Source organism: Rhodococcus aetherivorans (assembly GCF_025722975.1).
Classification (GTDB): domain Bacteria; phylum Actinomycetota; class Actinomycetes; order Mycobacteriales; family Mycobacteriaceae; genus Rhodococcus; species Rhodococcus aetherivorans.
In genome coordinates, this window is record NZ_CP106982.1 from 1,882,953 (window position 1) to 2,344,325 (window position 461,373).

The 461,373-nt window shown below is 71.5% G+C and carries 375 protein-coding genes, 4 tRNA genes and 4 pseudogenes (1 of these 383 cut by a window edge); 245 read left to right on the forward strand and 138 right to left on the reverse strand.

From position 1 onward, the window contains the following. Both OCS65_RS08615 and OCS65_RS08620 read left to right on the forward strand, forming a co-directional pair. On the forward strand, positions 1–1,184 hold the 3' portion of the coding sequence (locus tag OCS65_RS08615) for a M28 family peptidase (protein WP_231772587.1). It extends 277 nt beyond the left edge of the window; 1,184 of the gene's 1,461 nt are visible here — the last part of the coding sequence; its start codon lies beyond the left edge, outside the window; its stop codon occupies positions 1,182–1,184. Further along, the gene (locus OCS65_RS08620; RefSeq protein ID WP_029545340.1) at positions 1,177–2,007 is read left to right on the forward strand and encodes an adenylate/guanylate cyclase domain-containing protein; all 831 of its coding nucleotides are present in this window, start codon (positions 1,177–1,179) and stop codon (positions 2,005–2,007) included. The genes OCS65_RS08615 and OCS65_RS08620 overlap by 8 nt, the downstream gene beginning before the upstream one ends. Here OCS65_RS08620 and thiD read toward each other — a convergent pair. Together thiD and thiC are read right to left on the reverse strand one after the other, a co-directional pair. Beyond that, complete coding sequence (gene thiD, locus OCS65_RS08625; protein ID WP_006938226.1) at positions 1,979–2,821, reverse strand: bifunctional hydroxymethylpyrimidine kinase/phosphomethylpyrimidine kinase; 843 nt, start codon at positions 2,819–2,821, stop codon at positions 1,979–1,981. The genes OCS65_RS08620 and thiD overlap by 29 nt on opposite strands. Then, positions 2,818–4,434, reverse strand: coding sequence for a phosphomethylpyrimidine synthase ThiC (thiC, locus tag OCS65_RS08630; RefSeq protein ID WP_006938227.1), 1,617 nt, complete (start codon positions 4,432–4,434; stop codon positions 2,818–2,820). The genes thiD and thiC overlap by 4 nt, the downstream gene beginning before the upstream one ends. Before the next feature lie 324 nt (positions 4,435–4,758). On the opposite strand from thiC, the gene OCS65_RS08635 reads away from it, so the two are divergent. Beyond that, a complete protein-coding gene (locus OCS65_RS08635; protein ID WP_029545338.1) occupies positions 4,759–5,109 on the forward strand; it encodes a GNAT family N-acetyltransferase in 351 nt (116 codons plus the stop codon). A 34-nt stretch (positions 5,110–5,143) separates the two neighbouring features. On the opposite strand, the gene OCS65_RS08640 is transcribed toward OCS65_RS08635, so the two are convergent. From OCS65_RS08640 to OCS65_RS08650, 3 genes are read right to left on the reverse strand one after another with little or no spacing between them, the layout of a single operon-like run. Further along, the gene (locus tag OCS65_RS08640; RefSeq protein ID WP_029545336.1) at positions 5,144–5,947 is read right to left on the reverse strand and encodes an exodeoxyribonuclease III; all 804 of its coding nucleotides are present in this window, start codon (positions 5,945–5,947) and stop codon (positions 5,144–5,146) included. A gap of 9 nt (positions 5,948–5,956) precedes the next feature. Beyond that, entirely contained in the window at positions 5,957–6,925 is a 969-nt protein-coding gene (locus tag OCS65_RS08645; protein WP_263509415.1) for an N-acetylglutamate synthase, CG3035 family, read from the reverse strand. A gap of 7 nt (positions 6,926–6,932) precedes the next feature. Continuing rightward, entirely contained in the window at positions 6,933–7,529 is a 597-nt protein-coding gene (locus tag OCS65_RS08650; RefSeq protein ID WP_050035669.1) for a peptide deformylase, read from the reverse strand. A 134-nt stretch (positions 7,530–7,663) separates the two neighbouring features. Between OCS65_RS08650 and OCS65_RS08655 the strand changes: the two genes are divergently transcribed. The 5 genes from OCS65_RS08655 to OCS65_RS08675 all read left to right on the forward strand — a co-directional run bounded on the left by OCS65_RS08655 (position 7,664) and on the right by OCS65_RS08675 (position 11,929). After that, positions 7,664–8,044, forward strand: a complete 381-nt coding sequence (locus OCS65_RS08655; RefSeq protein WP_006938240.1) for a DUF3263 domain-containing protein — start codon at positions 7,664–7,666, stop codon at positions 8,042–8,044. 48 nt (positions 8,045–8,092) lie between these two features. Next, complete coding sequence (locus OCS65_RS08660) at positions 8,093–8,641, forward strand: LytR C-terminal domain-containing protein (RefSeq protein ID WP_006938242.1); 549 nt, start codon at positions 8,093–8,095, stop codon at positions 8,639–8,641. A 59-nt stretch (positions 8,642–8,700) separates the two neighbouring features. Continuing rightward, on the forward strand, positions 8,701–9,348 hold the full coding sequence (locus tag OCS65_RS08665) for a superoxide dismutase family protein (protein ID WP_263509417.1): 648 nt from the start codon (positions 8,701–8,703) through the stop codon (positions 9,346–9,348). A gap of 78 nt (positions 9,349–9,426) precedes the next feature. Beyond that, positions 9,427–10,548, forward strand: a complete 1,122-nt coding sequence (locus tag OCS65_RS08670; RefSeq protein ID WP_006932439.1) for a glutamate--cysteine ligase — start codon at positions 9,427–9,429, stop codon at positions 10,546–10,548. A gap of 64 nt (positions 10,549–10,612) precedes the next feature. Next, the gene (locus tag OCS65_RS08675; RefSeq protein ID WP_263510366.1) at positions 10,613–11,929 is read left to right on the forward strand and encodes a phosphatase PAP2 family protein; all 1,317 of its coding nucleotides are present in this window, start codon (positions 10,613–10,615) and stop codon (positions 11,927–11,929) included. On the opposite strand, the gene mnhG is transcribed toward OCS65_RS08675, so the two are convergent. Genes mnhG through OCS65_RS08705 form a run of 6 tightly spaced genes read right to left on the reverse strand, consistent with a single transcriptional unit; the run spans position 11,895 to position 18,054 of the window. Then, the gene (gene mnhG, locus OCS65_RS08680) at positions 11,895–12,230 is read right to left on the reverse strand and encodes a monovalent cation/H(+) antiporter subunit G (RefSeq protein WP_231772589.1); all 336 of its coding nucleotides are present in this window, start codon (positions 12,228–12,230) and stop codon (positions 11,895–11,897) included. The two genes, OCS65_RS08675 and mnhG, sit on opposite strands and share 35 nt — an antisense overlap. Then, positions 12,227–12,487: a monovalent cation/H+ antiporter complex subunit F gene (locus OCS65_RS08685; RefSeq protein WP_006932436.1), complete on the reverse strand. Its 261-nt coding sequence runs from the start codon at positions 12,485–12,487 to the stop codon at positions 12,227–12,229. Before OCS65_RS08685 ends, mnhG begins: the two co-directional genes overlap by 4 nt. Continuing rightward, entirely contained in the window at positions 12,487–12,987 is a 501-nt protein-coding gene (locus OCS65_RS08690) for a Na+/H+ antiporter subunit E (RefSeq protein ID WP_044475672.1), read from the reverse strand. The genes OCS65_RS08685 and OCS65_RS08690 overlap by 1 nt, the downstream gene beginning before the upstream one ends. A gap of 41 nt (positions 12,988–13,028) precedes the next feature. After that, on the reverse strand, positions 13,029–14,615 hold the full coding sequence (locus tag OCS65_RS08695) for a Na+/H+ antiporter subunit D (protein WP_006932434.1): 1,587 nt from the start codon (positions 14,613–14,615) through the stop codon (positions 13,029–13,031). Next, on the reverse strand, positions 14,612–15,220 hold the full coding sequence (locus tag OCS65_RS08700) for a Na(+)/H(+) antiporter subunit C (RefSeq protein ID WP_006932433.1): 609 nt from the start codon (positions 15,218–15,220) through the stop codon (positions 14,612–14,614). The genes OCS65_RS08695 and OCS65_RS08700 overlap by 4 nt, the downstream gene beginning before the upstream one ends. Continuing rightward, on the reverse strand, positions 15,217–18,054 hold the full coding sequence (locus OCS65_RS08705; protein ID WP_029545324.1) for a Na+/H+ antiporter subunit A: 2,838 nt from the start codon (positions 18,052–18,054) through the stop codon (positions 15,217–15,219). The genes OCS65_RS08700 and OCS65_RS08705 overlap by 4 nt, the downstream gene beginning before the upstream one ends. A gap of 229 nt (positions 18,055–18,283) precedes the next feature. Here OCS65_RS08705 and OCS65_RS08710 point away from each other — a divergent pair, with 229 nt between their 5' ends. Then, on the forward strand, positions 18,284–18,706 hold the full coding sequence (locus tag OCS65_RS08710; RefSeq protein WP_006932425.1) for an NUDIX hydrolase: 423 nt from the start codon (positions 18,284–18,286) through the stop codon (positions 18,704–18,706). Between the two features lie 11 nt (positions 18,707–18,717). On the opposite strand, the gene OCS65_RS08715 is transcribed toward OCS65_RS08710, so the two are convergent. From OCS65_RS08715 to OCS65_RS08740, 6 genes are all read right to left on the reverse strand, one after another. After that, on the reverse strand, positions 18,718–19,890 hold the full coding sequence (locus tag OCS65_RS08715) for a hypothetical protein (protein WP_231772590.1): 1,173 nt from the start codon (positions 19,888–19,890) through the stop codon (positions 18,718–18,720). Positions 19,891–19,892: 2 nt separating this feature from the next. Further along, the gene (locus OCS65_RS08720; RefSeq protein WP_006932419.1) at positions 19,893–22,073 is read right to left on the reverse strand and encodes an AAA family ATPase; all 2,181 of its coding nucleotides are present in this window, start codon (positions 22,071–22,073) and stop codon (positions 19,893–19,895) included. 21 nt (positions 22,074–22,094) lie between these two features. Further along, positions 22,095–23,009, reverse strand: a complete 915-nt coding sequence (locus tag OCS65_RS08725) for a CDP-alcohol phosphatidyltransferase family protein (RefSeq protein WP_006932417.1) — start codon at positions 23,007–23,009, stop codon at positions 22,095–22,097. Beyond that, on the reverse strand, positions 23,006–23,719 hold the full coding sequence (locus tag OCS65_RS08730; RefSeq protein ID WP_006932415.1) for a phosphatidylserine decarboxylase: 714 nt from the start codon (positions 23,717–23,719) through the stop codon (positions 23,006–23,008). Before OCS65_RS08730 ends, OCS65_RS08725 begins: the two co-directional genes overlap by 4 nt. A gap of 74 nt (positions 23,720–23,793) precedes the next feature. Then, the gene (locus tag OCS65_RS08735; protein ID WP_006932414.1) at positions 23,794–24,261 is read right to left on the reverse strand and encodes an SRPBCC family protein; all 468 of its coding nucleotides are present in this window, start codon (positions 24,259–24,261) and stop codon (positions 23,794–23,796) included. Between the two features lie 52 nt (positions 24,262–24,313). Beyond that, positions 24,314–24,826: a DUF1707 SHOCT-like domain-containing protein gene (locus OCS65_RS08740; RefSeq protein ID WP_263509423.1), complete on the reverse strand. Its 513-nt coding sequence runs from the start codon at positions 24,824–24,826 to the stop codon at positions 24,314–24,316. Positions 24,827–24,937: 111 nt separating this feature from the next. Between OCS65_RS08740 and OCS65_RS08745 the strand changes: the two genes are divergently transcribed. Both OCS65_RS08745 and hutH read left to right on the forward strand, forming a co-directional pair. Beyond that, positions 24,938–25,486, forward strand: a complete 549-nt coding sequence (locus OCS65_RS08745) for a PadR family transcriptional regulator (RefSeq protein WP_029545315.1) — start codon at positions 24,938–24,940, stop codon at positions 25,484–25,486. 165 nt (positions 25,487–25,651) lie between these two features. After that, positions 25,652–27,199: a histidine ammonia-lyase gene (gene hutH / locus OCS65_RS08750; RefSeq protein WP_231772591.1), complete on the forward strand. Its 1,548-nt coding sequence runs from the start codon at positions 25,652–25,654 to the stop codon at positions 27,197–27,199. 3 nt (positions 27,200–27,202) lie between these two features. On the opposite strand, the gene OCS65_RS08755 is transcribed toward hutH, so the two are convergent. The 4 genes from OCS65_RS08755 to hutU are packed head-to-tail and all read right to left on the reverse strand — an operon-like array spanning position 27,203 to position 32,342. After that, on the reverse strand, positions 27,203–28,441 hold the full coding sequence (locus OCS65_RS08755) for an NAD(P)/FAD-dependent oxidoreductase (RefSeq protein ID WP_029545308.1): 1,239 nt from the start codon (positions 28,439–28,441) through the stop codon (positions 27,203–27,205). A 37-nt stretch (positions 28,442–28,478) separates the two neighbouring features. Beyond that, the gene (hutG, locus tag OCS65_RS08760; protein ID WP_065922272.1) at positions 28,479–29,474 is read right to left on the reverse strand and encodes a formimidoylglutamase; all 996 of its coding nucleotides are present in this window, start codon (positions 29,472–29,474) and stop codon (positions 28,479–28,481) included. After that, complete coding sequence (gene hutI / locus OCS65_RS08765) at positions 29,471–30,655, reverse strand: imidazolonepropionase (RefSeq protein WP_065922273.1); 1,185 nt, start codon at positions 30,653–30,655, stop codon at positions 29,471–29,473. The genes hutG and hutI overlap by 4 nt, the downstream gene beginning before the upstream one ends. A 4-nt stretch (positions 30,656–30,659) precedes the next feature. Beyond that, a complete protein-coding gene (hutU, locus tag OCS65_RS08770; RefSeq protein ID WP_231772592.1) occupies positions 30,660–32,342 on the reverse strand; it encodes a urocanate hydratase in 1,683 nt (560 codons plus the stop codon). 211 nt (positions 32,343–32,553) lie between these two features. Here hutU and htpG point away from each other — a divergent pair, with 211 nt between their 5' ends. The 4 genes from htpG to groL all read left to right on the forward strand — a co-directional run bounded on the left by htpG (position 32,554) and on the right by groL (position 37,880). Then, complete coding sequence (gene htpG, locus OCS65_RS08775; RefSeq protein WP_006932404.1) at positions 32,554–34,485, forward strand: molecular chaperone HtpG; 1,932 nt, start codon at positions 32,554–32,556, stop codon at positions 34,483–34,485. A 106-nt stretch (positions 34,486–34,591) separates the two neighbouring features. Next, entirely contained in the window at positions 34,592–35,368 is a 777-nt protein-coding gene (locus tag OCS65_RS08780; RefSeq protein WP_006932403.1) for an HAD-IIA family hydrolase, read from the forward strand. A gap of 109 nt (positions 35,369–35,477) precedes the next feature. Further along, positions 35,478–36,005, forward strand: a complete 528-nt coding sequence (locus tag OCS65_RS08785; protein WP_006932398.1) for a DUF6764 family protein — start codon at positions 35,478–35,480, stop codon at positions 36,003–36,005. Positions 36,006–36,254: 249 nt separating this feature from the next. After that, positions 36,255–37,880, forward strand: a complete 1,626-nt coding sequence (gene groL, locus OCS65_RS08790) for a chaperonin GroEL (protein ID WP_006932397.1) — start codon at positions 36,255–36,257, stop codon at positions 37,878–37,880. A 1,182-nt stretch (positions 37,881–39,062) separates the two neighbouring features. Here groL and OCS65_RS08795 read toward each other — a convergent pair. Beyond that, positions 39,063–40,052 carry a bile acid:sodium symporter family protein gene (locus tag OCS65_RS08795; protein ID WP_231772593.1) on the reverse strand — a complete coding sequence of 330 codons (990 nt, stop codon included), beginning with the start codon at positions 40,050–40,052 and terminating at the stop codon, positions 39,063–39,065. 84 nt (positions 40,053–40,136) lie between these two features. On the opposite strand from OCS65_RS08795, the gene OCS65_RS08800 reads away from it, so the two are divergent. Next, positions 40,137–40,994, forward strand: coding sequence for a LysR family transcriptional regulator (locus OCS65_RS08800; RefSeq protein ID WP_029545295.1), 858 nt, complete (start codon positions 40,137–40,139; stop codon positions 40,992–40,994). A gap of 81 nt (positions 40,995–41,075) precedes the next feature. On the opposite strand, the gene OCS65_RS08805 is transcribed toward OCS65_RS08800, so the two are convergent. The 3 genes from OCS65_RS08805 to OCS65_RS08815 form a co-directional block, all read right to left on the reverse strand. After that, positions 41,076–41,282, reverse strand: coding sequence for a PspC domain-containing protein (locus tag OCS65_RS08805; protein WP_029545293.1), 207 nt, complete (start codon positions 41,280–41,282; stop codon positions 41,076–41,078). 85 nt (positions 41,283–41,367) lie between these two features. Further along, positions 41,368–41,751 carry a phage holin family protein gene (locus OCS65_RS08810; protein WP_029545290.1) on the reverse strand — a complete coding sequence of 128 codons (384 nt, stop codon included), beginning with the start codon at positions 41,749–41,751 and terminating at the stop codon, positions 41,368–41,370. 112 nt (positions 41,752–41,863) lie between these two features. Next, positions 41,864–42,211, reverse strand: coding sequence for a PASTA domain-containing protein (locus tag OCS65_RS08815; RefSeq protein ID WP_306430620.1), 348 nt, complete (start codon positions 42,209–42,211; stop codon positions 41,864–41,866). A 174-nt stretch (positions 42,212–42,385) separates the two neighbouring features. Here OCS65_RS08815 and OCS65_RS08820 point away from each other — a divergent pair, with 174 nt between their 5' ends. Beyond that, positions 42,386–43,417, forward strand: coding sequence for a patatin-like phospholipase family protein (locus tag OCS65_RS08820; RefSeq protein ID WP_029545286.1), 1,032 nt, complete (start codon positions 42,386–42,388; stop codon positions 43,415–43,417). Positions 43,418–43,426: 9 nt separating this feature from the next. Continuing rightward, positions 43,427–44,278: an alpha/beta hydrolase family protein gene (locus OCS65_RS08825; RefSeq protein ID WP_050035660.1), complete on the forward strand. Its 852-nt coding sequence runs from the start codon at positions 43,427–43,429 to the stop codon at positions 44,276–44,278. A 10-nt stretch (positions 44,279–44,288) separates the two neighbouring features. Here OCS65_RS08825 and OCS65_RS08830 read toward each other — a convergent pair whose 3' ends face one another. Continuing rightward, on the reverse strand, positions 44,289–46,304 hold the full coding sequence (locus OCS65_RS08830; RefSeq protein ID WP_072635828.1) for a prolyl oligopeptidase family serine peptidase: 2,016 nt from the start codon (positions 46,302–46,304) through the stop codon (positions 44,289–44,291). Positions 46,305–46,396: 92 nt separating this feature from the next. On the opposite strand from OCS65_RS08830, the gene OCS65_RS08835 reads away from it, so the two are divergent. The 7 genes from OCS65_RS08835 to OCS65_RS08865 all read left to right on the forward strand — a co-directional run bounded on the left by OCS65_RS08835 (position 46,397) and on the right by OCS65_RS08865 (position 54,319). Further along, a complete protein-coding gene (locus tag OCS65_RS08835) occupies positions 46,397–46,885 on the forward strand; it encodes a hypothetical protein (RefSeq protein WP_231772595.1) in 489 nt (162 codons plus the stop codon). A 12-nt stretch (positions 46,886–46,897) separates the two neighbouring features. Beyond that, positions 46,898–47,581: a transposase gene (locus OCS65_RS08840; RefSeq protein WP_231772596.1), complete on the forward strand. Its 684-nt coding sequence runs from the start codon at positions 46,898–46,900 to the stop codon at positions 47,579–47,581. A gap of 123 nt (positions 47,582–47,704) precedes the next feature. Beyond that, positions 47,705–49,021: a wax ester/triacylglycerol synthase family O-acyltransferase gene (locus OCS65_RS08845; RefSeq protein ID WP_231772597.1), complete on the forward strand. Its 1,317-nt coding sequence runs from the start codon at positions 47,705–47,707 to the stop codon at positions 49,019–49,021. Positions 49,022–49,126: 105 nt separating this feature from the next. Continuing rightward, a complete protein-coding gene (locus tag OCS65_RS08850) occupies positions 49,127–49,966 on the forward strand; it encodes an SDR family oxidoreductase (RefSeq protein ID WP_102800209.1) in 840 nt (279 codons plus the stop codon). A 275-nt stretch (positions 49,967–50,241) separates the two neighbouring features. Further along, complete coding sequence (gene lpdA / locus OCS65_RS08855; RefSeq protein ID WP_029545277.1) at positions 50,242–51,645, forward strand: dihydrolipoyl dehydrogenase; 1,404 nt, start codon at positions 50,242–50,244, stop codon at positions 51,643–51,645. A 150-nt stretch (positions 51,646–51,795) separates the two neighbouring features. Continuing rightward, positions 51,796–52,893, forward strand: a complete 1,098-nt coding sequence (locus OCS65_RS08860) for a ferredoxin reductase (RefSeq protein ID WP_029545275.1) — start codon at positions 51,796–51,798, stop codon at positions 52,891–52,893. A 16-nt stretch (positions 52,894–52,909) separates the two neighbouring features. Next, positions 52,910–54,319 carry a fatty acid desaturase family protein gene (locus OCS65_RS08865; RefSeq protein WP_029545274.1) on the forward strand — a complete coding sequence of 470 codons (1,410 nt, stop codon included), beginning with the start codon at positions 52,910–52,912 and terminating at the stop codon, positions 54,317–54,319. 9 nt (positions 54,320–54,328) lie between these two features. Here the strand turns inward: OCS65_RS08865 and OCS65_RS08870 are convergent, their stop codons facing one another. Then, positions 54,329–54,709, reverse strand: a complete 381-nt coding sequence (locus tag OCS65_RS08870; protein WP_006932945.1) for a winged helix-turn-helix transcriptional regulator — start codon at positions 54,707–54,709, stop codon at positions 54,329–54,331. A 115-nt stretch (positions 54,710–54,824) separates the two neighbouring features. On the opposite strand from OCS65_RS08870, the gene OCS65_RS08875 reads away from it, so the two are divergent. Both OCS65_RS08875 and OCS65_RS08880 read left to right on the forward strand, forming a co-directional pair. Beyond that, a complete protein-coding gene (locus tag OCS65_RS08875) occupies positions 54,825–55,673 on the forward strand; it encodes an SDR family oxidoreductase (RefSeq protein ID WP_029545272.1) in 849 nt (282 codons plus the stop codon). A 159-nt stretch (positions 55,674–55,832) separates the two neighbouring features. Next, positions 55,833–56,726 carry a hypothetical protein gene (locus OCS65_RS08880; RefSeq protein WP_231772599.1) on the forward strand — a complete coding sequence of 298 codons (894 nt, stop codon included), beginning with the start codon at positions 55,833–55,835 and terminating at the stop codon, positions 56,724–56,726. Between the two features lie 53 nt (positions 56,727–56,779). On the opposite strand, the gene atzF is transcribed toward OCS65_RS08880, so the two are convergent. The 13 genes from atzF to OCS65_RS08945 all read right to left on the reverse strand — a co-directional run bounded on the left by atzF (position 56,780) and on the right by OCS65_RS08945 (position 72,910). Then, entirely contained in the window at positions 56,780–58,507 is a 1,728-nt protein-coding gene (gene atzF, locus OCS65_RS08885; protein WP_231772600.1) for an allophanate hydrolase, read from the reverse strand. Beyond that, positions 58,504–62,109, reverse strand: a complete 3,606-nt coding sequence (gene uca, locus OCS65_RS08890) for an urea carboxylase (RefSeq protein ID WP_231772601.1) — start codon at positions 62,107–62,109, stop codon at positions 58,504–58,506. The genes atzF and uca overlap by 4 nt, the downstream gene beginning before the upstream one ends. A gap of 53 nt (positions 62,110–62,162) precedes the next feature. After that, a complete protein-coding gene (locus tag OCS65_RS08895; protein WP_029545262.1) occupies positions 62,163–62,858 on the reverse strand; it encodes a GntR family transcriptional regulator in 696 nt (231 codons plus the stop codon). A 70-nt stretch (positions 62,859–62,928) separates the two neighbouring features. After that, entirely contained in the window at positions 62,929–63,459 is a 531-nt protein-coding gene (locus tag OCS65_RS08900; RefSeq protein ID WP_043803327.1) for a carboxymuconolactone decarboxylase family protein, read from the reverse strand. Positions 63,460–63,464: 5 nt separating this feature from the next. Next, positions 63,465–64,154, reverse strand: a complete 690-nt coding sequence (locus OCS65_RS08905) for a GntR family transcriptional regulator (protein WP_006932958.1) — start codon at positions 64,152–64,154, stop codon at positions 63,465–63,467. Beyond that, positions 64,154–64,846 (reverse strand): urea ABC transporter ATP-binding subunit UrtE, encoded by a 693-nt coding sequence (urtE, locus tag OCS65_RS08910; RefSeq protein WP_006932959.1) that lies wholly within the window; start codon positions 64,844–64,846, stop codon positions 64,154–64,156. Before urtE ends, OCS65_RS08905 begins: the two co-directional genes overlap by 1 nt. A 1-nt stretch (position 64,847) precedes the next feature. Beyond that, entirely contained in the window at positions 64,848–65,630 is a 783-nt protein-coding gene (gene urtD / locus OCS65_RS08915) for an urea ABC transporter ATP-binding protein UrtD (protein WP_006932961.1), read from the reverse strand. Further along, positions 65,627–66,745, reverse strand: coding sequence for an urea ABC transporter permease subunit UrtC (urtC, locus tag OCS65_RS08920; RefSeq protein WP_231772602.1), 1,119 nt, complete (start codon positions 66,743–66,745; stop codon positions 65,627–65,629). Before urtC ends, urtD begins: the two co-directional genes overlap by 4 nt. Then, positions 66,745–67,629: an urea ABC transporter permease subunit UrtB gene (gene urtB / locus OCS65_RS08925; protein WP_006932965.1), complete on the reverse strand. Its 885-nt coding sequence runs from the start codon at positions 67,627–67,629 to the stop codon at positions 66,745–66,747. The genes urtC and urtB overlap by 1 nt, the downstream gene beginning before the upstream one ends. Before the next feature lie 37 nt (positions 67,630–67,666). Beyond that, complete coding sequence (gene urtA / locus OCS65_RS08930) at positions 67,667–68,935, reverse strand: urea ABC transporter substrate-binding protein (RefSeq protein ID WP_006932975.1); 1,269 nt, start codon at positions 68,933–68,935, stop codon at positions 67,667–67,669. A gap of 262 nt (positions 68,936–69,197) precedes the next feature. After that, positions 69,198–70,112 carry a hypothetical protein gene (locus OCS65_RS08935; protein ID WP_043803325.1) on the reverse strand — a complete coding sequence of 305 codons (915 nt, stop codon included), beginning with the start codon at positions 70,110–70,112 and terminating at the stop codon, positions 69,198–69,200. A gap of 177 nt (positions 70,113–70,289) precedes the next feature. Continuing rightward, positions 70,290–71,702 carry an acetate metabolism transcriptional regulator RamB gene (gene ramB / locus OCS65_RS08940; RefSeq protein WP_006932979.1) on the reverse strand — a complete coding sequence of 471 codons (1,413 nt, stop codon included), beginning with the start codon at positions 71,700–71,702 and terminating at the stop codon, positions 70,290–70,292. 59 nt (positions 71,703–71,761) lie between these two features. Next, on the reverse strand, positions 71,762–72,910 hold the full coding sequence (locus OCS65_RS08945; protein WP_043803322.1) for a globin domain-containing protein: 1,149 nt from the start codon (positions 72,908–72,910) through the stop codon (positions 71,762–71,764). A gap of 533 nt (positions 72,911–73,443) precedes the next feature. On the opposite strand from OCS65_RS08945, the gene aceA reads away from it, so the two are divergent. The 5 genes from aceA (at position 73,444) to OCS65_RS08970 (ending at position 79,607) form a co-directional block, all read left to right on the forward strand. Beyond that, positions 73,444–74,733, forward strand: coding sequence for an isocitrate lyase (gene aceA, locus OCS65_RS08950; protein ID WP_043803320.1), 1,290 nt, complete (start codon positions 73,444–73,446; stop codon positions 74,731–74,733). A gap of 121 nt (positions 74,734–74,854) precedes the next feature. Beyond that, the gene (locus OCS65_RS08955) at positions 74,855–75,751 is read left to right on the forward strand and encodes a 3-hydroxybutyryl-CoA dehydrogenase (protein WP_006932984.1); all 897 of its coding nucleotides are present in this window, start codon (positions 74,855–74,857) and stop codon (positions 75,749–75,751) included. A gap of 108 nt (positions 75,752–75,859) precedes the next feature. Next, positions 75,860–78,145 carry a 5-methyltetrahydropteroyltriglutamate--homocysteine S-methyltransferase gene (gene metE, locus OCS65_RS08960; RefSeq protein WP_006932986.1) on the forward strand — a complete coding sequence of 762 codons (2,286 nt, stop codon included), beginning with the start codon at positions 75,860–75,862 and terminating at the stop codon, positions 78,143–78,145. A gap of 84 nt (positions 78,146–78,229) precedes the next feature. Further along, positions 78,230–79,270: an NAD(P)-dependent alcohol dehydrogenase gene (locus OCS65_RS08965; protein ID WP_043803317.1), complete on the forward strand. Its 1,041-nt coding sequence runs from the start codon at positions 78,230–78,232 to the stop codon at positions 79,268–79,270. 70 nt (positions 79,271–79,340) lie between these two features. Next, positions 79,341–79,607, forward strand: coding sequence for a DUF4235 domain-containing protein (locus OCS65_RS08970; protein ID WP_006946450.1), 267 nt, complete (start codon positions 79,341–79,343; stop codon positions 79,605–79,607). 21 nt (positions 79,608–79,628) lie between these two features. On the opposite strand, the gene OCS65_RS08975 is transcribed toward OCS65_RS08970, so the two are convergent. Both OCS65_RS08975 and OCS65_RS08980 read right to left on the reverse strand, forming a co-directional pair. Beyond that, a complete protein-coding gene (locus OCS65_RS08975; protein WP_043803315.1) occupies positions 79,629–80,426 on the reverse strand; it encodes a SigB/SigF/SigG family RNA polymerase sigma factor in 798 nt (265 codons plus the stop codon). Continuing rightward, positions 80,423–80,854 carry an ATP-binding protein gene (locus OCS65_RS08980; RefSeq protein WP_029545248.1) on the reverse strand — a complete coding sequence of 144 codons (432 nt, stop codon included), beginning with the start codon at positions 80,852–80,854 and terminating at the stop codon, positions 80,423–80,425. The genes OCS65_RS08975 and OCS65_RS08980 overlap by 4 nt, the downstream gene beginning before the upstream one ends. A gap of 282 nt (positions 80,855–81,136) precedes the next feature. Here OCS65_RS08980 and OCS65_RS08985 point away from each other — a divergent pair, with 282 nt between their 5' ends. Then, positions 81,137–81,559, forward strand: a complete 423-nt coding sequence (locus tag OCS65_RS08985) for an STAS domain-containing protein (protein ID WP_043803312.1) — start codon at positions 81,137–81,139, stop codon at positions 81,557–81,559. A 39-nt stretch (positions 81,560–81,598) separates the two neighbouring features. On the opposite strand, the gene OCS65_RS08990 is transcribed toward OCS65_RS08985, so the two are convergent. The 4 genes from OCS65_RS08990 to OCS65_RS09005 all read right to left on the reverse strand — a co-directional run bounded on the left by OCS65_RS08990 (position 81,599) and on the right by OCS65_RS09005 (position 83,377). Then, the gene (locus OCS65_RS08990; RefSeq protein ID WP_072635801.1) at positions 81,599–82,060 is read right to left on the reverse strand and encodes a DUF4383 domain-containing protein; all 462 of its coding nucleotides are present in this window, start codon (positions 82,058–82,060) and stop codon (positions 81,599–81,601) included. A 168-nt stretch (positions 82,061–82,228) separates the two neighbouring features. Further along, positions 82,229–82,591 carry a hypothetical protein gene (locus tag OCS65_RS08995; protein ID WP_006946456.1) on the reverse strand — a complete coding sequence of 121 codons (363 nt, stop codon included), beginning with the start codon at positions 82,589–82,591 and terminating at the stop codon, positions 82,229–82,231. Positions 82,592–82,600: 9 nt separating this feature from the next. Further along, complete coding sequence (locus OCS65_RS09000) at positions 82,601–82,843, reverse strand: hypothetical protein (RefSeq protein ID WP_029545239.1); 243 nt, start codon at positions 82,841–82,843, stop codon at positions 82,601–82,603. Between the two features lie 66 nt (positions 82,844–82,909). Further along, on the reverse strand, positions 82,910–83,377 hold the full coding sequence (locus OCS65_RS09005; protein WP_051446195.1) for a DUF4383 domain-containing protein: 468 nt from the start codon (positions 83,375–83,377) through the stop codon (positions 82,910–82,912). A 158-nt stretch (positions 83,378–83,535) separates the two neighbouring features. Between OCS65_RS09005 and OCS65_RS09010 the strand changes: the two are divergent. The 3 genes and pseudogenes from OCS65_RS09010 to OCS65_RS09020 all read left to right on the forward strand — a co-directional run bounded on the left by OCS65_RS09010 (position 83,536) and on the right by OCS65_RS09020 (position 84,431). After that, a pseudogene (locus OCS65_RS09010) lies at positions 83,536–83,799 on the forward strand (DUF6480 family protein). Positions 83,800–83,884: 85 nt separating this feature from the next. Next, complete coding sequence (gene mbp1, locus OCS65_RS09015; protein WP_006946464.1) at positions 83,885–84,124, forward strand: microaggregate-binding protein 1; 240 nt, start codon at positions 83,885–83,887, stop codon at positions 84,122–84,124. 109 nt (positions 84,125–84,233) lie between these two features. Next, entirely contained in the window at positions 84,234–84,431 is a 198-nt protein-coding gene (locus tag OCS65_RS09020) for a hypothetical protein (RefSeq protein ID WP_029545235.1), read from the forward strand. Here the strand turns inward: OCS65_RS09020 and OCS65_RS09025 are convergent. The 3 genes from OCS65_RS09025 to OCS65_RS09035 form a co-directional block, all read right to left on the reverse strand. Next, the gene (locus OCS65_RS09025; protein ID WP_043803304.1) at positions 84,388–85,137 is read right to left on the reverse strand and encodes a PAS and ANTAR domain-containing protein; all 750 of its coding nucleotides are present in this window, start codon (positions 85,135–85,137) and stop codon (positions 84,388–84,390) included. The two genes, OCS65_RS09020 and OCS65_RS09025, sit on opposite strands and share 44 nt — an antisense overlap. Before the next feature lie 61 nt (positions 85,138–85,198). Continuing rightward, the gene (locus tag OCS65_RS09030) at positions 85,199–85,771 is read right to left on the reverse strand and encodes a type 1 glutamine amidotransferase domain-containing protein (protein WP_043803302.1); all 573 of its coding nucleotides are present in this window, start codon (positions 85,769–85,771) and stop codon (positions 85,199–85,201) included. Positions 85,772–85,839: 68 nt separating this feature from the next. Then, a complete protein-coding gene (locus OCS65_RS09035) occupies positions 85,840–87,327 on the reverse strand; it encodes an FAD-dependent oxidoreductase (protein ID WP_231772604.1) in 1,488 nt (495 codons plus the stop codon). Between the two features lie 242 nt (positions 87,328–87,569). On the opposite strand from OCS65_RS09035, the gene OCS65_RS09040 reads away from it, so the two are divergent. Next, complete coding sequence (locus tag OCS65_RS09040) at positions 87,570–88,751, forward strand: zinc-dependent alcohol dehydrogenase (RefSeq protein WP_006946473.1); 1,182 nt, start codon at positions 87,570–87,572, stop codon at positions 88,749–88,751. A gap of 15 nt (positions 88,752–88,766) precedes the next feature. On the opposite strand, the gene surE is transcribed toward OCS65_RS09040, so the two are convergent. The 3 genes from surE to OCS65_RS09055 all read right to left on the reverse strand — a co-directional run bounded on the left by surE (position 88,767) and on the right by OCS65_RS09055 (position 91,251). Further along, positions 88,767–89,558 carry a 5'/3'-nucleotidase SurE gene (surE, locus tag OCS65_RS09045; RefSeq protein ID WP_006946475.1) on the reverse strand — a complete coding sequence of 264 codons (792 nt, stop codon included), beginning with the start codon at positions 89,556–89,558 and terminating at the stop codon, positions 88,767–88,769. A 4-nt stretch (positions 89,559–89,562) separates the two neighbouring features. After that, positions 89,563–90,537, reverse strand: coding sequence for a PfkB family carbohydrate kinase (locus OCS65_RS09050; RefSeq protein ID WP_043803297.1), 975 nt, complete (start codon positions 90,535–90,537; stop codon positions 89,563–89,565). Positions 90,538–90,612: 75 nt separating this feature from the next. Further along, positions 90,613–91,251, reverse strand: a complete 639-nt coding sequence (locus OCS65_RS09055) for a DUF2231 domain-containing protein (RefSeq protein ID WP_152104020.1) — start codon at positions 91,249–91,251, stop codon at positions 90,613–90,615. A 71-nt stretch (positions 91,252–91,322) separates the two neighbouring features. Here OCS65_RS09055 and OCS65_RS09060 point away from each other — a divergent pair, with 71 nt between their 5' ends. From OCS65_RS09060 to OCS65_RS09085, 6 genes are all read left to right on the forward strand, one after another. Next, a complete protein-coding gene (locus tag OCS65_RS09060; RefSeq protein WP_043803294.1) occupies positions 91,323–92,402 on the forward strand; it encodes an NAD-dependent epimerase/dehydratase family protein in 1,080 nt (359 codons plus the stop codon). A gap of 35 nt (positions 92,403–92,437) precedes the next feature. Further along, positions 92,438–92,896, forward strand: coding sequence for an SRPBCC family protein (locus OCS65_RS09065; RefSeq protein ID WP_006946482.1), 459 nt, complete (start codon positions 92,438–92,440; stop codon positions 92,894–92,896). Beyond that, complete coding sequence (locus tag OCS65_RS09070) at positions 92,893–94,488, forward strand: phytoene desaturase family protein (protein ID WP_029545221.1); 1,596 nt, start codon at positions 92,893–92,895, stop codon at positions 94,486–94,488. The genes OCS65_RS09065 and OCS65_RS09070 overlap by 4 nt, the downstream gene beginning before the upstream one ends. An 89-nt stretch (positions 94,489–94,577) precedes the next feature. Beyond that, positions 94,578–94,958, forward strand: coding sequence for a hypothetical protein (locus OCS65_RS09075; protein WP_006946487.1), 381 nt, complete (start codon positions 94,578–94,580; stop codon positions 94,956–94,958). A gap of 102 nt (positions 94,959–95,060) precedes the next feature. Further along, the gene (locus tag OCS65_RS09080) at positions 95,061–95,702 is read left to right on the forward strand and encodes a HemK2/MTQ2 family protein methyltransferase (protein WP_072635791.1); all 642 of its coding nucleotides are present in this window, start codon (positions 95,061–95,063) and stop codon (positions 95,700–95,702) included. A 76-nt stretch (positions 95,703–95,778) separates the two neighbouring features. Beyond that, on the forward strand, positions 95,779–95,988 hold the full coding sequence (locus OCS65_RS09085) for a CDGSH iron-sulfur domain-containing protein (RefSeq protein WP_006946490.1): 210 nt from the start codon (positions 95,779–95,781) through the stop codon (positions 95,986–95,988). A 143-nt stretch (positions 95,989–96,131) separates the two neighbouring features. Here the strand turns inward: OCS65_RS09085 and OCS65_RS09090 are convergent, their stop codons facing one another. After that, positions 96,132–96,287 carry a DUF6131 family protein gene (locus OCS65_RS09090; protein WP_003937495.1) on the reverse strand — a complete coding sequence of 52 codons (156 nt, stop codon included), beginning with the start codon at positions 96,285–96,287 and terminating at the stop codon, positions 96,132–96,134. Between the two features lie 166 nt (positions 96,288–96,453). Here OCS65_RS09090 and OCS65_RS09095 point away from each other — a divergent pair, with 166 nt between their 5' ends. Beyond that, complete coding sequence (locus OCS65_RS09095; RefSeq protein ID WP_029545216.1) at positions 96,454–96,870, forward strand: DUF5709 domain-containing protein; 417 nt, start codon at positions 96,454–96,456, stop codon at positions 96,868–96,870. Between the two features lie 60 nt (positions 96,871–96,930). Here OCS65_RS09095 and OCS65_RS09100 read toward each other — a convergent pair whose 3' ends face one another. Then, entirely contained in the window at positions 96,931–97,944 is a 1,014-nt protein-coding gene (locus OCS65_RS09100) for an iron-containing redox enzyme family protein (protein ID WP_231772607.1), read from the reverse strand. 85 nt (positions 97,945–98,029) lie between these two features. Between OCS65_RS09100 and OCS65_RS09105 the strand changes: the two genes are divergently transcribed. Beyond that, complete coding sequence (locus OCS65_RS09105; RefSeq protein ID WP_050035634.1) at positions 98,030–98,926, forward strand: SDR family oxidoreductase; 897 nt, start codon at positions 98,030–98,032, stop codon at positions 98,924–98,926. 6 nt (positions 98,927–98,932) lie between these two features. Here the strand turns inward: OCS65_RS09105 and OCS65_RS09110 are convergent, their stop codons facing one another. Beyond that, positions 98,933–99,424: a DUF6328 family protein gene (locus OCS65_RS09110; protein WP_029545210.1), complete on the reverse strand. Its 492-nt coding sequence runs from the start codon at positions 99,422–99,424 to the stop codon at positions 98,933–98,935. Between the two features lie 133 nt (positions 99,425–99,557). On the opposite strand from OCS65_RS09110, the gene OCS65_RS09115 reads away from it, so the two are divergent. Then, entirely contained in the window at positions 99,558–99,779 is a 222-nt protein-coding gene (locus OCS65_RS09115; RefSeq protein ID WP_006946496.1) for a hypothetical protein, read from the forward strand. Between the two features lie 21 nt (positions 99,780–99,800). On the opposite strand, the gene OCS65_RS09120 is transcribed toward OCS65_RS09115, so the two are convergent. The 3 genes from OCS65_RS09120 to OCS65_RS09130 are packed head-to-tail and all read right to left on the reverse strand — an operon-like array spanning position 99,801 to position 101,822. Continuing rightward, positions 99,801–100,661, reverse strand: a complete 861-nt coding sequence (locus OCS65_RS09120; RefSeq protein WP_006946498.1) for a PPK2 family polyphosphate kinase — start codon at positions 100,659–100,661, stop codon at positions 99,801–99,803. 31 nt (positions 100,662–100,692) lie between these two features. Next, the gene (locus OCS65_RS09125; protein ID WP_029545207.1) at positions 100,693–101,040 is read right to left on the reverse strand and encodes a DUF4873 domain-containing protein; all 348 of its coding nucleotides are present in this window, start codon (positions 101,038–101,040) and stop codon (positions 100,693–100,695) included. Between the two features lie 41 nt (positions 101,041–101,081). Then, positions 101,082–101,822, reverse strand: coding sequence for a TetR/AcrR family transcriptional regulator (locus OCS65_RS09130; protein ID WP_006946502.1), 741 nt, complete (start codon positions 101,820–101,822; stop codon positions 101,082–101,084). A 139-nt stretch (positions 101,823–101,961) separates the two neighbouring features. Between OCS65_RS09130 and OCS65_RS09135 the strand changes: the two genes are divergently transcribed. The 7 genes from OCS65_RS09135 (at position 101,962) to OCS65_RS09165 (ending at position 108,731) form a co-directional block, all read left to right on the forward strand. Then, positions 101,962–103,233 carry a DUF445 domain-containing protein gene (locus OCS65_RS09135; protein ID WP_029545205.1) on the forward strand — a complete coding sequence of 424 codons (1,272 nt, stop codon included), beginning with the start codon at positions 101,962–101,964 and terminating at the stop codon, positions 103,231–103,233. A 60-nt stretch (positions 103,234–103,293) separates the two neighbouring features. Continuing rightward, on the forward strand, positions 103,294–103,842 hold the full coding sequence (locus OCS65_RS09140) for a helix-turn-helix domain-containing protein (protein WP_006946504.1): 549 nt from the start codon (positions 103,294–103,296) through the stop codon (positions 103,840–103,842). 1 nt (position 103,843) lies between these two features. Then, positions 103,844–104,662, forward strand: coding sequence for a hypothetical protein (locus OCS65_RS09145; RefSeq protein ID WP_043803288.1), 819 nt, complete (start codon positions 103,844–103,846; stop codon positions 104,660–104,662). 76 nt (positions 104,663–104,738) lie between these two features. Further along, positions 104,739–105,032: a DUF2516 family protein gene (locus OCS65_RS09150; RefSeq protein WP_006946506.1), complete on the forward strand. Its 294-nt coding sequence runs from the start codon at positions 104,739–104,741 to the stop codon at positions 105,030–105,032. Positions 105,033–105,114: 82 nt separating this feature from the next. Then, positions 105,115–106,017, forward strand: coding sequence for an AurF N-oxygenase family protein (locus OCS65_RS09155; protein WP_006946507.1), 903 nt, complete (start codon positions 105,115–105,117; stop codon positions 106,015–106,017). Between the two features lie 70 nt (positions 106,018–106,087). Next, positions 106,088–107,125 carry an alpha/beta fold hydrolase gene (locus tag OCS65_RS09160; RefSeq protein WP_006946508.1) on the forward strand — a complete coding sequence of 346 codons (1,038 nt, stop codon included), beginning with the start codon at positions 106,088–106,090 and terminating at the stop codon, positions 107,123–107,125. Positions 107,126–107,186: 61 nt separating this feature from the next. Then, positions 107,187–108,731 (forward strand): molybdopterin-dependent oxidoreductase, encoded by a 1,545-nt coding sequence (locus tag OCS65_RS09165; RefSeq protein ID WP_263509568.1) that lies wholly within the window; start codon positions 107,187–107,189, stop codon positions 108,729–108,731. Positions 108,732–108,754: 23 nt separating this feature from the next. Here the strand turns inward: OCS65_RS09165 and purU are convergent, their stop codons facing one another. The 5 genes from purU to OCS65_RS09190 all read right to left on the reverse strand — a co-directional run bounded on the left by purU (position 108,755) and on the right by OCS65_RS09190 (position 114,677). Further along, a complete protein-coding gene (gene purU, locus OCS65_RS09170) occupies positions 108,755–109,642 on the reverse strand; it encodes a formyltetrahydrofolate deformylase (RefSeq protein WP_006946510.1) in 888 nt (295 codons plus the stop codon). A gap of 43 nt (positions 109,643–109,685) precedes the next feature. Beyond that, a complete protein-coding gene (locus OCS65_RS09175) occupies positions 109,686–110,546 on the reverse strand; it encodes a class I SAM-dependent methyltransferase (RefSeq protein WP_263509574.1) in 861 nt (286 codons plus the stop codon). Positions 110,547–110,839: 293 nt separating this feature from the next. Continuing rightward, positions 110,840–111,664, reverse strand: coding sequence for a formate dehydrogenase accessory sulfurtransferase FdhD (gene fdhD, locus OCS65_RS09180; protein WP_006946513.1), 825 nt, complete (start codon positions 111,662–111,664; stop codon positions 110,840–110,842). Beyond that, entirely contained in the window at positions 111,652–114,063 is a 2,412-nt protein-coding gene (locus OCS65_RS09185) for an FdhF/YdeP family oxidoreductase (protein WP_263509577.1), read from the reverse strand. Before OCS65_RS09185 ends, fdhD begins: the two co-directional genes overlap by 13 nt. Further along, positions 114,060–114,677, reverse strand: a complete 618-nt coding sequence (locus tag OCS65_RS09190; RefSeq protein ID WP_006946520.1) for an MBL fold metallo-hydrolase — start codon at positions 114,675–114,677, stop codon at positions 114,060–114,062. The genes OCS65_RS09185 and OCS65_RS09190 overlap by 4 nt, the downstream gene beginning before the upstream one ends. Positions 114,678–115,165: 488 nt before the next feature. On the opposite strand from OCS65_RS09190, the gene OCS65_RS09195 reads away from it, so the two are divergent. Further along, positions 115,166–118,585 carry a serine/threonine-protein kinase gene (locus OCS65_RS09195; RefSeq protein WP_263509580.1) on the forward strand — a complete coding sequence of 1,140 codons (3,420 nt, stop codon included), beginning with the start codon at positions 115,166–115,168 and terminating at the stop codon, positions 118,583–118,585. 74 nt (positions 118,586–118,659) lie between these two features. Here the strand turns inward: OCS65_RS09195 and OCS65_RS09200 are convergent, their stop codons facing one another. Beyond that, positions 118,660–119,184 (reverse strand): GNAT family N-acetyltransferase, encoded by a 525-nt coding sequence (locus tag OCS65_RS09200; RefSeq protein WP_072635778.1) that lies wholly within the window; start codon positions 119,182–119,184, stop codon positions 118,660–118,662. 64 nt (positions 119,185–119,248) lie between these two features. Here OCS65_RS09200 and deoC point away from each other — a divergent pair, with 64 nt between their 5' ends. Beyond that, positions 119,249–119,914 (forward strand): deoxyribose-phosphate aldolase, encoded by a 666-nt coding sequence (gene deoC, locus OCS65_RS09205; RefSeq protein WP_006946525.1) that lies wholly within the window; start codon positions 119,249–119,251, stop codon positions 119,912–119,914. A gap of 39 nt (positions 119,915–119,953) precedes the next feature. Here the strand turns inward: deoC and OCS65_RS09210 are convergent, their stop codons facing one another. After that, positions 119,954–120,691: an LmeA family phospholipid-binding protein gene (locus OCS65_RS09210; RefSeq protein WP_263509584.1), complete on the reverse strand. Its 738-nt coding sequence runs from the start codon at positions 120,689–120,691 to the stop codon at positions 119,954–119,956. Between the two features lie 103 nt (positions 120,692–120,794). On the opposite strand from OCS65_RS09210, the gene OCS65_RS09215 reads away from it, so the two are divergent. After that, positions 120,795–121,412: a type IV toxin-antitoxin system AbiEi family antitoxin domain-containing protein gene (locus tag OCS65_RS09215; protein ID WP_029545192.1), complete on the forward strand. Its 618-nt coding sequence runs from the start codon at positions 120,795–120,797 to the stop codon at positions 121,410–121,412. On the opposite strand, the gene OCS65_RS09220 is transcribed toward OCS65_RS09215, so the two are convergent. The 3 genes from OCS65_RS09220 to OCS65_RS09230 form a co-directional block, all read right to left on the reverse strand. Continuing rightward, positions 121,358–122,191, reverse strand: coding sequence for a class I SAM-dependent methyltransferase (locus tag OCS65_RS09220; protein WP_263509586.1), 834 nt, complete (start codon positions 122,189–122,191; stop codon positions 121,358–121,360). The genes OCS65_RS09215 and OCS65_RS09220 overlap by 55 nt on opposite strands. A gap of 6 nt (positions 122,192–122,197) precedes the next feature. Next, positions 122,198–122,704, reverse strand: coding sequence for a DUF2505 domain-containing protein (locus tag OCS65_RS09225; RefSeq protein WP_006946528.1), 507 nt, complete (start codon positions 122,702–122,704; stop codon positions 122,198–122,200). Between the two features lie 64 nt (positions 122,705–122,768). After that, positions 122,769–123,272: a DUF2505 domain-containing protein gene (locus tag OCS65_RS09230; RefSeq protein ID WP_006946535.1), complete on the reverse strand. Its 504-nt coding sequence runs from the start codon at positions 123,270–123,272 to the stop codon at positions 122,769–122,771. Positions 123,273–123,343: 71 nt separating this feature from the next. Between OCS65_RS09230 and OCS65_RS09235 the strand changes: the two genes are divergently transcribed. After that, complete coding sequence (locus OCS65_RS09235) at positions 123,344–124,390, forward strand: UDP-N-acetylmuramate dehydrogenase (protein WP_263510368.1); 1,047 nt, start codon at positions 123,344–123,346, stop codon at positions 124,388–124,390. A 66-nt stretch (positions 124,391–124,456) separates the two neighbouring features. Continuing rightward, positions 124,457–125,632, forward strand: a complete 1,176-nt coding sequence (locus tag OCS65_RS09240; RefSeq protein ID WP_185712918.1) for a L,D-transpeptidase — start codon at positions 124,457–124,459, stop codon at positions 125,630–125,632. A gap of 10 nt (positions 125,633–125,642) precedes the next feature. Here OCS65_RS09240 and OCS65_RS09245 read toward each other — a convergent pair whose 3' ends face one another. The 3 genes from OCS65_RS09245 to OCS65_RS09255 all read right to left on the reverse strand — a co-directional run bounded on the left by OCS65_RS09245 (position 125,643) and on the right by OCS65_RS09255 (position 128,470). Continuing rightward, entirely contained in the window at positions 125,643–126,695 is a 1,053-nt protein-coding gene (locus OCS65_RS09245) for a DUF2804 domain-containing protein (protein ID WP_263509589.1), read from the reverse strand. A 6-nt stretch (positions 126,696–126,701) separates the two neighbouring features. Continuing rightward, a complete protein-coding gene (locus tag OCS65_RS09250) occupies positions 126,702–127,451 on the reverse strand; it encodes an SDR family NAD(P)-dependent oxidoreductase (protein ID WP_263509590.1) in 750 nt (249 codons plus the stop codon). Positions 127,452–127,513: 62 nt separating this feature from the next. Further along, the gene (locus OCS65_RS09255) at positions 127,514–128,470 is read right to left on the reverse strand and encodes a TauD/TfdA dioxygenase family protein (protein ID WP_072635771.1); all 957 of its coding nucleotides are present in this window, start codon (positions 128,468–128,470) and stop codon (positions 127,514–127,516) included. 432 nt (positions 128,471–128,902) lie between these two features. Here OCS65_RS09255 and OCS65_RS09260 point away from each other — a divergent pair, with 432 nt between their 5' ends. Beyond that, on the forward strand, positions 128,903–130,153 hold the full coding sequence (locus OCS65_RS09260) for an ROK family protein (protein WP_376744873.1): 1,251 nt from the start codon (positions 128,903–128,905) through the stop codon (positions 130,151–130,153). An 83-nt stretch (positions 130,154–130,236) separates the two neighbouring features. Here OCS65_RS09260 and OCS65_RS09265 read toward each other — a convergent pair whose 3' ends face one another. Genes OCS65_RS09265 through OCS65_RS09275 form a run of 3 tightly spaced genes read right to left on the reverse strand, consistent with a single transcriptional unit; the run spans position 130,237 to position 132,546 of the window. After that, positions 130,237–131,271: a tocopherol cyclase family protein gene (locus OCS65_RS09265; protein WP_251549499.1), complete on the reverse strand. Its 1,035-nt coding sequence runs from the start codon at positions 131,269–131,271 to the stop codon at positions 130,237–130,239. A gap of 5 nt (positions 131,272–131,276) precedes the next feature. Then, the gene (locus tag OCS65_RS09270; protein WP_263509593.1) at positions 131,277–131,738 is read right to left on the reverse strand and encodes an SRPBCC family protein; all 462 of its coding nucleotides are present in this window, start codon (positions 131,736–131,738) and stop codon (positions 131,277–131,279) included. 25 nt (positions 131,739–131,763) lie between these two features. After that, the gene (locus tag OCS65_RS09275; RefSeq protein ID WP_006942308.1) at positions 131,764–132,546 is read right to left on the reverse strand and encodes a PIG-L family deacetylase; all 783 of its coding nucleotides are present in this window, start codon (positions 132,544–132,546) and stop codon (positions 131,764–131,766) included. On the opposite strand from OCS65_RS09275, the gene OCS65_RS09280 reads away from it, so the two are divergent. Both OCS65_RS09280 and OCS65_RS09285 read left to right on the forward strand, forming a co-directional pair. Continuing rightward, positions 132,545–133,735 (forward strand): MFS transporter, encoded by a 1,191-nt coding sequence (locus OCS65_RS09280; protein WP_263509596.1) that lies wholly within the window; start codon positions 132,545–132,547, stop codon positions 133,733–133,735. The genes OCS65_RS09275 and OCS65_RS09280 overlap by 2 nt on opposite strands. A 5-nt stretch (positions 133,736–133,740) precedes the next feature. Then, a complete protein-coding gene (locus OCS65_RS09285) occupies positions 133,741–134,562 on the forward strand; it encodes an alpha/beta fold hydrolase (RefSeq protein ID WP_006942311.1) in 822 nt (273 codons plus the stop codon). On the opposite strand, the gene OCS65_RS09290 is transcribed toward OCS65_RS09285, so the two are convergent. Next, positions 134,537–135,715 (reverse strand): acyl-CoA dehydrogenase family protein, encoded by a 1,179-nt coding sequence (locus OCS65_RS09290; protein WP_043803256.1) that lies wholly within the window; start codon positions 135,713–135,715, stop codon positions 134,537–134,539. The two genes, OCS65_RS09285 and OCS65_RS09290, sit on opposite strands and share 26 nt — an antisense overlap. Positions 135,716–135,778: 63 nt before the next feature. Here OCS65_RS09290 and OCS65_RS09295 point away from each other — a divergent pair, with 63 nt between their 5' ends. The 4 genes and pseudogenes from OCS65_RS09295 to OCS65_RS09310 form a co-directional block, all read left to right on the forward strand. Further along, entirely contained in the window at positions 135,779–136,480 is a 702-nt protein-coding gene (locus OCS65_RS09295) for a winged helix-turn-helix transcriptional regulator (protein ID WP_029545165.1), read from the forward strand. Between the two features lie 93 nt (positions 136,481–136,573). Next, a complete protein-coding gene (gene mshA, locus OCS65_RS09300) occupies positions 136,574–137,911 on the forward strand; it encodes a D-inositol-3-phosphate glycosyltransferase (RefSeq protein WP_006936015.1) in 1,338 nt (445 codons plus the stop codon). Beyond that, entirely contained in the window at positions 137,908–138,426 is a 519-nt protein-coding gene (locus OCS65_RS09305) for a type III secretion system chaperone family protein (protein ID WP_006936013.1), read from the forward strand. Before mshA ends, OCS65_RS09305 begins: the two co-directional genes overlap by 4 nt. A gap of 379 nt (positions 138,427–138,805) precedes the next feature. Next, positions 138,806–139,141, forward strand: a pseudogene (locus OCS65_RS09310) (transglycosylase family protein); the annotation flags it as partial. A gap of 77 nt (positions 139,142–139,218) precedes the next feature. Here the strand turns inward: OCS65_RS09310 and acmB are convergent. Together acmB and OCS65_RS09320 are read right to left on the reverse strand one after the other, a co-directional pair. Next, positions 139,219–140,415: a methyl acetate hydrolase AcmB gene (acmB, locus tag OCS65_RS09315; protein WP_161995272.1), complete on the reverse strand. Its 1,197-nt coding sequence runs from the start codon at positions 140,413–140,415 to the stop codon at positions 139,219–139,221. A gap of 118 nt (positions 140,416–140,533) precedes the next feature. Next, complete coding sequence (locus tag OCS65_RS09320; RefSeq protein ID WP_044475929.1) at positions 140,534–141,541, reverse strand: helix-turn-helix transcriptional regulator; 1,008 nt, start codon at positions 141,539–141,541, stop codon at positions 140,534–140,536. 197 nt (positions 141,542–141,738) lie between these two features. On the opposite strand from OCS65_RS09320, the gene OCS65_RS09325 reads away from it, so the two are divergent. Beyond that, positions 141,739–143,325, forward strand: a complete 1,587-nt coding sequence (locus OCS65_RS09325; RefSeq protein ID WP_072635763.1) for an AMP-binding protein — start codon at positions 141,739–141,741, stop codon at positions 143,323–143,325. Positions 143,326–143,329: 4 nt separating this feature from the next. Here OCS65_RS09325 and OCS65_RS09330 read toward each other — a convergent pair whose 3' ends face one another. Beyond that, positions 143,330–144,946, reverse strand: a complete 1,617-nt coding sequence (locus OCS65_RS09330) for an FAD-dependent oxidoreductase (protein ID WP_231772616.1) — start codon at positions 144,944–144,946, stop codon at positions 143,330–143,332. Positions 144,947–145,084: 138 nt separating this feature from the next. After that, positions 145,085–146,852 (reverse strand): annotated as a pseudogene (locus tag OCS65_RS09335) (hydroxysqualene dehydroxylase). A 132-nt stretch (positions 146,853–146,984) separates the two neighbouring features. Here OCS65_RS09335 and OCS65_RS09340 point away from each other — a divergent pair. The 3 genes from OCS65_RS09340 to OCS65_RS09350 all read left to right on the forward strand — a co-directional run bounded on the left by OCS65_RS09340 (position 146,985) and on the right by OCS65_RS09350 (position 149,835). Next, complete coding sequence (locus OCS65_RS09340; RefSeq protein WP_263509604.1) at positions 146,985–147,731, forward strand: phosphoglyceromutase; 747 nt, start codon at positions 146,985–146,987, stop codon at positions 147,729–147,731. 218 nt (positions 147,732–147,949) lie between these two features. Next, on the forward strand, positions 147,950–149,068 hold the full coding sequence (locus OCS65_RS09345; RefSeq protein ID WP_231386031.1) for a sensor histidine kinase: 1,119 nt from the start codon (positions 147,950–147,952) through the stop codon (positions 149,066–149,068). 77 nt (positions 149,069–149,145) lie between these two features. Then, positions 149,146–149,835 carry a response regulator transcription factor gene (locus OCS65_RS09350; protein WP_029545153.1) on the forward strand — a complete coding sequence of 230 codons (690 nt, stop codon included), beginning with the start codon at positions 149,146–149,148 and terminating at the stop codon, positions 149,833–149,835. Here the strand turns inward: OCS65_RS09350 and OCS65_RS09355 are convergent. Continuing rightward, complete coding sequence (locus OCS65_RS09355) at positions 149,817–150,647, reverse strand: DUF3109 family protein (protein WP_231772895.1); 831 nt, start codon at positions 150,645–150,647, stop codon at positions 149,817–149,819. The two genes, OCS65_RS09350 and OCS65_RS09355, sit on opposite strands and share 19 nt — an antisense overlap. 45 nt (positions 150,648–150,692) lie before the next feature. On the opposite strand from OCS65_RS09355, the gene OCS65_RS09360 reads away from it, so the two are divergent. The 3 genes from OCS65_RS09360 to OCS65_RS09370 are packed head-to-tail and all read left to right on the forward strand — an operon-like array spanning position 150,693 to position 153,692. Beyond that, positions 150,693–151,646, forward strand: coding sequence for a Ppx/GppA family phosphatase (locus tag OCS65_RS09360; RefSeq protein ID WP_029545150.1), 954 nt, complete (start codon positions 150,693–150,695; stop codon positions 151,644–151,646). Continuing rightward, positions 151,643–152,716, forward strand: coding sequence for a hypothetical protein (locus OCS65_RS09365; protein ID WP_231772617.1), 1,074 nt, complete (start codon positions 151,643–151,645; stop codon positions 152,714–152,716). The genes OCS65_RS09360 and OCS65_RS09365 overlap by 4 nt, the downstream gene beginning before the upstream one ends. Positions 152,717–152,729: 13 nt before the next feature. Beyond that, positions 152,730–153,692: a sugar phosphate isomerase/epimerase family protein gene (locus OCS65_RS09370; protein ID WP_006935986.1), complete on the forward strand. Its 963-nt coding sequence runs from the start codon at positions 152,730–152,732 to the stop codon at positions 153,690–153,692. On the opposite strand, the gene OCS65_RS09375 is transcribed toward OCS65_RS09370, so the two are convergent. Continuing rightward, on the reverse strand, positions 153,648–154,067 hold the full coding sequence (locus OCS65_RS09375; protein ID WP_006935984.1) for a hypothetical protein: 420 nt from the start codon (positions 154,065–154,067) through the stop codon (positions 153,648–153,650). The two genes, OCS65_RS09370 and OCS65_RS09375, sit on opposite strands and share 45 nt — an antisense overlap. Positions 154,068–154,149: 82 nt before the next feature. Here OCS65_RS09375 and OCS65_RS09380 point away from each other — a divergent pair, with 82 nt between their 5' ends. The 7 genes from OCS65_RS09380 (at position 154,150) to OCS65_RS09410 (ending at position 159,522) form a co-directional block, all read left to right on the forward strand. Beyond that, positions 154,150–154,821, forward strand: a complete 672-nt coding sequence (locus tag OCS65_RS09380; RefSeq protein ID WP_029545146.1) for a MerR family transcriptional regulator — start codon at positions 154,150–154,152, stop codon at positions 154,819–154,821. After that, on the forward strand, positions 154,818–155,672 hold the full coding sequence (locus OCS65_RS09385; protein WP_065922296.1) for a thioesterase family protein: 855 nt from the start codon (positions 154,818–154,820) through the stop codon (positions 155,670–155,672). Before OCS65_RS09380 ends, OCS65_RS09385 begins: the two co-directional genes overlap by 4 nt. 49 nt (positions 155,673–155,721) lie before the next feature. Then, positions 155,722–156,540 carry a pyrroline-5-carboxylate reductase gene (gene proC, locus OCS65_RS09390; RefSeq protein WP_029545142.1) on the forward strand — a complete coding sequence of 273 codons (819 nt, stop codon included), beginning with the start codon at positions 155,722–155,724 and terminating at the stop codon, positions 156,538–156,540. Between the two features lie 121 nt (positions 156,541–156,661). Then, the gene (locus OCS65_RS09395; RefSeq protein ID WP_003937551.1) at positions 156,662–156,898 is read left to right on the forward strand and encodes a helix-turn-helix domain-containing protein; all 237 of its coding nucleotides are present in this window, start codon (positions 156,662–156,664) and stop codon (positions 156,896–156,898) included. A gap of 202 nt (positions 156,899–157,100) precedes the next feature. Next, entirely contained in the window at positions 157,101–157,202 is a 102-nt protein-coding gene (locus tag OCS65_RS09400) for a 30S ribosomal protein bS22 (protein WP_003402602.1), read from the forward strand. A gap of 224 nt (positions 157,203–157,426) precedes the next feature. Further along, positions 157,427–158,503 (forward strand): NAD-dependent epimerase/dehydratase family protein, encoded by a 1,077-nt coding sequence (locus OCS65_RS09405; protein ID WP_044475927.1) that lies wholly within the window; start codon positions 157,427–157,429, stop codon positions 158,501–158,503. Further along, a complete protein-coding gene (locus tag OCS65_RS09410; protein WP_231772618.1) occupies positions 158,500–159,522 on the forward strand; it encodes a lysophospholipid acyltransferase family protein in 1,023 nt (340 codons plus the stop codon). The genes OCS65_RS09405 and OCS65_RS09410 overlap by 4 nt, the downstream gene beginning before the upstream one ends. Before the next feature lie 15 nt (positions 159,523–159,537). On the opposite strand, the gene OCS65_RS09415 is transcribed toward OCS65_RS09410, so the two are convergent. Further along, positions 159,538–160,554, reverse strand: a complete 1,017-nt coding sequence (locus tag OCS65_RS09415; protein WP_006935970.1) for an HAD family hydrolase — start codon at positions 160,552–160,554, stop codon at positions 159,538–159,540. 184 nt (positions 160,555–160,738) lie between these two features. On the opposite strand from OCS65_RS09415, the gene OCS65_RS09420 reads away from it, so the two are divergent. The 10 genes from OCS65_RS09420 to OCS65_RS09465 all read left to right on the forward strand — a co-directional run bounded on the left by OCS65_RS09420 (position 160,739) and on the right by OCS65_RS09465 (position 169,933). Continuing rightward, positions 160,739–161,029: a glutaredoxin family protein gene (locus OCS65_RS09420; RefSeq protein ID WP_231772619.1), complete on the forward strand. Its 291-nt coding sequence runs from the start codon at positions 160,739–160,741 to the stop codon at positions 161,027–161,029. Between the two features lie 160 nt (positions 161,030–161,189). Beyond that, on the forward strand, positions 161,190–162,056 hold the full coding sequence (locus OCS65_RS09425; RefSeq protein ID WP_006935964.1) for a redox-sensing transcriptional repressor Rex: 867 nt from the start codon (positions 161,190–161,192) through the stop codon (positions 162,054–162,056). Beyond that, positions 162,053–163,507 carry a glutamyl-tRNA reductase gene (locus OCS65_RS09430; RefSeq protein ID WP_006935962.1) on the forward strand — a complete coding sequence of 485 codons (1,455 nt, stop codon included), beginning with the start codon at positions 162,053–162,055 and terminating at the stop codon, positions 163,505–163,507. The genes OCS65_RS09425 and OCS65_RS09430 overlap by 4 nt, the downstream gene beginning before the upstream one ends. Beyond that, positions 163,504–164,517 carry a hydroxymethylbilane synthase gene (gene hemC, locus OCS65_RS09435; protein WP_006935961.1) on the forward strand — a complete coding sequence of 338 codons (1,014 nt, stop codon included), beginning with the start codon at positions 163,504–163,506 and terminating at the stop codon, positions 164,515–164,517. The genes OCS65_RS09430 and hemC overlap by 4 nt, the downstream gene beginning before the upstream one ends. 63 nt (positions 164,518–164,580) lie before the next feature. After that, positions 164,581–166,146, forward strand: a complete 1,566-nt coding sequence (locus OCS65_RS09440; RefSeq protein WP_006935959.1) for a bifunctional uroporphyrinogen-III C-methyltransferase/uroporphyrinogen-III synthase — start codon at positions 164,581–164,583, stop codon at positions 166,144–166,146. A 72-nt stretch (positions 166,147–166,218) separates the two neighbouring features. Next, complete coding sequence (gene hemB, locus OCS65_RS09445) at positions 166,219–167,196, forward strand: porphobilinogen synthase (protein WP_263510075.1); 978 nt, start codon at positions 166,219–166,221, stop codon at positions 167,194–167,196. A gap of 80 nt (positions 167,197–167,276) precedes the next feature. Next, the gene (locus tag OCS65_RS09450) at positions 167,277–167,756 is read left to right on the forward strand and encodes a hypothetical protein (protein WP_006935953.1); all 480 of its coding nucleotides are present in this window, start codon (positions 167,277–167,279) and stop codon (positions 167,754–167,756) included. Positions 167,757–167,960: 204 nt separating this feature from the next. Next, positions 167,961–168,446 (forward strand): hypothetical protein, encoded by a 486-nt coding sequence (locus OCS65_RS09455; protein ID WP_006935948.1) that lies wholly within the window; start codon positions 167,961–167,963, stop codon positions 168,444–168,446. Positions 168,447–168,471: 25 nt separating this feature from the next. Then, entirely contained in the window at positions 168,472–168,756 is a 285-nt protein-coding gene (locus tag OCS65_RS09460) for a metal-sensitive transcriptional regulator (protein ID WP_003937563.1), read from the forward strand. Between the two features lie 22 nt (positions 168,757–168,778). Next, positions 168,779–169,933 (forward strand): PQQ-dependent sugar dehydrogenase, encoded by a 1,155-nt coding sequence (locus tag OCS65_RS09465; RefSeq protein WP_006935947.1) that lies wholly within the window; start codon positions 168,779–168,781, stop codon positions 169,931–169,933. Here OCS65_RS09465 and soxR read toward each other — a convergent pair. Beyond that, complete coding sequence (gene soxR / locus OCS65_RS09470; protein ID WP_050035619.1) at positions 169,930–170,385, reverse strand: redox-sensitive transcriptional activator SoxR; 456 nt, start codon at positions 170,383–170,385, stop codon at positions 169,930–169,932. The two genes, OCS65_RS09465 and soxR, sit on opposite strands and share 4 nt — an antisense overlap. A 58-nt stretch (positions 170,386–170,443) precedes the next feature. On the opposite strand from soxR, the gene OCS65_RS09475 reads away from it, so the two are divergent. The 3 genes from OCS65_RS09475 to OCS65_RS09485 all read left to right on the forward strand — a co-directional run bounded on the left by OCS65_RS09475 (position 170,444) and on the right by OCS65_RS09485 (position 173,961). Beyond that, on the forward strand, positions 170,444–171,886 hold the full coding sequence (locus OCS65_RS09475; protein WP_161995278.1) for an MFS transporter: 1,443 nt from the start codon (positions 170,444–170,446) through the stop codon (positions 171,884–171,886). A 71-nt stretch (positions 171,887–171,957) separates the two neighbouring features. After that, entirely contained in the window at positions 171,958–173,103 is a 1,146-nt protein-coding gene (locus OCS65_RS09480; protein WP_029545131.1) for a PQQ-dependent sugar dehydrogenase, read from the forward strand. Between the two features lie 12 nt (positions 173,104–173,115). Then, on the forward strand, positions 173,116–173,961 hold the full coding sequence (locus OCS65_RS09485) for a cyclase family protein (RefSeq protein ID WP_006935936.1): 846 nt from the start codon (positions 173,116–173,118) through the stop codon (positions 173,959–173,961). 22 nt (positions 173,962–173,983) lie between these two features. On the opposite strand, the gene OCS65_RS09490 is transcribed toward OCS65_RS09485, so the two are convergent. Both OCS65_RS09490 and OCS65_RS09495 read right to left on the reverse strand, forming a co-directional pair. Further along, on the reverse strand, positions 173,984–175,921 hold the full coding sequence (locus tag OCS65_RS09490) for an acyl-CoA dehydrogenase family protein (protein WP_006935934.1): 1,938 nt from the start codon (positions 175,919–175,921) through the stop codon (positions 173,984–173,986). 10 nt (positions 175,922–175,931) lie between these two features. Beyond that, positions 175,932–177,500, reverse strand: a complete 1,569-nt coding sequence (locus tag OCS65_RS09495; protein WP_006935933.1) for an ATP-binding protein — start codon at positions 177,498–177,500, stop codon at positions 175,932–175,934. A gap of 81 nt (positions 177,501–177,581) precedes the next feature. Here OCS65_RS09495 and hemL point away from each other — a divergent pair, with 81 nt between their 5' ends. The 7 genes and pseudogenes from hemL to OCS65_RS09530 form a co-directional block, all read left to right on the forward strand. Further along, positions 177,582–178,904, forward strand: coding sequence for a glutamate-1-semialdehyde 2,1-aminomutase (gene hemL / locus OCS65_RS09500; protein WP_231772623.1), 1,323 nt, complete (start codon positions 177,582–177,584; stop codon positions 178,902–178,904). 50 nt (positions 178,905–178,954) lie between these two features. Beyond that, positions 178,955–179,605 carry a histidine phosphatase family protein gene (locus tag OCS65_RS09505; protein WP_043803234.1) on the forward strand — a complete coding sequence of 217 codons (651 nt, stop codon included), beginning with the start codon at positions 178,955–178,957 and terminating at the stop codon, positions 179,603–179,605. After that, positions 179,602–180,216 (forward strand): TlpA disulfide reductase family protein, encoded by a 615-nt coding sequence (locus tag OCS65_RS09510; RefSeq protein WP_043803231.1) that lies wholly within the window; start codon positions 179,602–179,604, stop codon positions 180,214–180,216. The genes OCS65_RS09505 and OCS65_RS09510 overlap by 4 nt, the downstream gene beginning before the upstream one ends. 35 nt (positions 180,217–180,251) lie before the next feature. After that, a complete protein-coding gene (locus tag OCS65_RS09515; protein ID WP_006935923.1) occupies positions 180,252–181,112 on the forward strand; it encodes a cytochrome c biogenesis CcdA family protein in 861 nt (286 codons plus the stop codon). Next, the gene (gene resB / locus OCS65_RS09520; protein WP_006935921.1) at positions 181,109–182,791 is read left to right on the forward strand and encodes a cytochrome c biogenesis protein ResB; all 1,683 of its coding nucleotides are present in this window, start codon (positions 181,109–181,111) and stop codon (positions 182,789–182,791) included. The genes OCS65_RS09515 and resB overlap by 4 nt, the downstream gene beginning before the upstream one ends. Next, positions 182,788–183,771, forward strand: coding sequence for a c-type cytochrome biogenesis protein CcsB (gene ccsB / locus OCS65_RS09525; RefSeq protein WP_029545125.1), 984 nt, complete (start codon positions 182,788–182,790; stop codon positions 183,769–183,771). Before resB ends, ccsB begins: the two co-directional genes overlap by 4 nt. 95 nt (positions 183,772–183,866) lie before the next feature. After that, positions 183,867–184,775, forward strand: a pseudogene (locus OCS65_RS09530) (MinD/ParA family ATP-binding protein); the annotation flags it as partial. Between the two features lie 173 nt (positions 184,776–184,948). Here OCS65_RS09530 and OCS65_RS09535 read toward each other — a convergent pair. Beyond that, positions 184,949–185,149, reverse strand: coding sequence for a hypothetical protein (locus tag OCS65_RS09535; RefSeq protein ID WP_029545121.1), 201 nt, complete (start codon positions 185,147–185,149; stop codon positions 184,949–184,951). A 130-nt stretch (positions 185,150–185,279) separates the two neighbouring features. Next, positions 185,280–185,489, reverse strand: a complete 210-nt coding sequence (locus OCS65_RS09540) for a BldC family transcriptional regulator (RefSeq protein ID WP_006935908.1) — start codon at positions 185,487–185,489, stop codon at positions 185,280–185,282. A gap of 162 nt (positions 185,490–185,651) precedes the next feature. Here OCS65_RS09540 and OCS65_RS09545 point away from each other — a divergent pair, with 162 nt between their 5' ends. The 6 genes from OCS65_RS09545 to OCS65_RS09570 all read left to right on the forward strand — a co-directional run bounded on the left by OCS65_RS09545 (position 185,652) and on the right by OCS65_RS09570 (position 189,169). Further along, entirely contained in the window at positions 185,652–185,987 is a 336-nt protein-coding gene (locus tag OCS65_RS09545; protein ID WP_006935907.1) for a DUF4229 domain-containing protein, read from the forward strand. Beyond that, on the forward strand, positions 185,984–187,075 hold the full coding sequence (gene cds1 / locus OCS65_RS09550) for an L-cysteine desulfhydrase Cds1 (RefSeq protein ID WP_006935906.1): 1,092 nt from the start codon (positions 185,984–185,986) through the stop codon (positions 187,073–187,075). Before OCS65_RS09545 ends, cds1 begins: the two co-directional genes overlap by 4 nt. Positions 187,076–187,148: 73 nt before the next feature. Next, complete coding sequence (locus OCS65_RS09555; protein WP_231772624.1) at positions 187,149–187,886, forward strand: lysophospholipid acyltransferase family protein; 738 nt, start codon at positions 187,149–187,151, stop codon at positions 187,884–187,886. 71 nt (positions 187,887–187,957) lie between these two features. Beyond that, on the forward strand, positions 187,958–188,173 hold the full coding sequence (locus OCS65_RS09560) for a hypothetical protein (protein ID WP_003937583.1): 216 nt from the start codon (positions 187,958–187,960) through the stop codon (positions 188,171–188,173). 6 nt (positions 188,174–188,179) lie between these two features. Next, a complete protein-coding gene (locus OCS65_RS09565; protein WP_050035610.1) occupies positions 188,180–188,734 on the forward strand; it encodes a Clp protease N-terminal domain-containing protein in 555 nt (184 codons plus the stop codon). Between the two features lie 51 nt (positions 188,735–188,785). After that, entirely contained in the window at positions 188,786–189,169 is a 384-nt protein-coding gene (locus OCS65_RS09570) for a phage holin family protein (RefSeq protein ID WP_006935897.1), read from the forward strand. 20 nt (positions 189,170–189,189) lie between these two features. On the opposite strand, the gene OCS65_RS09575 is transcribed toward OCS65_RS09570, so the two are convergent. The 6 genes from OCS65_RS09575 to OCS65_RS09600 all read right to left on the reverse strand — a co-directional run bounded on the left by OCS65_RS09575 (position 189,190) and on the right by OCS65_RS09600 (position 193,473). After that, positions 189,190–190,059: a 1,4-dihydroxy-2-naphthoate polyprenyltransferase gene (locus tag OCS65_RS09575; RefSeq protein WP_231772625.1), complete on the reverse strand. Its 870-nt coding sequence runs from the start codon at positions 190,057–190,059 to the stop codon at positions 189,190–189,192. An 85-nt stretch (positions 190,060–190,144) separates the two neighbouring features. After that, a complete protein-coding gene (gene menE, locus OCS65_RS09580; RefSeq protein ID WP_065923416.1) occupies positions 190,145–191,287 on the reverse strand; it encodes an o-succinylbenzoate--CoA ligase in 1,143 nt (380 codons plus the stop codon). After that, positions 191,284–191,583 carry a DUF3349 domain-containing protein gene (locus OCS65_RS09585; RefSeq protein ID WP_006935891.1) on the reverse strand — a complete coding sequence of 100 codons (300 nt, stop codon included), beginning with the start codon at positions 191,581–191,583 and terminating at the stop codon, positions 191,284–191,286. The genes menE and OCS65_RS09585 overlap by 4 nt, the downstream gene beginning before the upstream one ends. Before the next feature lie 12 nt (positions 191,584–191,595). Next, positions 191,596–191,934, reverse strand: a complete 339-nt coding sequence (locus tag OCS65_RS09590) for a DUF3349 domain-containing protein (RefSeq protein ID WP_006935887.1) — start codon at positions 191,932–191,934, stop codon at positions 191,596–191,598. Between the two features lie 40 nt (positions 191,935–191,974). Then, positions 191,975–192,238 (reverse strand): hypothetical protein, encoded by a 264-nt coding sequence (locus OCS65_RS09595; RefSeq protein ID WP_006935886.1) that lies wholly within the window; start codon positions 192,236–192,238, stop codon positions 191,975–191,977. Beyond that, positions 192,235–193,473 (reverse strand): inorganic phosphate transporter, encoded by a 1,239-nt coding sequence (locus OCS65_RS09600; RefSeq protein WP_168579898.1) that lies wholly within the window; start codon positions 193,471–193,473, stop codon positions 192,235–192,237. Before OCS65_RS09600 ends, OCS65_RS09595 begins: the two co-directional genes overlap by 4 nt. Positions 193,474–193,748: 275 nt before the next feature. Here OCS65_RS09600 and OCS65_RS09605 point away from each other — a divergent pair, with 275 nt between their 5' ends. From OCS65_RS09605 to OCS65_RS09625, 5 genes are all read left to right on the forward strand, one after another. Next, positions 193,749–195,167 (forward strand): ABC transporter substrate-binding protein, encoded by a 1,419-nt coding sequence (locus tag OCS65_RS09605; RefSeq protein WP_006935884.1) that lies wholly within the window; start codon positions 193,749–193,751, stop codon positions 195,165–195,167. Positions 195,168–195,252: 85 nt separating this feature from the next. After that, positions 195,253–197,538 (forward strand): branched-chain amino acid ABC transporter permease, encoded by a 2,286-nt coding sequence (locus OCS65_RS09610; RefSeq protein WP_043803222.1) that lies wholly within the window; start codon positions 195,253–195,255, stop codon positions 197,536–197,538. Beyond that, positions 197,531–198,268 carry an ABC transporter ATP-binding protein gene (locus OCS65_RS09615; RefSeq protein ID WP_006935881.1) on the forward strand — a complete coding sequence of 246 codons (738 nt, stop codon included), beginning with the start codon at positions 197,531–197,533 and terminating at the stop codon, positions 198,266–198,268. The genes OCS65_RS09610 and OCS65_RS09615 overlap by 8 nt, the downstream gene beginning before the upstream one ends. Then, a complete protein-coding gene (locus OCS65_RS09620) occupies positions 198,265–199,008 on the forward strand; it encodes an ABC transporter ATP-binding protein (protein ID WP_006935879.1) in 744 nt (247 codons plus the stop codon). Before OCS65_RS09615 ends, OCS65_RS09620 begins: the two co-directional genes overlap by 4 nt. Positions 199,009–199,010: 2 nt before the next feature. Beyond that, positions 199,011–199,367 carry a hypothetical protein gene (locus OCS65_RS09625; protein WP_006935878.1) on the forward strand — a complete coding sequence of 119 codons (357 nt, stop codon included), beginning with the start codon at positions 199,011–199,013 and terminating at the stop codon, positions 199,365–199,367. A gap of 51 nt (positions 199,368–199,418) precedes the next feature. Here the strand turns inward: OCS65_RS09625 and OCS65_RS09630 are convergent, their stop codons facing one another. From OCS65_RS09630 to OCS65_RS09640, 3 genes are all read right to left on the reverse strand, one after another. After that, positions 199,419–199,799 carry a VOC family protein gene (locus OCS65_RS09630; RefSeq protein ID WP_006935877.1) on the reverse strand — a complete coding sequence of 127 codons (381 nt, stop codon included), beginning with the start codon at positions 199,797–199,799 and terminating at the stop codon, positions 199,419–199,421. Position 199,800: 1 nt separating this feature from the next. Then, positions 199,801–200,250 (reverse strand): hypothetical protein, encoded by a 450-nt coding sequence (locus tag OCS65_RS09635; RefSeq protein ID WP_102800518.1) that lies wholly within the window; start codon positions 200,248–200,250, stop codon positions 199,801–199,803. A gap of 117 nt (positions 200,251–200,367) precedes the next feature. After that, positions 200,368–201,261 (reverse strand): 1,4-dihydroxy-2-naphthoyl-CoA synthase, encoded by an 894-nt coding sequence (locus tag OCS65_RS09640; protein WP_231772626.1) that lies wholly within the window; start codon positions 201,259–201,261, stop codon positions 200,368–200,370. A gap of 71 nt (positions 201,262–201,332) precedes the next feature. Here OCS65_RS09640 and OCS65_RS09645 point away from each other — a divergent pair, with 71 nt between their 5' ends. From OCS65_RS09645 to OCS65_RS09655, 3 genes are all read left to right on the forward strand, one after another. Continuing rightward, the gene (locus tag OCS65_RS09645) at positions 201,333–201,971 is read left to right on the forward strand and encodes a PaaI family thioesterase (RefSeq protein ID WP_050035607.1); all 639 of its coding nucleotides are present in this window, start codon (positions 201,333–201,335) and stop codon (positions 201,969–201,971) included. Then, positions 201,968–202,951, forward strand: coding sequence for an o-succinylbenzoate synthase (locus OCS65_RS09650; protein WP_203330077.1), 984 nt, complete (start codon positions 201,968–201,970; stop codon positions 202,949–202,951). Before OCS65_RS09645 ends, OCS65_RS09650 begins: the two co-directional genes overlap by 4 nt. Before the next feature lie 70 nt (positions 202,952–203,021). Then, a complete protein-coding gene (locus tag OCS65_RS09655; protein WP_006940846.1) occupies positions 203,022–203,462 on the forward strand; it encodes a DUF6918 family protein in 441 nt (146 codons plus the stop codon). Between the two features lie 70 nt (positions 203,463–203,532). Here the strand turns inward: OCS65_RS09655 and OCS65_RS09660 are convergent, their stop codons facing one another. Together OCS65_RS09660 and OCS65_RS09665 are read right to left on the reverse strand one after the other, a co-directional pair. Next, positions 203,533–204,381 carry a siderophore-interacting protein gene (locus tag OCS65_RS09660; RefSeq protein WP_006940848.1) on the reverse strand — a complete coding sequence of 283 codons (849 nt, stop codon included), beginning with the start codon at positions 204,379–204,381 and terminating at the stop codon, positions 203,533–203,535. A 35-nt stretch (positions 204,382–204,416) separates the two neighbouring features. Continuing rightward, positions 204,417–205,004 (reverse strand): flavin reductase family protein, encoded by a 588-nt coding sequence (locus OCS65_RS09665; protein ID WP_029545089.1) that lies wholly within the window; start codon positions 205,002–205,004, stop codon positions 204,417–204,419. A gap of 150 nt (positions 205,005–205,154) precedes the next feature. On the opposite strand from OCS65_RS09665, the gene menD reads away from it, so the two are divergent. From menD to OCS65_RS09685, 4 genes are all read left to right on the forward strand, one after another. Next, positions 205,155–206,774 (forward strand): 2-succinyl-5-enolpyruvyl-6-hydroxy-3-cyclohexene-1-carboxylic-acid synthase, encoded by a 1,620-nt coding sequence (gene menD / locus OCS65_RS09670; RefSeq protein ID WP_006940852.1) that lies wholly within the window; start codon positions 205,155–205,157, stop codon positions 206,772–206,774. Positions 206,775–206,781: 7 nt separating this feature from the next. Continuing rightward, entirely contained in the window at positions 206,782–207,195 is a 414-nt protein-coding gene (locus OCS65_RS09675; RefSeq protein WP_043802286.1) for a DUF3592 domain-containing protein, read from the forward strand. A gap of 75 nt (positions 207,196–207,270) precedes the next feature. After that, positions 207,271–208,413, forward strand: coding sequence for a glycosyltransferase family 4 protein (locus OCS65_RS09680; protein WP_065922307.1), 1,143 nt, complete (start codon positions 207,271–207,273; stop codon positions 208,411–208,413). Between the two features lie 16 nt (positions 208,414–208,429). Next, a complete protein-coding gene (locus OCS65_RS09685; protein ID WP_029545080.1) occupies positions 208,430–209,128 on the forward strand; it encodes a demethylmenaquinone methyltransferase in 699 nt (232 codons plus the stop codon). Between the two features lie 22 nt (positions 209,129–209,150). On the opposite strand, the gene OCS65_RS09690 is transcribed toward OCS65_RS09685, so the two are convergent. After that, a complete protein-coding gene (locus OCS65_RS09690) occupies positions 209,151–210,422 on the reverse strand; it encodes a geranylgeranyl reductase family protein (RefSeq protein WP_029545078.1) in 1,272 nt (423 codons plus the stop codon). A 137-nt stretch (positions 210,423–210,559) separates the two neighbouring features. Between OCS65_RS09690 and OCS65_RS09695 the strand changes: the two genes are divergently transcribed. Further along, positions 210,560–211,606, forward strand: a complete 1,047-nt coding sequence (locus tag OCS65_RS09695; RefSeq protein ID WP_006940861.1) for a polyprenyl synthetase family protein — start codon at positions 210,560–210,562, stop codon at positions 211,604–211,606. A gap of 108 nt (positions 211,607–211,714) precedes the next feature. After that, entirely contained in the window at positions 211,715–212,575 is an 861-nt protein-coding gene (htpX, locus tag OCS65_RS09700) for a zinc metalloprotease HtpX (RefSeq protein ID WP_006940863.1), read from the forward strand. Positions 212,576–212,587: 12 nt separating this feature from the next. Here htpX and OCS65_RS09705 read toward each other — a convergent pair whose 3' ends face one another. After that, entirely contained in the window at positions 212,588–213,079 is a 492-nt protein-coding gene (locus OCS65_RS09705) for a YajQ family cyclic di-GMP-binding protein (protein ID WP_006940864.1), read from the reverse strand. A 147-nt stretch (positions 213,080–213,226) separates the two neighbouring features. Here OCS65_RS09705 and OCS65_RS09710 point away from each other — a divergent pair. From OCS65_RS09710 to OCS65_RS09840, 27 genes are all read left to right on the forward strand, one after another. Beyond that, positions 213,227–213,312, forward strand: a tRNA-Tyr gene (locus tag OCS65_RS09710). A gap of 258 nt (positions 213,313–213,570) precedes the next feature. Further along, positions 213,571–213,643, forward strand: a tRNA-Thr gene (locus OCS65_RS09715). A gap of 44 nt (positions 213,644–213,687) precedes the next feature. Next, positions 213,688–213,763: transfer RNA gene (locus tag OCS65_RS09720), tRNA-Met, on the forward strand. A 58-nt stretch (positions 213,764–213,821) separates the two neighbouring features. Further along, on the forward strand, positions 213,822–213,989 hold the full coding sequence (gene rpmG / locus OCS65_RS09725) for a 50S ribosomal protein L33 (RefSeq protein ID WP_003937613.1): 168 nt from the start codon (positions 213,822–213,824) through the stop codon (positions 213,987–213,989). Between the two features lie 87 nt (positions 213,990–214,076). Further along, positions 214,077–214,652, forward strand: a complete 576-nt coding sequence (hadA, locus tag OCS65_RS09730) for a (3R)-hydroxyacyl-ACP dehydratase subunit HadA (RefSeq protein WP_006940869.1) — start codon at positions 214,077–214,079, stop codon at positions 214,650–214,652. Continuing rightward, positions 214,639–215,064 carry a (3R)-hydroxyacyl-ACP dehydratase subunit HadB gene (gene hadB, locus OCS65_RS09735; RefSeq protein ID WP_006940870.1) on the forward strand — a complete coding sequence of 142 codons (426 nt, stop codon included), beginning with the start codon at positions 214,639–214,641 and terminating at the stop codon, positions 215,062–215,064. The genes hadA and hadB overlap by 14 nt, the downstream gene beginning before the upstream one ends. 174 nt (positions 215,065–215,238) lie before the next feature. Then, positions 215,239–215,311 (forward strand) — tRNA-Trp (locus OCS65_RS09740). 32 nt (positions 215,312–215,343) lie between these two features. Continuing rightward, positions 215,344–215,769, forward strand: coding sequence for a preprotein translocase subunit SecE (gene secE, locus OCS65_RS09745; protein WP_050035600.1), 426 nt, complete (start codon positions 215,344–215,346; stop codon positions 215,767–215,769). 46 nt (positions 215,770–215,815) lie between these two features. Further along, complete coding sequence (gene nusG, locus OCS65_RS09750; RefSeq protein ID WP_231772627.1) at positions 215,816–216,643, forward strand: transcription termination/antitermination protein NusG; 828 nt, start codon at positions 215,816–215,818, stop codon at positions 216,641–216,643. A gap of 70 nt (positions 216,644–216,713) precedes the next feature. After that, positions 216,714–217,148, forward strand: a complete 435-nt coding sequence (rplK, locus tag OCS65_RS09755) for a 50S ribosomal protein L11 (protein ID WP_003937618.1) — start codon at positions 216,714–216,716, stop codon at positions 217,146–217,148. A gap of 127 nt (positions 217,149–217,275) precedes the next feature. Continuing rightward, a complete protein-coding gene (gene rplA, locus OCS65_RS09760) occupies positions 217,276–217,989 on the forward strand; it encodes a 50S ribosomal protein L1 (RefSeq protein ID WP_006940876.1) in 714 nt (237 codons plus the stop codon). Positions 217,990–218,361: 372 nt separating this feature from the next. Beyond that, the gene (gene rplJ / locus OCS65_RS09765) at positions 218,362–218,895 is read left to right on the forward strand and encodes a 50S ribosomal protein L10 (RefSeq protein WP_006940886.1); all 534 of its coding nucleotides are present in this window, start codon (positions 218,362–218,364) and stop codon (positions 218,893–218,895) included. Between the two features lie 105 nt (positions 218,896–219,000). Next, the gene (gene rplL / locus OCS65_RS09770; protein WP_006940888.1) at positions 219,001–219,387 is read left to right on the forward strand and encodes a 50S ribosomal protein L7/L12; all 387 of its coding nucleotides are present in this window, start codon (positions 219,001–219,003) and stop codon (positions 219,385–219,387) included. Between the two features lie 318 nt (positions 219,388–219,705). After that, positions 219,706–220,803, forward strand: a complete 1,098-nt coding sequence (locus OCS65_RS09775) for an ABC transporter ATP-binding protein (RefSeq protein ID WP_029545069.1) — start codon at positions 219,706–219,708, stop codon at positions 220,801–220,803. Positions 220,804–220,811: 8 nt separating this feature from the next. Next, on the forward strand, positions 220,812–221,612 hold the full coding sequence (locus tag OCS65_RS09780; RefSeq protein WP_006931311.1) for an MlaE family ABC transporter permease: 801 nt from the start codon (positions 220,812–220,814) through the stop codon (positions 221,610–221,612). A 4-nt stretch (positions 221,613–221,616) separates the two neighbouring features. Beyond that, positions 221,617–222,477 (forward strand): MlaE family ABC transporter permease, encoded by an 861-nt coding sequence (locus OCS65_RS09785; protein WP_029545068.1) that lies wholly within the window; start codon positions 221,617–221,619, stop codon positions 222,475–222,477. Continuing rightward, entirely contained in the window at positions 222,474–223,841 is a 1,368-nt protein-coding gene (locus OCS65_RS09790; RefSeq protein ID WP_006931309.1) for an MCE family protein, read from the forward strand. The genes OCS65_RS09785 and OCS65_RS09790 overlap by 4 nt, the downstream gene beginning before the upstream one ends. Beyond that, entirely contained in the window at positions 223,838–224,917 is a 1,080-nt protein-coding gene (locus OCS65_RS09795) for an MCE family protein (RefSeq protein WP_006931307.1), read from the forward strand. Before OCS65_RS09790 ends, OCS65_RS09795 begins: the two co-directional genes overlap by 4 nt. Next, complete coding sequence (locus OCS65_RS09800) at positions 224,914–225,909, forward strand: MCE family protein (protein ID WP_003937627.1); 996 nt, start codon at positions 224,914–224,916, stop codon at positions 225,907–225,909. The genes OCS65_RS09795 and OCS65_RS09800 overlap by 4 nt, the downstream gene beginning before the upstream one ends. Continuing rightward, on the forward strand, positions 225,909–227,159 hold the full coding sequence (locus OCS65_RS09805) for an MCE family protein (RefSeq protein WP_006931305.1): 1,251 nt from the start codon (positions 225,909–225,911) through the stop codon (positions 227,157–227,159). Before OCS65_RS09800 ends, OCS65_RS09805 begins: the two co-directional genes overlap by 1 nt. Beyond that, a complete protein-coding gene (locus OCS65_RS09810; RefSeq protein ID WP_006931303.1) occupies positions 227,156–228,436 on the forward strand; it encodes an MCE family protein in 1,281 nt (426 codons plus the stop codon). Before OCS65_RS09805 ends, OCS65_RS09810 begins: the two co-directional genes overlap by 4 nt. Then, positions 228,436–229,683, forward strand: coding sequence for an MCE family protein (locus tag OCS65_RS09815; protein WP_050035598.1), 1,248 nt, complete (start codon positions 228,436–228,438; stop codon positions 229,681–229,683). Before OCS65_RS09810 ends, OCS65_RS09815 begins: the two co-directional genes overlap by 1 nt. Before the next feature lie 95 nt (positions 229,684–229,778). Further along, positions 229,779–230,372 carry a hypothetical protein gene (locus OCS65_RS09820; RefSeq protein ID WP_050035597.1) on the forward strand — a complete coding sequence of 198 codons (594 nt, stop codon included), beginning with the start codon at positions 229,779–229,781 and terminating at the stop codon, positions 230,370–230,372. Positions 230,373–230,392: 20 nt separating this feature from the next. Further along, positions 230,393–231,310: a hypothetical protein gene (locus OCS65_RS09825; RefSeq protein ID WP_231772628.1), complete on the forward strand. Its 918-nt coding sequence runs from the start codon at positions 230,393–230,395 to the stop codon at positions 231,308–231,310. Between the two features lie 341 nt (positions 231,311–231,651). Continuing rightward, a complete protein-coding gene (gene rpoB / locus OCS65_RS09830) occupies positions 231,652–235,158 on the forward strand; it encodes a DNA-directed RNA polymerase subunit beta (protein WP_029545057.1) in 3,507 nt (1,168 codons plus the stop codon). 111 nt (positions 235,159–235,269) lie between these two features. Then, positions 235,270–239,241 carry a DNA-directed RNA polymerase subunit beta' gene (locus OCS65_RS09835; protein ID WP_161995950.1) on the forward strand — a complete coding sequence of 1,324 codons (3,972 nt, stop codon included), beginning with the start codon at positions 235,270–235,272 and terminating at the stop codon, positions 239,239–239,241. A 175-nt stretch (positions 239,242–239,416) separates the two neighbouring features. Next, positions 239,417–240,430 carry an iron-siderophore ABC transporter substrate-binding protein gene (locus OCS65_RS09840; RefSeq protein WP_231772629.1) on the forward strand — a complete coding sequence of 338 codons (1,014 nt, stop codon included), beginning with the start codon at positions 239,417–239,419 and terminating at the stop codon, positions 240,428–240,430. A 24-nt stretch (positions 240,431–240,454) separates the two neighbouring features. Here OCS65_RS09840 and OCS65_RS09845 read toward each other — a convergent pair whose 3' ends face one another. Both OCS65_RS09845 and OCS65_RS09850 read right to left on the reverse strand, forming a co-directional pair. Then, complete coding sequence (locus tag OCS65_RS09845; RefSeq protein WP_006931286.1) at positions 240,455–240,946, reverse strand: SixA phosphatase family protein; 492 nt, start codon at positions 240,944–240,946, stop codon at positions 240,455–240,457. A gap of 23 nt (positions 240,947–240,969) precedes the next feature. Next, positions 240,970–241,770, reverse strand: a complete 801-nt coding sequence (locus OCS65_RS09850) for an acyl-[acyl-carrier-protein] thioesterase (RefSeq protein WP_006931283.1) — start codon at positions 241,768–241,770, stop codon at positions 240,970–240,972. 155 nt (positions 241,771–241,925) lie between these two features. On the opposite strand from OCS65_RS09850, the gene OCS65_RS09855 reads away from it, so the two are divergent. The 8 genes from OCS65_RS09855 (at position 241,926) to OCS65_RS09890 (ending at position 248,606) form a co-directional block, all read left to right on the forward strand. Continuing rightward, a complete protein-coding gene (locus OCS65_RS09855) occupies positions 241,926–243,620 on the forward strand; it encodes an FAD-dependent oxidoreductase (RefSeq protein ID WP_050035595.1) in 1,695 nt (564 codons plus the stop codon). A 260-nt stretch (positions 243,621–243,880) separates the two neighbouring features. Further along, positions 243,881–245,410: a DHA2 family efflux MFS transporter permease subunit gene (locus tag OCS65_RS09860; protein WP_043800593.1), complete on the forward strand. Its 1,530-nt coding sequence runs from the start codon at positions 243,881–243,883 to the stop codon at positions 245,408–245,410. A gap of 102 nt (positions 245,411–245,512) precedes the next feature. After that, on the forward strand, positions 245,513–246,001 hold the full coding sequence (locus OCS65_RS09865) for a QcrA and Rieske domain-containing protein (RefSeq protein ID WP_006931276.1): 489 nt from the start codon (positions 245,513–245,515) through the stop codon (positions 245,999–246,001). An 88-nt stretch (positions 246,002–246,089) separates the two neighbouring features. Then, positions 246,090–246,731, forward strand: coding sequence for a hypothetical protein (locus tag OCS65_RS09870; RefSeq protein WP_050035593.1), 642 nt, complete (start codon positions 246,090–246,092; stop codon positions 246,729–246,731). A 36-nt stretch (positions 246,732–246,767) separates the two neighbouring features. After that, on the forward strand, positions 246,768–247,331 hold the full coding sequence (locus OCS65_RS09875) for a DUF6529 family protein (RefSeq protein WP_006931273.1): 564 nt from the start codon (positions 246,768–246,770) through the stop codon (positions 247,329–247,331). A 59-nt stretch (positions 247,332–247,390) separates the two neighbouring features. Beyond that, positions 247,391–247,831, forward strand: coding sequence for a QcrA and Rieske domain-containing protein (locus OCS65_RS09880; protein WP_050035592.1), 441 nt, complete (start codon positions 247,391–247,393; stop codon positions 247,829–247,831). A 60-nt stretch (positions 247,832–247,891) separates the two neighbouring features. Then, positions 247,892–248,260 (forward strand): YidH family protein, encoded by a 369-nt coding sequence (locus OCS65_RS09885; RefSeq protein ID WP_006931271.1) that lies wholly within the window; start codon positions 247,892–247,894, stop codon positions 248,258–248,260. Between the two features lie 25 nt (positions 248,261–248,285). After that, the gene (locus OCS65_RS09890; RefSeq protein ID WP_006931270.1) at positions 248,286–248,606 is read left to right on the forward strand and encodes a DUF202 domain-containing protein; all 321 of its coding nucleotides are present in this window, start codon (positions 248,286–248,288) and stop codon (positions 248,604–248,606) included. A 48-nt stretch (positions 248,607–248,654) separates the two neighbouring features. Here the strand turns inward: OCS65_RS09890 and OCS65_RS09895 are convergent, their stop codons facing one another. Then, positions 248,655–249,461 (reverse strand): class I SAM-dependent methyltransferase, encoded by an 807-nt coding sequence (locus OCS65_RS09895; RefSeq protein WP_102799315.1) that lies wholly within the window; start codon positions 249,459–249,461, stop codon positions 248,655–248,657. 58 nt (positions 249,462–249,519) lie between these two features. Continuing rightward, positions 249,520–249,957 carry a PaaI family thioesterase gene (locus tag OCS65_RS09900; protein ID WP_043800645.1) on the reverse strand — a complete coding sequence of 146 codons (438 nt, stop codon included), beginning with the start codon at positions 249,955–249,957 and terminating at the stop codon, positions 249,520–249,522. 68 nt (positions 249,958–250,025) lie between these two features. Between OCS65_RS09900 and OCS65_RS09905 the strand changes: the two genes are divergently transcribed. Together OCS65_RS09905 and OCS65_RS09910 are read left to right on the forward strand one after the other, a co-directional pair. Then, positions 250,026–250,943, forward strand: coding sequence for a LysR family transcriptional regulator (locus OCS65_RS09905; protein ID WP_006931266.1), 918 nt, complete (start codon positions 250,026–250,028; stop codon positions 250,941–250,943). 159 nt (positions 250,944–251,102) lie between these two features. Further along, positions 251,103–252,725 carry an MFS transporter gene (locus OCS65_RS09910; RefSeq protein WP_161995947.1) on the forward strand — a complete coding sequence of 541 codons (1,623 nt, stop codon included), beginning with the start codon at positions 251,103–251,105 and terminating at the stop codon, positions 252,723–252,725. Here OCS65_RS09910 and OCS65_RS09915 read toward each other — a convergent pair. Next, positions 252,722–253,603 carry an EamA family transporter gene (locus OCS65_RS09915; protein ID WP_050035590.1) on the reverse strand — a complete coding sequence of 294 codons (882 nt, stop codon included), beginning with the start codon at positions 253,601–253,603 and terminating at the stop codon, positions 252,722–252,724. The two genes, OCS65_RS09910 and OCS65_RS09915, sit on opposite strands and share 4 nt — an antisense overlap. Positions 253,604–253,748: 145 nt before the next feature. Between OCS65_RS09915 and OCS65_RS09920 the strand changes: the two genes are divergently transcribed. The 16 genes from OCS65_RS09920 to tuf all read left to right on the forward strand — a co-directional run bounded on the left by OCS65_RS09920 (position 253,749) and on the right by tuf (position 271,315). Further along, positions 253,749–254,540: a TIGR03084 family metal-binding protein gene (locus OCS65_RS09920; protein ID WP_029545033.1), complete on the forward strand. Its 792-nt coding sequence runs from the start codon at positions 253,749–253,751 to the stop codon at positions 254,538–254,540. Then, a complete protein-coding gene (locus tag OCS65_RS09925; RefSeq protein ID WP_263510102.1) occupies positions 254,537–256,312 on the forward strand; it encodes an acyclic terpene utilization AtuA family protein in 1,776 nt (591 codons plus the stop codon). Before OCS65_RS09920 ends, OCS65_RS09925 begins: the two co-directional genes overlap by 4 nt. After that, positions 256,309–257,466: an acyl-CoA dehydrogenase family protein gene (locus tag OCS65_RS09930; protein ID WP_203330082.1), complete on the forward strand. Its 1,158-nt coding sequence runs from the start codon at positions 256,309–256,311 to the stop codon at positions 257,464–257,466. Before OCS65_RS09925 ends, OCS65_RS09930 begins: the two co-directional genes overlap by 4 nt. Further along, positions 257,463–259,061 (forward strand): acyl-CoA carboxylase subunit beta, encoded by a 1,599-nt coding sequence (locus OCS65_RS09935; RefSeq protein WP_006931255.1) that lies wholly within the window; start codon positions 257,463–257,465, stop codon positions 259,059–259,061. Before OCS65_RS09930 ends, OCS65_RS09935 begins: the two co-directional genes overlap by 4 nt. A 7-nt stretch (positions 259,062–259,068) precedes the next feature. Next, complete coding sequence (locus OCS65_RS09940; RefSeq protein WP_161995944.1) at positions 259,069–261,171, forward strand: acetyl/propionyl/methylcrotonyl-CoA carboxylase subunit alpha; 2,103 nt, start codon at positions 259,069–259,071, stop codon at positions 261,169–261,171. Between the two features lie 2 nt (positions 261,172–261,173). Beyond that, positions 261,174–262,334, forward strand: a complete 1,161-nt coding sequence (locus OCS65_RS09945; protein WP_161995943.1) for an acyl-CoA dehydrogenase family protein — start codon at positions 261,174–261,176, stop codon at positions 262,332–262,334. An 11-nt stretch (positions 262,335–262,345) separates the two neighbouring features. Continuing rightward, positions 262,346–263,125 carry an enoyl-CoA hydratase family protein gene (locus tag OCS65_RS09950; protein ID WP_263510107.1) on the forward strand — a complete coding sequence of 260 codons (780 nt, stop codon included), beginning with the start codon at positions 262,346–262,348 and terminating at the stop codon, positions 263,123–263,125. 60 nt (positions 263,126–263,185) lie between these two features. Next, a complete protein-coding gene (locus OCS65_RS09955; RefSeq protein ID WP_263510109.1) occupies positions 263,186–264,235 on the forward strand; it encodes an LLM class F420-dependent oxidoreductase in 1,050 nt (349 codons plus the stop codon). A 10-nt stretch (positions 264,236–264,245) separates the two neighbouring features. Next, the gene (locus OCS65_RS09960) at positions 264,246–264,902 is read left to right on the forward strand and encodes a TetR/AcrR family transcriptional regulator (protein ID WP_050035584.1); all 657 of its coding nucleotides are present in this window, start codon (positions 264,246–264,248) and stop codon (positions 264,900–264,902) included. After that, positions 264,899–265,528: a TetR/AcrR family transcriptional regulator gene (locus tag OCS65_RS09965; protein WP_006936211.1), complete on the forward strand. Its 630-nt coding sequence runs from the start codon at positions 264,899–264,901 to the stop codon at positions 265,526–265,528. Before OCS65_RS09960 ends, OCS65_RS09965 begins: the two co-directional genes overlap by 4 nt. A 9-nt stretch (positions 265,529–265,537) precedes the next feature. Then, positions 265,538–266,077, forward strand: coding sequence for a DUF3558 domain-containing protein (locus OCS65_RS09970; protein ID WP_006936212.1), 540 nt, complete (start codon positions 265,538–265,540; stop codon positions 266,075–266,077). Then, complete coding sequence (locus tag OCS65_RS09975; RefSeq protein ID WP_006936213.1) at positions 266,074–266,625, forward strand: DUF3558 domain-containing protein; 552 nt, start codon at positions 266,074–266,076, stop codon at positions 266,623–266,625. The genes OCS65_RS09970 and OCS65_RS09975 overlap by 4 nt, the downstream gene beginning before the upstream one ends. Before the next feature lie 312 nt (positions 266,626–266,937). Beyond that, complete coding sequence (gene rpsL, locus OCS65_RS09980; RefSeq protein ID WP_003937662.1) at positions 266,938–267,312, forward strand: 30S ribosomal protein S12; 375 nt, start codon at positions 266,938–266,940, stop codon at positions 267,310–267,312. Further along, the gene (gene rpsG, locus OCS65_RS09985) at positions 267,312–267,782 is read left to right on the forward strand and encodes a 30S ribosomal protein S7 (RefSeq protein WP_003937663.1); all 471 of its coding nucleotides are present in this window, start codon (positions 267,312–267,314) and stop codon (positions 267,780–267,782) included. Before rpsL ends, rpsG begins: the two co-directional genes overlap by 1 nt. A gap of 147 nt (positions 267,783–267,929) precedes the next feature. Then, a complete protein-coding gene (gene fusA, locus OCS65_RS09990; RefSeq protein WP_043800567.1) occupies positions 267,930–270,032 on the forward strand; it encodes an elongation factor G in 2,103 nt (700 codons plus the stop codon). Positions 270,033–270,124: 92 nt separating this feature from the next. Then, on the forward strand, positions 270,125–271,315 hold the full coding sequence (gene tuf, locus OCS65_RS09995; RefSeq protein ID WP_006936215.1) for an elongation factor Tu: 1,191 nt from the start codon (positions 270,125–270,127) through the stop codon (positions 271,313–271,315). 132 nt (positions 271,316–271,447) lie between these two features. On the opposite strand, the gene OCS65_RS10000 is transcribed toward tuf, so the two are convergent. The 5 genes from OCS65_RS10000 to OCS65_RS10020 are packed head-to-tail and all read right to left on the reverse strand — an operon-like array spanning position 271,448 to position 274,016. Further along, entirely contained in the window at positions 271,448–272,023 is a 576-nt protein-coding gene (locus tag OCS65_RS10000) for an Asp23/Gls24 family envelope stress response protein (protein ID WP_050035582.1), read from the reverse strand. After that, the gene (locus tag OCS65_RS10005; RefSeq protein WP_050035581.1) at positions 272,020–273,057 is read right to left on the reverse strand and encodes a DUF6286 domain-containing Asp23/Gls24 family envelope stress response protein; all 1,038 of its coding nucleotides are present in this window, start codon (positions 273,055–273,057) and stop codon (positions 272,020–272,022) included. Before OCS65_RS10005 ends, OCS65_RS10000 begins: the two co-directional genes overlap by 4 nt. Further along, on the reverse strand, positions 273,050–273,244 hold the full coding sequence (locus OCS65_RS10010) for a hypothetical protein (protein WP_003937668.1): 195 nt from the start codon (positions 273,242–273,244) through the stop codon (positions 273,050–273,052). The genes OCS65_RS10005 and OCS65_RS10010 overlap by 8 nt, the downstream gene beginning before the upstream one ends. Next, positions 273,241–273,558, reverse strand: coding sequence for a hypothetical protein (locus tag OCS65_RS10015; protein WP_029545019.1), 318 nt, complete (start codon positions 273,556–273,558; stop codon positions 273,241–273,243). Before OCS65_RS10015 ends, OCS65_RS10010 begins: the two co-directional genes overlap by 4 nt. After that, positions 273,555–274,016: an Asp23/Gls24 family envelope stress response protein gene (locus tag OCS65_RS10020; RefSeq protein WP_006936221.1), complete on the reverse strand. Its 462-nt coding sequence runs from the start codon at positions 274,014–274,016 to the stop codon at positions 273,555–273,557. Before OCS65_RS10020 ends, OCS65_RS10015 begins: the two co-directional genes overlap by 4 nt. 185 nt (positions 274,017–274,201) lie before the next feature. Here OCS65_RS10020 and OCS65_RS10025 point away from each other — a divergent pair, with 185 nt between their 5' ends. Further along, entirely contained in the window at positions 274,202–275,392 is a 1,191-nt protein-coding gene (locus OCS65_RS10025; protein WP_102800598.1) for an NAD(P)/FAD-dependent oxidoreductase, read from the forward strand. A gap of 31 nt (positions 275,393–275,423) precedes the next feature. Beyond that, complete coding sequence (locus OCS65_RS10030) at positions 275,424–276,239, forward strand: glutamate racemase (protein WP_029545015.1); 816 nt, start codon at positions 275,424–275,426, stop codon at positions 276,237–276,239. 13 nt (positions 276,240–276,252) lie between these two features. Here the strand turns inward: OCS65_RS10030 and OCS65_RS10035 are convergent, their stop codons facing one another. Together OCS65_RS10035 and OCS65_RS10040 are read right to left on the reverse strand one after the other, a co-directional pair. Beyond that, on the reverse strand, positions 276,253–276,864 hold the full coding sequence (locus tag OCS65_RS10035) for a TetR/AcrR family transcriptional regulator (RefSeq protein WP_029545013.1): 612 nt from the start codon (positions 276,862–276,864) through the stop codon (positions 276,253–276,255). Positions 276,865–277,003: 139 nt separating this feature from the next. After that, a complete protein-coding gene (locus OCS65_RS10040; protein WP_006939196.1) occupies positions 277,004–277,369 on the reverse strand; it encodes an SPW repeat domain-containing protein in 366 nt (121 codons plus the stop codon). A 229-nt stretch (positions 277,370–277,598) separates the two neighbouring features. On the opposite strand from OCS65_RS10040, the gene OCS65_RS10045 reads away from it, so the two are divergent. Next, positions 277,599–278,846 carry an MFS transporter gene (locus OCS65_RS10045; protein ID WP_050036404.1) on the forward strand — a complete coding sequence of 416 codons (1,248 nt, stop codon included), beginning with the start codon at positions 277,599–277,601 and terminating at the stop codon, positions 278,844–278,846. A gap of 73 nt (positions 278,847–278,919) precedes the next feature. On the opposite strand, the gene OCS65_RS10050 is transcribed toward OCS65_RS10045, so the two are convergent. Beyond that, positions 278,920–279,975, reverse strand: coding sequence for a ferredoxin--NADP reductase (locus OCS65_RS10050; RefSeq protein ID WP_006932856.1), 1,056 nt, complete (start codon positions 279,973–279,975; stop codon positions 278,920–278,922). A gap of 317 nt (positions 279,976–280,292) precedes the next feature. On the opposite strand from OCS65_RS10050, the gene mdo reads away from it, so the two are divergent. From mdo to OCS65_RS10070, 4 genes are all read left to right on the forward strand, one after another. Continuing rightward, the gene (gene mdo, locus OCS65_RS10055) at positions 280,293–281,564 is read left to right on the forward strand and encodes an NDMA-dependent methanol dehydrogenase (RefSeq protein WP_006932857.1); all 1,272 of its coding nucleotides are present in this window, start codon (positions 280,293–280,295) and stop codon (positions 281,562–281,564) included. A gap of 91 nt (positions 281,565–281,655) precedes the next feature. Then, the gene (locus tag OCS65_RS10060) at positions 281,656–282,726 is read left to right on the forward strand and encodes a MadB family AAA-type ATPase (protein WP_043800560.1); all 1,071 of its coding nucleotides are present in this window, start codon (positions 281,656–281,658) and stop codon (positions 282,724–282,726) included. Positions 282,727–282,730: 4 nt separating this feature from the next. Beyond that, positions 282,731–284,263 (forward strand): MadC family VWA domain-containing protein, encoded by a 1,533-nt coding sequence (gene madC, locus OCS65_RS10065; RefSeq protein WP_029545007.1) that lies wholly within the window; start codon positions 282,731–282,733, stop codon positions 284,261–284,263. Positions 284,264–284,452: 189 nt separating this feature from the next. Continuing rightward, a complete protein-coding gene (locus OCS65_RS10070; protein ID WP_006932864.1) occupies positions 284,453–285,046 on the forward strand; it encodes a carboxymuconolactone decarboxylase family protein in 594 nt (197 codons plus the stop codon). 12 nt (positions 285,047–285,058) lie between these two features. On the opposite strand, the gene OCS65_RS10075 is transcribed toward OCS65_RS10070, so the two are convergent. Then, positions 285,059–285,403 (reverse strand): hypothetical protein, encoded by a 345-nt coding sequence (locus OCS65_RS10075; protein ID WP_235431082.1) that lies wholly within the window; start codon positions 285,401–285,403, stop codon positions 285,059–285,061. Between the two features lie 326 nt (positions 285,404–285,729). Here OCS65_RS10075 and OCS65_RS10080 point away from each other — a divergent pair, with 326 nt between their 5' ends. From OCS65_RS10080 to OCS65_RS10090, 3 genes are read left to right on the forward strand one after another with little or no spacing between them, the layout of a single operon-like run. After that, on the forward strand, positions 285,730–286,905 hold the full coding sequence (locus OCS65_RS10080; protein WP_006932868.1) for an iron-containing alcohol dehydrogenase: 1,176 nt from the start codon (positions 285,730–285,732) through the stop codon (positions 286,903–286,905). 19 nt (positions 286,906–286,924) lie between these two features. Continuing rightward, positions 286,925–288,364 (forward strand): MadS family sensor histidine kinase, encoded by a 1,440-nt coding sequence (locus tag OCS65_RS10085; RefSeq protein WP_006932869.1) that lies wholly within the window; start codon positions 286,925–286,927, stop codon positions 288,362–288,364. Then, the gene (locus OCS65_RS10090; RefSeq protein ID WP_006932871.1) at positions 288,361–289,029 is read left to right on the forward strand and encodes a MadR family response regulator transcription factor; all 669 of its coding nucleotides are present in this window, start codon (positions 288,361–288,363) and stop codon (positions 289,027–289,029) included. The genes OCS65_RS10085 and OCS65_RS10090 overlap by 4 nt, the downstream gene beginning before the upstream one ends. A 271-nt stretch (positions 289,030–289,300) precedes the next feature. On the opposite strand, the gene OCS65_RS10095 is transcribed toward OCS65_RS10090, so the two are convergent. Next, complete coding sequence (locus OCS65_RS10095; protein ID WP_029545001.1) at positions 289,301–289,708, reverse strand: RidA family protein; 408 nt, start codon at positions 289,706–289,708, stop codon at positions 289,301–289,303. A 98-nt stretch (positions 289,709–289,806) separates the two neighbouring features. Between OCS65_RS10095 and OCS65_RS10100 the strand changes: the two genes are divergently transcribed. After that, positions 289,807–290,187, forward strand: coding sequence for a winged helix-turn-helix transcriptional regulator (locus tag OCS65_RS10100; protein WP_006932876.1), 381 nt, complete (start codon positions 289,807–289,809; stop codon positions 290,185–290,187). 63 nt (positions 290,188–290,250) lie between these two features. On the opposite strand, the gene OCS65_RS10105 is transcribed toward OCS65_RS10100, so the two are convergent. Continuing rightward, positions 290,251–291,468 (reverse strand): lipase family protein, encoded by a 1,218-nt coding sequence (locus OCS65_RS10105; RefSeq protein ID WP_231772636.1) that lies wholly within the window; start codon positions 291,466–291,468, stop codon positions 290,251–290,253. A 154-nt stretch (positions 291,469–291,622) separates the two neighbouring features. Between OCS65_RS10105 and OCS65_RS10110 the strand changes: the two genes are divergently transcribed. Next, positions 291,623–292,585 carry an ABC transporter ATP-binding protein gene (locus OCS65_RS10110; protein WP_263510123.1) on the forward strand — a complete coding sequence of 321 codons (963 nt, stop codon included), beginning with the start codon at positions 291,623–291,625 and terminating at the stop codon, positions 292,583–292,585. Further along, positions 292,582–294,216 (forward strand): ABC transporter permease, encoded by a 1,635-nt coding sequence (locus OCS65_RS10115; protein WP_029544999.1) that lies wholly within the window; start codon positions 292,582–292,584, stop codon positions 294,214–294,216. The genes OCS65_RS10110 and OCS65_RS10115 overlap by 4 nt, the downstream gene beginning before the upstream one ends. Before the next feature lie 89 nt (positions 294,217–294,305). Here OCS65_RS10115 and mftM read toward each other — a convergent pair whose 3' ends face one another. Both mftM and mftR read right to left on the reverse strand, forming a co-directional pair. Beyond that, on the reverse strand, positions 294,306–295,115 hold the full coding sequence (mftM, locus tag OCS65_RS10120; RefSeq protein ID WP_006932884.1) for a mycofactocin oligosaccharide methyltransferase MftM: 810 nt from the start codon (positions 295,113–295,115) through the stop codon (positions 294,306–294,308). After that, positions 295,112–295,771: a mycofactocin system transcriptional regulator gene (gene mftR, locus OCS65_RS10125; RefSeq protein ID WP_029544997.1), complete on the reverse strand. Its 660-nt coding sequence runs from the start codon at positions 295,769–295,771 to the stop codon at positions 295,112–295,114. The genes mftM and mftR overlap by 4 nt, the downstream gene beginning before the upstream one ends. Positions 295,772–295,895: 124 nt before the next feature. Between mftR and mftA the strand changes: the two genes are divergently transcribed. The 7 genes from mftA to OCS65_RS10160 are packed head-to-tail and all read left to right on the forward strand — an operon-like array spanning position 295,896 to position 303,549. Continuing rightward, positions 295,896–295,991: a mycofactocin precursor MftA gene (gene mftA / locus OCS65_RS10130; protein ID WP_065922321.1), complete on the forward strand. Its 96-nt coding sequence runs from the start codon at positions 295,896–295,898 to the stop codon at positions 295,989–295,991. A gap of 26 nt (positions 295,992–296,017) precedes the next feature. Next, the gene (gene mftB, locus OCS65_RS10135; protein WP_231772898.1) at positions 296,018–296,311 is read left to right on the forward strand and encodes a mycofactocin biosynthesis chaperone MftB; all 294 of its coding nucleotides are present in this window, start codon (positions 296,018–296,020) and stop codon (positions 296,309–296,311) included. 48 nt (positions 296,312–296,359) lie between these two features. After that, entirely contained in the window at positions 296,360–297,607 is a 1,248-nt protein-coding gene (mftC, locus tag OCS65_RS10140; RefSeq protein WP_006930977.1) for a mycofactocin radical SAM maturase, read from the forward strand. Positions 297,608–297,642: 35 nt separating this feature from the next. Then, the gene (gene mftD, locus OCS65_RS10145; protein WP_231772637.1) at positions 297,643–298,818 is read left to right on the forward strand and encodes a pre-mycofactocin synthase MftD; all 1,176 of its coding nucleotides are present in this window, start codon (positions 297,643–297,645) and stop codon (positions 298,816–298,818) included. 15 nt (positions 298,819–298,833) lie between these two features. Then, the gene (locus OCS65_RS10150; RefSeq protein ID WP_006930975.1) at positions 298,834–300,732 is read left to right on the forward strand and encodes a mycofactocin system FadH/OYE family oxidoreductase 1; all 1,899 of its coding nucleotides are present in this window, start codon (positions 298,834–298,836) and stop codon (positions 300,730–300,732) included. Positions 300,733–300,769: 37 nt separating this feature from the next. After that, positions 300,770–301,582, forward strand: a complete 813-nt coding sequence (locus OCS65_RS10155; RefSeq protein ID WP_006930974.1) for a mycofactocin-coupled SDR family oxidoreductase — start codon at positions 300,770–300,772, stop codon at positions 301,580–301,582. Next, positions 301,579–303,549, forward strand: a complete 1,971-nt coding sequence (locus tag OCS65_RS10160; protein ID WP_006930972.1) for a mycofactocin system FadH/OYE family oxidoreductase 2 — start codon at positions 301,579–301,581, stop codon at positions 303,547–303,549. Before OCS65_RS10155 ends, OCS65_RS10160 begins: the two co-directional genes overlap by 4 nt. A 59-nt stretch (positions 303,550–303,608) precedes the next feature. Here the strand turns inward: OCS65_RS10160 and OCS65_RS10165 are convergent, their stop codons facing one another. After that, positions 303,609–304,016: a hypothetical protein gene (locus tag OCS65_RS10165; protein WP_230304501.1), complete on the reverse strand. Its 408-nt coding sequence runs from the start codon at positions 304,014–304,016 to the stop codon at positions 303,609–303,611. Positions 304,017–304,091: 75 nt separating this feature from the next. Then, positions 304,092–304,823 carry a hypothetical protein gene (locus OCS65_RS10170; RefSeq protein WP_043800540.1) on the reverse strand — a complete coding sequence of 244 codons (732 nt, stop codon included), beginning with the start codon at positions 304,821–304,823 and terminating at the stop codon, positions 304,092–304,094. 137 nt (positions 304,824–304,960) lie between these two features. On the opposite strand from OCS65_RS10170, the gene OCS65_RS10175 reads away from it, so the two are divergent. After that, on the forward strand, positions 304,961–306,529 hold the full coding sequence (locus tag OCS65_RS10175) for an HD domain-containing phosphohydrolase (RefSeq protein ID WP_043800537.1): 1,569 nt from the start codon (positions 304,961–304,963) through the stop codon (positions 306,527–306,529). 469 nt (positions 306,530–306,998) lie between these two features. Here the strand turns inward: OCS65_RS10175 and OCS65_RS10180 are convergent, their stop codons facing one another. Both OCS65_RS10180 and OCS65_RS10185 read right to left on the reverse strand, forming a co-directional pair. Then, the gene (locus OCS65_RS10180) at positions 306,999–307,463 is read right to left on the reverse strand and encodes a GNAT family N-acetyltransferase (protein WP_006930966.1); all 465 of its coding nucleotides are present in this window, start codon (positions 307,461–307,463) and stop codon (positions 306,999–307,001) included. Between the two features lie 120 nt (positions 307,464–307,583). Beyond that, a complete protein-coding gene (locus tag OCS65_RS10185; protein ID WP_051446104.1) occupies positions 307,584–308,810 on the reverse strand; it encodes a benzoate/H(+) symporter BenE family transporter in 1,227 nt (408 codons plus the stop codon). An 87-nt stretch (positions 308,811–308,897) separates the two neighbouring features. Here OCS65_RS10185 and OCS65_RS10190 point away from each other — a divergent pair, with 87 nt between their 5' ends. Beyond that, a complete protein-coding gene (locus tag OCS65_RS10190; protein WP_051446103.1) occupies positions 308,898–310,280 on the forward strand; it encodes an aminotransferase-like domain-containing protein in 1,383 nt (460 codons plus the stop codon). A gap of 153 nt (positions 310,281–310,433) precedes the next feature. Here the strand turns inward: OCS65_RS10190 and OCS65_RS10195 are convergent, their stop codons facing one another. From OCS65_RS10195 to OCS65_RS10205, 3 genes are all read right to left on the reverse strand, one after another. Then, positions 310,434–311,438 carry a DUF1648 domain-containing protein gene (locus OCS65_RS10195; protein ID WP_043800532.1) on the reverse strand — a complete coding sequence of 335 codons (1,005 nt, stop codon included), beginning with the start codon at positions 311,436–311,438 and terminating at the stop codon, positions 310,434–310,436. After that, positions 311,435–311,788, reverse strand: a complete 354-nt coding sequence (locus OCS65_RS10200; RefSeq protein ID WP_006930948.1) for a GntR family transcriptional regulator — start codon at positions 311,786–311,788, stop codon at positions 311,435–311,437. The genes OCS65_RS10195 and OCS65_RS10200 overlap by 4 nt, the downstream gene beginning before the upstream one ends. Positions 311,789–311,854: 66 nt before the next feature. Further along, positions 311,855–312,493, reverse strand: a complete 639-nt coding sequence (locus OCS65_RS10205) for a TetR-like C-terminal domain-containing protein (protein ID WP_084648604.1) — start codon at positions 312,491–312,493, stop codon at positions 311,855–311,857. A gap of 115 nt (positions 312,494–312,608) precedes the next feature. Here OCS65_RS10205 and OCS65_RS10210 point away from each other — a divergent pair, with 115 nt between their 5' ends. Next, on the forward strand, positions 312,609–313,433 hold the full coding sequence (locus OCS65_RS10210; RefSeq protein ID WP_231772638.1) for an alpha/beta fold hydrolase: 825 nt from the start codon (positions 312,609–312,611) through the stop codon (positions 313,431–313,433). 16 nt (positions 313,434–313,449) lie between these two features. Here the strand turns inward: OCS65_RS10210 and OCS65_RS10215 are convergent, their stop codons facing one another. Then, the gene (locus OCS65_RS10215) at positions 313,450–314,448 is read right to left on the reverse strand and encodes a GNAT family N-acetyltransferase (protein ID WP_065922329.1); all 999 of its coding nucleotides are present in this window, start codon (positions 314,446–314,448) and stop codon (positions 313,450–313,452) included. Positions 314,449–314,489: 41 nt separating this feature from the next. Here OCS65_RS10215 and OCS65_RS10220 point away from each other — a divergent pair, with 41 nt between their 5' ends. Together OCS65_RS10220 and OCS65_RS10225 are read left to right on the forward strand one after the other, a co-directional pair. Then, the gene (locus tag OCS65_RS10220) at positions 314,490–315,287 is read left to right on the forward strand and encodes a hypothetical protein (RefSeq protein ID WP_065922330.1); all 798 of its coding nucleotides are present in this window, start codon (positions 314,490–314,492) and stop codon (positions 315,285–315,287) included. A gap of 96 nt (positions 315,288–315,383) precedes the next feature. Next, positions 315,384–315,812, forward strand: coding sequence for a hypothetical protein (locus OCS65_RS10225; RefSeq protein ID WP_043800627.1), 429 nt, complete (start codon positions 315,384–315,386; stop codon positions 315,810–315,812). A 98-nt stretch (positions 315,813–315,910) separates the two neighbouring features. On the opposite strand, the gene mgtA is transcribed toward OCS65_RS10225, so the two are convergent. The 4 genes from mgtA to OCS65_RS10245 form a co-directional block, all read right to left on the reverse strand. Next, on the reverse strand, positions 315,911–318,568 hold the full coding sequence (mgtA, locus tag OCS65_RS10230; protein WP_043800526.1) for a magnesium-translocating P-type ATPase: 2,658 nt from the start codon (positions 318,566–318,568) through the stop codon (positions 315,911–315,913). A gap of 217 nt (positions 318,569–318,785) precedes the next feature. Continuing rightward, positions 318,786–320,057, reverse strand: a complete 1,272-nt coding sequence (locus OCS65_RS10235) for an RNA polymerase sigma factor (protein ID WP_043800523.1) — start codon at positions 320,055–320,057, stop codon at positions 318,786–318,788. After that, on the reverse strand, positions 320,054–320,398 hold the full coding sequence (locus tag OCS65_RS10240) for a YciI family protein (protein WP_044475582.1): 345 nt from the start codon (positions 320,396–320,398) through the stop codon (positions 320,054–320,056). Before OCS65_RS10240 ends, OCS65_RS10235 begins: the two co-directional genes overlap by 4 nt. Before the next feature lie 154 nt (positions 320,399–320,552). Further along, positions 320,553–321,659, reverse strand: a complete 1,107-nt coding sequence (locus OCS65_RS10245) for a DNA glycosylase AlkZ-like family protein (protein ID WP_231772639.1) — start codon at positions 321,657–321,659, stop codon at positions 320,553–320,555. A 583-nt stretch (positions 321,660–322,242) separates the two neighbouring features. Between OCS65_RS10245 and OCS65_RS10250 the strand changes: the two genes are divergently transcribed. The 3 genes from OCS65_RS10250 (at position 322,243) to OCS65_RS10260 (ending at position 324,371) form a co-directional block, all read left to right on the forward strand. Then, positions 322,243–322,470 carry a hypothetical protein gene (locus OCS65_RS10250; protein WP_051446102.1) on the forward strand — a complete coding sequence of 76 codons (228 nt, stop codon included), beginning with the start codon at positions 322,243–322,245 and terminating at the stop codon, positions 322,468–322,470. Positions 322,471–322,528: 58 nt separating this feature from the next. Further along, positions 322,529–322,876: a YtxH domain-containing protein gene (locus OCS65_RS10255; protein WP_043800517.1), complete on the forward strand. Its 348-nt coding sequence runs from the start codon at positions 322,529–322,531 to the stop codon at positions 322,874–322,876. A 484-nt stretch (positions 322,877–323,360) separates the two neighbouring features. Beyond that, complete coding sequence (locus tag OCS65_RS10260) at positions 323,361–324,371, forward strand: endonuclease/exonuclease/phosphatase family protein (protein WP_231772640.1); 1,011 nt, start codon at positions 323,361–323,363, stop codon at positions 324,369–324,371. A 5-nt stretch (positions 324,372–324,376) separates the two neighbouring features. On the opposite strand, the gene OCS65_RS10265 is transcribed toward OCS65_RS10260, so the two are convergent. Then, a complete protein-coding gene (locus OCS65_RS10265) occupies positions 324,377–324,919 on the reverse strand; it encodes a dihydrofolate reductase family protein (protein WP_065922331.1) in 543 nt (180 codons plus the stop codon). Between the two features lie 100 nt (positions 324,920–325,019). Between OCS65_RS10265 and OCS65_RS10270 the strand changes: the two genes are divergently transcribed. The 12 genes from OCS65_RS10270 (at position 325,020) to OCS65_RS10325 (ending at position 337,709) form a co-directional block, all read left to right on the forward strand. After that, the gene (locus OCS65_RS10270; protein ID WP_231772641.1) at positions 325,020–325,598 is read left to right on the forward strand and encodes a CGNR zinc finger domain-containing protein; all 579 of its coding nucleotides are present in this window, start codon (positions 325,020–325,022) and stop codon (positions 325,596–325,598) included. Beyond that, complete coding sequence (locus OCS65_RS10275) at positions 325,598–326,038, forward strand: SRPBCC family protein (protein WP_006930907.1); 441 nt, start codon at positions 325,598–325,600, stop codon at positions 326,036–326,038. Before OCS65_RS10270 ends, OCS65_RS10275 begins: the two co-directional genes overlap by 1 nt. Beyond that, the gene (gene mftE, locus OCS65_RS10280; RefSeq protein ID WP_006930905.1) at positions 326,035–326,721 is read left to right on the forward strand and encodes a mycofactocin biosynthesis peptidyl-dipeptidase MftE; all 687 of its coding nucleotides are present in this window, start codon (positions 326,035–326,037) and stop codon (positions 326,719–326,721) included. The genes OCS65_RS10275 and mftE overlap by 4 nt, the downstream gene beginning before the upstream one ends. Further along, on the forward strand, positions 326,718–328,106 hold the full coding sequence (gene mftF, locus OCS65_RS10285; RefSeq protein ID WP_231772642.1) for a mycofactocin biosynthesis glycosyltransferase MftF: 1,389 nt from the start codon (positions 326,718–326,720) through the stop codon (positions 328,104–328,106). Before mftE ends, mftF begins: the two co-directional genes overlap by 4 nt. 18 nt (positions 328,107–328,124) lie before the next feature. Next, on the forward strand, positions 328,125–329,612 hold the full coding sequence (mftG, locus tag OCS65_RS10290) for a mycofactocin dehydrogenase MftG (protein ID WP_231772643.1): 1,488 nt from the start codon (positions 328,125–328,127) through the stop codon (positions 329,610–329,612). Positions 329,613–329,661: 49 nt separating this feature from the next. After that, positions 329,662–330,963, forward strand: a complete 1,302-nt coding sequence (locus tag OCS65_RS10295) for a helix-turn-helix domain-containing protein (RefSeq protein WP_006930898.1) — start codon at positions 329,662–329,664, stop codon at positions 330,961–330,963. A 101-nt stretch (positions 330,964–331,064) separates the two neighbouring features. Beyond that, positions 331,065–332,588 (forward strand): acetaldehyde dehydrogenase ExaC, encoded by a 1,524-nt coding sequence (gene exaC / locus OCS65_RS10300; RefSeq protein ID WP_006930896.1) that lies wholly within the window; start codon positions 331,065–331,067, stop codon positions 332,586–332,588. Positions 332,589–332,752: 164 nt separating this feature from the next. Then, on the forward strand, positions 332,753–333,289 hold the full coding sequence (locus OCS65_RS10305) for a DUF779 domain-containing protein (RefSeq protein WP_231772644.1): 537 nt from the start codon (positions 332,753–332,755) through the stop codon (positions 333,287–333,289). Positions 333,290–333,405: 116 nt separating this feature from the next. Then, the gene (eat, locus tag OCS65_RS10310; RefSeq protein ID WP_029544952.1) at positions 333,406–334,866 is read left to right on the forward strand and encodes an ethanolamine permease; all 1,461 of its coding nucleotides are present in this window, start codon (positions 333,406–333,408) and stop codon (positions 334,864–334,866) included. Then, on the forward strand, positions 334,863–336,278 hold the full coding sequence (locus OCS65_RS10315) for an ethanolamine ammonia-lyase subunit EutB (protein WP_029544950.1): 1,416 nt from the start codon (positions 334,863–334,865) through the stop codon (positions 336,276–336,278). The genes eat and OCS65_RS10315 overlap by 4 nt, the downstream gene beginning before the upstream one ends. Then, positions 336,275–337,039, forward strand: coding sequence for an ethanolamine ammonia-lyase subunit EutC (eutC, locus tag OCS65_RS10320; RefSeq protein WP_029544948.1), 765 nt, complete (start codon positions 336,275–336,277; stop codon positions 337,037–337,039). Before OCS65_RS10315 ends, eutC begins: the two co-directional genes overlap by 4 nt. Positions 337,040–337,160: 121 nt before the next feature. Beyond that, on the forward strand, positions 337,161–337,709 hold the full coding sequence (locus OCS65_RS10325) for a hypothetical protein (protein WP_006930889.1): 549 nt from the start codon (positions 337,161–337,163) through the stop codon (positions 337,707–337,709). Positions 337,710–337,722: 13 nt separating this feature from the next. Here the strand turns inward: OCS65_RS10325 and OCS65_RS10330 are convergent, their stop codons facing one another. Then, positions 337,723–338,154, reverse strand: a complete 432-nt coding sequence (locus tag OCS65_RS10330; protein WP_029544945.1) for a protein-tyrosine phosphatase family protein — start codon at positions 338,152–338,154, stop codon at positions 337,723–337,725. 245 nt (positions 338,155–338,399) lie between these two features. Here OCS65_RS10330 and OCS65_RS10335 point away from each other — a divergent pair, with 245 nt between their 5' ends. The 6 genes from OCS65_RS10335 (at position 338,400) to OCS65_RS10360 (ending at position 346,401) form a co-directional block, all read left to right on the forward strand. Beyond that, complete coding sequence (locus OCS65_RS10335) at positions 338,400–339,767, forward strand: MFS transporter (protein ID WP_373867436.1); 1,368 nt, start codon at positions 338,400–338,402, stop codon at positions 339,765–339,767. 166 nt (positions 339,768–339,933) lie between these two features. Further along, positions 339,934–341,592 (forward strand): AMP-binding protein, encoded by a 1,659-nt coding sequence (locus OCS65_RS10340; protein ID WP_231772645.1) that lies wholly within the window; start codon positions 339,934–339,936, stop codon positions 341,590–341,592. Next, the gene (locus OCS65_RS10345; RefSeq protein WP_029544940.1) at positions 341,589–343,232 is read left to right on the forward strand and encodes a sigma-54-dependent Fis family transcriptional regulator; all 1,644 of its coding nucleotides are present in this window, start codon (positions 341,589–341,591) and stop codon (positions 343,230–343,232) included. Before OCS65_RS10340 ends, OCS65_RS10345 begins: the two co-directional genes overlap by 4 nt. Before the next feature lie 100 nt (positions 343,233–343,332). Further along, a complete protein-coding gene (locus OCS65_RS10350; RefSeq protein ID WP_006947089.1) occupies positions 343,333–344,832 on the forward strand; it encodes an aldehyde dehydrogenase family protein in 1,500 nt (499 codons plus the stop codon). A gap of 34 nt (positions 344,833–344,866) precedes the next feature. Next, positions 344,867–345,979 carry an NDMA-dependent alcohol dehydrogenase gene (locus OCS65_RS10355; RefSeq protein WP_072635694.1) on the forward strand — a complete coding sequence of 371 codons (1,113 nt, stop codon included), beginning with the start codon at positions 344,867–344,869 and terminating at the stop codon, positions 345,977–345,979. Positions 345,980–346,134: 155 nt separating this feature from the next. Further along, positions 346,135–346,401, forward strand: coding sequence for a GlsB/YeaQ/YmgE family stress response membrane protein (locus tag OCS65_RS10360; RefSeq protein ID WP_231772646.1), 267 nt, complete (start codon positions 346,135–346,137; stop codon positions 346,399–346,401). 52 nt (positions 346,402–346,453) lie between these two features. On the opposite strand, the gene OCS65_RS10365 is transcribed toward OCS65_RS10360, so the two are convergent. Further along, positions 346,454–347,092: an SACE_7040 family transcriptional regulator gene (locus OCS65_RS10365; RefSeq protein WP_231772647.1), complete on the reverse strand. Its 639-nt coding sequence runs from the start codon at positions 347,090–347,092 to the stop codon at positions 346,454–346,456. Between the two features lie 115 nt (positions 347,093–347,207). Here OCS65_RS10365 and OCS65_RS10370 point away from each other — a divergent pair, with 115 nt between their 5' ends. From OCS65_RS10370 to OCS65_RS10440, 15 genes are all read left to right on the forward strand, one after another. Next, on the forward strand, positions 347,208–348,815 hold the full coding sequence (locus OCS65_RS10370) for a carboxyl transferase domain-containing protein (RefSeq protein ID WP_269151832.1): 1,608 nt from the start codon (positions 347,208–347,210) through the stop codon (positions 348,813–348,815). A gap of 11 nt (positions 348,816–348,826) precedes the next feature. Then, positions 348,827–350,899 (forward strand): acetyl-CoA carboxylase biotin carboxylase subunit, encoded by a 2,073-nt coding sequence (locus tag OCS65_RS10375; RefSeq protein WP_080688580.1) that lies wholly within the window; start codon positions 348,827–348,829, stop codon positions 350,897–350,899. Between the two features lie 9 nt (positions 350,900–350,908). Next, entirely contained in the window at positions 350,909–352,069 is a 1,161-nt protein-coding gene (locus OCS65_RS10380) for an acyl-CoA dehydrogenase family protein (protein WP_006947101.1), read from the forward strand. Beyond that, complete coding sequence (locus OCS65_RS10385) at positions 352,066–352,560, forward strand: MaoC family dehydratase (protein ID WP_006947103.1); 495 nt, start codon at positions 352,066–352,068, stop codon at positions 352,558–352,560. Before OCS65_RS10380 ends, OCS65_RS10385 begins: the two co-directional genes overlap by 4 nt. 9 nt (positions 352,561–352,569) lie before the next feature. Further along, complete coding sequence (locus OCS65_RS10390) at positions 352,570–353,448, forward strand: HpcH/HpaI aldolase/citrate lyase family protein (protein ID WP_231772648.1); 879 nt, start codon at positions 352,570–352,572, stop codon at positions 353,446–353,448. 139 nt (positions 353,449–353,587) lie between these two features. Beyond that, positions 353,588–354,430, forward strand: a complete 843-nt coding sequence (locus OCS65_RS10395) for an HpcH/HpaI aldolase/citrate lyase family protein (protein WP_168579864.1) — start codon at positions 353,588–353,590, stop codon at positions 354,428–354,430. Next, positions 354,427–356,391, forward strand: a complete 1,965-nt coding sequence (locus OCS65_RS10400) for an acetoacetate--CoA ligase (protein WP_231772649.1) — start codon at positions 354,427–354,429, stop codon at positions 356,389–356,391. The genes OCS65_RS10395 and OCS65_RS10400 overlap by 4 nt, the downstream gene beginning before the upstream one ends. Before the next feature lie 77 nt (positions 356,392–356,468). Continuing rightward, positions 356,469–356,816 carry a hypothetical protein gene (locus OCS65_RS10405; protein ID WP_006939718.1) on the forward strand — a complete coding sequence of 116 codons (348 nt, stop codon included), beginning with the start codon at positions 356,469–356,471 and terminating at the stop codon, positions 356,814–356,816. 289 nt (positions 356,817–357,105) lie between these two features. Next, positions 357,106–377,895, forward strand: coding sequence for a non-ribosomal peptide synthase/polyketide synthase (locus OCS65_RS10410; protein ID WP_263510136.1), 20,790 nt, complete (start codon positions 357,106–357,108; stop codon positions 377,893–377,895). A 144-nt stretch (positions 377,896–378,039) separates the two neighbouring features. Next, on the forward strand, positions 378,040–407,583 hold the full coding sequence (locus OCS65_RS10415) for a non-ribosomal peptide synthase/polyketide synthase (protein ID WP_263510137.1): 29,544 nt from the start codon (positions 378,040–378,042) through the stop codon (positions 407,581–407,583). 218 nt (positions 407,584–407,801) lie between these two features. Continuing rightward, on the forward strand, positions 407,802–415,205 hold the full coding sequence (locus OCS65_RS10420) for a non-ribosomal peptide synthetase (RefSeq protein WP_263510138.1): 7,404 nt from the start codon (positions 407,802–407,804) through the stop codon (positions 415,203–415,205). A 184-nt stretch (positions 415,206–415,389) separates the two neighbouring features. Continuing rightward, positions 415,390–427,500, forward strand: a complete 12,111-nt coding sequence (locus OCS65_RS10425; protein ID WP_263510139.1) for a non-ribosomal peptide synthetase — start codon at positions 415,390–415,392, stop codon at positions 427,498–427,500. A 612-nt stretch (positions 427,501–428,112) separates the two neighbouring features. After that, complete coding sequence (locus OCS65_RS10430) at positions 428,113–433,923, forward strand: amino acid adenylation domain-containing protein (RefSeq protein ID WP_420833248.1); 5,811 nt, start codon at positions 428,113–428,115, stop codon at positions 433,921–433,923. A gap of 226 nt (positions 433,924–434,149) precedes the next feature. Further along, entirely contained in the window at positions 434,150–447,814 is a 13,665-nt protein-coding gene (locus tag OCS65_RS10435) for a non-ribosomal peptide synthetase (protein ID WP_263510141.1), read from the forward strand. Between the two features lie 106 nt (positions 447,815–447,920). Beyond that, the gene (locus OCS65_RS10440) at positions 447,921–448,985 is read left to right on the forward strand and encodes an alpha/beta hydrolase (protein ID WP_006947136.1); all 1,065 of its coding nucleotides are present in this window, start codon (positions 447,921–447,923) and stop codon (positions 448,983–448,985) included. A 74-nt stretch (positions 448,986–449,059) separates the two neighbouring features. Here OCS65_RS10440 and OCS65_RS10445 read toward each other — a convergent pair whose 3' ends face one another. From OCS65_RS10445 to OCS65_RS10465, 5 genes are all read right to left on the reverse strand, one after another. Beyond that, positions 449,060–450,034 (reverse strand): lipase family alpha/beta hydrolase, encoded by a 975-nt coding sequence (locus OCS65_RS10445; RefSeq protein ID WP_065922350.1) that lies wholly within the window; start codon positions 450,032–450,034, stop codon positions 449,060–449,062. Positions 450,035–450,152: 118 nt separating this feature from the next. Next, on the reverse strand, positions 450,153–451,010 hold the full coding sequence (locus tag OCS65_RS10450; protein WP_006947142.1) for an ABC transporter permease: 858 nt from the start codon (positions 451,008–451,010) through the stop codon (positions 450,153–450,155). A 7-nt stretch (positions 451,011–451,017) separates the two neighbouring features. Beyond that, positions 451,018–451,869 carry an ABC transporter permease gene (locus OCS65_RS10455; protein ID WP_050035539.1) on the reverse strand — a complete coding sequence of 284 codons (852 nt, stop codon included), beginning with the start codon at positions 451,867–451,869 and terminating at the stop codon, positions 451,018–451,020. Continuing rightward, a complete protein-coding gene (locus OCS65_RS10460; protein ID WP_006947144.1) occupies positions 451,866–452,867 on the reverse strand; it encodes a daunorubicin resistance protein DrrA family ABC transporter ATP-binding protein in 1,002 nt (333 codons plus the stop codon). Before OCS65_RS10460 ends, OCS65_RS10455 begins: the two co-directional genes overlap by 4 nt. Before the next feature lie 131 nt (positions 452,868–452,998). After that, a complete protein-coding gene (locus OCS65_RS10465) occupies positions 452,999–453,694 on the reverse strand; it encodes a GntR family transcriptional regulator (RefSeq protein WP_263510142.1) in 696 nt (231 codons plus the stop codon). A 130-nt stretch (positions 453,695–453,824) separates the two neighbouring features. Between OCS65_RS10465 and OCS65_RS10470 the strand changes: the two genes are divergently transcribed. The 12 genes from OCS65_RS10470 (at position 453,825) to rpsQ (ending at position 461,250) form a co-directional block, all read left to right on the forward strand. After that, on the forward strand, positions 453,825–455,501 hold the full coding sequence (locus tag OCS65_RS10470) for an amidase (protein ID WP_387435174.1): 1,677 nt from the start codon (positions 453,825–453,827) through the stop codon (positions 455,499–455,501). 434 nt (positions 455,502–455,935) lie between these two features. After that, positions 455,936–456,241 carry a 30S ribosomal protein S10 gene (rpsJ, locus tag OCS65_RS10475; protein WP_003938093.1) on the forward strand — a complete coding sequence of 102 codons (306 nt, stop codon included), beginning with the start codon at positions 455,936–455,938 and terminating at the stop codon, positions 456,239–456,241. Positions 456,242–456,286: 45 nt separating this feature from the next. Further along, positions 456,287–456,940, forward strand: a complete 654-nt coding sequence (rplC, locus tag OCS65_RS10480) for a 50S ribosomal protein L3 (RefSeq protein WP_006947147.1) — start codon at positions 456,287–456,289, stop codon at positions 456,938–456,940. Further along, positions 456,937–457,620, forward strand: a complete 684-nt coding sequence (gene rplD / locus OCS65_RS10485) for a 50S ribosomal protein L4 (RefSeq protein ID WP_006947148.1) — start codon at positions 456,937–456,939, stop codon at positions 457,618–457,620. The genes rplC and rplD overlap by 4 nt, the downstream gene beginning before the upstream one ends. Beyond that, positions 457,617–457,922, forward strand: a complete 306-nt coding sequence (gene rplW, locus OCS65_RS10490; protein WP_003938090.1) for a 50S ribosomal protein L23 — start codon at positions 457,617–457,619, stop codon at positions 457,920–457,922. Before rplD ends, rplW begins: the two co-directional genes overlap by 4 nt. A 37-nt stretch (positions 457,923–457,959) precedes the next feature. Then, on the forward strand, positions 457,960–458,793 hold the full coding sequence (rplB, locus tag OCS65_RS10495; protein ID WP_003938089.1) for a 50S ribosomal protein L2: 834 nt from the start codon (positions 457,960–457,962) through the stop codon (positions 458,791–458,793). A gap of 19 nt (positions 458,794–458,812) precedes the next feature. Beyond that, complete coding sequence (gene rpsS / locus OCS65_RS10500; protein WP_003938088.1) at positions 458,813–459,094, forward strand: 30S ribosomal protein S19; 282 nt, start codon at positions 458,813–458,815, stop codon at positions 459,092–459,094. Further along, a complete protein-coding gene (gene rplV / locus OCS65_RS10505; RefSeq protein WP_037201025.1) occupies positions 459,091–459,516 on the forward strand; it encodes a 50S ribosomal protein L22 in 426 nt (141 codons plus the stop codon). Before rpsS ends, rplV begins: the two co-directional genes overlap by 4 nt. Then, positions 459,516–460,313, forward strand: a complete 798-nt coding sequence (gene rpsC, locus OCS65_RS10510; RefSeq protein WP_003938086.1) for a 30S ribosomal protein S3 — start codon at positions 459,516–459,518, stop codon at positions 460,311–460,313. Before rplV ends, rpsC begins: the two co-directional genes overlap by 1 nt. Before the next feature lie 3 nt (positions 460,314–460,316). Further along, positions 460,317–460,733, forward strand: coding sequence for a 50S ribosomal protein L16 (rplP, locus tag OCS65_RS10515; protein WP_006947154.1), 417 nt, complete (start codon positions 460,317–460,319; stop codon positions 460,731–460,733). Next, complete coding sequence (gene rpmC, locus OCS65_RS10520) at positions 460,733–460,969, forward strand: 50S ribosomal protein L29 (protein WP_003938084.1); 237 nt, start codon at positions 460,733–460,735, stop codon at positions 460,967–460,969. Before rplP ends, rpmC begins: the two co-directional genes overlap by 1 nt. Then, positions 460,966–461,250, forward strand: a complete 285-nt coding sequence (gene rpsQ / locus OCS65_RS10525) for a 30S ribosomal protein S17 (protein ID WP_026137932.1) — start codon at positions 460,966–460,968, stop codon at positions 461,248–461,250. The genes rpmC and rpsQ overlap by 4 nt, the downstream gene beginning before the upstream one ends. The last annotated feature ends 123 nt before the right edge of the window (positions 461,251–461,373 follow it).

Sequence of the window (461,373 nt, forward strand, 5' to 3'; positions counted from 1 at the left end):
CGGAGTTCGACGTCCGCAGTTTCGACGTGGAGACCGAGACCCTGACCGTCGCCGGCGCGCCGGTGCCGGTCCGGGCCCTCGAGTTCTCGCCGTCCACCGGTCCGGACGGACTCACCGCCCGGCTCGTGCCGGTGCCCGCCGACGACACGCCCGGGTGCGAGGCCTCCGACTACGACGGTCTCGACGTCTCCGGCGCCGTCGTGCTCGTCACGCGCGGGGTGTGCCCGTTCTTCGTCAAGCAGCAGGTCGCGGCCGAACGCGGTGCGGCGGCGCTCCTCGTCGCCAACAACGAGGACGGTGCGCTCGCCGGCGCCACCCTCGGCGAGGAGGGCAACGACCTCGTGCCCGCCGCGGGGATCAGCGGCGCCGACGGCCGCGCGCTCGCCGCCGCACCCACCACGGTGACCCTCGTCCTCGACACCCGCGTCGACAGCGTGCGCTCGCGCAACGTGCTCGCGCAGACCACCACGGGCTCGACCGACGACGTGGTCGTCGTCGGCGCCCACCTCGACAGCGTCCCGGAGGGACCGGGCATCAACGACAACGGCACCGGCGTCGCCGCGGTGCTCGAGACGGCCCTGCAGCTCGGCAGCGACCCGGGTGTCACCAACGCGGTGCGGTTCGCGTTCTGGGGCGCCGAGGAGGTCGGGCTGGTCGGCTCCACCGACTATGTGGCCTCCCTGGACGACTCCGCCCGCGAGGACATCGCCCTGTACCTGAACTTCGACATGCTCGGGTCGCCGAATCCCGGCTACCTCGTCTACGACGGCGACGACTCCGACGCGGTGGGCGCAGGACCGGGACCGGAAGGCTCGGCCGGCATCGAGCGCACCTTCCTGGGCTACCTGACGTCGCGGGGCGTCGCCGCGGACGGCACCGACTTCGACGGCCGCTCCGACTACGGGCCGTTCGTCGACGCGGGCATCCCCTCCGGGGGCGTGTTCTCCGGTGCCGACGACCGCAAGACCCCGGAGCAGGCGGGCAAGTGGGGCGGCACCGGCGACGCGCCGTTCGACCCGAACTACCACAGCCCGCAGGACACGCTCGCCAACATCGACCGGGCCGCGCTCGCCGTCGCCGCCTCGGCCGTCGGGTACGGGGTGGGCACGTATGCGCGGACCGTCACGGGACCGGACGGGGTTCCCGTCGGGCCGCAGCGCGCCGAGGTCCGCTCCGATGGATGAGACGCCGGCCCCGGGCTTCGGTCGTCGCCTCGCGGACCGGTTCTCGGCCGTGGACCGGCGGCCCGAGCTGGTCCGGCTGGCTCGGCGGCTGCGGCGCGCGCTCCCCGGCGATCCCGGGTTCGGCGATCCGCTGTCCACCGCCGGGACCAGCGGGCCGCAGGCCGTCGCCCGGCTGGCCGGACGGTGGCGCGACGTCGACGAACCGAGCGCGGTGCACGAACTCGGATTCGGCGTGCTGCAGGCCTGGCAGGCGCTGCTCGAACGCGCCGGCGCCGGCCGCGGCGACCGGGAGGTCACCGTGGTCTTCACCGACCTCGTGGGGTTCTCGACGTGGTCCCTCGCCGCGGGCGACGTCGCCACCCTCGACCTGCTGCGGCGCGTCGCCCGGACGCTGGAGCCGGCGTTCACGGACCGCGGCGGCACCGTCGTCAAGCGGCTCGGCGACGGTCTGATGGTGGTGTTCGACCGGCCGGAACGGGCGCTGGACGCGATCTTCGCGGCCCGCGCCGCCCTGACCGCGGTGACCGCGGACGGCTACCGGCCGCGGATCCGGGTCGGCGCGCACACCGGTCGGCCCCGGCGGATCGGCAGCGACTGGCTGGGCGTCGACGTCACCGTCGCGGCCCGCATGATGGAGCTCGCCGGGAACGGGCACGTGGTGGTGTCCTCCGCGACGCTCGACGCACTGCCGGCCGGTGCCGTCGACACGCTCGGCCTCGAGGTGCGCCCGCACCGGCGCGGGCTGTTCGCGTCGGCCCCCAAGGGTGTACCGCCCGAACTCGGGATCTGGCGGATCAGGACTGCAGTCGCCACAGGGGGTTGACCGGGCCGTGCCCGGCGCCGAGGTCGTACGACCACTCCAGGCACCGGGTGACCCACTCCTTGCCGAACTCCACGGCCTCGGGCACCGACCACCCGTGGGCGAGGGCCGACGCGATCGCCGCGGCGAGCGTGTCGCCGCCGCCGTGATCGTTGCCGGTGTCGATGCGGGGGCTGGTGAACTCGAGGAACCGGTCCCCGTCGAACAGCAGGTCGGTGCTGACGTCGGAGGTGCGCAGGTGCCCGCCCTTGACGATCGCCCACTGCGCGCCGAGGCCGTGCAGCGCCTCGGCGGCGCGTCGCGCGGAGGCGTCGTCGACCACCTCGATGCCGGTGATCAGCCGCACCTCGTCGAGGTTCGGCGTGACCACCGTGGCCTGCGGTATCAGGGTGTGCCGCACCGCGTCGAGAGCCTCCGCGTGCAGCAGGGGATCGCCGTGCATCGACGCGCACACCGGGTCGACCACGAGCGGCACCGGCCGATCGCGGCCGATGCCGACCTCCGCGCACACCGCGGCGACCGCCTCGATGATCCCGGTGGAGGCGAGCATGCCGGTCTTGGCGCCCGAGACCCCGATGTCCTCCACCACGCACCGCACCTGCGCGGCCACCGTCTCGGGCGGGATCTCGTGAAAGCCGCTGACGCCCACGGAGTTCTGCACGGTCACGGCCGCGACGGCGACGCAGGCGTGCACGCCGCACATCGCCATGGTGCGCGAGTCGGCCTGGATGCCGGCCCCGCCACCCGAGTCGGTTCCGGCGATGGTGAGGGCACGGACCGGGGTTCGGCCCTTCGGGGCCAGGGGCAGCAGCTTCACGGCTGCGACCCTACCGATTCGATCGGGACGTAGACCTGGCCACCCGCGCCGGCGAATTCGGCGGCCTTGCCGGCCAGCCCGGCCCGCACGTCCGCGGAGATCCGCATCGAGCAGAACTTCGGGCCGCACATCGAGCAGAAGTGGGCCTTCTTGGCCGGCTCCGCCGGCAGCGTCTCGTCGTGGAACGCGCGGGCGGTGTCCGGGTCGAGGGACAACGCGAACTGGTCGTGCCACCGGAACTCGAACCGGGCGCGGGAGAGCGCGTCGTCGCGTTCCCGGGCGCGCGGGTGGCCCTTGGCGAGATCCGCCGCGTGGGCGGCGATCCTGTACGCGATCACCCCGGTCTTGACGTCGTCCCGATCGGGCAGGCCCAGGTGCTCCTTCGGCGTGACGTAGCAGAGCATCGCGGTGCCGGCCCGGGCGATCATCGCGGCGCCGATCGCCGAGGTGATGTGGTCGTAGGCGGGAGCGATGTCGGTGGTGAGCGGCCCGAGGGTGTAGAAGGGGGCCTCCTCGCACAGCTCCTCCTCGAGCCGCACGTTCTCCTCGATCAGGTGCATCGGCACGTGTCCGGGACCCTCGATCAGCACCTGGACGCCGTGCGACTTCGCGACGCGGGTGAGTTCCCCGAGCGTGCGCAGCTCGGCGAACTGGGCGGCGTCGTTGGCGTCGGCGACGGAGCCGGGACGCAGGCCGTCGCCGAGGGAGATCGTCACGTCGTAGCGCTGCAGGATCTCGCACAGCTCGGCGAAGTGTGTGTACAGGAACGACTCCCGATGGTGCGCCAGGCACCATGCGGCCATGATGGCGCCGCCGCGCGAGACGATGCCGGTCACCCGGTGCGCGGTGAGCGGGATGTGCCGCAGCAGCACCCCGGCGTGGACGGTCATGTAGTCGACGCCCTGCTCGCACTGTTCGATCACGGTGTCGCGGTACATCTCCCAGGTCAGCGCGGCCGGATCGCCACCGGCCTGCTCGACGGCCTGGTAGATCGGCACCGTGCCGACGGGCACCGGCGAGTTGCGCAGGATCCACTCGCGGGTCTCGTGGATGCGCGGGCCGGTGGACAGGTCCATGACGGTGTCGGCCCCCCACCGGGTCGCCCACACCATCTTGTCGACCTCCTCGGCGATCGAGGAGGTCACCGCGCTGTTGCCGATGTTCGCGTTGACCTTCACCCCGAACGCCTTGCCGATGACCATCGGCTCGAGCTCGGGGTGGCGGTGGTTCGCCGGGATCACGGCCCGGCCGGCGGCGACCTCGGCGCGGACCGTCTCGGCGGGTACGCCCTCCCGGGCGGCGCAATAGCGCATCTCCGGGGTGACGACGCCCGCACGGGCGGCGGCGAGCTGCGTGCCCGGGTGCCGCGGCCACCCGGCCCGCAGTGCCGGCAGGCCCGCGGCCAGGTCGACCACGACGTCGGACTCGGTGTACGGCCCGGACGTGTCGTACAGGTCGTGGTGCTCGCCGGTGGTCAGGTGGACCCGGCGTACCGGGACCGACATCCCCGGTTCCCCGGGCACGGCGACGTAGTGCTTGGTGCTGCCCTCGATGGGGCCGGTGGTGACGGCGCCCGCGCCGGACGCGGACGAGCCGGATACAGCTGTGCTCACGAGATGATCTCCCTACGCCGGAATTACCCGGTCAGGTTCTACGGTCGACGGCCCCGAGCCGTCCTCTCAGCCCGCTGGTGCGAGCTCCCGTGTGGTTGCGATGTGCGGTGCCACCATAGCGCAGCACCGTGCCGGGGGCAGGACGGCACCGCGCGGGGGGTGGCAGGGCAGCACCGTGCCGGGGCAGGGCAGCACCGTGCCGGGGCAGGGCAGCACCGTGCCGGGGGCAGGGCAGATATTTGCCGCCTACGTCTCGGCGGATACACCCTGCATGCTCTATAGTGGCGTAGGTCACAGTTCGGTTACGGCACCACGGAGGGGATCATGCTCGTCAACTCGCCGCGTACCGAGGTGACCGACAACAAGGATCAGAACCGCTTCGAGCTACGCCTCAACGGGGATCTTGTCGGGATCCTCGGGTATTTCGACACGGATCGTCCCTCGGGCGTGCCCGGGCGCAACCATCCCGTCGTCGATTTCCTGCACACCGTCATCGTCGAGGACTTCGGGCACCGTGGGCTCGCGGGGGTGCTCGTGGGCCACTCCCTGGATCTCGCGCGTCAGCGTGGCTGGCGGGTCCGGCCCGTGTGCACCTACGTGCAACGGTTCCTCACCGCCCACCCCGAGTACCGGGACGTCGTCCTGCCGCTCGAGCCGACCGCCGGCCGTCGCTGACGCGCGGATTCCGCCCCGCCGCGGCCGGGTCGCCTCAGTCGGCGAGGTCGACGACGACGGGCGCGTGGTCGCTCGCGCCCTTGCCCTTGCGCTCGTTGCGGTCGATCTCCGCGCCGGAGACCCGCGCCGCGAGCGCGGGGGAGCCGAGGACGAAGTCGATGCGCATGCCCTGGCGCTTCGGGAAGCGCAGCTGGGTGTAGTCCCAGTAGGTGTACACACCCGGGCCCGGGGCGTGCGGGCGCACCACGTCGGTGAAGCCGCCGTCGAGGAAGGCGCGGAACGCCTCCCGCTCCGGCTCCGACGTGTGCGTCCGGCCCTCGAAGAACGCCGGATCCCACACGTCCTCGTCGGTGGGAGCGATGTTCCAGTCACCGACGAGCGCGATCTGCTTCTGCGGGTCGGCGGCGAGCCAGGCCTGTGCGTCGGCCCGCAGCTTCGCCAGCCACTCGAGCTTGTAGACGTAGTGGGGATCGGCCAGCTCACGCCCGTTGGGCACGTACAGGCTCCACACCCGCACGCCGCCGCACGTCGCGCCGATCGCCCGGGCCTCCTGTGCCGGGTCGGCGTCCGGGTCCTTGGTGAACCCGGGCTGGTCCTCGAACCCGACCTGCACGTCGTCGAGACCGATGCGGGAGGCGATGGCGACGCCGTTCCACTGGGAGAGCCCCACGTGTGCCACCCGGTAGCCGAGTTCTTCGAACCGCTCGTACGGGAACTGCTCGTCCTTGCACTTGGTCTCCTGCATGGCGAGCACATCGGTGCCCGTCCGCTGCAGCCAGTCGAGGATCCGGTCGGTACGGGCACGGACGGAGTTCACGTTCCAGGTAGCAAGACGCACGTCCCCACTCTAGGCGAGCGGACCGACAGGTTCCGTGGCGTACCGGTAGCGGTGGTGCTCGACGAATCCGAGCGCCCGGTACAGGCCCCGGGCGGCGGTGTTCCCCGCCGCGACCTGCAGGTATGCGTGGGTGGCGCCGTGGTCGCGACCCCACTGCAGCAGGGCCCCGCACACGAGCGTGCCGAGGCCGTTCCGGCGGTGCGCGGCGGCCACCTCGACGGCGGTCAGGCCCACCCAGCGGCGGCCGTCGGGGGCGTCGGTGACCGCGGCCCGGGCGATTGCCAGGGTCTCCGTGTCGCCGCCGATGCGGCCGAAGCCCAGGACGCCGCCCAGGACGGACTCGACGACCGCCCGGCCTTCGGCAGGCATCGGCGCGCCGCGGTAGCGGTACAGCGACAGCCACCCGGGGTCCGGGCCGGCGCTCACGGTCACGGGGGTGGCGACGCCGGGCAGCGGCACGTTGTCGAGGTCGGCGGCCAGCACCTGCACCTCGTCGCTCGGTGCCCACCCGTGCGGGAGCCGGGCGAGCCGGTCCGGCAGCAGGAGCCGCAGCGGCAGGCCGCGGACCGCGAACCACTCGCGCATCCGGGCGTACACGTCCGGATCGAGGGGGTCGGCGACCGTGCCCGGGTCGCCGAGCGGCGTGGCGGAATTCGCGCGGCCGGTGAAGCCGGCGCCGGCCCGCAGGAGCCAGCCGTCGATCCAGCCCTGTTCCAGCCCGGGCCAGGCGGCGGCCGCGGCGTTCTCGAGGGCGCGGATCTCACCGGTGCGGATCGGCCGGGCACCGAGGGCCTTGAGCGCGACCACGGCCTCGGGCACGACCTGCACGAGGCGGCCGCCGGCGGTGCGCACCACCACGGCCGGTTCGAGGGAGACCAGCTCGCCGATCACGTCGGTCATCGGGTGGCTGTAGCCGGCGGGCAGCCGGTAGCGCAGCACCACCCGGGTGCCGACGGGTACGGACTGCTCGGTCGTCACCGGCGCGTCAGTCCTCGTCGTCGTGGCCGAACGGGTCCTCGACCGTCCCGGGCACCCAGCTGAGGCCGGGCACGCCCCACCCCGCCCGCTTGATCGTCTTCTTGGCGGCGCGGGCGTTGCGTCCGATGAGCTTGTCGACGTACAGGTAGCCGTCGAGGTGGCCGACCTCGTGCTGCAGCATCCGGGCGAAGAAGCCGTGGCCCTCGATCTCGATCGGGTTGCCCTCGGCGTCGGTGCCGGTGACCTTCGCCCACTCGGCGCGCCCGGTGGGGAACTGCTCGCCGGGGACCGACAGGCACCCCTCGACGTCGTCGTCGGGGTCGGGCATCGTCTCCGGGATCTCCGACGTCTCGAGCACCGGGTTGATCACCTCGCCGCGGCGGCGGACCACGTTGCCGGCCTCGTCCAGGTCGGGGCAGTCGTAGACGAACAGCCGCAGGTCGACACCGACCTGGTTGGCGGCGAGACCGACGCCGTTCGCCGCATCCATCGTCTCGTACATGTCGGCGATCAGCTGGGCCAGTTCGGCCGGCGACTGGGTGACCGGTTTCGTCGGGTGATGCAGGACGGGGTCACCGACGATCCGGATCGGAAGTATTGCCATGGTGCAAGAGGATAGTGGGCAGGACTCGCCTGTCCGTTGAGCCGGTACCTGTCGTACCACCGTGGTTGAATTGCCCTCGGAAACACCCGGGTCCGATCGGACCTCGGCGTGATTCGAGGCAGTCGAGGAGTGAGATGGACGGCGCAGCAGCGCAAATCGGTAACGAATCCGAGCAGGTTTCCGACCGGAGCAACCACGCCGAGAACAACCACGCCGAGAACAACCACCCCGCGGCCGGCCCGGACGAGGCCGGCACGGACGGTCTCTCTCGCCGGGAGCGCGACATCCTCGCCTTCGAGCGGCAGTGGTGGAAGTACGCCGGTGCCAAGGAAGAGGCGATCAAGGAACTCTTCGGTCTGTCCGCGACCCGCTACTACCAGGTCCTCAACGCGCTGGTGGACCGGCCGGAGGCGCTGGCGGCCGACCCCATGCTCGTCAAGCGGTTGCGCCGGCTGCGGGCCAGCCGGCAGAAGGCCCGCGCCGCGCGCCGGCTCGGCTTCGAGATCACCAAGTAGTACGAGTACGACGGTGATCCGGCGGGCGCGGCAACTAAGGTCGAGAGCGTGAGCACAACCTCGGAATCGTCGGGTCCGCCGCTGCGAGCGCTCGCGATGGTGCTGATCTCTCTCGCCATCCTGTTCGCCGGCCTCGGTCTCGCCTCGCTCGGAGGCTCCGATTCCGAGAGCCCGGCTCCCGAGCCGACGACCGAGCCCGCGGCCGCGCCGGCGACCACGTCCGCGACGTCGGCGCCGCTCGCCGCGACGTCGGCGAGGACGACCGCCCCCGGTGCGGCTCCGTCGGCCACGACGACGGTCTCCGCCACCACGTCGGCGGGGGCCGCCGCCCCCGTGCGGGTGCTCAACAACAGCAACGTCTCGGGCCTGGCCGCCCAGACGGCCGGCCTGCTCGAGGACGAGGGATTCACCGTTGCGGAGACGGGCAACTACAGCGACGGCGTGATCGAAACCACGTCCGTGTACTACGGCACGGGCCCGGGGGAGCGGCAGACCGCGGAGGCGGTGGCCGAGGCGCTGGGGGTGACGGCCCAGCCGCGCTTCGCCGGGATCCGGGACTCGTCGCCGGGCGTCATCGTCATCGTCACCTCGCCGTGAGGGCTTCCGCCCCCCGGCTATGATCAGGTGACTTTTCGCCACTTCGAAGGAGCGGTTTGATGGCCTCGAGTTCCACCCGTCGCATGTCCTGGCGTGCCCTGGCCCCGATCGTCGCGATCGCTGCGGTGGGCCTGAGCGCGTGCTCGAACAGCGAGGAGCCGAGCGACACCCCCGGCACCACCCCGCCGGTGTGGACGGGTTCCGCGGCGCCGGAGGGCGCCGACGAGGCCCACGGCGGCAGCGCTGTCCCGGGGGAGGCCACGACGGGCGCGGCGGGCGGCACCGGCGGCGCGGAGCACTCCGCCGAGCTGCGGACCCCGGCCGGTGCGGCCGCCGGCACGGTGACCTTCACCGAGGTCGACGGAGGCGTCGAGGTGACCGTCGAGCTCGAGGGCATGCCGGTCGGCTACCGCGGCGTCCACGTCCACGAGGTCGGCAAGTGCGAGACCAACTCCACCGCCCCGACCGGCGGCGAGCCCGGCAACTTCCTGTCCGCGGGCGGGCACCTGCAGGCCGGCGGCAACACCAGCATCCCCGAGAGCGGTGACCTCGGTGCGGTCGTGGTGCGCGAGGGCGGCTCCGGATCGCTGACCGTCACCACCGAGGCGTTCACCCTCGACGACCTGCAGGGCGGGGACGGCACGTCCGTCGTCGTCCACCAGGAAACCGCCGGCGGCGAGCGTCTCGCCTGCGGCGTCGTCTCCTGACGGCCACCTCCCGAAACTCTACTTGCAGGGCCCCGGCGACCGGCGACGGTCGCCGGGGCCCTGTGGTTGGATCGATTCGTGCCTGTACCGTTTCCCGGTTCACCCCGCCCGACTCTCGGCGTCGAGTGGGAGATCGCGCTGGTGGACAAGAAGACGCGCGACCTGTCGAACACCGCCGCAGTCGTCTTCGACGCGGTCGAGCAGCGCGCCGGGCAGACCCCGCGGCTCACCAAGGAGTTCCTCCGCAACACCGTCGAACTCGTCACCGACGTGCACGACACCGTCGCCGAGGCCGTCGACGACCTGGCCGAATCCCTCGACCTGCTGCGCACCGCCGCCGATCCCGCGGGGGTGGATCTGATCTGCGCCGGCACCCATCCGTTCGGGCAGTGGACCGACCAGGTCGTCACCCGGTCCCCGGACTACGACGAGATGATCGAGCGCACCCGCTGGTGGGGCCGGCAGATGCTCATCTGGGGCGTGCACGTCCACGTCGGTGTCTCGTCCGCGGAGAAGGTCATCCCGATCCTCAACGCGCTGCTGGTGAAGTACCCGCACATGCTGGCACTGTCGGCCTCCTCACCGATCTGGGCGGGCGTGGACACCGGCTACGCGAGCAACCGTGCCCTGATGTTCCAGCAGCTGCCGACGGCCGGACTGCCGTACCACTTCGAGAGCTGGGCCCAGTACGAGAGCTTCATCGAGGACCAGCTCAAGTCCGGGGTCATCACGAAGCCGGGCGGCATGCACTGGGACATCCGCCCGTCGCCGCGGTGGGGCACCATCGAGGTCCGGGTCTTCGACGGCATCACCAACAAGGCCGAGCTGGCCGCCCTCGTCGCCCTCGTGCACTCGCTCGTCGTGTACTACGACGAGCGGCTCGAGCGGGGCGAGCAGCTGCCCACCCTGCAGCCGTGGCACGTCAAGGAGAACAAGTGGCGCGCCGCCCGCTACGGCCTCGAGGCCGAGGTGATCCTCGACCCGGTGTGCCACGAGCGCCTCGTCACCGACGACCTGAACGACCTGCTCGAGCAGCTCACTCCCACGGCGGCGCGGCTCGGCTGTGCGGACGAACTCGCCCAGGTGGCGCAGATCCCCGTGCGGGGAGCCTCCTACCAGCGGCAGCGCCGGATCGCGGAGCAGACCGGCGGCGACCTCGTCGCGGTGGTGGACTCGCTGGTGGAGGAACTGCGCGCCTGAACGATCGGCCGCGTTCCCGCACAGTTCACACGCTGTTTACCATGTACCGGTGTCGATCCGAGGGGTGGAGCGCCCGAAGGCGCAGCCGGCGCATGTGCCGCAACTGTTCGTTCCCCTCGCTCTGACCGGCGCGATCCTCGGTGTCCTCGTGGCCGAGGCGGTCGCGCGGTACAGCGGGTTCCCCGGGCCGCTCCCCGGACTCGTCGGCGACGTCGTCGCGATCCCGAAGTCGGCGTCCGTGCCGTGGGCCGGTCTCGCGCTGGCGATGGTGGGCCTGACCGCGCGCCTGCGGTACGTGGCCGTCGGTGCCGCGGTGCTGCTCGACGGGGCGTTCGCGGCCGAGCGGTACCTCACCGGCGGCCCCCTGACAGTGGGGAACGGGCCGACGATCGTGCTCGTGCTGCTGGCCGGATACGCCGCCGTCGCGTTGCAGGGCGGCCCGCGCCGCGGTGCGCTGCGCGGCATCGCGCTCGGGGTGCTGCTGGTGCTCTCGGTCAAGATCGGCGACACGTGGCTCGAACTGACCGCACGGACCCGGCCGGACGTGCTCGACGAGTACGTCCAGCTCGCCGACCACGCCCTGGGCAATCCGTCGTGGCTGGCGGGCCGGGCTCTCGAATGGCTCGGGCCCGGCGTGTACGCGGTGCTGCACTGGGTGTACATCGAGCTGCCCGTCGCGGCGATCGTCGTCGCCGTGTACCAGCTCCGCACCGTCGGCGGCGGCCGCCCCTGGCCCGCACACCACCTGGTGCGCACCTTCCTGCTCATCGGCCTGGTGGGGCCGCTGATCTACATGCTGTTCCCGGTGGTGGGCCCGATCTTCGCCTTCGGCGACCACGGCGCGGGCTGGCAGGTGGGGACCTTCTGGCCGGCTGCGGTGCCGTGGAATCCCGACCCGCAGCCGATCCCGTTCGACGCGGTCACCCCGCGCAACTGCATGCCGAGCCTGCACACCGCGTGGGCGCTGGCGCTGTTCCTGCACACCCGCGGCGGCCCCGGATGGCTGCGGCTGCTCGGCACCGGCTGGCTCGGCTGCACCCTCGCCGCCACGCTGGGCTTCGGCTACCACTACGGCGTGGACCTCGTCTCCGGCGCGGTGCTGTGCCTGACGCTCGAGGCCGCGCTGCGCGAACCGGACCGCGGCTGGGGCTGGTTCCGCATCCGCCTCGTCGCGGGCGGCACGGCGGTGCTGGCCGCGCAGCTGGCGGCCTACCGGTACGTGCCGGGTCTCATGGCGGAGCACGCACCGCTCGCCGGGCCCCTCCTGCTCGGTTCGCTGGTGGTGGTGGCGGTGGCCTTCCACGTCACGTTCCATGCGGCCGACGGCGATCGCCGGCCGGATGCGGTCAGCTCCCGTCCGGCGACCGCTCGTCGCCGCTGAGCAGACCGTCGCGGCCGAGCTGCTCCCGGTAGGCGAGCCGGCCCACCCGGTGGGCGATGACGGGAGCGGTCAACACCATGAACATGCCCGCCAGCGCCAGCATCCAGATGTCGACGTTGCCCCGCAGGATGAGCATCGCGCCGCCGAGCACGAACAGCAGGCCGACCACCTGCGGTTTCGTTGCCGGATGCATGCGCGAGAGGGTGTCGCGGAAGCGCACGATGCCGACCGCTGCGGTGAGGGAGATGACCGAGCCGATCAGGATGAGGACGTGGCCGACGAGTTCCAGCACGGTGGTCACTGGTCGTCACGCACCCGGAATCGTGCCACCGACACCGAGCCGATGAATCCGACGAGGGCCAGAGCGACGACGGCCGGCACGATCGTCGTATCCCGGCTGTGCACCGCCCACGCGGCGAGCCCGCACATCGCGATGGCCAGCAGTGCGTCGAGGGCGATCAGCCGGTCCAGCGAGGTGGGGCCGGCCAGCACCCGGTAGGTGATGAGCGCGGCCGCGACCACCAGCAGAGCGCCCGAGAGCGCCAGTATCACCGTCATCACGCCTCCTCCCGGACGACCCAGGGGCTGGGCTGCCATTCGTTGTTGCGTTCGAACGTCGAGATCAGCAGGCGTTCGATGCGCCGCGCGGAGCGGTAGAAGTCCGCGACCTTCCGGTCGGTGCCCACGTCCAGGACGTGGACGTGGACGATCCGGCGGGCCTGGTCGATCTCGAGGACCATCGTGCCGGGGATGTTGTTCATGATGTCCGCCCACAGGGTGAGCACCAGGTCGGACTTGATGGTGAGCCGGCACCGCAGCACACCGGTCACCGGCGGCGGCGCCGGCCGGATCGCGAGCCACCCGACCGAGACCGTGGACTTCATCGTATCCACGAAGATCACGGCGGCCAGGCGCACGGCGGACAGCACGTGCAGGCGGCCCTCGACGGGCACCCGCGGCAGCGGCAGCATCACTGTGACGATCACCGCGACGGCGATCCCGCCGAGCAGGTTCGCGGCGCTGAAGGTGCCCCACAACAGCACCCACACCAGCGTCATCCAGCCCAGGACGAACAGGCGGAGCAGATTCGACCGGCTCGTCACGGCTGACCTCCCAGCACGGCTTCGATGTAGACGGACCGATCCCGCAGGTTCTCGGCGGCACGGTCGCTGATGTCGACGAGCGGGCCGGCGAACACGGTCAGGGCCAGGCCGACGACGACGAGACCGATCGTCGGAACCAGCATTGCCGGGGGCATGCGCCCGACGTCGGCCCGGTCCGAGAAGGCGACCTCCATCCCGGATTCGTCGATCAGCGCGGACGGGGCGGCGTCGGCGAGGCCGCCCTCGGGGGCGTCGGCGCGGGCCCGCCAGAAGGCCTTGGTCCACACCCGGGCGACGACGTACAGGGTGAGGAGGCTCGTGACGGTGCCGCCCGCAACCAGCACCCACGCCAGGACGGATCCGTCGGCGGCGCCGGCCTGCAGCAGGGCCACCTTCCCGATGAACCCGGAGAACGGGGGGATGCCCCCGAGGTTCAGCGCCGGGACGAGGAACGCGATCGCGAGGACCGGGCTGGCGAGGGCGAGTCCGCCGAGCCGCCGCAGCGACGCCGAGCCGGCCTGCCGCTCGATCAGGCCGACCACGAGGAACAGCGTCGTCTGGACCAGGATGTGATGGGCGACGTAGTACACGGCGCCGGACAACCCCGCCTGCGTCGAGAGGGCGATCCCGAACACCATGTAGCCGATGTGGCTGACGAGGGTGAACGACAGCAGGCGCTTGATGTCGTTCTGGGCGATGGCGCCGAGGATGCCGATCACCATCGTCAGCAGGCCGGCCACCAGGAGCACGTTGTCGAGCTCGCCGCCCGGGAACAGCAGCGTGTGCGCCCGGATGATGGCATAGACGCCGACCTTCGTGAGCAGGCCGGCGAACACGGCGGTGACCGGCGCCGGGGCGGTGGGGTACGAGTCCGGCAGCCACGTCGACAGCGGGAACACCGCCGCCTTGATGCCGAACGCGACGAGGAGCACGCCGAAGATCGCGGCGCGGGTGCCCTCCGGCACGTCGTCCATCCGCACCGCCATCTGCGCCAGGTTCAGGGTGCCGGTGGCGGCGTACGCGAATCCCATGCCGGCCAGGAAGATCAGCGACGAGACCATCGAGACCATCACGTAGGAGACGCCGGCGCGGACCCGGTCCGCGCTCGCCCCCAGGGTGAGCAGCACGAACGACGCCGCGAGCAGCACCTCGAACCCGACGAAGAGGTTGAACAGGTCGCCGGCGAGGAATGCGTTGCACACGCCCGCGGTCAGTGCCAGGTACGTCGGCAGGAAGATCGACACGGGCTGCTGGTCGTTGCCGTCGTGGATGCCCTGTCCGACCGCGTACAGCATGACGGCGAGCAGCACGATCGCCGACACCACCAGCATCAGCGCCGCGAGCCGGTCGACCACCAGGGAGATCCCGATGGGGGAGTCCCATCCGCCGACCTGCACGACCGCGATGCCGTCCCGGTCGGCGAGGTACAGCAGCAGGCCCGAGACCACCAGCACGGCGACGAGCGCAACGAGGGTCACGGCCCGCTGAGCGCGGGGCCGGCGCCCGAGGATCAGCGTCGCGGCCGCCGCCAGCATCGGGATGAGGACGGGCAGCGGGGTCAGCGCCGTCGCGGACAGGATCATCGGGTCCTTCCTCCCCGGGACGGTGCGTCGTCCCCGCGGGCCGTCTCACCGTCGCTGTAGGCCGAATCCGTCTCGTCGTCGAAGTCGCCGTCGTGCAGGTCCTCGTAGGATTCGAGGTCCTCCAGGTTGACGAGTTCCTCCAGGGGGATCGGGTTGCCGGCCGCGTCGAACGCGTCGCCGCTGCGGCTCGGCAGGCCGGTGAGCGGATCGTCGGAACGGTCGCGGTCGGGGGCCTCGGCGGGCGAGCGCCGCTGCGACACCTTGGTGTCCTCGGGGTCGTTCTCGACCTCGTCGCGGGCACTGAGCGTGAACGACCGGTACGTGAGCGCCAGCACGAAGCCGGCCACGCCCATGGTGATGACGATCGCCGTGAGGATCATCGCCTGTGCCAGCGGGTCGGCCATGTTCTCGTGCAGGTCGTTGCGGGCACCGACCACGGGCGGGCCGCCGGCCGGCCCGGCGAGGGTGAGGATCAGCAGGTTGATGCCGTTGCCGATGAGCAGCAACCCCAGCAGCATCTTGATGATGCTGCGCTCGAGCAGCAGGTACACCCCGGAGGCGACCAGCACCCCGACCAGAGCGAGCATGGTCAGATTCGCGCTCATCGCTTCTCACCCACGATCTCCGCATCGAGACGCGCGCCGAGACTGCGGAGCACGTCGAGTACCAGGCCGACGACGATCAGATACACCCCCAGGTCGAAGAACAGTGCGGTGACGAGCTTGATGTCGCCGAGCAGCGGCAGAGTCATCTCGACGGTCGCCGACGACAGCGGCGGCGCACCGAGGAACAGGGAGACCAGGGCGGTCCCCGCCGAGAACGTCAGACCCAGGCCGAGGATCTTGCCCGCGTCGATGGGCACCGCCTCGCCGAGCTCGTAACGGCCACCGGCCAGATATCTCAGCACCAGCGCAAGCCCCGCGATCAGGCCGCCGGCGAAGCCGCCGCCGGGCGCGTTGTGCCCGGCGAAGAAGAAGTAGACCGACAGCACCATCATCGTCGGGAACACCAGGCGGGTCGTGACCTCGAGGACCAGCGAGCGGTGCCGCGGGTCGATGAGGTCCCCGCCGCGCAGCCACGTCGTCTCGGTGCTCGACGACATCGCGTCGAGCTGCGCCGCGGGGGCGTCCGAGACGCGCGGCGCCGAACCGAAGCGGCGGGTGCGGAACACCAGGCTCGCCACACCCGTCGCCGCGACGAGCAGCACGGAGATCTCCCCGAGGGTGTCCCACGCCCGGATGTCGACGAGCAGCACGTTGACCACGTTCTTGCCGTTGCCGAGTTCGTAGGCCGCCTCCGGCAGCAGCAGCGCGATCGGGTCGGCGGTGCGGGCGTTCGTGGCGAACACCCCGATCGTCGTGACCGCGACGCCGACGGCGATGCCGAGCAGGGCGCGCGGCAGCTTCCGGCCCACCACGTGTTCGGGACGGGACTCGGCGGGGAGCTTGCGCAGCACCAGCACGAAGATGACGAGGGTCAGCGTTTCGACGAGGAACTGCGTGAGCGCGAGGTCCGGGGCGCCCTGCAGGGCGAACAGGAATCCGCACCCGTAGCCGGTCAGGCCCACGAGCAGCACGCCGGCGAGGCGGTTGCGCATCACCGTCGCGGCCAGGGCGCCGCACATGATGATGGCCGCCGCCGCGAACTGGACGGACGAGTCCCACCACCGCACCGCCATGTCCCGCTCGGGGCCGAACACCAGCAGCAGCGTGGTGGGCAGCACCACCAGGGTGACCAGGATGATGCCCTGGGTCAGCGGCAGCGAGCCCCGCTGGGTGGAACCGGTCAGCCGTATCGACACGGTGTCCATGAAGCGCAGCGTCGCGTCGTACATGCGGTCGGCGTTGCCGAACAGCTGACGCTCGAACTTCACGCGGGAGATCGCGCGGTGGGCGAAGTACAGCGCGGTGCCACCGGCCACGACGACGGCGGTCAGCACGAGGGGGAGGCCGACGCCGTGCCACAGCGCGAGGTGGTAGGGCTTGTCCAGGGTGCTGGGCAGCGTGTCCGCGTAGGGGGACAGCAGCGTGTCGAGCCACGGCGCCGCGAGTCCGGCGGCCAACCCGCCGAAGGCCAGGACGGTCGGGGAGAACAGCAGCAGCGGGCCGGCGGCGTGGAAGTTCTGCACGGCCGGACTCGGGCGCTTGAGCTGTTTGCGTCCGAAGGCGCCCCACACGAACCGGATGCTGTACGCCAGCGTGAGGATCGACCCGGCGACGATCGCGGTGAGTACCGCGATCCGGGCCCACGGGCTCAGCAGGGTCGTCACCTGCACGGCCTCGAGGGCGGCCTCCTTGCCGACGAACCCGATGAACACGGGCAGGCCGCCCATGCTCATCGCGGCGACGGCCGCGACGGCCGCGAGGAACGGCGCCCGCTTCCCGAGGTGCGCGAGCTTGCGGATGTCGCGGGTGCCGGCGCCGTGGTCGACGATGCCGACCACCATGAACAGGCAGGCCTTGAACATCGCATGGGCCACGACCATGGCCATGCCGGCCAGCGCCGCCTCCCGGCTGCCGATCCCCACCAGGGCGATGAGGAAACCGAGCTGGCTGACGGTGCCGAACGCCAGGATCAGCTTCAGGTCGAAGGCCCGGAACGCGCGCCAGCCGGCGAGCAGCATCGACGCCAGGCCGAGGGTGACGACGATGGGCCGCCACGGCGCCGCATCGGCGAACGCCGGAGCCAGCCGCGCCACCAGATAGATGCCCGCCTTCACCATCGCGGCGGCGTGCAGGTACGCGGAGACGGGGGTCGGGGCTGCCATCGCGCCGGGCAGCCAGAAGTGCAGCGGCACCACCGCGGACTTCGACAGGGCGCCGACCAGCACCAGGGCGACGCCCACCCCGGCCAGCCAGCCGCTCGGGGCGGCCGCGATCACGTCGGAGAGGTTGTAGCTGCCCACCAGCTGCCCGAGCACGATGATGCCGACGAGCATCGCGAGGCCACCCGCGGTGGTGACGAGCAGGGCCTGGGTGGCGGCGCGGCGGCTCGACGCCCGCTCCGCGTAGTGGCCGACCAGCAGGAACGACAGCACGGTGGTCAGTTCCCAGAACGTGTAGAGGACCAGCATGTTGTCGCTGGTCACCAGGCCGAACATGGCGCCGGCGAAGGCGACCATCTCGGCGGCGAAGATCCCCAGGCGGGGCTCGTCGTCGGTGAAGTACCGGGCGCAGTAGAGCAGGATGAGCGCGCCGATGCCCAGCACCAGCGCCGACATGATCGCCGCGAGGGAGTCGAAGCGCATGTCGATGTTCATCGACAGGCCCGGCGCCCACGCGATGTGCAGCGTGCGTTCCGTGCCCCAGTTGCCGATCACCCAGCCGAGGCTCGCCAGTGGCACGAGCGCCAGCGGTAGGAACGCATTTCTCCCCATGACTCTGACCAGAGGCGGCGCAACGAGAGCGGCGACCGCGTGGGCGATGAGTATGGCGAGCAAAGGCACTCCGTCGGGGTCGGGCCTGGCGGCGGGGTGTAACAGGCTTGCAAGTGTTGTGCAGCACCCACAGGGGGCGATGCCCGAGCCGCGCGGACCCGGGAAATCCCGATGCACGTGCTGCTCTGCAAATGGACAAATCGGATTCGGTGTCAGCTTACCGGCAGCATTCGCACGGTTGCGAATCGGCCGCCGACGCTCCGATGTCCGATTCCCATCGTAGAGTGCCCCCATGCCCGAGACCGGACCGATCCGTACCGCCGCGCTCGCGTACGTCCGCGACGGACGCCTGTTGCAGACCCGTTCCGCCGGCAAGACCGCCTTCTACATGGCGGGCGGCAAGATCGATCCCGGCGAGACCCCCGAGCAGGCCCTGCACCGGGAGATCCGCGAGGAACTCGGCGTCGGCCTCGTCGACGGCACCGTCGCCGAGGTCGGGATCTTCGAGGCCGAGGCCTTCGGCCATCCGGTCGGCACTCGCCTGCACATGACCTGCTTCACGGCCGAGCTGGCCGGGGAACCGCGCCCGGCGGCGGAGATCGCCGAACTCGGCTGGTTCACCGTCGCCGAGTACGCTGCCCTGCCCGAGGTCGCGCCGGGTTCGATGCTGGTGTTCGAGCACCTGCACGCCCTCGGTCTCGTCCGGGCCGAGTGAGACCGGCCACGTCAGCTCCGGCAGCGCCACGCGCATACCGCGCCCGTCGCCGCCAGCGCACCGGTGAGCAGCCGCGGGTCGGCGGGTAGCGCCCAGACCGTGGCCACCGTGGCGGCCGCGACCGGCAGCACCAGGCCCATCGCGGCGATCGGTGCCGCACCCGGCAGCGCCGCCCCCAGCGCCAGGCCGGTGCCCGCGGCGACCAGCGCCACGCGCACCAGCAACTGCGGGCCGTCCGCCGCGGTGTCGGGCCACAGCGCCGCGGTCAGCGTGACGACCAGGGCCACCCCCAGGCCCAGCTCGACCCGCGGGACCCGCCACGCGAGCGCGGCTCCCGCCGCGACCGCCAGCACCCCGGCCGCGGGCACCCACGCGGACACCTCCCTCCCGGCCAGGTCGTCGACCAGCGGGTACGCCGCGGCCGTCGCCCCGATCGCGGCGACGGGGAACCGGCCGTCTGCGAAGGGCAGGAAACGGCCGACGGCCTCCGCACCGAGCACCGTCGCGGCGAGCACGGCCGCGGCGGCCAGCCACATCCACGCCGCAGCCGAGGTGGCCTGCTCGCCCACCCAGCCGGCGAGCACGTGCATGCCGACGGTCAGCGCCGCCGTCGCCCCGACCGCGACGATCGGCAGCCGCGCCTCCGGCTGCTGCACCCGGGCCCCGGCCCCCGCGACGAATGCGGCGAGCACCACGGCCCCGGCTGCGACGGCGAGCGGCCACTGCAGCGGCGACGGCAGCGCCGACGACTGCAGGGACGTCCCCATCGGGCCGGCGAGCAGGAACACCGCCCACGCCCCGACGACCACCGCCCACTGCCCGATCGGTTCGCCCCACGCCGCGGCGACCGCCGCCCCGAGCAGGATCCCGGCGGCTCCCGCACTGATCAGGGGCAGCACGGTGAGGGTGTCGGGGTCGGCGGCAGGTACCGCGAACCGCACCGTCCCCAGCACCACCGTGCAGCCGGCCGCCAGCAACCACGCCGTACGGCGCGACCCCGAGCGTTGCAGGCCCGCGACCGCCAGCACCGCCGCCACCGCGAACACGATCGGCCCGGTGGCGCTGCCCGTCGCGGCGGGGAGCGCCACCCCGTCCACCGCTACGGCGAAGCCGGCGAGGGCGCCCGCGCACAATGCCGCGAGACCCGCGACCGGCTCGTCCAACCGCACTGTCGCCGCCGGCATCGTCAGCGCCCCTCGGCGTAGGCCCGCAGGTGTTCGACCTGCGCGGCCTCCAGCGACGGGCGCACCGCCTTCCGCGCCGCCGCGACGTCGTCGGCGGTGACGGCCGCGGCGTCGACGCTGCGGCGCATCGCCGCGAGCGCGGCCTCCCGCAGGAGCGCCGAGCAGTCCGCCGCGGAGTAGCCGTCGAGGTCCGCGGCGAGGGCGCCGAGGTCCACGTCGTCGGCCAGCGGCACCGACTTGCCCGCGGTGCGCAGGATCGCGGCGCGCGCCTCGGCGTCCGGCGGCGGCACGAACACCAGCCGCTCGAGCCGGCCGGGGCGCAGCAGGGCCGGATCGATCAGGTCGGGCCGGTTGGTGGCGCCGAGCACCACGACGTCGCGCAGCGGTTCGACCCCGTCGAGTTCGGTGAGCAGGGCGGCCACCACCCGGTCGGTGACGCCGGAGTCGGAGCTCTGCCCGCGGCGCGGGGCGAGCGCGTCGATCTCGTCGAGGAACACCAGCGCCGGTGCGGAGTTGCGGGCCCGCTGGAACAGCTCCCGCACAGCCTTCTCCGAGGCGCCCACCCATTTGTCCATCAGCTCGGCGCCCTTGACGGCGTGCACGCTCAGCTGTCCCGAGCTGGCCAGCGCGCGCACCAGGAAGGTCTTGCCGCAACCCGGTGGCCCGTAGAGCAGTACACCGCGCGGCGGCTCGACGCCGAGGCGGGCGAACGAGTCGGGGTGGTGCAACGGCCACAGCACCGCCTCCGTGAGCGACTGTTTGGTGTCGACCATGTCGCCGACGTCGTCGAGGGTGACGCTGCCGATGGCCAGCTCCTCGGTGCCCGATCGCGACAGCGGGCGGATCACCTCGAGCGCACCGAGCAGGTCATCCTGAGTGAGCCTCGGCTCGGTGTCGTCGCGGCTCGCCCGCGCCGCCGCCCGCAGCGCCGCCTCCCGGCACAGGGCGGCCAGGTCGGCGACGACGAAGCCGGGCGCGCGGGCGGCGACGGCGTCGAGCGAGAGGGTGTCGGTGGGCACCCGGCGCAGCAGCACGTCGAGCAGGGCGCGACGGGTGGCGCCGTCGGGCAGGGGCAGGGCCAGTTCCCGGTCGCAGATCTCGGGGGAGCGGACCCGCGAGTCCACCTCGGTGGGGTGCGCCGTGGTCGCGACGAGCGCGACCCCGACGGTGTCGACGGCGCGGCGCAGCTGGTCGAGGATCAGCGCCGACACCGGTTCGGGGTCGGCGGGCAGCAGGGCGTCGATGTCGGTGACGAGCAGGACCCCGCCGGGGGCCAGGTCGGCGACGGCGGTGGTCACGCGGCGCAGCCGATCGTCGGCGGCAGTGGCGCCCACGCTCGGCCCGTCGAGCTCGACGACGCGACGGCCGGCGAGGACTGCGCGGGCGAGGGTGGCCTTGCCGACGCCGGCGGGCCCGGTGATCAGCACTCCGAGGTGGGGGGAGGCGCCGAGGGTGCGCAGCAGTTCGGGCTCGTCGAGGGCCAGCTTCAGCCACTCGGTGAGCCTGCCGGCCTGGGTCTGCACGCCGACCAGGTCCTCCACCGGTGGTGGCGGCGGTGCGGGGATCGCGGGCCGGGCCGACGGGGCGGCGGCCGGGCGGGGGCCGGCGACGGCCCGCCCGGCCGGGGTGGTGCCCCAGCTCACCGCGGTGTTCGGTTGCACGCTCACCGGTGCGGCGGGGTCGACGGCGGTGACGGTGAGCAGTTCCGTGGTCCAGGCGATCCCGAACGTGCGGGACAGGGTGCGCGTGGTGGGGGCGGTGCTCGTGCCCGGTCCGAGATCGCGGGGCAGCAGCGACACCGCGTCGCCGACGGTGAGGACCTTGCCCAGCAGTGCCTGGCGCAGGGTGACGTCGTCGATCGTGTGGGTGGCGAGTGCCGATCCGGTGACCGCGACCGTGCGGGCGCCGTGGACGACGACCGGGCCGACGAGGACGGTGGCGTCCTCGCGCAGCCCCACGTTGGAGAGCGTCACGTCGTCGAGCAGGATCGTGCCGGTCGGCGTGCCGGCGGGGGCGAGGCCGGCGACGGCCGCGGTGCGGCGCCCCCCGATCAGCGCGATCGCGTCCCATTCGCGCAGGCCCAGCGCGGTGAGCACCTCCGGGTGCACGCGGACGACGCCGCGGCGCGCATCGGCCGCGGAGGTGTTGAGGCGGACGGTCAACGCGAGTTCGGGGCTGCTCACCCCGCCGAGCCTAGAGCGTCGTCAGCGTCCGCGGGGGCGGCGCAGACCGAGTCGCGCGGCGGACTGCCGGGGCTGCGGGGCGCGCCGGATCGCGACCCGCCGTGGCCTCAGGGCGCGGTGCTCGGCGCGCAGGGCGCGCCGCTCGGACGGCTTGATGTTCCATGTCTCCGGCCGCGCCGCCACCCAGCGCTTGGAGCGGATCGCGAACGGGATGTGCGCCAGGTACAGGCCGATGAGGACGAGCATGAGCACGTACGGGTAGGTGACCAGCGCGGCCGCCGCGACCGCCACGAGTACCAGGAGGATCACCGCGTAGCGGGGCGGCACGGACACCGACTTCATCGCCAGGGTCGGTATCTGACTGACGACGAGGGCGGCGGTGAGCAGCGTCCAGGCGGCCACGACGGGGTAGGAGTCCCACCAGCCCTCACCCCACTGGATGTGCGCGGCGACCGGCGCCAGGGCGACGAGGGCGCCGGCGGGGGACGGCACGCCGACGAAGTACTCGCGGGCGTACGCGGGCACCGTGTCGTCCTCGAGCAGGGTGTTGAACCGGGCGAGGCGCAGGACGATGCTGACCGCGTACAGCAGGGAGATGATCCAGCCGAACGGGCTGCCGTCCAGCAGCGTCACGTACAGCACGAGGGCCGGGGCCACGCCGAACGCCACCGCGTCGGACAGCGAGTCGAGCTCGGCGCCGATCTTGGTCGTGGCGTCCAGCAGGCGGGCGATGCGCCCGTCGAGGGAGTCCAGCACCGCTGCCGCGCCGATCATGCCGAGGGCGGTGCCCAGCTGGCCGTCGAGGGCGAACTTCACCGCGGACAGGCCGGCGGAGAGCGCGAGGATCGTGATGACACTCGGCAGCAGCCGCACGGCCTGCGGGCGACCGCGGCGTTTGCGTTCCGGGGCTGCCGGGGAGGCGGCGGACGGGCTCACGGCAGCTGGGCGATGACGGTCTCGGCGCCGATCGTCTTCTGCCCGCGTTCGACGAGGAGGGTGCTGCCCGGGGGCAGGTAGGTGTCGACACGGGAACCGAAGCGGATCAGGCCGTAGGTGTCGCCGATCGGCAGCGTGTCGCCCGCCTTCGCGTCGCACACGATGCGGCGGGCGAGCAGCCCGGCGATCTGGACGACGGCCACGTCGGCGCCGTCGCGGGTCTCGAGGAGCATGCTGTTGCGTTCGTTGACCTCGCTGGCATCGGCGAGGTCGGCCGAGAGGAACTGCCCGGGGCGGTGCACGACCTTGGTGACGGTGCCGCCGACGGGGCTGCGCTGGACGTGCACGTCGAGCACGGACAGGAAGATGCTCACCCGCGGCCGCGGCTCGGTGCCCATCTCGAGTTCGGCGGGCGGCACCGCGGTGTCGACGAGGGCCACCTCGCCGTCCGCCGGGGCCACGACGACGCCGACCCGGTTGGGCGGCACCCGGTGGGGGTGGCGGAAGAATCCTGCGGTGGCGGCGGCCGAGACGAGGCCGGCGCGACGGACCCACTTGCGGTTGCGGCCGAGCGCCGCGACGGCGAGCGGGGCGGCGACGAAGGGGATGCCTGCCGGGTGGAGCGGTGGAATCGTCTTGCGGACCAGTTCGAGAACGTGCTCGACGCTGGTGGGCGGTGGGGTTCCGGGGGGTGTGGGCTTTCGGGCCACGGCTCCTCTTAGTGTCGCGCGGTGTGACCCGCGGGCGTGCGGCCCGCGGGCTAACACAGCCTACGCGAGGAGGGTCACCGTGCGAGGGCCGCGCCCTCGGCCTCGTTCCTGATGCGCGCGAGGGTGGCGTTCATGCCGACCACCATGTCGTCGTCGAAGGCGGTCGCACCGCCGAGGACCTTGTCGATGAGGAACTGCGAGACCTTGCTGGTCCCGGTGGGCGCCTCCCGTCGCTGGATCACCCGGGTGCCGGTGTCGGTGGGCTCGAGGGTGAACGACCAGACGGTGCGGTTCTCGTTGACCCGGAAGCGGAGCAGGCGCCCCGGCTCGAAGGCGAGCACCTTGGCGGTGGTGGGCCACACGAGCAGGCCCTTGCGGTTGACATTGATCGTCTTGGTCCCGACTCCGACGGGTCCGCCCAGCACGGCCATCTTCCGGCACTGCGGGCTCCACTCGCCCATCCGCTTCAGGTCGGAGATCACATGCCACACCTGCTGTGGCGATGCGGCGATCTCGACGGTGGCTTCGAGGGTCTTCGACACGGGGCCTCCCTGATTCTTCGCGTAACCGTGAGTTACAAATACTGCCCGTCGATCATAGCCGAGTCTGTGACGCCCGCCACCCGGATGTGCACCACCCGCCGGCGGGGAGGGCCCGCGACGAGCCGCGGCCGGGGTGTGCCCGGTGGCCGGCGCCTTCCCGTCCGGCGAGGGTCCGGCCGAGCAGTACCAGGCCCCACGGCCCGATCACCCAGACCGGCCACGGGTACACGGCCGCGCCGACGGCGATCGACACGATCGCCCAGATCACGAGGTTGATCGTCCCGGCTGCGGCCCAGGCTCCCCACTCGATCCGCTGATGCAGGGGGAGCCGGCGGTCCGCGGTGCGGGCCGGGGCGGGCGGGGGTGCGGGTGAGGCCGGGGGTGCCGCCGGAAGGTCGCTCAGTACCCGGTGCGCCTCGTCGGTGGTGACGGACCGGTACACCTCGCCGACCCGCTGGTTGAACTCGCCGATCGTGAGCCGGCCGGCGGTGAGATGCCGGCCCAGCTCGTCGACGAGCCGCTCGCGTTCGGGGTCGGAGATCCGGACACCGTTGACGTATTCCATCGCTGCCTCCTGCGGAGGGTCGAGACCACTGAGGTTCCACAGTGGAATGTCGATACCACTATGGTGGATATGCCACAGTGGAATGTCAAGCCCCCGGGAAAGGTGTCCGCCATGGTCGACCGTCCGCTCGATGCCCCCGCGGCTCGTCCGCTCAACGCCACCGCGGCGTCGCTGCTGGGATTCCTGCACGAGGGTCCGAAGACCGGGTGGGATCTGGTGGTGACCGCGCAGGAGCGGATCGGGAAATTCTGGTCGATCACGACCAGTCAGGTGTATCGCGAACTCGCCGCCATGGAACGGGCCGGTCTCGTCGAGGCGGGCGAGGTGGGCCCGCGCGACCGCAAGCCCTTCGCGCTCACCGCCTCCGGCCGCGCCGCATTCGCCGAGTGGATCGAACGCGAACCCGGACCGGAGAACATCCGCTACCCGCTGCTGCTCACCGTCGCGTTCGGCAGGCACCTGCCGCCCGGCAGGCTGGCCGAGATGCTCGCCGTCCACCGCGCCGCCCACGAACGCCGGCTCGCCGACTACGAGCGCGCCGCCGCCGAGCACTGCGCGGACCCGTACTCGTCGGCGACCCTGGACTTCGGCATCGTCTACGAACGGGCCGTGCTCGAGTGGTTCGGCCGGGTGGCGGACACGCTGGGGCCGGCCTCGTGAACCGGAGGCGTGGGACCGTGCCCACCTGACGATCGACACGGCTGTGGCCGGTCCCGACGATGCGGTCACCACGATCCGGCGCGAAGCCGGCCTTCTCGACCCTGATTCGGCGGCGCGCCGGCCGGTGCCGGGGACACAATCCGGATAGCGCGTATCGATCGGGAGGTGGCCGTGGCCGAGGAGGTCGTCGTCGGGGTCGGTCCCGTCTCGACGGACGAGGTCCTGCGGGTGGCGCGGTCCGGCGCGCCGGTCCGGCTCTCCGCGGACGCGCTCGCCCTCATCGGCGCGGCCCGTGCCGTGGTCGACGCGCTCGCCCGCGACCCCCGGCCCGCGTACGGCATCACCACCGGGTTCGGGGCGCTCGCCACCCGCCACATTCCCCCGGAATCGCGAATCGATCTGCAGCGCAGCGTGATCCGCTCTCACGCCGCCGGGACCGGTCCCGAGGTGGAACGGGAGGTGGTCCGCGCGATGATGCTGCTGCGCCTGTCCACCTTCGCCACCGGGCACACCGGGGTCCGCCCCGGGACCGCCACGGCCTACGCCGCGATGCTGAGCGCGGGAATCACGCCGGTGGTGCCCGAGCACGGCAGCCTCGGCTGTTCCGGGGATCTCGCGCCGCTCGCCCACGTGGCCCTCGTCCTCACCGGCGAGGGCGAGACCCGCGACGCCGCCGGCACGCTCGTGCCGGCCGCGCAGGCTCTCGCCGCGGCGGGCCTCGCGCCCGTCGTGCTCGCCGAGAAGGAAGGGCTCGCCCTCATCAACGGCACCGACGGGATGCTGGGCATGCTGGTCCTTGCCTGCCACGACCTGCGCGCCCTGCTGCGGCTCGCCGACGTCACGGCCGCGATGAGCGTCGAGGCCCTGCTCGGCACCGACCGGGTCTTCGCCGCCGACCTGCACGCCCTGCGGCCGCACCCCGGCCAGGCCGTGGCCGCCGCCAACATGACCCGGCTCCTCGCCGGCTCCGCCGTCGTGGCCAGCCACCGGACCCCGGACTGCCCGGTGGTGCAGGATGCCTACTCGCTGCGGTGTGCCCCGCAGGTCGCGGGCGCCGCGCGCGACACCCTGACCCACGCCGAGCAGGTCGCCGGACGCGAACTCGCGGCCGCGATCGACAACCCGGTCGTCACCCGCGACGGCCGGATCGAGTCGAACGGCAACTTCCACGGCGCCCCGCTGGCGTACGTCCTCGACTTCCTCGCCGTCGTCGTCGCCGACGTCGCGAACATCAGCGAGCGCCGCACCGACCGGCTGCTCGACGTGGCCCGCAGCCACGGCCTGCCGCCGTTCCTCGCCCACGATCCCGGCGTCGACAGCGGGCACATGATCGCCCAGTACACCCAGGCCGCGCTCGTCGCCGACCTCAAGCGCCTCGCCGTGCCCGCCGCCGTCGACTCGATCCCGTCGTCGGCCATGCAGGAGGACCACGTCTCGATGGGCTGGTCCGCCGCCCGCAAGCTGCGCCGCGGCCTCGCCGCGCTGACCCGTGTCCTGGCCATCGAGGCACTCACCGCGGCACGCGCACTGGACCTGCGCGCCCCGCTCACCCCGGCCCCCGGCACCGGCGCGGTGGTCGCCGCGCTCCGCCGGCACGTGGCCGGGCCCGGCCCGGACCGGCATCTCGCCCCGGAGATCGACGCCGCGGCCCGGCTCGCCGCGAGCGGAGAACTCGTCGCCGCGGCGGAATCCGCGATCGGGGCCCTGGACTGATCGTCAGCGGAGCGGGTCGAACTGCCGCGGCACCGCCGCCCGCGCACCGGTCATCGCGCCGGCCAGCAGGCGGCCGGTCAGCGGGCCCAGCGCCACGCCCCACATGCCGTGACCGCCGGCGACGAACACGCGCGCGGAGCGGGTGCCGCCGACCAGCGGCAGACCGTCCGGGGTGCAGGGACGCGAGCCCACCCACTCCTCCGCCCGGGCGGCCCAGTCGACGCCGGTCAGCAGCGGCCGCGCCGCGTCGACGATGGCCTGGATCCGCCGCGGGTCGAGCGGGGCGTCGGGCCGGCGGAACTCCATCATCCCGGCGATGCGGAACCGATCGTGCAGCGGCGTGCACGCGACCCGCTGGGCCGGGAAGTAGATCGGGTTCTTCGGCAGGTGCGCCGGGCGCACGCTGAAGCTGTAGCCGCGACCGGCCTGCACCGGCATCCGGACCCCGAACGGCCGGGCCAGGTCGTTCAGCCGGGCCCCGGTGGCCAGCACCACCGCATCCGCCGCCCGGTCCCCGCCGCCGGTGCCCACCACGCGCACGTCCCGCGGGCCGTCCCGGACCGCCTGCACCTCGAACCCGGTGACGATCTCACCGCCACGGTCGCGTACCGACTCCGCCAGCGCGGCGACGAACCGCGGCGGGTCGACGAACCGCTGCCCCCGCAGCCGGATCCCGGCCCGCACCCCGTCGCCGAGCAGCGGCTCCAGGGTGCGGATCGTGTCCCCGTCGAGCAGGTCGAAATCCACCTCGCCGCCCGCCGCGACCACCTGCCGGAACTCCTCGACGAGCACGCGACGGTCGTCCTCGGACGCGAACGCTGCCAGGAACGGATCCGCCGGGCGGGTCTGTTCGACGACACCGCCGCGGGCCAGATCGTCGTAGGCGCCCAGCGCCATCCGGTTCACCTCGGCGAACACCGCCATCGCCGCGCGCCACCGGCGGGCGGTGCAGTGCCGCGCGAATCCCGCCAGGAACCGCCACAACCGCAGGTCGACCGCGGGCGGCACGTACACCGGGGACGACGGCGTGAGCATCGAACGGATCCCGTACCGCAGCACCGCCGGCTCCGGCAGTGGCAGGGTCAGCGCGGGGGCCAGCCAGCCCGCATTGCCCCACGACGCATCGGCGGCCACCCCGGTGCGGTCGAGCACCGTGACCTCGACGCCGCGCTCCTGCAGGAACCAGGCCGCCGACAACCCGACGAAGCCCGCCCCGACGACGACCACCCGACGAATCGCCATGACGCACTCCCGATCTCGAGGTACCCCATCACCTCCATCATGGACCGTCGCCGGGCTCGGTGCCCGCGAACCGGGGGTGGTCGCCCGCCGGCCGCCCCGTGACGATCCGGTGGATCAGCCGGGCCGCCGCCCGGGCCGTGCGCCCGTCGACGTCGACGGCCGGCGCCAGCTCGGCGACGTCGACGAGCGCGAGCCTGCCGCTGCGCGCCACGACGTCGCACACGTGCTGCACCACCTCGAACGCGACGCCGCAGGCCGCCGGGGCGCTCACCCCGGGCGCCACCCAGCCGGGCAGCACATCGAGGTCGATCGTCAGGTGCACCGCGTCCACCGCGCGGACGAACTCCTCGACGAACGTCTCCACGACGGGCAGGTTCGTCGCGCGGCACTCGTCGTCCAGCAGGTACCGCACCCCGAACTCGTCCGCGGCGGCGAACAGCGCGGCCGTGTTGCTCGGCTGCGCGATGCCCACCACCGCGTAGCGCAGCGACCTGCCCTGTTCGCGTTCGCGTTCGGCCATCTGCCGGAACGGGGTGCCCGACGTGGCGACGGGCGCCGCCCGCAGGTCGAAGTGCGCGTCCAGGTTCAGCACGCCCCAGCGGGTCCCGGCCCGCGCGGCCGCGGACCCGGCCCAGCCCAGGTAGCTGCCGAAGGCCACCTCGTGCCCGCCGCCGAGCACCACCACCGCATGCCCCGCGTCGAGCAGCGCGGTGACCGCCGCGCCGAGGCGGCGCTGCCCGTCCTCGAGGGCGCCGCCGCGCACCGCGACGTCGCCGGCGTCGTGGATCGTCGCCGGCGCCGGCAGCGCCAGCGACGCCAGGGCGTGCCGCAACGCGACCGGCCCGTCCGCCGCGCCGGGCCGCCCCTGGTTGCGGCGCACGCCCTCGTCGCTGCGGAATCCGATCAGGACCTGCGCCCGCGCGGCGTCCGCGGGCAGCGGCGCCACCACGTCGTGCCAGCGCAGGTGCTCGGGACCGGGGCCGTCGTCGCGGCCTGTCCACGGCGCAGGCGGCACGTCGACCGGAATCCTCACATCCGCAGTCCTTCCTGCCAGACCTCCCGGACCAGCTGCACTCCCGGCCGGTACGCCAGGTGCAGGTACGACGGCGCGTCCAACGCGATCAGATCTGCCCGTGCGCCCTCCCGGACGACGCCGACGTCGTCCCGGCGCAACGCCGCGGCGCCCCCGGCGGTCGCCGCGTGGACCGCCTCCTCCGGGCTCATGTGCATCTCGCGCACCGCCAGCGCGATGCAGAACGGCATGCTCGTGGTGTAAGAGGTGCCGGGGTTGCAGTCGGTGGCCAGCGCGACGGTGACATCCGCGTCCAGCAGTGCCCGCGCGTCCGGATACCGGTTGCGCGTGCAGAAGTCGGCGCCCGGCAGCAGCGTCGCCACCGTGCCCGAGCCGGCGAGCGCCGCCACGTCCGCCGCCGTGGTGTAGGTGACGTGGTCCACCGATGCCGCACCGACCTCCACCGCCAGCTGCACGCCCGGCCCGGGACCGAGCTGATTGCCGTGCACCCGCGGGGTGAGGCCGTGCGCCATCCCTGCCTGCAGCACGGCCCGGCACTGGTCGGCGTCGAACGCGCCCCGCTCACAGAACACGTCGATCCACTTCGCGTGCGGCGCGCACACGGGGACCATCTCCTCGCACATCAGCCGGACGTAGTCGTCGGGGCGGCCCGCGAACTCCGGCGGCACGGCGTGCGCGGCGAGCAGCGTCGTCTCCGGCGTGAACACCTCGGCCACCCGCAGGCAACGCAGCTCGTCGGCGACGGACTGGCCGTACCCGGACTTGCACTCGACCGTGGTCGTCCCGGACTGCCACCCCTCGGCGACGAGCCGCGACACCGTCGCCCCCAGCGCGCGATCGGTCGCCGCGCGGGTCGCCGCGATCGTCGTGGCGATGCCGCCGGCGGTGTAGGGGGCACCGGCCATGCGGGCGGCGAATTCCTCGGCGCGCTCCCCGGCGAACACGAGATGCGTATGACTGTCGACGAATCCGGGCAGCACGGCGCGGCCCTGCAGGTCGTGCCGGTCCGCGGCGGCCCCCTCGGGGACCCGGTCGCGCGGCCCCACCCACCGGATCAGACCCTCGCCGACGACCACCGCGGCGTCCACGAGCACCCCCAGCGGGCCCCGGTCGAGTTCCGGGTCGTTCGTGACGAGGCAGCCGATGTTGTCGAGCAGTGTCCAGTTCCGCCCGGGCGACACGGCGTCAGCCCTCCCGCATCGGGATGCGCAGTCCGCGGCGCGCGGCGACCTCGGCGGCACGGGGGTAGCCGGCGTCGACGTGCCGGAGGACGCCGGTGCCGGGGTCGTTCGTCAGCACCCGCTCGAGCTTGCGCGCGGCGAGGTCGGTGCCGTCGGCGATGCACACCTGCCCGGCGTGTAGCGACCGGCCGATGCCGACCCCGCCACCGTGGTGGATCGACACCCACGACGCGCCGGACGCCGTGTTGACCAGGGCGTTGAGCAGCGGCCAGTCGGCGATCGCGTCCGAACCGTCGGCCATCGCCTCGGTCTCGCGGTACGGCGAGGCCACCGACCCGGCGTCGAGGTGGTCGCGGCCGATGGCGATCGGAGCGGCGACCTCTCCGGCGGCGACCATCTCGTTGAACCTCAGCCCGGCCCGGTCCCGTTCGCCGTAGCCGAGCCAGCAGATGCGGGCCGGCAGCCCCTGGAACGGCACCGCGCGCCCGGCCAGGGTGAGCCATCGGGCGAGATGCTCGTTCTCGGGGAACAGCTCAAGGACGGCACGGTCGGTGGCCGCGATGTCCGCGGGATCTCCCGACAGCGCGACCCAGCGGAACGGCCCGCGGCCCTCCTCGAACAGCGGACGGATGTAGGCGGGTACGAAGCCGGGGAACGCGAACGCCCGGTCGAAGCCGCCCTTGCGGGCCTCGTCGCGGATGGAGTTGCCGTAGTCGAACACCTCGGCGCCGCAATCGAGGAACCCGACCATGGCCTCCACGTGCCGGGCCATCGACCGGCGGGCCTGCTCGGTGAACCACACGGGGTCCTTCGCCGCGAGGGTGTGCCACTCCTCGACCGTCACCCCGAGCGGCAGGTAGGACAGCGGGTCGTGGGCGGAGGTCTGGTCGGTGACGATGTCGATGGGGGCCTGCAGCGCGAGCAGCGCCGGCACGACGTCGGCGGCGTTGCCGACCACCCCGATCGAGCGGGGCTCGCGCGCATCCCGTGCCGCGAGCGCCGAGGCCAGCGCCGCCTCGACGCTGTCGGCCTTGGCGTCGAGGAAACCCTGCGCGAGCCGGCGGTCGACCCGGGCCTCGTCGACCTCGACGCAGATCGCGACGCCCTCGTTCATCGTGATCGCCAGGGGCTGCGCCCCGCCCATGCCGCCCAGGCCCGCGGTCAGGGTGACGGTGCCGGCGAGGCTGCCGCCGAACCGCTTGCGGGCGACGGCCCCGAACGTCTCGTAGGTGCCCTGCAGGATGCCCTGCGAGCCGATGTAGATCCAGGATCCGGCGGTCATCTGCCCGTACATCGTCAGCCCCAGCGCCTCCAGGCGGCGGAACTCCTCCCAGTTCGCCCAGTCGCCGACCAGATTCGAGTTGGCCAGCAGCACGCGCGGTGCCCACTCGTGGGTGCGCAGCACCCCGACGGGCTTGCCGGACTGCACGAGCAGCGTCTCGTCGCCGCCGAGGGTCTCGAGGGTCCGCACGATCGCGTCGAATGCGGCCCAGTTGCGGGCCGCCCGGCCGGTGCCGCCGTAGACCACCAGGTCGTCCGGCCGTTCGGCGACGTCGGGATCGAGGTTGTTCATCAGCAGGCGCAACGCGCCCTCCTGTTGCCAGCCCCGGCACCGCAGCCCGGGACCGCGCGGGGCGCGCACGGGCCGCGGGCCCGGGAGGGCGGAGGGGGTCGTTCCGGTGGCCATGGGGCCTCCTCTCGAAACCGGCGAGGCGCGCCGGCGCCGCGACTCCATCCCATGACACTGCGGCGGACCGCCCCGCGACAACCGGTCCGGGCGGATGTGTCGGATCCGAGACCGAGCGGCCGGCCGCGGCCCGCCCGGCGGCCCCTTGGAACAGCGGGGCGGCGCGGTCGTACGATTTCGTCGAACGTTCTGCTGTCGAAGGGAACCATCCATGACCACGGGTATCGAACAGCTCGAGTTTCAGGCGGAGACGCGTCAGCTGCTGGATCTGCTGATCCATTCGGTGTATTCGAACAAGGACACCTTCCTCCGGGAACTCGTCTCCAACTCGTCGGACGCGCTGGACAAGCTCAAGCTCGAGGCGTTCCGCAACAAGGACCTGCAGGTCGACACCTCGGATCTGCACATCGAGATCGAGGTCGACAAGGAGCAGCGCACCCTCACCGTCCGCGACAACGGCATCGGCATGTCCCGGGACGAGGTGGTCGACCTGATCGGCACCCTCGCGAAGTCGGGCACCGCGGAACTGCGGCGCAAGCTGCGCGAGGCGCAGGAGTCGGCCGCGCCGGAGGAACTCATCGGCCAGTTCGGGGTCGGCTTCTACTCGACCTTCATGGTGGCCGACAAGGTGACCCTGCTGACCCGCAAGGCCGGCGAGCACGACGGCACCCGGTGGGAGTCGAGCGGCGAGTCGACCTACACGATCGAGACGGTCGAGGGCGCACCCCAGGGCACGTCGGTGACGCTGCACCTCAAGCCGGAGGACACCGAGGATCACCTGTTCGACTACACGGCCGAGTGGAAGATCAAGGAGATCGTCAAGCGCTACTCGGATTTCATCGCCTGGCCGATCCGGATGCAGGTCGAACGCACCAAGCCCGCCGAGGGGGAGGGGTCCGTCGCCGAAGTGGTCCGCGAGACGGAGACTCTGAACTCGATGAAGGCGCTGTGGGCGCGCTCGAAGGACGACGTCTCCGCGGAGGAGTACAGCGAGTTCTACAAGCACGTCAGCCACGCGTGGGACGAGCCGCTCGAGGTCGTCCCGATGAAGGCCGAGGGCACATTCGAATACCAGGCGCTGCTGTTCATCCCGTCGCAGGCGCCGTTCGACCTGTTCATGCGCGAGCGCAAGACCGGGATCCACCTCTACGTCAAGCGCGTGTTCATCATGGACGACTGCGAGGAGCTGATCCCGGAGTACCTGCGGTTCGTCAAGGGCGTGGTCGACGCCCAGGACCTGTCGCTCAACGTCTCGCGCGAGATCCTGCAGCAGGACAGGCAGATCCGCGCGATCCGCCGGCGGCTCACCAAGAAGGTGCTGTCCACGATCCAGGACATGGCGACCACCGAGAAGGAGAAGTACCGGACCTTCTGGTCGCAGTTCGGCCGGGTCCTCAAGGAGGGTCTGCTCTCGGATTTCGACAACCGCGACACCCTGCTCGCCGTGTCCTCCTTCGAGTCCACGCACAGCGAGGACTCGACGACGACGCTCGCCGAGTACGTCTCGCGGATGAAGGAAGGCCAGGACGAGATCTTCTACATGACCGGCGAGTCCCGGCAGCAGATCGAGAGCTCCCCGCACATGGAGGCCTTCCGCGCCAAGGGCTTCGAGGTGCTGCTGCTCACCGACCCGGTCGACGAGATGTGGGTGGGGTCCGTGCCCGAGTTCGAGGGCAAGCCGTTCCAGTCGATCGCCAAGGGCGAGGTGGATCTCGGTACCGAGGACGAGAAGAAGGCCGCCGAGGCCGAGCGTGAGGAGCGGGAGAAGGAGTACGCCGACCTGCTGTCGTGGCTCGGCGAGACGCTCGACGAGCACGTGAAGCAGGTGCGGCTGTCGTCGCGGCTGACCACGTCGCCCGCGTGCCTCGTCGGCGACACGTTCGCCATGTCGCCCGCCCTCGAACGGATGTACCGGGCGTCGGGCCAGCCCGTCCCGCACACCAAGCGCATCCTCGAGCTCAACCCGGACCACCCGTTGGTCACGGCGCTGCGCGACGCGCACGCCCGGCACGCCGACGACCCGACGCTCGGCGAGACCGCCGAGTTGCTGTACGGCACCGCGCTGCTCGCCGAGGGCGGCGAACTCGAGGACCCGGCGGCGTTCGCCCGTCTGCTCGCCGATCGCCTCGCGCGCACGCTGTAACCGCTCACCCCTTCCGGCCGAATGTCACATCGCGTCGATCGAATCGACGTGGTGTGACATTCGGTCCGTGCGTGGTGGGGGTGCGGCGACCCGATAGGCTCACACCATGGCCGGCGTGGACGGGGTGTTGTTCGATATCGAGGGCGTGATCGTGACGTCGTGGGAGCCCGTGCCGGGCGCCGCCGAGGTGCTTGCCGGGCTCCGCGAGCGCGGGGTGCATCGGGCCTTCCTGACCAACACCACGTCGCGGACCTGCGCGCAGATCGCCGAGAGCCTCACCGGGCTGGGCATGCCGGTCGAGCCCGCCGAGATCGTGACGGCCGCGTCCCTCACCGCCGAGTACCTGCGCCAAACCTACCCGGACCGGCGCTGCTGGGTGCTCAACCACGGCGACGTGGAGGCGGACCTCGAGGGCATCGTGCGCGACGAGGACGATCCCGAGGTGGTCGTGCTCGGCGGGGCCGGGCCGGAGTTCAGCCACCGCGCCCTCAGCCGCGTCGCCGAGCTCATGCTCGACGGGGTGCCGGTGGTCGCGATGCACCGCGGCTCCACGTGGCAGTCCGCGGACGGCCTGCGCATCGACACCGGCGTGTACCTGCCCGGTCTCGAGGAACTCACCGGGCAGACCGTCGTCGCGGTCGGCAAGCCGTCGATGCGGGGCTTCCTCGCCGCGGCCGAGCTGATGGGCACCGAACCGGACCGGATGGCCGTGGTGGGCGACGATCTCCACGCGGAGGTCATCCCCGGCCAGCGCCTCGGCATGACGGGAATCCTGGTGCGCACCGGCAAGTTTCGGCAGTCGGTGCTCGACCTCGCGGTCGAGCGTCCCGATCGGGTGATCGATTCGGTCGCCGCCCTGCCGGAGCTCCTCGACACGCTGTGACGCCGTCTCGCCCCGGGCGGGTGTGACCGGTACCCTCGCCGCCGGGGGAGTCGCCCCCGTCCGGGCATCCGAGCCCAGCGAGTCCCGGCCCAGCGCAGAGGAGACCTTGTTGTCCATCCGATCCATCCGTGCCGTCGTAGTCCCCCGCCGCCTCCTCCGGGCCGGTGTCGTCGCCGCTCTCGGCGTCGCGTCGGCCGCCCTGCTCGGCGTGGGTACCGCGACGGCGGCGCCGGTGACGTGCGTGTCGCCGCCGTCGGCCAACGAGATCCTGGTCTCCGACGCCGCCAGCTGCGGCGCGACGGCCGCCGAGGGCGGCACGGCCCACTCCTTCGCCTCCGAGAGCGGCACCGCGGTGTCGGCGGCGCAGACGGCCGGCGCGGCCGAGGCCCACGCGACGGGGTTCGGGACCGCCCTGAGCGGCGCCCAGAACGGTGGCCGCTCCTACGCGTACGCCCTCGGCGGCGGACTGAGCCATTCCTCGGCGCAGGGCCCGGTGACGACGGTGTCGGTCGCGGGCTGGGGGTCGGGGGCGACGGCCGATCCGACCGGGGTGACCTGCGTCGGCCCGCAGTCGTTCGCCGTCAACACGGCCACCGGTCAGTGGTGCGCCGTCGGCGTCGGTTCCACGCGTCGCTGAGAACACACCGCAGCGGTCTTGCGCGACGGGGGTGGCGGGTGCTCCAGACCTTGCACTCGCCACCCTCGAGTGCTAAGAATGCTCTTGGCACTCGCAACACGTGAGTGCCAGGTCGGGACGGTGAGGCCGGGAATATCGACACCCCTGGTCGTCCGTCGCGGGCACTGCTTCCGGCCGAAGGCGTACATGGGGCGACCCGACGAGCGGTCGCCCTGCGTGTCACCCCCATATCCGGAGGATCACTTCGCAATGGCCAAGATCATCGCGTTCGACGAAGAGGCCCGTCGCGGCCTCGAGCGGGGCCTGAACAGCCTCGCCGACGCTGTCAAGGTGACGTTGGGGCCCAAGGGTCGCAACGTCGTGCTCGAGAAGAAGTGGGGCGCCCCCACGATCACCAACGATGGTGTGTCCATCGCCAAGGAGATCGAGCTCGAGGACCCGTACGAGAAGATCGGCGCCGAGCTGGTCAAGGAAGTTGCCAAGAAGACGGACGACGTCGCGGGTGACGGCACCACCACCGCCACCGTGCTCGCCCAGGCGCTGGTGCGCGAGGGTCTGCGCAACGTCGCCGCCGGTGCGAACCCCCTCGGCCTCAAGCGCGGCATCGAGAAGGCCGTCGAGGCCGTCACTGCCAAGCTGCTCGACACCGCCAAGGAGGTCGAGACCAAGGAGCAGATCGGCGCCACCGCCGGCATCTCCGCGGGCGACCCCGCGATCGGTGAGCTGATCGCCGAGGCCATCGACAAGGTGGGCAAGGAAGGCGTCATCACCGTCGAGGAGTCCAACACCTTCGGCCTGCAGCTCGAGCTGACCGAGGGCATGCGCTTCGACAAGGGCTACATCTCGCTGTACTTCGCCACCGACGCCGAGCGTCAGGAGGCCGTGCTCGAGGACGCCTACATCCTGCTCGTGTCGGGCAAGATCTCGACCGTCAAGGACCTGCTGCCGCTGCTGGAGAAGGTCATCCAGTCCGGCAAGCCGCTGGCGATCATCGCCGAGGACGTCGAGGGTGAGGCTCTGTCCACCCTGGTCGTCAACAAGATCCGTGGCACCTTCAAGTCGGTCGCCATCAAGGCCCCCGGCTTCGGTGACCGCCGCAAGGCCCAGCTCGCCGATATCGCCATCCTCACCGGTGGCGAGGTCATCAGCGAAGAGGTCGGTCTCTCCCTCGAGACCGCCGGTCTCGAGCTGCTCGGCCGTGCGCGCAAGGTCGTCGTCACCAAGGACGAGACCACCATCGTCGACGGTGCCGGCGACGCCGACGCCATCGCCGGTCGCGTGAACCAGATCCGCGCCGAGATCGAGGCGTCGGACTCGGACTACGACCGCGAGAAGCTGCAGGAGCGTCTGGCCAAGCTGGCCGGCGGCGTTGCGGTCATCAAGGCCGGTGCCGCCACCGAGGTCGAGCTCAAGGAGCGCAAGCACCGCATCGAGGATGCCGTCCGCAACGCCAAGGCTGCGGTCGAGGAGGGCATCGTCGCCGGTGGTGGCGTCGCGCTGCTGCAGGCCGCGCCGGTTCTGGACGACCTGAAGCTCGAGGGTGACGAGGCCACCGGTGCCAACATCGTCAAGGTTGCCCTCGAGGCCCCGCTGAAGCAGATCGCCTTCAACGCCGGCCTCGAGCCCGGCGTCGTCGCCGAGAAGGTCCGCAACCTGCCCGCCGGCCACGGCCTCAACGCTGCCACCGGCGAGTACGAGGACCTGCTGGCTGCCGGCATCAACGACCCGGTCAAGGTCACCCGCTCGGCGCTGCAGAACGCGGCGTCCATCGCGGCCCTGTTCCTGACCACCGAGGCTGTCGTCGCCGACAAGCCGGAGAAGGCCGCCGCTCCCGCCGGCGACCCGACCGGCGGCATGGGTGGCATGGACTTCTGATCCACGCCCGACCGTCTTCGAGGCCCGGTTCCACTTCGGTGGGGCCGGGCCTCGTGGCGTCGAGGGCTCGGCCCGGGCCGAGCGGCGGGGAGCGCAGGCCCCGGCGTGCGCGAAGTTCCGACGGGTGCAGGAATGCCTGCCGCCGCCGGGAAATCGGGGAAATGTTCCGCCGCGCCGAGTGCTGAAGTGCAGTTCGGGGCGGCCGCGCGGCGCTTCCCGGGCGGCCGGGGACGCAATTCTTTTCGTTAAACATTCCGTTTTTCCGCACTCACAATGCGGAAATCTTCGCGTTCCGGAATTTTCCGCTCTGCACCTGCATAAATGCCGCGGAAATGCATCGAGAACAAGGCCGCATTTCCGGGGTGTGAATTGTCTCACGCCCTGAATTCGCCGGCTCGCAGCGCACAATTCGCGGGGCCCGTGCCACACTCGGAATTGTGATCGGGAACGATCCGGTCGCGTGCAGAAGCGGCGGGCCGGAAATTCCGGCCGGTCGAGAAACACGAGACAAAGGAGTCGGACAATGCTCGGATCCGTTCAGGACATTCTCAACCTCCTGCTGGAGACCTTCGGTGACTTCGCCGACATCCTCGGCACGGGCAGCGCGGAGGCCGGTGAGACCACCCAGCAGGCCGTGAGCTGATCGTCGGCCCGAGAGGGAGTCGGAGGGTTTCCCTTCTCGAGCTGCCTCGATCCACAGCACTCGGCCGCAGCGGCACACGTCGTCGCTGCGGCCGAGTGCTGTCCGGGGTTTCCGGTGTGACCGGCCCGTTCCCATCGAGGGGTGATTTTTCCGATTTCTGCGTTCTCGACTCGTGACATGTTGTAACAATGGCGTCGCGGTCGCAGTTCCAGGCCGCGCATCCGTGACACCGACGAAATCAAGGAGGAGTCGCCATGGGGTCTCTCGCGGACATCATCGGTTGGGTACTCGAGAATTTCGATCTGCTGGAGGTCCTGGACTCGCTGAGCGCCGGCGACGACTAGCAGCCACCCACCACCTGGACGGAGAAGATCATGATCGGCAGCCTGCTCGACCTCATCACGCCCATCCTCGAACTGATCGCCGACCTCGGCTCCGGCAGCACGGACTAGTCCCGGGCCCGAGACCGGAGTCGAATCGCAGCCGCAGCCGCAGGATCTCCTGCCGCTGTGGCTGCGGTCGTGAGGTGTTCGGCCGGTTCACACCGCCACGGCCGCGGCGACCGCACGCTTCGCCAGCCGCGCCGCGATCGCGGCACACACCAGCAGCTGGATCTGGTGGAACAACATGAGCGGCAGGACGATCAGCCCGATCGGCTGGCCCGGGAACAGCACCGTCGCCATCGGCAGGCCCGTGGCGAGCGACTTCGTCGAGCCGCAGAACAGGATCGTCGCGCGGTCCTCGTAGGAGAAGCCCAGGCGCGGTGCGCCGAACCACGTGATCGCCAGGACCAGCGCGAGCAGCGCGACGCACACGCCCACGAGGGCGAGCAGCCGCGCGGGCGACAGGCTCGACCAGATGCCCTCGTTCATGCCGCGGCTGAACGCGACGTACACGACGAGCAGGATCGAACCGCGGTCGACGATCTTCAGCGGCCTGCCGTGGGCCTTGACCCACCCGCCGATCCAGCGGCGCACGAGCTGGCCCGCGAGGAACGGAACCAGCAGCATGAGCACGATGTCGAGCACCGCAGAGGCGCTGAACGTCACGCCCTGCGTGGTCATCGTCAGCGCGACGAGCAGCGGCGTGACGAAGATGCCGAGCAGGCTCGACGCGCTGGCGGAGACGACCGCCCCCGGGATGTTGCCCCGGGCCACCGAGACCAGCGCGATCGACGACTGCACCGTCGAGGGCAGCAGGCACAGGTAGAGGACGCCGAGATACAACGGCTCGGTCAGGACCGCCGGCACGAGGACCTTCGTCGCCAGACCGAGCAGCGGGAACACCGCGAACGTGGTGGCGAGGATCGTCAGGTGCAGGCGCCAGTGCTTGAGGCCTTCGAGGGCCTCGTGCGTGGACAGGCGAGCTCCGTAGAGGAAGAACAGCAGGCCGATGGCGATCTTCGAGGCCCACGTGACGGCGGTCAGGGCCGTGCCCTCGGCCGGCAGCAGCGCCGCGATCGCGACGGTGGCGAGGATGCCGACGAGGAAGGGGTCGAGGCGTCCGAGCACGGGGATCCTGGAGAACATGAGTCGACGCTAGGCCACCGCACGCCCATCCAGGAAACCGATCACCGCGATTACTGTCATCACAAATCGTGATTGAATACCGTGGTGTTCGATCCCGTCCACCTGCGCAGCTTCCTGGCCGTGGAACGCGCCCGCAGCTTCACGCTCGCAGCGCGACGGCTCGGCCTGCGCCAGTCCACGGTCAGTCAGCACGTCGGCAAGCTCGAGCAGGCCGCCGGCCGCCGGCTGTTCCTGCGGGACACGCACGCGGTCGATCTCACCGCCGACGGCGCAGCCATGCTGGGCTTCGCCCGGGACATCCTCGATCGGCACGACGCGGCCCGGCGGTACTTCTCGGAGTCGCCGATCAGCGGGCGGCTGCGCTTCGGGGCCTCGGAGGACCTGGTGCTGCACGAACTGCCCGCCATCCTCGCGGAGTTCCGGCGCAGTCATCCGCGGGTGGATTTCGAGCTCACCGTCGCGCTGAGCGAGGACCTGCATCGGCGCCTCGACGACGGGGACCTCGACCTGGTCTTCGGCAAGCGCCGGCCGGGGGAGCGACACGGGGAGCTGATCTTCCGGGACCGGCTGGTGTTCCACGCCGCACCGGACTTCGTGGTCGAGCCCGACGGGCCGATCCCGCTGGTGACGTATCCGCCGCCGGCGTTGACCCGCGAGATCGCCCTCGACACGCTCCGGCGCGCCGGACTCGGGGCGCGCATCACCTGCACCACCGACAGCCTCAACGGCCTGCGCGCAGCCGTCCTCGCCGGGCTCGGCGTCGTGCTCCACGCTGCCCGGCTGCCGCCGGCGGGGCTCGTTCCCGTGCGCGCGGGACGACTGCCCGACGCGGGGGAGGTCGAGTTCGTGCTGCTGTCGCGGCGTTCGGTCCTCAACGAACCCGAGCGGGCACTGCGTGCCGTGATCCTCGCGAACGCCGACCGGCTCGGCCGGGACGGCTGACCGTCGTTGCGCGCGGCGTGCGCCCGTTCCGGCCGGCGGAGCGGGCGCACGCCGCGGGGGAGAGCGGTGAGCTCGTCCCTCTCACTCGGGCAGCAGCATCCACAGCGCCAGGTAGACCAGCGCCGCACCGCCTCCGGTGACGAACGCGGCGACCACCACACCGGCGCGGACGAGGTTGACGTCGATGCCGAAGTATTCGGCGAGACCGCCGCACACGCCACCGAGCATGCGCTGCGAGCGGGAACGGGCGAAGGGACGGGGACCGGGGGTGCTGTTCTCGAATGTCATGCGACAAGCGTGCCGCCGCGGGCCTGCCGGCCACATCGGGTGACGCCCCGATTCCTACCCTGATCTTTCGTCTCGGGGTTCGTCCTCAGCGGCGCTTGGCGAGCGTCTTCTTGAAGATCACCAGGGGCAGCAGCATCCGGGCGATCAGCGCGACGGCCCACACGATCACCGTCGCGAGGATCCAGGTCGCCGCGCCCCGGATCTGCAGGCCGTCGCTGACGAGCGAGGTGACGATCAGCGCCACCAGCGTCGAGATGAGCGCGCTGCTGCCCAGGAGCGCAGGGGTCTTGGTCACCGCCAGCTGACGCAGCAGGGGGTCGACGAGCATCGCGGCCACGGTGAACAGGACGACGGCGATGACGAAGGCGACGCCGTCGAGCGTCATGCCGGGCAGGACCCAGGCACCGACGAGCAGCGCCAGAGCGTTGGCGAGCAGTGCGACGACCGCGGACGCGAGCAGACGGACCATGCCAGGAGACTAGCCCCCACCGGCCGGGAGGGTGAACCGACAAGCCGACGAGGCGGGCCGGAATCCCGGCCCGCCTCGAGACGCCGGATCGCCGGCGCGGCGCGAGAACTCGTCAGATGCAGACCACCGCCAGGCCCACGCCCCGCCAGACCTGCGTCTCGACGCGCTCGAACTCGTCCTTGTCGTGGTTGTACCGCATGTCGATCTCGGTGCGGTAGCCCCTGTCGCGCTGTTCGGTGACGTGGCAGTCGCCGGATGCCGTGCCGGCGCGGTTGACCACGACGTACGGCACGCCCTGCGCCTCGAGCGCGGCCCGGGCGCTGTGTTCGCTCATTCCGACCACGTTCGGAGCCGGCTGGGCCGCCGCCGCGGTCCCGGCGCCCAGCAACACCGCGGTCCCGGCGCCCAGCAACACCGACGCGGCCGCCGCGCACACGGCCGCGGTGACGGAGGTGCGCAGCAAACCCCTTCCACGGCGGGATCTTTCGGGAACGGAGTGGGAACTGCTCGTGGTGGATGTCATGCCTTTCAGCGTGCCGACCGGCGGGCCGGCTCCACATCGGGTGACGCCCCGATCCCTACCCTGATCTTTCGTCTCGGGGTTCGCGCGCCGTGTGCTCCGTAGGATCTGTGCATGGCCGGACCGACGCGTGTGGCGCTCGCCCTGGGCAGCGGGGGTGCCCGCGGCTACGCCCACATCGGCGTGATCGAGGTGCTCGAGGAACGCGGCTTCGACATCACCGGGGTGGCGGGCTCGTCCATGGGCGCGCTCGTCGGCGGGCTGTACGCGGCGGGCAAGCTCGACGACTACACCCGCTGGGCGACGTCGTTGACCCAGCTCGACGTGCTGCGCCTGCTCGACGTGTCACTGTCCGCGCCGGGCGCCATCCACGCCGAGAAGATCCTCGACAAGGTGCGCGAGATCCTCGGCGACACCCCCATCGAGGGGCTGCGGATCCCGTATACGGCGGTCGCGACGGACCTGGCCGCCGGCCGGTCCGTGTGGTTCCAGCGCGGCCCCGTCGACGTGGCGATCCGCGCCTCCATCGCGATCCCCGGCGTGATCACCCCGTACGTGCTCAACGGGCGGGTGCTCGCGGACGGCGGAATCCTCGATCCGCTGCCACTCGCCCCGATCCTCGCCGCCGGTGCCGACGTCACCATCGGTGTCAGCCTCGGGGCGGAGGAGCGCGACGTCGAGGGCGGCGCCCCGGCCCACGCGAGTGCAGAGCCGCGACCGGTCGACGAGTGGATCGGCCGCTTCCGCCGCAGCGCCGCGCAACTGCTCGAGCGCGACGTCGTCCGCTCGGTGGTCGGTCGCTTCGGCAGCGGGCAGGTGGCACGCAGCGATGCCGTGGAGGACGTGGCGCCCGAGGAGACCGAGGTCGTCGACGATCCGGTACCGGTCCCGAAGCTCAGCCGCTTCGAGGTGATGAACCGTTCGCTCGACCTGATGCAGTCGGCCCTCGCCCGGTATCAGCTCGCCGGGTACCCGCCGGACGTGCTCATCCGCGTCCCTCGCAAGTCGGGACGCAGCCTCGACTTCCACCGTGCGGCCGAGATGATCGCGCTCGGCCGCAGCCTCACGGAGTCCGCCCTCGACGCCGCGGGGCTCGGCGTCGCGCCGGTCGCCGAACCGGCTGACCCGGACACCGGAACCGCCTAGGCTGAGCCGGTGGAGACCGTACCGATCCAGCTGCCGGGCGGCACGACGACGCCGGTCCGCCTGTTTCCCGGTCCGGAACACCCGGCCCGCATCGACGCGCCACGGCCCGTGGTGGTGATCCTGCCCGGCCTCGGCATCCCGGCGGGCTACTACGAGCCCGTCGCCGAGGCGCTCACCGGGCACGGGTTCGACGCCGCGCTCTGCGAGCTGCCCGGGCAGGGCGACAGCCGCCCCCGTCCCGGACCCGACAGCGACTACGGCTACCAGGAACTGGTGGCCGTCGACCTGCCGGCGATGTTCGAGGTGGTGCACGAACGGTTCCTCGACTCCACCCCGTACCTCCTGGGGCATTCGATGGGCGGTCAGCTCGGGGTGCTCTATGCCTCCCGCAATCCCGGACGCCTCGGCGGGCTGATCCTCGTCGCCGCGGGCACCCCCTACTACCGTCACCACGCGGGCATCCGCGGGCCGGGTCTGCTCCTCGGGTCCGCGGCGATGTCGATCACCGCGAGCGTGGCCGGGTTCTGGCCCGGCGATCGGCTCGACGTCGCCGGTTTCGGCCGCCAGTCCCGGCTGCTCATCTCGGACTGGGCGCGCCTGGCCCGCAGCGGACGTTTCGAGCCCCGCGGCGCCGACGTCGACTACGAGCAGCGGCTGGCCGAGCTGAGCCTGCCGGTCCTGTCGGTCACCGTCGAGGGCGACGACATGACGCCCGTCCCCGCCGCCCGGCACCTGCTCGAGAAGATGCCCGCCGCGGACGTGACGACGTGGCACCAGTCCCGGCCGCTGGGGCACAACGGGTGGATCCGCGACAACGCGGACACCGTCGACCGCATCGCCGCCTGGTTGAAGGACCGGTGAGCGCGGCCTCCTACCGGGACAGCATGCGCTCGAGGAACGTGAACGTCAGTGCCGCCTTGAACGCGGCCTGGGCGTTGTCCGCGGCACCGCCGTGCCCGCCCTCGATGTTCTCGTAGTACCAGACCTCGTGCCCCTGTTCCTCGAGCCGGGCCACCATCTTCCGGGCGTGACCGGGATGCACCCGGTCGTCCCGGGTCGAGGTGGTGATCAGGATCGGCGGGTACGCCGCGTCCGGATCGGTGTTCTGGTACGGCGAGTACTCGCGCAGGAAGGCCCACTCGTCGGGGTCGTCGGGGTCGCCGTACTCGGCCATCCACGACGCCCCGGCGAGCAGCAGGTGATACCGCTTCATGTCCAGCAGCGGCACCTGGCACACGATCGTCCCGAACAGTTCGGGGTAGCGGGTGAGCATCACGCCCATGAGCAGACCGCCGTTGCTGCCACCCTGGATGCCGAGCCGGTCGGCGGTGGTGATGCCGCGCGCGACCAGATCCCGCGCCACCGCGGCGAAGTCCTCGAACACCCGGGGCCGGTTCTCCTTCAGCGCCTGGGTGTGCCACTGCGGCCCGTACTCTCCGCCGCCGCGGATGTTGGCGATCACGTAGGTGTACCCGCGTTCGAGCCACGCCAGGCCCACGCCGCCGCTGTACGCCGGCACCATCGAGTTCTCGAATCCGCCGTAGCCGTACAGCAGGGTCGGCGCCGGGGACGAGGTGTTGCGGCCCACCACGAAGTACGGAACCTGGGTTCCGTCGTCCGAGGTGGCGAAATACTGTGTGACGGTCACGTTCTCGGCGTCGAAGAACGCCGGGGCCTGCTTGATCGACTCCAGCGGGCTGCCGACCGTGCCGGACAGCAGCGTCGCGGGCACGGTGAAACCGCTGGAGTTGAGGAAGAATTCGTCGCTCTCGAGCGGGTCGACGTCGATCACGGAGGTGGAGGTCGCGGCCGGCACGTCCTCGAGGGGCCGATCGGTCCACCCGTCCGCTGCCGGGGTGAGCATCCGCACCTCGGTCTGCACGTCGCGCAGCGCGACCACCAGCAGGTGGTTCCGCGTCCAGGCGTACTGTTCCAGCGAGGTGTGCGCGTCCGGGGCGAACAACACCGTCATCTCGCGCGACCCGGCCAGGAACTCGGGGTAGTTCGCGGCCAGCAGGGTGCCCGCCGGATGTCCGAGCCACGGCGACCGGGTCCTGATCAGCAGGTGGTCGCGGTACACGGAGACCTTCGCGTCGTCCGGGGCCTCGATCCGGACGAGCTCCCCGTCGGGCCGCAACTCGAAACGGTGCGACGTGTAGAAGTCGATCGCGCGCTCGACGAAACTGCGCTCGAAGCCGGGGGTGCGGTCGTACCAGGCGGAGACGGCGACGTCGGACTTGTCGCCCTCGTACACCGTTTCGGCCGCGGACAGCGGGGTACCGCGGCGCCAGCGCTTGGCCAGGCGCGGATATCCGGAGTCGGTGAGCGAGCCGTCGCCGAAATCGGTGCCGACGTACACGGTGTCCGCATCGATCCAGCCGATGTCGGTCTTCGCCTCCGGCACCGTGAAACTGTCCGGTCCGTCGACGAACTTCCTTGACTCCACATCGAACTCGCGGATCACGGTGGCGTCGGCGCCGCCGCGCGACAGGCCGATCAGGGCCCGGGACTGGTCGGGCCGCAGCACCTGCGCGCCCGACCACACCCAGTTCTCGCCCTCCGCCTCGGCGACCGCATCGAGGTCGACCAGCACGTCCCAGTCCGGGGCGTCGCGCAGGTACTGCTCCATGGTGGTGCGCCGCCACAGACCGCGCACGTGCCGAGCGTCGCGCCAGTAGTTGTACAGGTACTCGCCGCGACGCCGCGCGTACGGAATGCGCGCGTCGGTGTCGAGGACCTCCCGGATCCGGGACTGCAGCGTCTCGAACGCCTCGGTGCGGGTGTACTCGTCGACGGTGCGGTCGTTGTGCGCGCGCACCCACCCGAGTTGCTCGTCGCCGGTGACGTCCTCGAGCCAGAGGTACGGGTCGTTCGTGTCGTCGGTCATCTGGTGTTCGGCGCGGATACTCCCTCGTGCACGGGGGAGAGAAAGCGCCGTCCTCCTCTCGAGGGGTGTGAGGGTGTCGAGGAAACCTGTCGGTGGGTCCGGTTGGCGTGCCCGGTATGGGGGTCGAGGTGGTGCGCTACAACTACCGGTTGCGGCCGGGCAGTATCGCCGAACATGCACTGATGCAGGAGTGGCATCGTTGCCGATTCCTGTGGAACGAGGCGGTGCACCAACACAAGGCCGGTGGCAGGCCTACGTTCGGGAAGCTGGCCAAGCAGTTGACCGAAGCGCGGAAACGCTCGTCGTGGTTGCGGGACGGTTCCCAGGTGGCGCAGCAGCAGACGCTGCGAACCTACGCACAAGCGTTGGAGGCATCCTTCACGGTGCAAGGGCGTGGCCGCCCCAGAGACAAGTCGCGGAAGACGACGTCGCCGTCGCTCGAGTACACCCGGCGCGGCTTCCGGATCCGGGACGGACGGTTGGTGCTCGCCAAGGGTGTCAGCATCCCGGTGGTGTGGTCGCGGGAGTTGCCGTCGGATCCGTCGAGTGTGCGCATCACCCGCGATTCGCCGGGGCACTGATACGCCTCGTTCGTGGTGACCCGCGAGGTGGAACCGGCACCGGGAGCCCCGGGCGGTTCCGGGATCGGTGTGGATTGGGGTGTGGCCCGGACCGCGACGACCACCGACGAGAGATTCGACCTGTCGTACGGTGGGCATCGGAAACGCTGCGTGGCGGAGCCGGCGAAAGCCCAACGGAAGATGGCGCGCCGCCGCGGGAAGGGCCACCCGCCGTCGAAGGGCTACCGGCGCGCCCGCACACACGCGGCGAAGATCGTGACGAAGGCCGCGCGCCGGAACCGGCACGAGGCGCGGGTGTGGGCGAAACGTGTGGTCGACAACCATGAGTTGATTGCGGTGGAGGATTTCCGGCCGCGGTTTCTGGCGAGGTCGACGATGGCTCGTCAGGCCGCGGACGCGGCGATCGGGTCGGCGAAACGGGAGTTGATCGGGCGGGGCAGGCGGGCCGGCCGGAAGGTGGTGATGGTGCGGCCCGCGTACACGACCATGACGTGTTCGAGGTGTTTCGCGAGAACCAAGCAGCGTCTCGAACTCGCAGAACGGATCTTCCGGTGCCAGGGCTGCGGCTATATCGCATGCCGGGACCGGAACGCTGCCAGAGTGGTTCTGGCTGTGGCGGAGCGTGGCCACACCGGTGTCGACGACGTCAGTCAATCGGATCACCTCCTTCGAGTCGGTGCTGCGGTTGCGGTCTGAGCTGGGAATCTCCTGCCTTCAGGCAGGAGAGGCGTTGAGGGCAATTGTTACCCATCCGGCCCCGGGCGACCCGGTGGGGACCGCGGCGCGCGACGCAAACGCCGCACCCGCCACACTGGCGGCATGCAGCTCCACCCCTCCGACGCCCAGCGGGACTGGCTCGACGACCGCGTCCGCAGCGACCAGTTCCTGCTGTTCTGCTTCGAGGGGCCGGCCGGCGACCCCGGCCGTCTGGTAGCGGAGCTGCGGCGACGGGCGTCGGCCGTCGCCGAGCTGCGGCTGCACGCCGTGGCGGTGCCGGGCGATCTGGACTATCCGTACTGGGCGACCGGGCCCGTCGGCGCCGACCGGTTCGTCGTGCACCGGCTGCCGGATCCGTCCTGGCCGGGCGTGCAGGAGGCCCTCGGTGAGCTGCTCACCGACCGGCTCGACATCCGGGCCTCGCCGTGGCGACTGCACCTGGTGCCCGGCGTGACGGGGGCACCGCGTTGCGCCGCGGCCGCAACCGTTGTCGTGCTGCAGGTTTCGCACGCCTTCGCGGACGGGACTCGCGCGTCCGCCCTGGCCCGGGCGTTGCTGTCCGGCACCGCCCCGGCCGGCGACGGGGCCCCGGCCGGGCCGGAGGCGCCGGCGGTGCCGGTGATGCTGCTGCGGGCCGCGGCCCGGGTGCCGCTCCAGCTGGGCTCGCTGCTGGTGACGGGGGCACGCGCGGGTCGCGCCGAACGGGAACTGGCCGATCCGGCCGTCCCGCCGCCGGCGCCGGGCTGCCCGCCGAGCGCCGTGAACACCGATCCCGGCCCGCGGCGTGCCGTGCGGACGATCGTGTGCCCGGCGACGGACCTGCGCACGGTGGGGACCGTGACCGTCGGTGCGCTGACCGCGATCGGGTCCGCGCTCGCCGAGTTCCTCGGCGCCTTCCCGGCCGACCGGCTCGGCGCGGAGGTGCCCGTCTCCCTCGCCGGAAATGGGTTGTCGCGCAATGCCTACCGCAGCACCGGCGTCCGGCTGTTCGCGCACGTGCGCGATCCCCGTGAACGCGCCGCGGCCATCGCGGACGACCTGGCGCAGCGGCGGCGACGGATCACGCATCCGGCCATGGATCTGCGGGATCGTCCGCTCGCGCACGTCCCGGCCCCGCTGCTGCGGTTCGGGCTCGCCCGCGCCGACTTCGGCGCGGTGCCGCGGACCGTCACCGGCACTACGGTCGTGTCGAGCGTGTACCGCGGCGCGGGCGATCTGGTGCTCGGTGGCGCCCTCGTGCGCTTCACCGCCGGGTTCCCGGGCCTGTCGCCCGTCATGGGACTGACCCACGGCGTGCACGGGATCGGCGACGTGGTCACGCTGTCGGTCACGACCAGTCCGCAGGTGCTCGAGCCCGGGGAACTGGACCGGTACGAGACCGTGCTGCGTGCCGCCGTCGCGCAGGTGGCGCGCGCGTAGGGAAGGTGTGCCCGAACCGCCCCGGGCGCTGTCGAGCAACTGCTTGGTTCGGGACGGTTGCGACTGTAGCGTGCCGGTCGGAACTGGATCGACGAGGGAGTGACGATGGGTGTGTATGCGGTGACCGGTGCGGCGTCGGGGATGGGCCGGGCCGCCGCGGATCGGCTGCGGGCAGCCGGTCACACGGTGATCGGGATCGACCTGAAGGAGGGCGACGTCGTCGCCGACCTCTCGACCCCGGCGGGACGTTCCGACGCGGTGCGGCAGACCCTCGAGCGGGCCGGGAACCGGCTCGACGGTGCGGTCCTCGCCGCGGGCCTCGGTCCGGTGCCCGGCATGGAACAGGCCATCGCCCAGGTCAACGTCCGGGGCGTGATCGAGCTGCTCGAGGGGTGGCGGCCGGCGCTCGCCGCGACCGGCAACAGCAAGGTCGTCGTGTTCGGGTCGAATTCGACGACCACCACCCCGGCCGTCCCGATGTCGGCGGTGCGGGCGTTTCTCGCGGGCGACCTGGAGAAGGGCGTGCGGCGGGCGGGCCGGATCCGGCCGGCGGCCGCCCCGTTCACCTACGCCGCGTCGAAGATCGCCGTCACCCACTGGGCACGCCGGAACGCGGTGATCCCGGACTGGGCGGGGTCGGGGATCCGGCTGAACGTCCTCGCGCCGGGCGCGGTGGCGACGCCGTTGCTCGAGACTCAGCTCGCGAGCCCGGAAGGTAAGCGGGTCAGGAGTTTTCCGGTTCCGATCGGCGGGTTCGGTGATCCGGACCGGATCGCCGAGTGGGTGGAGTTCATGCTCTCGCCGGCCGCGGACTTCCTCGTGGGCTCCGTCGTGGTGGTCGACGGCGGCAGCGAGGCGTGGTTCCGTGCCGTCGACTGGCCGCGACCGGTGCCGGTGCGGAAGGTGCTGCGGTACGTGCGGCGGATGCGGAGCTTCCGCCGCTGAGGAAGTGCTTGCGCCCGAGGGGGCGGTTGTCGCGGGCGGCTCTCGATGTTCGTCGCGGCAGCGCCCCCCTCGCCCGCGGCAGCGTCCCCGCCCGCGGCAGCGTCCCCCCTCGCCCGCGGCAGCGTCCCCCCTCGCCCGCGGCAGAGTCCCCTCGGCCGCGCGATCACCCGCTCGACGCCGTGCGCCTGCCCGATTCGTGCCTCATGTCGGGGCTACCGGCAAGTAACCGGACCATCCGCAGACACGCCGGAGCGGCAGGTCTACCCTGTTTGTTCGTGACCTCACACTATGACGTCGTTGTCCTCGGAGCCGGTCCCGGTGGGTACGTCGCTGCTATCCGCGCGGCACAGCTGGGACTGAGTACCGCCATCATCGAGAAGAAGTACTGGGGTGGTGTCTGCCTGAACGTGGGCTGCATTCCCTCCAAGGCGCTTCTCCGCAATGCCGAACTGGCGCATCTCTTCACGAAAGAGGCCAAGACGTTCGGCATGTCCGGGGACGTGTCCTTCGACTTCGGCGCCGCCGTGGACCGCAGCCGCAAGGTCGCGGACGGCCGCGTCAAGGGCGTGCACTTCCTGATGAAGAAGAACAAGATCACCGAATACGACGGTGCGGGTTCCTTCGTCGATGCCAACACCATCTCCGTCGAGCTCAACAAGGGCGGGACCGAGACGGTGACCTTCGACAACGCGATCATCGCGACCGGTTCGGTCACCAAGCTGCTGCCCGGCACCGAGCTGAGCAAGAACGTCGTCACCTACGAGGAGCAGATCCTCACCCGTGAGCTGCCGGGCTCGATTCTCATCGTCGGTGCCGGCGCCATCGGTATGGAGTTCGGCTACGTGCTGGCCAACTACGGCGTGGACGTCACCATCGTCGAGTTCCTCGACCGTGCGCTGCCCAACGAGGACGCCGACATCTCCAAGGAGATCGCGAAGGCGTACAAGAAGCTCGGCGTGAAGATCATGACCGGTGCCGCGGTGCAGTCCATCGACGACGACGGCAACAAGGTGACCGTCGCGATCAAGGACAACAAGTCCGGCAACGTCGAGTCCGTCGTCGTCGACAAGGTCATGCAGTCGGTCGGGTTCGCCCCGCGCGTGGAGGGCTTCGGCCTCGAGAACACCGGTGTCGCCCTCACCGACCGCGGCGCCATCGCCATCGACGACGTGATGCGCACGAACGTGCCGCACATCTACGCCATCGGTGACGTCACCGCCAAGCTCATGCTGGCGCACGTCGCCGAGGCGATGGGCGTGGTCGCGGCCGAGACCATCGGCGGCGCCGAGACCCTCACCTTCGACGACTACCGGATGATGCCGCGCGCGACGTTCTGCCAGCCGCAGGTCGCCAGCTTCGGCCTGACCGAGGAGCAGGCGCGCGACGAGGGTTACGACGTCAAGGTCGCGACCTTCCCCTTCACCGCGAACGGCAAGGCCCACGGCCTCGGCGACCCCAACGGCTTCGTCAAGCTGATCGCCGACAACAAGCACGGGGAACTGCTCGGCGGCCACCTGATCGGCCCCGACGTCTCCGAACTTCTGCCCGAGCTGACCCTCGCGCAGAAGTGGGACCTGACGGTCAACGAACTGGCCCGCAACGTCCACACCCACCCGACGCTGAGCGAGGCGCTGCAGGAGGCCATCCACGGCCTCGCAGGGCACATGATCAACTTCTGATCCCAGCGCGTCGAAGATCCTCCGCACGGGCAGATCCCCGTTCGGATGTACCGGCCTCAGCCCGTGGCGACCGAAACGTCGCCGCGGGCTGTCGTCGTCTTCGGAGACGAAACCTGATTCGATACCCGTGACGCGGGGTACCTTCCCCCCATGGCGGAACGCGGCGCGCGACCCGAGGTACATCCGATTCGCAGGATGATGTTGCGTGCCGTGCGCCACCTGTTCACCCCCCTTCGTCCCGACGACTACCTCGAGATGATCAATCCCCTGTGGACCACCAGGGAGCTGCGGGGCCGGGTCGAGCGGGTGGTGCCCGAAGGTTCCCGTGCGGCGTCCGTGCTGATCCGTCCCGCGTACGAGTGGCGGGGGCACCGTCCCGGCCAGTACGTGCGGCTGGGGGTGATCATCGACGGCGTCTACCACTGGCGCGCCTACTCGCTGACCTCCGATCCCGAGCCCGAGGACGGGCTGATCAGCGTCACCCCGAAGGTCGTCGAGTCCGGCGTGGTCTCGCCGCACCTGGTGCGCCGGATCCGGCCCGGCGACGTGGTGCGGCTCGGCGAGGTCGAGGGTGTGTTCACCCTGCCCGACCCGCTGCCGGGGAAGATGCTGTTCGTCAGTGCCGGTAGCGGTATCACGCCGATCATGAGCATGCTGCGCAGCCTGGACCACCGCGACGCCCTCGACGACGTCGTCCTGGTGCACTCGGCCCGTACCGCCGACGAGGTCATCTTCGCGTCCGTGCTGCGTGACCTCGATGCGCGTCGTCCCGGGTTCCGCCTGGTGCTGCGGCTCACCGCGGAGCAGGGCCGCATGACGCCGGCCGATCTGGACGAGCTGTGCCCCGACTGGCGGGAGCGGGAGGCGTTCTGCTCCGGACCCGGCGAGATGCTCGATGCGTTCGTCGAGCACTGGAACGAGCACGGTGATCCGAAAAAACTCCACATGGAGCGTTTCCAGCCGATCATCGGCGGGAATGCGGGGTCGGGTGAGGGCGGCACGGTTCACTTCCTCGACAGCGAGGCCGACGTCGAATGCGACGGCGGCACGCCGATCCTGGTGGCGGGCGAGAAGGCCGGCCTGCAGCTTCCGTACGGATGCCGGATCGGAATCTGCCATACCTGCGTGGGCACCCTGCGGTCGGGCAGGGTGCGGGACCTGCGCACGGACGAGGTCGCCGAACCCGTCGGCGCCGCGGTCCGCACATGCATCCACACCGCCGAAGGCGACATCGAAATCGAGCTGTGAACGAAAGGAACGCGAGATGACGACGGAGATCGAAAGTCCACTCGCGCATCTGAGCGAGGAAACGCTCGAGGCATTGGCGAAGGAGTTCGACGCCATCCACGACCGGGTCTACGCCGACCTGGGGGAGCGCGACCGCCGCTACATCAAGACGGTGATCGCGACGCAGCGACAGCTCGCCGTCGCCGGCCGTGCCCTGCTGCTCGGCTCGGCGTCCAAGCCGGCGTGGGTCGCGGGCACCGCATGCCTCGGCATGGCCAAGATCCTCGAGAACATGGAGATCGGCCACAACGTCATGCACGGGCAGTGGGACTGGATGAACGATCCGGACATCCACTCGTCGGTGTGGGACTGGGACACCGCGTCGACCGCGGCGGGCTGGAAACACTCGCACAACTACATTCACCACACCTTCACCAACATCCGCGGCAAGGACAAGGATCTCGGGTACGAGATCATGCGGATCGACCCGCACCAGAAGTGGCATCCGGTCTACCTTGCGCAGCCGTTCTACAACGTGCTGCTCATGGCGTTCTTCGAGTGGGGCGTGGCGCTGCACGACCTCGATCTCGATGCGCTGTGGGCGGGGGAGAAGACCCCGGCGCAGGTGCTCGGCGAACTGAAGGGCATCGCAGGCAAGGCGCGGCGGCAATTCGTCAAGGACTACGTGGGCTGGCCCCTGGTCTCCGCCGGCGCGTTCGCCGCCGTGCAGCTGCTGTCGGGCGGACGGATTCCGCAGCCGGCCACCTCCCGGATCGGGCGCCGGCTGCGCGGACTCGGCCGCCTCGGGGGTGGCCGCGCGGCCGGCCGCCGGGCCGACCTCGTCGCCGACGTGCTCGACAAGGTCCTGCCGGGCGTGGAGAAGACGTTCCTCGCCACCCTGGCGGCGGACTTCACCGCCAACATCATCCGCAACGTGTGGTCGCACGCGATCATCTTCTGCGGCCACTTCCCGGACCAGACGTACACCTTCAGCCGGAAGGAGGTCGAGAACGAGAGCCGCGGCGGATGGTACGTCCGCCAGCTGGTCGGTGCGGCCAACATCGAGGGCAGCCCGCTGTTCCACGTGATCAGCGGGAACCTCGGCTACCAGGTCGAACACCACCTCTACCCCGACATGCCGAGTACCCGGTACTCCGAGGTGGCGCCCGAGGTGAAGGACATCTGCGAGCGGTACGGACTGCCGTACAACACCGGGCCCCTGTCCAGGCAGTGGGGCACCGTGCACCGGACGATCCTGCGCCTCGCGTTCCCCGGCGGCAAGCCGCGGCCGAAGCCCGGTCCGTATCGCAGCGCGGACGATCCGTCGTCACGGAAGCCGGCGACGAGCGAGGCCGCCCGGTTCCGCAGCCGACTGCCCGCGGACCATCCCGCAGCAGGCCCGGAGCACGAGCACGGTGGTGTGGAGGTCGAACCGCCGCCGCGCTGACGATCGTTGCTACGGCCGATGGGTTCGGTCGTACTCCGCTTGTGCCGCAAGCACTTCCGGCATGCTCGACTCGAGTAGCCCGATGAGGGCGCGCAGGTGCTCGGCGACCTGCGCGCCGAGCGGCGTGAGGCTGTACTCGACCTTGGGCGGAATGGTCGTTTCCACCCGCCGGTGGACGAGGCCGTCGCGCTCGAGCTGCTGCAGCGTCTGGGACAGCATGCGCTCGCTCACCCCGTCGACGTGGCGGCGCAGTTCACCGAACCGGTGCGGGCCCTCGCCCAGGGCGGCCAGGGCGAGCACGCCCCAGCGGCCGGTCGCGTTCTGCAGGACCTGCCGGGACGTGCACGCGCGGGCAAACACGTTCGCTTCGAGTGCGGGATCCGTCGTCACGCCCCCCAGCGTACATGTGCGAACACTTCGTGGTGTACTTACTTGATGGGTTGCACTTACGATTAGTAAGTGGTTTGATGGCGGTGTTCCCGACTTCCGTTCTCGAGGAGATCTCATGACCATCGCCGTCACCGGTGCCACCGGCCACCTCGGCCACCACGTCGTCACCGCCCTGCTCGACCGCGGTGCCGAGCCGTCCGACGTCGTCGCGATCGTCCGCGACGCCGCGAAGGCTGCCGACCTCGCCGCCCGGGGCGTGCAGGTGCGCGTCGCCGACTACGGCGACCGGGACGCACTCGTCGCCGCCCTGGCCGGCGTCGACAAGCTCCTGCTGATCTCCGGAAGCGAGGTCGGCCGGCGGATTGCGCAGCACACCAACGTCATCGAGGCCGCGAAGGCCGCAGGGGCCGGCCTCGTGGCCTACACCAGCGTCCTCGACGCGCAGCGCAGCCCCCTGGCCCTGGCCGCCGAGCACAAGACCACCGAGGACCTGCTCGCCGCCTCCGGCCTGGACGTCGTGCTGCTGCGCAACGGCTGGTACTGGGAGAACTATGCCGCCGCTGTCGACACGGCGAAGGCGACCGGCGCCCTGTTCGGCGCCGCCGGCACCGGCCGCGTCGCCGGTGCCGCCCGCAAGGACTACGCGGAGGCCGCCGCCGCCGTGCTGCTCGCCGGCGACCAGGCCGGCCGGATCTACGAACTCGGCGGCGACGAGCGCCTCACCTACGTGGAACTCGCCGACGTCCTGTCCGGGATCGTCGGCGCGCCCGTCGCCTACAAGGACCTGCCCCGGGACGAGTACACGAAGGTCCTCGAGAGCGCCGGGGTGCCCGCTCCGATGGCCGCTATCCTCGCGGACTCCGACGCGGGCATCGCCGTCGGCGCCCTCGACACCGACAGCGGCGACCTGCAGCGGCTCATCGGACGCCCGAGCACGCCGGTGGCCACGGCGCTGAGCCGGTAATCCACGCGGCGAACCGGAATCCGCCCACGACACAGCATGGGCAGATTCCGGCTCCGCGAGCGGATCCAGGTTGTCCACAGGCGGCCGCTTCATCCCCAGATGTGCCGGTGCGTCCCGATCTGCGCCGGCTCGGCGCGGCGCATGCGCCACGCTCGGTCCATGACCGATCCCACAGCCCTGACCAGACGGGATCTGCTGGCGCAGGGTGTCACCGACGACCGGCTCCGCGCCGCGCTGCGGACAGGCGACCTCGTCACGCTGAAACGGGGCGTGTATCTGCGGCGGGCGGACGACGGCCCGCTCGACGACACCGGCCGGCACCGGGTCCTGGCACGGCACGTCGGCTCGGGTCTCCGCCCGGGGGATGCGCTCAGCCACGTGTCCGCCGCCGTCCTGCTGGGCCTGGACGTGTGGAACGCGGATCTGCGCCGCGTACACGTCTCGCGGACGTCCGCGAGTGGGCGCAGGATCACGTACCTCCACGTCCACGCAACCGACTGGTGCGACGGCGATGTCGTCACGCTCGACGGTGTCCGCGTCACCTCGGTGGCGCGCACCATCGTCGACCTCGGCCGGTCGCTGCCACTCGAGGAGGCGGTCGTCGCCGGGGACTCCGGACTGCGTGCCGATGCGTCCGCCCGCGACCGGTTGCCCGCAGTTCTCGCCGCGGCCCGTCACCGCACCGGGGTGTCCCGGGCCGCCGCCGTCGTGGACCTGCTCGACGGACGGAGCGAGAGTGTCGGGGAGTCGGTGTCGCGCCTGCGCATGGCGCGATTCGGCCTGCCGGTACCTGCCCTGCAACACGAGGTCGTGGCTCGGGACGGGCGCCGGTACCGCGTCGACTTCTTCTGGGAATCGCAGGGCGTCGTCGGCGAATTCGACGGTGCCGGGAAGTACGCGGACCGCCGCGACCTCGTCGCCGAGAAGCACCGCGAGGACGCTCTGCGTGACCTCGGCTTCGAGGTCGTGCGGTGGACATGGGCCGACCTGGATCGGTTCGAGGTCGTCGCCCGGAGGTTCGCCCGGGCCGTCGCTCGAAGATCCACGCGCTGAACCGGAATCCGCCCACGACACAGCCTGAGCGGATTCCGGTTCAGCGCGGGAATTCAGCGAGTCCGGTAGGCCACCCAGCCGCCGAACTCGGTGATGTCGACGGCGTCCGCCGCGGCGTCGTGCGTGCAACCGAATCCGACGACCCACCGCCCGTCCGAGAGTTCGACGCTGGTCAGCGTCATCGGCGCGGGCAGCGCGGCCAGGAACCGGCCCAGGCCGGCCTCCGAGACCCGGAACACCTCGCCGGCGATCGGCGCGCCCCGGCCGGCGCCGTGGCGGACGAGACCGGGCTTCGGGGGAGTGGTGTTCAGCGCCGTCAGGCGGTACGCGTCGGACGTGTGGACCTCCTCGACGAACCGGGCACCGATCTCCTCGAGCTGGAAGTGCAACGGCTGGTCGCGCAGGTGCGCCCCGAACACCGCCAGCTCGACCCCGCCGGAGGCGAATCCCGGCGCGGCGACGCCCGTCAACCGCGCCGCGAGGTCCACGGCGACCTGGTCGGCGAAGGCCGGCACCACGACCATCACCCCGAAGGGATGGCCCTCGGCGGTCGGTGCACCCGGTACCGCGACCGCGGCCATGTCGAGCAGATTGCAGAAGTTCGTGAATGTGCCCATCCGCCGGTTGATCCCGATCGGGTCGGACTGTACCGCCGCGATCGTGGGATGCTCGGTGGTGGTGGGCAGCAGCAGCCCGGCGAATCCGTCGAGGAGGTCCGCCGCGAACGCCTTGGCCTGGGTCAGGGTGTCGAGATCGGCCACCAGTTCGTGCGCCGCGGGGCGCTCCGCGGCCGCGACGATCGCCGCGACCGTCGGATCCGCCCCAGCGGGGTTCGTCGCCAGGAACTCTCCGACGGCCGCGTACCGCTGCGCGACGACGGCACCGTCGTAGAGCAGTGTCGCCGCGTCCAGCAGCGGCGAGACGTCGACCTCGGTCACGTCGAGTCCCGCCGCACGCCCTGCGGCGACGGTGCGCGCGAACGCCTCTCGATACTCGTCGCACAACTCGACGAGGTCCTCCGCGCGCGGCACCGCCACACGCGGCGTGGACGGCGCGGCGAACGGCACGTCCGACGGCCACCTCCGGGAGCGCGGGTCGCGCGGTTCCGGCCCGGCCATCACCTTCGCCGCCGTCACGGCCAGGTCGAGCGACGTGGCGAACACGGTGAGGCAGTCGTAGTCCACGCACGCCGGCACCACGCCGTGGGCCGGGATCACGCCGAGCGTGGCCTTGATGCCCACCAGTCCCTGCAGCGCGGCCGGGACCCGGCCGGATCCCGCGGTGTCCGTGCCGATCCCGATGTCCGCGATGCCCAGCGCGACCGCGGTCGCCGAGCCCGAACTCGATCCGCCCGATACGCGTTCGGGATCCCAGGAACAGCGCACCGCCCCGTACGGGCTGCGGGTGCCGACGAGTCCGGTGGCGAACTGGTCGAGGTTGGTCTTGCCCAGGATCACCGCACCGGCAGCGACGAGGCGCGCGACGCCCGACGCGGTGTCCGTGGGGGTGTAGGCGAACTCGGGGCAGCTGGCCGTGGTGGGTAGTCCGGCGACGTCCACGTTGTCCTTCACCGCCACGAGCAGACCCGCGAGCGGCAGGTCCTCGCCCGCCGCGACGCGCGCGTCCACGGCGTCGGCGTCGGCGAGCACATCCGCGGCCGGCCGCAGCGCGATCCACACCTCGGGCCGGTCCACCTCGCCGAGGCGGCGCAGCGCCGCCTCCGCCCGGGCCCTGCTCGACGACGGCGCAGCCGAAAGTCCATTTTCCACAACGATGCTCATGCTGCTCCGATCACGAGAAGGGGGGTGCCGGGGGCGACTTTCGCGCCCGGCCCGACGAGGACCTTCAGGACGGTCCCCTCGACGGCTGCCGGCACGGGCATTTCCAGCTTCATGGCCTCGAGGATGACGGCGGTGTCGTCGGCGGCGACCCGTTCGCCCTCTGCCACCTCGACCCGCCACACGTTGCCGACCATGGGGGCCTCGACGACGACCGATCCCGCCGGCATCCCGGCGAGCGGGTCTATGGGCTCGACCACCTCGATCGGCGCCGGCTCGGTGCGGTCGAACTCACCGGCCGCGTGCCACGCCTGCTTCTCGGTTTCGAACGCCGCGGACTGACGCTCGTGGAACGCGTCGATGGACTCGGCATTCTCCGCCAGGAACCGCAGGTGGTCGGCGAGGGCGAACGTGCCCTCGGAGACCTCGGCGTCGAACCGGCCCGCCAGGGACGCGGCGCGGTACTCGAGCAGCTGCTCCGGGCTCACCGGTTCCCACACGATCCGGTCGAAGAAGCGGAACAGCCACGGCTTGCCGTCCTCGAACGGGCCGGCCTGCCGGTACCCCGACCAGATCGGCACCGTCCGCCCGATCAGCTGGTAGCCGCCGGGGGACTCCATGCCGTAGACGCACAGGTACTTCCCGCCGATGCCCACGGCGTCCGACGGGGTCCACGTGCGCGCCGGGTTGTACTTCGTCGTCACGAGCCGGTGCCGGGGATCGAGCGGAACGGCCAGGGGCGCACCGAGATACACGTCGCCGAGGCCGAGGACGAGGTACTCGGCGTCGAACACCGTGTCGCGGACCTGCTCGACCGAGTCGAGTCCGTTGATGCGCCGGATGAACTCGGTGTTCGACGGCAGCCACGGCGCCGAGTCGCGCACACCGCTGTGGTAGCGGGAGATCGCCTCGGAGATCGACGGGTCGTCGAACGAGAGCGGCAGCCGGACGGTGCGGCTGGGCACCACCAGATCGTGGGTGGCCGGCAGTTCCGTCTCGAGGTCCTGCAGGGTCCCGAGCAGCCGGTGCTGGGGCAGCACCTCCGGGTCGAAGTGCACGTGCAGCGACCGCACCCCCGGCGTGACGTCGAGGATCCCCGGCAGGCGCACGGCCGCGAGCGCCTCGGACAGGGCGTGCACCCGCATCCGCAACCCCAGGTCGAGCACCATGTCGCCGTACTCGACGAGGATGTTGTCGTCGCCGCCGCGCAGGTACACCACCTCGGGACGGTCCAGGAACGCCGGGGTACCGGCCAGCCGGCCGCCGTCGAGCGCGGCGGGCCGCGCCACGGGCGGGACGTCGCGGGCGCGGGCCGCCGCGCCGCGCAGCTCGACCGCCGCCTCGTCGGTCACGGGAACGAACCGCACCGAATCCCCGGGCCGGATCTGCCCCATCTTCCAGCGGTGACCGGAGACGACCGTGAGCGGGCACGCGAACCCGCCCAGGCTCGGGCCGTCCGGACCGAGCAGGATCGGGGTGTCGCCGGAGACGTTGAGTGCGCCCACCGAGTAGGGGTTGTCGTGCAGGTTCGACGGGTGCAGCCCGGCCTCGCCGCCGTCCGTCCGCGACCAGGTGGGCTTGGGGCCGTCCAGGCGGATGCCGGTGCGGTTCGCGTGGGACTGCACCGTCCACGTGGTGTCGTAGAACTGGGCCAGGTCGTCCTCGGTGAAGTAGGCCGGGGCGGGCTGCGGACCCTCGGTGACGGCGAGATGCCACGTGTGGGTGAACTCCGGGCGACGGTCCACGGGTACGGGTGCCGGGCCGGCAGGGGCGGGCGACTCCGCCACGCCGAGCACATCACCCGTGGCCACGGCTCTACCGGTGACGCCGCCGAAGCCGCCGAGGGTGAACGTCGCGGCGCTGCCGTGGTAGAGCGGGGCGTCGAGCCCGCCCCGCACCGCGACGTAGGTGCGCAGGCCCTGCTCGGCCGGGGCGCCGACGTCGAGCACGCCGCCGGCCGGCACCTCCACGGGCTCCCACATCGGCACGGGCACCCCGTCAACGGTGGCGACGACCGGGGCGCCGGTGACGCACACGAGCGTCGGGTCGGAGAACTTCAGGCGCGGGCCCTGCAGCGTGCATTCCAGCGCCGGTGCCCCCTCCGGGTTGCCGACGGCGCCGTTGGCCGCGCGCATCGACAGGTCGTCCATCGGGCCCGACGGCGGAATGCCGACCTCCCACAGGCCGATCCGGCCGGGGAAGTCCTGCACCGTGGTCATGGTGCCCGCGCGCAGCACGTCGATGCGGTGGCCCGTCGCCCGCACGTCCCGCAGCGTCGCGGTGGTGTGTGCGGCCTCGAGCACCGGCTCGGCGGTGCAGATGCGCCGCAGCTGCGGCAGGTTCGTCTGCACGCCGTACAGGTGGGTGTCGTCGAGCGCCTCGGCGAGCGCCGCGAACGCGGTGCGCCGGGACTCGCCGCGCACGATGATCTTGGCGAGCATCGGATCGTAGAACGAGCTCACCTCCGTGCCGGTGTCCACCCACGTCTCGACGCGGGTGTGGGCCGGGAACTCCACGGCGGTGAGCAGTCCGGCGCTGGGCCGGTAGTCGTGCCCCGGGTCCTCCGCGTACACGCGCGCCTCCACGGCGTGACCGGTGATCCGCGGTCCGCCGTCGGGCAGCGCGTCGAGCATCTCGGTCTCGCCCCGGCCCAGCCGCAGCATCCACTCGACCAGGTCCACACCGGTGACCTCCTCGGTGACCGGGTGCTCGACCTGCAGGCGGGTGTTCATCTCGAGGAACGACGCCTCGCCGCGTTCGACGTCGTAGACGAATTCGACGGTCCCGGCGGAGCGGTAGCTCACCGACGAGGCGAGCCGGCGCGACGCCGCGAGCAGTTCCTCGACGACCGCGTCGGGCAGGTTCGGGGCGGGCGCCTCCTCGACGACCTTCTGGTTGCGACGCTGCAGCGAGCAGTCGCGCGTGCCGAGGCTGATCGTGCGGCCGCAGCCGTCGCCGAACACCTGCACCTCGATGTGGCGGGCGTGGGCGACGAACCGTTCGAGGAACACGCCCGACGAGGAGAAGTTCGCGGACGCGAGGCGCTGCACCCGCTCGTACGCGTCCCGCAGCTCGTCGGGGGTGTGACAGGCCTGCATGCCGATGCCACCCCCGCCGCCGACGGCCTTGAGCATCACGGGGTATCCGACGGTTTCGGCCGCGGCGACGGCTGCGTCGACGGACGCGAGCAGGCCGCTGCCCTCGACGAGCGGGACGCCGACGGCGCGCGCCGCCTCGCGAGCGGTGTGCTTGTCGCCGAAGACCCGCAGCTGCTCGGGCGTGGGCCCGATGAACGCGATGCCCGCCGCCTCGCAGGCGGCCGCGAATTCCGCGTTCTCCGAGAGGAACCCGTACCCGGGGTGGACCGCGCCGGCACCGGTCGCGAGGGCGGCCTCGATCACCAGATCCGCCCGCAGGTACGACTCCGCGGCCGGGGCGGGACCGAGGCGCACGGCCATGTCCGCCATTTCGACGTGGGCGGCGGACGCGTCCGCATCCGAGTACACGGCGACGGTCTTCAGCCCCAGTGTGTGCGCCGAACGCATGATCCGGCAGGCGATCTCGCCACGGTTGGCGACGAGCAGGGTGTCGAAAGCGAACGTCACGACAGGCTCCTTCGGTGACGGGGAAGAGGAAGGTATGGGGGCGGAACCGGATGTCAGCGCGCGAACGACATCGCGGTGACGGCGCGGGTCACCCGGTCGAGCACCACCGCGAGGGATTCACCGATGTGTCGGTGCAGCAACCGGTGGGCACGCTCGAGCTCGTCGCCGAGCACGGCGTCGACGATGGCGAGGTGCTCGGCGATCGACGTCTCGATCCGGCTGTTGACCATGAAGTCGTACATCCGCACGTGCCGGATCCGGGAGTTGACCGACTCGAGCGAGCCCGCCAGTTCCGCGTTGCCCGATGCGGCGAGCAGTGCGACGTGGAACTCCTCGTCGAGCACCACGAAGCCCGGTTCCTGCTGCGGCGGGTCGGCGGACAGGCGCAACCACCGTTCGCGTTCGGCGGTGAGGGCGGCGCGGTCGTGCCGCACATCGGGATTGTCGATCGCCCGCGCAATGCCCTGCAGTTCCAGGGTGATCCGCAGCTCGTAGAGGTCGCGGATGCGGGGGATGCTCGGCGGCACCGGCGAGAATCCGTACTCCTCGCGGCGCAGCAGGCCGTCCGCGCACAGCATCGCGAGGGCTTCCCGGACCGGGGTGCGGGAGATGCCGAAGCGCGCGGACAGTTTCGGCTCGGTCAGCCGCTCACCGACCGGGATCGAGCCGTTCATCAGCTCGGTGCGCAGTTCCCGGTACACCCGCGTCCGGAGCGGTTGCGCCGTGGCTGTATCCGTACGTGTCGACATAGCTGTATACGCTATGGACGTCGTGTTTCGCCGAGATTGCCCGCGGTAAAGCGGCGGTTAGGAAGAACTCTCAGAAGTCCCGCTCGATGCGCAGCACGCCGATGGTGGTGGCAAGTCCGTCGTATTGCGCTACCAGCAGGCAGAATTCGACCATCCGCCGGTCGTCGAGGTGAGCGGCCAGCGCCTTCCACGTCCCGTCGGCGAGGTCCCTGGTGGTGACCAGCTCGTCGACGGCCGCGAGCATCGCCCGGTGCCGCGGGCTCCAGCCGGGGGCCCCGGGCCCGTCGAGGATGCGCTGCAGGATCTCCGGCGTGATCCCGGCGCGGCGGCCGAGCCGGGTGTGGTGGTCCAGCTCGTAGCCGCACTCGCGCAGGTGCGCCACGCGGAGGATGACCAGTTCGGATTCGAACCGGGGCAACCGCCCGAACGGCATGAGCTTCCCGGAGTAGTACAGCCAGCCGCGGAACAGGCCACCGGTGCGGCCCAGGGTGCTGAACAGCTGCGCGTCCTTCGTGCCGGCCACTGTCGAGAGCACGCGCCAGGCCGCCCAGTTGAGAGGGCCGAGCTCCCTGAACCGTCCGGGCCGGATGCGAGGTGACATGCCGGTCAGTCTCGCACGGCGCGCGCCAATCGGGCCATCGTCCGGGCCTGCTCGGCGCGCTGCACCACCACCGCCCGGGACGTGTCGATGTGGGCGAGGAGCTGGGCGTGGGCGTCCTCGAGGCGGCCCGCGAGCACCGACTCCGCCACGCAGATGTGCTCGTCGACGGTCGCCGTGATCCGGTCGTGCGTCAGGTAGTCGAACATGCGCACGGGCCGCACCTTCGCGTTCACGGTGGCCAGCGCGTCGCACAGGGCCGGATTGCCGGCGGAGGCCAGCAACGCCAGGTGGAACTGTTCGTCGAGGCCGACGAAGCCCGCATCCGGCTCGGGCAGGTCACGGCGCAGCGCATACCACCGGTCGAGCTCGGCGCCGAGCACGTGGGGATCGTGCCGGATCGACGGATCGGCCAGCGCGCGACGGATCCCGCGCAGCTCCAACGTGGTCCGCAGCTCGTACAGATCGGCGAGATCGTCGAAGCGCGGCCGGTAGGGGAACAGGCCCTGCTCGCGCCGCTCGACCAGCCCGTCGGACACCAGCCGCGCCAGCGCCTCCCGCACCGGCGTGCGGGAGACCCCGTACTGCTCGGCGAGGCGTTCCTCGCCGAGCCGTGCGTCCGGCGGCAGGACGCCCGTCATCAGGTCCGAACGCAGCGCCCGGTAGACCCGGTCGCGCCGCGTGCCACCGGTGCTCATCAGATCGCCATGGCCGCGCGGACGGTGCCGGCGGCATCCGTGCCGCCGTCGCCGGTGGCGGTGATGCGACCGGATTCGAGGACGTAGTACCGCTGGGCGGCGTGCAGGGCGAAGCCGATGTGCTGCTCGACGAGCAGCACCCCGAGGTCGCCGCGCCGGCTGAGTTCGACGACGGTGTTCTCGATCTCGGCGACGACCGACGGTTGGATGCCCTCGGTGGGTTCGTCGAGGATGAGCATGCGGGGCTCGGTGATCAGGGCGCGGGCGATCGCCAGCTGCTGGCGCTGGCCGCCGGAGAGCAGGCCGGCGCGTCGGTCCAGCAGCGGCACGAGGGCGGGGAACAGGTCGAGCATCTCGGCGACGAGCTGCTTGCCGCGTCTGCGCCCGTCGGCGACGACCTGCAGGTTCTCGGCGCAGGTGAGCTGGCCGAAGGATTGTTGTCCCTGGGGGACGTAGGCCAGGCCGCGGGCGACGCGCGCGGACGGCCGCAGCGCGGTGACGTCCTCGCCGTCGAACACGATCCGGCCGAAGGTGGTGGGCAGCAGGCCGACCGCGGCGCGCAGCAGGGTGGTCTTGCCGGCCCCGTTGTGGCCCATGACGGCGACGACCCCGTCGGCGGGGACGGTGAGGGTGGCCCCGTGGATGATCTCGGTGCGGCCGTAGCCGGTGCGCACGTCGACGAGCTCGAGCATGTCAGGCCTCCTGCGCGGCGGTCGCGGTGCCCAGGTAGACCTCCTGGACCTGGGGGTTGTTCTGCACCTCTTCGACGGTGCCGTCGGCGATGACCCGGCCCCGGGCCAGGACGGTGACGGAGGTGGCGAAGGCGCGCATGAAGTCCATGTCGTGTTCGACGACGACGACGGTGCGCTGCGCCCCGATCCGGCGCAGCAGCTGGCCGGTCTCCTCGCGTTCGTCGTGGCTCATCCCGGCGACCGGCTCGTCGAGCAGCAGCACGTCGGAGTTCTGCACGAGCAGCATGCCGATCTCGAGCCACTGCTTCTGCCCGTGCGCGAGGATGCCGGCGGGCACGTCGCGCAGGTCGGTCAGGCCGATCGTCTCGAGGGCTTCCTCGATCTGCGGCAGCACCGTCGTGCGGCGGCGCAGCAGCGACCACGGGGAGCGGCCGGAGCCGGCGGCGATGTCGAGGTTCTGCAGCACGGTGAGTTGTTCGAACACCGACGCGGTCTGGAAGGTGCGGCCCACACCGAGGCGGGCGATCTTGTGCACCTTCTTGCCGAGCAGTTCGATGCCGGACTTGGTGACCGACCCGGTGGCCGGCACCAGGCCGGTGACGGCGTCGACGAGGGTGGTCTTGCCGGCGCCGTTGGGGCCGATGAGGAAGCGCAGGTCGCCCTGCAGCAGGGTCAGGTCCACCCCGTCGACGGCGGTGAAGCCGTCGAAGCTGACCCGCAGGTCGCGGATCTCGAGGTACTCGCTGGACATGCCGGCGTTGCCGCCGTAGTGGGGTTCGGTCATCTCACCGGCTCCATCGTCGTGGTCGGTTCGGGAATCGGCTGCGCCGGGCCGGTGCGGGTGCGTCGCCGGCGCAACGTCGCCAGCCCGGCCAGGCCGGCGGGGAAGAACCCGATGACGACGATGAACAGCAGGCCCTGGGCGTAGGTCCACGCGGAGGGGAAGTTCTCCGACAGGGCGGTCTGGGCCCACGCGACGCCGATGGCGCCGAGGACCGGGCCGAGCAGGGTCGTGCGTCCGCCGATGGCGACGCCGATGAGGAATGCGATGGAGGGGACGACGCCGACATCGGCGGGGGAGATGATGCCGACGATGGGCACGAACAGCGCCCCGGCGATGCCGGCGAAGAAGGCCGCCGCGGCGTAGGCGACGACCTTGACGTTGGCGGGGTCGTAGCCGAGGAAGCGGACCCGCTCCTCCTGGTCGCGCACGGCCACGAGCAGCTCCCCGTAGCGGGAGAACATCAGCTGCCGGGTGAGCGCGACGACGGATAGCAGGACGCCCGCGGCGACGAAGAACAGCATCCGCTTGTTGGCCGGGTCGGCGAGGGACAGGCCGAAGAAGCTGCGGAAGCGGTTGAGCCCGTTCGATCCTCCGATCGACTGCTGGCCGATCAGCAGGATCGCGAAGGCGGCGGTCAGGGCCTGGGACAGGATCGCGAAGTAGGCGCCCTTGACGCGGCGTTTGAACACGCCGAGCCCGAGCAGCACCGCCACCAGGGCGGGCAGCACCAGGATCGCGACGATCGTCACCAGCGGAGAGGCGAACGGCGCCCAGTAGCCGGGCAATTCGCGGATGCCGGCGATCTGCATGAAGTCCGGGACGGTGTCGCCGCGCAGCCCGGCGTCGGCGATCTTCAGGTGCATCGCCATGAGGTAGGCGCCGAGGCCGAAGAAGACGCCCTGGCCGAGGGTGAGCATGCCGCCGCGGCCCCACGCGAGACCGATGCCGACGGCGACGATCGCGAAGCACAGGAACTTCGCGAGCAGGTTCAGGCGGAAGTCCGACAGCACGGCGGGGGCGAGGGCGAACAGAACGAGTGCGGCGAGGGCGAACCCGGCCCACGTGCGGGCCGGTCCGGGTCGGGTGAGCGCCGGCAGACGTGTCGGGGCAGGCATCAGACCAGGCTCCTTGTCTTGACCGCGAACAGGCCCTGCGGCCGGACCTGCAGGAAGATCACGATGAGCACGAAGACGATCACCTTCGCGATCGATGCGGTGGTGGAGTATTCGATGAACGAGTTGAGCAGGCCGAGCGCGACGGCCGCGATGACGGCGCCCTCGATCCGTCCGAGGCCGCCGATGACGACCACCAGGAACGCGTCGATCAGGTAGGACTGGCCGATGGTGGGACTCGTGGAGCCGATCAGGGTCAGCGCCACTCCGGCCAGGCCGGCCAGGCCGGAGCCGAGGAAGAAGGTGGTGATGTCGGTGCGCCGCGACGAGATGCCCACGGTCTCGGCGAGATCGCGGTTCTGCACGACGGCCCGGATGCGCCGGCCCATCGGGGTGAACTTCATCGCCGCGATCAGGATCACCACACACACCACGGCCAGCGCGAGGATGAACAGCCGGGTCCTGGGCACCACCGCCCCGAGGATCTCCACGCCACCGGAGAGCCACTGCGGCGCAACCACGTTGACGGCGGGTGCGCCGAAGATGTCGCGGGCGGCCTGTTGTAGCAGCAGGCCCACGCCGAAGGTCACCAGCAGGGTGTCGAGCGGGCGGTGGTACATGCGGCGGATGAGGGTGACCTCGAGCAGCACCCCCATCACGCCGCCGACCAGGAAACCGACGAGCAGCGACACCAGCAGGGACACCCCGGCGGCCGAGACCACCTGCTGGACCACGTACGCGGTGTAGGAGCCGGCCATGATGAACTCGCCGTGGGCCATGTTGATCACGCCCATCTGCCCGAACGTCAGCGACAGGCCCAGCGCCGCCAGCAGCAGGATCGAACCGATGCTCAGGCCCGTGAACAACTGTCCTACAACGACATCCATGTCGCCTCCCTTCTCGTCGGCTTCCCGGTCACGGTGGTCAGCTGCCGGACAGGCCGGCGGCCCAGTCGTAGCTCTCGAGGTACGGGTCCGGCTCGATCGCCCCGTTCGACTCCCACACCGTGTAGATCAGTCCGTCGCCCCGGATCTCGCCGATGCGAGCCGTCTTGGTGATGTGGTGGTTGTCCCCGTCGATCGTGACGGTGCCCTCCGGTGCGTCGAACGAGACGCCGTCGGCCGCGGCCTGCACGTCGGCGACGGCGAACGAGTCCGCCTTCTCGACGGTGTTCTTCCACAGGTACACCGACGCGTACGCGGCCTCCATCGGGTCGGAGGTGGGCTTGTTCGCACCGTACTTCGCCTTGTACGCGTCGACGAACGCCGTGTTCTCGGGGCCGTCCACGGTCTGGTAGTAGTTCCAGGCGGTGAGCTGGCCGGTGATGTTCTGCGCGCCGATTCCGACCACTTCCTCCTCGGCGATCGACACCGAGATCACCGGCATGTCGGCGGCGGTGAGGCCGACGTTGGAGTACTCGCGGAAGAAGGCGACGTTCGAGTCGCCGTTGAGGGTGTTGAACACCGCGTCCGCGTCGGCGGTGCGGACCTTGTTGACGATCGTGGAGAAGTCGGTGGACCCGAGCGGGGTGTAGTCCTCACCCTTGATCTCGATGCCGTTGGCCTCGGCGTACGCGCGGATGATGCGGTTCGCGGTCTGCGGGAAGACGTAGTCGCTGCCGACGAGGTAGAGGGACTTGACGCCCTTCTCCTTCAGGTAGTCCAGCGCCGGCACGATCTGCTGGTTGGTGGTCGCGCCGGTGTAGAAGATGTTCGGCGACGACTCGAGGCCCTCGTACTGCACGGGGTAGTACAGCAGCGCGTTGTTGTCCTCGAACACCGGCAGCATCGCCTTGCGGCTCGACGACGTCCACCCACCGAACACCGCGGCCACACAGTCGGAGCTGATCAGCTTCTCGGCCTTCTCGGCGAACACCGTCGGCTCCGACGCGCCGTCCTCGGCCACGATCCGGATCTGCTTGCCGAGAACGCCGCCGTTCGCATTGATCTCCTCGACGGCCAGTGCGATCGAGTCACGCACCGTGACCTCGGAGATTGCCATGGTGCCGGACAGCGAGTTCAGCGAACCGACCTTGATCGTGTCGCCGGAGGTGTCGACGCACGAGGCGGACCCGGCAGCGTCGGTACTGTCGGTGGCCTTGCTGCCGCAGGCGCTGAGCACGAGGCCGACGGCGGCCAGCGCGGCCGGCGCGGCGACGGCGCGCTTGGCGAACTTGGACGTGGCAACTGGCATGGAGGTGCCCTTCTTCGAAGGTGGGAGCCGGACGGGGCCCGGTGTATCCGGGCTGCGTATACAGCGCTGTATCCGTGGACCGAAGAGTAGGCGGCCGGTGTTGCATGGGAATGTCCTGCGGTGACGAGTTCGTGACCCGTGTTACGGCTCGATTTCCGAACGCGCACACGCCGAGGTCCGGATGTATCCGCGCCTCCGCAGGACAGCGGCGCGCTCCTTTCATCGCGCGGCTGTCCTGCCGCCGTGCGGGTTTCCGGACGACCTACCGCCAGCGACGACGGGTGGCGGCGTCGATTCGCGCACGAACGTCGTCGAAGTGGAAGAGTTCCGACCACGTCCAGCGCATCACTTCGTATCCCTGTGCCCGGATCGCGTCTTCACGAAGCTTCTCGCGACGCACCGTCTCGGCGCTTGCGCCGGGGTCCGCAGACCGGTACTTGCCCATGCCGTCGAACTCGCCGACGACGCCGAACTCCTCCCGGAAGAAGTCGGTGCGCGCGACGAATGCGCCACCGGCTGTCCATATCTCGAATTGCAGGACCGGGCCGGGCAGACCTGCCGCCCGAATGCGGAGGCGGCTGATCGACTCGCCCGGGCTCTCGCTTCGTCCGTCCAGGAATGCGCACATTCGTCGAGCCGCCGCAATTCCGGTTCGCGTGTCGGCTGCTGTCAAGGCGGCCGGGAGTGCGGCGTGGGCCGCAGGCCGCAGCCTCAGTGCAGAGTCGCCCAGCACCACTGCACGGTCGGCATCCAGGCAGCGTGCCGTGTCGACGATCGTGCGCGCCGCCGAGGTCACCCGTATCCCGTCCACGATCTCCACATCGCTTGGTGCGAAAGGTGTTGCGTGCACGTGTAGTTGGGAGGTGCGACGGCCACCGGAGGGTCGATTCCGGCTGACGTGGACCAGCGTGAGGTCCGGACGCCACAGAGCGAACCCGTGCACGACGGCGGCGGAGGTGTGGCTCATCACGGCCTCGGGGCCGAGCTTGGCGGCGGCCGCGCGTACGCGCACCAGGTGCCGGCCGGCGTCGTCGAGGTCGGCTGCGATCTCCCTGGGCAGGTGGACGCCTGCGTCGAGACGCTCGAGGGCGCCGGTGCGCAGTGCTCGGCGGATCTCGTCCTCGATGAGCCCGGAGCGGACAGCGTCGCGCCGCATGATCGGGGTGTGGTCGGTCATGGCGAACACGGTGCCCCGACGGAGGTGCCCTTCGGCGTGAACTCCGCGCTCCGGACCGGATCTGGGGAGCGATCGTCCGGTTGTGGAGAAAATCGATGACGCACTGCCGCGCCGTCTCACGGCCATCCTGGCAATCAGCGGGGTTGGGCGCGCGGCTGTCCGGCCGTCGCGCGGGTGTCACTTGATGAGGTAGGGGGACACGGAGCTCTGGTGCTCGTTGATGACGAGCTCCTTCCCGAGGGGCGGGAACGCGCGCTGGGGGCAGTTCAGCCGCTCGCACACGCGGCAGCCGGAGCCGATGGGGGTACCGGGGTTGCTGTCGTCGAGGTCGAGGCCGTCGGCGTAGACGAGGCGGTGCGCGTGGCGCAGCTCGCAGCCGAGGCCGATCGCGAACGTCTTCGACGGCTGGCCGTAGCGGGCGGCGCGGCGCTCGACCGTGCGGGCGACCCACAGGTAGCGACGCCCGTCGGGCATCTGCGCGAGCTGGGTCATGATCTTGCCCGGGTACGCGAAGGTCTCGTACACGTTCCACAGGGGACAGGTCCCGCCGCTGGTGGAGAAGTGGAAGCCGGTGGCGGACTGGCGCTTGGACATGTTGCCCGCCCGGTCGACGCGGACGAACGAGAACGGCACGCCGCGCAGCTTCGGCCGCTGCAGGGTCGACATCCGGTGGGCGATGGTCTCGTAGCTGACGGCGTAGAAGGCGGAGAGCCGCTCGACGTCGTATCGGAAGTCCTCGGCCATCTCGTGGAACTGCGCGTAGGGCAGCATGATCGCCGCGGCGAAGTAGTTGGCGAGGCCGTGGCGGGCCAGGGCGAGGGAGGCCTCGCTGGTGAACGCGCCCTCGGCGACCAGCTTCTCGATCAGCTCCCCGCACTCGAGGTAGGCGAGCTCGGTGGCGAGCTTGAAGACCTGCTGGCCGCCCGACAGCCGCGCGGAGATCTCGAGGACGCGCGTGGCGGGGTCGAACCGGTGCAGGACGTTCTCGCCGAGGTCGACGCGACGGACGAGCTGTACGTCGTGCACCGTCTCCATGCGCTTGATGATGCCGCCGGAGATGTCGCCGCGGTGGAAGCGGATCCGGGTGGCGAGTTCCTCGGCGGCGGTGTCGAGATCGTGCAGGTAGTTCTGCCGCTGGTAGAAGTAGTCGCGGACCTCTTCGTGCGGCATGGTGATGGTGCCGCTGCCGCTGCCGTCGCTGTAGCGGTCCTCGGTGGCGGCGGCGAGCTGGGCGGTGGTGTTGCGGAACCGCCGGTGCATGTTGACCATGGCCCGCGCCAGCCCGGGGTGCGCCGACACCATCGCGGCGATCTCCTGGGCGTCGGCGTCGATGCCCATCTCCTGATCGAGGGCCACCTCCCGCATCTCGGCGATGAGCCGGGTGTCGTCCTGGGACGAGAAGAACGTGGTGTCGACACCGAAGACCTCGCTGATGCGCAGCAGGACCGGTACGGTGAGCGGCCGCACGTCGTGCTCGATCTGGTTGAGGTAGCTGGCCGAGATCTCCAGGGTCTTGGCCAGCGCCGCTTGGCTGAGTCCCCGCTCGGTGCGCAGCTGGCGCAGGCGGGCGCCGACGAACGTCTTTGGCATCAGCCCAGCGTACGAGCGTCTACGCAGCTTCGCAACGACAGGTTCGCAACGTTAGCGCTCTACTCGAGTCCCAGCCAGGACCCCGGCGCGAAGGCCTCGTAGTGGACGGCGTCGGGCGAGACTCCCCCGCCGAGCAACGTCTGCCGGATCGACCGCATGAACGGGACGGGACCGCACACGTACACCTGCGGATCCTTCGGCAGCTCGACGCCGTCGAGCGGGGTGTGGCCGTCCTCGCGGAGCTCTTCGAACTCGGAGTAGCGGGTCAGCATGCGGGCCCGCGGCAGACGGTCGACCAGGGCCTGCGTCTCGGCGCGCCGCGCATGGTCGTAGCTGGACCGGTCGACGTGCACGACCAGGACCTCGCGCTCGGAGCGGTGCGCCGCCAGGTGCTGCAGCGCCGCGAGCGTCGGGGTGACGCCGATGCCGGCGGAGATCAGCACCAGGGGAGCGTCGGCGTCCTCGACGACGAGGCTGCCGAACGGATGCGAGACGACGAGTTCGGTGCCGATGCCGACGCCGCCGACGAGGAGCTGGGAGACGATCCCGCCCGGGACCCGCTTGACGGTGACGGCCCACTCCCCCGGGACGTGGCTGCGCACGAGGGTGTACTGGCGGATCTGCCGGGTGCCGTCTCCCAGGGTGGTCGCGACGGAGATGTACTGTCCGGGAAGGAAATCCGGAAGCGGGCTGCCGTCGAGGGAGCGCAGGGTCAGGGTCGCGACCTCCGCGCCGTCGAACTGGACGTCGGTGACCACTACGACGCGCCAGATCTGACCGGGCCGGACGCCGGCCTTGTCGTAGAGTGCCGACTCCTGCTCGATGAGCGAGTTGGCCATCAGCGTGTAGACCTCGCGCCAGGCCGCGGCGACGTCGGGGGTGACCGCGTCGCCGAGCACCTCGCCGATCGCGGCGAACAGCTGGTGCCGGACCACGTCGTAGTGGGGGGCCTGGACGCCGAGCGAGGCGTGCTTGGCGGCGATCCGGGCCATGATCGCGTCGATGTCGGCGGCGTCCTCGGTGACGAGCAGCGTCGCGAAGGCGGCGACCGAGCTCGCGAGCGCCTTCTGCTGCTCCCGGTTCTCCTGGTTGGTGCGGTTGAACAGGTCGGTCCGCAGCGACGGCGCGGCCGCGAAGAGCTTTTCGTAGAACAGTTCGGAGATCTGGCCGATGTGGGCGCCGACGACCGGGAGGGTGGCCTCGATCACCGGCTTCGACGTGGCGGAAAGGATGGCGCCCTCCTCGACTCGTGTGCGAGTGGGGAGTGGGCACGCCCGAGCGGCGTGACCGGCCCCGACTGGTCAACGCGCACATGGTAGTCGAGCGATCCTGGCCGACCCCCGATTCGACCGGGGCGACTTCCCGATTTGCCGGACCTCCGGGTGTGAAACTCGTCACAATCTTCGTGGTGATCCGCGGCTCCGTCGCTGGTGGGCCGCGGGTGCGGGGCAGTGTCGTCGGCTGCCGGGCGGCGCGCCCGCCGGGGAACAATGCCGAGGTGATTGCTACCGACGGGTAGCTATCGGGGTCCGGGCCGGGTTCGTTGGACGCGCCAAAGGTTTACAACCTTTGCAAAGCCTCGGGAAAAACTAGCGAAGATTGGCACTAGCAACAGGTAGACGGCACTTTCCGGGTGTGTCATTGTCGAGTGGTACATCCGAAAGGTTCGCGAAGGATGTGAAGTAGTACGCACGTACTGCAGAGCGTCCGGCGCGGATCCGATCTAGAGAGTGGAGCTTAGATGTCGACCACCGGCACCCCGAGGACCGCTGAGGAAATCCAGAAGGATTGGGACACCAACCCGCGCTGGAAGGGGATCACCCGCAACTACACGGCCGAGCAGGTCGTCAAGCTGCAGGGCACCGTCGTCGAGGAAGCCACCCTCGCCCGCCGCGGCTCGGAGATTCTGTGGGACCTCGTGAACAACGAGGACTACATCAACTCGCTGGGCGCCCTCACCGGCAACCAGGCCGTGCAGCAGGTCCGCGCCGGCCTCAAGGCCATCTACCTGTCCGGCTGGCAGGTCGCCGGTGACGCGAACCTGTCCGGCCACACCTACCCGGACCAGTCGCTGTACCCGGCGAACTCGGTGCCGCAGGTCGTCCGCCGCATCAACAACGCGCTGCTGCGCGCCGACGAGATCGCCAAGGTCGAGGGCGACACCTCGGTCGACAACTGGCTCGCCCCGATCGTCGCCGACGGTGAGGCCGGCTTCGGTGGCGCGCTCAACGTCTACGAGCTGCAGAAGGCCATGATCGCGGCCGGTGTCGCCGGCTCGCACTGGGAGGACCAGCTCGCGTCGGAGAAGAAGTGCGGTCACCTCGGTGGCAAGGTGCTCATCCCGACCCAGCAGCACATCCGCACCCTGACCTCGGCTCGCCTCGCGGCCGACGTCGCCGACGTCCCGACGGTCGTCATCGCCCGCACCGACGCCGAGGCGGCGACGCTGCTGACCTCCGACGTCGACGAGCGTGACCGTGAGTTCCTCGACGGCACCCGCACCGCCGAGGGCTTCTACGGCGTCAAGAACGGCATCGAGCCCTGCATCGCGCGTGCCAAGGCCTACGCGCCGTACTCCGATCTGATCTGGATGGAGACCGGCGTGCCGGACCTCGAGGTCGCCAAGAAGTTCGCCGAGGCCGTCCGCAGCGAGTTCCCGGACCAGCTGCTCGCCTACAACTGCTCGCCGTCCTTCAACTGGAAGGCGCACCTGGACGACGCGACCATCGCGAAGTTCCAGAAGGAGCTCGGCGCGATGGGCTTCAAGTTCCAGTTCATCACCCTCGCCGGCTTCCACTCGCTCAACTACGGCATGTTCGACCTGGCCCACGGCTACGCCCGCCAGGGGATGACCGCATTCGTCGACCTGCAGGAGCGCGAGTTCAAGGCCGCCGCGGAGCGTGGCTTCACCGCCGTCAAGCACCAGCGTGAGGTCGGCGCCGGCTACTTCGACGCCATCGCCACCACCGTCGACCCGAACACCTCCACGGCAGCCCTCAAGGGCTCCACCGAGGAGGGCCAGTTCCACTAGGAACCGGCAACCGGATGTAGGTGCGCGGCGGGATCTCGGACGACCAGGTCCCGCCGCCGCCGTATCCACCCCCTGTCAGAACCCCTTTCACGACCCCCCCACATGACGAGTAGGAGCTGACGTGACCAGCGAAAAGATTCAGCGCGTCGGCGTGATCGGCGCCGGGATCATGGGCGCAGGTATCGCCGAGGTGTGCGCACGCGCTCATGTCGACGTACTTGTGTACGAGCAGACCCGCGAACTCGCGGCTGCCGGGCGTGCCCGCATCCTCCGGTCCCTCGACCGCGGTGTCAGCAGCGGCAAGATCACCGAACGGGAGCGTGAGCAGGCCGCCTGGCGGCTGCGCTTCACCTCCGACCTCGGCGACTTCGCCGATCGCCAGCTCGTCGTGGAGGCGGTCGTCGAGGACGAGAAGGTCAAGGCCGAGATCTTCGCGGAACTCGACAAGATCGTCACGGATCCGAACGCGGTGCTGGCGTCCAACACCTCGTCGATCCCGATCATGAAGCTGGGCATCGCCACCACCCGGCCCGAGCGGGTCATCGGCATGCACTTCTTCAATCCGGTTCCGGTGCTGCCGTTGGTCGAGCTGGTCACCACGCTCAAGACCGGCCCCGCGGTCTCCCAGCGCGCGGAGGCCTTCGCCTCCGAGGTGCTCGGCAAGCAGGTCGTCCGGTCCTCCGACCGGGCCGGCTTCATCGCCAACGCGCTTCTCGTGCCCTACCTGCTGTCGGCGATCCGGATGGTCGAGTCCGGCTTTGCCACCAAGGAGGACATCGACAAGGCGATGGTCCTCGGGTGTGCCCACCCGATGGGTCCGCTCGCGCTCACCGATCTGGTGGGCCTGGACACGGTCAAGTCGATCGCCGACTCGATGTACGGGGAGTTCAAGGAGCCGCTGTACTCGGCTCCGCCGCTCCTGCTGCGTATGGTCGAGGCCGGCCTCGTCGGCAAGAAGTCGGGCGCCGGCTTCTACGAATATGCCGACAACGGTCGTGCCGCCAAGAAAGTCAGCTAGGTAGGTAGCACCACACCGCACCTCGGCGCCCGTGTGCCGACAGCACAGCCGTCGCGCTGACTGTCGGGACACGGGCGCGAGGTGCATCGAGGGAAAGGTCGACCCCGAATGGCCAGCACTGCAGACGGATACGGCTCGAGCATCCTCGGGTATCCGCGCATCGGACCCCGTCGTGAACTCAAGCGTGCCCTCGAGGCCTACTGGCACGGCACCGGCACCCGCGACGAGCTCGTCGCGGTGGCCCGCGAGATCCAGGAGTCCACCTGGAGCGAGCTCGCCGCCACCGGGCTCACCCAGGTGCCCGGTAACACGTTCTCCTACTACGATCACGTGCTCGACAACGCGCTGCTGTTCGGTGCGATCCCCGAGCGGTTCCGCCCGCTCGTCGGCGAGCTCGACCCGCTCGACTTCTACTTCACGCTGTGCCGGGGCCGCGAGGACTTCCCGCCGCTCGAGCTGGTCCGCTGGTTCGGCAGCAACTACCACTACCGGCAGCCCGAGCTCGACGAGAACACCACCTTCGCGCTGAACTCGGCGGCGGTGCTCGACGAGTTCGAGCGCGCCAAGGCCCGCGGTATCGACCTGCGCCCGGTCGTACTCGGTCCGGTGTCGCTGCTGCTGCTGTCCAAGGTCTCGCAGACGTCGGAGCAGGACGGGTTCTCCACCCTCGAGCTGCTCGACCGGCTGCTGCCCGAGTACGAGAAGCTGTTCGCGGAGCTCGCGCGCGCCGGCGCCTGGTGCGTGCAGCTCGACGAGCCCTCCTTCACCGAGGACCGCACCCCGGAGGAGCTCGCGGCCTTCGCGCGCGCCTACGACACGCTCTCCCACGCGCCGCTGCGCCCGCGCCTCCTCGTCACCGGCCCCTACGGTCACCTCGGCGAGGCGTTGCCCATCCTGGCCGCCACCAAGGTCGAGGCCATCGGTCTCGACCTGGTCAACGGCCGGATGAGCGCGGAGGAGCTGGCCGCGGTGCCCGGCCTCAAGCGCAAGCGCATCTACGCGGGGGTCGTCGACGGCCGCAACGTGTGGAAGGCCGACCGGCACCGCACGCTCGAGTACCTGAGCAGCCTCGCGGCCGTGACGCCCGACCTGGTGGTCTCCACGTCGTGCTCGCTGCTGCACGTGCCCTACGACGTGCTCGCCGAGTACGACATCCCCGGCGACGTGGCGGACCGGCTGGCCTTCGCCAAGCAGAAGGTGGGCGAGGTGGTCTCGCTCGCCAAGGCGCTGACCACCGGCGCGGAGGAGCGGTGGCGCAAGCCGCCGACGTCGGTGCACTTCAAGCAGAAGCACGCGATCCGCGCCCGCGTCAACGCCCTGCGGCCCGAGCACCGGCGCCGCGTCCCGTACGAGGAGCGGCGCGCCGCGCAGCAGGAGCGGCTGAAGCTGCCGCCGGTGCCGGCGACCACGCTGGGGTCGTTCCCGCAGACGGACGAGATCCGCAAGGCCCGCTACGAGCTGGGCGAGGGCCGCATGTCGTGGGACGACTACGTCAAGCGCATCCAGGAGGAGATCGAGTCCACCGTCCGGCTGCAGGAGGACATCGGCCTCGACGTGCTCGTCCACGGTGAGCACGAGCGCAACGACATGATCCAGTACTTCGCCGAGCTGCTCGAGGGCTTCGCCACGACGCACTTCGGCTGGGTGCAGGCGTACGGGTCGCGGTGCACGCGCCCGCCGATCCTCTACGGCGACATCGTGCGGCCGAAGCCGATGACGGTGGAGTGGATCGCGTTCGCGCAGTCGCTGACCGACAAGCCGGTCAAGGGCATGCTCACGGGCCCGGTCACGATGCTGGCGCGGTCGTATGTGCGTCAGGACCAGCCCCTGCACGAGACGGCCGACCAGTTGGCGCTTGCCATCCGCGACGAGATCGCAGACCTCGAGCGGGCGGGCATCGCCATCATCCAGGTCGACGAGCCCGCCATCCGGGAACTGCTGCCGTTGCGGCAGGACGGCCGGGCCGAGTACCTGGACTGGGCGGTCGACGCGTTCCGGCTCGCGACCGGGGGCGCCAAGCCCGAGACGCAGATCCACACGCACCTGACCTACTCCGGTCAGGCGTCGGTGGTCGACGCGATCGAACGGCTCGACGCGGACGTCACGGCGATCGTCGCGACCCGCTCGATCCGCTGGGTGCTCGAGGCCATCAAGGACAAGGCCCTCACGCACGGTGTCGGCCCCGGCGTCTACGAGAGCCGATCGGCGCGCATCCCCGACATCGACGAACTCGACGAACTGCTCAGCACCGCAGCGGAATCCGTCGAACTCGACCGCTTGTGGGCGAATCCGGACGGCGGGCTCAAGACCCGGCACTACTGGCAGCTCGAGCCGTCGCTGCGCAACCTCGTCGCCGCCGCACGTCGTCTGCGGCGACGCGCGGCCGGGCAGTAGACCGGCAGGCCGCGCCCGTCGACGCGCACCCGCGGACAGCCCCCGCGGGTGCGCGTCGTGTCGCCGGCCGGTAGGCATGTCTGCATGACTACCGTTGCCGCGTACGCCGCCACCGCGGCGGACAGCCCCCTCGTCAAGACCACCATCGAGCGGCGTGAGCTCGGTCCGCTCGACGTGCTCATCGAGATCAGGTACGCCGGGATCTGCCATTCCGACATCCACACCGCCCGCAACGAGTGGGGCGGCACCCGCTACCCCGTCGTTCCCGGGCACGAGATCGTCGGGGTGGTGAGCGCCGTCGGCGCCGAGGTGACCAGGCATGCCGTCGGCGATCGCGTCGGCGTCGGCTGCTTCGTCGACTCGTGCCTCGCGTGTGAGGCCTGCACCAGCGGCGACGAGCAGTACTGCACCAGCCGGGTCACCGGCACCTACAACGCCGTCGGCCGCGACGGCGAGGTGACCCAGGGCGGCTACTCCACCCACATCGTCGTCACCGAGCACTTCGTCCTGAAGATCCCCGACGGTCTTGCGCTCGACGCCGCGGCGCCGCTGCTCTGCGCGGGCATCACCCTGTTCTCCCCGCTCCGGCACTGGGGCGCCGGACCGGGCAGGAAGGTCGCCGTGATCGGGATGGGCGGGCTCGGCCACGTCGGCGTGAAGATCGCCGCGGCGATGGGTGCCGAGGTGACCGTGCTGGGGCACTCGCCGGCCAAGCGGGAGGACGGGCTGCGCTTCGGTGCCGTCGACTACCGCGTAACGACCGATCCGCAGACCTTCAAGGATCTGCGGGGCACGTTCGACCTGATCGTCAACACCGTTTCGGTGAACCTCGACCTGGATGCCTATCTGTCGCTGCTCGCCCGCAACGGCACCCTCGTCGAGCTGGGCCTGCCCGAACACCCTCTCACGGTCCGGGCGTTCTCGCTCGCGCAGAACCGGCGCAGCCTCGCCGGTTCCATGGTCGGCGGCATCCCGCAGACGCAGGAGATGCTCGACTTCTGCGCCGAGCACGGCATCGGCGCGGAGATCGAGGTCGTCTCGGCCGACCGGATCAACGAGGCGTACGACCGCGTCGTCGCGAGCGACGTGCGCTATCGGTTCGTGATCGACGCCGCCACCATCTGAGCCGGGCGGGCAGGTGTGAGACCGCGGCGGCCGGGTACTCCCGCCACGTATCTCGAGACGTGGAGGAAATGTGAAGAAGGCGTTGTACCGGCCCGTGAGCCTCGTGGTGAGTTCCCTGGCGGGCGTTGCCGCCGGCATGGTGTTCAGGAAGGTGTGGGCGCTCGGCGCCGGCCAGGACGATCCGCCGGAGGCCATGGACAGCCGCTTCGGGTGGCGGGAGGTGCTGGTCTCCGCCGCCGTGCAGGGAGCGATCTTCGGTGCGGTGAGCGCGGCGGCGAACCGCGCGAGCGCGGTGGGCTTCCGCCGCGTCACCGGCACCTGGCCCGGGAAGGAATGACGACGCCCGGGCCTGCGGGTCCTAGAAACCCTCGCCCAGTTGTTCGCGCAGCTGGGCGAGGGTTTTCGTCAGCAGCCGGGACACGTGCATCTGGGACACGCCGACACGTTCGGCGATCTGGGTCTGGGTCATGTTCCCGAAGAACCGCAGCAGCACGACCGTGCGCTCACGTTCCGGCAGCGCAGCCAGCAACGGGCGCAGTGCCTCGTGGTTCTCCACGTGCGCGAGCGCGGCGTCGTAGTCGCCGAGAGTGTCCGCCAGGGTGACGCCGTCGTCCCCGGCCGGGGCCGGACGGTCGACAGAGACCGCCTGGTACGCGTTGCCGGCGACGAGGCCCTCCGCCACCTCCTCCGGATCGAGGCCCAGCTCGGCGGCGAGTTCGGCAGCCGTGGGGGCGCGGCCCAGGCGCTGTGACAGTTCCCCGGTCGCCTTGCTCAGCGCCAGATGCATCTCCTTCATCCGGCGCGGCACCCGCACCGCCCAACCGGCGTCGCGGAAGTGCCGGCGCACCTCGCCCATGATGGTCGGAACCGCGAAGGACACGAAGTCCGAGCCCCGCTCGGGGTCGAAACGGTCCACGGCGTTGACCAGGCCGAGGCGGGCGACCTGCAGGAGGTCGTCGAATGCCTCGCCGCGGCCGTCGAACCGGCGGGCGATGTGTTCCGCGAGGGGCAGGCATCGTTCGACCAGGCTGTCCCGCAAGACTCCGCGCGCGGGATCGTCCTCGTCGAACGTCACCATTTCCTCGAAGAGGGGGATGACGTCGGCGTATTCGTCGGCGGCTCGGCCGCTGCGCCGTTGGGCGCCGGTCCCCGTCACAGAACAGCGCTGCTGTCGGTCAGGGACACGTCGATCGTGGTGACGGAGCCCTCGTCGGATTCGTCCACGTTCACCTCGACCGAGTCGGCGAGTGCGTTGAGCACATGCCAGCCGAAGGTCCGCGAGTCCGCCGTCAGTCCGCCGTCCACCGTCGGAGCGGACGCGCTGATCCGCAGTGCCGGCGGCATGGCCTGGAACCGGCACGACAACGTTGCGCCCTGCGGGGCCCGGGTGATCAGCCGGGTGCCCGCCTCGTCGATCGCGAGCTTGACGTCGGCCACCGCGTCGAGGTCGAAGCCCTGCTGCAGAGCGATGGCGGCAGCGACCGCGCGCAGGACGGGGAGCTGGCCTGGTTCCGCCCGTACCCGCAACTCCACTACGGGGTGGGTGCGTTCGAGGGCCGAGTCGATCGATGCCGTGTTCGCCATGTGTGTCGTTTCTCCGTTGCGGCAGGTGGGGGCCCGGGCGAGCGGGGGTTCCTGGCGAGACTACCCGCGGCGCGGGGTTCTCAATCATGCGGAAACGCGCGCCGCCGGGGCGGCGCCGCGCCACGTCGATCCGCCCTTTGCGGTGCCGCAGGGGCTGCCGTAGGGTATGGGTGAGGTTGAGCACACAGCCTGACTCGGAGGCGCCGCACATCCGCGGTGACCGGTGTCGGTGCGGTCCCCGCTCTGTCGACGCTTCCATCCTCTTTCCACGATGGGAAGCTCATGTCTGTCGTTTCTCAGCGCAAAGTCACATCGCTGTGGGTCACCCGATCGGATCGCTCACCGGTCTCCTTCCATACGTCCGCGGGTGCCGATTTCTCCACGGAGAGAATCAGTTCCGGCCTCGTCCGGGTCGCCGTGGCGGGCGAGCTCGACATGCGCAACGCCCCGGCGTTGCGCAGCTACGCCGGCGACCAGATGCACCCGTCGTCGCGCCTGGTGCTCGATCTTTCCGACGTGGAGTTCTTCGGGTCGGCGGGCCTGACCGTGTTCGACGAGCTCGACACCTTGGCCCGGCGCCGAAGTTCCCGGTGGGCCCTCGTGGGCGGACGGCCGGTACACCGGCTGTTGCGGGTGCTCGGCGACCCGGTCCACGCGCACGCCTCGCTCGAGAGTGCGATCCACGCCCTGCGGGTTCCGGCCTGATCCGGCTCTCCCGAAGCGAACCCCCCGTCGGGGCGCGGGTCACACCGGCTTCGGCAGCTTCGGCGGGCGGTTGCCGCGGGGATCGACCGCCAGGACGAGCAGCAGCACACCCAGCACCAGGTGCAGCCAGTTGTCGGCCGCGTTGACCGGCACCACGTTGGCGTGGCTGTCGTGGCCGAGGACCATGCCGAAGGCCGACAACGCAAGGTACCCGGCGCCGCCCGCGATCAGGTAGATCCGCGACGCGCGGATCCCTCGGGCGGCGAGGATCCCCGCCGCACCGTAGGCGAGGTGCAGCACGTTGTGGGCGATCGAGACCCGGAACAGGCCCAGCAGATGCGCATTCGACTCCTGCCCCGCGAGGGCCATCGAGCCGTACCCGCTGGTCAGTCCGGGCACGAATCCGAGCACCCCGATGAGGAGGAACACGATGCCGATCGCGAAGGCGTAACCCTGGATCCGGGTGCGCTGCACCCTGGGATACGGGCTGGATCGGATCATCGTTCCTCCATCGGGGTGCGCGGGGCACCGCGCCCCGGGACGCAGGGATAGCCCGGGCGGGTCGCCCCGAAACCCCCGGGCGGGTCGCCCCGAAACCCCCGGGCGGGTCGCCCCGAAACCCCCGGGCGGGTCGCCCTCGAAATCCCGTCCGGTCGTCGTCTGAGCGGTTCAGCCCCCGACGAGGACGCCGGACGAGATCGACCCGTACACCAGGGTCAGAACCATCAGCCCCCAGCCCGTGCCGTGCCAGATCGGCCACGTCCCGCCCGAGCGCCACACCCGGTAGGTCTGCACGAATGCACCGACGGCCCCGAGGAGCAGGATCGCCGTGGGGCCGACGGCCAGGACGAGCCGCGCAGGGTCGGTGCACACGAGGAATTCCTCGTCGGCGCATCGGTCACCGCTCGCGGCGGCCCAGATCACGACCGCCGCCATCAGCAGCAGGGCGGCGGCGACGATCACGGCCGCGTACCGCACCGCCGCGCGGGCGGCGCGCGGGTCCCGCCATCGCTTCTCCACATCCTGCGTCACAGCATCTCCCTACGCCCGGTCGGCGCGGTCGGTGAGCGCAGCCTGACCCGATTGCCGGGCGCAGTGCGCGCAGCAATACATGGTGCCGTCGGCCTCGACCCCGTGCCCGAGAATGCGGCAACCGCAGTGGGCGCACTGCGGGGCCATTGCCTGTGCGGCACACTCGAAACTGTCGAACGTGCCCGAGACGTCGCCGCGGGTGACGGTGAAGGTCTTGTCGTAGTCGTTGCCACAGGTGTCGCACGTGGTCATCACGGTCCTCCTCTCCGATATCTGTCCTCCGGATCGGGTGCCCCACCCTCGGTCACGTCAAACGGCTCACACCGTCGTCGCCGGCCGGATCCGCGGTGCCGCCAGGCCGAGGCCGAGCATGGTCACCGCCACGCCGAGGTGCAGCCAGTTGTCCGCATCGTTGACCGGCAAGACGTTGGCGCTGCCCCCCGGCCGGACGATCAGCCCGTACAGGAACAGTGCGAGGTAGATCAGGCCGCCGACGATCAGGTACCAGCGCGCCAGATCGGCGCGCCGCGCCGCGACCACGCCCGCCAGACCGAAGACCAGATGCACCACGTTGTGCAGGACGGACACGGCGAACACGCCCAGGAGCAGGGCGCCGGACTCGTGGCCGAAGGCCAGTTCGTCGTAGTTGCCCGTCACCCCGGGGACGAAGCCGGCGATCCCGACGACCAGGAAGAGCGTGCCTGCCGACAGTGCGCCGAGCTGGACGATCGAGCGGGTGCTCTCCGGCTGGCCGGCGCGCTGGGCGGGCTCGAGTGGTTCGGTCATGACCCGCGCATACCCCGTACTGTCCGCTTCAACCTGGGCGGTGCGGCGGATTGGCCGAAGACTACGCCGGGAACTCGATCGACGGGGGCCCCATGCTCCGGCCGCGCCCCTCGGCGAGTTCCCCGGGGCTGCAGGCCGCCGAGGGACAGGAGTGGGCGATGAACACCCCCGATCCGCGGAACGTCCCTGACCCACACGCGCATCCCGGCACCGATCCCGAGCCTGCCCGCACCCCCGATCTCGAACGCGGCAGGGGTGTGGCACCGGGGTCGACACCACCCGACTCGGGCTAGGCCTCCGGTCTGTCGGCCCCCGAGCCGCGGACGCGGAACCGATTCCCGCCCAAGGGGATTCTGACGATCGCTGCGATCGTGCTGATCGTCGTCCTCTTTCTCATGGTGATCATGGGGATTCTGATGTAGGTGGCGCAGTCCTGCACGATTTGCCGGGGTGCCGGCGGGGTACCCGTGGTTCGCAAGTGAGGAACGCCGACTGAGGGAGAGTCGCATGGCAGAGAACACGAGCGGTCCGAGCGAAGGCGTCAAGGGCGTCGTCGAAGACGTCAAGGGAAAGGCCAAGGAGGCGACCGGCGCCGTCGTCGGCAGCGACGAACTCACCCGCGAGGGACGGGCCCAGCAGGACAAGGCCGACAGCCAGCGCGAGGCCGCGAAGAAGGAAGCCGAGGCGGAGAAGGCACGCGCCGACGCCGAGGTCGACGAGGCGCGCCAGCGCTCGCATCAGCAGTGAATCCGCATCGCAGTGAATCGGTGACCGGCCGCGCAGGCGGTCGCGCCCGTCGTTCGTCCACGACCCGGGGGCCGTTCGGCTCCCGGGTCTTCGCCCCGGAGGAGGAGCGATGCGTATCCTGACGTTCGTTGTGCTGGTGTGGCTGGTGATCGGTGCGATCGCCGCCGGGCAGCGGGGGTACTTCACAGAAGCCGAGCAGAGCTGCGCCGACTTCGCCACCGTCGCGGTGACGGTGATCGCGGGGCCCCTCAACTACGCCGGAGTCAATCCGAAGGTGGAGTGCGAGCTTCCGCAGCCGAGTCCGTGACCGGACCCGCGGGCTGCCGCGGCGACGGGATCCGCTCGTGCGCGGTCATGAGCAGATGGTCGAAGGCGGTGCGAAGCGTTGCCGGTGCGTCGAGTCCGGTGGTGACGTCCCGGACGAGTTGCTCGGCGAGCGTGCGGAGCTTGACATTCGACTCCTGGGACCGCCAGGCGAGGATCTCGAAGGCGCGGTCCGCCGGAATCCCGTAGACCGCCATGAGCATGCCCTTGGCCTGTTCGATGACCGCACGGTGGTGCGCGAGCGCCGAGACCGCCTCGTCGACGCTGTGCCGGACCTCGTCGTCGTACGCGTCGGACAGGTCCAGGTAGAAACCGGCCGTGCCGATCACCCGTCCTCGCTCGTCGAGCAGGCGGTCGCCGATCACGACGACGGGCCGGACCGTCCCGTGCGTGTCGATGATGCGATGCCGGCTGCTGAACGGCTCGCCGTTGCGCTGCAGGGCGCCCAGCATGGCCGCGACGTGGGCCCTGTCCTCGGGATGCTTGTGCTTGAGCAGCAGGTCGGTGGTCGGCCGTACGGTCCCCGGGGCGTACCCGTGCATCCGCGCCACGTCGTCCGACCATTCCCACCTGTCGTCGTCGATCAGGTAGCGGAAACTCCCGACCCGCTGCGGCTTCCCGCTCGCGAAGACCCGTTCGAAGGCGTCGTCCACCGGCGTGTCGCCGGCGTCCACGATCGGTTCCCTCATGCAACGATTATGCCTCCGGTGACGGGCACTACCGCTGCGGGATCGCGTGAGGTGAGGTGATCTAGCCGGCGTGTTGCTCGGCGTTCGCGAACACTTCGACGAGGGTGGCGCAGAAGGCGGGCAGATCCCTCGGATTGCGGCTCGACACCAGGTTCCCGTCGACGACCACTTCCTCGTCGACCACGTTCCCGCCCGCGTTGCGGATGTCCGTGCGGACGCTGGGGTAGGACGTCAGCGTCCGACCCCGGACCACGTCGGCCTCGACCAGTGTCCAGGGGCCGTGACAGATCACCCCGACGGGCCGGCCCGACTCGACGAAGTCCCGCACGAACGCCACGGCGGCGGGGTCCTGGCGCAGATGATCGGGGTTCGTGGTACCGCCAGGCAGGATCAGCGCGTCGAAGTCCGACACCGACGCCTCCGACACCACCTGGTCGACCGGGTGCCGGCCGGCCGCGTGCACGTCGGACTTCATGGCCTGGATCTCGCCGGGTTCGAGCGACAGCAGGCGCACCGTGCCGCCCGCCTCCTCGACTGCCCGGCGCGGCTCGACCAGCTCGACCTCCTCGACGCCGTTCGTGGCGAGGACGGCGACCGTGCGTCCCGCCAGCCGGCCGTTCCCTGAAGCGCTCATCGCGAAGTCGTCCTTTCGTCGTGGGAAGGTTCCCCGATCGCGTACCCGAGGCCGGCGACCGGGAAACGTCACTCCGGTGCCAGATCCCGGGTGGCAGGGCCTTCGAGCAGACGCCCGTCCGCGGCGAAGCGGGAGCCGTGCAGCGGGCAGTCCCAGGAGGCTTCCGCGTCGTTCCATCGCAGCACGCCACCGAGGTGGGGGCACACCGCGGACACCCGGTGCGTGGTGCCGTCGACGGTGCACACCCCGACCGGGCGGAGCTTCTCCCGGCGTACCGTGCCGCGGCCCTCCGGCGGGGACGCGCCGTCGCCGGACAACTCGGCCCGCACCCATCCGCGCGTCATCTCCACCGCGACCGCGGCATTGAGCCGGGTTGCTGCCGGAAGATCGAAAAGCTTTGTGGGACTCCAGGCCTGGAACGCCGACTCCCATTCCGGAGCCGTCTCGCCGAGAATGCGGGCCGACAGCAACCGCGCCGCCGCCACCGCGTTCGTCATGCCCCACTTGCCGTAGCCGGTGCCCACGAGCAGCCGATCGTTGCCGGGAAGCAGCGGGCCCACGTACGGCAGGTGATCGAGCGTCGCATAGTCCTGCGCCGACCAGCGCGCCACGGTCTTCGCACCCGGGAAGTGGCGGCCCGTCCACGCCACGAGATCGTCCGCGGCGCCCCGATGGTCGTGTGCCCGCCCGACGGTGTGGCCGTTGCCGCCGACGAGGAAGTACCGCCCCCCGTAGGCCGTGCGCAGCGACCGCGTCGGCGAATCCACCGACAGATACATCCCGCTCGGAATGTCGCCCGGTACCTCGAACGCGGCCGCGTACGACCGCCGGGGCTCGAGCCGGGCGAAGAACCCGCCGCGGTCGAGGATCGGCGTCCCCGTCGCCAGCACGATGTGCCCGGCCCGCACCTCGCCGTGATCGGTGACCGCGACGCATCCGTTCCGGTCCGAGCGGACCTTCCGGACCCGGCAGCCGGTGAACAGGGCGCCGTCGCGCTCCCGCAGTTCGCGGGCCAGTTCGTGCAGCAACGGCATCGGATCGGTCTGCGCCTGATCCGGCAGCGTCACCGCCGCGGCCACGGGGTACGGCAGTTCCGTCTCCGTCGTCATGCGGGCGTCGAGACCGGCCGCGCGGCAGGCCTCGTGCTCGGCGCGCACCGTGGCCACGCCCTCCTCGCCGGCGCTGTAGGTGAAGGCGGCCGCGGATTCGATCGGCAGGCCCCGCTCCCGGCACAGCTGCACCACCCACCGTTGCGCCTCGAGGTTGCCGGCCACGTAGTTTCGCAGGACGTCGCGGGAATGGCCTCGGGCGATGCTGGAGAGGGTGCTGCCCTGCAGCAGGCTGATCTTGCCGGTGGTGTTGCCGGTGGTGACGGCGCCGACCGTGCGGGCCTCGAGGACGGCCACGCGGTGGCCGGCGCGCGCGAGCAGGAGGGCGGTGGCCATGCCGGTGAGGCCGGCGCCGACCACCACGGTGTCGAAGCGGGCCGGGCCCTCGGGCCACGGCGTGTCGTCGGTGCGGGCGGTGTCGGTGCGGGAGAGCCACAGTGAGGTCACCTGTGAGGAATGCCCCGTGTCGCGCCCGGGAAACCCGCGCCGGTCACCGGTCCTGCGCCGGGCCGGTCGAGGTTTGCGCCCCGTCGTGCGGGGTAGGCCGTGCAGAGCCGGCAGTGCGTCATGGTGCCGGTCCGGCAGTGCGTCATGGTGCCGGTCCGGCAGTGCGTCATGGTGCCGGTCCGGCAGTGCGCCGCGCAGTCCACGACGAGAGGTGCCCGGACCACCGGGCGGGAGGATCGGCGATGAAAGCAGTGACATGGCAGGGCAAGCGGAAGGTGAGTGTCGATACGGTCCCCGACCCGAGGATCGAGCAGCCCACCGATGCGATCATCCGCGTCACCACCACCAACATCTGCGGTTCGGATCTGCACCTGTACGAAGTGCTCGGACCGTTCATGTCGCCGGGGGACATCCTCGGCCACGAGCCCATGGGGATCGTGGAGGAGGTCGGTTCCGAGGTCACCTCGATCAAACCCGGCGACCGCGTGGTCATTCCGTTCCAGATCTCGTGCGGCAGTTGTTTCATGTGCGGGGACGGCCTGTTCTCCCAGTGCGAGACCACCCAGGTCACCGAGCAGGGCACCGGCGCGGCGCTGTTCGGGTATTCGAAGCTGTACGGGAGCGTGCCCGGTGGCCAGGCGCAGTATCTGCGTGTGCCGCATGCGGATTCGACCCACATTTCGGTTCCGGAGGGGCCGCCGGACTCGCGGTTCGTCTACCTGTCCGACGTGCTGCCCACCGCCTGGCAGGCCGTGGAGTACGCGCATGTGCCCGACGGGGGTTCGGTGACGGTGCTCGGCCTCGGGCCCATCGGCGAGATGGCCGGACGGATCGCCGTGCACCGCGGCCACCGGGTGATCGGTGTCGACATGGTGCCCGAGCGGCTCGCGCGCGCCGCCACCCGCGGCATCGAGACCATCGACCTGAAGGAGGCCGGGAACTCGCTGGGCGAGATGATCCGCGACCGCACCGGCGGCCGCGGCACCGACTCGGTGATCGACGCGGTCGGCATGGAAGCGCACGGGTCACCCGTCGCCACCGCCCTGCAGACCGCGACGGGGCTGCTGCCGTCCGCGTTGTCCGCGCCGCTGATGACCCACGTCGGTATCGACCGGCTGCACGCCCTCTACACCGCGATCGACGTGGTGCGCCGGGGCGGCACCCTCTCGCTCAGCGGCGTGTACGGCGGCATGACCGACCCGATGCCGATGATGACCCTGTTCGACAAGCAGATCCGGCTGCGGATGGGTCAGGCGAACGTCAACCACTGGGTGCCGCAGATCATGCCGCTGCTCACCGACGACGATCCGCTCGGAGTGGACACCTTCGCCACGCACCGGTTGCCGCTGTCGGACGCCCCGCACGCGTACGAGATCTTCCAGCGCAAGCAGGAGGGCGCGATCAAGATCCAGCTCGAGCCCTGACCGGTGCCGCCGGCGTCACACCAGGTCGGCCGCGGTACGCGGCAGATCCGCGGTGTCGACGTCGGCGGCCTCGAATGGGGAGCGCAACGCCGTCGCGGTCGCCCAGCCCTGGGCGAGCAGGCCCGCGTCGGTGTCCTCGGCCTCGTCGGCCCGGATGTCGCTGAAGGTCACGGTGACGTACTGGCGCTCCCCGTCGTCCGGGTCCTGGTCGGTTTCGCCGATGTCGGCCTGCACGGCGCCGAACGCCGCGAGCGGTGCCGTGCGCAGGCCGCGCAGTTCGCTCAGCGGGATGTCGGGCACGTTGACGTTGAGCACCGTGCCGGGCGTGCCCTGCGTCAGCACCCACTGCAGGGCGTGCCGGGCGACGACCTCGGCACCCTCCCAGTGCTCGTGGACCGAACCGGACAGCGAGACCGCCAGGGCCAGGCTGCCGTGGTTGGCTCCGGTGAGCGCCGCGCCGACCGTGCCGGAGTGCAGGATCGCGTGGCCGGTGTTGGGGCCGTGGTTGATTCCCGACAGGACGATGTCGGGTTTGGGGCCGAACGCCCCGTACATCGAGACGAAGGCGATCAAGGCCGGCGACGCCTCGACGGCGAGCACCGTCGTGTCCGGCAGGTCCGGGAACGCCCGCGGCGCGACGACGAGCCGGCCGTCCTCCTCGAGTGCGCTGAGCGACGCGCTGGCGCCGCTGCGCTCGGCATGGGGGGCGGCCACCACCACGTCGAGACCGGCGTCCACCGCCACCCGGGCGAGCACCGAGATGCCGTGGCTGTCCACCCCGTCGTCGTTGACGATCAGCGCTCTCACGTTCCTACCTCCCGCTCTTCCCCTTCGCGAACGGCCGGACCTCGACGCTCTCGGCGACCTTGTCGACGAGTTCTCGCTGCCCCGTGGCCAACCCGTGCCGCGTGACGTTGACGGCGCCCGCCGCGGCACCGAGCTGCAGGGCTTCGACCATCGTGGCTCCGGCGGCTAGCGCGGCGCCCATCCCGGCGGTCATGGAGTCGCCGGCGCCGCGGTGGTCGGCGATGTTCAGCGGCGGCGCGACGACTTCCCACAGCTCGCCGTCGACGAGGGCGAGGGCGGGGTCGCCGGCGCGAGACAGCACCACGTTGCGGGCGCCCTGCGAGACGAGTTCCTTCATGGCCGCGGTGAGGTCGTCGATGTCCTCGGACTTCGCCCTGCCGTCCTCGAGGAGATCCTCGTGACTGACCTTGAGCACGGCGAGACCGCCCTCGAGCGCCGCGGTCATGGTGGGGCCGGACAGGTCGGCGACGACGGGAACACCCAGGGCGGTCAGGTCGGCCGCCAGCCGGGTGTAGACGTCGTGCGGCACCGCCCGGTCGGAATGCGGGCCACCGAGCAGCGCCACGTCCGCCTCGAGGCCCTCGGCCAGCGCCGCGCCGAACAGGTCGTCGGCCTCGTGCCGGTTGAGCGTCGGCGGCGGAACCTCCACGATCTCCTCACGCTCACCCCCGCGGCGGTCGTGCACGTACGAGCCGTTCTGGCCGGCGGTGAACACCGATCGCACCGATACGCCTTCCTGTGCGATGAGATCGCTGACGACGGGGCCGGTCTCGCCGCCGAAGGTGCCGCACAGCCGCACCTTCAGGCCGAGTGTGACCGCCATGCGGGCGATCCAGAAGCCCTGCCCGCCGGCGTGGACGTGCAGTTCCGGGACATCCGACGGCGACGACTCGATGGTGACGGTGAGCAGGGGAGTGGGTGCGAAGACGAAGGCGGAGGGCGCGCTGTCGTCGTTGCCGTCTCGGGGAGCGGGGTTCATGCATGTCCTTCGAAATGGGGAGGAGACGGCGCCCGCGGTGGCGGACGCGCGGTTCGCGTTGCGGTGCGGCCTCGCTCAGGCCGTATCGCCGGGGGAGTCGGCGAGGACGGGATCGTAGACGGGGGCGTTCGGCACCTCGGGCGGGCGCACATTGGCGCCGAGCGAGTACGCGAGGTGCCCGCCCAGCAGGCCGCCCAGCCCGATCAGTACGGTGCCGGCGGCGCTCAGCGTCACCGCGCCGGCGGCGCTACGCGTCACCGCGCCGGCGGCGCTACGCGTCACCGCGCCGGGACCGGAACTGCGGCGGCGCTGGCGGTAGGACAGGGCCATGAGGGCTGCTCCGGCGCCGTTGACGGCCGCGTGGATCAACCCCACCCGGCGCTGCACGGTGTCGGTGTGCACCCAGTCGACCCAGCCGGCCAGAACCGTCGGCGGCGTCGCCAGCAGACCGAGCCCGATCAGCCGCCGCGCGGTCTCGGGTTGTCGCAGGGCGTCGAAGACGCCGGCCGCGGTCCACGCCCCGATGGGGACGGCCACCAGCGCCGGGTGCAGCGGGTGGCCCACGGGAGCGCCGTGCAGCACGGCCCCGATCGGGCTGTCCGCCAGCCGCCCGACCTGCTTCCGCAGCACCTCGGCGGGACCGTCCAGCCACGCCGCCGACTCCGTCCCGGAATACAGGATCTCCATCTGCGAGTCCGTCATGCCCACGGGCATACCCCGCCCCGACCGGGTGAAACCTGCCAGACGGGTGTACGACGCAGATCGGCGGGGTATCTCCTGCGATCATGAGACAGCGCATCGTGATCACCGGCGCCAGCGGCAACGTCGGCACCGCCCTGCTGCGGCGCCTCGCCCGGCGATCGGAGCCGCCGGAGATCGTGGCCGTCGCCCGGCGCGTGCCACCGCCCACCGACCCCTACGACGGCGTGACCTGGCACAGCGTCGACCTCGCCGCACCCGGCGCCGAGACCGGGCTGCGCCCCCTCCTCGAAGGGGCCGACGCCGTCGTGCACCTGGCCTGGGGTTTCCAGCCCTCGCACCGGCGGGACTATCTGCGCCGGACCGGAGTGGACGGCACCGCCGCCGTGATCGGGGCGACCCTCGCCGCCGGCGTCGGACACCTGGTGCACATGTCCTCCGCCGCGGTGTACGCGGCCGGGGCCTACGGCCGGGCGGTCGACGAGTCGTGGCCCGCGACCGGCATCGAATCGTGCGCGTACAGCGTCGACAAGGTCGCGGCGGAGCGGCTGCTCGACGAGCGGATCGAGGGCGCGGCCGCGGCGCCGATCGTCACCCGTTTCCGGCCGGGCTTCATCGGCCAGTACGCGGGCGGCAGCGCGCTGCGCCGCTACGCGGTGCCGGGATACGTGCCCGACGTCGTGCTCCGTCACCTGCCGTTGCTGCCCGTGGACCCCGGAACTTCGATCCCCGCCGTGCACGCCGACGACGTGGCCGCCGCGCTCGATGCCGCCCTGGAGCGGCGGGTGCCGGGCGTGTTCAACCTCGCGACCCCCGAACCGCTGCGTGCGGGCGACATCGCCGGGGCGTTCGGGGCCCGTGCGATCCCCGTACCGCGGCAGGTGCTGCGGGCCGTCGTCGAGGCGACCTGGCAGGTCCACCTGCAACCGATCGCCGGCGGATGGATCGACCTGGCCTACAACACCCCGATGCTCGACTGTGACCGGGCCCGCCGAGACCTGGACTGGGCACCGACCGTTCCGGGCCCCCAGGTGTGGCGCGAGGCCATCGCGGGTATGCAGGCCGAGGCCGGCACCGACAGCCCGGTCCTGCGCAGTCGCGGGCCGCTCGAGACGATGAGCGTCCTGCTCGGCCGCGGGACCGTCGGGCGCCGCGTGCCGCCGTGACCACTCGCGGCGGAGCGACGAGAGAGGGTATCGGGATGAGCGAAACAGCGCAGCGCGACACCACGGCGACGCCGCAACAGGTGTGGGATGTCCTCGCCGACGGCTGGTCGTACGCGGGCTGGGTGGTGGGCGCCTCCCGCATCCGGGCCGTGGACGACGCGTGGCCGGCGGTGGGCAGCCGCATCCACCACTCGGTGGGGGTGTGGCCCGCCCTGCTGAACGACCATACCGAGGTGGTGGAATCGATCCCCGGCAGGGAGCTGAAGCTGCGTGCGCGGGCGTGGCCGGCCGGGCAGGCCGAGATCACCATGCGCCTGCACGAGCGGCCCGGGGGGTGCCGGATCGAGATGGCCGAGAAGGCCGCCGCCGGCCCGGCTCAGTTCGTACCCGGTGCGATCCAGGCCCGGCTGGTGCTGCCGCGCAACGTCGAGTGCCTGCGCCGGCTCATGCTCATGGCCGAACACGCCACGGAGCCGAAGGGCGTCGGAGAGTGAGCACCGAGACCGTCGACGCCGTCGTCGTCGGCGCCGGCCAGAACGGCCTGACCGCGGCGGCCGTGCTCGCCGACGCCGGCTGGGACGTCCTGGTGCTCGAGGAGCAGCACGAGATCGGCGGCGCCGTCCGCACGGCGGAACTGCATCCGGGCTTCCGTATGGACCTGTTCAGCGCCTTCTACCCCCTCGCGGCGGCGTCCCCGGCGTTCCGCGCGCTCGACCTCGCGTCGCACGGGCTGCGGCTGCGGCGGGCGCCGCGGGTGTACGGGCACGCCGCCGGGCCGGACGACGAGGACGCCGCGGTGGTCTATCCGGACGTCACCGAGACCGCGGCGGAACTCGAACGGCGCCACCCCGGCGACGGGACCACCTGGATCCGCCTGGCCGAGCAGTGGAAGGGCATCCGTGAGCCCTTCCTGAGCACCCTGTTCGAGCCGTTCCCACCGGTGCGCGGCCCGGCGGGGCTGATCCGCCGGCTCGGCACCGCGGACGCACTGCGCTTCATGCGGATGCTGGCGCTGCCCGCCCGCCGGATGGCCCAGGAACTGTTCGGCGGTGAGCACGCGCGGCTGCTGCTGCTCGGCAACGCCATGCACGCCGACACCCCCGTGGACTCGGCGGGCAGCGGAATCATGGGATACGTCCTGACCATGCTCGCCCAGGACGTCGGCTATCCGGTGCCCGAGGGCGGCGCCGGGGAGCTCGCGGCGGCCCTGGCGCGGCGCGGCGAACGCAGCGGGGCCCGGATCCTGTGCGGCCGGAAGGTCACCGGCATCGAGGTCGGCGGCGGTGTGGCGACCGAGGTCCGCACCGAGCAGGGGGAGCGGTTCCGGGTACGGCGCGCGGTACTGGCCGACGTGTCCGCGCCGGCACTGTTCGGTTCGCTCCTGCCCGCGGACGCCGTGCCCGCCGCGGTCCGCGACGACCTGCGGCGCTTCGAGTGGGACACGCCCGTGGTGAAGGTGAACTACGCGTTCGACCGGCCGATTCCGTGGCGCTCGCCGGCGCTCGCGACGGCCGGGACCGTCCACCTCGGCGCCGACGCCGACGGTCTCGTGCACTGGTCGGCCGACCTCGCGACCGGCCGCGTCCCGGAGCATCCCTTCATCATCTTCGGCCAGATGACCACCACAGATCCTGCCCGCTCGCCGGAGGGAACGGAAAGCGCCTGGGCGTACACGCATCTGCCGCGCGGTGTCGCCGACGACGCCTCCGCGGAGGAACTCGCCCGGCGCGTCGACGCCGAACTCGAGGCGCACGCGCCGGGGGTGCTGAGCTCGGTCGTGCACCGCAGCGTGCAACGCCCGCGCGACCTCGAGGCCGCCAACGCGAACCTCGTCGGGGGGGCGGTCAACGGCGGCACCGCCCAGATCCATCAGCAGCTCGTGTTCCGGCCGTTGCCCGGCTTCGGTGGTCCCCGCACGCCGGTCGAGGGTGTGTACCTGGCCGGCTCGTCCACCCATCCCGGCGGTGGCGTCCACGGGATGTGCGGGTGGAACGCGGCCCGGGCGGCCCTGCGCGACCACGGCGTGGGCGGCAGGGTTCGGCGGCGGCTGAACGGGGCGATCTCGGACGTGCTGATGCGCAGCTGAATTCCCGGTGCCCTTGCCGAACGCGGAGATTCACACGTTTCGGGGTTGAGCGATTCGCCGACGGGGTATCAGAAGTCATGGGAACGCCAGTGGGAACACCGATCCGGCAGGTGTACAACCCTTCCCTCGTGCCGCGGGCGCTGCGCGAGGTGGAAGGCGGAGTCGCCGCAATCGCCGCGGGCATCTGCGTGATCGCCGCCGTCGGCGTGGGTGTGCTCTCCGCTTCCGCCGTCACGGGCATCGGGGCCGGACTCGCCGTGGCGGCGGGACTGTCGTTCATGCTCGGTTCGCTGGCCCCGACCGGGGCGGCGCCGGCCGGCGCGCGCCGGGAGCCCGACCGTGCCGGGCCCTCGTTGTTCCGCAACCGTCCGGACGGCGCCGCGGCTCCCGCATCGCGGCGCACCGCCGTCACCGCCTTCCGCCCGCACCACGTTTCGGGCGGCCGCTTGGAGGGGTACTCCCACGTATGACAACGACGTCTCGCCCGGAGTCCAACGTGTCCCTCGCCCGGTCCACCCACGGGGGTCGTGCCGTCGCAGCCGGGGTCCGGTAACGTGCCGGCGCCCAGGAGGGTGTGGCGACTGCCCGGTGTGTACCGCCCGCAGGAGGATTCGCATCTGCTCGCCGGCGCACTCGATCGTGCGGCGGCACCCCCCGGCGCCAAGGTGCTCGACTTCTGCACCGGCACAGGGTTCATCGCCGTGTCGGCGGCCATGTCCGGTGCCGGGTCCGTGACGGCACTGGACATCGCTCCCCGGGCGGTCCTCGCGGCGCGTATCAACGCGCGGTCGCGGCAGCTTCCCATCCGGGTCCTGCGCGGCGGACTGGACGAAGCCGACCGGCACGGACCGTTCGACGTGGTGCTGTCCAATCCGCCCTACGTACCGCACGCAGCCGGGGACGGTGACGCCCGCTGGGATGCCGGTGCCGACGGGCGGGCGGTGCTGGACCCGCTGTGCCGGAGCCTGCCGAACCTGTTGTCTCCCGGCGGTTTCGCTCTCGTCGTGCATTCGGAGTTCTCCGGGGTGGACGAGACCCTCGTCCGGTTGCGCGACGGCGGTCTCAAGGCCTCCGTCGTGGCGCGTCGCCGGATCCCGTTCGGGCCCGTGATGCGCAGCCGCGCCGGGTATCTGCGGGCGCGTTACGAACTGCCCGCGGGCGTCGACACCGAGGAAGTGGTGGTGATCCGTGCCGATCGAACACACTGCCCGTGAAGTAGCCACGGACGGCAGCCCCCGGGACACGTCTTCCGGGGGCGTCGCTGTGCCCGGCCTGTGCCCGGGACTGCGGGTGGAGGGTCCCGCGGGGGCGGAGCCCAGGGTCGTCCGCCTGGTCCGCGGCGGTCCCGTCCTGGTCGAGGGCCCGGTGCGCATCGTGACCGAGGACGGCGACGAGGTGGAATCGGACCGGTTCGTCGTCGCGATCTGCCGGTGCCGGCGCAGCGAGCGGTACCCGCTGTGCGACACCAGTCACCGCCGGTCGCGGCGCGATCCACGCTGAGACCCGCCGGTTCCGGCGGGGTGCCGGTCGTGCCGGGTGCGCACGACGCCGGTGGACAACGCCGGTGGACAACGCGGGGCGGGCGGTTCCCGAGAGGAACCGCCCGCCCCGCAACGCGTTTACGCGTCGTCACGCGTCATGCGTCAATACCAGTACTTCCGGCCGCCGACAGCCCGGCCCGTCGCTCCGAGGATCGCCAGGATTGCGCCTACCACCAGGAGAATGATCCCGAGCGTCCACAGGATAGAGATGTTGGTGAGGAAACCCACCACGAGCAGAATCAAACCCAGAATGATCATGAGTGTCACCTCGCTGTCGGTGCCCGTTGCCGGTCGGATCCGGGCCGTGCACAGGGGATACCCGCATCGGATGTGCCGAAACCTCGCGAACCGCTCGTGGTGGGAAGGATGTGCACTTCGCGTCGATCCGTGGCGCGCGGACGGCGCCGGTGGCATTGTCGGGTGCATGCCTACTTCGGAGAACCCCGGGGACAGCGTCCCCGGCGAGTACAGCGTCGACGACGAGGACCAGTTGCAGCCGGAGGATTCCCTGATCGACCGCGGTGTCGACGACGTCCTCGACGAGGGATTCTCGCCGATGGAACGGCCCGTCGGCCTCGAACGCCACGAGACCTTGGACGAACGGCTCCGCGAGGAGGAGCCCGAACGCGAGGACGACGAGGGGGAGAACGAGTTCCGCAGCTCCGTCGCCGAGGCGGGCCGGGCGCGCGCGGGACGCCTCGTCGCGCCGGACGAGGGCACCGCGGAGGACGTGGATTCCGAGCTGTTCGGCACGGACGTAGGGATCGACGGGGGCGCGGCCTCCGCCGAGGAAGCGGCCGTCCACCTGATCGAGGAGGAGGAGCCCGACCGGCAGGACTGAACGGCGGCCGCCCGGCACCCGAGACCTCGGATGCCGGGCGGCGATCGGCCGGAGGGACGCTCAGACGGCTCCGGCGCCGAGCAGGGACGACTCGTCGTCGTTCCACCGCTCGAGCACGTAGGCGGCGAGCCGGCCCTCGAGGTATTCCATCGCCTCCGCGCCGAACGCGATGTCGCCCGCGCAGCGCGGATCCCGTTCCACCAGATCGCCCACCACGTCGTAGCGCAGCACCTGCTCGTGCACCGCGTCCGCCTCGATGTGCTCGGTGTAGAAGTGGATGCAGGCGCTCGGCGCGCCGAGGCGTTCGAGGCCGCGTGCCATGCGGCGCGCCATCGGGGAGGAGGTGATCTCCGCGGAGGCGAACAACCCCACGAGCTTCGGGGTGTGTGCGCGATGCAGCCCGCACAGGGACATGAAGTTCACCGTCGCGAGCGTCTCCGCCGGCACCCGGTCCAGATACGCCAGGTATCCCGGGTCGAGTCCGGCCGCGGCGAGCAGGTCGAAGTAGAGGGTCGAGTGCATGCGGTCGGCCCGGCCGCCGCCGAACTCGTCGAACTCCACCGCGACGAGCGCCGCTTTCGCCCGGCCCGTGAGCCGGGGGATGGCGAACGAGTGCGGATCGGCCTCCTTGAGGTGGTAGACGGACCGGTGCACGAAGAACTCGCGCACCTGCTCCCAGGTGCCGCGTTCGCAGATGTGGTGGGACACGCCCCACGCGTCCTCGGGTTCGCGGCACAGGTCGTCGAGCACCCGCTGGGGATCGTTGCCCGAGGGCACGTCGGCGTGCAGCCGGTCCAGGAACAGCCCCTCGAGGCCGGCCCGGACGGTCAGCGGGCCCGGCGCCCATTCCCAGCCCGCGTCGACTCCGTCGAACCCGCGGTAGGACAGTTCGTACAGCACCGTCAGGGCCAGCTGGGCGTCCTCGCCGTAGGGGTCGATCCCGGCCACCTCGATCGGCCAGATCGCGGTATCGGCCGGACGCGCGAGCCGCTCGATCACCTCTCGGGAGACAGGGCCCCGGGCCCGCGGAAGGGCGGAGGACTGCATCACGACGGTCGGCGAATTCGCAGGCATGTGCGCGGATACCCGCACCCGATTCGTGCGAAACGCCCTGCGGCGCGCGGGTGTGGGACGGGTTCGCGCGGGTATCCGCCCGGGCATGAACGGTGACAACAGCGACAACGAGAACACGGCGCCCGGGGGCGAGGACGTCGAGCGCCCGCCCCACACGATCGACTATCCCGGTGCGACGGCCGACATGGCCGAGCAGCCCCGCGACGAGATGCGGGACTACCGGGGCCGCGACCTGCTCGCCGGACGCAAGGCCCTGATCACCGGCGGCGACTCCGGCATCGGGCGCGCGGTGGCGGTGGCCTTCGCGAAGGAGGGAGCCGACGTCGCGATCGCCTACCTGGAGGAGCACGACGACGCCGAGCACACCGCGGAACTGGTGCGGCGTGCAGGCCGTGCATGCCATCTGCTCCCGGGCGATCTCGCCGCCGCGGAGCACTGTCGCGCGGTGGTCGCCGACGCGGCCGCGGCGCTCGGCGGCCTGGATCTGCTGGTGAACAACGTCGCGTACCAGGAGCCGGTGGACGACCTCGCCGAGCTCGACGACGCCCAGTGGCGGCGGACGTTCGCGGTGAACATCGACAGCTACTTCCACGTGACGAAGGCGGCGCTCGCTCACCTGCCCCGCGGCTCCGCGGTGATCAACACCGCCTCCATCAACGGTCTGCGGGGTAACAAGTCGCTGATCGACTATTCGGCGACGAAGGGCGCGGTGCTCGCGCTGACGTACTCGCTGGCGCAGTCCTTCCAGGATCGAGGAATCCGCATCAACTGCGTGGCGCCGGGGCCGGTATGGACGCCGCTGATCCCCGCCACCATGGATGCGGAGAAGGTCGCGACGTTCGGGCAGCAGGCCCCGTTCGGCCGGGCCGCGCAGCCCGACGAGATCGCGCCCTCGTACGTCTTCTTCGCCTCCGAGACGATGTCGTCGTACTACAGCGGTGAGGTGCTCGCACCGATCGGTGGCGAGACGCTGCCCGGCTGAGCCCGGTCACCGCCGCCGGTAGCGCCAGGGGTAGGCGACCCACAGGGTCAGGAACAGCACGACCGTGACGACGCCCGCGGCGATGCCGGCGGCGGTATTGACCACCAGTCCGACGACGAGCACGACGACGCCGGTCATCGCGACGCCCAGCAGGAGCAGGCCCGCCATGGCGAAGCGGTGCGCGGTGTTCACCAGCTCGGGGAGCCGGCGCTGCCGGAAGAGCAGGCGGTGCATGCCCACGGGAGCGACGAGGAGGATGGTGGCCGCGATCGACGCGAGCACGGTGACGAGGTAGACGCCGCGCTGGAAGTCGGTGAGTGCGTCGAACCGGCTCTGGAACGGCAGGGTGAGCAGGAAGCCTGTGAGGAGCTGGACGCCGGTCTGCACGACGCGCAGCTCCTGCAGCAGGCTCGACCAGTTCCGGTCCAGCCGCTGCACGGGGGTCTCGTGCCGGACCTGCCTGTTCCACTCCTCGTTCGGCACCGCTGCGGGCTGCACGGTTGTGACATGCCCCGTACGGCGCCCGTCAAACCTCCGCGGCGACGACGGCAGCCCACTTGTGACCTGTGTCACTGTGGGGGTACTGTCGGCTCCACCAGGGACAACGGCGCTCTGAGGAAGGAGAGCGGTCATGAAGCTCAATCTGTTCGTCGCATGGACCGGGTACATGCTCGCGTTGCTCTCGATCGTGAGTCTTGCGGCCTTCCTCTACGCCGCGGGTTCCGGCAACGGCGGGTGGGCGCTTGTCGCCGGCATAGTATGCGTCGTCGCGGTCGCGTCGGCGATCGCGATGATCGGCACGACCGTCCATCACGACCACCGTCTGCATCGCGAGACGCCGCACCTGTTCTGACGGTCCGGTCCCGCCGCCGCCTCACGCCTCGGCCAGGCGCCGCTTCTCGAGTTCCACGTCGAACCCGGCGAGCGGCCAGTCCAGGTCGAGGCCTTCGAACGCGTCGATGAGCAGTTCCATGACGGCGATGCGGCTGTACCACTTGCGGTCGCAGGGCACGACGTACCAGGGGGCGTGATCCGTCGACGTTCTGTCGAGCATCGCCTGGTACGCCTCCTGGTAGGCCGGCCACAGCTTGCGTTCGGAGACGTCGCCCGGGTTGTACTTCCAGTGCTTGTCCCGCCGCTCGAGCCGTTCTGCCAGGCGCCGCTTCTGCTCCTCGAGCGAGACGAACATCGCGACCTTGATCAGCGTGGTCCCGTTGTCGACGAGCTCACGCTCGAACTGGTTGATCTCGTCGTACCGGGCGCTCCACACGCTCTCCGGTACGAGGTTGTGGACCCGTACGATGAGGACGTCCTCGTAGTGTGAGCGGTCGAACACGCCGAGCTGCCCGGCCCGCGGCAGTGCCTTGTTGATGCGCCATAGGTAGTGGTGGCGCCTCTCGTCGGGGGTGGGCACGCCGAACGAGGTGTGGTCGACGCCCTGCGGATCCACGTGGCCGATCACGTTGCGGACCATGCCGCCCTTGCCGGCCGTGTCCATGCCCTGCAGGATCAGCAGGATCGACCGGCGGTCGCCCGAACGCCCGTTGGCGAAGAGCATCTCCTGTAGCCGCGAGAGCACCGCGCCGCGTTCCTCGATGAGCAGTTCGCCGGTGGCCTTGTCGCCGGAGAAGCCCGGGGTGCCGTTGGTGTCGATCTCGGCGACCCTGGTCCCGGCGTGGGCGCGCAGCACCTCGACGGCCGGCGTCTGCCACGGGTCGGTGCTCTTGACGGTCATGATGCCGAGGGTGCCACATCCGGCGACCGGATCAGCCGGGTTCGAGCTCGGTGTCGTCGGGGCGGGTGGGATAGGGCGGGGCCGAGACGCCGTCGACCATGTGGCTGCCCCACAGGTCCGTCTCGCTGATCCGGACGGTCGCCGGCGCGGGGCCGCCGGGCCCGGGCACGGTCAGGTGGAGGTCGGTGCCGGGGGAGAGGTCGGTGCCCGGCGGCAGGGCTGCCGCGAGGCCGCGGATCCGGCCGCGCCAGCGGTAGCGCCCGCTGATGGGGTCGAACGCTCCGGCCAGCTGCACCTCCGTGGTGGCGTGCTGCTCGCCGACGGTGACCTCGGCGGGGCCGCGGTAGCCGTCGGGTTCGTCGTCGTGTGGGTCGGACATGCCCGCGACTTTACATGTAAACGCCAGTTACATAAATCTGGTCACGGCGTGCCGGCCTCCGGGAGCAGCGGGTGCGGCCGGCTCTTGAACCGGGCCGGTGAGCCGCCGACGGCGGCGATCCCGGAGATCCCGCCCCAGGTCATCATAGTGAGGTAGTCGGTCAGGTCCTCCGCCGACATCGACTTGTTGGAGATCCACCAGTGGGTGGCGAGCTGGATCGCGCCCACGATCGCGTACGCCCACGGCACGGAACCGCCCGAGTCCATCTCCAGATTCCGGAGCCGCTCGCCGATCACCGTCGCGACGAGTTCGGCGATCATCCGCTCCGAGTTCGCCACGACATCGCGCCCGGCCGCGGCGCTGTTGGTCATCACGTACAGGTACACCTCGGGATCCGAGGCGACGGTCTCGACGTACGTGGCGATCGCGACCCGGGTCAGGTCGTACTCGTCGAGATCCTCCGCCACCGCCGCGTAGATGCGCGGAGCGAGGATCGTCTCCACGTACCGGAGCATCGTCGCCGTGGTCAGGTCGTTCTTGTCGGTGAAGTACCGGTAGAGAACCGTCTTGGACACGCCGATCTCGGCGGCGATCTCGTCCATCCCGACGTCGCGCCCGCGGGACCGGATCGCCTTGATCGTGCCGTCGACCAGTTCCTCGCGCCGGGCGATCTTGTGCTCGTGCCAGCGGCGCTTGCGCCCGTCCTGCTTGGTCGGCGCGGCGGCTGTCGGGACCGGCGTGTCGGTCGGGGGCAGGGGCTGGGGAACTCGGTGGTTCGGCACTGGGTGGCACATCCGTTCGCTGTCGATCGTCCGCCCAGTTTATAAGGGGGTGTGCCGCACCCCGTGCGGATGTCCCGTTCCCAGGGGGGACGGTGTGCCGAACCCGCGTCCCGCCCCTGCGGGTGGCGGGTTCGGCACAATGGTGGAGGTGCAGCTGATGAGCATCGACGATGACGCCAAGCGCAGGGATCTGCGGCGGATGAAGGCGGTCGCCACCGGCTTTCTGCTCGCGGCGACCGCGGTCTACCTGTTCTGCCGCTGGCAGGAGTCGCGCGGTGCCGGCGAATGGGTGGGGTACGTGCGGGCGGCCGCCGAGGCCGGGATGGTCGGCGCGCTCGCGGACTGGTTCGCCGTCACCGCGCTGTTCCGGCATCCGCTCGGGATCCCCATTCCGCACACGGCCATCATCAAGCGGAAGAAGGATCAGCTCGGGGCGAGCCTGAGTTCGTTCGTCGGCGCCAACTTCCTCGCCCCCGAGGTGGTGTCGGAGAAGGTCGAGAACGCCCGGATCCCGCTGCGGCTGGGCACCTGGATGGCCGAGCCCGACCACGCCGAGCGGATCGCGCAGGAGACGTCGACGGTGCTGCGGGGCCTCGTGACGGTCCTGCGCGAGGAGGACATCCAGCAGATCATCGACAACACCATCGTCAAGCGCATCGCCGAGCCGGAGTGGGGGCCGCCCATCGGCCGGGTGCTGTCCGAGCTCCTCGCCGAGAACCGGCAGATGCCGCTGATCGACATGCTGGCCGAGCGGGCCCATCAATGGGCCCTCGGCAGCCAGGAGACGATCGACCGCATCATCAGTCGCGACTCGCCGTCGTGGTCGCCGAAGTTCGTGGACCTGCTGCTCGGGGAGCGGATCCATCGCGAGCTCGTCGAGTTCACCTGGAAGGTGCGCTCCAACCCCGACCACGAGGTGCGCGTGGCCGCGAACCGGTTCCTCGCCGACTATGCGCGGGACCTGCAGCACGACCCGGTCACCATTGCCAAGGCGGAGAAGGTCAAGGCGGAGATCATGGGCCGCGAGGAGGTCACGCAGCTGGCTTCCGCGACGTGGCGGGCGGCCAAGCGGATGATCCTCGAGTCGGTCGACGATCCGCACAGCACGCTGCGGACGAAGGTCACCGAGAACGTCATCCACTTCGGCGTGCGGCTGATGGAGGACCATGAGCTACGCGGCAAGTTCGACCGCTGGCTGCTGGATGGGGCCCGGTACATCGCCGCCAACTACGCCGACGAGATCACCGCGGTGATCCGGGAGACGGTCGAGCGCTGGGACGCCGAGGAGGCGAGCCGCAAGATCGAGCTGCAGGTGGGACGCGATCTGCAGTTCATCCGCATCAACGGCACGGTGGTCGGATCGCTCGCCGGCCTGGCCATCTACACCCTGTCGAACCTGCTGTTCGCGTGACGTGCCACACCTGCTAGCAGAGTGCTTGCTACAGCTAGCACTTGCGCGTACGCTGAGGTTGTGTCCACGAAGGAATCGGGTGAACCCGCCGACGGGGGGGACGGTGACAAGGACGACGCGTCCGGCGCCACCGAGATCGCTACCCGGGTAGTCAGCACTGCCGCCCAGGACATCGGCAGTTTCATCCGCTCGCAACGCGAGGCGGCGCAGGTGTCCCTGCGTCAGCTGTCCCAGCTCGCCGGCGTCAGCAATCCCTACCTGAGCCAGATCGAGCGAGGGCTGCGCAAGCCCTCGGCCGAGGTGCTCGGTCAGATTGCCAAGGGTCTCCGGATGTCCGCGGAGGTCCTCTACGTCCGGGCCGGGATCCTGGAGCAACGTCCGCAGAGCGCGGTGCGCGATGCGCTGCTCGCCGACGCCGTCCTCACCGAACGGCAGAAGCAGGTCCTGCTCGACATCTACGAATCGTTCTGCCGCGAGAACGGTTCCCGCCCGTCCGGGGCGGCATCCGCACCGGGGACATCTGCCCCCGAGGCATCCGCATCCGAGACGTCCGCATCCGAGGCCGCCGCCCCGAAGGGCGCGACCGACCCCGACCAACAGGAGAACTGACATGACCGATCCGAAGACCTTCGCCACCCCGCTGTATGCCGCCGTCGGCGCCGGCGACGCCGTGGTCCAGGCCGTGGCCGACGTGGTGGCCCGGACCCGCCGTCGCGCCGAGACCACCCAGACCGACGTCACCGACCGGGTCGACAGCGCCCGGGGCCGTCTCGCCGACTTCCAGGAGGACCTGACCGAGAACGTCGAGTCCCTGCGCGAGCGTCTCGCGGGCCTGCCGGCCGAGCTGCCCGAGGATCTCGCCGAGCTGCGCGAGAAGTTCACTGCCGAGGAGCTGCGCAAGGTGGCCGAGGCATACCTGAAGGTGGCCTCCGACATCTACACCGCGCTCGCCGAGCGCGGCGAGGAGACCATCGAGCGGCTGCGCAAGCAGCCGGTCGTCGAGGAGAGCATCGGCCGCGCCGAGGCCGCGTTCGGTGACGCCGTCGAGCTCACCGAGGATGCTCTCGGCACCGTGGCGCGGCAGACCCGCGCCGTGGGCGAGCAGGCCGCCAAGCTCGCCGGTCGCGCCGCCGGCCGGATCGAGGAGACCGCCGGCGATGTCGGCGAGGCCATCTCCGGTGCCGGTGAGGAGGCCGGTATGCGGGTGCTCGATCTCGGTGGCCAGGCCCAGGAGGCCGCCGAGGAGGCCGCCGACCGGGTCGAGACCGCCGCGCTCGAGCTCGACGAGGCCGCCACCAAGGTCGAGGAGGCCGCGGAGAAGGCCGCCGCGCCGAAGACCCCGGCCAAGGCGCCCGCCCCGGCTGCGGCCAAGGCTCCGGCCAAGGCGCCCGCCAAGAAGGCCGCGCCGCGCAAGACCACCGGCGCCTGATCTCGACCGGTCGGTAGAACCGCCGACGGCCCCCACGCGACCTCCGCGTGGGGGCCGTTGCTCGTACCATGGGGACGTGCCCAACGTCGATTCTCTCGCCGCCCTGATCATCTTCGCTCTGCAGATCGTCGCGCTCGCCGGGGCGGGCTTCGCGCTGCTGCATGCCGTGCGGCAGCCGGCCGAGGCGTTCCCCGCGGTCGACAAGCTCACCAAGCCGGTGTGGCTCGGCATCCTCGCCGCCTCGCTGCTGGTGATCTTCGTCTTCTGGGGCACCTTCATGATGCTCGGGATCATCGCGGTCATCGCCGTGTGCGTGTACCTCGTCGACGTGCGGCCGCGGGTGGACGAGGTGCAACGGCGCCGGTGGTAGCTCTCCCCGGGAGCCTTGACAAGCGCCGACAGGTTGGTGACACTTCGAGTAACGGGTAACAACCGAGACGAGGTGATCGACGATGGCGCTCACCCGGACCTTCCGCACCGCCGACCGTCAGGACACCGCCGAACGCCTGCTGGCGTCCGCGGCGCGCTCCTCCTACGACCCGGCCCTCGAGATCGACTGGGACGCCCCCGTCCCTGCCGACAAGTACGGCATGACCCCCGAGTGGAGCAGCCTCTACGGCACCGCCCTGTGGGAGTCGATGACCGAGCGGCAGCGGATCGTACTGACCCAGCACGAGGCCGCCAGCATCGCCGGCACCGGCATCTGGTTCGAGATGATCCTGATGCAGATGCTCGTGCGCGACCTCTACCGCCGCGACCCCGCCACCCCCTACGTCCAGTTCGGGCTCACCGAGATCGCCGACGAGTGCCGGCACTCGACGATGTTCGCGCGCGCGGCACAGCACTTCGGGATCCCGTCCTACCGGCCGAAGCGCTGGATCCGGGAGAGCGGCCGGCTGTTCAAGGCCACCGCGAGCGGAGCGCTCGCCTTCGGCGGCACCCTGTTCGCCGAGGAGATCCTCGACATGATGCAGCGCGACTTCATGCGCGACGAGCGGGTCCAGCCCGTCACCCGCACCGTCAGCCGCATCCATGTGATCGAGGAGTCCCGCCACATCCGGTACGCGCGTGAGGAGATCATCCGCCGCACGCGCCACCTCTCCCGCGTCGACCGCGCACGCGTCCGGCTGCAGCTGGGCATCTCCGCGTACTTCGTCGTCACGAGCCTGGTCCACGACGACGTCTACGCCGCCGCGGGACTCGACGTCGCCGAGGCCACCGCCGCGGTCCGCACCAACACCCACTACCACGACCGGCTCCGCGAGGGCGCACGACGGACGATCGAGTTCCTCGACGACGTCGGCCTGATCGGGGGACCGTCCACCCTGCTGCTCCGCCGCGCCCACGTCCTGTGACCGCGCGACCGTCCCCCGGCCGCCGCACGTCGCGACGGCCGTCGTTCCAGCAACCAGGAGAACAACACAGGTGAAGAAGCCGTCCCGCAGGACCACCCTGGCGATCGCCGGGGTGGCCGGCGCCGCTGCCGTTGCCGGCCTCGTGGCCTACCGCGCCCGCCGACGCCGCGCCGTGGTGCGCGCCGCCGACCGGCCACCGCACGCGCTGCTCGCGCCGCCGACGGTGGAACCCGACGTCATCGACCTCACCACCGACGACGGTGCCCATCTCAACGTCCGAGCCTACGGCGACCCGGACGCTGACCCGATCGTGCTCAGCCACGGATGGACCTGCAACGCCGACTACTGGATCCCGCAGATCAACGCCCTCGCCGGCCGCTACCGGGTGATCACCTACGACCAGCGCGGACACGGCCGCAGCGACCTCGGTACCCGGACCTTCGGCCCCGACGTCCTCGCCGACGACCTCGCCGCGGTCCTCGAGGCGACGGTGCCGGCCGGCCGCAAGGCAGTCCTCGCCGGTCACAGCATGGGCGGCATGAGCATCATCGCGTGGGCCGGCCGCCACCCCGATCAGGTGCGGGAGAAGGCCTCCGGGGTGCTGCTCGCGAGCACCGGCACCGACAGCCTGCTCGCCGAGGCCGCGCTGCTGCCGTCCCGGCTGGGGCGGGTGCAGGAGCCCGTCGCGCGCCGGCTCCTCGGCGCCGCCCTTCCGCTCGTCGCCTCACCCGTCACCACCCGGGCCCTGAAGTACGTCGCGCTCGCGCCCGGTTCGAGCACCGCCGAGGTCGCCTTCTGCGAGAAGATCGTGCTCGGCTGCACGCCGCGGGCCCGCGGCAACTGGGGCACCGCGCTGAGCGCCTTCGACATCCGCGACGGGCTCGACCACCTCACGGTGCCGACGACCGTGCTCGTCGGCACCGCGGACCGGCTCACACCGCCGGTGCACGCCCGCAAGCTCGCCGAGACCCTGAAGACCTGCGGGCACCTCGAGCGGCTCGTGGTGCTCGACGGGATCGGGCACATGAGTTCGGTCGAGGCGATCGACGCCTTCGACGACGAACTGCTGCACCTGGCCGAACGCGATCGCATGCCGGCCGGCGCCTGAGGGTCCCATCCGCGGCGGGCGCGGCGCCGAACCCTCGGTGTAGTCCACCGGGAGGAGACCCATGACAGTGGCCCGCCACCGCGCGGCCCGCGCCCTCGCCGGCCTCGTCGCGTTCGGAGTGGTCCTCGGCGTCGGAGAACTGCTGGCCGTGCTGATCGGGCCCGCCTCGTCGCCGTTCTACACCGTCGGCGCCACCACGGTCGACCGAGCCCCGGCGTGGGCCCGCGAGTTCGCGATCGACACCTTCGGCACGTCCGACAAGCCGGCGCTGTTCATCGGCATGTCGGTGATCCTGGCCGTACTCGCCGTGGGGGCGGGGCTGCTCGAGCAGCCCGGCCGCCCGCGCGGTGGCCTCGTGGTCCTCGCCCTGGCCGCGGTGGGCGTGTACGCGGCGCTGAGCCGGCCGGGCGCCACGACCGTCGCCGCGCTGCCGACGGTCATCGGCGCCCTCGCGGGCGCGGCGCTGCTGCAGTACTCCATCCGGCTGCTCGCCCGATCCGACGTCCGCGACGGCGTGCCGGAGACCCCGGCGTCGGGGTGGCCGCGCCGGCGGTTCCTCACGGTGGTCGGCTCCGCGGCCGCCGTGGCCGTGGCCGCCGGCGCGACCGGCCGGTACCTCACCGACCGGCTGACGCGGGCCGTCGAGGACCGCGCCCGGTTCCTGATCCCGCGGCCCGCCCGGCCCGCCGCATCCGTGCCGGCCGGCACCGAGGTGACGGTCCCCGGGGCCACCCCTTTCCTCACCTCACCGGCGGAGTTCTACCGCATCGACACCGCGCTCCGGGTGCCGCGGTTGCGCACCGCCGACTGGCGCCTGCGCATCCACGGGATGGTGGAACGGGAGGTGACGCTGACCTGGGACGATCTGGCCGCGTTCGAACCCGTCGAACGGATCCTCACGCTCACCTGCGTGTCCAACGAGGTGGGCGGCGACCTGGCCGGCAACGCCCGCTGGATCGGATACCGGATGAGCGACCTGCTCGCGCGGGCCGGGGTCCGCCCCGACGCCGACATGCTCCTGTCCACCAGCGTCGACGGCTTCACCTGCGGCACCCCCGTCGACGCGGTCCTCGACGGCCGCGACGCCCTGCTCGCCGTCGCGATGAACGGCGAGCCGCTGCCGTTCGAACACGGATACCCGGCCCGGCAGGTGGTGCCGGGCCTGTACGGGTACGTCTCCGCCACCAAGTGGGTCGTCGACTGGGAACTGACCCGCTTCGACCGGGCCGAGGCCTACTGGACGCGGCGCGGCTGGGCGGAGAAGGCCCCCGTCCGGACGGCCTCGCGCATCGACGTCCCCGCCGCGTTCGGCCGGCTCGAACCCGGGCCCGTGATCGTCGCCGGTACCGCGTGGGCGCAGCATCGCGGCATCGACCGCGTCGAGGTCCGGGTCGACGGCGGCCCCTGGAACGACGCCGTGCTCGCCGAGGAGTACTCCCTCGACACGTGGCGGCAGTGGACGTGGCGGTGGGACGCGACGCCCGGTACGCACGTGCTCGAGGTGCGCGCGACGGACGGCGAGGGCCGGGTGCAGGACGAGCAGCGTCGCCCGCCCGTCCCCGACGGCGCCACCGGCTGGCACAGCCGCACCGTCACGGTCGGGTGACGGGCGCGCCCCGGAACGGGACGTCAGCTGAAGACGACGGTCTTGCTGCCGTGCACCAGCACCCGGTCCTCGAGGTGCCAGCGCAGACCGCGGGCCAGCACCAGCTTCTCGACGTCGCGGCCGAGGCGCACCATGTCGCCGACCGTGTCGGCGTGACCGACGCGCACCACGTCCTGCTCGATGATCGGGCCGGCGTCCAGCTCGGGGGTCACGTAGTGGCACGTCGCGCCGATCAGCTTCACGCCGCGCGCGAAGGCCTGATGGTAGGGGCGTGCGCCGATGAACGACGGCAGGAAGCTGTGGTGGATGTTGATCGCCCGGCCCGCCCAGTGCTCGCACAGCTCGGGCGGCAGGATCTGCATGAACCGCGCCAACACGACGGCGTGCGGATCGTGCACGTCGACGAGCTTGCGCACCTGCTCGAACGCGGGCCCGCGCTGTTCCGGGTCCTTGGGGAAGGACACGTAATGGAAGTCGATGCCGTGCCGGCGGGTCACCCGCTCGAGGTCGGGGTGGTTCCCCACGACCGCGCAGATCTCCGCGTTCAGCTCGCCGGCGGCCACCCGGCCGAGGATGTCGTGCAGGCAGTGGCCCTCCTTGCTGACGAGGAGCACCACCCGCTTGGTCTCGCCGGTGTCCTGCAGCGTCCACTCGGTCTCCGGGCCCAGCTCCGCCGCGACGGTCGCGAACCGCTCGCGCAGTTCGTCGAGGCCGAGCGGGATGGAGGAGGCGCGCACCGCCTGACGAGTGAAGAACCAGCCGCTGTCGGGGTCCGCGTGGTAGCCGGCTTCGACGATCGAGCCGCCCACGTCCGCGAGGAAGGTCGAGATGCGGGCGACGATGCCGGTGGCGTCGGGGCAGCCCAGTGACAGTACATACCGACGGTCGTCGGACGAGGCAGCGGAGGTCATGCCGTCCAGTGTCTCAGGTGTGCATCCGGGCCGTTCCGGCCGGTCACACCGTCGCCGGGGGCCGCCGGACGGTGGCGGTCCCGACGAGGGTCGTCGCGTCGATCGTGTGGATGCCGCGCTCGGTGACGGCCGCCAGGAACTCGGCGCGCACCGCGGCGACCGCGTCGGCGTCGAGCCCGGCCAGGGCTGCCCGCAGGCCCGTCGCGGTCACCAGCGTCCAGCACAGCTCCTCGGTGGCGGGCAGCAGATTCGACAGGGTGCGTACCTCCACCGAGTGGGTGCCGGCGGCCGCGAGCCATGCCTCGAGGGTGCGCGGCAGATCGATCGCGTGCAGCGGTGTCCGGTCGCGCAGCGACGGCCGGCCCGCCACCGCCGGGTTGCGGCGGCCGACGACGTCGAACAGCGTCGCGCTGATCTCCTCCATCGCGCCGGCCCGCCACACGGTGACGCCGATTCGGCCGCCGTGCCGGACCAGGCTGACCAGGCGGTCGAACGTGGTGTCCATGTGGGGCAGCAGGAACACGCCGTAGGAGATGGCGAGCGCGTCGTACCCGGCCTCCGGGACCGCGGACGGCGGTTCCCACGTGGTGGCGTCGGCGCACACGAAGTCGATGTTCTGCAGCGCCCGCTCGGCGGCGACGAGCCGGCCGAGCTCGAGCAGTTCGTCGGCGATGTCGATCGCGTGGACCCGGCCGGTCGGTCCCACCGCCGCGGCGGCGGGCAGCGCCGAGGCGCCGGCGCCGCAGCACACGTCCAGCACCGTCGCGCCGGGACCGGGCCCGAGCTGGAAGACCAGCGCCTGCCCCGCCGGGCCCCACACCGTCGGGGTGAGCCGGTCGAAGTCGCCGCTCGCGTCGTCGAAGGTGCTCGCGAGCCGTGCCGTCTCGTCCACTGCGTCGGTCATGCCTCGTCCTCGGGTTCTCGAATCCGAGGACGGAACCTCGGATGCCCAGCGGGAGTGCAGCCGATACCCTATTGCAGTTCCGAACGTTTCAGTTCCGAATGCTGAATGGCGAGCACCCGGGACGTCGAGCGGGTACATCCCGCGTCGAGCGGGTGGATTTCGCGGCGAACCGCGAGGGGAGGGCTCAGGAACCCCCCGCTCGCCACCACAACAGCCCGCTCGCGCCCGTGCGACGAGCGCGGCGCGGCGGCCTTCACGTGCTCGCCGGAGGGGACGGGCACCCTGCGGATTGCTCACACCCCGATTCGATGAGGGTGGGTGTAGATGTTCATGGTGTCCTCGCGCAGGAAACCGACCAGGGTCAGCCCGGATTCGTCAGCCAGGTCGATGGCGAGTGAGGACGGTGCGGAGACGGCGGCGAGGACGGGGATGCCGGCCATGACCGTCTTCTGGGCGAGTTCGAAGGAGGCGCGGCCGCTGACGAGCAGGACCGTTCCCCGGGCGGGGATGCGGTGGTTTTCGGTGGCCCAGCCGACGATCTTGTCCACGGCGTTGTGCCGGCCGACGTCCTCGCGCAGGGCGAGCAGGTCACCGGTGGCGGTGAACAGGCCGGCGGCGTGCAGGCCGCCGGTGCGGTCGAACACCTTCTGCGCCTCGCGCAGGGTGTGCGGCATGCCCGACAGGGCGGTGGGGTCGACGACGACGGGGTCGTCGGCCGGGGCGTGGCGGGTGCGTTGGCGGATCGCGTCGAGGGAGGCCTTGCCGCACACCCCACAGGAGGAGGTGGTGTAGAAGTTACGCTCGATGCCGGTCTCGGGCAGTGCGACGCCGGGGGCGAGGTCGATGTCGAGGACGTTGTAGGTGTTGCGGCCGTTCTCGTCGGTGCTGTGGCAGTAGCGGATCGCGGCGATGTCGCCGCGGTCGCCGACGATGCCTTCGGTGAGCAGGAAGCCTTGGGCGAGTTCGATGTCGGAGCCGGGGGTGCGCATGGTCACCGCCAGCGCGGTGCCGTTGACCCGGAGTTCGAGGGGTTCTTCGACGACCACGGTATCCGGGCGTGTCGACTGTCGGTTCGCGTGGATGCGGGTGATGCGGGTGCGGGTGGTTACTCGTCCCATGCGACGCTCCGGTGCACCAGTTCGCCTCGCCCGGGTGATCCGGGGGAAGGCCGGCCGGGCGCCGTGCCCGGTGCCGCGGCACCCTCGCGCCGAGGGGTGTGGGCTTCGAGGCGGATGGTGACGGCCTTGGACACGGGGGTGTTGGACTTGCGGGCGACGTGGTCGAGCGGGATCAGGGGGTTGGTTTCGGGGTAGTAGGCGGCGACGTTGCCGACCGGGGTGGGGTAGGGGACGAGCCGGAAGTCGTCGGCGCGGCGCGCTTCGACGGTGCCGTCGGGGCGGGGCCATTCGGAGATCAGGTCCACCCGGTCGCCCGCCGCGAAGCCGAACGACTCGAGGTCGCGGTCGTTGACGAACAGCACCCGCCGGCCGCCCTTGACGCCGCGGTAGCGGTCGTCGAGGCCGTAGATGGTGGTGTTGTACTGATCGTGGGAGCGCAGGGTCTGCAGGATCAGCCGGCCCTCGGGCACCGGTACCCAGTCGAGGTCGTTGACGACGAAGTTCGCCTTTCCGGTGGCGGTGTGGAAGCGGCGCTCGTCGCGGGGTGGGTGCGGCAGGACGAACCCGTCCGGTCGGCGGACCCGGGTGTTGAAGTCGTCGAACCCGGGCACGACGCGGGCGATGGCGTCGCGGATGGCGTCGTAGTCGTCGGCGAACCCGCGCCACGGCACCGGGTGATCCGGTCCGAACAATGCCTGCGCGAGCTCGCAGACGATGGCGACCTCGCTGCGCAACTGTTCGCCGGCCGGCGTCAGGCCACCGCGGGACAGATGCACCACCGACATCGAATCCTCCACCGACACCAGTTGTTTGCGGCCGTTGCGGACGTCCTTGTCGGTGCGGCCGAGCGAGGGCAGGATGATCCCGGTGCGCCCGTGCACGAGGTGGCTGCGGTTGAGTTTGGTCGAGATCTGCACCGTCAGCGCGCAGTTGCGCAGCGCGGCGGCGGTCACATCGGTGTCCGGGGTCGCGGAGAGGAAGTTGCCACCCATCGCCATGAACACGTGCGCGGCGCCGTCGCGCATGGCGCGGATCGAATCGACCGCGTCGAGGCCGTGCCTGCGGGGACTGCGGATGCCGAACTCGTCGTCCAGAGCCTGCAGGAAGGACTCGGGCATCTTCTCCCAGATTCCCATCGTCCGGTCGCCTTGGACGTTGGAGTGCCCGCGCACCGGGCACACCCCCGCTCCGGGTTTGCCGATCATCCCCCGCATGAGCAACAAGGCCACCGCGTCCTCGATGGTGGCCACACCGTGGGTCTGCTGGGTCAGGCCCATCGCCCAGCACACGATGGTGGCGTTCGAGGCGATCAGGGCGCGGGCGGTCTGTTCGATCTGCTCGCGCGTCAGGCCGGTCGCCTCGAGCACCGTGGCGAGGTCGACGGCCCGGATGTGCTCGGCCCACTGCTCGAACCCGGCACACCGGCTGTCGAGGAACTCGCGGTCGAGCACGGTGCCCGGCCGACGGTCCTCCTCCTCGAGCAGCAGCTTGGCCAGGCCTTGGAACAGGGCCTGATCCCCGCCGATGCGGATCTGCAGGAACTCGTCCGCGATCTGTGCGCCGTCACCGAGCACGCCGTTCACCTTCTGCGGGTCCTTGAACCGCAGCAACCCGGCCTCGGGCAGGGGGTTGATCGCGATCACCGTGGCGCCGTTGGCCTTGGCCTTCTCGAGCACGGAGAGCATGCGGGGATGGTTGGTGCCGGGATTCTGGCCGGCGATGAGGATCAGGTCGGCGTCTTCGAGGTCGGTGACCGACACCGAGCCCTTGCCGATGCCGATGGTCTCGGTCAGGGCGGTGCCGGAGGATTCGTGGCACATGTTCGAACAGTCCGGCATGTTGTTGGTGCCGAAGGACCGGATCATCAGCTGGTAGACGAATGCCGCCTCGTTGGAGGTGCGGCCGGAGGTGTAGAAGATCGCCTCGTCCGGGCTCGGCAGGGCGCGCAGGTGCTCGGCGATCACCGCATAGGCTTCGTCCCAGCCGATCGGCTCGTAGTGCGCCCCGCCCGGTCGGATGATCATCGGATGCGTCAGCCGGCCCTGCTGCCCGAGCCAGAAGTCCGTCTGCGCGAGCAACTCCGGAATCGAATGGGCGGCGAAGAACGCCGGGCCGACTTTCCGGGTGGTGGCTTCCTCGGCGACGGCCTTGGCGCCGTTCTCGCAGAACTCCGCGGCCTTGCGATGCCCCGGGGTCTCCGGCCAGGCGCACCCCGGGCAGTCGAAGCCGTGCCGCTGGTTCAGCCGGGCCAGGGTGCGGGCGGTGCGTAGCGGGCCCATCTGCTCGAGACCACGACGCAGCGACACCAGCACCGCGGGCACCCCGGCCGCGTAGGACTTGGGGTCGGTGATCTGGATGTCGTTCTCGTCGAAGACGTGCCGGTCCGTGGTGTTCGTCATGCGCTGTGTCGCACCCATCGATCGGTCGACGAGAACGCCTCGCCGAGAAGGAAACTGTCGCCGTGGCCGGGGTGAACTCGGGTGTCGGCCGGTAACGCCGACAGTGGCCCGGGCGCCGTGCTCGGCGTCGGGGTGTGTCCGGGCGCTTCACACCCGTGCCGGAGGACGTCGCCGGTGAACACCACGCCCAGGTGCGGAAGATGCAACGACACCGACCCGGGCGTGGCGACCGGAGTGTGCAGCACCCGGATTTCGTCACCGGCGACGGCGATGCGCTGCCCGTCGTCGAGTCGCCAATAGCGACGCTGCCCGTGCACCGCCTGCCACAACGCGTGGTCGGCCGGATGCAGCAGGATCGGAGCACACAGTCCCACGCCCACGTCGACCGCGGCCGAGACGTGGGCCCGGCCACCCTGGGTGCAGATCACCGCGGTGACACATCGGTCACCGACCGCGTCGGCGATGTCGGTGGCTCGACCACCCGCATCGACGACCACCACGTCCCGGTCGTCGCCGACCAGCCAGACGTTCGTTTCTCCGGGATCGGCGAAGAACGGCCCCGGGGGCCGTGCTCGTCGAACGCAGACGCGGTCGATCCGAAAACCCTCACTCACGTCAGGCTCGTACCGTCGGTCGGCTCACTGCACGTGCCCCCGACCCGAATACCCCTGGGCGTGAGCCTGCACCACAGGAACGCGCACCGCGGTAGGCCTTCCGATCGCACACGTGGTCCCTCGCATCTTCATCGAACACAGCTGGTCCTGCCCGACCGTCAACGGTCGTTGCCGGATCCACCGTAAAGTCCGCCGACTTGCCGACGAACTGGCCGAACGATCAGATCGGCCTCTCCCGATGGGCAGTGCGCCCAGGCCCTCGCGCTCCCCACCGCCAGTGAATTTCTGCGGGTGGCGCCTAGAATCGGAAGCAATCCGAGGTGGCGTCATGATCAAGTCCGCAGAGCACCGGCCGGCAGAACCGGCTCCCGGGAGTGCCGTGGTGCACCTGCTGCCGTGCCGGACTCGGTCCGAAGACCGGGTGCACGGTGTCCGGTGACGCCGCCGAACGTCCCGCTGATCCGCCTCCGAGGGAGCTTGCGGACGAGTTGAGCGCGGCCGGTTTCGTCGAGCCGCGGGTGGCAGGGCAGGGAGGTTTCGGCATCGTCTACCGCTGTCGTCAGCCCGCCCTCGACCGGGTGGTCGCGGTCAAGGTGATGAGCTCCAGCCCGGACGAGACCGACCGGGTGCGGTTTCTGCGCGAGCAGCAGGCGATGGGCCGGCTGTCGGGGCATCCGAACATCGTGCACGTGCTCGAGGCCGGCGTCACCCGTACCGGGCGTCCCTACATCGTGATGCCGTTCCACCGCCGGGACTCCCTCGAGGCCTGGATCAACCGGCGCGGGGCCCGCACGATTGCCGAAGTTCTCGACATCGGCATCAAGATGGCCGGGGCGCTCGAGACGGCACACCGGGCGGGTGTCCTGCACCGCGACGTCAAACCGGCGAACATCCTGATCTCCGAGTACGGCGAACCGCAACTGACCGATTTCGGGATCGCCCGGCTGTCGGATCGGCAGGACACCACGCGAGGCTTGGTGGTGGGCTCTCCCGCCTACACCGCGCCGGAGCTGCTGCACGGGCAGTCTCCGTCGGTCGCCTCGGACGTCTACGGACTCGGCGCCACCTTGTTCACCGCGCTGGCCGGCCGGCCGGCCTACGCGCGGCGCCGCGGGGAGGAACTGGTGGCGCAGCTGCTGCGGATCAGCACCGAACCGATCCCGGATCTGCGCGAGCGGGATGTTCCGGAGGGTGTGTGTGCGGTGATCGAGCAGGCGATGGCCCGTGAGCCCGCCCACCGCTTCGGCACGGCGGCGGGGTTGGGGGAGGCGCTGCGCAGCGCCGGGGCGGACCTCGGTTACACCGTTGCCGACCTGCCGTTGCCGTTGGTCTGGGACGAGGAGAGCCCACCGCAGCCGGAAAGTCGCGAATCCCCCGCGACCGCGGCGTATCTGCGCCTCGACCCTTCGGCCGGTGCGTCCGTGCCTGCTCGCCCGCCCGCCGTGGCGACCAAGTACCGCCCCCCGGTCGCGGCTCACGCGATGGTGCAGCGCACCCGGCTGCTCGACCGGCTCAGTACCGCGACCCGGGCACGGCTGATCTTGATCCACGGCCCGGCCGGATACGGCAAGACCACCGTGGCCACCCAGTACGTGCGGATGCTCGAGCACGACGGCGGCAAGACCGCTTGGTTGTCGATCGACGAAGACGACAACACCCCCGCCTGGTTTCTCGCGCATCTCGTCGATGCGGTCACGGTGACCCTGCCCCGGCTGGGCAGAGAGCTGACCCGTGTCCTGGAGGCACACGGGGAGGGTGCCGAGCGGTTCGTGCTGACCACCCTGATCAACCGGACACACGCGGGCGGGCAGCACATCGCGGTGGTCCTCGACGACTGGCACCGGGTGACCAACCCCGCCAGCCGGGCCATCGCCCGGTTCCTGCTCGAGCAAGGGTGCCACCACCTGCAGCTGGTCGTCACCAGCCGGGCCCGGCAGGGTCTGCCGCTGAGCGGCCTGCGCGTGCACAACGAGCTGATCGAGATCGACGCCGCCGCACTGCGCTTCGACGTCGACGAGTCCCGCCAGCTGCTCACCGGTACCACCGGATTGACCATGGAGGACAAGGACGTTGCCGAGCTCGAGGAAACAACCGACGGGTGGGCGGCGGCCCTGCAGCTGGCCTCGCTGGCAATACGCGAACACCGTGACCCCCGGACGGTCATCCGCCAGCTGTCGGGCCGGCATCGCGCTCTCGGCGAGTACCTCGCCGAGAACGTCCTCGACAGCCTCGAACCGGACCTGCTCGACTTCCTGCTGGCCACCGCGGTCAGCGAACGCACGTGCGCAGCCCTGGCCACCGCCCTGACCGGCCGCCGGGACGCCCAGGCCGTGCTCGAAGACATCGAAGAACGGGACCTGTTCCTCACCCGGCTCGACGAGGAGGGACAGTGGTTCCGCTACCACCACCTGTTCACCGACTATCTACGCCGCCGGCTCGAACGAGGCGACCCGGAACGCCTGCACGAGCTGCACCGGACCGCGGCCCGATGGTTCGCCGATCAACACCTGTTGAGCGCGGCGGTCGATCATTTCCACGCCGCCGGCGACGACGACGCGGCGATCGACGTGGTCGAGCGGGAAGCAATCCCACTGCTCGAACAATCCCGGATGAACACTCTGCTCGGGTTGGAGACCAAGCTACCGACGACCGCCGGCGCGATGCGGCCACGCCTGCAGCTGGCGGTGGCCTGGGCACACGCGCTGCTGCACCACCGCGCTGCGGCCAACGACGCCCTCAGCCGCCTCGAGGCAGTGCTGCCGACCGTGCCCGGCGACGAAGAGGCTGACGCCCGAGCCGAGGCCGATCTCATCCGGGCCACCATCACCGTCTTCGACGACCGTCTCGACCACCTCGACGAGGCACTCGAGGCGTGTATCGCCCGCGCCGACAGACTCCGCCCGTGGATTCTGTGCGGTGTCGCGGATGTGGCCTCGTTCCGCGAGATCCAGCGGTTCGACTTCGACGAGGCCCGGCGCTGGCAGCAATGGGCACGCCCGCATCACCGCCGCGCCTCCGGGCCGTTCAGTGTCATCTACGGCTATTGCCTCGATGCAGTGGCCGCACGGGAACAACTCGATCTCGACGGCGCCGAGACGAGCCTGCGCCACGCCATGCACCTGGCCACCGCTTCCGACGAAGACAATTCCTACAGCTCCCGGCTCACCGGTGCCCTCCTCGGGGAATTGCTGTACGAACAGGGAAACCTCGCCGAGGCCGAAGGCCTGCTCGACGAGAGCTACAGCCTCGGCGCCGAAGGCGGAACCGTCGAGTTCATGCTCGCCACGTACGTCATCGGCGCTCGCCTGAAGCATCGCCTGGGGCAGCACGAACAGGCCGCCGAGCGACTGGCTGAAGGGGAACGGCTGGCACTGTCACTGCAACTGCCCCGCCTGGCGGTGTACATCACCAACGAGCGTATCCGGACGGGCATCGGGATATCGCAGGTCTCCCCGGACACCTTTCCTCCCGGGCTTCCGAGCGACGTTCCTGACGGGATCGCCCAGGTCACGGCCGAGACCACGGAAGAGGCGGCAATCCGGCTGCTGCTCGCCGCCGGCTCCGACAGTGACCGGACACACGCGTGCCGGCGCGCCCGAATCCTCACCGAGTCGATCAGCGCCACCGACCGGCCCAGAGCATCCCTCTATGCCCGCTTGTTGCTGACCGAGTGCCTTGTCACGGTCGGCTCACTCCCGGAAGCGGAACGGGTGTTACTGCCAGTCCTCGAGCAGTGTGCACGGTCGGGTTTGGTTCAGCCGGTGCTCGATACCGGACCCGTTGTGCGAGAACTCGTTCGGCGGGTCGGTTCGGAACGACACGGCCGCAGCATCAGCCCCGCCCTCGCCCACTTCCTCGATCGGCTGCACACAGCACCACAGCCGTCCGCAACACCGGAGAACACGTGAGTCCTCCCACCCCGGGCAGCGCCGAATCGAGCGCATCGCGACACCGCGATTGCCGCCCCGACGGCCCGCTCGGGCTAGCCGATCTCGTAGAACGGAGGCGCGTAGCGGAAGACCCCGCGCAGCTGCGGCCGATGGGCGGTGAGCGCGCGGGCCTGCAGGTGTGACGCCCATTCGGGCACATCGGGTTCGACACCGAGCTCGGCGGCCGGGACGAACCCGAAACGGGGGTAGTAGTCCAGGTGCCCGAGCAGCACCACGAGCGGTTCGTCGAGGGCGTCCGCCGCGCCGAGCACCGCGTGCATCAGAGCGCCCCCGACGCCGGCGCGCTGCAACTCCGGCAGCACCCCGATCGGCCCGAGGGCCAGCGCCGGCTCGCCGTCGACCGTGCCGCGGGTGACGCACACGTGCCCGACGACCGTGCCCTCGGCGTCCGTTGCGACCAGTGACAGCCGGGGCAGCCACGCCGGGCCGGCGCGCAGCGCCTCGACCAGGCCGGGCTCGACCGGCTCCGCGCCGGCGGGGGTGAGCGGCGCGAATGCGGCGCGGTGCACGTCGCCGATCGCGGGGACGTCGGCGGGAAGTTCTCGTCGGATGAACACGAGAGCAGTGTGGACACCGGCGTCGGGCCGGGCAACGGAATATCGCTGTGGAAAGCTGACGGGTATGCCGGAGACCACCCTCACCCGTGCCCGGGTCGCCGCGATGGTCGACCACACCCTGCTCAAGCCCGAGGCGTCGGGGGCCGACGTGCGCGCGCTCGTCGACGAGGCCCGCGAGCTCGGCGTCTGGTCGGTGTGCGTGTCGCCGTCGATGCTGCCGCTGCGGGCGGACGGACTCGTCGTCGCCACCGTGGCGGGCTTCCCGTCGGGCAAGCACCATTCGCTGATCAAGGGCGCCGAGGCCCGGCTCGCCGTGGATCAGGGCGCCGCCGAGATCGACATGGTGATCGACATCGGAGCGGCCGTCGCCGGGGACTTCAACGCCGTGCTCGCCGACATCCTCACCGTCCGGGAGGCGATCGGGTTCGAGCCCGTGCTCAAGGTGATCATCGAGTCGGCGGCGCTGTCGGACGAGGCGATCGTCGAGGCGTGCCGGTCCGCCGAGCGGGCCGGCGCGAACTTCGTCAAGACGTCCACCGGGTTCCATCCCGCCGGGGGTGCGTCGGTGCACGCGGTGCGGCTGATGGCCGAGACGGTGGGCGGCCGGCTCGGCGTCAAGGCCAGCGGCGGCATCCGCACGGCCGAGGCGGCGCTGGCCATGATCGAGGCCGGCGCCACCCGGCTCGGCCTGTCCGGCACCCGCGCGGTGCTCGACGACCTGCCGGAGTGAGCACCGGGCCGCGGCCTCAGCGAGTATCGGGCCGCGGCCTCAGCAGTCGAGCTGGTTCTGCGACTGCTGTCCGGCCGGGGCCTCCGGCATCGTGTAGGCGCCGCCCTCGAGCGTCACCGCGATACCGGAGTCGGTGACCGACACCGCCGTCGCCTGCATGTCCAGCGGGTACTGCTGCAGGCTCTCGGTGAGGATCTGGACGATGCCGTCGACCAGTGCCGGGGGCAACCCGATGCCGAACAGCGACGCGTCCACCGTCTCGACGGCGATCGCCCCGTTCCGGGCCTCCGGCCGCACGGTCAGCTCCACCAGGTCCGCGCCGCCCACGGTGAAGCGGAGGGTGCCGGCGTTCGCGTCCGGGGTGACGTCGGTGATCAGCGAGCCGAGCGGCAGGGTCTGCACCGTCGCGAGGATGCCCGACGACGGCCACACCACGTCGGCGCTCGAGCTGCCGATGGTCCCGGCCCCGGCGGCACTCTCCCGCAGATCCACGTCGCGGACCACGGCGTGCACCTGCATCTCCTGGGCGGGGCCGAACGCCGTGTCGTCGCTGTCGAGCGTGACGGACGAGACCTGCTTGTCCACGAGCGAGAGCAGCACCGGCTTCCACCCGAGATCCACGTCGACGTTCGTGCCGAGTTCGCTCTCGAACGACTGCGCGAGGCAGTTGGTGGCACGGTTGCGGACGTACACCTCGGCGCCGACGAGCACCGCGACCAGCGCGACGGCGAGGGCGATGCCGATGGTGGCGAAGGGGATGCGCTTCCGGTTCGTCATGGTTCGGGATTGTTCCGAAGAACTCTGAGGAAGGTCTGTGAAGATGCGGTCCCACTACCAGAAAGTGTGAGGTGGGACACAGTTGTTCGGGTACTGTGGCGGCATGACGGGCTGGACGGAACCTGAACACGACGCCTCCGGCCGGGTGGATCCGGACGAGGCCCTGCGACATACCGCGCTCGCGCAGGCGGGCTTCTTCACCGCGCGCCAGGCCATTGCCCACGGCATCGCCACGATCGACTTCGTCGGCCGGATCGCGGCCGGGCACTGGGTCCGGATCGAATCGGACCTGTTCCGGCTCGGCGACAGCCCGCACACGAAGTTCGACGAGTTCGCGCAGTGGTGCGCCTGGTACGAGGGCGCGGCGGTGGTCTCGCACCAGAGCGCCGCCGACCTGCACGGCATGGGGCACCTGCAACCCCGCTTCCTGCACCTGTCGACGGCCGACCAGAGAACCGTGCCGAGCAACCGGCTCGCCCTGCACCACCGGCAGCTGCGCGCACAGGACTGCGAGCAGGTCGGGTGCTTCCGCATCACCACCCCCGCGCGGACCGCCGTCGACCTCGCCGCGGGTGGGGTCTCCCAGGAGGTCCTCGACGAACTCGTCGGCGACGCCATCGCCATCGGGCGGGTGACCTCGGCGCAGCTGCACGCCGCGGTCGCCGATCAGCCCGCGGCCGTCGCGGACCGCATCGAGCTGGCACTGCTCGCGGCCGGCTGAGCCTGCGTCGGGGCGACGAAGTCCCACGGCACGGTCAGCACGCAGTCCCGCAGCCGCCGGCGTTGCGATGCCGCCGGCACGCCCTGGGCGCGCAACAGGTCCAGCGTCGCGCGCCAGCGCACGCGCGGTCCGAACGCCGCGTGCGGTGCCGCCGACGCCCAGGCCCGATCCGCCGCCTGCAGCAGCTCGTGGATCCGTTCCCCCGGCACGTTGCGGTGGATCAGCGCCTTCGGCAGACGCTCGGCCAGGTCCGACGGGGTGTCCGAGTGGAACGGGCTCCACGCCAGCGTGAGCGTGCGCGGGCCGTGCTCGTCGAGCAGCACCCACGCGCACCGCCGGCCCAGTTCGTCGCACGTGCCGTCGAGCAGCAACCCGCCGGGCGCGAGCCCGGACCGCAGCCGATCCCACGCCGGAGCCACCGCCTCCTCCGGGTACTGGCGCAGCACGTTGAACGCGCGGATCAGCACCGGCCGGAGCCCGGCCAGCTCGAAGCCCCCGCGGGCGAACTCCACGCCGTCCCGCCCCGGCACCACCCGGTCGGGATCGATCTCGAGACCCACCACCCGGAGGCGGCGACGCACCGTGCGCAGCCGCGCGGCCAGCTCGAGGGTGGTCACCGGCATCGCGCCGTAGCCGAGGTCGACGACGAGCGCGTCGTCCCGGGAGTGCAGGACGCGGGCGACGTCGGGGTGGTGCATCAGCCAGCGGTCGCTGCGGCGCAGGCGGTTGATGCCCGTGGTGCCGCGGGTGACGACACCTTCCGGGCGCGGGGCGCGCACAGGGGACTACCCGAACCGGCGCGCGAGCCAGCCGGCGGTGATCTCCGCCTCGGTGCGGAACAGGTCGACGAGGTTGACGAGCATGAGCTGCTCGAGCTTGCCGCCGATGAACGGCAGGAAGACCTTGGCCTCCGAGGTGGTGCGCAGGGTGCTGCCGCCGTCCGAGGCGAACAGTTCCATCGTGCCGGTGAGGCTGCCGGGACCCGCGGGGACCGAGGCCTGGTAGCTGCCGGTGATGGTGTCGCCGAAGGGGGTGTACGTCTCCTTACGGGTGATGACCATGTCCTTCTTCATCACCGTCTGGGCGATCTCGGGCAGTTCCGTGCGCGGCAGGACGTGGTGCAGTACCAGGTCGATGCCGTCGTCCGACACCTCGAACTCCGCGAGGTGGTTCTCGGAGTACTTGCGCATCTCGACGATGCGCGCCTCCCAGTGCGCGCGGTCCGAGAGCGCCTCGTACACCTGCTCCGGGCTGTACGGATAGCGGGCGGAGTAGTCGATTCGCCGGGCCATGACACGCGAGGTTACCGGTTCGTTACCGAACGACGGAAATCGTCACCGTCCCGCAACGGCCTCGTCAGTGCGGTTCGGACAGCCACTTCGCGGTGAAGGTGCGCTCCACGTCGAACAGTTCGACGATCTGCTCGACGATGATGCCCTCGATCTTGCCGCCGAGGAACGGGATCCGCACCTCGGCCTCACCGTCGATCTCGACGATGGTGCCCGCGCCGTCCGGCGCCATCGTGGAGGTTCCGTCCACCTTCCCCGGCAGCCCGTCCACGTGCGCGGAGAAGCGGCCCGTCGCGCGGTCCCCGGTCACCGGTTGCCACGACTCGTGCCGATGGATGACCAGGTCGCCGGGATGGAAGTTGGTGACGAAGCTCGGCAGGTGCTCGGCCGGGATGGACTGGGTCATGTGCAGGTCGATCGTCCCGTCACCGGTGCGCACGTCCTCGAGCGTCGCGCCCGGCCCACCGATCTCCGCCAGGCGGCTCCGCCAGTAGTTCTCGTCGACGAGCGCCGCGTGCACCGTGGCGACGGGGAACGCGTAGTGCGAGTAATGGTCGATGCGGCTGCCCATGGTCGGCACGCTACCGTTTGCGGGTGTCTGATCCGCGTATTGGGGCCCAACTCGTCGAGGCGGGCGCCGCCGTGTCCGAGGACGTGCCGCTGTCGGCGCTGACCACGCTGCGGCTCGGCGGTCCGGCCCGGCTGCTCGCCGAGTGCACCACCACCGACACCCTCGTCGAGGTCGTCCGCCTGCTCGACGCGGCACGCGTCCCCACCCTCGTCCTGGCCGGCGGCTCCAACCTGGTGATCGGCGACGGCGGGTTCGACGGTGTGGTCGTGCGCATCGCGACCACCGGGATCGAGCCGGGGGAGGACACCGTGCGCGCCGAGGCCGGCGCCGGGTGGGACGACGTCGTCGCCCTGACCGTGAAGGCGGGCCTCGGCGGGCTCGAATGCCTGTCCGGCATCCCCGGCTCCACGGGTGCGACCCCGGTACAGAACGTCGGCGCCTACGGCGTCGAGGTCGGGTCGATTCTGAGGGCCGTGCGGCTGCTCGACCGCACCAGCGGCGACGTCCGGTGGATCGGCCCCGAGGACCTCGGGCTCGGGTACCGCACCAGTGTCCTCAAGCACTCCGACGACGCCCTGGTCCTCGAGGTCGACCTGGCCGTGCGGCCGGACGGGGCCAGCGCCCCCATCGGCTACCGGGAGCTGGCGTCGGCCCTGCACGCCGAGGAGGGCGAGCGACGCCCGGCCGCGGAGGTCCGAGAGCAGGTGCTCGCCCTGCGCCGGGGCAAGGGCATGGTGCTCGACCCGGACGACCCCGACACCTGGAGCGCCGGATCGTTCTTCACCAATCCCGTGCTCGCCGACGACGAGCTGCCCCGCGTGCTCGCGGCCGTCGAGGAACGCGTCGGGCCCGACGTGCGGATCCCGCGGTTCCCCGCCGGTGGCGGCACCAAGCTCTCCGCGGGATGGCTGATCGAGCGGGCCGGGTTCGGCAAGGGCTTCCCCGGCCCCGGCGCGCCGGTGCGGCTGTCCACCAAGCACACCCTCGCGCTCACCAACCGCGGCACCGCGACCACCGCCGATCTGGTGGCCCTCGCGCGGGAGGTGCGCGACGGCGTGCAGGACGCGTTCGGTGTGCGGCTCGAGCCGGAGCCGGTCACCGTGGGTTGCTTCATCTGAGAGCCGGTCTGCCGGACCTGCCGCCGCGCTGCGACGCGACAGCGCGGCGGGCGTACCCTCGTCGGAGTGCTCCACCTGGGTGAACGAAGTCGTCGGTTGTTGTGGTTCGGGCTGCTCGCACTCGTCGCGGTGCTCGCGGCGTGCTCGTCGGGCCCCGGCGGGAGTGCGGTTCCCACCGGCACCGCGCCCGTCGTGTCGATCGTCACCGACCCCGCCGACGGCGCCACCGACGTGAACCCCACCACCCCGATCCGCGTCTCGGTCACCGACGGCGAGCTCACCGACGTCGCCCTCACGAACGTCGGAACGAGCACCGTCGTGCGTGGCGCCCTCGCCGCCGACCGCCGCAGCTACACCGTCGCCGAACCGCTCGGCTACGGCGCGACCTACCGCTGGTCCGGCACGGCCGTCGGCTCCGACGGCGAGGCCGTGGCCGTCGAGGGCAGCTTCGACACCGTCGACCCCGACCGGGTCGTCTCCGCGAACCTGAACATCGCCGACGCGCAGCCGGTCGGGATCGCCGCCCCGATCATCGTCCAGTTCGACGGCCCGATCACCGACAAGGCCGCCGTCGAGAAGGCCATGGTGGTCGGCACCGACCCGCCGACCGTCGGCAGCTGGGCGTGGCTGCCCGACGACAACGGCGGTGCCCGCGCGCACTGGCGCCCGCAGCAGTACTGGACGCCGGGCACGGCGGTGCACCTCGACGCGCGGCTCTACGGCCTCGACTACGGCGACGGCGCCTACGGGGCGGAGGACCTCACCCTCGACTTCACCGTCGGCCGGAGCCAGGTCGTCGTGGCCGACGCCACGTCGCACCGCATGCAGGTGGTGCGTGACGGGGTGACGATCATGGACATCCCGGTGAGCTACGGGCAGGGCAACGAAGCCCGCAACGTCACCCGCAGCGGCGTCCACGTGGTCACCGAGAAGCACGAGGACTTCCTGATGTCCAACCCGCCGTACTACGAGAACGTGCGGGAACGCTGGGCGGTGCGGATCTCCAACAACGGCGAGTTCATCCACGCCAACCCCGCGACCCTCGGCCAGCAGGGGGCGACCAACGTCACCAACGGCTGCATCAACCTCTCGCTCGGGGACGCCCAGGAGTACTTCGCGACGGCGATGTACGGCGACCCGGTCGAGGTGTCCGGAACGTCGATCGAGCTGTCCGCCGCGGACGGCGACCTGTACGACTGGGCGATCGACTGGCCCACCTGGCAGTCGATGTCCGCGCTGTAGGCAAGGCGCACTACCAGCGGTTGCGCACCTTCTCGGCGAATCCGAGAAGCTCGCGCACCTCGAGCCGGGCACCGTCGTCGAGCGTGACGTGGCCGGTGAACCGGCCGAAGACCTGATGCTGCGTCGAGCGCAGGACGAGGGCGTTCACGTCGGCGGCGCGGTCGAGGATCGGCTCGAACCCCATCTCGAACCGGCCGTCGTTGCTCGAGAACCGCCACGGCGCGCCGTCGTAGGTGCCGTGAGGCAGATGGAACCGCACCCGGTCCAGCTTGTGCTCCATGCCGTCGAGCAGGAGCATGTTCTCGCTTCCGGCGGCGGTGTCGCCGAAGCCGTGGCCGACGGTGAACCCGAAGGGACGCCCCTCGTGCCGTCCCGATGCGGACGCCCAGAACCAGGTGTTGTCGTAGGTCCACACGCCCCGGCCCCAGTCGAACACCCCGAACGCGGAGGCGGGGTCGAAGGTGTGCTCGCGGCCGCCGACCGTGATGGTGCCGGCGGCGGTGAGGCCGGGGATCTTCTGGTTGTAGTAGAACGCCCGCTCGTCGCCGGGGAACGGGATCGCGACGACCATCCGCTCGGCACCGGGCGGGGTGAGCACCACCTCGCCCGACAGGCCCCGCCCGCCCGCGAATCCGGGATGTCGGACGATCAGCCGCCGGGCGCCGCGCTCGTGCCGGAACTCGAGGCGCATTCCGCGCCGGTCGACCACCACATCGCCCGCGTCCGCGGAGGCGGGCAACCGCAGCCGTCCGAGCGGAAACGGGACCATCGCGTTCTCGGTGGTGTCCGCACGGCCGGCCAGGTCGAGCCAGCTCACGCCGAGCAGGCCCATGTAGCCGTTGTCGGCGACGGTCAGCGCGAGACCGAACGGGCCGTCGTCGCCGTCGGCGAGCACGCAGTAGTAGTCCCACTCCTTGATCCGCCACCGCGGTGCCGCGACCCGGGACCGGTCGTAGGCCCGGACCTCGGTGCCGGCCCAGCCGGCCTCGGCGAGACGGCCCCGCACGTCGAGCAACGGCCCCGGGGAGAGGCGGCGTTGCCCGGCGTCCCTCTCGATGCCCACCGGTTCCTACTCGGCGGTGCGGTGGAAGCGCATGGGGCCGGCCTGGTCGCGTGGCTGCACGATGATCTGGTCCAGGTTCACGTGCGGCGGGCGCGACGCGACGAAACCGACGATCTCCGCGATGTCCTCGGCCACCAGCGGCGTGATGCCCTTGTACACCTTGGCGGCGCGCTCGGCGTCCCCCTCGAACCGCACGAGGGAGAACTCGGTCTCCACCGCACCCGGCGCGATCTCGGTCAGGCGCACCGGCTTGCCGAGCAGCTCACCGCGCAGCGTGCGGTGCAGCACCGCCTGGGCGTGCTTGGCGGAGGTGTAGCCCGCGCCGTTGTCGTAGGCATGGAACGCCGCCACCGACGTGATCGTGACGATCAGGCCGTCGCCGGAGTCGACGAGCTTCGGCAGCAGGGCCTTCGTCATCCGCAGGGTGCCGAGGACGTTGGTCTCCCACATCCAGCGCCAGTCGTCGAGGTCCGCCTCGGCGACCGGGGCCATGCCCTTGGCGCCGCCCGCGTTGTTGACCAGCACGTCCACCCGGGGGAGCACCGTCGTGAAGGCGGTCACCGAGTCCTCGTCCGTGACGTCCAGCTCGAGGGCCGTGCCCCCGATCTCGTCCGCGAGCTTCTCGATCCGGTCGACGCGGCGAGCGCCGACGACGACGTGGAAGCCCTGGGCTGCGAGGGTTCGGGCGGTGGCCTCGCCGATGCCGGAGGAGGCACCGGTGACGACGGCCACGCGGGAATCGGGAGAAATCGTCATGCAGGCGATCCTAGGGTGCCCCGGATACGGTCGCGCGGGGGTCCGCGCGACCGCGGCGCCCGTCACGACGCGAGCGGGCGGGGCACCTCGACGACCGAGTAGGCGCTCGCGTCGCCGGCGACGGACCGGCTCGCCTCGCCGTGCACGCTCACCGGGACGTCCCCGGCGAGGGTGATGCGATTCAGGCGACGGTGCAGGCCGTCGTAGTCGGCGACGGCGTAGTGCTGGGTGGCGCGGTTGTCCCACACCGCCACGTCCCCGGCGGCCCAGTTCCAGCGGGTGGTGTACTCCAGCCGGGTCTGGTGGTCCTGCAGCAGCCGGAACAGCGCCTGCGACTGCCGGCCGCTCAGCCCGACGAAGCCCTTGACGAAGTGGCCGAGCAGCAGCGACCGCTCCCCGGTCTCGGGGTGCACGCGCACCACCGGGTGCTCGGTCTCGAAGTACTCGGACCGGAACTCGGCGCGGTACTCGGCGACCCGCTCGTCGGCGCCGTCGCGGAGCTGCTCCGCGCTCTCGGCGGCGTAGTCGTACAGGTTGGTGTGGGTGGCCCACAGGTTCTCCGCCAGGGTCTTCAACGGGGCGGGCAGGCCCTCGTAGGCCGCCACCCCGGAAGCCCACGTGGTCGAACCGCCGTAGGCGGGCAGTTCCACCGCGCGCAGGATCGACGCCTTCGGGATGCGGTCGACGAACGAGACGTCGGTGTGCCAGCTGTTCGCCTTGCCGTAGTCGGAGTCGATCGGCAGCACGTGCGCCCCGCGCGAGGTGACCGTCGGGTGCGCGGTGGTCGGCGTGCCGAGCAACTCGGCGAACGCGTACTGCGACGCGTCGTCGAGGTGGTGCTGTTCCCGGAAGAAGATCACCTTGTGCTCGGCCAGGGCGCGCCGGATCGCTTCGACGGTGGCCTCGTCGAGATCGCCGCCGAGCCGCACGCCGTCGATGCGGGCCCCGATGTGCCCGCCCAGACGGACCACGGACACGTCGCGAGCGGAGGCGGTGCGGGTATCGAAATCCACGGACATGGAGGACCTTTCGTAGATCGAACGTTGGTGCCGTCGACCTCATCACCGGAGGCGGGCCGACGTAAGGGTTTCCGTCACCGTGATCGGGACCGTTGCCGCCGCGTCGCCGTGCGGATCGGACGCCGTGCGGATTGGACACAGTGGCGCGCGGCGGCTAGGTTGCGGATATGCCAGCTCGCCGTCTCCGTGCTCCGCGGGTCACCTACGTGACCGCCGCGCTGGGCTCGCGGCTGCCGCTGGCGCGCGAACTGTGTTGTCGCTGACACCGCCCTTCGCGCCCCGCTTCGTTTCCCCCCGGCCGTAGGCCGGTGGACCTCTGCCTCACGATCGAGCGGATCGGCGCCTCCCTGCCACGCCCCGGGTCTGCGGACCCGATCTCGAGGAAGAGCCGCAGTGACTGCAGTAGCTACGTCAAATGTCCTGTCCACCAATATTATTCGTCCGACCTCCGGATCGGGCGTCCGTTCCCGTAGTGCCACCGCCCGGGTGCGATCGACGACGCGCGTGCAGATCGTGCCGCCCGAGCTGAAGGTCGCCGACGGCACCGCCGCCGCGGTGTTCCGGGTCGCCGCGGCGCGCGGGCCGATCTGCCGCGACCAGGCGGCGACGGCGACGGGCGCGAGCATCGCCACCGTGAACCGGCAGGTCTCGGCGCTGCTCGCCGCGGGCCTGCTCCGGGAGCGGCCGGATCTGACCGCGTCCGGTGCCGTGGGCCGGCCCCGGGTGCCGTTCGAGACCGACCACGAGCGCTACCTGACCGTCGGCATCCACATCGGTGCGGCCGTCACCGGCATCGTCGCGAGCGACCTGCGCGGGCGTGTGATCGGCGCGGTGGAGATCCCCACCCCGCGCGGCGGCCAGGAGGCGGCACTCGGGGCGATCACCAGCAGCGCCAGGGCCTTCGCGTCGCGCTGGCACCGGCGCACGCCGCTGTGGGCGGGCGTCGCGCTCGGCGGCCGCGTCGATTCGGCCACCGGAACCGTGGACCACCCGCGGCTCGGCTGGGAGGATGCGCCCGTCGGGGCCGTGGTGAGCCGGGGCCTGGGCCTGCCGGTTTCCGTCGCCGCGCACGTCGAGGCGATGGCCGCCTCCGAGTTGCTGCTCACCCCCGACCGCGACACCGCCGATGTCGAGGGCGCCACCCTGTACTTCTACGCTCGCGAAACCGTCGGTATCGCAATCGCATTCGACGGCCGGGTGCACACACCGCGCGGCGGCCCGGGCTCGGTGTCGCACCTGCCCACCGGATCGTCCGTGCCGTGCGCCTGCGGTGCCCGCGGATGCCTCGAGGCCACCGTCGCCGACCGTGCGGTGCTGACCCGGGCGCGGGCCGCCGGCCTGCTCGACGCGGGCGCCACGTCCGTCTCCGCGTTGTACGCGCTGGCCCGCAACGGTTCTCACGAGGCCCACGAGATCCTCGTGGAGCGGGCACAGGTGCTGGGGCGGTCCGTCGCGATGCTCCGGGACCTGTTCAACCCGGACCGGGTGATCCTCGGCGGCCAGGCGTTCACCGCGTACCCGGAGGCCGCACCGCACGTCGCGCGCGCGCTCGCGTCGCCGTCGGGCGCCGACGTCCGGGTCACCGGATTCGGCGACCGAGTGCAGGCGCACGCCGCGAGCGTGGTGTCCTTGAGTTCGCTGTACTCCGATCCGCTGGGCGCGATGCGCCGGGCGCTGGTCTGATACGCGCACGGAATGGCTATCCGCGCAGACGATTCGATTTCACGCGCGGACGACCGGGAGGCGCGCGGATGCGGGGCCGCCGGTCAGCCGCCGTGCAGTGGCGGGCCGTCCGTCGCGTCCGCCGGCGCACCCCGCCGGTCCAGTTCGGCCCGCGCGCGGGCCAGACCGCCGTGCTCGAGCGCCGCGAGGGGCGACTCGTCCGCCCAGACCAGCGTGCCGCGGTCGCGGACGGTCACGCTCAGCGAGCCCGCGAGGTGCTCGAGGGCGCCGGGCACGTTGCGGCGCTCGAGGGGCAGCGGAACCGGCAGGACGTGCGCGGCGCTCAGCGGGGCGGTCGCCTCGATCTCGACGGTCCACCGCGGCCCGCGCCCGAACAGCGACCACCGCTCGTCGGCGACGTGGGCCCGCACCGGGGAGACCACGGGGTTGCCCAGCCGGATCACGGGTCCGTCCGGCAGGGCGACCACCACCGCCGTCACCTCGGTCCGCAGCGGTCCGGCGTGGACCTGCCCACCGGCGAAGGCGACGCACGCGGCGGAGTCGGTGAAGCCGTGCGCCTGGCCCCACCACCACGACTCCGGGAATCCGCCTCGGCCCCAGTTCTTCTCCGCGTACACCTGGGCGCCGTCCAGGTTCCACGTCTCGCCCCCGAGCACGGCCTCGCCCTCGGCTCGCCCGTCGAGCAGCCACGGGTGCCAGTACTGGTTGAGCGCGGGGACCGCGTGGAAGACGCTGGATCCGCCGAACCGGCGGCGGGGCCACGGCCGGGGCGCCGTCACCCGCACATCGAGGCGTGCGTCGTCGCCGAGGTCCACGCGCAGCCGGTCGGGCTCCCCGCGGAACGCCGTGCCCGCCGACGCGCCGAGCCGCCGCGGGTCGGCGAACCCCTCCGGATGCGCCGTCGTACGCAGGAATCCGCCCGGGTGCGCCGCCACGCCGAGGGTCGCCCACGACCCGTCGGCGGCCCGGTTGACGCCGCACAGCGCGATCACCACCCGTCCGGTCCCGGGCTGGGTGAACCGCCAGAAGTACCCCTCCATCGCGACGTCGTGCGCCGCCAGCGGATCACCGAAGGGCAGGTCGGCGCCGGTGGCGCGGTAGCTCGAGCACAGCGACACGACGCTCAGATCCCGGCCCGGGCCGCGGCCGCGATGTCGTCGAGGTCCTGGTGCAGCGCCTTACGCGTCGCCCGCAGGGCCAGGGGAGCGACGAGCGCCGTCAGCGCCCGCCGGATCCGTCCCGGACGGCCGGCGTCGGCCGAGAACCGCACGGTCAGCGTCGTGCCGGCCCGCTCGGGGGCCACGTCGAACTCGGTGCGGTAGCGCACACCGCCGGATTCGGCCTCGACGGCCGTGTGCCGCCCCGGCTCCACGGCCGTCACGGTCATCTCCTCGGTCGCGGCCCTGCCGAACATCGTGCGGGTCTCGCGCCAGCGGGTGCCGACCTCGTAGCCGACGCCCGCGAGCCGTTCGACACCCTGCACCCCGCTCAGGATCTGCGGGGCCGAGTCGACGGAGGTCAGCACCCGCCACACCCGGTCGGGTGGTGAGTCGACGAAACGGCTCAGCTCGACGTGGTGGCCCATTCGCGCTCCTCTTCGGTCGGGTCGATCACAGGGGCAGGGCGTTCTCCTGCAGCGTCGGCTCCGCGCCGCGCCGGCGGAACCATTCGAGGCCGAAGGCGCTCGCGAGCTGTTCCGGCGTCATCGCCAGCATCGGCCCGAAGTCACCGACCTGTGAGGCGTGCGCGAGCATCGCCGCCCGTTTCGCGGGGATCGTCGCGGACACGTCGATCGTGGTGGTGATCTCGGCCTCCGGCAGGCCGAACGTGTCCAGGTCCGGGGGCGACGCGTCCGGGCTCACGTCCGGGTTGGCGGCGAGCAGGCGACGGATGTGGTCCCGGTTCATCGCCGCCTCGTACACCGACGGGTGCGCGGTCAGCTCCTGGGCCCGGGCGCCGACGCGGTGCACCTGCACGTGGTCGGGGTGCCCGTATCCGCCGTTGGGGTCGTAGATGGTGACGACGTCGGCGCTCTCCTCCGCGAGCACGGCCGCGAGCCGGGCCGCGGCCGAGTCCACGTCGACGTTGCAGAACGCGGCCGGGTCCGCGTTCTGCGGCGCCCCGGCCATGCCCGAATCGGCGTAGCCCAGCGGCACCAGGCGGGCGACTCCCAGCGTCTCCGCCGACGCCTCGAGCTCGGCGCGGCGACGCTGCACCAGGGACTCGCCGGGACCGAGCAGCCCGTCGGGGACCTCGCCCGCGGCGCCGTCCGTCGCCACGACCAGCACCACCCGATGCCCCGCGTCCGCGGCGAGGCGCATCACCCCGCCGGTGGTGAACACCTCGTCGTCGGGATGGGCATGGAAACACACCAGCACGCTCACGTACTGCATGCTGGCACGAATGCGCTCCTACCGTGCACTGTTCACCGCGCCGGGCGCCGCCGCCTTCTGCCTGGCGGGGTTCGTCGCGCGGTTGCCGATCGCGATGGTCGGCATCGGCATCGTGACGATGTTCTCGCAGTTGCGGGGTGATTACGGCCTCGGTGGCGCCCTGGCCGCGGTGTTCGCGCTGTCGTACGCGGCGCTCACCCCGCTGGTCTCGCGGGCCGCGGACCGGCACGGGCGGTCCCGGGTCCTGCCGGTCGCCGCGGCGATCAGCGCGGCCGCGACCGCCGCGATGCTGGCGGGGGTGCGGTGGGAGGCGCCCGAGGCGCTGCTGTTCGCGTGCGCGGTCCCGGCGGGACTGATGCCCACGATCGGCGCCATGGTCCGCGCCCGGTGGACCGAGCTGCTCCGCGGCACCGACGGGTTGCGTACCGCGTTCGCGCTCGAGGCGGTGATCGACGAGCTGTGCTTCATCGTCGGGCCGGTGCTGTCGGTGGGGCTGAGCGTCGCCGCGTTCCCGGAGGCGGGCGCGTTGCTCGGGACTGTGCTGCTGGTGATCGGCACCGTCGCGCTCGCCGCCCAGCGCGGCACCGAACCCCCGGCACGCCCGGTCGTCGCGGGGGCACCCGGCGCGAGCGTGCTGCGGATCCCGGTGCTCGTCGTGCTGGTGGTGGCGATGACGGCGATGGGCACGATCTTCGGCGTCGTCGACGTGGTCGGGGTCGCCTTCACCGCCGAGCGGGGCGCGCCCGGCGCCGCGACCGTGGTGCTGGCGATGTTCGCGACCGGGTCCGCGCTCGGCGGCCTCGTCTTCGGGGCGGTGCGGCTGCGGGCGCCGCTGACGCGGCAGCTGCTCGGCGCGACGGCGGCCGTCGCGGTCCTGCTGTGGCCGCTGCTGCTCGCCGACACGGTGCCGGCCCTCGCGGTGCTCTACCTGTCGGCCGGGGTGGCCGTCGCCCCCACCATGATCGTCGCGACCTCCCTGACCGAGCGGATCGTGCCGCCGGGCCGGCTCACCGAGGGCATCACCTGGACGGTCACGGGACTCGGGGTCGGTGTCGCGGTCGGCTCCGCCGTCGTCGGTCAGGTCATCGACCGGTCCGGGTCGAGCGCGGGCATCGGGGTCGCGGTGGTGGCCGCGCTCGTCGGATGCGCGTGCGCGGTGGGAGTGGCCCGGCTCGCCCGGCTAGGGTGACCCGCATGACAATCCGCGAGGTCGAGAGCTCCGACGGCACCCCCATCGTCTACCGCGTCACCGGCGATCCCGCCCACCGCCCGCTGGTCCTGCTGCACGGCTGGGCCCAGTCGTCGCGGTGCTGGGGCGAGGCCGTGCTCGACGAGCTGGCCCGCACCCACCGGGTGATCGCCGTCGACCTGCGCGGACACGGGTACTCCGGGGCCCCGGAGACCGGATACGACGAGTCGAAGCTGTGGGCCGCGGACGTGCAGGCCGTGCTCGACGCCGAAGGCGCCCACGGGGCGGTGCTGCTCGGCTGGTCCTACGGCGGCCTGGTGATCTGCGACTACCTCGCGACCCACGGCACCGACCGCGTCGCCGGGATCGTGCTGGTCGGCGCGATCACCAGCATCGGCCGGGGCGAGAAGGGCGGCAAGGTCGGGGCGGCCATGCGCGCGGCCGTCCCCGACGCGATGTCCGAGGACGCGGCGACGGCGATCCGCGCCCTGGGCGCCTTCGGCACGGCCCTCACCGGGCCCGGGGAGGGCAAGGGCGTCGCGGCACAGGCGCTGTTCGGCACCAGCCTGTGCACCCCGCCCCGCGTGCGGGCGGCGATGTTCGCGCGGACGGTGCGCAACGACGAGCTGCTGCGGGGCCTCGACACGCCCGTACTCGTCCTGCACGGCACGGCCGACTCGGTCGTCGACGTCTCGGCCGCCGAGCACGCGGCGTCGCTGCTGCCGAACGCGACGACCTCGTTCTGGGAGGGCACCGACCACGGCCCGTTCGTCGAGGACCCGCAGCGGTTCGCCGCGGAGGTCACGCGCTTCGCGGGATCGCTGTAGCCGCTGCCGACCCGAGCGCCTGCGCCCCGGCGAGCAGCAGTGTCTCCTCCGGCGTGAGCGGGTGGAACTTGACCCCGCGCACGTCGCGGTAGCACTGCTCGAGCGGGCTCGACCGGTAGAAGCCGCGGCCCCCGGCGACGTCGAGGGCCAGGTCGCACACCTCGATCGCGGTCCGCGCGATCTCGGCCTTGGCGGTCATCACCGCGGCGACCGTGGTCATCGACGGCACCGGGTCGTCGCCGACGACGTCGAGGGCACCGTCGAGGGCCCACGACGCGACCTGCAGGCGGGTGGCCGCGACGCCGAGCTGGCGTCGCACGCTCGGGTCGCCGGCCCGCGGCGTCCCGGCGACGAGCGCGGTCGCGTGCGCGTGCGCGGCCTCGGCAACCCCGAGGTACACGGCCGCGACGACGGGCATGGCGACGCTGAGCACCAGCTGGAACGGCGGGTCGATCACCCCGTACGGGCGGCGGGCGACCACGGCCGCGTCCGGGACGAACACGTCGGTCAGCTCGACGTCGTGGCTGCCGGTCCCGCGCATGCCGAGCGAGTCCCAGTTGTCGAGGACCCGCACCCCGTCGGCCTTCATCGGGACCATCATGTTGAGCACGATGCGGCCCTCGTCGGGGTCGTCGTACGGGAACATGGTGGCGAGCACGTCGCCGACCGGGGCCTGGCTGCAGAACACCTTGCGGCCGTCGACGCGGTAGCCACCGGGCACCTTCCGGGCGGTCCCGCGCGGCCGGGTCTGGTCGGCGCCGCCGGTGGAGACGAGCACGAGTCCCTCCCCGGCGACGCGGCGCAGCATCCGGTCCGCGCCGGGCGCGCCGTGCCGGTACCGCCACGCGGCGGCGAGCACGACGTGGTGGTGCATGGACGAGGCGAGGGCGGTGGCCGCGCAGTGGTGCGCCAGGGTGCGTTGCACGGTGGCGACGTCGCGCACGGTCGCGCCGTCGCCGCCGAGCTCGCGCGGGACGGCGAGCGCGAGGCGGCCCTCGGAGCGCAGGATCTCGTAGGCCTCGGCGACGAACGTGCCGTCGCGGTCGTGGGCGCGGGCGTACGGGGCGATCCGCCGGCCCAGTTCGTCGGTGCGGGCGGCGAGTTCCTCGCGGGGGCGGGAGCGGGGGGACTGGGTGATGTCTACGGTGGTCATGTCTCGACGGTAGGGGCGCAGATCGATGCCGCCCAGTGCACGTTCTGGACCTACTCTGGAGATGTGCGCGAGTACGGGCAGTACTGTCCGGTCTCGATCGGCAGCGAAGTGCTCGCCGACCGGTGGACCCCGCTGATCCTGCGCGAAATGGTCTACGGCAGTACCCGTTTCAACGAGATCGAGCGCGGCCTCCCCGGCATCTCCCGCACCCTGCTGGCCACCCGGCTGCGGCACCTCGAACGCAAGGGCGTGCTGGAGCGGGTCCCGCAGGCCCGCGGCTGCGAGTACCGCCTGACCCCGGCCGGCCGCGAACTCGCCCCGATCCTCGTCGCGATCGGGGAGTGGGCGGTGAAGTGGTTGTTCGCCGAACCGGTGCCCGCCGAGGTCGACCCGGTGACGCTGACGTGGTGGATGCACCGCCGGGTGGACCGCGACCGGGTGCCGCAGCGGCGGGTGGTGATCGAGTTCGACTACACCGGTCCCGCCCCGATTCGCCTGTGGATCGTCCTGGACCGGGGCGAGCCGTCGGTGTGCCGCAAGCCGCCGGGGTTCGACGTCGACCTGTACGTGACCGGGGAACCGGTGGCCCTGATGCGCGTCTTCGCCGGCACCCGGACCCTCGCCGAGGCGATCGACGACGGCAGCGTGCAGGTGCACGGGCCGTCCGCGCTGGTGCGCGAGTTCGGGACCTGGTTCCTGTGGAGCCCCTTCCACGCGGCGGTGCGCCGCGCCGTCGCGGGTTTCGAGGCCGGCGAGCATTCCTGAACGGCCGGGGTGCCGCGTCGAGCAGCCGCAGCGCGCCGGAGCGCAGGGGAGGGCGGAGCCGGGCGGGGATGTGCGGCAGGGCAGTATGGAGAAGTGACGTCGAAGTCGAACAGCCGTCCCCGCCGCGTGGCCGTCCTGTCGGTCCACACCTCGCCGCTCGCGCAGCCCGGCACCGGGGACGCCGGCGGGATGAACGTCTACGTTCTGCAGACCGCCGTGCAGCTCGCGCGCCGCGGGGTCGAGGTGGAGATCTTCACCCGGGCGACGTCGTCGGCCGACCCCGTGGTGCAGGAGGCGGCACCCGGCGTGCTCGTGCGCAACGTCGCGGCCGGTCCGTACGAGGGGCTCGACAAGCACGACCTGCCCACGCAGCTGTGCGCGTTCGCGGCCGGGGTGCTGCGGGAGGAGGCCCGTCACCCGCAGGGCTACTACGACCTCGTGCACTCGCACTACTGGCTGTCCGGCCAGGTGGGCTGGCTCGCCCGGGACCGGTGGGGAGTCCCGCTGGTGCACACCGCGCACACGCTCGCCGCCGTGAAGAACGCCTCGCTCGCCGACGGTGACGTGCCCGAGCCGGCGGCCCGGCAGATCGGCGAGCAGCAGGTGGTCGCCGAGTCCGACCGGCTCGTCGCCAACACGGTCGACGAGGCGGCGCAGCTCGAACGCAGCTACGGCGCCGACCCGTCGCGGGTGGACGTGGTGGCGCCGGGTGCGGACCTGTCCCGTTACCGGCCGGGGGACCGGGCGGCCGCCCGGGCGGGCCTCGGCCTCGACCCCCGCGAGACGATCGTGACCTTCGTCGGGCGCATCCAGCCGCTCAAGGCACCGGACGTGCTGCTGCGGGCCGCTGCGGCGGCGATGTCCGCCGACCCGGAGGTACCCCTGCGCGTGCTGGTGGTCGGCGGGCCCTCCGGCACGGGACTCGAGCGGCCGCACTCGCTGATCGAACTGGCCGCCGAGCTCGGAATCGCCGCCCGGGTGACGTTCCTGCCCCCGCAGCCACCCGAGCGGCTGGTGCAGGTCTACCGCGCCTCGGACGTGGTGGCGGTGCCGAGCTACTCCGAGTCGTTCGGCCTGGTGGCGATCGAGGCGCAGGCCTGCGGGACCCCCGTGCTGGCCGCGAACGTCGGTGGCCTCGGCGTCGCGGTGCGCGACGGCGAGACCGGGCTGCTCGTCGACGGCCATCGCACCGACGACTGGGCCGCCGCGCTGCGCGCGCTGGTCACGGACCCGGGACGGCGGGCTGCGCTCGCGGCGGCCGCGCCCCTGCACGCGGAGAACTTCTCCTGGGAGCACACCGCGGAGGGTCTGCTCGCCAGTTACCGTAAGGCCGGTGCGCTGCGGAACCGTTCGCTCGGGACCGGCGAGTTCCCGCTGCGCCGGCAACGCGGAGTGTGGAAGATCCGGCGGACGACGGGGGTACGGGCGTGAGCGAGCGACTGAGCGAGACGATCGAGGCGACGCTGCGCGATCGCGGCCTCGAGTTCTCCCGCAAGGAGGGTGGGCACTTCGTCGTCGACCTGCCGGGGGAGAACAAGCTCAAGACGACGACGCTGCTCAGTCCCGGCAACCACGGCCTGCGCATCGAGGCGTTCGTGTGCCGCAAGCCCGACGAGAACTTCGAGGGCGTCTACCGGTACCTGCTCCGCCGCAATCGGCGGCTGTACGGGGTCGCGTACACCCTCGACAAGATCGGGGACATCTACCTCGTCGGCCGGATGTCGGAGGCCTCGGTCACTCCGGACGAACTGGACACGGTGCTCGGCCAGGTGCTCGAGGCCGCCGACCACGATTTCAACGTCATTCTCGGACTCGGATTCCTCACCTCCATCAAGCGGGAGTGGGAGTGGCGGGTCTCGCGGGGCGAGTCGCTCCGCAATCTCGAACCCTTCCGGCACCTGATCGAGGACGGCCGGCCCTTCGTGGTGGAGGACGCGCAGCCGTAACGCCGCGATATCGGTGACCCGAGCCACAATATTACTGTGAGCATGGTCACATAACGGCCGTGTAACTACACGGTTTCGAAACGGCGATTACTCGGACGTCACCTGGGAAAACGCTACCGCCCGATCTTGGAATGTGAGACGGGCGTGCCGGAAAACAGCGCGTGACCGATCCGTGATGAGTCTCTAGCGTCGTAATCAGCCCGATACCACCGGGCAAGCAACACCGGCCCGTCGCCGCTGACTCTGCCCCGCGGGACCGGAACTCGATACCTGATCGAGGGGCAGGGACGAGGCACAGCTCCGAATCCGGGCAGCGGGATCGACATCGTCGGCCGCCGCAGTGCCTCGCCAGCAGACGCGAGAGGAATTCAACCGCATCATGGCAAACTTCACCTTCAAGCGCGCCCTCGGCACCGTCGCCGCCACCGCGGCCCTGGCCATCACCCCGTTCGCACTCGGCACCGGCACCGCCAACGCCGCCTCCGGCAACTGGGACGCCGTCGCGCAGTGCGAGAGCAGCGGGAACTGGGCCATCAACAACGGCAACGGCTACCACGGTGGCCTGCAGTTCTCGCCGAGCACCTGGAACGCCTACGGCGGCCAGCAGTACGCCCCCACCGCCGACCAGGCGACCCGGGAGCAGCAGATCGCCATCGCCGAGAACGTCCTGGCCGGCCAGGGCGTCGGTGCGTGGCCGGTGTGCGGTCAGTACCTCTGATCCCACCGCCCGGGCTCACGCCCGTAGCAGCCGAACGAACCCCGCGTGCACCGCACGCGGGGTTCGTCGGGTTCTCACCGGATCCGCGACGCGGCCGACCGGCGGTAGGCGGCGGCCTCGAAGTCGAGGTATCCCCCGAACGAGACGGCGTCGGCGAAGGGCAGGATCTGGGTGGCCCAGAAACCGGCGATGCCGTTCTGGCGGTCGATCCAGTAGTACAGGTTCGCCAGGCCGGCCCAGCCGAGCGCCCCGGCGGGCCGACCCGTCGGCGCCGGCTCCTCGTTGACCATGAACGTGTATGCCCAGTTCTTGGGTAGCCCGGGGAAGAACTCCGCATCGTTCGACAGCGCGGGGATCACGCCCGGCAGGGCGGTGATCTGCTGCCCGTCCAAACCGCCGCGCACCGCGTCGGCGACCGTTCCGGCCGCCAGCACCCGGCCGCCGGGCGCGTCCCCGTCGCGCAGCCACATCCGGAGGAACCTCAGGTAGTCCGGGACGGTCGTGTACAGACCGTGGCCCCCCATGTGGACCTCCGGATCCTGGGGGAGCACCATCTCGGGCATCGGTACGACGGTCCCGTCCTCACCGCGCTGGTGGACGACGGCGAGCCGGTCGCGCATGTCGGCGGTGAGGGTGAACGCCGTGTCCGCCATCCCGAGGGGCTCGAAGATCCGTTCGCGCATCACCTCCCCGAGGCGCCGGCCCCGCACGGCCTCGACCACCAGCCCGCACCAGTCGATGTTCGAGCCGTACATCCACCGCTCGCCCGGATCGAACAGCAGCGGGGTCCGCAGCGCGGCCTTCGACGCCGTGATGACGCTGGGCTGACCGTGCTCCTCGGCGAGACGCCGGTAGTTCTCGTCGAAGAAGTCGTACCCGAGGCCGGCCGTGTGGAGCAGCAGCATGCGGGTGGTGATGTCCCGTTTCGGCGCGCGCAGCAGGGGCTCGCCGTCCGTTCCGAAGCCCTCGAGAACCTGGAGTTCGCCGATCTCCGGCACATACCGGGCGGCGGGGGCGTCGAGGTCGAGCAGGCCCTCCTCGACGCACTGGAGTGCCGCGGTGCCGGTGATCGCCTTCGTCGTGGAGAAGGCGGCGAACACGGTATCGGCGGTCATGGCCGTGCCGGACCCGGCAGCCCGTTCCCCGGCCACCCCCGAATACACCACGTCGTCCCGGTCGGTGAGCATGGCCACCACGCCCGGCAGGCCCCCCGGGCTGTGGGTGAGTTCCCGTAGGGCTGCATCCATGGTGCTCGCGAAGTCGTCTGTCACGGTTCCTCCTGTGCGCGGGTCCGCCGCCGGTGGGCTCACCGGCGTCGGATGCGGACGCTACGGACAGGGATGTGACGTGGGCCACCTCCGATCGGCACGCGCTGTCGGATTTCGGCATTCACCGTCCGCGGGCCCGGGCGAGGGTCCGCGACGGGTTCTCGCCGAATCGGCGACGGTAGGCGGCGGCGAAGACGCCCATGTTGACGTAGCCCCAGCGGGCCGCCACCGCGGAGACGGTGCACTCGGCCGACGCCGCGGCGAGTTCGTCGCGGATGTGCTGCAATCGCACGTCGCTCAGATACCGGTTCGGCGTCGTGTCCAGGTGGCGGCGGAACCCGCCCGACAGTGCGCGCACGCTGACGCCCACGGCGGCGGCGATCTCGGAGACCGTGGGCAGATCCGCGGCGTGCTCGCGGATGTACTGTTCCGCTCGGCGGACGTACGCCGGCGCGGCCGGCTGCCGGTCGGCGTCGAGCGCGACGCCCGCTGCGGCGGCCCATTCGGTGACGAGGTGACCGAGGAGCAGCTCCTGCAGGTGAGCGCCCGGCGGGCCCTGCGCGATGCGCACCGGATCGGCGCGGATCGCGCGGACCGCATACGCGAGCAGCGCGTTCCAGCCCGACGATCCGGCCCCGACGACGCACTTGTGCTGCCACAGACGGTCGTCGGGAACGACGCCGAACCAGCGGTCGGCGAGGTCGGCGACGAGCCGGTGCGGCACCGTCAGGTTGAGCTGGAGATGCTCGTCGTCGAAGTCGACGCGATGCTCGATCCGGCTGCAGTCGGCCACGAAGGTGGCGCCGGAGTCGATCTCCACCTCGCCCGCTGCGACCCGGTGCCGGGCGTGACCGCGGATCGTCGTCAGCACCAGGATGTTGCCGGCCTCGGCCGAGAGCTGGTCGACGGTCACCGGGATCCCGTACCGGAACCGGGTGAGCACGATGTCGCCGATCGCGGCGGAGAACATGCTCGATCGCGGGCGCAGCAGGCGCCCGCTCGGCCGCACGCGATAGGGCATGTACACCTGGTCCGACCACGCCCGGATCTCGTCCCAGTCCGTCGAGACCGTCGCCGGCGAGGGGGCGCAGCCGGAGAACGGGTCCAGTGAATGCACGACGTCCGTCATCCGGCCGAGCCTAGAGCGCCGGGGCGGGCGCCGGCACTGCCCGATCGGCTGGGTCCGGGCGCGCGCGACCGGGCACGCGACGGCGCCCGACGCGGTAATGTCCGGCGTGCGTGTGACTGCCTTCACAGCGGTCAGGTACCGTACTCCCGGCACGTCTGGCACGGCGTGCCACAGAGTCCTGCTCCCGAGGAGAACCCATGAGCTTTCGCAGCCCGTTTCCCGACGTCGAAATCCCGGCACTGAGTGTCTACGACTTCCTGTTCGGTTCGATCGCGGAGGCGGACCTCGGTCGCCCGGCGCTGATCGAGGGCGCGTCGGGGGCCGTCACCGACTACCGCGCCCTGATCGGGCAGATCGACGCGATCGCCGGGGCCCTCGCGGCGCGCGGCGTGGGGGTCGGCGACGTCGTCGGCCTGCTCTCGCCGAACGTGCCCGCCTTCGCGTCCGTCTTCCACGGCATCCTGCGGGCGGGCGCGACCGCCACCACGATCAATGCCCTCTACACCGCCGAGGACATCGCCAAGCAGCTCGAGGATTCCAAGGCGACGTTCCTGTTCACTGTCTCCCCGCTGCTGCCGCACGCGAAGGAGGCCGCGGCCAAGGTGGGCATCGCCGACGACCGCCTCGTCGTGCTCGACGGCGCCGAGGGGCACCCGTCCCTGCGCGACCTGCTCGCCGAGAACGCGCCCGCCCCCGAGGTGTCGTTCGATCCGGCCACCCATCTGGCGGTGCTGCCGTACTCGTCGGGCACCACGGGCCGCCCGAAGGGTGTGATGCTCACGCACACCAACCTGGTCGCCAACGTGTGCCAGATCAACCCGCGCATGGGCATCGGCGCCGACGACAAGGTCCTCGCCGTGCTGCCGTTCTTCCACATCTACGGCATGACCGTGCTGCTCAACGCGGCCCTGTACAACCGGGCGTCGCTGGTGACGATGCCGAAGTTCGACCTGCCGGAGTTCCTGCGGATCGTCGCCGAGCAGAAGTGCACGTACGTGTTCATCGCGCCGCCCGTCGCGGTGGCCCTCGCCAAGCACCCCCTCGTCGACCAGTTCGACCTGTCCAGCGTGCACACCGTGTTCTCGGGTGCCGCACCCCTGGACAAGGAACTCGGCGGTGCGGTCTCCGCGCGGCTCGGCTGCAAGATCCGCCAGGGCTACGGCATGTCGGAGATGAGCCCGGTCAGCCACGCCATCCCGTTCGACGGCGACGACGTGCCGCTCGACTCGGTCGGCCCGACGATCGCCAACATGGAGTGCAAGCTGGTCGACCCGGGCACGCTCGAGGAGGTCGCGTACCCGACCGGCGAGGGTGTCTCCGAGCCGGGTGAGCTGTGGTGCAAGGGCCCCAACGTGATGGTCGGCTACCTCGGCAACCCGCAGGCCACCGCGGAGACCCTCGACGCCGACGGGTTCCTGCACACCGGCGACATCGCCACGGTGGACGCGGCCGGCAACGTCACGATCGTCGACCGGCTCAAGGAACTGATCAAGTACAAGGGCTACCAGGTGCCGCCGGCCGAGCTCGAGGCGCTGCTGCTGACCCACCCGCAGATCGCCGACGCCGCGGTCGTGGGCGTGCTCGACGACGAGGGCGAGGAGGTGCCGAAGGCGTTCGTCGTGCGCCAGCCGAACGCGGAGCTGACCGAGGACGAGGTCATCGAGTTCGTCGCCGAGCGCGTCTCGCCGCACAAGAAGGTGCGCCGGGTGCAGTTCATCGACATCGTTCCGAAGTCCGCCGCGGGCAAGATCCTGCGCAAGGATCTGCGCACGCCGACGGCGTAGCCGGTTACCGTCCGGGCCGCAGGATCCGGCCGAGATGCGCCGCGAGCGCCTCGATCGTCGGATCCTGCGCCCGGAACCCGACGTAGCCGTCCGGCCGCACGACCACGGCCGCGGCGGCACCGCCGAACCCGTACGCCTGCGCGGCGCGGCCCGCGTCGTCACGCAGCACCCTGCCGTCGGCCGGCGTCCCGGCGGGTCCCGCCACGAGCACGTACGCCCGCAGCGCGTCGCCGAAACGGTCCGCCGTCCGCTCGGCCAGCTCCCGCTGGGACGCCAGCGCCTGCACCGTCGGCGCCCACAGCAGCACCGTGTGACCGGGGTGGCGCAGCAGCTCGTGCAGCCGGAGCGGCGACGCGACGGCGTCCTGTCGCAGTCCCGTCGCGTCCGGGGCGCGATCACCCGGGGCCGGGCCGCCGCCGTCCGGCACGTCGCCGCCCACGAGCGGGCTGCCGGGGTAGCCGAGCAGCAACTGGGCCTCGCGCGCGATCGCGGTCGCCGCGTCCGTCTCGCCGGCCCCGATGCCCTGCCGGGCGTGCCGCACGGTGCGGCCCACCACCTCCTCCCCGATGGGCCGGCGCTCGGCGTCGTAGCTGTCGAGCAGGCCGTCGGCGGCGCGGCCCTGCACCGCCAGCGCGAGCTTCCAGCCGAGGTTGTAGGCGTCCTGGATGCCGGTGTTCATACCCTGCGCCCCGGTGGGCGGATGGATGTGCGCGGCGTCCCCGGCCAGGAACACCCGGCCCCCACCGTAGTTCCCGGCGAGGCGGTGGCTGATCCGGAACACCGACGACCAGCGCAGGGCACTCGCCCGTGTCGGTTCCGGCGCCAGCCGGTCGAGCACCGCCTGGATGTGACCGAGGGTGGGCCGGCGCCCGCCCTCGAGTCCGTGCGCAACGGTTCCGACGCCGGGCGCGGACGTCGCCAGGTCCGGCGCGACGAACGTCGACAGGCGGTAGCGGCCGTCGCCGGGCAGCGGGATGCACACCATCATGTCCGTCGTCGTGCCGTCGGTCCGCGTCGACGCGCGGATGCCGTAACCGGCCGGCATCGACCAGTCCAGTTCGACGTCGGCGAGCATGTACTCCTCGGGGAACGCGTCGCCGTCGAAGGACACCCCGAGGCTCTTGCGCACGGCGCTGTGCGCGCCGTCGCAGCCGACCAGATAGCGGGCGGCCAGCCGCGTCGTGTCCTCGCCGTCGCGCAGGGCGGCGACCACGCCGTCCGCGGTCCGGTCGAAGCCGGTCAGTTCGACGCCGCGGCGCACGACGGTGCCGTGCTCGGCCAGGGCCTGCGTCAGCACCCGTTCGGTGGCGTACTGGGGCATGCAGACGAATCGGTACGGCACGTGCTCGGGCAGTGCGAGTTCGAGGCGCATCACCTCCTGCCCGTCGACGTACACGAGCTGCCCGTGCATCGGCGCGGACACGTCGAGCGACGGCCGGAGCACGCCCATCGCGTCCCACACCTCGAGCGTGCGCGGCTGGATACCGACCGCCTTGGCGTACTGCGGCGGCTCCGGGAGCCGATCGACGATCACGACGTCGACGCCGCGCCGGCGCAGTTCCAGCGCGGTGGTCAGTCCGACCGGGCCGGCGCCGACCACCAGGACCGAGGTCTCGCTCATCGGGCATACCCTTTCGTCGCGTTCGAGGGAAGTATGTCCGAATCCGCCTCCGGCGCGTGCCCGTTCGCCGCATCCTGCTTCCGTGCCGACGGGACCACGCTCCGGACCCTCTCGCCGCCGGGCAGCGCGCGCCCGACGTCACACGTCGAGGATGTGCGGCAGCCCGGCGCGGTAGCGGTCGGCGTCGATCCGCCGCATCGGCTCGAGCTCGGGCGGCTCGTGCAGGCGGTACCGCGCCGGCGGTGCGGCGGGCGAGTCGGCGGCCTCGAGCAGCGCGGCGACGGCCGCCCGCGCCGATTCGCCGGCCGATTCCATGGTCGCGAGATCGATGTCGGTGCGGACGTAGTCGCCGGCGAGGAAGAGGTTCGGGATCGCGGTGCGCGCGTCCGGACGGTCGGCCCACGAGCCGGCGGTGTTGACGAGCAGGGGAGTGTCGTTCGTGTTGCGGGCCTGCGCGGCGTCCCACCGGACGCCGGGATCGAGGAACCACGAGACGACGTCGTTCTCGTCGAGGACGCCGGTGCCGGTGTCGTCGAGGCACGCCGACATCTGCGCCCACGTCTCCCGGGCGATCTCCTCGGCGGTGCACTCCTTCGCGGTCTTCCCGTGGAGGATGCCGGGGGTGTCCCAGTCGGAGAGGTCCACCGACAGGCAGTCGTGGGCACTGCCGTCGCCGTAGCGGGCGGCGAAGTCCCCGCGCCAGAACTGGCCCTGGCTGATGGAGGTCAGGGCCCACGGCGAGCCGAGGTAGGCGACGTGCCCGTCGGCGATCGGGGTGGGCCGGCGCAGGAAGTACTGGATGCCCACCATCCAGTCCGTCTGCAGGTTCCGCATGGCTCCGAGCCGCGGATCGGCGGCGACGATCCGCGGTGACCACAGCGGCACGGCCCGCTCCACGGGCATCGCCGCGACGTACCAGTCGGCCTCGGCGACGGCGCGGGTGCCGCCGCCGTCCACCAGCCGTACTCCGGTGATCGAGCCCGAGGAGATGTCGAGAGCCTCGGCCGCCCAGCCCATTTCGAATCGAACGCCGAGGGGCGCGCAGGTGCGCGGCCCACGGGTCGATCCAGGCCTCGTTCGTGGGGGCGGCGAGGAGCCGGTCCAGGTGACCGTACTCGGGGACGGTGCCCATCGCGTTCCACACGAACGCCTGGCCCATGATGCCGATGGTGCGGGTGGACGCGACGGTGGGCCGGGCGGCCACCAGTTGCCGGGTCAGCGCCGAGACGAGGATGTTGCGGTAGGCCGGCGACTTGCCGTCGGCCTCGAGCGTCTGCGACCACGTCTGGTGCTCCCACTGGCCGTGGCGGCGTTCGAGGCTGCTGGTCAGGAACATCACCAGCTTGCGGGTGAAGACGGCCAGCTCGTGCGGGGGGATCGCGCCGCCGAGGGAGAAGGCGGCGGCCACGAACTCCTGCAGCGAGGCGGGGTCGAGGACGTCGGGGCGCAGCGGCGCGATCGACGCGGGGGCGGTCAGGTCGGGCCCGCCGGGGATCGCCATCCGGAAGGCGGATCCGGCGACGAGGTTGTCGAACACGCCGTTCGGGTTGCCCTGGAAGGGGATCCGCCGCATCGTGTCGGGGATGTGCCGGTAGAAGCCCGGGAAGAAGCGGAAGCCGTGCTCGCCGGGCAGGTCGGCGCGTCCACCGGACCCGGTGCCCGACGACGGGATGCTGCGGGCCTTGCCGCCGAGGGCGGTCGGTTCGAAGACGGTGACCTCGAAGCCGCGTTCGATCAGTTCGTGGGCGGCCGTCAGGCCCGCTATCCCGCCGCCGAGCACGGCGACGCGCCGGCCCCCCGAGCGCAGCGCGGGCGAGCGCGGTGCGGCGTGAGCGGTCGTGGGCGCGACCGCGACCGCGCCCAGGGCGGTGAGGAAGGTGCGGCGGGAAAGCCGGGTGTCGAACACGAGAATCCCCCGATCCGGACGTCGTTCTGAAAACAACCGTTGTCACATATATCCGATGTGTGCGGCCCGCGGGGCGGATTCGCCGAACGGTGCGGACGTGGCACCGCCGCCCGGGCGTGCCAGGATTGGCCCATGACCAACGGAACACTTGTGTTGCTCCGCCACGGCGAGAGCGAATGGAACGCGATGAACCTCTTCACGGGGTGGGTGGACGTGCACCTGACCGACAAGGGGATCGCCGAGGGCAAGCGTGCCGGCGAGCTGCTCGCGGAGCACGGTCTCCTGCCGGACGTGCTGTACACGTCGCTGCTGCGCCGCGCGATCAGCACCGCCAACTACGCGCTCGACGCCGCGGATCGGCACTGGATCCCGGTCGTGCGTGACTGGCGCCTGAACGAGCGGCACTACGGTGCGCTGCAGGGCAAGAACAAGGCGGAGATCAAGGCGGAGTTCGGCGAGGAGCAGTTCATGCTGTGGCGCCGCAGCTACGACACCCCGCCGCCCCCGATCGAGCCCGGCAGCAAGTACAGCCAGGACAGCGACGTCCGGTACGCGGAGGTCGACGAGGTGCCGCTCACCGAGTGCCTGAAGGACGTCGTCGAGCGCCTGATCCCGTACTGGGAGGAGACCATCTCCCAGGACCTGCGGGCCGGCCGGACCGTTCTGATCACGGCCCACGGCAACTCGTTGCGCGCCCTCGTCAAGCACCTCGACGGGATCTCCGACGAGGAGATCGCCGGGCTGAACATCCCCACCGGCATCCCGCTGCGCTACGACCTCGACGAGAACCTGCGCCCGCTGAACCCGGGCGGCACGTACCTCGATCCCGAGGCGGCCGCGGCCGGTGCCGCCGCCGTCGCCGGCCAGGGCGGACGGTAGTCCCTCCGGGGGCCGCGGGCAGCCGTCCCGCGGCCCCCGGGAAACGGCCGGTGAACACGCGGCAAATGCCGCGAACATGCGGCGTGACGTGCGGCGGAATGCCCCGACCCGCTGTCACCGTCCCGCCGTGCCTACGTACGATTCGAGACGTGACTGTTGTGCAGGCCGTGCTGCTCGCCGGGGCCGCCGTCCTCGGTGCCGTGTTCGCGATCGTGCTGATGCGGCTCCTCCGGGGGCGGGCCACCGACCGCACGGACGCCGACCTGACCATGGCCCAGGTGCTCGACCGCGTCGTCTACGGCGCGGACACGGGCATCGCCGTCGTCGACCGGTTCCACGACGTCATCCTGTTCAACCCGCGCGCCGAGGAACTCGGCCTCGTCCGCAACCGGCTCGTCGAGGACTCGGCCTGGGCGGCCGCCACCCGGGTCCTCGAGACCGGTGAGCCCGCCGAGCTCGACCTCACCGCGAAGAGCCCGCGCGGTCGCGAGCGCGTCGCGGTGCGCTGCGTCGCGCGGCGCCTGCTCGACGACGACGCACGCTTCGTCGCGCTCTACGCCTACGACGACTCCGAGCAGGTCCGGATGGAGGCCACGCGCCGGGACTTCGTCGCCAACGTCAGCCACGAACTCAAGACGCCGGTGGGCGCGATGGCCTTGCTCGCCGAGGCCCTGCTCGAATCCGCCGACGACCCGGAATCCGTGCGGCACTTCGGAACCCGGCTGCAGAGCGAGGCCAACCGGCTCGGCAACATGGTGACCGAACTGATCGCGCTCTCGCGTCTGCAGGGGGCCGAGAAGCTCCCGAACCTCGAGGTGGTCGAGGTCGACGACGTCGTCGAGGAGGCGCTGCGCCGCACCCGCCTGACCGCCGAGAACGCGCAGATCACCGTCACCACCGACGCCCCCAGCGGCTACGAGGTCCTCGGCGATCAGACGCTGCTCGTCACCGCCCTGGCCAATCTCATCGAGAACGCGGTCGCCTACTCGTCCCCGGGCTCGCCGGTCTCGGTCAGCCGGTCCCTGCGCGCGGGCAAGGTGGCGATCGCGGTGACCGACCGCGGCATCGGGATCGAGAAGGAGGACCAGGAGCGCGTCTTCGAACGGTTCTTCCGGGTCGACAAGGCCCGTTCCCGCGCCACCGGCGGCACCGGTCTCGGCCTGGCGATCGTCAAGCACGTCGCCGCCAACCACAACGGGGAGATCCGGTTGTGGAGCCAGCCGGGAACCGGATCGACGTTCACGCTCCTCATCCCCGCCCACTCGGCCGACCCCCGCGAGTCACAGGTCGCCTCCCCTCGCCGCGAGGGCGGGGCGGCGCTGACGGCGGAGCGGTGACGACCACGCCGACATCCACGACGAGAAACGGAAGCGAGCCGGATGCACCAGGTAACGGAAGGTACGGAGGACCAGCAGTGACGCGTGTGCTGATCGTGGAGGACGAGGAATCGCTGGCGGATCCGCTCGCGTTCCTGCTGCGCAAGGAGGGCTTCGACACCACCGTCGTCGGCGACGGACCGTCGGCGCTCGCGGAGTTCGACCGGGCCGGCGCGGACATCGTCCTGCTCGACCTGATGCTGCCCGGCATGAGCGGCACCGACGTGTGCAAGCAGCTGCGCAGCCGGTCCGGCGTGCCGGTGATCATGGTGACCGCTCGCGACAGCGAGATCGACAAGGTCGTCGGCCTCGAGCTGGGAGCGGACGACTACGTCACCAAGCCGTACTCGGCGCGTGAACTCATCGCCCGGATCCGCGCGGTGCTGCGCCGCGGCGGGGAGAGCGACGCCGAGTCCGCACAGGACGACGGGATCCTCGAGGCCGGGCCGGTGCGGATGGACGTGGACCGGCACGTCGTGCACGTGGGCGGGAAACCGGTCACCCTGCCGCTCAAGGAGTTCGACCTGCTCGAGTACCTCCTGCGCAACTCCGGCCGGGTGCTCACGCGCGGCCAGCTCATCGACCGGGTCTGGGGTGCCGACTACGTCGGCGACACCAAGACCCTCGACGTGCACGTCAAGCGGCTGCGTTCGAAGATCGAGGCCGATCCCGCCAAGCCGCAGCACCTGGTCACCGTCCGCGGCCTCGGCTACAAGCTCGAGGGGTAGGGGGCGGGCTCCGGCGTCCGCTCGGCGGCGGCCGTCGTCGCGGGGTGCACGGCGATCAGGCCCAGCCCCTCGCGGCGGCGGCACAGCCGCGCGAGCTCCTCGTAGGCGGCATCGCCGATCAGCTCGCGCAGTTCCGGCGCGTACGACTGCCACACCGGCGAGGCGCCCACGTGGGCGTCCGGCGATCCGGAGCAGTACCAGTCCAGGTCGTGGCCGCCCTCGCCCCAGCCGCGCCGGTCGTATTCGGTGACGACGGTGCGCAGCACCTCGGTGCCGTCGGGGCGCTCGACCCAGTCCTGGGTCCGGCGGATCGGCAGCTGCCAGCACACGTCCGGCTTCACCTCGAGGGGTTCGATGCCACGCCGCAGCGCCATCTTGTGCAGCGAGCAGCCGATGCCACCGGCGAAACCGGGCCGGTTGAGGAAGATGCAGGCACCCTTGTAGCGGCGGGTGCGCAGGGCCGGCTCGTCCTCGAGGTCGTCCTCCTCGAGGTAGCCCTTCTTGCCGAGTCCCTTCTCCATGAACTGCCAGTCCTCGGGAGTGAGATGTCTCACGGCGGCGTCCAGCTTGGCGCGATCGTCGTCGTCCGACAGGAACGCCCCGTGGGAGCAGCACCCGTCGTCCGGGCGGTCGGCGATGATGCCCTGGCACGCGGGCGTGCCGAACACGCAGGTCCAGCGGGAGAGCAGCCACGTCAGGTCGGCGGTGACGACGTGCTCGCTGTTGTCCGGGTCGGTGAACTCGACCCATTCGCGCGGGAAGTCGAGGGGAACTTCGGGGGCCGGGACCTGCTTGTGTGCGGCGCCGGGCATACCTGCTGTCACAGGACCCGACGGTAGACCCAGTACCGTATGTATGTGCGCCTAGGGGTACTCGACGTCGGAAGCAACACCGTCCATCTGCTCGTGGTGGACGCTCATCGCGGTGGCCATCCCACCCCCATGAGTTCGACGAAGGCCACCCTGCGCCTGTCCGAGAACACGGACGACCGCGGCGACATCACCCCGCAGGGCGCCGACCGGCTGGTCGAGACGGTCGCCGACTTCGCGGGCATCGCCCGCACCTCCGGGTGCGAGGAGCTGATGGCCTTCGCGACCTCCGCGGTGCGCGACGCCAACAACTCCGAAGCGGTTCTCCGTCGCGTCCGCGCCGAGACCGGCGTCGCACTCGAGGTGCTCTCCGGCGTGGACGAGGCCCGGCTGACGTTCCTGGCGGTCCGGCGCTGGTACGGCTGGAGCGCGGGACGCATCCTGTGCCTCGACATCGGCGGCGGCTCCCTCGAGCTGACCTTCGGCGGCGACGAGGACCCGGACTGCGCGTTCTCGTTGCAGCTCGGCGCCGGTCGCCTCACCCGGGACTGGCTGAGCGAGGACCCGCCCGGCAAGCGGCGCGTCGCGGTGCTGCGGGACTGGCTCGACGCCGAGCTCGTCCGGCCCGCCCAGGAGCTTCGTGCGGCCGGCGTTCCCGACCTGTGCGTCGGAAGCTCGAAGACCTTCCGCACCCTGGCGCGGCTGACCGGTGCCGCCCCGTCGTCGGCGGGCCCGCGCGTGCGGCGCACCCTGACCGCCGCCGGGCTGCGTCAGCTCATCGCGTTCATCTCCCGCATGACGACCGCGGACCGTGCCGAGCTCGAGGGCGTGAGCTCCGACCGGTCGCAGCAGATCGTCGCCGGTGCGCTGGTCGCGGAGGCCGCCATGCGCGCGCTGGGAGTGGAGACGCTCGACATCTGTCCCTGGGCCCTGCGAGAGGGGCTCATCCTCCGCAAACTCGACACCGAGATGGGGGGCGAATTGATGGTGGTTTCGCAATGACGGACGGTCACAGCACCGACACCGGGCAGATCTCCGTCGCGGAGCTGCTGGCCCGGAACGGCCAGAAGGTGAATTCCCGCGCCGGCGGACGTCGCCGCCGCGGCGTCAGTGGGGGAATCTCGGTCGCGGAACTGACCGGAGAGATTCCCGTCAGCATTCCGGAGCCCGAGCCTCCGGAGACGAAGGCCCCGGAGGCCGAGGCTCCGGAGGCCGAGCCGGCCGCGTCCGCCCCGCCTGCGGCGCCGAAGGCGGCGCCCGTCGTGCCGGCGAAGCTGAAGGCGGAGCCCGTGGTGCCGGCACAGGCGCAGCCCGTCGTACCGGCGAAGGCGGGGCCCGTGGTGCCGGCGACGCCGAAGGTCGAGCCCCTCGCACTCGAGGCGCCGAAGGTCGAGCCGGAGACCCAGGTCCCGCCGTCGCCGCCCCGGACGCGCGAGGAGCCGGCAGCCGCCGAGCGGGTGCAGCCGGTGAAGGTCGAGTCGCCGACCGAGATCATCCGCCCGGCCGTCCTGCCGCGGCGGGCGCGGGCCCACGCCGAGGTGACCGCGAGCGCGCCGACGCGGCCCGCCGACGCCCCCGAGCCGAGGCTGCTGTCCGGGCCCGCGAGCGACCTGCGGGGCAACGGTGACGACACCGCCGACGGCGACACCGAGACGATCGGCGAGCCCGTCGCTGCGGACGAGCCGGACGAGGAGAAGCCGGAGGAGCGGTCCGCGCGGTCACGCCGTCGTCGCGGCACTGCCGCCCCGGCGGAGACCCCGGCCGCGGCGGAGCCGGACGAGGCCCCGTCCGACACCGGTGAGCCGCGCGGCGCGATCGGTCAGTGGGTGCGGCTGATCGGCGAGGGCGTCGTCGCGATCATCGCGGGCGCGCTGCTGTTCAAGGGCTTCGAACAGTTGTGGGACGCGTTGCCGTGGGTGGCGTTCGCGCTCGCACTTCTGGTCATTGTCGGCCTGGTGGCGATGGTGCGCATCCTCCGCCGCACCGACGACATCACGAGCCAGCTCATCGCTCTCGCCGTGGGCGCCTTCGTGACGTTCGGTCCGCTGTTGTTCCTGCTGCCCACCGGCTGATCCGCACGTCGTCATGAGCGTCCTTTCGCGAGAGATCCTGGTCGGGTTGTCGACCGCCTCGGTGTATCCGGAGAACACCGAGGCGGCCTTCCGCTATGCGGCCGAACTCGGCTACGACGGCGTGGAGCTGATGATCTGGGCCGAGTCGGTGAGCCAGGACGTGCGGGCGGTGCAGGCGCTGGTGCGCAAGTACGGCGTACCGGTGCTGGCGGTGCACGTGCCGTGCCTGCTGATCTCGCAACGCGTGTGGGGCTCGGACCCGGCCGCGAAGCTCGAGCGGTCGGTGCGGGCGGCGGAATCGTTCGGTGCCACGTCGGTGGTGGTGCATCCGCCGTTCCGGTGGCAGCGCCGCTACGCGGACGGCTTCGCGGATCAGGTGGCGGACCTCGAGGACCGCAGTCACGTGGTCGTCGCGGTGGAGAACATGTACCCGATGCGCGCCGACGTGTTCTTCGGCGGCCGCGACCGGACCGCCCAGCGCATGCGCAAGCGGGGCGGGCCGGGCCGGGCGGTGTCGGCCTACAGCCCGTCGATCGATCCCACCGACACCGGCTTCGCGCACTACACGCTGGACCTCTCGCACACCGCCACGGCGGGGATGGACGCGGTGGCGCTCGCCGAGCGCATGGGCGGTGGTCTGGCCCATCTGCACCTTGCGGACGGCCACGGTGCTTCGACGGACGAACATCTGCTCCCGGGCGAGGGGGGCCAGCCGTGTGAGCAGGTGTGCCGGCTCCTCGCCGAGAGCGACTTCTCCGGGCACGTCGTCCTGGAGGTCAGCACCCAGGGGGCGCGTACCCGGTCCGCGCGGGCACGGGCGCTGGCCCAGGCGCTGGCCTTCGCGCGCGAGCATCTGCACCGCGCCCCCCGACTGGCGATCACCACCGGGCCCGAGCATCCGCGTTCGACGGCGATCGAGCAGGTTCGCGCGTCAGGCCAGGGCGCCGATCCCGGCGCCGAGAACCACGACGCCTGAGATCGTCACCCCGGCGACGAGGGCGGCGGCGCCGAGCCACACCGAGGCGATCATCGCGCCCGGCCGCCGGGGGTCGGGGCCGAGCACGGACAGGAAGAATCCGGCCGGGATCAGGATCGCCGAGCCGAGCACGGCGAGCGCGCCGGCCGCGGCCCATCCGGGTGAGGCGCCGACCGCGTCGGTGAGCACCGCCACGAGCAATCCCAGGGTGACGAGGACGCCGGCGTGGGCGTGACCGGCCCGGAAGAAGGCCTTCTGCAACTCGTTGGCCGGCACCCGCCCGCCGGTGACGCGCAGCAGGAACGTGCCGCCGAAGGCGATCCCGGCGACGGTGAGCAGGGTGGCGCCGAGGGCGATGACGAGTACGGGATGCACGAGGTCCTCCTCGCAGACAATTGGATAGTTGCAATATCCAATACTGGATAGTTGTACTATCCGATGTCAAGAGGAGGTGGCAATGCGGATCTCGGAACTGGTGGCCCGCACCGGCGTCCCGTTGGCGACCGTGAAGTACTACCTGCGCGAGGGCCTGCTGATGCCGGGCGAGGCGACCAGCGCCACCCAGGCCCGGTACGACGAGCGGCACGTCCGCCGCCTCGCCCTGATCCGTGCGCTCGCCGCCCAGGGGCTGCCGCTGCCGCGCATCCGCGAGATCGTCCGTCTCCTCGACGGCACCGACGAGTCGCTGTTCGTCGCCCTCGGCCGGGCCATTGCCGCGCTGCCGCCCTACCCGCCCGACGACGACGCGCCCGAACCCCGCGACTATCCGCGTGCCCGGCGCGTCCTCGAGCGGCTCGGCCAGCTCTACGACCCGCGGTTCGCGGCCGTCGCGCAGCTCGAGCGAGCCCTGGCCGCCCTCGAATCCGCCGGCCTGGCGATGAGCGACGAGCGCATCGACGTCTACGGACGGCACGTGCTCGGCATCGCCGAGCTCGACCTCGACCTGCTGCCCACCCGGTCCCGGGATGCGACGGTCGAGGCGGCGGTCCTCGGCACGGCCCTGTACGAACCCGTCCTCACCGCGATGCGCCGCCTCGCGCACCAGCACCTTGCCGCCCGCCGCTTCACCGAGTTCTTCCCACCCGGTTCCCCCGACAGCCCCGTCGCCGATTCCCAGGAGCAGCAGTGACCGACGCCGTGCCCGATCCCGAGAACCACCCGTTCCGCGACCTGACGACACTCGACGCCGCCGGCGACGATCGCTGGCTCGCCCACATCGCCCCGGTCTGGACGATCGGCCCCAAGGTGCACGGCGGTTGCATGCTCGCCGTGTGCGCCGCGGCGGCCCGGTCGGCGCTGCAGGCCGCCGGGTCCGATCCGGCCGTGCAGCCCCTCGCGGTGAGTGCCGGGTTCGTCGCCGCCCCCGACCCCGGCGACGTGCAGCTGACCACCACCGTCCGCAAGCTGGGCAAGCAGGTCGGTCTGGTCGACGTGGAGCTGGCCCAGGGCGACCGCATCGCGGTCCGTGCCTCGGTGACGCTCGGGCAGCCCGACGCGGGCGAGCCGCGATACACCGCGCCGCACCCGGTCACCGGGCTGCCGGTGCAGCCGCCCGCCGGCGCGCCCCTCATCGGGCCCGGCCACCCCATGGCGCAGGTGGTGAACCTGTGCGGCGGGGCCGACCTCGTCGTGGACGAGGCCAGCGCCCGCTTCCTCGCGGGAGAGCAGGGCGAACCGGTGGTGCGGATGTGGGCGCGGCCGTGGCCGGGGGACGAGGCCGACGTCGACACCGCCGTGCTGTTCGCGCTGATGGCCGGGGACATCTCGGCCCCGGTCACGATGAACCGCGGCCTGTTCGGCTGGGCTCCGACCGTGCAGCTCACCGCCTACCTGCGGCGACTGCCGGCGCCCGGCTGGCTGCGGATCATGGCCGACAGCACGGTCCTGGGCAACGCCTGGTTCGAGGAGGACCACACCGTCGTCGACGCCACCGGCGCCGTCGTCGTGCAGAGCCGCCAGCTCGCGATGATCCCGCGCTGATCGTCGGGGCGATGCGGGGCACGACAACGGTCGTGGCAGGCTGTTGCCCATGACGAGAATTGCGGTGATCGGTGGCGGCAGGATCGGCGAGGCGCTGGTCTCGGGGCTGCTGCAGAGTGGATTCGCGACCAAGGATCTGGTGGTCGTCGAGAAGTTCCCGGCCCGGACCGAGGAGCTGGCCACCGAGTACTCGATCCGCGTCACCGACTCGATCGCCGACGCGGCCGAAGGCGCCGACGTGCTGGTGATCGCGGTCAAGCCGGGCGACGTGGACGTGGTGCTCGCGGACCTGGGCAAGGCCGACCTGGACAGCGACCGCGAGAAGCTGCTGATGTCGCTGGTGGCCGGCGTGCCCACGTCGCGGTACGAGAACAAGCTGCCCGCCGGATCGCCGGTCGTGCGCGTCATGCCCAACACCCCGATGCTGGTGGGGGAGGGTGCGAGCGTGATCGCCGCCGGCCGGCACGTCAAGCCCGACCATCTGGCGCTGGCGCGCGAGATCCTGGAGTCCGTGGGTACCGTGACGGTGGTTCCCGAGTCCCAGATCGACGCGGTCACCGCCGTGTCCGGTTCCGGCCCGGCGTACTTCTTCCTCGTCGCCGAGGCGATGATCGATGCGGGCGTCGCTCTGGGCCTGACGCGGGCGACCACCACCGAGCTGGTGGTGCAGACGATGACCGGTTCGGCGGCCATGCTCGCCCGGTCGGGGGAGAACGCCGCCGACCTGCGTGCAGCGGTGACATCGCCGGGCGGAACCACCGCGGCGGCGATCCGGGAACTCGAGCGCGGCGGCGTCCGGACGGCGTTCTACGAGGCGCTCGCGGCGGCCCGGGACCGCTCCGCGGCCCTCGGTTCGTCCGGGGATTGAGGAAATTCGTCGCGCGCATCGTCGCACGGGAACCATTGGTCACGCTAAGCTCGATCGAGCACGTGCGTGTCTGTTCCGCCGGAGGGGAAGCCGGCGGCGCGGGACGTGCCGGAGGTGTGTAATGGTATCTGGAAGCAAACCGTCGAAGGGTCAACCCGAGGACGGTCAGTCGGTTCTCTCCGGCACCCAGTTCCTCACCGTCGCCGAGGTGGCGGCGCTGATGCGGGTGTCGAAGATGACCGTGTACAGGCTGGTGCACAGCGGGGAACTGCCCGCCGTGCGAGTGGGGCGTTCGTTCCGGGTGCACGCCAAGGCTGTGCACGACTACCTGGAAACGTCCTACTTCGACGTCGGCTGAGCGGTCGACGACCGCAATCGAACCCGGAGCGGACCTCGGTTTCACCGATCGAAACCCGCCCCGGTAGGATTGCTTGTCGTCGTACCGGCCACCCGGTGTCGTGAGGCGCTGAGCTCGTCACCACGAGGCCCAGCGTCGACAACAGGCGTACGTCACCGGCGTGCGCGCAGGAACGCTAGAGAGAACGTGAGGGAAAACCCAGATGGGTTCTGTGATCAAGAAGCGCCGCAAGCGCATGTCGAAGAAGAAGCACCGCAAGCTGCTCCGCCGCACCCGAGTGCAGCGTCGTAAACTCGGCAAGTAGATCGATCTCCCGATGCCCGTCACCCCGCGGTGGCGGGCATCGAGCGTTTCCGCCGGCTCGTCGGCGGCCGGCGAGCGGAATGTCCGGTTCGGCCGGAATGCGGAGTGTGCGCCCGAGGGGCCGAAGGTCCCGCACAGGGGCCATTCCGGTGATCGGTTACTCCGGTGTAATGCTTTGTTGCGAAAGTCACCGTATCGTGAGAGACCGGAGTGACGGCAGGGGGTATGTGGGTGAGTTCGGAGATCGACGGTATCGACCCGCCGAGGGTGGCCCTGGTGACCGGAGCGAGCCGATTCCTCGGTGGCTACCTGGTCACCCGGCTGGCGCAGCATCCGGCGGTCGAGCGCGTCATCGCGGTCGACACCCAGTCGCCCACCAAGGACATGCTGCGGCGCATGGGCCGCGCCGAGTTCGTGCTCGCCGACATCCGCAACCCCCTCATCGGCAAGGTCATCCGGAATATGGACGTCGACACCGTCGTCCACGCGTCGACCCTCACCAAGGCTCCCAAGTCCGGTAGCCGCGCCGCGATGAAGGACATGAACGTCCTCGGCGCGATGCAGTTGTTCGCCGTGTGCCAGAAGACCCCGTCCGTGCGGCGCGTCGTGCTGCGCTCGTCGTCGGTGGTGTACGGCTCGAGCGCGAAGGACCCCGCGAAATTCACCGAGGAGATGAGCGCGCGCCGGCGGCCGACCGGCGCCTTCGCCCGCGACATGATCGAGGTCGAGGGCTACCTGCGCGGAATGGCGCGCCGACGGCCCGACATCGCCGCGACGATCCTGCGTCTCGCCCCGACGGTGGGCAACCATATGCCCGGCTCGGTATCGCGGTACCTCACCTCGCCGATCGTGCCCACCATCCTCGGTCGCGACGCCCGGTTGCAGTTGCTGCACGAGGAGGACGCCCTCTCGGCGCTCGAACGGGCCACCGTCGCGGGGCCGCCCGGGACCTACAACGTCGCCGGCGACGGCATCGTGATGATGTCGCAGGCCGTGCGGCGGGCCGGCGGACTGACCGTGCCGATGCCCTACGGGTTGTTCCGCACCGTCGGGCAGGCACTGATGGGGCCGGTGATGAAATCGTTCAACAAGGAAGAACTCGACTACTTCCACTTCGGGCGCGGCCTGGACACCACGCGGATGCGCACCGAACTCGGCTTCGAGCCGAGGTGGACCACCAAGCAGGCACTCGACGACTTCGCCCGCAACGTCGGACTGCGGCGGGTCGTCCGGACGGAATGGGTCGATCGAACCGAGTCGGTCCTGCTCTCGGCGCTCGGAGAGCGGATGGAGGCGCGATGACAGAAGTTGCCAAGGTGATCCCGCTCCACGGTGGGACGGGGTCGGCGCGGCGGGCGGCCGCACGTCCGGGTGCCGGTTCCGGTCATCCGTCGACGTACGGCCTCGGCTCGCCGACCCCACCCGAGCGCCCCGAGCTGCCCGTGCAGGAGACGGCGGCCGACGGATTCCTCGACGATCTGCGGCACAAGCTGGTCGGGCAGATCACCGGTACCGCCGAGTTCCTCCGGCGCCGCATCACGGGCGACTACGAGGTGGACGACTTCGGGTTCGATCCGCATTTCACCGACAACGTCCTGCTGCCCGCGCTGCGGCCTCTGTTCGAGAAGTGGTTCCGCGTCGAGGTGCGGGGCATCGAGAACATTCCGGCCGACGGCCGCGCGCTGATCGTCGCCAACCATGCCGGCACGTTGCCGGTGGACGCGCTGATGACCTCCGTCGCGGTGCACGACCTCGCCCACCGTCCGCTGCGGATGCTCGCGGCCGACCTCGCCTTCGGGATGCCGGTCGTCGGCAGCGTCACCCGCAAGGCCGGGCACACCCTCGCGTGCCATCCCGACGCCGAGCGGCTCCTCCGCGAGGATCAAATCGTCGCGGTGTTCCCCGAGGGGTACAAGGGGCTCGGCAAGCCGTTCAGCGAACGCTACAAGCTACAGCGGTTCGGGCGCGGGGGCTTCGTCTCGGCCGCGCTCCAGACCAAGGCACCGATCGTGCCCTGTTCGATCGTGGGCTCGGAGGAGATCTACCCGAAGATCGCCGACCTCACGTCCATCGCCCGGCTTCTCGGCCTTCCGTACTTCCCGATCACCCCGCTCTTCCCGGCTCTCGGTCCGCTGGGCATCGTTCCGCTGCCCTCGAAGTGGTACATCGAGTTCGGCACACCGATCGCCACCGACGTCTACGACGACGCCGCGGTGGAGGATCCGATGGTGCTGTTCGAGGTCACCGACCACGTGCGGGAGACCATCCAGCAGACGCTGTACCGGTTGCTCACCAAGCGGCGCAACGTCTTTCTCGGCTAGGGCACCGGCCCCGCGTCACGCGGCGGGGTCGCGGCGCCGGCCGAGGGCGGCGGCGAGCGCTCCGCCGGCCGCGCCGAGCGCCAGCGCCGTCGGCACCCCGATGCGCGCCGCCTTGCGGGCCGTGCGGAAATCCCGGATCTCCCAGCCCCGGGTCTTCGCCAGCTCCCGCAGGTCGGCGTCCGGGTTGACGGCGACCGGCGTGCCGACGAGCGAGAGCATGGGCACGTCGTTGTGGCTGTCGGAGTACGCCGTGCAGCGCTTGAGGTTCAGGCCCTCGCGGATCGCCAGGGCCCGCACCGCGTGGGCCTTGCCCAGGCCGTGCAGGATGTCCCCGACGAGGCGGCCGGTGAACACGCCGTCCTCCGATTCGGCGACGGTGCCGAGGGCGCCGGTCAGACCGAGCCGCTCGGCGATGACGTTCGCCAGTTCGACCGGGGTGGCCGTCACCAGCCACACCTGCTGCCCGGCGTCGAGGTGCATCTGCGCCAGCGCCCGGGTGCCGGGCCAGATCTTGTCCGCGATGATCTCGTCGTAGATCTCCTCGCCGAGGCGGGCCAGCTCCGCCGTGGACCGGCCGGCGACGAACGACAGCGCCTTCTCGCGGCCGCTGGCGACGTCGTCCGAGTTCTCCTTGCCGGTGACCCGGAACTTGACCTGCTGCCAGGCGAATTCGGCCAGGTCGGACTTGGTGAAGTAGTCGCGGGCGGCGAGTCCGCGCGCGAAATGGATGATCGACGCGCCCTGCACCATCGTGTTGTCGACGTCGAAGAACGCGGCCGCGGTCAGGTCCTGCGGAACGGCGGTGGTCGAGGTGTCGGCGGGCTCGGCCTCGGTGCGGGCCTCCTGCAGCGCGAGAGCGGCGTCGGCGCTCGCCTGGCCGGCGAGGTTCGCGCGGACCTCGGCCTCGCTGGGGCCGAACTTGCTCAGCAGCCGGCGCCGGCCGGGCCGGATCAGACCCGCCAGGGTCTCGCTGACGCGGCCGGCCAGGTTCTCGCCGAATCCCCAGCCGTGTGGCACTGGCCGTTCCGGCACCTGCACCTCCCTGTTGCGCGACGGCCGCGCCGTCGAGTGCTGCCGGCCGGTTCGTCGGCGGCCGGCCGTCGTGTGTGGCAGACCGCCCCAGCCTAGCCCGCGACACGGCCCCCTCCGCGCGTTGCCGCATGTGGCCGGTGGGTGTGACGTTCGTCTCGGCGGGGTATGACGCACAGTTGACCCCATGAGCGAACATCTGCCCGGACCCGCCGCCACATCCGGCACCTGCCACGAGATCACCCTCCTCGTCCGAGCCGGCTGCGGTGCCTGCGCGCCGGCACTGACTCTGCTTGAGCAACTGTGCGACGAGTTCGGAGCCGGGCTGACGTGCATCGACGTCGATCGGGCTGCCTCAACGGATCCCGACCTGCGCGCCGAATTCGGCGATCGTCTGCCGGTGGTGCTGCTCGACGGCCGTGAGCACAGCTACTGGGAGGTCGACGAGCCGCGGTTGCGGGCCGATCTCGCCGGTTGAGCGCCCCTGGGCGGAACCGTCGTGCAGGTGAGAAGCACATTCGGGGCCGTTCGAGCAACTTTGTGCAGGGCTTCACAAGCGGTTACCGTGGTGTGAACGAATCCCCCGGATCACCGTGAGGACCGACGTGTACCCGTCGGCCGGACGAGGAGCCACGAACGTGACAGAGCTGCACCCCCCGCAGGGCGACGCTGCCCGCGGCGGCGTCGCCGAAGTCGGCGGGGGTGCGTCTCCCGGTGTCCCTGTGCGGGACATCCCCCAGGCTACTGTGACGCGTCTCGCGACGTATCTGCGGGTCCTCGGAATGCTCGCCGACGAGGGCACGCTCATCGTCTCGAGCGAGGAACTCGCCACCGCGTCCGGGGTCGGTTCCGCGAAGCTTCGCAAGGATCTGTCCTTTCTCGGGCCCAACGGGGTGCGCGGCGTCGGCTACGACGTGCTGCGCCTGCAGGCCCGCATCGAGAACGCACTCGGCCTCGACCGGGGGCACCGCGTGGTGCTCGTCGGCGTCGGCAATCTCGGCCGTGCCCTGGCCGGGTACGCCGGCTTCGACCGCCGAGGGTTCACGATGGCCGGACTGTTCGACGCCGACCCGGCGCGGGTGGGGACGCGGGTGGGGAACCTGACCATCCGCCACGTCGACGGGCTCGAAGCGGCCGCCCGCGAACTCGGTGCCACGATCGGCGTCATCGCCACCCCGGACGCCGCCGCCCAGGGTGTGTGCGACCTGCTGGTGCGCTCCGGTGTCCGGTCCGTGCTGAGCTTCGCCTCGGCGCCCCTCGCGGTGCCCGACCATGTCGAGGTCCGGCGGGTCGACCTGTCCGTGGAAATGCAGGTCCTCTCGTTCCACAGCGCCCGCAACGACGCACTCGCCCAGGTGGCGGGTGGCAGTCACGCGGGCCTGACCGACACCCGGCGCGCCGCGTCGGGGCTCACCGCGCCGAGCGCGAACGGGCACACCGCATCAGGAACGCCGAGCCCAGTGGCCTCGGCAGCGACAAGAAACGGATCGGTGATTGCGCCGTGAGTGTTCTCCTCGTCGGGGTCTCGCACAGGACCGCGCCCGTCTCGGTCCTCGAGAAGGTCGCCGTCACCGACACCGATCGACCCAAGCTGACCGACAAGATGATGGCCTCCGACCACATCTCGGAGGCGATGATCGTCTCCACCTGCAACCGGGTGGAGATCTACGCGGTGGTCGACGCGTTCCACGGTGCGCTGGCCGACGTCAGCGAGCTCATGGCCGAGCACTCGGGCCTGACCCTCGTCGACCTGCACAAGCATGCGTACGTGCGCTACAGCGAGGCGGCCGCCGAGCATCTGTTCGCCGTGGCCAGCGGGCTGGACTCCATGGTGGTCGGCGAGCAGCAGATCCTCGGCCAGATCCGTACCGCCTACGCGAGCGCCGACGCCCAGCAGGCCGCCGGCCGGGCCCTGCACGAGCTGGCCCAGCAGGCGCTGCGCGTGGGCAAGCGGGTGCACACCGAGACCGGCATCGACGCGGCGGGTGCCTCCGTCGTGTCGGTGGCGCTGGACAAGGCCGCGACATCGCTCGACGGTCTCGCCGGCCGCACCGCCGCCGTGATCGGCGCGGGCGCGATGGGCGGGCTCGCCGTCGCGCACCTCACCCGCGCCGGAATCGGGCGCATCGTGGTGGTCAACCGGACCCGCGAGCGCGCCGAGCGGCTCGCCGAGACCGCACGCGGCAACGGCGTCGAGGCCGACGTCATGCCGTTCGAGCGGCTCGCCGCCGCGTTGTCGCAGGCCGATGTGGCCGTCACCTGCACGGGGGCCGTCGGTACGGTCGTCACCCTCGCCGACGCGCACCGGGCCCTCGCCCAGCCCGAGCGCAGCACCCGCCCGCTGGTGATCTGCGATCTCGGCCTGCCGCGCGACGTGGAGCCTGCCGTCTCGGGTCTGCCCGGCGTCACCGTCTTCGACATGGAGTCGCTGCAACGCGATCCCGCGGCCGGGGCCGCCGCCTCCGACACCGAGGCCGCCCGCTCGATCGTCGCCGGCGAACTCGCCGACTACCTCGCGTCCCAGCGCCTCGCCGAGGTCACCCCCACCGTCACCGCCCTGCGCCAGCGTGCCGCCGAGGTCGTCGAGGGCGAGCTGCTGCGGCTCGAGTCCCGGTTGCCGGGGCTCGACGACGGTCAGCGCGGGGAGGTCGCCCGCACGGTGCGCCGCGTCGTGGACAAGCTGCTGCACGCGCCGACGGTGCGCGTCAAGCAACTGGCGTCCACCCCCGGCGGCGACCAGTACGCCGAGGCGCTGCGCGAGCTGTTCGAACTGCGTCCGGGTGCCGCCGAGGCCGTCGCCACCCCGGTGGCGAAGGAGCTCGGCGCGCTGCCCGACGTGACCGGCGCGACCGATCTCTCGGCCGCGCTGGATCCGGCCGTCACCACGGAGCTGCAGGCTCCCCGGAAGCAGTTTCCCGGGCCGCTGGGGGCTCCCCGAGAGGAAAGGCAGGCATGAGCGCCGAGGTCGCATCGGACACCCGGATCGAAGCCGGGACCGGCAGCCGCACGCTGCGGATCGGAACGCGCGGCAGCCTGCTGGCGACCACGCAGGCGGGCACCGTCCGGGACGCGCTGATCGCCGCCGGCCATCCCGCCGAGCTGGTCGTCATCACCACCAAGGGCGACGTGACCGCCGGTCCGGTCGAGCGGATCGGCGTCGGCGTCTTCACCGCCGAGCTGCGCGAGGCGCTGCTCGCCGGCGACGTCGACCTGGCCGTGCACTCGTACAAGGATCTGCCGACCGCGCAGGATCCGCGTCTGGTGATCGCGGCCGTGCCGCCGCGTGAGGATCCGCGTGACGCGCTCGTCGCCCGCGACGGCCTGGTGCTCGGCGAACTGCCGCCCGGCTCCCGCGTGGGCACCTCCGCGCCGCGGCGGCGTGCCCAGCTCGCCGCCATGGGCCTGGGCCTCGACATCCAGCCGCTGCGCGGGAACATCGACACCCGGCTCGGGAAGGTCGCGTCCGGCGAACTGGACGCCATCGTCATCGCCCGGGCGGGGCTCTCGCGCATCGGCCGCCTCGACCGGATCACCGAGTCGCTCGAGCCGGTGCAGATGCTGCCGGCGCCCTCCCAGGGGGCCCTCGCGGTCGAATGCCGCGCCGGGGACACCGCACTGATCGAGATCCTCGCCGGCCTCGACGACCGCGCCAGCCGCGTCGCGGTCGTCGCCGAACGGGCCCTGCTCGCCGAGCTCGAGGCCGGCTGCACCGCCCCGGTCGGGGCCGTTGCCGAGGTCGTCGAATCCCTCGACGACGACGGCCGCGTGATCGAGGAACTGTCCGTGCGCGGCTGCGCCGCCGCCCTGGACGGCTCGGACGTGCTGCGCGCGAGCGCCGTCGGCGATCCCGACCGCGCGGAGGAGCTGGGCCGGGCGGTGGCCCGCGAGTTGCTCGATCTCGGTGCGCGCGAGCTGATGACCAGCCGTGCGGACGACGCGCCGGAACAGGGCACCGCAGATGTTTGACGCCCTCCGTCCACACCCCAGGTTTCCCCTTACCGCAGATTTGACCGCACTGGAGAATGACCGATGAGCCGAGTCCGTAAGCACAATCCCGGACGGATCCTGTTCGTGGGAGCTGGGCCGGGCGACCCGGCTCTGCTGACCGTGCGAGCCCGCGACGTGCTCGCGGGCGCGACGATCGCCTTCACCGACCCCGACGTCGACAAGGGGGTGGTCGCGCTCGTCGGTACCACCGCCGGCCGGGACCCGGAGACCGGGGAGCCCGTCGCCGAGGTGCGTCCCGCGCTGGGCGAGCCCACCGAGGTCGCCAAGACCCTCGTCGCGGAGGCGAAGAACGGCCACGACGTCGTGCGCCTCGTCGCCGGTGATCCGCTGACCACCGACTCGGTGATCGCCGAGGTCAACGCCGTCGCCCGCACCCAGGTGGTGTTCGAGGTCCTGCCGGGCCTGACCCCCGGCTCGGCCGTGCCGAGCTACGCGGGCATGGCCCTGGGCTCGTGCCACACCGAGGTCGACGTGCGCGGCGAGGTGGACTGGGCGGCGCTCGCCGCCGCGCCCGGCCCGCTGGTGCTGCACGCCACGTCCGGTCACCTCGCGGAGACCGCCAGCGCCCTCGTCGAGCACGGGCTGGCGCCGCAGACCCCCGCGGCGATCACCGTCCGGGGCACGACCCGTCAACAGCGCACCGTCGAGGCCACCCTCGCCACGCTCAACGATGCCGGCTCCGAGTTGGTGGGGCCGCTCATCGTCACCGTCGGCAAGATCGTCTCGCAGCGCGGCAAGCTCTCGTGGTGGGAGTCCCGCGCGCTGTACGGCTGGACGGTGCTGGTGCCGCGCACCAAGGAGCAGGCCGGGGAGATGAGCGAGCGGCTCGTCGCGCACGGCGCCATCCCGATCGAGGTGCCGACCATCGCCGTCGAGCCGCCCCGCAGCCCGGCCCAGATGGAGAGGGCCGTCAAGGGTCTCGTGGACGGCCGCTACCAGTGGGTGGTGTTCACCTCCACCAACGCGGTGCGCGCGGTGTGGGAGAAGTTCGAGGCGTTCGGCCTCGATGCCCGCGCCTTCTCGGGCGTGAAGATCGCGTGTGTCGGGCAGGCGACGGCGGACAAGGTGCGCTCGTTCGGGATCACCCCCGAGCTGGTGCCCTCCGGTGAGCAGTCCAGCGAGGGCCTGCTGGCCGAGTTCGCCCCGTACGACGACGTTTTCGACCCGGTCAACCGGGTGCTGCTGCCGCGCGCCGACATCGCCACCGAGACCCTCGCCGAGGGCCTGCGCGAGCGGGGCTGGGAGATCGACGACGTGACGGCCTACCGCACGGTGCGGGCAGCGCCGCCGCCGGCCGAGACCCGCGAGATGATCAAGACCGGTGGGTTCGACGCGGTGTGCTTCACCTCGTCCTCGACGGTCCGCAACCTCGTGGGTATCGCCGGTAAGCCGCACGCGCGCACCATCGTCGCGTGCATCGGGCCGAAGACCGCGGAGACCGCGATCGAGTTCGGCCTGCGGGTGGACGTGCAGCCGGAGACCGCCCAGATCGGTCCCCTGGTGGAGGCGCTCGCCGAGCACGCCGCCCGGCTGCGGGCCGAGGGCGCGCTGCCGCCGCCCCGCAAGAAGTCCCGCGCCCGCCGCTGACCCACCGTGCGCGGTTCCGGTGGCTGCCGCTACCGAAACCGCGCACGGCTTGCATGGAAGGTGAGTCCGCCGATGTATCCCGATGTCCGTCCCCGCAGGCTGCGCACCACCCCGGCCATGCGCCGGCTGGTCGCCGAAACCTCCCTCGAGCCGCGGCATCTGGTGCTGCCGATGTTCGTCGCCGACGGGCTCGACGCGCCGCGCGAGATTCCCTCGATGCCCGGCGTGTACCAGCACACCCCCGACTCGCTGCCGGCCGCGGCGACCTCCGCGGTCGAGGCCGGTGTCGGCGGGCTGATGCTCTTCGGCGTGCCGCGGGCCGAGGACAAGGACGCCCGCGGATCCGGCGGCACCGACCCGGAGGGCGTGCTCAACCGCGCGCTGCGCGACCTGCGCGCCGAACTCGGCGACGCGACGGTCCTGATGGCCGACACGTGCCTCGACGAGTTCACCGACCACGGTCACTGTGGCGTCCTGGGCGCTTCGGGTGAGGTGGACAACGACGCGACGCTCGAGCGGTACGCGGAGATGGCCGTCGCGCAGGCCGAGGCGGGCGCGCACCTGCTCGGGCCGAGCGGGATGATGGACGGCCAGGTCGCGTCGATCCGGGCGGCGCTCGACGCCGCGGGGCATCAGGACGTGGGGCAGATCGCGTACTCCGCGAAGTACGCGTCGGCGTTCTACGGGCCGTTCCGCGACGCGGTGGGTTCCTCGCTCGAGGGCGATCGGCGCACCTACCAGCAGGATCCGGCGAACCGTCGGGAGGCGCTGCGCGAAGTCGATCTCGATCTCGCCGAGGGCGCCGACCTGGTGATGGTCAAGCCCGCGATGTCGTACCTCGACGTGCTGCGCGAGGTCGCGGACCGCTCGGACGTGCCCGTCGCGGCGTATCAGATCTCCGGCGAGTACGCGATGATCACCGCCGCCGCGCAGAACGGCTGGATCGACCGGGACGCGGCAATTCTGGAGTCGCTGACGAGTATCCGCCGCGCCGGCGCCGACATCGTGCTCACCTACTGGGCGGCCGAGGTCGCGGGCCGGCTCACGTGAGCACGCCCGAACCGTCGCAGTGGCCCGGGCCGCCGGCCACGCCGCCCGGGACGGCGCCGGGGGAGCGGCGCCCCACCCCCGTGGACGTGGAGACCGCGTTCCAGCTGTGGTGTGCGGTCGCGGTCCTGGGCCTGGTGTACCTCGGTGCGAGCGTGGCGCTGATGTGGGAGCGCAGGGACGAGTTCGTCGACCAGATGACGGCCGAGCTGGCCCGGCAGACGCCCCCGGTGGAGATGCCCCGGGAATCGGTGGAGTCGTTGCTGCCGTTGGGTTTCGGGATCACCGCCGTCCTGGGCCTGGCCTTCACCGGCCTGTTCCTGCTGGTGGTCTTCGCGATGCGCCGCGGCCGGAACTGGGCGCGCATGCTGCTCACGATGATCGGCGTCTTCCTGACCTTCACGGCGCTCCCCACGGTGTTCGGCGTCGGTGCGCTGGGCGGTGGGGCCGGACTCGTGATCGGCCTCGTGAGCATCCTGCAGGGTGTGTGCTCGGTCGGGGCGATCGTGCTCATGCACCGCCGCGAGCCGAACCTGTACTTCCTTCGGTTGCCCCCGAGCTGACCCCCCGGGCGCGCGGAGTACGGTGTCTGACGACCCACGGCCCGCGCGGTCGTTCCCGACGAGCGAAGAGGACTTTCATGCAGGTGGAGCCCCGGCCCTACGGTCGTCGTCGTGAGCTGGTTCTGATCGGCCTCATCGCCGTCCTGGGTGTGGTGACCCTGGTGCTGGTCGTCGTTCCGGGCATGCTCAGCGCCTGATCGCGACGTGAGCGAGCCGGCCGAGCCCCGATTCCACGAGCCCGGTGCGCATTGGCGCACCGTGGCGCTCGGCCCGGTGCTCTGCGTCGTCGTGCTCGCGGTGGAGCTGCTGACCGGGCCGGTGGTCCACTGGGTCTCCCTGCCGGTGATCGCTCTCGTCCTCAGCGGTTTCGCGTACGTGACGGTCGTCGCGGCCCGGCGGCACGTGAGCGTGGAGCTGACCGCGGCGACGCTGCGCCTCGGCACCGAGGAGCTGCCGCTCGAGGAGATCGACGCGGTGCTGCCGCCGGCCGATCCCCGGGCCCGCGAACCCGAGCGCTGGGAGACGGCCCGGCCGCTGGGGGAGCTGTCGAACGTGCCGCGGGGTCGCACGGCCGTCGGCCTGCGGTTGCGCGGCGGCGCCCTGGTGCGGGCCTGGGCCAGGGACCACGAGCGGCTGCGGTCCGAACTCGGGACGGTGCTGGCCGAGCGCGCCGATCCACCCTTGCTTTAATACCCCCTAGGGGTACGATGCGGGTATGGCCGGATACACCCCGCACCAGGAGGACCTGCTCAAGCGCCTGCGCCGGATCGAGGGACAGGTTGCGGGCATTGCCCGGATGATCGAGGACGACCGCTACTGCATCGACGTCCTGACCCAGGTTTCCGCCGTCACCAAGGCCCTGCAGACGGTCTCGCTCAAGCTGCTGGACGCGCACCTGGCCGGCTGCGTCGTCGACGCCGCCCGGCAGGGCGGACCGGAGGCCGACGCGAAGATCCAGGAGGCCTCGGACGCGATCGCCCGCCTCGTTCTCAAACCCTGATCGCCCGAGGAGCCCGATCGGCATGCGGATCGCCCACGGACTGTGCGCTGCGGGACTGGCGTGCGTCCTGACGGCGTGTGCGCCGGAGGAGCCCGCGCGGACGGTGCTCTCGGGTACGCCGAGCGCGGTCCCCGAGTCGCCGGCCGCGCCGCGGGTCACCGTCACCACCCTCGTCGACGGTCTCGACCATCCGTGGGACGTGGTGCAGGCCCCCGACGGGACGCTGCTGACCGGGGAACGGTCGGGCCGGTTCGTCGTCCGGCGGCCCGACGGGCGCGTCGAGGAACTGCGCGCCGACCTGCCGGACCTGTACGCGGTGGGGGAGACCGGGCTCATGGGCGTGGCGCTCGGCCACGACTTCGAGTCCAGCCGCACCGTCTACGCGTGCCAGGGGCACCGCGACCCCGACGACGTCCGCGTCTACGCCTGGACCGTCGATCCCGGCTGGACCACGATGACGCGGCAGCGCACCGTCGTCGAGGGCCTGCCCGTCGCCCGCGGCGGGCGCCACGGCGGCTGCCGGATCCTCGCGCACCCCGACGGCACCCTGTACATCGGCACGGGCGACGCCACCCGCCCGACGGCGCCGCAGGATCCGGCCGGCCTCGGCGGCAAGGTGCTGCACCTGAACCCCGACGGGTCGCCGGCGCCCGGCAACCCGGATCCGGGCAGCGTCGTGTTCACCCTCGGCCACCGCAACGTGCAGGGGCTGGCGCTGCAGCCCGGCACCGGCCGGCTCTACTCGGTGGAGCAGGGCAGCAGCCGCGACGACGAGGTCAACCTGCTCGTGCCGGGCGGCAACTACGGCTGGCGTCCCGACCGCGAACCCGGCACGTACGACGAATCGGTGCCGATGACCGATCCCGAGCGCGTGCCCGGCGCGATCCCGGCGGTGTGGAGTTCCGGCTCGCCCACCATCGCCACCCCGGGGCTGGCGTTCGCGGCCGGGCCGGCGTGGGGCCCGTGGTCCGGTGCGCTCGTCGTCAGCAGCCAGCAGGACGAGAAGCTCCTGCTGCTGCGCCTGTCCGGTGACGGCCGCAGCGTCACCGAGTCGGCGACGCTGCTCGAGGGGGAGTACGGCCGCCTGCGGTCGCTCACCTCGCTGCCCGACGGCTCGCTCCTCGTCACCACCGACAACGGCTCCGGCGACAAGATTCTGCAGGTCGCCCCCGTCTAGCGTGCCCCTGGGTCGACGCGCCGCGCGCCCGCGCCGTCCTCGCCCAGCCGATCGCCCGGATTGAACAGTGTGCACGCCTGCAGCGACAGGCAGCCGCAGCCGATGCACCCCGCCAGTTCGCGCTGCATCCGGTCGATCGCCTGCTTGCGTTCCTCGAGGCGCTCGTGCCATGCCCGCGAGATGCGCATCCAGTCCCGTCGGGTCGGGGGCCTGTCGGCCGGCAGCGCCGAGAACACCTCGGCCACCTCGGCGAGCGGAATGCCGAACCGGGTCGCCAACTGGATGATCGAGATGCGCCGGATCGTGTGCCGGGGGAAGCGGCGCGTGCCGCCTGCGGTGCGGTGGGCCGTCACAAGTCCCAGCGACTCGTAGTAGCGAATCGCAGACACGGCGGCGCCCGTGCGCCGGGAGACCTCACCGATCGCCAGCAGTTCTTCGCTCGTGCGGCTCATCACGACTCCGTTCCCCGCGCTTGATCTCAAGTGCACTCGAGACTCTACAGTCACCGGCATGCACGGATCCACGACTCGCGCCGGCTCCTGGTCGGAACTTCTCGGCCGCGAATACCTCGGTACAGCATCGGTTCTCGCCGGCGGAGTTGCCCTCTACGCCACCAACGTGTACCTCACCACGAGCCTGCTGCCGACCGCGGTCGAGGAGATCGGCGGCCACGCCTACTACGCGTGGACGGCGACGGTGTTCCTCATCGCGTCGGTGATCTCCTCGACGGCCGTGGCCCGCCTCCTCGCCGCCCGCGGACCCCGGGGCGCCTACCTCGTGGCGCTCGGGACCTTCGCGGCCGGCACCCTCGTGTGTGCGCTCGCCCCGTCCATGGAGACGCTGCTGGCGGGCCGGGCGGTCCAGGGACTCGGCGGCGGCCTGCTCGCCGGGCTCGGCTACGCCGTTCTGAACAGTGCACTGCCCGAACGCCTCTGGAGCCGCGGCGCGGCGCTCGTATCGGCGATGTGGGGCGTGGGGACCTTTGCGGGACCCGCCGTCGGCGGCGTGTTCGCCCAGTTCCACGCCTGGCGATGGGCGTTCGGCGCGCTAGTGGTCTGCACGCTCGCGGTCGCCGCCGCGGTGCCCTTCACCCTGCCGGCGCACGCCCGCGGATCGCGGGATGCCGGCAGGATTCCGCTCGGTTCGCTCGCCCTGCTCACCGCCGCGGCCCTGGCGGTCAGCGTGGCCGCCGTCGTGACCGGCAGTGCGCCCACGATCACCCTCATCGCGGTCGCGTCCGCTGCCGTGGTCGCGTTCGTCGCCGTCGACCGCCGCAGCCCGCACGGCATCCTGCCCGCGGCGACGTTCACCACCGCCCGGCTGCGCTGGGTGTACCTGACGATCGCAGTGCTGGCGGTCGCCTCGACCGCCGAGACGTTCGTCCCGTTGTTCGGGCAGCGCCTCGCCGGCCTCGCGCCGCTGGCCGCCGGCTTCCTCGGCGCCGCGCTCGCGGTGGGGTGGACGCTCGGCGAGATCCCGAGCGCCTCGGCGTCCGCGCCACGGACCGTGCACCGCATCGTGGTGAGCGCTCCGGTGCTCGTCGGCCTCGGTCTCGCGCTCATGGCGACCGTCGTGCGTGACGAGGCCGGACCGGCTGCGGTCGCGGCGTGGGTCACGGGACTGGTCGTCGCGGGCGCGGGCATCGGCATCGCGTGGCCGCACCTCGCGGTCGGCGCGATGAACGCCGTCGCCGACCCGCGCGAAAGCGGCAGGGCGTCCGCCGCGATCAACACCGTCCAGTTGATCGCGAACGCGTTCGGCGCAGCACTGGCCGGGGTCCTCGTCAACGCGGGACAACCGTCCGACGTGCGCTCGGCGCGGCTCCTGCTGTTCGGGTTCGCGGCCGTGGCGGTGCTCGGCGTGCTCGTCGCGCGCCGCGCGGTTCCGGCCCGCGCGCACCGGCTCCGGTCGGTCCCGGCGGACTCCTCCGCAGCGGAACCCGAACGAATCTGACGCCGCCGCGCGTGTCGTCGCCGTCCGGCGCATCGCCTTCCGTAACATCGCCGGGATCCGGCGAGGAGGAGATGCGCGTGCGAATCCCGGGGAGGTGCGCGGCGGCGATCGCAGCGGGCGTGCTCGCGGCAGGGGCGCCGAGCGCCCACGCGGCGCCACCCGAGGCGGGCGCGCTGCCGGCGCTGACCGTGACGCCACTGATGGAGGGGCTGAGCAAGCCCTGGGACGTCGTCGCCGCGCCGGACGGGACGATCCTCACCGGAGAACGCAGGGGCCGCTTCGTGGCCCGTGGCCCGGACGGTGACGTCCGCGACGTGCGCGCCGACCTGTCCGACCTGTACGCCGAGGGCGAGACCGGTCTGATGGGACTGGCGCTGGCGCCCGATTTCGGGACGAGCCGGACCCTCTACAGCTGCCAGGGTCATCGCGGCCCGGACGGCACCGACATCCGCGTGCAGTCGTGGACGGTCGATGCCGGATGGACGGAATTGACCCGTGGTGCCACCGTGCTCGCCGGCATTCCGGCCGGGCAGGGCGGCCGTCACGGCGGCTGCCGGCTGCTCGCCCACCCCGACGGATCGCTGTACGTCGGCACGGGCGACACCGCCGACCCCCAGGTTCCTCAGGACCGGAACAGCCTGGGCGGCAAGGTGCTCCACATCGATCCCGACGGCACTCCCGCGGCGGGCACCCCCGATCCGAACAGCCCGGTGTTCACTCTCGGCCACCGCAACGTGCAGGGACTGGCGCAGCGTCCCGGCACCGGCGAACTCTATGCGGTCGAGCAGGGCACCGGCCGCGACGACGAGGTGAATCTGCTGCTGCCGGGTGGCAACTACGGCTACCGGCCCGACCGCTTCCCGTTCGTCTACGACGAGTCGGTGCCCATGACCGACCCGGCCCGCGTTCCGGGGGCGATCGGGGCCGTGTGGAGTTCCGGCGCCCCCACCCTCGCGACTCCCGGCGGCACGTTCGTCGCCGGTGCCGGCTGGAACGGGTGGGACGGCGCACTGGTGATCACGAGCCAACAGCAGGAGAAGCTGCTGTTCCTCGAACTCACCGCCGACGGCCGCGCGGTGGACGAGACCGCGACCGCGCTCGAGGGCCGATTCGGCCGGCTGCGGTCGGTGACCGCGCGGCCCGACGGGGCACTGCTCGTCACGACGGACAACGGAAGCGGCGACCGCGTCCTGCTGGTGGAACCTGCCGCCGACTGAGAGGGCGAGACGATGTGCTCACCGACGGTGCTCGACCGGGTGTATCGCGAGATCCAGGACAGCCGAAGCCGATTCGGCCGCCGGTCCTTCCTCGCCGCAGTGGGCGTGACCGCCGCGGGCCTCGCCGCGACGCCCGCCGCACGGGCCGGCGGGAACACCACCCCCGTGCGGGCCGACGCGGTGATCGACCTGACCCACACGCTGACCCCGCAGTTCCCGGTCTGGCCCGGCAACGAGCAGTTCACGATGCGTCCCGTCGCAACGCTCGACACCGGGCGGTTCGCCGTCAACGAGATGTCGCTGTGGGAGCACACCGGCACCCATCTCGATGCCCCGGCCCACATCGTGCGCGGCGGCGCCACCGTCGAGGCGCTGCCGGTGCGCGACTTCGTGGCCCCGCTCGCCGTCGTCGACATCGCCGGCAAGGCCGCGCAGGACGACGACTCCGTGGTCACCGTCGCCGACGTGGCGGCCTGGGAACAGCAGCACGGCCCGATCCCGCCGGGCGCGTTCGTCGCGATGCACTCGGGCTGGGAGGCCCGCCTCGCCGACCCCGCCCGCTTCGTCAACGCCGACGCGCTGCGCATCCCGCACGCGCCGGGATTCGACCGCGACGCCGTGCGGATGCTCGTGCACGAACGGAACGTCGTGGGGCTCGGCGTCGACACCCTCAGCCTCGACCGGGCGAGCAGCAGCGACTTCGGCGCCCACGTGGAGCTGCTCGGCGCGGGCCGCTACGGCATCGAGGCGATGGCGAACCTCGCGGCCGTGCCGCCGCGCGGCGCGACCGTCGTCGTCGGCGCGCCCAAGCACGTCGGCGGCACCGGCGGACCGTGCCGGGTGCTGGCACTGGTCTGATCCGCGCACCCGGCCCGGCGGGTCAGCCGAGGCGACCGGCGTCCGTGCCCGGACCGTCGAGCATCGCCGACCCCAGCAGGTGCTCCGGCACGCCGAGGCCCTCGACGAGCGTCGTCACGTGCGGGCGCAGGGTCCGGCAGCGTTCGTTGATGCCGCGTGACACGGCCTTCGCCCGCTCCACCGACAGCTGCCGGTGCTCCATGTACCAGGCCTTGTCCTCGTCGATGACACTCAGCGCGTACAGGTCGCACAGGTCCGACAGCAGCTCGCGGCCCGCCTCGTCGGGACACGAGTCGATGCCCGCGACGAACGCCTCGAGCACGACCCGGTCGATGTGGGCCTGCGCGGCGTGCAGCACGTGGTCCTGCACGAAGTTGAACGCGTCGAACATGTTCTCCTCGCGCTTCGACGCGGCCTGCAGCCGCCGCGCCGCCGTCGAGAGCAGGTACTGCTCCCGGGACTCGAACATCGCCATCTGCGTGCCCCGGTCGAAGAGGCTGCCGTCCTCCTCGTTGTCCTTCCGGGTGTCGACGAGGGTCTGGAGGATCTGCTGCGCGGCGGTGCGCTTCTTGACGATGTCCGACACCGTGACGGCGGCGAACTTCATCCACTCCACCGGGCTCATCCCGCGGACCTCGTCCGCGTAGGCGGTGAGCAGTTCCTTGGCGACGAGCTGGGTCAGCACGTGGTTGTCGCCCTCGAAGGTGGTGAACACGTCGGTGTCCGCCTTCAACGCCGTCAGCCGGTTCTCGGCCATGTATCCGGCGCCGCCGCAGGCCTCGCGGCACTCCTGGATGGCGCGCGTCGCGTGGGCGGTGTTGGCGACCTTCAGTCCGGCGGCGCGGCTCTCGAGCTCACGCTGCTCCTGGGGGTCGACGTCGTCGACGGGCGTGGTCTGGATCCGGTCCATGGTCGAGACCAGCTCGTTCTGCGCGAAGGTCAGCGCGTACGACCTCGCGATGAGCGGCAGCAGGCGGCGCTGATGCACCAGGTAGTCCATCAGCAGCACCTCGTTCTCGTCGCCCGGGGCGCTGAATTGGCGGCGCTGCAACGCGTACCGCGTCGCGATCGACAGCGCGACGCGGGCCGCGGCACCCGCCGAGCCGCCGACGGTGACCCGGCCCCGCACGAGCGTGCCCACCATGGTGAAGAAGCGGCGGTTCGGGTTCTCGATCGCCGAGACGTAGGTCCCGTCGGGCTCGACGTCGGCGTACCGGTTGAGCAGGTTCTCCCGCGGGATCCGCACGTGGTCGAACATGATCCGCCCGTTGTCCACGCCCGGCAGGCCGCCCTTGTGGCCGCAGTCGGAGGTGGTGACGCCGGGCAGGTCGTCGCCGTTCTCGTCGCGGATCGGCACGACGAAGCAGTGCACGCCCTGGGACTTGCCCCCGGTGATCAGTTGCGCGAACACCGCGGCGACCGTCGCGTGCTGCGCCGCGCCGCCGATGTAGTCCTTGCGTGAGGACGGGGTGGGGGAGTGGATCACGAACTCCTCGGTGCCCGGGTCGTACGACGCCGTCGTCTCGAGCGACTGGACGTCGGAGCCGTGACCGGTCTCGGTCATCGCGAAGCAGCCGAGCAGATCGAGGTCGATGAGCGGGCCGAGGTAGCGCTCGTGGTGACGGGTCGTGCCGAGATTCTCGATCGCGCCGCCGAACAGGCCCCACTGCACCCCGGCCTTGACCATCAGCGACAGGTCCGACATGGCGAGCATCTCGATCGACGCCACCGCACCACCGGCGTCGCCGCCCCCGCCCACCGCCTTGGAGAAGCCCGCCCGGGCATAGCCGGATTCGGCGAGCATCCGCATCTGCTTCAGCGTGATCGCCCGGGCCGCGTCCAGGTCCGGCGTGTAGTGCGGGGCGAACTCGGGCCGGTCCAGATCCGCGCGGGCCCGCTCGCGCGCCTGCCGCCACGCGCCGTCCAGGGTGATGCGGATGTGCTCAGCTGTGGTCGTCATGGACTCGACACTAGGACGATTCGGGCCCCTCGTGTGGGTATGTGAGAACGCCGGTATCGGCTGCAGGATGCGCCCAGTCCGTCGGGACGTCCGCGCCGCCTTCCGGACTGACCCGTGTCCCGACGCGGGCCAGCAGGGGGGTCGGAGCGATCGGTCCCGCGAAGAGGGCCTGGCCCAGCCCGAACGTCGTGGCGCGGTGCAGCATCGCCGGCGGGACGTGCGAGAACAGGTGTGCGAGCTCCTCGATGTCGGTGCTGCCGTTCATGCGCATCAGCAACAGGTTGTCGCACTGGGACACGACGTTCGGATGCACCTTCCCGGGGCGCTGCGTGGCGACGAACAGGTGCAGCCCGAACTTGCGGCCCTCGCCGGCGATGAGCACCCCCAGATCCGCGGTGCTCGACGACAACGGGTCCGCCGTGGCCGACGGCAGGATGTTGTGCGCCTCGTCCACCACCAGGAGCATCGGCAGGCGGCGCCGCCGCAGCATCCACAGCCGGCCCAGCAGGCCGAGCGCCACCGCGGCCCGCTCGCCGGGGGAGTTCAGGCTGCCGAGATCGATCACGAAGCACCGGCCCGCCGTCATGTCGAGTTCGGCGGCCGAGCGTTCGTCCCCCCGGCGCCACAGCTCCCACGCCGCGATCCCCAGGTTGTCGATGCGGGTCGCGAGACGCGCGGTCGCGGGGTCGGCCGCCGCCGCGGACCGCACGTCCGCGACCGAGTAGGGGACGGCGAGGGAGGCGGTGACGCGGCGCAACGCCGAGTACTCGTCGAGGTCGTGCACCGGGTCCAGGCGCAGCAGCAGCGCCTGCGCGACGAGGGGAAGGTCGCTGAGATCCAGGCACAGCAGGTGGTCGGAGTCGGCGCCGCGGGCCCGTACCACCCGCACTCCGGTCGCGGCCTCGCGATGCCGGCGCGCGGCGGGGGAGTCGTCCCCCGGATCCCGCAGCCGGCCGAGCTGCACGTGGTCGGAGTTGGGGTCGAGCACCACGATCGGCAGGGTCGTCGCGACGAGCAGCCGTTCGAGGACCGCGCCGGTCGTGTACGTCTTGCCGGAGCCGGACTGGCCGCACATGAAGGTGTGCCGGGCGAAGCCCGCCGGGTGCAGCCGCGCCGGCACCGCCGGGGCGTGCAGCATGGTGCCCACGTCGAGGGTGCCGGCGAGCGCGGCGGCGATCGTCGCGGTCTCGGCCTCGGTGGCCGGACGCACATGCCGCTCGGGAAACGGCTCCGTCTCCGGCGTGGCGACGAACCGGCCGTCGCCGAACACCCCCAGGACGGTCGCGGAACCCGCCAGCGTCCGCACCATCGCCCGGCCCCGCACCGACCGCACCGGCAGACCCGGTTCGTCGACGGTGACGTCGACGTCGGCGCCCTCGCGTTCGACGATGCGCACGCTGCGGACCTGCACGGCGAGACGGCGCCCGTCGTCGAGTTCGACGACCGCGAACCCGCCGACGTCGACACCGACGTCCACCGGTCCGGTGAGAAGTACCTCACGGCCGTCGGCGGACAACGCGGCGGTGACCACCCGGAAGCGGTCCGCGAGGGCGATCCGGACGTCGTCGAACGAGACCATGGTCACATTCCTACCGGAACGACCGCCGTTGCAGGGTCCACGCCTTTTGGCAAATCCCGCGAAACTGGGACACTGGAGGTCGTGACTGCGACCCCCGATGCATCTCGCGCCCGCGACTCCGTTTCCACCGCACTGTTCGACCGGGCGTCGAAGGTGATTCCCGGGGGTGTGAACTCTCCGGTCCGCGCATTCGGATCGGTCGGCGGTACCCCGCGCTTCGTCGCGTCCGCCTCGGGCTACACGCTGACCGACGTGGACGGCAATTCCTATGTCGACCTGGTGTGTTCGTGGGGGCCGATGATCCTCGGCCACGCGCACCCGGCGGTCGTCGACGCGGTGTGCAGCGCCGCCACGACGGGCCTGTCGTTCGGCGCGCCGACGGCCGGTGAGGTGGAACTCGCCGAGGAGATCGTGGGGCGCATCGAGCCCGTCGAGCAGGTCCGGCTCGTCAACTCGGGCACCGAGGCGACGATGAGCGCAGTGCGGCTGGCACGCGGATTCACCGGCCGAACCAAGATCGTCAAATTTGCGGGCTGTTATCACGGTCACGTCGACGCCCTGCTCGCCGACGCCGGCTCCGGCGTCGCCACCTTCGGGCTGCCGACGTCGCCGGGTGTGACCGGTGCGCAGGCCGAGGACACCATCGTCGTGCCGTACAACGACCTCGAGGCGGTGCGCGCGGCGTTCGTGGCCAACCCGGGGAAGATCGCCGCGGTGATCACCGAGGCCGCCGCCGGCAACATGGGCACCGTCCCGCCGCTGCCGGGCTTCAACGCCGGCCTGCGCGAGCTGACCCGCGAGCACGGCGCGCTGCTGATCATGGACGAGGTGATGACCGGGTTCCGGGCGGGACCGGCCGGCTGGTACGGCATCGACGGTGTCGCCGGCGACCTCATGACGTTCGGCAAGGTGATGAGCGGCGGCCTGCCCGCGGCCGCGTTCGGCGGCCGCGCCGACGTCATGGCCCACCTCGCGCCGGCGGGGCCCGTCTACCAGGCCGGCACCCTGTCGGGTAATCCGGTCGCCGTCGCCGCCGGGCTGGCCAGCCTGCGCGCCGCCGACAGCGCCGCCTACGCCGCGCTCGACCGGAACGCCACCACCCTCGGACGGATGATCGGCGAGGCACTCACGGCCGAGGGCGTTGCGCACCGGGTCCAGTTCGCCGGCACGATGCTCAGCGTCTTCTTCACCGAGGATCCGGTGACCGACTACGCGCAGGCCAAGGCCGCGCAGACGTGGCGGTTCCCGGCGTTCTTCCACGCCCTGCTCGACCACGGCGTCTACGCCCCGCCGAGCGCGTTCGAGACGTGGTTCGTCTCCTCCGTGCTCGACGACGACGCGTTCTCCCGCATCGCCGACGCACTGCCGCACGCAGCGAAGGCCGCGGCGGCCGCCACCGCCTGAGCGGGCCCTCCCACGCCACCACACCCGACGCACACCCGAGGAATTCCCACGTGACCGAACCTGCCCCGTCCGAGTCCCGCACCATCGTGCACGTGCTCCGGCACGGCGAGGTGCACAACCCCAGCGGCATCCTCTACGGCCGTCTGCCCGGCTTCCGGCTGTCCGTGACCGGGGAGGCACAGGCCCGGTCGGTGGCCTCGGCGCTCGCCGACCACGACGTCGCGCACATCGTCGCCTCCCCGCTCGAGCGGGCCCAGCAGACCGCCCAGCCGATCGCGGACAAGCACGGCCTGCCGGTGGCGACGGACGACAACCTCATCGAGGCGGGCAACCAGTTCGAGGGCCTGCGGGTCGCCGTCGGCGACGGGGCGCTGAGCCGGCCGCGGCACTGGTGGAAGCTGCGCGACCCCTTCACCCCGTCGTGGGGAGAGCCCTACCTGCAGATCGCGCACCGCATGCTCGCCGCCGTCAACGCCGCCCGCATCGCCGCGGTCGGCCGGGAGGCCGTGTGCGTCAGCCACCAGCTGCCGGTGTGGACGCTGCGCCGCTTCCTCGAGGGCGAGCGGCTGTGGCACAACCCGCAGCACCGTCAGTGCAGCCTCGCATCGATGACCTCGCTGGTGTACCAGGGCGACACCCTCGTCGACATCGTCTACTCCGAACCGGCCGGGGCTTCGGACCCGACCGTCCACGGCGCATGAGGCGCCGGGCCACGCGACGGGCGGCGCTGGCGGCGGCGCTGGCCTGCGGCCTCACTCTCACGTCGTGCGCCACCGGTGACGACGCCGTCGCCACCGGCGGCACCTTCGACTTCGTCTCGCCCGGGGGCCAGACCCGGATCTTCTACGACCCGCCCACGGACCGCGGCACCCTCGGTGCACTGTCGGGTGAGGACCTGATGAACGAGGGGCAGACCCTCTCGCTCGACGACTACGCCGGCCAGGTGGTGGTGCTCAACGTGTGGGGCCAGTGGTGCGCCCCGTGCCGCAGCGAGGCCGACGACCTCGAGCAGGTCTACGAGGCCACCAAGGATCAGGGCGTGCAGTTCCTCGGCATCAACGTCCGCGACAACCAGCGCGACAAGGCCCAGGATTTCGTCGTCGACAACCGGGTGGGCTACCCGTCGATCTACGACCCGTCGATGCGCTCGCTGCTCGCCCTGGGGGCGAACTACCCGACCTCGGTCGTACCGACCACGGTCGTCCTCGACCGTGACCACCGCGTCGCCGCCGTGTTCCTGACCGAACTGCTCGCGAGCGATCTGCAGCCGGTCGTCGAGCGCGTGGCCGCGGAAAGTCCGTCCGAGCAGTGACATGGGTGGTGCAGTGACATGGGTGGTGCAGTGGCATGGGTGGTGCAGTGGTGAGCAGTGATCCGCTGGTGAGCGAGGCCGTCCTCGCCGCGGGCATCGGGGACACCTTCCAGTCGGTCGCCTCGTCCGGCCCGCTGCTGCTGGCCCTCGGGGCGTGCCTGCTGGCCGGACTCGTGTCCTTCGCATCGCCCTGCGTGGTGCCGCTCGTGCCCGGTTACCTGTCCTATCTGGCCGGTGTCGTGGGTGCCGAGGCCCCCGCGGTGACCGCCGCCGAGGCGCGCGGGCGCACCACCACCGTCCGCGACGACGGGCGCCTGCGCGTCGCCGGGGCCGCCGCGCTGTTCGTCGCCGGATTCACGGTCGTGTTCGTCCTCGCCACCGCGTCGGTGTTCGGCGCGATCTCCGTGCTCTCCGTCAACCGCGAGGTGCTGATGCGGATCGGCGGGGTGGTCACCATCGTGATGGGCCTGGTGTTCGTCGGGCTGATCCCGGCGTTGCAGCGCGACACCCGCCCCGAACCCCGGCGCATCTCCGGACTGGCAGGCGCGCCGCTGCTCGGCGGCGTCTTCGCCCTCGGGTGGACGCCGTGCCTCGGTCCCACGCTCGCCGGGGTGATCTCCCTGGCCGCGGGGACCGAGGGCACCACCGCCGCGCGGGGCGTCGCGTTGATCGTGGCGTACTGCCTCGGCCTCGGGCTGCCCTTCGTCGTTCTCGCGCTGGGCTCGGCGCGGGCCCTGCGCGGGGTGGGCTGGCTGCGTGCCCACGCCCGCACCGTCCAACTCGTCGGCGGCTTCATGCTCGTGGCCGTCGGAATCGCCCTCGTCACCGGCGCCTGGGACGTGTTCGTCTCCTGGATCCGGGACGCCTTTATTTCCGAGGTCACGATGCCAATATGACGGCCACCGACACCCCCACCGCCCCACCGTCGCCGACCCCGCCGCCGCGGCAGGGCCCGGCCGGTCGCACCGCGGCGTTCGTCCGCAACACCTGGCGCGGCCTGACGTCGATGCGCACCGCGCTGGTGCTGCTGTTCCTGCTCGCGCTGGCCGCGATCCCCGGCGCGCTGCTGCCGCAGCGCAGCCTCAATTCCGGCAAGGTCGACGAGTACATCGCCGCGCGCCCGACCCTCGGGCCGCTCCTGGACCGGCTCGAGTTGTTCGACGTGTTCGGCAGCTTCTGGTTCACCGCGATCTACGTGCTGCTGTTCGTCTCCCTGATCGGCTGCATCCTGCCGCGCTGCACGGAGTACTACCGGGCGCTGCGCACCCGGCCCGTGCCGGCGCCGCGCAACCTGTCGCGGCTGCCGCACCACCTCGAGACCACGGTCGACGCCTCGCCCGAGGAGGTGCTCGCCCGGGTGCGCGGTCAGCTGCGGGGCTGGCGCATCGCCGAGCGCGGCGTGGAGACGACCGCGGGGCGCGGCGCGCGCGACGGCGAGCTCACGCTCTCCGCGGAGAAGGGGTACCTGCGCGAGGCCGGCAACCTGCTGTTCCACCTCGCGCTGGTGGGTCTGCTCGCCGCGGTCGCGGTGGGCAAGCTGTTCGGCTACGAGGGCCAGCGCATCCTGGTCGCCAACGGTGAGGAGTTCTGCACGAGCTCGCCGGCGGCGTTCGACTCGTTCCGCGCGGGCAACACCCTCGACGGCACGGGCCTGACTCCGATGTGCATCCGCGTGAAGGACTTCTCCGCGGACTATCTCGACAACGGGCAGGCCGAGATGTTCACCTCGAACATCGACTACCAGGCGGGGGCCGACCTGGCGACGAACACCTGGCGCGACGCGCAGCTGCGGGTCAACCACCCGCTGCGGGTCGGTAGCGACCGCGTCTACCTGCAGGGCCACGGCTTCGCGCCGTCCTTCACGGTGACGTGGCCCGACGGCGAGACCCGCACCGAGACGCTGCAGTGGCGGCCCGACGACGCGACCACCTTCCTCAGCAGCGGCGCGATGCGGTTCGACCCGCCGGGCGGGATGTACCCGGATCCCGACGAGCGGCGGCGCAACCAGATCGCGATAGAGGGCCTGTTCGCGCCCACCGCGGTGTTCCACGGCAACCTGTTGTCCTCCGGTTACCCGGCGCTGACCGATCCCGCCGTCGCGATCGACATCTACAAGGGCGACACGGGTCTCGACACCGGCACCCCGCAGTCGCTGTTCTCCCTCAACGGTGAGCTGATCAACCAGGGCCGGCTGGTCAAGCAGGACCGGGTGAACCTGTTCGCGGGGGAGAGCGTGACGCTCCCCGACGGGACACAGATCCGCTTCGACGGCGCGACCGATTTCGTGAACCTGCAGGTCTCGCACGACCCGGCGCAGACCTGGGTGCTGGTTTCGGCGATCACGATGATGGTGGGGCTACTGGTGTCGTTGCTGATCAAGCGCCGCCGGATCTGGGTGCGGGCCTACCCGGCCGGTACAGTGGCCGACGGGGAACGACGTACCGTAGTAGAACTCGGTGGTCTCGCCCGGACCGACCAGGCCGGATGGGGTGACGAGTTCGAGCGTCTGACCGGCCGATTGCTCGGCGACGACACGACCGCACGTGCGAAGGCAGCACAGGAGAAGAAGGCATGACCCTCAACGAGACCCTCGCGCAGTACAGCGACTGGGCATTCGAATCGGCGTTCGCGGTGCTGGTGCTCGCGCTGGTGTTGCTGATCGCCGAGTACGCCTCGCACCGGGCCGATCTCGTCGCCGAGCGTGAGCGCACGCTCGTCGCCGTCGGCGCGGCCGGCGAGCCGCCCTCGGCGCCGGACGGTCCGGGCCGGGTGGAGGAGCCGCGGGGCCGGACGCTGTCCGAGCGTCTCGGCAACATGGGGCGCGCGCTCGTCGTCGTGGTGGCCGCCCTGCAGGTCACGTCGATCGTGCTGCGCGGGCTGTCCACCGAGCGCTTCCCGCTCGGCAACATGTACGAGTTCGTGTCGATGGCGTGCGCCGCGGCGGTGCTGTTCGGCCTGGTGGTGCTGCGCCGGCCGGCCTACCGGATCATGTGGGTCTACCTTCTCGTGCCGGTGCTGATCCTGATGTTCCTCGCGGCGACCGTGCTGTACGCCGACGCCGCGCCCGTCGTGCCCGCCCTGCAGTCGTTCTGGCTGCCCATCCATGTGACCATCATCAGCGTCGGCAGCGGCATCTTCCTGGTCTCCGGCGTCGCCAGCCTGCTGTTCCTGCTGCGCATCCGGTTCCCGAAGGGCGAGGAGGGTCGCGGCGTGTTCGGCCGGATCGCCGAGCGCCTGCCGGACGCGCAGACCCTGGACCGTCTCGCGTACCGCACCACCATCATCGGGTTCCCGCTGTTCGGTGCCGGCATCATCCTCGGCGCGATCTGGGCCGAGGCCGCCTGGGGCCGGTTCTGGGGCTGGGATCCCAAGGAGACCGTCTCGTTCATCACCTGGGTGATGTACGCGGCGTACCTGCACGCCCGCGCGACGTCGGGCTGGCGCAACACGCGCGCGGCCTGGATCAACGTCGCCGGCTTCGTCGCCATGCTGTTCAACCTCTTCATCATCAACATGGTCGTCTCCGGTCTGCACTCGTACGCCGGCCTGACCTGATCTGTTATCGTCCGCGTCGGCCGGGCCGTGGGGGACCGGGGACGGGGGACGACGTGGTGCCGGAGGACGGCGAGCGGACGGGGACGGCGCAGCCGTCGGCGCGGGATCTGGACGCATCGCTTCTCGTGAGCCGGGTGCAGCCGGCGCCCGCGCGGGGGTGGCGCCGGGCCGTGTACCGCGGCACCGGCGGGCGCATCGATCCCGGCGACAGCCGGCGGGGCCGGCAGCGCCGCGAACTGGTCGAGCAGGTGCGCGGACCGCTGCACGGCTGCTACCGGATCGCGCTGCTGAGCCTGAAGGGTGGGGTCGGCAAGACCACCACCACGGTCACGCTCGGGTCGACGTTCGCGTCGTTGCGGGGCGACCGGGTGGTTGCGGTGGACGCCAACCCCGACCGGGGGACACTGAGCCAGAAGGTCGCCGACCGAGCGTCCGGCACGGTGCGCACGCTGCTGCGCGACGAGGCGCACATCCACCGTTACGGCGACGTCCGGGCCCACACCTCACAGAACCGGCATCGCCTCGAGGTGCTGGCCTCGGACAGCGACCCGGCCGTCTCGGAGGCGTTCAGCGCGCGGGACTACGAGCGGGCACTGGCACTCCTCGAACGGTTCCACAACATCGTGCTCACCGACTGCGGCACGGGACTGATGCACTCGGCGATGCGCGCGATTCTCGAGAACGCGGACACGCTGGTGGTCGTCAGCTCCGGATCGGTGGACGGCGCGCGGAGCGCCTCGGCGACGCTGGACTGGCTCGACGCCCACGGTTACCGGGACCTGGTGGCCCGCTCGGTGGCGGTGGTCAACGCCGTGCGGCCCCGGTCCGGCAAGGTGGACGTGGAGCGGCTGGTCGAGCACTTCGCGCGGCGCTGCCGCGCCGTCCACGTGCTGCCGTTCGATCCGCACCTCGAGGAGGGTGCGGAGGTGGACCTGGCCCGGCTGCAGCCACGCACCCGGCGAGCCCTGCTGGAACTCGCGGCGGGGGTCGCCGCGGACTTCCCGCGTCGCGGTCACCGGGGCGAGCGCAGCGACGGGAAAGGCCACCGGGGCGAGCGCAGCGACGGGACAGGTCACCGGGGCGAGCGCAGCGACGGGACAGGTCACCGGGGCAAGCGCAGCGACGGGACAGGCCACCGGGGCGAGCGCAGCGGCGGGACAGGTCACTCGGCCGGAGATCAGTCTCCGGGGTCCTGATCGGGTCCGGGGGTGCCGTCGGCGGACCTGCGCCGGAACTCCCGGTCGACCTTCCACAGGAAGTCCGGGTCGTCGTCGGGTCCGATCACGCGGGTCGGCCGGGAGCGAAGGTCGGGACCGAACGCCTTCCACAGCAGCACCGCAATCGTGAGGGCACCGACTATGGCCAACAGGTAGAGCACCACGCACCTCCTCGCCGCGAGCAGTCCGCCGGCGTTTCCGCAGCCGGCCGGGCCTGCTCCTTCAGTCTATTCGTAGTGGCGGGAGTGCAGATGTGGCCTGGGTCCCCGACGAGGCCTCCGTCTCCTCGGATCAGCGGGTGGCTTCGGTGGTGAGGGAGCGCAGCAGCGCGAGTACCTCGGACTCCCGGAAGCGGCGGTGACCGCCGGGGGTGCGCAGCGAGCCGAGCCGGCCGGCGTGGGCCCAGCGGGTGACCGTCTTCGGGTCCACGTGGAACAGGGCCGCGACCTGGCCGGGGGTCAGCAGCGATTCCTTCGCGCCGTTGAATGCGGGTGCGCTCATCGATGGTCCTTCCGGGTGTTTCGTCTCGTTCGGATCGACGTGGCCATGTTGACACCGAATACCCCGGTTGCTCGAACGGTCTACGGTTGGTAAAGCGGAAGTAATAGACAAAACGGACGGTCGACCAGCAGGGTGCCCGCGCGCGGCGGTTACCCTGGACGGGTGAGTGAAGCATCGCAGAACCGTCCTGACCAGCCCGGCAACACCGGCACCGGCAAGGGCACCCTGGCCCGGGACGTCGCCCTCTACTCGCTGGCCCGGCTGGCTCTCGTCCTCGTGCTCGCTGTGGTGATCCTCTACGTGCCCCGCCTGTTCGGAGTGGAGATCCCCCTGCTGGTCGCCGCGCTCTTCGCGGTGCTGATCGCGCTGCCGCTCTCGCTCGTCGTGTTCGCGCCGCTGCGCCGCCGGGTGAACGAGAGTATCGCGTCCGTCGACGCGCGCCGCCGCGCCGACCGGGCCGACCTGCAGGCCCGCCTGCGCGGCGAGGATCGTAGGTGAGCGACGGCGTCGTCGATCGCAGCGCGTCGCGGGACTGGGTGGACCGTGCCGTCCAGCTGATCGAGGCCGACGCCCAGCGCAGCGCCGACACGCACCTGCTGCGCTATCCGCTGCCTCCCGGGTGGGGTGTCCAGCTGTACCTGAAGGACGAGTCCACGCACATCACCGGCAGCCTGAAGCACCGGCTCGCGCGGTCGCTGTTCCTCTATGCCATTTGCAACGGCTGGGTGCGCGAGGACACCCCGATCGTCGAGGCGTCGTCCGGTTCGACCGCCGTCAGCGAGGCATACTTCGCGAAGCTGCTCGGCCTCGACTTCGTCGCGGTGATGCCGCGCAACACCAGCCCCGCCAAGGTTGCGCTCATCGAGGCGCAGGGCGGGCGGTGCCACTACATCGACCGGCCGCCGGAGATCTACGCCGAGGCACGCCGGCTCGCCGTCGAGCTGGGCGGTCACTTCATGGACCAGTTCACCCACGCCGAGCGGGCCACCGACTGGCGCGGCAACAACAACATCGCCGAATCGATCTTCACCCAGTTGCAGCTCGAGGAGCATCCGATCCCGGAGTGGATCGTCGTCGGCGCGGGCACCGGCGGCACCAGCGCGACCGTCGGGCGGTACATCCGGTACCGCCGCCACCGCACCCGGCTGGCCGTCGTCGACCCCGAGAACTCCGCGTTCTACGGCGGGTACGAGACGGGCTCGGTGGACTACACCACTGGCATGCCGTCGCGGATCGAGGGCATCGGCAGGCCCCGGGTGGAGCCGTCGTTCGTCGGCCAGGTGGTGGACCGGATGATCCGGGTGCCCGATGCCGCGTCGATCGCCGCCATGCGGCACGCGAGCGAGAGCCTGGGCCGCCGCGTCGGGGGCTCGACCGGGACCAACCTGTGGGGTGCGTTCGGCCTGATCGCCGAGATGATCGCCGACGGCCGGCGCGGCAGCGTCGTCACCCTCCTGTGCGACGGCGGGGAACGCTACGCGGGCACCTACTTCGACGACGGCTGGGTGGCCGGTGAGGGCATGGATCTGGCCGGCCCGACCGCGACACTCGAGAAGTTCGCGGACACCGGCAGGTGGGAGGCCTGAGCCGTCGCGGCCCGCCGCACCCGACCCTACGAGGCCGTAGCCTACGGTGTCGTAGGTTGAGTATCGTGGGGGCATGGAACGCCCCGTCGTGGCCCTGGACAACTACGAAGCCGTCTACGACTTCTACCTCGAGCACCGGCAGAGCCGGCCCGTCGCCCGGGCGGCCTACGCCCTGCTCGCCGCCCGGTACCGCCCCCGGGTGCGCTGCGACGACGGGGTCCGCGATCGCCTCCGCGAACTCATCCGGGCTCGCACGCCCCTCCTGATCGTCGCCAACCACCTCACCCACAGCGATCAGTACGTCCTCGCGGCGACGGCGTGGCGTTCCCCGCTGCGCCCGGTGATCGGCAGCACGCGGGTGCTGGCGAAGGACGAGCTGTTCGCCGACGAGTCGCAGCGCCGCAAGATCGACATGATGGGCGGGATCCCGGTCTTCCGGGCCAAGAACCACGGCCTGCGGGCGGTCTCCGATGCCGGGCGCCGGATGATGGACGTCTCCGCCGCGCGGCTGCATCACGGCGACAGCGTCGCGATCTTCCCCGAGGGCACCTGCAACGAGGGGGACCCGACCCGGTTGCAGCCGCTCGGGACCGGCATCGGGCACATCGTCCGCCGCTCGCGCGATCTGGGGGCGCGGCCCGCGCTGGTGTGCGTCGGCATCGGCTACGGGCCCGGCAAGGACCCGTCACGCCCGGCGAGCGTGTTCCTCACCGAGCCGATCACCGACCTCGACGGTAAGGTCCGCGACGTCACGCGCCTGGTGCAGGACGAGCTGCAGCGTGCGGTGGACGGCGCCGTCGCGCGGTACTGAACCGGTCGCGCCCCGGCCCGGCGCGTCAACTTTTCTTGACGTCCGCCCGCTTGTCAACGTAAATTGACGGTATGACCGAGGCCACCACACTCGCCGCCGCCGCCGGAAGCCCCGACCCCGCAGAGGGATTGCGGGCCGTGCGGGCCCTGCGACGGTTGCTCGAACGACTCGAGGCGATCCAGGTCGACAATGCCCGCCGGCAGGGCTGGTCGTGGCAGGCGATCGCCGATGCGCTCGAGGTGAGCAGGCAGGCCGTCCACCAGAAGTACAACCGGAAGCGTGGGTGATCCGCCGTGTTCGAACGATTCACCGCCGGCGCACGAGCCGCCGTCGTCACCGCGCAGGCGGAGGCCCGGGAGCTGAACGCTCCCCGCATCGAGCCGGCCCACCTGCTGCTCGGCCTCCTCGTCACCGCGGACGTGACGCTGCGGCACCTGCTCGCCGACGTCGGCCTCACGGCCGAGGCCGTGCGCAGCGAACTCGCCCGGGACACCGAGGTGCTCGGCGACGAGGACGCCGCCGCGCTCGGTGCCATCGGAATCGACCTCGATTCGGTCCGGGCCCGGCTCGAGGAGACCTTCGGGGAGGGCGTCCTCGACCGCGGACCCGGCCGGAACCGGCGGGGGCCGTTCGCCGGCCACCTTCCGTTCGATCCTGCCGCGAAGAAGTCCCTGCAGCTCGCCCTGCGGGAAGCCCTCGCGCGCCGCGACCGCGTCATCGGCTGCGAGCACCTCCTGCTCGGGATACTGCGCTCCGACGACGACCGCGCCTGCACGCTCGTCGAGTCCCACGTGTCCCGCAGGGCGCTCCGCGACCGCCTGCGCGACTACCCGGGTCGCGCCGCCTAACCGACCGGTTCCCGACCGCGCGCCGGGGCCGGAATATGCGACAGTGGCGGCATGATCAACTTCCTGGTCCGGCTGGTCCTCAACGCCGTCGCCATCTGGCTGGCGGCCCAGTGGGTCTCCGGCATCGACTTCACCGGCTCCGGCACCGGCGCCGCCAACGAGATCATCTCCCTGCTGGTGATCGCGCTCGTCTTCACTGTCGTCAACGCCTTCGTCAAGCCGCTCGTGCAGCTGCTGTCGCTGCCGCTGCTGATCCTGACGCTGGGGCTGTTCACCCTCGTCGTGAACGCCCTGATGCTCCTGCTCACCGCATGGCTGAGCGAGTTCACCGACTACGGCCTGACCGTCGAGGGCTTCTGGACCGCGTTCTGGGGCGCGCTGATCATCTCGATCGTCAACTGGGTGCTCGGCGTGCTGGTGCCCGACCGGGACTGAAGTTCCGGGCGCGGGACGCCTCAGGCCAGGAACAGGGCGGCTGCGGTCGCAACGGCCCACACCAGCATCGCCAGGCCCGAATCCCGCAGCGCGGGGATCAGGCTCAACCCCAGGCTGCCGGACCGCACGGGTGCGTGGGCGCGCACCGCGAACGGCAGCGCCAGCAGGCCCGCCAGCGCCCACGGCGTGCGCGCCACCAGTGCCAGCGACGCCGCGAACGGCACGGCCAGCAGCATCAGATGCAGCGTCCGGGTCCGCGGGTCGCCCAGCCGCACCGCGAGCGTGCGCTTGCCCGAGACGGTGTCGGTGGGGATGTCGCGCAGGTTGTTCGCCACCAGCACCGCGCTCGAGAACGAGCCCACCGCCACCGCACACGCCAGCCCGACCAAGTCGGCCCTGCCGGCCTGCACGAACTGCGTGCCCAGCACGGCGACGAGCCCGAAGAACACGAACACGGCGATCTCGCCGAACCCGCTGTAGCCGTAGGGGTTGCGGCCACCCGTGTAGTACCAGGCGCCTGCGATGCACACCGCGCCCACCAGGAGCAGCCACCACGCGCTCGTGATCGCCAGGGCGATCCCGGCCACCGCGCCCACTCCGAAACACGCGAACGCGGCCCGCTTGACCGACGCCGGCGACGCCGCCCCGGATCCCACCAGCCGCAGCGGCCCGACGCGGTCGTCGTCGGTCCCGCGGATGCCGTCGGAGTAGTCGTTGGCGAGGTTGACCCCGATGATCAGCGCCAGGGCGACCACCAACGCCAGGAGAGCCTTCCCCCACACCACGCCGTCGAGCGCGGCCGCCGCCCCCGTGCCGGCGACGACGGGCGCGATCGCGTTGGGAAGGGTGCGCGGACGGGCGCCTTCGAGCCATTGACCAGCGGTTGCCATGCGTCGATCCTGCCATCGAGCGAATGTGCCATGCCGTCGGCCCGAGGAGATGAGCGATACATTCGCTCGCCCGAACCCGGTCGGCCTACGAGAACCGGGCGACCAGTGCCCGCCGGTCCACCTTGCCGGGGCCGCGTAACGGCAGGGCCGGCACGACGTGCAGCGCCCGCGGCGCCGCCGTGACGTCCAGCGTCGCGCTGGTCCAGGCTCGCAGGTCGTCGAGGGTGGGGGAGGCGCCGACCTCCGGGACGACGACGGCCGCCACCCGTTGACCGAGCCGGGGGTCGGGCAGCCCGATCACGGCGCATTCGCGTACCGCGGGGTGCTCGAGCAGGACGGCCTCGACGACCTGCGGCACGACGGTGAGGCCGCCCGTGGAGATGGCCTCGTCCAGGCGCCCCAGGATGCGGAGGACGCCGTCGGCGAGCTCGCCCGCGTCGTCGGTGCGGAACCAGCCGGGTTCGGCGAACGCCGGATGATCGGGCAGACCGCGATAGCCGCGCGCGAGTGTGGCCCCGCCGAGCCACACCCGCGACTGCGCGTCGACCCGGACCGTGGTCCCGGCCAGTGGGACCCCGTCGTACACGCACCCGCCGCACGTCTCGCTCATCCCGTAGGTGCGGACGACGGTGATCCCGGCGTCCTGCGCACGGCGCAGGATCGGGGCGGGCGTGGCGGCCCCGCCCAGCAGGACCGCGTCCAGGTCGGCGAGGGCCGCGACGGCACCCGGGTGGTCCAGGGCCTTGATCAGCTGCGTGGGCACCAGCGACGTGTAGCGCCGCCCACCGGGCATGGCGGCGACCGCCGCCGGCAGCCGATCCGGATCGAAGCCGCCGGCGACGTCGATCACGACGGGCCCGGCTCCCGCGAGCAGGCCCCGCAGCAGCACCTGCATCCCGGCGATGTGGTGGGCCGGCAGCGCCAGCAGCCACGAGCCGGGTCCGCCGAGGCGCTCGTGGGTGGCGTCACCGCTGGCCCGCAGCGCCCCGGCGGTCAGCTGGGCGCCCTTCGGGGTGCCCGTGGTGCCCGAGGTGGCGACGACCAGGCCGATGCCGTCGTCGACGGGTTCGCCCGGGCGCAGCGCTTCGGTCAGTCTCCGGATTTCCCGGTCGTCGGCGACCGGCACGGGGAGCAGGGCCGGTCCGTCGCCGTCGAGCATGCGCCGTAGTGCGGGCAGCACCTCCCGCACGGCGTCGCCGGGGGGGACGGGCAGCACCTCGAGATTCATGTGGCGGGGCCGGTGAGCGGCCACCCTCCGGTCTCGAGGTGCCGGCGCACCCGATCGATGTCCTGTTCGAGCGGCATCTCGTTGGTGATCTTCGTGATCAGCACGGCGATGTCCGTCTTCGAGATGGGCAGGTCCCCGTCGTCGACGAGGGTGTGCGCCACCTGGTCGACCTCGTCCTCCGACAACCGCCGGCTGAGCAGCGCGAACAGGGGCACGTAGTCCTGTTCCGGCACGCCCTCCGGGTAGCCGGCCCGCAGCCACTCGATGATCGAGGTGAGGAACGGCGGAAGCGTCACGGGGGCACCTCCTCAGTCCGTCCCGTCGTCGCCGGTCACCACGGTCCCGTCCTCGGCGACCACCGGCCAGCCTCCCGCGGCGAGGCGCCCGGCGACCCGTTCGAGGTCCTCCTCCGCCGGTTCCTCGTTCAGCACCCCGGCGATGATCTGCTCGAGCGTGTCGTAGTCGACACAGCGCTCCGGGTGCTCGTGCGCCGTGGCGATCGACATCTCGCACACCTCGGCGATCTCCTCGTCCGTCAGGCGCCGCCGCAGCACGGCAAGCAGCGCGAAGTGATCCTTGGCCGGGATGCCTTCCGGATAACCGGCGCGCAGCCAGTCGAGGACCGAACGGAGCGAGTACTTGGGCAATGCGGTTCTTTCGTGGGTCGGACGGCGGGACAGCGGTGGCTCAGAAGACGTCGATGCCGAAGGTGCTCGACAGGAAGTCCGAAGCCAGCAACAGTATCCCCGCGACGATTGCGATCAGCACGACGGCGAAGCAGACGACGGCGCCGGCGATGCCGAGCGGGTTCGGCCGGGCCTGCTCTCCGGCGCGCCCCGCGACGAGCGACCGCATGCCGAGCGCGAAGACGGCCGGCAGGCCCGCTCCGAAGAAGAGGCCGACGAGGACGACCTGCCACAGCGAGCTCAGGGTGTTCGTCAACAGGTTCACGGGCGTCCCTCCGTGGGAGTGGTCGGTGCGGCCGGCACGTCCTCGGGGGCCGGCGCCGGGGTCGGGGCCGGGGCCGGGGCCGGAGCCGGAGCCGGAGCCGGAGCCAGCTTGCCGTCCCATTCCGCGGTGACGTTGGAGGCGTCGATCGGCTGCCGGCGTGACCGCAGGTACATCAGCAGCGACAGCGCGCACAGCACCGCGAACACCACGATCACGCCCGGCAGGCCGCCGATCAGGTGGGCCAGACCCCAGCACACCGCGCCGACGAGCGCCGCGGACGGCAGCGTGATCAGCCAGGCGACGGCCATGCGGCCGGCGACGCCCCAGCGCACGTTCGCGGAGCGGGTGCCGAGTCCGGACCCCAGGATCGAACCGGTCGCCACGTGGGTGGTCGACAGGGGCAGACCGAAGTGGCTCGAGGTGAGGATGATCGCGGCCGACGACGACTCCGCCGCCATGCCCTGCGGCGGTGCGATCTCGACCAGTCCCTTGCCGAGGGTGCGGATGATGCGCCAGCCACCGAGGTAGGTGCCCAGGGCGATCGCGACGGCGCAGGAGAGCTTCACCCAGAACGGCATCTCCGCGTCGGCGGTGAGGCTGCCGTGCGCGACGAGCGCCAGGAAGATCACGCCCATCGTCTTCTGCGCGTCGTTGGTGCCGTGCGCCAGCGACACCAGGGAGGCGGAACCGATCTGGCCGATGCGGAAGCCGTGACCGCGGGTCTCGTCGGGCACCGTGCGGGTGATGCGGTGCACCGACCAGGTGCCGACCGTGGCGACGAGTGCCGCCACCACCGGCGCCAGCAGCGCCGGGATGATCACCTTGCCGATCACTCCGTCCCACACCACGCCGTCGATCCCGAGGGAGGCGAGGGCGGCGCCGATGAGGCCGCCGAACAGTGCGTGCGACGAGCTCGACGGCAGGCCGAACAGCCACGTCGCCAGGTTCCACAGGATGCCGCCGACGAGACCGGCGAACACGATGAGCAGCAGTGCCTCGCCGCCGGTGCTGCCCAGGTTGACCACCCCCTTGGCGACCGTCGCGGCGACCTCGACGGACAGGAACGCGCCGACGAGGTTGAGCGAGGCGGAGAGGGCGACCGCCACCTTCGGTTTCAGGGCACCGGTGGCGATCGATGTCGCCATCGCGTTCCCGGTGTCGTGGAAGCCGTTGGTGAAGTCGAATGCGAGGGCAGTGACTACCACCACCAGGAGGACGACAAGCTCTGCGGTCACATCTGCCGATTGTGAGGTAGCCGGTGGGTAAAAGTACAGCGACGGCGAGGTGAACGCGGACACCCCGGCTCCTTCCGGTGGTGGCAGCCCGCGTGCGCCGGTTCCCCGCTGTGTGGAGTTTCACTCGGCGCGGAGCGTGTGACCGGCTTCACGGCAGGTCTCACTGAACGGGAATCTCTCGTCCCGCCCTTCCCGGCCCTGGCTAGCTTTCGCCGCAGTACACCGCCCCGGAGCTTCCGCCGGACGGAGCCCCGCGACGAAGGAGACACCCGACCTTGAACAAGCACACACTCGCCAGGACCGTGCTGGCGCTGACGGCGTCCGCGGCGCTGCTCTCGGCCTGTGCCGGCGAACGCGGCGCCGACCCGTCGGGCGGGGCCGGCGCGACCGGGACCGGGGCCGCCGCGGCCGATACCGTCGCGGTGGACAAATTCGGCACCCTGGACTCACCGTGCGGGGAGGGGGACGCCGCGGGCGCCACCGACCAGGGCGTGACCGACACCGAGATCCGCATCGGCTACGGCGACGACCGCGGCTACGCCAAGAGCCCGGGCCTGAACAAGGAGATGTCGGACGCCGTCTCCGCGATGATCGACTGGTGCAACGCCCAGGGCGGCATCAATGGGCGCACGATCGTCGGCACCGACTACGACGCAGCGATGACCCAGGCCAACTCCGTCATGCAGGACGCGTGCCGCTCCGAGTTCATGATGGTCGGTCACGGCTTCGCGATGGACCAGACCGCCGAGCAGACCCGCGTGGCCTGCAACCTCGCCGCGGTGCCCGGCTTCACGGTGTCGCCGGAGGCGGCCAACGGCCCCATGACCTATCAGGGGGTGCCGTTCCCGGTGGACTACGCCAACGGCTCGGCATGGTTCCAGATGGCGCAGCTGCGGCCGGACCTGAAGGACAAGTTCGACCTGGTCGGCAGCACGATGCCGACCATCATCACGTCGCTGACCAAGGTGCGCTCGATCGCCGAGGCCGCCGGGTTCGAGCTGAAGAACTGCGGCGTCACCATCAACTACGACGGCGAGGCCAGCTACGTCCCGTTCGCCGAGAAGTTCAAGGAGTGCGGCGTCGAGGGCCTGTGGACCTCCCGGTCGCCCGTGCCGAACGAGCTGAACTTCTTCAAGGCGCTCGACCAGGTGGGCATCGATCCCGTCCTGATGGGTGAGGCGACCTGGTACGGCCAGACCGTCGAGGAGGCGAACGCCGGCGGTCTGCTCGACAACCTGCACGCGGGCATGACCTTCCAGATGCTCGAGAACGCGGACAAGGTGCCGGCGGTGCAGCAGTACCTCGACCTCGTCGGGGAGAAGGGCGGCAAGACCGCGCTGCTCGGCATGCAGGCCACCTCGTCGTTCCTGCTGTGGGCGACCGCGGCGAAGGAGTGCGGCTCCGACCTGACCCGGCAGTGCATGATCGACGAGCTGTCGCAGATCCACGAGTGGGACGGCGGCGGACTGCACGCCGTGACCGACCCGGGTGCCAACATGCCGGCCAGCTGCGGTCTGACGGTCACGCTGACGGGCGAGACCTACACGCAGGCGTTCCCGCAGACCGCCGCCGAGTTCGAGTGCAACGACGCGTACCTCGTCAAGACCGCCCCGGAGACGTGGGGCACCGAACTCGGACCCGACCGGATCGCCACCAAGTTCATGAACCCGAACGTGATCAAGCCGCAGGACTGACCGGCCTGCACCGACCGGCGGGGCGGTGCCCGCACGGCACTGCCCCGCCTCCCCACGACCGGTTCTCTACCGACAGGGCTTCACCATGGACACATTCGTGACGTTCACGATCCTGGGCCTCGTGCTCGGGTCCGTGTACGCGATCGCGGCCTCCGGGCTCGTTCTGACCTACAACACCTCCGGAATCTTCAACTTCGCGCACGGCGCCCAGGCCATGCTCGGTGCGTTCCTCTACTGGCAGCTCACGGCCGGCTGGGGACTGCCCGTCCCGTTGGCCCTGCTCGTGGTGCTGTTCCTCGCGGGGCCGCTCATGGGCCTGGCGCTGTACGTCGTGATCATGCGGGGCCTGCGGGACACCGCCGAGGTCACCAAGATCGTCGTGACCGTCTCGGTCATGCTGGGGATGCTGTTCCTGTCCCAGTGGTTCTGGCATCCCGAGAAGCCCCGCTCGCTCGGCATGTTCTTCGGCGACGACGCCGGGATCAGCGTGCTCGGCGCGTTCGTCCGCGTCCACGAGATCCTGTGCGTGGTCGCGGCCATCGGGATCGCGGTCGGCCTGCGCATGCTCTTCCAGCGCACCCGGATGGGCGCCACCATGCGCGGCGTCGTCGACGACCCCGACCTGCTGCGGCTCAACGGCCACAACCCCGAACGGATCGCCGCGTTCTCGTGGGCGCTCGGCTCCACCCTCGCCGTCCTCGCCGGGGTGCTGATCACCCCGATCAGTGGCGGCAGCCTCGAGGCGAACATGCTCACCCTGCTCGTCATCGACGCGTTCGCGGCCGCGATGTTCGGCCGGCTCAGCTCGATCCCGCGCACGTTCGTCGGCGCCCTCGTGCTCGGCCTCGCCGGCGCCTACCTGATCGGCTACGCACCCTCGTCCTGGGCCTGGACGTCGAACCTGCGGGTCTCGCTGCCGATGGTGGCGCTGTTCGTGGTGCTGATCGTCCTGCCCCAGGACCGGCTGCGCGGCGCGGCGATGCGTACCCGCGAGCGCTACCACGTGCCGAGCGTGCGCAAGGCCGTCGTGTGGGCGGTTGCGCTCGTCGCCGTCGTCTCTCTCGTCCGCCTGCTCATGGTGGAATCCGCGATCACCACGTTCACGCTGGGCATGACCTTCGCGATCGTCGCGCTGTCGCTGACCCTGCTCACCGGATACGCGGGCGAGATGAACCTCGCACCCCTGTCGTTCGGGGCCATCGCCACGATCGTCGTGTTCCACTTCGGGATCACCGGCACCGGTCTCGACCAGCGTCTGACCGTGTGGGGGGTGCTGCTGGCCGTGGCCGTCACCGCGCTCGTCGGCGGGCTCGTCGCGCTTCCGGCCCTGCGGCTGCGCGGTCTCTACCTCGCGCTCGCCACCATGGCGTTCGGCGTCTTCGTTTCCAACATGGTGCTGCGCGACACCACCGAGCACGAACTGTTCGGCGTGAAGTTCTCGATCTTCACCGGGGGCTCACTCGTGATCCCGCCGCTGCGGATCGGGCCGCTGGACCTGCAGGACGAGACGACGTTCCTCATGACCGCGACGGTCCTGTTCGCGCTGCTCGGTGTCGGCGTCGTCGCCCTGCGCAACGGCGGCTACGGACGTCGCCTGGCGGCGATGAAGGACAGCCCCGCCGCGTCGGCCATGCTCGGGCAGAACCTGGTGACCCTGAAGCTGAGCGTCTTCATGCTCTCGGCCGCCATCGCCGGTCTCGGCGGCGTCCTCATGTCCAGTGCCACCGGCGCGGTCGCGGGCGAGAACTTCAGCATCATCGTGGGCCTCACCCTGCTCATGCTCACCGTGGTGGCCGGCATCGGCTACGTCAGCGGGGCCTTGTTCGGCGGCCTCATGGCCGGCGTCGGGTTCGCGGTCATCATGGTCTCGTTCAACAACCTCGCGAAGACGCAGCCCGAGCTCGAGGGCCTGTACCTGCTGCTCGGCAACATCGCCGCGGTCAGCCCCGCGCTCATCGGCATCGGGGTGGGTCACAACCCGTCGGGCAGCGTGCACCAGATGGTGGAGGGCTACCGCCGTCTGCTGTCCGCCCGGCCGGTCCTCTACGGCGGCGGCGCCGTGATCGCGGTGCTCTACGTCCTGGCGCTGACGGGCGTCCTGGGCAACTGGTGGTTCGCGGCGCTGACCATCACGATCGTGTTCCTGCTCCCGGTGATCGGCGAATGGCTGATGCCCGGCGCGGTCCTGGACCCCGAGGAGCTGGCCCGCCGGCGAACCACCCCGCCGGAACTCGTCGGCCTCGACGAGCCGTACACCGCCGAGGGCCGCTACCGCCTCGACCGCGAACTGGGGCTGCCCGCGGCACGGCCCACCCATCCGGCGGCCGAACCGCCCGCGACCGTCGCGAAGGAGCTGAGCGCGCATGTCTGACACCCTGCTCGAGACCCGGGGCGTCACCGTCCGGTTCGGTGGTCACACCGCCGTCGACGACGTGAGCATCGCCGTCACCGCAGGCGCCGTGACCGGCCTGATCGGGCCCAACGGCGCCGGCAAGACCACCCTGTTCAACACCGTCACCGGGCTGCAGAAACCGACCTCCGGGCAGGTGTTCCTCGACGGTGTCGACGTCACCCGCGCGGCGCCCTACAAGCGTGCCCGGCGCGGGCTGGCCCGCACCTTCCAGCGGCTCGAGCTGTTCCTGTCGCTGTCGGTGCGCGACAACCTGCGGGTCGCGGGCGACATGCACCGCACCGCGACCCGCGCCCGCCACGACATCGACGCCGAGACCGACCGGCTGCTCGAGCTGACCGGGCTCACGGACGTCGCCGACCGGGACGTCTCCGACATCCCCACCGGCCGCGCCCGCGTCGTCGAGGTCGCGCGGGCGCTGATGACCCGGCCGCGCGTGCTGTTGCTCGACGAACCCGCGTCCGGGCAGACGGAGCGGGAGACCGACGATTTCGCGGACCTGCTGTGCCGGCTCGCGGGCGACGGTCTCGGGATCTGCCTCGTCGAGCACGACCTGCCGCTCGTGATGCGGGTGTGCTCGCGCATCCACGTCCTCGACTACGGCGCCCTCATCGCCTCGGGCAGCCCCGAGCAGATCCGCAACGACCCAGCGGTGATCGCCGCGTACATCGGAACCGAGGAGGTCGCATGAACGCACCGGTCACCGATCTCGTCGACGTCCCCGGCGACGAACCGGCCCCGCTGCTCGAACTGGTCGACGTGCGGGCGAGCTACGGACCCATCGAGGTGCTGCACGGGGTGAACCTGGCGCTGCAGCCGGGCTCGGTGGTCGCCCTGCTCGGGCCCAACGGCGGCGGCAAGACCACGACGCTGCGGGTGTGCTCGGGCGTGCTGCCCGTCGAGCACGGCGAGCTGCGCGTTGCCGGCCGCGTCGTCAACGGTGTCGACGCCGCGGCGCTCGCCCGGCTCGGCGTCTGCACCATTCCGGAGGGGCGGGGCATCTTCCCCAACCTCACCGTCCGGGAGAACCTGTGGGTCGCCACCGGAACCGGCGTGTCGCTGAAGGATCTCGAGGCCGTCGCCTACGAGCGCTTCCCGATCCTCGGGAAGCGACGGGGCCAGCTCGCGGGCTCGATGTCGGGCGGCGAGCAGCAGATGCTCGCCCTGTCCCGGGCCCTCGGCACCGACCCCACGGTGCTTTTGCTCGACGAACTGTCCATGGGGCTCGCCCCCCGGATCGTCACCGAGATGTACGACATCGTCGGCCGGCTCGTCGACGACGGGCTGTCGATCCTCGTCGCCGAGCAGTTCGCGCGGGCGGTGCTGCCCATCGCGACGTCGGCCGCGCTGATGCTGCAGGGCCGCGTCGTGCGGGTCGGGGATCCCGCAGACATCGAACACGAACTTTCGACCAGCTACCTAGGAGGATGACCATGACCGCACTCACCGAGGAGCGGCGCGCCAAGTTCCGGCAGGACGCGGCAGACCTGAAGCTCGACACCGGAGCGGCGAAGGGCGACGGTCCCGCGCGCATCGGCGGGCTCGTGCTGATGATCGGCGGTGCCGTCGCGGCGTTCGTCGTCTACTTCGCCTCGCTCACCCAGGCGGACCTGCGCAACATCGCGTCGTACCAGATCCTCGCCACGGCGCTGCTGATCGTCGCGATCCTCGGCGCCGCGCTGTTTCTGGCGGGCGCGATCGCGCGGGTGCTGCGGCTGTGGCTGCTGCGCCAGCTCTACGAGTCGCAGGCACACACCGAGCAGATCGCGGCCGCGCTGACGGGCCGCTGACGCGGCCGGTGCGTCCTTTGGGCTGTCCCAGCAGCCCGAAGGACGCACCGGTCAGCGGGTGTCGCGGCGCAGCGGATGGTCCGGCGGGATCTGCACCAGCACGATGGGGATGCCGTCGGGATCGGCGATCCACAGCTCGTGCAGGCCCCACGGCTCCTGCCGGGCGCCCCGCACGATCGGGACCCCCCTCGTCACCAGCTCGGCCTCGACGTCGTAGACGTCGCGCACCTGCAGCCACAGCGCACCCTCGAAGTGCTGGGGCCGCCCGGTGTTGCCGTGCGCGGCCACCTCGATCAGTGACTGCCCGGCGAAGAACACCGTCCCGCCGGGATATTCGCGGTAGATCGCCAGGCCCAGGACGTCACCGTAGAACCGCAGGGCGGCGTCGTAGTCGCCCGGCCGCAGGATCGTCCGGCTGCCGAGGATCTCCATCTCAGCCCTCCTCGGCCGGGCGCGCCTCGTGCCCCCGTCGCCCGTGGGTGCGGCGCTGCTCCTTCATCTCGGCCTCGAACAGATGCCGGCGGCCGCGGACCAGTTCGTCGCGCACCTGTCGCTCGAGCTCACGGAACTCCGTCCAGTACCCGTCGTCGAAGTCCTCCACGATCTGGAACGTCCACCGTCCCTCGAGGACGTTGCGTCCGACGATCTCCGTCTGCACCCGGTCGGCGAGTTCGCGGTGACCGGCCTCGGCGAGCTTGTCCACAGCGTCGCCGAGCAGCAGGTCGGCGCGGCCCATCAGCTGGTGGAAGGCGTACAGGTTCCCGCGGGCCTGCTCCACCGTTTCGAGCGCTTCGGAGAGTTTGCCGGCCGCCGCCACCGTCTCGTCGGACACGCCGTCGGGCCGGATGTGGTCGGGAAGTGGTTGCTCGCGATCCGTCATGATCAGGAGTGTGCCCGATTCGGGCCGTTTCAATCGGGAGGTTGTGGCGCCGAGGGGGAGGTTGTCGCGGGAGCTACTCGCGCGATGTCGCGACAACCTCCCCCTCGGCGCGAGAAGGCCCTAGTAGTACCAGGGGTAGGGCGACCAGTCCGGGTTCCGCTTCTGCAGGAACGCGTCGCGGCCCTCGACCGCCTCGTCGGTCATGTACGCGAGCCGCGTCGCCTCGCCCGCGAACAGCTGCTGGCCGACGAGCCCGTCGTCGGCGAGGTTGAAGGCGTACTTGAGCATCCGCTGGGCCTGCGGCGACTTGCCGTTGATCTTCGCGGCCCACTCCAGCGCGACGTTCTCGAGCTCGGCGTGGTCGACGACGCGGTTGACCGCACCCATGTGGTGCATCTCCTCGGCGGTGTAGGTGTCGCCGAGGAAGAAGATCTCGCGGGCGAACTTCTGGCCCACCATCTTCGCCAGGTAGGCGCTGCCGTAGCCGCCGTCGAAGCTGCCCACGTCGGCGTCGGTCTGCTTGAACCGGGCGTGCTCGCGGGAGGCGAGGGTCAGATCGCACGTGACGTGCAGGCTGTGCCCGCCGCCGGCGGCCCAGCCGTTGACGAGGGCGATCACGACCTTCGGCATGAACCGGATCAGCCGCTGCACCTCGAGGATGTGCAGCCGGCCCGCGCGGGCCCTGTCCACCGTGTCGGCGGTTTCGCCGCTCGCGTACTGGTAGCCGCTGCGCCCACGGATCCGCTGGTCGCCGCCCGAGCAGAAGGCCCAGCCGCCGTCCTTCGGACTGGGGCCGTTGCCGGTGAGGAGCACCGCGCCGACGTCGGACGTCATGCGGGCGTGGTCCAGCGCGCGGTACAACTCGTCGACGGTGTGCGGCCGGAACGCGTTGCGCACCTCCGGCCGGTCGAACGCCACGCGGACGGTGCCCTGCGTGACGTGCCGGTGGTAGGTGATGTCGGTGAGGTTCTCGAACCCGGGTACGGGCCGCCACAGCTCAGGATTGAAAGTCACCCGTCGACCATAGAACTCCGGTCGCGGCCCTCTGCGCCGACGCGACGGTCGCCGGGCGATACCGTGCAGCTATGAGCGAGCAGACAGACCGTACGGTCGACGCGGACTACGAGCACCACGGCGGGTTTCCGGTGTACACGCCGGTGAAGGCGGGACCGAACTACGGTCGCTTCGTCGAGGCGCTGCGGCGGCTGCAGGATCTCGCCGTCTCCACCCACATCCCCGACGACGTCGTCGACCGGGCCATCGAGCAGGCCGAGGCCCTCGGGGACCTGCTCGAGCCGCACGTCGTGCCCGAGGGCAGGTCGCCGGCCGGCTTCAACATCGACCTGCCCGGTCGCGGCAGCCTGCTGATGCCGCCGTGGATGATCGAGAAGTTCGACGCGGAGTCGGTCCGCTCGCGCGGCACGTTCCGGCTCTACCACCGCGGCGGCAACAGCGCGGCGCACGGTGGCACCCTGCCACTGCTGTTCGACGACCTGTTCGGCATGGTGGTCCACGCGGCCGGCCATCCCATCGCCCGCACCGGCTACCTGCATGTGAACTACCGCAAGATCACCCCGCTCGAGACCGAGCTCGTCGTGGAGGGGCGGGTCGACCGGGTCGAGGGGCGCAAGCTCTTCTGCTCGGCCGAGCTGCACGACCTCGACGGCACGCTGCTCGCCGACTGCGAGGCCCTGATGATCCAGCTGCTGCCCGGCCAGCCGTGACCGCCGCGGCCCTGCCCGCCGTCGACGAGATCCTCGCCGCGGCCGTCGTGGTGTCGCTGCCCATGCGGGTGCGGTTCCGCGGCATCACCGAACGTGAACTCGTGCTCGTGCGCGGTCCCGCCGGGTGGGGAGAATTCGGGCCGTTCCCCGAGTACGCCGACGACGAGGCGGCGCACTGGCTGCGTTCGGCCCTCGAATCCGCGTGGCTCGGGCACCCGGCGCCGCGCCGGGACACCGTGCCCGTCAACGCCACCGTCCCGGCCGTCGGCCCCGGCGACGTGCCGGCCGTCGTCGCCCGGTTCCCGGGGGCCCGCACCGCCAAGGTCAAGGTCGCCGAACCCGGGCAGGACCTGTCGCAGGACGTCGCGCGGGTGCGGGCGGTGCGCGAACTCGTCCCGCACGTGCGGATCGACGCGAACGGCGGGTGGAGCGCGGACGAGGCCGTCGCTGCGCTGACGGCGCTCGTCGCCGACGGCCCGCTCGAGTACGCCGAGCAGCCCTGCGCGACGGTGCCGGAACTGGTCGAGGTGCGCCGCCGGATGCCCGACGTGCCGGTGGCGGCGGACGAGAGCATCCGGCGCGCCGAGGATCCCCTGCGGGTGGTGCGGGCCGGCGGCGCCGACGTGGCGGTGGTCAAGGTGGCCCCGCTCGGCGGGGTGCGACGGCTGCTGGCGCTGGCCGACGAGTTGGCCGGCCACGGCGTGCCGGTGGTGGTGTCGAGCGCGCTCGACTCGGCCGTGGGCATGGGTGCCGGACTGGCCGCGGCGGCCGCGCTGCCCGAGCTGCCGTACGCGTGCGGACTGGGCACGGGCGGGTTCTTCACCGTCGACGTGGCGGCGCCGCGGACGATGGCCGGCGGGGCGCTCCCGGTGGGGGAGGTGACGCCGGATCCGGCGCTCCTCGAGGCCGTGCGGGCCGACCCGGAACGGGTGCGCTGGTGGTTCGACCGGGTCCGGCGCTGCCGCGCCGCGCTCGACTAGGTGCGGCTCGGGTCGTCGTATATCGTTCCGGGCGTTCGTATTCACGAGTCACATTACGGAGGCAGTGGAAGTGGTTGCAGCTCTGGATGATGCCCTGCTCGGCGCCGACAAGGTCCCGGCGGTTGTCGCCGATGTCGAGGCGCTGATCGACGCCGAGGTGTCGGACAAGAAGGGCGCGTCGGGTCTCGCGCTCAAGGCCGGCTACGCGGCGGTGACGAAGCTCGGCCCGTCGATCGTGCCCAGCGCCGTCGAGGGGCTGCTGCCGGAGTTCGTCGCCAAGATCCAGCCGTTCTGGCAGGACTACGCGGGCAACGGTGCGTTCGCCGACTACCTCACCGCCCGCGGTGAGACGGTGGCGGACGCGCTGCTCGGTGTGACGGACGCGCGCATCGAGGCCTCGTCGCGCACGGCGATCAAGAAGGTCTACGAGAAGCTGCGCCCGTCGGCGCAGAAGCACGTCGTCGAGGCCCTGCCGCGCGTGGGCGCGCTGGTGCAGAAGCACGCCGGCTGAGACACCCGGTGTCTTTCCGGACCGGTCGCGGTCCGGAAAGACACCACCCTCGATAACTGGCGGCGCACCCTCAATAACTGGCGGCGCCGAACTTCCAGTAGCCGGTGAAGGTCACGGCGGACTTCGCGAGGCCCCGCTCCCGCACCAGGTGCCGGCGCAGCGACGTCACGAGTCCCGATTCGCCCGCCAGGAACGCGTATCCCGGCCCGTCGGGCAGCGCGCCGGCCCGCACGGCCTCGAGCACGTGCGGCCCGGGCGGCGCGTGCCGCCCGGGCCGCACCACCGTGTGCAGCCGGACGCCCGGGCCGGGGACGATCTCCTGGGCGGCGACGTCGCCGGCATCGTCCACCTCCACGAACACCTCGGTGGGCACCGCGTGGTGCCGCCCGGCGGACGACGCGAGGATCCCCGCGATCGCGGGCAGCGCGCTCTCGTCGGCGACGAGGATCTGCCAGCGCGCCTCGGTGGGGCGGTGGTACATGATGCCCTCGTCCAGCAGCGCCAGTTCGGCGCCCGGCTGCGCGGTGCGCGCCCACTGCGATGCCGGTCCCGTGTCGCCGTGGGTGGCGAAGTCGATGTCCAGTTCGGCCGTGTCGCCGTACCGGCCCGCGCCCGCCTCCCGGTAGCGACGGATCGTGTAGTTGCGCAGGATCGGCTGGACGGCCTCGGGCATGGCTCGCATCTCGGGCCACCACTGCGGGCCCGCCGTGGCCGGCAGTGTCAGCGACCGTTGGCCGGGGGCCGGGAAGAACAGCCGGAACCACTGGTCGAACCCCATGGGTGCGATCCGCCCGACGTTCGCGCCGCCCACGGTCACCCGCACGAAGCTCGGCCCGATTCGTTCGGTGGCGAGCACCCGGCCGGTGACGATCTCGCGGCTCGCCGGGGCAATGCGGGTGGTCTTGGTGCGCACGGCCATACGAACCTCCGTTGAAATTAGCGGAGGCTAACCTATCATTCGGGGCGGTCGAGGTGGCGCACCGCGGGGGTGAGGCCCCATTCGTTGCGACCCAGCCGGCTCGCCGGCGCCAGAGCAGCGAAGTCCGGCATCCCGTCCTCGGCCAGCACGTCGGTCCGAACCGACACGGCCACCACGTCGCCCATCACCACGAAGCAGTCCCCGACTTCGATCACCCGGTGCAGGGTGCACTCGATCGCCGCCGGCGCTTCCGCGACCCGGGGCGGATGGACCCGTTCGCTGCGCTCGGGCCGCAAGCCCACCGCCGCGAACTCGTCCACGTCGTGCGCGAAGCCCGCCGACGTCGCGTTGACCCGTTCCATCAGCGGCACGGTTGCGACGTTGATCACGAACTCGCCGGTCTCCTCGATGTTGCGGAGGCTGTCCTTGCGCCCGACCGAGGTGAACTGCACCACCGGCGGCGTGACCGCGGCGACGGTGAAGAAGCTGTACGGCGCGACGTTGGGCACTCCGTCCGCCGACACGGTGGACACCCATGCGATCGGCCGCGGCACGATCGTGGCGGTCATCAGTCGGTAGAAGCGGCCGGTGCCCAGCTCGGTGGGATCGAAGACGGTGCGCATCGCCCCATTCTTGCTGTGACCCTCGTCCCGCACCGCCCGGGGCATCGGGGGCGTACCGCCCGGGGCATCGGGGGCGTACCGCCCGGGGCATCGGGGGCGTACCGCCCGGGGCATCGGGGGCGTACCGCCCGGGGCACTACTCTGGGTGCCGTGAACCCGTCCACCGCCCAGGCGACCGCCGTCGTCGACGAACTCGCCCGAGGCGGCGTCCGCGACGTCGTGCTGTGCCCCGGCTCGCGCAACGCGCCGCTGGCCTTCGCGCTGCAGGCCGCCGACAATGCGGGCCGGCTGCGGCTGCACATGCGCATCGACGAACGCACCGCCGGCTTCCTCGCGATCGGGCTGTCCGTCGCCTCCGGCCGGCCGGTGCCCGTCGTGATGACCTCCGGCACCGCCGTCGCCAACCTCGCGCCGGCCGTGCTCGAGGCCAACTACGCTCGGGTGCCGCTCGTGGTGCTCAGCGCCAACCGCCCCTACGAGCTCCTCGGCACCGGCGCCAACCAGACCGTCGAACAGCTCGGCATGTTCGGCACCCAGGTCCGCGCCACCATCAGCCTCGGCCTGGCCGAAGGGATCGAGCAGAACAGCGAGTGGCGCTCCGCGGTCAGCCGCGTCCTCGCCGCCGCCCGCGGCACCCGCTCCGGCAACGCCGGGCCCGTCCACTTCGACATCCCGCTACGCGAGCCGCTCGTCCCGGACGTCCACCCCCAGGGCCCGGTCCCCGAGGGCCGCCCCGACGGCAGCGCCTGGACCACCACCGTGCACGCCACCCTCGACGTGCCGATGGAGCTCGACATCACCGCCGACACCGTGGTGATCTCCGGCCACGGCTCCGCCTACCGGCCCGAGCTGTCGGAATTGCCCACCGTGGCCGAACCCACCGCGCCGCTCCACGGTGTCCCCCTGCACCCGATGGCGCTGCCGCAGCTGAAGCCGCGGCAGGCGATCATCACCGGCCGGCCCACCCTGCACCGGCCGGTGTCCAAGCTGCTCGCCGACCCGGCGGTGGCCGTGTACGCGCTCACCACCGGCCCCCGCTGGCCCGACGTGTCCGGCAACGTCCTCGCCACCGGCACGCGCGCCGTCGTCACCGGCAGTCCCGACCCGGCCTGGCTGGACCGCTGCCGGAACCTGTCCGCCCACACCGACAAGGCGGTGCGCGCCCAGCTCGACGCCCACCCGAAGCCGACCGGACTGCACGTCGCGGCGGCGGTCACCGACGCGCTGCGCGACGGGGACCAGCTGCTGCTCGGCGCCTCCAACCCGGTGCGCGACGCGGCGCTGGTGAGCTACCCCCGCGACGGGGTGAAGGTGCTCTCCAACCGCGGCGTCGCCGGCATCGACGGCACCGTGTCGACCGCCGTCGGCGCCGCCCTGGCCTACCAGCAGGGCCGCACCGTCGCCCTGATGGGCGACCTGACGTTCCTGCACGACGCGTCCGGCCTGCTGATCGGCACCGCCGAACCGCGCCCGCAGAACCTGACCGTCGTCGTCGCCAACGACGACGGCGGCGGCATCTTCGAGCTGCTCGAGCAGGGCGACCCGCAGTACGCCGGCGTGTTCGAGCGCGTGTTCGGCACTCCGCACGGCATGGATCTCGCCGCGCTGTGCGCCGCCTACCGGGTGCCGCACGAGCGGGTGGACCTGTCCGCGCTGACGGCCGCGCTGGCCGACCGGACCGCGCCCACCGGCGGCATCCGGGTGCTCGAGGTGATCACCGACCGCTCCGGCCTGCGGGAACTGCACGCGGCCGTGCGTGCCCAGCTGTGACGGACGCATGAGCGGGATCGACAAGGCACGTCGTGCGGTACTCGCCGTCGCCGTCGGCATCTCGGTGCTCACCGCGATCCTAGTGCTCGGCGCGTGGCGCAACGATCACCTCATCGGCTCCGACATGGGCACCGCCACCGCCGAGGTGCTCTCCGCGGGCTCGCTGCGCTCGGCGATCAGCTTCGTCACCCCCGACGGCGTCACCCACAACCCCGAACTCGGCGTGCTGTACCCCACGGGTCTGACCGCGGGCCAGCGGATCGCCGTCGAATACTCCCGCGCCGACCCGGACCTCGTGCGGGTCACCGGCCGTGACGTGCGCGTCGCACTCGTACCCGCGGCCTCGGTGATCGTGGTGACCTGGCTGATCGCGACCCCCGTGCTGACCTATCTCCGCCGGCGCAGCGCCGCCGCGGCCTAGAAGATTCGCCGGAACTTCGCCCGGCGGACACCTCGGCCACTTCCCACCGACCGGCCGCGCCGCGATGCTGGACCGGTGCGAGTAGCCATCGTCGCGGAATCCTTCCTCCCGAACGTCAACGGCGTCACCAACTCGGTGTTGCGCGTGCTCGAGCACCTCGACCGCCACGGCCACGAGGCCCTGGTCGTCGCTCCCGACACCGTCGCCGGACAGCCCCCGGCCCCCACCCAGCACGACGGGATCCCGGTGCACCGCGTGCCGGCGGTGCACGTCCCGAAGGTCAGCTCCCTGCCCGTGGGCCTGCCGCAGCCGGCGCTCACCGGCATCCTGCGCGGCTTCGCCCCCGACGTCGTGCACCTGGCGTCGCCGTTCCTGCTCGGCGCCGGCGGCCTCGGCGCCGCTCGCCGGCTCGACCTGCCCACCGTCGCGGTCTACCAGACCGACGTCGCCGGATTCGCGTCCAGCTACGGGCTCGGGCTCGCGGCCCGCGCCGCCTGGCAGTGGACGCGCCGAATCCACCGCGCGTGCGACCGCACCCTCGCACCCTCGACGGCGGCCGCCGCGGACCTCGCCGCACACGGCGTCCCGCGGGTACACCGCTGGGCGCGGGGCGTCGACACCGCGCGTTTCACCCCGGCCCGGCGCAGTGCCGCCCTGCGCCGGACATGGTCGCCCGACGGCCGGCTCCTGGTGGGCTTCGTGGGGCGGCTCGCCCCGGAGAAGCACGTCGAACGACTCGCAGGCCTCGCAGCCGACCCCCGCTACCGGCTCGTCGTCGTCGGCGACGGCCCGGAGCGCGCCCGTCTCGAACCGCTCCTGCCCGGGGCGGTGTTCACCGGTCACCTCGGCGGCGACGCGCTGGCCGACGCCTACGCGAGCCTCGACGTGTTCGTCCACCCGGGCGAGCACGAGACGTTCTGCCAGGCCGTGCAGGAGGCGCTCGCCAGCGGCGTCCCGGTGATCGCACCCGACGCGGGCGGCCCGCGCGATCTCGTCGCCCACTGCCGCAACGGGTACCGGCTGCCGGTCGACGGGTTCGCCGAGCTGCTGCCGGGCGCGGTGGGCGCGCTCGCCGATCCGATGCTGCGGGACCGGTTCGGCGCGGCCGCGCGGCGCAGCGTCCTCGGCCGCACCTGGCCCGCGGTGTGCCACGAACTGCTCGGGCACTACGAACAGGTCTGCTCGGTCCGGCCGGGCACGCTGCGGCGCAGCGCGTAGCGGTAACGTTTCGACCGTGGCAACTACTCACGGGTCGCGGGCCTCGCTCGCGAAGGATCCGCGCGAGGTCGCGTCGATGTTCGACGGCGTCGCCCAGCGATACGACATCACCAACACCGTGCTGTCCTTCGGGCAGGACCGCAGCTGGCGGCGCGCCACCCGGGCGGCACTGGACCTGCAGCCGGGGGAGCGGGTCCTCGACCTCGCCGCCGGCACCGGGGTGTCGACGGTGGAGCTCGGCCGGTCCGGCGCCTGGGTGGTGGCCACCGACTTCTCCAAGGGCATGCTGCAGGCGGGCGCGTTCCGGCAGGTGCCGATGGTCGCGGGCGACGCGATGCGCCTGCCCTTCGCCGACGCGGTGTTCGACGCCGCCACGATCTCGTTCGGCCTGCGCAACGTCTCCGACTTCGACGCCGGCCTGCGGGAGATCGCGCGGGTGACCAAGCCCGGAGGCCGCCTCGTGGTGAGCGAGTTCGCCACGCCCGTCTCGGCCCCGCTGCGCGTGCTCTATCTCGAGTACCTGATGCGGGCACTGCCGCGGGTCGCGCGGACCGTCAGCAGCAACCCCGACGCCTACGTCTACCTCGCCGAGTCGATCCGCGCGTGGCCCACGCAGGCCGAGCTCGCCGAGCGGATCCAGACCGCCGGCTGGCGGTCGGTGCAATGGCGCAACCTCACCGGCGGGATCGTGGCCCTGCACCGGGCGGTGCGCTGACCGCACCGTTCGGCCGGCGGGGTCAGGCGAAGAGCGGCCGGCGGTCCCACCGCAGCGACGCGCCGCCCCCGGCCCGCCACGCGCGCGCGACGAGATCCTCGTCGCGCTCGGTGACCAGGTTGCCCATGACCCGGACGGCCACCGTCATCAGCGCCGTCGAGCCCATCCCGACGGGCCCGGTGGCCGGCAGGAACCGCGGCAGCGTCAGCAGGCCGGCCAGCCGCCGGGCCGCGGAGAACGCCCGGCCGTAGCGTTCGCGCAGCAGAGCCGGCCACAGCTGCGTGAGGTCGTCCGCGTCGAGGACGCCGGCGACGAGCCGCCCACCCTCGAGGCCGTAATCGATGCCCTCGCCGTTGAGCGGGTTCACGCACGCCGCGGCATCACCGATCAGGGCCCAGTTCCGGCCCGCCACCCCGGACACCGCACCGCCCATCGGCAGCAGCGCCGACGCCACGCGGGTGGTCTCGCCGAGGCCCCACTCGCCGCGGCGCCGCGACGCGTACAGCTCGATCAGCGGCCGCAGCGATCCGGCGGCCGGTCGCTTCGCGGTCGCGAGGGTGCCCACGCCGATGTTGACCTCGCCGGTACCCAGTGGGAACACCCAGCCGTAGCCCGGGTGCAGCGCGCCTGCGTCGTCGCGTAACTCCAGGTGCGACGTGATCCACGGGTCGTCGCTGCGGGGGGAGGTGGCGTAGGCGCGGGCCGCGACCCCGTACGCCGTGTCGCGGTGCCACTGCCGGCCGAGCAGCTTGCCCAGCGGGGACCGGACCCCGTCCGCCACGACGAGCCGCTCGCACGCGACGGTGCGCCGACCGCCCGCGGTCGCGAAGGTCACACCGGTCACCCGCGACTCGTCGCGCTCGACGGCGACGGCCTTGGCGCCCTCGGCCGTACCGGCGCCCGACTCGACGGCGGCCCGGCGGATCCGGTCGTCGAGTTCGGTGCGCGGCACGGCGCTGCCCTGCGCCGGGAAGGAACCCGACGGCCACGGCAGCTCGAGGCTGCGGCCGAAACCCTCGAGCCGCAGGCCGCGGTTGACGGTGCGCGTGCGCACCCAGTCGCCGAGGCCGAGCCGGTCGAGCTCGGCCACCGCCCGCGGCGTCAGGCCGTCGCCGCACGTCTTGTCCCGGGGGAAGGTCGCGGCGTCGACGAGCAGCACGTCGCGCCCGGCGCGGGCCGCCCAGGCGGCGGCTGCCGACCCTGCGGGACCTGCGCCGACGACGAGCACGTCGGTACGGTCGGGGATCTCGGAAAGGTTGTGCCGCGGTTCGGACGCAGCGTGTTCTGCCACCACGGCTCCATCTTTCCAGGCACGGCTTCGGTGCCTCGGGGAGGTAGCCGCCCGGCGGAGCGGCTAGGTTCACTACCGTGGAGCCGATTCGACAGCGGACAGCAACAGCCGGGTCGACAGAACAGGATGGGTATCTCATCGTGAGCACTGAAGGGGCGGCGCAGTCCGCCGGTCCGTCCGGCGCGACGTCGGACACGGTGGTGGCCGGGGTGGACCTCGGCGATCCGGTCCTGGCGGCCGCCGTCCGGGACGGCCTCGCCCGGGTCGAGGAACTGCTGATCTCGGAGCTGTCCGACGGCGAGGACTTCCTGACCGAGGTCGCGCTGCATCTCGCCAAGGCCGGCGGCAAGCGGTTCCGTCCGCTGTTCACGCTCCTCACCGCCCAGCTCGGGCCGGAGCCCGACGATGCGGCGGTCGTCACGGCGGCGACCGCGGTCGAACTGGTGCACCTGGCCACGCTGTACCACGACGACGTGATGGACGAGGCCACCATGCGCCGGGGGGCGCCCAGCGCCAACGCGCGGTGGAGCAACAGCGTCGCCATCCTCGCCGGGGACTTCCTGTTCGCCCACGCGTCGCGGCTGGTGTCGACCCTCGGCCCCGACGCCGTGCGGACCATCGCCGAGACGTTCGCCGAACTCGTGACCGGGCAGATGCGAGAGACCATCGGCACCGGGAAGGAACGCGACCCGGTCGAGCACTACCTCAAGGTGGTGTGGGAGAAGACCGGCTCGCTGATCGCGACGAGCGGGCGGTTCGGCGGGACGTTCTCCGGCGCGGATGCGAAACAGATCGCACAACTGGAACGGCTCGGCGACGCCGTCGGCACCGCGTTCCAGATCGCCGACGACATCATCGACATCTCGTCGGCCTCGGTGGAGTCCGGCAAGACTCCGGGAACGGACCTGCGTGAGGGGGTCCACACCCTACCGGTGCTCTACGCCTTCCGCGAGTCCGGACCCGAGGCCGACCGGCTGCGGGAACTGCTGGCCGGGCCGGTGGAGGACGAGGCCGCCGTCGACGAGGCCCTGATGCTGCTGGCACGGTCGCCGGGGATGGCCGCCGCGAAGCGGACGCTGGGCGAGTACGCGGACAAGGCCCGCGCGGAGCTGGCGTCGCTGCCGTCGGGACCGGCGAACGAGGCCCTGCGACGGCTCGTCGACTACACGATTGCGCGCGTGGGGTAGACCCGGAAGCCGGGACGGCCGTTGCGGGGAGTGACGGTGGGGAACCCGCTCCCCGCCCTGTTTCGTTGAACATTCGAGCAAGATCGACGAATCGGGAAGAGGCGTGACGTGCACGGGTATGCGAACCGGCTGAAGACGGCGGGGCTCCTCATCGGGATGTCCGCCCTCATCGTGTTCATCGGCGCCCTGTTCCGGAACCCGACGATCCTGATCGGCTCGATCGTTCTCGCCGTCGGGATGAACGCCTACGCGTACTTCAACAGCGACAAGCTGGCGCTGCGTGCGATGCACGCCCAACCGATCACCGAGGTGGAGGCGCCGGTGGTGTACCGGATCGTGCGCGAGCTCGCGACCACGGCCCATCAGCCGATGCCCCGGCTGTACATCAGCCCGACCAATGCGCCCAACGCGTTCGCGACGGGCCGCGATCCCCGCCACGCGGCGGTGTGCTGCACCACCGGAATCCTGCAGATCCTGAACGAGCGGGAGCTGCGCGCCGTGCTCGGGCACGAGCTGTCGCACGTCTACAACCGGGACATCCTGATCTCGTCGGTGGCCGGGGCGATGGCGGCGGTGATCTCGGGGCTGGCGAATCTCGCACTGTTCGCGAACATGTTCGGCAACCGCGACCAGGGCACCAATCCGCTGGCTCTGCTGCTGGTGTCGCTGCTCGGGCCCATCGCGGCCACGGTCGTCCGGCTCGCCGTGTCGCGCTCGCGCGAGTATCAGGCGGATCAGTCCGGCGCCGAACTCACCGGCGATCCGCTGGCGCTGGCGTCGGCGCTGCGCAAGCTCGAGCGGGGCACCCAGGCGGCGCCGCTGCCGCCCGAACCCCGGATCGCCGCGCAGTCGCACATGATGATCGCCAACCCGTTCCGGGCGGGGGAGCGGGTGAGCCGGTTGTTCTCGACCCACCCGCCCATGGCCGAGCGCATCGACCGGCTCGAGCGCATGGCCCGCGGCGGGTAGCGCCCCGGGGGCCTACCGGTAGTTGACGAACTGCAGCGCGATGTCGAGGTCGGCGTTCTTGAGCAGTGCGATCACGGCCTGCAGGTCGTCGCGCTTCTTGCTGCTCACGCGCAGCTCCTCGCCCTGGATCTGCGCCTTGACACCCTTCGGGCCCTCGTCGCGGATCAGCTTGGAGATCTTCTTGGCGTTCTCGGTGCTGATGCCCTGCACCAGAGATCCGCTGATCTTGTAGACCTTGCCGGACTGGGTGGGCTCGCCGGCGTCGAATGACTTGAGGGAGAGATTGCGGCGGATCAGCTTCTCCTTGAACACCTCGAGGGCGGCATTGACGCGCTCCTCCGTGTCGGCGGTCAGGGTGACGGACTCCTCGCCGCTCCACTCGATGCTCGCCCCGGTGTTGCGGAAGTCGAAGCGGGTGCCGAGTTCCTTGGCGGCCTGGTTCAGCGCGTTGTCCACCTCCTGCCGGTCGACCTTGCTCACCACATCGAACGACGAATCAGCCACGAGCACTCCACTTCGGATCGGTTCTGTACGGGTTGCCGCCCCGACGCTATCGGGTGGCGCAGTGCCGCTGTCCACCCGGTTTGCACAACAGGGGGGTGTGCGTTGTATTGTTTCAAACGCGCCAGGGACACGGTCCCGATCGCGCCCGGCAGGTTGCCCGAGCGGCCAATGGGAGCGGACTGTAAATCCGTCGGCTTACGCCTACGTAGGTTCGAATCCTACACCTGCCACCAGAACGGCCCCGATCCGAACGGATCGGGGCCGTTCTGCATTGCAGCCGTTCGGGTACCGGGACGTCGTCCGTGCCGGGTCCCGCCGGCGCTCGAGGGCAGGGCCCGTGCCGGGGCGGGGCAGGGGAGCACCTCCCCGGATGCGCGCGGAAGCCGCCGGAAAGCCGATTTATGGCCCCTGAGCTGCTGATTTTGTTCCTGCAGAGGAGTGTGTGTAATCTTTTGGAGGCCGCAGCGAGCAGAGATGCTCACGGTGGTCGCGCCCCCTTAGCTCAGTCGGCAGAGCGTTTCCATGGTAAGGAAAAGGTCGACGGTTCGATTCCGTCAGGGGGCTCGCTGGATTGTGGTGCCGCCGTTGTTCGCGACACTCGACACCGAGGCGGTGTAGCTCAGTTGGTAGAGCAAACGACTCATAATCGTTGCGTCGCCGGTTCAAGTCCGGTCACCGCTACCAAAGTTGAATGAACCACCCTGATCGTCGTTGATCAGATTGACGCGAAAGAAGGCATCCCGTGGCCTCCTCAACCGACGTTCGGCCGAAGATCACCCTGGCCTGCGAGGTGTGCAAGCACCGCAACTACATCACGAAGAAGAACCGTCGCAACGACCCCGACCGGTTGGAGCTGAAGAAGTTCTGCCCCAACTGCGGCACTCATCGCGCCCACCGCGAGTCGAAGTAGTCGTACAGGGTCGACGTCGACGCGTGAGCTCTCCGCAAACTCGCCCACGCCGGCCGGCGTCCGGGCGAATTTGCGGGAGTTTTGCGTATGACGGGCATATCCGTGAGTGAAGAATCGGTCGTGGACGGCACCGAACAGGCCGGGATCCAGTTCGATGCAGCGGCACATGCGGCCTCGATGGTCGGCCATCACTATCGTGTCGAGGACTTCTACGAGGTCGGGCGCGAGAAGGTCCGCGAGTACGCGCGTGCCGTGCTGGACAACAATCCGGCGCACCACGACGAGGAAGCGGCCAAGGGCCTCGGCTACGACGGCCTCGTCGCTCCGCTGACCTTCGTCTCCATCGTCGGCATGATCGCCCAGCGCAAGCTGTTCGACGAGGTCGTCACCGGATACGACCTCAGCCAGATCATGCAGACGGACCAGCGGCTGGTGTTCCACCGGCCCATCCAGGTGGGCGATCGACTGTTCTGCGACGTGTACCTCGACGACTTCCGTCAGGCCGCCGGCAGCGACATCATCACCACCAAGAACATCATCACGGATCAGCACGACAACGTCGTGATGACCACGTGGACCACCCTGGTGGGCCGCACCGGTGGCGAGGTGGACGAGAACATCGCCCACGCAGTCAAGGATGTGATGATGCATGTCGCTCCGTAGGTTCGAGGACGTCTCGGTCGGGGAGGAGCTGCCCGCGCGGGTGGTCACGCTCACCCGCGGCAACCTCGTGAACTACGCGGGTGTATCGGGTGATCCCAACCCGATCCACTGGAGCGACGAGGTCGCCAAGCTCGCCGGCTTGCGCGATGTGGTCGGCCACGGCATGCTCTCCATGGGCATCGCGGCCGGCTTCGTCACCGACTGGCTCGGTGACCCAGGAGCGGTGACCGAGTACAACGTTCGGTTCACCAGTCCGGTCTACGTCGAGGCCCATCGGGCCGCCGAGGTGGAGTTCTCCGGCAAGGTCAAGTCGGTGGACGCGGACAGCAAGACAGCAGTGGTCGCGATCGTGGCAAAGTCCGAAGGGCGTAAGATCTTCGGGCGGGCCACGGCAACGGTCCGTCTGGCCTGACCGGCCGGGCGGATTGGGTTTGTCCCGGGGCTATGAAGTACACTAAGACTTCTGGGATCGCATAGCGCAGCGCGCTGCTCTCGAGGACCTCCACGGTCCGCGGGGTGGCGCGCATGTCATGTGGTCGCAGATGGGTCGATCGAAACGCCGGTTCCCGGCGGAGGCATCGACCAAAGGGGCGTAGCTCAATTGGCAGAGCAGCGGTCTCCAAAACCGCAGGTTGCAGGTTCAAGTCCTGTCGCCCCTGCCCCCGGACGGCCAGCGACCGAGAGGAACGATGTGAGCGAGGAGCGCGGTAAGCGCGACGGCGGTACTGCAGGGACTTCCAACCCTGTCGACGCCGGATCGGCGACCGACGCGACCCCCGACGCTTCCTCCGCGTCCGCTGCTCCCACCGGCAAGAGGTCCCAGCAGCGTTCGGCCGCTCCCGCGTCGACCGCGGTGGCTGCCACCCGGCGGCCCGATTCGAAGGCGCCAGCCAAGTCCGCCTCCCGCTCCGGTGCCCAGGGCACGGAGAACATCTTCAAGCGCCTGCGGCGCTTCTTCCGTGAGGTCCTCGCCGAGCTCCGCAAGGTGATCTGGCCGAATCGCAAGCAGCTGGTCACGTACACGACCGTCGTCGTGGTCTTCGTGGCGGTCATGACCGCGCTCATCTTTGGATTGGATCTGGCGTTCGTGAAGGGCGTCAGCTGGTTGTTCGGTTAGCGCGTCAGCGTGCCGGCGAATGTGATCGACGAGAGGAAAGTGCCCGGTGAGCACCCCCGAGAACGACTCCTACGAGCCCTCGGCCGAAGAGCGCGTTTCGGACGAGGTCTTTGTTGACGACTCCGTGACCGCGGACGCGGCCGACGAGTCGGCAGAGGCGGGCATCGAAACCGACGAGACGTCCGGCGACGAGCCCGAAGCGCCCGTGGAGGCACAGGCCGAAGAGGCACCGGCCGAAGAGGCACCGGCCGAGGAGGTCGATCCGGCGGAGGCCCTCGAGAAGCAGCTGCGGCTCGAGCCCGGCGACTGGTACGTCGTGCACTCCTACGCCGGCTACGAGAACAAGGTCAAGGCCAACCTCGAGACCCGCGTGCAGAACCTGGACCTGAGCGAGTACATCTTCCAGGTCGAGGTGCCCACCGAAGAGGTCACCGAGATCAAGAACGGCCAGCGCAAGCAGGTCAACCGCAAGGTCCTGCCGGGCTACATCCTGGTGCGCATGGAGCTGAACGACGAGTCGTGGGGCGCGGTGCGCAACACCCCCGGCGTCACCGGGTTCGTGGGTGCCACCTCGCGCCCGTCGCCGCTGACGATCAAAGAGGTCGTGAAGTTCCTGCTGCCGCAGCAGGCGAAGAAGAAGCCCGCCGCAGCCGCCGCCACGACCGCCGAGGGCGCCGCGACCGCCGTCAAGCCCGCCATCGAGGTGGACTTCGAGGTCGGCGAGTCCGTCACCGTGATGGACGGACCGTTCGCGACGCTGCCGGCTTCGATCAGCGAGGTCAACGCCGAGCAGCAGAAGCTCAAGGTCCTGGTGTCGATCTTCGGTCGTGAGACCCCGGTGGAGCTGTCCTTCAACCAGGTGTCGAAGATCTGAGGGTCCGACCCACTCAAGCTTGCGATAGCAGTACGCAAGAACCACACCGAGCAAGAAACTAGGAATAGAGATGCCCCCGAAGAAGAAGAAGATTGCCGGGCTCATCAAGCTCCAGATCCAGGCAGGTCAGGCCAACCCGGCTCCGCCGGTCGGCCCCGCCCTGGGTCAGCACGGCGTCAACATCATGGAGTTCTGCAAGGCGTACAACGCCGCGACCGAGTCGCAGCGCGGCAACGTCGTGCCGGTCGAGATCACGGTCTACGAGGACCGCTCGTTCGACTTCAAGCTGAAGACCCCGCCGGCCGCCAAGCTGCTGCTGAAGGCCGCGGGCGTGCAGAAGGGCTCCGGCGAGCCGCACAAGACCAAGGTCGCCAAGGTCACCATGGACCAGGTGCGCGAGATCGCCAAGACCAAGCAGGAAGACCTGAACGCCAACGACGTCGAGGCTGCCGCGAAGATCATCGCCGGCACCGCGCGTTCGATGGGCATCACGGTCGAGGGCTGAGCGCCGCGACGCGTTGTGACACCGCAGGGCTGACGAAGCCCCGGAGCAGGAACCCGTGGGAGGGCCGGCCAGGCTCGACAACCACGACCGAACCATTCACCTTCCGGTGACAAGTTAGGACAGAACAATGGCAAAGCGCAGCAAGGCGTACCTCGCCGCCGCTGAGAAGATCGACGCCTCGACGCTCTACAGCCCCCTCGCGGCCGCTCGGCTCGCGAAGGAGACCTCGTCGAAGAACTACGACGCCACCGTCGAGGTCGCCATGCGCCTCGGTGTGGACCCCCGCAAGGCGGACCAGATGGTCCGCGGCACGGTCAACCTGCCGCACGGCACCGGTAAGACCGCCCGCGTCATCGTGTTCGCGGTCGGCGAGAAGGCCGCCGAGGCCGAGGCCGCGGGTGCGGACGCCGTCGGCGCGGAGGACCTGATCGAGCGGATCCAGGGCGGTTGGCTGGACTTCGACGCCGCGATCGCGACCCCGGACCAGATGGCCAAGGTCGGCCGCATCGCGCGTGTCCTCGGTCCGCGCGGCCTGATGCCGAACCCGAAGACGGGTACGGTCACCCCGGCTGTCGCCAAGGCTGTCGCCGACATCAAGGGCGGCAAGATCAACTTCCGCGTCGACAAGAACTCGAACCTGCACTTCGTGATCGGCAAGGCGTCGTTCGACGACGCGAAGCTGGTGGAGAACTACGGTGCCGCCCTGGACGAGGTCCTGCGCGCGAAGCCGTCCACCGCGAAGGGGCGTTACGTCAAGAAGGTGACGATCGCGACCACCACCGGACCGGGCATCCCGGTGGACCCGTCGCGCACTCGCAACCTCCTGGAGGACGCCGAGTAGGAGGCTGGTCTCCAGTCTTCGCGGTCAGCGCACGAAATGGCCGGCACGGAACTGCTCCGTGCCGGCCGTTTTGCGTCCGCACATCCGGTCGGGTACGCTTGCCTGCGGAGTTCGGCGCGTGCCGATCTTCACCCCGATCATGTTCTACCCAAGACCGTTGGTCACCGGATCCGCTCGCGGACTCGGTTGAAGGTCCGGGATTGCCCGGCGGCCCACGCAGGAGGACGAGGTAGGGGAGATACGACATCGGTTGCGATGCCGTCTTTCTCTCTGTACGCCCCGTGTGCCCTGCACCGGGGCGTTTTGCATTTTGCGGATTTCGAGTGGAACTTCCCGAGCGGGAAAACGACTGTTACTGAGAGGAGGCGAAGTATGGCAAAGCCTGAGAAGGTTTCTGCGGTTGCGGAGATCACCGAGCAGTTCAAGGACTCGACGGCCGCCGTGATCACGGAGTTCCGTGGTCTGTCGGTGACCAGTCTGACGCAGCTGCGACGCGCTCTCGGAGAGGGTGCCACCTACTCCGTCGCCAAGAACACCCTGGTCAAGCGCGCCGCCGCAGAGGCGGGCGTCGAGGGCCTTGACGACCTGTTCGTCGGACCGACCGCCATTGCGTTCATCAAGGGCGAGCCGGTCGACGCTGCGAAGGCCCTGAAGACCTTCGCGAAGGACAACAAGGCGCTCGTCATCAAGGGCGGCTACATGGACGGCGCTGCGCTGTCCGTGGATCAGGTCAACCAGATCGCGGACCTCGAGTCCCGCGAGGTGCTGTTGGCCAAGCTCGCCGGCGCGATGAAGGGCAACTTGGCAAAGGCCGCCGGCCTGTTCAATGCTCCTGCCTCGCAGGTGGCCCGTCTCGCGGCCGCTCTGCAGGAGAAGATGGCGGACCAGGAGTCTGCCGCAAGCTGATCCGCACCATCGCGAATCACTGACCCACCCACCCCGCGCGCCCCGGCGCGCATCCCATCCGGTCGCGGATCAGCGACATGGGATCCACAAGGAAGGACCGCCACCATGGCGAAGCTCACCACCGAAGAGCTGCTCGACGCGTTCAAGGAACTGACCCTCCTCGAGCTCTCGGAGTTCGTGAAGGCCTTCGAGGAGACCTTCGAGGTCACCGCTGCCGCTCCGGTCGCCGTCGCCGCTGCCGGTGCCCCGGCCGCCGCCGCCGAGGCCGAGTCCGAGCAGGACGAGTTCGACGTCATCCTCGAGGGTGCCGGCGACAAGAAGATCCAGGTCATCAAGGTCGTCCGTGAGATCGTCTCGGGCCTCGGCCTGAAGGAGGCCAAGGACCTCGTCGAGGGTGCTCCGAAGCCGATCCTGGAGAAGGTCGCCAAGGATGCCGCCGAGGCTGCCAAGGCGAAGCTCGAAGAGGCCGGCGCCAAGGTCGCCGTCAAGTAAGACGAACCCGGCTGCCCGACCGCACCGCGGTCGAGCGCTTCGGCAAGGCCGCTGCCCACGGACTCACGTCCGTGGGCAGCGGCCTTTTCGCGCATTCGTGACCGGTTTGCCGAGCGCGCGGAAACCATCCGCGCTAAGTTGACGTCGGTGCCGCACGGGGACGGCATAAGCGCAGGTCATACCCCTGATCGAAGGGGGTTATGCCCGAGTTGACCTGTGTTCTTACTCGCTAGTAGGATCCCGTGTCACAGGTAACACTTCGATGCGCTACAGTGACGCAATCCACAGTGGGGAACAGCATCGAGCCGTGCGGAGGTAATGGTGGGAGTCGAAGTAGCTGTCGAGGGGTTGACGAAGTCCTTCGGGTCTCAGCGGATCTGGCAGGACGTGACGTTGACGCTGCCGGCGGGTGAGGTGTCGGCGCTGCTGGGCCCGTCGGGTACGGGCAAGTCGGTGTTCCTCAAGTCGCTGATCGGTCTGCTGCGGCCGGAGCGGGGCTCGATCGTCATCGACGGCACCGACATCCTGCAGTGCTCCTCGAAGGAGCTCTACGAGATCCGCAAGCTGTTCGGGGTGCTGTTCCAGGACGGTGCGCTGTTCGGGTCGATGAACCTCTACGACAACGTGGCGTTCCCGCTGCGCGAGCACACCAAGAAGTCCGAGTCCGAGATCCGCAAGATCGTGATGGAGAAGCTCGAGCTCGTCGGTCTGCTCGGCGCCGAGGACAAGCTGCCCGGCGAGATCTCCGGCGGCATGCGCAAGCGGGCCGGGCTGGCGCGGGCGCTGGTGCTCGATCCGCAGATCATCCTGGTCGACGAGCCGGACTCGGGGCTGGATCCGGTGCGCACCACCTACATCAGCCAGACGCTGATCGACATCAACGCCGAGATCGACGCGACGATCCTGATCGTCTCGCACAACATCAACCTGGCGCGGACGGTGCCGGACAACATCGGGATGCTGTTCCGTCGGGAGCTGGTGATGTTCGGTCCGCGCGAGGTGCTGCTCACCAGTGACGAGCCGGTGGTCAAGCAGTTCCTCAACGGCACGATGATCGGGCCGATCGGGATGTCGGAGGAGAAGGACGAGGCGACGATGGCGCAGGAGCAGGCCCTCGTCGACGCCGGGCACCACGCCGGTGGGGTGGAGGACGTCGAGGGCATCGTGCCGCAGATGAAGGCCACCCCGGGGATGCCCGAGCGGCAGGCCGTCGCCCGCCGGCAGGAGCGCGTGCGGCACATCCTGCACACCCTGCCCGAGGCCGCCCAGCAGGCCATCCTCGAGTCCTTCGAGGAGACCGGCGGGACGCACGCCGCGCCGGCCTACCCCGAGCATTCCTTCCGCGACGACGACACGCAGGTCATCCCGGCGTACCCCGGTCACGGGTACGACGAGTCCGCCCGCCACAGAAGCTAGGAGCACACATGGGGGTCGGATCGGGCACCAGCTCGTTCGTGCGTCCGATACACGGTGCACTCACCCAGGCCGGAAACATCGTCGAGTTGTTCGTCGACGTCGTGCGGAACACCTTCCGCCGGCCGTTCCAGTTCCGCGAGTTCATCGAGCAGGCGTGGTTCATCGCGAGCGTCACGATCCTGCCCACCGCCCTCGTGGCAATCCCGTTCGGCGCTGTGGTCTCGCTGCAGACCGGGTCGCTGATCAAGCAGCTCGGCGCGGAGTCGTTCACCGGCGCCGCCAGCGTGCTGGCCGTGATCCAGCAGGGCAGTCCCATCGTGACCGCGCTGCTGATCGCCGGCGCGGCCGGCTCCGCGGTCACCGCCGATCTCGGATCGCGCACCATCCGCGAGGAGATCGATGCCATGGAGGTGCTCGGCATCAACCCCGTGCAACGCCTGGTGGTCCCGCGCGTGCTCGCGATGGTTCTCATCGCGCTGCTGCTCAACGGACTCGTCTCCGTCGTCGGCATCGCCGGCGGCTACTTCTTCAACGTGATCCTGCAGGGCGGTACCCCGGGCGCCTACCTGGCGTCCTTCTCGGCCCTCGCCCAGTTGCCCGACCTCTACGTGGCCGAGATCAAGGCGGCGATCTTCGGTGTCATCGCCGGCGTCGTCGCGGCCTACAAGGGCCTGCACCCCGGTGCCGGACCGAAGGGGGTCGGCGAGGCCGTCAACCAGACCGTCGTCATCACCTTCCTTCTGTTGTTCTTCGCGAACCTGATCCTGACGATGGTGTACCTGCAGATCGTTCCGGCGAAGGGATCCTGACTCGATGACAATCGCAAAGGGCCGCGGAGACGTCATCTGGCTCCGCGGGCGCAGAATCGTGCGCGCTCCTCTCGACATGCTGGATCGGGCAGGCGACCAGATGTCGTTCTACGCGCGGGCCATCGCGTGGACCCCGCGCACCCTCGTCCACTACCGCAAGGAGGTGCTGCGGCTGCTCGCCGAGGTCACCTTCGGCAGCGGCGCGCTCGCCGTCATCGGCGGCACCATCGGTGTCATCGCCATGATGTCCGGTTTCACCGGCGTCGTCGTGGGTCTGCAGGGCTACGCCGCCCTCGAGCAGCTCGGCTCCTCGGTGCTCACCGGCTTCCTGTCGGCGTACGTCAACACGCGTGAACTCGCCCCGATCGTCGCGGCCCTGGCGCTGTCGGCGACGGTGGGCTGTGGCTTCACCGCCCAGCTCGGTGCGATGCGGATCAGCGAGGAGATCGACGCGCTCGAGGTGATGGCGGTGCCGTCGGTGCCGTTCCTCGTCACCTCCCGGATGATCGCCGGTTTCGTCGCCGTCATCCCGCTGTACATCATCGGCCTGCTCGCCGCGTACCTCGCGACACGCGTGATCAGCACCCTGTTCAACGGGCAGTCGTCGGGTTCGTACGACCACTACTTCAATCTGTTCCTGCCGCCCGAGGACGTGCTGTACTCCTTCGGGAAGGTCCTCGTCTTCGCCTTCTTCCTGATCCTCATCCACTGCTACTACGGCTTCAACGCCAGCGGGGGACCCGCGGGCGTCGGCGTGGCCGTCGGCCGTGCAGTGCGCACCGCGATCGTCACGATCGCCGTGCTCGACTTCTTCCTCAGCCTCGCCATCTGGGGCACCACCACGACCGTGAGGGTGGCCGGATGAACCCGACTCCCTCGACCCTCAAGCGGAGGGTTCTCGGCCTGCTGTTCTTCGTCGTGCTGGGTCTGTTCCTGTTCGTCACCATCGCGATGTACAACAAGACGTTCAAGAAGGTCGTCGAGGTGGACCTCGTGACCGACGAGGTCGGCAACGCGCTGCCGATGAACGCGGACGTGAAGGTGCGCGGACTGATCGTCGGCGAGGTCCGCGGCACGTCGGCCGAGAGCGGGACGGTGACCGCACATCTCGCGCTCGAACCGGACAAGGCCGGCCTGATCCCCGCGAACGCGACCGCACAGCTGCTGCCGAAGACGTTGTTCGGGGAGCGTTACGTCTCGCTGATCCTCCCGGACCGGCCGGCGCGCCCGATCCAGGCGGGGGACACCCTGATGCAGGACACGAGCGCCGAGACCGTCGAACTCGGCGAGGTGCTCGACGGGCTGCTGCCCCTGCTCGAGGCCATCCCACCGCAGGATCTCGCGAACACCCTCGGCGCCCTGGCCCAGGGCCTGAGCGGCCGCGGCGAGACCCTCGGGCAGACCGTGGACCGGCTCGAGCAGGTGTTCCGCGAGGTGAACGTGGAGCTCCCGGCCGTGCAGGAGGACCTGCGCGGGCTCGCGGACTTCTCCCAGACCTACTCCGACGCCGCGCCCGATCTGATCAGCGCCCTCGACAACCTGCGCACCACCGGCAACACCGTGGTGGAACAGGAGAACCAGCTCGAGACTCTGCTGGTCACGGCGACGGGGGCGTCGTCGGCGACCGCCGGGCTGCTCGAGCAGAACGCCGGGTCGATCATCAGCATCGCCGCCGACTCCAAGCAGGCCCTGCAGTTGCTGGCCCGGTACTCGCCGTCGTACCCGTGCATGCTGAAGGGCTTCGCCGACGCGGCACCCGCGGCTGCGGGGGTGCTCGCGGCCGACGACCCGTTCCCCGGCGTGCGGGCGAGCGTCCAGTTCGTCAATCCGAAGGGCCGGTACCTGCCGAACCAGGACGAGCCGCGCCTGCTCGACGTCCGCGGCCCCACCTGCTACGACAACGTCACGGCCCCGGGCCGGTTCTTCCCGCAGTACCCCGGCGGTTCGATCAACGACGGCTCCTACCAGGTGCCGTCCCGCAACCCGGGCCCGGAGACCATGTCGTACTTCCCGGCCCCCGAGGGGTCCGGGGTGCCGGACGACGTCGGCGAGCTGATCGGGACGACCCCGGCGACGACGCAGGTCTCGTACACCGGGTCGCGGGCCGAGCAGGACGCCCTCGGCGTCGTGTACGCGGAGGCGACGGGCATCGCGCCCGAGGACGTGCCGACCTGGACGACGCGCCTGGGCGCGCCCGCACTGCGTGGAACGGAGGTGAGCTTCCGATGAGAGGCCTGGCAGCACCGCTGATCAAGCTGATCGTCTTCGCCGTGGTCACGATCCTCGCCACCGGAATGCTCGCGGCGACCATCGCGAGCCTCGGCGGCGGCGGAGGCACGAAATTCCACGCGATCTTCACGGACGTGACGTCGCTCAACGAGGGCGACGACATCCGAATCGCCGGCGTCCGCGTCGGCCAGGTCGAGAAGATCGAGATCGTCGACCGGCGCGAGGCGCGCGTGACGTTCTCGATGTCCGACCGGGACTGGCTGCCCGCCGCGACGACCGCGACGATCCGCTACCGGACGCTCGTCGGCCAGCGCTACATCGCCCTCGACCAGGGCGAGGGCATGCAGGGGATGAAGCTGACCGGCGGCGACACCATCCCGCTGGAGCGCACCAAGCCGGCCGTGAACCTGACCACCCTGTTCAACGGGTTCCGGCCCCTGTTCCAGACCCTGAGCGCCGAGGACGTCAACACGCTGTCGTCGCAGATAGTCCAGGTGTTCCAGGGCGAGGCCGGAACCATCGACGACCTGGTGCGCACGACGGCGAGCCTGACCAACACGATCGCCGACAAGGACCGGGTCATCGGTGCGGTCATCGACAACCTGAACTCGGTGCTCACCAACATCAACGAGCGGGACGATCAGCTCGACTCGTTGCTCGTCAACACGCAGGCGCTGGTCAGCGGGCTGGCCGCCGACCGCGACACGGTGGGTGCGGCCGTGCAGTCGCTGGCCGGGCTGACGGACGCGACGGCCGATCTGCTCGAGCCGACCCGGCCGGCCATCGCCGGCTCCGTCACGGCGGTGCAGCAGCTCGGGGCGAACCTGAACAGCAACCGCGACGCGGTCGACGAGGTCCTCGCCACCCTTCCGGTCAAGCTCGAGAAGCTGGGCCGGGTCGCGAGCTACGGGTCGTGGTTCCAGTTCTACCTGTGCGGCATCGACGTGATCGCCGGCCCGGGTTCGGTTCCGTACCTGAACCTGCCGACCGGCCTGCCCACGGTGAACCAGCCGATCTACACCAACGCCGCCAAGCGGTGCACGCAGGACGGGATGCAGGAGTTGCAGGGACGATGAGCAGACGTCGCAGTCCGGCCGTGTCCGGCGCCCTCGGGATTCTCGTGGTCCTGCTGGCCACCCTGTCGGCGTTCTTCCTGGATTCGCTGCCGATCATCGGGGCCGGCGCCACCTACCGCGCGGAGTTCACCGAGGCGGCCGGCCTCAAGCCCACCAACGAGGTGCGCATCGCCGGAGTCAAGGTCGGTCAGGTCACCGACATCGAGCTCGACGGGGACCGGGTGCTCGTGTCGTTCAAGGTCAAGGACGCCTGGCTCGGCAACGACACCTCGGCCTCGATCCAGATCAAGACGATCCTCGGCCAGAAGTACCTCGCCCTCGAGCCGCGGGGCACCGAGGTGCTCGACCCGGATGATCGGATCCCGTTGTCGCGCACCGTAGCCCCGTACGACGTGATCGAGGCGTTCTCGTCCGCGGCCACCACCCTGGGCGAGATCGACTCGGAACAGCTGGCCACGAGCTTCGACACGCTCTCGGAGGCGTTCTCGCAGACACCGGACGACATCCGGGCCTCGCTCGACGGAGTCACCCGGCTCTCGCAGACCGTTGCGAGCCGGGACCAGGAGCTCAAACGGCTGCTCGAGGCGACCGGCCGGACCTCGCAGATCCTCGCCGACCGCAACGCGGAGTTCAACCGGCTGATCAGCGACGGCGCCCTGCTGATCGCAGAACTCAACAACCGGCAGCAGGCCATCTCGCAGCTGCTGACGGGCACGCAGCGGCTGTCTGCCGAGCTGACCGGTCTGGTCCGCGACAACGAGGCGACGATCGGCCCGGCGCTCGACCAGCTCCGGGGAGTGGTGCAGATCCTGCAGGACCGCAACGACGATCTGGACCGCGCGATGAAGCTGTACGAGCCGTTCGTCCGGCTGTACTCGAATGTCGTCGGCAACGGCCGCTGGTTCGACCAGGTCGTCGTGAACCTCATTCCGCCCGGATTGCCGGAGATCCCCGGATACCGCGATCCGGTTCGCACGTTGGGAGAGAACTGATGTCGCATGCCGAGTCCGGTGGCGGCTCACGGCGCGGCCCGATGGTGCTGCTGATCGCCGCGATCACCGCGGCCGTGGTACTGATCGCCGGTGTGCTGTGGTGGGTCTTCAACCGCATGGGAACCACCGAGATCACGGCCTACTTCGACAAGGCCGTCGGGGTGTACGAGGGGTCCGGTGTCCGGGTCCTCGGCGTCGAGGTCGGCAAGGTCACCGCGGTCGTCCCCGAAGGGGACCAGGTGCGGGTGGACATGCGGGTCGACCGCGGCGTCGACATCCCCGCCGACGCCAAGGCCGTGCAGATCACCCCGTCGGTCGTCGCGGACCGCTACGTGCAGCTCGCCCCGGTGTACACCGGCGGCGAGACGATGGCCGACGGCGCCGTCATCCCGCGGGAACGGACCGCCACCCCGGTGGAGGTGGACCAGCTGTACGCCAGCGTCGACGAGCTGTCGCGGGCGCTCGGTCCCGAGGGTGCCAACAAGGACGGCGCCCTGACGCGCTTCGTGGAGACCGGCGCCGAGAATCTCGAAGGCAACGGTGCCGCGCTCGGCCAGACCATCGAGCAGCTCTCCGCCGCGTCGCGCACGCTCAACGAGTCGCGCGGCGACCTGTTCGGCACCATCGAGAACCTGCAGATCTTCGTGTCCGCGCTGGCGGCCAACGATCAGCAGGTGCGCGAGTTCAACGCGCAGTTGTCGGACCTGTCGGGCTATCTGGCCGGCGAGCGGGAGAATCTCGGGCTCGCGCTGAACCAGCTGTCGGAGTCGCTCGGGGTGGTCGCGCAGTTCGTCAACGACAATCAGGCGGCGTTGAAGGACAACGTGGACGCTCTGGTCCCGGTGACGAACAACCTTGCCGCCAACCGGGATTCACTGGTGAACTCGCTGACCCTGCTGCCCCTGGCGGTGAGCAACCTCGTCAACTCCTACGACGCGGAGTCCGGGTCGCTCGCCTCCCGCCTGGTGGTGACCGATCTGCAGGATCCGGCGGGCGTGATGTGCAAGCTCATCGACCTCGGTCGGCTCGTGCCGGGTGACCCGAGGTTCGAGCAGCTCGGCCGGCAGATGCAGCCGCTGATCGATCAGTGTTCCGGCCTCGCCGAGCAGATCACCAACGACGTCCGGACGCCGGATCTGATCCTGCCGTTCGGCGTCCTGAGCGGCGAGAACATCCAGCGCCGGGTGGTTCCCGGCACGGTGCCCGGTGTCGAGTCACCGCGCCTGGACCTGGAGAGGGGCGGACAGTGAGACGCTCGGCGATTCTCGGTGCCGGGGCCTGCGTGACGGCCCTGGCGGTGTCGGGGTGCGGCGGGGCCGCGAGCCTCCCCCTGCCCGGTGGTGCGGACGTCGGGTCCGACCCGATCCACGTGACCGTGCAGTTCGACGACGTGCTCGACCTCGTGCCGCAGTCCACCGTCAAGGTGGACGGCGTGCCCGTCGGCCGGGTGGAGACGGTCTCCGTCGGTCCCGACGGGTGGACCGCCGACGTCGGGATCGTGGTCGACTCGGCAGTGGAGCTGCCGGCCAACGCGTATGCCGCGGTGGAACAGACCAGTCTGCTGGGCGAGAAGTTCGTCCAGCTCAGTCCGCCGCCGAGCGACCCGTCGCGCGAACTGCTCGCCGACGGCGACGTCATTCCGCTGGACCGGACCCGGCACGCCACGGAACTCGAGCCCGTGCTCGGCGCCCTCTCGCTGCTGCTCAACGGCGGCGGCGTCGGCCAGCTGCAGCCGGTGGTCGAGGAGCTGTCCACCGCGTTCGAGGGCCGGGAAGGCACCACGAAGAGCCTTCTGCAACAGGCGGATCGGCTCATCGACGGTCTCAACCAGCAGCGCGACGACATCACCCGCGCCCTCGACGGCCTCGATGTGCTCACCGTCCGGGTCGCGGAACAGAACGACCGCATCGCGGCGATCCTCGACGACCTGCCGGTGGCCACCGCGGTGCTCGAACAGCAGCGGCCCCAGCTGACCGAACTGCTCGGTCAGCTCGACCGCCTGGGGACGGTGGGCACCGACGTGCTCGACCAGTCCAAGGAGGACCTCATCGCCGACCTGCTGGCCCTGCGCCCCACCCTGCAGCAGCTCGCCGCTTCCGGCGACGATCTGGTGAAGGCGCTGCCGTTCATCCCGACGGTGCCGTTCCCCGACGGGGTCGAGAAGATCGCCCTCGGTGGCTCGGTCAACCTGTTCCTCGCCGTGGACCTGCAGATCGGGGACGCGCTGGCCTCGCTCGGCGTCGGTCAGGGCGAGCCGGTCTACCGGCAGCCGAAGTTCGGCGAGCCCAAGCCCGTCGTGGATCCGTCGAACCCGTACTACAACGGCAACGGGCCGAGGCCGGGCTGGCCGACGGTCTCGCTGCTGCCGGTGCTGCCGGCGCCGAAGCTGCCCGTGGGACTCGAACTGCCGCCGGGGGTGACGCTGCCCGGTCAGCCGGCCGCGGCGGCGGACACCGGCGACGACCCGGCGCCGGCCAATCCGCTGGAGGGCCTGTTGAACCAGCTCGGAGTCGGGGGAGGGCGATGATGAGATCGCGAATGCTGCGGATACAGCTGGTCGCGTTCGTGGTGATCGCGCTGCTCGGGGTGGTGTTCGTCGGCGCGCGGTACGTCCGCCTCGACAACCTGCTCGGGTTCGGGCAGTACACCGTCCACGCACGGTTCGCCGATTCGGGCGGCATCTTCACCAACGCCGAGGTCACCTACCGGGGCGTGCCGGTGGGGCGGGTCGGCGAGCTCGGCCTGACCGAGGACGGCATCGACGTCACGCTGCTCCTCGACAACGGCGGGCCGCAGATCCCCGCGTCCACCCGTGCCGTGGTGGCGAACCGGTCGGCGATCGGCGAGCAGTACGTCGATCTGCAACCGGATACCGACGAGGGCCCCTACCTCGAAGCGGGATCGGTCATCGGCCAGGAAGCCACCGACGTGCCCGTGCCCGTGCAGGACCTGCTGGTGAGCACGAACGCGCTCGTCCGGTCGGTGCCGGTGGACTCGCTGCGCACGGTGGTGACCGAGCTGGGGGCGGCGTTCGACGGCCGCGGTGGCCAGCTGCAGACCCTCGTGGACTCCCTGGCCCAGCTCAGCGACGCCGGAGTGCAGTACCTGCCGCAGACGGTGTCGCTGATCCGCGACAGCCAAACGGTGCTCGACACCCAGTCGGTGCAGGCGTCGGCGATCCGGCAGTTCAGCGCGGATCTGGACCTGGTGACCGCGCAGCTGCGCGACAGCGACCCGGACGTCCGTCGCCTCCTCGAGACCGGGACGGCGGCGAGCGAGGAGCTCACGCAGCTGGTCGCGGATTCGGGCCCCGGCCTGACGGCGAACCTGACGAACCTGGCGCTGCTCGGCGACAAGCTCGGCCCGCAGGCCGTCGCGTTGCAGCCGCTGCTCGCGTTCCTGCCGGCCGTGGCGGCCAGCGCCGGGACGGTGGCGCCCGGCGACGGCACGGTCCGGCAGGGCATCCTGCTCGAGACGAACAACCCGCCGTCGTGCACCCTCGGGTACGAGGGCACTCAGGCGATCCTCGACGAGATGCAGCGCCGGGATCCCAACTTCGACGACACCCAACAGGACTTTCCGTTCAACACGGAGGCGTCCTGTGAGGCCCCGCAGGGCAGCGTCACCGGCGTGCGGAGCGCGAACCGGATCGTGTTCGCCGACCCGGCGACGATCCAGCCGTGGGACTTCACGCCGAAGCAGGATCCGGACAAGCTCAATCTGAATCCGATCGCGACGCAGCTCGCGCCGTTGCTCGGAGTCACCCCGAAGTAGGTAAGTAGGTTGGTGCAGTGACCGCAGACACGACGTCCCGTCCCCCGCAGACGGCGGGGGCGGGCGGCGACAAGATACGCAGGATCGTCCTGGCAGTGGTGAGCGTGCTGGCGGTGATCGCCCTCGTGGCGGCCGCCTGGTTCGGCTTCGGATGGGGGCGGGCCCTGCTCGCCGACCGCCCGACGGCCGATGCGCGGGACGCCGCCCTGTCCGGGGCGATGCAGGCCGCGATCAACCTCAACAGCGTCGACGCCGCCGACGTCGACCGGTCGATCGAGAACATGCGTTCGTCGATCACCGGTGAGGCCCTGAACAGCGACCTGGCCGCGACGGAGCAGCAGATCCGTCAGCAGGTGGCACAGACGGGCACGGGCATGTCGGCGAACGTGCTGTTCGGCTCCCTGACGGCGCTGGACACGGACGCGAACACGGCGAACGCCCTGATCGTCCTGGCGGTGAAGACCACCTGGCCCGACAACTTCGTCGAGAACAAGGTCACCGTGAACGTGGCGATGCGCAAGGACGGCGACATCTGGAAGGCGGAGACGATCCAGCCGCTGGACTCGGTGCAGCTCGGCGGCGGGCCCGTGGAAGGAGCGCAGCAACCCGCGCCGCCGGCCGATCCCGCGCCCGTGCCGGGCGATCCTGCGCCCGCACCGGCCGATCCCGGATCCGCCGGAGGCGAGTGAGCCATGAAGGAGAGTGTGTAGTGCCCCCGCAGCGTCGCAAGCCCAATCCGATGGGTCCCCCGAGGGGCCGGCGGCCCAAGATCGCGGGAACGGGCCGGACCCCGGCCCCGGGCGGTGCCGCCCGCCCCGAGACCCCCGAGCCCGCGACGACCGAGCCCGCGACGACCGAGCCCGCGACGACCGAGCCCGCGACGATCGAGCCCGCGACGACCGAGTCCGCGACGACCGGGCCCGCGACCACCGGGCCCGCGACGACCGGGTCCGAGCCGTCCGCGACCACCGCGCCGCAGGCGCCCACACCGGCCCCGGTGGAGCCGGCCGGGAAAGCCCCCACGGCTTCCGGGTCCGAGACGGCCCGCAAGAGCGCTCCCGGCCTGCGCACGCCGGCACCGGTCGAGGACGCCGGAGCGGAGCGGGAGCCGGGGGAGCAGCCCGGCGGCACCGTCGCGCGCGGCAGCTGGCGCCCGGTGGCGATCCTCGGCGGTGCCGCGGTCGCACTCGGTGCGTTCGCCGCGGTCGCTGCCGCCCGTCCCGGCGCGACGGTGAGCAACGAGGCGTGGGTCGACAGCGCCGCGACGGCGGAGGTCACCGCTGCCGCCGGCCATGCGATCGAGACGATGCACGGCTACAACCACGAGACGATCGAGCAGGACTTCGCCGAGATCCGCGAGGTCCTCACCCCGCCGATGCGGGAGGAGTTCGACCTGACCGCGGAGGTCACCAAGCAGGCCGCGGTGCAGACGCACACCGCGACGGAGGTGCGGATCGACCACATCGGTGCGTCGATGCTCGACGACGACCGCGCCGAGGTCGCGGCGTTCATCAGCGTCAGCGCGACGGGCGACGCGGTCGCCCAGGGCAGTGCGTCGGCGCCGCTGCTGGTGCGGATGGAGAGGATCGACGGCAAGTGGCTGGTCTCCGAGATCCGGGACCGGTGACGGACGTTCCGACGGGACAATCGGCCTGGTTGCTCTTGACGCGGGCGGCGTGAGCGGTCACTCTATCGGTACGCACGCACGAATACGCGTCCTGGGCGCCCGGGGTCGGGCGCTTCTTTTCGTGCCGTCGCTCGACATCTGCGACTTTTGGGTGTAAGTTCGGACTTTGCGCTGGCTGCCTCCTGTCCATCCTTCGACCGCATCGCCGGGAGCGTTGCCCTTCGGGGCTCGTTCCGCCGACTTCGTGGTGGGGTTGTCGTTCGGGTTGCGACCAGCGATAACGCCCCACATGAAGAAGCAGGTACAGCGGCGGTCGCACCGGTTGGAGCGGCCCGCGTGAGGTGCTGGAAGGACGCATCTTGGCAGTCTCTAGCCAGACCAAGGCAGTTGCCGGAATCCCCGGAGCCCCGAAGAGGGTGTCGTTCGCGAAGATTCGCGAACCTCTCGAAGTCCCTGGGCTCCTCGATCTACAGACAGATTCCTTCGAATGGCTGATCGGCTCGGAGCGCTGGCGCGCGCTCGCTGCCGAGCGCGGTGACGGCCCCGTCGTCGGTGGCCTCGAGGAGATCCTGGCGGAGCTCTCTCCGATCGAGGACTTCTCCGGGTCGATGTCCCTGTCCTTCTCCGATCCGCGCTTCGACGAGGTCAAGGCCTCGGTCGAGGAGTGCAAGGACAAGGACATGACGTACGCGGCGCCGCTGTTCGTCACTGCCGAGTTCATCAACAACAACACCGGCGAGATCAAGAGCCAGACGGTCTTCATGGGTGACTTCCCGATGATGACCGACAAGGGCACCTTCATCATCAACGGCACCGAGCGTGTCGTCGTCTCGCAGCTGGTGCGCTCCCCGGGCGTGTATTTCGACCGCGCGGTCGACAAGAGCACCGAGAAGGACCTGCACAGCGTCAAGGTGATCCCGGGCCGCGGCGCGTGGCTCGAGTTCGACGTCGACAAGCGCGACACCGTCGGCGTGCGGATCGACCGCAAGCGCCGCCAGCCGGTCACCGTGCTGCTCAAGGCCCTCGGCTGGACCAACGAGCAGATCGTCGAGCGCTTCGGCTTCTCCGAGATCATGATGTCCACCCTCGAGAAGGACAACACGGCCGGCACCGACGAGGCGCTGCTCGACATCTACCGCAAGCTGCGCCCGGGCGAGCCGCCCACCAAGGAGAGCGCGCAGACCCTGCTGGAGAACCTCTTCTTCAAGGACAAGCGCTACGACCTGGCGCGCGTGGGACGTTACAAGATCAACAAGAAGCTGGGCCTGAACGCCGGCCAGCCGATCGAGGCGTCGACCCTCACCGAGGAAGACATCGTCGCCACGATCGAGTACCTGGTGCGCCTGCACGCGAGCGAGACCACCATGACGGCGCCCGGCGGCGTCGAGGTTCCCGTCGAGGTCGACGACATCGACCACTTCGGCAACCGTCGCCTGCGCACCGTCGGCGAGCTCATCCAGAACCAGATCCGCGTCGGCCTGTCCCGCATGGAGCGCGTCGTCCGCGAGCGGATGACCACCCAGGACGTCGAGGCCATCACGCCGCAGACGCTGATCAACATCCGTCCCGTCGTGGCCGCGATCAAGGAGTTCTTCGGAACCTCCCAGCTGTCGCAGTTCATGGACCAGAACAACCCGCTGTCGGGCCTGACCCACAAGCGCCGCCTCTCGGCGCTCGGCCCCGGTGGTCTGTCCCGTGAGCGGGCCGGCCTCGAGGTCCGCGACGTCCACCACTCGCACTACGGCCGCATGTGCCCGATCGAGACGCCGGAAGGCCCGAACATCGGCCTGATCGGCTCCCTGTCGGTGTACGCGCGGGTCAACCCGTTCGGTTTCATCGAGACCCCGTACCGCAAGGTCGAGGGCGGCATCGTCACCGACCAGGTCGACTACCTGACCGCCGACGAGGAGGACCGCCACGTCGTGGCGCAGGCCAACTCGCCGGTCGACGCCGACGGCCGCTTCACCGAGGAGCGCGTCCTCGTCCGCAAGAAGGGCGGCGAGGTCGAGTTCGTCGCGGCGACCGAGGTCGACTACATGGACGTCTCGCCGCGGCAGATGGTGTCGGTGGCCACGGCCATGATCCCGTTCCTCGAGCACGACGACGCCAACCGTGCCCTCATGGGTGCGAACATGCAGCGTCAGGCCGTGCCGCTGGTGCGCAACGAGGCCCCGGTCGTCGGTACCGGCATGGAGCTGCGTGCCGCCGTCGATGCCGGCGACGTCGTCGTCACCGAGAAGTCGGGCGTGATCGAGGAGGTCTCGGCCGACTTCATCACCGTGATGGCCGACGACGGCACCCGTCGCACCTACCGGCTGCGCAAGTTCGACCGCTCGAACCAGGGCACCTGCTCGAACCAGCGGCCGATCGTGGACGAGGGCCAGCGCGTCGAGTCCGGCCAGGTCCTCGCCGACGGCCCCTGCACCGAGAACGGTGAGATGGCGCTCGGCAAGAACCTGCTCGTGGCGATCATGCCGTGGGAAGGCCACAACTACGAGGACGCGATCATCCTGTCGCAGCGCCTCGTGGAGGAGGACGTGCTCACCTCGATCCACATCGAGGAGCACGAGATCGACGCCCGCGACACCAAGCTCGGTGCCGAGGAGATCACCCGCGACATCCCCAACGTCTCCGACGAGGTCCTCGCGGACCTCGACGAGCGCGGCATCGTGCGCATCGGTGCCGAGGTGCGCGACGGCGACATCCTCGTCGGCAAGGTCACCCCGAAGGGCGAGACCGAGCTGACCCCCGAGGAGCGGCTGCTGCGCGCGATCTTCGGCGAGAAGGCCCGCGAGGTGCGCGACACGTCGCTGAAGGTGCCGCACGGCGAGACCGGCAAGGTCATCGGCGTCCGCGTGTTCTCGCGCGAGGACGACGACGATCTGCCCCCGGGTGTCAACGAGCTGGTCCGCGTGTACGTGGCGCAGAAGCGCAAGATCCAGGACGGCGACAAGCTCGCCGGCCGGCACGGCAACAAGGGCGTCATCGGCAAGATCCTCCCGCAGGAGGACATGCCGTTCCTGCCCGACGGCACCCCGGTCGACATCATCCTCAACACCCACGGTGTTCCGCGTCGTATGAACATCGGCCAGATCCTCGAGACGCATCTCGGCTGGATCGGCAAGGCCGGCTGGAACGTCCAGGTGGCCGGGGACGGCGAGCGTCCGGAGTGGGCGAAGAACCTGTCCGACGACATGCTCGCCGCCGAGCCGAACACCAACATCGCCACCCCGGTGTTCGACGGTGCCCGCGAGGACGAGCTGACGGGCCTGCTGGGCTCCACGCTGCCGAACCGCGACGGCGAGGTCATGGTCGGCCCCGACGGCAAGGCGACGCTGTTCGACGGTCGCTCCGGCGAGCCGTTCCCGTACCCGGTGTCGGTCGGCTACATGTACATCATCAAGCTGCACCACCTGGTCGACGACAAGATCCACGCGCGTTCGACCGGCCCGTACTCGATGATCACCCAGCAGCCGCTCGGTGGTAAGGCGCAGTTCGGTGGCCAGCGCTTCGGTGAGATGGAGTGCTGGGCCATGCAGGCCTACGGTGCGGCGTACACGCTGCAGGAGCTGCTCACCATCAAGTCGGACGACGTGGTGGGCCGCGTGAAGGTCTACGAGGCCATCGTGAAGGGCGAGAACATCCCGGAGCCGGGCATCCCCGAGTCCTTCAAGGTGCTCCTCAAGGAGCTCCAGTCGCTGTGCCTGAACGTGGAGGTGCTGTCCAGCGACGGCGCGGCCATCGCGATGGCCGACGGCGACGACGAGGACCTCGAGCGGGCGGCGGCCAACCTGGGCATCAACCTTTCCCGCAACGAGTCGGCCACGGTCGACGACCTCGCGAACTAGGAGCCGACCCGATGAGATACGCCCCGCTCAGCCGGCGCGTATCTCATCGGGCCCCGGCAGCGATAGCGACAACTAGCAGCAACAAAACCCGTAAAGGGGAAAGGAAGTTACGTGCTCGACGTCAACTTCTTCGATGAACTCCGCATCGGCCTGGCCACTGCGGAGGACATCCGCAACTGGTCGTACGGCGAGGTCAAGAAGCCGGAGACCATCAACTACCGCACGCTCAAGCCCGAGAAGGACGGCCTCTTCTGCGAGAAGATCTTCGGCCCCACCCGGGACTGGGAGTGCTACTGCGGCAAGTACAAGCGTGTCCGCTTCAAGGGCATCATCTGTGAGCGCTGCGGCGTCGAGGTCACTCGAGCCAAGGTGCGTCGTGAGCGCATGGGCCACATCGAGCTCGCCGCGCCGGTCACGCACATCTGGTACTTCAAGGGTGTGCCGAGCCGCCTCGGCTACCTGCTCGACCTGGCGCCGAAGGATCTCGAGAAGATCATCTACTTCGCCGCGTACGTCATCACGGCGGTGGACGACGAGCTGCGCCACAACGAGCTCTCGACCCTCGAGGCCGAGATGGAGGTCGAGAAGAAGTCCGTCGCCGATCAGCGCGACGCCGACCTCGAGGCCCGCGCGCAGAAGCTCGAGGCCGACCTGGCCGAGCTCGAGGCGGAGGGTGCCAAGTCCGACGTCCGCCGCAAGGTCAAGGACGGCGGCGAGCGCGAGATGCGTCAGCTGCGCGACCGCGCCCAGCGTGAGCTGGACCGGCTCGAGGAGATCTGGAACACCTTCACCAAGCTCAAGCCGAAGGACCTGATCGTCGACGAGCTGCTCTACCGCGAGCTGCAGGACCGCTACGGCGAGTACTTCACCGGCGCGATGGGTGCCGAGTCGATCCAGAAGCTCATCGAGAACTTCGATATCGACGCCGAGGCCGAGTCGCTGCGCGAGACCATCCGCAGCGGCAAGGGCCAGAAGAAGCTGCGCGCCCTGAAGCGACTGAAGGTCGTCGCGGCGTTCCAGCAGTCCGGTAACTCGCCCATGGGCATGGTTCTCGATGCGGTGCCGGTGATCCCGCCGGAGCTGCGTCCGATGGTGCAGCTCGACGGTGGCCGCTTCGCGACCTCCGACCTGAACGACCTGTACCGCCGCGTCATCAACCGCAACAACCGCCTCAAGCGACTGATCGACCTCGGCGCCCCCGAGATCATCGTCAACAACGAGAAGCGGATGCTGCAGGAGTCCGTGGACGCGCTGTTCGACAACGGCCGTCGTGGCCGGCCGGTCACCGGTCCGGGCAACCGTCCGCTGAAGTCGCTGTCCGACCTCCTCAAGGGCAAGCAGGGCCGGTTCCGTCAGAACCTGCTCGGCAAGCGCGTCGACTACTCCGGCCGTTCGGTCATCGTCGTCGGCCCGCAGCTCAAGCTGCACCAGTGCGGTCTGCCGAAGCTGATGGCGCTCGAGCTGTTCAAGCCGTTCGTGATGAAGCGCCTGGTCGACCTGAACCACGCGCAGAACATCAAGTCCGCGAAGCGCATGGTCGAGCGGCAGCGCCCGCAGGTGTGGGACGTCCTCGAAGAGGTCATCAACGAGCACCCCGTGCTGCTCAACCGTGCTCCTACGCTGCACCGCCTCGGTATCCAGGCGTTCGAGCCGCAGCTCGTCGAGGGCAAGGCCATCCAGCTGCACCCGCTCGTGTGTGAGGCGTTCAACGCCGACTTCGACGGCGACCAGATGGCCGTGCACCTGCCGCTGTCCGCGGAGGCGCAGGCCGAGGCCCGCGTCCTGATGCTGTCGTCGAACAACATCCTGTCGCCGGCGTCGGGTCGTCCGCTCGCCATGCCGCGTCTGGACATGGTGACCGGTCTGTTCCACCTGACCCGCCTGGTCGAGGACGCGCCGGGCGCGTACCGGTCGGCCACCGACGACGAGCCGGAGCAGGGCGTGTACTCGTCCCCGGCCGAGGCCATCATGGCCGTCGACCGCGGCGTGCTCTCGGTGCAGGCCCCGATCAAGGTGCGCCTGACGCGGCAGCGCCCGCCGAAGGACGTCGAGGCCGAGCTGTTCCCCGACGGCTGGAACTACGGTGACGGCTGGACCGTGCAGACCACGCTCGGTCGCGTGCTGTTCAACGAGCTGCTGCCGGTGAACTACGGCTTCGTCAACGACGTCATGCCGAAGAAGCGTCAGGCCGCGATCATCAACGATCTGGCCGAGCGCTACCCGATGATCGTCGTCGCGCAGACCGTCGACAAGCTCAAGGACGCCGGCTTCTACTGGGCCACCCGCTCGGGTGTCACCGTGTCGATGGCCGACGTGCTGGTGCCGCCGGAGAAGAAGGAGATCCTCGAGCGCTACGAGGCGTCCGCGGATCAGCTCGAGCGCAAGTTCGCTCGTGGTGCCCTCTCGAAGGAGGAGCGGCGCGACTCGCTCGTCAAGCTGTGGCAGGAGGCGACCGAAGAGGTCGGTCAGGCCATGGAGGCGCACTACCCGGACGACAACCCGATCCCGACGATCGTGAAGTCCGGCGCCGCGGGCAACATGACCCAGATCCGCTCGCTCGCGGGCATGAAGGGTCTGGTGACGAACCCGAAGGGTGAGTTCATCCCGCGCCCGATCAAGTCCTCGTTCCGTGAGGGCCTGACCGTGCTCGAGTACTTCATCAACACCCACGGTGCCCGTAAGGGTCTGGCCGACACCGCGCTCCGTACCGCCGACTCGGGTTACCTGACCCGTCGTCTGGTCGACGTGTCGCAGGACGTCATCGTCCGCGAGACCGACTGCGGCACCCCGCGCGGTATCGAGATGGTCATCGCCGAGCCCGAGCGCGACGGCGCGGGCAACGAGACCGGCCGCCTGGTGCGCGACGCCCACATCGAGACCAGCACGTACGCCCGTACGCTGGCCACCGATGCGGTCGACGCGGACGGCAACGTCGTCGTCACCCGGGGCAGCGACCTCGGCGACCCGGCGATCGAGGCCCTGCTGGCCGCCGGCATCCGGAAGGTCAAGGTCCGCTCCGTGCTGACCTGCGACACCGGCACCGGCGTGTGCGCCACCTGCTACGGCCGCTCGATGGCGACCGGCAAGCTCGTCGACATCGGCGAGGCCGTCGGTATCGTCGCCGCGCAGTCGATCGGTGAGCCCGGTACGCAGCTGACGATGCGTACTTTCCACCAGGGTGGCGTCGGTGAGGACATCACCGGCGGTCTGCCGCGAGTGCAGGAGCTGTTCGAGGCCCGCGTCCCGAAGGGCAAGGCGCCCATCGCCGACGTCTCCGGCCGCGTGCGCCTCGAGGACGACGACCGCTTCTACAAGATCACCATCGTCCCGGACGACGGCGGCGAGGAGGTCGTGTACGACAAGCTGTCGAAGCGTCAGCGTCTGCACGTGATCCGGAAGGCGAACGGCACCGAGGGCATCCTCGCCGACGGCGACCACGTGGAGGTCGGTCAGCAGCTCCTCGAGGGTGCTGCCGATCCGCACGAGGTGCTGCGTGTCATGGGTCCGCGTCAGGTGCAGGTCCACCTCGTGAACGAGGTTCAGGAGGTGTACCGCAGCCAGGGTGTGTCGATCCACGACAAGCACATCGAGGTCATCGTGCGCCAGATGCTGCGTCGCGTCACGATCATCGACTCGGGTTCGACGGAGTTCCTGCCCGGTTCGCTGGTCGAGCGCAGCGAGTTCGAGGCCTCCAACCGGCGGGTCGTCGCCGAGGGCGGCGAGCCGGCTGCCGGTCGTCCCGTGCTCATGGGTATCACCAAGGCGTCGCTGGCCACCGATTCGTGGCTGTCGGCGGCGTCGTTCCAGGAGACCACTCGCGTGCTGACCGACGCGGCGATCAACTGCCGCTCGGACAAGCTGATCGGTCTGAAGGAGAACGTGATCATCGGCAAGCTGATCCCGGCCGGCACCGGCATCAACCGGTACCGGAACATCCAGGTGCAGCCGACCGAGGAGGCCCGCGCGGCCGCGTACGCGATCCCGTCGTACGAGGATCAGTACTACTCGCCGGAGGGCTTCGGCCAGAACACCGGCGCTGCGGTTCCGCTCGACGATTACGGTTACTCCAGCGACTACCGGTAGATCCGTCGCCGCGGCCGGGAAACCGGCTGCGGCCCGGCTCTCTGCCGTGGCCACGAAGGTCCCGCCCTCTTCTCTTCGGGGGCGGGGCCTTCCTGGTTTCCGGGGTGGGCGTCACGGCCGCGCCGGTCGTCGGCTAGTTTGGGTAGGCACTCCTAACAACCCGAAGGGAACGCCTGTGCCGTCGACCCGAATCCCGAGGCTGCTCGCCGCAGCCGGACTCGCTCTCACGTTCGTCCTGACCGCGTGCTCGTCGGGGAGCGACGAGGCCGGCGAGTCGTCGCCCGCGGCCGGAGGCGCGTTCCCGGTCACGATCGAACACGCCCTCGGCAGCACGACGCTCGACGGCGAACCCGAGCGGGTGGTCACGTGGGGCTTCGGCAGCACCGACGCCGCGCTCGCGCTCGGCGTCGTGCCCGTTGCCATCCCGGCCCAGTCCTACGGCGGCGACGCGCAGGGGGTGCTGCCGTGGATCGGGGACCGGCTCGCCGAGCTGGGCGCCGAGACACCGGCCGTCCTGCCGAACGACGGCACGGACGTGCCGGTGGAGCAGATCGCGGCGGCGCGGCCGGACGTCATTCTCGCCAACTACTCCGGGCTCACCCGGGAGCAGTACGAGACGCTGAGCCGGATCGCGCCGACCGTCGCGTACCCGGACGAGCCGTGGGCCACCCCGTGGCGCGACGTCGTCGCCACCGTCGGGCAGGCGCTCGGCAGATCCGGCGAGGCGGACCGGCTGATCGCCGACACCGAGGCCACCATCGCGGAGAAGGCGGCAGCCTATCCGCAGCTGCGGGGCAGGACCGTCGCCGCGGTCTGGGACACCGGCGACACCTTCTACGTCTACAAGCCGGCCGACTCGCGCGTGGAGTTCCTCACCGACCTCGGTCTGGTGAGCGCACCCAGCGTGGCCGAGCTGAGCACCGACGAGTCCAGCTTCTACTTCACCCTCAGCTTCGAGGAAGCCGGCAAGCTCACCAGCGACATCCTGCTCTCCTACGCCGACGACGCCGCGGCCCAGGAGCGCACGCTCGCCCAGCCGTGGGCGCGGACCATGGGGCAGGTGACCGACGGTCGGGTCGCGAAGGTCAACGGCACCGAGCTCATCGCCGCTGTGTCGCCGCCGACCGTGCTGTCGCTGACGTGGGGCATCGACGCCTATCTCGAGGCGCTCGCCGCCGCGGCCGAGTAGGGCGATTCCCGGTCGGCGTCCCGGTCAGCGCGGGATGTGGAAGTCGACCAGGGCCGCACCACGCGGGCCCAGGTCGTGCCACGGCCCCCGCACCGCCAGCACCGCCACCGCGGAGGTCGGGAACTTCTCGATGATCTGACGGGCGGCGTCCGAGTCGTGGTCGTCCGAGAGCAGCAGCGTCGTCGCGGACAGGACGGGCTCGTGGCCCACCACGAGCAGGGTCGACACGTCGTCCGGGACCTGGCGGATCGCGTCGACGATCTTCCCCGGCGTGGCCTCGTAGAGGTCGTCGAGGATCTCGGTGGGGACCTCGACGGCGGCCTCCGCCAGGGTCTTGCGGGCGCGCGTCGCGCTCGAGCACAGCACGGCGTCGATCGGGGGCTGGTGGGCCCGCAGCCAGCGTCCGGCGAGGCCGGCCTCGCGTCGTCCCCGTGGGGCAAGGGGGCGCTCGTGATCGGCGACGCCGTCCGGGTACGCGGACTTCCCGTGCCGCAACAGGATCAGGGTGCGGGTCATGGGTTCACCCTAGGTGGTCAGGGTCACCGGCGGCCGACGCGTGCCACCGCGCGCACCTCGTCGCCGACCGTGAACCACAGGGTCAGCGCGTCGGTCTCGTGACGGGCGCGCAGGACCAGCGCGTCGCCGGCGACGACCGGCCGAAGGTGCTCGATCACCGCACGGTACGGCGCGGTCTGCAGCTCCGGCCGGCCGGCCAGGTGCTCCTCGATGCCGTGCCAGTAGGCGGCGTTGTTGACGTGGTCGAACGGGTCGATGTCGGTGGCCCGTAGCGGGAAGGCCGTGCCGGCGTCGGCGTCGTCGGACGGCGTGGGCGGCAGCCATGCCCGCCATCGCAGCCGGGTGTCCTCCGCATGGCGGGCCATGTGCTCCCAGAGCCGGTCGCTGATCCGGGCCGGCATCCCGTTGGTGGGCCCGATGTTGATCCAGAACGCCGAGGTGTCGATCAGGGCGTCGCCGGTGCCGTCGAGCCGCACGCGGACGTTGGCCCATCGCGTGGACAAGGCGTCGCACCACCGGCGCAGTTCGAGTTGTTCGCGGAAGCGGGCCGGCCGGTGCACGTCGACGACGGTGCGGCGCACGATCCACAGCGGGTCGGTGGCGGTGGCGTCGACGGCGTCGAGGTTGTCGGTGCCGATGTCCTGCAGGTAGCGGGCCACGCCGTCGAGACGGAGCCGTTCCCGGTTGTCGACGTCGCCGGTGCGCACCGTGCGCGTGGACCGGAACGCGTCGTCGGGCGGGGGCGCGGCCCCGAGGGGCTGCGCCAGCGCGTCCTCCGCCGCGGACTTCTCCGGTGCCGGTTTCGCGGCCGTGTCCGAACCCATTCGTCCCCCTGCTCGTCGTCGGCCCCTGCCGATTCTGACAGCTGCGGGGCAGGGCTGCAGCGAATCTTGCGAGGGGCGAGACATCGAGGCTACAGTGGAGTTAACTGTTACCGGATGTCACATGAAATCCGGTCCCGGCTCTTCGAGGACACGACATGGCCTATGTGATCACCCAGACGTGCTGCAACGACGCGAGCTGCGTCGCCGTGTGCCCGGTGAACTGCATCCATCCCACGCCCGAGGAGCGGGAGTTCGCGCAGACCGAGATGCTGCACATCGACCCGCAGGCCTGCATCGACTGCGGCGCGTGCGCGGACGCCTGCCCGGTCGAGGCGATCTTCCCGGAGGACCGGCTCACCGAGGCTCAGGCCCGGTTCAAGGACATCAACGCCGACTACTACACGGCGCACCCGATGCCCGAGAACTGGATCCCGCTGACACCCGTCCCGGCCCCGCCGCGGGGGCAGGGCACCCTGCGCGTGGCGGTCGTCGGTGCCGGTCCGGCGGCCTGTTACGCCGCGCAGGAACTGCTCGAGCGCTCGAACGTCGAGGTGGACATGTTCGACCGGCTCCCCACCCCCTGGGGACTCGTCCGCAGCGGTGTCGCACCCGACCACCCCGGTACCAAGGCCGTCACCGAGTCGTTCGAATGGTCGTTCCGCCGCGACGCGTTCGCCCTGCACCTCGACGTCGAGGTCGGCCGCGACATCGACCACGCCGAGCTGCTCGCCCATCACCACGCCGTCGTCTACGCGACCGGGGCGTCCGCCGACCGCAACCTCGGCATCGCCGGCGAGGACCTTCCCGGCAGCCACGCCGCCACCGAGTTCGTCGCCTGGTACAACGGTCACCCCGATTACGCCGACCGGGTCTTCGACCTCTCCGGCGAACGCGCGGTCGTGGTCGGCAACGGCAACGTCGCCCTCGACGTCGCCCGCATCCTCACCATGGACGTCGACGAGCTGGCCCGCACCGACATCGCCGATCACGCCCTCGAGGCGCTGCGCCGGAGCAACATCCGCGAGGTCGTCCTGCTGGGCCGCCGGGGTCCGGCCCAGGCGGCCTACAGCAACCCCGAGTTCCTCGCCCTCGGCGATCTGAACGGCGTCGACGTCGTCGTCGACGAGACCGAGCTCGAGCTCGATCCCGCCAGCGCGGCGCTCGCCGCCGCCGACCCGGCGGTCGCGATGCGCATGCGGCTCGCGCGCGAGTACGCGCGCCGCGAGCCCCGGCCGGGGAACAAGCGCATCGTGTTCCGCTATCTCGTGTCGCCCACCGAGATCGAGGGCACCGAACGGGTCACCGGACTGCGCGCGGTACGCAACGACCTGATCGCCGGCGACGACGGTGCGCTCGTCGCCCGGCCCGCCGGGCAGGCCCTGCACCTCGACGCGCAGCTGGTGCTGCGCTCGATCGGCTACCGCGGGGTCCCCCTCCCGGGAGTGCCGTTCGACGAGCGACGGGGGATCGTCCCCAACGAGGGCGGGCGGGTCACCGCCGCCGGACCCGGCGTGTACGTCACCGGGTGGATCAAGCGCGGTCCGAGCGGCGTGATCGGAACCAACAAGGCGTGCGCCAAGGAGACGGTCGCGGCCCTGCTCGCCGACTTCGACGCCGGCCGGCTCGCGCGTCCGGCCGGTGGCCGGCGGGAACTCGATCGCCTGCTCGGGCAGCGGCGGCCCACCCGGGTGGGCCTGAGCGGATGGCACGAGATCGACGGGGCCGAGCGGGCGGCCGGCCGCGCCGCCGGCCGGCCGCGCGTCAAGCTGACCGACCGCGCCCGCCTCACGGACACCGCGGCCGGGCGCCCGCGGCCGGGGCGAAGCCTGCTGCGTCTGGTGCGCCGATAATCGGTTGGGGCTCCGCCTGCGTCGGGACTAGTATCTTTCGGCGGTGCCCGGCACCGCCCGCGGCGACGTCCGCCGGGGGAGCGCAGGCCGGGATGTCGATCCGCCGCGCTGTCGGGGCGCGCGCTGGTCGCCGGGCACGTCGAGGGTGACACGCGGCTCGCGCCGAGATCGTCGTCGCCGCACGGTACGACGTGGTGCCCGGCCCCCTCGATCCCATCCTGGCAGGTCTGCCTGCCATCGCGCCTCGAGAGGACCGACCCATGACAGCCCCCCATGCGGGCCCGGCCGCCGCGCCGGCGAGCGACAAGCTCGACGCGGCAGTTCTGAAGATCGCGTCGGTGGTGGTGCTCGGCGCCATCATGTCGATCCTCGACGTGACGGTCGTCTCCGTCGCCGTGCCGACGTTCATGGAGGACTTCGACTCCAGCTACGCGACCGTCGCGTGGACGATGACCGCCTACACGCTGGCGCTGGCCAGCGTGATTCCGCTCACGGGCTGGGCCGCGGACCGGTTCGGCACCAAACGGCTGTACCTCGCCGCCCTCGTCCTGTTCGTCGCCGGGTCCGTGCTGTGCAGCATGGCGTGGGACATCACGTCGCTCATCGGGTTCCGCGTGGTGCAGGGCCTGGGCGGCGGCATGCTCATGCCGCTGGGCATGACGATCATGACCCACGCCGCGGGACCGCACCGGGTCGGCCGCGTGATGGCGGTGCTCGGCATCCCGATGCTGCTGGGCCCGATCGGGGGCCCGATCCTCGGCGGCTGGCTGATCGACACCGCCAGCTGGCACTGGATCTTCCTGATCAACCTGCCCATCGGCGTCGTGGCCCTCGTCGCCTCCGTGCTGATCCTGCCGAAGGACCGCCCCAGCCGGTCCGAGTCCTTCGACTTCGTCGGCATGGCGCTCCTGTCGCCGGGCCTGGCGCTGTTCCTGTTCGGCGTCTCGTCCATCCCGGAGGTCGGCACCGTCGCCGCGACGCGGGTCCTCGTGCCGGGCGCGATCGGCGCCGCGCTGATCGTCGCGTTCGTGTTCCACGCCCTGCGTGCCCGGAACCCGCTCATCGACCTGTACCTGTTCCGCAACCGCCAACTGACGTTCGCGGTGCTCACCATGTCGGTGTTCGCGATCGCGTTCTTCGGCGCAGGACTGCTGTTCCCCAGCTACTTCCTCCAGGTGCGGGGCGAGTCGACCCTGGCGGCGGGCATCCTGCTCGCGCCGCAGGGCCTCGGCGCCATGCTCACCATGCCGGTCGCCGGCCGGCTCGTCGACCGGATCGGACCCGGGAAGATCGTGCTCGTCGGCCTGACCCTCGTCACGCTCGGCATGGCCGTCTTCACGCAGGTGGGCACGGACACGTCGTACGTGCTGCTGCTCGGTGCGCTGTTCGTCATGGGCATGGGCATGGGTGCCACGATGATGCCGACGATGACGGCCGCGCTGCAGACGCTGACCCATCAGAGCGTGGCCCGCGGGTCGACGCTGATGAACATCGTCCAGCAGGCCGCCGGCTCCGTGGGCACCGCGACCATGTCGGTGATCCTGAGCAGCCGCCTGGCGACCCCGGCGGGGGCGCCCGAGGGCGGCGGGCAGATGGACCCGGCAGCTCTGGAACAGCTGCCCGCACCGGTGCAGGAGTCGATCCTCACCTCGCTCGCGGACGCGTTCGCGACCACGTTCCTCGTCGCGACCGTCCTCATGGCCCTCGCGGTGATCCCGGCGCTGTTCCTGCCGCGCACGCGCGTCAAGCATCCGGCCGGGGAGGGACTGCAGCCGGTGGCCGTCCACTAGCCGGCCGTCCGGAGGGGGCCGTGACGTACGTCGCGGCCCCCTCTCCGTGTCTGCGGCTAACCTCGTTCCGGCAGCACGACGGCGACCCGAACGGACGACCCAATGAGCATCGAACCCACCCACCGAGGCCCCGCCGCGACGGACGAGGCACCCGGACAGCCGCGTCTGTGCCGGCGCGCCCTCTTCGGCGGTGCCGGTGCGGTCGCGGCCGCCGCCGTCCTGTCCGCGTGCGGTGCCGAGGCCGATCAGGGTGGCGCCGACGGCACCTCCGCCGCACCGACCACGCCGCCGGAGCCCGGTCCGGACGCCGCGGTCGTGGCTGCCGCGGCCGACATCCCGGTGGGCAGCGGCGTCCTGTTCGCCGACAAGCGTCTCGTGGTGACGCAACCCGTCGCCGGGGACTACCGGGCGTTCGTCGCGCTGTGCACCCACTCGGGCTGCAACATCACCGGCGTCGAGGCCGACGAGATCGTCTGCGACTGTCACGGCAGCCGGTTCCGTCTGGACGGGACCGTGAGCAAGGGGCCCGCCCGCAAGCCGCTCAAGGCGCGTCCGGCCGCGGCCCGCGGTGCGGACGTCGTCGTCGACTGATGCGGGCGATTCGCTGAGCGGGCGGGCGGCGGCGGAGTAGATTCGACCGCGACATCATCATTGAAGTGCGGACCGGCGAGGGGACCCGATGGTGCGCAGGGGGCCGTTGATCACGTTGGCGGCGGTGGTGGTGCTCGCCGCGGTCCTGCTCGCGGTCAACGTCTCCAAGGAGGACGGCGGCCCCACGCCCGCCCCCGGCCCGGCCGCCACGTCCGCGCCGGCCCCCACCACGACGGCTGCGCCCTCGACCGCCGTGGCCTTCCCCGCGCAGGCCACCTACGTCGCGCAGATCCCCGTCGCCACCGGAACCCTCACGCTCGCGATCGCCGTCGAGGGCGAGGACGCCGTCGCGTACGCGTGCGACGGCAGTGCAGTCGAGTCCTGGCTGTCCGGCGATGCCGAGGACGGCAGGCTCGAGCTCGAGGGCCGAGACGGTGCCCGCCTCGACGGCGAGTTCGACGGCACGACGGTGCGCGGCACCCTGTGGCTCGGTGACCGGAGCTGGACCTTCGACGCCGCGCCGGCCGAACCCCCGGCCGGCCTCTACCTCGCGAACGTGGGCGACGTCCGGGCCAGCTGGATCGTCACGCAGGACGGGACGGTCACCGGTGTGCGCCGCGCCGGCGACGGCGGCACCGCGCCCGCCCCGGCCCTGGCGCCGGACGGGACGGCGGTCGTCGACGGGGTGGTCGTGACCGCCGACCCGGTGTCCGGCAGTGACACATTCTGACGGTGCCACCGCGCGGTGACACCGGGAGGAGGACGGATGAGCACACCGCAGGTCCATCCCGTCGCACCGCCGCGAACGGCCCCCGTCGTGGTCGCGTTCCTGGTGGGTGCCCTCGTCGCGGTCGGGCTCGGTGTGTACGGCAGTGTGCACGAGCCGACCTTCTTCTCGATCAACGTCGCCGGGTTCTCCAGTCCGACCGCCGTCAAGGCCTGGCTGGCGACCCTCGCCGGCGTGCTCGCACTGGTTCAGCTCGCCTCGGCGGCCGTGATGTACGGACGGATGCCGGGACTGCGGGCGCCGAGCTGGATCGGGACCCTGCACGTGTGGTCGGGCCGCCTCGCGGTGCTGGCCACCGTCCCCGTCGCGGTGCACTGCCTGTACGCGCTCGGTTTTCGCACCGGCGAGCCGCGGGTGCTGTGGCACTCGCTGGCCGGATGCCTCCTCTACGGGGCGTTCGTGGCCAAGATGCTGCTGCTGAGCCGGCGAGGCCTGCCGGGATGGGCGGTTCCGGTGGCCGGCGGCGCCCTGTTCACGGCGATCGTGGTCGTGTGGTCGACCTCGGCGCTGTACTTCTTCCGCACGACGGGCCTCACGTTCTGACGGCCCACCCCTACTGTCTTTCCCACCCCTACTGTCCCTCCCACGATCGGAGCCGGAAAATGGATCTCGAGCAGTCTCCCGTCAGCCGCCGTTCGGTGCTCCTGGGTGCCGGGATGGCCGCCGTCGCCGCCACGGCGGCCTGCAGCACCTACGGCGACGAGCCGGCCTCCGGGCAGACCTCCGCGGCGGAGGACGCCGGCACCGACGCGGCCGCGGGACAGCCCCTCGCGGCCGTCGCCGACATTCCCGTGGGCGGGGGACGGATCTTCCCCGATCAGAAGGTCGTGGTGACCCAGCCGGCCGCGGGCGAGGTGCTCGCGTTCAGCGCGATCTGCACCCATCAGGGCTGCACCGTCGCGGCCGTGCAGGACGGCACGATCAACTGTCCCTGCCACGGCAGCCGGTTCAACCTCGACGGCACCGTCGCGAACGGGCCCGCCGCGCGTCCCCTCGAGAGCAGGGCCGTCACCGTCGAGAACGGCGAGATCACCCTCGCCTGACCGGGTTCGCCGTCCCACCTCGACGGTCTCATCGGGCGGCACCGGGATAGGGTCGACGGCGTGACCAGACCTCTGCGCGACTGGCGGCCGCGGGCGTTGCGTGAAGGCGCCGAACCCGACGCCCGCTTCACCCTCGCGAACGAACGCACGTTCCTCGCGTGGATCCGCACCGCGCTCGGCGTCATCGCGGCGGCCGTCGCGCTCGAGACCTTCGCCGGCGACGTCGTGGGGCCGGTGGTGCGGACCACGCTGTCGTGCACGCTGCTGGTGTTCTCCGCGCTCCTGGTGATCGCCGCCCTGCGGCGCTGGCTGCAGATCGAGGCCGCGATGCGCACCGAACGTCCCCTGCCGCCGCCGCGGATCGCCTTCCTGCTCGCGGCGATGCTGGCGGTCGGGGCCGTGGCCCTCGCCGCGGCCCTCCTGATATGACCGCGCCGTCGCGTTCGGGCCCACGATGAGACACGACGACCCGGGCCTGCAGCCCGAGCGCACCACGCTCGCGTGGCTGCGCACGGCGACCGGGCTGGGAGCGGTGGTCCTGCTGTTCCTGCGCCTGGCGCCCGGCCCGGCGCCCGTGGTGGTGGTGATCGGCCTGCTGTGCCTGGTGCCGGCGCTCGTGCTGCTCGTGACGAGCGGGCGCGAGCACCGGGCGCGCGTGAGGCGCTTCATCGAGGGCCGCGCGAGGCATCACTGGTGGCGCAACATCGTCCTGACCGTCACGGTCGTCGTTCTGGCCCTCGCCGCCGCCACGCTCATCGTCACGTCGCAGGCGTGACCGCCGCACCGTCGCCGTTCCAGCCGGGCTGGACGATCTACTCCCGTGTCAATCGGGCACGGAGCCGTGGAAGGCCCACGCCCGGGCGGTCAGCGCGATCCGACCGGCTCGGTCGCGGCGCAGTCGGGCATCGAGTACCGTCCGCAGTTCGGCTCGGCGCCGTGCCGGCAGCGACATGCAATATCCGGGGGCGGGTCCCTGACCGCCGAGGAACGGCGCCCAGAAATCGTCGAAGTCGGCGAACACGGTGGGAACCTCGAGCGGCTGGATCCGCACCCCGGTGAGACCTGCAGACGCGAGCAGGTCGTGGAGGGGATCGGGCCGGCAGAGCGGGAAGCGGACACCCTCGTCCCGGTCCCGCGCCGCCTCGTCCAGTTCGACGGCCGCATCCCAGAAGGCGCGAATCATTCCCATGCCCTCGGCGTAGTCCCACACGTAGCCGCCGATCGTCCCGCCCGCTCGGGTGACGCGGCGCATCTCGACAAGACCCTCGATCGGATCGGGAAGAAAGTTGAGGACCAATCCGGATACGACGCGGTCGAACTCGCCGTCCACGGCCGGTATCGCCGCAGCGGTACCCGGCCGGACCTCGAAGCGGGGATCGTCGACCGTGGTGCGGGCCGCCGCGGCGAAGCCCTCGGACGGTTCGACCCCGACGACCCGGGACGGTTCCTCGGCGACAAGGACGGCGTGTGCGAGAGCGCCGGTCCCGCACCCCACATCGCACCACGCGGCGCCCGCCCCGGCAGGGGGCAGCCATTGCAGGAACTTCGAGGCGACCGGGCGGCTCCAGCGACCTACATAGCGCTCGTACGCCGCGGCGATCTCCCAGGCGTCGGCGGTGTGATCCGTCATCGCGGTCTTCCTCTCTCCGGTCCCCGGTCAGTCGACCTGTCCGGGCCGGCGCCGTTGCCTACGAACCGGATCCGGGCTCACGGCCGGAACGGCGGTCGAGGTCGATCACCCGGGCCCCGCCCTGCGCCGCGGCCACCCGTGTCTCGGTGCCGTCCTCGGTCACGGCGACGATCTCGCACCGGCACAGCGCCTGTCGCCGGCTCGAGTCGACGACCGTCGCCGCGGCCCGCAGCAGCGTGCCGCGGCCCGGGCGCAGGTAGTCGATCGTGAACCCGGTGGTCACGATCGACGATCCGAGCACGGTTCCCGCCGCGAAGGTCAGGGAGTTGTCCGCGGCGTAGGCCAGCACGCCGCCGTGCACGAACCCGAACTGCTGCAGCAACTCCGGACGCAGCGGGATCTCGAGCACCGCGCGGCCCGGCTCGTACGCGGCGACCCGGGCGCCGACCAGCACGCTGAACGGTTGGGCCGCGAGCACCGCCGCCGCGTCGTCCACCCCTCGAAGTTCCACGGCCTGCAGTCTGCCCCACACCGCCGGGTCGTGGGCGGACATATCATTCGTGCATGACGCGGTCACCTCATTCGCCGACGGTTCGCTGGCCGGACCTCGCCGCTCTGGAGCTGCTCGTCGGCATCGACGACCACGGCGGCCTCGGCGCGGCCGCCCGGGCCGCCGGCGTCGCGCAGCCCAATGCCAGCCGGGCGGTGCGCCGCCTCGAGAAGCAGCTGGGGACCGTGCTCGTGCGCCGGGGGCGGGCCGGTTCCGCGCTCACCCCGGAGGGCACCGTGGTCGCGCACTGGGCGCGGCAGACCCTCGCCGACGCCCGTCGCCTGCTCGACGCCGCCGCGGCGTTGAGTGCCGACCGGCAGGCCGAGCTGACCGTGGCAGCCAGCATGACGGTCGCCGAACACCTCATCCCGCGCTGGCTGGGCCGCTTCCGCGGGCTCCGGGACGACGTGCAGATCCAGCTGCAGGTCCACAACTCGCGGCAGGTCTGCGACGCGGTCGCGGAGGGCCGGTGCCACGTCGGGTTCGTCGAGGCTCCCACCGTCCCACCGGGACTGCACAGCACCCCGGTGGCGCGGGACCGGCTGGTGGTGGTCGTCACGCCGGCGCACCCGTGGGCGCGGCGCCGGCGTCCACTCACCGTCGCCGAACTGGCGGCGACGCCGCTCGTCGTGCGCGAGGAGGGCTCCGGGACGCGGCACACGCTGGATCTGGCCCTCCGGGAGTTCGCGCGGCCGTCGCCGCTGCTCGAGCTCGGCAGCGGCGCCGCGGTGCGCACCGCGGCCCTCGGCGGCGTCGGCCCGGCCGTGCTCAGCACCCTCGCCGTGGCCGATCACCTCGCGTCCGGCGAATTGCGGACCGTCGAGGTCGAGGGCCTGGATCTGGCCCGCACGTTGCGCGCGGTGTGGCGCCCACCCCGCAAGCTCGCCGGCCCGGCCGGGGACCTGGTGCGGATGATCGTCCGCGGCGCCTGATCGCGTACCGATCGTCGCAATCGGCCCGAATCCGGCGCCCGGTGCGTCATCATGATCGTCGAGGACGCTGCTCGCCGGGGGTACGAGCGAACGCGGCGTGGCGCCGAGCCGGCACCGGGAGTGGGACATGGACGCATCGCGGTACGACGGGTCGCGGCCGTGACGGCCGTCGAGGTCGATCGCAGCCCCCGGCGATCCGGGGCCGTCCTCGCGACGTTGATCCTGGTCGCCGCCGTCGCGAACCTCAATCTCTCGGTTGCCAACATCGCGCTGCCGGCGATCGGCCGGGCCTTCGACGCGAGCCAGACGGAACTGAACCTGGTCGCCGTCGGGTATTCGCTGGGCCTGGCCGCGTCGGTGCTGTACCTGGGGGCGATCGGCGACCGCTACGGGCGCAAGCAGCTGCTCGTGCTCGGCGTCGCGCTGTCGATACCCGCGTGTCTGGTGGCGGCCTTCGCACCGAGCGTCGAGGTGCTGTTCGCGGCCCGGCTGGCCGGTGGTCTCGCCGCGGGGCTGGCGTATCCCACCACGCTGGCGCTGATCACCGCGCTGTGGTCGGGAGCCTCGCGGACCCGCGCGATCGCGTTGTGGTCGGCGACCGGCGGTGCGGTCGCTGCGCTCGGACCGCTGCTGTCCGGCCTGCTCCTGGAGTACTTCTACTGGGGCTCGGCCTTTCTGATCACCGTGCCGCTCGCCGCCGTCGCCCTCGTGGCGGCGGCCGTGCTGATTCCCGCGCACGTCAACGAGACCTCCGGGCCGGTCGATCATGTCGGCGGTGTCGTGTCGGTGCTGTTCGTGGCGGCGCTCGTCCTGACGGTCAACCTCGCACCCGAGAGCGGCCGAGGCACGGCGGCGCTCGTCTGCGCCGCCGTCACCGCCGTGGCGGGCGCGGTATTCGTGTGGCGGCAGCGGCGGGTGCCCGAGCCGCTGTTCGACCTGAAGGTGGCCGCGCGGCCGACGTTCTGGGTGGCAGCGGTGGCGGGCATCATCGTGTTCGGCACCCTGATGGGGACGATGTTCGTCGGTCAGCAGTTCCTGCAGAACGTGCTGGGCTACTCCACGCTCGCCGCCGGGTCGACGATCCTTCCGGCCGCCGCGTGCATGCTCGTGGTGGCTCCGTACTCGGCCCGGATGGTGGAGAGCCGGGGTGCGCGCACCACCCTGCTGCTCGGCTACGCGTTCATCCTCCTCGGGCTCGCGGTCGCGCTGACGATGTGGGACGAGACCTCCAGTTACTGGCAGATCGCGCTCGCGTACGGCCTCGTGGGGATCGGGGTCGGTTTCGCCGGCACGCCCGCCTCCCGCTCGCTGACCGGCTCGGTCCCGGTGACCCGGGCCGGGATGGCGTCGGCAACGGCCGACCTGCAACGCGATCTGGGCGGGGCCGTGATGCAGTCCATCCTCGGGGCGTTGCTCACCGCCGGATACGTTTCGTCGATCTCGGCGGCGATCGCCTCGTCGCCGGAGGCGGACGAGATCAGCGACCAGACGCAGGCCGCGCTGACCAAGTCGTTCGCGAGCGCCGCCGACCTCGCCGAGCGGTACCCGCAGTACGCCGACGCCATCATGTCCGCCGCGCGCACGGCGTTCCTGGACGGGGACACGAAGGCGTATGCCGCCGCCATTCTCGTCGTCGCCGCCGGTGCGGTCCTGGTGTTCTTCGCCTTCCCGAAGCGCGACGCCGAAAGACGGCTCCTCGCGTCGTACCGTGCGCAGGACGAACGCGCCGAGCCGGCGGGGGACGAGCGGCAGGGGGCCGCGCCCGGGGACGCGGACGGCTAGCGTTGGTCGCCGCTGCCGCGCAGGGCGCCGACGCCGGCGACGATCACCAGCGCGATGCCTACCGCCGCGACGGGCTGGACCCACTGGCCGAGCACCAGCGCGCCCGCCAGGGCCGCCGCCGCCGGTTCGAGAGCGATGAGGATCGCGAACACGTTCTTCGGCAGCTCCCGCAGCGCCCGCATCTCCAGGCTGTAGGGGACCACGGAGGACAGCAGGGCCACCGCCGCTCCGGCGGCCAGGATCGCGGGATCGGCCAGGCCGGCGCCGGCGGTCCCGAGGCCGAGGGGCAGCACGAGCGCCGCGGCGACGGTGGTGGCGACGGTCAGGCCCGCCGCGCCGGAGACGGTGGTGGCCACGTGCGAGCCCGCGACGATGTACCAGGCCCAGCCGGCGGCGGCGAGCAGCGCGAAACCGACCCCGGCCGGGTCGAGGGCGCCGCCGTCCCCGCCGAGGCCGCGTGCCCCGAGGAGCACCACCCCGGCCAGGGCGAGTGCCACCCACAGCGCGTCCCGCGGGCGGCGGGAGAGGACCGCGGCGAGGGCGAGCGGTCCGAGGAACTCGATCGTGACCGCCGCCGCGAGCGGCAGCCGGGCGATCGCCACATAGAAGAAGCCGTTCATCGCGGCCAGGCTCGCCCCGAGCGCGACCACGCCGCGCCACTGCGCCGGGCGCCAGTGCCGCACCGACGGCCGCACCACCGCCCACAGGATCACCGCGGCGAGCGTCAGCCGCAGCGTGACCGTGCCGAGGGCACCGACGTCGTCGAACAGGGTGCTGGCGAAGGCCGCGCCGAACTGCAGGGAGAGCACCGAGCCGAGCACGGCCGCGACGGGCACGGTCCGGCTGCCGCCCCGTGGCGCCGGTGCTGTGCCGCTCATCCGTCCTCCGTGGCCTGGGGGATCCGCCGTCCCGCGTGCGACGAATGTTGCCGCACGGGAGCACGATCGGCAGCACGCGCCACCTCAACCAGAAAAACAATCACGAGTGCTTGATTTTTTGCGCCCCGGGTGTGACTCTGGTCGCATGACGGAGCTACAACCGCTTCTCGACGACCTGCGTGCCGAGGGCGAGTCCCTCGACGCCCTCGTCGCGGACCTCCCGGACGAGCGCTGGGCGACCCCGACCCCCGCCGAAGACTGGACCATCGCCCACCAGATCGGACACCTGCTGTGGACCGATCGCGCCGCCCTCACCGCCGTCGAAGACCCGGAGGCGTTCGTCGCCGGGCTCGGCGAGGTCACCGATCCGGACGGGTTCGTCGACGACGGGGCGCGGGCACAGGCCCGCCGCCCCCCGGCCGAGTTGCTCGCCGACTGGCGTGCCGCCCGCCGCGCCCTCGCCGACGCCCTCGCGGCCGTCCCCGCCGGAACCAAGATCGTCTGGTACGGCCCGCCGATGAGTGCGGCCTCCATGGCGACGGCACGGCTGATGGAGACCTGGGCCCACGGCGGCGACGTGGCCGACGCGCTCGGCGTCACCCGCCCGCCCACGCACCGGCTGCGCCACATCGCCCATCTCGGCGTCCGCACCCGCGACTTCGCCTTCGCCGTGCACGGCCGCACCCCGCCGGCCGAGCCGTTCCGCGTCCGTCTCACCGCCCCCGACGGGCAGGAGTGGACCTGGGGGCCCGACGCCGCCACCCAGACCGTCACCGGATCCGCCCTCGACTTCTGCCGGCTGGTGACCCAGCGGATCCACCGGGCCGACACCGACCTCGTCGCCACCGGACCCGACGCCGAGGCGTGGCTCGGCCTCGCGCAGGCGTTCGCCGGACCGCCCGGCGGCGGCCGCGCCCCGGAAGGAGCCACCGCGTGAGCGCCCCCACGGCCGGACGGGCGGTGCGCATCGGGAACTGCTCCGGCTTCTACGGCGACCGGCTCGCGGCCATGCGCGAGATGCTCGAGGGCGGGGAACTCGACTACCTGACCGGTGACTATCTCGCCGAGCTGACCATGCTGATCCTCGGCCGGGACCGGATGAAGGACCCGGCGCTCGGCTACGCCAAGACGTTCCTGCGCCAGCTCGAGGACTGCCTCGGGCTCGCTGTCGACAAGGGCGTGCGGATCGTCGCCAACGCCGGCGGACTCAATCCCGCCGGGCTGGCGACGGCCGTGCGCGAGCTTGCCGGCCGGCTCGGACTCGACGTCACCGTCGCGTACGTCGAGGGCGACGACCTCATCGCCCGCGCCGCCGAACTCGGCCTGGCCGCCGATCCGCCGCCGCTGACCGCGAACGCCTACCTCGGGGCGTGGGGCATCGCCGAGTGTCTCACCGCCGGCGCCGACATCGTCGTCACCGGCCGTGTCACCGACGCCTCCGTGATCGCCGGCCCGGCCGCCGCCCACTTCGGCTGGGCCCGGGACGATTTCGATGCCCTGGCCGGTGCGGTCGCGGCGGGACACGTGATCGAGTGCGGCACCCAGGCCACCGGCGGCAACTACGCGTTCTTCACCGAGATCGCCGACCTCGACCGGCCCGGCTTCCCGATCGCCGAGATCGATGCCGACGGCAGCTCCACCATCACCAAGCACCCCGGCACCGGCGGCGCGGTCACCGTCGGCACCGTGACCGCCCAGCTGCTGTACGAGGTGACCGGTGGCCGCTACGCCGGACCCGACGTGACGACGCGCCTCGACTCCGTCCGGCTCACCCAGGACGGACCGGACCGGGTCCGCATCACCGGGGTCCGCGGTGAGGCGCCCCCGCCGACGCTGAAGGTCTCCCTCAACGCTCTCGCCGGATTCCGGAACGAAGCGGTGTTCGTCCTCACCGGACTCGACATCGAGGCCAAGGCGGCGCTGGTGCGCCGGCAGATGGAGGCGAGCCTGCCCGCGCGTCCGGCCGAGCTCGAGTGGACCCTCGCCCGCACCGACCATCCGGACGCCGACACGGAGGAGGCGGCCAGCGCCCTGCTGCGCTGCACCGTCCGCGACCGCGACCCGCAGGTCGTCGGCCGCGCCTTCTCCGCGGTCGCCGTCGAGTACGCGCTTGCCAGCTACCCCGGCTTCTCGCTGACCGCTCCGCCCGGCAACGGCCAGCCGTACGCCGTGTTCACGCCCGGCTACGTCGACGCCGCCGAGGTGCCGCACACGGCGGTCCTGCCCGACGGCAGCCGCGTCCCGATCCCGCCCGTCACCCCGACGCGCCCACTCGAACCCGTCGCCGAGCCCGAGCTGCCCGCGCCGCTACCCGCGGGGCCCACCCGGCACGCGCCGCTCGGGCTCGTCGCCGGCGCCCGCAGCGGCGACAAGGGCGGCGACGCGAATGTGGGGGTGTGGGTGCGCACCGACGACCAGTGGCGCTGGCTGGTGCACACCCTCACCGTCGACGCGCTGAAAACCCTTCTGCCCGAGTCGAAGAACCTCATCGTGACCCGCCATGTGCTGCCGAACCTGCGGGCGGTGAACTTTGTGATCGAGGGCATCCTCGGCCGCGGCGTCGCCTCACAGGCCCGCTTCGACCCGCAGGCCAAGGGCCTCGGCGAGTGGCTGCGCAGCAGATACCTCTACATCCCCGAGACCCTCCTGGAGGACCCCGAGATGGAGGACCCCGAGATGGAGAACCCCGAGATGGAGAACCCCGAGTGAGCATCTGGGACACCCCCGAACGCCGCGACCTGCGCTCGACCGTCCACTCCTTCGTCCAGCGCGAGGTCCTGCCGCACCTCGCCGCGTGGGAGCGCGACGGCGAACTGCCCCGCGAACTGCACAAGAAGGCCGCCGCCCTCGGGCTTCTCGGCGCCGGATTCCCCGAGGCCGTCGGGGGGTCCGGCGGCGACGCGGCGGACACTCTCACCGTGTGCGAGGCATTCCACGAGGCCGGCGCCTCCGGTGGCGCCTTCGCCTCCCTGTTCACCTGCGGCATCGCCCTGCCGCACCTCGTCGCCGCCGGCGACGAGGTGCAGATCGCGAAGTGGGTCGAGCCGACCCTCGCGGGCGAGCTCATCGGCTCCCTCGCGATCACCGAACCCGGCGGCGGCTCCGACGTGGGGCACCTGACCACCACCGCCGTCCGCGACGGCGACCACTACGTCGTCAACGGCGCCAAGACCTACATCACCTCCGGCTGCCGCGCGGACTTCGTGGTGACCGCCGTGCGCACCGGCGGCAGCGAACGTCCCGGCGCTGCCGGGATCTCGCTGCTGGTGATCGAGAAGGGCGCCGAAGGATTCACCGTCTCGCGCAAGCTCGACAAGATGGGCTGGCGTGCCTCCGACACCGCCGAACTGTCCTTCGTCGACGTGCGCGTGCCCGTCGAGAATCTCGTCGGCACCGAGAACAGCGGCTTCGCGCAGATCGCCCAGGCCTTCGTCTCGGAGCGGATTGCCCTTGCGGCCCAAGCCTATTCGAGCGCACAGCGGTGTCTGGACCTCACCGTGGCGTGGTGCCGCGACCGCGAGACGTTCGGCCGGCCGCTGATCTCCCGGCAGTCGGTGCAGCGCACCCTCGCCGAGATGGCCCGGCGCGTCGACGTCGCGCGCGTGTACGGCCGGCGGGTCGTCGAGCGAGCCCTCGTCGGCGACGGCGACCTCGTCGCCGAGGTGTGCTTCGCCAAGAACACCGCCGTCGAGGCCGGCGAATGGGTCGCGAACCAGGCCGTGCAGCTGTTCGGCGGACTCGGCTACATGGCCGAGTCCGAGGTCGAACGGCAGTACCGCGACATGCGCATCCTCGGCATCGGCGGCGGCACCACCGAGATTCTCACCGAGCTCGCGGCGAAACGATTGGGGTACACCGCGTGAGCATCCTGCAGACGACCCTCGACCCGGCCTCGGCAGAGTACGCCGCCGCGGCCTCGGCGATGACCGCCGAACTGGCCGCACTCGAGACCGAGCACGCCAAGGCCCTCGCCGGCGGCGGGGAGAAGTACGTCCGGCGCCACCACGAACGCGGCAAGCTGCTCCCGCGCGAACGCATCGAACTGCTGCTCGACCCGGATTCCCCGTTCCTCGAGCTGTCCCCGCTCGCGGCGTGGGGCACCGAGTTCCCGGTCGGCGGCAGCACCGTCACCGGGATCGGCGTCGTCGAGGGCGTCGAATGCCTGATCGTCGCCAACGACCCCACCGTCCGCGGCGGCACCAGCAACCCGTGGACCCTGCGGAAGGGGTTCCGCGCCAACGACATCGCGATGCAGAACCGGCTGCCGGTGATCTCCCTCGTCGAGTCGGGCGGCGCCGACCTGCCCACCCAGAAGGAGGTGTTCATCCCCGGCGGACGCATGTTCCGCGACCTGACGCAGCTGTCCGCCGCCGGCATCCCCACCATCGCGCTGGTGTTCGGCAACTCCACCGCGGGCGGCGCCTACATTCCCGGCATGTCGGATCACGTGGTGATGATCGAGAAGCGCTCGAAGGTGTTCCTCGCCGGACCGCCGCTGGTGAAGATGGCCACGGGCGAGGAATCCGACGACGAATCCCTCGGCGGCGCGGAGATGCACGCCCGCACCTCCGGGCTGGCCGACTACTACGCGGTCGACGAGCCCGACGCGATCCGGATCGGCCGGGGCATCGTCCGTCGCCTGAACTGGCGCAAGCAGGGCCCCGAACCCCACCCCGACGTGCGCGAACCGCGTTACGACCCCGAGGAACTGCTCGGAATCGTGCCCGCCGACCTCAAGGTGCCGTTCGACCCCCGCGAGGTGATCGCCCGCATCGTCGACGATTCCGACTTCGACGAGTTCAAGCCGCTCTACGGGTCGTCGCTCGTCACCGGCTGGGCCCGTCTGCACGGGTACCCGGTGGGCATCCTCGCCAACGCCCGCGGCGTGCTGTTCAGCGAGGAATCCCAGAAGGCCACCCAGTTCATCCAGCTCGCCAACCGCGCGAACACGCCACTGCTGTTCCTGCACAACACCACCGGCTACATGGTCGGCCGCGAGTACGAGGAACGCGGCATGATCAAGCACGGCTCGATGATGATCAATGCCGTCTCCAACTCGACGGTGCCCCACATCTCGATCCTGCTCGGCGCCTCCTACGGGGCCGGCCACTACGGCATGTGCGGCCGAGCCTTCGACCCGCGGTTCCTGTTCGCCTGGCCCAGCGCCAAATCCGCGGTGATGGGCGGCGCCCAGCTCGCCGGTGTCATCTCCATCGTCGGACGCGCCGCCGCCCAGGCGCGCGGCCAGGCCTTCGACGAGGCCGCCGACGAGGCGATGCGTGCGGCGATCGAGAACCAGATCGAGGCGGAGTCGCTGCCGATGTTCCTGTCCGGCCGGCTCTACGACGACGGGGTCATCGACCCGCGCGACACCCGCACCGTGGTGGGGATGTGCCTGTCGGCCATCGCCAACGCGCCGATCGAGGGCACCGACAGCTTCGGTGTCTTCCGGATGTGAGGCAGCAGTGAACCACACCGATACCGTCACCACCGTGCTCGTCGCCAACCGCGGCGAGATCGCCCGCCGGGTGTTCGCCTCCTGCCGGCGCGCCGGCCTCGGCACCGTCGCGGTGTTCTCCGACGCGGACGCCGGCAGCCCCCACATCGCCGAGGCCGACGCCGCGGTGCGCCTGCCCGGCACCGCCCCCGCCGACACCTATCTGCGCGGCGAGGCGATCATCGCCGCCGCCCGCGCGGCGGGGGCCGACGCGATCCACCCGGGTTACGGGTTCCTCTCGGAGAACGCCGAATTCGCGCGGGCGGTCCTCGACGCGGGGTTGACCTGGATCGGGCCGGGCCCGGACTCGATCGCCCGGATGGGTTCGAAGGTCGAGGCCAAGAAGATCATGGCCGACGCCGGTGTGCCGGTGCTGGCCGAGCTGGACCCTGCCGCGGTGACCGAAGCCGACCTGCCCGTGCTGATCAAGGCGTCCGCCGGGGGCGGCGGCCGCGGCATGCGGGTGGTCCGCGACCTGGCCGAGCTGCCCGACCAGCTCGCCGCGGCCCGGCGCGAGGCGCAGTCCGCGTTCGGCGATCCGACGGTGTTCTGCGAGCGCTTCCTCGAAACGGGCCGGCACATCGAGGTGCAGGTCCTCGCGGACCGGCACGGGACCGTGTGGGCGGTGGGGGAGCGGGAGTGCTCGATCCAGCGCCGCCACCAGAAGGTGGTCGAGGAGGCGCCGTCGCCGCTCGTCGAGGCCACGCCCGGGATGCGGGAGCGGCTGTTCGCGGCGGCCCGGCGCGCCGCGCAGGCCATCGACTACGAGGGCGCGGGCACCGTCGAGTTCCTCGCGACCGGGGCGAGCGAAGCGACGGGGAATGTCACCGGGGCGAGCGAAGCGACGGGGAATGTCACCGGGGCGAGCGAAGCGACGGGGAGCTCGGCGGACGGCGAGTTCTTCTTCCTCGAGATGAACACCCGCCTGCAGGTCGAGCACCCGGTCACCGAGTGCACCACCGGCCTCGACCTCGTCGATCTGCAGTTGCAGGTCGCCGCCGGCGCCCGCCTCGAGCCCGAACCCCCGCCGGCGAGCGGACATTCGATCGAGGTGCGGCTCTACGCGGAGGACCCGGCACAGGACTGGCGGCCGCAGTCCGGCACGGTGCACCGTCTCGCGCTGCCCGGCCGCGTCGCCGCGTTCGAGGTGCTGCGCGAGCCCGGGCTGCGCCTGGACTCCGGCGTCGAGGACGGTTCGGCGGTGGGCGTGCACTACGACCCGATGCTCGCCAAGGTGATCTCGTACGCCCCGACCCGGGGCCGCGCGGCGCGGATGCTCGCGACGTCGCTGGCCCGCGCCGAGGTGCACGGCCTGCGCACCAACCGGGACCTGCTGGTGAACGTGCTGCGGCATCCCGAATTCCTCGCCGGCAACACCGACACCGCCTTCTTCGACACCCACGGGCTCGACACGCTCGCCGCGCCGCTCGCCGACGCCGGGGCCGAATCGCTGTCCGCGCTCGCCGCGGCCCTGGCGGACGCCGCCGCCCACCGCGCGGCCGCGACGGTCGCCCGCGGCCTGCCGAGCGGCTGGCGCAACCTGCCGTCGCAGCCGCAGGTCAAACGGTACGAGGGCGACCGCGGTGCACACGAGGTGCGGTACCGGCTCACCCGGTCCGGGCTGATTGCCGACGACCATCCCGGCGTCGTCCTCGTCGCGCACACCGAGCGCCGGGTGGTGCTCGCGATCGACGGCGTGCAACGGCAGTTCCACGTCGCGCGCTACGGCGACGCGGTGCATGTGGACTCGTCGCTCGGCCCGGTACGGCTGCGCGCGATCCCCCGGTTCGTCGAACCCTCCGCCCACGTCGCCGCGGGTTCGCTGCTCGCCCCGATGCCCGGCTCGGTGATCCGGATCGGGGCCGCGGTCGGCGATGCGGTCACCGCCGGGCAACCGGTCCTCTGGCTCGAGGCGATGAAGATGGAACACATCGTCAAGGCCCCCACCGCGGGCGTGCTCACCGAGCTGCCCGTCGCCGTCGGCACCCAGGTCGAACTGGGCGCCGTGCTGGCCGTCGTCACCCCCGCCGAGTCCGGCGAACCGTCCGCCCCGGCCGACATCGAGGAGTAACCATGAGCGTCATCGAAACCGACGAGCAGAAGCAGCTGCGCGCCGCGGTCGCGGGCCTGGCCAAGCGCTACAACTACGTCGACTACGTGCTGCCGAAGGCCCGCAAGGGCGAACCGCTGACCGAGCTGTGGCGCGAGGCCGCCCAGCTCGGCTTCCTGGGCGTGAACCTGCCCGAGGAGTACGGCGGCGGCGGGGCCGGCATCTACGAACTCGCCCTGGTCCAGGAGGAACTCGCCGCGCAGGGCTGCGGGCTGCTGCTGGTGGTGGTCTCGCCGGCCATCTGCGGCACCATCATCGCCAAGTTCGGCACCGACGAGCAGAAGCAACGCTGGCTGCCCGCGCTCGCCGACGGCTCGAAGATCATGGCGTTCGGCATCACCGAGCCCGACGCCGGCTCGAACTCGCACGAGATCACCACCGTCGCGCGGCGCGACGGGGAGGACTGGATCCTGCGCGGCAGCAAGATCTACATCTCCGGTGTGGACCAGGCCGACGCGGTGCTCATCGTGGCCCGCACCGAGGACGCGAAGAGCGGCAAGCTGCGGCCGGCGCTGTTCATCGTCCCCACCGACGCGGACAACTTCGTCAAGACGCCGATGGAGATGGACATCGTCGAACCGGACCGCCAGTTCATCCTGTTCCTCGACGACGTGCGCCTGCCGGCGGACGCGCTGGTGGGGGAGCCGGACGCCGCGCTGATGCAGCTGTTCGCCGGCCTGAACCCCGAGCGGATCCTCGGCGCGGCGATGGCCGTGGGCATGGGCCGCTACGCGCTGGACGCGGCGGTGCGGTACGCCAATGAACGGACCGTGTGGAAGTCGCCGATCGGGGCGCACCAGGGCATCGCGCATCCGCTCGCGCAGTGCAAGATCGAGCTCGAACTGGCCAAGCTGATGATGCAGAAGGCCGCGGTGCTGTACGACAGCGGCGACGACTTCGGCGCCGCCGAGGCCGCGAACATGGCCAAGTACGCCGCGGCCGAGGCCAGCATCAAGTCGCTCGACCAGGCGATCCAGACGCACGGCGGCGGTGGGCTCACCCGCGAGTACGGGCTTGCCGCCATGCTCGGCGCGGCGCGGATCGCGCGGGTGGCGCCGGTGAGCCGGGAGATGATCCTCAACTTCGTGTCCCAGCACTCGCTGGGCCTGCCCCGGTCGTACTGAGGGGAGCGCCGGTGTCCGAGACGTTCGTCCGGTACGACGTGAGCGAGGGATTCGCCACCCTGACCCTCGACTCGCCGCACAACCGCAACGCGATCTCCGCCAGGCTCGTGGCGCAGCTCCGGCAGGGCCTCGCCGACGCGGCCGCCGACGACGGGGTCCGCGCGGTCGTGCTCACCCATGAGGGCGGCACCTTCTGTGGCGGCGCCGACCTGAGCGAGGCGAGCACCGCGGAGGGCGGTGCCGCGGCGGCGGCTGCGGCCCGGACGCGGGAGATGACGGCGGTGCTGCGGTCGATCCTGGAGCTGCCCAAGCCGGTGATCGGGCGGATCGACGGGCACGTGCGCGCCGGCGGCATGGGGTTGGTCGGCGCATGCGACCTCGCCGTCGCCGGGCCCCGGTCGACGTTCGCGTTGACCGAGGCCCGACTGGGGCTGGCGGCGTCGATCATCTCGCTGACGGTGCTGCCGCGGCTCACCTCCCGTGCCGCGAGCCGGTACTTCCTCACCGGTGAGCGGTTCGGGCCGGAGGTGGCAGCGGCGATCGGCCTGGTCACCGTCGAGACCGACGATCCGCAGGCGTCGGTGGGGGAGATCCTCGCCCAGCTGCGGGAATGCTCGCCGCAGGGGCTCGGCGAATCCAAGCGGCTCACCACGATGCGGATGCTCGCCGACTTCGACCGGTACGGCGACGAGCTGGCGGAGCAGTCGGCGCGGCTGTTCGGCTCCGCGGAGGCGGTCGAGGGGATGACCGCGTTCCTGCAGAAGCGGCCGCCGTCGTGGAGCCGGGCGTGACACGGTCCGTAAAACGGTCAGGGTTGACTGGATAGTGGTGGGTGTACGACAGTGGCTGTCATGAAACTCGGCATCCAGCCCGACTACGCGGGCGACTTCCGGCAGGTCGTCGACGAGATCGTCGAACTCGAATCGGTGGGGCTCGACATCGCGTTCGTCGCCGAGGCGTACAGCTTCGACGCCTTCGGCCAGCTCGGCTACCTGGCCGCGCGCACCTCGACGGTGCAGCTCGGCACGGGCGTCGTGCCGATCTACACCCGCACGCCGTCGCTGCTCGCGATGACGGCCGCCGGCATGGACTACGTCTCCGGCGGCCGCTTCGTGCTCGGCCTCGGGGCGTCCGGCCCGCAGGTGATGGAGGGCTTCCACGGCGTGCCGTACGACGCGCCCCTGCAGCGGACCCGCGAGGTCGTCGACATCTGCCGGGCCGTGTGGCGGCGCGAGAAGCTCGAATACGCCGGCCGCAAGTACACGATCCCGCTGCCGGCCGACCGCGGCACCGGGCTCGGCAAGCCCCTCAAGCTCATCAATCAGCCGGTTCGCGAACGCATTCCGATCATGATCGCCGCGCTCGGCCCGAAGAACGTCGCCCTCGCCGCCGAGATCGCCGAGGCCTGGGAGCCGGTGTTCTTCTTCCCCGAGCACGCGCACCGGGTATGGGGCGACGCGCTCGCCGAGGGCAAGTCGAAGCGGGACCCGGCGCTCGGGGAGCTCGAGGTGGTGGTCAACGTCCAGGTCGGGATCGGGGACAACGTCGCCGAGCTGCGCGACCGCGCCCGGCCCCACCTGGCGCTGTACCTGGGCGGAATGGGCGCCAAGGGCAAGAACTTCTACAACCAGCTCGCCCGCACCTACGGCTTCGAGCGCGAGGCCGAGACCGTTCAGGACCTCTACCTGGCTGGGCGGAAGAAGGAGGCCGAGGCGGCGATCCCGGACGAGTTGATCGACGGCGTGTGCCTCGTCGGCCCGCGCAGTCACGTCGCCGAGCGCCTCGCCGCGTTCGAGGCCGCCGGAGTCACCACGATCAACATCATGGCCCTCGAGGACACCCGGGCCGGGCGCCTCGCCTCGACGGTCACCCTCCGCGAGCTGACGCGCCGGCCTGCCTAGTCTGATCGCCATGAGCAGCCCGTCCCCGGATGTCCGCCGTCGCGGCGAGCAGGAGCGCAGCCGTGCCACCCGCAAGCGGATCCTCGACGCGGCGGTGGCCGTGCTCGTCGAGCACGGTTACTCCAACGCCACCACCGTGCGCATCCAGGAGGCGGCCGGCGTGTCCCGCGGGCGGCTGCTGCACCACTACCCGTCGCGGGACGCCCTGCTCGTCGCCGCCGTGCACCACCTCGCCGCCCAGGGGGTCCAGGGCCTCGACGGCGACCATCCCTGGCCCGCCGACCCGGTCGAACGTATCGCCGCCGCGGTCGACCGGATGTGGTGGAACTTCCGGCAGCCGTACTTCTGGGCGTCGATGGAGCTGTGGCTCGCCGCGCGCGGCCACGAGGAACTTCGGGCCGAGCTGCTGCCGCTCGAACGCCTCCTGGGCCGGATGATCAAGGAGCAGACGACCGCGAACTTCGGTCCGGAGATCGCGAACCGCCCCCGGTTCGCCGAGGTGCGCGACCTGATCTATCAGGCGATGCGCGGGGCGGCCCTCGGTTACGCCATCGACCCCCGCGACCCGCTGACCGAACCCCAGCTGGCGGTGTGGCGTCGCCAGATGGAACGGGTCCTGGTGGACGACGAACCCGGGGATCCCGCCGCCGGGGGCGCGCTGCGATGACCCGGCAGCCCAAGCAGGATCGGAGCCGGGTCACGCGCCGCCGGCTGCTCGAGGCGAGCATCGACTGCCTCGCGGAGCTGGGGTGGGGCGCGACCACGGTGGGGGTGGTCGCCGAGCGGGCGGGCGTGTCCCGCGGCGCGGCCCAGCACCACTTCCCGACCCGGGAGGACCTCATCACCGCGGCGCTCGAGTTCATGTTCGACAGCCGTATGGATCTCGCCCGCCGCGACACTGTGGACCTGCCCCTGGGGGCCGCCCGTACCGAGGCCGTGGTGCGCCGGCTCGTCGACTACTACACCGGCACCCTGTTCAAGGCGGCGCTGCAGGTGTGGACGGCCGCGGCGGCCGATCCGGAACTGCGGGCCCGCATCGTCCCCCTCGAGGAACACTTCGGCCGCGTCGCCCACCGCGTCGCCGTCGAGCAACTCGGCGTGGACGAGTCCGACGCGACGGTGCACCGCATGGTGCAGGCCACCCTCGACCTCGCACGTGGCCTCGGCCTCGCCGACGTCCTCACCGACGATTCGCGGCGCCGGGCCGAGATCGTCCGGCACTGGGCCGCGCAGCTCGACACGGTGCTCGACGCGGCCCGGCAGCGTTCGGCGGCGCAGCACCCGGCCGGTTAGGTTTGTGGCATGCCTCCCAAGCTGGCCACGGTCGCGGTCCTCGGACTCGTCGGTGCCGTCGTCGCCGGGTGCGGCTCGGACCCGGCCGAGGGCCCGGCCGGCGCGTCGCCCACCCTGCAGGTGACCGAGCCGGGCCCGTTCTTCGGCGCGTGCGGGTCGGTCACCGACGACGAGGTGGCCCGGGCCTTCGGGCTGGGGTCGTTCGTGCAGGTCACCCGCAACTCGGTGGGATGCGAGTGGGAACTCGTCGGGGCGGGCGGCCCGAGCGTGACGTTCTCCTGGTACCGCGGCAGCCCGATCGGCCGCGAACGCGCCGGTTCCGACCTGATCGGCCGGCCCGCGATCGACGTGGAGATCGACGGCAACCCGGGCTTCCAGGGCTCGGCGCAGAACGACTTCGGGCAGACCGTGCTGTGCGAGATCGGCGTGCAGTTCGGGGGCGACTTCGTGCACTGGTCCGTCACGTACGGGCTCTTCACGCCGGCCGCGGACGCGTGCGTGGTGGCCCGCGACCTGGCCGAGCTCAGCGCGGAAAGGGCACAGCGGTGAAGCGGACGACGCGGACGACGCGGGTGGCGACGCTGCCGTCGCTGCTGGCCCTGGCCGCGGTGCTCGCCGGGTGCGGCAGCACGATCGAGGGGCAGGCCGTGCCGGAGGGGGCCGGAGCGGGCGGCGCCTCCGCCGAGTTCACGCGCCTGCTCACCGAGTGCGATGCCGTCACCGACGAGCAGATCGCGGAGGCGGTCGGCGTCGAGGCGATCGAGCGCGGGTTCTTCGGGGCGATCTGCCGGTGGGACACCGCAGGTGCGGGGGCGACGGCGAAGGTCACCTTCAACTGGTTCGAGACCGGGTCCCTCGACACCGAGCGGGGGACGGCGCAACGGCTGGGATACGCGGTGGAGAACACGACCGTGGAGGGCCGGCGGGCCGTGCTGATGCGCCCGCCCGACGACCCGGCGTCCTGCGGGATCTCCGCCGGAGCGTCCACGACGGGGATCTTCGGCTGGTGGGTGCAGTACGCGCCCGGTTCGGCGCCTCCCGATCCGTGTGCGGCGGCCGTCACGCTGGCCCGACTGACCCTCGACCTCAGCAGTTGAGCCACGAGCGGACCCCCGCAGCTCGCTTTGACCTTGCGCCGCGCCGCCGGGTATCGTTGTGGGTCGTGTCCGGCATGCCCGGGCCGATCTGTGTGCCTATGCGAGGTAGTGCCGTGCGCGCGGTCTGTGGAATCACCGCAGGAGCGAGCCCCCGGCTGCCTGTGTGGGGGTACGCGACACGCCCGACCTCGTGTGCACACGAGGGTGTGGGTGCGGGGCAGCGGCTCTCTTGCCCCAACCGATGGATCCCTAATTTCAGAACAGCCAAGGTTGCTCGTGCGAGCAGTCTTCAGACAACGAGAAAGCCGGTAGATGCCAACCATCAATCAGCTGGTCCGCAAGGGCCGCCGCGACAAGGCCGCCAAGGTCAAGACCGCGGCCCTCAAGGGCAGCCCGCAGCGCCGCGGTGTGTGCACTCGCGTGTACACCACCACCCCGAAGAAGCCGAACTCGGCGCTCCGGAAGGTCGCCCGCGTGCGTCTGACCAGCTCCGTCGAGGTCACCGCCTACATCCCGGGTGAGGGTCACAACCTGCAGGAGCACTCGATGGTGCTCGTGCGTGGTGGTCGTGTGAAGGACCTCCCCGGTGTCCGCTACAAGATCATCCGCGGTTCGCTCGACACCCAGGGTGTCAAGAACCGCAAGCAGGCGCGCAGCCGCTACGGCGCGAAGAAGGAGAAGGGCTGATGCCACGTAAGGGTCCCGCTCCGAAGCGTCCCCTGATCGCCGACCCGGTCTACGGGTCGCCGCTCGTCACCCAGCTGGTCAACAAGATCCTGCTGGACGGCAAGAAGTCCACCGCCGAGCGCATCGTCTACGAGGCACTCGAGCGCGCGCGCGAGAAGACCGGCACCGATCCGGTCGTCACCCTCAAGCGCGCTCTGGACAACGTCAAGCCTGCCCTCGAGGTGCGCAGCCGCCGTGTCGGTGGCGCCACCTACCAGGTGCCGGTCGAGGTTCGTCCCGGTCGTTCGACCACCCTCGCCCTGCGGTGGCTGGTCACCTTCTCGCGTCAGCGTCGTGAGAAGACCATGGTCGAGCGCCTCGCGAACGAGCTCCTCGACGCCAGCAACGGTCTGGGTGCGTCCGTGAAGCGTCGCGAGGACACCCACAAGATGGCCGAGGCCAACAAGGCGTTCGCGCACTACCGCTGGTGAGTCGATGCCGGTCGGGAGGAACCGGTATTCCCGAAATCCTCCCGGCCGGCCGTTCGCACAACTGTGTCGGTCCCTGAAGGCCGGCTGAACATCCGAGAACACTGGTCCGCACCCTAGGACCGACACGAGCTACGAGCGGGGTTACCTGTGGCACAGGAAGTGCTGACCGACCTGAACAAGGTCCGCAACATCGGCATCATGGCGCACATCGATGCCGGCAAGACCACGACGACCGAGCGCATCCTCTTCTACACCGGTGTGAACTACAAGATCGGTGAGACCCACGACGGTGCCTCGACCACCGACTGGATGGAGCAGGAGAAGGAGCGGGGTATCACCATCACCTCCGCCGCCGTGACCTGCTTCTGGAACAAGAACCAGATCAACATCATCGACACCCCCGGCCACGTCGACTTCACGGTCGAGGTCGAGCGGTCGCTGCGCGTCCTCGACGGCGCGGTCGCCGTGTTCGACGGCAAGGAGGGCGTCGAGCCGCAGTCCGAGCAGGTCTGGCGGCAGGCCGCCAAGTACGACGTTCCGCGCATCTGCTTCGTCAACAAGATGGACAAGATGGGCGCGGACTTCTACTTCACGGTCCAGACCATCATCGACCGCCTCGGCGCCAAGCCGCTGGTCCTGCAGCTCCCGATCGGCGCGGAGGACGCGTTCGACGGCGTCGTCGACCTGGTCGAGATGAAGGCCATCACCTGGCGTGGCACCGTCGAGATCGGCGCCGAGCCGACGATCGAGGAGATCCCCGCGGAGCTGGCCGACAAGGTCGCCGAGTACCGCGAGAAGCTGCTCGAGACGGTCGCCGAGAGCGACGAAGAGCTCATGGAGAAGTACTTCGGTGGCGAGGAACTCACCGTCGCCGAGATCAAGGGCGCCATCCGGAAGCTGACCGTCGCCTCCGAGCTGTACCCGGTGCTGTGCGGTTCCGCGTTCAAGAACAAGGGCATCCAGCCCATGCTCGACGCGGTCATCGACTACCTGCCGAACCCGCTCGACATCGGCGAGGTCGAGGGCCACAAGCTCGGCGACGAGGAAGAGACCCTCACCCGCAAGCCGAGCAAGGAAGAGCCCTTCTCCGCGCTGGCGTTCAAGATCGCCGCGCACCCGTTCTTCGGCAAGCTGACCTTCGTGCGCGTCTACTCCGGCCGCATCGAGCCGGGTGCCCAGGTGCTCAACGCCACCAAGGGCAAGAAGGAGCGCATCGGCAAGCTGTTCCAGATGCACGCCAACAAGGAGAACCCGGTCGACGAGGCGGTGGCCGGCCACATCTACGCGATGATCGGCCTGAAGGACACCACGACCGGTGACACCCTGTGCGCGCAGGACGCCCCGATCGTGCTCGAGTCCATGACCTTCCCGGATCCGGTCATCCAGGTCTCCATCGAGCCGAAGACCAAGTCCGACCAGGAGAAGCTGGGCACCGCGATCCAGAAGCTGGCCGAGGAGGATCCCACCTTCTCCGTCGAGCTGGACGAGGAGACCGGCCAGACCGTCATCGGCGGCATGGGCGAGCTCCACCTCGACATCCTCGTCGACCGGATGCGTCGTGAGTTCAAGGTCGAGGCCAACGTCGGCAAGCCGCAGGTGGCGTACCGCGAGACCATCACCAAGAAGGTCGAGAAGCTCGAGTTCACGCACAAGAAGCAGACCGGTGGTTCCGGCCAGTTCGCGAAGGTCATCATCGCCCTCGAGCCCTTCGTGGGCGAGGACGGCGCGACCTACGAGTTCGAGAACAAGGTCACCGGCGGCCGCGTGCCCCGCGAGTACATCCCCTCGGTCGACGCCGGTGCGCAGGACGCGATGCAGTACGGCGTGCTCGCCGGGTACCCGCTGGTGAACGTCAAGGTCACCCTGCTCGACGGCGCGTACCACGACGTCGACTCGTCGGAAATGGCGTTCAAGATCGCCGGTTCGCAGGCCCTGAAGGAGGCCGCGCGCAAGGCTGCGCCGGTCATCCTCGAGCCGCTCATGGCTGTCGAGGTCACCACCCCCGAGGACTACATGGGTGAAGTGATCGGCGACCTCAACTCCCGCCGTGGCCAGATTCAGGCCATGGAGGAACGCAGTGGTGCCCGTGTCGTGAAGGCGCTGGTTCCGCTCTCGGAGATGTTCGGTTACATCGGTGACCTGCGGTCGAAGACCCAGGGTCGCGCGAACTTCTCCATGGTGTTCGATTCCTACGCTGAGGTTCCCGCGAACGTCTCGAAGGAAATCATCGCCAAGGCGACCGGCGAGTAACCTCGGTTCCGACCCGGTCGGCTGCACGACCAAGTAAGTAACAACCGCACTGCTGCATACTGCAAGCAACAACAGTCCAGGAGGACCCTCAAGTGGCGAAGGCGAAGTTCGAGCGGACCAAGCCGCACGTGAACATCGGCACCATCGGTCACGTCGACCACGGCAAGACCACTCTGACGGCGGCGATCACCAAGGTGCTGGCCGACAAGTACCCCGAGCTGAACCAGAGCTTCGCGTTCGACCAGATCGACAAGGCTCCGGAGGAGAAGGCTCGTGGTATCACGATCAACATCTCCCACGTCGAGTACCAGACCGAGAAGCGCCACTACGCGCACGTCGACGCTCCGGGTCACGCCGACTACATCAAGAACATGATCACCGGTGCGGCTCAGATGGACGGTGCGATCCTGGTCGTGGCCGCCACCGACGGCCCGATGCCGCAGACGCGTGAGCACGTGCTGCTCGCCCGTCAGGTCGGCGTGCCCTACATCCTCGTCGCGCTCAACAAGTCCGACATGGTCGACGACGAGGAAATCCTCGAGCTCGTCGAGATGGAGGTCCGTGAGCTCCTCGCTGCGCAGGACTTCGACGAGGAGGCTCCTGTCGTCAAGGTTTCGGCCCTGAAGGCACTCGAGGGTGACCCGAAGTGGACCGAGAGCATCCTCGAGCTCATGAGCGCCGTCGACGAGTCGATCCCGGACCCGGTCCGTGAGACCGAGAAGCCGTTCCTCATGCCCGTCGAGGACGTCTTCACCATCACCGGTCGTGGCACGGTCGTCACCGGCCGCATCGAGCGCGGTGTCATCAACGTGAACGAGGAAGTCGAGATCGTCGGTATCAAGCCGACCTCGACCAAGACCACGGTCACGGGCATCGAGATGTTCCGCAAGCTGCTCGACCAGGGCCAGGCCGGCGACAACGTCGGTCTGCTGGTCCGCGGCATCAAGCGCGAGGACGTCGAGCGTGGCCAGGTCGTCGTGAAGCCGGGCACCACCACCCCGCACACGGAGTTCGAGGGCCAGGCCTACATCCTCAACAAGGAGGAGGGTGGCCGCCACACCCCGTTCTTCAACAACTACCGTCCGCAGTTCTACTTCCGTACCACGGACGTGACGGGCGTTGTGACCCTCCCCGAGGGCACCGAGATGGTCATGCCGGGCGACAACACCGAGATGTCCGTCAAGCTGATCCAGCCGGTCGCCATGGACGAGGGCCTGCGCTTCGCGATCCGCGAGGGTGGCCGCACCGTCGGCGCCGGTCGCGTCACGAAGATCATCAAGTGAGCTAGTTCTCGCTGACGTCGAACGGCGTCCACCCTTCGGGGTGGGCGCCGTTCGGCGTTTCCGTCGCCGGGGAACGAGCGAATGTATCGTTCATCTCCGTACGCCGACGAAATGCCACGTTCGCTCGGCGGCCTACCCCTGTCCGCCGGATTCGGGGTGGGCCGGATCCAGGTGCAGCAGTACCTGCGTCGCCACGCGGGCCCCGCCCAGCGCCCGGGCGGCCCGCTCGGCGGTCTCCTCGGCGCGGGCGGTGAAGTCGGCGACGTCGATGTTCGGGTCCGCGTACACCGTGACCGACAGGGTCGGCAGATGGCGTTCCACCACGGCCCGGCTGCGCGTGGCCCGCACACCGGGCAGGGCCGCGAGCTCACCGGCGACGCCGTCGGCCACCGGTCCGAGCTCCACGGCCAGGGTGGCCTCGGTGACCTCGTCGTAGAGCTGCACCCGCGACGTCCGGCGCCGGGAGAAGTTGACCGCCAGGAGCACGATCCCGATCGTCACCCCCACCGCGACGGCGGTCCACAACGCGCCCTCCCACCAGGACTGGTCCGGGATGTCGATGATGCGCGGCCGGTCCAGGCGGGCCAGCCATTCCCGGGCGAAGCGCACCTGCCACACCCAGGCCAGTGCGAAGGCCCCGGCGCCGAGGAGCGCGGCGCCCACGGCGAACGTGAGCATCCGGTTGACCAGGACGGTGCGCAGCTTCATCGCGCCGTCCTCGGCCGGTGCACCTGCACCACGAGAGCGATCGGCTCCGCGAGCAGAGCCAGATTCGGCGCCACCGCACCCCGGACCGCGGCGACCAGATCGGCGGTCGACTCCTCACCCGAGCCCACGACGCTGACGAGCGCGCGACGGCGATCGACGACGGTGCGGGCCGCGTACACACTGGGCAGTGTGGACGCGTGCGCGCTGCACATCCGGGCCAGGTCGGTCCGGCGCATCCACACCGTCGGGACCGGACCGGACACCTGCAGGGGCACGTGGGTGCGGCGCCGCGGCTTGACCGCCACCACTACGAGCACGACCCCCAGCAGCACGAGGACCGCAGCGACGGGTGCGATCCAGCTCTGCCAGTGCAGCCGGCCGAACCACTCGAAGGAGTTCCGCAGCCACGGCGCGCCCGCGTAGGTGCCGCGGACGATGAGCAGTTCCCGGGCGGCGGCGAACGCGAGCGCCAGAGCGCCCACGGCGATGAGCGCGGCCGCCGGGGCCGCGGCCGGGTGGGCCAGGGGCGGCAGCGGCGAAACGACCGGTACGGGGGCCCGGTACTCCGTCCGGGCGACGATGTCGGCCTCGGTGTACTCGACCGGCACCGCCGGCTCGCTGCGCTCGGCCGGCCCGGCGACGGACGTGGCCGCGACGAGCACGTTGAGTTCGTGCACCGGCAGGCCGGTCAGCTCGTGGAGCTGCCGGTCCACCGCGTCGTGCACACGCCGGGTCAGGGCCGCGGCGTCGTAGGGCCATTCCGCGGCGATGTACAGGTTGATCGCGACGGCGCCGCCGCCGGTGGTGACGTCGGCGCGGGGCAGGTCCCGCCCGGTGAACAGGCTCAGGCCACCGCGTTGACGAACCACACCGGGCACCTGGAGGGCGGCGGCCGCGGCGATCCGTTCGACGGCGCGGTCCTTGATGACCAGTTGGCCGCGGTGCCCGACGGGGTCGACCGTCTCGGTGGCGACCGCGTCGGCGCCGGCCTGGGCCGGCAGGGTCCTCGGGCCGGTGGGCGTGGGGTCAGCCACGGCCCCGGCTCCGCAGCAGAGCGCCCAGGTCGAGAAGCCCGTCCCGGTGGGCGCCGATCGCCATGCCGAGGGCGCCGAGCAGGATGCCGAACAGCAGGCCGCTGAAGCCCCCGAGGATGCCCGCGAGGGCCAGCAGCAGTCCCGCGAGGAGTCCGACGGCGGTGTTGCTGACAGGGGTGTGGTTCACTGGGTCACCTCACTGGTCGGGTGCTCGCCGTCGGGTGACGGGATCCGTATGTCTTCGATGGTCACATCCACGGGGACGCCCAGCAGCGGCTCGAGCCGGGCGCGGACGGCGGCCGCCACGGCGTACAGGTCGGCCGGGTACTCGACGACGATGTGCACCGCGCACGTGTCGGAGCCGAGGCGGATCCCGGTGACGCGCCGGCCCGGCAGATAGGTCGCGACCTCGCCGAACGCTCCGCCGTGGAGGTCGGCGACGCCGGGCACGGTCCGGGCGGCGGCCGCGGCGAGTTCTGCGGGCTCGGCGGGGGTGGTCATTGGACGCGGGGTTTCAGGTCGTCGGCGACACCGGTGGTCTCGTCGAACAGCACGACGTCGAAGACGGTGATATTGACCTCGGTGACCTCGAGGCCGGTCATCCGTTCGACGGCCGCGATCACGTTGTGGCGGATCGCGACGGCGAGTTCGTGCAGGGCCACGCCGTATTCGGCGACGATGCCGATGTCGATCGCGGCCTGTTTCTCCCCGACTTCCACCGCGACGCCCTGCCCGTGGTTGATCCGCGCGCCGGGAATGCGGTCCCGCAGGGCCCCGACCACGCGTGCGGTGCCCGCGCCGACGTCGTAGACGCCGCTGATCTCGCGGGTCGCGATTCCGGCGATCTTCGCCACGACCGCGTCGGCGATGATGGTGCGCCCCTGGGTGTCGACCGGTCCCGGCGCGATTCCGTTGCCGAACTGCACGCGGCTGACGCCTGCGCCGCTGTCGCTGGTCATGGGGGCTCCTCGTCGGCCTGCCGGATGAAGGTCTGTCCCCTCCGACTGTAGTAACTCCAGGCCGCCCCGGGTGCGGGGCACGCGGCTCGCATGAACGGCGCCCTGTCCGGAGGTCCCTGTATTTGGTAAAACAGTTGCACGGATTACGGTGGCGTGGGTCACTGCTGGCGGAGAGGGTGGAGCGGGTGGGTGAGACGGGAACACAGCGGATCGTCGTGGTCGGGGCGGGGCTGGCGGGGGTGCGTGCCGCAGAGGAACTGCGCCACGGTGGATTCGACGGCGAGCTCGTCCTGATCGGCGACGAGCCGCATCTGCCCTACGACCGGCCCCCGCTGTCGAAGGACGTCGTCCGTGGCGGGACCGACGACACCACCCTGCGGCCGCGGGAGTTCTTCGACGACCAGCGCATCGAGCTGCGCCTGGGTGTGCGGGTGCAGGCGCTGGACGCGGCGGCCCGCACCGTCGCGCTGTCCGACGGGCAGAGCGTCGGGTTCGACGAGTTGATCGTCGCGACCGGGTTGCGGCCGAGGCGGTTGCCCGGCACGGCCGGGCTCGCCGGGGTGCACGTGCTGCGCTCCGTGGACGACAGCCGGGCCCTGCGCGCGGCGGTCGTCCCGGGCGGGCGGGCGCTGATCGTCGGCGCCGGGTTCATCGGCTGCGAGGTCGCGGCGAGCCTGCGGGCGCGGGGCATGGACGTGGTGCTGGTCGAGCCGCAGCCGACGCCGCTGGCGTCGGTGCTCGGCGAGCGGGTCGGCGCGCTGGTGGCCCGGTTGCACACCGACGAAGGTGTCGACGTGCGGGCCGGCGTGGGGGTGCGCGCCCTGCGCGGCGACGGGCGGGTCACCGGCGCGGTCCTGAGCGACGGCACCGACCTCGACGTGGACCTGGTGGTGGTGGGGATCGGCTCGGTGCCGGTCACCGACTGGCTCGACGGTTCGGGGGTGCGGGTGGACAACGGTGTGGTGTGCGACGGCGTGGGCCGCACCTCGGCCCCGCACGTGTGGGCGGTCGGGGACGTCGCGGCCTGGGAGGTCTCGGACGGTCGGTGCGCGCGTCTCGAGCACTGGACGAACGCGGGGGAGCAGGCGAAGGTGCTCGCCGGCGCGCTGCTCGGGTCCACCGTCGCCGACGCCGCGCGGGTGCCGTACTTCTGGAGCGACCAGTACGACGTGAAGATCCAGGCCCTCGGTGCGGTCCGCGCCGACGACACCGTGCACGTGGTGCGTGACGACGGCCGCAAGTTCCTCGCCTACTACGAGCGCGACGGTCGTCTCACCGGTGTGGTCGGCGCGGGACTGGCCGGGCCGGTGATGAAAATGCGAGGCAAGATCGCCGAGGGCGCGCCGATCACGGAGATCCTCGCGCCCACGTCCTAGCCGCCGGGACGGCGAGCGCTAGATTCGTGTGGTGATCGTTGCGCTCATCGACTCGGGTCTCGGCCTCCTGCCGACGTCTGCATGGCTGCGCCGATTGCGTCCCGAACTGGATCTGATGCTCTCGATGGACCCGGACGGCGCCCCGTGGGGACCGAAGCCCGGGGACTGGGTGATCGAGCGGGTCGTGAGCACCGCGGAGCGGGCCGTGACCCGGGGCGCCGAGGTGGTCGTGCTGCCGTGCAACACGGCGTCCGTGACCGCGCTCGAGCACGTGCGCGAGACGCTCGGTGACGAGATCCCGGTGATCGGAACGGTGCCGGCGATCAAGCCGGCCGCCGCGGCGTGCGAATCGGTGGCGATCTGGGCCACCGCCGCGACCACCGCCAGCCGCTACCAGGCCGATCTGGTCGCCCGGTTCGCCGGGGACCGCGACGTGGTGGGGGTGGCCTGCCACGGGCTCGCCGATGCCATCGACCGCGGCGACACGACCGCCGCGGCCGCGGCGATCGCGGCTGCGGCGCAGCGGACCCCGCCCGACGTGGGTGGCGTCGTCCTCGGCTGTACCCACTACCCGCTGGTGGCCGACACCATCGCCGCGCACCTGCCGCCCGGTGTGCGCCTGTTCGACAGCGCCGAGGCGGTGGCGGCCCAGACCCTGCGCCGCATCGACGCCCTCGGCCGGCCGTGGGCGGGCAGCGGGCGGGTCGAGGTGTTCCTCAGCGGGAGGCCGGGCGAGCTGCCCCCCGGCGCCCTCAGCTTCCCGGCGGGCCGGCAGCTCGTCGACGGCATCGGCGACCCGACCGCCGGTCTGCCCGGCGACGAGGCTCCCCGGGCCGAGACGCGCTGATCCGCCGCCCTGCTCAGCCCATCCCGGTCATGCCCGCGGCGACGAGCCGCGCGATGCCGCCGAGTTCGTCGGGGGAAGGCCCGTCGAGGCCGAACAGCCGGTCGACCGTGGCGGCGGAGAACATCGCCGACACCCACGTCGTCGCGCAGGTGCGCAGGGTGCCCGGCTGTATCGGGCCGGGCACGCTGGCCTGCAGCACCCGCATGGTGGCCTCCTGCAGGGACGTCCGCAGCCGGCGCAGCGGGGTGCGCAGGCCCGGATGCGTCTCCGCCTCACGCCAGATCACCCGGAGCAGCGAGGAGTGGTGGGTGCGCAGGTCGAGGGCGGCGTCGAGGTTGACGAGGCTGGCCGCCGGGTCGCCGGGGGAGACGAGGCCGGTGACGTCCTGGATCGGTTCGGCCGGCAGCCGCTCGGCGACGAGCGTCTCGAGGATCGACTCCTTGGTCGGGAAGTAGTAGAAGATCAGTCCCTTGGGCACGTCCGCGGCGGCGGCGATCGCGGTCGTCGAGGTGGCGTCGAAGCCGTGGGCGGCGAAGAGGGTCTCGGCGGCGTCGAGGATGTGGACACGCGCGGCGTTGTCCCGCCGCGCGCGACGGCGCGGCGGTGTCGAGCCCGGGGTGCTCATGGCGCTCACTTCCGGGTGCACCGGCAAGGGTGCGAAGGCGCCGGGTTGTGGGACGGAGGGCGGTGTGGACGGAGGGCGAGGGCCTCGGCTCCCGCCCTCCGCGTGCGGAAGGCCGCTGTCGCGGCCTTCCGCACCGTGATCAGTGGTGCGTGGCCAGTCCGCCGTGTCCGTGCATCCGGGCACTCATCACGGGCAGTGCCGCCACCGCGACGACCACGGTGAGCACGCCCACCACCCAGGCCGTCCAGGATGCACCGCTGTACTCGGTGAAGCCCATGACCCAGGGGGAGAGGAACAGCAGCACGCCGAAGACGCCCATCGCGTAGTCGATCGCGGCCATGGTGGGCCGGACGATCTGCGCCAGTCCGGTCAGCGCGATCAGCACGCCGAGGACGATCAGGGTCCACATCGTCGTGTTGTCGTTGGCGACCCACAGCGGGGAGAGGGCGGTGAAGACGCCCAGGATCACGGCCACGTAGTCCTGTAGCCGGCTGTCGGAGAACATGTCGAGCCTCCTAGTGGGGATTGTGTCCTGACTTCGGTATAGACCTGATCGACCGGTCGGTCAATGGTGTGGGGGATTGCACTGCGGTAACGCTCCGGTGCAGTTGGGAGGGGTTTTTTGCGGATCGGTGACAGAGGGGGGAATGATCTCCGCGGCGCGGGTGTTCCACTAGATCGTTGCCTTGGCCAACGAACTGTCGGCCTTCCCGCACGAGTTCTCAGGAGGTCCGATGCCGGAGCCGACGCCGGGCCGCACCCTGCCACGCCGTTGCGGTTTCGCGGCGGTGGGCACGGCCAGCTTTCTACTCACCGCGTCCTCGTCCGCCCCCTCCCCGCTCTATCCGCTGTACCAGCAGCAGTGGGGTTTCTCCGCGGGAATGCTGACCGCCGTCTTCGCCGTCTACGCGCTTGCCCTGCTCGCCACGCTGCTGACGATCGGCTCGATCTCCGATCACGTCGGCCGCCGGCCGGTCCTGATCGGGGCGCTGCTGCTGCTCGTGGTGAGCATGGGCGTGTTCGTCCTCGCCGACGACGTGGGCTGGCTCGTGCTGGCCCGCGTGCTGCAGGGTCTCGCGGTCGGCGCGGCGACCGGCGCCGTCAGCGCCGCCGTGATCGATCTGCAACCGAACCCGCGCCTCGGATCCTTCGTCAACAGCGTGGCGCCGTCGCTCGGGCTCGCCCTCGGCGCCGCGGGGGCGGGCCTGCTCGTGCAGTTCGCGCCCCTTCCCACCGTCCTCGTCTATGCCCTCGTCGTCGTGATCGCGCTGGCGCTGGCCCTCGTGCTCGTCTTCGTCCCCGACCGGGCACCCGCGCCGGGCTTCGCGTCCCGCCGGGCCGCGCTGCGCAGCCTGCTGCCGAGCGCGTCGGTGCCGGCGGACGTGCGGGGCCCTTACCTGGTGATCCTGCCCGGTCTGCTGTCGGCGTGGTCGCTCGGCGGCCTCTACATGTCCCTCGGCCCGTCGATCGTGGCCACGGTCTTCGGTATCGGCAACCGCCTCGTCGCGGGGCTGGCGATCTTCACGCTCTTCGCCTCCGGTTCGGTTGCCGCGACGGTGCTGCGCGGCTCCGACCCGCGGCGCGTCGTCGTCGCGGGGACCGCGATCCTCGCCACCGGCGTCGGCGTCGTCGTGACCGCCGTGCTCGGTGGCTGGGCCGTCGCGTACTTCGCCGGTACCGCCGTCGCGGGCTTCGGCTGGGGGGCGGCGTTCCTGGGCGCGATGAACGTCATCGGCGCCCTGGCGGCGCCGCACGAGCGCGGGCGCCTGTTCGCCACCACGTTCGTCGTCTGCTACCTCGCGTTCTCCGTGCCCGCGGTGCTCGCGGGCCTGGCGACGGGCGCGTTCGGGCTGACCGCGACGACGCTGGGCTACGGCTGTGCCGTGATCGTGCTCGCCCTCGGGGCCGGGGCGGGCGTGGCGCTGCGCGGCCCGCGGCAGCCGGTCGCACAACTCGCGGAGGTACCGGTTCTCGTCCGCTGAGGCGGGGATTGCCGGCGCGTACACGCAGGGGCCCTCCGTCCGGACGAGCCGGACGGAGGGCCCCTGCGCCGTCTCAGAAGACGATCTTGACCGTGTCCGTCACCGGGTGGGCCTGGCAGCCGAGCACGTAGCCGGCCTCGATGTCCTCGGGGTCGAGGATCTCGCAGTTGTCCATCTCGACCTTGCCCTCGAGGACGGTGCAGGCGCACGAGCCGCACTCGCCCTCCTGGCAGGAGTAGGGCACGTCGATGCCCTTGGCGAGCATGATGTCGACCAGGGTCTGGGAGCGCGGCCACGGGATCGTGTGGGTCTCGCCGTCGAGCTCGACCTCCACGGTCGCGGCGTCGGCCGCCTCCTCGTCGCTCACCTCGACGGGGGTGTGGTCGGCGAACGGGTCTCCCGCGAGGGAGTTGAACACCTCCGCGTGCACCTGGGAGCGCGGCATGCCTGCGGCCTGCAGCGCCCGGTGCACGGCGTCCATGAACGGACCGGGTCCGCACATGAACGCCTCGTGGCTCGTGTACGGGGTCACCAGGGTGGCGAGCTGGTCGGCGGACGGCAGGCCCTGCACGGACTCGAGCCAGTGCACGACGGTGAGCCGGGTGGGGTACTTCTCCGCCAGCGCCCGCAGCTCGTCCGCGAAGATGATCGACGCCTCGTCGCGGTTGGCGTAGACCAGCACGACCGTGCCCGAGCCCTGGGTCAGTGCCGACTTGAGGATCGAGATGACGGGAGTGATCCCGCTGCCGGCGCCGAACAGCAGGAAGTCGTGGTCGAGGGACTTCGGGGTGAACACTCCCGACGGCGGCAGGACCTCGAGTCGGTCGCCGGCGGAGATCCGGTCGCACAGCCAGTTGGACCCGTAACCGTCGACGGTCCGCTTGACCGTGACCTTGGGGGCGTCGTCGGTGTACGGGGAGCTGGCCAGCGAGTAACAGCGGGCCACGGAGCCGGTCTGCTCGCTCGGGATGCGCAGGGTCAGGAACTGTCCGGGCTTGTACGCGAACTTGTCCTGGAACTCGGCCGGCACGTCGAAGACGATCGAGCGCGAGTCCGGCGTCTCCTCGATGACTGCGGAGACGGTCAGGATCGCGGATCGCGAGCCGTGCGGCACCTCGACTGTCGTCATGGCCAGGTCGGTCCTTCCGTGGAGCGGGCGAAGCAATCTAGAACGCGTTCTAGTTTCAGGGTATCAGCAAGACGACGCTACCGGGACGGGGTGCGCCGGGGTCCGGTCGGCTCCCGATCAGCGGGAACCGCACCTGCCCGATCGGGTAGGCCCGCGCGCTCGACCGGACGGCTTCGGTCCCGCGACCGGACGGTTCGGGCTCGAACCCCTTTCCGGGAGCGTGATCGGGCCCGAGAGTGGGGAAGGGAAGAGACGCCGGTCACACCGGCCGCCCCCTTCGAACCACCACTTCCGGCCGACACACCAGGAGAAACGCGATGGCCATCGAACTCAACCAGATCTGGGACTTTCCCATCAAGGAGTTCCACCCCTTCCCCCGGGCGCTGATGGGTGTCGGCGCCCACGACATCATCGGTGTCGAGGCGAAGAACCTGGGCTTCAAGCGCACCCTGCTGATGACGACCGGCCTGCGCGGCTCGGGCATCATCGAGGAGCTCATCGGCAAGATCGAGTACCAGGGTGTCGAGGTCGTCCTGTACGACAAGGTCGAGTCCAACCCCAAGGACTACAACGTCATGGAGGCCGCCGCCCTCTACCAGCAGGAGAAGTGCGACTCCATCATCTCCGTCGGCGGCGGCTCGAGCCACGACGCCGCGAAGGGCGCCCGCGTGGTCATCGCCCACGACGGCCGCAACATCAACGAGTTCGAGGGCTTCGCCAAGTCCACCAACAAGGAGAACCCGCCGCACATCGCCGTCTCCACCACGGCCGGCACCGGCTCGGAGACCTCCTGGGCGTACGTCATCACCGACACCTCGGACATGGAGCACCCGCACAAGTGGGTCGGCTTCGACGAGGCCACGATCGTCACCCTCGCCATCGACGACCCGCTGCTGTACTACACCTGCCCGCAGCACTTCACCGCCTACTGCGGCTTCGACGTCCTCGCCCACGGCTCCGAGCCGTTCGTCTCGCGGCTGGACTTCGCGCCGTCGCTCGGCAACGCCCTGTACTCGATCGAACTCGTCGCCAAGCACCTGCGCGAGGCCACCTTCGAGCCGCGCAACCTCAAGGCGCGCGAGGGCATGATGAACGCCCAGTACATCGCCGCGCAGGCCTTCAACTCGGGCGGCCTGGGCATCGTGCACTCCATCTCGCACGCCGTGTCCGCCTTCTTCGACAGCCACCACGGCCTCAACAACGCCATCGCCCTGCCGCGCGTGTGGGAGTACAACCTGCCCTCGCGCTACGAGCACTACGCCCGCATCGCCACCGCGATGGGCGTCGACACCCGCAACATGACCACCGTCCAGGCCGCGGACGCCGCGGTCGAGGCCGCCATCCGGCTCGCCAAGGACGTCGGGATCCCCGACAACTTCGGTCAGGTGCGCGTCGACTCGTACGAGAAGAACCGCATGAACACCGGCAAGTACGCCGGCCGCGGTGACGTCATCAAGGGCGACGAGAAGACCGTGCGGGCCATCTCCGAGCACATCCAGGGCGACTGGTGCACCCCGGGCAACCCGCGTGAGGTGACGGTCGAGTCGATGATCCCGGTCGTCGACCACTGCATCAACCGGTCCTACTGACCCACCTGCTCGACCGATCCCGTGCCCGGGGCGGGGCAACCCGCCCCGGGCACACCCACCTCCCTCGAGTGCCGACGACACAGGAGCACCGATGACCAGCTTCGCCAGCGGACCGGAACTCGCCGACGCGCTGCGCCGCCACGACTACATCGCCGACGACGAGTTCGCGGTCGTCGTCCACCTCGCCACCGCGCTCCAGCGGCCCCTGCTGCTCGAGGGCCCGGCCGGCGTCGGCAAGACCGAGCTGGCCAAGGCGCTCGCCGCCGCCGGCGGGCGCAGGCTGGTGCGGTTGCAGTGCTACGAGGGCCTCGACGACAGCCGCGCGCTGTACGAGTGGGACTACGCCAAGCAGCTGCTGCACGTGCAGATGCTGCGCGACCGCATCGGCGAGCAGCTCGCCGCGTACCCCGACGTCGCCGAGGCGTCCCGGTTCCTCGCCGCGCAGGACTTCGGCCTGTACTCCGAGAAGTTCCTCGCCGTGCGCCCCCTGCTCGAGGCGATCCTCTCCCCGGAACCGGTGGTGCTCCTCGTCGACGAGGTGGACCGCACCGAGGAGTCCATGGAGGCGCTGTTGCTCGAGGTCCTCGCCGAGGGGCAGGTCACCATTCCCGAGGTGGGCACCTTCACGGCCCGGTCCTCGCCGTGGGTGATCCTGACCTCCAACGACACCCGCGAACTCTCGCCCGCCCTCAAGCGCCGCTGCCTGCACTACCACGTCGGTTATCCCACCCCCGAACGTGAGCGCGAGATCGTCACCGCCCGGGCCCCCGAGGTCGACACGGTGACTGCCGCCGAGGTGGTGGACCTGGCCCGCACCCTCCGGGACCTGCCGTTGCGCAAGAGCCCGTCCATCTCGGAGGTGATCGACGCCGCGCGCGCCGCGACCGTCCTGCGGCGAGGCGGCGGCGACCACACCTCCCTCCGGCAGATCCGCGACATCCTGCTCGCGACGCTCCTCAAGTACACCGGCGACGCCGACCTGGTCCGCGCACGTCTCGACGGGAGTCCGGCCGAGGCCGTCCCGGCCCCGGCCGAACCGGCGGGGGAGCGGCCCGAGCGGGCCACCGTCGCGTCCCGGCCGGCCAACACGACCACCGCGGTGTTCCGGGGGCGCGGCGGTGGCGGCGGCCGCGGCGGCGTCGGCATCGGCGCGCGGCGGTGACGCGATGCCCGTGACGCCGCTGGCGACGATGCGCACCTCGTATCCCCTCGACGTGGTCGCCGCCGTGTTCGGGCGCCTGCTGCGCCGGCACGGGGTGTCGGCCTCGCCCGCCGAGACCATCGAGGTGCGCCGCGTGCTCGGCCTGGTCGGGGCCCGCGACCGCGACGTCCTGCGGGCCTGCCTGCGTGCGGTGTGCGCGAAGTACCCGCACGAGCAGCCCGGCTTCGACCGGGCCTTCGACGCGCTGTTCGCGGCGACGGATGCGGCCGGGGCCGCGGGCGAGAAGTCCACGCCCCGGGCGCAGTTCGCCGAGGCCCTGCCCACCGCGCTCGAACTCGACGACGATCCGGAGATCGCCCGCTACGCCGAATACAACGATCGTGCCGCGGAGGTCGGCGACCACTTCGACACCCCCGAGGCGGACAAGGGTTTCAATCCGCACAAGGACGACGACGATGTCTCCATGACGTCGTCGGACGCCGCCCTGTCCGTGGACACCGGAGCCGACTCGGGGCGGCGCGGGGTCACCTACACCGTCGACGTGGATCGGGCCGGCGCCGCCGCCGTCGGCGAGCTGGCCGCGAATCCCGGGGCCGCCGTGGTCGGCTCGCTGTCCTGGGACGATCCGGAATCCATCCTCGCGTGGCTCGACGCCTACGATCCGCGTCGTGCCTACGGCGACGACGAGGCCGACGAACCGCTCACCGCGGCGCAGCTGAACCGGCTCGTCGAGGCCGTCGAGGCGTTCGTCGCGGCACTGTCCCAGGCCGGACTCGGCGGCCCGCTGCCGGACGGCGAACCCGACGCCCCCGACACCGCCGGTGACGTCGCGTCCCGAGCCGAGATCGAGCTGGCGTGCCACGAGGTGCTGCGGCGGATGCGCGGACCGGCCCGGCCGGTGCCGCGCGAGTTCAGCCGCGGCCGCCTCGACATGCGCCGCACGGCCCGCGCCGGGATGCGCACCGACGGCGTACCGTTCCACCTGATCGTCCGCGCCCCGCGTCCGGACCGGGTCCGGCTGCTGATCCTGGCCGACGTGTCCCTGTCGGTGCGCCCGATCACCGCGTTCACGCTGCGCCTGGCCCAGGCCATGCACGGCCGGGCCCACCGCTGCCGGGTCCTGGCCTTCGTCGACCGGCCCGTCGACGTGACGCGGGAGCTGCTGGCGAGCACCGGTGACGGCGCCCTCGCCGCGGTCCTGGCGCACCCCGGCCTCGACCTCGAGGCGAGCAGCGACTACGGCCGGGTCCTCGACGAGCTGCTCACCGAGCACGCCGGGATCGTCGACTCGCGCACCAGCGTGCTCGTCGTCGGCGACGGCCGCTGCAACGGCCTGCCCTCCCGCGCCGACCGTCTCGCGGACCTGCGCCGTCGCGTGCACCGGCTCGCCTGGGTCACCCCGGAACCGCAGCGCTACTGGGCCCAGGCAACGTGCGCGATGCCCGAGTACGCGCCGGAATGCGATCGCGTCGTCGTCGCCCGGGACGCCGCCCAGTTGCTCTCCCGCGCGGCGGAGCTCGGGCACGCACTGCGTTGAGTGCGCGCCCCGTGCCGGCCGCCTCCGGCCCCGCTCCGGCGGGGGAACGGCCGATGGTTACCATGGACCGGTAAATACCCCCCGGGGTGTGTGTGCGCCGTCCGCCCACGCCACCGCCGGCGGACCGGCCGGCTTACGGGAGAGTGCTCCGGCACATCGGAATCCCGGGCACAGTTGAGGAAGACGACGATGCAGTTCGCGAAGAAGCACTATTCGATCCGTGAGGCCTACTGGATCTTCTACCGGGGCGTTCGATCGATGAAGCACCTGATCGGTGCCAGGAAGCGCGCCGAGCTGAGCCCCGAGTTCGTCGAACGGATCATGCTGGCGGTGACCGAGGTGAACGGCTGCGGCGCCTGCTCCTACGCCCACACGAAGATGGCCCTCGAGGCCGGAATGAGCAGCGCCGAGATCCGGAACATCCTGTCGGGGGTCCTCGACGACGTTCCCGACTCCGAGGTCGCCGCGGTCCTGTTCGCCCAGCACTATGCCGACACCCGGGGCAACCCCACGCCCGAGTCGTGGCACCGTCTCGTGGATGTCTACGGGAAGTCCGCCGCCGAGGGGATACTCGGGGCGGTGCGGGCGATCATGGTCGGCAACGCCCATGGAATCGCATGGACCGCGCTCCGCGGCCGGTTGAAGGGCAATCCGGATCCGCGCAGCAGCGTGGCGTACGAGGTCGTCATGTTGCTGATCGTCCTTGCGTTCCTGCCGATGTCCGTCGTGCACGCCTCGATCTCCGGCGTGCGCCGCGCGCCGATCGTGGAGTTCGCCAGGTAGGCCGGCGGGGGATCAGTGGTCGCGCTTCGTGAGCCGGACCCGGTCGGGGCGGAAGTGCTCGAGGGCCTCGTCGTAGTTCGCCCGTGCGAGCCGCTCCGACGTCCACCCCTGCGAGATCCACCGGTCCACGCCGAGCGGGTACCGGATCTCGACCCGGTGGGTGCCGCGGATCGCCAGGCGGCCCTCCGCGTCCTCCCGCGCCCTGACGTACGCGGCGAATTCACTGCCCAGCACCAGGGTGCGGTTGGGGCGTTCGATGATCGGATCCCCGACCCGCCGATCGGAGTGGAGCGCCCGGTACGCCGAGTCGAGCGCCGCGGTCTCGGTGTCGTGGACGTGCCATGTGACGCCGTCCACCTCGTGCCACCACACGATCCATCGGCCGTCGATGATGCTCTCCCAGGGTTGTTTCCGCCGGTGCGCAGCCCGTTTCCTGCGTATCCGGTCCACCCCTGCGACGTGCATCCTATATGTCCCGTTCCGGCGTGGTACGCGGTGGTGGCATTCACTTCGTATTCACCCCGCGGCCGGCGTCCGGAGGCTCCCGGGCACACTCGGGCGTACCTACCCGATCGGGCAGGTACCGCACCTGCCGTTCGGCCCGGTGCCGCCCCGTCGTGGAGGGGCTAGGCTCGAAGCCACGTAAGCTGGATCACAGCAATCGGGATCGTCAGGAGTGCGTAGTGGCCGTCGCATCGGAGCACACCGCGACGACGCTGGCCAAGTTCCACGCCCCGGAGATCGTGTTCGGGATCGGTTCACTGGTCGAGGCGGCGCACGCGGCGGTGCGGCTCGGCGCGGTCCGGCCCCTGCTGGTCACCGACCCGGGCCTGATCGAGGCCGGCTGGGCCGACGAGCTTCGCGGCCACCTCGTCGAGCAGGGACTCACCCCGATCGTGTGGGGTGACCTCACCCCCAATCCCAAGGACCACGAGGTCACGGCCGGGCACGAGACCTACCGGGCCCACGGTTGCGACGTGCTCGTCGCGCTCGGCGGCGGCTCGGTGATCGACGCCGCCAAGGGCATCGCGGTGCTCGCCGCCAACGGCGGCAGCATCCTCGACTACGAGGGCGTGGACCGGGCGGCGGCCCCGATCCCGCCGATGGTGGTGGTGCCGTCGACCTCGGGCACGGGCGCCGATGTCTCCCAGTTCTGCGTCGTCACCGACACCGTCCGCGGCACCAAGATCACCATCATCGGTCGTTCGCTGGTCCCGGACCTGACCGTGATCGACCCACGGCTGCTCACGACCATGCCGGACGACCTGAACGCCGCCACCGGGCTGGACGCCCTGACCCACGGCGTGGAGGCCTTCGTCTCCCGCGCCCACAACCCGCTCACCGACCACCACGCCCTGCGTGCCGTCGGGCTCGTCACCGACACGCTGGTACGCACGATCGAGGACCCGCAGGAGATGGCGGCCCGGTCGATCATGGCGCAGGCCAGCCTCGAGGCCGGCCTGGCTTTCACCAACGCGATCCTCGGCGCCGCGCACGCGATGAGCCACCAGGTCGGGGGCCTGCTCGACCTGCCGCACGGCGTCATCAACGGGGTGCTGCTCCCGCACGTCATCCGGTTCAACGCCGCGTCCGATCCCGAGCCGTTCGTCGCGATCGCCGCCGCTCTCGGACTCGAGGAGCACCGCGGCCCGGCCGTCGAAGCGGCACTCGCCGTCGCGGACCGGGTCGAACGGCTCGCCCGGGAGGTCGGGGTGCCGCGGGGGCTGCGGGAACTCGGGGTGCAGGCGACCGACCTCGAACGCCTGGCCGCCGGCGCGCTGCGCGACGCGTGCATGTCCACCAACCCGCGCGAGGCCACCCACGAGCAGATGGTGGCGCTGTTCCGGGCGGCGCTGTGACCGGGGCGGGCGGTGCCCGGTGACCGCGCCCGACCTGTCCCGGCTGACCGGCCTGCGCTCCGGCAAGCCCACGTTCTATCCCCAGTACCGCGGGGCTGCCGAACGCCTCGAGCGGGTCGTGCATGCGCTCGAGCTGATCTCGCGTGCCCTGGTGCGCACCGTCGAGGGCCCCGAGACCCTGATCTGCGCCGTGGCGGAGGCGGCACGCGCCCACCTGAGCGCCCGATGGGTGGTCTTCGCCCTCACCGACGGCACCCTGCCCGACGCGGGGCCGCGCCGCCTGGTCCTCGGCCCCGACGCCACCCCGTTCCTCGTCGACAACGTCGAGGGACCGCCCCTGCCGGACGACGTCGTGCGCTGCCTCGAGGACATCCGGTCGGGGTCGATCGGCCGGGACGCGGCCGTCGACACCCATCACGCGTTCGTGCCCATCGTCCTCGGCGGCGGAGTGGCCGGCGCGATCGCCGCGTGGACCCCGGAGCACCGCACGCTCGACGGCACCGATCACGCCGTGCTGTCGATCCTCGCCAGCCAGACCGCGGTGGCGCTGCAGAATTCCGCGCTCTATCAGCGGGGCCAGTTGTTGCTCGAGCGCGCGGAGCAGGCCTACCAGGAGGCGAACCGGGCGGCGGCGGACCTGCAGGCCCGTAACGCCGAACTCGAGGCCACGCTCCGGCAGTTGGAGCTGACCCAACGGCAGCTGGGCGCCGCCCACCGGCACCAGGCGCTCGACGAGGAACGCCACCGCATCGCGCGGGAGCTGCACGACAGCGTCACCCAGGCCGTGCTGTCCGCCGGCATGCAGATCGAGGTGTGCCGCAGCGACATTCCCGACACCGAGCGCGGCGAGCGCCTCGACCTGGCGAAGGAGCTCACGCGCCGCGCGGTCGAGCAGCTGCGGTCGGCGATCTACGCGCTCAACCACCCGTCCGACTCGGATCGCACGTCGCTGCCCGAGATGCTCGAGCAGCTCTGCGTCGCGCACACGCCGGGCGAACTCGACATCACGGTCCGGGTGGGCGGCACGCCGGTCGAACTGCCGGGCGAGGCCGAACACTCGCTGCTGCGCATTGCGGGGGAGGCGCTGTTCAACGCCGCGGTGCACGCCAACGCCCGGCGCGTGGTGCTGCGGCTGACCTACCGGCCCGACTCGGTGCTGTTGGCGGTCGCCGACGACGGCAACGGGGACCCGGCCCGGATGCGGCTGATGCTGCGCCTGGCCGCGGACAACGACTGGGACGGCCGGCATCGCGGTCTGGCCAACATGCAGGCCCGCGCACACGAGCTCGGCGGCACTCTCGAGGTGCGCCGCGCCCGCCTCGGCGGGGTACGGGTGGCGGTGCGCATCCCGGTGCCCGAACCGGCCGTCGATGCGGAGCGGGGCGCCGACGAGGCGACCGGAAACAACGGGAACAGTGCGGCGTCGGCACACGCGGCGCGGACAGGAGCACAGCGATGAACGTGGCAACCCCTCCCGGGACGGTGAACCGCACGGTCCGCATCGTTCTCGTCGACGACCACGCGATCCTGCGCCAAGGGCTGCGCTCGATTCTCGAACGGGAGCCGGACCTGGCGGTGGTGGGCGAGGCGTCGCACGAGGCCGAGGCGGTCGCGCTGGTGGACCGGGTCCGGCCCGACATCGTGCTGATGGACCTGAAGCTCTCGGCCGGCTCCGACTACGAGGGGCTGGCGTTGTGCGGGCAGCTGTCGGCGGCCCGCCCCGGCCTCGGGTTGCTGGTGCTCACCACGTTCCTCGATGAGCAGCTGGTCGTGCGGGCCGTGCACGCCGGGGCGCGCGGCTACGTCGTCAAGGACGTCGACACCACCGAACTCGTGCGCGCCATCCGCGCGGTGTCGCGCGGCGAGAGCGCCTTCGACTCGCGCAGTGCCGCGGCGGTGGTGCGGTCCCTCAACGGGCAGACCACGCCGCAGGAACAGCTCACCGATCGCGAGCTCGAGGTGCTGCGTCTGCTGGCCGCGGGCCTGTCGAACTCGAAGATCGGTGAGCGCCTTTTCATTTCGGGCACCACCGTGAAGTTCCACGTGAGCAACATCATGCGCAAGCTCGGGGTGAGCCGTCGCGCCGAGGCCGTGTACGCCGCCAGCAAGCGCGGGCTCATCTGACCGGTCCCTTCCGGGCGTGCCGGCGCACGGGCAGCGCGGGCGGGCGTGGACGCAGCGTGCGGTGCCCTGCCCGGACGAGTCCGCGGCCTGCACCGGTGATCGGTGCAGGCCGCGGGTCGGGGCGAGTGGTCAGCTGCTGCCGAAGATCGGCGGGGTGCTGGGAACGGTGACGACGGGCGAGGCCTCCTGGACGATGTAGGCAGTGACGGGCAGGGGTGCCAGGTGTGGCAACCCCGCCGGGAGCACGCGGCGTGGGGTGCGGTGACTCGGTTCAGTCGAGGACTGCGGTGGCTTCGACCTCGACGAGGTGCTCGGGAGAGGACAGTGCTGCGACACCGATCAGCGTGCCCGGCGCTACGGGGGTGACGCCCAGCTTCGCGGCTGCCCGGGCGACGCCGTCGACGAACCCACTCATCTTGTCCGGAGTCCAGTCGACGACGTAGACGGTCAGCTTCGTCACGTCGGCGAAGGTGGCACCGACCGCGGCCAGGGCAGCTCCGACGTTGAGGTAGCTCTGCTCGACCTGGGTGGCGAGGTCGCCTGCGCCGATCGTGTTGCCGTCGGCGTCCCAGGCGACCTGCCCGGCGACGAAGACCAGCTTCGAGCCGGTGGCGACGGATACCTGGCGGTAGGCGTCGATCTTCGGCAGTTCGTTCGGGTTCACCAGGGTGATGGACATGCTGCCCACTTTCTCTCGGTCACTTGTGGTTACTCGGTAACCGTAGGAGAGTGTTGCCTGACGTGGAAGAACGCACTTTTCAGTAACTGGGGAACTCGATGGTGACCAAGCAGCTCAGCGGCCTGCCAGAAGATGCGGACCTGACGCGAGCAGACTCGCTGGCGCGGGAGATCTTCTCCGACGTCGCCAACAAGTGGGCGCTGTTGATCATCGAAACGATCGGTGACGGCACCCTGCGCTTCAGCGAGTTGCGCAAGGGCATCGACGGCATCAGCCACAAGATGCTCACCCAGAACCTGCGCATGATGGAGCGCAACGGCCTGGTCGAGCGGACGGTGTATCCCACGGTGCCGCCGCGGGTCGAGTACTGCCTCACCGAGCCGGGTCGGGCGCTCCGTGCGACGGTCGACGGCATGTGCGACTGGACGCAGCGATACCTCCGCGACATCGAAGAATCCCGCCGGCGCTTCGACGCCTGACCCGCCCGCGGGGGTGGCCCCGACCGTTGCGTCGGGCGGGGGGTGGGAAGCCCGGTGCGTAGTTCAGCAGGTCCCGGTGACGGCCACCCCGTCGAACCGCTCGCCGAGGAACTCGAACGCGTCCGGCAGGCCGAGCACCGCCGCCGACATGTGGTCGGGGCTCGGTGTCTCGACACGGCGTACCGGCGCACCCGCGGCGCAGTAGCGGTCGAGCGTGGCGTCGATGGCGCCCACCGGGATGAGTGCGTCGGTGGGGCTGTGCCATTCGAACACCGGCACGGTCGGCACGCCCGGATACAGCTCGAGGCTGTTCTCCTCCGCGACGGCGACCGCGTCGGCGTCGTCGGCCAGGCGGGCGTTGGTGCTCACCTGCCGCAGGCTGCCCCCGGCGCCGCGCGCGAGGATGTCGTTGGTGCAGGCATTGGCCAGCGCGTCACGCATCTCCACGCCCGCCGGGGTCAGGTCGGCGCTGATCCGCATCCGTTCGGGATACTCGCGTTCCAGACCCAGCGCGGCGGCGAACGCGAGACCGAAGGCGGGGTGCGGGTTCTCGCCGAGAGCCTCGGCCATCTTGCGGATGTTCATCGGCACGCCGCCCATCGCCGCACCTACCAGGTTCAGCTCGGGGGCGTAGGTCGGGGCCAGCGCCGCGGCCCACCCGGTGGCCATCCCACCGCCGGAGTAGCCGGCCAGCGCGACAGGGCTGTGGGCGAGCTGCAGTTCGGGGACCCGCTGCACGGCGCGGATGCCGTCGAGGGTGATCTGCCCGCCGAGGCGCGCCGCGCCGTAGGCGCTGTTCGGCCCGAGATGGTCCGGGATCGCGACCGTCCAGCCCCGCCGGAGCACGAGGTTGAGGGCGGGGGCTTCCCGGACGGCGAGGTTCGGGTCGCTCGCCCACAGCGTCTGCGACGGTGCGCAGTGCGTGCCGAGGGCGTTGATGACGTGCTGGAACGACAGCAGCGGGCCGTCCGGGGCCTTGCCGACGGGGGCGAGGACCGTCGTCACCGCGGGGATCGGGTGACCGGCCGAATCCGTCGACCGGAAACGCACCTGCCACGCCTCGACGTCGACGATGCCCGGCGGCGCGGGCACGCGCCGCACCTCGAGCGCATCGCCGGCGGGGGCGACGGCGATGTCGGCGGCCGCGCGGTAGAACGGGTCGGCCGGTGGCGCCGGGTAGACCGGTGCGGCCACGGCGGTTCCGGCACCGGCGACCGCGGCGCACGCCGCCACCGCGCCCGCCACCGCATTGCGGATTCCCCGACCGAGCCGTCCGGCCACGTCCCCCACCTCTCCAGCGCACCGACCGGTGCCGTTCCTCGAAACCAGTGATCCCGGCGAAGCCTAGGCGACCGATTTGCGAAGGTTCACCCGACCCCGCCCTCTCCGCGATTCGTCGCCACACGGACGCCGGTAGGGGCGTAGCCTCGGCAGCATGTCGGCGGCGATCTCCGTGGAACAGCTCGTCAAGTCGTTCGGAACCACCCGCGCTCTCGACGGCCTCGACCTCGAGGTCCACCGGGGCGAGGTACACGGGTTCCTCGGCCCGAACGGCTCCGGGAAATCCACCACCATCCGCGTCCTGCTCGGGCTGCTGCGCGCGGATTCCGGCCGGGCCGAACTGCTCGGCGGCGACCCGTGGCGCAACGCGGTGGACCTGCACCGGCGGCTCGCCTACGTGCCCGGCGAAGTCAATCTGTGGCCCAATCTCACCGGTGGCGAGGCGATCGATCTGCTCGCCGGCCTGCGCGGCGGCATCGACGAACGCCGCCGTGCCGAACTGCTCGAACGCTTCGAGCTCGACCCCACCAAGAAGGCCCGCACGTACTCGAAGGGCAACCGGCAGAAGGTCGCGATCGTCGCCGCGCTCGCCTCGGACGTGGAGCTGTTCCTGTTCGACGAGCCCACCTCGGGCCTGGACCCGCTCAAGGACGAGGTCTTCCGGGACTGCGTCCGCGAGGCCGTCGCCGACGGGTGTTCGGTGCTGCTGTCGAGCCACGTCCTCGCGGAGGTCGAGGCGCTGTGCGACCGGGTCACCATCATCCGGCAGGGCCGCACGGTCGAATCCGGCACGCTGACCGAACTGCGGCACCTGACCCGCACCTCGGTGGTGGCCGACACCGTGCGCCCGGTGGCCGGGCTGGACACGATGCCCGGGGTGCACGACCTGCAGGTGGACGGATTGCGGGTGCGGTGCGAGGTGGACACGGCGTACATGGACCCGGTGCTGCGCGAGCTGCTCGGCTTCGGCATCACGTCGCTCACCAGTACCCCGCCCACCCTGGAGGAGCTGTTCCTGCGGCACTACGGCGACGAACTGCCGGGCGAGCACATCCATCTGCCCGGCGAGCGGCTCGCGCACGGCCGGCCGGCCGCCGGCGAGGGAGCCGGCGCATGAGTGCCGCCTTCGTCGGCACCGGCCGGCTGGTACGCCTGGCGGTGCGCCGCGACCGCGTGCAGCTGCCGGTGTGGCTGGCCGCGATCACGATCGTCTACGCGATCTCGGTGTCGAGCCTGAAGGGGCTCTATCCGGCGCAGGAAGACCTGCACCTCATCGCCGTCAGCTCCGCCGTGTCCCCGGTGGTGCTGGCCACCAACGGCCTGGTCTCCGGCGACAGCCTCGGAGCGGTCGTCGCGGCCCAGACGCTGCTGTTCCTGGCGCTGGCGGCGGGCCTGATGAGCACCATGGCCGTGGTGCGGCACACCCGGCAGAACGAGGAGACCGGCCGCGCCGAACTGGTCGGGGCCAATGTGGTCGGTCGGCGGGCCCTGCTCACCGCCGCCCTGATCGTTGTCGCCGCGGCGAATGTCGCGCTCGCGTTGCTGCTCACGGTCGTCTCTCTCGGTTTCGGACTGCCGCTGTCCGGATCTCTGGCGCTCGGAGCGGCCACCGGGGCGGCCGGTGTCGCGTTCGCGGCCGTCGCGGCCGTGACCGCGCAGGTCGCCGAGGGCGCCCGGGCCGCGAACGGGCTGGCCGGCGCGGCGCTGGGGGTCGCGTTCCTGCTCCGCGCCGTCGGCGACAGCGCGGGCACCGTCGACCCGGGCGGGGTCAGCGTCACGAGCATGTGGCTGTCGTGGCTGTCGCCGATCGGGTGGGCGCAGCAGATCCGGCCGTACGACGTGGACGCGTGGTGGATCCTGCTGCTGTTCGCCGCATTCACCGCCGCGACGACGTGGACCGCGTACGTGCTGACCGGCAGGCGGGATCACGGAGCCGGGTTGGTGCAGCCGCGGCCGGGGCCGGACCGGGCGGCGACGTGGCTGCCCACCGCCGCGGGCTTCGCGTGGCGGGTGCAGCGCACGACGCTGATGTGGTGGGCGCTTGGCATTGCGGTCCTCGCCGCCACCTACGGCAGTGTCGCGAACGAGATGGACAACTTCCTCGACGAGGAGGGTGCCGTCGCCGACATGATGAAGCAGCTCGGCGGCGGAGCCGACGCGATCACCGACGCGTACTTCGCGATGATCTTCCTGATGATGGCGTTGTTCGCCAGCGGATACGCGGTGCAGGCGGTGCTGCGGATGCACGGGGAGGAGACGTCCGGCCGGGTCGAGCCGGTGCTGTCGACGGCCCTCGGGCGGGTGCCGTGGATGCTCGCGCACATCGCCGTGGTGACGGTGGGAGTGATTGTGCTGCAGGTCGTCACGGGCGTCGCGTTGGCCGTCTCCTACGGAATGACGATCGGCGACATCACCGGTCCGCTCGGCAATCTGCTGCCCGCCGCGCTGGCGTTCGTGCCGGCCGTGCTCCTGGTCGGCGCGATGGCGGTGCTGTGCGTCGGGGTGGCGCCGCGCCGGGCGTCGAGCGTCGCATGGGGCGTCTTCGCCGTGTGGTTGATCATCGGGCAGCTCGGCGCCCTGCTGGACCTGCCCCAGGCGGTGCTGGACCTGTCGCCGTTCGTCCACGTCCCGGCCCTGCCGGCCGCGGACATGCGCCCGCTGCCGCTGCTGGTGCTTCTGCTCGTCGCCGTGGCGACCGCGACGGCGGGTGTGAGCGCGATGCGCCGCCGCGACCTCGTCGTCCAGTGACCGCCCGCGGCGGCGACCGAATGTCACATCGCGGCGATCCGACTGCCGCGATGTGACATTCGGTCACTGCGGAGGAGGCCGACTCGGGATCAGCGCGCGTCGAGCACCAGCCAGCCGCCGTGGTGCTCGAACGCCTCGAACGCGAGACCCGTGGATTCGCCGAGTGTGCGCAGGGCGGGCAGGTCGAAGGTGCGCACGTGGCCGTGGCAGGCGGTGGCCTCGTCCTCGAACGGCACCGCGATCACCACGCGCTCCCGGGCGATGCGCAGCGCCTCCGCGACGACGGCCGCACCGGTCGCGGCGTCGACGTGTTCGAGCAGATGGATTGCGGTGACGGTGTCGGCGCTGTCGTCGGGAACGGGCACGTGGGCCGCGTCGCACACGACGGTGTCCACCTCGAGGCCCAGCCGCGGCGCGACGGCCTCGAGCAGGGTCATGGTGCCGGGCAGGATGTCGGTGGCGGTCACGGCGATCCCGGCGCGCGCCAGGCGCAGGGGGAGGAATCCGAAGCAGGAGCCGAGATCCAGCACGCGGCCGCGGACGAGTTCGGCGGCCTTGTCGTGGATCGGGGCGAACCCGGCGGTGCCGTCCAGCAGTTCGGTGAGCGAGTTGCGGTAGTAGGTGACCCACGCGTCGAGGGCGTCGGGCAGGGTGGAGCGCACCAGCCCGACCATCGTCAACTCGAACTCCTCCTGTCCGAGGTCGCTGTCGGCGATCGACGCGGTGACCCCGGCGACGAGACGTTCACTCAGGTCGTCGGGCCCGAGCGAGTGGGTCACGTGCAGCCGGTCGCCCTCGCGGCGCAGGGCGATCGGGCCCGAGCTCACCTTCTCGACGGTGACGTGGGCGTGGGACCACCGGCCGGGCGGGCAGGGGGCGAGTGAGTCGAGCACAGTCATTGCAGCGCAGCCTTTTTCGAGGAGGGGGAGGCGTCGGGACCGTCGAGGGACGGGACGGCCGCGTCGAGGCCACTGTAGAGGGCGCGCATGCCGGCGGACAAGAGTTCCGGCAGCGCGAGCGAGTCGTCGGCGAGCCACTGCTCGTACGCCGCCATCGCCACGCCGAGCACGAGATAGCCGACGGTGCGCGGGAAGTGGTCGTCGGCGGCGGCGCCGACGCGACGCGCGACGTACTCGGCGATCACCCGGCGCCAGCCCTCGTACATCACCACCGAGTACGCCTGCAGCGCCGGTACCCGCAGGATCAGGTCCATGCGGTCGCGGTGCAGCGCTGCCTCGGACTCGGGGAAGGTGTTGAAGTCGAGCAGCGCCGAGGTCAGCGCCTCGGCGAGGGGGACGTGGCCCGGCAGCGCGTCGAGGTGGGCGCGCATCTGTTCGAGGTGGCCGTCGAAGTCGCCCCACGGCACCGCGTTCTTGGACGGGAAGTACCGGAAGAAGGTGCGGCGGGCGATTCCGGCGGCTTCGGCGATCTGGTCGACGCTGGTCTCGTCGAATCCCCGGGCGCGGAACAGTTCGATCCCGATCGCGCTCAGTCCCTCTCTCGTGGTGGAGGGGCGGCGACCTATCCGAGCGGACGGTTTCCGGCGGCTACGCATGGTGTGAGCCTTCCATGGGTGACATTGTGCACTCGATGCCATTACAGTGGTGAACCGAGTCACAGCGCAATGGGTCTGTGACGCCGGGCTCCGCTCGTGGAGTCCCCATCCGAGGAGGTAGTTGATGTCCGATCGTGACAACACCGTCGTCGAGTCCGACCTGGTCGAGGAGTCCCTCGTGGAAGAGGTGTCCATCGACGGCATGTGCGGCGTGTACTGATCGTGTCCGCCGACGCCGCCACCACAGTGTTCGACGCGCAGAAGGTCGACTCGGCAGGGTTCGATCCGGATACGACGTGGAGGCTGCACCCGCAGGTAGCGCTTCGCCCCGAGCCGTTCGGGGCGTTGCTCTACCACTTCGGGACCCGCAAGCTCTCGTTCCTGAAGAACACCACGATCGTCGAGATCGTCGAATCCCTGCACCAGCATCCGTCCGTGCGGGCCGCGCTCGCCGCGCACGGAATCGACGAGTCGGCTGCACGTCCGTACCTGCGGGCGCTGGCCACCCTGGCCGACTCCCACATGATCGTGCCGGCCTAGACCCCGCCGGTCCCCCTCCCGCCCGCCCCACCGACGAGGACGCAGCCCATGACCTCTGTGCTCGAATCCGCCGCAGTACGAGAAGCTTCCGGCCCGCCCAAGGTCGGCCGCCTGGTCGACCAGTTCGAGAAGGGTCTCGACGCCCCGATCTGCCTGACCTGGGAGCTGACCTACGCCTGCAACCTGTCGTGCGTGCACTGTCTGTCCTCGTCCGGCCGGCGTGATCCGCGCGAGCTGACCACCGAACAATGCAAGGCGATCATCGACGAACTGCAGCGTATGCAGGTGTTCTACGTCAACATCGGCGGCGGAGAGCCGACCGTGCGCTCGGACTTCTGGGAGCTGGTCGACTACGCCACCGAGCACCAGGTGGGCGTGAAGTTCTCCACCAACGGCGTCAAGATCGACAAGAAGGTCGCCGCGCGTCTCGCGGCCTCCGACTACGTCGACGTGCAGATCTCCCTCGACGGCGCCACCGCCGAGGTCAACGACGCCGTGCGCGGCCCCGGCTCGTTCGCGATGGCCGTGCGTGCCCTCGAGAACCTCGCCGAGGCCGGATTCCGCGACGCGAAGATCTCCGTCGTCGTGACCCGGCACAACGTCGACCAGCTCGACGAGTTCAAGGCCCTGGCCGACCAGTACGGCGCGACGCTGCGCATCACCCGCCTGCGTCCCTCCGGCCGTGCCGTCGACGTGTGGGACGACCTGCACCCCACCCACGAGCAGCAGCGGCAGCTCTACAACTGGCTCGTCGCACACGGCGAGGGTGTGCTGACCGGCGATTCGTTCTTCCACCTGTCCGCCTTCGGTGGCAGCGACGGCGCCGGTGCGCTGCCGGGGCTGAACCTGTGCGGCGCGGGCCGGGTGGTGTGCCTGATCGACCCCGTGGGCGACGTGTACGCCTGCCCCTTCGCCATCCACGACAAGTTCCTTGCCGGGAACATCCTGTCCGACGGCGGTTTCCAGCAGGTGTGGCAGCACTCCGAGCTTTTCACCGAACTCCGGTCGCCGCAGACCGGCGGGGCCTGCAGCAAGTGCACCTTCTACGATTCGTGCCGCGGCGGCTGCATGGCCGCGAAGTTCTTCACCGGTCTGCCGATGGACGGGCCGGATCCCGAATGCGTCCAGGGCTACGGCGAATCCGCGCTCAGCGCCGACCGCACCGTGCCCAAGTCCAGCGTCGACCACTCGCGCACCGGTGAGCGCCGCACCCCCCGCGCGCCCGTCCCGTTGCAGCTGATGGTGCGCCCGCCGTCGCGGGCCTGCGACGAAAACCCGCTCGCCGGAATGCAATAGCCGGCCCCGTTCGTGCAAGTAGGAGAGGCAGATCCATGTCCAAGGAATGGTTCGAAACCGTTGCGGTCGCGCAGCAACGGGCGAAGAAGAAGCTCCCCAGGTCCGTCTACGGTGCCCTCGTGGCCGGCTCCGAGAAGGGCATCACCGTCGAGGACAACCTGACGGCATTCGGCGAGCTCGGCTTCGCCCCGCACGTGGCGGGGTTGTCCGACAAGCGGGAGATGGGCACCCACGTGATGGGTCAGGACATCGCCCTGCCGGTGGTGATCTCCCCGACCGGCGTGCAGGCGGTGCATCCGGACGGCGAGGTCGCCGTCGCCCGTGCCGCCGCGGCCCGCGGTACCGCGATGGGGCTGAGCTCGTTCGCGAGCAAGTCCATCGAGGAGGTCGCCGCGGCCAACGACAAGACCTTCTTCCAGATGTACTGGGTGGGCAGCCGCGACGTGCTGGTCCAGCGGATGGAGCGGGCCCGCGCCGCCGGCGCGAAGGGCCTGATCATGACCCTGGACTGGTCGTTCTCCAGCGGCCGCGACTGGGGCAGCCCCGCCATTCCGGAGAAGATGGACCTCAAGGCCATGTTCCGGTTCGCCCCCGAGGGCATCCTGCGGCCGAGCTGGCTGCTCGACTGGGCGAAGACCGGCAAGGTGCCGGACCTGACCACCCCGAACCTGACCCCGCCCGGCGGCAGTGCCCCGACGTTCTTCGGCGCCTACGGCGAGTGGATGGGCACCCCGCTGCCCACCTGGGAGGACGTGGCGTGGCTGCGGGAGCAGTGGGGCGACGCGCCGTTCATGCTCAAGGGCGTCATGCGGGTGGACGACGCCAAGCGCGCCGTCGACGCGGGCGTCACCGCGATCTCGGTGTCCAACCACGGCGGCAACAACCTCGACGGCACGCCGGCCCCGATCCGGGCGCTGCCGGCGATCGCCGAGGCGGTCGGCAAGGACATCGAGGTGCTGCTCGACGGCGGCATCCGCCGCGGCAGCGACGTCGTCAAGGCCCTCGCCCTCGGCGCCAAGGCCGTGATGATCGGCCGCGCCTACCTGTGGGGCCTCGCCGCGAACGGGCAGGCGGGCGTGGAGAACGTCCTCGACATCTTCGCCGGCGGCATCGGGTCCGCGCTCATCGGCCTCGGCAAGACGTCGATCCACGAGCTGACCCCCGACGACATCGTCGTCCCGCCGGGCTTCCGGCGCGACCTCGGAGTCTGAGCGGTCCACCTGCCGATGGGCACCCTCACCGAACCGATCACCCTGGCCGGACGCCACGCGCCGGCCAGGGTGCTCTTCGGGCCGCACGAAACCAATCTCGGTGTGGGGAGGACCTTTTCGTCCGAACACGTGGCGTACTACGAGCGCCGCGCGCGCGGTGGCGCGGGGGTGCTCGTGACCGAGGTCGCCTCCGTGCACCCGCACGACCAGCCCTACGAGCGGGCACCCCTGGCCGCGGAGTGCGGTCCCGGATGGGCCGCCGTCGTCGCCGCCTGCCGGCCGCACGGCACCCTGGTGCTGGCCGGCCTCGGCCACGCCGGGCTGCAGGGCTCGAGCGCGTGGACCCAGGCACCGCTGTGGGCCCCGTCGCGGGTGGCGGACCCCGCGGTCCGGGAACTGCCCATGGAACTCGGCGACGACGAGATCGATGCGGTGATCGAGGGATTCCGCGCCGCCGCCGCGGTCGCGGTCGCCGCCGATGTCGACGGGATCGAACTGGACGCCGGGCCGACCGCGCTGCTGCGCCAGTTCCTCTCGGGCCTGACCAATCGGCGCACCGACCGCTACGGCGCCGACCGGTCGTTGCTGTTGCGGCGGGTGGTCGCGGCCGTGCGCGCCGAACTCGGCCCCGGGCGGATCCTGGCGCTGCGCCTGAGCTGCGACGAGGAGGCGCCCTGGGCCGGCATCACCCCGGAGCACGCCGCCGCCCACGCCCGCGACCTCGCGCCGGACCTGGATCTGCTCACCGTCGTGCGAGGCGGCCTCTACGCCCCCGGCGCGTACCGGCCCGACGCGCACACGCCGGCCGGGTTCAACGCCGGACTGTGCCGCGCCGTCCGCGACGCGGTGGCGGGCGCCGTCCCCGTCGTCCTGCAGGGCAGCGTCGTCGACCCCGCCGCCGCGCAGCGCGCCCTCGCCGAGGGGGTGGGCGACCTCGTCGAGATGACCCGCGCGCAGATCGCCGATCCGGACCTCGTCACCGCCGTGCGCGAGGGCCGCTCGCCCCGGCCGTGCGTGCTGTGCAACCAGGCCTGCCTGGTGCGCGACTTCCGCAATCCCCGGGTCGGCTGCATCGGCAACGCGGAGGCCGGGCACGAGACGCGCGCGCCGCAGCCTCCGGCCGCCGCCGCGCGGGACGTCCTCGTGGTCGGTGGGGGACCGGCCGGGCTCGAGGCCGCCCGGGTCCTCGCGGAGCGCGGTCACCGGGTCCGCCTCGTCGAGCGCGCCGGACGCGTCGGCGGGATGCTGCGCACCGCGGCGGTGGGCACGGGACGCGACACGCTCTCCGCGCTCGTCGACTGGCTCGAGGCCCGCTGCCGCGCGCTCGGCGTGCGGATCGACACCCGTCGTGCCGTCACCGCCGGCGAACTCGAGGACGCCGTGGCCGCGGGCGAGGCCGTCGTGCTCGCCACCGGCAGCCGGGACCGGCCCCCCGAGTACCCGGCCGAGGAGGGCCACTACGTCACCGCAGCCGGCCTGCTGGCCGGTGGCCCGATCGCCGTGCGGCCGGTCGTGGTGTGGGATCCCGTCGGGGGTCCCGTCGCGGTGGGCATCGCGGAACAGCTTGCCGCCCAGGGCTATACCGTCTCGTACGCCACGACGGACCCGATCGCCGGGTCGCGGCTCGCGCCGACGGGCGACCTGGTCGCGGCGAACACCCGGCTGCAGCGGGCCGGGGTCGCCCGGCACCTCGGGGTCACGGTGCGACGGGTCGGCGCCGACGCGGTCGAACTCGAGCACCGGCTGACCGGACGGCGCACCGACGTCGCCGGCGCGCTGCTCGTCGACTGCGCCCCGGGGCTGCCGGAGGACACCCTGTACCGCACCGGGCTGACACGGATCGGCGACTGCCTGGCGCCGCGAAGTGTCCACCAGGCGGTACGGGAGGGTCACACGCTCGGATCCGAACTGTAACCTGTTGCAGACTGCTACGGATCGGAAGGATCGACGAATGGGCGAGTTCGACGGCAAGGTCGTGTTCATCACCGGCATTGCGCGCGGTCAGGGACGCAACCACGCGATCCGGTTCGCGCGGGAGGGCGCGTCGATCATCGGCGTCGACATTGCCGGTCCCGTCTCGGAGTACAACTCCTACGCACCGGTCACCGAAGCCGACTTCCACGAGACCGTCCAGCTCGTCGAGGCCGAGGGGGCGAAGATCCACGCGCGCATCGCCGACGTGCGCGACAGCGCCGCCCTGAAGTCCGTCGTCGACGACGGCGTCGCCCAGTTCGGCCGCCTCGACGTCGTCGTCGCCAACGCGGGCATCTGCAACTGGAACCGCTTCTGGGAGATGCCCGACGAGCAGTTCGAGGAACTGATCGACATCAACCTCACCGGCGTCTTCAAGACCCTCAAGGCCGCCACGCCCGCCATGATCGAGGCCGGCAACGGAGGGTCGATCATCGTCGTGAGTTCCGTCGCCGGGCTGAAGGCCATGCCCGGCCAGGCCAACTACGCCGCCGCGAAGTTCGGCCTCGTCGGCCTGACCCAGAGCGCCGCCAAGGAGCTCGGCGAGTACCGCATCCGGGTCAACTCCATCCACCCCTACGGCGTGAACACCCCGATGGGCACCGACCAGGGCGCGCTGACGCTGTTCGAGAAGTACCCGCACTGGCTGCCGAGCTTCGCCCCGATCCTCACCGAGAAGCCGATCGCCGACGTCGACGACATCACCGAGGCCGTGCTGTATCTCGCGAGCGACCGCGCCCGGACCGTCACCGGCAGCCAGATGGCCCTCGACCAGGGGAACTCGAAGGTGTGAGCGAAACCTGCTCCGCCGGACCGCACCCACGGCTGGCCGCCCCGCTGCGGCTCGGCCCGGTCACGCTGCGCAACCGGGTGGTGTTCTCCGCGCACCTGACCAACTTCGCCGAGGACGGGCTGCCCACCGCGCAGCACGCCGCGTACTACGCGGCGCGGGCCGGCGGTGGAGCCGGGCTGATCGTCTCGGAGGAGCACACCGTGCACCCGACGGACCGGCCCTACGAGAAGCTGATCCGCGGGTACGACCCCGCGGTGGTGCCCGGGTACCGGCGGATCACCGACGCCGTGCACGCCCGCGGCGGGCGAATCTTCGCCCAGCTCAACCACAACGGCGCCCAGGGCTGCGGCATGTACACCGGCCTGCCGCTGTGGGCGCCCAGCGCCGTGCCCGACCCGCTGTTCCGGGAGGTGCCCAAGGCGCTCGAGGAGCACGAGATCCGCGACCTCGTCGAGGGGTACGCCCGCGTCGCCGAGCACTGCCGTGCCGGCGGATTCGACGGGGTCGAACTGCAGTGCTCACAGGCGTCGATCGTGCGGCAATTCCTGTCCCCGGGCACCAACCTGCGCACCGACCGGTACGGCGGACCGCTCCGGAACAGGGCGCGGTTCCTGCTCGAGGTCGTCGGGGCACTGCGCGCGGCGGTCGGGTCCGACCTGGTCGTGGGGGTCCGCCTCAGCGGGCACGACGGCACCGACGGCGGGATCACCCTCGACGACGCCGTCGCCGTCGCCGCCATGATCGAAGACAGCGGGCACGTCGACTACCTGAACACCTCGATCGGCGTGGCCACCGAGACGCTGCACCTGATCGAGGCGTCCATGGCCACGCCCCACGGCTACGCGTTGTTCGTGCCCGACGCGATCCGGCGGCGGGTGCGGCTGCCGGTCGTCGGCGTCGGACGCTTCACCACCCCCGCCCAGGCCGAGGCGGCCCTCGCCGAAGGGCGCTGCGACCTCGTCGGCGTCGTCCGCGGCCAGATCGCCGACCCCGACTTCGCCGCCAAGGCTCTCGCCGGCGACGACGAGGCCGTGCGTCCGTGCCTGGCCTGCAACCAGGAGTGCATCGGCCGGGTAGGGCTCGGCCGGTGGATCGGTTGCGTGGAGAACCCCCGCGCCGGCCGCGAGGCGCAGCTGCTACCCGATCCGGCGGTCCCCGGCCGGCGCGTGCTGGTCGTCGGCGGCGGACCGGCCGGCCTGCGCGCCGCCGCGACCGCCGCGCAGCGCGGGCACCGGGTCACCCTGTGCGAGCGCACCCCCGCCCTGGGTGGTCAGATCCGCACGGCCGCCACCGCTCCGGGCCGCGGCGAACTCGCCGGCATGGTGGACAGCCTCGAGGTCGAATGCCGCCGCGCGGGCGTCGATGTGCGCATCGGCGTGCACGTCGACGCCGCCTTCGTGCAGGAGCACCGACCGGACGCGGTCGTCGTCGCCACCGGGGCGCGCCCGCGGCGCCCGGACTGGGCCGCCGACACCGCGCTCGTCGTCGACGTCCGCGACGTGCTCGACGGCCGCGTGTCCCCGCAGGGCGACGTCCTCGTCGTCGACGACCTCGGCTTCCACCAGGCGACGTCGGTGGCCGCACTGCTCGCCGGCCGCGGCGCCGCGGTCACGGTCTGCACGGCCGGGATGATCGTCGGACAGGACCTCGGCCTGACCCTCGACATGGAGGACTGGACCCGCCGGGCACACGCCGAGGGCATCGCGCAGCTCACCGACACGCTCGTCACCGCCGTCACCGAGACCGGCGGCAGGCTCGACGTCGCGCTGTGGCACCATCCGACCGCCGTCGCGCACACCCGCACGGTGGACGCGGTGGTCGTGGCCACCCATCAGGACCCCGTGGACGATCTTTGGGTAGCGCTGCGCGACAGTGCCTTCCACGTCGTGCGGATCGGCGACGCGGTCACGCCGCGACGGGCACATGCCGCGATCGTGGAGGGGGAGCGGGCGGCGGTGGGGCTGTAGCCCGGTGCGTCCTTTGGGCGGCAGGAGCAACCCAAAGGACGCACCGGCCGCGCAGCGGCCTATCGGCTCGCTCGCTTGGTGGCGTCGGCCCACGACTCCACCGCCGCGTACCCGTCGCCCACACCCTGGGTGAATGCGACCAGCGCCCCGTACATCCGGGAGCCCTCGACGGCCAGTTCCGTCTTCGCCACCCAGTCCGCGGCGCGGGCCATGACGTGGGCCGAGATGTCGGCACCGTCCTGGGTGCCGCGCGAGGCGTGCAGGAACGACTCGTCGGCGATCTGAAAGGTCTGCACCACGGCGCGCCAGTAGTACTCCGCATCCATCGCCGCGCGGACCTCGTAGTAGTCCGTGGCGTTCTGCCGCGCCACCGACTCCTGCAGCGTCGCCGCCGCCTCGGAGATGCTGCGCAGCGGAACGTACACAGGGTCCTCGGACGCCCCCCGCGTGGTTCGTCTACCCGTCACCGGCACGATGCTTTCAGACAATGGCACCCCCTCGATGGTCCACAAGATCATCGCACGCGCAAGTGCCGGCACGGGTCAGCAGGTGAGCGCACCGCCCGGGGACGCCGGCGCGTGCCGCAGCGGATCGAACGGCTCGAACCAGGCATCGACGGTCGCGAACAGGGCGCGCTGAGGAATCCGGAAATCGCCGAGCCGCTCCTGTTCGGGCAGCGGCCCGTCGGCGCCGAGGTCGACGCCGCCCACCACCGCGGCGAGGGTGCGGGCGGACCACAACCGGCGCGGTGCGGCGCGGAACCACTGTCCGTTCGGCACGTCGCCGGTGAGCCGGATCCGGCCGGCGCCCAGGACCGGGCCGGCGACGCGCGCCACGGCGGCCAGGACCGCGGGGTTGTGCCGCGCCCCACCCGGCAGCAGCCGGCCGGCCAGGGTCGCCAGGGTGGTGGCCGGCGACGAGGACACCCGCACGTCCCAGACGACGTCGTCGCCCGCCGTGATGTGCAACCGGGACGGGCCGGTCCACTCGGCGGCGACGTCGGTGCGCACCGTCCGGGTGAGGGCGGCGCCGAGGTAGCGGGCGCATCCGTGCTCCGGCGCGGCATCGCTGTAGACGGTCCAGTGGCCCTGCGGGTCGCGGTGCCAGACCGCGGTGAAGGCGGGGCCCACCGACCCGGCGGTGAACCGGCGCAGCGCCAGACAGTGCCCGCTGGCGAACGGCGCCCCGATCACGGCATACCCGGTGAACCGCTCGCCGGCGACCTGGGGCAGGGCGCGGGGCTCCTCGGCGGCTTCCTGCGGTGTGGTCTTCATCTCGTCCTCCCTCGGCGTACGAATACGGTCCTCCCGATCGTGCGCCGCGTCGTGACCGGAAGCATGGGGCCGATGCCTCATCTTCGGCATCCGTCCGGCCCTGCGCCCCGGCTCAGGCGGCGGAGGACAATGGGGCCGTGCAGCGCAGGAGCGAGTCGTCTCCGGGCCCGCGGGACGGGCCGCGGCGCGCCGAGCTGCTCGCGGCGCTGTCCCTGGCGATCGACCTGGGCCTGGGGCAGCCGATGGAGCACATGCTGCGGTCCGCCGTGCTGGCCGGACGGATCGCCGAGCGCATGGGCCTGGACGCACGGCAGCAGGCCGTCGTCTACTACGCGAACCTCGTCGCCTGGATCGGTTGCCACGCGGACTCGCACGAGTTGGCGCAGCTGTTCGGCGACGACATCGCACTCCGCGCCGATACCTACGGGGTCGACATGAGGGGGCTGCCGTTCCTGCGGATGCTGACCAGCCACGTCGGGCGCGGGCTCGACGGCGCGCGTCGCGGGGTCGAGGTCGTCGCGTTCCTGCTGACCGCCCGCCGTCGCATGGCCGAGCTGATCGGTTCGCACTGCGCCTCGGCGGGGACGCTGTCCGACCGGGTCGGGCTCGACCGGCAGATCGGCGCGGCCCTGGCCTACGCGTTCGAACGGTGGGACGGTGCCGGGCTGCCCGCGGGTGTGCGCGGCGACGACATCCCCCTCGAGATGCACATCGTGCACCTCGCGGAGGTCTCCGAGGTCCATCTGCGGGCCGGCGGACCGGGGCGGGCCGTCGAGGTCGCGCGGGCGCGCAGCGGGACCCAGTTCTGTCCGCGGGTGGCGCGGGTGTTCCAGGAGGCCGCGGGCGAACTCACCGACGGTCTGCTCGAGCAGGACGCGTGGGCGGCGGCGCTGGATCGGGCGCCCGACCGTGCGCGCGTCCTCGCCGGCGACGAACTCGACACGCTGCTTCGTGCGATGGCAGACTTCGTCGACCTGAAAGTTCCCTGCCTGCTCGGGCATTCGCGGGCGGTGGCCGAGCTGACCGCGGCCGCGGGCCGCCTGCGCGGCCTGCCGGCGACGGACGTCGAGGTGCTCTACCGGGCCGGGCTCGTGCACGGTCTCGGCCGGATGGGGGTGTCCAACCGGATCTGGGAGAAGCCCGGTCCGCTCACCGGCGCCGAATGGGAGCGGGTCCGGCTGTACCCCTACCTGACCGGGCGGATCCTCAGCCGCGTCACCGGCATGGAGGACGTCGTCGCCGTCGCAACCACGCACCGCGAACGCCTCGACGGCTCCGGGTATCCCAACGGCGTGCGCGGACGCGACCTGAGTGTCGCCGATCGTCTCCTCGCCGCGGCGGAGACGTACCAGCGCTTCGGGGAACCCCGGCCGCATCGCGGTGCGCTCACCCCCGAACACGCGGCGGGCCGCCTGCGGCAGGAGGCCCACCGCGGGCGCCTCGACGCCGAGGCGGTCGAGGCGGTGCTGACGGCGGCCGGACACCGGCGGGTGCGGCGCGCGCCATGGCCGGCCGGGCTGACCGCCCGCGAGGTGGAGGTGCTGCGGCTCGTCGCCCGGGGCCGGTCCAACCGGCAGATCGCCGACGAGCTGTGCATCGCGGAGAAGACGGCCCGCAACCACGTCGAGCGCGTCTACGCCAAGCTCGGGGTGGACAACCGCACGCGGGCCGGCCTGGCCGCCGTCGATCTCGGGCTGGCCTGGTGACCCGCCGGCCCGCGGCGGGCGACGGGAGCACCGCACCGCGGCCGGACCGGTCGTCATCGAACCCGGTTCGCTCGTCGAGGTTTTCCCGGCCGGCCCGTAGCCTCTGCGCACGGTTCAGCGGGTCGGGCGGGCCGGTACGCGCCGTTCACCCGGCAACTCGGTCACCAACACCGGCAGGTGGATTGGTGGACGCCACTGCTTGTGATGATCCGCCACCCCGTCAGATTTCCTGATGTGGTGCTGCAGCAACGGTTTTCGAGTCTGTCGCGGAGATGGGTCGACGCACTGATCATCGTCGGCGATCTACCGGTCGGGGATCCGCAGGCAGGGCACGGCTGGACGGTATTGGGGCCGGCTCCGGGCCGGCCCCAATACCGTCGAGGACAGGCGAATGGATCAACTCGCATTTCCGCCGCCCTGTGCTACCACTCGGAGGGTCTCCGGCGGCAGCGGTTTCATGGTGCAGTGCTCACTTCGCAGAAGGTTCGGCCTCGTAGGTGACCCAGCTCGTTCGCGTGGCGAGGGTGTTGTAGAGCGCCTGGGCTTGGTGGTTGTCTTCGGCGGTCACCCACTGCACCACGGCGCGACCCTCGGCGGTGGCCATCTCGGTGAGACGGCCGATCAGTGCACGTCCGACGCCCCGGCCTCGGGCTGCGGGGTCGGTGAACAGGTCGTCGAGGAAGAGACCGGTGGTGCCGGTGTAGGGCGAGGAGAACCGGCGATGGTGTGCAAACCCGAGGATCTCGCCGTCCGCTTCCGCGACGAGAGCCTTGCATTCGTGTCGGGGATCCATGAACCATCCCCATGCGCGGGAGACGATGTCCTCGGACTCGGGCAGCTTGTAGAACTCGCGGTACTCGCGGAAGAGGACACGCCAGCGGCACTCGTCGGCAGGGGCGAGCGGCCGGATCGTCGGAATGGTGGTCGTTGCCATGGGTGGCTCCTATCGGTGGTTGAAGGTCTCGGCAGAGCGGTACTGCCAGGTACTGTCCGAGCGTTCTCCGCCCGCGAGGATCGAATATCCGATGCGGGATGCGGCGCGCTCAGGCTTCGGTCACGTCATCACTGCGTTCTCCTTTCTTTCCTTGCCTGTTCGGGTTCCCGGCTGGCGTGGGGCCAGCAGGAGGTACACGGCGCTGCCCGCGACGAGGCCCCAGAACGCGGCACCGACGCTGAAGAACACGACGCCCGACATGGTGACCGCGAGCGTGGTCAGGGCCGCGATCCCGGTGCGGGTATCGCCGCCCATCGCCCCCTTCAGTGCGGTGAGGGCAGAGCCCAGCAGGGCGACGGCAGCAAGAACCGAAACCGTTTCGCTCGGGATCGCCCGGAACCCGGCCACGAGCACGCCCCCGAACGAGCCGACGAGCAGATAGGTGAGGCCGCCCGAGAGGCCCGCGATGTAACGCTGTGCGCGATCCGGATGCGACTCGGGGCCGAGCGCGATCGCCGCCGTGATCGCGCCGAGGTTGATGCCGTGGCAGCCGAAGGGCGCGAGGATCGCCGAGACCGTCGAGATGGCACCGACGAGCAGGCGGTCGTTCGGCTCGTACCCCTGCGAGTGGAGCAGTGCGAGCCCGGGTGCGTTCTGCGAGGCCATCGTGACAATGAACAGCGGCAGCGCGATGCTCACGAGCGCGGCCGGGGTGAATGCCGGCATCGTGAACACAGGGCCGCCGAGCGCGAGCGACGGCGCGACCTCGCGGAAGGATCCGGTCGCCCCGGTCGCCGCGAGCCCGGCGACGAGTCCGGCGAGCACTGCGTATCGGTCGAAGACGCGCTTGCCGAGGAAGAAGGCGACGACGATGCTCCCCGCGATCAGCGGCGCGCTCGTGAAGGCGCCCGCTGCGGTCACGACGAAGGGCAGCAGGATCCCGGCGAGCAGAGCCTGTAGCACCGGGCCGGGCACCCTGGCGAGTAGCCGGCCGAACCAGCCCGTGTACCCGACCACTGCGGCGGCGACCGAGGCGACGAGGAACGCGCCGACGGCCTCGGTGAACGAGAAGCCGCCGAGCGAGGCGATCAGCAGCGCCGCTCCGGGCGTCGACCAAGCGACGATCACCGGGATACGGGTGAACAGGCTCAGCGCGATGCTGCACACGCCGTTGCCGATCGCCACCGCCCAGACCCACGACGCGGTCTGCGCCTCGTTCAGACCCGCTGCGCGAGTGGCTTCGAGCACGATCAGGAACGGGCCTGCGAAGTTGATGAGCGCCGAGAGGAAGCCCGCGACGACCGCGGAGACTGAGACATCCCGCAGCACAGAGGAACCCCGGCTCATCGGTGCGCCGCCGAGACTGCCGACGTCACGCCCGCTCGATGGCGTAACAATCTTGCAGAAACTTGAGTAACGTTATTCACTAGCGTCATGTCGAATGATAACAGAGCGTCGGAAATCGCGGCACGCCTCCGCCAGCGGATCGCGACGATGCATATCGGGGAGAAACTGCCGGGTGTCCGCGAACTCTCCGGAGAGTTCGCGGCGAGTGCAGCCACCGTCTCGGCAGCTCTCTCGGAACTGAGCGCATTCGGGCTGGTCCGGGCTGAGCCCGGACGGGGAACGTTCGTGGCGGGCCGCGAACGACTACCGGAACCGGACTTCTCCTGGCAGTCTCAGGCGCTCGGCCGCGCCAGAGTGGACGCCGACCGGGCCGCTCGCCTGGGCGGCTACGGTACTCCCGACCACATCCCGCTCTCCTGGGGATACCTCGCCCCCGAACTACAGCCGAACGAGGAACTGCATCGCATCGGCTCGCGTGCGGCGAAGAGCGGTCGTGCCTGGATGATGACGCCGCCAGCGGGATCGCCGGAACTGCGGCGGATCCTCGCCTCCGAATACCGCGCCGACCCGAACGACGTGCTTGTGGTCTCCGGCGGGCAGCAGGGCCTCGTCTTCACGATGCGCACACTCGCCGAGCCGGGGTCGGCGGTCATCACCGAGAGCCCGAGCTATCCGGGCGCGATCCTCGCTGCGCAGAGCGCGGGCCTGAACCTCTCGTCGGTGCCCGCCGACGCCGACGGGATCCTGGTCGACCGTCTCGCCGACGAACTCGAACGCACGCGAGCGCGAGTGGTCTACCTCCAGCCGAACTGCGCGAACCCCACCGGCGCGGTCCTCGGTGCAGAGCGCCGGAAGCAGGTGCTCGAACTCGCCGCCCGACACGGCGCGTTCATCATCGAGGACGACTGGGCCAGACACCTCGGAATCGACGGACAGGCCCCACCCTCCCTCTTCACCGAAGACCCCCACGGACACGTCGTATCGATCCTCACCCTTTCGAAGCCTGCCTCCCCAGGTCTCAGGCTCGGCGCGGTCATCGCGCGCGGCCCGGCAGGTGAACGGCTCCGGGCCTCTCGCACCGCCGACGACCTCTGCGTCGCGCCGCTGGTGCAGGAAATCGCCTGCGGTCTCCTGACCTCGAATGCGTGGCCCCGGCACCTGAAACGCCTGCGCGCAGAGCTCGCGACGCGACGCGACGCACTTGCCTCCGCGATCCACGCCACGACGCCCGGCATCCGCATCCCGTGCGTCCCGCGCGGTGGCCTTCACCTGTGGGCCAGGCTGCCCCAGGGCGCAGATACCCGCGAGATCTGCACCGCCGCGTACGCGGCCGGGGTACTCATCGGAGACGGGAGTCACTTCTTCGTGGACGAACCACCCGCACCGTTCCTGCGCTTCTCCTACGGGGCCGCAACCGAAGCCCAGATCGCCGAAGGCATCAGGCGGCTCTCCGAAATCCTCCAGCGGTGAGGTTCGGTGGTGCGAAGCAGCGTCCCGCGCCGGGAATTGCGCCCGGTTGGTTGTTGATGTGTTGTGCAGCTCGGATCGCTCAACGTGGTGGCCGGCGGATGATCGACGGTGCCGGACTCTCCGCCGCCCGCAGGTGAGATGTTCCACGGGAATCTACTGGGGGTGCCTCGGTCCTGTCTCGACGAGGGCGTTGACGAGGCCGGCGGCGGTCGCGGCATCGTCGACCACGACCAGGGTGCGTGCGCCGTCGCGCCGGTGCAGCACCAGCGCGGGGCCGCCGCGCAGGACGAACCCTCGGGCGCCGCGCAGCGGGCCCAGTACCGCCACGCGGTATCCGTAGCCCCCGAAGTGCTTCAGCGGTGCCACGTCGGTGACGGAGGCGGAGGCGATGGCACCGAGCGGGGTGTGCAGGTGCGGCCACCCGAACAGGCCCGCGACGGTGACCCCGCGGACGTCGACGGTGACGCGGATCGAGCAGGTCAGCGCGACCAGCACGGCGAGCAGCACGGCCAGGCCCAGCAGGATCCACAGGCGTGTGAGCACGCCGAGGGCGGCGACGATACCGATCGCCGCGACGAGCACGATCGTTGTGACGTTGCCGGTGGCCACCGATCGGGTCCACGCGACGAGTTCGTCTGCGCCGAGGGGAATTCGCGGTGCATCGGCGGCCGGGGGAGAGGCAGGTCCGCGCGACCACCGGGGCACCGCCGCGGCGGCAACGGCCCCGAGGGCGACGCCGATGCCGAGTGCTGCGAGGAGAGACGCCCCCGGCGGCGAGGCTGCGGCGGCGTCCGCGAGTCCCCGCTGAGAGCCGGTGACCAGCACGATCAGGGCGGTCACGAAAGCGACCGTTCCCGTGACGGTCGCGGCGACCGCGCGGGTGAGGGCAGGGTCGGTGTCGGCGACCCGGGCGAGACCGAAACCGAGGGCGGCGAACAGGACACCGAACCCGAGCAACAGTGCGATCGTCGCCGGGAGGCCGGCGAATCCGTCCGCGGTGCCGTCGAGGTTCCAATGTGTTGCGATCGGATTCGGTAGCTGCGCATGCCAGCTCCGGAGCACGAGTGCGCCCGCGGCGGCGACGGCCAGGGGTGCGGCCGTGGAGCTGAGGAGGATGCGGCCGGTGGGGCGCCGGTCGGTGCCGGGATCGTCTGTCATCGGTACTCCGTTCTGATCAGGTCGACGAGATCGTCGGCGCTCAGGCCGACGCGTTTGGCGTGCGCGACGGCCTGAGCGACGGCGGAATGCAAAGCGGCATGCCCGGTTTCGGCGCGGTCGGTGACGACCGCGCCGCGTCCGCGGCGCAGCTCCACCAGGCCTTCGTCGCGCAGTTGCTGGTACCCCCGCAACACGGTGTGGACGTTGAGGCCGAGCGATGCGGCGAGGTCGCGCGCGCCGGGGAGGCGCTCGCCCGCCCGGACCTCGCCCCGGGCCACCGCGCCGCGCACGGCCGCGGCCAGTTGCACGAACAACGGGTCCGGCGAGTTCGGGTCCAGTCTGATGAGCACGGGGCAAGCATATTGTTCTATTTGAAATAGAACAAGTCGGCTAACGGCGGCATCGGGCCGGTGCGGTCACCGGCGACCCGGCGGCGACGGGGAAGACGGGTCCTGTCCCGGGATCCCGGCCGAGTCGCCGGCCTGCCAGCCCCGGTGGAGCACGTCGACGGCCTCGTGCAACAGGCCGTCGCGGTCGCCGGGGACCGACGCGGGGATCTGGTGCAGTGTGGTCAGCCGGGCGATGCCGTAGACGGTGCCCCACGTGGCGGCGCACCGCCGCAGCACCTCGGCCTCCTCCACACCCTCGGGCTGGCAGGCCGCCACGGTGCCGCGCAACAGACGCCAGTAGTCGGCGGCCGCCTGTTGCAGGCGCGGGTGATCGGCCTTGTCGACCGTGGGCCCGTAGGCCAGGTCGTGCACGTGCGGGCGCTCCCGGACGAACCGCAGGTAGGCGTCGGTGAGCGCGTGCAGCCGGCACCGTGGATCGGATCCGGCTGCCTCGACGGCGGCGGCCGCCTCTGCCGCGGCGCCCTGCAGTCCGGTGCCCGCCACGGCCGCGAGGAACCGGCGCTTGTTCCCGAAGTGCACGTAGGGCGCCTGGTGGCTCACGTCCAGGTGCTGCGCCACCCGGCGGAGGCTGAGGCGTTCGGCCGGCTGCTCCCTCAGCAGTTCGAGCGCGGCTCGGAGCAGCCGTTCGTCGAGCGTGTCGGTCATCCGTCCACCAGCCCTTCCCGGCGTGCGCGGCTCCGCCCATTGACAGTGTCAACCTACCGCGGGACCATAGCAATTGACAGTGTCAACCCGAGTCGCACCGGAGGTGGTGGCGGTCATGACACGGATGCAGAAGATCTCGACCGAGGTGGGTCCACTCGCCGTCCGCGTGCACGGGGAGGGCCGGCCCGCGGTGCTCTGGCACAGCCTGTTCGTCGACGAAAGATCCTGGAGCAGAGTCGAAGACGCGCTGGGAATCGACCGGCGCCTCGTCGTGGTCACCGGTCCCGGGCACGGGGCGAGCGGTGACCCCGGCCGGCGCTACACCACCGGGGAATGCGCCGCGGCGGCCGTCACCGTGCTCGACGCCCTCGGTATCGACGAACCCGTCGACTGGGTCGGCAATGCCTGGGGCGGCCACGTCGGCATCGTCTTCGCGACCGACGCGGCGTCGAGGTGCCGGACGCTGGTGACGCTGGGAACGCCCGTCCAGGCGCTGAACCGGGCGGAGCACGCGCGCACGCTGTTCCTCCTCGCCGCCTACCGGACGCTCGGCGCCGCCGGGTTCATCCGGTCCGGCGTGACGAACGTATTGCTCTCCGCCGCAACGAGGGAGCGCGACCCGGAGGCGGTCGCACTCGTCGAGGACTGTCTCGTCCGCGCGGACCGGGCCGCGCTGCGCAACGCCGTCGTCTCCATCTCGCTGCACCGGCCCGACCTCACCGAGCGGCTCCCACGGGTGTCGGTCCCGACCCTGTTCGTCACCGGCAGCGATCACAAGGGCTGGACGCCCGAGCAGGCACGCGCGGCGAGCCTGCTGCTACCCGACGGGTTCTGCGCCGTCGTCGACGGCGCCGCGTACCTCGTACCGCTCGAGGCGCCGGCCGAGACGACGGACCTGGTGCGGCGATTCTGGGCCGCCGCGGTACCGCGCCGCACGTGAGACGTCTTGCAGAACTTCAGAGTTCGCGTCGCATAGCCGCGCGGGGCCACCGGTCCATACCCCCGGCGGCCTCGTCGCGCCGGATCTGCCGCAGCCCCGGGCCGAGTTCGTCGTCGCGCAGGTACCGGAAGCCGAGCCGCCGGTAGTACGGCCCGTTCCACGGGACGTCGGCGAAGGTGGTCAGCGTCAGGGCGGGCAGTTCGCGGACACGCGCCCAGCCGGCGAGATGGTCGATCAGGGCCCGGCCGAGCCCGCGGCGCGCATGGTCCGGATGCACCGACACCTGCTCGATGTGGGCGGTGCCGTCGACGACATCGGCGAGCAGGTATGCCACCGGGCGGTCGTGGCCGTCGAGACACACCCAGGCGCGCCCGCCGGCCACATACTCGTGCAGCTCCTCGAGCGTGGGCGGCGGGTCGGCGGCGACGGCGTCCATTCCGAGGTCCGCGAACGCGCGGCCGGCCGCGCGCTCGATGTCCTGAAGAACCGGCAGCTCCGCCGCGAGTGCGGGACGGACGCGGGGCGCGTCGTCGCCGGGCAGCGCGAGGTCCTTGAAGAAGTACAGCGACGATGCGGAGTACGCGTACTTGCCGAACCGTTCGGGCAGCGGCTCGTATCCGGCGGCGGCATACATGGCGAGAGCCTCGGGCTGCTCGGTGCCGGTCTCGAGCACCATCCGACGCCGGCCCGCCTCGACGGCGGTGCGTTCGAGTTCGGCCAGGATCCGTCGGGCCACGCCCCGGCGGCGGGCGCCTTCCCGCACGTACATGCGCTTGATCTCGGCGTCGCCGTCGCGCAGTCCCGGATGCGCCGAGTCGCGGGCGCGCCAGCCACCGATCCCCGCCGGCGAGCCGCCGCCGTGGGCGAGCAGGAAGACGCCGTGCGGCGGGGTGAACTCCTCCGGATGCAGCGACGTGTGGTCCGGTCCGCCGTAGCGACGGACGTACTCGAGCTGCACCTCGTCGATCAGGGACTGCACCTCGGCGTCGTCGATGGGACGCGGTTCGATCTGCACGGCCGGAGGGTACCGCGCGTTCGCGGCGCCATACTGGGAAGGTGGGTTCTACCGCCGGAACGGACTGTGGGGATTTCGCGGCCGCCCCCTGGCTCTATCCCGGGACGGCCGCGCCGGGCAGTGGTCTGCTCCGGGGGGACGGCTATCACCGGGCACGTCCCCGGCCGGGAGCCGGCCTCGGTGCGGCACGGCTGGACGGGCGCGAGGACTCGATGCTCGACGAGGCGCTGCGCCGGGCCGGCGTCGCCGGCGTCGGCGACCGGCACCTCGTCGTCGCGGTGGGCTCGAACGCGTGCCCGGCGGTCGTGCGGCGCAAGTTCACGGCCGGAAACGTCGACACCACCGTGCCGTTCCTGCGCGCGACGGTCGAGGGCATCGCCGTCGGGCACAGCGCCCACGTCAGCGTGGCCGGCTACGTCGCGGCGACCGCGTTCCGGCGGCCGGGGACCCGCACCCCGGTGTTCGCGTCGCTGCTCGACCGAGACCAGCTCGCGTGCCTCGACGCGACGGAGCCGAACTACACGCGACGTACCGTGACCGCCGACGAGTGCCGGCTGGAGATCGACGGCGGACAGCGGCCGGCGTCCTTCGGCGTGTACGTCTCGAAGTGGGGCGCCCTCGCGCCGCCGGGGGCGCCGCCGCTGCGGCTGCGGTCCCAGGAGGCGCTGTTCGCCGCGCTCCTGCGCCACTGTGCCGGGTTCGCCGCGCTCGTCGGCCGGCGCCCGCACGAGTACCGGTCCGCGATGAAAGCCCTTGCGGGTGAAGCGGACCTGCGCGCCGCCCTGCGACAGTCGTTCGCCGCGTCGGGCTGGGCCGCCCGCAGCGGCTTCGACGGCTAGCGGCAGGAGCAACGACTTCCACGACAGCCGGTCGACAACGGTGCGAACCCGGCGTTGACTGGAGAGATACACACTCCCCTGGCCATGGAGGCCGTCATGCTCATCATCTTCGGACTCGTCGTTCTCCTCGCCGCCGTGATCATCGGTGTGGCCGGGGTGTTGGGCAACACCGGCGCCGCCCATGCACTGACCGACGACAGCTTCGTCGTCTTCGGGTACCACGTCACCGGTTCGACCGGTGCACTGTTCCTCTACGGCATCGTCGTCGGTGCGATCGGAGCGGTCGGGCTGAGTCTCCTGCTCGCCGGTGCGCAGCGGACCTCGCGTCGAGGTCGGCTCGCTCGCCGCGAACTGAAAGAATCCCGCCTCGAGACCACCGCTGCGAGGCACGAGTACGACCGGTCCTCCGCACCGCAGCCCGGCAGCGCCGCCCCGCCGCCGCCCGGGGGCTCGCCGTCCAACTCACCCGATTGGCGCCATCCGTTCGGCAATCGATCCGGTGGGTCGACCGCCGCCCCCCACTGATCGTCCTCCCCGGCCCCCGAGGCGATCGGGGGCCGACCGCCGGCACCAGCGCCGGTTCGATGCTCGGGCTGTGATGTTCGGCCGGCAGCGGGCCGAAGTCACCGCACCGGCGGTGCCGGTGTGGGCGGTGTCGGCGCCCGAAGGTGGGTGGGGGTGCTGAACCGGGCTGCGCGCCGGTGGATCCGGTGTTCGTGACCGCGCCACCGCACTGCCGGCAGATACCGCATCGGTTCGGCGTAGAACACGCGCTTGGCATACTCGATCAGCACCAGGTAGCCGATCACCAGCACGACCAGGGTGAGGAAGAACCCGATCGGCAGGGGCGTGAACCCCAGGTCCGCGCCGAGCGGGGAGACCGTGATCGCGATACCGACCGCAAGCACCCCGGCGACGGTGAGCACCAGTCCCAGGCTGGGCCGGCTGCGCAGGAACGGGACGCGGCGGGTGCGGATCGCGAACACGATCAGGGTCTGGGTGGCCAGGGATTCGACGAACCAACCGGTGTGGAACAGCTCCGGCCCGGCAGCGAACACCCCGAGCATGATCCCGAAGGTGATGAAGTCGAACAGCGAGCTGATCGGGCCGAAGAACAGCATGAACCGGCGGATGAACGCGATGTCCCAATGCGAGGGTGCGTGCAGTTGTTCCTCGTCGACGCGATCACCGGGAATCGCGAGCTGGCTGGTGTCGTAGAGCAGGTTGTTGAGCAGGATCTGGCTCGGCAGCATCGGCAGGAAATCCAGCACCGCCGAGGCCGCCGCGGCGCTGAACATGTTGCCGAAATTGCTCGACGTGCTCATCAGCACGTACTTGATCGTGTTGGTGAAGGTACGCCGCCCTTCCGTGACGCCGTCCGCCAACACTCCGAGATCCTTCTCGAGCAGCACCACATCCGCGGCGTCCTTGGCCACATCGGTGGCGGAATCGACGGAGATGCCGACGTCCGCGGTGTGCAGGGCCAGCGCGTCGTTGACGCCGTCGCCGAGAAATCCGACAGACCGGCCGTGGGTGCGCAGGGTCTCGACCAGTCGCGCCTTCTGCTCCGGGGAGACCCGGGCAAAGATGGTGGCCCGCAATGCTGCCTCGCTGAACTGCGCGTCGTCGAGACCTGCGAGGTCGGAGCCGGTCAGGCTGCCGCCGGAGACGAGCCCGAGGTCGGCGCAGACCTTCTCGGCGACCTGCGGGTTGTCGCCGGTGGCCACCTTGACGGTGATGCCGAGGGCGGCGAGCCGGGTCAGCGAAGCGGCCGCGGAGGTCTTCGGCCGGTCGAGGAAAACGAGGAAGCCGGTCAGGATCAGGCCGTGTTCGTCGTCGGGGACGAGCCGATCGGCGTGGCCGGGCGCGGGTTTGGACGCCACGGCGACGACGCGGCTGCCTTGGGCGAACAGGCCGTTCAGCACCGTGTGCGCGGCGGTACCGACGTCGGCGCAGCGATCGAGCACGGTCTCGGGCGCGCCCTTGACCACGATCAAGGACTCGCCGTCGGGACCGCGCACCAGCGTCGAGGACATGCGTCGCTCGTGGTCGAACGGCAGGGTGGCCAGCCGGGTGTACCCGTCCGCGACCGGGCCGGTGGGACCTGCCGCCGCCCACAGGGCGGTGTCCAGCGCGTTCGAACCGAGACGGACACCGCCGGCGGTGTCGGTGTCCGTCTCGGTGGCGAGCAGGCCGTGCAACAGCGCCGCCGAGCTGGGAGCACCGGAGGGGGCCAGCGCCTCGCGGAAACCGATCCGTCCGTCGGTGAGGGTGCCGGTCTTGTCGGTGAGGAGGATGTCGATGTCACCGAGGTCCTCGATGCACACCAGACGTTTGACCAGAACCTTGCGGCGGGCCAGGCGTCGGGAACCTTCGGCGAGGGAGGTGCTCACCACCGCCGGCAGCAGCTGCGGAGTGATGCCCACCGCGATGGCGAAGGCGAACAGCAGCGACTCGATCAGCGGGCGCTGCAGCACCAGGTTGGTGACCACGATCGTCGCGGTCAGAGCGACGGCGACCTGCAGCAGCAGCACCGAGAAGCGCCGCAGCCCGATCTGGAACTCGGTCTCCGGCTCGCGTTCACCGAGCCCGACCGCGATGCGCCCGAACTCGGCGTCCGCGCCCGTGGCGACGACCACCCCCGTCCCGGTGCCGGCATGGACGACGGTGCCCATGAATGCGCACCCGGCCAGATCTGCCAGGGCCGTTCCCGGCGGCACCGGGTCCACGGACTTGGCGGCCGGCTCCGATTCGCCGGTCAGGACACTCTCGTCGCATTCGAGCCCGGTCGCGCTGAGCAGGCGCAGGTCGGCTGGCACGAGCTCGCCCAGGACGAGGTGCACCACATCGCCGGGCACCAGTTCGGTGACGTCGATCGTGGCAGCGGCGCCGTCGCGCAGCACCACCACGGTGTGCCGTTGCCTCGAGTGCAGTGCGGCGCTGGCGCGTTCGGCGCGGTACTCGTTGACGAAGCCCAACCCGATGCTCGCCAGCAGGATGACCCCGATGATGACGGCGTCGTTGCGGTCGCCGAGAAAGAACGATGCGACCGCGGTCGCGGACAGCAGCAGCAACAGCGCGCTGCGCAGTTGCCGCCCCAACACCGCCAGGGCACTCACGCCGTGGCTGCGCACCGCGTTCGGTCCGGCCACCGCCAGCCGGGCGGCCGCGTCGGCGCTGCTCAGACCGGTGGACGAACTCTGCAGACGGGACAGCACGTCGGTGCTCTCACCGGCCGCGGCGTCGGCCGCGGCGATGTGCAGGACCGGGAGGCCGGTCATCCGGCCATACCGATCGGTGCCGCGACTCGCCCGTGCAGTGCGACGACAACGGACATCCTGCCCCTGCTCAACCGCGCAGGCACGTCACCCGCACCGCCGCACCCTGTCCGGCACAGCATCCGCCTCGCCGCTGCCTGCATGGCCGCAAACTTAACCGGTCCCGGCTACGTTCGGAGCGGTCCGCGTACAGACGCGGGCAACCACGGGTTCGTCCCGGTCACGACCTGCCGGTCTCGTCCAGCCGCCGGCGCAGGTGCTCCCGTTCGGGTTCGGTTCCGGCCCGCTCGAGCGCCCGCCGGTAGGCGACGGCGGCCTCGTCGTCGCGGCCGAGCCGGTGCAGCAGTTCGCCGCGCGCGGTGGAATACGGGTGGTAGCCGCGCAGCCGGGGCTCGTCGGCGAGTGCGTCGAGCAGCGCCAGGCCGGCCTCGGGACCGTCGCGCATCGCCACCGCCACGGCGCGGTTCACCGCGACGACCGGCGACGGTGCCAGGGCGGACAGGACGTCGTAGAGCGCGACGATCTGCGGCCAGTCGGTGGATGCGGCGCCGGGGGCCTCGTCGTGCAGCGCCGCGATCGCGGCCTGCACTCCGTACGGGCCCGGCAGGCCGCCGGTCAGCGCCACGGGCACGAGGGCGGTGCCCTCGGCGATCAGGGCGTGGTCCCACCGTGCGCGATCCTGATCCGCGAGCAGAACGATGTCGCCGTCCGGGCCGGTCCGGGCGTCGCGTCGCGCATGGATCAGCAGCATCAAAGCGAGCAGTCCGGTCACCTCCCGCTCGCCGGGCAGCAGTCGGCGCAGGATCCGGACCAATCGGATCGACTCCTCGGCGAGGTCGAGACGCTGCAGGTCCGGCCCCGAGCTGGCTACGTATCCCTCGGTGAAGACCGAGTAGAGCACCTGTAGCACGCCCGGCAGTCGCGCCGGCAGCTCGTCCGGATCCGGCACCCGGAACGGGATACGGGCCTGCCGGATCTTCTTCTTCGCCCGTACGATCCGCTGGGCCATCGTCGCGGTCGGGACGAGAAAGGCACGCGCCACCTCGGGTGTCTCGAGCCCGGCCAGGCACCGCAGGGTCAGTGCCACCCGGTCCTCGGCCGGCAGCGCCGGGTGGGCACAGGTGAAGAACAACTGCAGGCGTTCGTCGGGCATCTCACTGCCGGCGTCCGGGGTGTGGGAGGGGGCGGCCCGTTCCGAATCCACCTGCAGAACGGCGAGCCGGGCGGCGTACACCTGATCCCGCCGGAGCCGGTCCACGGCCTTGCGCCGCGCCGTCGTCAGCAGCCAGGCCCCCGGCTTGGCCGGTACGCCCCGGACGGGCCAGTGCACCAGTGCCGCCTCGATCGCCTCGGCGGCGACGTCCTCGGCCAGGTCGAGGTCGCCGAAGCGGTGGACGAGCGCGGCGAGCAGCCGACCGCGCTCCTCCCGGAACACCGCTTCCACGGCGGCGTCGACCCGGGCGCCGGCACCCGGCCCGTCCGTCGCGGTCACTGCCCGAAGTCGGCGATCGGCCGCACCACCACGGATCCGCCGCCGCGCGCCCCGGGACAGCGGGCCGCCCAGTCCAGCGCGACGTCGAGGTCGGGCACGTCGACGACGTAGAAGCCCCCGAGGACCTCGCGCGTCTCGGCGAACGGCCCGTCGGTGGTGACGGCACGCGCACCGTCGGGGCCGACCCGCACGGTCGTCGCGGTGGTCAGGTCCGCGAGCGACTCCGAGGCAACGACGATTCCGGCCTCCTGGATCTGCTTGTCGTAGACCATCCACTCCTCGACGCTGCACTGGTCGCTCGCGTCGGCCGATGCGGCGTTGATCAGCAGCATGTACTTCATGGTGAGCACCTCTCGTTGGGTGAGTGTCCTGTGCGGCAGGGTTGCCGCACGACATGACGACGAACGGGACGGCGTCGGATCGACAGGGGTACCGGTTCATTGTCGACGGCGACCCCGACATCCGGTGGCACGTCCGGGCGCGGTCGCCGGATCGTCAGCCGGCATACCCCACCGTCGCGCCGGTGCGCTCCCGGGCGCGGGCCAGTCGCTGCGCCTCGGCCTCGAGTTCGTCCCGCGTCCGCACGGACAGCGGCTCGAACGGCTCGACCGACACCGCGAGCGTGTCCCGTGACGTGGCCCTCGCCCGCCAGATCCCTCGTATCTCCCCGTCGACGAGGACGACACCGGGGCTGCCGATCGGTCGCCAGATCGCCTTCCGGCGCGCTCGGTCCGGCACCAGGAACTCCCTGTCCCGGGCCTGCAGCCACGGATCGCCGGGCGGCAGCAGGCGGGTCGCTCGCACGTCGGCGGCCCCGTCGAGTTCAGCGACCGCCGAGGCCGGCACCAGGCCCGTCCCGGCCGGGCCGTTCACCGGAACCAGATCGTCGGGCAGGACCGCGCGAATCGTTGCGATGTCGGTGCCCAGGAAGGCCGCCAGCCCGGCCGGTGTGACCGGCGCCAGCACGTCGGCGTACCGGTGCAGGGCGGCAGCGGTGCCCTCGGCGCGCTCGGGCACCGCATCGGGTCCGATCCCTTCGGGCAGGACGTCGAGGTGGGTGCTGCGGCCCTGTGGGCAGACCCGCACGCGCGCCGCGAGACCGACCTGCTGGAACAGCGCACCGGAGATGTGTCGGGTTCTGCACGAGGGGCAGTGATAGGTGAGGTCGGCGGGAACCGCCGCGCTGACCGCCGCACTCAGCTCTCCCTTGGTCATCGGGCCGGTGAGCGCGGCGCCCATGGCCTCGGCCGCCTCGGTGAATGCGCGCAGGCCGCGCCGGGCGCCCTCGCGGATCTGCCCGGTCCCGATACGTCTCGTGGCGTCGGTGTCGTTCACCGGCCAGAGGGCCGCGGCGAGAAACGCGAGATCCCCGGGCCGATGCAGGTGCGGCGCCCCGCGCCACGACCATACGAGGACGAGTGAATCATGTTCTGCCGCAGCGTCGTCCGATCGTGCGGCGAGCGCGTCGCGGGCCGATCCGTACGGGGTGTCCTGGACCCCGAGCGCAAGCACCCGATCTCGCCCGGCGGAGGTCCGGTCGAGTCCCTGGGCCGCGGCCCGGTAGCCGAGGATCCGACGTCGGCCGAGTGTCGTGACAACCACTTCCGGCCCTCCGATCCTGTCGTCGCCGTGGTGTACCCATACACGCCGGTGCGGGCGATCCCGACAACGACGATCCCGACAACGACATTGTCGGCGACCTCGGCCCGCCCGTGCTGCCGCGCGGACTACCGGCGAGTCCAGGGTCCGCCCAGAATATGTGGGCTCCGTTCCTCTGCGACAGCCCCGCTGCCTGCTCTATCGTTGTGACGGGTGACAGGGCGGGCGGTCGCCGACTCCGGGATGTGTTGCAGGGCCACGTGCCAGGCCGTTCCTGGCAGGGGACCGGGACCGGAGGGTTGCGATGGTGCTGCTGTATTCGCGCACGAGCAGTTCGATACGGCGGTGGATCGACGAATCGGGCGGCCTCCGCCGATCCACGTGTGCGGCGACATCGGTACCGCCACCTCTCCGGTCTTGAACTCGGTCTTGCCCCAGCAGTTTCCGGGTGGCAACGGGGTGGCCGGCTTACCTCGGATCGGCTTCCCGGGACAGGGGGATCGATCGCGGTTGCGGGGTGAGGCGACGGCGCTGAGAAGGGGCGGGGGCTCGCGGTTCACAGGGGGACAGGGCGAGGAGCGGTCGAATGCAGGGGAAAGCTGTCGGTGACGAGGACGCGCTGGTGCTGCAGCCGTTGTCGATCGCGGTGCTCGACGGCCTGTGGGTGGGCAGCGGGATCACTGTCGGCATATGGGTGTTCGGATCACTGCTGTGGACGGTGGTCGTAGTGCTGGTCTGCGCCGGCACACACGCCGTCGGTTGCCGTACCCGCGGCGGTGGCGGCGCCGACAGGGTAGAGGCGACCGGTCCGTAGGAATTCGTCGCGGCCTCCGAATCGAATCTCGGCACTCGTCGAACAAGGGAGAGAAAGCATGGTCCGAGCAGTGATCTTCGCCGCCGGGACGGCCGTAGGCTTCGTCCTCGGTACCCGTGCCGGGCGGCAGACCTACGAGAAGATGAGGGATCAGTCCCTCGGCCTCTGGCACAACCCCGCGGTGCACGAGAAGGTGAGCGGTGCGACGCAGACCGCGAAAGACAAGGTGCCACAGGTGCAGCACAGGGTCGAGGCGCTGGCGAAGAAGGCGGCCCACCGCGGTTCGGGCACGGACACTGCCACCGGTGTACCGCTGACCGAGGCTGCGGCATCCGCTCCGGCGGCCATGGAACCGACTGTTCCTCCGACGACGGACGACCGGCCGAGCCTCGGTCCGAACAACTGAGCCCGCCGATGAGGCCCTCGGCGACGCGGCCCCCGCGCGCCGGAATCACGGACGCGGGTGTGTTCGGGGCGCGGACGTCGCTGCGCACTCCCGCCCCGGAGGGAGGCCCGCGATACTGAGGATCTCCGGCGGAACGCCGGCTTTGCCCGGTCACGGTGCCGGCGGGTGTCCCGGATCGGGGTCGGCAACTCGGCGCGGTTGCGGCATGCGAGGTTGTGATGATGGTGAGCGAAGCAGATCGCGAACGCCGCCGGGCGCGCCGGACCGCGGCCGAACGGCTGCATCCGGACGTCGGTGGGGACGCGGAGGCGTTGGCCACCGCGCTCGAGGCGATAGATCGTGCGCGTGCGGTCCCTGACTCGGAATCGGTCCCTGCCTCGGAGCCGCCGCCCGCGGTGGTGGTGCAGGGTCGCCGAGCCCTGTGGCGGCGGCACCTGCTGCGGGTACGGCCCCGCCGCAGAATCCGGCCCAACCGTCACGCCGGATGGTGAGGCCGCCGCCGGCGCGACGGATCGCCGTCCTCTTCGCGGTCGTCACGACGGCGTCAGGGCTCACCGCGCTCATGGCCTTCGCGTCGGACGTGGAGAACAACGCCGTGATCGCATGGGCGTCGCTGGGTCCGTACCTGCTGCTCGGGACGGTGGCGGGCGCGATCGCCGCCGCGCTCGCCCGGCGACCGGTACTGCTGGCGTCGGCACTCGTCGTCGTCGCGGCCGGCGCATGGACCCTGGGACCGCTGTACCTGCCCGGCGTCCCGGGCGACGGGCCGGACGCCGCATCCGGTCCCACCATCCGCGTGATGCAGGCCAATCTCATGGTCGGGCAGGTCGACTCCGATGCGCTGGTCCGGACGGTGCGCGAGCGACAGATCGACGTCCTCACCGTGCAGGAGCTGACCGAGGGCGCGGTGGCCGCGCTGCAGGTCGCGGGGCTCGACGACCTGCTACCGCATCGCTTCCTGGCCCCGACGCCGACCGGCGGTGCGGGCGCCGGGATCTACAGCAGGTTTCCCGTCTCGGCCGGCCGGAAGCTCGACGGGTTCGGGCCGACGAACCTGACCGCGACTCTGGACACCGGTCCCGGACGCCTGCTGATCCTGTACGCGGTGCATCCCGCGCCGCCGTACCTGACACCCGCTCCGGCGTGGGCGGCCGAGCTGGAACGACTGGACGCGGAGCTCGAGTCGGTGTCCGGCACGGCCCCGGTCGTGGTCAGCGGGGACTTCAACGCGACGTACTCGCACACCCGCTTCCGCGACCTGCTCGACGACGGGTACGTGCACGCCGCGGACCGGGTCGGCGGCGGGCTCGTGCCGACGTATCCGGCGGACCGCCGCTACCCGGCCCTCGTCGGGATCGATCACATCCTCACGCGGGGCGCCACGGCGACCGCCCTCGAACGGATCGAGCTGCCCGGCTCCGATCATCACGGCCTCGTCGCCGGGATCCGGCTCCCTCCGCCGTCCGGCGACGAGAGTTCCGTCGAAGGTGGGTAGCGGCCTCACCGCACGACCCGCAGCCGGATGTCGGTCGCGACGGGCCCGCGGGTCGCGACGAGACGTTCCAGCGCGAGCGGGGTTCCGCCCGGGCGGTCGAACAGTCGGACGCCGTCGCCGAGCAGGACCGGCGCGATGCAGACGAAGATCTCGTCGAGCAGGCCGGCCTCGAGGCACTGCCGGGCGACGTCGGCGCCGAGCACGTTGACGTATTTCCCGCCCGCGGCCGTGGTGGCCGCGGCCACGGCCGCGTGGAGGTCACCGACGAACGTCACGCCCGGGACCGGCTCGGCCGGAGGGTGGTGGGTGAGCACGAACTGCGGTCCGCTCCAGCCGCCACCGAACGCCTCGCCCTCGGCGGGTGTGCCCTTGTGCGGGTCGTCGCCGCGGAAGGTGCGGTTGCCGACGAGGAGCGCGCCGATCTCGCCGACGAGGTCGTCGATCGCCGGATCCGGTCCGAGGTACGGCACCAGCCACGACATGTCGCCGCCGGGACCGGCGATGAATCCGTCGACCGACGTCGTCGCCGAGTACAGCAGCTTGCTCATCGGCCTGCCTTCCGCTCGCGGTGTCTCGATTCTGTCCGTACCGACCGCCGGACGGACGGAAACTCGTCGCAATGGATGTGTAACTGGTTAATATGGTTACGTGAGTCGGGTCGACATGCGCTCCGCCGAGGGCATCGAGTTCGTCGTCGACACCGGAGCGCCGTGCCTGGATCTGCTCTACACCGGCGGCGAGGGGGAGCGGGCCCGGTGGGAGGCGCTGCACGCCCCGGGCGACCTCGCGCGCTGGGTCGCGACGCACCTGCTCGGGCGGGCCGTCGCCGCGGCAGCGGTCGACGTCACCGCCGAGGACCTGATCCGCGCCAAGGAACTACGCGAGGTGTTGTGGCGCACCGCGAACCGGTCTGCGGACGGAGACGGGCCGGCGGCCGCCGACAGCGCCGCCCTCGACGCGGCCGCCGCCCGGCCGGACATCGCCCCGCAGCTGCGCCCGCCCGGCGTGGTCACTCCCGTCACCGGCAGTCAGGTGCTGTCGACGCTGGCCCGCGACGCGATCGGCCTGCTGACCGGTCCCTACGCCGAGCGCATCAAGCGGTGCGCCGCCGACGACTGCGCCATCGTCTTCGCCGACACCTCCCGCGCGGGAACGCGGCGCTGGTGCTCGATGGCGCGGTGCGGCAACCGTGACAAGGTTCGTGCCCATCGGAAGAAGGAGAAGTGATGCCGGTCGGACAGACGAAGGACGCCGGATGGCAGATCGGGGTGTCGAAGACCCTGCCGCATCCGATCGACGCGGTGTGGCGGCTGCTCGTCGGCACACCCGAGCTGTGGCTCGGCCGCGGCGCGACGGTCCCGCGCGCCCCGGGTGCCGAGTGGCGCAGCGACGACGGTGTCACGGGGGAGCTGCGCAGCCGCCACGAGGGGGACCGGGTGCGCCTGACCTGGCGGCCCGCAGGCTGGAACCACGACAGTACCGTGCAGGTGGCCGTCTCGGCCGCGCCCCGCGGCACCGTGCTCCGCTTCCATCAGGAGCGTCTCGCCGGACCGGACGAACGCGCTGCTCAGCGCGCCCACTGGCAGGGGGCGCTGGCCCGGGTCGAGCGCGCCCTCGCCACCGCCGACGGCGACCCGGAGGGTGCACCCCTACCATCGGACCGGTGACCCGCGAACTCGCCACCGCCTACTGGCCCGACCTCGAACCGGGCCGGGCCACGGTCGCGGTTCCCGTCGGCGCGCTCGAGCAGCACGGGCCGCACCTGCCGCTCGACACCGACACCCGCATCGCCCGCGCGTTGACGGCCGCCCTGCCGGGCGTGCTCGTCGCGCCGGCCCTCGAGTACGGGTCCAGCGGCGAGCACGAGGGCTTCCCCGGCACCGTCTCGCTCGGCGCGGAGGCGATGGAGACCGTCCTCGTCGAATACGGTCGTTCGGTGTGCCGGTGGGCCGCGCGCCTGCTGTTCGTCAACTGGCACGGCGGCAACGTGCACCCGCTGACCAGGGCGGTGTCCCTGCTGCGCTACGAGGGCCGCGACGTGGCGTGGCTGCCGTTCGCCGTGCCCGGCGGCGACGCCCACGCCGGGGTCACCGAGACCAGCCTGCTGCTGCACCTCGACCCGCGCGTGGTGGACACCGCCCGCGCCGAGATGGGCAACACCGGCACCCTCGCCGACTTGATGCCACGGATGCGCGAGGGCGGTATCGTCGCCGTGTCCGCGAACGGCGTGCTGGGGGATCCGACGCCCGCGAGCGCGGCGCAGGGGGCACGATGGTTCGCCGAACTCGTCGATCGAGCAACGGCACAGGTAACCCGGTGGGAGCCGGATGGGAAAGGAAGACTCCGTTGACGAGCACGGCCCGACTGCCCGACGGATTCGGCGTCCGTATCGACCCGCGGGTGCGCGCCTACTCCGACGGCCGCGTGCTCATCGGCGGCTCGCCCACCCGCATGCTCAAGCTCGCCCCGGCGGCCGCGGCGATGATCGGCGACGGCTACGTGAAGGTCGTCGACTCGCAGACCGCCGTCGTGGCGCGGCGGCTGCTCGACTCCGGAGTCGGAAACCCCCGTCCCACGGCCCTGCCTGCCACGTCCGACGTCACCGTCGTGATTCCCGTCAAGAACAACACGGCCGGGCTCGAGCGGTTGCTGGCGGCCGTCGAGGGACTGACGGTGATCGTCGTCGACGACGGCTCCGACGTCCCGGTGCCCGCCCCGGCCAGGGCGTCGGTCCGGGTGCTGCGGCACGAGCGATCCCGTGGTCCGGCCGCGGCACGCAACACCGGACTGCGCGCCGCCACAACGCCGTTCGTCGCATTCCTCGACTCGGACGTGGTGCCGCGGAAGGGATGGCTCGAGGTGATGCTCGGGCACTTCTCCGACCCTGCGGTGGCCCTGGTGGCCCCGCGCGTCGTCGCGCTCGAGCCCGACAAGGGCGCCCTGGGGCGCTACGAACACGCGCGCTCGTCGCTGGATCTCGGCCGCCGCGAGGCCGCCGTCAAGTCCGGCAGCCCGGTCTCGTACGTACCGAGCGCCGCGATCATCGTCCGCCGCGACGTGCTCACCGCGACCGGCGGCTTCGACGAGGCCATGCACGTCGCCGAGGACGTGGACCTGTGCTGGCGGCTGCAGGAGGCCGGCTGGCGGCTGCGCTACGAACCGGTGGCGCACGTGGCCCACGACCACCGCGTCGGATTCCGGAAGTGGTTCACCCGCAAGGCCTTCTACGGCACGGGTGCGGCGCCCCTCGCGAGCCGGCACCCCGGCTCGGTGCCCACCATGTCGATGTCGGGGTCGATGCTGTTCGCGTGTGTGGCCGCCGCGAGCCGCACCCGCCTCGGCGTCGTCGGTTCGGTCGCGTCGCTGTCGGTGACGATGCTCCGGCTGCGGCGGATGTTCACCGAACTCGACCAGCCGACCCGCATCGCGGCGGTGCTCACCGCGCAGGGGTTCGTCGGCGGGATGTGGCAGGTCGCCTCCGCGCTGTGCCGGCACTACTGGCCGGTCACGCTCGTCGCCGCCGTGGTCTCGCCGAAGGTGCGTCGCGCGGTCCTCGGCTTCGCCGTCGCCGAGGGGCTGTGGGACTGGTACGGCCACCGTGAGGAGGGCGGCCTCGACCCCCTGCGCTACGTGTTCTACAGGCGCCTCGACGACATCGCCTACGGCGCCGGACTGTGGTGGGGCGCGGTCGAGGCCCGGGATCCGGCGGCGCTCGCGCCCCGCATCCGGGGCTGAGCCGGGGCACCCGCATCCATGGCCGATCCGGTGCACGCCGACGTGGTCGTGGTCGGCGGCGGCAGCTGCGGCTGCGTGCTGGCCGCCCGGCTCAGCGAGGACCCCGACCGGACGGTCCTGCTACTCGAGGCCGGCCCCGGCTACCGCACGACCGCCGACACCCCGCCCGCGGTGCTCGACGCGACCGTCCTGCCGGTCGGTCCGGACAGCCCGTGGACCTGCGCCTACCCGGCCCGGCTGACCGGACGTCGTCGCTCCGTCGTCGCCCGCGGCCGGTTGCTGGGCGGCTCCGGCGCAGTGAACGGCGCGTATTTCGTGCGGGCCCGCCCGGACGACTTCGAGGCCTGGCCGCCGTCCTGGTCGTTCGATCGGGTGGTGCCGCACTTCCGCGCCACCGAGACCGACGCCGACGCGGCGGACGCCGTGGAGACCGGAGTGAGCCGGCGATGGCACGGCGCGACCGGCCCCGTGCCCGTCGCCCGCACGCCCCGGGAGCGGCTGCACCCGGCCAGCGCCGCGTTCCACGACGCGGCGCTCGCCGCCGGCCATCGCCGTGTGGACGACCTCAACGCGCCCGGCCCGGACGGGGTGGGCCCCGTCCCGCTCAACATCCGCGACGGGATGCGCGTCGGTCCCGCCCACGCGTACCTGTTGCCGGCGCTGGCCCGGCCGAACCTGACCGTGCGCACGGGAACGCGCGTGCGGCGGGTCGTGCTCTCGGGCGCGCGCGCAGTCGGTGTCGAGACCGAGGACGGCGAGACCGTCGGTGCCGGCCACGTCGTGCTCGCCGCCGGTGCGATCGGCTCCCCGCAGCTGCTCATGCTCTCCGGCATCGGCGACGGCGCCGAGCTCACCCGTCACGGCATCACCCCCCGGATCGAGATCCCCGGTGTGGGCACGGGTTACACCGACCATCCGGAGGTCGCCGTCCCCTACCGGTACCGCGTGCCGCTGCCCGGGCCGGCCCCCGTGCTGCAGGTCGTCCTGCACGCCGGCAACCTCGAGCTGCGCCCCTACACCGCACCGTTCGCCGCGTCCGTCCCCGGTAGCGGCGTCGCCGACCCGGTCCTGGGGGTGGTGCTCACGAGGCCCCGCAGCCGCGGCGCGATCCGGCTCGACCCGGCCGACCCGTTCCGGCCGCCGCTGCTGGACTACCGCTATCTCGACGACCCGGCCGACCGTGCCGACCTGCGCGAGGGGGTGGCGCGCGCCGCGCACCTGCTCGCGGCGATGCCGGACGTCGTCGACCGCACCGGCCTCGACCCGGACGCGTTCGACCCCGGCGACGCGTGGCTCGAGCGGCACCTCGGGACGTCGCTGCACCTGTCCGGAAGCTGCCGGATGGGCGGCGACGCCTCGGCCGTCGTCGACGAGCGGTGCCGGGTGCACGCCGCCGAGGGGCTGAGCGTCGTGGACACGTCCGTGTTCCCGCAGGTGCCCAGCCGTGGGCCGCACGCGACGGCCGTGATGCTGGCCGAACGGGTGGGCACCCGGACGTGCTTGTGACTCGGGTTACAGTTGTTCGGAGGAGGAACCGGCAGATGAGCAGCAGCGCATGACCGACGAACGATCCGGCTCGGCCAACCCCTGGGTGGCGCTGCGGCCCGGCGACGACCCGTCGCAGCTGGCGCAACGCGCGTCCTCGGCGCACAGTTCGTTCCTCGACGCGGCCGACACGTCGGTCGTACCTGCCTCCGTGCGCTCGGTGGTCCGCGAATCCTGGCTGCGCAGCCGCAGGAACGGCATCAGTCCCGACGCCGTCGAACAGCCGAGCCTGCTCACGGGCCTGGACCTCGAGCGGTACCGGGCCGGGCACCCGATGGCGCTGATCCGCCCCGTCGTGCGCAAGCTGCTGGTGGAGGACGCCGCCGACAGCGGGCTGCTCGTCGCGATCAGCGACGAACAGGGCCGGCTGCTGTGGGTCGAGGGTGATCACGCCGCCCGTGACCGGGCGCTGTCGATGAGCTTCGTCGAGGGCGCCGACTGGAGTGAGGAGCGGGTGGGCACCAACGCGCCCGGCACCGCTCTCGCTGTCGACCACTCGGTCCAGATCGTCGCCGCCGAGCACTTCAACCGCACCGTGCACGAATGGAGCTGCTCGGCCGCGCCGGTGCACGACCCGAGCACCGGCCGGATCCTCGGCGCCATCGACATCACCGGTGGGCTCCGCGTCGCCGCGCCGGAGGTGTTGCAGCTCGTGCGGGCCACGGTCGCCGCCGCGGAGTCGGAACTGCGACTGCACCTGCTCAGCTCGCCGCGGCTGTTGTCGGCTGCCCGGACGAGCCTCGACACGTTCGGGTCGGGCCGGCCCACTCTGCACCGCGACGGCGAACGGATCCCGCTCTCCCAGCGCCACGCCGAGATCCTGCTGCTGCTCGCCGAACACCCCGAGGGCCTGAGCTCGGACCGGCTTGCGGTGCTGCTCGACGAGGCCGAGCTCGACTCCGTCACCATCCGTGCCGAGATGTCGCGCCTGCGAAAGGTTTTCGGACCCGAGGGGCTCGGCTCGCGCCCATACCGGCTCCTTGGCGAACTCGTCACCGACGTCGCGGAGGTCCGCGGCGCACTCGACCGCGGCGATGTGGCGACGGCGGTGCGTCTGTATGCCGGACCGGTGCTGCCCGGATCGGCCGCGCCCGGCATCGAGGAGATCCGGGACGAGCTGCGCGCCCGGGTGCAGGCCGCGCTGCTCCGGGCCGGCGACGCCCAGTTGCTCGCGCGGTGGACCGCGTCGGTGCACGGGCGCGACGACATCGCCGCGTGGGAGGCGTACCTGACCACCCTCGATCCGCATTCGACGCTGTTCGCCCAGGTCAAGGCCCGGATCGAGCTGCTGGACCGTCAGCTCGGGATCTGAGGTTCGGAGCTACGCAACGTAGTTGCAACCCACACGTTCGTAGTGTTCCGGATCACACGCCCCGCATGGGGGGTGCCAGACCATCCGAGGAGTGAACACCGATGACCGTGTACGCCCGTCCCGGCTCGCCCGACGCCCTGATGTCCTTCCAGTCCCGCTACGACAACTGGATCGGCGGCCAGTGGGTACCGCCTGTGAAGGGTCAGTACTTCGAGAACGTCACCCCGGTCACCGGTCAGCCGTTCACCGAGGTGGCCCGGTCCACCGAGGAAGACATCGAGCTGGCCCTCGACGCCGCCCACGCCGCCGCGCCGGCCTGGGGCAAGACGTCCGTCGCCGAGCGTTCCATCCTGCTCAACAAGATCGCCGACCGCCTCGAGGAGAACCTCGAGTCGATCGCCCTCGCCGAGACCTGGGACAACGGCAAGCCGATCCGCGAGACCCTCAACGCCGACATCCCGCTGGCGATCGACCACTTCCGCTACTTCGCGGGCGCGATCCGGGCGCAGGAGGGCTCGATCTCCGAGATCGACGCCGAGACCGTGGCCTACCACTTCCACGAGCCGCTCGGCGTCGTCGGCCAGATCATCCCGTGGAACTTCCCGATCCTGATGGCCGTGTGGAAGCTCGCCCCCGCCCTGGCCGCCGGCAACGCCGTCGTCCTCAAGCCGGCCGAGCAGACGCCCGCCTCGATCCTGTACCTGATCTCCGTCATCGGCGACCTGCTGCCCCCGGGCGTGGTGAACATCGTCAACGGCTTCGGCGTCGAGGCCGGCAAGCCGCTGGCCTCGAGCCCGCGCATCCGCAAGATCGCGTTCACCGGCGAGACCACCACCGGCCGCCTGATCATGCAGTACGCCTCGCAGAACCTGATCCCGGTCACCCTCGAGCTCGGCGGCAAGAGCCCGAACATCTTCTTCTCCGACGTGCTCTCGGTCAACGACGACTACCAGGACAAGGCGCTCGAGGGCTTCACGATGTTCGCCCTCAACCAGGGCGAGGTGTGCACCTGCCCGTCGCGCGCCCTGGTCCAGCAGGACATCTTCGACGACTTCCTGTCGCTGGCCGCGGTGCGCACGAAGGCCGTGCGCCAGGGCGACCCGCTCGACACCGACACGATGATCGGTGCCCAGGCGTCGAACGATCAGCTCGAGAAGATCCTGTCCTACATCGAGATCGGCAAGAGCGAAGGCGCGCAGGTGATCACCGGCGGCGAGCGCGCCGACCTCGGCGGCGATCTGTCCGGCGGCTTCTACGTCCAGCCGACGGTGTTCAGCGGCCACAACAAGATGCGCATCTTCCAGGAGGAGATCTTCGGACCGGTGGTCTCCGTGACGTCCTTCCAGGACTTCGACGACGCCATCTCCATCGCCAACGACACCCTCTACGGCCTCGGAGCCGGCGTCTGGTCCCGCGACGGCGGGGTCGCCTACCGGGCCGGCCGCGCCATCCAGGCCGGCCGGGTGTGGACCAACACCTACCACCAGTACCCGGCGCACGCGGCGTTCGGTGGCTACAAGCAGTCCGGCATCGGCCGCGAGAACCACCACATGATGCTCGACCACTACCAGCAGACGAAGAACCTCCTGGTGTCCTACGCGCCGAAGGCCCAGGGCTTCTTCTGATCCGAAGACCCGGCGCCTGTCACGTCATCCCCCCTGCGACGTGGCAGGCGCCGTTCCCATTCCGCCCTGCCCCGAGTCGAGCGAATGTATCGCCCACTCGATCAGTCGAGGTGAGCGATACATTCGCTCGGGGGAGGCGCAAGCCGACAACCGGAAGGCACCCCATGTCCGTCCCGCTCCGCCTCGTCGCCACCGCCGACGCGGTTGCTCTCCTGCGCCGTCTCGTCGAGCGGCACGGGCCGCTGATGATGCACCAGTCCGGCGGCTGCTGCGACGGGTCGGCGCCGATGTGCTACCCGGACGGCGACTTCGTCGTCGGCGACCTGGACGTGCTGCTGGGGGTGCTGGACCTGCGGCTGCAGGTGGGGGCGACGGCCGGTGACCTGCCCGCGGGCGCCGACGCCGTCCCGGTGTGGATCTCCGGGTCCCAGTTCGAGGCGTGGAAGCACACGCAGCTCGTTCTCGACGTGGTGCCCGGCCGCGGCTCCGGGTTCAGCCTGGAATCGCCCGAGGGGCTGCGCTTCCTCAGCCGCGGCCGCGCCTTCACCGCCGACGAGAACGACGCCCTCGCCCGCGACACACCCCTGCTCGGCAAGCGGTGGGCCGCCGGTGCCCGTCCGGAGCCGGCCGCCGAGCCGACCGTCGTGGCCGAGGCCGCCGACGCGTGCCCGGTGCCGACGCCCCGGGGCGCCTCCTCGTAACACTTCCGTGACCGCGTACTGACGCGGTGTGTACCTACCGCTCGTACCGTGAGTACGCGCGGTGTCCTCGACGTGCCCGCTCGACACGTCGCCATCCTCCGTCGAGAAGAGAGATCATGTCGTTGACCGACCCGCCCAGGACCGGGGCCGAGACCCCGGCCCACCACGACGGCGCGGACTTCCACGCCGAGAGTCGTGCGTATCTCGAAAAGCGCACTCTGAGAAAGGGTTCGGCGGGCTGGGTGCTGCTCGCGGGCCTCGGTGTCAGCTACGTGATCTCCGGTGACTACGCCGGCTGGAACAACGGCCTGGCCGAGGGCGGATTCGGTGGTCTGCTCGTCGCCTCGGTGGTCATCGCGGCCATGTACTTCGCGATGGTGCTCGGCATGGCCGAGCTGTCCTCCGCGCTGCCCGCCGCCGGCGGCGGCTACACCTTCGCGCGCCGCGCCCTCGGACCGTGGGGTGGATTCGCCACCGGCACAGCAATTCTCATCGAGTACTCGATCGCCCCGGCCGCGATCGCCACGTTCATCGGCGGGTACGTCGAGTCGCTGAACCTGTTCGGCATCACCGACGGATGGTGGATCTATCTCGCCGTGTACGCGGTGTTCATCGGCATCCACCTCACCGGCGCCGGCGAAGCGCTCAAGGCGATGTTCGTGATCACGGCGATCGCTCTCGTCGGGCTCGTGGTGTTCGCCGTCTCCGCCGTCGGGCTGTTCGACACCGCGAACCTGACCGACATCGCCGTCGACGAGACCGCCGCCGGAGCGTCGTCGTTCCTTCCCTTCGGCCTGTTCGGCATCTGGGCGGCCGTGCCGTTCGCGATCTGGTTCTTCCTCGCCGTCGAGGGTGTGCCCCTGGCCGCCGAGGAGGCAACCGAGCCGGAGAAGAACGTGCCCAAGGGCATCATCGTGTCCATGCTGGTGCTGCTCGTCACCGGTGCGACCGTGCTGTTCCTGGCCACCGGCGCGCTCGGCGCCGACGCCCTGTCCACATCCGGTAACCCGCTCGTCGAGGCCCTCGGCGACACCGGCGCAGCGAAGGTGGTCAACTACATCGGGCTCGCCGGCCTGATCGCGAGCTTCTTCTCGATCATGTACGCGTACTCGCGGCAGACGTTCGCGCTCTCCCGCGCCGGGTACCTCCCCACGAGCCTGTCGCTGACCAACAAGCGCAAGGCGCCCATGCTGGCGCTGATCGTCCCCGGCGTGATCGGGTTCGCGCTCTCGCTCACCGGCGAGGGAGCGATGCTGCTCAACATGGCCGTCTTCGGCGCCGCGGTGAGCTATGTGCTGATGATGGTCAGCCACATCGTGCTGCGCCGGCGCGAACCGCACATGCCGCGGCCCTACCGCACCCCCGGCGGCGTCGTCACCACCTCCTTCGCGCTGGTCGTCGCCGCGGCCGCCGTCGTGGCCACCTTCCTGGTCGATCCCGTCGCCGCCCTGTGGACCCTCGGTGCCTTCGCCGCGTTCATGGCCTACTTCGGGCTCTACAGCCGGCACCGGCTGGTGGCGAACTCGCCCGACGAGGAGTTCGCCGCGCTCGCCGAGGCGGAGGCCGAGCTGAAGTGAGCGTCTACACCCAGCATCTCGCCGGCACCACCTACACCTTCGACGGCCTCGTCGACCTGCTCGCCAAGGCCACCCCGCGCCGCTCCGGCGACGAACTCGCCGGCTGCGCGGCCGAATCCGACGCCGAGCGTGCGGCCGCGCAGTGGGTCCTCGCCGACATCCCGCTCGACGTGTTCCTCGCCGAGCCGGTGGTGCCGTACGAGACCGACGAGGTCACCCGGCTGATCCTCGACGATCACGACCGCGACGCCTACAGGTCCGTGCAGCACCTGACGGTCGGGGGACTGCGCGACCTGCTTCTCGACACCGTCACGAAAACCGATGCGGCCGCGGCGTTCGCCGCCATGTCGCCCGGCCTGACCCCCGAGATGGTCGCCGCCGTCAGCAAGCTCATGCGCAACCAGGACCTGATCGCGGTGGCCCGCGCGATCGAGGTCACCTCGGCGTTCCGCACCACCGTCGGACTGCCCGGCCGGCTCGGCACCCGGCTGCAGCCCAACCACCCCACCGACGATCCACGCGGCATCGCCGCCGCGACCCTCGACGGGCTGCTGATGGGCTGCGGCGACGCCGTCATCGGCATCAACCCGGCCACGGACTCGCCACAGGCCACCGCCGACCTGCTGCACCTGCTCGACGAGATGCGGCTGCGCTTCGACATCCCGGTGCAGTCCTGCGTCCTGTCCCACGTGACGACCACGCTCGGCCTCATCGAGGCCGGTGCCCCGGTGGACCTGGTGTTCCAGTCCATTGCCGGCACCGAGGGGGCGAACGCCGGCTTCGGCGTGAACCTGGCTCTGCTGCGGGAGGCGAACGAGGCCGGTCGCGCTCTGGGGCGCGGCACCGTCGGCGACAACGTCATGTACCTCGAGACGGGGCAGGGCTCGGCGCTGTCGGCCGGCGCGCACCTCGGCACGGGCGGACGCCCCGTCGACCAGCAGACCCTCGAGACCCGCGCGTACGCCGTCGCCCGGGCGCTCGACCCGCTGCTGATCAACACGGTGGTCGGGTTCATCGGCCCCGAATATCTCTACGACGGCAAGCAGATCGTCCGGGCCGGCCTCGAGGACCACTTCTGCGGCAAGCTGCTGGGCCTGCCGATGGGCGTGGACGTCTGCTACACCAACCACGCCGAGGCCGACCAGGACGACATGGACACCCTCCTGACCCTGCTCGGGGTGGCCGGCGCCGCGTTCGTCATCGCGGTGCCCGGAGCCGACGACGTCATGCTCGGCTACCAGAGCCTGTCGTTCCACGACGCGCTGTACGTGCGTCGCGCGCTGGGCCTGCGCGCCGCCCCCGAGTTCGAGCGATGGCTCTCCGGTCTCGGCATGGTGGACGGAGCCGGGCACATCCTGCCGGTGGACGCGGCGGCCTCCCCGCTGCGCGCCCTCGCGGGAGGTGCGGCGTGAGCGGGTCCGTCGACCGTGACTTCTGGGCACCGCTGCGGTCGGCGACCCAGGCCCGCATCGGGCTCGGCCGGGCCGGCGACGGCCTCCCGACCGCTCGGGTGCTCGAGTTCCGGGCCGCGCACGCCGCGGCCCGCGACGCGGTGCACCAGCCCCTCGACGTGCCGGCGCTGGCCACCGACGTCGAACGCCTCGGACTCGGCGCGCCGATCGTCGTCACCAGCCGGGTGAGCGATCGCGGCGAGTACCTGCGCCGCCCGGACCTGGGCCGCCTGCCCGAGGATCTGTCCGCGGTCCCCGGCACCGGCGCCGACGTCGGGGTGGTCCTCGCCGACGGGCTCTCGCCGCGAGCCCTGGCCGAGCACGGCGTCGCCCTGCTCGAGGCCGTCGTGGCGGCCCTGCCGCGGCACCTGTCCGTGGCACCGCCGGTGATCGCGACGTCGGCACGGGTGGCGCTGGGCGACCACATCGGCGCCGCCCTGGGGGTGCGCACGCTGCTGGTGCTGATCGGGGAGCGGCCCGGGTTGTCGGTCGCCGACAGCCTCGGGGTGTACCTGACCCACGAGCCGCGGCCCGGTCGGGCCGACGCCGAGCGGAACTGCGTGTCCAACATCCACCCCCCGGAGGGGCTCGGGTACGCCGCGGCCGCGCGTGTCGTCGCGGGGCTGGTCGACGGGGCGCGCCGGCTCGGGCGTTCCGGTGTGGACCTGAAGGACACGACGCGGGCGGACCGGCTCGATTCCGCGACGGTGGGGGAGTTGTAGAGGCGAGAGTGTGACGTACCCGCGTGGGCGGTTGACATCGCGACCGGAAGCGCCAAATCATGTACTCCGCCCGACCGGGTGACACGTACCGCCCGCGACCGGGCGACGAGGAGAAGACACGATGGCGTTCGCTGGCAATGTCGACGAGCTGGCTCTGCTGCAGACGGTGCGGTTGAAGGAGACCGTCACCGCCGAGATGATCGCGGCGCATCTGGGGGTGTCGGTCGCGTCCGGGCGGGCGGCGTACGACGCGCTGGTCACGCAGGGCAAGGCGAAGGAGACCGGCAACGGCATCTCCCTGACCGACGCAGGGGTCGCGGAACTGACCGATCAGCTCGACGCGGAGCGCGTCTCGATCGACGAGGATTCTCTCGCGGAGCTGTTCGAGCAGTTCGGCCCGCTCGACGAAGAGCTCTCCGCGCTGCTCGCCGACCCGGAATCCGCCAACTTCCTCGACGAACTGATCGAGCTGGATCGCAAGGCGCAGAACCTCTTCGACGACGTGTCGGCGTTCGTTCCGCGCCTGTCGCGGTATCAGGACCTGTTCGCCGAGGCGCTCGGGAAGATCAAGTCCGGCGCGCTGGCGTGGGCGACGGCGCCGAACATCGACTCGTACGCGACTGTGTGGAGCGAGATGCGCGCCGAACTCACCGGCGCCGCCGGTCGCTGACCGGCGCCGCCGGTCACCGGAACGCAGCGACGAAGCGCCGCTGCCACGGCGTCTCCACCGCTCGGTGCGAATAGTGTTCGCGCACATAGGCGACGGCCTCGCCGGGCGGTACGCCGTCGAGGATCGCGAGGCAGGCCAGGGCGGTGCCCGTGCGCCCCCGGCCACCGCCGCAGGCGACCTCGACGCGTTCGGTCGCGCACCGCTGCCACGCCTCGTGCAGTATCCGGCGGGCAGCGCCGGGGTCGGTGGGGAGGCGGAAGTCGGGCCACCGGATCCACCGGGCGTCCCACGGGACCGCCGGCGGCGTCCGGCCCGCGAGGTACACCCCGAGGGTGGGCAGCGGTCCGGCCGGAAGGGGACGTCGGACGCCACGGCCCCGGACGTACCGGCCCGACGGTAGTGCCAGGATCCCCGGGGCGTGCGGGTCCCAGGTCGTCGTCGCCATGAACGGAGCGTAGACGGCGCGAAAGTTGTTCGGCCACCGGGTGTCCCGGAATCCGAGCGGACGACCGCGCGTGGTGAGGGGTGGACGCCCCGCGACGATCAAGTCCTTCGTTCGGCAAACTACGTGATCCGGCTCACAGCCACCCCCCTTTCGGGGGTAGTGGGGGAGTGAGACGGATCACTACCTTTCCTTCCATCGCGCGGCGCAGGGCCGCCGCGGCTCGGACGGAAATACGGAGGACAGACGTGACCACAGTGTCGACACCGGGGGCCGAACCCCCCGTGGTACCGGCGGGACAGAAGCCCGCCGCGCCGACCGCCCCCGCCCCGGGCGGACCCGGCATCCGACGCGTCGCCATCGCCAGCTGCATCGGCACCACCATCGAGTTCTACGACTTCTTCATCTACGGAACCGCCGCAGCCCTGGTCTTTCCGACGGTGTTCTTCCCGGCTCTCGGCGCCACCGCCGGCACGGTCGCCTCGTTCGCGACCTTCGCCGTCGCGTTCATCGCCCGCCCGGTCGGCGCCATGCTGTTCGGGCACTTCGGCGACCGCATCGGCCGCAAGAAGACCCTCGTCTCCACGCTGCTGCTGATGGGCATCTCGACCCTGCTCATCGGGCTGCTGCCGGGCGCCGAGACGATCGGCGTCGCCGCCCCGATCATCCTCGTGCTGCTGCGATTCGCGCAGGGCTTCGCCGTCGGCGGGGAATGGGCCGGCGCGACGCTGCTCACCGCCGAGTACGCGCCACCGGGCAAACGCGGCCTGTACGCGATGTTCCCGCAGCTCGGCCCCGCCATCGCCTTCGCCCTGTCGAGCGCCACCTTCCTGTTCACCGGCCTGGCCCTCGGCGACACCAACGAGGCCTTCCTCAACTACGGCTGGCGAATCCCGTTCCTGTTCAGCATCGTTCTCGTGGCCATCGGTCTCTACATGCGCCTCGCCATCGAGGAGACCCCCGTGTTCCGGGCCGAGAGCGAGGCCCGCGCCGCCGCCCCGGCCGAGAAGCGCACCCTGCCGTTCCTCGACGCCCTGCGCTACCAGACCAAGGAGATCCTCCTCTCGGCCGGCGCACTGGCGATCATGTTCGCCTTCTTCTACATGGGCACCGCGTACCTGACCAGCTACGCGACCAAGACCCTCGGCTTCTCCCGGCCGTTCGTCCTCACCGTCGGCATCGCCGCCTCGTTCGTCTTCGGCGCCGCGATCGTGCTCTCCGCCCTCTACTCCGACCGGGTCGGCCGCCGGCGCGTCATCATGATCTCCTGCGGCTTCTCCGTCGTGTGGGCGCTGGCGCTGTTCCCGCTGCTCGACACCGGCTCGCCGGTCGCGTTCGTCGTCGGCATGATGGTCACCCTGGCCATCTTCGGCATCGCCTACGGACCGTGCGGCGCGCTGCTGCCGGAGATGTTCCACACCCGGTACCGGTACACCGGCGCCGGACTCGGCTACAACCTCGCCGGTGTCCTGGGTGGCGCGATTCCGCCCATGCTGGCCGCGCCCCTCGCGGCGTCCTACGGCGGCATCGCCATCGGCATCATGCTCTCCGTGCTCGGCGTGCTGAGCTTCGTGTGCACCAAGGCTCTCGTCGAGACCCGCGACCGAGCGCTCTGATCCCACCGGCGCCCTCCCCGACACCCCGGGGAGGGCGCCTCGTGCTGCCACCGCACCGCCAACTGTCCAGAATCCGAACACCTGCGGCGCCGGATCGGCGAGCATGGTGGACGAGTCCACGAGATCCCCTCGCTCGCCCCGGGCCGCGCACACTGCAGGAGCACCCATGACCGGTTTCGCCACACCCGAACTGCCCAGCTACACCTCGGGGGCGTGGAACACCCCGCTGCTGGGGGACACGATCGGCGACAACTTCGACCGCACCGTCGCCCGGCACGGCGAGCGGGACGCGCTCGTCGACCGCGCCGCCGGCCGGCGCTGGACCTACACCGAACTCGCCGCGGAGGTCGACGCCCTCGCGCTCGGTCTGCTGCGGGCCGGCATCGGCAAGGGCGACCGGGTGGGCATCTGGGCGCCGAACCGGGCGGAGTGGGTGTTCGTCCAGTACGCCACCGCGAAGATCGGCGCGATCCTGGTCAACATCAACCCCGCCTACCGCTCGCACGAACTGCAGTACGTGCTCACCCAGGCCGGGATCCGGATGCTGATCTCCGCGCCGAGTTTCAAGACGTCCGACTACGCCGCAATGATCTCCGAGGTGCGCGGCGACTGCCCGGACCTCGAGCACGTGGTGCTGCTCGGATACCCCGAATGGGACGAACTCGCCGAGTCCGGACGCGCCGCACTCGCCGACGACCGCACCCGGCTCGACGCCGCCCAGCGTGACCTGTCGGCCGACGATCCGATCAACATCCAGTACACGTCCGGCACCACCGGATTCCCCAAGGGCGCCACCCTCAGCCACCACAACATCCTCAACAACGGATTCTTCGTCGGCGAGCTGTGCCACTACACCGAGAACGACAAGGTGTGCATCCCGGTGCCCTTCTACCACTGCTTCGGCATGGTCATGGGCAACCTGGCCTGCACCAGCCACGGCGCGACGATGGTCATCCCGGGACCCGCCTTCGACCCGGCCCAGACCCTGGCCGCCGTCGCCGAGGAGCGCTGCACCTCCCTGTACGGGGTGCCGACGATGTTCATCGCCGAACTCGCCGACCCCTCCTTCGAGACCCACGACCTGTCGAGCCTGCGGACCGGCATCATGGCCGGCTCCCCGTGCCCGGTCGAGGTGATGAAGCAGGTCATCGAGCGGATGGGCATGACCGAGGTCTCCATCTGCTACGGCATGACCGAGACCTCGCCGGTGTCCCTGCAGACCCGCAGCGACGACACCATCGACCAGCGCGTGTCCACCGTCGGCCGCGTCGGCCCGCACCTCGAGGTCAAGATCGTCGACCCGGCCACGGGCCTGACCGTCCCGCGCGGTGAACCGGGCGAGCTGTGCACCCGCGGCTACTCGGTGATGCTCGGCTACTGGAACCAGCCCGACAAGACCGCCGAGGCCATCGACAAGGCCCGGTGGATGCACACCGGCGACATCGGCGTCATGGACGCCGACGGGTACGTCTCGGTCACCGGCCGCATCAAGGACATGGTCATCCGTGGTGGCGAGAACATCTACCCGCGGGAGATCGAGGAGTTCCTCTACACCCACCCGGACATTCTCGACGCGCAGGTCGTCGGCGTGCCCGACGAGAAGTACGGGGAGGAGCTCATGGTGTGGATCCGGATGCGGGAGGGGGCGGCGCCGCTCGACGCGCAGTCGCTGCGCGAGTACTGCACGGGCAAGCTCGCGCACTACAAGATCCCCCGCTACGTGCACATCGTCGACGAGTTCCCGATGACGGTCACCGGCAAGATCCGCAAGGTCGAGATGCGGGAGCTGTCCACGGCCCTGCTCGGGGAGGCCGAGCGGGGGTGAACGGTCTGCGGCCGGAGATCGCGCTGTCCTGGAAACGCTCGCAGTTGAGCGGGATCGACCCGGGACGGCTCCCCGAGCCGACCCTGCTGGGCCCCTCGGACGCGGCCGGGCGGCTGCTCGACGCCGCCCGGCCGGTGCTCGACGAGCTGCGCACGCAGCTCGCCGGCACGGGCTGCTGCATCCTCCTCGTGGACCGGGACTGCCGGATCGTGGCCCGGCTGTTCGACGCGGCACCCATGCAGCGCGCCATGGAGGAGATCGGCGTGGTCCCCGGCGCGACCCTGAGCGAGGACACCTACGGCACCAACGCTCTCGGCACCCCGTTCGAGGTGCGGCAGAGCCTCGTGGTGCACGGCGAGGAGCACTACCTCGAGTCCCTCAAGGACTTCAGCTGCTACGGGCACCCCCTCGTGCATCCCGTCACCCGCCGCATCGAAGGCATCCTCGACATCACCGCCGCCGGCAAGATCGCCAATCCGCTGTTCGTGCCGTTCCTCGCCCGCGCGGCCCGCGACATCGAGGCGCGGTTGCTCGAGGGGGCCCGCGAATCGGACCGGCGGGTGGTCGATGCGTTCCAGCGGGCCGCGCAGCAGCGCGGCGTCGCGGTCGCGGCCATGGGTGAGGACATCATGCTCACCAACAAGGCCGCCGTGGAACTGCTCGTGCCCGCCGACCACGCGGCGCTGCGCGCGATCGCGGTCGACCTGCCGGCGGGGGAGTCCCGCACGATGGACTTCGCGTTGTCCGCCGGCGGGCGCACCCGGTTGCGGATCGACCGCATCCCGGGCATCGGCAGCGGGGCGCTGTTCCTGCTCGACGCCGCCGCCGCGCGGGAACCCGTGCCCCGCAGCGACGTCGCGCAGGACGCGACGACGCGGCTGCGGCAGCGGCTCGGACGGCTGCGCGAGCGCACCGGTGGCGTGGCGATCCTCGGCGAGCCGGGGAGCGGACGGACCTGGGCCGCAAGGGAACTCGTACGTGACACCGTCACCTTCCTCGACGCCGCCCGGATCGTCGGCGAGGGCGAACACGAGTGGGCGGCCGGGCTGCTGTCGGTCGCCGCTGCGGCGGACGGCGGCGTCGTGGTCGTCGAACACGTGCACCTGGCGCCGGATCCGGTGCTGGCGCTGCTCTCGTCGATGCTCTCCGACCCGGCCGCGGCCCGCCTCGTGCTCACCGCGGACCCCCTGGACGACGTCCGCCCGACGGTGCGAGAACTGTTGGCGCGCTGCCCCGGTCAGGTCCGGGTGCCCGCGCTGCGGCAACGGATCCGGGAACTCGGCGACCTGGCCTCCGCGCTGGCCCGGGAACTCGACCGGCCGGACCTGCGCCTGGGCCCCAGTGCCCTGACGGCGCTGTCGGAACGCTCGTGGCCCGGCAACCTCGCCGAGCTGCGGGCGGTGCTGGCCGCCATCCCGGAGCGGGAGTCCCCGCTGCCGGTGCGGGTGGAGGATCTGCCGGTCGAGTACCGCGCGACGAGCCGGGTCTCGCGCCTGGGCGGGCGCGAGCGCGCCGAGCGGGAGGCCATCATCGAGGCGCTGCGCGAGAGCGGCGGCAACAAGGTGCACGCCGCGGCGCGGCTCGGCATCAGCCGCACCACCCTCTACAGCAGGATCCGCGCACTCGGCATCGCCGGCTGACCGTCGTATGCGCATGTGCGCACTGTCCAATCCTTGAACAGTTCCCGCGGGCCTGCCCGAAGCAGTATGACCCGTGTCACACTACTTCAGGAGGTTGGGCATGACAGCTGTTGCCGAGCACACCGTCGCTCCGCGGGTCCGGGAGTTTCTCTCCGGGACCAGGCAGCTCTACATCGGCGGCGAATGGGTCGACGCCGCCTCGGGCCGCGTCTTCGCGACCTACGATCCCGCGACCGGGGACAAGCTCACCGACGTCGCCCACGGCGCCGCCGAGGACGTCGACCGGGCCGTGCGGGCCGCCCGCAAGGCGTTCGACGAGGGCCCCTGGCCGACCATGAAGGCCGCCGAGCGCGAGCGCATGATCTGGCGGGTCGGTGATCTGCTCACCGAACGTGCCGAGGAGTTCGGCCAGCTCGAGGCCCTCGACAACGGCAAGTCCGCCGTGATCGCCGCGGCCGTGGACACGGCGTGGTCGGCGGACATCTTCCGCTACTACGCCGGGTGGGCCACCAAGATCGAGGGCAGCACGGTCAACGTCACGATGCCGTTCGTGCCCGGCGGTGAGTTCCACGCCTACACGCTGCGCGAGCCGGTGGGCGTGTGCGGGCTCATCGTGCCCTGGAACTTCCCGCTGCTGATGGCCGCGTTCAAGCTCGCGCCGGCCCTGGCCGCCGGCAACACGGTCATCCTCAAGCCCGCAGAGCAGACTCCGCTCACGGCGCTGCTGCTCGCCGAGATCTTCGAGGAGGCCGGCTTCCCGCCCGGCGTGGTGAACATCGTGCCCGGCTTCGGCGACGCCGGCGCCGCGCTCGCCGCCCACGACGACGTCGACAAGATCGCCTTCACCGGGTCCACCGAGGTGGGCAAGAAGGTCGTCGACGCCGCCAAGGGAAACCTGAAGAAGGTCTCTCTCGAACTCGGCGGCAAGAGCCCGAACATCGTCTTCGCCGACGCCGATTTCGACGCCGCCGTCGCCGGATCGCTCGATGCGTGGCTGTTCAACCACGGCCAGTGCTGCGTCGCCGGCACCCGGTTGTTCGTCGAGCGTCCCATCTTCGAGAAGTTCACCGAGGCCGTCGCGGAGGCGGCGAGCAAGGTGAAGATCGGCCCCGGCCTCGACCCGGCCACCCAGCTCGGCCCGCTGGTCTCCCAGGAGCAGCTGGACCGGGTCACCGGCTACCTGCGCCAGGGCCTGACCGACGGGGCACGCGCCCTCACCGGCGGAAAGCGCTGGGGCGACAAGGGCTTCTTCGTCGAACCGACCGTGCTGGTGGACGTGCAGCCCGACTTCAGCGTGGTGCGCGAGGAGATCTTCGGTCCCGTCGTCGCCGCCATGCCGTTCGACGCCGACGAGGGCATCACCGCCGCGGCCAACGACTCGATCTACGGGCTGGCCGCCGGCATCTGGACCCGGGACCTGTCGAAGGCGCACCGCACCGCGCGGCGGCTCAAGGCCGGTTCGGTGTGGATCAACCAGTACAACGGCTTCGACACCGCGATGCCGTTCGGCGGGTTCAAGCAGTCCGGGTGGGGACGCGAGCTCGGCGCGGGAGCGCTGGACCTCTACACCCAGACCAAGGCCGTGAACATCGCCCTCTGACCCCCGTCACCCGCCACCCTCAAGGAGAACAACGATGAAGACCAAAGCCGCAGTCCTGCTCGAGACCGGCAAGCCGTTCGAGATCATGGAACTCGACCTCGACGGCCCGGGCCCAGGCGAGGTGCTGATCAAGTACACCGCGGCGGGCCTGTGCCACTCGGACCTGCACCTGACCGACGGGGACCTGCCCCCGCGCTTCCCGATCGTCGGTGGCCACGAGGGTTCCGGCATCATCGAGGAGGTCGGCCCCGGCGTCACCAAGGTCAAGCCCGGTGACCACGTGGTGTGCAGCTTCATCCCGAACTGCGGCACCTGCCGGTACTGTTCGACGGGCCGGCAGAACCTGTGCGACATGGGCGCCACCATCCTCGAGGGCTGCATGCCGGACGGCTCGTTCCGGTTCCACTCCGGCGGCACCGACTTCGGCGCGATGTGCATGCTCGGCACGTTCGCCGAACGCGCCACCATCTCGCAGCACTCGGTGGTCAAGGTCGACGACTGGCTCCCGCTCGAGACCGCCGTGCTCGTCGGCTGCGGTGTGCCGTCCGGTTGGGGCACCGCGGTGTACGCCGGGGATGTCCGTGCCGGGGACATCGTCGTGATCTACGGCATCGGCGGCCTCGGTGTCAATGCCGTCCAGGGTGCCGTGCACGCGGGCGCCAAGTACGTCGTGGTCGTCGACCCGGTGGAGTTCAAGCGCGAGACCGCCCTGAAGTTCGGTGCCACGCACGCCTTCGCGAGTGCCGCCGAGGCGGCCGAGAAGGTCAACGAGCTGAGCTGGGGCCAGGGCGCCGACGCCGCCCTGATCCTCGTCGGCACCGTCGACGAGGAGGTCGTCTCGGCGGCCACCTCGATCGTGGGCAAGGGCGGCACCGTCGTCATCACCGGCCTGGCCAATCCCGAGAAGCTGACCGTGCACGTGTCCGGAACGGAACTGACCCTGTTCCAGAAGACCATCAAGGGCTCGCTGTTCGGTTCGGCGAACCCGCAGTACGACATCGTGCGGCTGCTGCGGCTCTACGATGCCGGCCAGCTGAAGCTCGACGAGCTGGTCACCCACCGCTACAGCCTGGAGGAGGTCAACCAGGGCTACCAGGACCTGCGGGACGGCAAGAACATCCGCGGCGTCATCGTCCACGACGCCTGATCGTGGGGTGCGCCTCGCCCGCCGGGCGGGGCGCACCTCCGGGACCGCGCAACTTTTTGCAGAAGATTCACCGGAATTCACCCGAAGTGCGCATATTCCGCGCACCCTGTGGCATACCGTCCCCACGGTTCGATGTTCCGAGAGAGGAGCCCGTGATGGGAGAAATCATCGGCACGATCATCTTCGGCGCGGTCATCGGTGTGCTCGCACGCCTGGTGATACCGGGGAAGCAGTCGATGGGATGGCTCATCACCATCGTCATCGGCATCATCGGTGCCCTGCTCGGCTACTGGATCTGGGGCATGATCAGCGACCAGGGCGACACCGAGGGTATCGACTGGATCCGCTGGATCATCAGTATCGCCGTGGCCGCGGTGCTGACGCTGGCCTACACCTCCATGACGAGGAGCAGGGTCCGGTAACAGCGGCGAAACGGGACCCCGTCCGGAGATCCGGACGGGGTCCCGTGTCTGTTCAGGTCCCGGAGGCCGCGGTGCCCGGCCGATCGGCACCGAGCGCGGCCAGGGTCATGCGCCGCAGGACCGCCCGGGTCGCCGCGGGAGAGGCCCGGTCGGCGCTGTGCGGCGTCGAGTTGATGAGCCCGAACGCCGCGTGGGCCATGGTCCGAGCGTCGGACTCCCCCAGGACGGGGTCGAGCCGGCGCAGCACGCCCACCCACAGCTCGACGTACCGCCGCTGGGTCTGGCGCACCTCCCGGCGGGCGTCCTCCGGGAGGGACTGCAGCTCCCGGTCCTGGACGCGGATCAGGTCCGGCTCCCCGAGCGCGAAGTCGAGGTGGAAGTCCACGAGCCGGTCGAGTGCGCGCCGGGGCTCGTCGGTGTGGTCGATCACGTCGGTACCGCCCGCCAGCAGGCGGCGGCTGATGTCGACCAGGAGTTCGACGAGCAGCGCGTCCTTGTTGGGGAAGTGCCGGTAGACGGCGGGACCGCTGATGCCCACCGCCGCGCCGAGATCCTCGAGGCGCACGCCGTTGAAGCCGCGCTCGGCGACGAGCCGTGCCGCGGCCTGCAGCAGTTGCCGCCGCCGGTCGGCCTTGGCCCGGCCGCGCGCGGTGAGCAGCTGCTCGTCGGTGTCCGGCTTCAGCTCGGTCATCGGCCGCACCCTTCCTTCCTGATGTGGTCTGGACAACTCAGTTAATCACAGCTAACCTTATTTTCAGTTATCGAGTATTAACTCAGGCGTTCACCCCCATGGCGAGGACGGTACTGTGACAACCCCCCCAACGACCGCTCCGCGGACCTACCGCGACCAGCACGTCCAGCTGGTCGCCGAGCTGCGCGACAAGCTCGCGACCGCCGCCCTCGGCGGCAGTGAGAAGGCGCGGGATCGGCACGTCGCCCGCGGCAAGCTGCTGCCCCGGGACCGCGTCGACGCCCTGCTCGACCCCGGCAGCGCGTTTCTCGAGATCGCGCCGCTGGCCGCGAACGGCATGTACGACGACGAGTGCCCGGGCGCGGGCATCATCGCCGGCATCGGCCGGGTGTCCGGCCGTGAGTGCGTGATCGTCGCCAACGACGCCACCGTCAAGGGCGGCACCTACTACCCGATCACGGTCAAGAAGCACCTGCGGGCGCAGGAGATCGCGCTGCAGAACCAGCTGCCCTGCCTCTACCTGGTCGACTCCGGCGGGGCGTTCCTGCCGCGGCAGGACGAGGTGTTCCCCGACCGCGAGCACTTCGGCCGCATCTTCTACAACCAGGCCACCATGAGCGCCAAGGGGATCCCGCAGATCGCCGCGGTGCTGGGCTCGTGCACCGCCGGCGGCGCCTACGTGCCCGCGATGAGCGACGAGGCCGTCATCGTCCGCAACCAGGGCACCATCTTCCTCGGCGGCCCGCCGCTGGTGAAGGCCGCCACCGGCGAGGTCGTCACCGCGGAGGAACTCGGCGGCGGCGACCTGCACTCGAAGGTCTCCGGTGTCACCGACCATCTCGCCGAGGACGACCGCGACGCGCTGAACAGGGTGCGCGACATCGTCGCCACGTTCGGGCCCCGCAACCCCCGGCCGTGGGACGTGGCGCCGACCTTCGCGCCCGCCGCGGATCCGGCCGAGCTGTACGACGTGGTGCCCACCGACCCGCGCACCCCCTACGACGTGCACGAGGTCATCGAGCGCATCGTCGACGGCGACCCCGCCGGGCCCGGCTCGAGCTTTTCCGAGTTCAAGGCCGAGTACGGCAAGACCCTGGTCACCGGCTTCGCCCGGATCCACGGCCACCCGGTCGGCATCGTCGCCAACAACGGCGTGCTGTTCGGTGAATCCGCCCAGAAGGGCGCCCATTTCATCGAGCTGTGCGACAAGCGCTCGATCCCGCTGCTGTTCCTGCAGAACATCTCCGGCTTCATGGTCGGCCGGGACTACGAGGCCGGCGGCATCGCCAAGCACGGCGCCAAGATGGTCACCGCCGTCGCGTGCGCGCGGGTGCCGAAGCTGACCGTCGTCGTCGGCGGCTCCTACGGCGCCGGCAACTACTCGATGTGCGGGCGGGCGTACGCGCCGCGCTTCCTGTGGATGTGGCCCAACGCCCGCATCTCGGTGATGGGCGGCGAGCAGGCCGCCTCCGTCCTGGCGACGGTGCGTTCGGAACAGCTCGACGCGTCCGGCACCCCGTGGACCGCCGAGCAGGAGGAGGCGTTCAAGGCGCCGATCCGCGCGCAGTACGAGCACCAGGGCAACCCCTACTACTCGACCGCGCGGCTGTGGGACGACGGCATCATCGATCCCGCCGACACGCGGGAAGTTCTCGGCCTGGCCCTGTCGGCGTGCGCGAACGCACCCCTCGAGCCGGTCTCCTACGGCGTCTTCCGGATGTGAGGCACATGAACATGTTCGATACCACCGGCCGAGCCGGGATGTTCCATACCGTACTGGTGGCCAACCGCGGGGAGATCGCGGTCCGGGTGATCCGGACCCTGCGCCGCATGGGCATCCGGTCCGTCGCCGTGTACAGCGACGCCGACGCCGGCGCCCGGCACGTGCGTGAGGCTGACACCGCGGTGCGCCTCGGCCCCGCCGCCGCGCGCGAGAGCTACCTCGACATCGCCAAGGTGATCGACGCGGCCCGGCGCACCGGTGCGCAGGCGATCCACCCCGGTTACGGCTTCCTGTCCGAGAACTCGGGCTTCGCGCAGGCCTGCGCCGACGCCGGGATCGTGTTCCTCGGCCCGCCCGCCAAGGCCATCGAGGTCATGGGCGACAAGATCACCGCCAAGAACGCCGTCGCCGCGTTCGACGTCCCGGTCGTGCCGGGCATCTCCCGGCCCGGCCTGACCGACGACGAGCTGATCGCCGCGGCCGGCGACATCGGGTACCCGGTGCTGATCAAGCCGTCCGCCGGCGGCGGCGGCAAGGGCATGCGCCTGGTCACCGAATCCGGTCAGCTCGCCGAGGCGCTCGCCTCCGCGCGGCGCGAGGCGGCCTCCGCGTTCGGTGACGACACCCTGTTCCTCGAACGGTTCGTGCAGCGCCCGCGGCACATCGAGGTGCAGATCCTCGCCGACACCCACGGCAACGTCGTCCATCTCGGCGAGCGTGAGTGCAGCCTGCAGCGCCGCCACCAGAAGGTGATCGAGGAGGCCCCGTCGCCGCTGCTCGACGAGGCCACTCGCGCCCGGATCGGGCAGGCCGCGTGCAACACCGCCCGCAGCGTCGACTACACCGGCGCCGGCACGGTGGAGTTCATCGTCTCCGCGGACGCGCCGGACGAGTTCTTCTTCATGGAGATGAACACCCGCCTGCAGGTCGAGCACCCCGTCACCGAACTGGTCACCGGACTGGACCTGGTGGAGTGGCAGGTGCGCGTCGCCGCCGGCGAGGCGCTCGGCTTCGAACAGGACGACATCACCCTGACCGGGCACGCGATCGAGGCCCGCGTCTACGCCGAGGACCCCGCCCGCGGATTCCTGCCTACCGGCGGCACCGTCGTCGGGCTCGACGAACCCGCCAACCAGGCCGGCACCGGGGTGGGCATCCGCGTCGACTCCGGGCTCGAGGTGGGCACGGTCGTCGGCAGCGACTACGACCCGATGCTGTCGAAGGTGATCGCGCACGGACCCGACCGCGCCGCCGCGCTGCGCCGGCTCGACCGGGCCTTGGCCGAGACCGCGGTCCTCGGGGTGGTCACCAACATCGACTTCGCCCGCTTCCTGCTCGCCGATCCCGACGTGCAGGCCGGCAACCTCGACACCGGGCTGCTCGATCGCCGCCTCGACGACTACACCGCCCCGGACACCCCCGACGCGGTGCTCGTCGCCGCGGCCGCGCACCGCTGGCTGCGCCGCTGGCCCGCGACGTCCACGACGTCGGCAGTGGACCCGTGGGACCGGCCCACCGGCTGGCGGGTCGGAGGACCCGCGCCGACCACCGTGCGGCTGCAGACCCCCACCCGCACCGATCACGTGCACCTCACCGGCACCCCGGAGGCCGCCACCGCCCGGATCGAGGACGGCCCCGAGCGGGCACTCACCGCCCGGCTCGACGCCGGCCGCCTCGCCGTCACCCTCGACGGGGTGCGCTCGGAGTTCCTCGTCGCCGAGGGCGACGGGCAGCTGTGGCTCGCCGGTGACGGCGGCACCTGGCCGGTGCGCGAGGCCCGCGAACCGAACATCCGCGACGCCGACGCCCACGCCGGCGAGGCCGAGCTGACCAGCCCGATGCCCGGCACCGTCATCGCCGTCCCCGTCGAGAACGGTGCCACCGTCACCGCCGGCAGCACCGTCGTCGTCGTCGAGGCGATGAAGATGGAACACGCCCTGACCACGCCCGTCGACGGCACCGTCGAACTCCTCGTCGCCCCCGGCGACCAGGTCAAGGTCGACCAGCTCCTCGCCCGCGTCGTCCCCGGCAGCGGAGTTCCCACCCACTCCGTTCCCGCCCCCACCGACACCACCGACAGCTAGGACACCCCGATGACCGACTACCTCTCCACCGGACAGCTTCCCGAGGACTACCGGGACCTGAAGAACACCGTCGCCGACTTCGCGCAGACCGTCGTCGCACCCGTCGCCGCCGAGCACGACGCCAACCACACGTTCCCGTACGAGGTCGTCGCGGGCATGGCCGACCTCGGCCTGTTCGGGCTGCCGTTCCCCGAGGAGTACGGCGGGCAGGGCGGAGACTACTTCGCGCTGTGCCTCGCGCTCGAGGAACTCGGCAAGGTCGACCAGTCCGTGGCCATCACCCTCGAGGCCGGCGTCTCGCTCGGCGCGATGCCGATCTACCGCTTCGGCACCGAGGAGCAGAAGCAGAAGTGGCTGCCGCAGCTCGCCGCGGGACGGGCGCTGGGCGCGTTCGGCCTGACCGAGCCCGGCGCCGGCAGCGACGCCGGCGGCACCAAGACCACCGCCAAGCTCGACGGTGACCAGTGGATCATCAACGGCAGCAAGCAGTTCATCACCAACTCCGGCACCGACATCACCGAGATCGTGACCGTCACCGCCGTCACCGGCGAACGCGACGGCAAGAAGGAGATCTCCACGATCGTCGTGCCCACCGACACGCCCGGCTTCGTCGCCGAGCCCGCCTACAACAAGGTCGGCTGGAACGCCTCGGACACCCACCCGCTGAGCTTCACCGACGTGCGGGTGCCGGCGGAGAACCTGCTCGGCGAGCGCGGCCGCGGCTACGCGAACTTCCTGCGCATCCTCGACGAGGGCCGCATCGCGATCGCCGCCCTGTCCACCGGCGCGGCGCAGGGCTGCGTCGACGAGTCCGTCAAGTACGCGAAGGAGCGCGAGGCGTTCGGCCGTCCCATCGGCCGGAACCAGGCGATCGCCTTCAAGATCGCCCGGATGGAGGCACGGGCCCATGCCGCCCGCGCCGCCTACTACGACGCCGCGGCCCTCATGCTGGCGGGCAAGCCGTTCAAGAAGCAGGCTGCCATCGCCAAGCTGGTCGCGTCGGAAGCGGCGATGGACAACGCGCGCGACGCGACGCAGATCCACGGCGGCTACGGCTTCATGAACGAGTACGCGGTGGCCCGGCACTACCGGGACAGCAAGATCCTCGAGATCGGCGAGGGCACCACCGAGGTCCAGCTCATGCTCGTGGCGCGGGAGCTCGGCCTGTGAGCGCTCAGCGACGCGTCACCCAGCGGGGACTGTGGTTCGAGGAGTTCGAGGTCGGCACGGTCTACGAGCACCGCCCCGGGCGCACCGTCACCGAGGCCGACAACGTCGCGTTCACCACGATGACGATGAACACGCAGGCGCTGCACCTCGACGCCGCCTACAGTGAGGGCACCGAATTCGGTGAGCGCCTGGTGAATTCGATGTTCACCCTGTCCACCCTCGTCGGATTGTCGGTGGCGCAGCTGACCCAGGGCACGATCGTCGCCAACCTCGGCTTCTCGGAGATCAAGTTCCCCGCGCCGGTCCGCCACGGCGACACCCTGTACGCCGAGACCCTGGTCACCGACAAGCGCGAGTCCAAGTCCCGTCCGGGGCAGGGGATCGTCACGCTCGAGCACACGGCCCGCAACCAGCACGGCGACGTCGTCGCGGTCGCGGTGCGCCAGACACTCGTGCAATGCCGGCCCGCCGACGACACGCAGAAGGGATAGGGGACAAGCATGGGTTCCGTCGACTCCGTGGGTGGTCCGGCGTGGTTGTTCTGTCCGGCCGATCGTCCGGAGCGGTTCGGTAAGGCGGCCGCGACGGCGGATGTGGTGATCCTCGATCTCGAGGACGGGGTGGCGCCGGGGGACAAGGACTACGCGCGCCGGTGCCTGCAGGACACCCTGCTCGATCCGGCCCGGACGGTGGTGCGGCTCAACCCGGCCGGCACGGCCGACCACCTCGCCGATCTCGAGTCCCTCGCGAAGACCCCCTATTCCCGCGTGATGCTGGCCAAGTGCGAGTCGGCGCAGCAGGTGACGTCGCTGGCGCCGCGGGAGGTGATCGCGCTGATCGAGTCCCCGCTGGGGGCGTTGAAGGTCGACGAGATCGCCCTGGCGGCGGGCACGGTCGGTCTGATGTGGGGTGCGGAGGATCTCGTGGTCGGCCTGGGTGGGCAGTCGTCCCGCCGGGGCGACGGGACGTATCGGGACGTGGCGCGGCACGTGCGGTCGCAGGCGTTGCTGGCGGCGAAGGCGTACGGGCGGTTCGCCCTGGACTCGGTGTATCTGAACATCAGGGATCACGACGGGTTGCGGGCGGAGGCGCTGGACGCGGTGGCGGTCGGGTTCGATGCGAAGGTGGCGATCCACCCCGGTCAGGTGGCGGTGATCCGGTCCGCGTACGCGCCGAGCGCGGAGGATGTGGCGTGGGCGCGGCGGGTGCTGGCGGCGGTGCCGGAGGAGCGGGGGGTGTTCCAGTTCGAGGGCCGGATGGTCGACGCGCCGGTGCTGCGGCACGCGGAGCAGATCCTGCACCGCTCGGTGCAGTCGGAGGCAGCGGCCGGGCAGTCGGAGGCAGCGGCCGGGCAGTCGGAGGCAGCGGCCGGCGCCTGACGGATCCGCGCTCTTGCCGGTCGTCCGCGCGGAATTCCCGCGCGGACGACCACCCGTCCCGCGCTCGGGTCACGATTGTGCTGACAGTGCGGTGCCCGGGCCGCATCATCGAAGAGATCACCCGATCGAGGAGGTCTCTATGTACAGCGTCGGCGGCCCGGCGTGGTTGTTCTGTCCGGCCGATCGTCCGGAGCGGTTCGGTAAGGCGGCCGCGACGGCGGATGTGGTGATCCTCGATCTCGAGGACGGGGTGGCGCCGGGGGACAAGGACTACGCGCGCCGGTGCCTGCAGGACACCCTGCTCGATCCGGCCCGGACGGTGGTGCGGGTCAACCCCGTCGGCACCGACGAGCACGAGGCGGACCTGAAGGCGCTGGCGGCCACCGACTACATGCGGGTGATGCCGGCCAAGTGCGAGTCGGCGCAGCAGGTGACGTCGCTGGCGCCGCGGGAGGTGATCGCGCTGATCGAGTCCCCGCTGGGGGCGTTGAAGGTCGACGAGATCGCCCTGGCGGCGGGCACGGTCGGTCTGATGTGGGGTGCGGAGGATCTCGTGGTCGGCCTGGGTGGGCAGTCGTCCCGCCGGGGCGACGGGACGTATCGGGACGTGGCGCGGCACGTGCGGTCGCAGGCGTTGCTGGCGGCGAAGGCGTACGGGCGGTTCGCCCTGGACTCGGTGTATCTGAACATCAGGGATCACGACGGGTTGCGGGCGGAGGCGCTGGACGCGGTGGCGGTCGGGTTCGATGCGAAGGTGGCGATCCACCCCGGTCAGGTGGCGGTGATCCGGTCCGCGTACGCGCCGAGCGCGGAGGATGTGGCGTGGGCGCGGCGGGTGCTGGCGGCGGTGCCGGAGGAGCGGGGGGTGTTCCAGTTCGAGGGCCGGATGGTCGACGCGCCGGTGCTGCGGCACGCGGAGCAGATCCTGCACCGCTCCGTCGAGGCCCGCTCGGGCGATCACCGAGGGGGTGCGACGGCATGACCGACACCCCGGTGCCGCCGCAGTGGACCCCCACCGAACAGGACGTCGCCGACGCCCGCATCACCGCCTTCACCCGGTGGGTCGAGCAGCGCCACGGCCTCTCTCTTCCCGACTACCACGCTCTGTGGCGGTGGTCCGTCGACGACCTCGGGCGGTTCTGGCAGGACGTGTGGGACTGGTTCGACGTGCGGTCGCGCACCGATCCGGGACCGGCGCTGGCCGACGCCTCGATGCCCGGGGCGGTCTGGTTCCCCGGGGCGCGACTGAACTACGTGGAGCAGGCCCTGCGGCACGCGCGCGACGACCGCCCGGCGATCGTGTACGTCGGCGAGGACGGGGAACGCACCGAGCTGGGCTGGGCCGAACTGCGCAGGCAGGCGGCCGCGCTGGCCGCCACGCTGCGCGAGCACGGCATCGGCGTCGGTGACCGCGTCGTCGGCTACCTGCCGAACATCCCGGAGGCCGTGGTCGCGCTGCTCGCCACCGCGAGCATCGGCGCCGTGTGGGCGGCCTGCGGCCAGGACTACTCGGCCCCCGCAGCCCTGGACCGGCTCGGGCAACTCGACCCCGCTGCCCTGATCACCGCCGACGGCTACCGGTTCGCCGGCCGCACCCACCCCCGCGCCGAGGCGGTCGGCCGGCTGCGGGAGGGGTTGCCGTCGCTGGCGCTGACCGTCGTGGTGCCCCGGCTCGGTGGTCCGCGGCAGGACCTCGAAGGCGCGCTCACCTGGGAGGCGGCGACCGTCGGGGCCCAACCCCTCGACCCCGAGCCGGTGCCGTTCGACCATCCGTTGTGGGTCGTGTTCTCCTCCGGGACCACCGGCCTGCCGAAGGGCATCGTGCACGGGCACGGCGGGGTGGTGCTCGAGCATCTCAAGGCGGTCTCGCTGCACACCGACCTCGGGCCCGACGACACCTTCCTCTGGTACACCAGCCCGAGCTGGATGATGTGGAACTTCCAGGCGGCCGGGCTGCTCGTCGGGGCCACGATCGTCTGCTACGACGGCAGCCCGTCACACTCGCGGGTCGACCGGCTGTGGCGGATCGCCGCGGAGGAACGGGTCACCGTCCTCGGCACGAGTCCCGGCTACGTGCTCGCCTGCATCAAGGCGGGCGTCGTACCCCGGCGGGACCACGACCTGTCCGCGTTGCGGGCCGTCGGGGTCACCGGGTCCACGCTGCCCGCGTCCTCGTCGCGGTGGCTGGCGGAGAACGTCGGCGAACACGTCCCGGTGATGTCCATCACCGGCGGCACCGACGTGGTGTCGGCCTTCGTCGGCGCGGTGCGCACCGTCCCGGTGTGGCCGGGCGAGCTGTCGGTGCCGTACCTCGGCGTCGCACTCGACGCGTACGACGAACACGGCCGCCCGGTCCGCGGCGACGTGGGGGAGCTCGTGGTGACCGCACCCATGCCGTCGATGCCGGTCCGTTTCTGGAACGACCCGGACGGGCACCGCTACCGCGAGGCGTACTTCTCCGTCTATCCCGGGGTGTGGCGGCACGGCGACTGGATCACGATCACCGGGCGCGGGACCGTGGAGATGCACGGGCGCTCCGACTCGACGCTCAACCGGCACGGCGTCCGGATGGGCAGCGCCGACATCTATCAGGCCGTCGAGAAACTCCCGGAGGTCGTCGAGGCGCTCGTGATCGGCGCCGAGCAGCCGGACGGCGGCTACTGGATGCCGCTGTTCGTGGTGCTCGCCGACGGGGTCGAGCTCGACGACGAGCTGCGGGAGAAGATCCGCGCGGTCATCCGGGAGCAGGCCTCGCCGCGGCACGTCCCCGACGACATCGTCGCCGCCCCCGGTGTGCCGCACACCCGCACCGGCAAGAAGCTCGAGGTGCCGATCAAGCGGCTCTTCCAGGGCGCCGACGCGGCGCGCACGGTGGATCGCAGCGCGGTCGACGCGCCGGAGCTGCTCGACTGGTACGCGGGGCAGCGGAAGGAGCCGCGGTGACCCGCGTCACCGGACGGCGCATCCGGTGGGGTGAGCCTGATTGGACATCCGTCCTGCTCGGGTGATCCGATGGCCGCATGGACGTCGCGATCAAGATCTTCCTCATCCTGCACTTCATCGGCCTCGCCGGGATCATCGGCTCCTGGCTCGCCGTGATCAAGGAACCGCGCGTGGTGGCCGGCATGCTGCACGGCGCGATCCTGCAGGTGGTGACCGGTCTCGCACTGGTCGGGCTCAACGAGGCGAACGACGCCGACCTGAACCACATGAAGATCGGTATCAAGCTCGTCGTCGCCGTCGTCATCCTCGTCCTCGCGATCGTCGGCATGAAGAAGGAACGGCAGAACCCGGGCTCGACCGCCGCCCTCGCACACGCGGCCGGTGCTCTCGGTGTCCTCAACGTCGTCATCGCCGTGCTGTGGTGACGGCTCCGACACCCCCGGCAGCGAAGATGAAGCCGACCTTACCGACCCTGTAGATTGGTCCGGTGCGCAAGTCACGCGGCCGGAAGGCGACCGGCGAGTAACCTGCTCGGGCAGCTCCGCGCCGACAGGCGGGGGGATCGTTGTCCCGGCGGGTCTCGCGGCGTTCGCGCCGTTGTCCGCCGTGTAACGCTCCTCCCCTGAACTGCAGATATACCTGAGCACGGTGCTCGCCCGGGCCACCGGGCGCGACGGTCGGGCCTGCGTCCGACGGTGAGAGAGAGGTTGGGGTTTGGACTCGCTGGGTGTCGGCGGATCGGGTGCGACGAACACGAACGCGGCGAACGTGCCGGACGGTGCCTTCCCCCTCTCCCCGGCGCAGCTCGGGATGTGGTTCGCGCAACACGTCGATCCTTCCGTGCCCGCGAACATCGCCCAGTACGTCGAGCTCGTCGGCGACCTCGATGTCGACCTGCTCCGGGAGTCCAGCGCCCGCGCCGCCCTCGAGATGGGGTCCGGCTTCCTGCGCTTCCTCGAGGTCGACGCGCAGCCCTACCAGCTGGTCGATCCCAGCCTCGAGGCGCCGCTCGGGTTCGTCGACCTGCGGGCGGCGGAGAACCCTCGCGAGGCCGCGCTCGAATGGATGCGCGCCGACCGCAGCGCGCCGGTCGACGTGCTCAAGGACCGGCTCATCGTGGCCACCGTCCTGCAGATCGGCGAGCGCCGCTACTTCTGGTACAACCGCGTCCACCACCTCGCCCTGGACGGTTTCGGTGCCGCCACCTTCATGACGCGCATCGCGGAGCTCTACACCGCCGCCGTCGAAGGCGCCGAGCCCAGCCCCAACAAGGCCTCGGACGTGCGCACCGTGTACGAGGCCGAGATCGCGTACCGGAACTCACCCCGGTTCCACACCGACCGCGAGTACTGGTCGACGGTCATCGAGGGCATCGAGGAACCCACCAGCCTGGCCGGCCGCACCGCCCCGCCGGCCCCCGTCAGCCGGATCGACAGCGCCGCCCTCGGCGACCGCGTCGAGCGGCTCGTCGACAGCTTCACCGAACGCGAGAACACCAGCCTCGCGACCGCGGTCATCGCCGCCTTCGCCGCCTACATGGCCCAGATGACCGGCCGCACCGACGTCGTGCTCAGCCTGCCCGTCGCCGCGCGGACCACCGCGGTGCTGCGCCGGTCCGGCAGCATGGTCTCCAACGTGGTGCCGTTGCGGCTCGACGTGGACTCCGGCACCACCGTGCGGCAGCTCGTGGAGGCGGCCACCGCCGCGGTCTCCGGTGCGCTGCGGCACCAGCGGTACCGCCACGAGGACATCGTCCGCGACGCCGGCAACGCGGCCGGCGGCCGTTCGACGTTCTTCGGGCCGTGGATCAACATCATGCTGTTCGACAACGAGGTCCGCCTCGGCGACATGGTGGGACGGATCAACATCCTGTCCACCGGTCTCATCGAGGACCTCGGCGTCAACGTCTACAAGAGCGGCGGCACGCACACCCACATCGACTTCGAGTCCAACCCCAACCTCTACGGCGCGCAGGAGTCCCGTGCGCACCACTCCCGGTTCGTGGAGTTCTTCGACCGGTTCGTCGCCTCCGATCCCGACCGGCGCGTCTGGGACCTGCCCCTCGGAACGGGCACCGAGACCGCCCAGGTGCTCACCGAGTGGAACCGCACCGAGCACCCCCTCGACCACCGCACGCTGCTGGAGGCGTTCGAGGAGCAGGTGGCGCGCACACCGGACGCCCCGGCCCTCGTGTACGAGGGCGAGAGCCTGACGTACGCCGAGTTCGACGCCCGCGCGAACGCGCTCGCGCGGCTGCTCGTCGCCCGCGGCGTGGGACCCGAGTCCCTGGTCGGGCTGTCGGTGCGGCGCTCCCTGGAACTGCTCGTCGGCATGTACGCGATCGTCAAGGCCGGCGGCGCCTGGGTGCCGATCGACCCGGACCATCCCGCGGACCGGACCGCCTACATCCTCGAGACGGCCCGGCCCGTCTGCGTGGTCACGACCGCGCGCGACGAGGTGGACCTGCCTGCCGGCCTCGACGTGGTCGAGATCGACCGCCTCGACCTCACCGGCCTGGACACGCGCCCGCTCGCCGACGCCGACCGGCTCGCGCCGGTGCGCCTCGACACCACCGCCTACGTCATCTTCACCTCCGGCTCCACGGGGCGGCCCAAGGGCGTCGCCGTCACCCACCGGGCGATCGACAACCAGATCCGATGGATGAACGACCAGTACGCGCTGTCGGCGTCCGACGTGTACCTGCAGAAGACCGCGACGACGTTCGACGTGTCGCTGTGGGGCTTCTTCATGCCGCTGCGCGTCGGTGCGACCCTGGTCGTCGCCACCCCGGACGGCCACCGCGACCCGATGTACGTGGCCGACAAGATCGCCGAGCACGGCGTCACCGTCACCGACTTCGTCCCGTCGATGCTCACCGTGTTCGTCGCCAATGCCCGCCCCGGCTCGTGCGACACGCTGCGGCACGTGTTCGTGATCGGCGAGGCCCTGCCGGCGGAGACGGCCGCGGCGTTCGCCCAGTTGTGCAACGCGCAGCTGCACAACCTCTACGGACCCACCGAGGCCGCGGTCTCGATCACCTACCACCGCGCCGGACCCGAGGACGTGACCACCGTCCCGATCGGCGTGCCGCAGTGGAACAGCCGCGCCTACGTCCTCGACCACCGGCTGCGCCCTGTGCCGCCCGGCCGGCCCGGCGAGCTGTATCTCGCCGGTGTCCAGCTCGCGCGCGGTTACCTGAGCCGCCCCGACCTCACCGCCGACCGGTTCCTCGCCGATCCGTTCGGTGCGCCCGGCGACCGGATGTACCGCACCGGCGACCTCGTGCTGTGGCGCCTCGGCGCGGACGGTGGCGGATACCTCGACTACATCGGCCGCACCGACTTCCAGGTCAAGTTCCGCGGCCAGCGGATCGAGCTGGGCGAGATCGAGACGGTCCTGCTCGCCGCCCCGGAGGTGTCGCAGGCCGTCGTGCTCGTGGTGCCCACGGCGACGGGCGACCAGCTCGTCGGCTACCTCGTCGCCGCCCCCGGGCACGCGATCGACACCGAGGCGCTGACCGAGGCGCTCGGGCGGGCGCTCCCGTCGTACATGGTGCCGGCCTCGCTGATGGTGCTCGAGGCGTTCCCGCTCAACACCAGCGGCAAGCTCGACCGCAAGGCCCTGCCCGAGCCGGTGTTCAACAGCGCCCGCATGTTCCGGGCGCCGCGCACCGCCGCCGAACGGATCGTGGCCGAGACGTTCTCCGAGGTGCTCGGGGTCGCCGAGGTGGGCCTCGACGACGACTTCTTCGAACTCGGTGGCAACTCGCTCGTCGCCACTCAGCTGGTGTCCCGGATCGGCTCCGCACTCGACACCCAGGTGCCGGTGCGGGTGCTGTTCGAGTCGTCCACCGTCGTGGGTCTCGCCGCCCGGGTGGCGCGCCAGTCCGGGTCCGGGGCCCGCCGGCCGCTCGTGGCGGGCTCGCGGCCGGACGTGCTGCCGCTCTCGACGGCGCAGCAGCGGATCTGGTTCCTCAACCGGTTCGACGTCGGCACCGCCGCCTACAACCTGCCCTTCACGGTGCGGCTGACCGGTCCGCTCGATCCCGCTGCCCTCGACGCCGCCTTCGGCGACGTCGTCGCCCGGCACGAGACGCTGCGCACCGTCTACCCGGCGGTCGACGGCGAACCGCAGCAGGTGATCCTGCCGGTCGAACACGTCGACAGCCGTGTGCCCGTCCTCGACGTCGCCGCGTCCGATCTGCTCGCCCGGGTCGTGGCGCTGGCCGAGCGCGGATTCGACGTCACCGTCGACCTGCCGTTCCGGATCGCGCTGTATCGCCTGGCGGACGACGAGTTCGTCCTGGCGATGGTGCTGCACCACATCGCCGCGGACGGATCGTCCTTCGAGCCGCTCGTGCGCGACATCGTGGCCGCGTACGCGGCGCGGGCCGCCGGCTCCGAACCGGCCTGGTCCCCGCTGCCGGTGCAGTACGCCGACTACGCGCTGTGGCAGCGCGATGTGCTCGGTCTCGAATCCGACCCGGACTCGATCTCTGCGCAGCAGATCGCCTACTGGACCCGCGAACTCGAGGGCATCCCGGATCAGCTCGACCTGCCCGCGGACCGGCCCCGCCCGGCGGTCGCCTCCTACCGGGGCGGCAAGCGCCGCTTCGGGATCTCGCCCGAGACCCACCGGGGGCTGGCCGAGGTGGCCCGCTCGCATCAGGCGTCGCTGTTCATGGTGATGCACTCCGCCTACGCCGTGCTCCTGTCGAGGCTGAGCGGATCCGACGACATCACCGTCGGCAGCGTCGTCGCCGGCCGCGGCGATCGTCTCCTCGACGACCTGATCGGCATGTTCGTCAACACGCTGGTGCTGCGCACCCGGGTCGATCCGGGGGCGCGCTTCGAGGAACTCCTCGACCGGGTCCGCGACTCCGACCTGAGCGCCTTCTCCAACGCGGACGTCCCGTTCGAGCGGCTCGTGGAGGTCCTCAAGCCGCCCCGTTCCACGGCCCGTCACCCGCTGTTCCAGGCCGCGCTCGCCGTGGAATCTCCGGGCACGCGCGACATCTCGTTCTCCGGCGTGCGCGCCACCGCGGCCGAGCTGGACGTACCGATCGCGAAGTTCGACCTGCAGCTGTGGCTCGTCGAGCGCACCGACGACGCGGGCCGCCCGGCCGGTGTCGACGCCGTGTTCGAGTACGCGACCGACCTGTTCGACGCCGACACCGTCGACGTCTTCGGGCAGCGTTTCGTGCGGATCCTCGAGGCGATCGTCGCCGACGCTGCCACGCCCGTCGGTGACATCGACATCCTTGCGCCCGAGGAGTCGGCGCGGCTCGCCTCGGTCCGTGGTCCCGGGCTCCACCGCAGCGAGCGGCCGCTCGTCGAGTTGCTCACGGCCGGTGCGGATCTCGCTCCCGACACGGTCGCCGTCCGGTGCGGCGACTCCGCTCTCACCTACCGCGAGCTCGACGAGTGGTCCAATCGTCTCGCGCGCGTCCTCATCGACAGTGGCGTCGGTCCCGAAACAATTGTGGCACTGGCATTCCCGCGTTCGGCGGAGATGGTGCACTGCGTGTGGGCCGTAGCCAAGACCGGCGCCGCGTACGTGCCGATCGATCCCGCGCACCCGATCGAGCGCATCCGGCACATCGTCGGGGACTCCGGCGCCGTGCTCGGCCTGACCACCGCCGGGCACCGGCCGGGGCTGCCCGCGGACTTCGACTGGAACGCCCTGGACGACGCCGAGACCGTCGCGGCGATCGCGCGGGCGTCCGCCGCGCCCGTCCGCGACGCGGACCGGCTCGCCTCGCTGCGCCTGGACCACGTCGCGTACATGATCTACACCTCGGGCTCGACGGGCCTGCCGAAGGGCGTCGCCGTGACCCACCACGGGCTCGCCGCGCTGGTCCAGGAGAGCGTCGAACTCTACGGCGTCACCGACCGGTCCCGGGTGCTGCACGTGTGCGCGCCCAGCTTCGACCCGTCGGTGCTCGAGTGGCTGATGGCCGGCGCCTCCGGCGCCGAGCTCGTGGTGACCCCCGCGAACGTGCTGGGCGGCACCGAACTGCACGACCTGATCAAGGCGCACGGGGTGACCCACGCCGTCATCACTCCCGCCGTGCTCGGTTCGGTCGACCCCCGCGACCTCGACACGTTGCGCGTCCTCAACGTCGGCGGCGACGTCTCCACCGGCGACCTGGTCGCCCGCTGGTCTCCGGGCCGCCGCTACTTCAATGCGTACGGCCCCACCGAGACCACGATCGTCACCACCCGTGGCGAACTGCGCCCCGGGGAGCCCATCACCATCGGCACGCCCGTCGCCGGCGTCGGTGCCCTGGTGCTCGACCCGCGTCTGCACCCCGTCCCGGTCGGCGTGTCCGGCGAGCTGTACCTGACCGGGGACGCCCTCGCCCGTGGCTACCACCGGCGACCGGCGCTGACGGCGGACCGCTTCGTCGCCTCCCCGTTCGGCGCGCCGGGCGAGCGCATGTACCGCACCGGGGACGTCGTGCGGTGGGACGACGAGGGCCGGCTGGTGTACGCCGGACGGACCGACTTCCAGGTCAAGGTCCGCGGTTACCGCATCGAGCTCGGTGAGATCGACGCCGCCTTCCTGTCCCACCCCGCCGTCGACTTCGCCACCACGATCGGGCACGAGACGCCCTCGGGCCAGACCACTCTCGTCACCTATGTCCACGGCGAGGCCGGCCTCGACAGCGACGAACTCACCGAGTACGTCGCCGGATTCCTGCCGTCCTACATGGTCCCCTCGGTGTGCGTCGTCCTCGACATCGTCCCCCTCACCCCGAACGGGAAGGTGGACCGCAAGGCACTGCCCGAGCCGGTGTTCGAGGCGCGGACCTTCCGCGCCCCCACCACGCCGATCGAGGAGATCGTCGCGGGCACGTTCGAGGACGTCCTCGGTATCGACCGCGTCGGACTGGACGACGACTTCTTCGAACTCGGCGGCAACTCGCTCGTCGCGACACAACTCGTGTCCCGGCTCGGCGCGGCCCTCGACACCCAGGTGCCCGTGCGCCTGCTGTTCGAGGCGTCGACCGTCGTCGCGCTGGCCGCGCGGGTCGAACACCGGGCCGGCGCCGGTCGTCGCATCCCGCTCGTGGCCCGGCCGCGCCCCGACCGGATCCCACTGTCCCTGGCCCAGCAGCGCATGTGGTTCCTCAACCGATTCGAGCCCGAGTCGGCCACCTACAACCTGCCCTTCGCCCTGCGGCTGTCCGGTGAGCTCGACATCACCGCGCTGCAGGTCGCGATCATGGACGTCATCGACCGGCACGAGTCGCTTCGCACCGTCTACCCGGAAGGGCCGGACGGGCCGATGCAGGTCGTCACGGACGCCGCCACTGCGGTGCCCAACCTGACGCCCACGTTGATCACGGAAGAGGATCTGCAGCAGGAGATCTCGGCGCTGGCATCCACCGGGTTCGACGTGACCCGCGAAGTGCCCATCCGGGCCCACCTGTTCGAGATCGGCCCGACCGAGCACGTGCTCGCGATCGTCATGCACCACATCTCCGCCGACGGCTGGTCGATGGGACCGGTCGCGCGCGACGTCATGGCCGCCTACGCCGCGCGCATCGAGTGGGAGCGCCCCGCGTGGCCGCCGCTGCCGGTGCAGTACGCGGACTACACGCTGTGGCAGCACGAACTGCTCGGCTCCGAGGGCGACCCGGAGTCGTTGATCGCCGATCAGCTCGCGTACTGGCGCAACACCCTCGCCGGGCTGCCCGACCAGCTCGACCTGCCGTCGGACCGGCCCCGGCCGGCACGGCAGTCGTTCCGCGGCGGGACCGAACGATTCGTCGTGTCCTCCGAGATCCACTCCGCGCTCGACGAGGTCGCGCGCCGGCAGGGCACCACCCTGTTCATGGTGGTGCACGCGGCGCTGTCGGTGCTGCTGGCGCGGTTGTCGGGCACCGACGACATCGCCATCGGCACCCCGGTGGCCGGCCGCGGCGAGCAGGAACTCGACAACGTGGTCGGCATGTTCGTCAACACCCTGGTGCTGCGCACCCAGGTGGACCCGAACCGGCCGTTCACCGAGCAGCTCGCCCGGGCCCGCGAGGCGGCGCTCGGGGCGTTCGCGCACGCGGACGTGCCGTTCGAGCGGCTGGTGGAGGTGCTCAATCCCGCCCGGTCGACGGCGCGGCATCCGCTGTTCCAGGTCATGCTGGCCTTCCAGAATCTCGGATCGACCCACGTGGAGCTGCCCCGTCTCGTCCTGGAGACGCAGGCCATCGATACCTCGGTGGCGAAGTTCGACCTGCAGCTGACGCTGTCCGAGTCCTCGGACGACGGCCGCGCCGACGGGCTCGTCGCCGAGATCACCTATGCGACGGATTTGTTCGATGCGTCGACGGTGGCGGGGTTCGCGGCGCGGTTCGTGCGGGTGCTCGAGGAGGTGGTGGCGGATCCGTCGGTGGCGGTGGGCGACCTGGAGATCCTCGAGCCGGTGGAGCGGTCGCGGGTGCTCGAGGTGTGGAACGACACGGCACTTCCGGTGCCGTCGGTGACGTTGGTGGGGTTGTTCGAGGAGCGGGTGCGCCGGTCGCCGGAGGCGGTGGCGGTGGTGTTCGGGGACGAGTCGTTGACGTACGGCGAGTTCGCCGGGCGGGTGCGCCGGTTGGCGCGGCATCTGGTGTCGGTGGGGGTGGGGCCGGAGTCGCTGGTGGGGTTGGCGATGCGCCGGTCGGTGGATCTGCTGGTGGGGATGTACGCGATCGTGGAGGCCGGGGGCGGGTATGTGCCGGTGGATCCGGATCAGCCGGCGGAGCGCAACGGCTACATCCTCGAGGTGGCGGAACCGGTGGTGGTGCTGACCACGACGCGGGACGGGTTCGAGGCGCCGGCGGAGTCGTCGGTGCGTGTGCTGGCGGTCGACGCGGTGGACGTCGCGGCGCTGTCGGATGCGCCGTTGACCGATGCGGACCGGACGGCGCCGTTGCGGCCGTCGAACACGGCGTATGTGATCTTCACGTCGGGGTCGACGGGCCGGCCCAAGGGCGTGGGCGTCTCGCATGCGGCGATCGTCAATCGTCTGGTGTGGATGCAGGGGCGGTACGGGCTGACCGCCGAGGATGTGGTGTTGCAGAAGACGCCGTTCACGTTCGATGTGTCGGTGTGGGAGTTCTTCTGGCCGTTGCAGGTCGGGGCGCGGCTGGTGGTGGCGGCGCCGGACGGCCATCGTGACCCGGGGTATCTCGCTGCGGTCATGCGCGCACGGTCGGTGACGGTCGCGCACTTCGTGCCGTCGATGCTGGCGGTGTTCGTCGCGGAGTCCGCGGTCGGCGGGATCTCGTCGTTGCGGTACGTCTTCGCGTCGGGTGAGGCCCTCGCCGCCGCCGTCGCCGCCCGGGTGCGGTCGGTGCTGCCGGGTGTGAGCGTGCACAACCTGTACGGGCCGACCGAGGCCGCGGTGGACGTGACGTTCCACGAGGTGACCGACGCGGACGTGGTGTCGGTGCCGATCGGTGCGCCGGTGTGGAACACGCGGGTGTTTGTGCTCGACGCCCGGCTGCGCCCGGTCCCGGTGGGGGTGGCCGGGGAGCTGTACCTGGCGGGGGTGCAGCTGGCCCGCGGCTACGTCGGTCGGGCGGACCTGACGGCCGACCGGTTCGTCGCGTCGCCGTTCGGCGCGCCCGGGGAGCGGTTGTACCGCACGGGCGACCTGGTGACGTGGACCGAGGGCGGGGAACTCGAGTACATCGGGCGCACGGACTTCCAGGTCAAGCTGCGCGGCCTGCGCATCGAGCTGGGCGAGATCGAGGCGGCGCTGCTGCACGTGCCGGCGGTGGAGCAGGCAGTGGTACTGGTCCGGTCGGATCAGCTGGTGGGGTACGTCGTGCCGGCCGCCGGTGCCGTGTTCGACGAGGGCGCGGCCCGGTCGGCGGTGGGGCAGATGCTCCCGTCGTACATGGTGCCGTCGGCGTTCGTGGAACTGGACGCGCTGCCGCTGAACGCGTCGGGCAAGCTGGACCGTAAGGCGTTGCCGGAGCCGGTGTTCGAGGTCAAGGCGTTCCGGGCCGCGACGACTCCGGTGGAGGAGATCGTGGCGGGTGTGTTCGCCGAGGTGCTCGGTCTCGACCGGGTGGGCCTCGACGACGACTTCTTCGCCCTCGGCGGCAACTCGCTGATCGCCACGCAGGTGGTCTCGCGGATCGGTGCGGCGCTCGATGCGTCGGTGCCGCTGCGGCTGCTGTTCGAGAACTCGACCGTCGAGACGTTGGCCGCCCGGATCGACGGTCACGACGGCCCGGCGCGACGGGCCCCGCTGGTGCCGCAGCCCCGGCCCGAGCGGGTGCCGCTGTCGCTGGCCCAGCAGCGCATGTGGTTCCTCAACCGGTTCGATCCCGACTCGACGGCGAACAACATCCCCGTCGCCGTCCGCATGTCCGGCCGGCTCGACGTCCCGGCGCTCGAGGAAGCGGTGTGTGACGTCCTCGCCCGCCACGAGTCGCTGCGCACCGTCTACCCCGACCTCGACGGGTACGGCTACCAGAAGGTGCTCGCCCCGTCCGAGGTTCGCGTCTCGCTCGAGCCCGTGCGGATCGAGCCGGCGCAGCTCCCCGGCGAGCTGCGGGCGCTGGCGGCCACCCACTTCGACGTGTCCACCGACGTCCCGATCGTCGTGCGCCTGCTGTGCCTGAGTCCCGAGGAGCACGTGCTCGTCGCGGTCATGCACCATATCGCCGGCGACGGCTTCTCGATGGGGCCGCTCACCCGCGACATCATGGTCGCCTACGCGGCCCGGTCGCTCGGCAACGAGCCCGCCTGGGAGCCGCTGGAGATCCAGTACGCCGACTACACCCTGTGGCAGCGCGACGTGCTCGGCTCCGAGGGCGACCCGGACTCCGTCGTCACCCGTCAGCTCGAGTACTGGAAGCAGGCGCTCGACGGATTGCCGGACGGGCTCGACCTGCCGACCGACCGGCCGCGGCCCGCGGTCGCGACGAATCGTGGTGCGACACATCGCCTCACCATCGACGAGTCGCTGCACGCCGCGCTCGGCCGGCTCGCCGGGGAACAGCGCGCGACGGTGTTCATGGTGGTCCACGCGACCCTGGCGCTGCTGCTGGCCCGCCTCGGCACGTCCCGGGACATCGCCGTCGGCACCCCGGTGGCCGGCCGCGGGGAACGCTCGCTCGACAATCTGATCGGCATGTTCGTCAACACCCTGGTGCTGCGCACCGAGGTGGACACGGCCGACACCTTCGCCGAACTGCTCGCCCGGGTGCGCGAGGTCGACCTCGGGGCCTTCGCGCACGCCGAGGTGCCGTTCGAGCGTCTCGTGGACGTGCTCGCGCCGGAACGCACCCAGGCCCGGACTCCGCTGTTCCAGGTCATGCTGGCGTTCCAGAACATCGGCGACGTGGCCCTGGAACTGCCGGGGCTGTCCGTCGCGCAGCTGCCCCTCGACGCGGGCGTGTCGAAGTTCGACCTCATGGTCACGATCCTCGAGGGTCAGGCGGCCGGCACCGACGCGGGCGACCTCGCCGTCGAGATCTCCTACGCCACCGACCTGTTCGACGCCCCGACCGTGGCCGCCGTCGGCGACCGGTTCGTCCGGCTGCTGCGGCTGGTGACCGAGCAGCCCGACGTGCCGGTCGGCGACCTGCCGATGCTGCCGGGCGCGGAACTCGACGCGGTCGAGCAGCTCGCGCGGGGGCCCCGCCGCACGCTCGACTGCGGGGCCACGCTGGTCGATCTCCTCGCCCAGCAGGCGGCCCGCACCCCCGACGCCGTGGCGATCGAGTCGGGTGAGTCGGCGCTGACCTACCGCGAGTTCGGCTCCCGGGTCAACGCGCTGGCGCGGTATCTCGTCGCGCGCGGCGCGGGACCGGACACGGTGGTCGCGGTGGCCGCCGGCCGCTCCACGGAGATGCTCGTGGCGATCCACGCGGTCCTCGCCGCCGGGGCCGCTTACGTCCCGCTCGACCCGGACCAGCCGGCGGACCGGATCACGTACGTCCTCGAATCCGCCTCGCCCGTCCTGGTTCTCACCAGGTCCGGGCGGGACCACCTGCCCGGTGCGGACGCGGTGCCGGTCGTGGCGCTCGACGAGGCCGACACCGCGCCGTACGGCGACGCGCCGCTGACCGACGCCGACCGGCTCGCGCCGCTGCGGCCGCAGCATCTCGCGTACGTGCTCTACACGTCCGGCTCCACCGGTCGGCCGAAGGGCGTGGCCGTGCCGCACGCCGCCGTGGTCAACCAGTTGCTGTGGATGCGGGACCGGTTCGGCCCGACGGCCGGCGACGTCCTGCTGCTCAAGACCCCCGCCACCTTCGACGCCTCGGTGTGGGAGATCTTCCTGCCCCCGCTGGTGGGGGCGCGGATCGTGGTGGGTGCGCCCGACCTGCACCGCGACCCCGCCGGAATGGCGGCGGCGATCGCGCGTCACGCCGTCACGGTGGCCCAGTTCGTGCCCGCCGTCTTCGACGCGGTCCTCGAACACCTCGACCGGACGACCGCCGCGTCCCTGACCCAGGTCTTCTGCGGCGGCGAGAGCCTTCCGGCCGAAACCGTCGCACGGTTCCGCGCACTGAACGACGCGCCCGTCCACAACCTGTACGGACCCACCGAGACGACGATCCAGACCGTCCACCGCACGGCGGGTGCCGACGACGCCGGGGCGGTGCCGATCGGTACGCCGGTGTGGAACACCGACGCGCTCGTGCTCGACGAACGGTTGCACCCCGTGCCCGTCGGCGTCGCCGGCGAGCTCTATCTCACCGGTGTCCAGCTGGCCCGCGGCTATCACGGCCGCGCGGATCTGACGGCCGAGCGGTTCGTCGCGAACCCCTGGGCCGCCGGCGAGCGGATGTACCGCACCGGCGACCTCGCGCGGTGGACCGCCGCGGGCGAGCTCGACTACCTGGGCCGCACGGACCTGCAGGTCAAGCTACGCGGGCTGCGCATCGAACTCGGGGAGGTCGAGTCGCAGCTCGCCGCCCTCGACGAGGTGCGCCAGGCCGTCGCCGTGGTGCGCGAGGACCCGCGCTTCGGGCCGCAGCTGGTCGGCTACGTCGTCCCCGAGCCGGGTGCGGAGTTCGATCCCGCGAAGGCGAAGGACGCGCTCGCGGCCACGCTGCCGTCGTACATGGTGCCCTCCGCGTTCGTCGCACTGGACGCTTTCCCGCTGAACGCCAGCGGCAAGATCGACCGGCGCGCGCTGCCGGCCCCCACCTTCGAGGTGCGCACCTTCACCCCGCCGCGGACCCCGGTCGAGGAGATCGTCGCGGGCGTGTTCGCCCAGGTACTGGGCGTGCCGCGGGTCGGCCGCGACGACGACTTCTTCGACCTCGGCGGCAACTCGCTCGTCGCGACGCAGGTCGCGGCCCGCCTCAGCGAGGCGCTCGACGCGTCGATCCCGGTGCGGGCCCTGTTCGATGCCCCGACCGTCGAGGCCCTCGCGGTGCGGGCCGAGCAGGAGGCCGGCGCCGGCCGCCGCACGCCGCTGGTCCCGTACGAGCGGCCCGAGCGCATCCCGCTCTCGCCGGCGCAGCAGCGCATGTGGTTCCTCAACCGCTTCGACCCCGAGTCGGCGGTGAACAACGTGCCGATCGGCGTGCGCTTCACCGGCGCCCTCGACGTGCCCGCGCTGCGCGGGGCGATACGGGACCTGACCGAGCGCCACGAGGTGCTGCGCACCGTCTACCCCGACGTGGACGGCACCGGCTACCAGCAGATCCTGCCGGAGTCCCCGGTGCGGCTCGTGATCGAACGCATCGACGCGCAGGCCCTGCCGGACCGCGCCCGCGAACTGGTGACGCGCGGATTCGACGTCACCACCGAGGTGCCCTTCCGCGCGGTGGTCTTCGAGCTGAGCCGGACCGAGCATGTGCTGCTGTTCGTCGCCCATCACATCGCCACGGACGGGTTCTCGGTGCGTCCGCTCGCCCGCGACGTGATGGTCGCCTACGCGGCCCGCACCCGCGGTGAGCTGCCCGGCTGGGCACCGCTCGAGATCCAGTACGCGGACTACGCCCTGTGGCAGCGCGACGTGCTCGGCTCCGAGGACGAACCGGGATCCGTGGCCGCCGAGCAGGTGGAGTTCTGGAAGCGCACCCTCGCCGCCCTGCCCGACCAGCTCGACCTGCCCTCCGATCGTGTCCGTCCCGAGCGGGCCTCCGGGCACGGCCGCACCAGCCGCTTCCGCGTCGAGGAGGCGCTCCACGACCGCCTGCAGAACCTCGCGCACGAGAAGAACACGTCGCTGTTCATGGTCGTGCACGCGGCGCTCGCGGTGCTGCTGGCCCGGTTGTCCGCGACCGAGGACATCGCGATCGGCACGCCGGTCGCCGGCCGCGGCGAGGCCGCCCTCGACGACCTCGTCGGCATGTTCGTCAACACCCTCGTCCTGCGCACCGACGTGCGGGGCGGGCAGTCCTTCGCGGACCTGCTGAGCGCGGTGCGCGAGAACGACCTCGATGCCTTCGCGCACGCGGACGTGCCGTTCGAACGGCTGGTGGAGATCCTCGATCCGGAACGCTCCCAGGCCCGGCACCCGCTGTTCCAGGTGGCGCTGACCTTCCAGAACATCGGACAGGCCGAGTTCGAACTCGACGGCCTCGCTCTGGAGGCGCTCGACTACGACCCGCCCACGGCGAAGTTCGATCTGCAGTTCACCTTCTCGGAGCAGGTGGCCCCGGACGGCTCGGCCGCCGGCATCGATGCCGCCGTGACCTACGCCACCGACCTGTTCGACGAGCTGCGGGTCGCCGCGTTCGCCGAGCAGCTGCTGCGGATCCTGCGGGCCGTGGCGGCCGACGCGTCGGTCGCGGTCGGTGACATCGAGATCGTCGACGAGTTCGAGCGCGAGCTCGTGGTCTCCCGGTGGAACTCGCTGGGCGACGACGTCGCCCCGGCGGACGTGACGCTGGTGGACATGTTCGAGGCGCGCGTCGCCGCCGCACCCGGCGACATCGCGGTGCGGTTCGGCGACGAGGCGCTCACCTACGCCGAGTTCGCCTCCCGGGCGCGGCGACTGGCCCGGCACCTGATCTCCGTGGGTGTGGGTCCGGAGTCGCTCGTGGCGGTCGCGCTGCCGCGGTCACTGGATCTGGTGGTCGCGCTCGTCGCGGTGCTCGAGGCCGGCGGCGGGTATCTGCCGGTGGACCCGAACTACCCGGCCGACCGGATCGAGTTCATGCTCACCGACGCCGCGCCGGCCGCGGTGCTCACCCTCTCCGGCACGGGGGTCGACGTGCCCACCGCGGTGCCGGTGGTCGAGCTCGACACCGTCGACCTGTCGGGGGTGGACGACGCGCCGATCCGCGACGAGGAGCGCACCGCGCCGCTCGACGCCACGAACCTCGCGTACGTCATCTACACCTCCGGGTCCACGGGCCGGCCGAAGGGCGTGCTGATCCCGCACCGGAACGTGGTGCGGCTGATGGTCAACACCGAGTCGGTCTATGGTTTCGGCCCGTCGGACGTGTGGACGATGTTCCACTCGTACGCGTTCGACTTCTCGGTGTGGGAGCTGTGGGGTCCGCTGCTGTACGGCGGCACCCTCGTCGTCGTGGACTGGTTCACCTCGCGCTCGCCGGAGGCGTTCCGCGAGTTGCTCGTTCGCGAGGGTGTGACGGTGCTGAATCAGACGCCGTCGGCGTTCTACCAGCTCGCCGAGGCGGACCGCACGGCCGGCGGGACCGGTGGCGAGCTGGCCCTGCGGTACGTGATCTTCGGTGGTGAGGCGCTCGAGCCGCGCCGCCTGGAGGGCTGGTTCGCCCGGCACGGGGACACCTCGCCGCGGCTGGTGAACATGTACGGCATCACCGAGACCACGGTGCACGTGTCGTACCGGGAGATCGGTGCGGACCTGGCCGAGGCCGGTTCGGCGAGCATCGTGGGCGTGCCGATCGCGGGCCTGCGGGTCTACGTCCTCGACACCCGTCTCAACCCCGTCCCGGTGGGCGTGGCCGGTGAGATGTACGTCGGCGGCGGGCAGCTGGCCCGCGGATACCTGGGCCGTCCGGACCTGTCCGCGGCCCGGTTCGTGGCCGATCCGTTCTCCGCCGACGGCGGATTGCTCTATCGCACCGGCGATGTGGCGCGCTGGGCGGTCTCGGGTGACCTCGAGTACCTCGGCCGCGCGGACGACCAGGTCAAGATCCGTGGCTTCCGGATCGAGCTCGGCGAGGTCGAGTCGGCCGTGCTGGCCCAGCAGCCGGTCGGGCAGGCCGCGGTGATCGTGCGCGAGGACGCCCCCGGGGCGGCGCGGATCGTCGCGTACGTGGTGCCGGCGGACGGCGCGACCGTCGACGTCGAGGAACTGCGCGCCGGGGTGGGCGCGCTGGTGCCGGAGTACATGGTGCCGTCGGCGTTCGTGGTGATCGACGCGATTCCGTTGACGGTCAACGGCAAGCTCGACCGCCGGGCGCTGCCGGAACCGGTGTTCGAGACCCGGGTCTTCCGGGCGCCGTCGACCCCGGTCGAGGAGATCGTCGCCGGCACGTTCGCCGAGGTGCTCGGCGTCGAGCGGGTGGGTGCGGACGACGACTTCTTCGAGCTCGGCGGCAACTCGCTGATCGCCACGCAGGTCGTCTCGCGGCTCGGGGCGGCGCTCGACACGCAGGTTCCGGTGCGGACCCTGTTCGAGGCGTCGACCGTCGCCGCGCTCGCGGCGCGGGTCGAGCAGGACGCCACCGGCGGCGGCCGGGTGCCGCTGACGGCGCGGACGCGTCCGGAACGCATCCCGCTCTCGCCGGCGCAGCAGCGCATGTGGTTCCTCAACCGCTTCGACCCGGAGTCGACGGCCTACAACATCCCGATGGCCCTGCGGCTGACCGGTGACCTCGACGTCGCCGCGCTGCGCGCCGCCGTGGCCGACCTGGTGGCCCGCCACGAGACGCTGCGGACCGTGTACCCGGAGACGAACTCCGGTCCGGTGCAGGAGATCCGGCCCGCCACCGCGGTGCCGATCGGTCTCGAGCCGGTCGACGTCCCGGCGGCCGAGCTGGAGTCGCGGCTGCGCGCACTCGCGTCGACCGGCTTCGACGTCACCCGCGAGATCCCGCTGCGGATCGCGCTGTTGCGCCTCGCGCCCGCCGAATACGTCCTGGTCACCGTGGTGCACCACATCGCCGCCGACGGCTCGTCGATGGTCCCGATGGCCCGCGACGTGATGACCGCGTACGCCGCCCGGGCCGCCGGCACCGAACCGGCGTGGGCGCCGCTCGAGCTGCAGTACGCGGACTACGCGCTGTGGCAGCGGGAACTGCTCGGCTCCGAGGACGACCCCGAGTCGCTCGCCGCCCGGCAGCTCGACCACTGGCGGACCGCGCTCGCCGACCTGCCGGACCAGCTCGACCTGCCCACCGACCGGCCGCGTCCGGCGCAGCAGTCGTTCCGCGGCGACCGGGTCGAGTTCACCGTGGACGCGGACGTGCACGCCGCGTTGCGCGATCTCGCCCGCGCCCGCAACGCGACCGTGTTCATGGCGATGCACGCCGCGTTCGCCACGCTGCTCGCCCGCCTGTCCGGATCCGCCGACATCGCGGTGGGCACGCCCATCGCCGGCCGCGGCGAGGCCGCCGTCGAGAACCTGATCGGCATGTTCGTCAACACGCTGGTCTTCCGGCTCTCCGTCGACGGCGGCCGCTCGTTCGACGAACTGCTCGCGGCGGCCCGCGAAACCGACCTGCAGGCGTTCGCGCATGCGGACGTGCCGTTCGAGCGGCTCGTGGAGGTGCTCAACCCGGCTCGCTCGACCGCGCGGCACCCGTTGTTCCAGGTGGGCTTCTCGTTCCAGAACCAGCAGCGCACCGCACTGGAACTGGCGGGCCTGACCGTCGCGCCGATCGACCTCGAGGGCGGCACGTCGCAGTTCGACCTGCACCTGATCGTCAGCGACCGGTACGACGAGCAGGGCGCCCCGTCGGGGATGGACGCGATCCTGACGTTCGCCACCGACCTGTTCGACGAGTCCACCGCCCGTGCCGTGGCCGAGCGCTTCCAGCAGTTGCTCCGTGCACTCGTGCAGGCGCCGGACGTGCCGGTGGGTGACCACCCGTTGCTGCTCGCGCGCGAACAGCACGACGTCCTGACGGCGTGGAACGACACCGTCCACGAGACCGGCACGGCCGCAACGCTCGTCGACCTGTTCGACGAGCAGGTGCGCCGGGATCCCGGCGCGGTCGCACTGGTGTACGAGGGCGTTGCCGTCACGTACGGCGAGTTCGGCGCCCGAGTCCACCGCCTCGCCCGGCACCTGATCGCCCTGGGCGTGGGCCCGGAGGATCGGGTGGCGCTCGTCGCGCGACGGTCGCCGGAACTCGTGGTCGGCATGTACGCGATCGCCACGGCCGGCGCCGCGTATGTGCCCCTCGATCCGGATCAGCCGGCCGAGCGCAACGCCTACATCCTCGACACCGCCGCCCCCACCTGTGTGGTCACGGTCGCGGCGGACCGGTTCGACGTGCCCGGCGTGCCGGTGGTCGAACTCGACCGCGTGGACCTGTCCGGGCTGCCGGACGCGCCGGTGACGGCGGCGGAGCGCCGCGCGCCGCTGCGCGCCGCGAACACCGCGTACGTGATCTTCACGTCCGGGTCGACGGGCCGGCCCAAGGGGGTGGCGGTTCCGCACTCCGCCGTCGTCAACCAGATGCTGTGGAAGCGGGACGCGTTCGACCTCGGACCGGACGACGCGGTGCTGCTCAAGACCGTCGCCACGTTCGACCTGTCGGTGTGGGAGTTCTGGTCGGCGCTCACCTCCGGCGCGCGCCTGGTGATCGCCACCGCCGACGGGCACCGCGATCCCGACTACCTGCTGCGGCTGCTGCGCGACGAGCGCGTCACCACGCTGCACTCGGTGCCGTCGATGCTCTCGATGCTCATGACCGCCGCAGGCGGGGAGGTCGCATCGTCGCTGCGCCGCGTGCTCGCCATCGGCGAGGCGCTGCCGGCGGCCACCGCGCAGCAGTTCCGCGCGGACAACGCGGCGGTCCTGTTCAACCTGTACGGGCCGACCGAGGCCGCCGTGTCCGTCACCGTGCACGAGACCGACGACGCCGACACCACGGTCGTGCCGATCGGTGTGCCCGAGTGGAACACCCGGGTCCACGTGCTCGACGCGCGCCTGCGTCCGGTGCCGGTCGGGGTCGCCGGCGAGCTGTACCTGGCCGGTGCCCAGCTGGCGCGCGGCTACCACGGCCGTCCCGACCTGACCGCCGACCGGTTCGTCGCCGACCCGTTCGGCGGGGGCCGGATGTACCGCACGGGCGACATCGTGCACTGGAACCGCGGCGGCGAACTGGTCTACCGCGACCGCGCCGACTTCCAGGTCAAGGTGCGCGGCTACCGCATCGAACTCGGTGAGATCGAGTCGGTGCTGCGCGCCCGCGCCGAGGTGCGGGACGTCGCCGTCCTCGTCCGCAACGACCCGCACGTCGGAGATCGGCTGGTGGCCTACGTGGTTCCGGCCGGTGGTGCCGAACTCGACGCCGCCGCGACGAAGACCGCGCTGGCGCAGGCGCTTCCGTCGTACATGGTGCCGTCGGTGTTCGTCGTCCTCGAGGCACTGCCGCTGAACACCAACGGCAAGCTCGACCGCAGGGCACTGCCCGAACCGGAGTTCGAGGCCGGGCAGTTCCGGGCCCCCACCACCCCGGTGGAGGAGATCGTCGCCGGCATCCTCGCCGAGGTTCTCGGCATCGAACGCGCCGGCCTCGACGACGACTTCTTCGAGCTCGGCGGCAACTCCCTGCTCGCGACGCAGCTGGCCTCCCGGCTCGGCGCCGCGCTCGACACCCGGGTGTCGGTGCGGACCGTGTTCGAGGCGTCGACCGTCGCGGCGCTGGCGGGGCGGATCCAGCCGTCCGTCGGCCGCGGCGCCCGGCCGCCGCTGGTGCCGGAGCCGCGGCCCGACCGGGTTCCGCTCTCGCTCGCGCAGCAGCGGATGTGGACCCTCAACCAGGTGGATCCGGGATCGGGGGCCTACAACATCCCCGTCGCGGTGCGGCTCAGCGGCTCCCTCGACGTCGACGCGTTGCGCGCCGCCGTCGCCGACGTGATCGCCCGGCACGAGGTGCTGCGCACGGTGTACCCGGACACGGAGGACGGCCCGGTCCAGGTGGTGCTCCCGACGGCGCAGGCGCTGCCGGACCTGTCCCCGGTGCCCGTGCCCGAGAGCGAGATCGTCGACCGGCTCACCGGCGTCCTCGGCGCCGGCTTCGACGTGACGGCACCGACCCCGCCGGTGCGGGCGCGATTGTTCCGCGTCGCCGACGACGAGCACGTGCTCGCCCTGGTGGCCCACCACATCAGCGCCGACGGCTACTCGATGCGGCCGCTCGTGCGCGACGTGATGGTCGCGTACGCCGCCCGCGCCGAGGCCCAGGTGCCCGGATGGGCGGAGCTGCCGGTCCAGTACGCCGACTACACGCTGTGGCAGCAGCGGGTGCTCGGCGACCCGGACGACCCGGACAGCGAGCTGTCCCGCCAGCTCGGGTACTGGACCGCCGAGCTGGCCGGCAGCCCCGAGCTGCTCGCGCTGCCGACCGATCGGCCGCGGCCGGCGCGGCAGTCGACCCAGGGCGACGCGGTGGCGTTCACCATCGGTGAGGCGCTCGCGCAGCGCATCGAGAAGACCGCCCGCGAACACAACGCGACGGTGTTCATGGTCGTGCACGCCGCCCTCGCGGTGCTCCTGTCGCGGCTCGCGTCCGCCGAGGACGTCGCGGTCGGTACCCCGACCGCCGGCCGCGCCGAGGAAGCTCTCGACGACCTGGTGGGCATGTTCGTCAACACGCTGGTGCTGCGCACCCGCGTGGCCGGCGGGGACACGTTTGCCGACCTGCTCGCCCAGGCGAAGGAGAAGGACCTGGCGGCGTTCGGCAACGCCGACGTGCCGTTCGAGCGGCTCGTCGACGCCGTCGGCCGTAAGCGGTCGAGCTCGTACACGCCGCTGTTCCAGGTGATGCTCACGTTCCAGAACATCGAGACCGGAACGCTGGAGCTGCCCGGACTGGCGGTCACCCCGCTCGAGGCGGGTGCCCATCAGGCGAAGTTCGACCTGCAGTGCACCTTCGTCGAGCAGTTCGCGCCCGGCGGTGGCCTCGGCGGCCTCGACGTGATCTTCACCTACGCGACCGCGCTGTTCGACCGGGAGACGGTCGAGCTGTTCGCCGAGCGGTTCACCCGCGTCCTGGACGCGGTGACGTCGGACCCCCAGGTGCGGCTGCGCGCGATCGACATCCTCACCGAGGCCGAACGGGCCCGCGTGGCCGCGCCGCGCAAGCCCCGGACCGTGGCGGACCTGCCGGACCTGGTCGCCGCCGCCGCCGAGACCGCCCCCGACACGGTGGCGCTCAGCCACGGCGGCCGGGACGTCACCTTCGGGGAGTTCGCGCAGAAACTGGCCGCGACGGCGACCGCGACGGGCGGGGCACTCACCGCGGAGGCGCTCGTGCCCGTGGTGTTGAACACCCTCATCCCCGGCGTCCTGCCCGCGCTGGGCGCCGACGGGTTCGCCGAACTGGTCCGATCCGTGCTCGCGGCGGCCGACGAGATCACCGGTAGGGGGCTCTGACCTGGGCGCTTCGTTTGCTGTCGGTCCGACCGGGATAATCGAACATCGACTGTCGTCCGACCCCGTGGGCACCGAGGTGGCCGCGGGGTCGACGGAGCGCGCACGACTGTGTGCGACACGCAGAGGTATCGGAGGATGAAGTAGATGGCTGAAGGCACGTCGGGCAAGCAGGCGCTGACGATCGCAGACCTGCCCCGGTTGCTGGCCGGAGTCGTGGACCGCGAGCCCGACCGCGTCGCCCTCGCCCACGGTGACACGCAGCTGACCTACAGCCGGCTCCAGCAGGAGATCGCCACCCTCGACGCCGCGATGGGGGGCGTGCTCGGTATCGAAGCGCTGGTCCCGGTCGTGCTGTCCAACCTCGCGCCCGCGCTTCTCGCCGACGGTGGGCTGCCCGCCGTGCTCGACCGGCTCCTCGCCGACGCCGCGTCCGTCCTCGGCGACGCGGCGGCCGCCCCCGCCGGCCCCGACCTCGGCACCCTCGCGGGCCGCTTCGACGCCCAGGTCGAGGCGACCCCGGACGCGGTCGCCCTCGAGTTCGACGGCGAGACCCTGACCTACGCGGAGTTCGACGCCCGCGTCAACCGGCTCGCGCGGCACCTGATCGGGCTCGGCGTGGGCCCGGACGCGCGCGTCGGCCTGTCGATGCGGCGGTCCTTCGACCTGCTCGTCGGCATGTACGCGATCGTCAAGGCCGGCGGGGCCTACGTGCCGCTGGACCCGGATCACCCCGCCGACCGCATCGCCTACGTCCTCGACACCGCGGAACCCGTCGCGGTGGTCACCACCGCCCGCGACCGGGTGGATCTGCCCGGATCGGTGCCCGTGGTGCTCGTCGACACCCTCGACCTCGCGGACGTATCCGCGGACCCGGTGCGCGACGACGAGCGGCTCGGCCCCCTGACCGCCGACAGTCTCGCGTACGTCATCTTCACCTCCGGCTCCACCGGCCGCCCGAAGGGCGTCGCGGTCGAGCACCGGGCCATCGTCGCGAACATCGCCTGGCGACAGGCCGAGTACGGGCTGCGCGGCGACGACGTCGTGCTGCAGAAGACGCCGTTCACGTTCGACGTGTCGGTGTGGGAGTTCTTCTGGCCGCTGCAGGTAGGGGCGCGCCTGTCGATCGCGAGGCCCGACGGCCACCGCGACCCCGCCTACCTCGCGCAGACCATGATCGAGCGCCGGGTCACGGTCGCCCACTTCGTCCCGTCCATGCTCGCGGTCTACCTCGCCGAGCCCACCGCCGCGGCCGTCACCTCGCTGCGGTATGTCTTCGCCTCGGGCGAGGCGCTGCCCGCGCAGACCGTCGCCCGATTCCACCGGATCTCCACGGCCGGGCTGCACAACCTGTACGGCCCGACCGAGGCCGCGGTCGACGTCACCTACTACGCGACCCACGGCGACGACGCGGTCGTCCCCATCGGTGCGGCCGTCGCCGACACCGACCTCTACGTCCTCGACGAGGGCCTGCGACCCGTTCCGCAGGGTGTCGAGGGAGAGCTGTACCTCGCGGGCATCCAGCTCGCGCGCGGCTACCTGCGCCGACCCGACCTGACCGCGGACCGCTTCGTCGCCGACCCGTTCGGTGCGCCCGGCGACCGCATGTACCGCACCGGTGACCTGGTCAGGTGGAACGCCGAGGGCCTGATCGAGTACGTCGGCCGCACCGACTTCCAGGTCAAGCTGCGCGGCCTGCGCATCGAGCTCGGCGAGATCGAATCCGCCCTGCTCGACCATCCCGGGGTCCGGCAGGCGGTCGTCGTCGTGCACTCCGACGAGACGCTCGGCGACCACCTCGTCGGCTACCTCGTCACCGACGGCGAACCGATCGACCGCACCGAACTGGCCGCGGCCGTGCGCCGGCGGCTGCCGGACTACATGGTGCCGTCGCTGTTCGTCGAGATGACCGAGTTCCCTCTCAACGCGTCGGGCAAGCTCGAGCGCAGGGCCCTGCCCGAGCCCGACTTCAGTTCTCTGGCAACCGAATACCGCGCACCGAGCACCCCCACCGAGGAGACGGTCGTCGCGGCCTTCGAGAGCGTGCTCGGCGTCGAGCGTCTCGGCGTCGACGACGACTTCTTCGCCCTGGGCGGCAACTCGCTGAGTGCGACGCGCGTCGTGGCACGTATCAACGCCGACCACAAGGTCCGCATCGACGTGCGGGAGTTCTTCGACGCCCCGACCGCCGCGCAGCTCGCCACGCTCGTCGACACGGCGATGGCCGCCGGCGACTCCCACCGGCCTCCGCTGGTGCCGCAGGTGCGGCCGGAGCGGGTGCCGCTGTCGCTGGCGCAGCGGCGGATGTGGTTCCTCAACCGCCTCGATCCCGGCTCGGCGGTCAACAACATCACGGTCGCACTGCGGCTGTCCGGGACGCTCGACGTCGACGCGCTCCGGGCGGCCGTGTCGGACGTGGTCGCGCGGCACGAGGTGCTGCGCACCGTCTACCCGGAGACGGAGGGGGTCGGCTACCAGCAGGTGCTGCCGGCCTCCGGCGTGGAACTGGACCTCACGCCGGCGAGGGTGACCGAGTCCGAGATCGTGTCGACGGTGGCGGGCACCGTCGCGGCCGGGTTCGACGTCACGACCGAGGTGCCCGTTCGCGTCCGTCTGCTGCAGGTCGCGGACACCGAGCACGTGCTGGTGCTCGTGGTGCACCACATCGCAGCGGACGGCTTCTCGATGGGTCCGCTCACGCGGGACGTGATGGTCGCCTACGACGCCCGTACCCGGCACGAGGCACCCGCCTGGGAGCCGTTGGCCGTGCAGTACGCCGACTACGCCATCTGGCAGCGGCAGGCCCTCGGTTCGGAGGACGATCCGCAGTCGGTCGTCACGCAGCAGATCGAGTACTGGGCGCGCCGTCTCGACGGTGTGCCCGAGCGGCTGGACCTGCCGACCGACCGGCCCCGGCCCGTCGTCGCCACCAACCGTGCCTCGGTGCACGCCTTCACCGTCGACGAATCGGTGCACCGGGGTCTCGTCCGGCTGGCGCAGGACACCCGGACGACGCCGTTCATGGTGGTGCACGCCGCCCTGGCGGCCGTCCTCAGCCGCCTGTCGGGCTCGGCGGACGTCACCATCGGCACGCCGATCGCCGGTCGCGGTGAGCAGGAACTCGACGACCTGATCGGCATGTTCGTCAACACCCTGGTGCTGCGCACCGAGGTCGCGCCGGGCGAGCCGTTCACCCGGCTCCTGGCGCGCGTGCGCGAGTCCGACCTCGCGGCGTTCGGGCACGCGGACGTCCCGTTCGAGCGGCTCGTGGAGGTGCTCGATCCGGTCCGGTCGCAGTCCCATCACCCGCTGTTCCAGGTGATGCTCGCGTTCCAGAATCTCGAACAGACCACCCTCGAGCTCGGCGACCTCGCGATCAGCCCGGTCACCGCGAATCTCGAACAGTCCCAGTACGATCTGTCGTTCATCTTCGTCGAAACGGTCGACGAGGACGGCGAGCCGGGTGGCCTCGCCTGCGACCTGCGGTACGCCACCGATCTGTTCGACGAGGCGACGATCGCCTCGTTCGTGCGGCGGTTGCTGCGGGTGCTCGGGACCGTCGCGGCCGAGCCGGCGCGGGCGGTGGGCGACGTCGAGTTCCTGTCGGAGCCCGAGCGGCGGGCGCTGACGTCGGTGCACGGCGCACCGGCCGAGCCCGCCGGCACGCTGGACGAGATCCTGTCCGCCGCCGCCCGGCGCGATCCCGGCGCCGTGGCCCTGCGGTTCGACGGCCGGTCCGTGTCGTACGGGGAGCTGGATGCGGCGTCGTCGCGCCTGGCGCGGCTGCTGATCTCCCGCGGCATCGGACCGGAAGACCGTGTGGCGCTCGCCGTCCCGCGGTCGATCGAGTCGGTGGTCGCGCTGTGGGCGGTCGTCCGGTCCGGAGCGGCGTTCGTCCCCGTGGACCCGACGTACCCGATCGAGCGGATCGCGTACATGCTGTCGGATTCCGGTGCGGCGCTGGGTATCACATCGGCCGAATCAGCCGGCGCGCTGCCGGGCACGGTGTCCTGGCTCGTGCTCGAGGAGGCGGTCGAGGCCGGCGCCGGGCTGCCGTCGGAACCGGTGTCCGACGCCGAGCGCGTACGCTCGCTGCTTCCGGCGCATCCGGCGTACGTCATCTACACCTCCGGCACGACGGGCACGCCGAAGGGTGTGGTCGTCGCGCATGCCGGCGTGGTGAACTTCTGTGCCGAACAGGTGGAACGGTATTCCGTCACCGCCGACTCCCGGACGTTGCACTTCGCGTCGCCGAGCTTCGATGCGTCGGTTCTCGAACTGCTGCTGGCGTTCGGCGCGGGCGCGACGATGGTCGTCGCGCCGACCTCCGTGTACGGCGGCGCCGAACTCGCCGGCCTGCTGGCGGACGAAGCGGTCACCCATGCCTTCGTGACCCCCGCTGCCCTCGGCTCGGTGGACCCTGCGGGCCTCGACTGCGTCCGCGTGGTGATCACGGGCGGCGAGGCGTGCTCCCCGGGCCTGGTGTCGCGCTGGGCGACGATCCTGCCCGACGGATCGCGCCGCGCGTTCTTCAACGCCTACGGTCCCACCGAGTCGACGGTGGCGTCGAACATCAGCGACGCGTTGCTGCCCGGTGATCCGGTGGTGATGGGCGGCCCCGTCCGCGGCATGCGGGTGCTCGTTCTCGACGACCGGTTGCGGCCGGTGCCGGTCGGCGTCCCCGGCGAGCTGTATCTGGCGGGAATCCAGGTGGCCCGCGGGTATCTGGGTCGGGCCGGGCTGACGGCCGAGCGGTTCGTGGCAGACCCGTACGCCACCGACGGCAGCCGGATGTACCGCACCGGTGACGTGGTGCGGTGGTTCGGCTCTCCCGGCGACGAGGCGGCCGGTGTGGTCGAGTACGTCGGCCGGGCCGACGACCAGGTGAAGATCCGCGGCTTCCGGATCGAACTCGGTGAGATCGAGGCGGCCCTCGGGCGGTGCGCCGGTGTCGCCCAGTCGGTCGCGACGGTGCGCCGGGACGGGCAGCGTGGTGAGCAGCTCGTCGGGTACGTCGTCCCCGAACCGGGCACCGAACTCGACGGCGCCGCCGTCAGGGATTCCGTGGCGCAGTTCCTGACGAGCTACATGGTGCCGCATGCGGTGGTGGTCCTGGACTCGATCCCGCTGACGCCCGGCGGCAAGCTCGACCGGCGTGCACTGCCGGAACCGGAGCAGGAGGCCCGCGTCTTCCGGGCGCCGACCACCCCGGTCGAGGAGATCGTCGCGCGGGTCTTCGCCGACGTCCTCGGCGTGGACCGCGTCGGGCTGGACGACGACTTCTTCGAACTGGGCGGCAACTCGCTCGTCGCCACGCAGGTCATCTCCCGTCTCGGCGCGGCGCTCGGCGCCACGATTCCGGTGCGGACGCTGTTCGAGGCGTCCGGGGTCGCCGCCCTGGCCGCGCGCCTCGAGCAGGCCGACGCCTCCGGCAGCCGAGCGCCGTTGGTGGCGCGGACCCGACCGGAGCGGGTCCCGCTGTCGTTGGCGCAGCGCCGGATGTGGTTCCTCAACCGGTTCGAACCGGACTCCGCGGTGAACAACATCCCGCTGGCCATCCGGCTGTCCGGACTGCTGGACCGGCACGCGCTGCAGGTGGCGGTCGCCGACGTGCTGGCCCGTCACGAGTCCCTGCGGACGGTGTACCCGGACGCCGACGGGGTGGCGTACCAGCAGGTGCTGCCGACCTCGCGGGTGATTCCCGATCTGTCGCCGATCCCGGTGTCCGAGGCCGAGCTGCTCGGCGAGGTCCTGACGATGGCCTCGGCCGGCTTCGACGTGTCGACACAGGTGCCGTTCCGGGCGCGGTTGTTCGAGGTGTCCGCGACCGAGCATGTTCTCGTCCTCGTCGTGCACCACATCGCGGCCGACGGCTTCTCCATGGGGCCGCTCACGCGTGACGTGGTGGTGGCGTACTCGGCGCGCGCCACCGGTGGGGAGCCGGAGTGGGAGCCCCTGCCGGTGCAGTACGCCGACTACGCGTTGTGGCAGCGGGAGGTTCTCGGATCGGAGGACGATCCGGACTCGGTGATCGCGAGCCAGGAAGCGTACTGGACCGGCGCGCTCGCCGGGCTGCCCGAGCAGCTCGACCTGCCGTCGGACCGGCCCCGGCCGGCGTTCGCATCCAATGCGGGTGCGGTGCACGAGTTCTCGCTCGGACCGGAACTCCATGCCGCGATCGGACGGGTGGCGCGGGAGCGTAACGTCACCCCGTTCATGGTGGTGCACGCGGCGCTGTCGGTGCTGCTGGCGCGGTTGTCGGGCACCGACGACATCGCCATCGGCACCCCGGTGGCCGGCCGCGGCGAGCAGGAACTCGACGACCTGGTCGGCATGTTCGTCAACACCCTGGTGCTGCGCACCCGGGTCGAGGGTGGGGAGTCCTTCGCGGACCTGCTCGCGCGGGTACGCGGGACCGACCTCGACGCGTTCGCGCACGCGGACGTGCCGTTCGAGCGGCTGGTGGAGGTGCTCAATCCCGCCCGGTCGACGGCGCGGCACCCGCTGTTCCAGGTGATGCTGTCCTTCCAGAACCAGGCGATGGGGTCCCTCGAGCTGCCGGGCCTGAGCGTCTCGGGCCTCGACTTCGACGCCGCGACCGCCCGGTTCGACCTGCAGTTCTCCCTCGCCGAAACGGCTGCCGAGACAGCCGATTCCGCCGGATACGCGGTCGGGATCACCTATGCGACAGATCTTTTCGATGCGTCGACGGTGGCGGGGTTCGCGGCGCGGTTCGTGCGGGTGCTCGAGGAGGTGGTGGCGGATCCGTCGGTGGCGGTGGGCGACCTGGAGATCCTCGAGCCGGTGGAGCGGTCGCGGGTGCTCGAGGTGTGGAACGACACGGCACATCCGGTGCCGTCGGCGACGTTGGTGGGGTTGTTCGAGGAGCGGGTGCGCCGGTCGCCGGAGGCGGTGGCGGTGGTGTTCGGGGACGAGTCGCTGACGTACGGCGAGTTCGCCGGGCGGGTGCGCCGGTTGGCGCGGCATCTGGTGTCGGTGGGGGTGGGGCCGGAGTCGCTGGTGGGGTTGGCGATGCGCCGGTCGGTGGATCTGCTGGTGGGGATGTACGCGATCGTGGAGGCCGGGGGCGGGTATGTGCCGGTGGATCCGGATCAGCCGGCGGAGCGCAACGGCTACATCCTCGAGGTGGCGGAACCGGTGGTGGTGCTGACCACGACGCGGGACGGGTTCGAGGCGCCGGGGGAGACGACTGTCCTGTGCGTCGACGCGGTGGACCTGTCGGGGTATTCCGATACGCCGCTCGCGGACGCGGACCGGACGGCGCCGTTGCGGCCGTCGAACACGGCGTATGTGATCTTCACGTCGGGGTCGACGGGCCGGCCGAAGGGTGTGGGCGTCTCGCATGCGGCGATCGTCAATCGTCTGGTGTGGATGCAGGGGCGGTACGGGCTGACCGCCGAGGATGTGGTGTTGCAGAAGACGCCGTTCACGTTCGATGTGTCGGTGTGGGAGTTCTTCTGGCCGTTGCAGGTCGGGGCACGGCTGGTGGTGGCGGCGCCGGACGGCCATCGTGACCCGGGGTATCTCGCTGCGGTCATGCGCGCACGGTCGGTGACGGTCGCGCACTTCGTGCCGTCGATGCTGGCGGTGTTCGTCGCCGAACCGGCCGTGGCCGGCCTCTCCGCGCTCCGCTACGTCTTCGCATCGGGTGAGGCGTTGCCGGGCGCGGTCGCGGCGCGTATGCGGACGCTGGTCCCGGGTGTGAGCGTGCACAACCTGTACGGGCCGACCGAGGCCGCGGTGGACGTGACGTTCCACGAGGTGACCGACGCGGACGTGGTGTCGGTGCCGATCGGTGCGCCGGTGTGGAACACGCGGGTGTACGTGCTCGACGCCCGGCTGCGCCCGGTCCCGGTGGGGGTGGCCGGGGAGCTGTACCTGGCCGGGGTGCAGCTGGCCCGCGGCTACGTCCGTCGGGCGGACCTGACGGCCGACCGGTTCGTCGCGTCGCCGTTCGGCGCGCCCGGGGAGCGGTTGTACCGCACGGGCGACCTGGTGACGTGGACCGAGGGCGGGGAACTCGAGTACATCGGGCGTACGGACTTCCAGGTCAAGCTGCGCGGCCTGCGCATCGAGCTGGGCGAGATCGAGGCCGCGCTCGTCGAACACACCGAGGCGGCCCAGGCGGTCGCGATGGTCCGCAACGAGCAGCTGGTGGCGTACGTCGTCCCCGCGGCCGGGACGTTCGACCACACCCTCGCCCGCCGTGCCCTCGAGGCGCACCTGCCGTCGTACATGGTGCCGTCGGCGTTCGTGGAACTGGACGCGCTGCCGCTGAACGCGTCGGGCAAGCTGGACCGTAAGGCGTTGCCGGAGCCGGTGTTCGAGGTCAAGGCGTTCCGGGCCGCGACGACTCCGGTGGAGGAGATCGTGGCGGGTGTGTTCGCCGAGGTGCTCGGTCTCGACCGGGTGGGCCTCGACGACGACTTCTTCGCCCTCGGCGGCAACTCGCTGATCGCCACGCAGGTGGTCTCGCGGATCGGTGCGGCGCTCGATGCGTCGGTGCCGCTGCGGCTGCTGTTCGAAACCTCCACCGTCGAAGCGTTCGCCGCGGAGGTCGGCCGCCAGATCGGTACCGGCGCCCGGCGCCCGCTCGAGGCGGCACCGCGTCCCGAGCGGCTGCCGCTGTCGCTGGCCCAGCAGCGTTACTGGTTCCTCAACCAGTTCGACACCTCCTCCGCGGTGGACAACATCCCCTTCGCGGTGCGGCTCCAGGGTGAGCTCGACCTGGCCGCGATGCAGGCGGCGGTCCGCGACGTGATCGGCCGGCACGAGATGCTGCGCACCTACTACCCGGACCCGGACGGCGAGCCGCACCAGATCGTGCTCCCCGTGGACGACGCGCTGCCCGACCTGACGCCGTACGACGTCACCGAGGACGACCTCACCGGCGAGATCGTCGCATTCATGTCCACGACCTTCGACGTGACACGGCAGGTGCCGGTGGCGTCGCGGATCTTCCGGATCACCGACTCCGACTACGTCCTGGCGTTCGTCGTGCACCACGTCTCCGCCGACGGCGCCTCCATGGCGCCCCTCGCGCGCGACGTCACGATCGCCTACGAGGCACGTTCCCGCGGCGAGGCGCCCGGCTGGGAGCCGCTGCCCGTGCAGTACGCGGACTACGCGTTGTGGCAGCGTGACGTCATCGGTTCGGAGGACGACCCCGACTCCGTCGCCGCCGGGCAGGTCGAGTACTGGAAGCGGACCCTGGCCGGTCTGCCCGACCAGATCGATCTCCCGGCCGACCGGCCGCGGCCCCCTCGCCAGAGCTTCCGCGGCGAATCGCTGCACTTCACCGTCGACGCCGACGTCCACCGGGGCCTGCAGGAGCTGGCGCGCCGGCACAACGCCACGCTGTTCATGGTGATCCACGCCGCCCTGGCGACCCTGATGGGCCGGCTGTCGGGCACCGACGACGTCGCGATCGGCACGCCGATCGCGGGCCGGGGCGAGCGGGTGCTCGACGATCTGATCGGCATGTTCGTCAACACGCTGGTCTTCCGCACCCGAGTGCAGTCCGACGTCGCGTTCGACGAGTTCCTGGCCCAGGTGCGCGAGACGGACCTGGGGGCGTTCGCGAACGCCGACGTGCCGTTCGAGCGCCTGGTCGAGGTGCTCAACCCCGTGCGCTCGACGGCCCGCAACCCGCTGTTCCAGGTGGGCCTGTCCTTCCAGAACCTCGCGCAGACGAAGCTGGAGCTGCCGGGGCTGACCGTCTCGCCGACGAACTTCGAACTCGAGCTCGCCAAGACCGACCTGCAGCTGACGGTCTTCGACCGCTACGACGAGGACGGGACGCCCGCCCGCATCGACGCGACGTTCACATGTGCGACGGACCTGTTCGACAAGGGCACCGTGGCCGGTTTCGCGGAGCGGTTCGTGCGGGTGCTCGAGGCGATTGTGGCCGATCCGTCGGTGGCGCTGGGTGATATCGAGATTCTCGAGGCGGCCGAGCGGGTGCGGGTGCTCGAGGCGTGGAACGAGACCGCTCGTGCGGTCGGGGGGCCGGCGACGCTGGTGGATCTGTTCGACGAGCAGGTGCGGCGCGCTCCCGACGCGCCGGCGTTGGTGTTCGAGGGTGTGACGCTCACCTACGGCGAGTTCGATGCCCGGGTCAATCGTCTTGCGCGGCAGCTTGTTGCGCTGGGTGTGGGGCCGGAGTCGACGGTGGCGCTGGCGATGCGCCGGTCGGTCGAGTTGCTGGTGGGCATGTATGCGGTGGCCAAGGCCGGTGGTGCGTATGTGCCGGTGGATCCGGATCAGCCGGCGGAGCGGACCGGGTACATTCTCGAGGTCGCGGCTCCGGTGGTGGTGCTGACCACCGGGCGGGACGCGTTCGAGGTGCCGGGGGAGAGGTCTGTCCGCACTCTGGAACTCGATGCGGCGGATCTGTCGGTGTTCGCGGACGGCCCGGTCGGCGATGCGGAGCGGCGGTCGCCGTTGCGGGCGTCGAACACGGCGTATGTGATCTTCACGTCGGGTTCGACGGGTCGGCCGAAGGGTGTGGCGGTGCCGCACGGGGCGATCGTGAACCAGTTGGTGTGGAAGCGGGCGGAGTACGAGCTCGGTGCCGACGATGCGGTGTTGCTCAAGACGGCGGCGACGTTCGATCTGTCGGTGTGGGAGTTCTGGTCGGCGCTGGTCTCCGGTGGCCGGTTGGTGATCGCCGCGCCGGACGGGCACCGCGACCCGGGCTATCTGAACGCCCTGGCGGCCGAGCAGGGGGTCACCACCCTGCACGTGGTGCCGTCGATGCTCGAGGCGTTGCTCGTCGAGTCCGGCGGCACGCTGACGAACTCGCTCCGGCAGGTGCTCGCGATCGGTGAGGCGTTGCCGGCGGCGACGGCGCGACGGTTCCTGGCGCACAACACGGCCCGGTTGGACAACCTGTACGGTCCGACCGAGGCCGCGGTGTCGGTGACCTTCCACGAGGTCGACGACGCCACCGGGGTGTCGGTGCCGATCGGTGTCCCGGAGTGGAATTCGCGGGTGTACGTGCTCGACGCGCGGCTGAATCCGGTCCCGGCCGGCGTGCCCGGTGAGCTGTACCTGGCGGGTGCGCAGTTGGCGCGCGGTTACCACGGCCGGGCGGATCTGACGGCGGAGCGGTTCGTCGCCTCGCCGTTCGGCGACGGCGAACGGCTCTACCGCACCGGCGATCTCGTCCGGTGGATCGGGACGGGCGACGGGGGCGGCGAGCTCGACTACGTGGGCCGCGGCGACTTCCAGGTGAAGGTGCGCGGATTCCGCATCGAGCTCGGCGAGATCGAGGCCGCGCTGCGCGGCATCGACGAGGTGCGCGACGTGACGGTGATCGCGCGGGACGACGAGCGTGGGGGCGCGCAGCTCGTGGCGTACGTGGTTCCGGCCGCCGGTGCGGAATTCGATGCGGCGGAGCTCAAGTCGGCCCTGTCGCAGCAGCTGCCGTCGTACATGGTGCCGGCGGCGTTCGTGGTGCTCGAGGCGCTGCCGCTGAACGTCAACGGCAAGCTCGACCGCAGGGCGCTGCCGGCGCCGGTGTTCGAGGCCCGGGAGTTCCGGGCCCCGACCACCGTCACGGAGGAGGCCGTGGCGCGGGTGTTCGCCGAGGTGCTCGGTCTCGAACAGGTCGGTCTCGACGACGACTTCTTCGAGCTCGGCGGCAACTCCCTGCTCGCCACCCAGGTGGCATCCCGGCTCGGTGCCGCGCTCGATGTCCGGGTGCCGATCCGCGCGCTGTTCGAGTCGCCCACCGTCGAGGCGCTCGCCGTGTCCGTCCAGCACCAGAGCGCCGACGCCCGGCGGCCGCTCGAGGCGCGGCAGCGTCCCGAGCGGATCCCGCTGTCGCTGGCCCAGCAGCGGATGTGGTTCCTCAACCGCTTCGACACGGACACCGCCGCGTACAACGTGCCGATGGCGATCCGGCTGACCGGAACGCTCGACGTCGCGGCGCTGCAGGCGGCGGTCGGTGACCTCGTCACCCGGCACGAGATCCTGCGGACCTACTACCCGGAGACGGCCGAGGGCCCGATCCAGGTCGTCGTGCCCGCCGCCCAGGCCGAACAGGATCTCACCCCGATCGCGGTCGGCGAGAACGACATCGTCGCGGCCGTCCGGGAACTCGGCGCCACGACCTTCGACGTCACCATCGAGGTGCCGTTGCGGGTGCGGCTGTTCCGGCTCGCCGCGAACGACCACGTGCTCGCCCTGGTCGTCCACCACATCTCGGCCGACGGTTCGTCGGCGGGCCCGCTCACCCGGGACCTGATGCAGGCCTACATCGCGCGTTCGCAGGGCGAGTTCCCCGCGTGGGCGCCGCTGCCGGTGCAGTACGCGGACTACGCGCTGTGGCAGCGGGAGGTCCTCGGGTCCGAGGACGATCCGGACTCGGTTGCGGCGAAGCAGGTGGCGTACTGGAAGAACGCGCTGGCCGGTCTGCCCGACCAGCTGGACCTGCCCACCGACCGGCCGCGCCCGGCGGTGCAGTCCTTCGCCGGCGCCCGGACCGGATTCGCCGTCGATCCGGAGCTGCACGCCCGGCTGATCGACCTCGCCCGTCGCAGCAACACGACGCTGTTCATGGTGATGCATACCGCCCTCGCGGTGTTCCTCGCGCGGATGTCCGACACGGACGACATCGCGATCGGCACGCCCATCGCGGGGCGTGACGAGCGGGCGCTGGACGATCTGATCGGCATGTTCGTCAACACCCTTGTCTTCCGCACGCAGGTCCAGCCGGATGCGGCGTTCGAGGACCTGCTGGCACAGGCCCGCGAGGCCGACCTGGGGGCGTTCGCCAATGCGGACGTGCCGTTCGAGCGGCTCGTGGAGGTGCTCAACCCCGTCCGCTCCACCGCGCGGCACCCGTTGTTCCAGGTGGGCCTGTCGTTCCAGAACGTCGCCCAGTCCCGGCTCGAGCTGCCGGGTCTGACCATCGCGAACGTCGACGCGGACATGCAGATCTCCCAGTTCGACCTGCATCTGATCGTCACCGACCGGCACGCCGAGGACGGTGCCGCGGCCGGGGTGACCGGCTTCTTCACCTATGCCACGGACCTGTTCGACGAGTCCACGGTGGCCGGTTTCGCCCGCCGGTTCCTGCGGTTGCTCGAAGCCGTGGTGGCGGACCCGTCGCTCCCGGTGGGCGATGTGCCGCTGCTCGACGACGTCGAGCGGCTCCGGGTGCTCGAGGGCTGGAACGACACCGATCACGCCGTGGACGCGTCGGTGACCCTGCCCGACCTGTTCGACGCGCAGGTGCGCCGGACTCCGGACGCCACGGCCCTGTTCTTCGAGGGTGAGACGCTCACCTACGGCGAGTTCGACATCCGCGTCAACCGGCTTGCCCGTCGCCTGATCTCGGCGGGGGTCGGCCCCGAGTCGACGGTGGCGCTGGCGATGCGCCGGTCGATCGAGCTCCTCGTCGGCATGTACGCCGTCGCCAAGGCCGGTGGCGTGTACGTGCCGCTCGACCCGGATCAGCCGGCCGAGCGGACCGGGTACATCCTGGATGCCGCGGCTCCGGTGGTGGCGCTGACCGCCGACGGGGTCGAGATCCCGGGGGACAGGTCTGTCCCGCGCCTGGCGATCGACACGGCCGACCTGTCGACCTACGCCGGTGCTCCGGTCACCGACGCCGAGCGGCGGGCGCCGCTGCGGGCGTCGAACACCGCGTACGTGATCTTCACCTCCGGTTCGACGGGCAAGCCGAAGGGTGTGGCGGTGCCGCACGGCGCGATCGTGAACCAGTTGCTGTGGAAGCGCGAGCACTTCGGCCTCGGATCGCAGGACGCGGCGCTGCTCAAGACCGCGGCGACGTTCGACCTGTCGGTGTGGGAGTTCTGGTCGGCGCTGGTCTCCGGGGGCCGGCTGGTGATCGCCGCGCCGGAGGGTCACCGCGATCCCGGCTACCTGAACGCCCTGATGGCCGAGCAGGAGGTCACCACCCTGCATGTGGTGCCGTCGATGCTCGAGGCGCTGCTCGTCGACTCCGACGGGATGCTGCCGAGGTCGCTGCGCCGGGTGCTCGCGATCGGTGAGGCGCTGCCGGCGGCGACGGCGCAGCGGTTCCTGCGACACAACAGCGCGCAGCTGGTCAATCTCTACGGCCCGACCGAGGCCGCGGTGTCGATCACCGCGGGCGACGTGGTGGGCGACGCGGGCGCCTCGGTGTCCATCGGTGTGCCGGAATGGAACTCGCGGGTCTACGTGCTGGACGGGCGCCTGCATCCGGTGCCGGTCGGCGTGTCCGGCGAGCTGTACCTCGCCGGTGCACAGCTGGCGCGCGGCTACCACGGCCGGGCGGATCTGACGGCGGAGCGGTTCGTCGCCTCCCCGTTCGGCGACGGCGAGCGGCTCTACCGCACCGGCGACCTCGTCCGGTGGGACACCACCGGCCGCCTGGAGTACCTCGGCCGCAGCGACTTCCAGGTGAAGGTGCGCGGATTCCGCATCGAGCTCGGCGAGATCGAGGCCGCGCTGCGCGGCGCCGACGAGGTGCGCGACGTGGCGGTGATCGCCCGGGAGGACGACCGGGCGGGCACGCAGCTCGTGGCGTACCTGGTTCCGGAGACGGGCGCGGTGCTCGACATCGCGCACGTGAAGTCCGGGCTCGCCGGCGCGTTGCCGTCGTACATGGTGCCGGCGGCGTTCGTGGTGCTCGAGGCGCTGCCGCTGAACGTCAACGGCAAGCTCGACCGCAAGGCGCTGCCGGAACCGGTGTTCGAGGCGCGGCAGTTCCGCGCTCCGAGCACCCCCGTCGAGGAGATCGTCGCGGGCGTGTTCGCCGAGGTGCTCGGCCTCGCCCGGGTCGGCGTCGACGACGACTTCTTCGAGCTCGGCGGCAACTCGCTGCTCGCCACCCAGGTGGTCTCCCGCATGGGGGCCGCGCTCGACGCGAAGATCCCCGTCCGGGTCGTCTTCGAGGCGCCCACGGTCGAGGCCCTCGCCGTCGCGGTCGAGCAGCACGCCGGCGGGGGCGGTCGTCCGCCGCTGGTGCCGCAGCCGCGGCCGGACCGGATCCCGCTGTCGCTGGCGCAGCAGCGCATGTGGTTCCTCAACCGCTTCGACACCGGGTCGGCGGTCAACAACATCCCGGTGGCGGTCCGGCTGACCGGAACGCTCGACGTGGACGCCATGCGGGCCGCGGTGCGCGACGTCGTCGCCCGGCACGAGGTGCTGCGCACCGTCTACCCGGAGTCCGACGGGCACGCCTTCCAGGTGGTCCTCCCGGTCGCCGAGGCCGCACCCGATCTCACGCCCGAACCGGTCTCCGAGGCCGACCTCGTCGCCCGGGTCACCGAGGTGGTCTCCGCCGGCTTCGACGTCACCGAAGAGATCCCCCTGCGCGCCAAGCTCTTCCGGATCGCCGGCGACGACCATGTGCTGGTGTTCGTCGCGCACCACATCAGTGCCGACGGCTGGTCCATGGCACCGCTGACGCGGGACGTGATGATCGCCTACGTCGCGCGCGCGGCGGGGCACGAACCGGACCGGGCGCCGCTGCCGGTGCAGTACGCGGACTTCGCGCTGTGGCAGCGGCAGGTCCTGGGATCGGAGGACGATCCGGACAGCCTCGTCTCCGCGCAGGCCGACTACTGGAAGCGGACGCTCGCCGGCCTGCCCGACGAGCTGAACCTGCCCACCGACCGGCCGCGGCCGTCGGTGCAGGCCTTCGAGGGCGGCACGGTCGAGTTCCGCATCGACGCGGCCACCCACCGGCAGGCCGCCGACCTCGCCCGGCGCAGCGGCACGACGCTGTTCATGGTCATGCACACCGCCCTCGCGGTGTTCCTCGCGCGCATGTCCGCCGCCGACGACATCGCGATCGGCACGCCGATCGCCGGCCGCGGTGAGGCCGAACTCGACGAGATGATCGGCATGTTCGTCAACACCCTGGTGCTGCGCAGCCACATCGACGCCGACGCCGGGTTCGCCGAGCATCTCGGGCACATCCGCGAGAGCGATCTCGAGGCGTTCGCCCACGCGGATCTTCCGTTCGAGCGGCTCGTCGAGATCCTCAACCCCGAGCGGTCCACGGCCCGGCACCCGCTGTTCCAGGTCGCCATGTCGTTCGAGAACCTCCCCGAGACCGGACTCGAGCTGCCCGAGCTGAGTGTGTCCACGGTGCCGTTCGACGTGGACAGCGCCAAGTTCGACCTCGCACTGACCCTGCGGGAGCACACCACCACCGAGGGCGGACCGGACGGGATCTCCGCCGAGTTCTCCTACGCGCGGTCCCTGTTCGACGCCGGCACCGTCGAGGGGTTCGCCGCCCGCTTCGCGCACCTCCTCGACGCGGCGTTGGCCGACCCGGCCCTGCCCGTCGGTGACCTGCCGCTGCTCGCGCCGCACGAGCTCGAGCGGCTGACCCACGTCCGCGGCACCGACGTCGTCAGCGGCGGAACCCTCGCCGACCTCCTCACGGCCGGTGCGGCCCTGGACCCGGACGCCACCGCCGTGCGGCACGAGGGACGGTCGATCACCTACCGCGAGCTCGACGAGGACTCGTCCCGGCTCGCGCGGCTGCTGGTCGAGCGCGGCGTAGGCCCCGAGAACATCGTCGCCGTGGCGTTCCCGCGCTCCTACGACATGGTCCGTGCGGTGTGGGCGGTGGCGAAGGCCGGCGCCGCACACGTGCCGGTCGATCCGTCGTACCCGCCGGAGCGCGTGCGCTACATGCTCTCCGATTCCCGTGCGGCCCTGGGTATCACGGGAACCGCACACCGGGCCGGCCTGCCCGACGACGCCGAGTGGCTGGTCGTCGACGATCCCGGTCTCGCACCGGACGTCGCGGCCCGCTCGTCGGCACCGATCACCGACGCCGACCGTGTCCGGCCGCTGCGCCCGCAGCACCCTGCCTACCTGATCTACACGTCGGGTTCGACGGGCCGGCCCAAGGGCGTCGTGGTCACCCACACCGGCCTCGGTGGGCTGCTGGACACGATCATCGACCTGTACGGCCTGACGTCCCGCTCGCGGTTCCTGCACATCATGTCGCCGAGCTTCGACCCGTCGGTGATGGAGTGGATCGCGGCGTTCTCCCAGGGCGCGACGCTGGTCGTCGTGCCGTCGACGATCATCGGCGGCCCCGACCTCGCGGAACTGTTCCGCACCGAACGCCCCACCCACACGATCATCACCCCCGCGGTGATCGGCACCGTCGACCCCGAGGGCCTCGACAGCCTCGAGGTGGTCGTCGTCGGTGGTGAGGCCCTGCCGCCGGAGCTGGTGAACCGGTGGGCGCCCGGCCGCACGCTGCTCAACGGCTACGGCCCGACCGAGGCGACGGTCATCTCCACCTATGCGCACGTGCGGCCCGGGGATCCGATCACGATCGGCGGCCCCGTGCGCGGCACGACCGCCCTCGTTCTCGACTCGCGGTTGCGGCCCGTCCCCGTGGGTGTCGCGGGTGAGCTGTACCTGTCGGGTGCCGCCCTCGCCCGCGGCTACCACCGGCGCACGGTGCTCACCTCGGAACGGTTCGTCGCCGATCCGTTCACGGCGGACGGCGGGCGGATGTACCGCACCGGCGACATGGTGCGCTGGCGCGTCATGGACGACGACCGGCTCGAACTCGAGTTCGTCGGGCGCAGCGACTTCCAGGTCAAGGTGCGCGGTTTCCGCATCGAACTCGGCGAGATCGACTCGGCGCTGACGTCCCACGAGACCGTGGAGTTCGCGGCCACGCTGGGCCGCACGACGCCCTCCGGCGGCACCGTGCTCGTCTCCTACGTGCTGCCGAAGGCGGGCGCGACGATCGACACCGCCGCGCTGACCGAGTTCGTCGGCCGCTCGCTGCCGGCGCACATGGTGCCCTCCGCGCTCGTCGTGCTCGACAAGATCCCGCTGACCCCCGTCGGCAAGCTCGATCGCGACGCGCTGCCCGAACCGGAGCTCGAGGAGCGCGAATTCCGGGCCGCGAGCAATGATCTCGAGGAGATCATCGCCGAGGTGTTCGCCGAGGTGCTGCGCCTCGACCGGGTCGGCGTCGATGAGTCGTTCTTCGCGCTCGGGGGCGACAGCATCGTCTCCATCCAGCTGGTCTCGCGCGCCAAGGCCCGCGGCGTCGTGTTCACGCCGCGTGACGTGTTCGAGCGCCGGTCGGTCGCCGGTCTCGCCGAGGTCGCGACCCGCACCACCGCGGGCGAGGGCCCCGGCGGTCTGAAGGAACTGCCCGGCGGCGGCGTCGGCGAGGTGCCGCTCACGCCGATCATGCGCGAGGTGCTCGGCTGGGGTGGCGGGTTCGACCGCTTCTCCCAGTCCGTGGCGGTGACGCTGCCCAAGGACATCGACCGGGACGTGCTGGTGCGCACCATCGGCGCCGTCGTCGACCACCACGACGCGCTGCGGTCGATCCTCGAGCACGACGCCGACGGCGCTCCCGTGCTGCGGGTGCGTGCCGCGGACACGGTCGACGCCGACGAACTCGTCACCCGCGTCGAGGTGCCCGCCGACATCGACGCCGCCGCGCTCACCGCGGTCGCGTCGCGCGAGCTCGACGCCGCGCTCGACCGGCTCGCGCCCACCGAGGGACGGGTGCTGCGGTTCGTGTGGTTCGACTTCGGACCCGGCGAACGCCCCGGCGTGCTGCTCGTCGTCGCCCACCATCTCGTGGTCGACGGCGTCTCCTGGCGAATCCTGCTGCCCGACCTCGCCGTCGCGTGGGGCCAGGTGGCGGCGGGACAGGACGTCGCGCTGCCGCCGGTCGGCACGTCGCTGCGCCGCTGGGCCCACGGTCTGGTGGACGCCGCGCGCGCGCCCGAACGCCGGGCGGAGCTGGAGCTGTGGCGGTCGGTGCTCGACGGGCTGGACCCGCTGCTCGGCGGCCGCGCGTTCGACCCGGCGGTCGACGTCGCGTCGACCGTGCAGCGTCTCGACGTGAACATCCCCGCGGCCGACACCGAGGCGCTGCTGACCGCGGTGCCCGCGCTGTTCCACGGCAGCGTCAACGACGGGCTCATCGCCGCGCTCGGCCTGGCGCTGACCCGGTGGCGGCGCGACCGCGGCGTCGACGCGACGTCCGCGCTGCTGAAGTTCGAGGGTCACGGCCGCGAGGAGTCGGTCGTGCCGGGTGCGGACCTGTCCCGCACCGTCGGCTGGTTCACCAGCGCGCATCCCGTGCGGGTGGACCTGACCGGCATCGACGTCGACGACGCCTTCGCCGGCGGCACCGCCATGGGATCCGCCGTCAAGGCCGTCAAGGAACAGCTCCTGGCGATCCCGGACAAGGGCATGGGCTACGGCCTGCTGCGCCACCTCGATCCGGTCGGCTCGCAGATCTTGTCCGCATACACCACCCAGCCGCAGGTGAGCTTCAACTACCTCGGCCGGGTGTCCGCCGCGGACGTGCCCGAGGAACTCGCCGCGATCGGCTGGGTTCCGACGGACGCGCTCGGTGGGGTCGACGCCGCCCTCGACGCGGACATGCCCGCCAACGCCGTCGTCGACATCAACGCGATCGTGTCCGACGGTGCGGACGGACCGCAGCTCGCGGCCGGATTCGCCTTCCCGACCGGCCTTCTCGGCCCGGACGAGGTCGAGTCCCTCGCCGCCTACTGGGTGGACGCGCTCGCGGCGCTGGCCCGGTACGCGAGCGAGCCCGGCGCCGGCGGCCTGACCCCGTCGGACGTGCCGCTCGTGTCGGTGACCCAGCAGGACCTCGAGGCGTGGGAGGCGCGCTTCCCGTCGGCGACCGACGTATGGCCGCTGTCCCCGCTGCAGTCGGGCCTGCTGTTCCACGCCCTCATGGACGAATCCAGCGTGGACGTCTACACGATCCAGGCCGTGCTCGACCTCGACGGCGTGGTCGATCCGCAGCGGCTGCGCGGCGCGGCGCAGGCGCTGCTCGACCGGTACCCGAACCTGCGGACGGTGTTCGTCGCCGACGCCGCCGGTGCCCCGGTGCAGGTGGTGCTCTCCGGCGTGCGGGTGCCGTGGCGTGAGGCCGACCTGTCGCAGCTCGTCGCCGCCGAGGGCGTGCGCGCGACGGTCCCGTTCTGGCGGGAGGAGCAGGCGCGCCGGTTCGCGATGGACGAGGCGCCGCTGATCCGGTTCGTCCTCGCGTCGCTCGGCGACGGCCGCTACCAGCTCGGCGTGACCGTGCATCACATCCTCATCGACGGCTGGTCGATGCCGCTGCTGATGCAGGACATGATGATGCTGTACGCCACCCGCGGGGATGCGTCGCCGCTGCCGCGGGCCCGCTCCTACCGGTCGTTCCTGGCGTGGGTCGCCGAGCGTGACCTCGACGCCTCCCGCGCCACGTGGGCCCGGGTGCTCGACGGGTTCGAGGAGCCGACGCTGCTCGCCCCGGCGACCGACCGGCACCCCGGCGCCGAGGGCGCCGACCGCGTGCGGCTGCTGCTCGACGACGCCCGCACGGCCGAGATCGCCTCGGCCGCGGCCCGGCTCGGCGTCACCGTCAACACCCTCGTCCAGGCGGCGTGGGGCGTGCTGCTCGGCCGGTCGACCGGACGCGACGACGTCGTCTTCGGCGCCACCGTGTCGGGCCGGCCGGCGGACCTGCCCGGCGTGGAGTCGATGGTGGGCCTGTTCATCAACACCCTGCCGGTGCGGGTGACGTTCGATCCGCAGGAGCCGATCGAGCGGTTCCTGCAGCGCCTGCAGCAGGAGCAGGCCGAGTTGCTCGAGCACCATCATCTGGGTCTCACCGAGATCCAGCGGGTCGCCGGGCCGACCGTGGCGTTCGACACCCTCACGGTGTTCGAGTCCTACCCGCTCGACGAGAAGGGCCTGGCCGACCAGGCGGCGTCGATCGACGGCATGTCGGTCACCGGCGTCGGCACGAACGACGCCACCCACTACCCGCTGAGCCTGTTCATCCATGTCGGATCCGGCATGGACCTCGACCTGCGCTACCAGCGCAGGCTGTTCGACGTGCAGCAGGTCGAGACGCTGCTGTCGCGGTTCGTGCGGGTCCTCGAAGCGATCGCACAGCAGCCGGCGCTGCCCGTCGGCGACGTCGATCTGCTCGACGCGGCCGAACTCGAGCAGATCCTGCACGGGTGGAACGACTCGGACCACGCCCTCGACGGCACCGAACTGCTCCTGTCCCGGTTCGAGGCGCAGGCCCGGCGCACCCCGGATGCGGTGGCGCTGGCCTACGAGGGTGCCGAGCTGACGTACGCCGAATTCGGCGCCCGCGTCAATCGCCTCGCGCGGCACCTGATCTCGCAGGGGGTGGGGCCGGAGTCCCTGGTGGGCCTGGCGATCCGGCGGTCGTTCGACCTGCTGGTGGGCATGTACGCGATCGTCGAGGCCGGCGGCGCATGGGTGCCGATCGATCCGGATCACCCGGTCGACCGTGTCCGGCACATCCTCGACACGGCCGACCCGGTGTGCATCGTCACGACCGCCCGCGACGAGTTCACCGTTCCCGACGGGCTCACCGTCGACGCCGTCCTCGTCGACGAGCTGGATCTGTCGGCGGTCTCGGACGCGCCCGTCACCGACCGGGACCGGCGTGCGCCGCTGCGCCCGGACAACACGGCCTACGCCATCTTCACGTCCGGCTCGACCGGCCGGCCCAAGGGCGTCGCCGTCACGCACCGCGCCATCGTCAACCAGACGGCGTGGATGCTCGACGAGTTCGAGATGACGGCACAGGACGTCTACCTGCAGAAGACGGCCACGACGTTCGACGTGTCGCTGTGGGGCTTCTTCATGCCGCTGAGTGTGGGGGCGAAGCTGGTCGTGGCGACACCCGACGGCCACCGCGACCCGGTGTACGTCGCGGACGTCATCGCCCGCGAGAAGGTGACGATCACCGACTTCGTGCCGTCGATGCTCACGGTGTTCGCCGCCCACGTCGACCGGGAGTCGTGCGCCACGCTGCGGCACATCTTCGTGATCGGCGAGGCCCTGCCGCCGGAGACGATCGAGGGCGTGCGGCGCATCAGCACGGCCGCGATCGACAACCTCTACGGCCCGACCGAAGCGGCGGTGTCGGCCACCTTCTGGCAGGCGCCGGCCACCGGACCGGTCGACGTGGTGCCGATCGGCGTCCCGGAGTGGAACGTGCGGGTGCTGGTCCTCGACGGCCGGCTGCGGCCGGTGCCGGTCGGGGTCCCGGGTGAGCTGTATCTGGCGGGCGTGCAGCTGGCCCGCGGCTACGTCCGCCGCCCGGACCTGACCTCCGACCGGTTCGTCGCGAACCCGTTCGGGGCGCCGGGGGAGCGGATGTATCGCACCGGCGACCTGGTCACCTGGAACGAAACCGGGGAACTCGAGTACATCGGCCGCACCGACTTCCAGGTGAAGTTCCGCGGTCAGCGCATCGAGCTCGGCGAGATCGAGACGGCGTTGCTGGCGCACGAGTCGGTGAACCAGGCCGCGGTGCTGGTGGTGCCGACCCCTACCGGCGACCAGCTCGCCGGCTATGTCGTTCCCGCGCCGGGCCACGAGGTGGACGCGGGCGAGGTGATCGCGTTCGTGACGCGGACGCTGCCGTCGTACATGGTGCCCGCGGCGATCGTGGTGCTCGCGGAGTTCCCGCTGAACACCTCGGGCAAGCTCGATCGCAAGGCGCTGCCCGCGCCGACGTTCGCCGCGCGGGAGTTCCGGGCCCCGACGACTCCGATCGAGGAGATCGTCGCGGGCATCTTCGCCGAGGTCCTCGGCGTGGACCGGGTCGGTCTCGACGACGACTTCTTCGCGCTCGGCGGTAACTCGCTGATCGCCACGCAGCTGGTGGCGCGCCTGGGTGCGGCGCTGGATTCGCGGGTGCCGGTGCGGGTGCTGTTCGACGCCTCGACGGTCGAGGCGCTCGCGGCGCACGTCGAGCAGCACGCCGGATCCGGCGGCTCCGTGCCACTGGTGGCCGGGCCGCGGCCGGAACGGGTGCCGCTCTCGCTCGCCCAGCAGCGCATGTGGTTCCTCAACCGCTTCGACCCGGAGTCGGCGGCCTACAACCTGCCGGTGGCGCTGCGGCTCTCGGGCCGGTTGAACGTCGCGGCGCTGCAGGACGCGATCCGGGACGTGTTCACCCGGCACGAGGTGCTGCGCACGGCGTACCCGGAGACCGACGACGGCGCGGTCCAGGTCGTGCTGCCGGTGACGGCGGTGGTCCCGGACCTGACACCCGTCGTCACCACCTGGGACGAGGTCGCCGATCGGATCCGCGAGCTGGCCTACACCGGCTTCGACGTGACGTCGGAGGCCCCGATCCGGGTGCGGTTGTTCGCCGTCGGCGAGGACGAGATGATCGTCGCCTTCGTCGTCCACCACATCTCGGCGGACGGCTCCTCGATGGGGCCGCTCACCCGCGATCTCGTGGCGGCGTACGTCGCCCGGTCGACCGGGAACGCTCCGGACTGGGCACCGCTGCCGGTGCAGTTCGCCGACTACGCCCTGTGGCAGCGGCGGGTGCTCGGCGACGAGAACGACCCGGCGTCGGTGGCTGCGAAGCAGGTGACGTACTGGAAGCAGGCCCTGGCGGATCTGCCGGACCAGCTGGATCTGCCGACCGACCGGCCGCGACCGGCCGTGCAGTCCTTCGCGGGCGGGAAGATCGACTTCACGATCGACGCCGACCTGCACCGGCAGCTGGTCGAGCTGGCCCGGGGCCGGGGCGCGACGCTGTTCATGGCCGTCCACGCCGCGTTCGCGGTGCTGCTCGCGCGGCTGTCGGGCACCGACGACATCGCGATCGGCACGCCGATCGCCGGCCGCGGTCAGCGTGAACTCGACGATCTGATCGGCATGTTCGTCAACACGCTGGTCTTCCGCACCCGGGTCGAGCCCGGCGAGTCCTTCGCCGACCTGCTCGACCAGGCGCGGGAGCGGGACCTGCAGGCCTTCGCGAACGCCGACGTGCCGTTCGAGCGGCTCGTGGAGGTGCTCAATCCGGAGCGGTCGACGGCGCGGCATCCGCTGTTCCAGGTGGGCCTGTCGTTCCAGAACCTCGCGACGACGAGCCTCGAGCTGCCGGGACTGACCGTCTCCGGTGTGGACGCGGACCTGCAGACCTCGCAGTTCGACCTGCATCTCGTGGTCACCGACCGGTACGCCGACGACGGCGCCCCCGAGGGGATCACGAGCGTGCTCACGTACGCCACGGATCTGTTCGACGAGCCAACCGTCGTGGTGTTCGCGGAGCGGTTCGTGCGGGTGCTCGAGGCGATTGTGGCCGATCCGTCGGTGGCGCTGGGGGATATCGAGATTCTCGAGGCGGCCGAGCGGGTGCGGGTGCTCGAGGCGTGGAACGAGACCGCTCGTGCGGTCGGGGGGCCGGCGACGCTGGTGGATCTGTTCGACGAGCAGGTGCGGCGCGCTCCCGACGCGCCGGCGTTGGTGTTCGAGGGTGTGACGCTCACCTACGGCGAGTTCGATGCCCGGGTCAATCGTCTTGCGCGGCAGCTTGTTGCGCTGGGTGTGGGGCCGGAGTCGACCGTGGCGCTGGCAATGCGCCGGTCGGTCGAGTTGCTGGTGGGCATGTACGCCGTGGTCAAGGCCGGTGGTGCGTATGTGCCACTGGACCCGGACCAGCCGGCGGAGCGGACCGGGTACATTCTCGAGGTCGCGGCTCCGGTGGTGGTGCTGACCACCGAGCGCGACGGCTTCGTGGTACCGGGACAGACGATCCCGACGCTCACTCTCGACACCCTCGACCTCGACGAACTGTCGGACGCTCCGGTCACCGATGCGGAGCGGTTGGCGCCGTTGCGGGCGTCGAACACGGCGTATGTGATCTTCACGTCGGGTTCGACGGGTCGGCCGAAGGGTGTGGCGGTGCCGCACGGGGCGATCGTGAACCAGTTGGTGTGGAAGCGGGCGGAGTATGCGCTCGGTGCCGACGATGCGGTGTTGCTCAAGACGGCGGCGACGTTCGATCTGTCGGTGTGGGAGTTCTGGTCGGCGCTGGTCTGCGGTGGCCGGTTGGTGATCGCCGCGCCGGACGGGCACCGCGACCCGGGCTATCTGAACGCCCTGACGGCGGAGCGGTCCGTGACCACCCTGCACGTGGTGCCGTCGATGCTCGAGACGCTCCTCGTCGACGGCGAGGACCGGCTCCCGGCGTCGGTGCGACGGGTGCTCGCGATCGGTGAGGCATTGCCGGCGGCGACGGCGCGACGGTTCCTGGCGCACAACACGGCCCGGTTGGACAACCTGTACGGTCCGACCGAGGCCGCGGTGTCGGTGACCTTCCACGAGGTCGACGACGCCACCGGGGTGTCGGTGCCGATCGGTGTCCCGGAGTGGAATTCGCGGGTGTACGTGCTCGACGCGCGGCTGAATCCGGTCCCGGCCGGCGTGCCCGGTGAGCTGTACCTGGCGGGTGCGCAGCTGGCGCGCGGCTACCACGGCCGGGCGGATCTGACGGCGGAGCGGTTCGTCGCCTCGCCGTTCGGGGACGGCGAACGGCTCTACCGCACCGGTGACCTGGTGCGGTGGGATCCAGCGGGTCGCCTGGAGTACGTCGGACGCACGGACTTCCAGGTCAAGATTCGCGGTTTCCGCATCGAGCTCGGCGAGATCGAGGCCGCGCTGCGCGGCGTCGACGGTATCCGGGACGTGGCGGTGATCGTCCGCGAGGACGACCGGGTCGGACCGCAGGCGATCGCCTACGTGGTGCCGCAGCCCGGCGTCGTGCTCGACGTCGCCGACGTGAGCACGCAACTCGGGCGGGACCTGCCGTCGTACATGGTGCCGGCGGCGTTCGTGGTGCTCGAGGCGCTGCCGCTGAACGTCAACGGCAAGCTCGACCGCAGGGCGCTGCCGGCGCCGGTGTTCGAGGCCCGGGAGTTCCGGGCGCCGACCACCGTCACGGAGGAGGCCGTGGCGCGGGTGTTCGCCGAGGTGCTCGGTCTCGAACAGGTCGGTCTCGACGACGACTTCTTCGCCCTCGGCGGCGACAGCATCGTCTCGATCCAGCTGGTCTCGCGCGCGAAGGCCCGCGGCGTGGTGTTCACCCCGCGGGACGTGTTCGAACGCAAGACCGTTGCGGGTCTGGCGGAGGTCGCCACCCTCACCGGCGGTGGGGCGGGTGCACCCGCGGAACTGCCCGGTGGCGGTGTCGGCGACGTCCCGCTGACGCCGGCGATGCGTGACGCGCTCGACGCCGCCGGCCACGTCGAACGACTCGCCGTGGCCACGGCGGTGATCCTGCCCTCCGGCGTCGACCACGACGCCCTGGCCGGGGCGATCGGCGTGCTCGTCGACCATCACGACGCGCTGCGTGCGATCGTCGAGCACGACGCCGACGGCGCCGTCGCCCTGCGGGTGCGTGCCACCGGCACCGTCGACCCGGAAACCCTGCTGGCGCAGGCGGAACCGGAAACGGACGCGGCCGACGACGTGCGGGCCCGCGCCGAGCGGGCCCTCGGGGCGGCCGTCGAGCGAATCGACCCCGCCGCGGGCCGGATGGTGCAGTTCGTCCGCATCGACGACGGGCGCGGCGAGACGCTGCTGATCGTCGCCCACCGTTTCGTGGCCGACGACGCGTCCTGGCGCATCCTGGTCGACGATCTGGCCGCCGCGTACGACGCCCTCGCGGCCGGACGCCCGGTGGTGCTGCCCCCGGTCGGTACCTCCCTGCGCCGCTGGGCGCACGGGCTGGTCGAGGCGGCCGGCCGGCCCGAGCGCCGCACGGAACTCGCACTGTGGCGCTCGATCCTCGACGGACCGGACTTCCCGATCGGGAACCGCCCGCTCGACCCGGCCGTCGATCTCGGCGCCACGGTCGAGCACGTGCGCGGCACCGTCCCCGCCGCGGACACGGAGGCGCTGCTCACCGCGGTGCCCGAGCGGTTCCACGGCACCGTCCGCGACGGTCTGGTCACCGCGCTCGGCCTCGCGCTGGTGCGGTGGCGCCGGGACCGGGGCATCGACGAGACGTCCACGCTGCTCGCGGTGGACGGGGACGGACGCGACGCGGCCGTGGTCCCCGGTGCCGACCTGTCCCGGACCGTCGGATGGTTCACCACCGTATTCCCGTTCCGTGCCGGGTTCGAGGGAATCGACCTCGACGACGCGTTCGCCGGGGGACCGGCGATGGGCGCCGCCGTCAAGGCGGTCAAGGAACAGCTGCGGGCCCTGCCCGACGGTGGTGCCGGCTTCGGTCTGCTGCGGCACCTCGACCCCGATTCCGCAGGGGAGCTCGGCGCTCCGCGGCCGCAGGTTGCGTTCCACTACGGCGAGCCGGTCCCGGGCGGTGCGTGGGCGCCGGCCGATGCGTTCGGCGACCTCACGGTCCGCCCCGCCGGCCTGCCCGTCACCGCGACGATCGACGTCGCGGCGACCGTGTCGTACCGCCCGGAGGGCCCACAGCTCGAGGCGCGCTTCGGTTTCCCCGCCGGGGTGGTCGAGCGCTCGGAGATCGAGGAGCTGGCACAGCACTGGCATGAGGCCCTGGCTGCGCTGGCCCGCCACGTCCGCGAGCCGGGCGCCGGGGGCCTGACCCCGTCGGACGTGCCGCTCGTGTCGGTCGCCCAGCACGACCTCGACGTGTGGCAGTCGCGGTACCCGTCGGTGACCGACGCGTGGCCGCTGTCGCCGCTGCAGGCGGGTCTGCACTTCCACGCGCTCATGACCGAGGCGAGCGTGGACGTCTACACGATGCAGGCGGTGCTCGAACTCGGCGGTGCGGTCGATCCGGAGCGGCTGCGCGCCGCGGCGCAGGCGCTGCTGGACCGGTACCCGAACCTGCGGACGGTGTTCGTCACCGACAGCGGCGATCCCGTGCAGCTGGTGCTGGGTGACGTCGACGTGCAGTGGCGGCACGAGCACCTCGGCGGCCTCGCCGAGGACGCCCGCGACGCCGAGCTGGCCCGCATCCTGCGCGACGAGCAGGTCCGGCGCTTCGACCTCGGCACCGCCCCGCTGATCCGGTTCCTGTTCGTCGACGTGGCCGAGGGCCGCTCGCTGCTCGCGGTGACGGTCCACCACATCCTGCTCGACGGCTGGTCCATGCCGGTCCTCATGCAGGACCTCATGGCGCTGTACGTCACGCACGGGGACACCACCGCGCTCCCGGCCGTCCGCTCCTACCGGGAGTTCCTCGAGTGGCTGGCGGAGCAGGACCGGGAGGCGTCGCTCGAGGTGTGGGCGAAGGCACTCGCCGGCGTCGAGGAGCCGACCGTCCTCGCCCCGTCGGTGCGGCATCCCGACGCGGACGCCATCTCCTCGGTGCACGTGGTGTTCGACGAGGAACGCGCCGCGGCGGTGACCGCCCTGGCCGCGAGCCTCGGGGTCACCGTGAACACCCTGGTGCAGGCGGCCTGGGCGGTGCTGCTCGGCCGGATCGTGGGACGCTCCGACGTGACCTTCGGCGCCACCGTGTCCGGCCGGCCGGCCGAGCTGCCCGGCGTCGAGTCGATGGTCGGCCTGTTCATCAACACCCTGCCGGTGCGGGTGGACACCGATGACGACGAGACCGTCGCGCAGCTGCTGCGCCGCGTGCAGGCACAACAGGCGGAACTGCTCGGCCACCACTACCTGGGTCTGACCGAGATCCAGCAGCGGGCGGGCGGGCGGATCGGATTCGACACGCTGCTCGTGTTCGAGTCGTACCCGATCGACCGGGCCGCGCTGTCCTCCGCCGCCACGGACCTCGACGGCATGACCGTCACGGACGTCCGGCTCGACGACGCGACCCACTACCCGCTGACGCTGCTCACCCTCGCGCAGTCGGAGATCGTGTTCACCTTCAAGTACCTGGAGCGGTACTTCGACGAGACGGAGGTGACCGTGCTCTCGCAGCGGTTCGTGCGGGTCCTCGACGCCTTCGTGGCCGACGCCCAGGCGGCGGTGGGGGACATCGACCTCATGGACGCCGCGGAGCGGGCACACCTCGTCGCCGAGGCCGAGCCGGCGCAGGCTCCGGCCGCGAGCACCGGCCGCACGCTCGCCGCCGTGCTGGCCCACGTGGTCGAGGAGGATCCGGAAGCCCCGGCCGTGGCCGTCGACGGCACCGAGGTGCCGTACCGCGAGCTGGACGCGCGGTCGTCGCGGCTGGCGCGGCTGCTCATCGCGCGCGGCATCGGCACCGGCGACGTCGTCGCCGTCGCCGTCCCGCGGTCGGTGCAGTCGGTGGTGGCGCAGTGGGCGGTCGCCAAGACCGGCGCGGCCCTGCTGATGGTCGATCCCGGCGGCCCGTTCGTCGGGGCGCCGGGCGCCGCAGGGGTGACGCTGGGCTTGACCGTGGCGGAACTCACCGCCGGCCTGCCCGGCACCGTCACGTGGCTGCCGCTCGACGACGAGCAGCTGCGCGCCGAGCAGGCGGCGCAGGCCGCACACCCCGTCTCGTACGCGGACCGGCTCCGGGTCGTCGGGTCCGAGAGCCCGGCCCTGGTCACCGCGACCCGCACGTTCACCCAGGCCGAGCTGATCGACCGGATCGGCGAGCTGCGCGAGCAGTACGGCCTGACCTACGAGTCGCGCAGCGCCGCGGTCGGGTCGACCGCGGCGGAGGCCGGTGCGCTCGAGCCGATGCTGGTCACGGCCACCGGCGCGACGGTCGTCGTGGTGCCGGAGGGCGCCGACTCGGGGGAGGCACTCGACGCCGCCCTGTACGACGAGTGGGTCACCCATGCCCACCTGACCGCCGACGCGCTCGACACCCTCGAACCCGGGGGGCTCGAGGATCTGGCGGTGGTGGTCGTGGTCGATCGGGCGCCGGAGGAGCTGCTCGAGCGGTGGCGCACGGCCCATCGGGTCGTCGTCGCCTGAGGTCCGGCCCGCCGCGGTGAGGCTCCCCTTTTCGTCGGGGGAGCCTCACCGCGTCCGGTCCCGGCGGGGGCCCGAGGGTAACGTCGCGGGCGCATCGGTGGATGAACGAGTGGCGGCTACCGGCCGCTACGGTCCCGCCGAGGGCGCCGGGCGCAGTGACTATGCTTGCTCGTTCGCGCGCGAGCAACGGAACCGAAGCGAAGGATGTGGGCATCTACATGCGGTCTTCTCGACACGACGGCAGCCTGGGCGGGAGCGATCCGGCGATCGCTCCCCAGTCGCCGGCCGTCGAGCGCCGCGAACGCCCCGCCCGCAGCCGCCGTCCCGCCCCCACCCGCCCCCAGCGGGGCTCCCGCACCCGCACCCAGGCGACGTTGCTGCCGCAACTGCTGGTATCGGCCGTGGAGGAACGCGGCGATCACCCGGCGGTCGTCGCGGCGGGCGGGGCGACGCTCACGTACCGGGAGCTGGACGAGAAGTCGTCGCAGCTGGCGCGGCTGCTGATCGAGCGGGGCATCGGCCCGGGCGACGTGGTGGCGGTCGCCGTGCCCCGCTCGGCGGAGTCCGTCCTGTCCGTGTGGGCGGTGGCGAAGTCGGGGGCGACGTTCCTGCCCGTCGACCCGAAGTACCCGGCCGAGCGGGTCCTGCACATGGTGTCCGACTCCGGCGCGGCCGTCGGCCTGACCCTCACGGCCTTCGCCGCGGACCTGCCGGGCTCGGTGCGGTGGACCGCGCTCGACGATCCCGGCGTGGCCGGTGACATCGCCGCCCGCCCCGGCCACCCGGTGTCGTACGCCGATCGGATCCGGCCGCTGTCCGAGCTGCACCCGGCCTGGATGATCTACACCTCCGGGTCGACGGGCCTGCCGAAGGGCGTGTCCGTCCCGCACACCGGCATCGCCGGCCTGATCACCGCCGAACGCGAGCACTACCGGGTCACCGCCGAGGCGCGGGTGCTGCACATCTGCTCGCCCAGCTTCGACGTGTCGATGCTCGAGCTGCTGAGCGCCTTCACCGCCGGCGCGACCCTGGTGGTCTCGCCGCCGACGATCGTCGGCGGCGCGGACCTGGCGGAGCTGCTCGCGGCCGAGCGCGTCACCCACACCTTCATCACCCCCGCGGCGCTGGGGTCCGTCGACCCGCAGGGCCTGGACGACCTGCGCGTGGTCGTGGTGGCGGGGGAGAGCTTCGGTCCCGATCTCGTCGAGCGCTGGGCCGCGCCCGGCCGCGACTTCTTCAACGGATACGGGCCGACCGAGGCGACCGTCCTGGCGGTGAGCAGTGCCCCCTTGCACCCGGGCGAGCCGATCCGCATCGGTACCCCGATCCCCGGCGTGGGGGCATACGTGCTCGACACGCACCTGCGCCCGGTCCCCGCCGGTGTCACCGGTGAGCTGTACCTGGCGGGCGCACAGCTCGCGCTGGGGTATCACGCCCGTCCGGGCCTGACCGCCGACCGGTTCGTCGCCAACCCGTTCGCGGACGGCGGGGCGCGCATGTACCGCACCGGCGACCTCGTGCGCCGCGACGACAGCGGTGTGATCGAGTACCTCGGCCGCTCCGACTTCCAGGTCAAGATCCGCGGCTACCGCATCGAACTCACCGAGATCGACGCGGTCCTCGTCCGGCACCCGGACGTCGAGTTCGCCACCACCGTGGGCCGCGCCCTGCCCTCCGGGGAGACCGCGCTCGTCTCCTACGTCGTGCCGGCCGCCGGGGGCGCGGACCTCGACACCGGCGCTCTCGTCGAGTTCGCGGCCGGCTTCCTGCCCGACTACATGCTCCCGGCGGCGGTCGTCCCCATCGCCGAGGTGCCGCTCAATCCCGTCGGCAAGCTCGACCGCGCGGCCCTTCCCGCCCCGGTGTTCGCGGTCCGGGAGTACCGGGCGCCGCAGACCCCGGCCCAGCAGGCCGTCGCCGACGTCTTCGCCGACGTCCTCGGCGTCGAGCGGGTCGGTCTCGACGATTCGTTCCTCGACCTCGGCGGCAACTCCCTCGTCGCCACCCGGCTCGTCGCCCGGCTCGGCGCGGCCCTCGACACCCGGGTGCCGGTGCCGCTGGTGTTCGAGGCGCCGACGGTGGAGGCGCTCGCGGCGCGGCTCGAGTCGCAGGCCGGCTCGGGTGCCGTGGCGCTGGTCGCCCGCGACCGCCCCGAGCGGATCCCGTTGTCGCTCGCCCAGCAGCGTATGTGGTTCCTGAACCGGTTCGCGCCCGAGTCGGCGGTGGACAACATCCCCGTCGCGATCCGGCTCGCCGGGCGTCTCGACGTCGACGCCCTGCGCGGCGCGGTCGCCGACCTCGTCGCCCGGCACGAGTCGCTGCGCACCGTCTACCCGGAGATCGACGGCGACGGCTACCAGGTGGTACTGCCGGTGGCCGAGGTACTGCCGGATCTCGCCCCCGTCGAGGTTGCGGCCGAGGACGTTCCCGCTCGCGTCCTCGAGCTGGTCGGCACCGGGTTCGACGTCACCGCCGCCGTGCCGTGGCGCGTCGCGCTGCTGCGGATCTCCGACGAGGAGCACGTGCTCGTCTTCGTCGTGCACCACATCTCCGGCGACGGTTTTTCCATGACGCCGCTGACCCGTGACGTCGTCGCCTCCTATCGGGCGCGCACCCGTGACGAGCCGAATCCGTTGCCGCCGTTGTCGGTTCAGTACGCCGACTATGCGCTCTGGCAGCGCGAGGTGCTCGGCGACGAGGACGATCCGGAATCCGTGCTGTCGCGGCAGCTCGCCTACTGGCGCGCGCAGCTCGCCGACCTGCCCGAGGAACTCACCCTCCCGGTGGACCGGCCCCGTCCCGCCGTCGCGTCCAATCACGGTGCCGCCCTTCGTGTCCCGATCGACGCCGAACTGCACGCGGCGCTCGCCGACCTGGCCCGCACCCACAACGCGAGCGTGTTCATGGTGGTGCACACGGCGCTGGCCGTGCTGCTGGCCCGGTTGTCCGGCACCGACGACATCGCCGTCGGCACCCCCGTCGCGGGCCGCGGCGAGGCCGCCCTGGACGACCTGATCGGCATGTTCGTCAACACGCTGGTGCTGCGCACCACCGTCGAACCCGGTGAGCCGTTCGCCGACCTGCTCGCCCGGGTGCGCGGCACGGATCTCGAGGCGTTCGCGAACGCCGACATGCCGTTCGAACGGCTCGTCGAGGTGCTCGACCCGCCCCGCTCGCAGGCCCGGCACCCGCTGTTCCAGGTGATGCTCACCTTCCAGAACCTGCCGCAGTCCGCCCTGGAGCTGCCCGACCTGAGCATCTCCGGGGTCGAATTCGACACGGCCATCGCGAAGTTCGATCTGCAGGTCACCGTCGCCGAGCAGCTCTCGGAGCGCGGCGCCCCCGGCGGGATGACCGTCGAACTCGCCTACGCCACCGATCTTTTCGACGCCCCCACCATGCGGTCCCTCGCCGACCGGTTCACCCGGATCCTGCGCGGCGTCACCGTGGACGCCGCCACCCCGGTCGGCGCGCTGCCGTTCCTGGACGACGCCGAGGCCGAGCGGATCCTCACCGAGTGGAGCACGCTCGGGTCCGGGGTCCGGGTGCCCGCAGCGGCGACCCTCGCCGACCGCTTCGACGCCGTCGTCCGCCGCAGCCCCGACGCCCCGGCCGTCACGTTCGCCGGACGCACCCTCTCGTTCGCCGAGCTCGACGCGCGCGCCAACCGCCTCGCCCGCCGGCTCGTCGCGGCCGGGGCGGGCCCGGAGGAGCTCGTGGCCGTCGCGCTGCCCCGGTCGGCCGAGTTGATCGTGGCGCTGCTGGGGGTGCTCAAGTCCGGTGCCGCGTATCTGCCCACCGACACCACGTATCCGGCGGAGCGGCTGCGGTACATGCTCGAGGACGCACGTCCGCGCTGCGTCGTCACCACCACCACCGGTGACGGCGACGCACTGCCGGACGTCGGCCTGCCCCGGGTGTACATCGAGGACGACGACCCGCACGCGCCGTCCGGGCCGCTCACCGACGCCGAGCGGAGCGCGCCGCTGCATGCGGACAACCGCGCCTACGTCATCTACACCTCCGGCTCCACCGGCCGCCCCAAGGGCGTCGCGGTCACCCACCGCAACGTGCTGACCCTGTTCGACAACGCCGAACCGCTGTTCGGGTTCGGTGCCGACGACGTGTGGACGCTGTTCCACTCCTACGCATTCGACTTCACGGTGTGGGAGCTGTGGGGACCGCTGCTGTACGGCGGCCGGCTCGTCGTCGTCGACTACCTGACCTCACGCTCGCCCGAACAGTTCCTCGAGCTGCTGCGGGCCGAGCGGGTCACCGTGCTCAACCAGACCCCCTCGGCGTTCCTTCAGCTCGACGAGGCCGACCGGGTCGCGTCCGTGGAGCGTCCCGACGCCGATCCGCTCGCACTGCGATACGTCGTGTTCGGCGGCGAGGCGCTCGACCTCGGCAAGCTCGACGGCTGGTACGGGCGCCGGCCCGTGGCGCCGACGCTGGTCAACATGTACGGCATCACCGAGACCACGGTTCACGTGTCGTTCCTGGCCCTCGACCGCGGCGCCGCGCGCCCCGGTGCCGCCAGCCGGATCGGCCGCTCCCTGCCGGGGCTGCGGCTGCGGGTGCTCGACCGGCGGCTGCAGCCCGTCCCGGTCGGGGTGCCGGGCGAGGTGTACGTCTCCGGTGACCAGCTCTCCCGCGGCTACCTCGGTCGGCCGGGACTGACCGCCGCGCGGTTCGTCGCCGACCCCTTCGGGGCGGGCCGGCTGTATCGCACCGGCGACGTCGCGCGGTGGAACGCCGACGGCGAGCTCGAGTACGCCGGGCGCAGCGACGCGCAGGTGCAGTTGCGGGGCTTCCGCATCGAGCTGGGCGAGGTCGAGGCGGCGCTGCTGCGTGCCGACGCGGTGGCCCAGGCGGTCGCCGTGGTCCGCGACGACGGTCTCGGCGACCGGCTCGTCGGCTACGTCGTGCCCCGCGCCGGCGCGGACGTCGACGTGGCCCGCGTGCGCGAGCAGCTCGGTGCCTTCCTCACCGGCTACATGATTCCGGACCTCGTGGTCGTCCTCGACGAGCTGCCGCTCACCGTCAACGGCAAGCTCGACCGGCGCGCCCTGCCGGTGCCGCAGGCGACCGCCACCACCGCGGGCGGGCGCCGCGAACCGGCCACCGCCGCCGAACGCGCCGTCGCGCAGGTGTTCGCCGACGTGCTCGGCGTCGAGCGGGCCGGTGCGGACGACTCGTTCTTCGAGCTCGGCGGCAACTCGCTCATCGCGACGCGGGTGATCGCGCGGATCAACGAGTCGCTCGGAACCGCCCTCGCGATCCGCGAACTGTTCGAGGCACCGACCGTCGCCGAACTCGCGGCCCGGGCCGACGCGCACGCGGAATCGGCGCCCCGGCCCGCGCTGACCGCCGGGCCCCGCCCCGATCGGGTGCCGCTCTCGCTCGCCCAGCAACGCATGTGGGTGCTCAACCAGCTCGATCCCGCCTCCGCGAGCTACAACATCCCGCTCGCGATCAGGCTGCGTGGCCGCCTCGACACCGCGGCGCTCACCGCCGCGGTGCGCGACGTGATCGAGCGGCACGAGTCGCTGCGCACCCGGTACCCGCAGGACGAGACGGGGCCCTACCAGCACGTCCTCGACGCCGACGCGGTGGTGCCCGCGGTCGTGCCGGTCGAGGTGGCGTCCGAGCAGGAGGCGTTCGCCGAGGTCGTCGCCCTCGCCGCCGAGGGCTTCGACGTCTCCGCGCAGGTGCCGGTGCGCGGCCGGATCGTCTCGGTCGGCGCCGACGACCACGTGCTCGCCCTCGTCGTCCACCACATCTCCGCCGACGGTGCGTCGCTGGCGCCGCTGGCACGGGATCTGATGACCGCCTACGCGTCGCGGTTGTCGGGCGGCACGCCGGCCTGGGCGCCGCTCGAGGTGCAGTACGCCGACTACGCGCTCTGGCAACGTCGGGTCCTCGGTGACGCCGACGATGCGCAGTCGCCGGCCGGTGCCCAGCTGTCCTACTGGCGTTCGCGCCTGGCCGGGGTGCCCGAACTGCTCGATCTGCCCACGGACCGGCCCCGGCCGCCGCAGCCGTCGCTGCGCGGCGGCACGGTGGCGGTGGAGGTCGACGCGCAGATCCGGCAGCGGCTCGACGCCCTCGCGCTCGAGCACCGGGCGTCGCTGTTCATGGTCGTCCACGCGGCGCTCGCCGTGCTGCTCGCCCGGCTCAGCGGCACCCACGACATCGTCGTCGGCACGCCCGTCGCGGGCCGCGGTGACCGGCGCCTCGACGACCTCGTCGGGATGTTCGTCAACACCCTCGCCCTGCGCACGGATGTGGACCCGGCGGCGACCTTCGCCGAGCTGCTCGACCGGGCCCGCGCCGTCGACCTCGAGGCGTTCGGCCACGCCGACGTGCCGTTCGAGCGGGTGGTCGACGACGTGGTGGCCGTGCGCTCCCCGGCCCGGCATCCCGTGTTCCAGACGGTGCTGTCGTTCCAGAACACCGAGGCCGCGCGCCTCGAACTGCCGGGTCTCACCGTCGAGGCCCTCGACGCCGGTGAACTCGCCGCGAAGTTCGACCTGCAGGTGACCGTCGATCCGCGTGAGCACCCGGGCGGCTCGGCCGCCGGCATGCACGTCGGGTTCACCTACGCCGTGGACCTGTTCGACGCCGGCACCGTCGCGACGTTCGCCGAACGCTTCGTGACCGTCCTGCGCGCCGTCGCGGAAACCTCCGACGCGGTGGTCGGGGACATCGACATCCGCACCGAGACCGAGCGCACGGCGCCCACGATCATCGAGCCCGAGCCGGTGGCGGTCCCCGACCGCGTCGAGCGGACGGTGCCGCAGGAGTGGCAGGTCGCCGTGGAGTCCGATCCCGAGGCCCCGGCGTTCGTCGCGGACGGCGTCGAGGTCACCTACCTCGACCTCGACCGCCGGTCGTCGCAGTGGGCCCGGTATCTCATCGCCGAGGGCGTCGGGCCCGGCGACGGCGTCGCGGTCGCCGTGCCGGCGGGCCCCGAGCTGATCACCGCGCTCTGGGCGGTGACCAAGGCGGGTGCCGCGATCGTGCCCGCCGTGTCCGGCTCCGCCACGCCTGCGGAGACACCCGGGCTCGGGTTGACGACGACCGGGTCGGACGCCCGTCGGTCCGCCGCCGCGCGCTGGGTGTGCCTCGACGACCCGGCGACGGTGACCGCCGTGGACACGCTGTCCCACCGGCCGGTCGACTACTCGGAGCGGGTCCGGGTCCTGCAGCCGCAGCACCCCGCGCTGTGGGTGGCCGGCCGCGTGCTCGACCACGGCGAACTGGTCGCCGTGGTCCGCGGCGGTGCGGCTGCGCTGAAGCTGGACTACGAATCGCGGTCGTTGGTGTGCGACCTCACGGCGGAGCAGTGGCGCATCTTCGCGATCCTGGCTGCCGGGATCGCGGGGGCGGTGGTGATCGTGCCCGAGCCCGGCGCCGACCTCGCCGCCGTCGTGGCCGACGAATGGGTAACCCATGCGTTCGTGCCGTCTTCGCTGGTAGACGCGTTGAACGAGGCACCGGGTGACGACCTCGGGGTCGTGGTCGTCACCGACCGCGACGAGGTCCCGCCGGGGTCCGTTGCCGCGGGTGGGCAGTGGACGACAGTGGCCGCCGTCGACCCATGGAGTATGCGGAACTGAATACCGGCCGGTAGATTCCTCCCGGGCGGGACGAGTTCTCCATGCTCTTCCCGCGTGTGGAAGGAGCTGTATCCGTAGTGCAACGCAGGAGCCCGGTCCGGGCAGATCGAGGTCCGGGCGCGTGAGGCGAGAGCCGGGGGTGCGGCGCAGGGAACCGGGCCGGTCGCGTAGCCGGGCCACGCGCGTGGCACTGCTGCCGACTCTGCTGACCTCCGCGGTGGAGGAACGCGGAGACCATCCCGCGGTGGTGGGCGCCGCCGGTGGCCCCGCCCTGTCGTATCGCGAGCTGGACGAGAGGTCGTCGCGGTGGGCGCGGTGGCTGATCGGCCGGGGCGTCGGGCCGGGCGACGTGGTCGCGGTGGCGATACCCCGTTCGGTGGAGTCGGTGCTCGCGTTGTGGGCGGTGGCGAAGTCGGGCGCGACGTTCGTCCCCGTCGACCCGCGCTACCCACTCGAGCGGGTGGAATTCATGCTGGCAGACTCCGGCGCGGCCCTGTGCATGACGGTGCGCGATTTCGCGGCCGCGGTGCCGGCCGGAGTCGAACAGGTGCTGCTCGACGATGCGGCGGTGGCCGGGCAGGTCGGGCAGCTGCCCGGGCATCCCGTCTCGTACGCCGACCGGACGCGCGCGCTCGAAGGGCCGGACCTCGCCTGGATGATCTACACGTCCGGCTCCACGGGCCGCCCGAAGGGGGTGGCGGTCACCCATGCCGGGATCGCCGGCGTGATCTCCGCCGAGCGGGAGCACTACGGGGTCGGCGCGGACGCGCGGGTGTTGCATGTGTGCTCGCCGAGTTTCGACGTCTCGATGCTCGAGTTGCTGATCGGGTTCTCCGCGGGTGCGACGGTGGTGGTGGCGCCGGCGTCGGTGGGCGGCGGTGCCGACCTGGCCGAGGTGCTGGCGGCCGACGCGGTGACCCACGTGTTCATCACGCCGGCGGCATTGAGTTCGGTGGATCCCACGGGCCTGACGGACCTGCGGGTGGTGGTGGCGGCCGGGGAGGCCTTCGGGCCGGAGCTGGTGAGCCGGTGGACCGGTCCCGGCCGGCGGTTCTTCAACGCGTACGGGCCCACCGAGGCGACGATCCTGGCGACGAGCAGCGCGCCGCTGGTGGCGGGCGAGCCGATCACGATCGGCACCCCGATCCCGGGACTGGCGGCTTACGTGCTCGACGGCCGGTTGCGGCCGGTGCCGCCGGGTGTGGTGGGTGAGCTGTATCTGGCGGGCGCCCAGGTGGCGCGCGGCTACCACCGCCGGCCGGGACTGACGGCGGAGCGGTTCGTGGCCGATCCGTTCGGGTCGGATCCGGGAACCCGGATGTACCGGACGGGAGACCTGGTGCGCCGCGCGGCCGACGGCCCGATCGAGTATCTCGGGCGCAGCGATTTCCAGGTCAAGATCCGCGGGTTCCGGGTGGAACTGGGTGAGATCGACGCCGCCCTGACGGCCCGGCCGGACATCGAGTTCGCCGCGACCGTCGGGAAGGTGCTGCCGTCGGGGGAGACGGCACTGGTGTCGTACGTGCTGCCCGCGGCCGGAACCCGGATGGACGCGCCGGCGGTGCTCGCCGGGTTGGCCGAGACGCTGCCCGGCCACATGGTGCCGGCCCTGGTGATGGTGCTCGACGCGGTGCCGCTGACCCCGGTGGGCAAGCTCGATCGGGCGGCGCTGCCCGAACCGGTGTTCGCCGAGCGGGAATACCGGGCGCCGCGCACCCTGGTCGAGGAGACGGTCGCGTCGGTGTTCGCCGAGGTGCTCGGGCGCGAGCGCGTCGGCGTGGACGACTCCTTCCTCGAGCTGGGGGGAAATTCGCTCCTCGCGACCCGGTTGGTGGCGCGCCTGGGTGCGGCCCTGGAGACCCGGGTGCCGGTGCCGGTGGTGTTCGAGGCGCCGACCGTGGCGGCATTGGCGGCGCACCTGGAGTCGGGTGGCGCGGCGGCACACGCTGTTCCGCTGGTGGCGCGGGAGCGCCCGGACCGCGTACCGCTGTCGTTCGCGCAGCAGCGGATGTGGTTCCTCAATCGGTTCGATCCGGCCTCCGCGGCCGACAACATCCCGGTGGCGATCCGGCTGACGGGCCGGCTCGACGTCGATGCCCTGCGAAAGTCGGTGTCCGACATCGCGGTCCGGCACGAGATCCTGCGAACCAGGTATCCCGAAACGGACGGGCGCCCGTACCAGACGGTCGTTCCCGCCGCCGGATACACGCCCGACTGGGCGTCGGAATCGGTGCCCGGAACGGAGCTGGCCGACCGGATCGCCGACGTGGTGGCCACCGGATTCGACGTGACCGCCGAGGTGCCGTTCCGGGTGCGGCTGTTCCGGGTCGCGGACGACGAGCACGTGCTCGTGTTCGTGGCACACCACATCAGCGCCGACGGCTGGTCGATGGCGCCGTTGACGCGCGATCTGATGACCGCGTACGCCGCGCGTGCCGCCGGCCGGGAGCCCGGATGGGAGCCGTTGCCGCTGCAGTACGCGGACTTCGCGCTGTGGCAGCGTGAGGTGCTCGGATCGGAGCGGGACGCGGACAGTCCCCTCTCGGCACAGGCGGAGTACTGGCGGCGGGTCCTCGCGGATCTCCCCGCGGAACTGCACCTCCCGACGGATCGGGCCCGCCCGCCGGTGCAGTCCTTCGCCGGCGGCCGGGTCGCGTTCGATATCGATGCCCCGACGCACCGGCGGGCGGGGGAACTGGCACAGCAGTGCGGGTCGACCCTGTTCATGGTCCTGCACACCGCGCTCGCGGTGTTCCTCGCCCGGATGTCGTCGTCGCACGACATCGCCGTGGGTACCGCGGTCGCCGGCCGCGGTGACGCCGCGCTGGACGAGATGGTCGGCATGTTCGTCAACACCTTGGTGCTGCGCACCCGGGTCGATCCCGGTTCTGGGTTCGCGGAGCATCTCGCGCGGGTCCGCGAGAGCGACCTGGAGGCGTTCACCCACGCGGAGATCCCCTTCGAGCGCGTCGTGGAACTGCTCGCCCCGGAGCGTTCGACCGCGCGGCACCCGCTGTTCCAGGTGGCCATCGCCTTCGAGAACCTGCCCCCCGCGGGTCTCGAGCTGCCGGGCCTGAGCGTGGCGGCGGTGCCGTTCGATGCGGCCACCGCGAAGTTCGATCTGTCGTTGACGCTGCGTGAACACACGGACCCCGGCGGGGGACCGGCGGGAATGTCGGCGGACTTCGTCTTCGCCAGGGACCTGTTCGACGACGAGACGGTGGCCGAATTCGCGCGACGGTTCGTGCGGCTGCTGGCCGCCGCCGTGGCGGACCCGGCCGTGCCGGTCGGTGACCTGGCGCTCCTTGCCGACGACGAAGCCGACCGGCTCACCCGTGCCCCGGACGACGCACCGAGCGGTGCCCGCACGCTCGCCGAGATCCTGACGGCGGCGGTCTCCCGGGACCCCGAGGCGCCGGCCGTCCGGTACCAGGACCGCACGATCAGCTACCGCGAACTCGACGAGTCGTCGTCCCGGCTCGCGCGGGAACTGGCAGCACGCGGCGTCGGCCCCGAGGACGTGGTGGCGCTGGCGTTCCCGCGTTCCTACGAGATGGTGCTCGGCGTGTGGGCGGTCGCGAAGGCCGGCGCCGCGCACCTTCCGGTGGATCCGTCCTATCCGGCGGAGCGGGTCCGGTACATGCTCGCCGACTCCGGTGCGGCGGTGTGCCTGACCACCACCTCGTACGCCCCCGCGCTGCCCGCGTCCCCGCCCCGGCTGGAACTGGACGATCCCGAGGTCGTGCGGGCCGTCGCGACACGATCCGCCGCCCGGATGTCCGACGCCGAGCGGGTACGGCCGCTGTCGCTGCAGCACGCGGCGTACGTCATCTACACGTCGGGGTCGACCGGGCACCCCAAGGGTGTGGTGGTCACCCACGCGGGTCTCGACCCGCTGCTCGGTGCCGCGGTGACGCTGTACGGCGTGACGTCACGGTCGCGGTTCCTGCACGTGTGCTCGCCCAGCTTCGATCCGTCGGTGCTCGAGTGGATGGCCGCGTTCTCCCAGGGCGCGACCCTGGTCGTGGTGCCCTCGACGATCGTCGGCGGACCCGAACTCGCGGAACTGCTTCGGGCCGAACGGGTCAGCCACACCATCGTCACGCCGGCGGTGCTGGGGACGGTCGATCCGTCGGGACTCGACCGTCTCGGGGTCGTGTCCGTCGGCGGGGACGTGACATCGCCGCAACTGCTGGCGCGGTGGGCGCCGGGACGGAGCTACTTCAACGGCTACGGGCCTACGGAGACGACGATCATCTCGTCGTTCGCGCGGCTGCAGCCCGGGCGCCCGGTCACCGTCGGCCGGCCCGTACCGGGGGTGGCCGCCCTGGTGCTGGACTCCCGGCTGCGGCCGGTGCCGTCCGGCGTGGCCGGCGAGTTGTACCTGGCCGGGGCCGCTCTCGCGCGGGGCTACCACCGGCGCAGCGGGTTGTCGGCGGCACGGTTCGTGGCGAACCCGTTCGGAGCGCCGGGCACGCGGATGTACCGGACCGGGGACGTGGTCCGATGGCGCAGCACCGGCGCGGTCGCCGAACTGGAGTACCTCGGGCGCAGCGACTTCCAGGTCAAGCTGCGTGGATTCCGGATCGAACTCGGCGAGATCGACGCCGCACTGGAACGGAACCCCTCCGTCGCGCAGGCCACCACGGTGCTGCACACCGATCCGCGCGGCGGGGACAGGCTCGTCGGCTACGTCGTCGGCGCGGCCGGCGCCGTGCCCGACCCGGCGCACCTGCGCGAGTTCCTCGCCGGGGAACTGCCGAACCACATGGTGCCCGGCCACATCGTCGTGCTCGACGCCCTGCCCCTCACTCCCGGTGGCAAGCTGGACAGGCGGGCACTGCCGGTGCCGCTGCCCGAGTCGGCCGAGTACTGCGCCCCCGCCACGTCCGACGAGCAGGCGGTCGCAGACGTGTACGGGGCGGTGCTCGGGGTCGAGCGGGTCGGCCGCGCCGACGACTTCTTCGCGCTCGGCGGCAACTCGCTGCTCGCGATGCAGGTCATCGCGCGGCTCGAGGCCGCCCTCGGCGTCCGGGTCCCGGTGCGGACGTTGTTCGAAGCGCCGACCGTGTCGGCCCTGGCGGCGCGGATGGGGGATCCGGTCGCGGTCCCGTCCCGGATGCCCCTGCGCCCCCGGCGGCGCCCCGAGCGGATTCCGCTGTCGCTCGCGCAGCGGCGGATGTGGTTCTTCAACCGGTTCGACCCGGACTCCGCCGCCTTCAACATCCCGCTCGTGCTGCGATTGACCGGGGCGCTGGATGTGCCGGCGCTGCAGGCCGCCCTGCGCGACCTGCTCGCCCGGCACGAGGCCCTGCGCACCGTCTTCCCCGACTCCGACTCCGGACCGTTCCAGGTGATCGTTCCGCTCGAGGACGTACCACTCGATCTGGCGGCACAGGACGTGGCCGAGGACGACCTGCACCCGCGGATCGCCGCCCTCGTCTCCCGGGGGTTCGACGTCACCGGTGCGGTACCCGTCCGGGCGGCCCTGTTGCGGCTCACCGACCGGGACCACGTGCTGGTCGTCGTCGTTCACCACATCGCGAGCGACGGCGGATCCCGGGCCCCGATGGCCCGGGATCTGGCCACCGCGTACCTGTCCCGCAGAGCGGGCCGGGCACCGGAGTGGACTCCGCTGCCGGTGCAGTACGCCGACTACGCCCTGTGGCAACAGGACGTGCTGGGCTCCGAGGACGACCCCGAGTCGGTGCTCGCGCGCCAGTTGAACTACTGGACCACGGCGCTGGCGGACCTGCCGGACCTGGTGGAACTGCCCACCGACCGCCCGCGGCCCGCCGTGCAGACCGGGCGCGGCGCGAGCCTCGACTTCACCCTGGACGAGGCGTTGGCCGCCCGGCTCGATCGGCTCGCCCGGGATCACGGCGTGACGTTCTTCATGCTCGCGCACGCCGCGCTCGCGGTCCTGCTGGCCCGCCTGTCCGGTACCGACGACATTCCCGTCGGGGCACAGGTCGCCGGCCGCGGCGAGGAGGCGCTCGACGATCTCGTGGGGATGTTCGGCAACACCCTCGTGCTGCGCACCCGGATCCACCCGGACGCCACCTTCTCCGAGCTTCTCGCCGGCGTGCGGGAGGTCGACCTCGCCGCCTTCGGCAACCCCGACGTTCCGCTCGAACGGCTCGTGGAGATCCTCGATCCCGTCCGGTCCACCGCGCATTCGGCCCTGTTCCAGGTGCTGCTCGTGGTGCACAACTTCACCCGCTCCGAGATCGCATTGCCGGACCTGCACATCGCGCCGGTCGGGACGGCCACGGGCGGCGCCAAACTCGATCTCGAGATCCACCTGACCGAGATGCGCGACGAGCAGGGGCGGCGGGACGGGGTCGCCGGATCCGTCGTCTACGCGTGTGACCTGTTCGACGAGGACACCGTGCGGACGTTCGCCGCGCGACTCGCGTCGATCCTGGAGGCGGCGGCGGACGATCCGGGCGTTCCGGTCGGCGGCATCGACCTGCGCACCGCGGAGGAACGTGCCCGGCTCGACGAGCTGAACCGGACCGCCGCGCCGCTCGGTGACCGGTTGGTGCTGGACGCGTTCACCCGGCAGGCGCGGCGCACCCCCGACGCGACGGCGGTCGTCTTCGAGGACACCGCGCTGACCTACGCGCAGTTCGCCTCTCGGGTGGACCGGCTCGCCCGGCGCCTCGTCGCGTGCGGCGTCGGGCCCGATCGGCTGGTCGGCGTCCACATGAGCCGATCGGTCGAGATGATGGTCGGGATCTATGCGGTTCTCCGGGCCGGTGGCGGGTACGTGCCGCTCGACCCGGAACACCCCGCCGAGCGAACGGCATACGTCCTGGCCACCGCCGAGCCGGTGGTGGTGCTGACCACGACGCGCGATCGGGGCACGCTCCCCGATTCCGTCCCGGCCCTCGTGGTCGACGAATCGGACTTCGCCCCGGCGCCGGTCACCGAGTTCGCCGACCACGAGCGCCTGGCGCCGCTGCATCGGGCGAACATCGCCTACGTGATCTACACCTCCGGGTCGACGGGCCGGCCCAAGGGCGTTGCCGTCACCCACGGCGCCGTCGTCAACCAGATGACGTGGATGCGCGAGCGCTACGAATTCGGCATGGGGGACACGGCGCTGCAGAAGACCCCCATCACGTTCGACGCGTCGGTGTGGGAGCTGTTCTTCCCGCTGCAGGTCGGTGCGCGGCTCGTGGTCGCGGCACCGGGAGGCCATCGCGACCCGGAGTACCTGGCCCGCCTGTCGCGGCAGTGGGCCGTCGGCATCCTCGAGTTCGTTCCGGCGATGCTCGCCGTGTTCCTCGCCGATCCCGCACTCGAACTGCCGGCGGCGCTGAAGTACCTGTCCGTCGGTGGCGAGGCGCTGCCGGGAGAGCTCGCGGCCCGGTTCGCCGAACGCTCGGATGCGCTGCTGGACAACACGTACGGCCCGACCGAGGCGACCGTCACCGCGACCGTGCTGCGCTGTGCCGGACGTCGCACCGATGCCGGCACCGTGCCGATCGGCCGTCCGATCCGCAACACCACCACGCATGTTCTCGACGAGCGGCTGAACCCGGTACCGATCGGGGTGCCGGGGGAGCTGTATCTCGGTGGGGTGCAACTTGCCCGCGGTTACCACGCCCGCCCGGATCTGACCGCGCAGCGGTTCGTCGCGCACCCCGGCGGGGCGCGGCTGTACCGCACCGGGGACCGGGTCCGGTGGTTGCCGGACGGTACCCTCGAGTTCCTGGGCCGCAACGACTTCCAGGTGAAGGTGCGCGGTCTGCGGATCGAGCTGGGGGAGATCGAGGCGGCACTGCTGGCGCAGCCGCAGGTGGCGCAGGCCGTCGTGACCGTCCACGACGGGCCCCACGGCGCGCAGATCGCCGCGTACGTCGTGTCCGCGGACGGCGCCGAGGCCGACGCGGACGCCGTTCGCGCGGCAGTGGGGCGCCTGCTGCCGCGGTACATGGTGCCCGACGTGGTGACCGTGCTCGGGGAACTCCCGCTCACCACATCCGGAAAGGTGGATCGCCGGGCCCTGCCGGAACCGGTCCCGGCCGTCCGTAAGTTCCGGGCGCCCACCACCGCGATCGAGAAGACCGTCGCCTCGGTGATCGGTGAGGTGCTCGGCGCGGAGCGGCTCGGTCTCGACGACGACTTCTTCGCGCTCGGCGGGAATTCGTTGATCGCCACGCGTGTGGTCGCCCGGATCGGGTCGGCGCTGCGCGCGTCGGTGCCCGTCCGCGTGATCTTCGAGGCGTCGACGATCGAGTCGCTGTCGGCAGCCGTGGAACGGCACGTCGGGTCCGGCGGCCTGCCCGCCCTGGCGGCCCGGCCGCGTCCGGAGCGGATCCCGCTGTCGCCGGCCCAACAGCGGATGTGGTTCCTCAGCCGGTTCGAGGCGACCGCGGCGGCCTACAACATCCCGATGGCCGTGCGGCTGACCGGACGGCTGGATCCGGTCGCGCTGCAGTCGGCGGTCGCCGACGTGGTCGCCCGGCACGAGGTCCTCCGGACCGTCTACCCCGAGGTCGACGGGGTCCCGGTCCAGCAGATTCTGCCCGCGGGCGCCGGTGTGCCGGCCCTGCGCCCGGCGGACGTCGACGAATCGGAGCTCCAGGCCGCCGTCCGGTCGGCGGCGGCGGTCGGATTCGATGTCACCCGGTCCGTTCCGGTTCTCGTGCGGCTGTTCCGGGTGTCCCCGGCCGAACACGTCCTGCTGGTCGTGGTGCACCATATCGCCGCCGACGGCTATTCCGTGGCGCCGCTCGTGCGGGATCTCGCCCTCGCGTACAGCGCGCGACGGGAGGGCCGCGAACCCGCATGGCGGCCGCTGCCGGTGCAGTATGCGGACTACACGCTGTGGCAGCGGGAGGTGCTGGGCAGCGAAGCCGATCCCGCCTCGCGCGTCTCCCGCCAGCTCGCCTACTGGGCCGACGAACTGGCCGGGCTGCCCGACCAGTTGCCCGTGCCCACGACCCGGCCGCGGCCTCCGGTGCAGTCCTACCGGGGAGACCGGGTTCCCGTCACGATCGACGCGGACCTTCACGGCAGGGTGGCCGCGCTCGCGGCGGCCACGAGGACCACTCCCTTCACGGTCGTGCACACGGCCTTCGCGGTGCTGCTGGCCCGGCTGTCCGGCACCGAGGACGTCGCGGTGGGCACCCCGGTGGCCGGTCGGGGTGAGGCGGCCCTCGACGACCTGATCGGGATGTTCGTGAACACCCTCGTGTTCCGCACGCGGGTCGATCCCGCCGTCTCCTTCGCGTCGCTGCTCGCGCAGGTCCGGGAGCAGGACATTCAGGCCCTGGCCCATGCGGACGTCCCGTTCGAACGACTCGTCGAGGCGCTGGCGCCGGCCCGGTCCATGGCGCGGCATCCGCTGTTCCAGGTGGGGTTGTCGTTCCAGAACCTCGGAGCGGTCGCCTTCGAACTCCCGGACCTGGTGGCGGCTCCGGTCGACGTCGCAGGGGAGATCGCCCAGTTCGACCTGCACCTGATCGTCGGCGACAGTTACGGCGCAGACGGGACGCCTGCGGGTATCGGCGGGCATCTGTCCTACGCCACCGATCTCTTCGACGTACGCGCGGCCGCGTCCATCGCGGACCGGTTCGTTCGGATCCTGGGCGAACTCGTCTCGGTTCCCGACCGGGCGGTCGGCGACGCCGATCTGCTCGGCGCCGACGAGCGGCGGGCGCTGCTCGAGGCGGCGAACGACACCCGGGTCGAGGTTGCGGGCGGCGGCTGCCTCCCCGAGCTGTTCCAGCACCAGGTGCACGAACGCCCGGGGGCGGTCGCGCTCGTCGGGGACGGCGTGCAGCTGACCTTCGGGGAACTCGGCGCTCGCGTCGCCCGGCTGGCCCGCGCGCTGGTGGCGGCCGGCGTCGGGCCGGAGACCCGGGTCGGTCTGATGATGCCCGGCTCCGTGGCCCTCGTCGTCGCCATGTACGCGGTGTCCGCCGCCGGGGGCGCGTACGTTCCGCTCGACCCGTCGCTGCCGATCACCAGGCTGGCCCGCATGGTCGAGGCGGCGCGGCCGGCGACGGTGCTCGCGACGGCGGTGTCCACGCGCGTCGCGAGGGAGGTTGTGCCGGAGCCGATCCCGGTGATCGATACCTCGAGTGTGGACCTGTCGCGGTACTCGGCCGCCCCGGTGACCGACGCCGATCGCAGTGCGCCGCTGCGGCCCTCGAACCTCGCCTACATACTGTTCACGTCGGGATCGACCGGGGTGCCCAAGGGCGTGGCGGTGGCCCACGGCGCGGTGGTCAACCAGTTGCGCTGGATGCATGCGGAGTTCGGGTTCGGCCCGGACGAGGTGACGGTGCAGCGGACGGTGGCGACGTTCGACCTGTCGGTGTGGGAGTTCTGGGGCGCCACGACATGTGGCGGCCGGCTGGTGGTGGCGGATCCCGAGGCTCGCCGCGATCCGCTCCGCCTGCTCGCGCTCGTCGAGCGGGAGTTCGTGACGACGCTGTACCTGGTTCCGTCCCTGCTGAGCGCCCTGATCGCGGGTGCAGACCGAGAATTGCCGACCTCGGTGCGGCGGGTGCTCTCGATCGGGGAGACGCTACCGGGTGCCGTGGCCGGGGCGTGGCGCCGGTCGAGCCGGGCGGAGCTCGTCAATCTGTACGGACCCACCGAGGCGGCCGTGTCGGTGACGGCGCACCGGGTCACGGGCGCGGACACCGACCAGGTGCCGATCGGGGTGCCGGGGTGGAACACCCGCGTGTACGTACTCGACCGGCGGCTGCGGCCCGTGCCGGTGGGAGTGACCGGAGAGCTCTACCTGGCGGGCCGGCAACTCGCGCGGGGCTACAGCGGCAGCCCCGGGGCGACCGCGGACCGGTTCGTTGCCGACCCCTTCGGGGCCGGGGGCCGTCTGTACCGCACCGGTGATCTGGCCCGGTGGACCCCTGCGGGCGTCCTCGAGCACGTGGGCCGCGGAGACTCCCAGGTCAAGCTGCGCGGTTTCCGGATCGAACTCGGAGACATCGAGGCGGCGCTGCTGCGTCTGCCCGCCGTGGCGGCCGCGGTCGCGACGGTGCACCACGACGCCGCGACCGGCGCTCGGATCGTCGCGTATGTCGTTGCCGCGCAGGGTGAGTCGGACCTCGACCTGGGGGCCCTGCGGAGCGCGCTCGCGGACGAGCTGCCGAACTACATGCTGCCGGCCTCGATCATGCGCCTGGACCGGCTCCCCGTCGGAACGACGGGCAAGGTCGATCGCGGCGCGCTGCCCGCGCCGATGCCCGAGCGGGCGTCCTACCGGGCTGCGGCGACGCCCGTCGAGCGTGCGGTTGCGCAGGTGTTCGCGGACGTCCTCGCTGCGGACCGGGTCGGATCCGACGACGACTTCTTCGTCCTCGGCGGATCCTCGCTCGTGGCCGTGGGGGCGACGCGGGAACTCGCGCGCCGGCTCGGCCGTCCGGTGCCGCTCGAGTGGGTGTTCGCCCATCCGACGGTGGGGGACCTTGCGGCCCGGATCGAGCGGTCGGCGGGGGAGAGGCCGCCGGCGAGCGGGTCCGCCGACTCCTCCCTGGACGTGCTGCTGCCGCTGCGCGAGGGCGACGACGGACGCGATCCGGTGTTCTTCGTCCATCCGGTGATCGGCCTCGCCTGGAGCTTCGCCTCGCTCGCCGGCTACGTCGAGCCGGGCCGTGCGGTCTACGGGCTGCAGTCCCCGGCGCTGTCCGGGGAGTCGGACCTACCGGATTCGATCGAGTCCTGGGCGGCGCGGTACGTCTCGGAGGTCCGGCGGGTCCATCCGGACGGTCCCTTCCACCTGGTCGGATGGTCCCTCGGCGGGGTGATCGCCCACGAGATGGCGGTCCAGCTCCAGCGAGCCGGACTCGAGGTCGGTTCGCTCGTGCTGCTCGACGCCTATCTGCCCGATGCCGTGCGCGGCCCGGTGGATCCGGTCGCGGTGGCTGCGGCGGCCTTCGGTGCGAACCGCGCCGGCGGCGGGGAACCGGCGTACGCCCTCGGTGACATCGGGATGCTCGCCGACGAGATCGATCCCACCCTCGCCTCGTCCGTCCTCACGAGCATCGACTGCTCGTTCGAGGCGCTCGAGCGGCACGTGCCGGCCCGGTACGAGGGACGCATCCTCTTCGTCGGCGCCGCGCCGCAGACCGTGCCGGATCCCGAATCGGGCCGGGACTGGTCACCGTACGTCTCCGGCGGCGTGCACCGGCACGACCTGCCGACCTCGCATTGGGAGATGACCGGGCCGAGTGCGTGCGCTCGTCTCGGGCCGCTGCTGGCACGCTGGACGTCCGGCGGCTCCTGCCCGGAATGCGACGGCGTGGATCGCTGACCCATGGGTGAGCGGCGGCCGTGTTCGAGCTCACATTCGACATCGAACGTCTGCTGTCCAACAGTTGGATGAAACGTGTGCATTGTCTAGCCTTGGCGGGGTTCGTGGTGCGGTCGGAACGGCCGAACGGCCGGAAGGCGGTGCCGAACGGCCCGGAGGCGGTGCCGAGGTCCTTCGCCTCGCGCCGCCGGAACCTGCAGGCGGCGAGGCGGATCCGGCGCGAGGGCCGGGATCTCCCCGCCGCCGGTCGGGTGCGGCGGTCCGGGCCGTTCGTCCCGTGCGGGGCGACGCTGTGTCGCGCGACGAACGTCGCGCCGGGGCCGCGCCGACGCTCTCGCCGGGCCGGCGACTCCTGTCCGGAATGCCGGTCTACCCGTCGGTAACTTAGTTACCGGACATACGTACAGGTGGCACGGTTTGTTTTCGTGTGGAATGGTGACGAAGTGCTCTAGCGCCGGGAATCGTCGGGGTTCCGGTGCGCGAGGCGCAGTGGAGCGGCGACCGCCGGGGGAGGGCGGGCGTCGCCGTAGTTCTTGACACCCCGGCGGTGAACGGAGCCGGGATGCGCACGCGCGCAACGGCTCCGGAATTCGGAGGGGAGAGCCGATGAAGGTGATCGACCGAACCGTCCGCGGAAATCTCCGCGGTTCGCGCCGCCGGACGCCCACGGCACTGCTGCCGCACCTGCTGTCGGCCGCCGTCGAACGCGATCCCGGCGCGCCGGCGCTCACGTCGGAGGGACGCACCCTCACCTACCGCGATGCCGACGCCGAGTCGTCCCGGCTCGCCCGCCTGCTCATCGCGCGGGGAATCGGCCCCGAGGACCGCGTCGCGGTGCTGCTCACCCGCTCGATCCGGTCCGTTCTCGCCGTCTGGGCGGTCGCCAAGACGGGCGCGGCGTTCGTCCCGGTGGACCCCCGCTACCCGGCCGATCGGGTCCGCTACATGCTGTCGGACTCGAACGCCCGCCTCGCCCTCACGGTGGCCGGGCACCGGCACGTCGTCCCCGAGGAGTTCGACACCGTCGTCCTGGACGGCGCCGAGATCCGGACGGAACTCGACGCCTGCCCGGCCGACCCGCTCGCCTTCGTCGACCGGGTGCGGCCGCTGCGCCCCGACCATCCCGCCTACGTCATCTACACCTCGGGCTCCACGGGGCAGCCGAAGGGCGTCGTGGTCACCCAGGCCGGGCTCGCCGCCTTCTGCGCCGAGCAGGTCGAGCGCTACCACCTCACCCCCGGCGCCCGCACCCTGCACTTCGCGTCCCCCAGCTTCGACGCGTCGGTGCTCGAGCTGCTGCTCGCCGTCGGCGCCGGGGCGACGATGGTCGTCGCCCCGCCCTCCGTGTACGGCGGCGACGAGCTGGCCGGACTGCTGCGCAGCGAGCGGGTCACGCACGCCTTCGTGACCCCGGCGGCCCTCGCCTCGGTGGAGCCCGCCGGCCTGGACGACCTCGGGGTGGTGGTGGTCGGCGGCGAGGCGTGCCCGCCGGACCTGGTGGCGCGCTGGGCGCCCGGCCGCCGGTTCCACAACGGGTACGGCCCCACGGAGACCACGATCATGACGAACATCTCCGGGCCGCTTCGGCCCGGCGAACCCGTCACGATCGGCCGGCCGATTCGCGGAGTCGCCGCCGAGGTCCTCGATTCCCGCCTTCGGCCCGTGCCGGCGGGCACGGCCGGCGAACTGTACCTGACCGGGCCCGGCCTCGCCCGCGGCTATCACGATCGTCCCGGACTCACGGCCGCGCGCTTCGTCGCCGCGCCCGGTGGCGCCCGGAGGTACCGCACCGGTGACCTGGTGCGGTCCCCGCGCTCGGTCCGCGAGGGCATCTCGTATCTGGGCCGGAACGACTTCCAGGTCAAGGTGCGTGGCTTCCGCATCGAGCTCGGTGAGATCGATGCGGCGTTCGCCGCGCACTCCACGGTCGACTTCGCCGCCACCGTCGGTCACCGGGGTGCGACGGGGGAGACCCGTCTCGTCACCTACGTGCACGCCGCCCCCGGTTCCGCGATCGACGCCGCCGCGCTCACGGCCTTCGTCGCCGAACGGCTTCCGTCGCACATGATTCCGTCGTCGGTGATCGCGCTGGAGGCCATTCCGCTGACGCCGGTGGGCAAGCTCGATCGCGCGGCCCTGCCCGAGCCCGAGATCGCGTCGGCCCCGTACCGGGCGCCGGCCACCGTCGCGGAGGCGGCCGTCGCGGAGGCGTTCGCCGACGTGCTCGGGGTGCCGCGGGTCTCGGTCGACGACGACTTCTTCGACCTGGGCGGCAACTCGCTGCTCGCCACTCGCGTGATCGGTCGGATCAGGGCGGCGCTCGACGTCACCGTCTCCGCCGCCGACCTGTTCGACGCCACCACGGTCGCGTCGCTCGCGGCCCGGGTCGAGGCCGCGCCGGCGGCCGCCCGCGGCCTGCTGCCGCGGCGCCCGCGACCCGACCGGATCCCGCTCTCTCCCGCGCAGCAGCGCATGTGGTTCCTCAACCGCCTCGATCCGGACTCGGCGGTGTTCAACATCCCGCTCGCCGTGCGGCTGTCCGGCAGGCTCGACGTCGACGCGATGCGCGCGGCCGTGCGGGACGTCGTCGCGCGGCACGAGACGCTCCGGACGGTGTACCCCGAGGTCGACGGCGTCGGCGAGCAGCGCATCCTCGCCGTCGGCGACGTTCCGCTCGACCTCGGGCCGGAGGACGCGACCGACTCCGACGCCCCGGCCCGCCTCGCCGGCCTCGCGGGCAGGCGCTTCGACGTCACCGGCGAGGTTCCCGTCCGCGCCCGGCTCTTCCGGATCGCCGACGACGAGCACGTGCTCGCCGTGGTCCTCCACCACATCGCCGGCGACGGCTCGTCGCTGGGGCCGCTCGTCCGGGACCTCGTCACCGCCTACACCGCACGGTCGGCGGGACGGGAACCGTCGTGGGAGCCCCTGCCCGTCCAGTACGCCGACTACACGCTGTGGCAGCTCGACGCCCTCGGCGACGAGGACGATCCCCGGTCCGGGACGGCCCGGCAGCTGGCCTACTGGCGGCGTGCGCTCGCCGGCATCCCCGAGCACCTCGAGCTCGCCACCGACCGGCCGCGCCCCGCGGTCATCGGCCATGCGGGCGAACGGGTCTCGGCGCAGGTCGACGAGGCCACCCGCGACGCGATCGCGGCTCTCGCGCGCGAGCACGGCGTGACCCCGTTCATGGTGCTGCACGCGGTCCTCGCGGTGCTGCTCGCGCGGGTGTCGAACACCCACGACGTGGTCGTCGGCACCCCCGTCGCGGGACGCACGGCCCCCGAACTCGACGGCCTGATCGGCATGTTCGTCAACATGCTCGCCCTGCGGACGGACGTCGACGTCGCCGCGTCGTTCACGACGCTGCTCGAGCAGGTCCGCGACACCGATCTGCAGGCGTTCGCGCACGCCGACGTGCCCTTCGAACGCCTCGTCGAGGTGCTCGACCCGGTCCGGTCCACCGCGCGCCATCCCCTCTTCCAGGTCGGGTTCTCGTACCAGAACTTCGCCCACGACGCCCTCGAGCTGCCGGAACTGCGGATCGCGCCGGTCGAGAGCGATTCGTACGCAGCGCGTTTCGATCTCCACGTCACGGTGGTCGACCACGGTGCGGGCGGCGGCCCGGGCGGTTTCGACGTCGAGTTCGGTTACGCCACCGACCTGTTCGACGCGCCGACGATCCAGCGCATGCTCGACCGGTACCTGCGGATTCTGCGGGCGATCGTCGCCGAACCCGACACCGTCGTCGGCGACATCGATCTGCACGACGCCACGGAACTCGCCGGGATGATGCGGGCATGGGAGGCCGAACAGGCCGACCTCACCGCCGGCCGGACCCTCGTCGACCTGTTCGACGAGCAGGTCGCGGCCACCCCGGACGCACCCGCGCTGGTGTTCCGCGGCGGCACCCTCACCTACCGGGAGTTCGACGAGCGCGTCACCCGGCTCGCCCGCCACCTCGTGGCGCAGGGAGTGGGACCGGAATCCACGGTGGCCCTGTGCATCCGGCGTTCGGTCGACCTCGTGGTGGCGATGTACGCCGTCGCCAAGGCCGGCGGCGCCTACCTGCCGCTGGATCCCGACCACCCCGCGGCCCGCAACGAGTACATTCTCGGCGCCGCGGCCCCGCAGTGCGTGCTGTCGACCACCGCCGACCGGGTCGACGCGCTGGCCGGGCGGACGGTGCTCGACGTCGACCGCCTCGACCTGAGCGACGTCGATCCCGCGCCGCTCGATGACGCGGACCGGCGGACACCGCTGCGCGCCGCGAACACCGCCTACGTCATCTACACCTCCGGATCGACCGGACGCCCGAAGGGCGTGGCCGTGCCGCACGAGGCGATCGTCAACCAGATCGCCTGGAAGCGGGCGCACTACGAGCTCGGCCCCGACGACGCGGTACTGCTCAAGACCGCCGCGACCTTCGACCTGTCGGTGTGGGAGTTCTGGTCCGCGCTCACCTGCGGGGCCCGCCTGGTGATCACCGCCCACGACGGGCACCGCGACCCGTCCTACCTCAACGACCTGATCCGCCGGGAGAAGGTCACGACCCTGCACGTGGTGCCGTCGATGCTCGAGGCGCTGCTCGAGGACTCGGCCGGCGAGCTGCCCGACACCCTGCGCCGCGTCCTCGCCATCGGCGAGGTGCTGCCCACCCCGACGGCGGAGCGCGCGCTCGGCGCCTCGAACGCGGACCTGGTGAACCTGTACGGCCCGACGGAGGCGGCCGTCTCGGTGACCGCGCACGCGGTCACCGCACTCGCGCACACGTCGGTGCCGATCGGCGACCCCATCCCGAACACCCAGACGTTCGTCCTCGACGAGCGGATGCACCCCGTGCCGCCGGGCGTGGCCGGCGAACTGTACCTGGCCGGGGTGCAGCTCGCCCGCGGGTACCTGGGCCGACCCGGCCTGACCGCCGAGCGGTTCGTCGCCAATCCGTTCGGCGTGCCCGGCTCACGCCTCTACCGCACCGGGGACGTGGTGCGCTGGCGCGTCGACGGTGACGACCCCGGCCGCGGCACCCTGGAATACCTCGAGCGCGCCGACTTCCAGGTCAAGGTGCACGGGTTCCGGATCGAACTCGGGGAGATCGAGGCCGCGCTGCGCGCCCTTCCGGCGATCCGCGACGCCGCGGTCACCGTCCACGGCGGGGACCGGCTGGTGGCCTTCCTGGTCCCGGCCGCCGGGCCGGTCGACGTCGCCCGGCTGCGCGCCGCGCTGGCCGAGACCCTGCCCTCCTACATGGTGCCCGCCGGCTTCGTCACCCTCGACGCGTTGCCGCTGAACCCGCACGGCAAGCTCGACCGCGCGGCACTCCCCGAGCCGGTGATCGCCCCGCGGAGCCACCGCCCGCCGCGCACTCCGCTCGAGACGGAGGTCGCCGCCGCATACCGGGAGGTCCTCGCGCCGGCCGGGGGAACCGATACCGGGGCGTTCCCGGTCGGCCTCGACGACGACTTCTTCGACCTCGGGGGGAACTCCCTCAGCGCCGTGCGGGTGATCGCCCGGCTGCGCGAGCGCACGAGCCTGCCGGTGTCGCTGCAGTGGCTGTTCCTCACGCCCACCGTCGAAGCCCTCGCCGCCCGGATCGAGGCATCCGCCGGCGATCCCGGTCCGGCCGATCACACCGCAGGGTTCGACGCGGTGCTGCCCCTGCGCCCGGGCGGTTCCGCCGAACCGGTGTTCTGCATCCACCCGGTGATCGGCCTGTCGTGGAGCTTCGCCGGCCTGGCCCGCCACCTCGACCCCGAGCGTCCCCTCTTCGGACTGCAGTCCCCGGCCCTGCGCGACGACGAACCGCTGCCCGAGAGCATCGACGCGTGGGCGGCCGACTATGCGGCCCGGATCCGGCATGTCCAGCCGGCCGGTCCGTACCACCTGGTCGGCTGGTCGCTCGGCGGCATCCTCGCCCACGCCGTCGCGGTCCGTCTGCGCGCCGACGGCGACGAGGTCGCCACCCTCGCCCTGCTCGACGCGCATCCGCCCACCGCGCCGACCGGGACCGCCCCCTCCGCGGTCACCGTCGCCGACCTGCTCGGCGCGATCGGAACCGACGTCGGGTCCGACGTCGCCCTGGCGGAGTTCACCCCCGCGCGGGCACTGGAGCTGGTCGCCGACCTGCCGGCCCCGTTCGACGCGCTGTCCCTGCCCCGGCTCGAACGCCTCTTCGAGGGCGTGCGCCTGTCCTACCGGCTGCTCGGCGAGCACCGGCCCGCCCGATACGACGGTGATCTGCTGTTCTTCGCCGCGGGGGAGGACGGAACCTCGGCCGCCCGCGCCGCGCAGCAGTGGCGGGCCCACGTCACCGGCACCCTGGCGGTCGAATCGGTCCAGGCCACCCACTGGAAGATGACGTCGCAGGAAGCCCTCGCCCGGATCGGTCCGGTGCTGGACCGCTGGATCGGGGGCGCCCGCTGACCCGTATCCTCCGTCGTCCTCCCGGCGACCGCGGCGGGTGATCCGCGGTCGACCGCCCGGTTTCGGCCGTAACGAAGCGCCCGACGCCCCGATGGTCTAATGGGGCTGGCGCGTGCCACCCTGCACTGTCGTGTGCAGAGGGCAGCGGCTGGGACGATGAGGGATACGCGAGGTGGATGATGCCTGGAGTGCACGCGCAGGACGACCGGCGACGGAGCACGCGGGGATGAGTGTCGACGGTTCGGGGGACCGACGACCGGACGAATCACGCAGCCGCCGGCCGGTCCGGCAGCGGCCCACACGCCGGCGCGGACCCCGCGTCGCCCTTCTGCCCCAGCTCCTGGCCGCCGCGGTCGAACGGGACCCCGGCGCACCCGCCGTGGTGTTCGAGGACCGCACCCTGAGCTACGGCGAGCTCGACTCGGCCTCCTCCCGGCTGGCGCGGCTGCTCATCCGGCGGGGGATCGGCCCGGAGGATGTGGTGGCGGTCGCCGTACCCCGCTCGATCGAGTCGGTGCTGTCGGTGTGGGCCGTCGCCAAGACCGGCGCCGCCTTCGTGCCCGTCGACCCGAACTATCCGGACGACCGCGTCCGGCACATGATCGACGACTCGGGCGCCCGGGCCGGCCTGACCCTCGCGGCCTCGGTGCCCGGCCTGCCCGGCTCCGTGCCCTGGATCGCCCTCGATTCCGCCGAGACCCGCACCACCCTCGCCGAGCAGTCCGCAGCGCCCGTCGCGCTCGACGACCGGGTCCGGACGCCGCGGGCGGAGCATCCCGCCTACGTGATCTACACCTCCGGTTCCACGGGCCGGCCCAAGGGCGTGGTCGTCACCCACACCGGCCTCGAGGGTTTCTGCGCCGAGCAGGTCGAGCGGTACACGCTGACCCCGGACTCGCGGACCCTGCACTTCGCTTCGCCCAGCTTCGACGCCTCCGTCCTCGAGCTGCTGCTCGCCGTCGGCGCGGGCGCCACCATGGTGATCGCCCCACCGTCGGTGTACGGCGGCGAGGACCTCGCCGAACTGCTGCGCAGCCGGCAGGTCACCCACGCCTTCGTCACGCCCGCCGCCCTGGCGTCCGTCGACCCGGCCGGGCTGGACACCCTCGGCGTGGTGATCGTGGGCGGTGAGGCGTGCCCACCCGACCTCGTCGCGCGATGGGCGCCCGGTCGCCGCTTCTTCAACGGGTACGGCCCCACCGAGACCACGATCATGACGAACATCTCGCACGCGCTGCAGCCCGGCGAGCAGGTCACCATCGGCCGGGCCGTCCGCGGGATGACCGCGCACGTGCTGGACGAGCGCCTCAACCCCGTCCCGGCCGGTGTCGTGGGTGAGCTGTATCTCGAAGGGCCCGGCCTCGCCCGCGGCTACCACCGTCGCGCCGCGCTGACGGCCGAGCGGTTCGTCGCCGGGCCCGGCGGCACCCGCCTGTACCGGACCGGTGACCTCGTCCGATCGGGCGAGACCGGCCTGATCTACGCGGGGCGCAACGACTTCCAGGTCAAGATCCGCGGATTCCGCATCGAACTCGGCGAGATCGACGCCGCGCTGGCCGCACACCCCGATGCCGACTTCGCCGTCACGGTGGGACGGCCGACCCCGTCGGGGGAGGCCCGGCTGGTGTCGTACGTTCACCCCGTGCCGGGGGCGGTCGTCGACCCCGACGCGCTGACCGAGTTCGTCGCCCGCCGGCTGCCCGCGCACATGGTGCCGACCGTGATCGTGCCCCTCGACCGGATTCCCCTGACGCCGGTCGGCAAGCTCGACCGGGCGGCCCTGCCCGAACCGGAGCTGCCCGCCCACGAGTACCGCGCGCCCCGCTCCGCCGCGGAACACGCGGTGGCCGAGGTGTTCACGGAGCTGCTCGGCACCGAGCGGGCCGGGCTCGACGACGACTTCTTCGAGCTCGGCGGCAACTCGCTCGTCGCCACCCGCGCGGCCGCCCGCCTCGGGGAGCGGCTCGCCACCCGGGTCCCCGCGCGGCTGCTGTTCGAGGCGTCCACCGTCGAGGGTCTCGCCGCACTCGTCGAACCCTGCGTCGGGGAAGGAGCGCAGCAACCGCTCGTCGCCGGGCCGCGCCCCGACCCGATCCCGCTGTCGCTGGCACAGCAGCGGATGTGGTTCCTCAACCGGTTCGATCCGGCGTCGGCCGCGAACAACATCCCCGTCGCACTGCGCGTCCGCGGGGGGCTCGACGTCGATGCCCTGCGCCGGGCCCTCGCCGACGTCGTGGCCCGGCACGAGGTGCTGCGCACCGTCTATCCCGATCGCGACGGCGTCGGGTCCCAGCTGGTCCTCCCGCCGGAGCAGGCGGCGCACTCCCTCGACCCGGTGCCGACGCCGCCCGACGAGATCCCCGGAGCGGTCGCCCGGCTCGCGACGGCCGGCTTCGACGTGACCGCCGAGGTGCCGCTGCGGGTCGCACTGCTGCGGTCGGCCGACGACGAGCACGTCCTCGTCGTGGTCGTCCACCACATCGCCGCCGACGGCGCGTCCATCGCCCCCTTCGTGCGGGACCTGGTCACCGCGTACGTCGCCCGCACCGGCGGCGCGGCCCCCGCGTGGGAACCGCTCGCGGTGCAGTACGCCGACTACGCCCTCTGGCAGCGCGCGGTGCTCGGTGACGAGTCCGACCCCGCGTCGCCGGCCGCGCGGGAGATCGAGTTCTGGCGCGGCGCGCTCGCCGACCTCCCGGATCGGCTCGACCTGCCGACCGACCGGCCCCGCCCGGTGGAGGCGTCGGGCCGCGGCGCCACCGTGGACTTCGAGGTCGATGCCGCCCTGCACGAGGCGGTCGAGGCCACCGCCCAGGCGACCGGCACGTCCGCGTTCATGGTCGTCCACGCCGCGCTGGCGGTGCTGCTGTCGCGCCTGTCGGGCACCGCGGACATCGCGATCGGCACGCCCGTCGCCGGCCGCGGCGAGCGTGCGCTCGACGACCTCGTCGGCATGTTCGTCAACACCCTCGTGCTGCGCACCCGCATCGAGCCGGCCGCCACGTTCGCCGAACTGCTCGGCCGGGTCAAGGACACCGACCTCGCCGCGTTCGACAACGCGGAGCTGCCGTTCGAGCGGCTCGTGGAGGTGCTCGATCCGGTGCGGTCGACCGGGCACCACCCGCTGTTCCAGGTGGCGCTGTTCTTCCAGAACCTCGACCGTGCCGAGGTGACCCTGCCGGACGTGGAGATCGAGCCCGTCGACCTCGGCGGGGCCATCGCCAAGTTCGATCTGCAGCTGACCGTCTCGCCGCGGGAGGACGCCGGGAAGCCGGCCGGAATGTCGGCGCAGTTCACCTACGCCACAGACCTTTTCGACGAGTCCACGGTGCGGGATTTCGCCGGCCGCCTGATGCGGATGCTCGCGGCGCTCACCGCCGACGCCGGCCGCGTGGTCGGCGACGTCGACCTCCTCGACACCGCCGAGCGACGCGCCCTCGCCGTCGGCAACGACCGTGCGGTGCATCCGGTCCGGGCGACCGGGCTCCTCGCCGCGTACCGGGACGCCGTCGCCCGCCACCCGGATGCGGTGGCCGTCGTCTTCGGTGACGAGTCGCTCACCTACGCCGAGTTCGACGCGCGCGTCAACCGGCTCGCCCGGCACCTCATCGGTCTCGGCGTCGGACCCGAAACCCTGGTGGCCCTCGCGATCCGGCGATCGATCGAACTCCCGGTCGCGATCTACGCGGTCATCGCGGCCGGCGGCGCCTACGTCCCGCTCGACCCCGACCATCCGGCCGAGCGGATCGGGCACATCCTGGCCACGGCACAGCCGGTGTGCGTCCTGAGCACCCGCGCGGACGCGGCGGACCTGCCCGGCACGGTCGCCCCCGTCCTGGTCGACGACCTCGACCTGCAGTGCTACGCGCCCGACCCGATCCGGGACGGCGAGCCGGCCGGCCCGATCCGCCCGGACACCCCCGCCTACGTGATCTTCACGTCCGGTTCCACGGGACGCCCCAAGGGCGTGTGCGTCTCGCACGAGGCCATCGTCAACCAGCTCGAGTGGATGGCCCACGAGTACGAGATCACCGGCGGCGACGTCTATCTGCAGAAGACCGCCACCACCTTCGACGTGTCGCTGTGGGGCTGGTTCCTGCCCCTGCGCGCCGGCGCCACCCTCGTCGTCGCCACCCACGACGGTCACCGTGACCCCGTGTACGTCGCCGAGACGATTGCCCGGCACGGCGTGACGCTGACCGACTTCGTGCCCTCGATGCTCACCGTGTTCGCCGCCCATGCGCCGGCCGGCACCTGCTCGACGCTGCGGCACGTGTTCGTGATCGGCGAAGCCCTGCCGCCCGAGACCGTCGACGCGTTCCGCCGGGTCTCGGACGCCGCGGTGCACAACCTGTACGGCCCGACCGAGGCGGCAGTCTCGGTGACCTACTGGCCCGCCGGTGACGAGCGGCAGAGCGTGCCCATCGGCGTGCCCGAGTGGAACGTGCGCGTGTACGTTCTCGACGGCCGGCTGCACCCCGTCCCGGTCGGCGTGCCCGGCGAGTTGTACCTTGCCGGAGGGCAACTCGCACGTGGTTACGTGGGCCGCCCGGACCTCACCGCGGATCGCTTCGTCGCCGACCCCGCCGGCGCCCCCGGCGCTCGCATGTACCGCACCGGTGACCTCGTCCGGTGGCGCCGCACCGCCGGCGGCGAGCCCGTCCTCGACTACATCGGCCGCACCGACTTCCAGGTGAAGTTCCGCGGTCAGCGGATCGAGCTGGGGGAGATCGAGACGGCTCTGCTCGCGCAGCCCACGGTCGGTCAGGCCGTGGCGCTCGTCGTGCCCACGGCCACCGGTGAGCAGCTCGTCGGATACGTCGTCCCCGCCCCGGGCGCGGCGGTCGAGAGCGCGCAGCTGCTCGGCGCCGTCAAGGAGATCCTGCCCGCGTACATGGTGCCGTCGGCGCTCGTCGCGCTCGACGCCTTCCCCCTCAACGCGAGCGGCAAGCTGGACCGCAAGGCGTTGCCGGAGCCGGTGTTCGAAACCCGCGGGTTCCGCGGGCCGCGCACGCCTGTCGAGGAGATCGTCGCGGGCATCTTCGCCGACGTGCTCGGCCTCACCCACGTCGGTCTCGACGACGACTTCTTCACCCTCGGCGGGAACTCGCTCGTCGCGACCCAGGTCGCGGCGCGGCTCGGTGCTGCGCTCGACACCAAGGTGGCCGTCCGCGTGCTGTTCGAGACCCCCGAGGTGGAGGCTCTCGCGGCCCGCCTCGAATCCGAGGTCGGCCGGACCGGGCGCGTCGCCCTGCGCCCCCGGCCGCGACCGGAGGTCGTCCCGCTGTCCCTCGCCCAGCAGCGCATGTGGTTCCTCAACCGCTTCGACCCCGACTCCGCGGTGAACAACCTGCCGCTGGCCATCCGGCTCCGAGGTGACCTCGACGTCGGGGCGCTGCGCGCGGCGATCGACGACGTGGTGTTCCGGCACGAGTCGCTGCGCACGGTCTACCCGGAGGTCGACGGGGTGGCGCGCCAGGTCGTCCTGCCCACCGCGGATCCGGCCGCCGGACTGGAGCCGACGCCGGTGAGCGAGGCCGACCTCGCGGCCGCGGTCGCCGCCGAGATCGGTGCCGGATTCGACGTGACCACCGGAGTCCCGCTGCGGCTGAGACTGTTCCGGCTGTCCGAACGGGAGCACGTGCTCGTCGTCGTGCTGCACCACATCAGCGGCGACGGATTCTCGATGGGGCCGCTCACACGCGACGTGATGCTCGCCTACGCCGCACGGGCCGCCGGCCGGGAACCCGACTGGGCGCCGCCGGCGATCCAGTACGCGGACTACGCGCTGTGGCAGCGGGAGGTTCTCGGCGCCGAGGACGATCCCCGGTCGGTGCTCGCGCAGCAACTCGGCTACTGGCGCAGAACGCTGTCCGGGATCCCCGACCAGCTCGACCTGCCGGCGGACCGGCCCCGTCCGCCCGTCGCGTCGAACCGCGGTGCCGTCTCCGGCTTCTCCGTGGACGCCGGCACGCACGCGGCGCTGACGGCCCTCGCCCGGGAGCACGGCGTCACGCTGTTCATGGTCGTCCACGCGGCACTGGCCACTGTGCTGGCGCGGCTGTCCGGCACCGAGGACATCGTGATCGGCACGCCCGTCGCCGGGCGGGGCGAGGCCGAACTCGACGACGTCATCGGCATGTTCGTCAACACCCTGGTGCTGCGCACCCCGGTCGGCCCCGGCGACACGTTCGCCGCCCTCCTCGCTCGCGTCCGCGAGACCGACCTCGAGGCGTTCGGCCATGCCGACGTGCCGTTCGAGCGCATCGTCGAGGTCCTCGATCCGGAACGGTCCCAGGCGCGGCACCCCCTGTTCCAGATCGCGCTCAGCTTCCAGAACCTGGCGCGCACCCGCCTCGAACTTCCGGGCCTGGCCGTCGAACCGGTCGACTTCGCCTTCGACCAGGCGAAGTTCGATCTGCAGGTGACCGTCTCGGACGTGGTCGCCGAGGACGGTGCGCCGGGCGGGCTGTCCGTGGCGCTGACCTATGCGACCGACCTGTTCGACGCCGGCACCATGGAGGCCTTCGCCCAGCGGTTCACCCGGGTGCTCGCGGCGGTCGCCGCCGATCCGGCCACGGTGGTCGGGGACATCCCGCTGCTGCCGGACGAGGAGCGGGCCGTCGTGCTCGAGGCGTGGAACGCGCCGGGCACCCGCGCCGCCGGCGAGACGCTCGTCGACCGGTTCCAGGCGCAGGCCGGCCGGACCCCCGACGCGGTCGCCGTCACCGCCGGCGACCGCAGCCTGACCTACGGGGAGCTGGCGTCGCGCGTGAACCGCCTCGCCCGTACCCTGATCGACCGCGGAGTGCGGCCGGACAGCCTCGTGGCCGTGGCCCTGCCGCGCACCGAGGAACTCGTCGTCGGACTCCTCGCCGTGCTCCAGGCCGGCGGTGCCTACCTGCCGTTGGATCTGACGTATCCGGCGGACCGCCTCGAATTCATGCTCGCGGACGCCGCTCCCGTCTGCGTGCTCGTCTCCGGCACCGATCGGGAGGCGCTGCCGGACACCGCCGTCGAGGTGATCGACGTGTCGGCGCTCGATCTGTCCGCGGTCCCCGGCGCACCGGTCGGCGACGACGAACGACGGGCCCCGCTGCGCGTCGACAACCTCGCGTACGTCATCTACACGTCCGGCTCCACCGGCCGTCCCAAGGGCGTGCAGGTTCCGCACCGGCCGGTCCTCGAACTGTTCGAGAACACGTGGCCCGCCTTCGAGTTCGACGAGCGGGACGTGTGGACGATGTTCCACTCCTACGCGTTCGACTTCTCCGTGTGGGAACTGTGGGGACCGCTGCTCTACGGTGGCCGGCTCGTCGTCGTCGACCACTACACCTCGCGCTCGCCCGAGGACTTCCGCGCCCTGCTGGCCAGGGAACGGGTGACGGTGCTCAACCAGACCCCGTCGGCGTTCTACCAGCTCGCCGAGGCGGACCGCGCGGCCGCGGAACACGGCGACGAGACGGGCCTTCCGGCACTACGGTACGTGATCTTCGGTGGTGAGGCGCTCGATCTGCGGCGGCTCGCCGGCTGGTACGCCCGGCACGCCGAGGACGCGCCGCGTCTGGTCAACATGTACGGCATCACCGAGACCACCGTGCACGTCTCGCACCTGCCGCTCGCCGCGGCCGACGCGGGACTCGCCGCGAGCGTGATCGGCCGTGGCATCCCCGGGCTGGGCATCTACGTCCTCGACGCGCGCCTGCAGCCCGTTCCGGTCGGCGTGCCGGGGGAGATGTACGTGCGCGGAGCGCAGCTCACCCGCGGCTACCTGGGACGCGCCGACCTCACCTCCGGCCGGTTCGTCGCCGATCCGTTCGGCGCGCCCGGCACCCGCATGTACCGGACGGGCGACATCGCCCGCTGGAACGCGCGAGGACAGCTCGAGTACGCCGGGCGCAGCGACTCCCAGGTCCAGTTGCGCGGCTTCCGCATCGAACTCGGCGAGATCGAGGCCGCTCTCACCGGCGTCGCCGGTGTGGCGCAGGCCGTCGCGGTCGTGCGCACCGACGAACGCACCGGCGACCGCCTCGTCGGCTACGTGGTGCCGCGCGCGGGACACGACCTCGAGCCCGCGACGGTCCTGGACTCGGTGGCCCGGTTCCTCACCGGATACATGGTTCCCGACGCGATCGTGGTGCTCGAGACGCTGCCGCTGACCGCGAACGGCAAGCTCGACCGCAAGGCTCTACCCGCTCCGATATTCAAGGGCGACAAGAGATTCCGTGCTCCCGGCACCCCCACCGAGGTCGCGATCGCGGCGGTCTTCGCGGAGGTCCTGGGCGCGGAGCGGATCGGTGCCGACGACTCGTTCTTCGCGCTCGGCGGCGACAGCATCGTTTCGATCCAGCTGGTGTCGCGGGCGAAGGCCCGCGGTGTGGTCTTCACCCCCCGCGACGTGTTCGAACGCAAGACCGTGGCCGGGCTCGCCGAGGTCGCGCGCGTCGGTGCGGAGGCGGCGGTACCCGCGCTGGCCGAGCTTCCCGGCGGCGGCGTCGGCGACATGCCGTTGACGCCGATCGTCCGGTTCATGGTCGAACGCGGCGGCCGATTCGATCGCTACACCCAGACGCTCGCGCTGGAACTGCCGGCCGGCATCGACCGCGACGGCGTCGTGGGAACCCTCACGGCCGTCGTCGACCGCCACGACATGCTCCGGGCGCGCCTGCGCCGCAACGGCTCCGGCGACTGGGAGCTGTCGACCACGCCGCCGGGCAGCGTCGACGTCGACGCGCTCGTCGCCCGCATCGAGGTCGCGCCCGGGACCGACGAACAGGCGCTCGCCGACCTCGCCGCGCGGGCACTCGACGAGGCCGAGTCGCGGTTGCGGCCGGCCGAGGGCGTCGTGCTGCAGTTCGTGTGGCTCGACCCGGGCGCGGCGCGCACCGGGCGGCTCGTCGTCGTCGCGCACCACCTCGTCGTCGACGGCGTCTCCTGGCGCATCCTCGTTCCGGACCTCGTCACGGCGTGGGCGCAGCTGTCGAACGGCGGACGTCCGGAGCTTCAGCCGGTCGGCACGTCGTTCCGGCGCTGGGCGCACGCCCTCGCCGAGACCGCGGTCCCGGCCCGTGCGGCCGAACTCGGGCTGTGGCGCTCGATCGTCGACGGGCCCGATCCGATGCTCGGCGCGCGCCCCTTCGATCCCACCGTCGACCTCGCCTCCACGGTGGATAAGGTGCGGATCCAGGTCGATCCCGCGACGACCGACGCATTGCTGACGACGTTGCCCGCACGGTTCCACGGGGGCGTCAACGACGCACTGCTCGCCGCGCTGGCACTCGCCGTCGCCCGGTGGCGCCGCGACCGGGGCGTCGCCGAGCCGTCGGCGCTGGTCCGGCTCGAGGGGCACGGCCGCGAGGAGGAGGTCGTCCCCGGCGCGGACCTCGGCCGCACCGTCGGCTGGTTCACCACCATCTACCCGGTCCGGCTCGACCTGTCCGGGGTGGATCTCGACGACGCGTTCGCCGGGGGCCGCGCCGCGGGCGCCGCGATCAAGGCCGTCAAGGAGCACCTGCGCGCCGTTCCGGACAAGGGCATCGGCTACGGGCTGCTGCGCTATCTCGATCCGGCCGCCGGCCCCGTGCTGCGGGCGCTGCCGTCCGGGCAGATCAGCTTCAACTACCTCGGCCGGATCGACGCCGGCGAGATCCCCGAGGGCGCGGCCGGTCTCGGCTGGCTGCCCGCCGGGGACCTCGGCGACCTGTCGGGGCGCGACGACGCCGACGCGCCCGCGATGGCCACGGTCGACATCAACGCCGTCGTGATCGGCGGCCGGCTCGACGCGAACTTCGGATACGCGAGCGGTCTGCTCGACCGCGGCGACGTCGAGGAACTCGCGCAGCTGTGGGTGCACGCCCTGGAGGCGCTCGCCGCCCACGCCGCCCGGCCCGACGCGGGCGGTCTGACGCCGTCCGACGTCCCCCTCGTGCACGTCGGCCAGAGCGACCTCGACACGTGGGAGACACGGTACCCCGCCCTGGTCGACGTGTGGCCGCTCGCCCCGCTGCAGTCCGGTCTGCTCTTCCACGCGATGCTCGCCGACGGCCGGCCCGACGTCTACACCACCCAGGTGCTGCTCCACCTCGCGGGCCGGGTCGACGTGGCCCGGCTGCGCCGGGCGGCGGAGGCACTGCTCGAGCGGCATCCCAACCTGCGCACGGCGTTCGTCGCCGGCGAGTCCGGCGAGCCGGTGCAGCTGGTGCTCGACGACGTCTCCCTGCCGTGGCGCGAGGTCGACGCCGTCGGCGCGGACGGCTCCGACCTGGAGGCGATGGTGCGGGCGGACCAGGACGTCCCGTTCGACATGGCCGCCCCGCCACTGATCCGCTTCCTCGTCGTGCGCACCGCCCCGGACGCGTGGACGCTGGCCGTCAGCAGCCACCACATCCTGCTCGACGGGTGGTCGATGCCGCTGCTGCTGAAGGACCTGCTCACCCTCTACGCGACCGACGCCGATGCGACGATCCTGCCGCGGGTGCCCGCGTATCGCACCTACCTGGAGTGGTTGGCCGCGCGCGACCACGACCGGTCCCGCCGGGCCTGGGCGGACGCGCTGGCCGGCCTCGAGGAGCCGGCCATGCTCGCCGAGGTGCTCGGTGACGGCGAGGCGGGAGCCGTGGGCGGCGCGGAGCACCGCGTCGCGATCGACGCCGACACCACCGCCGCGCTGACCGAGTACGCGAGCCGGCTCGGCGTCACCGTCAACACCGTTCTCCAAGCGGCGTGGGCCGTGCTGGTGGCCCGCTCCACCGGCCGCGACGACGTGGTGTTCGGAACCACCGTCTCCGGCCGGCCCGGCGGGCTCGAGGGTGTCGAGTCGATGGTCGGGTTGTTCATCAACACGATTCCGGTGCGCGTCCGCCTCGACCCGGACATGGCGGTCGACGCGGCGCTGCGTGCCCTGCAGGCCGAGCAGGCCGACCTGCTCGACCATCACCACATCGGGCTGGCGGAGATCCAGCAGCTCGCGGGGACCGGCGCGTTGTTCGACACCCTGCTCGTGTACGAGTCCTATCCGATCGACCGGAGCGGCCTCGAGCAGGCCAGCTCGATCGACGGCATGACCGTCGCCGGCGTGAACACCCGGGACGCGACCCACTATCCGCTCACGGTGGTGGCCACGGCCGAGGAGTCGCTGGCCTTCGGGTTCAAGTACCGCCGGGACGCCTTCACGGCCTCCGCGGTGCAGAACCTCGCGCAGCGCTACCTCCGGGTGCTCGGCGGCCTCGTCGCCGGGACGGCCGGCACGACCGGGCAGCTCGAGATCCTGGGCGACGCCGAGCGCGACGATCTCGTCCGACGGACCGGACGCCCGGCGGAACCGGCCGTGCCGCTGGCCGACCTGCTGGCCGCGGCCGCCGCCCGCGACCCGCAGTCCACCGCACTGTCGTACCGGGGTCGCGAGCTGACCTACGCCGACCTCGATGCCCGCTCGTCGCGGCTCGCGCGTCTGCTCATCGCCCGCGGCGTCGGGCCCGAGGACGTCGTGGCCGTGGGGCTGACCCGGTCCTTCGAGTCCGTGATCTCGGTGTGGGCGGTCGCGAAGACCGGTGCCGCGTACGTGCCGGTCGATCCCGGCTACCCGGTCGACCGGGTCGTGCACATGGTCACCGACTCGGGGGCGCGGGCGGGAGTGACCGTCGCCGCCGAACGCACCGGCCTGCCCGACACGATCCCGTGGGTGGTGCTCGACGACGAGGAGGTCGAGTCCGAACTCGCCGTGCTGTCGCCCGCGCCGGTGACGGACCGTGACCGGGCGCGTCCGCTGCATGTGGACAACCCCGCCTACGTCATCTACACCTCCGGCTCCACCGGGCTGCCGAAGGGCGTGGTCGTCACCCACACCGGCCTGGCCAACTTCGCCGCCGAACAGCGCGAGCGTTACGGCCTCGGACCGGCCACCCGGGCGCTGCACTTCGCGTCGCCGAGCTTCGACGCCTCGGTGCTCGAACTGCTGCTCGCGGTCGCGCCCGGGGCCACGCTGGTGATCGCACCGCCCACCGTCTACGGCGGCGCGGACCTGGCGGAACTGCTGCGTCACGAACGCGTCACCCACGCGTTCGTGACGCCCGCGGCACTGGCGTCGGTCGATCCCGCGGGCCTCGACGACCTGCGGACCGTCGTAGTCGGCGGCGAGGCGTGCCCACCGGAGCTCGTCGCGCGATGGGCGCCGGGCCGGGCGTTCCACAACGGGTACGGGCCCACCGAGACCACCGTCATGACCAACATCAGCGATCCGTTGACCCCCGGCGGGCCGCTCACGATCGGCGGGCCGCTCCGGGGCACGCGCTCGCTCGTCCTCGACGACCGGCTCCGGCCCGTGCCGGTCGGGGTGGCCGGCGAGCTGTATCTGTCCGGCGTCCAGCTGGCACGGGGGTACCACGCCCGGCCGGCGCTGACCGCGTCCCGGTTCGTCGCCGATCCGTACGGCACCGGCAGCCGCCTCTACCGCACCGGCGACGTCGTGCGATGGACCGGGGCGGGCGAGATCGAGTACGTGGGCCGGTCGGACTTCCAGGTGAAGGTCCGCGGCTTCCGGATCGAACTCGGGGAGATCGACGCCGTGCTCCGCCGTGATCCGGCGGTCGACTTCGCCGTCACCGTCGGACGGACCTCCGAGGCGGGCGTCGTGCGGTTGGTCTCGTACGTGACGGCGCGGCCGTCGGCGACCGTCGACACCGCCGCGTTGCTGGCCTCGGCGGCGAGGGCGCTGCCGGGACACATGGTGCCGTCGGCGATCGTCGCCCTCGACGAGGTCCCGCTCACGCCGGTGGGCAAGCTCGACCGTGATGCGCTGCCGGAACCGGACACGGCCACGCGGCCGTACCGCGCCCCGGAGACCGATGCGCAGCGGGCCGTCGCGGATATGTTCGCCGAGGTGCTCGGCCTCGACCGGGTCGGGCTCGACGACGACTTCTTCGAACTCGGTGGCAACTCCCTGGTGGCGACGCAGGTCGTCGCGCGCCTGCGGGACGCGCTCGGGGTGGAGGTGCGGGTGCCCTGGTTGCTCGCGGCGCCGACGGTGGAGTCGTTCGCCTCCCGGATCGGCGGCGACGACGCCGGCGGGGACGCGGCGCTCGCCGTGGTCCTGCCGCTGCGCGCCGGCGAGCCCGACGTGACCCCGCTGTTCTGTATCCATCCGATGATCGGCCTGGCCTGGCCCTATGCGCCCCTGGCGGCGCGGCTCGCTCCCGGCCGGCCGGTCTTCGGGCTGCAGACGCCGGCGCTCACGGACCCGGGATTCGTCCCGGCGTCGATCGAGGCGCTCGCGCAGCGATACGCCGACGAGATCGCGCGGGTCCGTCCCGAGGGGCCGTACCGGTTGGCCGGCTGGTCGCTCGGTGGGGTGCTCGCCCACGCGGTGGCGGTGGAGTTGCAGGCCCGCGGCGCCCGGGTCGAGCACCTCGCGATGCTCGACTGCATCCCGCGGATCGACACGGACCGCTTCGGCGCCGAGTTCGCCGAGAACCTCCGCAGTCTCGGAGTGGACGCGGATCCGGACGCGCTGCGCGACGGTTTGCCGGCGGAGGCGGCGAACGCTGTGGCCGCCGCGGTGCCCCGGGAGCTGATCGAACTCGACGCGCCGCGGGTGCAGCGCATCTTCGCCGCGGCGGTGCTCTCCCCGGAGCTGATCAACCGGCACGAACCGGGGCTCTTCGCCGGCGACGTCGACTTCTTCAGCGCGCGGGACGAGCACCCGACGGAGGCGGACGCGGCGGTTCTGTGGGTCCCGTACGTGTCCGGGCGGGTCCGGAATCGGTTCGTGCCCGGAGCGCACGGCGCGATGATGGATCCCCCCGCCCTCGACGTGATCGTGCCGGCGTTGGATCGTGACGCGATCGATGTGACGGATGTGAACGGTGAGGTTTCTGACGGCCGGTACGCAAGGTAACGTTCACGCCCGTGCTGTCGATTCAGTACATGCTGCGCCGCAGGGCGCACCCCGGTTCGCCGGGGCTTGGGGACGCCCGCCCGCCGGGCCTGAGGAGGTTGACGGAATGAGTGTTGTCGAGTCGCGGAGCCGCGCTCGGAGGCTGGGAACAGCCGCGATCTCGGCGGCGGTACTCGCGCTGCCGCTGTTCACGGGCGCCTCGTTCGCCTCGGCCGACCCGGTGGCCGACACCCTGCAGCCCATCACGGCCGTCACGTCCGAGAACGGGTCGTACATCACCAGGATCGAGAACTACGGAGAGCAGCAGCTGCTCGTCTGGGTCTACTCGGCGTCCATGGACGAGGAGATCCTGCTGGACGTGTGGCGCCCGGCCGACACCAGCAAGCCCGCGCCGACGCTGTACCTGCTCAACGGTGCCGGCGGCGGCGAGGACATGGCCACCTGGCGGGGTCGCACCGATGCGATCGAGTTCTTCAAGGACAAGCACGTCAACGTCGTCTCGCCCGTCGGCGGCATGTTCAGCTACTACACCGACTGGAAGAACCCCGATCCCAAGCTCGGCGTGAACAAGTGGGAGACCTTCCTGACCAAGGAGATCCCGCCGCTGGTCGACGGTGCGCTCGGCACCACCGGCGTCAACGCGATCGCGGGCATCTCCACCTCGGGCACCTCGGTGTTCCAGCTGCCTCTCGCCGCGCCGGGACTGTACCGGGGTGTCGCCGCCTACAGCGGCTGCGCGCAGACCTCCGATCCGATCGGCCAGCAGTTCGTCAAGACCACGGTCGAGACGTGGGGCAGCGGCGACACCGAGAACATGTGGGGACCGACGAACGACCCGACGTGGGCGGAGAAAGATCCCTACGTCAACGCCGAGAAGTTGCGCGGGCTCGAGATGTACATTTCCAACGGCAGCGGTCTGCCCGGTCCGTACGACACGCTGACCGGACCGGAGATCGACGGGGACGCCGGTGTCCTGGCGAACCAGATCGTCGTCGGTGGCGTCATCGAGGCCGCCACCAACTACTGCACCCACAACCTGAAGAACCGGCTCGATACGCTCGGCATCCCCGCCACCTACAACTTCCGCGAGACCGGAACCCACTCGTGGGGCTACTGGCAGGACGACCTGAAGGACTCGTGGCCGGTGCTGCAGCGGGCCCTCGGGGTCTGACACCCGGCGCCGTGAGCATGCGAACGGCCCCTCCCGCCGGGAGGGGCCGTTCGCATGCCGGGGATCTACGGGTGTCAGCCGGCGGGCGGCGCGGTGCAGGGCGCGGGCACGGTCTCGGCGTAGTGCGGATCGAGAGCCGACTTCACCAGGTGCAGCGACTCCGGAAGTTCCAGGAGGGCGAGGTGATCGGCCGGGCTGGTCGGGCACACGTCCTCGACCCACACGTTGTGCACGACGCTGTCCGCGCCCGGTTGCAGGAACGCATTCTCCGGAGGCGTGGCCACCGTGTCCTGACGGGTGGCGATCGACGTGTAGTCGATCCCCGGCAGGGTCTCGGTTCCGGAGTTGAGCCGGGCCAGCACGCGCGATCCGATCAGCTGCTGACGACCGGCGATACCGAACACCATCTGCGCGACGCGCTCGGTGGCCCATTCCTGGTTGCCCAGCCCCAGGCGGGCGAACAGGGAATACAGCTGCTGCATCCCGTTGAAGGTGGTGCCGTGGTTGGTCGCCCCCAGCATCACCAGCTTGTCGACCTCGTTGCGGGCCGGGTCCGCCGGGTCCGCGCCGCCCTCGAACCGCAGGTACTGACGGGAGACCGGTCCACCCTGCGAGTGGCCCACGAGATCGACCCGATCGGCCCCGGTGTGAGCGCGCACCGCATCGACGAACTCGCCGAGCTGCTTCGCGGATTCCTCGATGCTCCCGACGCCCCAGATCATGAGGCCGGGGTCGACGAGCGAGCGGATGCCCCCGTAGTTCAGGGCGTAGACGCAGTAGCCGAGGTCGGCGAGCTGCGGGGCCGCCACGGCCCACGAGCTGGTCATGTCCATTCTCGTTCCGTGCACGAGAACCACCGGCCGGGGATGTTCGGGGGAGGGCACGCAGTCGAGGTTGTTCGCCCCCGCGGGGCTCGGCCCCATCGATTCGAGCAGCGCCGGCAACGAGGCGGCGTCGGTGGTGTCCGCGGCGGCCGTGGGCAGCGCCGGCCCGGCGGCGGTCAGGGCGGCGGCCATCACCGCGACGGTGATCCGGCGGGCATACTTCATCGGCATTCCTCCGAGGGGCCGCACTGCGGTGACAGTGCCGTGGCTGCAGCAGCCGTTGTGCGGCCGCGGGTCGGCGGACAGGATAACAGCCGGGGACGGCCGTTCGGGGTCGCCGAGGTCAGCCCTCCTCGGCTGCGCGCCGGTAGCCCCGGATCGCCGGAATCGTAAAGACCGCGATCATGAGGGCCGACCACATCAGCGTCTTGATCAGCGGTTCCGCGAGCGGACCGCCCATCGCCAGGGCCTTCATCGTGTCGATCGCACACGACATGGGCTGGTTCTCCACGACCGGCTGCAGCCACCTCGGATAGGCCATGACCGGCACGAACCCGGAGTTGAAGAACATCAGCAGGGTGCACGCGATCGACACCAGTTCCACGAGGGGCAGCTTGCTCGACATGGTGGCCAGGACCGTCACCATCAGGGCGAACCCGATGCCGAAGAGAACGGGGATGACGAGGATCGCGAGTCCGGCGGCGAGACCCTGGGTGAAGCGGAAGCCCAGGCCGACGCCGGCCGCCAGGATGATGAGGGTCGTGGCGAGCACACGGACGGCCTCGGCGAGCATGCGGCCCAGCAGCCCGGCCGCCCGGTGGATCGGCAGGGTGTAGAAGCGGCCGAGCAGGCCGCTCTGCCGCTCCGTGCGCAGGCCGACGGCGCTGACCACCGACCCGAACATGGCACCGACCAGGATGATCATGGGGACCGTGCCGTAGATCGCGGGCTGTCCGGTGGCGGCGGTGACCGTGTTGCCCAGGACGACCCGGAACATGAGCAGGGTGAGCGCCGGGTAGACCAGCGCCTGGATCATCGTCGCGGGATCGCGCGCCCAGCGCAGCAGCAGCCGCTGGCACTGGATGCGGCTGTGCTCCCACAGGGCGCCCCACGATCGCTCCGGACGAGCGTGCTCGGGCGGCGGGAAGGTGAAGGCGGCGCCGTTGGCGTCGACGGGACGGATGTCGGGAGGTCCGTTCATCTGCCGCTCACCCCCGCCTCGTGCTGGCCCACACGGCGAGCGGGGCGAACACCAGCGCGAGACCCGCGCACCAGGCCACGGTGGGGAACAGGACCGACCACGTGACGCCGCCCTCGGCCATGTCCTGCATGGCGAACGAGAACTGCGAGATCGGCTGGTTGCGCACGAACGGCCGGATCCACTCGGGGAAGCCCTCCTCCGGGACGAAGCCGCACGAGAGCATGCCGAGAATCAGCTGCGGCAGCGTCAGGGCCTGCGCGGTGGCCTCGGGGCTCTTCGACAGCGTGCCGATCGCGTCGGCGCCCAGCGACAGGACGAGGCTGATGGCCAGGGCGGTGACGCAGAACAGGACCGCCTGTGCGAATCCCGCCGAGAACCGGAAGCCGATGGCGTAGCCGAACAGGAGCGCCCCCGCCAGGGACACGACGGACCGCAGCATCGCGCTCGACATCCGCGAGATCAGCGGGACCGCGCTGAACACGGGCATGGTCTGCAACCGCGTCGTCAGTCCCGTCATCGCCTCACCCGAGGACAGCTGTGCCGCGGAGATGGCCGTGAACGCCATCGCCTGCAGGACGATGATCGGCATCAGGTACTGCGCGTAGTCGATGCCCTGCAACGACATCACGAACTTCAGCGGCAGGTAGAAGCCCAGGCCGAACACCACCGGGGTGATCGCCGCGACGACGAGTTCGCCGTACCGCGCCATGGTGCGGACCGTGCGCATCGTGAGCGCGCTCCACTGGTTGAGCACCGTCGGGTCGGCCCGGCGGTGCGAGCCCACCCGCTTCTCCGGCAGCGAGATGTTCGCGTCGTGCCGCACCCGCTGGGCGCTGATGCTCTTCGTGTGGACGGTCACGCGGGCTCTCCCGTCGTCGCGGACGTCGTGTCGGCGCCGGCCGAGTGCCCGGTCAGGCTGAGGAACACATCGTCGAGGGAGGGCCGGCGCAGGCCGATGTCGGCCAGCTCGATCCGGGTGGGGGCGAGCCGGCGCAGCGCCTCGGCGAGCGTCGCCGGGCCGTGCGGCGCCGGAATCGAGACGCGGTCGTTGCTGCCCGCGGTGGCCAGCTCGGCGCGCACGTCGGGCGGGACGAGGTTGCCGAGGGCGTGCACCACCCACGGCAGCGCGTTCGGGTCGACCGGGACGATCTCGCAGTAGCTGCCTCCCGTGGAGGCCTTGAGCTCGTTGGCCGTCCCCTCCGCCACCACGGTGCCCCGGTCGATGACGATGATGTTGTCGCTGAGCAGGTCGGCCTCCTCGAGGTACTGCGTCGTCAGCAGCACCGTGATGCCCTGCTTCTTGAGCGCACCCACCAGGGACCAGACGCCCTGCCGGCTGCGCGGATCGAGGCCGGTGGTCGGCTCGTCGAGGAAGACGACCTCGGGGCGCACGACGAGCCCGCATGCGATGTCGACGCGCCGGCGCATGCCGCCGGAGTAGTGCCGCACCGCCCGCTTACCGGCGTCCACCAGATCGAATTCGCGGAGCAGCTCGTCGGCGCGCTGGCGCGCGGCCGCGCGGTCGAGGCCCATCAGACGGCCGAACAGGATCAGGTTCTCCCGGCCCGACAGCGTCTCGTCGAGGGCGGCGTACTGGCCGGTCATCATGATCGAGCGGCGCACGGCGGCGGGGTCGCCGACCACGTCGTGCCCGGCGATCACCGCGCGCCCGCCGGTCGGGCGCAGCAGCGTGGACAGGATCTTCACCGTCGTCGTCTTGCCGGCGCCGTTGGGCCCGAGAATGCCGAGGACCGAGCCTCGTGGGGCGGAGAACGTGATGCCCTTGAGGGCATGGACGTCCCCGAACGACTTGTGCAGGTCGTCGACGAGGACCGCTTCGTCGTGGTATCTCAGCATCACTCTCCGCCGTGGAACTCTCGGTCGGCCGCTTGCGGACCCGTCGACGAGTAGATCCCGCCGTCACGCCGCGATGTTACCGGCCGGTGCCTGCGGCCCCGGTCTTCCGCGAGCGCCGGGCCGTGCGTCCGTCAGCTCCAGACGCCGATCTCGTCGAGGTGCCGGACCAGCCGGCCGGCCCCGTCGGTGAAGTGCCGGCGAGTCTCCCGGCCTGCGGAATCGCCGTCGCCGCGGCGCAGCGCGTCCACGAGGCGCTTGTGCGACGCCACCGCCGCGGCACCCCAGTCGGGGTCGGACGAGTAGAAGTGCACCGGCGTGTAGCGCGTGGCGTTGAGCAGGAACCAGGACAGCTTGCGCGCGCCGGTCGCGCGGTTGAGTGTGCGGTGGAAGGCGAACTCGAGGTCCTCGATCCGCGCCCCGTCCCCGCTGCGCACCGCTTCGGCCAGGCGTTCGTTGAGGTCGGCCAGCTCGGCCACGGTGTCCGGGGTGATCACCGCGGCCGCCCGTCGCGCCAGCTCCTCCGCGATCTGCCCCTGCAGCCAGAACAGGTCGTCGATGTCGCCCCGGCTCAACGGGGCCACGACATAGCCGCGGTGCGGGACGAGCTCCACGAGTCCCTCGCCGCGCAGTGTGAGCAAGGCCTCACGCACCGGGGTGACGCTCACGCCGAGCTCGGCCGCGGTCTCGTCCAGCCGGATGAAGTCGCCGGGCCGGACCCCAACCGACATGATGAGATTGCGGACGTGCACCGCCACGTCGTCGGACAGCTGGGGCCTGCGGCGCAGCGGCCGGGACCCGGGCGACCGGGACTGGGCAGAGGATGTCATTCGGCGCTCCTTCAGTCCCGCGTTCCGGGGCGCGGGTCGCTTCCGTTCGACGGATTATTCCGCACCGGTCGTGCGCCGTGGGGGAGGGGCGCGGGATGCGCGTGCGCTGCGGCCTCCGCTACCCGCCGTTATGGTCGGACCGGTGAGTTTCGAAACGTCACGACGTCGTTTTCTCGGAACCATGGCCGGTGGCCTCGTCGGGCTCGGCCTGATGCACCCTGCGCGCGCGGGCGCCCGGCCGGCGGCCCGGCTGCCCGATCCGGGGACCGTCCCGGTCATCGATCCGGCCCTGCTGAGCGCGGTCGAAGCGGCGAGCCTGCTGCAGTCCGGGCAGTTGCACCCGCGCGAACTCCTCGATGCGTGCCTGCGCCGCAGCCGGGACCACGACGGCGGCGTCGGCGCATGGATCCACCTCTATCCAGACCTCGCCTATGCCGCCGCCGACGCGGCGGCGACCCGGCTCACCGACGCCCGGGCGTCGGGCGAGCCCGTCTCGCCGGTGTGCGGGCTGCCGATCGCGCTCAAGGACCTCTTCGCGGTGGGCGGGCTCCCGCTCACCGCGTCGAGCAACGTGCTGCGGGACAACGTGGCCGCCGGGGATTCGGGGGTGTGGCGCCGGCTGCAGGAGGCCGGGGCGGTCCTGCTCGGTCACGTGCACACCGACGAGTTCGCGATCGGCGTGGTCACCCCGCAGGTGGCCAACCCGTGGAACCCGCAGTACTCCCCGGGCGGCTCGTCGGGCGGCAGCGCCGCCGCGGTGGCGGCCCGGTTCGTCCCCCTGTCGGTCGGCAGCGACACCGGCGGCTCGCTGCGGCTGCCGGCCAGCTCGTGCGGCGTCTCGGCGATCAAGCCCACGTACGGGCGGATCACCTCGCACGGGATGATCCCGCTCACCTGGACCCGGGACCACCCCGGCCCCATCGGGCACAGTCTCGCGGACGCCTCGCTGCTGCTGGGTGTCCTCGCCGGCGCGGAGGCGGACGATCCGGTGACGGCCGCCGGCCCGGGCGTGCCCGAGGGCGGCTACCCGCTGGTGCCGCCCGCCGGGACCGCGCCGCTCGCGGGCGTCCGTATCGGCGTGCCGCACGGGGCGACCGACCGGCTGGCCCCGGAGCTGCGGCGCCTGTTCGACGAGTTCCTCGCGACGGCGCGTGCGCTGGGCGCCGAGACCGTACCGGTGTCGATGCCGCACCCACCGGATTCGCTCCTGGCCGGCGACACGGCGGAGATGGGGGCCTACCACCGGCAGTTCATGGACCGGCTCGGCGACTATCGCATCGATCTCGCACCGCTCGTGAGCGCGGCGGTGGCGTCGCTCGCGCTGCCGGTGGCCGACTACTTCGGGCTCGAGCGCGACCGGCTGCGCTACCAGCACCAGTACAACGCCATGTTCCGGGACCACGCTCTCGACGTGATCGCGTTGCCGGGCGCGCTCGACGACGGCTGTCCCCGCGACGCGTTCGCGGGCCTCAGCGTGCTGTCCGGGGTGGCCGGCGACGTCCAGTGGGCCAATTACACCGGCGCCCCTGCCGTTTCGTTCCCGGTCGGCCGCTCGGCGGTGACCGGGCTGCCGTTCGGTGTCCAGCTGGGCGCGCTGCCCTGGCAGGAGGCCGCGTTGATCTCGGTGGGGCTGGCCCTGCAGGAGGCGTTGCCGGTGTGGCGCGACGTGCCGCCCGTGGCGCCGGCGCCGCGCGAGCTGCCGGTGGCCACGCCGGCGGCGCCGGGACCGGGTCCCGATCCGACCAACACGCTCGGGGCGGCGGCGCCCGTGCGGACGCCCGCGACGTTGTCGACCGGAGGGTGGTGACGGCCGCGCGGCCGGGGCGAAGTTGAGAATGCCGACCGGGTCCTGCATACTGGTCGGGTTGCCTTGACCGGGTCACGGTTTTCCGCGGCTCGGAACGAGATCGAGTGACAGTCGCGGATCGAGCCTGACGGCCTGGTCGCGGCCACATGCAAGACGGAAGCAGTACCTCCCTGTACCCGTACGGGTGCATCCGGCAGGTCGATCCGTGGTGTCGAGCGTTGGTTCGACGCCGCGGAGCGAGCAGTAGGGCGACACGCCCGACCGCGTGTGCCGGAGAACAATGACAGATGAACAGCGGCATGCGGATCGGGTGCGCCCGGTCACGAAGTGTGAAGAGTGCTGTTCGCCGTCGCCGTTCGGGTGGAACTGTGCAGACGAGGTGGTTCCCGACTCGTTCGGGTACTACGAAACGCGGCAAGAAAAGGACACTAAGCGTGGCGGGACAAAAGATCCGCATCAGGCTCAAGGCCTATGACCATGAGGCGATCGACGCATCTGCGCGCAAGATCGTCGAGACGGTGACCCGCACGGGCGCCCGCGTGGTCGGCCCGGTGCCGTTGCCCACCGAAAAGAACGTGTACTGCGTCATCCGCTCGCCGCACAAGTACAAGGACTCGCGCGAGCACTTCGAGATGCGGACTCACAAGCGGCTGATCGACATCCTCGACCCGACGCCCAAGACCGTCGACGCGCTCATGCGCATCGACCTCCCGGCGAGCGTCGACGTCAACATTCAGTGACTTTCGAGACCAGCGAGCTTGTAGAAGACGCAGCGGAGACAACACATGACTAACCAGATCAAGGGAATCCTGGGCACCAAGCTCGGCATGACCCAGGTCTTCGACGAGAACAACCGGGTCGTTCCGGTCACCGTCGTCAAGGCCGGACCGAACGTGGTCACCCAGATCCGCACCGAGGAGCGCGACGGCTACAGCGCCGTGCAGCTCGCCTACGGTGCGATCGACCCGCGCAAGGTCACCAAGCCGGTCGCCGGCCAGTTCGCCAAGGCGGGTGTCACCCCTCGCCGCCACATCGTCGAGCTTCGCGTCGACGACACCGAGGGCTTCGAGATCGGCCAGGAACTGACCGCCGAGGTCTTCGAGGACGGCGCATTCGTCGACGTCACCGGCACCTCCAAGGGCAAGGGCTTCGCCGGCACCATGAAGCGCCACGGCTTCGCCGGCCAGGGCGCCTCGCACGGTGCGCAGGCTGTGCACCGTCGCCCGGGCTCCATCGGTGGCTGCGCCACCCCGGGCCGCGTGTTCAAGGGAACCCGCATGTCCGGGCGCATGGGTAGCGACCGCATCACGACGCAGAACCTCTCGGTCCACAAGGTGGACGCCGAGAACGGCCTGCTGCTGATCAAGGGTGCGATCCCGGGCCGCAAGGGCGGCGTCGTGATCGTCAAGACCGCAGTGAAGGGTGGTGCACGGGCATGACCAGCACCGAGACCGCAACCAAGCTGACGCTCGACGTCAAGGCCCCCGGCGGCCAGACCAACGGCACCGTCGATCTCCCCGCCGAGATCTTCGACGCCCCCGCGAACATCGCGCTGCTCCACCAGGTGGTTGTCGCGCAGCTCGCCGCGGCTCGCCAGGGCACGCACGCCACCAAGACCCGCGGCGAGGTCCGCGGCGGTGGCCGGAAGCCGTACCGCCAGAAGGGCACCGGCCGCGCCCGCCAGGGTTCGACCCGCGCGCCGCAGTTCGCCGGCGGTGGCACCGTGCACGGCCCGCAGCCGCGCGACTACAGCCAGCGCACCCCCAAGAAGATGAAGGCCGCCGCCCTCCGCGGTGCCCTCTCCGACCGGGCCCGCAACGAGCGCATCCACGTGATCACCGAGCTCGTGGCCGGACAGACGCCGTCGACCAAGGGCGCGCGCACCTTCCTCGCGGAGCTGACCGATCGCAGGAACCTGCTCCTCGTCGTCGGCCGTGAGGATCTCGCGGCGTGGAAGAGCGTGCAGAACCTGCAGAACGTGCACGCGATCGCTCCGGACCAGCTGAACACCTACGACGTGCTCTACAGCGACGACGTCGTGTTCAGCGTCGAGGCGCTCGACACGTTCATCCACGGGCCGGCCGAGTCCGCCCAGGCAGAGAAGGAGGAGAGCAAGTGAGCACGATCGCGGATCCGCGCGACATCCTGCTGGCTCCGGTCATCTCCGAGAAGTCCTACGGGCTGATGGAGGAAGGCACCTACACCTTCCTGGTGCACCCGGACTCGAACAAGACGCAGATCAAGATTGCCGTCGAGAAGGTCTTCGGCGTCAAGGTGACCAGCGTCAACACCGCCAACCGTCAGGGCAAGCGCAAGCGGACCCGGTTCGGTTACGGCAAGCGCAAGGACACCAAGCGCGCGCTCGTGACCCTGTCGGCCGACAGCAAGCCCATCGAGATCTTCGGAGGGCCGGTCGCGTAGGCGGCCGGGTCTCGAGAGATAGAGGACGAGAAGACTCATGGCAATTCGTAAGTACAAGCCGACAACCCCGGGTCGGCGCGGCGCGAGTGTCTCGGACTTCGCCGAGATCACCCGCTCGACGCCCGAGAAGTCGCTGGTTCGCCCGCTGCACGGCCGCGGTGGTCGCAACGCGCACGGCCGCATCACCACCCGTCACAAGGGTGGCGGACACAAGCGTGCCTACCGCCTGATCGACTTCCGCCGCAACGACAAGGACGGCATCCCGGCCAAGGTCGCTCACATCGAGTACGACCCCAACCGCACCGCCCGCATCGCGCTGCTGCACTACGTGGACGGCGAGAAGCGCTACATCATCGCCCCCAAGGGCCTGGTGCAGGGCGCCCCGGTCGAGTCCGGCCCGCAGGCCGACATCAAGCCCGGCAACAACCTGCCGCTGCGCAACATCCCGACCGGTACCACCATCCACGCGGTGGAACTGCGTCCGGGCGGCGGCGCCAAGATGGCCCGCTCCGCCGGCGCCAGCATCCAGCTGCTCGGTAAGGAAGGCACCTACGCCACCCTGCGTATGCCCTCCGGTGAGATCCGTCGCGTCGACGTGCGCTGCCGCGCCACCGTCGGCGAGGTCGGCAACGCCGAGCAGTCGAACATCAACTGGGGCAAGGCCGGCCGCATGCGCTGGAAGGGCAAGCGCCCGACCGTCCGTGGTGTGGTCATGAACCCGGTCGACCACCCGCACGGCGGTGGTGAGGGCAAGACCTCGGGTGGTCGCCACCCGGTCAGCCCGTGGGGCAAGCCCGAGGGCCGCACCCGCAAGAACAAGGCGTCCGACAAGCTCATCGTCCGTCGTCGCCGTACCGGCAAGAAGCGCTAGTCAAGGAGGGAGTTAGAGAATGCCACGCAGCCTCAAGAAGGGCCCGTTCGTCGACGACCACCTCCTGGCGAAGGTCGATACGCAGAACGAAAAGGGCACCAAGCAGGTCATCAAGACCTGGTCGCGCCGTTCCACCATTCTGCCCGACTTCATCGGTCACACGTTCGCCGTCCACGACGGTCGCAAGCACGTGCCGGTGTTCGTCTCGGAGTCGATGGTCGGCCACAAGCTCGGCGAGTTCGCGCCGACCCGTACGTTCAAGGGCCACATCAAGGACGACCGGAAGAGCAAGCGCCGATGAGCAACGCGAAGAGCTCGGCACAGCTGAGCACCGAAACACCCGCAAACAGCGCTCGGGCTGTTGCGCGCCACGTGCGCGTGACCCCGATGAAGGCGCGCCGCGTCGTCGACATCGTCCGGGGCAAGTCCGTGGACGAGGCTCTGTCGATCCTGAAGTTCGCACCGCAGGCCGCGGCCGAGCCGGTCGCCAAGGTGATCGCGAGCGCCGCCGCGAACGCGCAGAACAACCTCGACCTCGACCCGAGCACGCTTGTCGTCGCGACGGCGTACGTCGACGAGGGCGCGACCCTCAAGCGGTTCCAGCCGCGCGCCCAGGGCCGTGCATTCCGCATCCGCAAGCGGACGAGCCACATCACCGTGATCGTCGAGAGCAAGGCGCCTGCGTCTGCTGGAAACCGTAACCGCCGGAAGGGAGCTCAGTAGTGGGCCAGAAGATCAACCCGCACGGCTTCCGTCTGGGCATCACCACCGACTGGAAGTCGCGCTGGTACGCCGACAAGCAGTACGCGGAGTACGTGAAGGAAGACGTCGCGATCCGCAAGTTCCTGGCCACCGGCCTCGAGCGTGCCGGCATCGCCAAGGTCGAGATCGAGCGCACCCGCGACCGTGTGCGTGTGGACATCCACACCGCGCGTCCGGGCATCGTCATCGGCCGCCGCGGCGCCGAGGCCGATCGCATCCGCGCCGAGCTCGAGAAGCTGACCGGCAAGCAGGTTCAGCTGAACATCCTCGAGGTCAAGAACGCCGAGTCCGAGGCTCAGCTGGTGGCGCAGGGCGTCGCCGAGCAGCTCTCGAACCGCGTCGCGTTCCGTCGCGCCATGCGCAAGGCCATCCAGTCGGCCATGCGCCAGCCCAACGTCAAGGGCATCCGGGTGCAGTGCTCGGGCCGCCTCGGCGGCGCCGAGATGTCCCGCTCGGAGTTCTACCGCGAGGGCCGGGTCCCGCTGCACACGCTGCGCGCGGACATCGACTACGGCCTGTACGAGGCGAAGACCACCTTCGGCCGCATCGGCGTGAAGGTCTGGATCTACAAGGGCGACATCGTCGGTGGCCGTCGTGAGCTGGCCGCTGCGGCCGCCGCCCCGGCCGACCGCCCCCGTCGCGAGCGTCCGAGCCGTCCCCGTCGCTCCGGTGCCTCGGGCACCACCGCGACGAGCACCGACGCCGGCCGCGCCGCCTCCGCCGATGCACCCGCTCCGACCGAGAATCAGGAGGGCTGACGCATGTTGATCCCACGGCGGGTCAAGCACCGCAAGCAGCACCACCCGAGCCGCTCGGGTGCCGCCAAGGGTGGGACCCAGGTGACCTTCGGTGACTACGGCATCCAGGCTCTCGAGCCGGCCTACATCACCAACCGGCAGATCGAGTCCGCTCGTATCGCCATGACCCGGCACATCAAGCGTGGCGGCAAGATCTGGATCAACATCTTCCCGGATCGCCCCCTCACCAAGAAGCCGGCCGAGACCCGCATGGGTTCCGGTAAGGGCTCGCCCGAGTGGTGGGTCGCGAACGTCAAGCCCGGACGGGTGATGTTCGAGATGAGCTACCCGAACGAGGAGATTGCCCGCGAGGCCCTTCGGCGCGCGATGCACAAGCTCCCGTGCAAGTGCAGGATCGTGACGAGGGAGGAGCAGTTCTGATGGCTACCGGAACCCCCGCCACAGAGCTCCGCGAGCTGACCGAGGAAGAGCTGGTCACCAAGCTCCGCGAAGCGAAGGAAGAGCTGTTCAACCTTCGTTTCCAGATGGCCACCGGCCAGCTGGACAACAACCGCCGGCTGCGCGTCGTGCGCAACGAGATCGCTCGCATCTACACGGTGCTGCGTGAGCGCGAGCTCGGCCTGGCCTCCGGCCCGGATGCGGGTGACGCGGCATGAGTGAGGAAAAGGCAGTGACCCAGAAGGAAGAGCGCGCCAGCCGCAAGGTCCGCATCGGCTACGTCGTCTCCGACAAGATGGAGAAGACGATCGTGGTCGAGCTCGAGGACCGGGTGAAGCACCCGCTGTACGGCAAGATCATCCGCCGTACCACCAAGGTGAAGGCGCACGACGAGAACGGCGTGGCCGGCATCGGCGACCGCGTGCAGCTGATGGAGACCCGTCCGCTGTCCGCGACCAAGCGGTGGCGTCTGGTCGAGGTGCTCGAGAAGGCCAAGTAAGGCCTCCTCCACCCCCCGCCGCGGGGGTGACGAAGGGACCCAGTACGATGGTGGGGTTGTCTCGAGCGGCCTGCTTCAGGCAGCGCCGGGACAGCCCCACCTTCGTGGGTACGGACCGTGCAC

What these genes read in the sequence shown, in the direction of transcription:
- OCS65_RS08620 (WP_029545340.1), top strand. Translation starts at nt 1,177, where the DNA reads ATGGATGAGACGCCGGCCCCGGGCTTCGGTCGTCGCCTCGCGGACCGG.
- OCS65_RS08635 (WP_029545338.1), top strand. Translation starts at nt 4,759, where the DNA reads ATGCTCGTCAACTCGCCGCGTACCGAGGTGACCGACAACAAGGATCAG.
- OCS65_RS08650 (WP_050035669.1), bottom strand. Translation starts at nt 7,529, where the DNA reads ATGGCAATACTTCCGATCCGGATCGTCGGTGACCCCGTCCTGCATCAC.
- OCS65_RS08655 (WP_006938240.1), top strand. Translation starts at nt 7,664, where the DNA reads ATGGACGGCGCAGCAGCGCAAATCGGTAACGAATCCGAGCAGGTTTCC.
- OCS65_RS08665 (WP_263509417.1), top strand. Translation starts at nt 8,701, where the DNA reads ATGGCCTCGAGTTCCACCCGTCGCATGTCCTGGCGTGCCCTGGCCCCG.
- OCS65_RS08685 (WP_006932436.1), bottom strand. Translation starts at nt 12,487, where the DNA reads ATGACGGTGATACTGGCGCTCTCGGGCGCTCTGCTGGTGGTCGCGGCC.
- OCS65_RS08690 (WP_044475672.1), bottom strand. Translation starts at nt 12,987, where the DNA reads ATGACGCTGGTGTGGGTGCTGTTGTGGGGCACCTTCAGCGCCGCGAAC.
- OCS65_RS08695 (WP_006932434.1), bottom strand. Translation starts at nt 14,615, where the DNA reads ATGATCCTGTCCGCGACGGCGCTGACCCCGCTGCCCGTCCTCATCCCG.
- OCS65_RS08700 (WP_006932433.1), bottom strand. Translation starts at nt 15,220, where the DNA reads ATGAGCGCGAATCTGACCATGCTCGCTCTGGTCGGGGTGCTGGTCGCC.
- OCS65_RS08710 (WP_006932425.1), top strand. Translation starts at nt 18,284, where the DNA reads ATGCCCGAGACCGGACCGATCCGTACCGCCGCGCTCGCGTACGTCCGC.
- OCS65_RS08715 (WP_231772590.1), bottom strand. Translation starts at nt 19,890, where the DNA reads ATGCCGGCGGCGACAGTGCGGTTGGACGAGCCGGTCGCGGGTCTCGCG.
- OCS65_RS08740 (WP_263509423.1), bottom strand. Translation starts at nt 24,826, where the DNA reads ATGGAATACGTCAACGGTGTCCGGATCTCCGACCCCGAACGCGAGCGG.
- OCS65_RS08745 (WP_029545315.1), top strand. Translation starts at nt 24,938, where the DNA reads ATGGTCGACCGTCCGCTCGATGCCCCCGCGGCTCGTCCGCTCAACGCC.
- OCS65_RS08755 (WP_029545308.1), bottom strand. Translation starts at nt 28,441, where the DNA reads ATGGCGATTCGTCGGGTGGTCGTCGTCGGGGCGGGCTTCGTCGGGTTG.
- hutU (WP_231772592.1), bottom strand. Translation starts at nt 32,342, where the DNA reads ATGGCCACCGGAACGACCCCCTCCGCCCTCCCGGGCCCGCGGCCCGTG.
- htpG (WP_006932404.1), top strand. Translation starts at nt 32,554, where the DNA reads ATGACCACGGGTATCGAACAGCTCGAGTTTCAGGCGGAGACGCGTCAG.
- OCS65_RS08780 (WP_006932403.1), top strand. Translation starts at nt 34,592, where the DNA reads ATGGCCGGCGTGGACGGGGTGTTGTTCGATATCGAGGGCGTGATCGTG.
- groL (WP_006932397.1), top strand. Translation starts at nt 36,255, where the DNA reads ATGGCCAAGATCATCGCGTTCGACGAAGAGGCCCGTCGCGGCCTCGAG.
- OCS65_RS08795 (WP_231772593.1), bottom strand. Translation starts at nt 40,052, where the DNA reads ATGTTCTCCAGGATCCCCGTGCTCGGACGCCTCGACCCCTTCCTCGTC.
- OCS65_RS08805 (WP_029545293.1), bottom strand. Translation starts at nt 41,282, where the DNA reads ATGACATTCGAGAACAGCACCCCCGGTCCCCGTCCCTTCGCCCGTTCC.
- OCS65_RS08810 (WP_029545290.1), bottom strand. Translation starts at nt 41,751, where the DNA reads ATGGTCCGTCTGCTCGCGTCCGCGGTCGTCGCACTGCTCGCCAACGCT.
- OCS65_RS08820 (WP_029545286.1), top strand. Translation starts at nt 42,386, where the DNA reads ATGGCCGGACCGACGCGTGTGGCGCTCGCCCTGGGCAGCGGGGGTGCC.
- OCS65_RS08830 (WP_072635828.1), bottom strand. Translation starts at nt 46,304, where the DNA reads ATGACCGACGACACGAACGACCCGTACCTCTGGCTCGAGGACGTCACC.
- OCS65_RS08845 (WP_231772597.1), top strand. Translation starts at nt 47,705, where the DNA reads ATGCAGCTCCACCCCTCCGACGCCCAGCGGGACTGGCTCGACGACCGC.
- OCS65_RS08850 (WP_102800209.1), top strand. Translation starts at nt 49,127, where the DNA reads ATGGGTGTGTATGCGGTGACCGGTGCGGCGTCGGGGATGGGCCGGGCC.
- OCS65_RS08860 (WP_029545275.1), top strand. Translation starts at nt 51,796, where the DNA reads ATGGCGGAACGCGGCGCGCGACCCGAGGTACATCCGATTCGCAGGATG.
- OCS65_RS08865 (WP_029545274.1), top strand. Translation starts at nt 52,910, where the DNA reads ATGACGACGGAGATCGAAAGTCCACTCGCGCATCTGAGCGAGGAAACG.
- OCS65_RS08875 (WP_029545272.1), top strand. Translation starts at nt 54,825, where the DNA reads ATGACCATCGCCGTCACCGGTGCCACCGGCCACCTCGGCCACCACGTC.
- OCS65_RS08880 (WP_231772599.1), top strand. Translation starts at nt 55,833, where the DNA reads ATGACCGATCCCACAGCCCTGACCAGACGGGATCTGCTGGCGCAGGGT.
- atzF (WP_231772600.1), bottom strand. Translation starts at nt 58,507, where the DNA reads ATGAGCATCGTTGTGGAAAATGGACTTTCGGCTGCGCCGTCGTCGAGC.
- OCS65_RS08895 (WP_029545262.1), bottom strand. Translation starts at nt 62,858, where the DNA reads ATGTCGACACGTACGGATACAGCCACGGCGCAACCGCTCCGGACGCGG.
- OCS65_RS08900 (WP_043803327.1), bottom strand. Translation starts at nt 63,459, where the DNA reads ATGTCACCTCGCATCCGGCCCGGACGGTTCAGGGAGCTCGGCCCTCTC.
- OCS65_RS08905 (WP_006932958.1), bottom strand. Translation starts at nt 64,154, where the DNA reads ATGAGCACCGGTGGCACGCGGCGCGACCGGGTCTACCGGGCGCTGCGT.
- urtE (WP_006932959.1), bottom strand. Translation starts at nt 64,846, where the DNA reads ATGCTCGAGCTCGTCGACGTGCGCACCGGCTACGGCCGCACCGAGATC.
- urtD (WP_006932961.1), bottom strand. Translation starts at nt 65,630, where the DNA reads ATGACCGAACCCCACTACGGCGGCAACGCCGGCATGTCCAGCGAGTAC.
- urtC (WP_231772602.1), bottom strand. Translation starts at nt 66,745, where the DNA reads ATGCCTGCCCCGACACGTCTGCCGGCGCTCACCCGACCCGGACCGGCC.
- urtB (WP_006932965.1), bottom strand. Translation starts at nt 67,629, where the DNA reads ATGGATGTCGTTGTAGGACAGTTGTTCACGGGCCTGAGCATCGGTTCG.
- urtA (WP_006932975.1), bottom strand. Translation starts at nt 68,935, where the DNA reads ATGCCAGTTGCCACGTCCAAGTTCGCCAAGCGCGCCGTCGCCGCGCCG.
- OCS65_RS08935 (WP_043803325.1), bottom strand. Translation starts at nt 70,112, where the DNA reads ATGACCGACCACACCCCGATCATGCGGCGCGACGCTGTCCGCTCCGGG.
- ramB (WP_006932979.1), bottom strand. Translation starts at nt 71,702, where the DNA reads ATGCCAAAGACGTTCGTCGGCGCCCGCCTGCGCCAGCTGCGCACCGAG.
- aceA (WP_043803320.1), top strand. Translation starts at nt 73,444, where the DNA reads ATGTCGACCACCGGCACCCCGAGGACCGCTGAGGAAATCCAGAAGGAT.
- metE (WP_006932986.1), top strand. Translation starts at nt 75,860, where the DNA reads ATGGCCAGCACTGCAGACGGATACGGCTCGAGCATCCTCGGGTATCCG.
- OCS65_RS08965 (WP_043803317.1), top strand. Translation starts at nt 78,230, where the DNA reads ATGACTACCGTTGCCGCGTACGCCGCCACCGCGGCGGACAGCCCCCTC.
- OCS65_RS08980 (WP_029545248.1), bottom strand. Translation starts at nt 80,854, where the DNA reads ATGGCGAACACGGCATCGATCGACTCGGCCCTCGAACGCACCCACCCC.
- OCS65_RS08985 (WP_043803312.1), top strand. Translation starts at nt 81,137, where the DNA reads ATGTCTGTCGTTTCTCAGCGCAAAGTCACATCGCTGTGGGTCACCCGA.
- OCS65_RS08990 (WP_072635801.1), bottom strand. Translation starts at nt 82,060, where the DNA reads ATGATCCGATCCAGCCCGTATCCCAGGGTGCAGCGCACCCGGATCCAG.
- OCS65_RS09000 (WP_029545239.1), bottom strand. Translation starts at nt 82,843, where the DNA reads ATGACCACGTGCGACACCTGTGGCAACGACTACGACAAGACCTTCACC.
- OCS65_RS09005 (WP_051446195.1), bottom strand. Translation starts at nt 83,377, where the DNA reads ATGACCGAACCACTCGAGCCCGCCCAGCGCGCCGGCCAGCCGGAGAGC.
- mbp1 (WP_006946464.1), top strand. Translation starts at nt 83,885, where the DNA reads ATGGCAGAGAACACGAGCGGTCCGAGCGAAGGCGTCAAGGGCGTCGTC.
- OCS65_RS09020 (WP_029545235.1), top strand. Translation starts at nt 84,234, where the DNA reads ATGCGTATCCTGACGTTCGTTGTGCTGGTGTGGCTGGTGATCGGTGCG.
- OCS65_RS09025 (WP_043803304.1), bottom strand. Translation starts at nt 85,137, where the DNA reads ATGAGGGAACCGATCGTGGACGCCGGCGACACGCCGGTGGACGACGCC.
- OCS65_RS09030 (WP_043803302.1), bottom strand. Translation starts at nt 85,771, where the DNA reads ATGAGCGCTTCAGGGAACGGCCGGCTGGCGGGACGCACGGTCGCCGTC.
- OCS65_RS09040 (WP_006946473.1), top strand. Translation starts at nt 87,570, where the DNA reads ATGAAAGCAGTGACATGGCAGGGCAAGCGGAAGGTGAGTGTCGATACG.
- OCS65_RS09050 (WP_043803297.1), bottom strand. Translation starts at nt 90,537, where the DNA reads ATGAACCCCGCTCCCCGAGACGGCAACGACGACAGCGCGCCCTCCGCC.
- OCS65_RS09055 (WP_152104020.1), bottom strand. Translation starts at nt 91,251, where the DNA reads ATGCCCGTGGGCATGACGGACTCGCAGATGGAGATCCTGTATTCCGGG.
- OCS65_RS09060 (WP_043803294.1), top strand. Translation starts at nt 91,323, where the DNA reads ATGAGACAGCGCATCGTGATCACCGGCGCCAGCGGCAACGTCGGCACC.
- OCS65_RS09065 (WP_006946482.1), top strand. Translation starts at nt 92,438, where the DNA reads ATGAGCGAAACAGCGCAGCGCGACACCACGGCGACGCCGCAACAGGTG.
- OCS65_RS09090 (WP_003937495.1), bottom strand. Translation starts at nt 96,287, where the DNA reads ATGATCATTCTGGGTTTGATTCTGCTCGTGGTGGGTTTCCTCACCAAC.
- OCS65_RS09095 (WP_029545216.1), top strand. Translation starts at nt 96,454, where the DNA reads ATGCCTACTTCGGAGAACCCCGGGGACAGCGTCCCCGGCGAGTACAGC.
- OCS65_RS09100 (WP_231772607.1), bottom strand. Translation starts at nt 97,944, where the DNA reads ATGCCTGCGAATTCGCCGACCGTCGTGATGCAGTCCTCCGCCCTTCCG.
- OCS65_RS09105 (WP_050035634.1), top strand. Translation starts at nt 98,030, where the DNA reads ATGAACGGTGACAACAGCGACAACGAGAACACGGCGCCCGGGGGCGAG.
- OCS65_RS09115 (WP_006946496.1), top strand. Translation starts at nt 99,558, where the DNA reads ATGAAGCTCAATCTGTTCGTCGCATGGACCGGGTACATGCTCGCGTTG.
- OCS65_RS09120 (WP_006946498.1), bottom strand. Translation starts at nt 100,661, where the DNA reads ATGACCGTCAAGAGCACCGACCCGTGGCAGACGCCGGCCGTCGAGGTG.
- OCS65_RS09125 (WP_029545207.1), bottom strand. Translation starts at nt 101,040, where the DNA reads ATGTCCGACCCACACGACGACGAACCCGACGGCTACCGCGGCCCCGCC.
- OCS65_RS09135 (WP_029545205.1), top strand. Translation starts at nt 101,962, where the DNA reads ATGGTGGAGGTGCAGCTGATGAGCATCGACGATGACGCCAAGCGCAGG.
- OCS65_RS09145 (WP_043803288.1), top strand. Translation starts at nt 103,844, where the DNA reads ATGACCGATCCGAAGACCTTCGCCACCCCGCTGTATGCCGCCGTCGGC.
- OCS65_RS09155 (WP_006946507.1), top strand. Translation starts at nt 105,115, where the DNA reads ATGGCGCTCACCCGGACCTTCCGCACCGCCGACCGTCAGGACACCGCC.
- OCS65_RS09165 (WP_263509568.1), top strand. Translation starts at nt 107,187, where the DNA reads ATGACAGTGGCCCGCCACCGCGCGGCCCGCGCCCTCGCCGGCCTCGTC.
- purU (WP_006946510.1), bottom strand. Translation starts at nt 109,642, where the DNA reads ATGACCTCCGCTGCCTCGTCCGACGACCGTCGGTATGTACTGTCACTG.
- OCS65_RS09175 (WP_263509574.1), bottom strand. Translation starts at nt 110,546, where the DNA reads ATGACCGACGCAGTGGACGAGACGGCACGGCTCGCGAGCACCTTCGAC.
- fdhD (WP_006946513.1), bottom strand. Translation starts at nt 111,664, where the DNA reads ATGGGACGAGTAACCACCCGCACCCGCATCACCCGCATCCACGCGAAC.
- OCS65_RS09185 (WP_263509577.1), bottom strand. Translation starts at nt 114,063, where the DNA reads ATGACGAACACCACGGACCGGCACGTCTTCGACGAGAACGACATCCAG.
- deoC (WP_006946525.1), top strand. Translation starts at nt 119,249, where the DNA reads ATGCCGGAGACCACCCTCACCCGTGCCCGGGTCGCCGCGATGGTCGAC.
- OCS65_RS09210 (WP_263509584.1), bottom strand. Translation starts at nt 120,691, where the DNA reads ATGACGAACCGGAAGCGCATCCCCTTCGCCACCATCGGCATCGCCCTC.
- OCS65_RS09215 (WP_029545192.1), top strand. Translation starts at nt 120,795, where the DNA reads ATGACGGGCTGGACGGAACCTGAACACGACGCCTCCGGCCGGGTGGAT.
- OCS65_RS09225 (WP_006946528.1), bottom strand. Translation starts at nt 122,704, where the DNA reads ATGGCCCGGCGAATCGACTACTCCGCCCGCTATCCGTACAGCCCGGAG.
- OCS65_RS09230 (WP_006946535.1), bottom strand. Translation starts at nt 123,272, where the DNA reads ATGGGCAGCCGCATCGACCATTACTCGCACTACGCGTTCCCCGTCGCC.
- OCS65_RS09250 (WP_263509590.1), bottom strand. Translation starts at nt 127,451, where the DNA reads ATGACGATTTCTCCCGATTCCCGCGTGGCCGTCGTCACCGGTGCCTCC.
- OCS65_RS09255 (WP_072635771.1), bottom strand. Translation starts at nt 128,470, where the DNA reads ATGTCCGTGGATTTCGATACCCGCACCGCCTCCGCTCGCGACGTGTCC.
- OCS65_RS09270 (WP_263509593.1), bottom strand. Translation starts at nt 131,738, where the DNA reads ATGGGCCACCACGTCGAGCTGAGCCGTTTCGTCGACTCACCACCCGAC.
- OCS65_RS09280 (WP_263509596.1), top strand. Translation starts at nt 132,545, where the DNA reads ATGCTGGCACGAATGCGCTCCTACCGTGCACTGTTCACCGCGCCGGGC.
- OCS65_RS09275 (WP_006942308.1), bottom strand. Translation starts at nt 132,546, where the DNA reads ATGCAGTACGTGAGCGTGCTGGTGTGTTTCCATGCCCATCCCGACGAC.
- OCS65_RS09285 (WP_006942311.1), top strand. Translation starts at nt 133,741, where the DNA reads ATGACAATCCGCGAGGTCGAGAGCTCCGACGGCACCCCCATCGTCTAC.
- OCS65_RS09290 (WP_043803256.1), bottom strand. Translation starts at nt 135,715, where the DNA reads ATGACCACCGTAGACATCACCCAGTCCCCCCGCTCCCGCCCCCGCGAG.
- OCS65_RS09320 (WP_044475929.1), bottom strand. Translation starts at nt 141,541, where the DNA reads ATGACGGACGTCGTGCATTCACTGGACCCGTTCTCCGGCTGCGCCCCC.
- OCS65_RS09325 (WP_072635763.1), top strand. Translation starts at nt 141,739, where the DNA reads ATGAGCTTTCGCAGCCCGTTTCCCGACGTCGAAATCCCGGCACTGAGT.
- OCS65_RS09330 (WP_231772616.1), bottom strand. Translation starts at nt 144,946, where the DNA reads ATGAGCGAGACCTCGGTCCTGGTGGTCGGCGCCGGCCCGGTCGGACTG.
- OCS65_RS09340 (WP_263509604.1), top strand. Translation starts at nt 146,985, where the DNA reads ATGACCAACGGAACACTTGTGTTGCTCCGCCACGGCGAGAGCGAATGG.
- OCS65_RS09345 (WP_231386031.1), top strand. Translation starts at nt 147,950, where the DNA reads ATGCGGCTCCTCCGGGGGCGGGCCACCGACCGCACGGACGCCGACCTG.
- OCS65_RS09355 (WP_231772895.1), bottom strand. Translation starts at nt 150,647, where the DNA reads ATGCCCGGCGCCGCACACAAGCAGGTCCCGGCCCCCGAAGTTCCCCTC.
- OCS65_RS09365 (WP_231772617.1), top strand. Translation starts at nt 151,643, where the DNA reads ATGACGGACGGTCACAGCACCGACACCGGGCAGATCTCCGTCGCGGAG.
- OCS65_RS09370 (WP_006935986.1), top strand. Translation starts at nt 152,730, where the DNA reads ATGAGCGTCCTTTCGCGAGAGATCCTGGTCGGGTTGTCGACCGCCTCG.
- OCS65_RS09380 (WP_029545146.1), top strand. Translation starts at nt 154,150, where the DNA reads ATGCGGATCTCGGAACTGGTGGCCCGCACCGGCGTCCCGTTGGCGACC.
- proC (WP_029545142.1), top strand. Translation starts at nt 155,722, where the DNA reads ATGACGAGAATTGCGGTGATCGGTGGCGGCAGGATCGGCGAGGCGCTG.
- OCS65_RS09395 (WP_003937551.1), top strand. Translation starts at nt 156,662, where the DNA reads ATGGTATCTGGAAGCAAACCGTCGAAGGGTCAACCCGAGGACGGTCAG.
- OCS65_RS09400 (WP_003402602.1), top strand. Translation starts at nt 157,101, where the DNA reads ATGGGTTCTGTGATCAAGAAGCGCCGCAAGCGCATGTCGAAGAAGAAG.
- OCS65_RS09405 (WP_044475927.1), top strand. Translation starts at nt 157,427, where the DNA reads ATGTGGGTGAGTTCGGAGATCGACGGTATCGACCCGCCGAGGGTGGCC.
- OCS65_RS09410 (WP_231772618.1), top strand. Translation starts at nt 158,500, where the DNA reads ATGACAGAAGTTGCCAAGGTGATCCCGCTCCACGGTGGGACGGGGTCG.
- OCS65_RS09420 (WP_231772619.1), top strand. Translation starts at nt 160,739, where the DNA reads ATGAGCGAACATCTGCCCGGACCCGCCGCCACATCCGGCACCTGCCAC.
- hemC (WP_006935961.1), top strand. Translation starts at nt 163,504, where the DNA reads ATGAGCGCCGAGGTCGCATCGGACACCCGGATCGAAGCCGGGACCGGC.
- OCS65_RS09440 (WP_006935959.1), top strand. Translation starts at nt 164,581, where the DNA reads ATGAGCCGAGTCCGTAAGCACAATCCCGGACGGATCCTGTTCGTGGGA.
- hemB (WP_263510075.1), top strand. Translation starts at nt 166,219, where the DNA reads ATGTATCCCGATGTCCGTCCCCGCAGGCTGCGCACCACCCCGGCCATG.
- OCS65_RS09460 (WP_003937563.1), top strand. Translation starts at nt 168,472, where the DNA reads ATGGCCGGATACACCCCGCACCAGGAGGACCTGCTCAAGCGCCTGCGC.
- OCS65_RS09465 (WP_006935947.1), top strand. Translation starts at nt 168,779, where the DNA reads ATGCGGATCGCCCACGGACTGTGCGCTGCGGGACTGGCGTGCGTCCTG.
- soxR (WP_050035619.1), bottom strand. Translation starts at nt 170,385, where the DNA reads ATGAGCCGCACGAGCGAAGAACTGCTGGCGATCGGTGAGGTCTCCCGG.
- OCS65_RS09475 (WP_161995278.1), top strand. Translation starts at nt 170,444, where the DNA reads ATGCACGGATCCACGACTCGCGCCGGCTCCTGGTCGGAACTTCTCGGC.
- OCS65_RS09480 (WP_029545131.1), top strand. Translation starts at nt 171,958, where the DNA reads ATGCGCGTGCGAATCCCGGGGAGGTGCGCGGCGGCGATCGCAGCGGGC.
- OCS65_RS09485 (WP_006935936.1), top strand. Translation starts at nt 173,116, where the DNA reads ATGTGCTCACCGACGGTGCTCGACCGGGTGTATCGCGAGATCCAGGAC.
- OCS65_RS09490 (WP_006935934.1), bottom strand. Translation starts at nt 175,921, where the DNA reads ATGACGACCACAGCTGAGCACATCCGCATCACCCTGGACGGCGCGTGG.
- OCS65_RS09495 (WP_006935933.1), bottom strand. Translation starts at nt 177,500, where the DNA reads ATGGTCTCGTTCGACGACGTCCGGATCGCCCTCGCGGACCGCTTCCGG.
- OCS65_RS09510 (WP_043803231.1), top strand. Translation starts at nt 179,602, where the DNA reads ATGAGGCGCCGGGCCACGCGACGGGCGGCGCTGGCGGCGGCGCTGGCC.
- OCS65_RS09515 (WP_006935923.1), top strand. Translation starts at nt 180,252, where the DNA reads ATGGGTGGTGCAGTGGTGAGCAGTGATCCGCTGGTGAGCGAGGCCGTC.
- resB (WP_006935921.1), top strand. Translation starts at nt 181,109, where the DNA reads ATGACGGCCACCGACACCCCCACCGCCCCACCGTCGCCGACCCCGCCG.
- ccsB (WP_029545125.1), top strand. Translation starts at nt 182,788, where the DNA reads ATGACCCTCAACGAGACCCTCGCGCAGTACAGCGACTGGGCATTCGAA.
- OCS65_RS09540 (WP_006935908.1), bottom strand. Translation starts at nt 185,489, where the DNA reads ATGAGCGCACCCGCATTCAACGGCGCGAAGGAATCGCTGCTGACCCCC.
- OCS65_RS09555 (WP_231772624.1), top strand. Translation starts at nt 187,149, where the DNA reads ATGGAACGCCCCGTCGTGGCCCTGGACAACTACGAAGCCGTCTACGAC.
- OCS65_RS09560 (WP_003937583.1), top strand. Translation starts at nt 187,958, where the DNA reads ATGACCGAGGCCACCACACTCGCCGCCGCCGCCGGAAGCCCCGACCCC.
- OCS65_RS09570 (WP_006935897.1), top strand. Translation starts at nt 188,786, where the DNA reads ATGATCAACTTCCTGGTCCGGCTGGTCCTCAACGCCGTCGCCATCTGG.
- OCS65_RS09575 (WP_231772625.1), bottom strand. Translation starts at nt 190,059, where the DNA reads ATGGCAACCGCTGGTCAATGGCTCGAAGGCGCCCGTCCGCGCACCCTT.
- menE (WP_065923416.1), bottom strand. Translation starts at nt 191,287, where the DNA reads ATGAATCTCGAGGTGCTGCCCGTCCCCCCCGGCGACGCCGTGCGGGAG.
- OCS65_RS09610 (WP_043803222.1), top strand. Translation starts at nt 195,253, where the DNA reads ATGGACACATTCGTGACGTTCACGATCCTGGGCCTCGTGCTCGGGTCC.
- OCS65_RS09615 (WP_006935881.1), top strand. Translation starts at nt 197,531, where the DNA reads ATGTCTGACACCCTGCTCGAGACCCGGGGCGTCACCGTCCGGTTCGGT.
- OCS65_RS09620 (WP_006935879.1), top strand. Translation starts at nt 198,265, where the DNA reads ATGAACGCACCGGTCACCGATCTCGTCGACGTCCCCGGCGACGAACCG.
- OCS65_RS09625 (WP_006935878.1), top strand. Translation starts at nt 199,011, where the DNA reads ATGACCGCACTCACCGAGGAGCGGCGCGCCAAGTTCCGGCAGGACGCG.
- OCS65_RS09630 (WP_006935877.1), bottom strand. Translation starts at nt 199,799, where the DNA reads ATGGAGATCCTCGGCAGCCGGACGATCCTGCGGCCGGGCGACTACGAC.
- OCS65_RS09645 (WP_050035607.1), top strand. Translation starts at nt 201,333, where the DNA reads ATGAGCGAGCAGACAGACCGTACGGTCGACGCGGACTACGAGCACCAC.
- OCS65_RS09660 (WP_006940848.1), bottom strand. Translation starts at nt 204,381, where the DNA reads ATGGCCGTGCGCACCAAGACCACCCGCATTGCCCCGGCGAGCCGCGAG.
- OCS65_RS09665 (WP_029545089.1), bottom strand. Translation starts at nt 205,004, where the DNA reads ATGCGCACCGTCTTCGATCCCACCGAGCTGGGCACCGGCCGCTTCTAC.
- OCS65_RS09675 (WP_043802286.1), top strand. Translation starts at nt 206,782, where the DNA reads ATGAGCGGGATCGACAAGGCACGTCGTGCGGTACTCGCCGTCGCCGTC.
- hadA (WP_006940869.1), top strand. Translation starts at nt 214,077, where the DNA reads ATGACGGGCATATCCGTGAGTGAAGAATCGGTCGTGGACGGCACCGAA.
- hadB (WP_006940870.1), top strand. Translation starts at nt 214,639, where the DNA reads ATGTCGCTCCGTAGGTTCGAGGACGTCTCGGTCGGGGAGGAGCTGCCC.
- rplK (WP_003937618.1), top strand. Translation starts at nt 216,714, where the DNA reads ATGCCCCCGAAGAAGAAGAAGATTGCCGGGCTCATCAAGCTCCAGATC.
- rplA (WP_006940876.1), top strand. Translation starts at nt 217,276, where the DNA reads ATGGCAAAGCGCAGCAAGGCGTACCTCGCCGCCGCTGAGAAGATCGAC.
- rplJ (WP_006940886.1), top strand. Translation starts at nt 218,362, where the DNA reads ATGGCAAAGCCTGAGAAGGTTTCTGCGGTTGCGGAGATCACCGAGCAG.
- rplL (WP_006940888.1), top strand. Translation starts at nt 219,001, where the DNA reads ATGGCGAAGCTCACCACCGAAGAGCTGCTCGACGCGTTCAAGGAACTG.
- OCS65_RS09775 (WP_029545069.1), top strand. Translation starts at nt 219,706, where the DNA reads ATGGTGGGAGTCGAAGTAGCTGTCGAGGGGTTGACGAAGTCCTTCGGG.
- OCS65_RS09780 (WP_006931311.1), top strand. Translation starts at nt 220,812, where the DNA reads ATGGGGGTCGGATCGGGCACCAGCTCGTTCGTGCGTCCGATACACGGT.
- OCS65_RS09785 (WP_029545068.1), top strand. Translation starts at nt 221,617, where the DNA reads ATGACAATCGCAAAGGGCCGCGGAGACGTCATCTGGCTCCGCGGGCGC.
- OCS65_RS09790 (WP_006931309.1), top strand. Translation starts at nt 222,474, where the DNA reads ATGAACCCGACTCCCTCGACCCTCAAGCGGAGGGTTCTCGGCCTGCTG.
- OCS65_RS09795 (WP_006931307.1), top strand. Translation starts at nt 223,838, where the DNA reads ATGAGAGGCCTGGCAGCACCGCTGATCAAGCTGATCGTCTTCGCCGTG.
- OCS65_RS09800 (WP_003937627.1), top strand. Translation starts at nt 224,914, where the DNA reads ATGAGCAGACGTCGCAGTCCGGCCGTGTCCGGCGCCCTCGGGATTCTC.
- OCS65_RS09805 (WP_006931305.1), top strand. Translation starts at nt 225,909, where the DNA reads ATGTCGCATGCCGAGTCCGGTGGCGGCTCACGGCGCGGCCCGATGGTG.
- OCS65_RS09815 (WP_050035598.1), top strand. Translation starts at nt 228,436, where the DNA reads ATGAGATCGCGAATGCTGCGGATACAGCTGGTCGCGTTCGTGGTGATC.
- OCS65_RS09845 (WP_006931286.1), bottom strand. Translation starts at nt 240,946, where the DNA reads ATGACCCGCACCCTGATCCTGTTGCGGCACGGGAAGTCCGCGTACCCG.
- OCS65_RS09850 (WP_006931283.1), bottom strand. Translation starts at nt 241,770, where the DNA reads ATGGGTTCGGACACGGCCGCGAAACCGGCACCGGAGAAGTCCGCGGCG.
- OCS65_RS09855 (WP_050035595.1), top strand. Translation starts at nt 241,926, where the DNA reads ATGGCCTATGTGATCACCCAGACGTGCTGCAACGACGCGAGCTGCGTC.
- OCS65_RS09860 (WP_043800593.1), top strand. Translation starts at nt 243,881, where the DNA reads ATGACAGCCCCCCATGCGGGCCCGGCCGCCGCGCCGGCGAGCGACAAG.
- OCS65_RS09865 (WP_006931276.1), top strand. Translation starts at nt 245,513, where the DNA reads ATGAGCATCGAACCCACCCACCGAGGCCCCGCCGCGACGGACGAGGCA.
- OCS65_RS09870 (WP_050035593.1), top strand. Translation starts at nt 246,090, where the DNA reads ATGGTGCGCAGGGGGCCGTTGATCACGTTGGCGGCGGTGGTGGTGCTC.
- OCS65_RS09875 (WP_006931273.1), top strand. Translation starts at nt 246,768, where the DNA reads ATGAGCACACCGCAGGTCCATCCCGTCGCACCGCCGCGAACGGCCCCC.
- OCS65_RS09880 (WP_050035592.1), top strand. Translation starts at nt 247,391, where the DNA reads ATGGATCTCGAGCAGTCTCCCGTCAGCCGCCGTTCGGTGCTCCTGGGT.
- OCS65_RS09890 (WP_006931270.1), top strand. Translation starts at nt 248,286, where the DNA reads ATGAGACACGACGACCCGGGCCTGCAGCCCGAGCGCACCACGCTCGCG.
- OCS65_RS09895 (WP_102799315.1), bottom strand. Translation starts at nt 249,461, where the DNA reads ATGACGGATCACACCGCCGACGCCTGGGAGATCGCCGCGGCGTACGAG.
- OCS65_RS09905 (WP_006931266.1), top strand. Translation starts at nt 250,026, where the DNA reads ATGACGCGGTCACCTCATTCGCCGACGGTTCGCTGGCCGGACCTCGCC.
- OCS65_RS09915 (WP_050035590.1), bottom strand. Translation starts at nt 253,603, where the DNA reads ATGAGCGGCACAGCACCGGCGCCACGGGGCGGCAGCCGGACCGTGCCC.
- OCS65_RS09920 (WP_029545033.1), top strand. Translation starts at nt 253,749, where the DNA reads ATGACGGAGCTACAACCGCTTCTCGACGACCTGCGTGCCGAGGGCGAG.
- OCS65_RS09945 (WP_161995943.1), top strand. Translation starts at nt 261,174, where the DNA reads ATGAGCGTCATCGAAACCGACGAGCAGAAGCAGCTGCGCGCCGCGGTC.
- OCS65_RS09955 (WP_263510109.1), top strand. Translation starts at nt 263,186, where the DNA reads ATGAAACTCGGCATCCAGCCCGACTACGCGGGCGACTTCCGGCAGGTC.
- OCS65_RS09960 (WP_050035584.1), top strand. Translation starts at nt 264,246, where the DNA reads ATGAGCAGCCCGTCCCCGGATGTCCGCCGTCGCGGCGAGCAGGAGCGC.
- OCS65_RS09965 (WP_006936211.1), top strand. Translation starts at nt 264,899, where the DNA reads ATGACCCGGCAGCCCAAGCAGGATCGGAGCCGGGTCACGCGCCGCCGG.
- OCS65_RS09970 (WP_006936212.1), top strand. Translation starts at nt 265,538, where the DNA reads ATGCCTCCCAAGCTGGCCACGGTCGCGGTCCTCGGACTCGTCGGTGCC.
- rpsL (WP_003937662.1), top strand. Translation starts at nt 266,938, where the DNA reads ATGCCAACCATCAATCAGCTGGTCCGCAAGGGCCGCCGCGACAAGGCC.
- rpsG (WP_003937663.1), top strand. Translation starts at nt 267,312, where the DNA reads ATGCCACGTAAGGGTCCCGCTCCGAAGCGTCCCCTGATCGCCGACCCG.
- OCS65_RS10000 (WP_050035582.1), bottom strand. Translation starts at nt 272,023, where the DNA reads ATGAAGCTGCGCACCGTCCTGGTCAACCGGATGCTCACGTTCGCCGTG.
- OCS65_RS10015 (WP_029545019.1), bottom strand. Translation starts at nt 273,558, where the DNA reads ATGACCACCCCCGCCGAGCCCGCAGAACTCGCCGCGGCCGCCGCCCGG.
- OCS65_RS10020 (WP_006936221.1), bottom strand. Translation starts at nt 274,016, where the DNA reads ATGACCAGCGACAGCGGCGCAGGCGTCAGCCGCGTGCAGTTCGGCAAC.
- OCS65_RS10035 (WP_029545013.1), bottom strand. Translation starts at nt 276,864, where the DNA reads ATGAGCACCCCGGGCTCGACACCGCCGCGCCGTCGCGCGCGGCGGGAC.
- OCS65_RS10040 (WP_006939196.1), bottom strand. Translation starts at nt 277,369, where the DNA reads ATGTTCTCCGACAGCCGGCTACAGGACTACGTGGCCGTGATCCTGGGC.
- OCS65_RS10045 (WP_050036404.1), top strand. Translation starts at nt 277,599, where the DNA reads ATGCCGGAGCCGACGCCGGGCCGCACCCTGCCACGCCGTTGCGGTTTC.
- OCS65_RS10050 (WP_006932856.1), bottom strand. Translation starts at nt 279,975, where the DNA reads ATGACGACAGTCGAGGTGCCGCACGGCTCGCGATCCGCGATCCTGACC.
- mdo (WP_006932857.1), top strand. Translation starts at nt 280,293, where the DNA reads ATGGCCATCGAACTCAACCAGATCTGGGACTTTCCCATCAAGGAGTTC.
- OCS65_RS10060 (WP_043800560.1), top strand. Translation starts at nt 281,656, where the DNA reads ATGACCAGCTTCGCCAGCGGACCGGAACTCGCCGACGCGCTGCGCCGC.
- madC (WP_029545007.1), top strand. Translation starts at nt 282,731, where the DNA reads ATGCCCGTGACGCCGCTGGCGACGATGCGCACCTCGTATCCCCTCGAC.
- OCS65_RS10070 (WP_006932864.1), top strand. Translation starts at nt 284,453, where the DNA reads ATGCAGTTCGCGAAGAAGCACTATTCGATCCGTGAGGCCTACTGGATC.
- OCS65_RS10090 (WP_006932871.1), top strand. Translation starts at nt 288,361, where the DNA reads ATGAACGTGGCAACCCCTCCCGGGACGGTGAACCGCACGGTCCGCATC.
- OCS65_RS10095 (WP_029545001.1), bottom strand. Translation starts at nt 289,708, where the DNA reads ATGTCCATCACCCTGGTGAACCCGAACGAACTGCCGAAGATCGACGCC.
- OCS65_RS10100 (WP_006932876.1), top strand. Translation starts at nt 289,807, where the DNA reads ATGGTGACCAAGCAGCTCAGCGGCCTGCCAGAAGATGCGGACCTGACG.
- OCS65_RS10110 (WP_263510123.1), top strand. Translation starts at nt 291,623, where the DNA reads ATGTCGGCGGCGATCTCCGTGGAACAGCTCGTCAAGTCGTTCGGAACC.
- OCS65_RS10115 (WP_029544999.1), top strand. Translation starts at nt 292,582, where the DNA reads ATGAGTGCCGCCTTCGTCGGCACCGGCCGGCTGGTACGCCTGGCGGTG.
- mftM (WP_006932884.1), bottom strand. Translation starts at nt 295,115, where the DNA reads ATGACTGTGCTCGACTCACTCGCCCCCTGCCCGCCCGGCCGGTGGTCC.
- mftR (WP_029544997.1), bottom strand. Translation starts at nt 295,771, where the DNA reads ATGCGTAGCCGCCGGAAACCGTCCGCTCGGATAGGTCGCCGCCCCTCC.
- mftA (WP_065922321.1), top strand. Translation starts at nt 295,896, where the DNA reads ATGTCCGATCGTGACAACACCGTCGTCGAGTCCGACCTGGTCGAGGAG.
- mftC (WP_006930977.1), top strand. Translation starts at nt 296,360, where the DNA reads ATGACCTCTGTGCTCGAATCCGCCGCAGTACGAGAAGCTTCCGGCCCG.
- mftD (WP_231772637.1), top strand. Translation starts at nt 297,643, where the DNA reads ATGTCCAAGGAATGGTTCGAAACCGTTGCGGTCGCGCAGCAACGGGCG.
- OCS65_RS10150 (WP_006930975.1), top strand. Translation starts at nt 298,834, where the DNA reads ATGGGCACCCTCACCGAACCGATCACCCTGGCCGGACGCCACGCGCCG.
- OCS65_RS10155 (WP_006930974.1), top strand. Translation starts at nt 300,770, where the DNA reads ATGGGCGAGTTCGACGGCAAGGTCGTGTTCATCACCGGCATTGCGCGC.
- OCS65_RS10170 (WP_043800540.1), bottom strand. Translation starts at nt 304,823, where the DNA reads ATGAAGACCACACCGCAGGAAGCCGCCGAGGAGCCCCGCGCCCTGCCC.
- OCS65_RS10180 (WP_006930966.1), bottom strand. Translation starts at nt 307,463, where the DNA reads ATGGCAACGACCACCATTCCGACGATCCGGCCGCTCGCCCCTGCCGAC.
- OCS65_RS10185 (WP_051446104.1), bottom strand. Translation starts at nt 308,810, where the DNA reads ATGAGCCGGGGTTCCTCTGTGCTGCGGGATGTCTCAGTCTCCGCGGTC.
- OCS65_RS10190 (WP_051446103.1), top strand. Translation starts at nt 308,898, where the DNA reads ATGTCGAATGATAACAGAGCGTCGGAAATCGCGGCACGCCTCCGCCAG.
- OCS65_RS10195 (WP_043800532.1), bottom strand. Translation starts at nt 311,438, where the DNA reads ATGACAGACGATCCCGGCACCGACCGGCGCCCCACCGGCCGCATCCTC.
- OCS65_RS10205 (WP_084648604.1), bottom strand. Translation starts at nt 312,493, where the DNA reads ATGACCGACACGCTCGACGAACGGCTGCTCCGAGCCGCGCTCGAACTG.
- OCS65_RS10210 (WP_231772638.1), top strand. Translation starts at nt 312,609, where the DNA reads ATGACACGGATGCAGAAGATCTCGACCGAGGTGGGTCCACTCGCCGTC.
- OCS65_RS10225 (WP_043800627.1), top strand. Translation starts at nt 315,384, where the DNA reads ATGCTCATCATCTTCGGACTCGTCGTTCTCCTCGCCGCCGTGATCATC.
- mgtA (WP_043800526.1), bottom strand. Translation starts at nt 318,568, where the DNA reads ATGACCGGCCTCCCGGTCCTGCACATCGCCGCGGCCGACGCCGCGGCC.
- OCS65_RS10240 (WP_044475582.1), bottom strand. Translation starts at nt 320,398, where the DNA reads ATGAAGTACATGCTGCTGATCAACGCCGCATCGGCCGACGCGAGCGAC.
- OCS65_RS10250 (WP_051446102.1), top strand. Translation starts at nt 322,243, where the DNA reads ATGCAGGGGAAAGCTGTCGGTGACGAGGACGCGCTGGTGCTGCAGCCG.
- OCS65_RS10255 (WP_043800517.1), top strand. Translation starts at nt 322,529, where the DNA reads ATGGTCCGAGCAGTGATCTTCGCCGCCGGGACGGCCGTAGGCTTCGTC.
- OCS65_RS10260 (WP_231772640.1), top strand. Translation starts at nt 323,361, where the DNA reads ATGGTGAGGCCGCCGCCGGCGCGACGGATCGCCGTCCTCTTCGCGGTC.
- OCS65_RS10265 (WP_065922331.1), bottom strand. Translation starts at nt 324,919, where the DNA reads ATGAGCAAGCTGCTGTACTCGGCGACGACGTCGGTCGACGGATTCATC.
- OCS65_RS10275 (WP_006930907.1), top strand. Translation starts at nt 325,598, where the DNA reads ATGCCGGTCGGACAGACGAAGGACGCCGGATGGCAGATCGGGGTGTCG.
- mftG (WP_231772643.1), top strand. Translation starts at nt 328,125, where the DNA reads ATGGCCGATCCGGTGCACGCCGACGTGGTCGTGGTCGGCGGCGGCAGC.
- OCS65_RS10295 (WP_006930898.1), top strand. Translation starts at nt 329,662, where the DNA reads ATGACCGACGAACGATCCGGCTCGGCCAACCCCTGGGTGGCGCTGCGG.
- exaC (WP_006930896.1), top strand. Translation starts at nt 331,065, where the DNA reads ATGACCGTGTACGCCCGTCCCGGCTCGCCCGACGCCCTGATGTCCTTC.
- OCS65_RS10305 (WP_231772644.1), top strand. Translation starts at nt 332,753, where the DNA reads ATGTCCGTCCCGCTCCGCCTCGTCGCCACCGCCGACGCGGTTGCTCTC.
- eat (WP_029544952.1), top strand. Translation starts at nt 333,406, where the DNA reads ATGTCGTTGACCGACCCGCCCAGGACCGGGGCCGAGACCCCGGCCCAC.
- OCS65_RS10325 (WP_006930889.1), top strand. Translation starts at nt 337,161, where the DNA reads ATGGCGTTCGCTGGCAATGTCGACGAGCTGGCTCTGCTGCAGACGGTG.
- OCS65_RS10330 (WP_029544945.1), bottom strand. Translation starts at nt 338,154, where the DNA reads ATGGCGACGACGACCTGGGACCCGCACGCCCCGGGGATCCTGGCACTA.
- OCS65_RS10340 (WP_231772645.1), top strand. Translation starts at nt 339,934, where the DNA reads ATGACCGGTTTCGCCACACCCGAACTGCCCAGCTACACCTCGGGGGCG.
- OCS65_RS10350 (WP_006947089.1), top strand. Translation starts at nt 343,333, where the DNA reads ATGACAGCTGTTGCCGAGCACACCGTCGCTCCGCGGGTCCGGGAGTTT.
- OCS65_RS10355 (WP_072635694.1), top strand. Translation starts at nt 344,867, where the DNA reads ATGAAGACCAAAGCCGCAGTCCTGCTCGAGACCGGCAAGCCGTTCGAG.
- OCS65_RS10360 (WP_231772646.1), top strand. Translation starts at nt 346,135, where the DNA reads ATGGGAGAAATCATCGGCACGATCATCTTCGGCGCGGTCATCGGTGTG.
- OCS65_RS10365 (WP_231772647.1), bottom strand. Translation starts at nt 347,092, where the DNA reads ATGACCGAGCTGAAGCCGGACACCGACGAGCAGCTGCTCACCGCGCGC.
- OCS65_RS10375 (WP_080688580.1), top strand. Translation starts at nt 348,827, where the DNA reads ATGTTCGATACCACCGGCCGAGCCGGGATGTTCCATACCGTACTGGTG.
- OCS65_RS10380 (WP_006947101.1), top strand. Translation starts at nt 350,909, where the DNA reads ATGACCGACTACCTCTCCACCGGACAGCTTCCCGAGGACTACCGGGAC.
- OCS65_RS10390 (WP_231772648.1), top strand. Translation starts at nt 352,570, where the DNA reads ATGGGTTCCGTCGACTCCGTGGGTGGTCCGGCGTGGTTGTTCTGTCCG.
- OCS65_RS10395 (WP_168579864.1), top strand. Translation starts at nt 353,588, where the DNA reads ATGTACAGCGTCGGCGGCCCGGCGTGGTTGTTCTGTCCGGCCGATCGT.
- OCS65_RS10400 (WP_231772649.1), top strand. Translation starts at nt 354,427, where the DNA reads ATGACCGACACCCCGGTGCCGCCGCAGTGGACCCCCACCGAACAGGAC.
- OCS65_RS10405 (WP_006939718.1), top strand. Translation starts at nt 356,469, where the DNA reads ATGGACGTCGCGATCAAGATCTTCCTCATCCTGCACTTCATCGGCCTC.
- OCS65_RS10415 (WP_263510137.1), top strand. Translation starts at nt 378,040, where the DNA reads ATGGCTGAAGGCACGTCGGGCAAGCAGGCGCTGACGATCGCAGACCTG.
- OCS65_RS10420 (WP_263510138.1), top strand. Translation starts at nt 407,802, where the DNA reads ATGCGGTCTTCTCGACACGACGGCAGCCTGGGCGGGAGCGATCCGGCG.
- OCS65_RS10435 (WP_263510141.1), top strand. Translation starts at nt 434,150, where the DNA reads ATGAGTGTCGACGGTTCGGGGGACCGACGACCGGACGAATCACGCAGC.
- OCS65_RS10440 (WP_006947136.1), top strand. Translation starts at nt 447,921, where the DNA reads ATGAGTGTTGTCGAGTCGCGGAGCCGCGCTCGGAGGCTGGGAACAGCC.
- OCS65_RS10445 (WP_065922350.1), bottom strand. Translation starts at nt 450,034, where the DNA reads ATGAAGTATGCCCGCCGGATCACCGTCGCGGTGATGGCCGCCGCCCTG.
- OCS65_RS10450 (WP_006947142.1), bottom strand. Translation starts at nt 451,010, where the DNA reads ATGAACGGACCTCCCGACATCCGTCCCGTCGACGCCAACGGCGCCGCC.
- OCS65_RS10460 (WP_006947144.1), bottom strand. Translation starts at nt 452,867, where the DNA reads ATGCTGAGATACCACGACGAAGCGGTCCTCGTCGACGACCTGCACAAG.
- OCS65_RS10465 (WP_263510142.1), bottom strand. Translation starts at nt 453,694, where the DNA reads ATGACATCCTCTGCCCAGTCCCGGTCGCCCGGGTCCCGGCCGCTGCGC.
- OCS65_RS10470 (WP_387435174.1), top strand. Translation starts at nt 453,825, where the DNA reads ATGGTCGGACCGGTGAGTTTCGAAACGTCACGACGTCGTTTTCTCGGA.
- rplC (WP_006947147.1), top strand. Translation starts at nt 456,287, where the DNA reads ATGACTAACCAGATCAAGGGAATCCTGGGCACCAAGCTCGGCATGACC.
- rplD (WP_006947148.1), top strand. Translation starts at nt 456,937, where the DNA reads ATGACCAGCACCGAGACCGCAACCAAGCTGACGCTCGACGTCAAGGCC.
- rplB (WP_003938089.1), top strand. Translation starts at nt 457,960, where the DNA reads ATGGCAATTCGTAAGTACAAGCCGACAACCCCGGGTCGGCGCGGCGCG.
- rpsS (WP_003938088.1), top strand. Translation starts at nt 458,813, where the DNA reads ATGCCACGCAGCCTCAAGAAGGGCCCGTTCGTCGACGACCACCTCCTG.
- rplV (WP_037201025.1), top strand. Translation starts at nt 459,091, where the DNA reads ATGAGCAACGCGAAGAGCTCGGCACAGCTGAGCACCGAAACACCCGCA.
- rplP (WP_006947154.1), top strand. Translation starts at nt 460,317, where the DNA reads ATGTTGATCCCACGGCGGGTCAAGCACCGCAAGCAGCACCACCCGAGC.
- rpmC (WP_003938084.1), top strand. Translation starts at nt 460,733, where the DNA reads ATGGCTACCGGAACCCCCGCCACAGAGCTCCGCGAGCTGACCGAGGAA.
- rpsQ (WP_026137932.1), top strand. Translation starts at nt 460,966, where the DNA reads ATGAGTGAGGAAAAGGCAGTGACCCAGAAGGAAGAGCGCGCCAGCCGC.